Origin of the sequence: Pseudomonas mandelii (assembly GCF_900106065.1) — a bacterium.
GTDB lineage: Bacteria > Pseudomonadota > Gammaproteobacteria > Pseudomonadales > Pseudomonadaceae > Aquipseudomonas > Aquipseudomonas mandelii.
Genome location: NZ_LT629796.1, coordinates 5719284 through 6180656, shown reverse-complemented (window position 1 = coordinate 6180656; position 461373 = coordinate 5719284). Strand labels below are relative to the sequence as shown.

General features: G+C 59.2%; 377 protein-coding genes, 1 tRNA gene and 24 pseudogenes (2 of these 402 running past the window's edge). 186 read left to right on the top strand and 216 right to left on the bottom strand.

Annotated elements, in window-relative coordinates; translation table 11 throughout:
* Positions 1-525, bottom strand: the 5' end (the start) of a protein-coding gene (locus BLU63_RS28600; RefSeq protein ID WP_083376849.1) for an autotransporter domain-containing protein. It extends 549 nt beyond the left edge of the window; only the first 525 of its 1074 coding nucleotides appear in the window; the start codon lies at positions 523-525; its stop codon lies beyond the left edge, outside the window.
* A gap of 527 nt (positions 526-1052) precedes the next feature.
* Here BLU63_RS28600 and BLU63_RS28595 point away from each other — a divergent pair.
* Positions 1053-1823, top strand: a complete 771-nt coding sequence (locus BLU63_RS28595) for a DUF2092 domain-containing protein (protein ID WP_083376848.1) — start codon at positions 1053-1055, stop codon at positions 1821-1823.
* Between the two features lies 1 nt (position 1824).
* A complete protein-coding gene (locus BLU63_RS28590) occupies positions 1825-2388 on the top strand; it encodes a hypothetical protein (protein ID WP_010459935.1) in 564 nt (187 codons plus the stop codon).
* Positions 2389-2400: 12 nt separating this feature from the next.
* Here the strand turns inward: BLU63_RS28590 and BLU63_RS28585 are convergent, their stop codons facing one another.
* The 14 genes from BLU63_RS28585 to BLU63_RS28520 form a co-directional block, all read right to left on the bottom strand.
* On the bottom strand, positions 2401-3201 hold the full coding sequence (locus BLU63_RS28585; protein ID WP_010459937.1) for an endonuclease/exonuclease/phosphatase family protein: 801 nt from the start codon (positions 3199-3201) through the stop codon (positions 2401-2403).
* Positions 3202-3397: 196 nt separating this feature from the next.
* Entirely contained in the window at positions 3398-4156 is a 759-nt protein-coding gene (locus BLU63_RS28580; protein ID WP_077749963.1) for a PIG-L deacetylase family protein, read from the bottom strand.
* Positions 4157-4280: 124 nt separating this feature from the next.
* Positions 4281-4940, bottom strand: coding sequence for a glycosyltransferase (locus BLU63_RS28575; RefSeq protein ID WP_010459942.1), 660 nt, complete (start codon positions 4938-4940; stop codon positions 4281-4283).
* Positions 4937-5536 (bottom strand): SAM-dependent methyltransferase, encoded by a 600-nt coding sequence (locus BLU63_RS28570; RefSeq protein ID WP_083376847.1) that lies wholly within the window; start codon positions 5534-5536, stop codon positions 4937-4939. The genes BLU63_RS28575 and BLU63_RS28570 overlap by 4 nt, the downstream gene beginning before the upstream one ends.
* Entirely contained in the window at positions 5533-6291 is a 759-nt protein-coding gene (locus tag BLU63_RS28565; RefSeq protein WP_010459946.1) for a PIG-L deacetylase family protein, read from the bottom strand. Before BLU63_RS28565 ends, BLU63_RS28570 begins: the two co-directional genes overlap by 4 nt.
* Positions 6288-7277 carry an acyl-CoA dehydrogenase family protein gene (locus tag BLU63_RS28560; RefSeq protein ID WP_083376846.1) on the bottom strand — a complete coding sequence of 330 codons (990 nt, stop codon included), beginning with the start codon at positions 7275-7277 and terminating at the stop codon, positions 6288-6290. Before BLU63_RS28560 ends, BLU63_RS28565 begins: the two co-directional genes overlap by 4 nt.
* A 1-nt stretch (position 7278) precedes the next feature.
* Positions 7279-9438 (bottom strand): glycogen debranching protein GlgX, encoded by a 2160-nt coding sequence (gene glgX, locus BLU63_RS28555; RefSeq protein WP_077749961.1) that lies wholly within the window; start codon positions 9436-9438, stop codon positions 7279-7281.
* A gap of 194 nt (positions 9439-9632) precedes the next feature.
* Complete coding sequence (locus BLU63_RS28550; protein WP_083376845.1) at positions 9633-9947, bottom strand: DUF2934 domain-containing protein; 315 nt, start codon at positions 9945-9947, stop codon at positions 9633-9635.
* A 21-nt stretch (positions 9948-9968) separates the two neighbouring features.
* The gene (locus tag BLU63_RS28545) at positions 9969-12749 is read right to left on the bottom strand and encodes a malto-oligosyltrehalose synthase (protein WP_083376844.1); all 2781 of its coding nucleotides are present in this window, start codon (positions 12747-12749) and stop codon (positions 9969-9971) included.
* Entirely contained in the window at positions 12746-14824 is a 2079-nt protein-coding gene (malQ, locus tag BLU63_RS28540) for a 4-alpha-glucanotransferase (RefSeq protein ID WP_010459957.1), read from the bottom strand. Before malQ ends, BLU63_RS28545 begins: the two co-directional genes overlap by 4 nt.
* Positions 14821-16617: a malto-oligosyltrehalose trehalohydrolase gene (gene treZ, locus BLU63_RS28535; protein WP_083376843.1), complete on the bottom strand. Its 1797-nt coding sequence runs from the start codon at positions 16615-16617 to the stop codon at positions 14821-14823. Before treZ ends, malQ begins: the two co-directional genes overlap by 4 nt.
* Before the next feature lie 16 nt (positions 16618-16633).
* The gene (gene glgA, locus BLU63_RS28530; RefSeq protein WP_083376842.1) at positions 16634-18220 is read right to left on the bottom strand and encodes a glycogen synthase GlgA; all 1587 of its coding nucleotides are present in this window, start codon (positions 18218-18220) and stop codon (positions 16634-16636) included.
* A 597-nt stretch (positions 18221-18817) separates the two neighbouring features.
* Complete coding sequence (locus BLU63_RS28525; protein ID WP_010459960.1) at positions 18818-19831, bottom strand: aldo/keto reductase; 1014 nt, start codon at positions 19829-19831, stop codon at positions 18818-18820.
* A gap of 68 nt (positions 19832-19899) precedes the next feature.
* Positions 19900-20799, bottom strand: coding sequence for a LysR family transcriptional regulator (locus tag BLU63_RS28520; RefSeq protein WP_077749957.1), 900 nt, complete (start codon positions 20797-20799; stop codon positions 19900-19902).
* A 213-nt stretch (positions 20800-21012) separates the two neighbouring features.
* Here BLU63_RS28520 and BLU63_RS28515 point away from each other — a divergent pair, with 213 nt between their 5' ends.
* The 3 genes from BLU63_RS28515 to BLU63_RS28505 all read left to right on the top strand — a co-directional run bounded on the left by BLU63_RS28515 (position 21013) and on the right by BLU63_RS28505 (position 28723).
* Complete coding sequence (locus BLU63_RS28515) at positions 21013-26055, top strand: Ig-like domain-containing protein (RefSeq protein WP_083376841.1); 5043 nt, start codon at positions 21013-21015, stop codon at positions 26053-26055.
* Positions 26056-26566: 511 nt separating this feature from the next.
* The gene (locus BLU63_RS28510) at positions 26567-27976 is read left to right on the top strand and encodes an RCC1 domain-containing protein (protein ID WP_083376840.1); all 1410 of its coding nucleotides are present in this window, start codon (positions 26567-26569) and stop codon (positions 27974-27976) included.
* A gap of 384 nt (positions 27977-28360) precedes the next feature.
* Positions 28361-28723, top strand: coding sequence for a DUF6124 family protein (locus BLU63_RS28505; RefSeq protein ID WP_010459965.1), 363 nt, complete (start codon positions 28361-28363; stop codon positions 28721-28723).
* Between the two features lie 322 nt (positions 28724-29045).
* Here BLU63_RS28505 and BLU63_RS28500 read toward each other — a convergent pair whose 3' ends face one another.
* Positions 29046-30356: an MFS transporter gene (locus BLU63_RS28500; RefSeq protein ID WP_083376839.1), complete on the bottom strand. Its 1311-nt coding sequence runs from the start codon at positions 30354-30356 to the stop codon at positions 29046-29048.
* Positions 30357-30525: 169 nt separating this feature from the next.
* On the opposite strand from BLU63_RS28500, the gene BLU63_RS28495 reads away from it, so the two are divergent.
* From BLU63_RS28495 to BLU63_RS28475, 4 genes are all read left to right on the top strand, one after another.
* Positions 30526-31644, top strand: a complete 1119-nt coding sequence (locus BLU63_RS28495; RefSeq protein ID WP_083376838.1) for a sugar diacid recognition domain-containing protein — start codon at positions 30526-30528, stop codon at positions 31642-31644.
* Between the two features lie 225 nt (positions 31645-31869).
* Positions 31870-33012, top strand: coding sequence for a glycerate kinase (locus tag BLU63_RS28490; RefSeq protein WP_083376837.1), 1143 nt, complete (start codon positions 31870-31872; stop codon positions 33010-33012).
* Positions 33013-33358: 346 nt separating this feature from the next.
* Positions 33359-34984, top strand: a complete 1626-nt coding sequence (locus BLU63_RS28480; protein ID WP_010459969.1) for a methyl-accepting chemotaxis protein — start codon at positions 33359-33361, stop codon at positions 34982-34984.
* A 43-nt stretch (positions 34985-35027) separates the two neighbouring features.
* Positions 35028-36215, top strand: coding sequence for a pyridoxal phosphate-dependent aminotransferase (locus BLU63_RS28475; protein ID WP_083376835.1), 1188 nt, complete (start codon positions 35028-35030; stop codon positions 36213-36215).
* A gap of 94 nt (positions 36216-36309) precedes the next feature.
* Here BLU63_RS28475 and BLU63_RS28470 read toward each other — a convergent pair whose 3' ends face one another.
* On the bottom strand, positions 36310-37308 hold the full coding sequence (locus BLU63_RS28470) for a bifunctional glyoxylate/hydroxypyruvate reductase B (RefSeq protein WP_010459971.1): 999 nt from the start codon (positions 37306-37308) through the stop codon (positions 36310-36312).
* Positions 37309-37329: 21 nt separating this feature from the next.
* Positions 37330-37704: pseudogene (locus BLU63_RS28465) on the bottom strand (MFS transporter); the annotation flags it as partial.
* A 99-nt stretch (positions 37705-37803) separates the two neighbouring features.
* Here BLU63_RS28465 and BLU63_RS28460 point away from each other — a divergent pair.
* The 12 genes and pseudogenes from BLU63_RS28460 to BLU63_RS28410 form a co-directional block, all read left to right on the top strand.
* The gene (locus BLU63_RS28460) at positions 37804-38949 is read left to right on the top strand and encodes a tyrosine-type recombinase/integrase (protein ID WP_077750301.1); all 1146 of its coding nucleotides are present in this window, start codon (positions 37804-37806) and stop codon (positions 38947-38949) included.
* Positions 38949-40625 carry a hypothetical protein gene (locus tag BLU63_RS28455; protein WP_077750300.1) on the top strand — a complete coding sequence of 559 codons (1677 nt, stop codon included), beginning with the start codon at positions 38949-38951 and terminating at the stop codon, positions 40623-40625. The genes BLU63_RS28460 and BLU63_RS28455 overlap by 1 nt, the downstream gene beginning before the upstream one ends.
* Positions 40622-42511 (top strand): site-specific integrase, encoded by a 1890-nt coding sequence (locus tag BLU63_RS28450; RefSeq protein ID WP_077750299.1) that lies wholly within the window; start codon positions 40622-40624, stop codon positions 42509-42511. Before BLU63_RS28455 ends, BLU63_RS28450 begins: the two co-directional genes overlap by 4 nt.
* The gene (locus BLU63_RS28445; protein WP_077750298.1) at positions 42508-42912 is read left to right on the top strand and encodes a TetR family transcriptional regulator; all 405 of its coding nucleotides are present in this window, start codon (positions 42508-42510) and stop codon (positions 42910-42912) included. The genes BLU63_RS28450 and BLU63_RS28445 overlap by 4 nt, the downstream gene beginning before the upstream one ends.
* A gap of 58 nt (positions 42913-42970) precedes the next feature.
* Positions 42971-44924, top strand: a pseudogene (locus BLU63_RS33655) (type VI secretion system Vgr family protein); the annotation flags it as partial.
* A gap of 650 nt (positions 44925-45574) precedes the next feature.
* Positions 45575-46450, top strand: coding sequence for a phospholipase effector Tle1 domain-containing protein (locus tag BLU63_RS33650; RefSeq protein WP_306108738.1), 876 nt, complete (start codon positions 45575-45577; stop codon positions 46448-46450).
* Positions 46443-47096, top strand: coding sequence for a DUF2931 family protein (locus BLU63_RS28435; RefSeq protein ID WP_077750297.1), 654 nt, complete (start codon positions 46443-46445; stop codon positions 47094-47096). Before BLU63_RS33650 ends, BLU63_RS28435 begins: the two co-directional genes overlap by 8 nt.
* A 327-nt stretch (positions 47097-47423) precedes the next feature.
* Positions 47424-48749: an OprD family porin gene (locus BLU63_RS28430; protein WP_077750296.1), complete on the top strand. Its 1326-nt coding sequence runs from the start codon at positions 47424-47426 to the stop codon at positions 48747-48749.
* 709 nt (positions 48750-49458) lie between these two features.
* Positions 49459-50271, top strand: a pseudogene (locus BLU63_RS28425) (reverse transcriptase domain-containing protein); the annotation flags it as partial.
* 85 nt (positions 50272-50356) lie between these two features.
* Positions 50357-50716, top strand: coding sequence for an IS66 family insertion sequence element accessory protein TnpB (gene tnpB, locus BLU63_RS28420; RefSeq protein ID WP_231990920.1), 360 nt, complete (start codon positions 50357-50359; stop codon positions 50714-50716).
* 16 nt (positions 50717-50732) lie between these two features.
* Positions 50733-52277, top strand: a complete 1545-nt coding sequence (tnpC, locus tag BLU63_RS28415; RefSeq protein WP_077750535.1) for an IS66 family transposase — start codon at positions 50733-50735, stop codon at positions 52275-52277.
* Between the two features lie 500 nt (positions 52278-52777).
* Positions 52778-53395, top strand: a pseudogene (locus BLU63_RS28410) (group II intron maturase-specific domain-containing protein); the annotation flags it as partial.
* A 163-nt stretch (positions 53396-53558) separates the two neighbouring features.
* On the opposite strand, the gene BLU63_RS28405 reads toward BLU63_RS28410, so the two are convergent.
* The 5 genes from BLU63_RS28405 to BLU63_RS28385 all read right to left on the bottom strand — a co-directional run bounded on the left by BLU63_RS28405 (position 53559) and on the right by BLU63_RS28385 (position 60172).
* The gene (locus BLU63_RS28405) at positions 53559-53891 is read right to left on the bottom strand and encodes a DUF2790 domain-containing protein (protein WP_077750413.1); all 333 of its coding nucleotides are present in this window, start codon (positions 53889-53891) and stop codon (positions 53559-53561) included.
* A 141-nt stretch (positions 53892-54032) separates the two neighbouring features.
* Complete coding sequence (locus BLU63_RS28400) at positions 54033-54230, bottom strand: co-regulatory protein PtrA N-terminal domain-containing protein (RefSeq protein ID WP_077750414.1); 198 nt, start codon at positions 54228-54230, stop codon at positions 54033-54035.
* Between the two features lie 143 nt (positions 54231-54373).
* Positions 54374-57541 (bottom strand): CusA/CzcA family heavy metal efflux RND transporter, encoded by a 3168-nt coding sequence (locus BLU63_RS28395; protein ID WP_077750415.1) that lies wholly within the window; start codon positions 57539-57541, stop codon positions 54374-54376.
* 26 nt (positions 57542-57567) lie between these two features.
* A complete protein-coding gene (locus BLU63_RS28390) occupies positions 57568-58797 on the bottom strand; it encodes an efflux RND transporter periplasmic adaptor subunit (RefSeq protein ID WP_077750416.1) in 1230 nt (409 codons plus the stop codon).
* 88 nt (positions 58798-58885) lie between these two features.
* The gene (locus tag BLU63_RS28385; RefSeq protein ID WP_138739109.1) at positions 58886-60172 is read right to left on the bottom strand and encodes a TolC family protein; all 1287 of its coding nucleotides are present in this window, start codon (positions 60170-60172) and stop codon (positions 58886-58888) included.
* A 369-nt stretch (positions 60173-60541) separates the two neighbouring features.
* On the opposite strand from BLU63_RS28385, the gene BLU63_RS28380 reads away from it, so the two are divergent.
* The 4 genes from BLU63_RS28380 (at position 60542) to BLU63_RS28365 (ending at position 65208) form a co-directional block, all read left to right on the top strand.
* The gene (locus tag BLU63_RS28380; RefSeq protein ID WP_077750417.1) at positions 60542-61216 is read left to right on the top strand and encodes a heavy metal response regulator transcription factor; all 675 of its coding nucleotides are present in this window, start codon (positions 60542-60544) and stop codon (positions 61214-61216) included.
* On the top strand, positions 61213-62643 hold the full coding sequence (locus BLU63_RS28375; protein WP_077750418.1) for a heavy metal sensor histidine kinase: 1431 nt from the start codon (positions 61213-61215) through the stop codon (positions 62641-62643). The genes BLU63_RS28380 and BLU63_RS28375 overlap by 4 nt, the downstream gene beginning before the upstream one ends.
* A 481-nt stretch (positions 62644-63124) precedes the next feature.
* Entirely contained in the window at positions 63125-63799 is a 675-nt protein-coding gene (locus BLU63_RS28370) for a heavy metal response regulator transcription factor (RefSeq protein WP_077750419.1), read from the top strand.
* Positions 63796-65208: a heavy metal sensor histidine kinase gene (locus tag BLU63_RS28365; RefSeq protein ID WP_077750420.1), complete on the top strand. Its 1413-nt coding sequence runs from the start codon at positions 63796-63798 to the stop codon at positions 65206-65208. The genes BLU63_RS28370 and BLU63_RS28365 overlap by 4 nt, the downstream gene beginning before the upstream one ends.
* A gap of 74 nt (positions 65209-65282) precedes the next feature.
* On the opposite strand, the pseudogene BLU63_RS28360 reads toward BLU63_RS28365, so the two are convergent.
* A pseudogene (locus tag BLU63_RS28360) lies at positions 65283-65561 on the bottom strand (DUF2790 domain-containing protein).
* 185 nt (positions 65562-65746) lie between these two features.
* Entirely contained in the window at positions 65747-66424 is a 678-nt protein-coding gene (locus BLU63_RS28355; RefSeq protein WP_077750421.1) for a heavy metal response regulator transcription factor, read from the bottom strand.
* Between the two features lie 471 nt (positions 66425-66895).
* Here BLU63_RS28355 and BLU63_RS28350 point away from each other — a divergent pair.
* Together BLU63_RS28350 and BLU63_RS28345 are read left to right on the top strand one after the other, a co-directional pair.
* A pseudogene (locus BLU63_RS28350) lies at positions 66896-67377 on the top strand (transposase); the annotation flags it as partial.
* Between the two features lie 204 nt (positions 67378-67581).
* The gene (locus tag BLU63_RS28345; RefSeq protein ID WP_077750422.1) at positions 67582-69282 is read left to right on the top strand and encodes a phosphoethanolamine transferase; all 1701 of its coding nucleotides are present in this window, start codon (positions 67582-67584) and stop codon (positions 69280-69282) included.
* A gap of 62 nt (positions 69283-69344) precedes the next feature.
* Here BLU63_RS28345 and BLU63_RS28340 read toward each other — a convergent pair whose 3' ends face one another.
* The 4 genes from BLU63_RS28340 to BLU63_RS28320 all read right to left on the bottom strand — a co-directional run bounded on the left by BLU63_RS28340 (position 69345) and on the right by BLU63_RS28320 (position 72404).
* On the bottom strand, positions 69345-69572 hold the full coding sequence (locus BLU63_RS28340; RefSeq protein WP_077750423.1) for a hypothetical protein: 228 nt from the start codon (positions 69570-69572) through the stop codon (positions 69345-69347).
* A gap of 934 nt (positions 69573-70506) precedes the next feature.
* Positions 70507-71022, bottom strand: coding sequence for a hypothetical protein (locus BLU63_RS33200; protein ID WP_197678977.1), 516 nt, complete (start codon positions 71020-71022; stop codon positions 70507-70509).
* A 76-nt stretch (positions 71023-71098) separates the two neighbouring features.
* Positions 71099-72016, bottom strand: coding sequence for a cation diffusion facilitator family transporter (locus tag BLU63_RS28325; protein ID WP_077750424.1), 918 nt, complete (start codon positions 72014-72016; stop codon positions 71099-71101).
* 55 nt (positions 72017-72071) lie between these two features.
* Positions 72072-72404, bottom strand: a complete 333-nt coding sequence (locus BLU63_RS28320) for a TFIIB-type zinc ribbon-containing protein (RefSeq protein WP_077750425.1) — start codon at positions 72402-72404, stop codon at positions 72072-72074.
* A gap of 366 nt (positions 72405-72770) precedes the next feature.
* On the opposite strand from BLU63_RS28320, the gene BLU63_RS28310 reads away from it, so the two are divergent.
* Together BLU63_RS28310 and BLU63_RS33640 are read left to right on the top strand one after the other, a co-directional pair.
* The gene (locus BLU63_RS28310) at positions 72771-73211 is read left to right on the top strand and encodes a helix-turn-helix transcriptional regulator (protein ID WP_231990919.1); all 441 of its coding nucleotides are present in this window, start codon (positions 72771-72773) and stop codon (positions 73209-73211) included.
* 68 nt (positions 73212-73279) lie between these two features.
* Positions 73280-74147 (top strand): annotated as a pseudogene (locus tag BLU63_RS33640) (sterol desaturase family protein).
* Positions 74148-74794: 647 nt separating this feature from the next.
* Here BLU63_RS33640 and BLU63_RS28300 read toward each other — a convergent pair.
* The 9 genes and pseudogenes from BLU63_RS28300 to BLU63_RS28260 all read right to left on the bottom strand — a co-directional run.
* A pseudogene (locus BLU63_RS28300) lies at positions 74795-75721 on the bottom strand (MFS transporter); the annotation flags it as partial.
* A 45-nt stretch (positions 75722-75766) separates the two neighbouring features.
* The gene (locus BLU63_RS28295; protein ID WP_083376834.1) at positions 75767-76804 is read right to left on the bottom strand and encodes a sugar kinase; all 1038 of its coding nucleotides are present in this window, start codon (positions 76802-76804) and stop codon (positions 75767-75769) included.
* Positions 76797-77579 carry a sugar phosphate isomerase/epimerase family protein gene (locus BLU63_RS28290; protein WP_083376833.1) on the bottom strand — a complete coding sequence of 261 codons (783 nt, stop codon included), beginning with the start codon at positions 77577-77579 and terminating at the stop codon, positions 76797-76799. The genes BLU63_RS28295 and BLU63_RS28290 overlap by 8 nt, the downstream gene beginning before the upstream one ends.
* Positions 77580-77718: 139 nt before the next feature.
* Complete coding sequence (locus BLU63_RS28285; protein WP_083376832.1) at positions 77719-78744, bottom strand: LacI family DNA-binding transcriptional regulator; 1026 nt, start codon at positions 78742-78744, stop codon at positions 77719-77721.
* A 132-nt stretch (positions 78745-78876) separates the two neighbouring features.
* Positions 78877-79485: a LysE family translocator gene (locus tag BLU63_RS28280; RefSeq protein WP_083376831.1), complete on the bottom strand. Its 609-nt coding sequence runs from the start codon at positions 79483-79485 to the stop codon at positions 78877-78879.
* 52 nt (positions 79486-79537) lie between these two features.
* The gene (locus BLU63_RS28275) at positions 79538-80377 is read right to left on the bottom strand and encodes an AraC family transcriptional regulator (protein WP_083376830.1); all 840 of its coding nucleotides are present in this window, start codon (positions 80375-80377) and stop codon (positions 79538-79540) included.
* A gap of 76 nt (positions 80378-80453) precedes the next feature.
* The gene (locus BLU63_RS28270; protein ID WP_010459983.1) at positions 80454-81095 is read right to left on the bottom strand and encodes a DUF1345 domain-containing protein; all 642 of its coding nucleotides are present in this window, start codon (positions 81093-81095) and stop codon (positions 80454-80456) included.
* A 102-nt stretch (positions 81096-81197) separates the two neighbouring features.
* Positions 81198-84296, bottom strand: coding sequence for an efflux RND transporter permease subunit (locus BLU63_RS28265; protein WP_083376829.1), 3099 nt, complete (start codon positions 84294-84296; stop codon positions 81198-81200).
* Positions 84297-84310: 14 nt separating this feature from the next.
* Complete coding sequence (locus BLU63_RS28260) at positions 84311-85468, bottom strand: efflux RND transporter periplasmic adaptor subunit (RefSeq protein WP_083376828.1); 1158 nt, start codon at positions 85466-85468, stop codon at positions 84311-84313.
* A 294-nt stretch (positions 85469-85762) separates the two neighbouring features.
* Here BLU63_RS28260 and BLU63_RS28255 point away from each other — a divergent pair, with 294 nt between their 5' ends.
* The 3 genes from BLU63_RS28255 to BLU63_RS28245 all read left to right on the top strand — a co-directional run bounded on the left by BLU63_RS28255 (position 85763) and on the right by BLU63_RS28245 (position 90217).
* Positions 85763-86464: a response regulator transcription factor gene (locus BLU63_RS28255; RefSeq protein WP_010459989.1), complete on the top strand. Its 702-nt coding sequence runs from the start codon at positions 85763-85765 to the stop codon at positions 86462-86464.
* A 4-nt stretch (positions 86465-86468) separates the two neighbouring features.
* Complete coding sequence (locus BLU63_RS28250; protein WP_010459991.1) at positions 86469-87782, top strand: ATP-binding protein; 1314 nt, start codon at positions 86469-86471, stop codon at positions 87780-87782.
* Positions 87783-87940: 158 nt separating this feature from the next.
* A complete protein-coding gene (locus BLU63_RS28245; protein ID WP_144443405.1) occupies positions 87941-90217 on the top strand; it encodes a hypothetical protein in 2277 nt (758 codons plus the stop codon).
* A 136-nt stretch (positions 90218-90353) separates the two neighbouring features.
* On the opposite strand, the gene pncA is transcribed toward BLU63_RS28245, so the two are convergent.
* The 4 genes from pncA to BLU63_RS28225 all read right to left on the bottom strand — a co-directional run bounded on the left by pncA (position 90354) and on the right by BLU63_RS28225 (position 92879).
* On the bottom strand, positions 90354-90983 hold the full coding sequence (pncA, locus tag BLU63_RS28240; protein ID WP_083376826.1) for a bifunctional nicotinamidase/pyrazinamidase: 630 nt from the start codon (positions 90981-90983) through the stop codon (positions 90354-90356).
* Positions 90984-91032: 49 nt separating this feature from the next.
* Entirely contained in the window at positions 91033-91800 is a 768-nt protein-coding gene (locus BLU63_RS28235; protein ID WP_083376825.1) for an anti-sigma factor family protein, read from the bottom strand.
* Positions 91797-92282, bottom strand: a complete 486-nt coding sequence (locus BLU63_RS28230; protein ID WP_077748369.1) for an RNA polymerase sigma factor — start codon at positions 92280-92282, stop codon at positions 91797-91799. Before BLU63_RS28230 ends, BLU63_RS28235 begins: the two co-directional genes overlap by 4 nt.
* Positions 92283-92348: 66 nt before the next feature.
* The gene (locus tag BLU63_RS28225) at positions 92349-92879 is read right to left on the bottom strand and encodes a tetratricopeptide repeat protein (protein ID WP_083376824.1); all 531 of its coding nucleotides are present in this window, start codon (positions 92877-92879) and stop codon (positions 92349-92351) included.
* Positions 92880-93073: 194 nt separating this feature from the next.
* Here BLU63_RS28225 and BLU63_RS28220 point away from each other — a divergent pair, with 194 nt between their 5' ends.
* The 3 genes from BLU63_RS28220 (at position 93074) to nudC (ending at position 95683) form a co-directional block, all read left to right on the top strand.
* Positions 93074-93847 (top strand): class I SAM-dependent methyltransferase, encoded by a 774-nt coding sequence (locus BLU63_RS28220; protein WP_083376823.1) that lies wholly within the window; start codon positions 93074-93076, stop codon positions 93845-93847.
* A gap of 187 nt (positions 93848-94034) precedes the next feature.
* Complete coding sequence (locus tag BLU63_RS28215) at positions 94035-94847, top strand: crotonase/enoyl-CoA hydratase family protein (protein ID WP_010460005.1); 813 nt, start codon at positions 94035-94037, stop codon at positions 94845-94847.
* A gap of 5 nt (positions 94848-94852) precedes the next feature.
* A complete protein-coding gene (nudC, locus tag BLU63_RS28210) occupies positions 94853-95683 on the top strand; it encodes an NAD(+) diphosphatase (RefSeq protein ID WP_083376822.1) in 831 nt (276 codons plus the stop codon).
* On the opposite strand, the gene BLU63_RS28205 is transcribed toward nudC, so the two are convergent.
* From BLU63_RS28205 to BLU63_RS28195, 3 genes are all read right to left on the bottom strand, one after another.
* Positions 95651-96430, bottom strand: coding sequence for a TSUP family transporter (locus BLU63_RS28205; protein WP_010460008.1), 780 nt, complete (start codon positions 96428-96430; stop codon positions 95651-95653). The genes nudC and BLU63_RS28205 overlap by 33 nt on opposite strands.
* Before the next feature lie 264 nt (positions 96431-96694).
* Entirely contained in the window at positions 96695-97171 is a 477-nt protein-coding gene (locus BLU63_RS28200) for a nuclear transport factor 2 family protein (RefSeq protein ID WP_010460010.1), read from the bottom strand.
* Between the two features lie 56 nt (positions 97172-97227).
* Positions 97228-97791, bottom strand: a complete 564-nt coding sequence (locus BLU63_RS28195; protein ID WP_010460011.1) for a TetR/AcrR family transcriptional regulator — start codon at positions 97789-97791, stop codon at positions 97228-97230.
* A 236-nt stretch (positions 97792-98027) separates the two neighbouring features.
* Here BLU63_RS28195 and pssA point away from each other — a divergent pair, with 236 nt between their 5' ends.
* A complete protein-coding gene (gene pssA / locus BLU63_RS28190) occupies positions 98028-99371 on the top strand; it encodes a CDP-diacylglycerol--serine O-phosphatidyltransferase (RefSeq protein WP_010460013.1) in 1344 nt (447 codons plus the stop codon).
* Positions 99372-99374: 3 nt separating this feature from the next.
* On the opposite strand, the gene BLU63_RS28185 is transcribed toward pssA, so the two are convergent.
* The 5 genes from BLU63_RS28185 to efeU form a co-directional block, all read right to left on the bottom strand.
* Positions 99375-100544, bottom strand: coding sequence for an MFS transporter (locus tag BLU63_RS28185; RefSeq protein WP_083376821.1), 1170 nt, complete (start codon positions 100542-100544; stop codon positions 99375-99377).
* Between the two features lie 161 nt (positions 100545-100705).
* The gene (gene efeO / locus BLU63_RS28180) at positions 100706-101530 is read right to left on the bottom strand and encodes an iron uptake system protein EfeO (protein ID WP_083376820.1); all 825 of its coding nucleotides are present in this window, start codon (positions 101528-101530) and stop codon (positions 100706-100708) included.
* Between the two features lie 23 nt (positions 101531-101553).
* The gene (gene efeB, locus BLU63_RS28175) at positions 101554-102852 is read right to left on the bottom strand and encodes an iron uptake transporter deferrochelatase/peroxidase subunit (protein WP_083376819.1); all 1299 of its coding nucleotides are present in this window, start codon (positions 102850-102852) and stop codon (positions 101554-101556) included.
* Positions 102853-102870: 18 nt separating this feature from the next.
* The gene (gene efeO, locus BLU63_RS28170) at positions 102871-104070 is read right to left on the bottom strand and encodes an iron uptake system protein EfeO (protein WP_083376818.1); all 1200 of its coding nucleotides are present in this window, start codon (positions 104068-104070) and stop codon (positions 102871-102873) included.
* Positions 104071-104078: 8 nt separating this feature from the next.
* Positions 104079-104918, bottom strand: coding sequence for an iron uptake transporter permease EfeU (efeU, locus tag BLU63_RS28165; protein WP_010460022.1), 840 nt, complete (start codon positions 104916-104918; stop codon positions 104079-104081).
* A 291-nt stretch (positions 104919-105209) separates the two neighbouring features.
* On the opposite strand from efeU, the gene BLU63_RS28160 reads away from it, so the two are divergent.
* From BLU63_RS28160 to BLU63_RS28135, 6 genes are all read left to right on the top strand, one after another.
* The gene (locus BLU63_RS28160; RefSeq protein WP_042932818.1) at positions 105210-106226 is read left to right on the top strand and encodes an AraC family transcriptional regulator; all 1017 of its coding nucleotides are present in this window, start codon (positions 105210-105212) and stop codon (positions 106224-106226) included.
* A gap of 151 nt (positions 106227-106377) precedes the next feature.
* Positions 106378-108036 carry an AMP-binding protein gene (locus BLU63_RS28155; RefSeq protein ID WP_083376817.1) on the top strand — a complete coding sequence of 553 codons (1659 nt, stop codon included), beginning with the start codon at positions 106378-106380 and terminating at the stop codon, positions 108034-108036.
* Between the two features lie 20 nt (positions 108037-108056).
* Positions 108057-108818: an SDR family NAD(P)-dependent oxidoreductase gene (locus BLU63_RS28150; RefSeq protein ID WP_083376816.1), complete on the top strand. Its 762-nt coding sequence runs from the start codon at positions 108057-108059 to the stop codon at positions 108816-108818.
* Between the two features lie 12 nt (positions 108819-108830).
* Positions 108831-110024 (top strand): acetyl-CoA C-acyltransferase, encoded by a 1194-nt coding sequence (locus BLU63_RS28145; protein WP_083376815.1) that lies wholly within the window; start codon positions 108831-108833, stop codon positions 110022-110024.
* Between the two features lie 142 nt (positions 110025-110166).
* Positions 110167-111294, top strand: a complete 1128-nt coding sequence (locus BLU63_RS28140; RefSeq protein ID WP_083376814.1) for an acyl-CoA dehydrogenase — start codon at positions 110167-110169, stop codon at positions 111292-111294.
* A 13-nt stretch (positions 111295-111307) separates the two neighbouring features.
* Entirely contained in the window at positions 111308-112081 is a 774-nt protein-coding gene (locus BLU63_RS28135; protein ID WP_083376813.1) for an enoyl-CoA hydratase, read from the top strand.
* Positions 112082-112197: 116 nt separating this feature from the next.
* Here BLU63_RS28135 and BLU63_RS28130 read toward each other — a convergent pair whose 3' ends face one another.
* The 11 genes from BLU63_RS28130 to argH form a co-directional block, all read right to left on the bottom strand.
* Positions 112198-113349: an acyl-CoA dehydrogenase family protein gene (locus BLU63_RS28130; protein WP_077748384.1), complete on the bottom strand. Its 1152-nt coding sequence runs from the start codon at positions 113347-113349 to the stop codon at positions 112198-112200.
* Between the two features lie 3 nt (positions 113350-113352).
* Entirely contained in the window at positions 113353-114459 is a 1107-nt protein-coding gene (locus tag BLU63_RS28125; protein ID WP_083376812.1) for an enoyl-CoA hydratase/isomerase family protein, read from the bottom strand.
* 218 nt (positions 114460-114677) lie between these two features.
* Positions 114678-115385, bottom strand: a complete 708-nt coding sequence (locus tag BLU63_RS28120; RefSeq protein WP_010460040.1) for an HPP family protein — start codon at positions 115383-115385, stop codon at positions 114678-114680.
* 160 nt (positions 115386-115545) lie between these two features.
* Entirely contained in the window at positions 115546-116724 is a 1179-nt protein-coding gene (locus BLU63_RS28115; RefSeq protein ID WP_077748386.1) for an MFS transporter, read from the bottom strand.
* Between the two features lie 179 nt (positions 116725-116903).
* Positions 116904-118253: an MmgE/PrpD family protein gene (locus BLU63_RS28110; RefSeq protein WP_083376811.1), complete on the bottom strand. Its 1350-nt coding sequence runs from the start codon at positions 118251-118253 to the stop codon at positions 116904-116906.
* Complete coding sequence (locus BLU63_RS28105) at positions 118250-119137, bottom strand: polysaccharide deacetylase family protein (RefSeq protein WP_077748388.1); 888 nt, start codon at positions 119135-119137, stop codon at positions 118250-118252. The genes BLU63_RS28110 and BLU63_RS28105 overlap by 4 nt, the downstream gene beginning before the upstream one ends.
* Complete coding sequence (locus BLU63_RS28100) at positions 119130-119978, bottom strand: polysaccharide deacetylase family protein (protein ID WP_083376810.1); 849 nt, start codon at positions 119976-119978, stop codon at positions 119130-119132. The genes BLU63_RS28105 and BLU63_RS28100 overlap by 8 nt, the downstream gene beginning before the upstream one ends.
* Positions 119979-120118: 140 nt before the next feature.
* Complete coding sequence (locus tag BLU63_RS28095) at positions 120119-120943, bottom strand: ABC transporter substrate-binding protein (protein WP_042932091.1); 825 nt, start codon at positions 120941-120943, stop codon at positions 120119-120121.
* A gap of 39 nt (positions 120944-120982) precedes the next feature.
* Positions 120983-121747: an amino acid ABC transporter ATP-binding protein gene (locus tag BLU63_RS28090; RefSeq protein WP_010460050.1), complete on the bottom strand. Its 765-nt coding sequence runs from the start codon at positions 121745-121747 to the stop codon at positions 120983-120985.
* Positions 121748-121757: 10 nt separating this feature from the next.
* Positions 121758-122636: an amino acid ABC transporter permease gene (locus tag BLU63_RS28085; RefSeq protein ID WP_010460052.1), complete on the bottom strand. Its 879-nt coding sequence runs from the start codon at positions 122634-122636 to the stop codon at positions 121758-121760.
* 153 nt (positions 122637-122789) lie between these two features.
* Positions 122790-124217 carry an argininosuccinate lyase gene (gene argH, locus BLU63_RS28080; RefSeq protein ID WP_083376809.1) on the bottom strand — a complete coding sequence of 476 codons (1428 nt, stop codon included), beginning with the start codon at positions 124215-124217 and terminating at the stop codon, positions 122790-122792.
* A 359-nt stretch (positions 124218-124576) separates the two neighbouring features.
* Between argH and BLU63_RS28075 the strand changes: the two genes are divergently transcribed.
* Positions 124577-125542, top strand: a complete 966-nt coding sequence (locus BLU63_RS28075; protein ID WP_083376808.1) for a LysR family transcriptional regulator — start codon at positions 124577-124579, stop codon at positions 125540-125542.
* A gap of 82 nt (positions 125543-125624) precedes the next feature.
* On the opposite strand, the gene BLU63_RS32890 is transcribed toward BLU63_RS28075, so the two are convergent.
* The 10 genes and pseudogenes from BLU63_RS32890 to arnB all read right to left on the bottom strand — a co-directional run bounded on the left by BLU63_RS32890 (position 125625) and on the right by arnB (position 136357).
* A complete protein-coding gene (locus tag BLU63_RS32890) occupies positions 125625-125906 on the bottom strand; it encodes a hypothetical protein (RefSeq protein WP_144443404.1) in 282 nt (93 codons plus the stop codon).
* Between the two features lie 25 nt (positions 125907-125931).
* Positions 125932-127497, bottom strand: a complete 1566-nt coding sequence (locus BLU63_RS28070) for an ArnT family glycosyltransferase (protein WP_231990973.1) — start codon at positions 127495-127497, stop codon at positions 125932-125934.
* Positions 127498-127542: 45 nt separating this feature from the next.
* Positions 127543-128924 (bottom strand): annotated as a pseudogene (locus tag BLU63_RS28065) (UDP-glucose dehydrogenase family protein); the annotation flags it as partial.
* Complete coding sequence (gene arnF / locus BLU63_RS28060) at positions 128921-129322, bottom strand: 4-amino-4-deoxy-L-arabinose-phosphoundecaprenol flippase subunit ArnF (RefSeq protein ID WP_083376807.1); 402 nt, start codon at positions 129320-129322, stop codon at positions 128921-128923. The pseudogene BLU63_RS28065 and the gene arnF, both read right to left, overlap by 4 nt.
* The gene (arnE, locus tag BLU63_RS28055; protein WP_083376806.1) at positions 129319-129663 is read right to left on the bottom strand and encodes a 4-amino-4-deoxy-L-arabinose-phosphoundecaprenol flippase subunit ArnE; all 345 of its coding nucleotides are present in this window, start codon (positions 129661-129663) and stop codon (positions 129319-129321) included. The genes arnF and arnE overlap by 4 nt, the downstream gene beginning before the upstream one ends.
* Positions 129660-131309 (bottom strand): lipid IV(A) 4-amino-4-deoxy-L-arabinosyltransferase, encoded by a 1650-nt coding sequence (gene arnT, locus BLU63_RS28050; protein WP_083376805.1) that lies wholly within the window; start codon positions 131307-131309, stop codon positions 129660-129662. The genes arnE and arnT overlap by 4 nt, the downstream gene beginning before the upstream one ends.
* Positions 131306-132190 (bottom strand): 4-deoxy-4-formamido-L-arabinose-phosphoundecaprenol deformylase, encoded by an 885-nt coding sequence (arnD, locus tag BLU63_RS28045; RefSeq protein ID WP_083377309.1) that lies wholly within the window; start codon positions 132188-132190, stop codon positions 131306-131308. Before arnD ends, arnT begins: the two co-directional genes overlap by 4 nt.
* Positions 132190-134196: a bifunctional UDP-4-amino-4-deoxy-L-arabinose formyltransferase/UDP-glucuronic acid oxidase ArnA gene (gene arnA, locus BLU63_RS28040; protein ID WP_083376804.1), complete on the bottom strand. Its 2007-nt coding sequence runs from the start codon at positions 134194-134196 to the stop codon at positions 132190-132192. Before arnA ends, arnD begins: the two co-directional genes overlap by 1 nt.
* Entirely contained in the window at positions 134193-135212 is a 1020-nt protein-coding gene (gene arnC, locus BLU63_RS28035; RefSeq protein WP_083376803.1) for an undecaprenyl-phosphate 4-deoxy-4-formamido-L-arabinose transferase, read from the bottom strand. The genes arnA and arnC overlap by 4 nt, the downstream gene beginning before the upstream one ends.
* On the bottom strand, positions 135209-136357 hold the full coding sequence (arnB, locus tag BLU63_RS28030; RefSeq protein WP_083376802.1) for a UDP-4-amino-4-deoxy-L-arabinose aminotransferase: 1149 nt from the start codon (positions 136355-136357) through the stop codon (positions 135209-135211). Before arnB ends, arnC begins: the two co-directional genes overlap by 4 nt.
* Positions 136358-136759: 402 nt before the next feature.
* Between arnB and BLU63_RS28025 the strand changes: the two genes are divergently transcribed.
* Positions 136760-137650 (top strand): site-specific integrase, encoded by an 891-nt coding sequence (locus tag BLU63_RS28025; RefSeq protein WP_083376801.1) that lies wholly within the window; start codon positions 136760-136762, stop codon positions 137648-137650.
* A gap of 10 nt (positions 137651-137660) precedes the next feature.
* Here BLU63_RS28025 and BLU63_RS28020 read toward each other — a convergent pair whose 3' ends face one another.
* The 10 genes from BLU63_RS28020 to BLU63_RS27975 all read right to left on the bottom strand — a co-directional run bounded on the left by BLU63_RS28020 (position 137661) and on the right by BLU63_RS27975 (position 149103).
* Complete coding sequence (locus tag BLU63_RS28020; protein WP_083376800.1) at positions 137661-138731, bottom strand: ABC transporter ATP-binding protein; 1071 nt, start codon at positions 138729-138731, stop codon at positions 137661-137663.
* On the bottom strand, positions 138728-140326 hold the full coding sequence (locus BLU63_RS28015; protein ID WP_083377308.1) for an ABC transporter permease: 1599 nt from the start codon (positions 140324-140326) through the stop codon (positions 138728-138730). The genes BLU63_RS28020 and BLU63_RS28015 overlap by 4 nt, the downstream gene beginning before the upstream one ends.
* 3 nt (positions 140327-140329) lie before the next feature.
* A complete protein-coding gene (locus tag BLU63_RS28010) occupies positions 140330-141340 on the bottom strand; it encodes an iron ABC transporter substrate-binding protein (protein ID WP_083376799.1) in 1011 nt (336 codons plus the stop codon).
* Between the two features lie 205 nt (positions 141341-141545).
* Entirely contained in the window at positions 141546-142106 is a 561-nt protein-coding gene (locus BLU63_RS28005) for a PqiC family protein (protein WP_083376798.1), read from the bottom strand.
* Positions 142107-142122: 16 nt separating this feature from the next.
* Positions 142123-143778, bottom strand: coding sequence for a PqiB family protein (locus tag BLU63_RS28000; protein ID WP_010460081.1), 1656 nt, complete (start codon positions 143776-143778; stop codon positions 142123-142125).
* On the bottom strand, positions 143759-144418 hold the full coding sequence (locus tag BLU63_RS27995) for a paraquat-inducible protein A (protein ID WP_077748399.1): 660 nt from the start codon (positions 144416-144418) through the stop codon (positions 143759-143761). Before BLU63_RS27995 ends, BLU63_RS28000 begins: the two co-directional genes overlap by 20 nt.
* Positions 144415-145011 carry a paraquat-inducible protein A gene (locus BLU63_RS27990; RefSeq protein ID WP_010460085.1) on the bottom strand — a complete coding sequence of 199 codons (597 nt, stop codon included), beginning with the start codon at positions 145009-145011 and terminating at the stop codon, positions 144415-144417. Before BLU63_RS27990 ends, BLU63_RS27995 begins: the two co-directional genes overlap by 4 nt.
* Positions 145012-145222: 211 nt before the next feature.
* Positions 145223-146515 (bottom strand): NAD(P)/FAD-dependent oxidoreductase, encoded by a 1293-nt coding sequence (locus tag BLU63_RS27985; RefSeq protein WP_083376797.1) that lies wholly within the window; start codon positions 146513-146515, stop codon positions 145223-145225.
* Positions 146512-147600, bottom strand: coding sequence for a polyamine ABC transporter substrate-binding protein (locus tag BLU63_RS27980; RefSeq protein WP_077748401.1), 1089 nt, complete (start codon positions 147598-147600; stop codon positions 146512-146514). Before BLU63_RS27980 ends, BLU63_RS27985 begins: the two co-directional genes overlap by 4 nt.
* A gap of 144 nt (positions 147601-147744) precedes the next feature.
* A complete protein-coding gene (locus BLU63_RS27975; protein ID WP_077748402.1) occupies positions 147745-149103 on the bottom strand; it encodes a glutamine synthetase family protein in 1359 nt (452 codons plus the stop codon).
* Positions 149104-149265: 162 nt separating this feature from the next.
* Here BLU63_RS27975 and BLU63_RS27970 point away from each other — a divergent pair, with 162 nt between their 5' ends.
* Positions 149266-150180, top strand: a complete 915-nt coding sequence (locus BLU63_RS27970; RefSeq protein ID WP_010460092.1) for a helix-turn-helix domain-containing protein — start codon at positions 149266-149268, stop codon at positions 150178-150180.
* Between the two features lie 59 nt (positions 150181-150239).
* Here the strand turns inward: BLU63_RS27970 and BLU63_RS27965 are convergent, their stop codons facing one another.
* Positions 150240-152627: a DUF3772 domain-containing protein gene (locus tag BLU63_RS27965; protein WP_042932089.1), complete on the bottom strand. Its 2388-nt coding sequence runs from the start codon at positions 152625-152627 to the stop codon at positions 150240-150242.
* A 209-nt stretch (positions 152628-152836) separates the two neighbouring features.
* Here BLU63_RS27965 and BLU63_RS27960 point away from each other — a divergent pair, with 209 nt between their 5' ends.
* On the top strand, positions 152837-153292 hold the full coding sequence (locus BLU63_RS27960) for a YMGG-like glycine zipper-containing protein (protein WP_010460096.1): 456 nt from the start codon (positions 152837-152839) through the stop codon (positions 153290-153292).
* On the opposite strand, the gene BLU63_RS27955 is transcribed toward BLU63_RS27960, so the two are convergent.
* From BLU63_RS27955 to BLU63_RS27945, 3 genes are read right to left on the bottom strand one after another with little or no spacing between them, the layout of a single operon-like run.
* Complete coding sequence (locus tag BLU63_RS27955) at positions 153277-154302, bottom strand: DUF2955 domain-containing protein (protein WP_083376796.1); 1026 nt, start codon at positions 154300-154302, stop codon at positions 153277-153279. The genes BLU63_RS27960 and BLU63_RS27955 overlap by 16 nt on opposite strands.
* Positions 154292-155431, bottom strand: coding sequence for an HlyD family secretion protein (locus BLU63_RS27950; protein WP_083376795.1), 1140 nt, complete (start codon positions 155429-155431; stop codon positions 154292-154294). Before BLU63_RS27950 ends, BLU63_RS27955 begins: the two co-directional genes overlap by 11 nt.
* On the bottom strand, positions 155428-156966 hold the full coding sequence (locus tag BLU63_RS27945; RefSeq protein WP_083376794.1) for an efflux transporter outer membrane subunit: 1539 nt from the start codon (positions 156964-156966) through the stop codon (positions 155428-155430). Before BLU63_RS27945 ends, BLU63_RS27950 begins: the two co-directional genes overlap by 4 nt.
* A gap of 119 nt (positions 156967-157085) precedes the next feature.
* Here BLU63_RS27945 and BLU63_RS34000 point away from each other — a divergent pair.
* Positions 157086-157175: pseudogene (locus BLU63_RS34000) on the top strand (transporter suffix domain-containing protein); the annotation flags it as partial.
* 10 nt (positions 157176-157185) lie between these two features.
* Here the strand turns inward: BLU63_RS34000 and BLU63_RS27940 are convergent.
* Both BLU63_RS27940 and BLU63_RS27935 read right to left on the bottom strand, forming a co-directional pair.
* Positions 157186-157818: a response regulator gene (locus BLU63_RS27940; protein ID WP_010460104.1), complete on the bottom strand. Its 633-nt coding sequence runs from the start codon at positions 157816-157818 to the stop codon at positions 157186-157188.
* A 33-nt stretch (positions 157819-157851) separates the two neighbouring features.
* Entirely contained in the window at positions 157852-159219 is a 1368-nt protein-coding gene (locus tag BLU63_RS27935) for a cache domain-containing protein (RefSeq protein WP_083376793.1), read from the bottom strand.
* Between the two features lie 289 nt (positions 159220-159508).
* Here BLU63_RS27935 and BLU63_RS27930 point away from each other — a divergent pair, with 289 nt between their 5' ends.
* The 4 genes from BLU63_RS27930 to BLU63_RS27915 all read left to right on the top strand — a co-directional run bounded on the left by BLU63_RS27930 (position 159509) and on the right by BLU63_RS27915 (position 165849).
* Positions 159509-161566 carry a carbon starvation CstA family protein gene (locus tag BLU63_RS27930; RefSeq protein WP_010460108.1) on the top strand — a complete coding sequence of 686 codons (2058 nt, stop codon included), beginning with the start codon at positions 159509-159511 and terminating at the stop codon, positions 161564-161566.
* 16 nt (positions 161567-161582) lie between these two features.
* A complete protein-coding gene (locus BLU63_RS27925; protein WP_010460111.1) occupies positions 161583-161780 on the top strand; it encodes a YbdD/YjiX family protein in 198 nt (65 codons plus the stop codon).
* Positions 161781-162000: 220 nt separating this feature from the next.
* Entirely contained in the window at positions 162001-162822 is an 822-nt protein-coding gene (ppk2, locus tag BLU63_RS27920) for a polyphosphate kinase 2 (protein ID WP_010460112.1), read from the top strand.
* A gap of 141 nt (positions 162823-162963) precedes the next feature.
* Complete coding sequence (locus BLU63_RS27915; protein WP_083376792.1) at positions 162964-165849, top strand: sensor domain-containing phosphodiesterase; 2886 nt, start codon at positions 162964-162966, stop codon at positions 165847-165849.
* Positions 165850-165860: 11 nt separating this feature from the next.
* On the opposite strand, the gene BLU63_RS27910 is transcribed toward BLU63_RS27915, so the two are convergent.
* The 6 genes from BLU63_RS27910 to BLU63_RS27885 form a co-directional block, all read right to left on the bottom strand.
* Positions 165861-166769, bottom strand: a complete 909-nt coding sequence (locus BLU63_RS27910) for an amino acid ABC transporter substrate-binding protein (protein ID WP_083376791.1) — start codon at positions 166767-166769, stop codon at positions 165861-165863.
* Between the two features lie 47 nt (positions 166770-166816).
* Positions 166817-168157, bottom strand: coding sequence for a putrescine-ornithine antiporter (potE, locus tag BLU63_RS27905; protein WP_083376790.1), 1341 nt, complete (start codon positions 168155-168157; stop codon positions 166817-166819).
* A 113-nt stretch (positions 168158-168270) separates the two neighbouring features.
* Entirely contained in the window at positions 168271-169704 is a 1434-nt protein-coding gene (locus tag BLU63_RS27900) for an efflux transporter outer membrane subunit (protein ID WP_083376789.1), read from the bottom strand.
* Between the two features lies 1 nt (position 169705).
* Entirely contained in the window at positions 169706-172915 is a 3210-nt protein-coding gene (locus BLU63_RS27895; RefSeq protein ID WP_010460123.1) for an efflux RND transporter permease subunit, read from the bottom strand.
* Positions 172912-173994, bottom strand: a complete 1083-nt coding sequence (locus BLU63_RS27890; RefSeq protein WP_371857840.1) for an efflux RND transporter periplasmic adaptor subunit — start codon at positions 173992-173994, stop codon at positions 172912-172914. The genes BLU63_RS27895 and BLU63_RS27890 overlap by 4 nt, the downstream gene beginning before the upstream one ends.
* A gap of 208 nt (positions 173995-174202) precedes the next feature.
* Entirely contained in the window at positions 174203-175393 is a 1191-nt protein-coding gene (locus tag BLU63_RS27885) for a cation:proton antiporter (protein ID WP_010460127.1), read from the bottom strand.
* A 468-nt stretch (positions 175394-175861) separates the two neighbouring features.
* Between BLU63_RS27885 and BLU63_RS27880 the strand changes: the two genes are divergently transcribed.
* The 10 genes from BLU63_RS27880 to BLU63_RS27835 all read left to right on the top strand — a co-directional run bounded on the left by BLU63_RS27880 (position 175862) and on the right by BLU63_RS27835 (position 187899).
* On the top strand, positions 175862-176305 hold the full coding sequence (locus BLU63_RS27880) for a CopD family copper resistance protein (RefSeq protein ID WP_083376787.1): 444 nt from the start codon (positions 175862-175864) through the stop codon (positions 176303-176305).
* A 116-nt stretch (positions 176306-176421) separates the two neighbouring features.
* Complete coding sequence (locus BLU63_RS27875; RefSeq protein ID WP_083376786.1) at positions 176422-177768, top strand: oxygen-independent coproporphyrinogen III oxidase; 1347 nt, start codon at positions 176422-176424, stop codon at positions 177766-177768.
* 22 nt (positions 177769-177790) lie between these two features.
* Positions 177791-179179: an oxygen-independent coproporphyrinogen III oxidase gene (gene hemN / locus BLU63_RS27870; RefSeq protein ID WP_083376785.1), complete on the top strand. Its 1389-nt coding sequence runs from the start codon at positions 177791-177793 to the stop codon at positions 179177-179179.
* A gap of 110 nt (positions 179180-179289) precedes the next feature.
* Complete coding sequence (gene nosR, locus BLU63_RS27865; protein ID WP_174604232.1) at positions 179290-181470, top strand: transcriptional regulator NosR; 2181 nt, start codon at positions 179290-179292, stop codon at positions 181468-181470.
* A gap of 53 nt (positions 181471-181523) precedes the next feature.
* Positions 181524-183446 carry a TAT-dependent nitrous-oxide reductase gene (gene nosZ / locus BLU63_RS27860; RefSeq protein ID WP_370654475.1) on the top strand — a complete coding sequence of 641 codons (1923 nt, stop codon included), beginning with the start codon at positions 181524-181526 and terminating at the stop codon, positions 183444-183446.
* 27 nt (positions 183447-183473) lie between these two features.
* The gene (locus tag BLU63_RS27855; RefSeq protein WP_083376783.1) at positions 183474-184763 is read left to right on the top strand and encodes a nitrous oxide reductase family maturation protein NosD; all 1290 of its coding nucleotides are present in this window, start codon (positions 183474-183476) and stop codon (positions 184761-184763) included.
* Complete coding sequence (locus BLU63_RS27850) at positions 184760-185683, top strand: ABC transporter ATP-binding protein (protein ID WP_010460143.1); 924 nt, start codon at positions 184760-184762, stop codon at positions 185681-185683. Before BLU63_RS27855 ends, BLU63_RS27850 begins: the two co-directional genes overlap by 4 nt.
* On the top strand, positions 185680-186510 hold the full coding sequence (locus BLU63_RS27845) for an ABC transporter permease (protein WP_010460145.1): 831 nt from the start codon (positions 185680-185682) through the stop codon (positions 186508-186510). The genes BLU63_RS27850 and BLU63_RS27845 overlap by 4 nt, the downstream gene beginning before the upstream one ends.
* A gap of 33 nt (positions 186511-186543) precedes the next feature.
* Complete coding sequence (locus BLU63_RS27840; RefSeq protein WP_010460147.1) at positions 186544-187047, top strand: nitrous oxide reductase accessory protein NosL; 504 nt, start codon at positions 186544-186546, stop codon at positions 187045-187047.
* A gap of 108 nt (positions 187048-187155) precedes the next feature.
* Entirely contained in the window at positions 187156-187899 is a 744-nt protein-coding gene (locus tag BLU63_RS27835) for an SDR family NAD(P)-dependent oxidoreductase (protein WP_010460150.1), read from the top strand.
* Between the two features lie 706 nt (positions 187900-188605).
* On the opposite strand, the gene BLU63_RS27830 is transcribed toward BLU63_RS27835, so the two are convergent.
* The 11 genes from BLU63_RS27830 to nirS form a co-directional block, all read right to left on the bottom strand.
* Positions 188606-190099, bottom strand: coding sequence for a nitrite reductase (locus BLU63_RS27830; protein WP_083376782.1), 1494 nt, complete (start codon positions 190097-190099; stop codon positions 188606-188608).
* Positions 190096-190935, bottom strand: a complete 840-nt coding sequence (gene cobA / locus BLU63_RS27825; RefSeq protein ID WP_083376781.1) for a uroporphyrinogen-III C-methyltransferase — start codon at positions 190933-190935, stop codon at positions 190096-190098. The genes BLU63_RS27830 and cobA overlap by 4 nt, the downstream gene beginning before the upstream one ends.
* A gap of 70 nt (positions 190936-191005) precedes the next feature.
* Positions 191006-192184, bottom strand: a complete 1179-nt coding sequence (gene nirJ, locus BLU63_RS27820) for a heme d1 biosynthesis radical SAM protein NirJ (RefSeq protein WP_083376780.1) — start codon at positions 192182-192184, stop codon at positions 191006-191008.
* A 26-nt stretch (positions 192185-192210) separates the two neighbouring features.
* Positions 192211-192714, bottom strand: coding sequence for a siroheme decarboxylase subunit beta (gene ahbB / locus BLU63_RS27815; RefSeq protein WP_077748422.1), 504 nt, complete (start codon positions 192712-192714; stop codon positions 192211-192213).
* Positions 192689-193132 carry an Lrp/AsnC family transcriptional regulator gene (locus BLU63_RS27810; RefSeq protein ID WP_010460162.1) on the bottom strand — a complete coding sequence of 148 codons (444 nt, stop codon included), beginning with the start codon at positions 193130-193132 and terminating at the stop codon, positions 192689-192691. The genes ahbB (BLU63_RS27815) and BLU63_RS27810 overlap by 26 nt, the downstream gene beginning before the upstream one ends.
* Positions 193125-193640, bottom strand: a complete 516-nt coding sequence (gene ahbB / locus BLU63_RS27805) for a siroheme decarboxylase subunit beta (protein WP_083376779.1) — start codon at positions 193638-193640, stop codon at positions 193125-193127. Before ahbB (BLU63_RS27805) ends, BLU63_RS27810 begins: the two co-directional genes overlap by 8 nt.
* Positions 193637-194095: an Lrp/AsnC family transcriptional regulator gene (locus tag BLU63_RS27800; protein WP_077748424.1), complete on the bottom strand. Its 459-nt coding sequence runs from the start codon at positions 194093-194095 to the stop codon at positions 193637-193639. The genes ahbB (BLU63_RS27805) and BLU63_RS27800 overlap by 4 nt, the downstream gene beginning before the upstream one ends.
* A 1-nt stretch (position 194096) precedes the next feature.
* Positions 194097-195275 carry a cytochrome D1 domain-containing protein gene (locus BLU63_RS27795; RefSeq protein WP_083376778.1) on the bottom strand — a complete coding sequence of 393 codons (1179 nt, stop codon included), beginning with the start codon at positions 195273-195275 and terminating at the stop codon, positions 194097-194099.
* Complete coding sequence (locus BLU63_RS27790) at positions 195272-195595, bottom strand: c-type cytochrome (protein WP_017338897.1); 324 nt, start codon at positions 195593-195595, stop codon at positions 195272-195274. The genes BLU63_RS27795 and BLU63_RS27790 overlap by 4 nt, the downstream gene beginning before the upstream one ends.
* 19 nt (positions 195596-195614) lie before the next feature.
* Positions 195615-195929, bottom strand: coding sequence for a c-type cytochrome (locus BLU63_RS27785; protein WP_042932083.1), 315 nt, complete (start codon positions 195927-195929; stop codon positions 195615-195617).
* Positions 195930-195953: 24 nt separating this feature from the next.
* Positions 195954-197645: a nitrite reductase gene (gene nirS / locus BLU63_RS27780; protein WP_077748426.1), complete on the bottom strand. Its 1692-nt coding sequence runs from the start codon at positions 197643-197645 to the stop codon at positions 195954-195956.
* 199 nt (positions 197646-197844) lie between these two features.
* Here nirS and BLU63_RS27775 point away from each other — a divergent pair, with 199 nt between their 5' ends.
* The 6 genes from BLU63_RS27775 (at position 197845) to BLU63_RS27750 (ending at position 203509) form a co-directional block, all read left to right on the top strand.
* Positions 197845-198636, top strand: coding sequence for a CbbQ/NirQ/NorQ/GpvN family protein (locus BLU63_RS27775; RefSeq protein WP_083376777.1), 792 nt, complete (start codon positions 197845-197847; stop codon positions 198634-198636).
* Entirely contained in the window at positions 198620-199207 is a 588-nt protein-coding gene (locus BLU63_RS27770; RefSeq protein WP_083376776.1) for a cytochrome c oxidase subunit 3, read from the top strand. The genes BLU63_RS27775 and BLU63_RS27770 overlap by 17 nt, the downstream gene beginning before the upstream one ends.
* 10 nt (positions 199208-199217) lie before the next feature.
* Complete coding sequence (locus BLU63_RS27765; RefSeq protein ID WP_083376775.1) at positions 199218-199475, top strand: cytochrome C oxidase subunit IV family protein; 258 nt, start codon at positions 199218-199220, stop codon at positions 199473-199475.
* Between the two features lie 242 nt (positions 199476-199717).
* A complete protein-coding gene (locus tag BLU63_RS27760; RefSeq protein WP_083376774.1) occupies positions 199718-200158 on the top strand; it encodes a c-type cytochrome in 441 nt (146 codons plus the stop codon).
* A gap of 3 nt (positions 200159-200161) precedes the next feature.
* Complete coding sequence (locus BLU63_RS27755) at positions 200162-201589, top strand: cbb3-type cytochrome c oxidase subunit I (RefSeq protein ID WP_083376773.1); 1428 nt, start codon at positions 200162-200164, stop codon at positions 201587-201589.
* A gap of 78 nt (positions 201590-201667) precedes the next feature.
* Positions 201668-203509: a nitric oxide reductase activation protein NorD gene (locus tag BLU63_RS27750; protein ID WP_083377307.1), complete on the top strand. Its 1842-nt coding sequence runs from the start codon at positions 201668-201670 to the stop codon at positions 203507-203509.
* Between the two features lie 15 nt (positions 203510-203524).
* On the opposite strand, the gene BLU63_RS27745 is transcribed toward BLU63_RS27750, so the two are convergent.
* Positions 203525-203725, bottom strand: a complete 201-nt coding sequence (locus BLU63_RS27745; protein ID WP_010460191.1) for a hypothetical protein — start codon at positions 203723-203725, stop codon at positions 203525-203527.
* The gene (locus tag BLU63_RS27740) at positions 203722-204405 is read right to left on the bottom strand and encodes a Crp/Fnr family transcriptional regulator (RefSeq protein WP_010460193.1); all 684 of its coding nucleotides are present in this window, start codon (positions 204403-204405) and stop codon (positions 203722-203724) included. The genes BLU63_RS27745 and BLU63_RS27740 overlap by 4 nt, the downstream gene beginning before the upstream one ends.
* A gap of 484 nt (positions 204406-204889) precedes the next feature.
* Here BLU63_RS27740 and BLU63_RS27735 point away from each other — a divergent pair, with 484 nt between their 5' ends.
* Both BLU63_RS27735 and BLU63_RS27730 read left to right on the top strand, forming a co-directional pair.
* Complete coding sequence (locus tag BLU63_RS27735) at positions 204890-206080, top strand: NnrS family protein (RefSeq protein WP_083376772.1); 1191 nt, start codon at positions 204890-204892, stop codon at positions 206078-206080.
* A gap of 28 nt (positions 206081-206108) precedes the next feature.
* Entirely contained in the window at positions 206109-206546 is a 438-nt protein-coding gene (locus BLU63_RS27730; RefSeq protein WP_010460197.1) for a CopD family copper resistance protein, read from the top strand.
* 136 nt (positions 206547-206682) lie between these two features.
* Here the strand turns inward: BLU63_RS27730 and ytfE are convergent, their stop codons facing one another.
* Positions 206683-207357, bottom strand: a complete 675-nt coding sequence (gene ytfE, locus BLU63_RS27725) for an iron-sulfur cluster repair protein YtfE (protein ID WP_017338886.1) — start codon at positions 207355-207357, stop codon at positions 206683-206685.
* A 155-nt stretch (positions 207358-207512) separates the two neighbouring features.
* Here ytfE and norR point away from each other — a divergent pair, with 155 nt between their 5' ends.
* The 7 genes from norR (at position 207513) to ubiT (ending at position 214292) form a co-directional block, all read left to right on the top strand.
* Positions 207513-209042, top strand: a complete 1530-nt coding sequence (norR, locus tag BLU63_RS27720) for a nitric oxide reductase transcriptional regulator NorR (RefSeq protein ID WP_010460201.1) — start codon at positions 207513-207515, stop codon at positions 209040-209042.
* A gap of 88 nt (positions 209043-209130) precedes the next feature.
* Positions 209131-209778, top strand: a complete 648-nt coding sequence (gene pdxH, locus BLU63_RS27715) for a pyridoxamine 5'-phosphate oxidase (RefSeq protein ID WP_083376771.1) — start codon at positions 209131-209133, stop codon at positions 209776-209778.
* A 244-nt stretch (positions 209779-210022) separates the two neighbouring features.
* Entirely contained in the window at positions 210023-210577 is a 555-nt protein-coding gene (moaB, locus tag BLU63_RS27710; RefSeq protein ID WP_010460206.1) for a molybdenum cofactor biosynthesis protein B, read from the top strand.
* Positions 210574-211809, top strand: a complete 1236-nt coding sequence (locus tag BLU63_RS27705) for a molybdopterin molybdotransferase MoeA (RefSeq protein WP_010460208.1) — start codon at positions 210574-210576, stop codon at positions 211807-211809. Before moaB ends, BLU63_RS27705 begins: the two co-directional genes overlap by 4 nt.
* A gap of 122 nt (positions 211810-211931) precedes the next feature.
* A complete protein-coding gene (gene ubiU / locus BLU63_RS27700; protein WP_010460211.1) occupies positions 211932-212927 on the top strand; it encodes a ubiquinone anaerobic biosynthesis protein UbiU in 996 nt (331 codons plus the stop codon).
* A gap of 10 nt (positions 212928-212937) precedes the next feature.
* The gene (locus BLU63_RS27695) at positions 212938-213828 is read left to right on the top strand and encodes a U32 family peptidase (RefSeq protein WP_083376770.1); all 891 of its coding nucleotides are present in this window, start codon (positions 212938-212940) and stop codon (positions 213826-213828) included.
* Positions 213822-214292 carry a ubiquinone anaerobic biosynthesis accessory factor UbiT gene (gene ubiT / locus BLU63_RS27690; RefSeq protein ID WP_010460215.1) on the top strand — a complete coding sequence of 157 codons (471 nt, stop codon included), beginning with the start codon at positions 213822-213824 and terminating at the stop codon, positions 214290-214292. The genes BLU63_RS27695 and ubiT overlap by 7 nt, the downstream gene beginning before the upstream one ends.
* A gap of 135 nt (positions 214293-214427) precedes the next feature.
* Here the strand turns inward: ubiT and BLU63_RS27685 are convergent, their stop codons facing one another.
* From BLU63_RS27685 to BLU63_RS27670, 4 genes are all read right to left on the bottom strand, one after another.
* Positions 214428-214814, bottom strand: a complete 387-nt coding sequence (locus BLU63_RS27685; protein ID WP_083376769.1) for a putative zinc-binding protein — start codon at positions 214812-214814, stop codon at positions 214428-214430.
* Between the two features lie 74 nt (positions 214815-214888).
* Complete coding sequence (locus BLU63_RS27680) at positions 214889-215563, bottom strand: Crp/Fnr family transcriptional regulator (RefSeq protein ID WP_010460219.1); 675 nt, start codon at positions 215561-215563, stop codon at positions 214889-214891.
* Between the two features lie 86 nt (positions 215564-215649).
* Entirely contained in the window at positions 215650-216297 is a 648-nt protein-coding gene (narL, locus tag BLU63_RS27675; protein WP_010460222.1) for a two-component system response regulator NarL, read from the bottom strand.
* Entirely contained in the window at positions 216294-218096 is a 1803-nt protein-coding gene (locus tag BLU63_RS27670) for a HAMP domain-containing protein (protein ID WP_077748433.1), read from the bottom strand. Before BLU63_RS27670 ends, narL begins: the two co-directional genes overlap by 4 nt.
* Positions 218097-218400: 304 nt before the next feature.
* On the opposite strand from BLU63_RS27670, the gene BLU63_RS27665 reads away from it, so the two are divergent.
* The 12 genes and pseudogenes from BLU63_RS27665 (at position 218401) to BLU63_RS27610 (ending at position 234764) form a co-directional block, all read left to right on the top strand.
* Positions 218401-219705 carry an MFS transporter gene (locus BLU63_RS27665; RefSeq protein ID WP_077748434.1) on the top strand — a complete coding sequence of 435 codons (1305 nt, stop codon included), beginning with the start codon at positions 218401-218403 and terminating at the stop codon, positions 219703-219705.
* Positions 219683-221080, top strand: a complete 1398-nt coding sequence (locus BLU63_RS27660; RefSeq protein ID WP_077748435.1) for a NarK family nitrate/nitrite MFS transporter — start codon at positions 219683-219685, stop codon at positions 221078-221080. Before BLU63_RS27665 ends, BLU63_RS27660 begins: the two co-directional genes overlap by 23 nt.
* A gap of 69 nt (positions 221081-221149) precedes the next feature.
* On the top strand, positions 221150-224923 hold the full coding sequence (locus BLU63_RS27655) for a nitrate reductase subunit alpha (RefSeq protein WP_083376768.1): 3774 nt from the start codon (positions 221150-221152) through the stop codon (positions 224921-224923).
* A gap of 1 nt (position 224924) precedes the next feature.
* Positions 224925-226463 (top strand): nitrate reductase subunit beta, encoded by a 1539-nt coding sequence (narH, locus tag BLU63_RS27650; RefSeq protein ID WP_010460230.1) that lies wholly within the window; start codon positions 224925-224927, stop codon positions 226461-226463.
* A 2-nt stretch (positions 226464-226465) separates the two neighbouring features.
* A complete protein-coding gene (gene narJ, locus BLU63_RS27645) occupies positions 226466-227221 on the top strand; it encodes a nitrate reductase molybdenum cofactor assembly chaperone (protein WP_083376767.1) in 756 nt (251 codons plus the stop codon).
* Positions 227214-227894 carry a respiratory nitrate reductase subunit gamma gene (gene narI, locus BLU63_RS27640; RefSeq protein ID WP_010460234.1) on the top strand — a complete coding sequence of 227 codons (681 nt, stop codon included), beginning with the start codon at positions 227214-227216 and terminating at the stop codon, positions 227892-227894. The genes narJ and narI overlap by 8 nt, the downstream gene beginning before the upstream one ends.
* Positions 227895-227904: 10 nt before the next feature.
* Entirely contained in the window at positions 227905-228864 is a 960-nt protein-coding gene (locus BLU63_RS27635) for a peptidylprolyl isomerase (protein ID WP_083376766.1), read from the top strand.
* A 25-nt stretch (positions 228865-228889) separates the two neighbouring features.
* Complete coding sequence (gene moaA / locus BLU63_RS27630) at positions 228890-229882, top strand: GTP 3',8-cyclase MoaA (RefSeq protein ID WP_083376765.1); 993 nt, start codon at positions 228890-228892, stop codon at positions 229880-229882.
* A gap of 263 nt (positions 229883-230145) precedes the next feature.
* Positions 230146-232359: pseudogene (locus BLU63_RS27625) on the top strand (ribonucleoside triphosphate reductase).
* On the top strand, positions 232356-233051 hold the full coding sequence (locus tag BLU63_RS27615; protein ID WP_083376762.1) for an anaerobic ribonucleoside-triphosphate reductase activating protein: 696 nt from the start codon (positions 232356-232358) through the stop codon (positions 233049-233051). The pseudogene BLU63_RS27625 and the gene BLU63_RS27615 overlap by 4 nt, the downstream one beginning before the upstream one ends.
* 51 nt (positions 233052-233102) lie before the next feature.
* Positions 233103-233672 (top strand): annotated as a pseudogene (locus BLU63_RS33915) (MCP four helix bundle domain-containing protein); the annotation flags it as partial.
* Positions 233673-233702: 30 nt separating this feature from the next.
* Positions 233703-234764, top strand: coding sequence for a methyl-accepting chemotaxis protein (locus BLU63_RS27610; RefSeq protein WP_371857838.1), 1062 nt, complete (start codon positions 233703-233705; stop codon positions 234762-234764).
* Between the two features lie 33 nt (positions 234765-234797).
* On the opposite strand, the gene BLU63_RS27605 is transcribed toward BLU63_RS27610, so the two are convergent.
* From BLU63_RS27605 to BLU63_RS27585, 5 genes are all read right to left on the bottom strand, one after another.
* Complete coding sequence (locus BLU63_RS27605; RefSeq protein WP_083376761.1) at positions 234798-236177, bottom strand: 4Fe-4S binding protein; 1380 nt, start codon at positions 236175-236177, stop codon at positions 234798-234800.
* Positions 236165-237019 (bottom strand): FTR1 family iron permease, encoded by an 855-nt coding sequence (locus BLU63_RS27600; protein ID WP_010460249.1) that lies wholly within the window; start codon positions 237017-237019, stop codon positions 236165-236167. The genes BLU63_RS27605 and BLU63_RS27600 overlap by 13 nt, the downstream gene beginning before the upstream one ends.
* A gap of 22 nt (positions 237020-237041) precedes the next feature.
* Complete coding sequence (locus tag BLU63_RS27595) at positions 237042-237374, bottom strand: cupredoxin domain-containing protein (protein WP_077748444.1); 333 nt, start codon at positions 237372-237374, stop codon at positions 237042-237044.
* Positions 237375-237905, bottom strand: a complete 531-nt coding sequence (locus tag BLU63_RS27590) for an iron transporter (RefSeq protein ID WP_077748445.1) — start codon at positions 237903-237905, stop codon at positions 237375-237377. It abuts the gene before it with no gap.
* An 87-nt stretch (positions 237906-237992) separates the two neighbouring features.
* Entirely contained in the window at positions 237993-238331 is a 339-nt protein-coding gene (locus BLU63_RS27585; RefSeq protein ID WP_077748446.1) for a hypothetical protein, read from the bottom strand.
* A 157-nt stretch (positions 238332-238488) separates the two neighbouring features.
* Between BLU63_RS27585 and BLU63_RS27580 the strand changes: the two genes are divergently transcribed.
* Positions 238489-238728: a DUF3079 domain-containing protein gene (locus BLU63_RS27580; RefSeq protein WP_077748447.1), complete on the top strand. Its 240-nt coding sequence runs from the start codon at positions 238489-238491 to the stop codon at positions 238726-238728.
* A gap of 382 nt (positions 238729-239110) precedes the next feature.
* Positions 239111-239689, top strand: coding sequence for a hypothetical protein (locus tag BLU63_RS27575; RefSeq protein ID WP_231990917.1), 579 nt, complete (start codon positions 239111-239113; stop codon positions 239687-239689).
* Here BLU63_RS27575 and istB read toward each other — a convergent pair.
* From istB to BLU63_RS27545, 4 genes are all read right to left on the bottom strand, one after another.
* Positions 239681-240436, bottom strand: a complete 756-nt coding sequence (gene istB / locus BLU63_RS27565) for an IS21-like element ISPre4 family helper ATPase IstB (RefSeq protein ID WP_011077977.1) — start codon at positions 240434-240436, stop codon at positions 239681-239683. The two genes, BLU63_RS27575 and istB, sit on opposite strands and share 9 nt — an antisense overlap.
* A gap of 20 nt (positions 240437-240456) precedes the next feature.
* On the bottom strand, positions 240457-241971 hold the full coding sequence (gene istA / locus BLU63_RS27560; RefSeq protein WP_041771204.1) for an IS21-like element ISPre4 family transposase: 1515 nt from the start codon (positions 241969-241971) through the stop codon (positions 240457-240459).
* 497 nt (positions 241972-242468) lie between these two features.
* Positions 242469-243089, bottom strand: a complete 621-nt coding sequence (locus tag BLU63_RS27550; protein WP_083376759.1) for a dTMP kinase — start codon at positions 243087-243089, stop codon at positions 242469-242471.
* Between the two features lie 155 nt (positions 243090-243244).
* Positions 243245-244012 carry an AraC family transcriptional regulator gene (locus tag BLU63_RS27545; protein ID WP_083376758.1) on the bottom strand — a complete coding sequence of 256 codons (768 nt, stop codon included), beginning with the start codon at positions 244010-244012 and terminating at the stop codon, positions 243245-243247.
* A gap of 278 nt (positions 244013-244290) precedes the next feature.
* Here BLU63_RS27545 and BLU63_RS27540 point away from each other — a divergent pair, with 278 nt between their 5' ends.
* The 4 genes from BLU63_RS27540 to BLU63_RS27525 all read left to right on the top strand — a co-directional run bounded on the left by BLU63_RS27540 (position 244291) and on the right by BLU63_RS27525 (position 248361).
* On the top strand, positions 244291-245217 hold the full coding sequence (locus BLU63_RS27540) for a 4-hydroxyproline epimerase (RefSeq protein WP_083376757.1): 927 nt from the start codon (positions 244291-244293) through the stop codon (positions 245215-245217).
* A gap of 61 nt (positions 245218-245278) precedes the next feature.
* Complete coding sequence (locus BLU63_RS27535) at positions 245279-246226, top strand: dihydrodipicolinate synthase family protein (protein WP_010460283.1); 948 nt, start codon at positions 245279-245281, stop codon at positions 246224-246226.
* 71 nt (positions 246227-246297) lie between these two features.
* Positions 246298-247575 (top strand): NAD(P)/FAD-dependent oxidoreductase, encoded by a 1278-nt coding sequence (locus tag BLU63_RS27530; RefSeq protein ID WP_083376756.1) that lies wholly within the window; start codon positions 246298-246300, stop codon positions 247573-247575.
* A gap of 141 nt (positions 247576-247716) precedes the next feature.
* On the top strand, positions 247717-248361 hold the full coding sequence (locus tag BLU63_RS27525; protein WP_077748464.1) for an MliC family protein: 645 nt from the start codon (positions 247717-247719) through the stop codon (positions 248359-248361).
* Positions 248362-248389: 28 nt separating this feature from the next.
* Here the strand turns inward: BLU63_RS27525 and BLU63_RS27520 are convergent, their stop codons facing one another.
* From BLU63_RS27520 to BLU63_RS27465, 12 genes are all read right to left on the bottom strand, one after another.
* Complete coding sequence (locus tag BLU63_RS27520) at positions 248390-248830, bottom strand: CBS domain-containing protein (protein ID WP_010460288.1); 441 nt, start codon at positions 248828-248830, stop codon at positions 248390-248392.
* A gap of 40 nt (positions 248831-248870) precedes the next feature.
* Positions 248871-249248 (bottom strand): nitrite reductase small subunit NirD, encoded by a 378-nt coding sequence (gene nirD, locus BLU63_RS27515; protein ID WP_083376755.1) that lies wholly within the window; start codon positions 249246-249248, stop codon positions 248871-248873.
* Positions 249248-251809, bottom strand: a complete 2562-nt coding sequence (nirB, locus tag BLU63_RS27510; protein WP_083376754.1) for a nitrite reductase large subunit NirB — start codon at positions 251807-251809, stop codon at positions 249248-249250. Before nirB ends, nirD begins: the two co-directional genes overlap by 1 nt.
* Before the next feature lie 348 nt (positions 251810-252157).
* Positions 252158-253498 carry a glutamine synthetase family protein gene (locus tag BLU63_RS27505; RefSeq protein WP_371859430.1) on the bottom strand — a complete coding sequence of 447 codons (1341 nt, stop codon included), beginning with the start codon at positions 253496-253498 and terminating at the stop codon, positions 252158-252160.
* 20 nt (positions 253499-253518) lie between these two features.
* Positions 253519-254073 (bottom strand): helix-turn-helix domain-containing protein, encoded by a 555-nt coding sequence (locus BLU63_RS27500; RefSeq protein ID WP_010460296.1) that lies wholly within the window; start codon positions 254071-254073, stop codon positions 253519-253521.
* Positions 254074-254098: 25 nt separating this feature from the next.
* On the bottom strand, positions 254099-255388 hold the full coding sequence (locus BLU63_RS27495) for an NAD(P)/FAD-dependent oxidoreductase (protein ID WP_083376752.1): 1290 nt from the start codon (positions 255386-255388) through the stop codon (positions 254099-254101).
* Between the two features lie 68 nt (positions 255389-255456).
* Positions 255457-256599 (bottom strand): patatin-like phospholipase family protein, encoded by a 1143-nt coding sequence (locus tag BLU63_RS27490; protein ID WP_010460300.1) that lies wholly within the window; start codon positions 256597-256599, stop codon positions 255457-255459.
* A 144-nt stretch (positions 256600-256743) separates the two neighbouring features.
* Positions 256744-257208 (bottom strand): MaoC family dehydratase, encoded by a 465-nt coding sequence (locus tag BLU63_RS27485; RefSeq protein WP_010460302.1) that lies wholly within the window; start codon positions 257206-257208, stop codon positions 256744-256746.
* A gap of 21 nt (positions 257209-257229) precedes the next feature.
* Complete coding sequence (locus tag BLU63_RS27480) at positions 257230-257961, bottom strand: hypothetical protein (protein ID WP_083376751.1); 732 nt, start codon at positions 257959-257961, stop codon at positions 257230-257232.
* Complete coding sequence (locus BLU63_RS27475; RefSeq protein ID WP_083376750.1) at positions 257958-259046, bottom strand: AI-2E family transporter; 1089 nt, start codon at positions 259044-259046, stop codon at positions 257958-257960. Before BLU63_RS27475 ends, BLU63_RS27480 begins: the two co-directional genes overlap by 4 nt.
* A gap of 78 nt (positions 259047-259124) precedes the next feature.
* Positions 259125-259760, bottom strand: coding sequence for a response regulator transcription factor (locus tag BLU63_RS27470; RefSeq protein WP_083376749.1), 636 nt, complete (start codon positions 259758-259760; stop codon positions 259125-259127).
* A 4-nt stretch (positions 259761-259764) separates the two neighbouring features.
* Entirely contained in the window at positions 259765-262041 is a 2277-nt protein-coding gene (locus BLU63_RS27465; protein WP_083376748.1) for a PAS domain-containing sensor histidine kinase, read from the bottom strand.
* A 231-nt stretch (positions 262042-262272) separates the two neighbouring features.
* Between BLU63_RS27465 and BLU63_RS27460 the strand changes: the two genes are divergently transcribed.
* The 7 genes and pseudogenes from BLU63_RS27460 to phaR all read left to right on the top strand — a co-directional run bounded on the left by BLU63_RS27460 (position 262273) and on the right by phaR (position 271294).
* Complete coding sequence (locus tag BLU63_RS27460; RefSeq protein WP_010460312.1) at positions 262273-263895, top strand: acyl-CoA synthetase; 1623 nt, start codon at positions 262273-262275, stop codon at positions 263893-263895.
* 121 nt (positions 263896-264016) lie between these two features.
* Complete coding sequence (locus BLU63_RS27455; protein ID WP_010460314.1) at positions 264017-264343, top strand: DUF485 domain-containing protein; 327 nt, start codon at positions 264017-264019, stop codon at positions 264341-264343.
* Complete coding sequence (locus BLU63_RS27450) at positions 264343-266013, top strand: cation acetate symporter (protein ID WP_010460315.1); 1671 nt, start codon at positions 264343-264345, stop codon at positions 266011-266013. The genes BLU63_RS27455 and BLU63_RS27450 overlap by 1 nt, the downstream gene beginning before the upstream one ends.
* 63 nt (positions 266014-266076) lie before the next feature.
* Positions 266077-267849: an acyl-CoA dehydrogenase C-terminal domain-containing protein gene (locus tag BLU63_RS27445; RefSeq protein WP_083376747.1), complete on the top strand. Its 1773-nt coding sequence runs from the start codon at positions 266077-266079 to the stop codon at positions 267847-267849.
* A 128-nt stretch (positions 267850-267977) separates the two neighbouring features.
* Positions 267978-269246, top strand: coding sequence for an OprD family porin (locus tag BLU63_RS27440; RefSeq protein WP_010460319.1), 1269 nt, complete (start codon positions 267978-267980; stop codon positions 269244-269246).
* Positions 269247-269360: 114 nt separating this feature from the next.
* Positions 269361-270614 (top strand): annotated as a pseudogene (locus tag BLU63_RS27435) (IS3 family transposase).
* A 131-nt stretch (positions 270615-270745) separates the two neighbouring features.
* Positions 270746-271294 carry a polyhydroxyalkanoate synthesis repressor PhaR gene (gene phaR, locus BLU63_RS27430; RefSeq protein WP_144443475.1) on the top strand — a complete coding sequence of 183 codons (549 nt, stop codon included), beginning with the start codon at positions 270746-270748 and terminating at the stop codon, positions 271292-271294.
* 38 nt (positions 271295-271332) lie between these two features.
* Here phaR and phaP read toward each other — a convergent pair whose 3' ends face one another.
* Positions 271333-271902: a TIGR01841 family phasin gene (phaP, locus tag BLU63_RS27425; RefSeq protein ID WP_083376746.1), complete on the bottom strand. Its 570-nt coding sequence runs from the start codon at positions 271900-271902 to the stop codon at positions 271333-271335.
* Between the two features lie 242 nt (positions 271903-272144).
* On the opposite strand from phaP, the gene BLU63_RS27415 reads away from it, so the two are divergent.
* Positions 272145-274613, top strand: coding sequence for a DUF3141 domain-containing protein (locus BLU63_RS27415; protein ID WP_083376745.1), 2469 nt, complete (start codon positions 272145-272147; stop codon positions 274611-274613).
* 180 nt (positions 274614-274793) lie between these two features.
* Here BLU63_RS27415 and BLU63_RS27410 read toward each other — a convergent pair whose 3' ends face one another.
* Positions 274794-275831 carry an AraC family transcriptional regulator gene (locus BLU63_RS27410; RefSeq protein ID WP_083376744.1) on the bottom strand — a complete coding sequence of 346 codons (1038 nt, stop codon included), beginning with the start codon at positions 275829-275831 and terminating at the stop codon, positions 274794-274796.
* Positions 275832-276112: 281 nt separating this feature from the next.
* Between BLU63_RS27410 and phbB the strand changes: the two genes are divergently transcribed.
* The 5 genes from phbB (at position 276113) to BLU63_RS27385 (ending at position 282085) form a co-directional block, all read left to right on the top strand.
* Complete coding sequence (gene phbB, locus BLU63_RS27405; protein ID WP_010460332.1) at positions 276113-276859, top strand: acetoacetyl-CoA reductase; 747 nt, start codon at positions 276113-276115, stop codon at positions 276857-276859.
* Between the two features lie 57 nt (positions 276860-276916).
* Entirely contained in the window at positions 276917-278095 is a 1179-nt protein-coding gene (locus tag BLU63_RS27400) for an acetyl-CoA C-acetyltransferase (protein WP_083376743.1), read from the top strand.
* A 99-nt stretch (positions 278096-278194) separates the two neighbouring features.
* Positions 278195-279898, top strand: coding sequence for a class I poly(R)-hydroxyalkanoic acid synthase (gene phaC, locus BLU63_RS27395; protein ID WP_083376742.1), 1704 nt, complete (start codon positions 278195-278197; stop codon positions 279896-279898).
* Between the two features lie 144 nt (positions 279899-280042).
* Positions 280043-280696, top strand: coding sequence for a hydrolase (locus BLU63_RS27390; protein ID WP_010460339.1), 654 nt, complete (start codon positions 280043-280045; stop codon positions 280694-280696).
* 66 nt (positions 280697-280762) lie between these two features.
* Entirely contained in the window at positions 280763-282085 is a 1323-nt protein-coding gene (locus tag BLU63_RS27385; protein ID WP_083376741.1) for an OprD family porin, read from the top strand.
* Between the two features lie 7 nt (positions 282086-282092).
* Here BLU63_RS27385 and BLU63_RS27380 read toward each other — a convergent pair.
* From BLU63_RS27380 to fdnG, 7 genes and pseudogenes are all read right to left on the bottom strand, one after another.
* Positions 282093-282188, bottom strand: a tRNA-Sec gene (locus tag BLU63_RS27380).
* A gap of 6 nt (positions 282189-282194) precedes the next feature.
* On the bottom strand, positions 282195-284102 hold the full coding sequence (selB, locus tag BLU63_RS27375; RefSeq protein ID WP_083376740.1) for a selenocysteine-specific translation elongation factor: 1908 nt from the start codon (positions 284100-284102) through the stop codon (positions 282195-282197).
* Positions 284099-285520, bottom strand: coding sequence for an L-seryl-tRNA(Sec) selenium transferase (selA, locus tag BLU63_RS27370; RefSeq protein ID WP_083376739.1), 1422 nt, complete (start codon positions 285518-285520; stop codon positions 284099-284101). Before selA ends, selB begins: the two co-directional genes overlap by 4 nt.
* 50 nt (positions 285521-285570) lie before the next feature.
* Positions 285571-286497 carry a formate dehydrogenase accessory protein FdhE gene (gene fdhE / locus BLU63_RS27365; RefSeq protein ID WP_083376738.1) on the bottom strand — a complete coding sequence of 309 codons (927 nt, stop codon included), beginning with the start codon at positions 286495-286497 and terminating at the stop codon, positions 285571-285573.
* 5 nt (positions 286498-286502) lie between these two features.
* Positions 286503-287155, bottom strand: a pseudogene (locus BLU63_RS27360) (formate dehydrogenase subunit gamma).
* The gene (gene fdxH, locus BLU63_RS27355) at positions 287152-288087 is read right to left on the bottom strand and encodes a formate dehydrogenase subunit beta (protein ID WP_010460350.1); all 936 of its coding nucleotides are present in this window, start codon (positions 288085-288087) and stop codon (positions 287152-287154) included. The pseudogene BLU63_RS27360 and the gene fdxH overlap by 4 nt, the downstream one beginning before the upstream one ends.
* Positions 288088-291153, bottom strand: coding sequence for a formate dehydrogenase-N subunit alpha (gene fdnG / locus BLU63_RS27350; RefSeq protein WP_144443476.1), 3066 nt, complete (start codon positions 291151-291153; stop codon positions 288088-288090).
* Between the two features lie 356 nt (positions 291154-291509).
* On the opposite strand from fdnG, the gene BLU63_RS27340 reads away from it, so the two are divergent.
* The 6 genes from BLU63_RS27340 to BLU63_RS27315 all read left to right on the top strand — a co-directional run bounded on the left by BLU63_RS27340 (position 291510) and on the right by BLU63_RS27315 (position 297261).
* The gene (locus tag BLU63_RS27340; RefSeq protein ID WP_083376736.1) at positions 291510-292664 is read left to right on the top strand and encodes a MalY/PatB family protein; all 1155 of its coding nucleotides are present in this window, start codon (positions 291510-291512) and stop codon (positions 292662-292664) included.
* A 221-nt stretch (positions 292665-292885) separates the two neighbouring features.
* Complete coding sequence (locus tag BLU63_RS27335; RefSeq protein ID WP_010460357.1) at positions 292886-293743, top strand: SDR family oxidoreductase; 858 nt, start codon at positions 292886-292888, stop codon at positions 293741-293743.
* A 169-nt stretch (positions 293744-293912) separates the two neighbouring features.
* Positions 293913-294524: a Yip1 family protein gene (locus tag BLU63_RS27330; RefSeq protein WP_083376735.1), complete on the top strand. Its 612-nt coding sequence runs from the start codon at positions 293913-293915 to the stop codon at positions 294522-294524.
* Between the two features lie 46 nt (positions 294525-294570).
* A complete protein-coding gene (locus tag BLU63_RS27325; RefSeq protein WP_083376734.1) occupies positions 294571-295914 on the top strand; it encodes a cation:proton antiporter in 1344 nt (447 codons plus the stop codon).
* Between the two features lie 191 nt (positions 295915-296105).
* Positions 296106-296402, top strand: a complete 297-nt coding sequence (locus BLU63_RS27320) for a hypothetical protein (RefSeq protein WP_010460363.1) — start codon at positions 296106-296108, stop codon at positions 296400-296402.
* A 382-nt stretch (positions 296403-296784) separates the two neighbouring features.
* Entirely contained in the window at positions 296785-297261 is a 477-nt protein-coding gene (locus BLU63_RS27315) for a hemerythrin domain-containing protein (protein ID WP_010460365.1), read from the top strand.
* 54 nt (positions 297262-297315) lie between these two features.
* Here BLU63_RS27315 and BLU63_RS27310 read toward each other — a convergent pair whose 3' ends face one another.
* Positions 297316-297852 (bottom strand): hypothetical protein, encoded by a 537-nt coding sequence (locus tag BLU63_RS27310; protein WP_010460367.1) that lies wholly within the window; start codon positions 297850-297852, stop codon positions 297316-297318.
* Positions 297853-297991: 139 nt separating this feature from the next.
* Between BLU63_RS27310 and BLU63_RS27305 the strand changes: the two genes are divergently transcribed.
* The gene (locus tag BLU63_RS27305; RefSeq protein WP_083376733.1) at positions 297992-298225 is read left to right on the top strand and encodes a hypothetical protein; all 234 of its coding nucleotides are present in this window, start codon (positions 297992-297994) and stop codon (positions 298223-298225) included.
* Positions 298226-298237: 12 nt separating this feature from the next.
* Here the strand turns inward: BLU63_RS27305 and BLU63_RS27300 are convergent, their stop codons facing one another.
* Positions 298238-300160 carry a hybrid sensor histidine kinase/response regulator gene (locus BLU63_RS27300; protein ID WP_010460371.1) on the bottom strand — a complete coding sequence of 641 codons (1923 nt, stop codon included), beginning with the start codon at positions 300158-300160 and terminating at the stop codon, positions 298238-298240.
* Positions 300161-300306: 146 nt separating this feature from the next.
* Here BLU63_RS27300 and BLU63_RS27295 point away from each other — a divergent pair, with 146 nt between their 5' ends.
* On the top strand, positions 300307-301062 hold the full coding sequence (locus tag BLU63_RS27295) for a DJ-1/PfpI family protein (RefSeq protein WP_042932060.1): 756 nt from the start codon (positions 300307-300309) through the stop codon (positions 301060-301062).
* Here BLU63_RS27295 and BLU63_RS27290 read toward each other — a convergent pair.
* The 3 genes from BLU63_RS27290 to BLU63_RS27280 form a co-directional block, all read right to left on the bottom strand.
* Positions 301043-301939, bottom strand: coding sequence for a zeta toxin family protein (locus BLU63_RS27290; RefSeq protein WP_083376732.1), 897 nt, complete (start codon positions 301937-301939; stop codon positions 301043-301045). The two genes, BLU63_RS27295 and BLU63_RS27290, sit on opposite strands and share 20 nt — an antisense overlap.
* A gap of 128 nt (positions 301940-302067) precedes the next feature.
* Entirely contained in the window at positions 302068-304359 is a 2292-nt protein-coding gene (locus BLU63_RS27285; RefSeq protein WP_083377305.1) for an ATP-dependent DNA helicase, read from the bottom strand.
* Positions 304356-306008, bottom strand: coding sequence for a VRR-NUC domain-containing protein (locus BLU63_RS27280; protein WP_083376731.1), 1653 nt, complete (start codon positions 306006-306008; stop codon positions 304356-304358). Before BLU63_RS27280 ends, BLU63_RS27285 begins: the two co-directional genes overlap by 4 nt.
* Before the next feature lie 187 nt (positions 306009-306195).
* Between BLU63_RS27280 and BLU63_RS27275 the strand changes: the two genes are divergently transcribed.
* The gene (locus BLU63_RS27275; protein WP_010460381.1) at positions 306196-306420 is read left to right on the top strand and encodes a YgdI/YgdR family lipoprotein; all 225 of its coding nucleotides are present in this window, start codon (positions 306196-306198) and stop codon (positions 306418-306420) included.
* Between the two features lie 83 nt (positions 306421-306503).
* Here BLU63_RS27275 and BLU63_RS27270 read toward each other — a convergent pair whose 3' ends face one another.
* From BLU63_RS27270 to BLU63_RS27200, 15 genes are all read right to left on the bottom strand, one after another.
* Positions 306504-306866: a hypothetical protein gene (locus tag BLU63_RS27270; protein WP_010460382.1), complete on the bottom strand. Its 363-nt coding sequence runs from the start codon at positions 306864-306866 to the stop codon at positions 306504-306506.
* Between the two features lie 200 nt (positions 306867-307066).
* The gene (locus BLU63_RS27265) at positions 307067-308920 is read right to left on the bottom strand and encodes a polyurethane esterase (protein WP_083376730.1); all 1854 of its coding nucleotides are present in this window, start codon (positions 308918-308920) and stop codon (positions 307067-307069) included.
* Between the two features lie 96 nt (positions 308921-309016).
* Positions 309017-310705 carry a polyurethane esterase gene (locus BLU63_RS27260; RefSeq protein ID WP_010460388.1) on the bottom strand — a complete coding sequence of 563 codons (1689 nt, stop codon included), beginning with the start codon at positions 310703-310705 and terminating at the stop codon, positions 309017-309019.
* A gap of 24 nt (positions 310706-310729) precedes the next feature.
* A complete protein-coding gene (locus tag BLU63_RS27255) occupies positions 310730-313801 on the bottom strand; it encodes an autotransporter serine protease (protein WP_083376729.1) in 3072 nt (1023 codons plus the stop codon).
* A 215-nt stretch (positions 313802-314016) separates the two neighbouring features.
* Positions 314017-316974: an autotransporter serine peptidase EprS gene (gene eprS / locus BLU63_RS27250; RefSeq protein ID WP_083376728.1), complete on the bottom strand. Its 2958-nt coding sequence runs from the start codon at positions 316972-316974 to the stop codon at positions 314017-314019.
* Between the two features lie 72 nt (positions 316975-317046).
* A complete protein-coding gene (locus tag BLU63_RS27245) occupies positions 317047-318414 on the bottom strand; it encodes a TolC family outer membrane protein (protein ID WP_042932057.1) in 1368 nt (455 codons plus the stop codon).
* Between the two features lie 2 nt (positions 318415-318416).
* Complete coding sequence (locus tag BLU63_RS27240) at positions 318417-319766, bottom strand: HlyD family type I secretion periplasmic adaptor subunit (RefSeq protein WP_010460397.1); 1350 nt, start codon at positions 319764-319766, stop codon at positions 318417-318419.
* Positions 319763-321538, bottom strand: coding sequence for a type I secretion system permease/ATPase (locus BLU63_RS27235; RefSeq protein ID WP_083376727.1), 1776 nt, complete (start codon positions 321536-321538; stop codon positions 319763-319765). Before BLU63_RS27235 ends, BLU63_RS27240 begins: the two co-directional genes overlap by 4 nt.
* Positions 321539-321711: 173 nt before the next feature.
* Positions 321712-322137 carry an AprI/Inh family metalloprotease inhibitor gene (locus BLU63_RS27230; protein ID WP_083376726.1) on the bottom strand — a complete coding sequence of 142 codons (426 nt, stop codon included), beginning with the start codon at positions 322135-322137 and terminating at the stop codon, positions 321712-321714.
* A 74-nt stretch (positions 322138-322211) separates the two neighbouring features.
* Positions 322212-323669 carry a serralysin family metalloprotease gene (locus BLU63_RS27225; RefSeq protein ID WP_083376725.1) on the bottom strand — a complete coding sequence of 486 codons (1458 nt, stop codon included), beginning with the start codon at positions 323667-323669 and terminating at the stop codon, positions 322212-322214.
* Positions 323670-324117: 448 nt separating this feature from the next.
* Positions 324118-324372 (bottom strand): hypothetical protein, encoded by a 255-nt coding sequence (locus BLU63_RS27220; RefSeq protein ID WP_083376724.1) that lies wholly within the window; start codon positions 324370-324372, stop codon positions 324118-324120.
* A 118-nt stretch (positions 324373-324490) separates the two neighbouring features.
* The gene (locus BLU63_RS27215; protein ID WP_083376723.1) at positions 324491-325576 is read right to left on the bottom strand and encodes a polyamine ABC transporter substrate-binding protein; all 1086 of its coding nucleotides are present in this window, start codon (positions 325574-325576) and stop codon (positions 324491-324493) included.
* A 51-nt stretch (positions 325577-325627) separates the two neighbouring features.
* Entirely contained in the window at positions 325628-325969 is a 342-nt protein-coding gene (locus BLU63_RS27210) for a cupin domain-containing protein (protein WP_010460408.1), read from the bottom strand.
* Positions 325970-326011: 42 nt separating this feature from the next.
* Positions 326012-327418 carry an NAD(P)/FAD-dependent oxidoreductase gene (locus tag BLU63_RS27205; RefSeq protein ID WP_083376722.1) on the bottom strand — a complete coding sequence of 469 codons (1407 nt, stop codon included), beginning with the start codon at positions 327416-327418 and terminating at the stop codon, positions 326012-326014.
* A gap of 50 nt (positions 327419-327468) precedes the next feature.
* The gene (locus tag BLU63_RS27200; protein ID WP_083376721.1) at positions 327469-328284 is read right to left on the bottom strand and encodes a helix-turn-helix domain-containing protein; all 816 of its coding nucleotides are present in this window, start codon (positions 328282-328284) and stop codon (positions 327469-327471) included.
* Between the two features lie 262 nt (positions 328285-328546).
* Between BLU63_RS27200 and BLU63_RS27195 the strand changes: the two genes are divergently transcribed.
* Positions 328547-328822 (top strand): DUF1652 domain-containing protein, encoded by a 276-nt coding sequence (locus tag BLU63_RS27195; RefSeq protein WP_010460414.1) that lies wholly within the window; start codon positions 328547-328549, stop codon positions 328820-328822.
* 57 nt (positions 328823-328879) lie between these two features.
* Here BLU63_RS27195 and BLU63_RS27190 read toward each other — a convergent pair whose 3' ends face one another.
* Positions 328880-331354 carry a UvrD-helicase domain-containing protein gene (locus tag BLU63_RS27190; protein WP_083376720.1) on the bottom strand — a complete coding sequence of 825 codons (2475 nt, stop codon included), beginning with the start codon at positions 331352-331354 and terminating at the stop codon, positions 328880-328882.
* Between the two features lie 281 nt (positions 331355-331635).
* On the opposite strand from BLU63_RS27190, the gene BLU63_RS27185 reads away from it, so the two are divergent.
* Positions 331636-332331, top strand: coding sequence for a pirin family protein (locus BLU63_RS27185; protein WP_077747847.1), 696 nt, complete (start codon positions 331636-331638; stop codon positions 332329-332331).
* Positions 332332-332347: 16 nt separating this feature from the next.
* On the opposite strand, the pseudogene BLU63_RS27180 reads toward BLU63_RS27185, so the two are convergent.
* The 5 genes and pseudogenes from BLU63_RS27180 to BLU63_RS27160 form a co-directional block, all read right to left on the bottom strand.
* Positions 332348-333601 (bottom strand): annotated as a pseudogene (locus BLU63_RS27180) (IS3 family transposase).
* A gap of 231 nt (positions 333602-333832) precedes the next feature.
* Entirely contained in the window at positions 333833-335479 is a 1647-nt protein-coding gene (gene pgm, locus BLU63_RS27175) for a phosphoglucomutase (alpha-D-glucose-1,6-bisphosphate-dependent) (RefSeq protein ID WP_083376719.1), read from the bottom strand.
* Positions 335480-335599: 120 nt separating this feature from the next.
* Positions 335600-337000, bottom strand: a complete 1401-nt coding sequence (locus tag BLU63_RS27170) for an aminotransferase-like domain-containing protein (protein ID WP_010460422.1) — start codon at positions 336998-337000, stop codon at positions 335600-335602.
* Between the two features lie 67 nt (positions 337001-337067).
* On the bottom strand, positions 337068-338546 hold the full coding sequence (locus tag BLU63_RS27165; RefSeq protein WP_083376718.1) for a hypothetical protein: 1479 nt from the start codon (positions 338544-338546) through the stop codon (positions 337068-337070).
* 560 nt (positions 338547-339106) lie between these two features.
* The gene (locus BLU63_RS27160; RefSeq protein ID WP_010460426.1) at positions 339107-340129 is read right to left on the bottom strand and encodes a zinc-dependent alcohol dehydrogenase family protein; all 1023 of its coding nucleotides are present in this window, start codon (positions 340127-340129) and stop codon (positions 339107-339109) included.
* A gap of 269 nt (positions 340130-340398) precedes the next feature.
* Between BLU63_RS27160 and BLU63_RS27155 the strand changes: the two genes are divergently transcribed.
* The 4 genes from BLU63_RS27155 to BLU63_RS27140 all read left to right on the top strand — a co-directional run bounded on the left by BLU63_RS27155 (position 340399) and on the right by BLU63_RS27140 (position 347497).
* Positions 340399-341316, top strand: a complete 918-nt coding sequence (locus BLU63_RS27155; RefSeq protein WP_008156370.1) for a LysR family transcriptional regulator — start codon at positions 340399-340401, stop codon at positions 341314-341316.
* Positions 341317-341627: 311 nt separating this feature from the next.
* A complete protein-coding gene (gene mexE, locus BLU63_RS27150; protein ID WP_010460432.1) occupies positions 341628-342881 on the top strand; it encodes a multidrug efflux RND transporter periplasmic adaptor subunit MexE in 1254 nt (417 codons plus the stop codon).
* A gap of 15 nt (positions 342882-342896) precedes the next feature.
* Positions 342897-346079: an efflux RND transporter permease subunit gene (locus BLU63_RS27145; protein ID WP_083376717.1), complete on the top strand. Its 3183-nt coding sequence runs from the start codon at positions 342897-342899 to the stop codon at positions 346077-346079.
* Complete coding sequence (locus BLU63_RS27140) at positions 346076-347497, top strand: efflux transporter outer membrane subunit (RefSeq protein WP_010460436.1); 1422 nt, start codon at positions 346076-346078, stop codon at positions 347495-347497. Before BLU63_RS27145 ends, BLU63_RS27140 begins: the two co-directional genes overlap by 4 nt.
* 140 nt (positions 347498-347637) lie before the next feature.
* On the opposite strand, the gene BLU63_RS27135 is transcribed toward BLU63_RS27140, so the two are convergent.
* The 3 genes from BLU63_RS27135 to BLU63_RS27125 are packed head-to-tail and all read right to left on the bottom strand — an operon-like array spanning position 347638 to position 350933.
* Positions 347638-348603 carry an HlyD family efflux transporter periplasmic adaptor subunit gene (locus BLU63_RS27135; protein WP_083376716.1) on the bottom strand — a complete coding sequence of 322 codons (966 nt, stop codon included), beginning with the start codon at positions 348601-348603 and terminating at the stop codon, positions 347638-347640.
* Positions 348604-348607: 4 nt separating this feature from the next.
* The gene (locus BLU63_RS27130) at positions 348608-348808 is read right to left on the bottom strand and encodes a DUF1656 domain-containing protein (protein ID WP_083376715.1); all 201 of its coding nucleotides are present in this window, start codon (positions 348806-348808) and stop codon (positions 348608-348610) included.
* Complete coding sequence (locus BLU63_RS27125; RefSeq protein WP_083376714.1) at positions 348798-350933, bottom strand: FUSC family protein; 2136 nt, start codon at positions 350931-350933, stop codon at positions 348798-348800. Before BLU63_RS27125 ends, BLU63_RS27130 begins: the two co-directional genes overlap by 11 nt.
* Before the next feature lie 182 nt (positions 350934-351115).
* Here BLU63_RS27125 and BLU63_RS27120 point away from each other — a divergent pair, with 182 nt between their 5' ends.
* The 3 genes from BLU63_RS27120 (at position 351116) to BLU63_RS27110 (ending at position 355467) form a co-directional block, all read left to right on the top strand.
* On the top strand, positions 351116-352171 hold the full coding sequence (locus tag BLU63_RS27120) for a tetratricopeptide repeat protein (RefSeq protein WP_083376713.1): 1056 nt from the start codon (positions 351116-351118) through the stop codon (positions 352169-352171).
* A 126-nt stretch (positions 352172-352297) separates the two neighbouring features.
* Positions 352298-353800 carry an ATPase domain-containing protein gene (locus BLU63_RS27115; RefSeq protein ID WP_010460440.1) on the top strand — a complete coding sequence of 501 codons (1503 nt, stop codon included), beginning with the start codon at positions 352298-352300 and terminating at the stop codon, positions 353798-353800.
* A 14-nt stretch (positions 353801-353814) separates the two neighbouring features.
* The gene (locus BLU63_RS27110) at positions 353815-355467 is read left to right on the top strand and encodes an ATP-binding protein (RefSeq protein WP_186353662.1); all 1653 of its coding nucleotides are present in this window, start codon (positions 353815-353817) and stop codon (positions 355465-355467) included.
* 30 nt (positions 355468-355497) lie between these two features.
* Here the strand turns inward: BLU63_RS27110 and BLU63_RS27105 are convergent, their stop codons facing one another.
* The 5 genes from BLU63_RS27105 to BLU63_RS27085 form a co-directional block, all read right to left on the bottom strand.
* Entirely contained in the window at positions 355498-355875 is a 378-nt protein-coding gene (locus BLU63_RS27105) for a response regulator (protein ID WP_059405185.1), read from the bottom strand.
* Positions 355876-355952: 77 nt separating this feature from the next.
* On the bottom strand, positions 355953-357134 hold the full coding sequence (locus BLU63_RS27100; RefSeq protein WP_010460446.1) for a hybrid sensor histidine kinase/response regulator: 1182 nt from the start codon (positions 357132-357134) through the stop codon (positions 355953-355955).
* Positions 357128-357721 carry a chemotaxis protein CheB gene (locus tag BLU63_RS27095; protein ID WP_083376711.1) on the bottom strand — a complete coding sequence of 198 codons (594 nt, stop codon included), beginning with the start codon at positions 357719-357721 and terminating at the stop codon, positions 357128-357130. The genes BLU63_RS27100 and BLU63_RS27095 overlap by 7 nt, the downstream gene beginning before the upstream one ends.
* Positions 357718-358551 (bottom strand): CheR family methyltransferase, encoded by an 834-nt coding sequence (locus BLU63_RS27090; RefSeq protein ID WP_010460449.1) that lies wholly within the window; start codon positions 358549-358551, stop codon positions 357718-357720. Before BLU63_RS27090 ends, BLU63_RS27095 begins: the two co-directional genes overlap by 4 nt.
* Positions 358551-362042 carry a response regulator gene (locus BLU63_RS27085; RefSeq protein ID WP_010460451.1) on the bottom strand — a complete coding sequence of 1164 codons (3492 nt, stop codon included), beginning with the start codon at positions 362040-362042 and terminating at the stop codon, positions 358551-358553. The genes BLU63_RS27090 and BLU63_RS27085 overlap by 1 nt, the downstream gene beginning before the upstream one ends.
* A gap of 258 nt (positions 362043-362300) precedes the next feature.
* On the opposite strand from BLU63_RS27085, the gene BLU63_RS27080 reads away from it, so the two are divergent.
* The 18 genes from BLU63_RS27080 to BLU63_RS26995 all read left to right on the top strand — a co-directional run bounded on the left by BLU63_RS27080 (position 362301) and on the right by BLU63_RS26995 (position 385353).
* Positions 362301-362660: a response regulator gene (locus tag BLU63_RS27080; RefSeq protein ID WP_083376710.1), complete on the top strand. Its 360-nt coding sequence runs from the start codon at positions 362301-362303 to the stop codon at positions 362658-362660.
* 341 nt (positions 362661-363001) lie between these two features.
* Entirely contained in the window at positions 363002-364294 is a 1293-nt protein-coding gene (locus BLU63_RS27075) for a glycosyltransferase (RefSeq protein WP_083376709.1), read from the top strand.
* 148 nt (positions 364295-364442) lie between these two features.
* Positions 364443-365309: a PI-PLC domain-containing protein gene (locus BLU63_RS27070; protein WP_083376708.1), complete on the top strand. Its 867-nt coding sequence runs from the start codon at positions 364443-364445 to the stop codon at positions 365307-365309.
* A gap of 189 nt (positions 365310-365498) precedes the next feature.
* Positions 365499-366386 (top strand): PI-PLC domain-containing protein, encoded by an 888-nt coding sequence (locus BLU63_RS27065; RefSeq protein ID WP_083376707.1) that lies wholly within the window; start codon positions 365499-365501, stop codon positions 366384-366386.
* 81 nt (positions 366387-366467) lie between these two features.
* Positions 366468-367373, top strand: coding sequence for an AraC family transcriptional regulator (locus BLU63_RS27060; protein WP_077747836.1), 906 nt, complete (start codon positions 366468-366470; stop codon positions 367371-367373).
* A 294-nt stretch (positions 367374-367667) separates the two neighbouring features.
* Entirely contained in the window at positions 367668-368978 is a 1311-nt protein-coding gene (locus tag BLU63_RS27055) for an ABC transporter substrate-binding protein (RefSeq protein WP_077747834.1), read from the top strand.
* A 182-nt stretch (positions 368979-369160) separates the two neighbouring features.
* Positions 369161-370087 (top strand): carbohydrate ABC transporter permease, encoded by a 927-nt coding sequence (locus BLU63_RS27050; RefSeq protein ID WP_077747832.1) that lies wholly within the window; start codon positions 369161-369163, stop codon positions 370085-370087.
* Positions 370088-370097: 10 nt separating this feature from the next.
* On the top strand, positions 370098-370928 hold the full coding sequence (locus BLU63_RS27045) for a carbohydrate ABC transporter permease (RefSeq protein ID WP_007936731.1): 831 nt from the start codon (positions 370098-370100) through the stop codon (positions 370926-370928).
* A gap of 159 nt (positions 370929-371087) precedes the next feature.
* On the top strand, positions 371088-372191 hold the full coding sequence (locus tag BLU63_RS27040; protein ID WP_077747830.1) for an ABC transporter ATP-binding protein: 1104 nt from the start codon (positions 371088-371090) through the stop codon (positions 372189-372191).
* A gap of 15 nt (positions 372192-372206) precedes the next feature.
* Positions 372207-373679, top strand: a complete 1473-nt coding sequence (locus BLU63_RS27035) for a mannitol dehydrogenase family protein (RefSeq protein ID WP_083376706.1) — start codon at positions 372207-372209, stop codon at positions 373677-373679.
* Positions 373680-373837: 158 nt separating this feature from the next.
* Positions 373838-375334: a xylulokinase gene (gene xylB / locus BLU63_RS27030; RefSeq protein ID WP_083376705.1), complete on the top strand. Its 1497-nt coding sequence runs from the start codon at positions 373838-373840 to the stop codon at positions 375332-375334.
* Positions 375335-375347: 13 nt separating this feature from the next.
* Entirely contained in the window at positions 375348-376286 is a 939-nt protein-coding gene (locus BLU63_RS27025) for a carbohydrate kinase family protein (RefSeq protein ID WP_083376704.1), read from the top strand.
* Positions 376287-376668: 382 nt separating this feature from the next.
* Positions 376669-378717 (top strand): type VI secretion system Vgr family protein, encoded by a 2049-nt coding sequence (locus BLU63_RS27020; protein WP_083376703.1) that lies wholly within the window; start codon positions 376669-376671, stop codon positions 378715-378717.
* Positions 378708-379574: a DUF4123 domain-containing protein gene (locus BLU63_RS27015; RefSeq protein WP_010460479.1), complete on the top strand. Its 867-nt coding sequence runs from the start codon at positions 378708-378710 to the stop codon at positions 379572-379574. The genes BLU63_RS27020 and BLU63_RS27015 overlap by 10 nt, the downstream gene beginning before the upstream one ends.
* A gap of 29 nt (positions 379575-379603) precedes the next feature.
* The gene (locus BLU63_RS27010; RefSeq protein WP_083376702.1) at positions 379604-383161 is read left to right on the top strand and encodes a LysM peptidoglycan-binding domain-containing protein; all 3558 of its coding nucleotides are present in this window, start codon (positions 379604-379606) and stop codon (positions 383159-383161) included.
* 15 nt (positions 383162-383176) lie between these two features.
* Positions 383177-384154 (top strand): tetratricopeptide repeat protein, encoded by a 978-nt coding sequence (locus BLU63_RS27005; RefSeq protein ID WP_010460484.1) that lies wholly within the window; start codon positions 383177-383179, stop codon positions 384152-384154.
* A 12-nt stretch (positions 384155-384166) separates the two neighbouring features.
* A complete protein-coding gene (locus BLU63_RS27000; RefSeq protein ID WP_083376701.1) occupies positions 384167-384388 on the top strand; it encodes a hypothetical protein in 222 nt (73 codons plus the stop codon).
* 458 nt (positions 384389-384846) lie between these two features.
* Positions 384847-385353 (top strand): GrpB family protein, encoded by a 507-nt coding sequence (locus tag BLU63_RS26995; RefSeq protein ID WP_083376700.1) that lies wholly within the window; start codon positions 384847-384849, stop codon positions 385351-385353.
* Between the two features lie 27 nt (positions 385354-385380).
* Here the strand turns inward: BLU63_RS26995 and tnpC (BLU63_RS26990) are convergent.
* Positions 385381-386538, bottom strand: a pseudogene (tnpC, locus tag BLU63_RS26990) (IS66 family transposase); the annotation flags it as partial.
* 369 nt (positions 386539-386907) lie between these two features.
* On the opposite strand from tnpC (BLU63_RS26990), the gene BLU63_RS26985 reads away from it, so the two are divergent.
* On the top strand, positions 386908-387174 hold the full coding sequence (locus BLU63_RS26985) for a DUF2790 domain-containing protein (protein ID WP_083376699.1): 267 nt from the start codon (positions 386908-386910) through the stop codon (positions 387172-387174).
* Between the two features lie 90 nt (positions 387175-387264).
* Positions 387265-387660, top strand: a complete 396-nt coding sequence (locus tag BLU63_RS26980; protein ID WP_077747817.1) for a hypothetical protein — start codon at positions 387265-387267, stop codon at positions 387658-387660.
* Here the strand turns inward: BLU63_RS26980 and BLU63_RS26975 are convergent.
* Complete coding sequence (locus BLU63_RS26975; RefSeq protein ID WP_083376698.1) at positions 387657-387926, bottom strand: DUF1652 domain-containing protein; 270 nt, start codon at positions 387924-387926, stop codon at positions 387657-387659. The genes BLU63_RS26980 and BLU63_RS26975 overlap by 4 nt on opposite strands.
* A 384-nt stretch (positions 387927-388310) precedes the next feature.
* On the opposite strand from BLU63_RS26975, the gene eco reads away from it, so the two are divergent.
* Positions 388311-388793 (top strand): serine protease inhibitor ecotin, encoded by a 483-nt coding sequence (gene eco, locus BLU63_RS26970; RefSeq protein ID WP_083376697.1) that lies wholly within the window; start codon positions 388311-388313, stop codon positions 388791-388793.
* 27 nt (positions 388794-388820) lie between these two features.
* On the opposite strand, the pseudogene ilvA reads toward eco, so the two are convergent.
* Positions 388821-389822, bottom strand: a pseudogene (ilvA, locus tag BLU63_RS26965) (threonine ammonia-lyase, biosynthetic); the annotation flags it as partial.
* Positions 389823-390071: 249 nt separating this feature from the next.
* Between ilvA and BLU63_RS26960 the strand changes: the two are divergent.
* The gene (locus BLU63_RS26960) at positions 390072-390407 is read left to right on the top strand and encodes a DUF2834 domain-containing protein (RefSeq protein ID WP_010460504.1); all 336 of its coding nucleotides are present in this window, start codon (positions 390072-390074) and stop codon (positions 390405-390407) included.
* Between the two features lie 119 nt (positions 390408-390526).
* On the opposite strand, the gene BLU63_RS26955 is transcribed toward BLU63_RS26960, so the two are convergent.
* Positions 390527-391450 (bottom strand): magnesium transporter CorA family protein, encoded by a 924-nt coding sequence (locus tag BLU63_RS26955; protein ID WP_010460506.1) that lies wholly within the window; start codon positions 391448-391450, stop codon positions 390527-390529.
* A 7-nt stretch (positions 391451-391457) separates the two neighbouring features.
* Complete coding sequence (locus BLU63_RS26950) at positions 391458-393032, bottom strand: RimK family protein (protein ID WP_083376695.1); 1575 nt, start codon at positions 393030-393032, stop codon at positions 391458-391460.
* Positions 393033-393124: 92 nt separating this feature from the next.
* Here BLU63_RS26950 and rimI point away from each other — a divergent pair, with 92 nt between their 5' ends.
* Positions 393125-394222 carry a ribosomal protein S18-alanine N-acetyltransferase gene (gene rimI, locus BLU63_RS26945; protein ID WP_083376694.1) on the top strand — a complete coding sequence of 366 codons (1098 nt, stop codon included), beginning with the start codon at positions 393125-393127 and terminating at the stop codon, positions 394220-394222.
* A gap of 118 nt (positions 394223-394340) precedes the next feature.
* Here rimI and BLU63_RS26940 read toward each other — a convergent pair whose 3' ends face one another.
* Positions 394341-395492, bottom strand: a complete 1152-nt coding sequence (locus BLU63_RS26940) for a PQQ-dependent sugar dehydrogenase (RefSeq protein ID WP_083376693.1) — start codon at positions 395490-395492, stop codon at positions 394341-394343.
* A 51-nt stretch (positions 395493-395543) separates the two neighbouring features.
* On the bottom strand, positions 395544-395891 hold the full coding sequence (locus BLU63_RS26935) for a hypothetical protein (RefSeq protein WP_083376692.1): 348 nt from the start codon (positions 395889-395891) through the stop codon (positions 395544-395546).
* Between the two features lie 193 nt (positions 395892-396084).
* Between BLU63_RS26935 and ku the strand changes: the two genes are divergently transcribed.
* Positions 396085-396945, top strand: a complete 861-nt coding sequence (ku, locus tag BLU63_RS26930) for a non-homologous end joining protein Ku (RefSeq protein WP_010460516.1) — start codon at positions 396085-396087, stop codon at positions 396943-396945.
* A 120-nt stretch (positions 396946-397065) separates the two neighbouring features.
* On the opposite strand, the gene lpxO is transcribed toward ku, so the two are convergent.
* The gene (gene lpxO, locus BLU63_RS26925; protein WP_077747809.1) at positions 397066-397965 is read right to left on the bottom strand and encodes a lipid A hydroxylase LpxO; all 900 of its coding nucleotides are present in this window, start codon (positions 397963-397965) and stop codon (positions 397066-397068) included.
* 495 nt (positions 397966-398460) lie between these two features.
* On the opposite strand from lpxO, the gene BLU63_RS26920 reads away from it, so the two are divergent.
* On the top strand, positions 398461-400050 hold the full coding sequence (locus tag BLU63_RS26920; RefSeq protein WP_010460520.1) for an ABC-F family ATPase: 1590 nt from the start codon (positions 398461-398463) through the stop codon (positions 400048-400050).
* A 158-nt stretch (positions 400051-400208) separates the two neighbouring features.
* On the opposite strand, the gene BLU63_RS26915 is transcribed toward BLU63_RS26920, so the two are convergent.
* Entirely contained in the window at positions 400209-401219 is a 1011-nt protein-coding gene (locus tag BLU63_RS26915; RefSeq protein ID WP_077747747.1) for a tyrosine-type recombinase/integrase, read from the bottom strand.
* Between the two features lie 186 nt (positions 401220-401405).
* On the opposite strand from BLU63_RS26915, the gene BLU63_RS26910 reads away from it, so the two are divergent.
* Together BLU63_RS26910 and BLU63_RS26905 are read left to right on the top strand one after the other, a co-directional pair.
* Positions 401406-402455 carry a DNA-binding protein gene (locus BLU63_RS26910; RefSeq protein ID WP_011154388.1) on the top strand — a complete coding sequence of 350 codons (1050 nt, stop codon included), beginning with the start codon at positions 401406-401408 and terminating at the stop codon, positions 402453-402455.
* 135 nt (positions 402456-402590) lie between these two features.
* The gene (locus BLU63_RS26905) at positions 402591-402860 is read left to right on the top strand and encodes a hypothetical protein (protein ID WP_033979952.1); all 270 of its coding nucleotides are present in this window, start codon (positions 402591-402593) and stop codon (positions 402858-402860) included.
* Positions 402861-402896: 36 nt separating this feature from the next.
* Here BLU63_RS26905 and BLU63_RS26900 read toward each other — a convergent pair.
* The 3 genes and pseudogenes from BLU63_RS26900 to BLU63_RS26890 all read right to left on the bottom strand — a co-directional run.
* Positions 402897-403591 (bottom strand): annotated as a pseudogene (locus BLU63_RS26900) (OprD family outer membrane porin); the annotation flags it as partial.
* A 93-nt stretch (positions 403592-403684) separates the two neighbouring features.
* Positions 403685-406651 (bottom strand): Tn3-like element TnAs3 family transposase, encoded by a 2967-nt coding sequence (locus BLU63_RS26895; RefSeq protein ID WP_083376691.1) that lies wholly within the window; start codon positions 406649-406651, stop codon positions 403685-403687.
* A gap of 2 nt (positions 406652-406653) precedes the next feature.
* Positions 406654-406956: pseudogene (locus BLU63_RS26890) on the bottom strand (helix-turn-helix domain-containing protein); the annotation flags it as partial.
* Here BLU63_RS26890 and BLU63_RS26885 point away from each other — a divergent pair.
* Positions 406952-407134 (top strand): annotated as a pseudogene (locus tag BLU63_RS26885) (MerR family transcriptional regulator); the annotation flags it as partial. The pseudogenes BLU63_RS26890 and BLU63_RS26885 sit on opposite strands and share 5 nt — an antisense overlap.
* An 84-nt stretch (positions 407135-407218) precedes the next feature.
* Positions 407219-407677, top strand: coding sequence for a hypothetical protein (locus BLU63_RS33455; protein ID WP_011405611.1), 459 nt, complete (start codon positions 407219-407221; stop codon positions 407675-407677).
* Positions 407678-407767: 90 nt separating this feature from the next.
* Here the strand turns inward: BLU63_RS33455 and merD (BLU63_RS26875) are convergent, their stop codons facing one another.
* The 6 genes from merD (BLU63_RS26875) to BLU63_RS26850 all read right to left on the bottom strand — a co-directional run bounded on the left by merD (BLU63_RS26875) (position 407768) and on the right by BLU63_RS26850 (position 412056).
* Positions 407768-408115, bottom strand: coding sequence for a mercuric resistance transcriptional repressor MerD (gene merD / locus BLU63_RS26875; protein ID WP_021443905.1), 348 nt, complete (start codon positions 408113-408115; stop codon positions 407768-407770).
* Positions 408112-408750, bottom strand: coding sequence for an organomercurial lyase MerB (merB, locus tag BLU63_RS26870; protein ID WP_011405610.1), 639 nt, complete (start codon positions 408748-408750; stop codon positions 408112-408114). The genes merD (BLU63_RS26875) and merB overlap by 4 nt, the downstream gene beginning before the upstream one ends.
* Before the next feature lie 80 nt (positions 408751-408830).
* Positions 408831-409484: a phenylmercury resistance protein MerG gene (merG, locus tag BLU63_RS26865; protein ID WP_011405609.1), complete on the bottom strand. Its 654-nt coding sequence runs from the start codon at positions 409482-409484 to the stop codon at positions 408831-408833.
* 35 nt (positions 409485-409519) lie between these two features.
* The gene (gene merA, locus BLU63_RS26860; protein ID WP_011405608.1) at positions 409520-411229 is read right to left on the bottom strand and encodes a mercury(II) reductase; all 1710 of its coding nucleotides are present in this window, start codon (positions 411227-411229) and stop codon (positions 409520-409522) included.
* 187 nt (positions 411230-411416) lie between these two features.
* Entirely contained in the window at positions 411417-411692 is a 276-nt protein-coding gene (merP, locus tag BLU63_RS26855) for a mercury resistance system periplasmic binding protein MerP (RefSeq protein WP_011405607.1), read from the bottom strand.
* A 13-nt stretch (positions 411693-411705) separates the two neighbouring features.
* Positions 411706-412056 (bottom strand): mercuric transport protein MerT, encoded by a 351-nt coding sequence (locus BLU63_RS26850; RefSeq protein WP_001294663.1) that lies wholly within the window; start codon positions 412054-412056, stop codon positions 411706-411708.
* Positions 412057-412127: 71 nt separating this feature from the next.
* On the opposite strand from BLU63_RS26850, the gene merR (BLU63_RS26845) reads away from it, so the two are divergent.
* The gene (gene merR, locus BLU63_RS26845; protein WP_005303925.1) at positions 412128-412562 is read left to right on the top strand and encodes an Hg(II)-responsive transcriptional regulator; all 435 of its coding nucleotides are present in this window, start codon (positions 412128-412130) and stop codon (positions 412560-412562) included.
* A 203-nt stretch (positions 412563-412765) separates the two neighbouring features.
* Here the strand turns inward: merR (BLU63_RS26845) and BLU63_RS26840 are convergent, their stop codons facing one another.
* The 4 genes and pseudogenes from BLU63_RS26840 to BLU63_RS26830 all read right to left on the bottom strand — a co-directional run.
* Entirely contained in the window at positions 412766-413098 is a 333-nt protein-coding gene (locus BLU63_RS26840; RefSeq protein WP_033979951.1) for a DUF2790 domain-containing protein, read from the bottom strand.
* Positions 413099-413412: 314 nt separating this feature from the next.
* Positions 413413-413867, bottom strand: a pseudogene (locus BLU63_RS33450) (DDE-type integrase/transposase/recombinase); the annotation flags it as partial.
* A gap of 13 nt (positions 413868-413880) precedes the next feature.
* Positions 413881-414126, bottom strand: a pseudogene (locus BLU63_RS26835) (IS66 family transposase); the annotation flags it as partial.
* Positions 414127-414169: 43 nt separating this feature from the next.
* Positions 414170-414427 (bottom strand): annotated as a pseudogene (locus BLU63_RS26830) (MerR family DNA-binding protein); the annotation flags it as partial.
* 262 nt (positions 414428-414689) lie between these two features.
* Between BLU63_RS26830 and BLU63_RS33445 the strand changes: the two are divergent.
* Together BLU63_RS33445 and BLU63_RS33195 are read left to right on the top strand one after the other, a co-directional pair.
* Positions 414690-414806 (top strand): annotated as a pseudogene (locus BLU63_RS33445) (type II toxin-antitoxin system RelE/ParE family toxin); the annotation flags it as partial.
* A 195-nt stretch (positions 414807-415001) separates the two neighbouring features.
* Positions 415002-415217, top strand: a complete 216-nt coding sequence (locus BLU63_RS33195; protein WP_017849619.1) for a co-regulatory protein PtrA N-terminal domain-containing protein — start codon at positions 415002-415004, stop codon at positions 415215-415217.
* A 162-nt stretch (positions 415218-415379) separates the two neighbouring features.
* Here the strand turns inward: BLU63_RS33195 and merR (BLU63_RS26815) are convergent, their stop codons facing one another.
* On the bottom strand, positions 415380-415820 hold the full coding sequence (gene merR, locus BLU63_RS26815) for an Hg(II)-responsive transcriptional regulator (protein WP_003131870.1): 441 nt from the start codon (positions 415818-415820) through the stop codon (positions 415380-415382).
* A 71-nt stretch (positions 415821-415891) separates the two neighbouring features.
* Here merR (BLU63_RS26815) and merT point away from each other — a divergent pair, with 71 nt between their 5' ends.
* The 8 genes from merT to BLU63_RS33995 all read left to right on the top strand — a co-directional run bounded on the left by merT (position 415892) and on the right by BLU63_RS33995 (position 420302).
* A complete protein-coding gene (gene merT / locus BLU63_RS26810; protein WP_017849617.1) occupies positions 415892-416242 on the top strand; it encodes a mercuric ion transporter MerT in 351 nt (116 codons plus the stop codon).
* A 13-nt stretch (positions 416243-416255) separates the two neighbouring features.
* Complete coding sequence (gene merP / locus BLU63_RS26805; protein ID WP_003131880.1) at positions 416256-416534, top strand: mercury resistance system periplasmic binding protein MerP; 279 nt, start codon at positions 416256-416258, stop codon at positions 416532-416534.
* Between the two features lie 12 nt (positions 416535-416546).
* A complete protein-coding gene (gene merC / locus BLU63_RS26800; protein WP_003131881.1) occupies positions 416547-416981 on the top strand; it encodes an organomercurial transporter MerC in 435 nt (144 codons plus the stop codon).
* A gap of 32 nt (positions 416982-417013) precedes the next feature.
* Entirely contained in the window at positions 417014-418693 is a 1680-nt protein-coding gene (gene merA / locus BLU63_RS26795; protein ID WP_031633059.1) for a mercury(II) reductase, read from the top strand.
* A 20-nt stretch (positions 418694-418713) separates the two neighbouring features.
* The gene (locus BLU63_RS26790; RefSeq protein ID WP_017849615.1) at positions 418714-419133 is read left to right on the top strand and encodes a hypothetical protein; all 420 of its coding nucleotides are present in this window, start codon (positions 418714-418716) and stop codon (positions 419131-419133) included.
* A complete protein-coding gene (gene merD, locus BLU63_RS26785; protein ID WP_017849614.1) occupies positions 419130-419492 on the top strand; it encodes a mercuric resistance transcriptional repressor MerD in 363 nt (120 codons plus the stop codon). The genes BLU63_RS26790 and merD (BLU63_RS26785) overlap by 4 nt, the downstream gene beginning before the upstream one ends.
* Positions 419485-419721: a broad-spectrum mercury transporter MerE gene (gene merE, locus BLU63_RS26780; protein WP_017849613.1), complete on the top strand. Its 237-nt coding sequence runs from the start codon at positions 419485-419487 to the stop codon at positions 419719-419721. The genes merD (BLU63_RS26785) and merE overlap by 8 nt, the downstream gene beginning before the upstream one ends.
* 161 nt (positions 419722-419882) lie before the next feature.
* Positions 419883-420302: a DUF3330 domain-containing protein gene (locus BLU63_RS33995; protein ID WP_255311715.1), complete on the top strand. Its 420-nt coding sequence runs from the start codon at positions 419883-419885 to the stop codon at positions 420300-420302.
* 84 nt (positions 420303-420386) lie between these two features.
* Here BLU63_RS33995 and tnpC (BLU63_RS26770) read toward each other — a convergent pair whose 3' ends face one another.
* Together tnpC (BLU63_RS26770) and BLU63_RS26765 are read right to left on the bottom strand one after the other, a co-directional pair.
* A complete protein-coding gene (gene tnpC, locus BLU63_RS26770; protein ID WP_017849612.1) occupies positions 420387-420749 on the bottom strand; it encodes a Tn3 family transposase post-transcriptional regulator TnpC in 363 nt (120 codons plus the stop codon).
* A complete protein-coding gene (locus BLU63_RS26765; RefSeq protein ID WP_026140367.1) occupies positions 420749-423766 on the bottom strand; it encodes a Tn3 family transposase in 3018 nt (1005 codons plus the stop codon). The genes tnpC (BLU63_RS26770) and BLU63_RS26765 overlap by 1 nt, the downstream gene beginning before the upstream one ends.
* A gap of 330 nt (positions 423767-424096) precedes the next feature.
* On the opposite strand from BLU63_RS26765, the gene BLU63_RS26760 reads away from it, so the two are divergent.
* Positions 424097-425284, top strand: coding sequence for an MFS transporter (locus tag BLU63_RS26760; RefSeq protein ID WP_083376690.1), 1188 nt, complete (start codon positions 424097-424099; stop codon positions 425282-425284).
* 22 nt (positions 425285-425306) lie between these two features.
* On the opposite strand, the gene BLU63_RS26755 is transcribed toward BLU63_RS26760, so the two are convergent.
* Both BLU63_RS26755 and BLU63_RS26750 read right to left on the bottom strand, forming a co-directional pair.
* Positions 425307-426344, bottom strand: coding sequence for an alpha/beta hydrolase family protein (locus tag BLU63_RS26755; RefSeq protein WP_083376689.1), 1038 nt, complete (start codon positions 426342-426344; stop codon positions 425307-425309).
* Between the two features lie 168 nt (positions 426345-426512).
* Positions 426513-427124, bottom strand: coding sequence for an FMN-dependent NADH-azoreductase (locus BLU63_RS26750; RefSeq protein ID WP_077747806.1), 612 nt, complete (start codon positions 427122-427124; stop codon positions 426513-426515).
* A gap of 130 nt (positions 427125-427254) precedes the next feature.
* Here BLU63_RS26750 and BLU63_RS26745 point away from each other — a divergent pair, with 130 nt between their 5' ends.
* Both BLU63_RS26745 and BLU63_RS26740 read left to right on the top strand, forming a co-directional pair.
* Positions 427255-428163, top strand: coding sequence for a LysR substrate-binding domain-containing protein (locus tag BLU63_RS26745; protein WP_010460527.1), 909 nt, complete (start codon positions 427255-427257; stop codon positions 428161-428163).
* Positions 428160-428519 carry an MmcQ/YjbR family DNA-binding protein gene (locus BLU63_RS26740; protein WP_083376688.1) on the top strand — a complete coding sequence of 120 codons (360 nt, stop codon included), beginning with the start codon at positions 428160-428162 and terminating at the stop codon, positions 428517-428519. The genes BLU63_RS26745 and BLU63_RS26740 overlap by 4 nt, the downstream gene beginning before the upstream one ends.
* Here the strand turns inward: BLU63_RS26740 and BLU63_RS26735 are convergent.
* Together BLU63_RS26735 and BLU63_RS26730 are read right to left on the bottom strand one after the other, a co-directional pair.
* The gene (locus BLU63_RS26735) at positions 428516-428947 is read right to left on the bottom strand and encodes a DUF1294 domain-containing protein (RefSeq protein WP_010460531.1); all 432 of its coding nucleotides are present in this window, start codon (positions 428945-428947) and stop codon (positions 428516-428518) included. The genes BLU63_RS26740 and BLU63_RS26735 overlap by 4 nt on opposite strands.
* On the bottom strand, positions 428944-429774 hold the full coding sequence (locus tag BLU63_RS26730; RefSeq protein WP_042932039.1) for an undecaprenyl-diphosphate phosphatase: 831 nt from the start codon (positions 429772-429774) through the stop codon (positions 428944-428946). The genes BLU63_RS26735 and BLU63_RS26730 overlap by 4 nt, the downstream gene beginning before the upstream one ends.
* A 289-nt stretch (positions 429775-430063) precedes the next feature.
* Here BLU63_RS26730 and BLU63_RS26725 point away from each other — a divergent pair, with 289 nt between their 5' ends.
* The 9 genes from BLU63_RS26725 (at position 430064) to BLU63_RS26685 (ending at position 438707) form a co-directional block, all read left to right on the top strand.
* Positions 430064-431698 (top strand): methyl-accepting chemotaxis protein, encoded by a 1635-nt coding sequence (locus BLU63_RS26725; RefSeq protein ID WP_083376687.1) that lies wholly within the window; start codon positions 430064-430066, stop codon positions 431696-431698.
* 243 nt (positions 431699-431941) lie between these two features.
* Positions 431942-432505, top strand: a complete 564-nt coding sequence (gene pnuC, locus BLU63_RS26720; RefSeq protein WP_083376686.1) for a nicotinamide riboside transporter PnuC — start codon at positions 431942-431944, stop codon at positions 432503-432505.
* On the top strand, positions 432502-433026 hold the full coding sequence (locus BLU63_RS26715) for an AAA family ATPase (RefSeq protein ID WP_083376685.1): 525 nt from the start codon (positions 432502-432504) through the stop codon (positions 433024-433026). The genes pnuC and BLU63_RS26715 overlap by 4 nt, the downstream gene beginning before the upstream one ends.
* A gap of 332 nt (positions 433027-433358) precedes the next feature.
* Positions 433359-433793, top strand: coding sequence for a hypothetical protein (locus tag BLU63_RS26710; RefSeq protein ID WP_010460541.1), 435 nt, complete (start codon positions 433359-433361; stop codon positions 433791-433793).
* A 1-nt stretch (position 433794) separates the two neighbouring features.
* Positions 433795-434367, top strand: a complete 573-nt coding sequence (locus tag BLU63_RS26705; RefSeq protein WP_083376684.1) for an adhesin — start codon at positions 433795-433797, stop codon at positions 434365-434367.
* Between the two features lie 53 nt (positions 434368-434420).
* Positions 434421-435851 (top strand): hypothetical protein, encoded by a 1431-nt coding sequence (locus tag BLU63_RS26700; protein WP_042932036.1) that lies wholly within the window; start codon positions 434421-434423, stop codon positions 435849-435851.
* A 62-nt stretch (positions 435852-435913) separates the two neighbouring features.
* Complete coding sequence (locus BLU63_RS26695) at positions 435914-436594, top strand: C39 family peptidase (RefSeq protein WP_077747799.1); 681 nt, start codon at positions 435914-435916, stop codon at positions 436592-436594.
* Between the two features lie 33 nt (positions 436595-436627).
* The gene (locus BLU63_RS26690) at positions 436628-437380 is read left to right on the top strand and encodes a hypothetical protein (RefSeq protein WP_083376683.1); all 753 of its coding nucleotides are present in this window, start codon (positions 436628-436630) and stop codon (positions 437378-437380) included.
* Positions 437381-437426: 46 nt separating this feature from the next.
* Positions 437427-438707, top strand: a complete 1281-nt coding sequence (locus tag BLU63_RS26685; protein ID WP_010460551.1) for a hypothetical protein — start codon at positions 437427-437429, stop codon at positions 438705-438707.
* 72 nt (positions 438708-438779) lie between these two features.
* Here BLU63_RS26685 and BLU63_RS26680 read toward each other — a convergent pair whose 3' ends face one another.
* On the bottom strand, positions 438780-440105 hold the full coding sequence (locus BLU63_RS26680) for a sigma-54 dependent transcriptional regulator (protein WP_010460554.1): 1326 nt from the start codon (positions 440103-440105) through the stop codon (positions 438780-438782).
* A gap of 342 nt (positions 440106-440447) precedes the next feature.
* Here BLU63_RS26680 and BLU63_RS26675 point away from each other — a divergent pair, with 342 nt between their 5' ends.
* The 3 genes from BLU63_RS26675 (at position 440448) to nhaB (ending at position 443855) form a co-directional block, all read left to right on the top strand.
* A complete protein-coding gene (locus tag BLU63_RS26675; protein WP_010460556.1) occupies positions 440448-440714 on the top strand; it encodes a hypothetical protein in 267 nt (88 codons plus the stop codon).
* A 271-nt stretch (positions 440715-440985) separates the two neighbouring features.
* The gene (locus BLU63_RS26670; protein ID WP_010460559.1) at positions 440986-442275 is read left to right on the top strand and encodes an NHL repeat-containing protein; all 1290 of its coding nucleotides are present in this window, start codon (positions 440986-440988) and stop codon (positions 442273-442275) included.
* A 77-nt stretch (positions 442276-442352) separates the two neighbouring features.
* Positions 442353-443855, top strand: coding sequence for a sodium/proton antiporter NhaB (nhaB, locus tag BLU63_RS26665; protein ID WP_010460560.1), 1503 nt, complete (start codon positions 442353-442355; stop codon positions 443853-443855).
* Positions 443856-443944: 89 nt separating this feature from the next.
* Here the strand turns inward: nhaB and BLU63_RS26660 are convergent, their stop codons facing one another.
* From BLU63_RS26660 to gnd, 3 genes are read right to left on the bottom strand one after another with little or no spacing between them, the layout of a single operon-like run.
* Positions 443945-444769, bottom strand: a complete 825-nt coding sequence (locus BLU63_RS26660; protein WP_083376682.1) for a Cof-type HAD-IIB family hydrolase — start codon at positions 444767-444769, stop codon at positions 443945-443947.
* Positions 444766-446289 (bottom strand): glucose-6-phosphate dehydrogenase, encoded by a 1524-nt coding sequence (zwf, locus tag BLU63_RS26655; RefSeq protein ID WP_083376681.1) that lies wholly within the window; start codon positions 446287-446289, stop codon positions 444766-444768. Before zwf ends, BLU63_RS26660 begins: the two co-directional genes overlap by 4 nt.
* Entirely contained in the window at positions 446286-447266 is a 981-nt protein-coding gene (gnd, locus tag BLU63_RS26650; protein ID WP_083376680.1) for a phosphogluconate dehydrogenase (NAD(+)-dependent, decarboxylating), read from the bottom strand. The genes zwf and gnd overlap by 4 nt, the downstream gene beginning before the upstream one ends.
* 272 nt (positions 447267-447538) lie before the next feature.
* On the opposite strand from gnd, the gene BLU63_RS26645 reads away from it, so the two are divergent.
* From BLU63_RS26645 to BLU63_RS26630, 4 genes are all read left to right on the top strand, one after another.
* Positions 447539-447721, top strand: coding sequence for a DUF6026 family protein (locus BLU63_RS26645; protein ID WP_077747795.1), 183 nt, complete (start codon positions 447539-447541; stop codon positions 447719-447721).
* Positions 447722-447930: 209 nt separating this feature from the next.
* Positions 447931-449676 carry a phosphoethanolamine transferase CptA gene (locus tag BLU63_RS26640; RefSeq protein ID WP_083376679.1) on the top strand — a complete coding sequence of 582 codons (1746 nt, stop codon included), beginning with the start codon at positions 447931-447933 and terminating at the stop codon, positions 449674-449676.
* 202 nt (positions 449677-449878) lie between these two features.
* Positions 449879-452116: a TonB-dependent siderophore receptor gene (locus BLU63_RS26635; RefSeq protein ID WP_083376678.1), complete on the top strand. Its 2238-nt coding sequence runs from the start codon at positions 449879-449881 to the stop codon at positions 452114-452116.
* Positions 452117-452212: 96 nt separating this feature from the next.
* Positions 452213-452422: a hypothetical protein gene (locus BLU63_RS26630; protein ID WP_010460570.1), complete on the top strand. Its 210-nt coding sequence runs from the start codon at positions 452213-452215 to the stop codon at positions 452420-452422.
* A 56-nt stretch (positions 452423-452478) separates the two neighbouring features.
* On the opposite strand, the gene chrA is transcribed toward BLU63_RS26630, so the two are convergent.
* The 6 genes from chrA to BLU63_RS26600 all read right to left on the bottom strand — a co-directional run bounded on the left by chrA (position 452479) and on the right by BLU63_RS26600 (position 457144).
* A complete protein-coding gene (gene chrA / locus BLU63_RS26625; protein WP_083376677.1) occupies positions 452479-453687 on the bottom strand; it encodes a chromate efflux transporter in 1209 nt (402 codons plus the stop codon).
* Positions 453688-453693: 6 nt separating this feature from the next.
* Positions 453694-454185 (bottom strand): GNAT family N-acetyltransferase, encoded by a 492-nt coding sequence (locus BLU63_RS26620; RefSeq protein ID WP_077747791.1) that lies wholly within the window; start codon positions 454183-454185, stop codon positions 453694-453696.
* Positions 454186-454287: 102 nt separating this feature from the next.
* Positions 454288-454869 carry a DinB family protein gene (locus BLU63_RS26615; protein WP_077747790.1) on the bottom strand — a complete coding sequence of 194 codons (582 nt, stop codon included), beginning with the start codon at positions 454867-454869 and terminating at the stop codon, positions 454288-454290.
* Between the two features lie 18 nt (positions 454870-454887).
* Positions 454888-456006: a cell division protein ZapE gene (zapE, locus tag BLU63_RS26610; protein ID WP_010460579.1), complete on the bottom strand. Its 1119-nt coding sequence runs from the start codon at positions 456004-456006 to the stop codon at positions 454888-454890.
* 27 nt (positions 456007-456033) lie between these two features.
* Entirely contained in the window at positions 456034-456375 is a 342-nt protein-coding gene (locus BLU63_RS26605; RefSeq protein WP_077747789.1) for a nuclear transport factor 2 family protein, read from the bottom strand.
* A 52-nt stretch (positions 456376-456427) separates the two neighbouring features.
* Positions 456428-457144 carry a helix-turn-helix transcriptional regulator gene (locus BLU63_RS26600; RefSeq protein WP_010460583.1) on the bottom strand — a complete coding sequence of 239 codons (717 nt, stop codon included), beginning with the start codon at positions 457142-457144 and terminating at the stop codon, positions 456428-456430.
* A 200-nt stretch (positions 457145-457344) separates the two neighbouring features.
* Between BLU63_RS26600 and BLU63_RS26595 the strand changes: the two genes are divergently transcribed.
* Positions 457345-458397, top strand: a complete 1053-nt coding sequence (locus BLU63_RS26595; RefSeq protein ID WP_083376676.1) for an aldo/keto reductase — start codon at positions 457345-457347, stop codon at positions 458395-458397.
* 76 nt (positions 458398-458473) lie between these two features.
* Here the strand turns inward: BLU63_RS26595 and speB are convergent, their stop codons facing one another.
* Positions 458474-459433, bottom strand: a complete 960-nt coding sequence (gene speB / locus BLU63_RS26590) for an agmatinase (RefSeq protein ID WP_083376675.1) — start codon at positions 459431-459433, stop codon at positions 458474-458476.
* Positions 459434-459449: 16 nt separating this feature from the next.
* Complete coding sequence (locus tag BLU63_RS26585) at positions 459450-460541, bottom strand: polyamine ABC transporter substrate-binding protein (RefSeq protein WP_083376674.1); 1092 nt, start codon at positions 460539-460541, stop codon at positions 459450-459452.
* Positions 460542-460642: 101 nt separating this feature from the next.
* Here BLU63_RS26585 and BLU63_RS26580 point away from each other — a divergent pair, with 101 nt between their 5' ends.
* Positions 460643-461373: the 5' portion of a LysR family transcriptional regulator gene (locus BLU63_RS26580; RefSeq protein WP_010460591.1), read on the top strand. The gene runs 163 nt beyond the window's last position; 731 of the gene's 894 nt are visible here — the first part of the coding sequence; it begins with the start codon at positions 460643-460645; its stop codon lies off the right edge, out of view.

Genomic DNA, 461373 nt, shown 5'->3' with positions numbered 1-461373 from the left:
GGTCAGACTCCAGTAGGCGCCGAGGCTCTGGCCTTGAAGGTTGAGGGTGTCGGTCTCGGGGGCGGCGAGGGCGCGACTGGTCAACAGGCCGCTGCTGTTGCCTTGTAACTGCGTCATCCCGCCGATCAGTCCGACCCGTTGGGTATGGCCGCTACCGCTTTGCAGGGTCAGGATCGCCGGGCCTTTGAATTCGGTGCTGCCAGGGCTGGAAAACCCTTGGGTCATTACATCGGTCTGTGCTTGTCGCGATGCCTGTCCGTACAACTGGTCCCAGGTCGAAGGCGCGGCATCTTCGATGGTCAGGCGAGAACTTCGTGTATCGGAGGCGGCGCTGAAATGGCCGGGGTAGGGGGCGGTGATGTGTATCGTGGGCAAGGTCATTGCCGGAACATCCTGGCGATACCAGGGGGCGGTTTCATCCTCTGCGTGGCCGGCTTGCACCTCCATGGACGAACACAGCAGCAGAGAACTCGAGACAGTGCAAAAAGTGATTTTGATCTCTTGTTGGGTGAATGAAGTTTTCATGGGGGTCTACCTTGCAATCGCATGCCGTATCTCGCTTTGGCGTCTCTCCTACCCCGAATGAGGGGCGACCGAATGGATTGAGGCAAGCCGCTGGCCGCCCGATTTCGCGGGTGTCTGGAGGTTTGCCCCTGGTGGATTTCCGGGGGTAGTAACGTGAAGCTAAGAAGACCCTTGACAATGCGTCAAGAAAATGGCCGATAGGCGGTAATGGAATTTTAGTGCTCGCAAGTGACTGATTTTTGCCGCGCATCTAAGTACTTGTTTGTTCGAAAAATCGTCAAAAAACCCTCGGGCCAGAGCCTTTGGATAGTGGGCTACCGGTCTGTCCGGACGGTGTTCAGGGCCTGCTGGCCCGACGATGTCCATGTCTCGATTCTGTCAGTAATGCTGCGCTGAAATGAACGCAAGGGAATCGCTGTCCTCACATCGGTTTGTCTGTCTGGCGAACAGGACTGGCCGCAACTAGGCTGAACATTCAGCCACAAGGTTTCGGGCGGCAGCCCGGCGCAGGGACAGGAGCAAAATCGATGAAAACCCAACCCAGTGTTTTCTGCCTGATGTTTCCCCTGCTCCTTGCCCCAGGGGCTCGCGCCGAAGAGGCACCGGCGGCGGACGCCACCCCGATCATCAATCCGCAGGTGGTCGATAAGCTGATCGATATGGGCAACTACCTGCGCAGCCTGTCGAAGTTTCAGGTAGATGCCGAAGTGACCCTGGATACCGTCCTGGAGACCGGGCAGAAGATCAAGTCCGAGGCTTCCACTACCCTGAAAGTGCTGGGGCATGACCGAATGTACGCCCGGACAGAAGGCGATGTCCGAACGCGAGAGTTCTTCTATAACGGCAAGAAACTGACCCAGTACTCACCGTACCTCAAGTACTACACCACGGTGGATGCCCCACCCAGGGTGTCCGAAACCCTGCACATGATCGAAAACCATTACGGGATCCAGATCCCCATGGAAGACTTGTTTCTGTTTGGCAGCGATCAGGCCCAGATCGATGCACTCAAGGAAGCCCTGTACGTGGGACCGTCGACGATCAAGGGCCAACTCTGTGATCACTTGGCCTTTCGGCAGGAGGGCGTCGACTGGCAATTGTGGATCACACGGTCCGAGAAGCCACTGCCGTGCAAACTGGTGATTACCACCACCGATGAGCAAAGCTTTCCGGAATACAGCGCGGTGTATCACTGGAACCTGAAGCCTGGCCTCCAGGAGTCGATGTTCACCTTCAAACCGGCCAAGGGTGATGTGGCGATTGCGCTGAAGAAAGCCGCTGATCAGGGAGGGGAATGACATGAACCGGTCGATGTCGTGGAGCCTGTTTGTATCGCTAGCCACTGCCGCAGTGCTGACTGTCGGCCTGATCGCCGAAGCGGATGCCCGGCCACGGGGTCAGGGGCAGGCAAGGGCGTCAGTCAACCGTGCGCCAGCCCCCAATGCCCAGCGGGCGCAGCGGATCAATACCCCGCCGCGCGCGAGCAACGTCAATGCGGGCAATCGGGTGAACTCAGGCAACCGGGTCAATGCCGGGAACACTGTCGGCAACCGTACCAACATCAACAACAGCACTCGTAACGTCAACATCAACAACAATCGCGACGTCGACATTGATGTCGACGGGCATGGCCGCTATGGCTACGACGATCACTATCATCCGATCGCCACGGCGGCGGCCGTGACCGCGACGGTCGCGGTGACAGCAGCGGTGGTTGGCTCGATCCTGACGCCGGCACAAATGCCCACCAGTTGCGTGCAGGTCATGCAATACAACACGGTGTACATGCAGTGCGGTTCGACCTGGTACCAGCCGCAGTATCAGGGCAGCAATGTGACCTATGTTGTGGTCAACGCACCTTGATGCATTGATCGCTCAGAGGTGCACTTCCACCGCCAACGGCAAGTGATCCGACAGGTGCGTCCAGGGTTTATTGCCGAGAATTCGCGGGTTGTGGCTGCTGGCGTTGCGCAGGTAGACCCGGTCCAGGCGCAGCAGCGGAAAGCGCGCCGGGTAGGTTTTCGCCGGGCGGCCATTGTGGCGTTCGAAGGCTTCGTGCAGGTAATTGCGACGGGAGAGGGCGGCGTTGCCTTGCAACTGCCAGTCGTTGAAGTCGCCGGCGATGATGACCGGCGCATCGTCGGGCAGGGATTCGAGCAGTAGGCAGAGCAGTTGCAGCTGCAACTGGCGATGACTTTCCAGCAAGCTCAAGTGCACGCAGATCGCATGGACTTCCGCGTGCCCCGGCACGTCCAGTACACAGTGCAGCAAGCCGCGGCGTTCGGGGCCGGTGATCGAGACATCGAGATTGCGGTGTTCGCGAATCGGGTATTTCGATAGCAGCGCGTTGCCATGATGGCCGTTGGGGTAAACGGCGTTGCGACCGTAGGCGAAATCGCTCCACATGCTGTCGGCCAGGAACTCGTATTGCGAGGTCTGCGGCCAGTCGTTGTAACGGGAGGAATGCCGATCGTGCTCGCCGACCACTTCCTGCAGGAATACAAGATCGGCCGACGTACTGCGCACCGCTTCTCGCAGCTCCGGAAGGATGAATCGCCGATTGAGGGCGGTAAACCCTTTGTGGGTGTTGACCGTCAGCACCCTCAATCGATGAATCGCCGGGGGCGAGTCCAAGGGCACTGATTCAACGGCTCGCTGCTCGGAATCGCTAGTCACGTTCACTCCTCTGAATCTGGGCTGCTTATGCATGCGACTGATGCAGCGGCGGGCAGTTCAGTTTGAGCGACACCCATTCCATGTGGGAGCGAGCCTGCTCGCGATAGCGGAGTGACATCCAGCATTGATGTCGACTGCCCCAACGATATCGCGAGCAGGCTCTCTCCCGCAGGGATGGGTTGGATGGGGAATTGGGTCAGACAAAGACAACTTCATAGGGCAAACGCATGCGCTCCAGTATCACCCGGGGCAGCAGTGGCGCGATGCCGATGGCCGGTTCGCCGTCGAGCTGGCTGGCGTAGGCGTGGGTGGCGTGGCTTTTGCGCGCGACGGTCCAGGTGTCGAGGCGTACTTTGCGCGCACGATGCCAGGGAAAGAGTCCTTGATCTCGGGTCGGCCAGTGCCAGGCCCAGACCGGCAGTTCGTTGATCGTCGCGCCGACCATGCTCGCCGCATTGGCGCTGGCGCGGCCGACGGCGTCATGATCGCAGGTGCCGTCTTCGCGCCAGGTAGTGAACACCACATCGCCGGGGCGCAAATAACGGGCGATGAATTGGGTCAATTGGGTTTCATGCTTGGCCAGGGCGTTGTCGGTAAAGCCGCCGCGAATCCACTTCAGGCTGTGCATCGGTAAACCGAGCCGGCGCAAGGCTTCGACGCTTTCCTGGCCGCGAAACACACTCAGGCGTTTCTCTGACCACTGTTGCGAGCCCGGATGGCTGGCGCTGCCATCGGTAATCGAGATCAATTGCAGGGGATGACCCAACGAGGATAGGAGCTGAAGCAAGCCTCCACACATGACCACTTCATCGCCAGGATGCGGCGCAATGACCACGGCACGCGCGCCAGTGGGGACCAGGGTCTCGGTGTTGATGACGGGGATGTTGTCCAGTTGCCGGGCGCTGTTCCAGACCTGTCCCGGCAAGCTGCTTTCGATGAGGGAAACGGGTTTCATCGGGCTACGTCCTTGTTCTGTTTGAGAGCAATGTGCAGCGCTCCATACCCTGGATTGCCGCGAGGAGAGTATTGCTCAAGTCTCGCTATTCGTCGCGTGGTGCTGGCATCTGAGACGGTATTTTTTAACCAGGCTGTACCAGGTCTCGCAAATAATCGCCGAAACCACCGCGTGCGCGACTGTCCAGCCGAGCACTGGTCAGCACTTGCGGGCGATGGCTCCAGGCTATGTTTGCGCCACAGCGTTCGAGTTGTCGCACCAGTTGCACATCTTCGTCACAGGCCAGCGGTTCGAAACCGCCGGCGCGCTGATAGGCGTCAGCACTGATGCCCAGATTGGCTCCATGAATGTGCCGATGACCTTCGCGGGCCTGATAGTGCTGGTGATAGCGAATCTGAGCCGACTCATCGAACGCCTCGTGCCACGCCTCCACCGTAACCGTGCCGCACACCGCATCGACGTCGAGGGCCAGTTGCGCCACCAGCCAATCGTGCGCCACACGGCTGTCGGCATCGGAACAGGAAATCCAGCGAGCCCCGCGCTCCAGCAGAAACCGTGCGCCGGCGGCGCGGGCCTGACCGACGTTGCGTGCCTCGATCGCCAGACTGTGCACCGGATAGGCGCTGACGATCTCCGAGGACCGGTCGGTGCAACTGTCGAGCACCACCAGCACCTCGACGGTTTCACCGCCCAGCCGCTCGTGTTGCGCGGCGAGCAGGGCCGCCTCAAGGCAGTCTTCGAGCAAGTCTTCTTCGTTATGCGCGGGGATCAGAATGCCGATCATCGCAAGCCCTCCAGAGCCGCCACGGAGCGTGGTTCACGACTCCAGAGTTCCAGTAGAAAATCCGCTTCCTGATGCAGGGCCAGTCGCGGCAAATGCAAATGTTCGTGGAGCAAGTCATGGACTTGCCGGGCGTTCAACGGACAGCCGTCGATGGGCGGGCGCCAGTGGCAGGCCAGCAGTTGGCCGTCGGCGGTCAGCGATTGTGCGGCCTGTTCGATTAGGCGTTTCAGATCATCGGCGTCGAGGTAGTAGCCGATCTCGCTGAGCACGATCAGGTCGAATTTCTCGTCCGGCCAATCGGCAGGCAAGCGGCTGTGGCGGACTTCGGCGTGGTCGAACGGGCCGAGTCGGGTGCGAGCCAGCGTCACGGCTGCGGGGGCGGTGTCGCAACACAGCAGACGATCGCAGCGGCTGGCCAGCTCAAAGCTCAACTCGCCGTTGGCGCAGCCGGGCTCAAAGATCGCCCGGTAGTGAGGGCGGGGCAGTGCGGCGAGGGTGATTGCGCGTTTGCGCTGTTCATACCAGCGCTGACGGAACGACCAGGGATCATCGTTGCCGGCAAACAGACCGTCGAAATAGCGGTCGTCGACGCTCATACAAACACCACTTCGAACGGTTGCAGCAGCCGTTCCAGCACATAGGGCGCCAGCACGGGCGGCAAGCCGATGTGCGGGTCACCCTCCAACTGGCTGGCAAAGGCGTGGATCGCGTGGCGTTTGCGCGCGACCAGGTGCGGGGCCAGGAGAATTTTTCGCGCCCGGTGCCACGGCACGAAACTGTCTTCAGGTGTCGCCCAGTGCCAGGTCCATACGGGCAATTCATAGACGGTCGCACCCGCTCGTCTTGCCGCTGTGGCGCTGGCCCGGCCCACGGCTTCGTGGTCGCAATGGCCGTCCTCGCGCCACGTGGTGAATACCACGTCGTTGGGGTGCAAGTGACGTTCGATGAACTCGCTCAGCTCGCTTTCTCGATCAGCGACCTGGCTGTCCTTGAATCCACCGCGCAGCCATTTCAGGCTGTGCAGGGGCACACCGAGACGTCGCAAGGCTTCGACCGATTCCTGTGGCCGCACCGCGCTCAGGCGCTCCACCGGCCAGCGCTCGGAGCCGGGATGGCTGGCGCTGCCATCGGTGACCGAGATCAGTTGCAAAGGCCGACCGGCGGCGGCGAGCAATTGCAGGAAACCGCCGCAGCCCAGCACTTCGTCATCCGGGTGCGGGGCGATGATCACTGCGCGGGCACCTTCCGGCACCAGGCTCAGGATATCGATCACCGGTAACTGCGCCAGGTGGCTGGAGGTCTGCCACCGATGAAGCGGCGTGCCCTGGCCGACGATAGGATTGGTTTTCATAACGTCCATGTTCCGGTAATGACGGTTTGGCCGAGGGCGGCGAGGTCCCGTTCGGCGTGGCTTTGGCGCAGGAACACCGGCAGGTCGGCGATCAATCGGGCGAACTGCCGATCCCTACAGTAGGGACCCGCGCCGAGGGCGTGGCCGACATGCAACATGACCTGTTCGGCGGTGTGTTCCACCACCGCACGGGCGCGCCGGGCCAGCAATTCGGCGTCGTCCAGCGGGGCGGCGTCGATCATCAGTGCACTGACCCGCAAGACCTCGGCGGCGGCATGCAGCGCACTGTCGACGGCACCGAGGTGAGCGAGGGCGTGGGGTTCTTCATGGTGCGCGCAATGGCTGCGCAGGCGTTCGGCAATGCTTTGCGCCGCGCCGTACCAGCAGGCGGCAATGCCGATGCCGCCCTGCCAAAAACCGGGCCGATTCAGGTAATCGCCGGGTGAACCGATGGCTTGGCCCTCGGCGCCTTCGAACAGCACTTCGACGCTGCCGGAGGCGCCCATGCCGACCGCTTGCCAGCCTTGATCGGTCACGGTCACGCCGGGTTGATCCAGCGCCACCGCGACCAATTGCTGGCAGTCCTGTTGATCCCAGGCAGTGAGCAGCGCATGACTCAACACCTCCGCGCCCGAACACCAGGCCTTGCGCCCGTTCAACTCGACCATGTGTCCCTGCGGACGGACGCGCACCCGGGCGTTTGGCGGTTCAGCGGCCCACATCCCCCACGTGCTGCCCGGTGTCGGCGAGCCGCCGAGTTGCTGGATGATTGCCAGCGCATCGGTATGGCCTTCGTACAACTTGCACAACCCCAGGTCATGCCCGCCGACCTCGGCCAACCGCTGGAATCGCTCCAGTGTCTGGCCACTGCCGGGCAGCGGAAGCTGATCAAGCCCGGCCTCCACCAACGCCCGCAGGCACCGGCCTAGCGCCTGAGTATCGGCGTAGTCCGGTGGCTGGCGAGTGAGAAACGCTTGAAGGTCCATTTCACTCTTCTTCCTCATGCTGCAATTCGAACAGCAGCAGCGAACGACCGGTGACGGAGTACTCGTGACCGAACTCGAAGCGTTCCTGCCCGCGAATCGACGGTTGATTGGTGTCGACCATGCACGTCCAGTGATAGCCGTCCGGCACTTCCGGCAAGGTGAAGTTGACGATGTCGTGGTGCGCGTTGACCACCAGCAACAGGGTTGCGTTACCGCCCTTGCGGCGGATACCGGTTTCCTGGGCGCGGCCGTCCATCAACATGCCGAGGCAGCGGCCGTGCGGTTCTTCCCACTGCTCGGTGGACATTTCACTGCCATCCGGGGCGAGCCAGGTCACGTCCTTGACGCCGATGTCCTCGTTGTAATTGCCCACCAGGAAGCGTCCGCGACGCAGGATCGGATAGGCCAGGCGCAACTTGATCAGGCGCTTGACGAACTTGAGCAGGGCCTTGCCGTCTTCGCTCAGGTCCCAATTGACCCAGCCGATGTCGCTGTCCTGGCAATAGGCGTTGTTGTTGCCTTCCTGGGTCCGGGCGAACTCGTCGCCGGCCACCAGCATCGGGGTGCCTTGGGACAGCAGCAGCGTGGCGAAGAAATTGCGCATTTGCCGCTGACGCAGTTCATTGATTTCCGGATCGTCAGTCGGGCCTTCGACGCCGTGGTTCCAGGACAGGTTGTTATTGCTGCCGTCCTGATTGTTCTCGTCGTTGGCTTCGTTGTGCTTGTCGTTGTACGACACCAGGTCATTGAGGGTAAAACCGTCATGGGCGGTGATGAAGTTCAACGAGGCATAGGGCCGTCGGCCGCGCTGATTGAACATCTCGCCGGACGCCGTCATGCGGCTGGCGAAGTCGGCCAGTTGGCCGTCATCGCCTTTCCAGAACGCGCGCACGGTGTCGCGGAACTTGTCGTTCCACTCGACCCAGCCCGGCGGAAAACCGCCGACCTGATAACCGCCGGGGCCGCAATCCCATGGCTCGGCGATCATCTTCACCTGGCGCAGCACCGGGTCCTGGCGGCAGGCCACAAGGAAGCTGTGACGTTCGTCGAAGCCTTCATGGTAGCGGCCGAGAATGGTCGCCAGGTCGAAGCGGAAACCGTCCACGTGCATTTCCGTGGCCCAATAGCGCAGGGAGTCGGTGACCATTTGCAGCACGCAAGGGTGACTCAAATCGAGGGTGTTGCCGGTGCCGGAATCGTTGATGTAGTAACGCTTGTCATCAGGCATCAAGCGGTAATACGAGGCGTTGTCGATGCCGCGCATGGACAGGGTAGGGCCTTGTTCGTTGCCCTCGGCGGTGTGGTTGTAGACCACATCGAGGATCACTTCCAGATTGGCTTCGTGCAGGTGCGCGACCATCTCCTTGAACTCGGCGATCTTGCCGCTGGCCAGGTAACGCGGGTCCGGGGCAAAGAAGGCGATGCTGTTGTAGCCCCAGTAATTGGTCATGCCTTTGTGCAGCAGGTGCTGGTCGTTCACGAAAGCGTGGATCGGCAGCAACTCCACCGACGACACCCCGAGCTTGCGAATGTGTTCCAGCACGTCATCGACCATCAACCCGGCGAAGGTGCCACGCACGTTCTCGGGGACCGAAGGGTGGCGCATGCTGATGCCGCGCACATGGGTTTCATAAATGATCGTCTTGTCCCACGGCACGCTGACGCGATGGTCGTTGCCCCAGGTGTGAGCCGGGTCGATCACCTTGCACTTGGGGACAAACGGTGCGCTGTCGCGTTCATCGAAACTCAAATCGGCGTCAGGATGCCCGATGGTGTAGCCGAACAACGCTTCGGACCATTTCAGCTGGCCGACCAGTTGTTTTGCATAGGGGTCGATCAGCAGTTTGTTGTGGTTGAAACGATGACCGTTGGCCGGGTCGTATGGGCCATAGACACGGTAGCCGTAAATCAGCCCTGGGTGGGCGTCGGGCAAATAGCCGTGGTAGATCTCGTCGGTGTATTCCGGCAGTTCGATACGTTCGAGTTCGACCTCGCCGGCATCGTCGAAGATGCACAGTTCGACTTTGGTGGCGTTGGCGGAAAACAAGGCAAAGTTGACCCCCAGACCATCCCAGGTCGCACCCAGCGGGAAGGGCAAGCCTTCACGGATTCGCGAGGCCTCGGCGTGAGGTTCTGGCGCGGCTTTCTTTGGATTGGACATAGATGCTCCTGCAAAAAGGGGATTCTTTGTAGGAGCGAGGCTTGCCCGCGAAGGCGGTGTTTCAGTCACAGTTGAATCGACTGACATGCCGCCTTCGCGGGCAAGCCTCGCTCCTACAGGTTTTTCGTGGGCGAGCAAGCCCACGGTGGCCAGGGGGCTGGCCACGAGGTCAATCAGGACGCGATAGTGAAGCGTCAGACAGCAGGCGGTTTGCGCGCTGCTTTAGGCTTCTTCTCGGCAGCTTTTTCGCCGGGCGGAATTACCTTTGAAGCCGCTGCAGGCTTGGCCTTGGCTTTCGGCTCGGGCACCTTGCCATTGGCTTTGGCCACAGCAGGCTTGGCAACCGTTTTACTGCCGGCAGCCTTGGGCAATTTTTTGGGGGCCAGGGCTTCGGCTTCAGCCAGCTTGCGCGCCATCTCCCAATGCCGGGCGTCCTGGCCCTCAGGCTTACCTTCCGATTCCCAGATTTGATAGGCAAATTCGCGAACGCGTTTATCGTCGGTACTCATCGCAATACTCCTGAACTGAACTCAAGCTTGGGTAAACGTTTGAATAAAGAGATTGACCGGGAAATCCCCCAGCGCGGCGCTGATGTTCAGCTCCCTGTGGTGTGTGACTGCGGTGCTCGAGAAAAGTCCCTTCAGATTTTCCTCGGAGGCGGTGAACGGTAATTTCACCCGTGTATCGCCCCAGCGCAGCGCGTCAACCCAGGGTTCGGCACTGTTTTCCAGCAGCGGGGCGCATCGAATCGGTACGATCACGATGGCCCGTTTTCCCTGATGTTCGCGAGCAAAGGCCAGCACTCGGTGAGCCTGGCTGCCCACGACCTCAAGGGCTTGATACGTCCCTCGTCGAAACAGCTCCGCATGCTCGGCCCGCAGGTTCAATACCTGCTTGATCAGGGTTTGCTTGATGTGCCCGTCACGCCAGTTGGTCAACAGGTCAGGCAGATTCAACGGAACCTGCATCGCCTGTTGGCGGCTCACGTAATCCACCGGCCGGCGGTTGTCCGGGTCCACCAGCGAGAAGTCCCAGTACTCGTTGCCCTGGTAGAGGTCCGGGATCCCCGGCACGGTCATGCGCAGCAAGGTTTGCGCCAACCCGTTGAGGGCGCCGGGGACGGCGATGCTCTTGGCGGCTTTGCTGAGTGCGGTGCACAAGAGCTCGCCTTCAGGGCTGAGCAGCAAGCGTTGCAGGAATTGCTGAACGGCGTTTTCGTAAGCCTCGTTCGGCGCGCTCCAGCTGCTTTGCAATTTGGCTTCGCGCAAGGCTTTTTGTTGCCACTGCCACACCCGTTGAGTGTAGTTCTCCAGCGCCGGTTGATCGTAACCGTGCAAGTCGAGTGGCCAGCTGCCGAGGAGCGCTTGATACAGGATCAATTCATCGCCCGCCGAGGGCATCTGGTCGTCTTCACGCAAGGGCCGGGCAAGAGTCCGCCACAGCGGGACCTGCTCGGCGTACCAGGCGCTGCGTTCACTCAACACCGCCAACCGCGCGCGGGTGTCTTCGCCGCGTTTGTGGTCGTGGGTGGCGGTGGCCAGCAGGTTGTCCGGAAACTGCTCCAGGCGATTGATGCAGACGGCATGGAAATCGGCGACCGGCGCACTGAATTGCTCGGTGCTGAAGCCCACATCATTGCGCGACAGCAGCACCGCTGAGCGATAGAACGCGGTGTCTTCCACAGCCTTGGCTGCGGCGGGTGAAGTCAGTTGCTGGAACCGCACACAGGCATGCTTGAGGATCTTGCGCTGACGACCCACCGGGCGTTTGCGCCACGGCTCACCGCCGAGCCAACCGGCCAGGCAATCGAGCACCGGCCAATCGGCCTCGCCGAGGGTCTGCCGGGCACCGTCCATGGCCTGCTGGAAAAACACATCGTCTTCGGCAGAACGGCCACGCGGGCTGATGTAGGTGCGGTACACCGGGAAATGCACGATCAGTTCCTGCAACGCCCGACGGATCGCGCCCAAGGTCAGGTCGCGGGTCATCAGATCGTCCCGAGCCACTTGCAGCAACGCCTGGGCCACACTCTCGAAATCGCCGGCCAAGGAGCCGTTGAGAATCTGCTGGCGCGCCAATTGCGCTTCCTGGCGGAAGTCGGCGGGCCGTTCGCTGAAGCGATTCCACAGTTCACCCAGAACCTTTTCACCCTCGGGATCGTGCTGCAGCAACGACAACTGGTTCATGAATTCGTAACCGGTGGTGCCGTCCACCGACCAGTCGCGGTGCAGGGTTTCACCTTCACCGAGAATCTTCTCCACGTAAATCGGCAGGTGCCGGTCGGGCGACAGGGTATCGACCCGACGCCGTAGTTTGCGGCAGTAGCCGCGCGGGTCGGCGAGGCCGTCGATGTGGTCGATGCGCAGACCGTCGACCAGCCCTTCAGCCACCAACTCGAAGATTTTCGCGTGGGTCGCTTCGAACACGGCGGGGCGTTCGACCCGTAGGCCGCCCAATTCGTTGACATCGAAAAAACGCCGCCAATTGATGTCATCCGCCGCCGTGCGCCAACTGGCCAGCCGATAGCTTTGGCGTTCGAGCAGGTTGTGCAGGCGCTTAAAACCATCGGGCGTCAGCGAATCGTAGGCACTGAGATTCTGCTGAATGCACTGCAGGATCGCAGGGTCACTGGCCAGTTCGCGCAGCTCTGCCTTCAGCGGTTGCGCCAGGCTGTGCGAGTCGGTCTGGTAGCTCAAAGCACTGAAACGGTCGGCGAGAAACTTGAGTTGCTCGTCGTCGGTTCGCAGCAGTTCACCGTAGCTCGACGGGCAGATCGGGAAATGATGCTCGTAGTGCTCGACATAAAACGCACCGCGTTGTGCATCAAAGCGCAAGGGCAGGGTGCCGTCCTGCAAGGCGACGCCGTAATCGCTGCCGAGGAAAGGCAGCAGCAACTGGCCCTCCATCAGCGGGTCGGGTGAGTGCCATTGAATGTCGAAAAACTCGCCGTAAGGGCTCAGGCGTCCCCATTCCAGCAAGTCCAGCCACCAGGGGTTATCACTACCGCCGACGGCCATGTGGTTGGAGACGATGTCGAGGATCAGCCCCATCTTGTGTTCGCGCAGGGCCGCAACCAGGCGACGCAGGGCCGATTCGCCGCCCAGCTCAGGGTTGACCGTGGTCGGGTCCACCACGTCGTACCCGTGCATTGAACCGGCGCGGGCAGCAAGCAGTGGCGAGGCATAGACGTGGCTGATGCCCAGGCTGGCAAAGTACGGCACCAACGGCACGGCTTGATCCAGCGTGAAGCCTTTATGGAATTGCAGGCGCAACGACGCGCGAAGCGGCAGCGGTTGTATTGACTGATTCATTGGTCACGCTCGCCAGCCTGAAGTCGCGCGCAGGCGAGCAATTCCAGGCGCCGCGAGGCGTCCGGGTCATCGAGCAGCGCTTCACTGCTGCCCGGCAAGCGCCGCGACCAGTTGGGGTGCGTGTCGATGGTGCCGGGCAGGTTGGCCTGTTGTTCGATGCCCAGGGCATCTTCCAGTGGCAGCAACACCAGCGGTGCCCGGGTATGCCCGAGAAAGCGTACTGCCGCGTCCAGTATCTGGTCCGTCTCATGGGATTCTTCGCGGAAGTTCTGCGGGTCCTCGCTCAGCACGCGACGCAGGCCTTCACGCTCGCGCTCACGGTGATGGCGCCATTCGATTTCACCCGTGGCATCGACCAGGCCCAATCGGGCGTTCCAGTCGATGTCACGGCCATGCCACCAGCCATTGAGCGTCGGCAGGTCATGGGTGCTGGTGGTCGCGAGGGCGTTGTCCGGCCAGTCGAGAATCGATTTGAAGTGCGCGTTGTCCTGTTCAAACAGCAGCACGCGCATGCCGAGGATCGAGCGGGCGATGAGTTTTTCCCGCAGACCATCGGCCACCGTCCCCAGGTCTTCGCCCAGTACGATCGCCTGATGGCGATGGGATTCAAGGCTGAGCAGGCGCAGCAGGTCGTCCACCGGGTAATACAGGTAGGCGCCGTCGGCGGGCGGCGAGCCATTGGGGATCACCCACAGCCGTTGCAGGCCCATGACGTGATCAATGCGCAAGCCCCCGGCGTGGGCGAAATTGGCCCGGAGCATTTCGATGAAGGCGCGAAAGCCGTTGCGCACCAGGCCTTCAGGAGAGAATGCGGAAATGCCCCAGCCCTGGCCGGTGCGGTTGAGAATGTCCGGTGGCGCTCCCACCGTCAGTGAGGCGAGCAGTTCGTCCTGGCGACTCCACGCCTGACTGCCACCGCCGTCGGCACCCACCGCCAGATCAGCGATCAGCCCAATGCTCATCCCCGCGCTGCGGGCGGCGGTTTGTGCGCGCTCCAGGCAACGGGTGATCAGCCATTGGCTGAACGCGAAGAAGCCAATGCGACCGGCGTTCTCTTCGGCAAATTCGGCGAGGGCGGCGCTGCGCGGGTCGCGCCATTGTTCCGGCCACTCGCGCCAGTCGAGGGTTTCACCCTTGGCGGCGCGCGCTTCTTGTATGGCTTCGAAGCGGCAGTGGTTTTCCAGTGCCTCACCGGCCGCGTGGCGGAAACTGCTGAAATCGGCATGCAACGGGTGTTCGCCCTGGACGAAGCCTTCATACAAGGCTTGCAGCAAACGATGCTTGGCTTCGGCGGCCACGGGCCAGTCAATCAGCGGCTGTTCTTCCAGGTGTTGCAGTTCGGCAGCGAGGCCGGTGGCGTCTATCGCGGCACGCCACGCGCGCTCGCCGAGAATAGCGCCCGGCGCAGCGTAGAGGCTGTTGAGAAACAACCGGCTGGACGGTGAGTACGGGCTGTAGCGTTGGGTGTCGCTGCCAAACATCGCGTGCAGCGGACTGATCGCCAGCGCCTCGGCACCGCGTTCGCCGGCCACTCGAGCGAGGTCTTCCAGCGCCTGGGTATCGCCGAACCCGCCATCGCCGGCGCGACGCAGCGAGTACAACTGCACGCTGAGGCCCCAGGTGCGCGGGATCGGACTGTCGACGGCATCGCCGACGCTGTAGCAACGCGCTGGTGCCACGGCCAGGGTAAATGATTGTCCGTCGATGCTGACGTGCTGATACCCGACCGGAACCAGGCCGGGCAGTTGGGCCTCGGCGTCCAGTTTCAGGTTGAGTCGTGAGCCATCTTCAAGGTGGATCTCGCACGGCGATTCCGGTTCAAAGAAATGCGCCAGGTCGAGGCTGACGCCGAAATCGGCGGTAATGAGCGGCGGCAGATGCCGGGTCTGTTGCACCTCCTGCAATTGCAGGAGGCTGGCGTCGATTTCCTGTGCGGTGCTGGCCGGGTGGCCGAGTCCGATCAGGACATTGCGCAATACCGAGGGGGCGACTTTCTGCGGGCGGCCGTTGGCGTCGATCCAGTCGACTGCCAAACCGGCACGGCCGGCCAGTATTTCCAATTGCGCATCACTCATTGGCGCTCTCCATCCGGGGGTAGCAAGGGGGCTGCGGCCGTGAGGCTGACTAGCGCGCAATACGGGGCAAGGGTGCCCTGTTCCAACAGGCCGGCTGACTGAGGCGGCGTTTCGAACAACAACCTGGCGTCGGCCTGTGGGGAGTGGACCACTGGCTTGTCGCTGAGGTTCAGGTCAATGCGCAGCTGACGGCCATTGCCCAGTCGCCAGCGCGCTGTCACTGCACCTTCGCCCAACACCTCGGCACCCAGGGCTTGAGCGCCCGGCAGGTGGGGGATGATGTGGTCGTGGCGAATCCGCAGCAGTTGGTGATACAGCCCCTGCATGGCCGATTGCCGGGTGGCGGTCAGTTTTGGCCGCGACGCTTCAAAGGTCTGAGGCGCGTTCGGATCGGGGATCTGTTCGCGTCTATGAGGATCGGCAAAGGCGCTGAAGGCCGCGAATTCATTCCGTCGCCCTTCACGGACCAGCTCCGCCAGTTCACCGTGGTGACTGGTGAAAAACAGGAACGGCTCTTCGGCCGCGAATTCGTCGCCCATGAACATCAGCGGGATCATCGGCGACAGTAGCAACAGCGCGGTCGCCGCTTTCAGGGCTTCGAGGGGAGCCAGTTGATGCAAGCGTTCGCCGAAGGCACGGTTGCCGATCTGGTCATGGTTCTGCAAAAACAGCACGAACGCGCTGGGCGGCAGGTGACCGCTGGGCTCGCCCCGGGTTGTCCCGTGGCGGGTCACGTGGCCCTGAAACACGAAGCCCTGGCTCAGGCAGCGCGCCAGTTTTTCCGTGGGGTTGTCGGCATAGTCGGCGTAGTAGGCGTCGGTTTCACCGGTCAGCAAAACGTGCAAGGCGTTGTGGCCGTCATCGTTCCACTGCGCGTCGAATCCTTCCTCCAGCAGGCTGGCCTGGTTGTGTTCGTTCTCGACCGTCAGCCAGACGTGCCGCGCCGGGTTGGTTTGCTCGCGAACCGTCTGCGCCAGTTCCTGAAGAAAGTCCGGGCTCTCAATGGCGTGCACGGCATCCAGGCGCAGACCATCGAAGCGGTATTCCAGCAACCACATCTGCGCATTGTCGATAAAAAAGTCCCGCACTTCTCGGCGCCGGAAATCGATGGCCGCGCCCCAAGGCGTGTGCTTGTCTTCGCGAAAAAAGCCCTTCGCGTAGTGATGCAGGTAATTGCCGTCCGGGCCGAAGTGGTTGTAGACCACGTCGAGAATCACCGCCAGGCCATGGCCGTGGGCGGTGTCGATCAGGTGTTTAAGTTGTTCGGGAGTGCCATAGGACGATTGGGGCGCGTAGGGCAGAACCCCGTCGTAACCCCAGTTGCGATCGCCGGGGAACTGCGCCAGCGGCATCAGCTCGATCGCGGTGATGCCCAGATCAACGAGGCGCGCCAGGTGCTTCTCGACTTCACTGAAGCCGCCGAGCGCACCGACATGCAATTCGTAGATGACCGCCTCGTTCCAGGGGCGGCCGGTCCAGGCGCTGTTCTGCCACTGGTAGGCGAGTGGATCGACCACCACGCTGTGGTCGCCGATATCGCCGGCCTGCGCGCGGGAGGCCGGGTCCGGCACTTCCAGCTCGCCATCGATGTTGTAGCGGTAACGCGTACCCGCCGTGCAACGGGTCTTGATCACGAACCAGCCATCAGCCTGAGGCAGTAGCGGCAAGGATTGTCCATCTTCCAGTTCGACACTGACGTAAAACGCATCTGGCGCCCACAAGGCAAAACGCGTGTGTTCTGCGTCCAGCATGATTGCGCCGTGGGGCCAGGTCTCAAGGGTCCGTAACGGCATCGTTGAAAACCTCTTTTTACTGTTTGCCCGATTTACCCAGGGCTTTGGCGACCAGTCGTTCGTAGAGTTCGGCGTAGGGTTCAACCGCCTTGCACCAGTTGAACGGCGCGGCCATGGCGCGGCACCGCATGGCGCTGAGCAGGCCGGGGAAGGCGAAGACCTTGAACGCGCGGCTCAGGGCTTCTTGATAGCTCTCCACCGTGGATTCGTCGAACAGGAAACCGGTCACGCCGTTTTCGATGGTGTCGGCCAGACCGCCGGTATTGCGGGCCACCGGCAGCGAGCCGAAGCGCTGGGCGTACATCTGGCTCAAGCCGCATGGCTCGTAACGCGACGGCATCAACAGGAAATCACTGCCGGCGAACATGCGACGGGCGTCGGTTTCATTGAAGCCGATGCGCACGCCGATTTGCCCGGGGAAGCGCAGGGCGAGTTCCCGCATGGCTTGTTCTTCTTCGGGCTCGCCACGACCGATGATCGCGATCTGGCCCCCGTTGTTGACGATGTATTCGGAGACCGCTTCGGTCAGGTCCAGACCTTTCTGATAGACCAGGCGCGAGACCACGGCGAACAGCGGGCCTTCGGAGTCTTCCAGGCCGAACAGGTCGCGGACATGGGCGGCGTTGACTGCTTTGCCGTCCCAGTCGCCGATGCCGAACGGGCAGAACAGGTGCGGGTCGGTGGCGGCGTCCCAGCTTTCATCGATGCCATTGGGAATACCGCTGAGCATGCCTTGCTGGGTCTTGGCGGCGAGAAAGCCGTCGAGACCGCAGCCGAAGGCCGGCGTGGTGATTTCCTGGGCGTAAGTGGCGCTGACGGTGGTGATGTGGCTCGAATAGGCCATGCCGGCCTTGAGGAACGACATCTTGCCGTAGAACTCCATGCCTTCCTGTTGCAAGGCATGGTTGGGAATACCGAGTTCAGGGCACGAGCCCAGGCTGGTGACGCCTTGATAGGCCAGGTTGTGAATGGTGAAGAGCGTCGGGGTGCGCTGTCCACGCCAGTGCATGTACGCTGGCGCCAGGCCGGCTGGCCAGTCATGGGCATGCACCAGATCCGGGCACCAGTGGATTTGTGCCAGATTGGCGGCGATATCGGCGGCGGCCAGGCCCAGGCGGGCGAAACGAATGTGGTTGTCCGGCCAATCGCGGCCGTTGTTGGCGCCGTAAGGCGAACCTTCGCGCTCGTAGAGTTCGGGGCAGATCAACACGTAAATGACCAGACCGTCCGGCATGTCCATGCGTCCGATCTTGCAGGGTGGCAGTGCGGCGTGCCCACCCAGTTCACCGATGATATGGATCGGGTTTTCACTGTGCAGCACTTGCGGGTAACCGGGGATCAGCACCCGCACATCGTGCAGATGAGACATGGCCCGAGGCAGCGCTGCGGAAACGTCACCCAGGCCGCCGGTCTTGACCAGATCGGCGATCTCGGAGGTGACGAACAATACCTTCTTTCTGTTCGGATTCTGACTGGCAGCCGGTGACAGCGTTTTGGTGCCTGGTACGCTGATCGATTTGGCGCTCGGAGCATTCACGGCGCTTGATTCGCCGACCTGCTGATGAGCACGCTCTCCCTGAATATCTAAAGCCGCACTAATCATATGAATCTCCCGTGTTGTTGATCTAATTCTAGGTCTGGCACCAACGGTGTTCGTGGCCAAATCCTGTGGCCGGGCGCAAACGCGCTTCGCATCGGTGAGCAAATGCTGCCCCATGCGCTAATGCAGAAAGGGTGAAGGGGCCGTTGCAAGGAATGCACCAGTCGCTGAGGCCCTACCTTTAACCTGACCCTTGGGCAGGACCGAAAGTTTCGAGTTTTTTACCACCAGATGACTGACCGGTTTTACCTCGCGAAAATGAGTCTAGGCCAGATCCTAGAGCGGGGCAGGTCAAGTGGCGAAATTGTTCGACAATCGGTGGGGAGAGGGTAAAGGCACAACGCTTGTAGGGGGAAACGCACCGACGAAGGGCAGGTTTATTTTTCGGTATGGGTCAAAACGGGACTGGCAAGTCACGGTAACGGGCGTGGTTTACGGGGTTTTGCACCATTGCAGTGCGAGGTGTGTCAGGTGTGAGGGCCTCATCGCGAGCAGGCTCGCTCCCACAGGATCGCGGTCATCCGTGGACTATTTTCACTGCAAGCCGCTCCCACCTTGAAATGCGGTCCACTGTGGGAGCGAGCCTGCTCGCGAAAAATCTCAAGCCGTGCGCGGTTTGCGCCCTGAAACAAAATGACTCACATCATTGAACCCTGGCGTCGATGAATGCCCCGGCGTGACCAGCGAATCAATAAACGCCTCGTCTTCAGCCGTGATCTTCACTGCCTGCGCCTTGGTGTACGCATCCCATTGCTCCTCGGTGCGCGGTCCGACAATCGCCGATGTCACGGCGCTGTTGTTCAACACCCAGGCAATGGCGAACTCGACAATGCCCACGCCACGTTCCTGCGTGTACCGTTGAATCTGCTGGGCAATACGCAACGACTCCACTCGCCATTCGGTTTCCAGAATGCGTTTGTCAGCGCGACCGGCGCGGCTGTTGGCGTCCGGTTTCACGTCCGGCGCATATTTGCCGCTGAGCACTCCGCGCGCAAGCGGACTGTAAGGCACCACGCCCAAACCATAGTTTTGCGCGGCAGTGATCTGCTCGGTCTCGGCCTGACGGTTGACGATGTTGTACAGCGGCTGACTGATCACCGGCCGATCAACACCCAACTGATCCGCCACCCGGATCACCTCGGCAATCCGCCAGCCACGGTAGTTCGACAGACCCCAGTACCGGATCTTGCCCTGGCGAATCAGATCGCCAATCGCCGACACGGTCACTTCCAGCGGCGTGTTGTGGTCTTCGCGGTGCAGGTAATAGATGTCGAGGTAGTCAGTGCCCAAACGCGTCAGGCTGGCATCAAGGCCATTGAAAATATGCTTGCGGCTCAAACCGCTGCGGTTCGGCACACCGTCCACCGGGCCAAAACCGACCTTGGTCGCCAGCACCCATTCGTGACGGTTGCCGGCAATCGCTTCTCCGACAATCTCTTCGGAACGGCCGCCGGTGTAGACGTCCGCAGTGTCGATGAAATTGATGCCCTGGTCCCAAGCCTTGTCGATGATCCGCAGGGAATCTTCGGTACTGGTCTGTTCGCCGAACATCATGGTGCCCAAGGTCAGGGTCGACACCTGTAAACCCGAATGACCCAGCGTGCGATAACTCATCAGGAAATCCTTTTACCGTGGGAAAGCTTCAATCAAATACCAGAACGCCTGCGCGTCGAAAAGTGAATTTATACGCAAAGTGCATGACAACGTTCTTGCAGAAACGCTTGCAACACCTTGACCCGCTCCGAGACCTGCACCCGATGCGGGCACAGCAAATTGAACGGCACGCTTTCGCCTTGCCAGTCATCAAACAGCGTCACCAGCCGCCCGGCCTGCACATCGGCGGCGACATCCAGCCAGGCTTTATAAGCAATGCCATGCCCGGCCAACGCCCAGCGACGGGCGACTTCGCCGTCGTCGGTGAGGTAGTCTCCGCGCACCTCAACCTCCAACACTTCATGCTGCCGACTGAAACGCCAACAGTTATAAGGCCGGCCGTTACGCAGGTAGAGCAGGGCGCTGTGCTCGCCGAGGTCCGCCGGCGTTTTCGGCGTGCCGTGGCGGGCGAGGTAATCGGGACTGGCGCAGGCCACACGACGATGCCCCGGCAGAATCGGCAACGCCACCAGCGTCGAATCGCTGGGCACGCCGAAACGCAACGCGACGTCGACGGTTTCGCGAAAGAGGTCTGAGTGGCGGTCATTGAGCAGCAGTTGCAGCTGGATATTCGGGTGCTGGCGCTTGAAGTCATCCAGCCACGGCAACAACACATTACGCCCGAAGTCCGACGGCGCGGCCAGTTGCAACACGCCGCTCAAGCCTTGGGTTTGAGGCTTGAGGGCCTGTTCACCTTCCGCCAGGGCGGCCAAGGCCAGACGCACGCTTTCCAGATAACGCCGGCCTTCCTCGGTCAGGCGCATGCTGCGCGTGGAGCGCGCGAACAGGCGGATGCCGAGGCGGGTTTCCAGGCGTTTGAGGGCGATGCTGGCAGCGGCAGGGGTGAGTTCCAAAGTACGGGCGGCGGCGGAGATGCTGCCGGAGTCGGCGGTGCGAACGAAGATCTCCAGGTCGAGAATCGAGCTCATGGGTAAAAATCCTTTAAAGATCCGGCGCTTTTACCGTCATATTTTGTTGATTCGCAAGCACATGCTTGAGATCGAAGCGACGCGTCGCTCCCATACGGGATGTACCACTTGTCGGGAAAGCACCTCCACCTGTCATTTATGACAGTAGCCAATCGCCGTGACTCACACCTTAAATAACTCCGTCGCCCAGCCCCCCTCGACAGGAGTCTCCCCATGCTCGTGCAACCCGTCCGTCACCCCGTTTCCAGGCTGCTGCGTGAACCAGAAATCCCCGGTGCCCGTCTACTGGACTCTTCCACTGACGTCTGGGCAATCAACCGTGCCGCCGCCCTGGACAACTTCCCCATCAGCGGGCTCAAGGTCTACGTCCCGGCCTGGTCAAGCATGGGCAAAGGCGACAAGGTCGAGCTGCAGTTCAACGGCCAGGTGGTCAATCAGCACATCATCACCGACGACGCCGAAGTCGGTCAGCGAGTGACCTTGTGGGTCGAGCCCAGGCATTGGCTGACCGGGGCGCACACGCTGGCGTACCGGGTGACCCGTTTCAATCAGGGCGCCGAGACGTTTACGCCGGCGCTCAAGCTCTACGCCAAGCTGGAGATTCCTGCGGGCCAGGACCTTAACCCGGAAGAAGGCAGCCACTCGAACCTGTACCTGTTCATCGATCCGGCCATCGTCGAGAACATCGTCGACAAGGAGATCGCCGCGGCCGGGGTGGACATCATCATTCGGGCCGAGTCCGGGACCGGCGTGCCTTATCCGGATGCGGCGGTGGGCGATGTCATGGTGCTGAGCTGGGGCGGTGTGCTCGTGGAATCCGCGCCGCTGACTGCCGAGCAGATCAGCGACCCGGCCACTCACCCGATCGTGATCCACGTCGACGAAGCCACCATCCTGGCCGCGGGCGACACCGACATCTCCGGGCTGGCGGTCACCTTCCGCGTGCGCGATGTGGTGCACAATTTTTCGGAAGACTGGTGCAAGGCCACGCGGCTGGTGGTCATGACCGGCGTCGATTTTCTGGACGCACCGGTCGTCCAGGAGGCCGTGAACAACGTTCTCGACCTCGATGCGCTGGGCGAAGATGACATCACGGGCGAGGTCTGGGCCAAAGCGCCGGCGTTCGAGCAGGACGACCGCATCATCCTGAAGATGCGCGGCACCACCGTGGACAACGAGGCCGTGGAAGTCATCGCGCCGGCCCAGACGGTCGACAACCTGCCGCATACTTACAAAGTCATCCTGTCCAACGCCGACGTGCGCCAACTGGCCAAAACCCAGGTGACCTTTTCCTACCACGTAGAGCGCCCCGGCGTGACCGACCCCCTCCTGTCCAAGGGGCAATTCGTCACCTTCATCGGCGAACCGAAACACCTGGCCGCGCCCAAGGCCGAAGATGAGCACAGCGGCGCGATTGATCCGGACCTGCCTTACCCCCGCGTGCGGATTCCGTTCGATCCGATCATGCAGCAGGGCATGGCCATCGACCTCATCTGGGCCGGCACCCGCCCGGATACCGGCAGCTACACCCCTGAGCTGGATTGGTATTTTCCAACCTGGGAAGAGATCGAAGCCCAGCAAGATTTCTTCATCGCGGTGGACGGCAGGCACCTGAAAACCCTGGAAGGCGGCACGCTGGAGCTGTCGTACTACCTGCTCCGCGAAGGCCCGAACGGTGAAGTCATCCGCCGCGAATCGCTGCATGCGGCGCTGCTGCAGGTGGGCGAGCCGCAACTCGAACTGGTCAAACCCATCGTCCTCGGTGAACAGGACGGAGCGCTGGAGCCCGGGGACCTGCCCGGCGGCATCGGCAAACTGACCGCGCCAAGACCCACCGTCAAACCGACCCAATCCGGTGACATCGTGACCTACACCTGGACGGGTGAAGTCACGGGTACCACGGAAGACTCCGTCACCCTCAATGGGCTGTCCAAGGACAAGGACGTGCACTTCACCCTCAACGCCACGTTCGTCGCCGAACACATCGAGCCGAACCGCGGCAAAAAGGTGACGGTGAGTTACCGGATCTGGCGGGCGGCGACGAACGAGACGAGTTATTCGAATGTGCTGGAATTTGGGGTCGGCCAGGCGATTGGCCAACTGTTACCCCCGGCCGTGAAAGAAGCGGACGGCGGCACCCGCCTCGATCCGTTGAATGCCCAGACTCAGCTCACGGTCTCCGTCAACTACGACGGTATGCTGGTCGGCGACCAGATCACTGCAATCTGGACCGGTGCCGACGGCACGCTGCCCGAGGGTTCGCATACCACCGCACCGTGGCCTGTGACCACGCTCGGGCCGCAGGAGATACCGTTGGAGCCTAAGGTGGTCGCCTTCAGCCTCGGCAAAGCGGTAACGGTGAACTACAAGGTAACTCGCGGCAGCAGCAGCCCCATGCCCTCGGACACCCTGACGTTATCGGTGCTGCCACTGCCGGAAAACGTGCTCGACAAACCATTGATCCTCCAGGCCGCGGACAACGGTGAAGGGGCCGAATTCGACGTCAGCCAGCTGACCGCCAACGCGGTGATCCAGGTTAACGCCTGGCCGTTCATTGCGCTGAAACAGTTTGTCTGGTTGCGGGTGCAAGGCACCAACAATGACGACAGTCCCTACGCCCAGACATTTTGGCAGCCGCCTTTCTCGCAAACCAACGAAACCTGGATTATCCAGGGCTTTTATACGCATCCGATTCCATTCAATGAGTTGAAAAACCTGAAGGACGGGAGCGAGCTGAAAGTTGAGTTCAAGGCGGGGTTGAGTGGCAGTCAGGATGAAAACAATGCGCTGCCGTTTCAGGTGCGTACCTACACGGTCAAGGCTGTGGAGGATGTGAAGCCTGCTATCACCCGTTTGACCGATTCCAATGGGGATGAGATCGCAGAAGGCGGGAGCACGGTTGATACCAGCATCACGCTGACCGGTACGTCCAGCAAAGGCCAGAAAGTCGATGTGCTCGACGGTACGGTCTCCAAAGGTCAGCCGACGGCGGATCCGGGCACGGGGGTCTGGACCTTGCTGGTGTCCGGGTTGAGTGCGGGGGCCCATAGCTTTACCGCGAAGGCGTTGTACGGTTCGGGTCAGAGCTCCGCGCCACGAACCTTGACCGTGGCGGTGGCGGTCACACCGGCCATTGACTCGGTCACCGATTCCAAAGGCCCGGTCGCCCAGGGTGGCATCACCTTTGACCGATCAGTAACAGTCACTGGCAAGGCCAGCCCCAACCAGAAAGTCCGCTTGCTCGATGGCACTACATCACTGGGGGAACCTACCGCCAATGGCAGCGGCACCTGGACTCAGGTGGTAAGTGCATTGACCGTCAAGGCTTACAGCCTCAAGGCGCTGGCGCTGTATGGCGAGGGCGAAGCATCCACCCCGTTGCGCACGTTTACCGTGGCGGTGGCGGTCAAGCCAACCATTGACTCGGTCACCGATTCCAAAGGCCCGGTCGCCCAGGGCGGCATCACCTTTGACCGATCAGTAACCGTCACTGGCAAGGCCAGCCCCAACCAGAAAGTCCGCTTGCTCGATGGCACCGCTTCTCTGGGGGAACCTACCGCCAATGGCAGCGGCATCTGGACTCAGGTGGTAAGTGCATTGACCGTCAAGGCTTACAGCCTCAAGGCGCTGGCGCTGTATGGCGAGGGCGAAGAGTCCGCTCCACCGTTCACGTTTACCGTGGCGGCGGCGCTCAAACCGGCCATTGACTCGGTCACCGATTCCAAAGGCCCGGTCGCCCAGGGTGGCATCACCTTCGACCGGTCGGTGACCGTCACTGGCAAGGCCAGCCCCAACCAGAAAGTCCGCTTGCTCGATGGCACCACCGCGCTGGGTGAACCCACCGCCAATGGTTCGGGCACCTGGACTCAGGTGGTAAGTGCATTGACCGTCAAGGCTTACAGCCTCAAGGCGCTGGCGCTGTATGGCGAGGGCGAAGAGTCCGCTCCACCGTTCACGTTTACCGTGGCGGCGGCGCTCAAACCGGCCATTGACTCGGTCACCGATTCCAAAGGCCCGGTCGCCCAGGGTGGCATCACCTTCGACCGGTCGGTGACCGTCACTGGCAAGGCCAGTCCCAACCAGAAAGTCCGCTTGCTCGATGGCACCACTTCACTGGGGGAACCTACCGCCAATGGTTCGGGTGTCTGGACTCAGGTGGTAAGTGCATTGACCGTCAAGGCTTACAGCCTCAAGGCGCTGGCGCTGTATGGCGAGGGCGAAGAGTCCGCTCCACCGTTCACGTTTACCGTGGCGGCGGCGCTCAAACCGGCCATTGACTCGGTCACCGATTCCAAAGGCCCGGTCGCCCAGGGTGGCATCACCTTCGACCGGTCGGTGACCGTCACTGGCAAGGCCAGTCCCAACCAGAAAGTCCGCTTGCTCGATGGCACTACTTCACTGGGGGAACCTACCGCCAATGGCAGCGGCATCTGGACTCAGGTGGTAAGTGCATTGACCGTCAAGGCTTACAGCCTCAAGGCTTTGGCGCTGTATGGCGAAGGCGAAGAGTCCGCTCCACCGTTCACGTTTACCGTGGCGGTGGAGGATAAACCGACCATTGATTCGGTCAAAGGCTCGCCAAGCGGGGTCGAAATTCCCAATAGCGGTACATCGTTCGAGACCAGCGTGACGCTGACCGGCACGGCCAGCAAAGGTCAGAAAGTCCAGGTACTCGACGGTACAACACCGAAGGGCCAACCCACCGCCGATGCGACGACGGGAATCTGGACCTTGACCGACACCGGCCTGGCCTTGGGGCCGCACAGTTTTACGGCGAAGGCGTTGTACGGAAGTGAACAAACGTCAGCTGCACGAACATTTGAAATTAAACCATTTGTCAGCTTTGAGGACTTTCAAAGCCTGCCCGAAAAAGAGCTTTTTTTAAATGAAGCTCCTTTAGAAACGCCAGCTCTTTTTCTAAGCCTTGTGCAATTTCAAGCTAATGGCTATGCAGTTGTTGCACGATTTTCCTTAGGTTCAGCCCCAGGGAAGTTGGAAGGGAACTGTATACAAGGTTCAGGGGCAAGAGTCAGACTTGAACTCAAAGCTCCATGTTCTCAAGTCAGCTTTTGGCAATGGACGGGGGATTGTACTGCCGTTATCTATGGGGTAGGAGGTGAGATTTTGGGCGAGGAATTATTAGTCTCCGGGGAATCGCCTGTAAAGAGCACTTTTACGTTTTTCGGGATTAAGCGAATTGAACTAATTTTTCGTGGTCAATATTGTATTGTGGATACGTTTTCTTTTTCGTTGTAGCGCAAAAAATTGAACATATTAAACATACGTCAGTGTGTTTAAGGGGGCGGATCTATTTACTAGGAGGAAATGTGGGGACGTATTTATTTATCCGGCGGCCATTTATTGATTAGCCCTGAGTGAGGATTAAGCAGGAATGTTTAACAGACATCTCCAGACACTCTCTCAGGCTACACAACCTTGCGCCGTTGCCTACGACTGCGCCAGAATCCGCCGGCTTATGCGCCTTGGGCCTGGGTTTTATCGTTTGTCCCGTCGCTGAATATCAGCGATCGGGTTTGGTAGCCCGGGTCATCTTTAGACGTACAACGTTCGCTCTTCATTTTATGGCGGCTTTGCATGGGGCACTTCGGTGCGCCGGGTTCTAGAGTCCTGGTCTGCTAACCCCGTATAAGCACGCCTACCGCTTGTCAGCCACCTCCGGTTACCTGTTATTTCTGACAGTAGCCAATACCATCGTCTTACGCCTTAATTGACTCCGTCACTCATACCCTCGACAGGAGTCATCATCATGTCTGTTCAATCCGACCGCACCACTTCAACGTCAGAAGCATCCGAAAAAGCCGTGATAGGCTCAGGTCGCCTGAAAGTCATGGGCGCGCGCTCAAATCCCCACCTGTTTGGGCTGTCCGGTACGTCACGTCTACTGCGCGCCTTTGATACCCTTACCGGGGAGCCAGTCGTTGCGCAGTGGAAGTACGCGACTGACAACGACTGGACAACGGCCCACACCTGGCGCGATACCCAGCAACAGGCACTGCATGTTCGCGTCGGCGACGATCAGGTCATCCTGAATTCGGCAAACATTATTGGCAGTTGGGGCGCCTTCGTCGCGCGTACTGATGACGGGGGCCTCGTCGGCTGGGGGCATCCGGATTTGGGTGCAGCGATCCCTGCGGACACTGCGCCCCCGAATGACATCGCTGCTGTCAGCGCCACTTCCAGCGCTTTTGCCGCCCTTCGAGCCGATGGAACGGTGGCGGTTTGGGGCGACGCGGGCGCTGGCGGGAATATGGGCGGTGTCAGTTCTTCGGGTTTTGTTGAGGTCAGCGGTGGCAAAAGCGCGTTCGCCGGTATAAAAAACACCGGGCAAGTGGTGGCCTGGGGGCAGGGTAGCGAAGTGCCCGAGTCCATCGGCGCGCTGAGGGACATTGTGCAGTGCGTGGGCAGCGACGGTGTATTTGTCGCACGACGGGAAACCGGGCATTTGGTGGCTTGGGGCAAACCTGACACCGGTGGAACGCTGCCGCCCGAGATCGCGATGCTTTCCGACTTCAAAACCTTCCTCGGCACCCAATATGCTTTTGCCGCATTGCGCGCAAAGGGCAGTCTCGTCGCCTGGGGCCGGAGTACCGGGGGAACCCTGCCGGCACCCATCGCCTCACTGACCGATGTCAACGAACTGTGCTGCGCCAATCAGTTCGCCTTTGCTGCAACGCGTTCCACCGGCCAGGTTGTGGCCTGGGGGCACCAAATGGGGGGTGGCACCATCGGCAACCCAGAAATAGAGGCCCGGACTGATATTGAAGTAGTTTGCTGCACCTTTTCCGCATTTGCTGCTCTTTGCACTAACGGTCAGGTTGTCGCCTGGGGAGATGGCTCAGCTGGTGGCGAAATACCTGCCGATATTGCACAACGGCGCGACATTGTTCAGGTGGTTGGCTCGTCGGCAGCCTTTGCAGCCCTGTGCAAGGATGGCAGCGTTGTGGCCTGGGGGAATAAAAGCTTGGGGGGCGATACATCTGCGGTGGAAAGCCGGTTGACCGATGTACGAGCCATTTACGCCAATAGTAACGCGTTCACGGCGCTGACCTCGGACGGCCGCGTGGTGACTTGGGGGAGCGCTCAAACGGGCGGCGACAGCAGTCCGGTGCAAGAACTGTTGGATGGCAAGGTTTCCTATCAGGTGCAAGCGGGTTAGTCAGGGCTGTTGCAACAGCCGTGATGAGTAAGTAATAAACGGAGATGTTTAACAGACATCTCCAGACACTCTCTCGGACTACACAACCTTGCGCCGTTGCCTACGGCTGCGCCAGAATCCGCCGGCTTGTGCGTCTTGGGCCTGGGTTTTATCGTTTGTCCCGTCGCTGAATATCAGTGATCGGGTTTGGTAGCCCGGGTTTTTAGACGCAAAGCACCTTCCTTTGCTGAGATTTTTCGTCTCGGTTTTATGGTGGTCATGCGCAGGGCGCCTTCGGGCGCGCCGCTTCCTAAAGCCCGGTCTACCAACCTGCGTATGGCCACCACCCGTTCGTTTGGTAGCGAGGGGTGATGGCTCCTTTTAAGCGCTTTAGGAGTTTCATCCATGTTCAAACCAACACCAAACCCACCCGAAGCGGACGACGTTTCCCCCTACGAATCCACCGATTCCAAAAAACTCAACGACGCCGCCGAACGAGCGCTCGACTTCCACTTCCCATCCAATGCCGACATCAAGGCCACCCCGCGAACCCGCAGCACCCTGTTTTCCGTAGACCCCGAAGCCACGACCGAAACCCTGGCGGTGTATCTGGTCGAGACGCTGGCGTCGGTCGATGTGATGGTTCATCAGTTGGTGGATCATCTGGCGGGTGAATCGCGTTATGCGCTGTTGGGAATTTCCAACAGCATTATGACGGCGGAGATCACGGCGAATCGGCTGCTGGATAACGTTGGCCCGCAGGGCTAAAGCCAATTTCGAAGAGGGCACATACTCGTGGCGAGGGAGCTTGCTCCCGCTCGGCTGCGCAGCAGTCGTACATCCGGTATCTGCGGTGTACCTGAAAGGTCGCGGTTGCAGCTTTTGGAGCTGCTTCGCAGCCCAGCGGGAGCAAGCTCCCTCGCCACAAAAGCTTGAGTGTTCACAAAAGTGTGTCTGGCCACATAAGAGCTGTGTGCACACGCGAAATAAGAAACGGCCCGAAAGGGCCTTTTTTTGTTGATCGGAAGGGACGCGGAGCGTCCCGGGCTGCATTCCCACGCGGAGCGTGGGAACGATCATCTGTAACGCCTTACACCCGCAACGTGCGCGTCATGCGCAGCGCCAAAAAGCTCCCGCACACAATCACGCCCGCCAGCAGATAAAGCGCGGCATCGGTCGAGCCGGTGCTGTCCTTGACCCAACCCACCAGGTACGGGCTCAGGAAACCCGCCATCTGTCCCATGGAGTTGATCAGCGCCAAACCGCCCGCCGCCGCGCCCGCGCTCAACATCGCTGTCGGCACTGGCCAGAACATTGGCAAACCGGTGAGGGCGCCCATGGTGGCGATGGTCAAACCGAGAATCGCGATGGCCGGTGTTGTGGCGAAGTTCACGGCAATCAGCAAGCCCACCGCGCCCATCAACATAGGCACCACCAAGTGCCAGCGACGTTCTTTGCGCAAGTCCGCCGAGCGGCCAACCATCAACATGAACAGCGCCGCCAGCAGGTACGGAATCGCGCTCAACCAACCAATCACCAGGTTATCGCTGAAGCCCAGGTTCTTGATGATCGACGGCAGCCAGAAGTTGATCGCGTAGACGCCGCTCTGGATGCAGAAGTAAATCAAACCGAAGGCCCAGATCGCCGGGTTCTTGAACACGGCCAGCAGCGAGTCAGTAGCGGTTTTCGGTTTGTTGGCCAGATCGATGGCGTGGTCGGCTTCCAGCACCGAGCGCTCGAACGGCGTGAGCCACTTGGCATTGGCGTAACTGTCGCTCAGCAGGAAATAGGCGAGGGCACCGAGGATTACGGTCGGGATGCCTTGCAACAGGAACATCCACTGCCAGCCCGCCAAACCGCCTTGGCCCGCCGCGAAATGGTTAAGAATCCAACCTGAGAACGGGCTGCCGAGCAGGCCGGACACCGGGATCGCCGACATGAACAGCGCCATGATGCGGCCACGGCGGAAGGTCGGGAACCACTGCGAAAGATACAGCACCACGCCCGGGAAGAACCCGGCTTCGGCCGCGCCGGTGAACAGGCGCAAGGTGTAGAACTCGGTCGGGGTGGTGACGAACAGCAGGCAGGTCGACAGCGTGCCCCAGACGATCATCATCAGCGCGATCCAGCGCCGTGGGCCGAATTTGGTCAGGGCCAGGTTGCTCGGTACGCCGCACAGCACGTAGCCGATGAAGAAGATCCCGGCCCCGAGGCCGTACACGGTTTCGCTGAATTTCAGCGCGTCGAGCATCTGCAGTTTGGCGAATCCAACGTTGACCCGGTCGAGGTAGTTGAACAGGTAGCAGATGAAGATGAAGGGGATCAAACGCAGGGTAATGCGTTTGTAGACGGCGTTTTTGTCGTCAACGATGGCCTGGGTAGCGGCGGCGCTCTGTGACATGGCGGGCTCTCTCTTTATTATGATTTTTTGCGATGCGCAGGGTAACGTTGATCGCCCAGAGAGTCTCGGCCACCCTCGGGGTGGCTGTCTTTGTGCCTGAGCACAGGGTTTGCGACCCAACCCTGTGCGCGTGAACAACCTGTCCCATCACGCTTTCAAGGATCCCGATATGTTCGAACTCGATCACGACCTGGCCCAGGACATCGTCGACCGGGCGATGGCCATCCTGCCGTACAACGTCAACGTGATGGACAGCCAGGGATTGATTCTCGGCAGCGGCGAGCCGGAGCGCATCAATACCCGCCATGAAGGCGCGCAGTTGGTCTTGGCCAATGGGCGCGTGGTGGAGATCGATGCGCAGACGGCGATTCACCTCAAAGGCGTACAGCCGGGGATCAACTTGCCGTTGCTGCTCGATCAGCGCCTGATCGGTGTGCTGGGCATTACCGGCGAGCCGGAGCAACTGCGCACCTATGCCGAGCTGGTGCGGATGACCGCCGAAATGTTGGTAGGCCAGCGCAATCAGCAGGCCGAGCAGCAATGGCGGCGTCAGCGTTGCGATGATCTGCTGGCATTGCTGTTGAGCGAGGCCGGGGATTCGCCGCGCTTGCTGGATGAAGCGCAGCAATTGGGCCTGAAACCGCAAATGACGCGGGTGCCTTATCTGTTCGAGTTGGGCATGGAGCACGGTCCCGGGCAGACGGTGGAGGCGCTCAGTGCCTGGCTGACTTCGCGTTACCCGGACAGCTGGTGCGTGAGTTCGGCCAAGTCTTCGTTGCTGTGGTGTCGGCCGGCGAGTCAGGCGATCGAGAATGAACGGCTGCTGGAAAAACTCGATGGCCTGGGCTGGAACATTTTGCGCATTGCCGTGGGGGGGCAGGCGGATGGGTTGTCCGGGCTGCGTCGTTGTTATCGACGGGTTGGCGACTTACTGGCCTATGGGCGCGATGTGCTGCCGCGTTCGCGCTTGCTCACGCTCACCCGTTATCGGTTGCCGGTGATGCTGTGGCGGCATCGCAACGATGACGCGCTGGATGAATTGCTCAAGCCACTGCGCAAAGTCATCGCCAAGGACGGCAACGGCCAACTGCTGACGACCTTGCGCAGTTGGTGCGAGCACGACGGGCAGAGTCAGGCCTGCGCGGATGCGCTGGGGATTCATCGCAACAGCTTGCGCTATCGGATGGAGCGGATTGCCGAGTTGAGCGGGGTTGATCCGCTGAAACTGGACGGCATGCTCGCGCTCTACCTCGGCGTGCAGCTTTTGCCACAAACGGATGTCCCGTAGCGATCTCAAGGACGCCATCGCGAGCAGGGGTTTTGTGAACACCGCAGGACCAATGTGGGAGCGAGCCTGCTCGCGATGGCGGACCAGCAGCCGCACAAATGCTGGATCTGAAAACAGGCGTTTTGTAGAAATGAACAACAAACGCCACCCCCGCTTGTGCAGCGGACCGGCGTTATTGTGCGGGGCTGCTGGCAGCATGGAACGCATTGGAACTGGAGAATTCGCATGAAAATCGTGATCGCCCCCGATTCGTTCAAGGACAGCCTGAGTGCCCAGGGTGTGGCCGACGCCATTGCCCTCGGTCTGGCGCAGGTCTGGCCGGATGCGCAACTGGTCAAATGCCCGATGGCCGACGGCGGCGAAGGCACGGTCGAGTCGATTCTGGCGGCGTGCGAAGGCGAATTGCGCAGGACCCAAGTTCGCGGTCCGCTCGGCATCACCGTCGATGCCGCGTGGGGCTGGTTGCCGCAAACCCACACCGCAATCATCGAAATGGCCGAAGCCAGCGGTCTGCAACTGGTGCCGCCGGGGCAGCGCGATGCGTGCATCAGCAGCACCTTCGGCACCGGAGAACTGATTCGTGCTGCGCTGGATGCCGGGGCGCAACGGGTGATCCTGGCCATTGGCGGCAGCGCCACCAATGATGGCGGCGCCGGAGCGATGCAGGCGCTGGGCGTGAAGTTACTGGACGTGCAAGGGCAAGCGCTGGCCCCGGGTGGATTGGCGCTGGCGCAACTGGCTTGCATCGACCTGAGTGCAATTGATCCGCGCCTGGCCGACGTGCGTTTCGACATCGCCGCCGACGTCAACAACCCCCTGTGCGGTCCGCACGGTGCTTCCGCGATTTTTGGTCCGCAGAAAGGTGCGTCGCCCGAGCAAGTCCTGCAATTGGACGCTGCCCTGGGGCACTTCGCCGAGCTGTGTGCCCAGGCGTTGGGCAAGGACGTCCAGCACGAGCCGGGCAGCGGCGCGGCGGGAGGGTTGGGATTTGCGGCCAAGGCGTTTCTGGAGGCGCAATTCAAGGCCGGGGTTGAAGTGGTGGCCGAACTGGTCGGGCTGGCCGAGGCGGTGAAGGGCGCTGATCTGGTCATCACCGGCGAAGGCCGTTTTGACGCCCAGACCTTGCGCGGCAAAACCCCATTCGGCGTCGCACGCATTGCCCGGGAGCAGGGCGTGCCAGTGATTGTGATTGCGGGGACGTTGGGTGAGGGTTATCAAGCGTTGTATGAACATGGCATTGATGCCGCGTTTGCCTTGGCCAGTGGGCCGATGACGCTGGAACAGGCCTGTGCCGAGGCTCCACGGTTGTTGCGCGAGCGAGCGAGTGATATTGCCCGTGTTTGGCGGATCGCCAGCCGCAAACCCTGACCAAAATTGTCTGCACACAGGAATCTTGTGGCGAGGGAGCTTGCTCCCGCTGGGCTGCGAAGCGGCCCCAAAATCTACGGCCGCTACGCAGCCGGACGGGAGCAAGCTCCCTCGCCACAAATGTTCATCAGGGCCGCCACTGTGTTTCAGCGTTGAAACAGATGTCGCCCAGCAAAAATATTTTTCTCCAATCCCCGCAAAAAACCTCATCCCCAGCCGATACAGCCAATAAGCGCACACAAACCTATTACAACAGTGGCGCCCCGCTGATCCTGTGCGCCTCACGCCCGCCACTCAGCCATCACCGCAAGGACGCTCGCCGCCTCAATCACCCGAGTATCGTCCTATGTCCCTGCGTAATCTGAATATCGCACCTCGAGCCTTCCTGGGGTTTGCTTTCATTGCCTTGCTCGTCATCGTGCTCGGTGTGTTTGCGGTGAATCGCATGTCGATCATCCGCCAGGCCTCGATCGACATGGGCAGTACCCAACTGCCCAGCATCGGCTTCCTGGGCAATGTCACCGAAAACATCCTGCGCATGCGTATCTTGTCGTTCCGGATTCTGGTCAACCGCGAGCCGGCCAGTTTGCAGGAAGCTGAAGCGCGGATCGCGGTGCTTATCGACAAGGCGCGCAAGGCCCAGGCCAGTTATGCCGAGTTGCCGATGGAGTCGGACGAAGAGGCGCTGTACAAGGTATTCAGCGCGACGCTGGAAAAATACATGCAAGCGCAACGCGAGATGCTGGACCTGTCGCGCCAGAACAAGGTGGATGAGATGCGCGCCTTGATCAACACGCGGATCAAGGAAGGCACCGACCAGATGGGCGAGCAGCTCAATAAACTGGTGGCTTACAACCAACAGGGCGCAAAAGCGGCCGGGATGATTGCGCAAGAAAACTACAACACCGCCGTGAACGGCATCATCGTGGTATCGGTGGTCGCGTCGCTCCTGACCGTGCTGCTGGCCTGGCTACTGACCCGCAGCATCGTCACGCCGCTCAATCGCGCAGTGCAGGCCGCAGAAACCATTGCCGGCGGCAACCTGAGCAAAGCCATCGAAATCGACGGTAAGGACGAACCGGCACGCTTGCTCGGGGCCTTGTCCGTCATGCAGGCCAATCTGCGCGAAACCATCGAGCAGATCGCCGGTTCCGCGACGCAACTGGGTGCTGCCGCAGAAGAACTCAGCACCGTGACCGAGGAAGCGTCCCGCGGCCTGCAACAACAGAACAACGAAATCGAACAGGCCGCCACGGCGGTCAACGAAATGACCGCTGCCGTGGAAGAAGTCGCGCGCAACGCGGTGTCGACCTCCGAAGCGTCGAGCCAGTCGACCCAGGCCGCCCGTGAAGGCCGCGACCGCGTGGTGGAAACCGTGGACGCGATCCAGACCATGACCCACGACGTGCAAAACACTTCGTTGATGATCGAAGGCCTGGCCGCACAGGGCCGCGACATCGGCAAAGTACTGGACGTGATCCGCGCCATCGCCGAACAGACCAACCTGCTGGCGCTCAACGCAGCCATTGAAGCGGCCCGGGCCGGTGAAGCCGGACGTGGTTTTGCCGTGGTGGCAGACGAAGTCCGGGCCCTGGCCCATCGCACGGCACAATCGACCCAGGAAATCGAAAAAATGGTCGCCGGCATCCAGAACGGCACGGGCGAAGCCGTCTCGTCGATGCAGCAGAGCAATCAGCGCACCCAGAGCACCTTGGAGATGGCCCGCGCCGCTGGTGTGGCGCTGGAGCAGATCACCCAGTCAATCCACTTGATCAACGAACGCAACCTGGTGATCGCCAGCGCGTCGGAAGAGCAAGCCCAGGTGTCCCGTGAAGTCGACCGCAACCTGGTGAACATCCGCGACCTCGCCACCCAGTCCGCCGCCGGTGCCAATCAGACCAGCGCCGCTACGCATGAGCTGTCGCGCCTGGCGGTCGATTTGAATGCGATGGTGGCGCGTTTCGTGATTTGAGATAGGGTTGAGACTGGGAGTCCGCGCGCGACAGGAGAAACACATGCGCTATTCAGCCTTGACCCAACGAATCGCCGGCGACGGAGCGGCAGCCTGGCAGATTCATGACCGAGCGCTGGAAATGCGCGAGCAAGGAGTCGATGTACTGCTGTTGTCGATCGGCGATCCTGATTTCGATACGCCGGCGCCCATCGTGCAGGCGGCCGTCGACAGTTTGCGGGCCGGCGACACGCATTACCCGGAGGTGCGCGGCAGTCGCGGATTGCGCAGCAGCATTGCGCGGCGCCATCGACAGCGCAGTGGTCAGGCGGTGGACGCCGATCATGTGATCGTGTTTCCGGGCGCGCAGTGTGCGGTGTATTCGGTCGCGCAATGCCTGCTCGATCCCGGCGATGAGGTGATCGTCGCCGAACCGATGTACGTGACCTATGAAGGGGTGTTCGGCGCTTGCGCGGCCAAGGTGGTGCCGGTGGCAGTGCGGCCGGAGAACGGCTTTCGCGTTGACCCGGCGGATGTCGCGGCGCTGATTACGCCGAAGACCCGCGTCCTGTTACTCAACAGTCCAAACAATCCGTCCGGCGCAAGCCTGTCATTGAAGACCTGGCAAGCGCTGGCGGTGTTGTGCGTGCGTCATGATCTGTGGCTGATCAGCGACGAGGTCTACAGCGATCTGTTGTTCGAGGGCGAACACATCAGCCCGGCAAGCCTGCCGGGCATGGCCGAACGCACCGCGACCATCAACAGCCTGTCCAAATCCCACGCCATGAGCGGCTGGCGCGTGGGTTGGTCAATCGGCCCGAAACTGTTGGCCGAGCACCTGGTGCATTTGTCGTTGTGCATGCTGTTCGGCATTCCCGATTTTGTGCAGAAAGCCGCGCAAGTGGCGCTGGATGAAGACCTGCCGGAAGTGGCGCTGATGCGAGAGGAATATCGCCTGCGTCGCGATCTGGTGTGCGCGAGGTTGAGTGGTTGCCCGGGGATCCGCCCGATCCGGCCGGATGGCGGGATGTTCGTGATGGTCGATGTGCGCCCGACCGGGTTGTGCGCCCAAGGGTTTGCCGAGCGTCTGCTGGAGGGTTACGGCGTGTCGGTGCTTGCCGGCGAGGCATTCGGGCCAAGTGCGGCGGGGCATATCCGCATCGGGTTGGTGGTGGATCAAGTGAAACTGGCGGATGCGTGCCGGCGGATTGCATTGTGTGCTGCGGACCTGCTCGAAGCGCGGCGGGCCTGACAGTGTTGTGTGAGTGCCGGCCTCTTCGCGGGCAAACCTTGCTCCTACAGGATCGGCGAAACCCGTAGGAGCGAGGCTTGCTCGCGAAGGCTGACTAACAGACGCCGAAATCCTTACGCCCGGACCACGCCCCGACATTCACCAGGTTCTTCGGCCGTTCTCCAGCCAACGCCATCAGCAGATTATCCACCGCGCACCCAGCCATCGCTTCCCGCGTCTCATGCGTCGCCGACCCCATATGCGGCGTCGCCACCACGTTGTTCAACGTCAACAACGGCGAATCAACATTCAGCGGCTCACGCTCAAACACATCCAGTCCCGCCGCGCGAATCTGTCCGGTGCGCAATGCCTCAATCAGCGCGGCCTCATCGACGACTTTTCCTCGGGAAATGTTGATGAAAATACTCTCCGGGCGCATCAAGGCGAACTCTTCAGCGCCAATCAACCCTTCGGTTTCAGCCGTCAACGGCAAGGTCAGGCAAATGAAATCGGCCTGTTGCAACAGCGCCGTCAGGCTGCGGTACTGAGCATCAAAGCGTTGCTCAACCGCCGGTTTTGGCGAATGGCTGTGATAGATAACCGGCATGCCAAAACCAAAATGCCCGCGCTGCGCCAACGCCTCACCAATGCGCCCCATGCCGATGATGCCCAGGGTCTTGCCGTGCACGTCGGTGCCGAAATGCACCGGGCCGATGTTGCGGTTCCACTGACCGGCACGGACCATGTTGGCCAGTTCCACCACCCGCCGGGCCGTCGCCAGAATCAGCGCGAACCCCGTATCCGCAGTGGTTTCCGTCAGCACGTCCGGGGTGTTGCTGAGCAGAATGCGCCGCTCGGTCAGGTAGTCGATGTCATAGTTGTCGACGCCCACCGAGACACTGGCGATCGCTTCAAGATTGGGCGCCAGATCAAGCAATTCCCCGTCCAGCTTCAGACTCGCGCCAAGCAAGCCATGGGCGCGGGGCAGGGCGGCGCGCAGTTGTTCGATGCCCTCCGGATTGAGGTTGTCGATCAGTGTCACGTCGGTGTGCTCATGCAGGCGAGCCATCAACAGCGGCGAGAGTTTCTTGTACAGCACGACCTGCTTTTTCATCGTCATCATCTCAACTTCAAATCAAGGGTGAGCCGGGACTGACCGTTGCGTATCGGCCTTGGCCACGACCCGGTCACTGGCGCCGGGCTTGAGGAAAATCGTCAAAATCACGGAGAGCATCAACGCGCCGCTCATCAGCAAGTAAGACGCGCCAGGCGAGCCGGTGGAGCTGTTCAGGTAGCCGACCAGATACGAACCGCCAAACGACCCCAGCGCGCCCATGCTGTTGATCAGCGCCATGGCCCCGCCAGCAACGTTGGCCGGGAGGATTTCCGGAACGATGGCGAAAAACGGCCCATACGGCGCATACATGCAGGCGCCGGCGATCACCAGCAGGGTGTAGGACCACCAGAAATGTTCGGCGCCCAAGGCGTAGGAACCGTAGAACGCAATGTTCTGGGGCTTGATAAACGTTAGGACATAAGTATTTTATAAACAATAAATTAGAAAATAATTATCGAATCGTTAGTTCAGGTCATAGGTTAGGGGGAGTAGATGGAGCTTCTGTGGGCTACTGAGTCCTTGGTGATTGGCGGTCGTCCATATCCAGGCTTTCCGCTCTTGCTTTGGGACACCATGGACAGTTGTGTTCCTGCCAATGAGTTCATGCGCTACTTTTTATTGCGGGGAGCCATTGGGTCGCGGAAATCTTGGCCAAGCACGGGGCGTGCTCTGTACGACTTTTTCAGTTTCCTTCAGGCACATGACCTCGCCTGGCGCGATGTGGAGCGTGGCGAGGACAAGAGCGTTGTCGCGGGCTACCGGGACTACTGCTTGGTGGAGTGTCAGTTGGCTCGATCAACGACCCGTCAACGACTTCACTATGTCTGCAAATTCTACGAGTACGCTCAGCAGCAGGGATGGGTGAGTAGACTGCCGTTTGGCTATGAGGAGCGGAAGGTCCGACGGTCCACCGGTTTTCTTGCACACGTCAATGCCAGCGGCGGAAAGGCGATGGTGAACGACGTCATGCCGCGTCAGCATCGGGTGCTGCCGAAGTTCCTCAGCATGGACGAGATTAAGGTGTTGCTGGAGAAGGCGGAAAACCCGCATCACCGAATGATAATTCGACTCGGACTTCGGACGGGGCTGCGGCGGGCGGAAATCGCCTCTTTTCCGTTGGCGTATGTCTTCGATCCGGATAAAGCGGGCAGGCACGAGCGCAACATCCGGGTTCGCCTTGATCCGCACGATGGTCACGGGATGCGTACGAAGGGAAGCAAACCGCGTGACATCTTTATCAGTCGACGCTTTCTCGCGGATCTGCACCGATATGTCGTGCAGGTTCGTGGCGAGCGGGCATCACTGAGTCGTACTCAGCACAAATCGCTGTTCTTGAATCAGTCTGGTGAGCCCTACGCCGATGATGGTAAACGCATCGAGCGCATTGTCCGAGAAATTGGCAAGCGTGCGGATATCAAGGTTCATACGCACATGCTTCGCCACACCTACGCGACCCATACGCTGGTCGCCCTTCAGCGCAATGGCAGCAGCCTGGAACCGCTCGTGTTTGTGCAGCGGCAGCTCGGGCATAGTTCGATCCAGACGACGATGGTGTACCTGCACTTGGTCAACGAACTGGCCGACAACGCCGTGCTGGCTTACGACGATGAACTGTCTGACGACTTGGGAGCGGTTTAATGGGGAAGCGCAAGGTCTTCTTAAAGACCGACCTCAGTATCCCGCAAGTCGAGCATAGTCATGACGCGAACGGGTCTGTCATTGTTTTCCCCGAAGTGATTCCACCTGTCCACACAAGGGTCGACTTCGGAAGGAATGCCACTCGCTCGCGCGGCATCGACTTCGCTTTCTGGTATGGCGTGGGTATCGATTCGATTACCTATGCCTGCCAGCGACAGACGGAACGCTTTCTAGCCCAGCAGGACACTGGGGTCGAAGCGAGCTCCGTAGCAAGCTTCTGTAAAGGCGGTTTACGCCACTTCCTCAATTACATGATTTTGCGTGCAACCGCGCTCAGCCGTGAGTTGACCCTGAACGACATCGATCGTGCATTGATTGACGATTTTCTTGGCTACCTTGCTGGATTGGGCATTACCACGCTTAGCCAGAGTACTCACTACACCGGTATGAAGTGCGTCCTTCACGCGTTGGGCCGCAGAGGGATAATTTCGTTGGTCACCACAGGAGACGATGCGACATTTCCGCGAAACCCGTTCCCAAACAGTGGCAAGAGTAAGGGTGAAACGCCCCTACCGAAACGCCAGCGACAAGCGTTCACCTCAGCATTGAAACAGGCGATCCTGCCAATCTGGAATGAAGACGCCTTTGTGACTGGTGAGCTACTGGCTTATGCCTTGTTGACCGTTGCGCTGCACACCGGGCGTAACGCCACGCCGCTGCTGGAGATGGGGCACGATTGCCTGCGCGCTCACCCCAAAGACAACAGTGTCTTTTTGGTTCTCTGGAAGCGCCGCGGACACAGCAGCAGTAAAGTGGCTCTGCGCGCAGAGAGCGCCACTGAGCGTCGGCTGGAGTCGACCCCAACCATCAAAACCAACATTGAACGTCTGATCCGCCGTGTCCTTGCTCACAGTGAAACGCTGCGTGCGGAGGCTCCGAACGACATTAAGGATTGCGTTTGGCTGTATCGCGTGCACCGTGGTCCAGGCGTCGGCACGGTCATTGTCCTGACGGATTCAGCGCTGAAACTAGCGGCCAAAAAATTGGTGACTGATTATGGACTCGTCGATACGGATGGTCAGCCGCTGCGCATCAACATCTCTCGACTACGTAAAACGTTTGCCAACCGAATATTCGAATTGCTCGCGGGTGACCTGATGACCACGGCCATCGCGCTTGGTAACACACCACAGGTGGCCGGACGAAATTACTTGGCATCTAGCGCAGACGCCAGGCGCAACTGGCAGTTTATGGGCGAGATAATGGTTCAGGAATTACTCAGCCGGACTATTGGCGCTACTTACAAAACTACCCCAATGGGGCGCTGTGGTGATCCGGTGAACGGCCAATATGCGCCAAAACGTGAGGGGGAAGCATGTTTCTCATTCCTCAACTGTCTGCGATGCAAACATTACGCGGTCACGGGAGACGATTTGCACCGGCTATTTAGTTTTTACTTCCGTGTGTTTGCGGAGCGTACCCGCATGAACAAGCGGCGTTGGGCGCAGGAATACGCGCATATCCCTCGATTGATTGACGACTATATCGTGGCTGAAGGGCTGCGGCGTGGAACCTTCAAATCGGCCTCCGTTGAAGCTGCTCGCGAGCAGGCTCGCCGCGATCCGCACCTGTTTTGGTCATCCGATGTAGTGGAAAGTCTGGAGATGTTTGCATGAGCAAAAACAATGTGACCATGTTGCCTTGGGCAAGCATTGAACAACAACCAGGGGATATACGTGAGTTGCCCGAGAGCGACCGCGAAGCACTCATTGTCAGTGCCATTCATGTTGATGGCCACTGGGTCATCCTCAGTCGCTATCGCGATAACATTTGGCAGCTCGAAGGGTTGACGAGCAATGTACCGGACAACATGAGGAACTTGGACTTCAATCGAGTACCCGCTGCGTTTTTAGCGGTGATGAAGTCCCTATTGTATCGCTACCTACGACGCGGTCGCGCAGGGCAGAAGCGTCCCGTGGCAAGTACTTTGCGCAATGTTTTTGAAAATGTATTGCCCTTTCTGCGGTATTTAAGCGCGCTTAAGCTCGGTCACTTCGGCGCTGTAACGCCCATGATCTGTGCAAATTACGTCGCCGAGTGCAGGGAGATCCGACAGACGCGTCGCAATCGGGGGCAGGCGCTGTCTCCGGCGGCCCTTGAACGTCGTTTTATGTCAGTCGAGGCGCTTCATGAACTCAGTCAGTACACCAACGACCCAATCCCAAGACATCCCTGGCCTGATACATCGGCGAGAGCCTTGGCCGGTAGAGCCTCCCTCAACAGTGAGGCCGGCAAAACGCCGTTGATACCAGATGAGGTGTTTTGTACGTTGTTCGAGAAGGCCTATGAACAGGTTCAGCACGGTGAGCGTCTGCTCGATCTGCGCGACACCCTCGATAGCGTCGCTGTAGCACGCAAGGGACAGGTGACCAGATCAATTCAGGAGCATAAGGTTCGCCAGCTGACCGCTCTTGGGTGGGAAGGCGGGCTTGAGACATTCAACCAAGCGATTAAAGATTTGAGAACCGCCTCCTATATCGTTCTGGCCAGCACCTCCGGTTGCCGGAATCATGAGTTGGCCAACGTAAAAGCTGGCGCGTGCCACCGTACGGAAGACGATGAAGGCACGGTCTTTCACTGGCTGCGCTCCACGTCGGAAAAAACCGATACCGGCGTGCACGACTGGATGATTCCAAAAATTGCTGTGCACGTGTTGCGCCTAATGGAGCGCTGGGCCGAGCCGTACCAGGCCATGATCGACGCTGAGATCTCCGAGCGAAGAACGCTTAATTCGAGTGATCCGCAAATCGCCACGGCGCAGAAGCATCGGCATGCTCTCTTTCTCGGGGTGGCTGCCACGAAGCGTAATCAAGTTCGTACCCTCTCGGGTTCGGCATGGAACATGTGCCTCAAAGCGTACGCGAAGAGCTGTGGTCTGAACTGGATCTTAGCCAGCCATCAATTTCGCCGTAAATTCGCCAACTATGCCGCACACAGTCAATTCGGCGACCTGCGTTACCTGCGTGAGCATTTCGCACACTGGTCCATGGACATGACCTTGGGCTACGCCATGGATCAAGATTGGGGGCAGCATCTCGATATTGAACTGTACGAAGACATCCAGTCAGAACTCGAAGACATCAAGTCCGAGGTCGTCGGCACTTGGCTGGGGGACACACCGCTGACTGGCGGCTACGGTCGATCAATCAAGCATTGGCAGCGCGATTCGGCGAACCTCGCGATCTTCAAGAGCCACGCCTCAATGGTAACCTCGATCGCTGAGAGCACCGCGATTCGAAGTAATGGTCACGCCTGGTGTACCGCCGACGATGATCGTTGCGTCGGCAACACCATGGAGCGAACGCGCTGCGGCGATTGCAACAACGCCGTGATTGGAGGTGCACACGTTGGTATCTACCAGCGCCTTTACGACAACCTGAAGAGGTTGTTGGATTGCAACGACATTGGTGACGGTGGTCGTCAGCGCGTATTGCGTGATTTGGATCGCTGTCGTGACGTGCTTATGCAGCTTGGATACGATCCGGAGGAGAACGTAGCATGACCATTAAACGCAAGCCCTCAGACGCCCGCGAGCGGGATTTGCAACTCGCACTTGCACGCATCCTGCGCGGTCGGGCGCATAGCGGCGAATCCAAGGTCACTATCGCCGCGGTGGCGCGTGAAGCGGGTGTTTCAACCGCTCTGATTCACAATCACTACCCAACTGTCGCTGAGGCGATCCGCGAAGCTCAGGGGCGTTCAAGTCGTGCTCAGCGGGATGTGAAACACCAGGATCTTTTGGCTGAGCGCGAGAAAAATCGAATGCTCCGCCAAGAGAATGAGGAACTGCGCGAAAAGATTGCCAACCTCGCCTCGATTAACGAAGTACTGATGGCAGAAACGCGTACTCTAAAAGCCAAGCAGGCCGACTTTTTTGCTACGGCAATTTTTGCATTGAGGTAATGGATATATTCCAGCACCATCCAGATTCTAAATCGCATCAATGGATGGAACTCAAGGCATGCTGGACGCAAACGCAACTCATATTGCCCTGACGCTGGAGGGCATATCCGTTGACCTTCAGGTACTTAGTTTTGTTGGCCGTGAAGCCCTCAACCAGCCGTTCTGTTTTGACATTGAACTGGTCAGTCCCCGCCCTGACCTGAAACTCGAAGAGATCCAGTACAAACCTGGCTGCCTGACCTTCGGCGCCACCGGCAAAGGCATCATCCACGGCTTGGTGTATCGCATCGAGCAAGGCGACTCCGGAAAAGCCTGGCCCGTTACAGCATCAGCCTGGTGCCGCAACTCGCCTACCTGCGCCACAACCATGACCAGCAGGTTTTCCAGCATTTAAGTGTGCCGAAGATCATCGCGCAGGTCCTCGAAGCGCGCGGCATCCTGGCCGATGCCTACAGCTTCCAGCTCGGCGCGATCTACCCGGAACGCGATTACTGCGTGCAGTACGACGAATCCGACCTGCATTTCATCCAGCACCTGTGCGAAGAAGAAGGCATTCACTTCCACTTCCAGCACAGTGCCGGCGGCCACAAACTGGTGTTCGGCGATGACCAGACGGTGTTCCGCAAACTCGCGCCCGTGGCCTACCAGCAAGACTCCGGCATGGCTGCCGAGAAACCGGTGATCAAGCGCTTCAACCTGCGCCTGGAAACCCGCACCACCCGCGTCAGCCGCCGGGATTACGACTTCGAAAAACCGCGCATCCTGCCCGAAGGCGCCGCCAAAAGCACGTTCGCCCCGGACCTGGAAGACTACGACTACCCCGGCCGATTCACCGACCGCGAACGCGGCAAGCAACTGGCAACCCGCGCCTTGGAACGCCACCGCAGCGACTACCAACTCGCCGAAGGCAAAGGCGACGAGCCAACCCTGGTCAGCGGCCACTTCCTGGCCCTCAGCGAACACCCGCTCGCCGAGTGGAACGACCTCTGGCTGTTGCTGGAAGTGATTCACGAAGGCAAACAGCCGCAAGTGCTCGGCGAGAGCATCACCAGCGATGTCACCCACAGCAAAGACGATTTTCAACAGGGCTACCGTAACCGCTTCCTCGCTACTCCGTGGGATGCGCATTATCGGCCTGCCCTGGAACACCCAAAACCTAAGGCTCTGGGTAGCCAGACCGCCATCGTCACCGGGCCTCTGGGCGAAGAAATCCATTGCGACGAATACGGTCGTGTCAAAGTCCAGTTCCACTGGGATCGTGACGGTCAGACTAACGATAACTCCAGCTGTTGGTTGCGCGTCGCCACCGGCTGGGCCGGTAATGCCTACGGCGGCATCGCCATCCCGCGCGTCGGCATGGAAGTGCTCGTCACCTTCCTCGAAGGTAATCCCGACCAACCGCTAATCACCGGTTGCCTGTTTCATAAGGAAAATGTTGTCCCCTACGAACTGCCGGCGAACAAGACCCGCAGCACGTTCAAGACGCTCAGCTCGTCGGGCGGCAAGGGTTACAACGAGTTTCGTATTGAAGACAAAAAAGGTGCGGAACAGATCTATTTGCATGCCCAGCGTGACTGGGATGAAAGCATCGAGCATGACCAGAAGATTCGCGTCGGCAACGAACGACATGACACGGTTGAGGTCAATGTGTTCAGCGAGTTCAAGGCTGAAGAGCATCGGATCACCCACTTGGATCGCAAGACTGAAGTGCGGGCGGATGATCACCTGACCGTTGGCGTGACTCAGCATGTAAAGGTTGGGACGGCGCAGTTGTCGAGGCGGGCCAGGAGATTCACTACTACGCAGGCGACAAGGTGGTGATTGAGGGCGGTATGGAACTGACCGCCAAGGCTGGCGAGAGCTTCGTCAAGTTGGACGCCGGTGGCGTGACGATCAGTGGCGCTGAGGTGAAGGTCAATTCTGGGGGCGCTCCTGGCGTCGGCACGGGTATCCAGATTCTCACTCCATTAGTCCCTGGTGCCGCCGTCGCTGCCACTGCGGGGCAACAGTTGAGTGCGCCACCGGTTGGGAAACTCAGTGTTGCCCCTGACTCGAAACCACCTGCGGTGGAAGAAGAGCTTGAGGAAGAGGAAGAAGAGGTCGAGCTGGAAGACATCACCTTACGTGTTGGGATGTTCTTCGATGGGACGGGCAACAACCGCAACAACAGCGAGCGTGTCTTTGGCTGCTTTGCGCCGGACGTGAACCTGGAGGAAGCCGCTGAAGATATTCGTCAGTTCTGTGCGGCTCACGGTTATGACGGCAAGGGGAGTTCCCCGGACAACAGCTATGGCAATGATGTTAGCAACGTCGCCAGGCTGTATGACCTTTACATAGACCAGGCGGATGAAACCCTGCCCATCGATGCCAAGACGGCCAGCCTGCCCGTTTATGTGGACGGGATCGGAACCAGCAGCACTGGAGAAGATTCCACTTTTTCGCAAGGTACCGGTATAGGTGTGCAGGGTGTCAGGGCGCGAGTTGAAGAAACACCGCCACTTATTCTCAAGGCTATGCAAACATTTCAAGACAACAACCCCGATAAGCGCGTGGCGAAAATCGAGTTCGATATCTTCGGGTTCAGCCGTGGCTCCGCAGCGGCAGGGGATTTTGCCAATGAGGTATTAAAGGGAACCAAAGTATCCTCGCCAAAGCGTTGCCGATGGGTGCCCCGATATTGTCGGATAGCTTTTCATGGACGCCGCATACTGATGTCTCTATAAATTTCATTGGCGTTTACGACGCCGTCGCGGCCATTGCCAATCCGCTGGTGGGGGACTGGACTGGTAATAACGCTTATAACCCAGGGATCAATATCCATCTTGCGCCAGACGCGGCTAAGAAAGTCGTCCAATTGGTCGCTCGAAATGAACGCCGTTATAACTTTGCCCTCAACAGTCTTGGATCGGCCGATATTGTCCTACCTGGCGTACATTCAGACCTGGGCGGCGGCTATTTACCCAAGGCGATGGAGCGCATCCTGCTCAGCAAACCGCGTAAAAGCCAGGTCGAAGAAAGGACCTCTTTCGCTGAAGCCAACAGTTACAAGGTTGCCCAGCAGGACTTGAGACGGCTTCAAGATCAACTGGCCCAATATAACCTTTCGTTGGAGATCCGGACTTGGGAGGTACCGTTTCGTAGCACTGACAAAGACGATCAAAAAAACATGAAACACGTGTATGCGGCTGTCAGCAGCCAGCGCGAAGTCCGCAGTGACTTGTCCTTGATCCACTTTCGGATCATGCGCGAACTGGCTGTTGAAAACGGAGTACCGTTTGGCGAGATTGACGAAGGCGAACCGCGACTAGCGCTGCCTGCGGAACTCGTTCCCATCTCCAAAAAACTGATGGCATTCGCTCAGGGGAAAAGCAAAACAACAGGGCTGACTCCGCAAGAGGAGGAACTGCTGTTCCAACGTTACGTTCATGTCTCCGATAACTGGAACGCCGCTAAAAATCGCAACAATAGCGACCTGAATATCGTCTTCATTAATCGACCAGACGAAAACTCTGTGCGCACGGTGCACCCGAATGAGTAATTTTATCCGTGTCGCTCTTGCCGCCTTTCTACTCAGTGGCTGCACCTTTGCCAAAAGCCAGTCAATGCCCTATAAAGCCTGGCGCTTGGGATTTTCGGCTCCCGCTTACATGGAAGTTTGGATCGAGTCGGCGGATGTGGTCGATATTCAGGAACAGTTATATTCACGTGCGATGAGTGGCACCGCGTCAATACTAACGCCCCCCAACAACTCCGGCGATCCCCGAGGCTGGCCGAAAAGAGCAGGTTGGGGTAAGGGTAAGTACGTGACAGGGGCTGACTTGCCCAAACAGATCTATGTCCGTTGGCAATCGCTGGTCGAGCCGCAAACCTACCAAATGGTGATTAACATACCTGAGGCGACCCGGGAGATCATGCGCAAGGGGGAAAAGGTGTTCTGCTCTGCCGATGGGCAATGGATCACCGGATATCGTGAGGCAATCGGTATAAGGCTGGTTCCCGGAGGCATTGCCAAAGTCTGGGTAACCGGTCCCTGCATGACACCGATCGAGGTGACTACGGTACAAGCGGTGATTGATCCACGTGGCCCGTATGAAGGTAAGTCTGGCGGTCACCACCGGCCCCTTTCAGCAGTTTCCAAAGCCTATGTCGAGAAGTTTGGTGTGCCCTACGACTCTTGGAAGTAGGTCAGTGCTGGCCCTTTAAGTATCCTGGATGCGAAGGGTTAGCTGTAACGACCTGCATTTGAAAACGCCCACATTGCAGGTCGGGGCGTTTTCAAATGCAGGTCGTTACAGATATGGTTTGAAGGCCATGGCCTGCGGCCTCACTGCTTGCAGTCATGTGCTGACACAATCATAAATATTACAAAATTGTAATTTTACAATCATCTCCCCGTTATCTTCAAACTGCAACGATACAAGTCGGCGACGATACGGGAGCAGAAACTGCTCCCGTAAACAATAATTCCAGCCGAAGAACTTTCTAGTTCTGCCGAACCTAAGGAGTGATTAATGGATAACAATACAAAATTTTCGATGGCCGCTTTGGCGTTGGTTGTCAGTTCTGGGCCGTCTATGGTATTTGCGGAGGAAAAGACTGGGGGATTTATCGAAGACAGCAGCCTTACCGTGCTCAATCGAAATTTCTACTTCAATCGTGATCATCGCAACGGTCAATCAAGCCCCACGGGCAATGGCTACTCCGAAGCTTGGTCGCATGCGATTATCAGTAAGTTCGAATCCGGGTTTACCCAAGGCACTGTAGGCGTGGGCGTCGACGCTTTCGCGATGATCGGTTTGAAGCTTGATACGGGTGACGGTCGTAACGGCGGTCGTAGTTCATTCGATGTACTACCTGTCAATGGCGACGGCGAAGCTCGAGATGAATACACGAAAGTCGGTGGCGCGGCAAAAGTTCGCGCTTTTGACACTGTGGTGAAAGTAGGTGATGTATTTCCCGCCAACCCTGTCGTGGCGTCTGGCGACTCAAGGCTTTTACCGGAAAGTTTCCGGGGTGTGACCGCTACCAATACCAGCATCGAAGGGCTGACAGTTCAGGGTGGTCGCCTGCATGCTATGAGTCAACCAGTCTCCAGCAATATGCGCGACAACTTCGCAACCTTCTATGCAGGCCCTGTTAACTCACCTTGGGTCGGCTATTTTGGTGGCGACTACAATGTGAATAAGAATATTATCGTTAGTCTTTACTCCAGTCGTCTCAAAGACGCCTGGAATCAATACTATGCTGGTACCGGGTTGAACTACTCCTTGTCTGATGAGCTTTCTGTATTCGGCGGTGTGAATTACTACAAGGCCGTGGATGAAGGGAAAAAACTGCTGGGCGAGTTCGACAACAATATTTGGAGCGCTAAGGTTGGCGTGAAGTATGGCGCACACTCACTTGCACTTTCTCACCAGCGAAATAATGGTAACGACGACTTCGACTATCTGCGTCAGTCGGATTCCATCTTTCTCGACAACTCAATCCAGTACAGCGACTTCAACTCGCCAAAAGAACGTTCATGGATGGTGCGTTACGACCTCGACATGAGCTCGTATGGTGTACCTGGCTTGTCGTTTATGACACGTTATGGTCGTGGCACCGACGCCGACTACTCCAACGCCAACGCCACATACATGCGGCGCGATGCGGATGGAAACCCGTTGACCGATCAGAAACGTTGGGAGCGCGACATCGAAGTAAAATACGTCGTTCAGGCAGGCTCCTTGAAAGATATGTCCTTCCGCTTGCGACAAATGAACTTTCGCTCAACTGAATTTGAATCGGATCTGGATGAAGTTCGTGTGATCATTGAGTATCCACTAGCGATTCTGTAATACCTGAATGGGATGATTCACTGGACGAACATCCCGTTTTCAGTCGAAAGATTTCAAAAATGTAATTTTTCAGTCATTCCCATGTTAACTTGAATCACCTATAGTAAGTGGGAGTTAATAGGAACCTAGCTAGCGCATCTGGTTGGAGTCCTACAGACAAGTAGCTAGTCTGTGAAAATCTGAAACTCATTGCTATTCAGTTAAAGCTCCAAGCTCACCTTTAGAAGCTCCTTTGGAAAAAGGTGAATTTTTAAGACGTCCCTCGGGACGTCTTTTTTATGCGTGCGCCAGGCATGGCGCGTTGCGCGCAAGCGCAACCAGCTTGGCTGTGGTGGCCTCGCTGGTGACTTGGAGGTGAAAGTCCTCTACACACCCGGCAAGGGGAAGTGTTAGCCAGAGGCAAGGGTGTCGCGGGTGACCGCGAATCTGAAGGAAGCCCGAGGCAAAATGCTGGCCTGACGAACAGCAAGCGGATAGAGGCGGCGCAGCGGGGTAAAGGGGCGTGTTTCCCTAAAGCCCAATACTTGCACGGGACGCTGCGACGTAGATCCGACAGGCATAAGCAGGAAGGTCGCGCGAATTACCCTGGGAGATCTGCACGTTTGCCACAGTGCTACCGAGCGTCGAGAGGCGACGGGATGAACGTGCAGAAGTCAGCCGAGGCCGTAGTAAGTGGCGGATAACCGCGTCACCAAGGGCCGAACAAGTTATGCCGCCAGTAGGCGTCAAAGTCTCGTTGAATACCGAAATGCAGAAATTTCTCCAAGAGAAGACTGTTACTCCGAGTCCCGGACAGTATCCGAGGATGACGGCTGACAGCGCACAGGTATCGGCGGCGTCTGTGACGTGGACGAACGCGGAGCCGGACACGCTGATGGAGCGGGTGCTTGCACCCGCCAACCTCAGACGTGCGTACCAACGCGTAGTCAGCAACAAAGGCGCGCCGGGTGCCGATGGCATGACGGTCGAGCATTTGTCAGGCTACGTGAAACAGTATTGGCCGACCCTCAAGGCTCGGTTGTTGGCAGGCGAGTACCACCCGCAAGGTGTACGTGCCGTCGAAATCCCCAAGCCCAAAGGCGGGACAAGGCAGCTGGGTATCCCCAGCGTCGTGGATCGCCTGATCCAACAGGCTCTGCTGCAACAGCTCACGCCGATCTTCGACCCTCTGTTCTCGGATTACAGCTACGGCTTCCGTCCGGGTAGAAGTGCTCACCAAGCCATCGAAACTGCCCGTGCCCACGTGGCGGCGGGTCATCGCTGCTGCGTGGAACTCGATCTTGAGAAGTTCTTTGATCGGGTCAACCACGACGTGCTGATGGCCTACATCGAGCGTCAAATCGAAGATAAACGTGTGCTCACGCTGATCCGTCGCTATCTCGAAGCGGGAACGATGTCAGGTGGACTCGTCAGCCGACGGCAGGAAGGGACGCCGCAAGGCGGCCCGCTCTCGCCGTTGCTGTCGAACATTCTGCTCAACGAACTCGACCACGAGCTAGAACGACGGGGCCATCGTTTCGTAGTAAGCGCTCCATGAACCCCACATTCAAAGCGCTTAGCTGATGCCGGATGCTGTGCTCCCGATTCTCTCAGGAGGCCAGCTCGTCATGATGCGACCCGACGCCAAAGTTCAAAAAGTTTATCTCTACCCCAAGCCCGTGGACTTCAGAAAGTCCATTGATGGCCTCGCTGCGCTGGTCGAGCTGGACATAAAAGTGGCGGTGTTCGACCCCGTGCTTTTTGTATTCCTGAATCGCCACCGTAACCGGGTGAAAATCCTCTACTGGGAGCGCAATGGCTTCTGCCTTTGGCTTAAGCGCTTGGAGTCTGAGCGTTTTAAAACATCACCCGATGCCGCCGACGAGGCCATCGTGTTGACGGTTCAGGAGCTGAACTGGCTGCTCGACGGTTTTGACCTGTGGCGCAACCGCCCTCATCAAGTTTTGACTCCAAGATTCGTCGCCTGACCGGTATAATCCGGGCATGAATTTAATGCCCGAAGACCTCCCAGATGACCCTGTTCTGCTCAAGCAAATGTTGCTTGAGGCGCTCAGCCGTCAGCAGGTTACGGCTGAGGCATACCAGACTCATATCGTCGATCTGAAAGAACAGATCAAGCTGCTGCGCGACCGCCTGTTCAATCGTAAATCTGAGCAGACCGTTGAACCCAATACCCCGCAATTGGCGCTGTTCAACGAGCCCGAAAGCGAGCCGATGCCTTCCGTCGGCGACGCTGACGAAGAAGTTGTGGCTCCGGCGCCACGTCGCGGCAAGCGCAAGCCTCTGTCGGCCGATCTGCCGCGTATCGAAGTCATCCACGAACTGCCCGAGCACGAACTGACCTGTGCCTGCGGTTGCCGCAAGCATGTGATCAGCGAAGAAGTCAGCGAACAGCTGGATATCGTGCCGATGCAGATCCGTGTCATCAAACATATCCGCAAGGTTTACGGTTGCCGTGGCTGCGAAACGGCACCGGTCACCGCCGACAAACCGGCTCAACTGATCGAAAAGAGCATGGCCAGCCCGAGCGTTCTGGCCATGTTGCTGACCACCAAGTACGTCGACGGCTTGCCGCTGCATCGTTTCGAGACGGTGTTAAGTCGACACGGTATCGATATACCAAGGCAAACACTGGCGCGCTGGGTGATGCAGTGCAGCGAACACTTTCAGCCACTGCTGAACCTAATGCGCGACCGATTACTGGAAAGCCCGGTGATCCATTGCGATGAAACCCGTGTTCAAGTATTGAAAGAGCCAGGTCGAGACCCGACCAGCCAATCCTGGATGTGGGTACAAACCAGCGGTCCGCCAGATCGTAAAGTCGTGTTGTTCGACTACACGTCCAGCCGTGCGCAGGAGGTTCCGTTGCGTCTGCTGGAAAGTTATCGCGGCTATGTGATGACCGATGATTACGCGGGCTATAACGCCTTGGCGTTGCAGCCGGGGGTTGAACGGCTGGCCTGCATGGCCCATGCGCGCCGCAAGTTGGTCGAGGCTCAGAAAGTGCAGCCGAAGGGCAAGACGGGACGTGCCGATATCGCCCTAACAATGATCAACAAGCTGTATGGCATCGAGCGCGAGCTCAAGGACAGCGATGATGAACAGCGTTTAATCGGCCGTCAGCAAAAGAGCGTACCGATCCTGGCTCAGTTGAAAAGCTGGTTGGAGAAAACGCAGCCCCAAGTCACGCCACAAAGTGTGCTGGGCAAGGCTGTTAACTATCTTGCCAACAACTGGAACCGGCTGGAGCGGTACGTGGAAGCCGGCTTTTTACCGATCGACAACAATGCGGCCGAACGGGCGATAAAACCGTTCGTTATCGGTCGTAAGGCGTGGCTGTTCAGCGACACGCCCAAAGGCGCTACCGCCAGTGCTCAGATCTACAGCCTGGTGGAGACCGCCAAGGTCAACGGCCAAGAGCCTTATACGTGGCTACGCCACGTACTGGAGCAGTTACCACATGCGCAGTCGGTCGCGGATTATGAAGCGCTGCTGCCGTGGAACTGTTCGCCAGAGATACGACGTTAAGCCTGACCCTATCGTGGGGGGGGGGTGGATCGTACGCTATCGAGACCTTTCGATATCCTTTGCTGTACCGCCAAATCCACTCAACACGTAATAGACTCGGTACGTTTTTTGGGCCTCCAAAGCCCTGTAAAAACGGAAAATCCTACCCCCGGTACAAAAATAGTCCTACCCCTGGTACAGGTCAAAAATGGCTCACATGAGCACAGATGGGGCGTACTTCTCCATTTTCGTGGCATTTATGTGGCATTTGAATGGCACTTAAATACCACAGAAATAGGGCCCATCTTTTGTGCCACCTGAAATACCTGGCCTTGGCATTTTTATGCCACTGAAATAACCAAACTTTGGCATTTTTGTGCCACTAAAATAGCCAAACATTGGCATTCTTATGCCAGCAAAATGGTAGGTGAGCTATTTATGTGCCACAGGTAGAGAAATATACGGGGCACCGCGTCTGGGATCAGGTGGTAACTTTGAATGCGGGGTTCATGGAGCGCTTACGTTTCGTACGCTATGCCGACGATGCGAACATTTATGTGCGCAGTCGTCGCGCAGGTGAGCGGGTGATGGCCAGCGTTGAGCGATTCCTGAGGCAGCGCCTGAAACTGACGCTGAACCGGGAAAAGAGCCGAGTAGCCGGGTCGTGGATGTGTGATTACTTGGGCTATGGGATGAGCTGGCATCGACAGCCACGCTTACGAGTGGCAACGATGAGCTTGCGTCGCTTGCGCGACCGGCTCAGAGAGCTGCTGCGCGGAGCGCGGGGCCACAAGATGGCGAGTGTCATCGAGCGGATAAACCCAGTGCTGCGTGGCTGGGCAGGCTACTTCAAGCTAAGTCAAAGCAAACGGCCACTTGAGGAAATTGACGGCTGGGTGCGTCGCAAGCTTCGCTGCGTCGTCTGGCGTCAATGGAAGCAGCCCTCAACGAGGGCGCGTAACTTGATGCGCCTGGGGCTTAGCGAAGCGCGCGCCTGCATATCAGCGTTCAATGGTCGTGGCCCATGGTGGAGCTCAGGGGCATCTCATATGAATCAGGCATTGCCGAAGAAACTATGGGATCAACTTGGACTAGTCTCGGTACTGGATACGATAAACCGGCTTAACCGCATAGCTTGAACCGCCGTATACGGATCCGTACGTACGGTGGTGTGAGAGGACGGCGGATGTAAATCCGCCTCCTACTCGATCGGTTAAAACACGAGCATATAAAAAACGCCCGACCCCTCTAACTGTTGAGGTTAATTGAGCGTTATGAATCCCTCTGACAGCAGCATAGCTGCTAGCCACCTCGTTGGCGACACTCTCCAGCCACAGTGTACCTAATTGTATTTAGCTGCCCTTTTGAATCTTCATAGGTCATTGCGGCGGGCACCACTGCGCAGACTTTTGCAGGCCGCACCACACTGATCACCTTTACAACATCCACCTTCATCCCGTACTCGTATTCTTTCGCCACAGGGGCGCTTTTCCCCTGGCTAATTGCATACTGCTCCATGGCTTTAGCATTAGCCGCCATCATTTTTTCAAAGGCTTTGTCTCCTCCCCCTTCCGCCAATACGAGAGAGGATAACGTCAGAGCTCCAGCGAAAGTAACAATGTTCATGCACTTCATATCTAGTACCTCATATATTAACTGTTACAAGGATATCAATTCGAACATTGCGATGGCATAGCGCCTAGGTTACGAATGTGTAATAAAGCCGTAAAAAACCGCCACCGGAAACCGGAAGCGGTTTTTTTATACGCAGTACCACTACATTTCACCTGTCTCATCTTTAGCATCACTTGACACCACGGGCTCACTCTTTCCTTCTTTAGCTGCGTACTTCTCCATTGCCACGTCCTTGGCGGCCATCATTTTTTCGAAGGTTCTGTCCCCGCCGCCTTCGGCCAAAGCAACTGAAGAAAGGATTAAAGCACCCGCAAGAGCGCAGATTTGAGCAATTTTCATACTGACACCTCATATAGTTAACGCTAGTAGGGTATCAATTCGAACCTATCAACACGGTGGCGCCAAGATTACAGATTCGTTATGTAGCTCACATAAAAAAGCCCACTATCGAATCTCGATAGTGGGCTTTTAAAACTAAAGAATTATACGGCTTCTATTTTATCGTCTTCGGCTTCTTCCTCGTCTCGGCGGTGCGCCCATTGATAAAGCGCAGGCAATATCAGCAGGGTCAACGCAGTTGAGGATAGGATGCCCCCGATCACTACGGTAGCCAGGGGTCTCTGGACCTCTGCCCCCGTTCCGGTGGCCAGCGCCATCGGAATAAAGCCAAGAGAGGCCACCAGAGCTGTCATCAACACTGGGCGCAACCGGGTAAGAGCCCCTTCATTGATTGCGGAACTCAACGAATGTCCCTCTTCTCGAAGGTTGCGGATGAAAGCAATCATCACTAGACCGTTCAGCACCGCTACGCCCGACAATGCGATAAAACCCACACCCGCCGAGATCGACAGTGGAATGTCACGTAACCACAACGCCATGACTCCGCCCGTCAACGCGAATGGAATACCGGTGAACACCAATAGGCCATCCTTGAGGTTGTTGAACATCATGAACAAGAGTGCGAACACCATGAGCAGGGCCACCGGGACGACAATCTGTAGTCGCTTGGCAGCGGATTGGAGCTGCTCGAACTGCCCACCCCAGTTGGTCCAATAACCGGCCGGGATCTGCACCTCTTTATCAATGGCGCTGCTGGCCTCCTGTACAAATGAGCCGATATCCCGCCCACGCACGTTGGCGCTGACGATCACCAGACGCTTACCATTTTCCCGACTGACCTGGTTAGGTCCCAGCACCAGATCGAGGCTCGCCACTTCTGAAAGGGCAATAAACCCGATCTGATCGGCATTGCTGTTAAGCAGCGCCGGTACCGGGATTAGCAGTGTGGACAATCCCTCGAGATCCTTACGCATGGCGTCGGATAAACGCACTACCATATCGAATCGGCGGTCTCCCTCATACATCGTACCGGCTTGACGACCACCAACCGCCACCGCAATGGTGTCTTGTACGTCGCCAACGTTCAGTCCGTAACGCGCGGCTTTGTCGCGGTCGATGTTGATGGTCAGCACCGGCAGCCCCGATGTTTGCTCGACTTTGACCTCGGAGGCACCATTGATCTTCTGCATGGACGCAGCAATTTTTGCAGCGGTGCTGTTAAGGACCGCCATGTCATCACCGAAGACCTTCACTGCCACATCACTGCGCACACCTGAAATCAGCTCGTTAAAACGCAATTGAATAGGCTGAGAAAGCTCATAGTTGCTTCCGGGCATTCCAGCTGTAGCTTTTTGGATATCGGCTATCAACGCCTCCCTGGATTTATTCGGATCAGGCCATTGATTCTTCGGCTTGAGCATCACATAGCTGTCAGAGATGTTGGGTGGCATTGGATCGGAGGCAATTTCTGCTGTACCAGTACGAGCAAACATACGCTTGACCTCAGGTACCTTTGCCAACACAAGGTTTTCAAGACGTTGCTGCATTTCTACCGATTGCGTCAGGCTGGTACCTGGTACACGCAATGCTTGCAACGCGAAATCCCCTTCACTGAGACTCGGCACAAACTCGCTGCCCATTCGACTGGCGACCACACCGCACACTGCAATCACGCCTAGTGCTATGGCGAATGCCAATGATCGATGGCCCATGACCCATTCCAGCGCCGGGGCATACACCCGACGAGCGCCACGCATGATGATGTTCTCTTCTTCCTTCACCTTACCGGTGACGAACATCGCAATCGCCGCCGGGACAAAGGTCACCGACAACAGCATCGCGCCGAGCAAGGCGATCACCACAGTAAACGCCATGGGGTGAAACATTTTTCCTTCGACGCCGGTGAGGGCAAAAATCGGCAGGTACACGACCATGATGATCAACTGGCCGAAAATCAGCGGTCGGCGTGCTTCCTTGGCCGCCGCGAACACTTCGTGAAAGCGTTCGGAGCGGGTGAGGATGCGTCCGTGGTGTTGCTGTGCATGGGCCAGACGACGGATGGCGTTTTCGACAATGACCACCGCGCCATCAACGATGATGCCGAAGTCCAACGCTCCGAGGCTCATCAGGTTGGCGCTGACCTTGTTGGTAAACATGCCAGTGAATGTGAATAGCATCGCGAGCGGGATCACCATGGCAGTGATCAGAGCCGCGCGAATGTTGCCAAGGAACAGGAACAGAATCGCGATTACCAGGATCGCACCTTCAATCAAGTTCTTCTTAACGGTGGCAATTGCCTTGTCCACCAAATTGGTACGGTCATAGACGGTGACTGCCACCACCCCTTTTGGCAGTGAGCGGTTGATTTGCTCAAGCTTGCTGGCAACGGCTTGGGCCACGGTGCGGCTGTTCTCACCGATCAGCATGAACACTGTGCCGAGCACCACTTCACGACCGTTTTCGGTCGCGGCCCCCGTACGCAATTCACGGCCGATGTCCACGGTTGCGACGTTCTTGACGCGGATAGGCGTGCCATCGACGTTGGCCATGACGATATTGGCGATATCGTCGGTGGTCGCTACTTGGCCAGGTGCGCGAATCAGTAACTGTTCGCCACTGTGCTCGATGTAACCGGCACCGACGTTGGCGTTGTTGCGCTCCAGCGCTGTTACAAGGTCAGTCAGAGTCAGCTTGTAAGCCGCCAAGCGTTTTGGATCGGGCGCAATCTGGTACTCCTTGGCGAACCCGCCAATGGTATTAATTTCGGCGACCCCGGGAACATTGCGCAGCTGAGGCTTGATGATCCAGTCTTGGATCACCCTCAGGTCGGTCGGTGTATAGGGACTGCCGTCCTCCTTGACGGCACCTTCTTCAGCCTCGACCGTCCACAGGAAAATTTCACCCAGACCGGTTGAGATCGGCCCCATGACGGCTTCCACACCCTCGGGCAGTTGCTCCTTGGCCACCTGCAACCGTTCGTTGACCAATTGCCGGGCGAAGAACAGGTCAGTGCCTTCCTTGAAGATCACTGTGACTTGCGACAAACCCGAGCGTGACAGCGAGCGAGTTTGTTCTAAAGCCGGCAAACCAGCCATTGCAGTTTCGATGGGAAACGTGATGCGCTGCTCGGTTTCCAGTGGTGAAAAACCTGCTGCGCCCGTGTTGATTTGCACCTGGACGTTGGTGATATCGGGAACGGCGTCGATCGGCAGCTTCTGGTAGCTGGCTATACCGAGGCCGGCCATGAGGAGAACCGCAAGCAGCACGATGATGCGCTGCTCGATGGCAAATTGGATCAGGCGTTCGAACATGAGAACCTTCTCGTGGAAGTGGCGGATCAGTGGGCGTGTGTAGCCGAGGCTTTACCCAGTTCTGATTTCAGAATGAAACTGCCGGCAGCGGCGACTTGAACACCGGGCTCCAGGCCCTCCGTGATCTCGACCAAACCTGCTGAACGGCCGCCTGTCTCCACTGGCTGAGCCTTAAACCCGTCGTCCGTTCGAACGAAAACAGTTGGCTTGTCCTCGACCGTCTGGATAGCCGCTTCTGGTACTGCGACCTTTGTTTGCCGAGTATCAGTGTCAACCTGCACGGTCACGAATAGCCCGGGACGCCATGCACCTTGTGGATTGGCCAAGGTCACGCGGACCGTGGCTGTACGAGTTTGCTCGCCCAACAAACTGCCTACATAGGCCACGGTTCCAGTGACTTCGGCATTCAGTTCCGGCGCACTGACCGTGACCGACTTGCCCACCAGTACCTTGTTTAAATCCTTTGGCGAGACACCAAAGGTCACCCACACACGCGACAAGTCGGAGAGGGTGAAGGCATTAGTGGTTTCGCTGACAACCTCACCGAGGCCCAAGTGTTTCTCAACGACAACCCCGTCAAACGGCGCACGCAATTCATATCGGTTACCCCCGCTGGTGACCGAGCTGCCACTGAGTACGCTGATTTTTTGTCGAGCATTGCTGAGGGCGATTTCGGCTTCTTGCAAAGCCTGGCGGGCTTGCAGGAAATCCTGTTCGGCAGAGATTTTGTCCTGCCATAACTGTCGCTCTCGCTCGTAGGTAGTACGGGCCAACTCAAGACGACGTTGCGCCGCGGCTTGTTCACTACGCTGATCAGAAATTTGTTGGCTGGCGATCACGGCCAGCAACTGGCCTTTTTTCACCGGTTGACCAAGATTGACATGGACCGACTCGACGACACCGGGTACGCGGGGCACCACATGCGCAGTGCGGTCTTCATCAAAACGGATTTCTCCAGGAAAGGGCAATGAAAGGCTAATACTCTGCGCCTTGGCTTCGACCAACTGGATGCCGGCTGAGCTGATCTGCTCTTCGCTCAGAGTCAAGTGACCTTCTTCCGCTTCGCCTTCGACGTGTTCGCCCTCGGCCGATTTCTTGCCAGTAGTTTCATCGCCGTGATCGTCATGGCCTTTGCCCTCCTGAGCCTGAGCCTGAGCCTCGGCTGAGAGCACCGATGGGCTGCCCATCCACAACGAGCCGATGCCTATACCCACCGTCAAGGTCAGTGCAGTGACGAGAATTAGTTTTTTATCCATGGAAACTCCCTGCGCAGCCCAGTCGGCAGTCACGGATTACCGTGGTATTGCGATGCTGAGCAGCGGTAAAAAAAGCGTTATATGAAATTCACGGAGTGCGAGTGAGAAGGGCGACATCTCCGAAAATTCGCTCGATGCGCACCCAGGCGTCTGTCGCCTCGGCGATAGCCTGGATGTATTGCGTGCGGGCGCTAATCAAGGTGCGCTGAGCATCGAGTACGTCGAGGAAGTTAAACTTGCCCATTTCGAAACCTCGGGTAGCGGTGTCGACGGCACTTTGCGCGGCAGGCAGGATGGTTTGATTGAACGACGCGACTTCAGTGTTAGCCGTCACCCACTGATCCAGGGTGGTCTGGATTTCTGTGCGCAGGCGTAACTCACTGGCATTGCGAAGGTCGCGGGCCTGATCAGTTCGGCGGGCAGCTGCCAGTACATTGCCCTGGTTACGATTGAATAACGGGATGGGCATAGACAGCCCCACGACATTCACCCGCTCGCGCTCGCGCTCGTCGTATTGGCTCCCGATACTCACGGTGAGGTCGGGAATTCGCTGAGCCTTCTCCAGGCCAAGGGAGGCTTCCCGCTGATCTATTTGCAGTTTTGCCAATCGTAGTTCCGCGGTTTCACCTATGCGATTAAGCAGCAGTGACGAATCCGGTACGGTTGGTATCGACCGGCCTGGATCACCCACAGACACGAATGCAGGCAAAGGCGCGCCCATGACCTGAGCGAGTCGCTGGTAGGCACTGGCCTCATCCCGCTCAGCCCGCCTCAGCTCCAGACGCACTTCTGATAGCTGAACCTCTGCGCGAGTACCTTCAACGGGTGAGGATTTACCACTCTTGATGCGACCTTGCGCTACACGCAAACCGCGCTCGGCGAGCTCAATTGATTGACGTGATAACAGCAGCCTTTGCTGAGCCGTCGAGGAGCTGTAAAACGCCTGAATGACATCGGCACGCAGAACATTGCGTTTGCGTTCCAATTCAATCCCGGCCGCGTCTTGAGCTCGACTGGCCACTTCGATCCTAGCCCCGCGCTTACCGCCAAGCTCGATCGGCTGGTTGATCATTACCGTCGTAGTGCGCGAGTTTCGCCGAGTATCTTCAGCCTCCCAGGAAACCTCAGGGTTAGGGATCAACCCTGCCTGCTGTCGCTCTCCCTGAGCAATACCAGTCTCCCACTGCGCTGCAGCCAGATCAGGATTGTTGGCAAAAGCAGTTTCAAGCGCCTGATCCATTGTGAGCATTTGAGCGGTCGCCGCAAACAAAGGACTAGTCAAAAGCGCAAGGATCGAAATGAGACCTGCTCTTAGCATGGTCTTGTGCGTGATTGGGTGAGCAATAAGCTTTCTACACCGAAGTAATTCCATCATTCCTTAAAACCTTTAAAACTAAAACAAAAAGAATTTCCCATGAGGCAAATATAAATCTGCGCACCTATCAACAAGGTGACTGAAAAATTACAAATACGTTATCTAGCGGATAAGCCTCACTTAATGCATTAGGATTAAGTCCAATAAGTGCTCGCGCCACGCAACAACCCTAAACAAAAAAAGGCAGACGGCCCTAGTACTTTAGGAGGCGAAATCCGCATGAAAAACCTTGAAAAATTTTAAGACTCCTATGTTTCCCAGCAATTAAAGATGTAGCCAGAACCGAGCTTATAACAGATGAATAAAATTTTTAAATCAGGTTCTGCGAACATAAAACATTTCGAAACACTTAATAGAGGGTGAATTCCTATGCGTATCCTTGTGATAGAGGACGAGCCAAAGACTGCTGAGTACTTACATCAAGGTCTGACTGAAAGTGGCTATATTGTAGACTGCGCATCGACAGGGGCTGATGGTCTCCATCTGGCACGTCAGCAAAATTATGATCTGGTATTACTTGACGTAAATCTCCCTCAGATGCACGGATGGGACGTTCTTGAAAATATTCGGCAGACTAGTAGTACCAGGGTAATGATGCTGACTGCACGAGGACGCCTGGAAGATAAAATCAAAGGATTGGATCTGGGGGCCGATGACTATCTGGTCAAGCCATTTGAATTCCCAGAGTTGCTTGCAAGAGTACGCACGTTAATGCGCCGCAGCGAACATATTCCAGTTCCAGAGGTATTAAAAGTTGCTGATCTTGAACTCGATCAAGGCAGGCATCGCGCATTCCGCGGAAAACAACGCATAGATCTGACGACAAAAGAATTCGCGCTGCTCCATCTGTTGATGCGTCAATCTGGAGAGGTGTTATCTCGCACTCAAATCATCTCTTTAGTTTGGGACATGAATTTTGATTGCGACACCAACGTAGTCGAAGTTTCGATACGAAGATTAAGAGCTAAAATAGATGATCCATTTGAAACTAAATTAATCCATACCCTCCGCGGCGTAGGCTATGTACTGGAGGCGAGAAAATGAAGCAGGTCAGCCTGTCGATGCGGCTGGGGTTGGCAGTTAGCATTATGGGAGCAGTACTAGTAGTGTTTTTAGCGATACTGGCTTTTTTAGCGCTTACCCACGAACTTGATTCACGCGCAAAAAATAGCTTAGAAAAGAAGATGAGTCAGATTGAGCACAGTTTACTGATGGATATCAGTGCCCGTGACATGAGTTTAAAACCTCATGTGCTATTAGATCAAGTGCTGGGGCACGACAATCTTAACCTGACCATCTTTGATGATGACAATATGAGTAAACCTCTCCTGAGTTTTGGAGCAGATATACCTGAAGTATCTACGAATGAAACCGGAATAGCCGTCAGCAATAAGTTGTCGTACTATTCCCCAGCCGAGGAGACCGGAGGCCACATCCTCACAGCCTCTAAACTCATGAAATTAAAAGATGGTGAGTTCGTATCGGTCTTGCTTTCTATTGATCGCTCGAATGATGAAACGCTATTGAGCTCCTATTTGAGTTCAACCATTGTAGCGGTTCCACTGTTGTTGATTCTGATTGGTATCAGCGCTTGGGCTATTGTGCAACGTGGCTTATCCCCTCTCCGGGAATTCCGTAAAGTTGCAGCAATGGTATCGGCCCAGGATTTAAGTCATCGGCTCTCCGTTGTCAATATGCCCCAAGAGCTCAGTGAGCTTGCTCATGGCATAAACTTCATGCTGAACCGTCTTGATAGCGGAGTTCAACAACTATCGCAATTTTCTGATGACTTGGCGCACGAGTTGCGGTCACCGATTACGAACCTTATGGGGAAAGCACAGGTAACTCTTTCTCGAGAACGCCCGGCAACAGAGTACAAGGCTGTTTTAGAGTCATGCACCGAGGAACTAGGGCGAGTCACTAGAATTGTTTCAGACATGCTTTTCTTGGCCCAAGTAAGTCATCCGGCCGCACTCGTGCCGTTTGAAAGCATTTTACTAGAGGATGAAGCGCTAAAAGTCATTGACCTTTTCTCTCTATCGGCTGAGGAAAAGAGTGTTGGTATAACTGTCAGCGGTTGGGGAAAAGTTCTAGGTGACCGACTCATGATTCAGCGGGCTATTTCCAATCTTTTATCAAATGCCATTCGTCACTGCCCAGCAGGGCAGTCCATTGCTATAGCGATTGAAGCGCAATCTGAAAAAGTCTCCCTATCAATAAGTAATCCTGGGGTAGGAATTGAGCACCAGCATTTGTTCCATATTTTCGATCGTTTCTATCGTGTGGATAACAGTCGCTCACGAGCTGAAGGTGGTACTGGATTAGGGTTGGCCATTGTCCGATCCATCATGAGCCTCCATCAGGGAACGGCAGATGTCCATAGTATGCCGGGCCATCTGACAGTTTTTCGACTTGCATTTCCAAAATATAATGCACAAAGCAACTTAAAAGCCCAAAAACCAAGGGAGTGATTTTAGTAAAGCCGTAACTAAAATCACGACAAACAATAGTCTAAGAACGCGACTCCGAAAATCCATAGAGCATAGATAGCGCGGGGTACTTACAAATCGCAAAGCGAGATCAACTCCCTTTGGTACATCCTGCCAGTCTCCCCCAAAAAATGCGTGCAGCATTAAATTGACTATCTGCGCTGTAACACTTCGAAACGATTCCTCATAGATATCAGCCGAGCGGAGCTTGGCTTCTGGCTGAAATAAATGTACGGGAGTCGCGCATTAACATGCCTGCGACATATAGTCGCAAATACTTTTATCGTAAAATGTCCTCCTCCTGTTGACCCTGTAGCAGCTTCAGGCTTGATACTGACCACTTGAGCAATGCGCGGTTTTGAGATTTTTATGATCGAATAGTTCTACATCATTTCTTAGTCGGGCACTTAAATAAACTTCGAAATTTTATTATTCAATTCATATTACATAGGGCGGCACTACCATGCGAATGCTTGTAGTTGAGGATGAGCTTAAAACTGCCGAATACCTGCATCAGGGTTTGACTGAAAGCGGCTATATAGTAGACCGGGCGGCGAATGGTACGGATGGACTTCACCTTGCGCGTCAACAAACCTACGACTTGGTAATACTTGACGTCGATCTACCACAACTTGATGGCTGGGGTGTGCTCGAGCGACTGCGCCAAAGCAGTAACACCCGGGTCATGATGCTAACCGCTCGCGGGCGCCTGGCGGACAAGATCCGCGGCCTGGACCTGGGTGCCGATGACTATCTGGTCAAGCCATTCGAATTTCCGGAACTGTTGGCCCGGGTACGAACTTTAATGCGTCGCAGCGAACAAGTTTCCATCCCTGAGGTCTTGAAAGTCGCCGATCTGGAACTCGACCAGGGCCGCCATAGGGCCTTCCGGGGCGAGCAGCGCATCGACCTGACGACCAAGGAGTTTGCTTTGCTGCACCTTTTGATGCGCCAGTCGGGTGAGGTGCTTTCCCGTACCCAGATCATTTCATTGGTCTGGGACATGAACTTCGACTGCGACACCAATGTGGTCGAGGTTTCAATCCGCCGCCTGAGGGCCAAGATTGATGATCCTTTTGACAAGAAGCTAATCCATACCCTGCGCGGCGTTGGCTATGTACTGGAGGCCCGGGAATGAAGTCGGCAAGCCTGTCGATGCGGCTGGGTTTGGCGGTGAGCATTATGGGCGCATTGTTGGTGTTATTTCTGGCGGTTCTTGCGTTCCTCGCGCTAACGCATGAGTTAGATAAACTGTCAAAAGACAACTTGAGCGAGAAAATGCGGCAAATCGAGCACAGTCTTTCGCTGTATGAAAAACCTGTCGACATCAACATTAAACCGCACGTTTTGCTGGATCAGGTGATGGGGCATGACCACCTCAACCTTACAATTTATGACCTGATAAATATGAGGACGCCGCTCTTGAAGTCAGGCTTTGGCTTGACGGACCCCAGGGTGGAGTTGAAGGCGGCAGGGGCTGCCGCCGACAAGGTGTCGTACTCCCGAAGCACCGATGATCAGGGCCGGCACTTCCTGACTGCATCCAGACTGATCCGCTTGCCGAACGGTACGAATGTCGCCGTATTGCTGTCGCTTGATTGCGCCAACGATGAAGCGCTGCTCAGCACATATCTAAGCTCGACGATCATGGCCTTGCCGTTGCTGCTGCTACTTATCGGCCTCAGTGCCTGGGCAGTGGTAAAACGGGGGCTCGCGCCGCTGCGGGAGTTTCGCAAGGTGGCCGCCATGATCTCTGCTCAGGACCTCAGCCATCGACTCTCGGTGGTCAAGATGCCGCAGGAGCTCAGCGAACTGGCCCATGGCATCAACTTCATGCTGCACCGACTAGACAGCGATGTTCAGCAGTTGTCGCAGTTCTCCGATGACTTGGCCCACGAACTACGAGCACCCATTTCCAACCTGATGGGCAAAGCCCAGGTGACGTTGTCCCGGGAGAGGTCGGCCGAGGAGTACAAAGCGGTTTTGGAGTCCTCCACCCAAGAGCTTGGGCGCGTAGCCCGGATTGTCTCGGACATGCTTTTCCTAGCGCAGGTCAGTAATCCCGCTGCGCTGGTCCCGTTTGAGACCATTGCGCTGGAGGATGAAGCCTCGAAGGTCATCGATCTGTTTTCCCTGTCGGCGGAAGAGAAACATGTCAGCTTGAGCGTTACGGGCAGTGGGTCGACCATTGGTGATCGGCTGATGATTCAGCGGGCCATTTCCAACCTGATGTCCAACGCAATACGCCATTGTCCAGCAGGCCAAGCCATCTCAATCACCATCGAAGTCCATGCCACAGAAGTCTCGCTACATGTAGCCAACCCAGGCGCAGGTATTGAACCTCAACACCTACCGCACTTATTCGATCGCTTTTATCGAGTTGACACTCATCATTCGCGCGCTAAAGGAAGTACCGGGCTTGGTTTAGCCATTGTGAAATCAATCATGAGTTTGCATCAGGGAGTCGCAGAAGTTAATAGCTGCCCGGGCAAGATCACGACCTTCAAGCTGGGTTTTCCAAACATCCATGGACACACCAACTGGTGACACCAACCATAGAAAAAAAAGCCCTTATTCACGTCATCCGTTCATTCGTGCGTGTTACGACACACACCCATAATTTAGTATTCAATAGTGTGAAACTTTCCAGCTGAGTCCTCATAGGTCATTCGAAAAGGTACAATGTTGCAAAAGCGAATTGGTGGGGTCGTACTCACCACTTTACCACTTTTGCGATATCAAGCTTCATTCTATAGCAGTATTTCTGAACTTCCGGAGCGGTCCAGCCTTTTTTGCGCGGCGTAGGCGGCCATTGCTTTCTGATTTGTTTCCATGGCGTTGCCAACGTTGCGATCACCACGACTTTCAGCAAAAATTATTGAAGGCAATGACAGCGTCAGCGCACAGTATGTTTAACAGGCTCATAGCAGAGTCTTAGAAGTATCAGAATCAGCCATGAGCAGTACCGCCGCACCCCGGAGACGATTAGGAATCTAATAGAACTGAATTTTAGAGTAAATATTTGTGCATTCTGAATTTAAATTCAATGCCGATTATAGCGCACAACTTAAAAAATTAATAGAACTCAATGATCGCGCGTTTCGAGAACATATCCAACACCGCGCAAGGTATGGATCAGCTTGTTGTTGAAAGGATCATCAATCTTGGCCCGAAGCCTTCTCATTGCTACCTCAACAACATTGGTGTCGCAATCAGCATTCAGCCCCCAGACAGAGGACATGATTTGCGTGCGCGACAGCGTCGTACCAGTCTGGCGCATCAAGAGATCTAGCAAGGCGAACTCCTTATTGGTCAGTTCAATCCGCTGTCTGGCGCGAAAGACCCGGTGTCTACCCAGATCGAGTTCCAGGTCGCCGACACATAGTACGTCGGGCAATGCCGACAATTCAGTGCGACGCATCAGAGTACGTACTCGGGCCAACAGTTCTGGAAACTCAATTGGTTTGACCATGTAATCGTCGGCGCCTAGATCGAATCCTTTGATTTTGTCCTCCAGACTACCGTTAACGGTAAGTATCATGATGGGCGCAATAATGACCTTGCGAATACTTACAAGCAGACCCCAGCCGCCCCGTTGCGGTAAGTTTGCATCGAGCACTACAAGATCATACGCCTGTTGGGAGACTAAGCGTAAGCCATCGATTCCGCTGGCGACGCAATCAACGACAAATCCACTTTCGGTCAGCCCCTGGTGTAAATAATGGGCGGTTTTCAGCTCGTCTTCTATTATCAAAATACGCATTTTTTATAAAATCTCGACACTAAATATAAAATATCCTTATACTCGCATAGATAACTTCACTCGTACATTTTAGGCTTTAGTCAGTAAGAAGTTATCACGTATTTTTCGAGCCTCCTCTACGCAATCGAGGTAAAACATACAAGCTTCCACACTAAATAGATCTTAGACGAATTGTCCGCGGCTGAGGGGCTTATAACAAATTTGTAATTCTTCAGTCACCATTCTGATAACTTCTCAGCAGTACATTGAGCGTGCAAAAAATCTACGCGTCATAGGATCCTGCGGACGTGTCGACTTCTGATCGAATCCAGCCGCCTGAAATCGATGCTCGCAGTTTTTTAGACCATCAAATATTTATTAGTGAACAAACAAGCTGCGCGTTTTGGGGGCGTAAATCCCCCGGTGTCAGGATAGTTGTCGCCTCTCCGAATTTTCCTAAAAAAGCACATCGGGGGCGGAAAGAGACTGGTCGTGCCGTATTATTCACCTGAACGCAGAGCCGCATTACTCAAGATGCTGCTTCCCCCGCTGAACCTGTCGATGGCCGAGGTCTCCCGGCGCGAAGGGGTCAGCGAAATGTCTTTGTCCAACTGGCGCAAGCAGCTCAGTTCTGAAGGAAATGCAGTGTCCGAAAACAAGCAATCGACTCAGAGCTGGTCAGCCGAAACCAAGTTTGCTGTCGTCCTTGAAGCGTCCGGTTTGTCCGAGATCGAGCTGGGCGAGTATTGCCGCCGCAAAGGCCTTTACCCCGAGCAAATCACGGCCTGGCGACAAGCCTTCATCACCGGCCAGAAATCGGAAAAGGCCCAGCAAAAAGACGACCGCGAGCAAGCCCGCAAGGACAAGAAACGCATCCAGGAACTTGAGCGCGAACTGCGCCGCAAAGACAAGGCGCTCGCTGAAACAGCCGCGTTGTTGGTGCTGCGAAAAAAGCTCAACGACTACTGGGGGATTGCCTCATGAAAAAGATTTTCATTAGTTTGGGGTGTCTGGCGGTTTGGCTAGTCGCGGATCGCCAACTAGCTGACCAGAACGTTCAGGGTCACTGGTGCATCCACGAGTTGCACCGCGCCCTTGGCGATTTTTTCTTACCTAAAACATAGTGACACTCCGGTGGCAGTTCGCGCCTGGATACGTCGAGATATTCCGGAGTACCCATGAATAACAAAGTACCCATTCGCAGTTGGGAAATCACACTCGGTAGTAACCAGTTAATCCTTGCAGTTTCAACTTGGCTTCTATTGTTGAGTAACTGGCCATTTTGGCGAGCTGTATGGCAAGGCGTGGGAGGCCTACAGGACGGAAACACCATATTCGTGCTTAGCCTGCCTTGGTTTGTGTTGATTTGGCTATACATATTGCTCAGCGTGATGGCTTGGGGGCACTTGATAAAACCTGTGCTAGCTATCGTGCTGCTGGTTGCGGCAGCAACGAGTTACTTTATGAATAGCTATGGCATAGTAATTGATTACAGCATGCTAACGAATGTGATGCAAACGGACAGTTCCGAGGCCATGGACCTACTGAACTGGGAACTACTGCTGTGGATGCTGGGCTTTGGTGTTATTCCGTTGCTGATTATCACTCGAGTCCGTTTGATCCAACGATCGTGGTCCCGCGCACTTGCTCATCGATTGATGGGTATGGCGGTCGCGCTAACCTGCTTGGCGATCATCGTATTTACGCTTTATCAATCCTATGCATCGCTGATGCGTAACCATCGCGAACTCCGATTGATGTTGGTTCCGTCGAATGTGGTTTCGGCAATCCATGGGTATACGCGTCGCCAGCTAGCAGTTCCCACCGAATTAAAAATCATTGGTGCTGATGCCCGCCGTGAAGAAGCTACTGTTGATGTACGCAAACCACGGCTAACGGTACTGATGGTGGGTGAAACCGCTAGGTCCGCGAATTTCTCCCTCAATGGCTATACCCGGGATACCAATCCGGAATTAGCCAGTCGTGGTGTCTTAAGTTTTACCAATGTCAGCTCATGTGGAACAGCTACGGCCGTTTCTTTACCCTGCATGTTCCTGGACGTGGGTAAAGAAGGATACAAAGACGGTATGGCGCTGCGTAGAGAAGGACTATTAGACGTATTGCAGCGGGCCGGTGTATCGGTAATTTGGAGAGACAATAACTCAGGTTGCAAAGGTATTTGCGACCGAGTACCAAATGAAAAATTGAACAATCAGAAAACGCTGGGATTATGCAGAGCCGACGAGTGTTACGATGAAATTTTATTGCAAGATTTACAAGCATACTTGGATCAACAGCAGCGGGATTCAATCGTGGTGCTACACATGAAAGGCAGTCACGGCCCATCCTATTTCAAGCGCTATCCACCAGCGTTCGAACGATTCGGGCCCGTTTGCGACAATAACCAACTTGAACGTTGTACGCGCGAAAGCATTGTCAGTGCCTATGATAACAGTCTTGGTTATACGGACTACGTACTTGGGCAAACGATCGACCTGCTAAAGCGTAACGCTGAACGTTTTGATACAGCGATGCTTTATGTCTCTGATCACGGTGAGTCCCTCGGAGAGAATGGGCTTTACTTGCACGGACTTCCTTATGCCATGGCTCCCAGCGAGCAGACTAGTATCCCCATGATACTCTGGATCTCCAAAGACATGCAGTCGCGTCAAAACCTCAATCCTCAATGTTTGAAGGAACAACGTGGTGTATCGCTGTCCCATGACAACTTATTCCATTCTGTATTAGGGTTGATGGGTATTCAAACTTCAGCATATCGCCAAGAGCTAGATCTGTTCAGTACCTGCCAAGCCAAAGCGTTGACACCATTAAAGCTCGCACAAACATCTGAGCATCACCCAGTAAAAATACCAAAATAAGGGGGGGCTGCGACAAAAATCTAAAATCACCCTGTCGGACTGCTGCGACGGGGATGCGGTCGCTAGCTCTGAATGTCCTCACTGTCGTCCATAACCTCAACGCTCACGATCAGGCCAAATTTTTGGCCTTCAGCACGCAGGGCGCGGAAGAGATTTAATTCAAGCTCGGTCAGCGTCGCGAAATCGGGGCCGTGCAAATCCGTGCTTGCCCGGTCCGGAACCGATTGGGCTAACTTGTGCATTGCTTCGTGGCCGTTTTCAGTGGCATTAGGCTTGGTTTGATCGTTCATCGGGCTAGCTCTCGTTCATTTAGCGACTAAAAAAAGACCAGGAATAATCCCGGCCTTTTTCTATGGTCGCACCGGCCTCTCTAGCGGCCGGCGTTCATCAGATTTTGTTGACCTTCCTGTTCTGAAGCTTGGCGCCTTCCTCCTGCGATAGCTCCCCCTTCACTTTGCCAACACCGCGCGCATAGGACACTTCGTAGCATTGCCCTACTACGTTTAACGACCTGCATTTGAAAACGCGCCGACCTGCAATCAAGGCGTTTTCCGACCAGGATTAACTGCGACTGTCCGGCCCGGCCAGCATTAGCTGCAAATGACGGGGTTTATAGGTAGATGATCAAAGGCTGCATCAGCTCCTATATGGGCACGCGTAGAATCCAGAAAAGTCGCACGTTGAGGCCCAAGCAACCACTGCCTACCCTGCTTCGAGCAAACGCGTGGGGCCTACAGCTTTGAGGCCCACTACGCTATGTGCGGGCTCGGTCTCGCCCAAAGGGTTCGGTCAACTGACCAAGGTAACCTTTGGGATAGTCCCTCTCACGCAAGCCGACATTGGCGTCGACCTGCTTTCCTGTACTGTCGTAGAACGTCCCAAATAGCCGATCCCACACCATCAGAAATTCGCCGATCTGCTGGTACGCCCCTGTGCGCAGGGCCTGGCCAACTTGCCGGATTTGTTGACCAAGACGTCTGCAGCGCTAAAAACATGAACCGGCTGGTGCCAAATTACCCCTGAAAGTGGGTATTTTTGGATGCAATTCAACACATGATGGGCTATCGCCGTGATCCTAAGCGCGGTCACCTATGTGACCTTGCGCTATCTCGCCCCACTCAAGAATGCCGCCCCTGAAGCAGATCCTAAAGACCGACGGGGTGCTCAATGAGTCGGTGATGCGGTTCGAGCCGCTGTCATGGTTGCAGAAGTTGGCAGACGCGATCAGTGCCGGCGCCCACCAAGCAGCCGGCCGACCCTCGGCAGAATCACGGGCGCGGCAATGAGGACAAGGGTACCGATCACCCAGAGAACAATAATCGCCGGCTTCACGATGACTCGGAGCAAGGCGATGGCTTGTCCCAAAAAGCCGCTAACGTTGAGATTATCGACGACACTGCCAACCTCCTTGCCGGCTCCGGTCGCGAGGCCCTTCCCGCCGTCCACCAGGAGGCCGGCATTGGCCGCCACCCAGCCGAGGACGGGATCAACCAGGGCATAACCGACCCAGGCGAGAAGCGACCACAGAACGAGGCCGACAAGAACGACAGCCATCGGCAGTTTTCTCGGCAGGCTCGGACGCGCATCATAATCGACCGGCTCCCCCGTCATCTTCGGATCGCGATCGTTTCTCCGATAGTAACTATCGCGATACCCGCGGTCATGGTGGCCATGTTTTCCCATCTCGGTCTCCGTTTTTCGCCGGGGCAAGATTTCCAGGGAAACCGGCCCGTTCTTCAAGCACGTCCACCCGCAGCGCCAACCATCGCCGTCGCGTTCGTCCGGCCGGTTGTCCAGTCGCCTTCCCCTGCTAGCACTATAGCCTTAATTCGCACTCAGCCTCACGCAGGTTCTGATCCTCGATCTGGATCGTCGCATGTGTCAGGCCGAAACCGGTCTTCATCGCCTCATTTGCGCTGATAAGCGTCATCCGCGCCTGGGCCATGTCGGCCACGACCAGGTGGCAGCTCATGGCGTCGATGCCGGAGGTTATCGTCCAGACATGAAGATCGTGGACGGCTGTCACGCCGGAAATGTCCAGCAACTTTCGCTCCAGCAGCGCTATATTGACTTGGGGCGGCGTGCCTTCCATCAGGATGTGGATTGCCTGCTTCAACAATATCCACGTGCGCGGAATGATAAAAAGCCCGATGCCAGCGCCGATGATCGGATCGGCCAGCGTCCAGCCGGTGAGCATGATGACGCCTGCGGCGACGATGACGCCGAGCGAGCCCAGCATGTCGCTGAGCACCTCGAAATAGGCTCCCTTTACATTGAGGCTTTCCGACGACCCGGCGGACAGGAGCCTCATGCTGATCAAGTTGACCACAAGCCCGACCACCGCCACGGCAAGCATCGGTCCAGCTAGAATTTCCGGCGGGTTCAGGAAACGCTGATAGGCCTCGTAGAAGATATAAACGGTCAGTAGAAGGAGCACGACGGCATTCGTAAGCGCCGACAGTACCTCCATGCGAGCAAAACCGTAGGTTTTCTGCGGCGTCGCCGGGCGTTCCGCAAAACGGACGGCGATCAGCGCCAGGGCAAGGCCGCCAGCGTCGGTCAGCATGTGCGCCGCATCCGCGAGGAGCGCAAGGCTGCCCGTCCACAGGCCGCCGATCACCTCAACCACCATGAACGTCGTGGTGAGGGCGAGCGCCCCTACGAGTCTGCTCTTATGCCGTCCCGCTGCGGTTCCGGGCGGAACTGCCACCGCGTGTGAATGCCCTGCGCCCATGTTTGATCCTCAGTAATCAGTGGAAGGGCGCCGCAGCGGTCCCGAAGCAAAGATCTCAGTCGAAGAGATCTGACAGGAATGATCGCTTGCGACGGTGTCCTCCGTGCCCCGAACCATGACCGTCATCGTAGTAGCCTTGGGACGGACTAGGCTGCCCCTGTTGCGGTGCGGGCTTCGGTGCGTAGGTTTGGGTTTGAGCGGGGCCAGCGTCGGCGCTGCGCTCGATGATCTTGTCGAGCTCGCCTCGATCCAGCCAAACGCCACGGCATTTCGGACAATAGTCGATCTCGATGCCCTGGCGCTCGCTCATGACCAGATCGACCCTGCAGGCAGGACAAAGCAGCCCATGTCCCTGGCCCTCCGGACGTGTATTTGCGACATCTACCATCTTCATCTCCTCGTGTTTGCTCGGCGAAGCTAGGTTTTCGCGAGCCTGATCATCATTATAGGCTCTCTAGCTGTAACGACCTGTATTTGAGAACGCCCCGACCTGCATTCCATCGTCGCCAGCCAGCATTAGCTGCAAATGACAGGGCTCAGACCGGCAAGCCCGCTGCCAGCATCTTGTCGCGTAATTCGACGGCCCGAGTCGGGTCGAGTGTGTTACTGAACAACGCCTTGATTCGGTGGGCCTGGCATCCTCACTCCGGCAGGCTTGAAGCACCGGCTGTGTGCAGGGCATGTCCTCTCGATCTACCTGGATGTGCTGTCCGATGAGGTACGTGCCTTGCGGATGAGCGGAGCCGCGAGGCTGATGGAGATACTCCCTGCCGACGTTGTTGCGATAGTCGAGGCGTTGAGTACGTCGGGGCATGCAGCTGTCCAGTTGCAGGCACAGGTACGTCAGCTGTTGCGGCTTCCCGATCCGCCAATCCGCGATCCGCGCCTGACCAAAGTCACCGCAACGCTGCGCGAAGGCCAAATGGGGCGTGAGGTAATGGCTGCGTTGGTGCATCTATCCCCGACACGCTTTTCCCATTGGTTCGTGGAGCAAACAGGTGTGCCATTGCGCAGTTACGTCAAATGGCTGCGCCTCACCCAAGCCCTTCAACATATGGCTCAAGGGGGCCGGTTGACCGAAGCCGCGCATGCGGCGGGCTTTTCCGATTCGGCGCATTTCTCCCGGACATTCAGAATGCTGCTGGGCATCGATCCGTCCTCTGCCCTAGCTGAGGTAGGGCTCCAGGCGTCATAGCTCTTTCGTTCAAGTCGAACGACGTCCTCTCCACATACCATGAAGGCTCTCTACACAGGAGCTGAGCGATGTCCACTTCCCTTCAATTTGCCCTGCGCTGGTTGAGTTACCCGCTCGTGTTTGGTGGCAGCGCTGCCTTCATGGTCAGGGCCTTGTACGCCGGTGTGCCGTATTGGCCCAGCACACCCTTGGTTGCCGCAGTCGGTCTTTTGGCTGTGGCGGCGCTGGAACGCATCCAACCTTTCCGCCAGGGCTGGCTGGAGGATCACCAGGACACCCTGACCGACCTGGTGCATATGCTAGTGAATCTTTCCGTCATCCAGTTCACCGCCGAAAACTTGGCTAGGCTGGGCGATGCGGTACCAGCTTCCGTTCGTGTCTTTCCAGTTGAAAGCCCGCTGTGGCTGCAGCTGCTGCTGGTTGCCGCCGTGCTCGATCTGAGCCTGTACGCCATGCACCGGATCAGCCACCACGTACCCTGGCTATGGCGTTTTCATATGATTCACCACAGTGCCGAGCGCTTGTACTGGATGAACGGTGAGCGCCGGCATCCCCTACATGCCGCACTCATGGCGGGACCGGGATTGGTGGTGCTGTTTGCATTCGGCGCGCCTTCGGCAGTGGTTGCCACCTGGTTCGGTATCCTGACCGCGCATCTGGCCTTTCAGCACTCGAACCTGGACTACCGGGTGGGATGGGTTGCGGTATGTGCTCGGGGTCGCCAAGATTCATCGCTGGCACCACAAGCGCGACTTCGAAGATGCCCTGGTGAACTTCGGCGAATTTCTGATGGTGTGGGATCGGCTATTTGGGACGTTCTACGACAGTACAGGAAAGCAGGTCGACGCCAATGTCGGCTTGCGTGAGAGGGACTATCCCAAAGGTTACCTTGGTCAGTTGACCGAACCCTTTGGGCGAGACCGAGCCCGCACATAGCGTAGTGGGCCTCAAAGCTGTAGGCCCCACGCGTTTGCTCGAAGCAGGGTAGGCAGTGGTTGCTTGGGCCTCAACGTGCGACTTTTCTGGATTCTACGCGTGCCCATATAGGAGCTGATGCAGCCTTTGATCATCTACCTATAAACCCCGTCATTTGCAGCTAATGCTGGCCGGGCCGGACAGTCGCAGTTAATCCTGGTCGGAAAACGCCTTGATTGCAGGTCGGCGCGTTTTCAAATGCAGGTCGTTACAGTTAGCGCGTCACACAACTTCCCGTTGAGCGCGGGCCTTCGTAGGTGTCATGAACAGTTCGGAGGAGGGGCGCATACCCCATAATCAGGTGCGATTGTGGGGCCTTTGGTGTTCTAGAGCAGCTATTCAGCAAGTTGCTGCGCAGCGGCAAATGCGCGGCAGCCACGATTTGAATCCATCCAGCACTTACGACCTGAACTGTGTATCTATTGAAAGACATCCTCGCCATTGGCAGACGCACTGGGGAGGAAAAATGCCCGAGTTTGCCGCATGAGTGGACGACCGCTTAATCACGTGAACTTGCGCAAAATGAATGCAAAATAGTTAGAAGAATTAAGCTATTGAATTGTATGGATAAAATCACGACTAACTGTTAGCTTGGGTCCAGAATTGTTTGAAGCAATCAGCAGCGGCGGCCAGACGAAGCGTTTGCGCTTCTGCAGTTTGTCCGAGCCCCAGGACACCAGCAGCATGCCGATCACTGCGGCCAGGTACGGCAGCGCCGAGAGCCAGCCGGCTTCGATCATGTCCATCTGCGCGCCGGCCTTGAGAATCGACGGCAGCCACAACACGAAACCGTAGACACCAATGCTCCAGCAGAAAAACTGCAGCGCAAGGATGATCACTTTCGGCGAACGGAAGGCTTCGGCGTAGTTCTTCACTGCTTTGATGCCGACCTGTTCGGCGGCGAGAGCGCTTTCCAGGTCGTGCTTCTCCTGGTCGGTCAGCCACTTGGCCTGGGCCGGACGGTCATCGGCCAGACGCCACCAGATAAACGCCCAGAATACCGCCGGCAAACCTTCAATGATGAACATCCAGCGCCAGCTGTAATGCTGCACCAGATAACCTGACACCACTGACATCCACAGCATGGTCACCGGGTTGCCGAGGATCAGGAAAGTATTGGCCCGGGAGCGTTCGGCGCGGGTGAACCAGTGGCACAAGTACACCAGCATCGCTGGCATCACCGCGGCTTCGACCACACCGAGCATGAAACGGATCACAATCAGCCAATAGGCGTTGGAGACGACCCCGGTCAACGTCGCGAGCCCGCCCCAGAGGATCAGGCTGACGAAAATCAGCTTCTTCACGCTGTGCTTCTGCGCATAGATCGCGCCCGGTATCTGGAAGAAAAAGTAACCGAGGAAAAACAGCGCGCCGAGCATTGAAGACAGGCCGGGCGTGATCATCAGGTCGGCGGCCATCCCGGAGGCGGCAGCGAAGCCGTAATTGGCGCGGTCCAGATACGCCAGGCTGTAGGTGATGAAGACGATGGGCATGATGTACCACCAACGGCGGGTGGCGAGTGAGGCGGTTTTCATAGTGGTGCTCCTGAGCTTGTTGTTTTTGTCGCAGCAGGTAACGGGTCAGAAATCTTCAGTGGCTGTGCGGGGCTCTTCGCGGGCAAGCCTCGCTCCTACAAGAGCGCCGCTGTCCTGTAGGCGCGAAGCTTGCCCGCGAACAGCGGTCTCAAATTCGACGGACATCTCAAGTCGGGTCGGCAACCCCTCCATATCCCCGCGACTCTGCACCGCACGGCTGCCAATCCAGTTGGCCCGCTGCACGGCATCGGCGAAGCTGTGGTTTTCGAGCAAGGCGCTGATCATGCCGACGGCAAAGCCATCACCGGCGCCGACGGTATCGACCACCGTTGCCACCGGCACACCCGCGACAAACCCCTGATCTTGCTGCGTGCGGTAATACGCGCCATGAGCCCCGAGTTTGATTGCCACCGCTTCTGCACCCTGATCGAGATAAAACGCCGCAATGTCCTCCGGATCTTCATACCCGGTCAGCAAACGTCCTTCACTCAACCCCGGCAATACCCAGTGGGCGAGGGCGGCGAGGCGGTTGATCTCGCTGATCATCAGTTGCTCGCTGGCCCACAGACTTGGGCGCAGGTTCGGGTCGAAGGACACGCTGCGCCCGGCAGTGCGCATGCGGGTCATCAGTTCAAAAGACATTTCCCGGGCCGACGCAGACAGCGCCGGAGGAATGCCGGTAGCGTGCAGATGTCGCGCGTTGAGCAGCGACGGGGAAATCGATTGCACCGACAAATGACTCGCCGCCGAGCCGCGACGGAAATACTCGACCGCCGGATCGCTGCCATTGTCGGTACGAGACTTGAGCTGAAACCCGGTCGGGTGTGCCGGGTCGATGGCGACATGGCTGCAATCCAGGCCTTCCTTTTCCAGCGTATCGACGACAAACCGTCCTAACGAATCGGCACCGACCCGGCTCAGCCACGCCACGTTGAACCCCAGCCGCGACAGGCCGATCGCGACGTTGCTGTCCGCCCCGGCAATGCGCTTGTGGAATTGGCTGACGGCCGCCAGATCACCGTTCTGATCGGCGACGAACATCGCCATGGTTTCGCCGAACGAGAGGATATCGAACTCAGACATGGGCACTCTCCAGACGGGATTGGCCGAGGCGGGCGAGGGTGGCGACGTGGTCGGTGGTCAACTGCACCAGGTCATCGCCTTGCAGCGGATATTCCGCCGCGCGCATCACGCCTTGGGCCATGTGTCGCAGCAGTTGTTCCCACAGGTGCACATCGCTGGCAGCTGGCGGGGTGGCGACCAGTTTGCCGTCAGCCCGGCGCGCAACGGCTTTGCAATGCACGTAGCCGACATGCCGACCGAGCAGCCGAGCGGCATTGACGGCGGACTGGTCCTGCCATTGCCAGTTGCCGATGTCGAAGGTCATTTTGATCGGCAGTCGGTGTTGCTCGACTTCGCCGAAGAAGCGTTGGAACGGCTCGATACGCCCGCCGTGCAAGGTCTGGTCGTTTTCCACCAGCAGCTGCACCGGGCTTCGCGCGAGGATCCGGCTCAAGGTATGCAGATCGTTGTTGTCGGTGAAGTAGCCCAAGGAAACTTTCAGCCATTTGGCGCCGAACGTTTCAGCGCGCTGGAGGGTGGAAAGCAGTTCAGGGTTGGGTTTCGACTGGCCGGCCAGCCACAGTTCCATCGGTGAGGAATAGATGCTTTCCAGGCCGTGTGAGCGAGTGGCGTCGGCCAGTTGCACCGGGTTTTCATGGGTCAGCAATTCTTCGCGCCATTCAATGCGCGTGGCGCCGGCAGCCGCCAATACCTCGATAAAACTGCCTTGGCCGCGTTGGCGGACCAGATCGGCGCCGTAGCTCGACAGGCTGATGGAAACGGGTGGTTTATTCATTGTTTTGCACCTCTGAAACCGGTTTCATTTTTGTTCAAAAAAATGGCTTAAGTAATGTGGGGTTCTTTCGGGCCTCATCGCGAGCAGGTGTACGCATTCCAATGTGGGAGCGAGCCTGCTCGCGATAGGGCCATCACATTCACTGAAGATTCCCAAGGGTCGACCCACGCACAATCAACCGCGCCGAAAAATCCATCGTCCGCACCGGTCCGTCATCCCCACGCAACCGCTTGAGCAAACACTCAAACGCGCTCGCGCCAATCTCCGCCGTCGGCTGGGCCAGCGCCGTAATCCCGCTGCCCACCAGCGGATACCAATCCAGATCATCCAAAGCAATCAACCCGACATCCTCGAACAGATTGCACTGCAACTCGCGCAAGGCATGGGTTGCGGCCAACGCCGCAATGCCATTGGCACAGAACAACGCTTTGTGACCAGGGCCGGGGGTTTCCAGGAAGGTTTTCAGTTGCGCAGTCAGCTCGCTACCGGTTTCGACCACCGCGCCGGTCAGCGTCGGACGCTGCCCGATCTGCGCCTTGAAACTGCTGACCCGCTCAATCCGCGAGCTGGTGCCGTCAAACGGTTCGGTCACCATCAGCACGTCGCGATAGCCGCGTTCCTGCAAGTGGGCGATGGCCATTTCCACTGCGGCCGGGTTGTCCAGACCGACCAGATCACTTTCAAGCTGCTCAACCTTGCGATCCACCAGCACCATCGGCATCTCCCGATGCAGCTCGCGCAACTCATCGCGGTGGTGGCCCAGGGTATTCACGATCAAGCCTTCGATGTTGTACGAGCGCAGCAACGCGAGGTGCTGGCGCTCCTGCTCGTCATCGCGATCGGTGTTGCACACCACCAGGCTGTAGCCGTGCTGACGGCAGGCGGTTTCCACCCCGTGCATCACGGCAATCGAATAAGGGTTACGGATGTCGGCCACCAGCATGCCGATCAGGCGAGTGCGGCCGCGTTTCAGGCCGCGGGCCATCTGGTTGGGGCGATAGCCGAGTTGGGCAATTGCCTGCTCGATGCGCAAGGCAATGGCATCGGAGAGCAGAGCGCGATCATCGCCGATGAAGCGCGAGACGCTGGCCTTGGAGACGCCGGCGTGTTCGGCGACGTCAAGCATGGTGACGCGGCTGCGCTGGGCGGCGGAGAAATCGTTCACGGTCTGAAACCTTCTTATTGGATTTATCAGGTTAAGTGCCAAGCACTGAAACCGGTTTCAGAAGACACCAGAAACGAATCCCCCGTCAAGTAGCGAATGAACGATGAGCCTATAAACGCCGACGGATGGAGGTCACAACCAGACACTCAGCCAGGCCGATACCAGCAGCAACACCGCCATGCCACGGTTGAAACGTTGCATCGCCTGCGGCGAGCGTAACCAACGCATGGAGCCTGCGCCGAGCAGTGCCCATACGCCGAGGCAAGGCAGGGAAATCAGGAAAAATGCCAGCGACAGATACACCACCTGTACCAGCCGATATTCACCCGTTCCGGCAAAGACGCTGACGACGGCGAGGGCCATCATCCATGTTTTCGGGTTAATCAATTGCAAGCTGGCGGCGCCCACCGCTCCAAGTCGCGCCTTGGTTTCCTGCGCGGCAACGGATTGCGCCGGGGCGCTGAAAATCTGCCACGCGAGGTAACTCAGCCACATCACTCCGATCCATTGCATGGCGGTTTGCACGGCGGGCAACGCGCTCAGCGACGAACCAGCTCCGGTACCCACCACCAAAACAAGGGTGGCGGCGCTGGCACAGGCACCGAGAATGATCGGCAGTGCGGCAGAAAGTCCATATCGGGCGCTGTTACTCAGCACCAGAATGTTGGTGGGTCCGGGCGTGATCGACGCCACGAAAGCAAACAGCAGGAAAGGCAGGAACGTCGGGAAAGAGGGCAGCATCGCGGGCAAACTCCGGTGAAGATCGATGATGACGATCTTCACAATCGGCGTATCACCTGTCTGGAAGATTTGAGCAGCGCTTGCGGTACAGCGCGGGTGTCAGGCCATAGGCTCTTACAAACCAGCGGCCCAGATGACTTTGATCGGAAAACCCCAATTCCATGGCGATTGTGGCCGGTAGTTCTCCGCGGGCCAGCAGGCGACGCGCGGTGGCCAAGCGTAATTGCACGAGGTAAGCATGGGGTGCGATGCCATAAGCGGCCTTGAACGCGCGGGTCAAACGGAATCGATCTACGCCAGTTGCCGCAGCTAATTGATCGAGACCGATGTCGTAACGGGCGTTGGCATGCAGGTACTCCCGGGCCTTCTGCGCCACCCGGGGCATGCGCGGGTCTTCCGCATAACGGGTGCGCCAGTGCAAGTGAGTGGTGAGGCGCTCCAGTAACCCGTCAAGAGCGCTCTGGCGCACGATTCTCAATTCCGCCCCGTGCAAGGCTTCAAAGGCGAGGCTGATGGCGTGAGCCAGCCTTGTATCACTGGCCAGGGTGGTGGCGAAACTCAATTGACTATTAAGCGGCGCGTCTTCGAACAGCGCGCTCAACTCACGTTCCAGCCACTGTGGGTCGAGATACAACATGCGGTAGGTGAACCCATCCTCCGTCGGCGCCTCTCCGTCGTGGATGTCTCCCGGTTCGAGCAAGAACACTTTGCCCGGCGTGCTCTGATGCTTGGCGCGCCGGCAATTGAATTGCTGAACGCCTTGCTCGGTCACGCCCACCAGGTAGCTGTCATGCCAGTGCGGATCGTAAGCGTGGCCCTTGAAATGCGCGCGCAGGGTTTCGATGCCGGTGTCGGCGTCTTGGGTCAGGTCGATCCAGTTGTGGGTGGTCATGTTGCACCTGCGAAACCGTTTACCAACGTATTTAACGCCGACGCCGGGAACAATGACTAGAACGTTTGTGCAGCGCTCAGCCAAATAACCCGGCTGCGATGTTGATCGAAAAACCGAGAATCGCCGTATTGAACAAAAAACCGATCAGTGATTGCGCCAGCACAATCTTGCGCATGCTCCGAGTCGCCACGCCCACATCCGAAGTCTGCACCGCCACGCCAATGGTGAAAGAGAAGTACAGAAAGTCCCAGTAATTGGGGGTTTCCAGTCCTTCGGCGAAGCGTAGTGCCAGGTCCTTGCCGTCCCAGGTGTAGAACAGGCGAGCGTAATGCACGCTGAAAATCACCCCGATCAGCAGCCATGAGCCGATGACCGTCAGCGCGGTGAAGCCGTAATGCAGAAGCTTGCGGGTGGTTTCCAGGTCTTTGCTGCCGGCCAGCTCGAAGGTGATGGTCGCGAGGCTGGCAATCGCCGCGATGCACACCACAAACAACACCAACCCGGCGTTTTCGTCTTCGATCTCGGCAATACGCCTTACATCAGGCGCCTTGGCGCGGGCGGCGAGCCAGAGCATCAGGATCAAGTACGTCCAGACCCCGACATTCCAGCCAATGAGGATTTTGCTGATGATCGAATCGACTGGAGCCAGAATGCCTGCCGCGAGGCCAAGGGTGGCTGCGGCAGACAGGCGAGGGTGGGTGCGGGCGAGATAGGGCATGGGTGCTCGATGGGCCAGGGTATGCGACCACCTTAGTCCAGTGTGGTCTGTTGTGACCACACCAGAGAAAACAACCCGCTCCCGCAGGGGATATGTTGTGGGTTAGATGTCTTTATGGCGTTTGCGGACCAGCTTCATCACCACCACAAAAAACACCGGCACAAACACCACCGCCAGCGTCGCTGTGATCATCCCGCCGATCACCCCGGTGCCGATTGCTTGCTGACTCGCCGAACTGGCCCCGGTAGCAATTGCCAACGGCACCACACCCAGAATGAACGCCAGCGACGTCATCACAATCGGCCGCAACCGCAAGCGCGCGGCTTGCAGCGTGGCGTCGACCAAGTCATGCCCTTCGTCGTACAGGCTCTTGGCGAACTCGATGATCAGGATCGCGTTCTTCGCCGACAGGCCAATGATGGTGATCAGTCCGACCTTGAAGAACACGTCGTTGGGCATCCCGCGAAAGGTCACGGCCAGCACGGCGCCGAGCACACCCAGCGGCACTACCAGCAGCACCGATGTCGGAATCGACCAGCTTTCATACAGCGCCGCCAGGCAGAGGAACACGATCAACAGCGACAGCCCGAGCAGAATCGGTGCCTGACTGCCGGACAAACGTTCCTGCAAAGACAACCCGGTCCACTCCTGACCCAACCCGGCCGGGCCGAGTGCAACCAGCCGCTCGATTTCCGCCATGGCTTCGCCGGTGCTGTGGCCGGGCGCCGGCTCGCCGGAAATGCTGATCGCCGGGTAGCCGTTGTAACGGGTCAACTGCGCCGGGCCTTGGGTCCATTTCGCCTGGACGAAGGCCGACAACGGCACCATTTTTCCGCCGTCGTTACGCACGTGGATCTTCAGCAGATCGGCCACCTGGCTGCGTTGATCGCCTTCAGCCTGAACCACCACCCGTTGCATCCGCCCCTGATTGGGGAAGTCGTTGATGTAGGCCGAACCGACCGCCGTGGAGAGCACGTTGCCAATGTCGGCAAAGGACACGCCCAAAGCGTTGGCCTGTTTGCGGTCGACTTCCAGCTGCACTTGCGGTGCTTCGGCCAGCGCGCTTTCACGCACGTTCATCAGGATCGGGCTTTTCTCTGCGGCGGCGAGCAATTCGCTACGCGCTTTCATCAGCGTGGCATGACCGAGGCCGCCACGGTCCTGCAAGCGGAATTCGAAACCGCTGGAAGTGCCGAGACCGTCAACCGGCGGCGGCAGCACCGAGTAGGCCACCGCATCCTTTATCTGACTCAGGGCAATGTTGGCGCGGTCGGCAATCGAACTCGCCGAGTCGTCGCTGCCCCGGTCCGACCAATCCTTCAGCGTGGTAAATGCCAGCGCGGCGTTTTGTCCGCTGCCGGAAAAACTGAAACCGAGAATCACTGTGCTGTCGCCGACACCCGGCTCAGTGGCGTTGTGCGCTTCAACTTGTTCCACGACCTTGACCGTGCGGTTTTTGCTCGCGCCCGGTGGTAGCTGAATGTCGGTGATGGTGTAGCCCTGATCCTCAACCGGCAGAAACGAGGAGGGCAGGCGACTGAAACACAGGCCCAGACTAATCAGCAGTACGCCGTAGATCAGCAGATAACGGCCCGTGCGTTTCAGTGCATACGCCACCCAACCTTGATAACGCTCGGTCAGACGCTCGAAACCACGGTTAAACCAACCAAAGAACCCGCTCTTTTCGTGATGCTCACCCTTGGCAATCGGCTTGAGCAGCGTCGCGCACAGCGCCGGGGTCAGGGTCAGCGCAAGGAAGGCGGAGAACAGGATCGAGGTGGCCATCGACAGCGAGAACTGTCGGTAAATCACCCCGACCGAGCCCTGCATGAACGCCATCGGAATAAACACCGCCACCAGCACCAGGGTGATGCCGATGATTGCCCCGGTAATCTGCTTCATCGCCTTGCGCGTCGCCTCTTTGGGCGACAGGCCCTCGGTGGCCATGATCCGCTCGACGTTTTCCACCACCACGATGGCGTCATCCACCAGAATGCCGATGGCCAGTACCATGCCGAACATGGTCAGCACGTTGATCGAGAAGCCCAGCGCGAGCATGGTCGCAAACGTGCCCATCAGCGCCACCGGCACCACCAGCGTCGGGATCAGCGTGTAGCGGATGTTCTGCAGGAACAGGAACATCACCGCAAACACCAGCAGCATCGCCTCGCCGAGGGTGTAAACCACTTTGGTGATCGAGACTTTGACGAACGGCGAGGTGTCGTAAGGAATCTTGTATTCCACGTTCGCCGGGAAGTAGCGCGCCAGTTCATCCATCTTCGCTCGCACCAGGGTCGCGGTGCTCAGCGCATTGGCGCCTGGCGCCAACTGTACGCTGACGGCGGTGGAAGGCTTGCCGTTCAGGCGCGTGCCGAACTGATATTCCTGGCTGCCGATCTCGACCCGCGCCACGTCCTTGATGCGCACGGTGGAACCGTCAGGATTGGCCTTGAGGACGATGTCGGCGAATTCTTCCGGCGTCGACAATTGGCCTTTTACCAGAATGGTCGCGGTGATTTCCTGGGTGGTGCGCGTCGGCAAATCGCCGATGCTGCCGGCCGAGACCTGGGCGTTCTGCGCGACGATGGCGGCGTTGACGTCGCCCGGGGTCAGGTTGAAACCGATCAGCTTCTGCGGGTCGATCCAGATGCGCATCGCCCGTTCGGCGCCATACAACTGGGCTTTGCCGACGCCGTCCAGGCGCTTGATCTCGTTCATCACGTTGCGCGCCAGGTAATCACTGAGCGCCACATCGTCGAGCTTGCCGTCGCTGGAAGTCAGGGTGATCAACAACAGGAAACCGGCGGAGACTTTCTCCACCTGCAAGCCTTGCTGATTGACCGCTTGGGGCAGCCGCGACTCCACGACTTTCAGCCGGTTTTGCACGTCGACCTGGGCCATTTCCGGGTGGGTGCCCGGCTGGAAAGTGGCCTTGATGGTGGCGCTGCCGAGGCTGCTCTGGGATTCGAAATACAGCAGATGATCAGCGCCGTTGAGCTCTTCCTCGATCAGGCTGACTACGCTCTCGTCGATAGTCTGCGCCGAAGCGCCGGGGTACACGGCGTAGATTTCGATCTGCGGCGGCGCGACGTCGGGGTATTGCGCCACCGGCAACTGAGGAATGGCCAAGGCGCCGGCCAGCAGGATGAACAGGGCAACCACCCAGGCGAACACCGGGCGATCGATAAAGAACTGCGGCATAAAAAGCGTCCTGCTTACTGACCAGAAACCTGGGCAAGTGGAAGAGGGGTGTTGTCGATCTGGACTTTTTCACCGGGCTTGGCGTGTTGCAGGCCTTCGGTGACGATGCGGTCGCCGGGGTTAAGGCCGGCGGTGACGATCCAGCGATCGTTCTGTACCGCGCCCAGTTCTACCGTTTGCTGGCCGATACGCTGCTCGGCGTCGATCACCAACACCTGGGCAATGCCGGCGCTGTCACGCTGAATGGACCGCTGCGGTACGCTGATGCCTTGCTGATTGACGGCTTGTTCGAGGCGCACCCGCACGAAGCTGCCCGGCAGCAAGTCGAGGTCCGGGTTGGGGAACTCGCTGCGCACGATAATCTGGCCAGTGCCCGGGTCGACAGTGATGTCGGTGAACAGCAGCTTGCCCGGCAGCGGGTAAAGGCTGCCGTCATCTTGAATCAGCGTGGCTTTGGCCTGGCCCTGGCCCACTTCCTTCAACTGGCCGGAACGGAAGGCGCGGCGCAGGTCGTTGAGTTCGCGGGTCGATTGGGTCAGGTCGGCGTGAATCGGGTTCAGCTGCTGGATCAGTGCCAGCGGCGTGGTTTCGTTCTGCCCGACCAGCGCACCTTCGGTCACCAGCGCGCGGCCGATACGCCCGGAAATCGGTGCGGTGACGGTGGCGTAGCCGAGGTTGAGTTTCGCCCGGTCCACGGCGGCCTTGTTGGCGGCGACATCAGCAGCGGTTTGCCGGGCACTGGCCCGGGCGTTGTCGTAATCCTGGCCGCTGATGGCGTTGCCTTCGATCAACTGGGCATAACGCTGTTCCTGCAATTTGGCCTGGAACGCATTGGCTTCAGCCTTGCGCAAGGACGCTTCGGCGCTGTCGAGGTCAGCCTTGAAGGGTGCCGGGTCGATACGGAACAGCACATCGCCTTTTTTGACGTCGCTGCCTTCGCGAAAGGTGCGTTGCAACACGACGCCGGCGACCCGGGCGCGGACTTCGGCAATCCGTGGCGCGGCAATCCGCCCGCTCAGTTCACTGGTGATCGACAGGGGCCGGGCTTCGATTGTTTCGACGCGCACCGTGGCCAGAGGCGCCTGTTCTTCGGCGTTCGAGGACTTGTCACAAGCGCTCAGCGTCAATGCCAGCGCCATCAGGCTGAGCTTGGCAAGCAGGTTCTTTGACATGTAATTACCCCAATAATGACTGCCCGCATCCTACGGGGAGGCGAGGAGAGTAGCGGTGAAGCTTTGTTGGTGCTGTGTGAAATTGTGTAAGGGTTTTGCTCGCGGGCGTGCGGGGGCGTATATCCTTGGCCGCTTGAAACTTTTTGCGCCTGTCAGGCCGCCTTCGCGGGCAAGCCTCGCTCCTACCGTTAATCGCATTCCCTCGTTGGAGCGAGTATGCGCATTTCCCTGTAGGAGCGAGGCTTGCCCGCGAAGAGGCCCCAAAGGTCGCCACTGCACTTTCTGGAAACACCCATGCCCAACATCCTCCTGGTCGAAGACGACACCGCGCTCTCCGAACTGATTGCCAGCTACCTGGAACGCAATGGCTATAGCGTCAGTGTGATCAGCCGTGGCGACCATGTGCGCGAGCGGGCGCGGGTCAATCCGCCGGACCTGGTCATCCTCGACCTGATGCTGCCCGGGCTCGATGGCCTGCAAGTCTGCCGCTTGCTGCGGGCGGATTCGGCCACGCTGCCGATCCTGATGCTCACCGCTCGCGACGACAGCCACGACCAGGTGCTGGGGCTGGAAATGGGCGCCGACGACTACGTCACCAAGCCCTGCGAACCCCGCGTCTTGCTGGCCCGCGTGCGCACGCTGTTGCGCCGCAGCAGCCTCAGCGAACCGCAGACCGCCAACGACCGCATCCTCATGGGCAACTTGTGCATCGACTTGTCCGAGCGCACCGTGACTTGGCGCGATCAGTTGGTGGAGCTGTCCAGCGGTGAATACAACCTGCTGGTGGTGCTGGCCCGGCATGCTGGCGAAGTGCTGAGCCGCGACCAGATCCTGCAACGCCTGCGCGGCATCGAATTCAACGGTACCGACCGCTCGGTGGACGTGGCGATTTCCAAGTTGCGGCGCAAGTTCGACGACCACGCGGGCGAGGCGCGCAAGATCAAGACCGTGTGGGGCAAGGGCTACCTGTTCAGCCGTTCCGAGTGGGAATGCTGAGACGATGTTCAGGATCCTGTTTCGCCTCTATCTGGTGATGATCGTCTCGTACAGCGCGGCGATCTACCTGATGCCGGACTTGGTGATCAAGCTCTTCCATGAACGGTTCGTCACCTACAACCTCGATTATTCGCGCGGGCTGCAAACCCTCATCGTCAAACAGTTCCATGCCGTGCCGGAAGCTCAATGGCCAGCGTTGGCGACTGAAATGGACAAGGAGTTTGCCCCGCTGCGCATCGTTCTGACCCGCCATGACGATCCCGACTTCACCCTCCAGGAGCGCCAGCGTTTGCAGCGTGGCGAGAACGTCGTGCGCATCGGCGACTGGGGCTGGCGCACGCTCGCCGTGGCACCGCTGAATGAGCAGTCCGTTGTCGAAATGGTCGTACCGCCGGACCCGATGGACGTCAGCCTGTTGTACTGGAGCATCAACGTCCTGATCGGCGCGACCATGCTCGCCTGCCTGTTGCTGTGGCTGCGTCCGCACTGGCGCGATCTGGAACGGCTCAAAGGCACCGCCGAACGTTTCGGCAAGGGCCACCTCGGCGAACGCACGCAGATCTCCTCGCACTCCAACATTGGCAGCCTGGCCACTGTCTTCGACACCATGGCCGGCGACATCGAAAACCTGCTCAACCAGCAACGCGACTTGCTCAACGCCGTGTCCCACGAACTGCGCACACCGCTGACGCGCCTGGACTTCGGCCTGGCCCTGGCGCTGTCCGACGACTTGCCGGCTGCCAGTCGCGAGCGCCTGCTGGGGCTGGTCGCGCACATACGGGAACTGGATGAATTGGTCCTGGAACTGTTGTCCTACAGCCGACTGCAAAACCCGGCGCGGCTGCCGGAGCAGGTTGAAGTGTCGCTGGACGAGTTCATCGACAGCATTCTGGGCAGCGTCGATGAAGAATTGGAGTCGCCGGACATCGTGATCGACGTGCTGCTGCATGGGCAACTTGAACGCTTCGTGCTGGACCCGCGACTGACGGCTCGCGCGATACAGAACCTGCTGCGCAATGCCATGCGCTATTGCGAAAAGCGTATTCAGATTGGCGTAAAGGTCTGTCCGAAAGGTTGTGAAATCTGGGTCGACGACGACGGCATCGGCATTCCCGACGATGAGCGCGAGCGGATTTTTGAACCGTTCTATCGACTGGATCGCAGCCGGGATCGGGCAACGGGCGGATTTGGCCTGGGGCTGGCGATCAGTCGTCGGGCGCTGGAAGCGCAGGGTGGCACGCTGACCGTTGAGGCATCGCCGCTCGGCGGAGCGCGGTTCAAATTGTGGTTGCCGACGCTGGCCAGCACTTCGGTTTAAGGTCAGGCGCGTTTTCAGACTAAAGGTAGTCATTCAGGTTTTTAAGATGCTGTACCTGTCAGATCTGACAGTAGCGGTCATCGGCCGGGCGGTGTTGAATAAAAAGGACGTGCTCTTTTCTATCCAGCCATCGCAGCCCGGCCTACAGGGACTTTCCCATGAATACGATGACCACATTCACCCTCGACAAACCCCTCATTCCGGGAATGAAAGAACCGATTCCGGGGCCGGACGGCGTCGACGCCGGGCTGCCACTGGCGTTGACTTACCTGTATCCGGAAGGGGTCAAAGTGTTCATCGAGCCTTCGTCCCTCGCACAAGCCGGTGACACCTTCAAGCTGCAGCTCAACGGCGCAACGGTGGCCTCATTCCCCGTGATGGCGGGTGAAGAAGACAAGCGTGCGACTGTTTACGTGCAGACCCGGCACTGGACGGACGGGCTCAATACGCTCGATTGCTTGCTTGATCGCGCAGGCACCGAGATCGACGCTTCGGCGCCGTTGCAAGTGTTATTCCATGCGCAGCGCCCCGGCCTCGTGGATCAGTTTCCTGGCGAGGAAGGTCATTCGGAGCTATCGATTGAAGTCGAGTCAGAAGTGCTGGATCAAGGCGTGGACCCTGAGCGGGCGAGCGAAGGCGTTATCGTCACGCTGTCCTATCCGTTGATGAGGACGTTTGACCAGATTCGGCTCGATTGCAATTCCATTGTGCTCAACCACACGGTGACCCAGCCTGAAGTCGATCAGGGTTGGCTCGAGATGACGGTCGACGAAGCGACATTTGTTGCGGCTGGCGATAATCCGCGTTTTCGCATCAATTACACAGTGATCGATCGCGTAGGTAACGGGCCGGATGTCAACAGCCCGTACTCGGCCAGTCTGTATCTGTACGTCAACCTGAAGGGCACGTGGTATGACCCACCGATCGTCAGTGAAGACCCCGCCGATGCCGAAGACGATCCCGATACCATCGAGCTTGAAAAACTCGCGGGCAAACCGGCCACGGCGCAGGTTTACGTGCCGCGCGGTTGGTTGAAAGACGACGAAATCCACCTCACTTGCCGCTTCCGCAGCGCCGACGGATCGGAACCGGAAGACGTGTTGACGCTCATTGAAACAATCAAGAATGTCCCTTTCATGTATTCGCTGTCCGTTCCATACGATCGATTCGCCCGAGTTGCGGGCGGGACTGCCGTGTTCAGTTACACCCGCATGAGTCAGGGCAATAGGCTTGATCGTTCCATTGCGTTGAAGGTCGACGTCAAAGGCAAGGCTGTCTCCTTGCTGCAACCGCCAACGCTGGTGGGGGCGGGCACTCCACTGGACCCACTGGACTTTGTTGATGGCGTGACCGCTCGTGTGGAGTTTCTTGACGATGTTCCCGGTGATCAGGCCCGACTGTTGGCCGAAGGTACACCCGGTCTCGGCTCGCCGACGTTCGCCGCCATGGCCTTCAACAAAAACCATCGGGCGAACTTTCTGCTCAAGCCACAGATGTTGATGGCCAATCATGGTGCGGTCATGAGCCTGTCCTGGGCGTTGCTCCGCGATACTGCGGCGCAAGCCAGCGATTCACTGGATGTGACGATCAATCGAATAAATGACAAGGATCCGCGCCTGCCAAAGCCGTCGATCCCTCAATCCCTCGGCAATAAGGTGCTGGATCTCGGCTCGTTTGCGGGCCCAGTGCAGGCGCAATGCGCGCCATGGCCCGGGATAGGACTTGGGCAATTGCGTTGGTTTCGCCTGCACGGTGTTGATGTAAATGGCAACGAGTACGTCATCCCTATCGCTCAGGGCGCACCTGTCACGAATGTGGAGATAGGCGGGCTGGACAACACGGTGCCACGGGATCTGCTGCTGAAGTTCAAGCCCGGAAGCCAGCTGCAAATGGTGTTGAAAGTGGGGTTCGACGGCAAGGACGATGAAAGCGCTGCCGTGGTGTTTGCCACGCAGGAACTGACAGTATTGAACCTGCCCGCTCAGCCTCTGGAGGACTTTGACGGTGCGCCCACCCAAACGGTGCGGCACGGCGGTGTCATTGATCTGTCCAGCATGCGAATCACGTTCAAGTCGGGAGAAGGCGAGGTTGCCGTCACCCCCCGCACTGAAATTGGCGAATCGTTTCCCGGACAGGTAGAAAACCAGGTGCTGAGCATCGGTCGCGAAGCGTTTGGCGCAGCGGCGGTGAACGTGGAATTGAAACTCAAGAACAGTTATTCACGGATCAGTTTCTGGCACGTCAGCTCCAATTACGACAACAGCACCGTGTCGTATTACACCGCCGCTGGAGCCTTGCTGGGCACACAGAAACTGGGGACATCATACGGTGGTCCGGTGAATGTTTCATTTGATGCACCGGGTATCGCTCGGCTGGATTTTCACTGCCCTACGCCGGACTGGTTCTCACTCGATAATTTCAGAGTGGCTGATTAGTGTGGGGCCGAAACGGAACAGACTTGGTTATCGGTGAGTGAGCGATTGCAATTTCCAGGTAGCGTCTGCCAAGCCTGCGAAACTGCGTTCGAGTCGGGGCGCACTCGATCGCAGTCCTTGTGGGCAGGTGCCGGGGTTAACCCGGCACTTGATCCGCTGAAACCAGATCAACGCCAGCCACCTGCATCCGCTCGATCGCAGCCGCCAACGATCCGTCCAGGTCAATCGCCCGGCACGCATCCAACACCACGAACACATTGAAACCCGCTGCCCGCGCATCCAGCGCCGAGAACATCACGCAGAAATCCAGCGCCAGTCCGACCAGATAGAGCGTGTCGATGCCGCGTTCTTTCAAATAGCCGGCCAGGCCGGTGGTGGTCTTGCGATCCGCTTCCAGAAATGCCGAGTAACTGTCGATGTCCGGGTTGCAGCCCTTGCGGATGATCAGTTGCGCGTGGGGCAGGTTGAGATCCTTGTGTAACTCGGCCCCTGCCGTCGCCCGTACACAATGATCCGGCCACAGTGTTTGCGGGCCGTAAGGCAGCTCGATGACCTCGTAAGGTTCGCGATCCGGATGGCTGGACGCGAACGAGGCGTGGCCGGGTGGATGCCAGTCCTGGGCAATGATGACCTGTTTGAACCGGTCGCCCAGGCGGTTGATCAAGGGCACGATCAAGTCTCCCTCGGGCACCGGCAGTTGCCCCCCGGGGATGAAGTCGTTCTGTACGTCGATGACCAGCAAGGCTGTGCGAGAAGCGTTTGGCATGGGGAGGTTCCTCCTTGGAAAACAGACGCCAAGCATAGGGCAACTTCGCTCACGCGCTAAGTCGGCTACGCAACGATTTCGCCATGCCTTCCAGTTCCGCCGCCGGGTTATGCCCGATCAGCATCCACGCATGTTCCATGTCTGCCCAATACACCACATTCATCCTGTGCCGAATCTCATGGGAAAAATGCCGGCTACCACTGTTGGAGCGCTTGGCGCACAAGGCAATCGGACCATGTGCCGGGTCCAGATAAGTAATCTGCGCGATCGGCATGCCGTCGTATTCGAGGATCTGCGCGCGCTTCAAATCGGACCGTGGCAGGGCCAGTTTTGCAGGCGTCAGGCTCAGGCCCAGGCGCGCGTCGATGGTTCGCAGTTGCGCCCGTTGTGAGGCTTCGTCGACGGGCAAGTGTTCCAGGGTTTGTGGCACATACAGCGACATATAGTCGGCGACCAGGCCCCGCCAGTTGCTTTTCTCCTGACTCAGTTGCCAGGCAAGGAACAATCGATCCGCCACCACGCCACTCACCACCAGGCCGGCCGCCGCCGCGAGGAATCGGCGTCGATTCAGGGCCGGACGTTCAGGCGAGGGCAAAGTGTCGAGCATCGACTGCAAGCGGTGGACAGGCGCCTGTTGGGCCAGTTCGTCATAAGCCTCTTTGAACGGCAGGCTGCTGCGGGCCAGCCATTGCAGGCGCAAGTTGAGTGTCGAGTCTTCGGCGACGGCCGCGTCGATGCGGGTGCGCTGGTCGGCATCGAGCTGATCGTCGAGGTACGCCACCAGTTCCTCGTCCGAAGGTGTCGCGCGCTCGTTCATCGACGTTCTCCCGTGAAAGGGTTCGGCACTGTGTGCAGTGGCGGATATTCAGCCAGTTTCACCCGTGCGGCGGCGAGGCGGCTCATGACGGTGCCGATGGGCACTTGCAGCACCTCGGCGACTTCGCGATACGACAGGCCTTCGACATACGCCAGGTACACCGTTTCACGTTGGGCCTCGGGCAGGGCGTCGACCCGGCGGATGACCTGGGCGGCGAGCACATGGGTCTGCGCTACCGATTCTCCGTCAACCGACAACTGGCTGTCGGCATCGACCAGGCCCTGACCTTGGCGCACCCGTCGGGAGCGCACTTCGTTGAGCCAGATCGAATGCAAAATGCTCAACAGCCAGCGGTCCATGCGGGTGCCAGGTACAAACTGCCCGGCACGCTCAAGTGCCCGAACGCAGGTGGCTTGCACCAGGTCTTCGGCCACATGCCGTTGCCGGGACAGCAGCAGGCCGTAACGCCATAAACGCGTCAAATGCTGGCCCAGTTCTGTTCGTATTGCCTGATCGCTGGCGATGGCGACCTCCGTCTGTTCGGTGTGTCAGGTTTTCGATGAATCATTGATCGCTTCGGCCAGGTCCTGATATTCCTCACACGTACTGCCACAGATCGATTTGATCTGCTGCAACTGCTCTTGCGCCAGGTCCAGCCGACCTTTGATCACGTAAGCCTCGCCGAGGTATTCACGCACTTGCGCATAGTGCGGGTCGAGTTTGACCGATTGCAGGTAATAACCGATCCCTTCGTCGGTACGCCCCAGTTTACGCGTGGCATAGCCGCGGTAGTTCAGAGCCTTGGCCGTATTTGGATTCTTGAGCGTATCGAGCAGGGCCAGGGCTTCTTCGTAGCGACCGTCCTTGGCCAGGCGGTAGGCGTAATCGGTGCGGTCAGCGTCCGGGACCAGGCTGCTGGTTTGCATGACGCACTTCTGCGATTTGGTGTCGAACACCTGGCCTTTGGGGCAGTTGGGTTTGGCCGGAGCGTCATCGTCGCCATCGGCCAGGGCCAGTGAACCGGACAACGCAACGGCGAGCAACAGCGGGGCGGTGAAAACAGCAAAACGGATAGTCATGGAAAATGCTCGGCGAGTTGATTCGATTGAGTGTAAACCACGCCCCGGCCGGAGGCGGCGGCCGCAAGGGCAATTCTCATGGGGCGTTGATTGGAGAACACCGCAGGGTGAACAATTATTCATTTCTTTGGCGGGGAAAGCTCAAATCGAGGCGCTATGCTCGACAGCATTCGTTGTTGTTCAGGAGCACTGCCATGAAAGATCAGGTCCATCATTCTGCGGCTGCGGGTTACAAAACCGGGGCCGATACTTATGTTCGCGGCCGCCCGGACTACCCGCCGCAAGTGGCCGAGTGGCTGAGCGAAACCCTGGGCTTGAATGCGGGCAAAACCGTGATCGATCTGGGCGCGGGCACCGGTAAATTCACTGGGCGTCTGGTCGCGACCGGCGCGCAGGTGATTGCCGTGGAACCGGTGCCGCAGATGCTTGAGAAGTTGTCCGACGCGTTCCCCGATGTGTTGGCGGTGAGCGGCACCGCGATGGATTTGCCGCTGCCGGATGCATCGGTGGACGTGGTGGTCTGCGCGCAGGCCTTTCACTGGTTTGCCAGCACTGAAGCGCTGACCGAAATCGCCCGGGTCCTCAAACCCGGTGGCAGGCTGGGCCTGGTGTGGAACCTGCGCGATACCAAGGTGAGTTGGGTGCCGAAACTGGATGCGATCGTCAACGCGCTGGAAGGCGATACGCCGCGCTACTACACGGGAGCCTGGCGTCAGGCCTTTCCTCATCCGGCGTTCGGGCCGTTGCAAGCCCAGTATTTCAGCCATGGGCACACGGGGGCGCCGGAAGATGTGATCTTCAATCGCGTGCGCTCGACCAGTTTTATTGCGGCGTTGCCCGAGGAGCAGCGGGAGAGGGTGGATGAACAGATGCGGGCGTTGATTGCCGGGGAGCCTGACTTGCGCGGCAAGGATGTGGTGACCGTACCTTATGAAACCGTGGCGTTTGTGGCGGTGAAGGGCAGTTAGATCGGCGGTGCTGCCTTCGCGGGCAAGCCTCGCTCCTACAAAGGCACCGTATGCCCGCGAAGAGGTCAGATCAGACACTGGAGAACCCGAGGCAGTCCCGCTTTTGGCCGAACCACTGCCTTACTCCCCCACGCAATGCCTTGTTATAGTCCGGTCCTCATTTTTGCCCGGTAAAAGGATCACTGCCATGTCTCAGTACACCGCGTTCACCGTCGAACTGGCCGATAAAATCGCCCATGTGCAGATCAACCGCCCGGAAAAGATCAATTCGATGAACGCCGCGTTCTGGAGCGAGATCATCGACATTTTCCAGTGGATCGATGACACCGATGAAGCCCGGGTTGTTGTACTCAGTGGCGCCGGCAAGCACTTTTCCTCCGGCATCGACCTGATGATGCTGGCCGGGGTGGCCAATGAACTGGGCAAGGACGTCGGCCGCAATGCACGGTTGCTGCGCCGCAAGATCCTCGCTCTGCAAGCGTCGTTCAACGCCGTCGATAACTGCCGCAAGCCGGTGCTGGCGGCGATTCAGGGTTATTGCCTGGGCGGCGCCATCGACCTGATTGCCGCGTGCGACATGCGTTACGCCGCCGAGGACGCGCAATTTTCGATCAAGGAAATCGACATCGGCATGGCCGCCGACGTTGGCACTTTGCAACGTTTGCCGCGGATCATCGGTGACGGCATGCTGCGTGAACTGGCTTACACTGGTCGCACCTTTGGCGCCGAGGAAGCGCGCAACATCGGCCTGGTCAATCGCGTTTACAGCGACCAGGCCAGCCTGTTGGACGGTGTGATGGGCATTGCCCGGGAAATCGCCAGCAAGTCGCCGATCGCGGTCACCGGCACCAAAGAGATGATCAGCTACATGCGCGACCACCGCATCGACGACGGCCTCGAATACGTTGCCACCTGGAACGCCGCCATGCTGCAATCCACCGATTTGCGCGTGGCCATGGCTGCCCATATGAGCAAACAGAAACCCGAATTTCTGGACTGATTAAAATGACTTCACGCTGGACCACCGCAGTACTGGACACCGATCAACCTGGCGGCTGGGCCGTGGCTCGCAGCCCCGAAGGCTTTCTGTTCGACGACAATGGCGCGCTGTTCCCCCGCGAATGGCTCAAACGCCAGGACCTGTCGATCCTGGCCGAACATGGCATCGGTCACCTGGATGGCGAACCGGTCTACCTGCTGGAATTGCGCAGTCACAGCGACGTACCGGGCTGCAACTGGAAAGGCTTGCGGGCGTTCATGCTCGATGGCGATCACACGGTGTACAAGGTGCTTGGTTATGCCGCGCAGATCGGCACCTGGTACCGCGAGCATCGCTTTTGTGGCAATTGCGGTCAGGCGGCGACGCAAGTTCCTCGTGAGCGTGCGATGTACTGCGAACCGTGTGATTTGCGTTATTACCCGCGCATCTCGCCGAGCATGATTGTGCTGGTGACCCGGGGCGACGAGGTGCTGTTGGCCCGTTCGCCACGTTTCGTGACCGGGGTCTACAGCACGTTGGCGGGGTTTGCCGAGCCGGGCGAGTCAGCCGAGGACTGCCTGATTCGCGAAGTGCGCGAGGAGGTGCAGATCGAGGTCAAGAACATCCAGTACCTGGGCAGCCAGTGCTGGCCGTTCCCGCATTCAATGATGCTCGGCTTTCACGCCGAGTACGCCGGTGGCGAGATTGTCTGTCAGGAAGACGAGATTGAAGACGCCCAGTGGTTCAACGTTCATGAGTTGCCACCCTTGCCGGCGTCGCGCTCGATTGCCCGTTACCTCATCGACGTCTACGTGGCGCGGCGCTTAGGTCACGCTGAACCAGTGCTGCCAGGCTAGCCGCACGGTCAAGCCTAGCACCACGGTGATGAACACCGGGCGAATGAACTTCGCGCCGCCGCTGATGGCGGTGCGAGCCCCGAAGAACGCGCCGACCATCACCGACAGGCCCATGCTCAGGCCGATGATCCAGTCCACCTGCCCGGAAAACACGAACACCGACAGCGCCGCGATGTTGCTGACGAAGTTCATGCTGCGCGCCACGCCGCTGGCCTTCACCAGGTCGATGGGATACATCAGCAGACTGCTGACAGTCCAGAACGCGCCGGTTCCCGGACCGGCCACACCGTCGTAGAAACCGAGGCTGAAGCCTTGGGTCGATTGCCACTTTTTCTTGATCGGTGCGTCGCTGTCCAGCGGAGCTTTCGGTGTGCCGCCGAACAACAGGTACAGGCCACAGGCAAACACAATCACCGGCAGCATCTTGTTCAGCCATTCGGCGGGCAGGTAATGCGCGACCACGGCGCCGGTCAGTGCACCGACCAGCGTACCGACGATGGCGTGCACCCACTGCCGGGGATGGAACAGCTTGCGGCGATAGAAGGTAAAACTGGCGGTGGCGGAGCCGAAGGTCGAACTCAGCTTGTTGGTGCCCAGCACCAGGTGTGGCGGCAGGCCGGCGGTCAACAGCGCCGGGGTAGTCAGCAGACCGCCACCGCCGGCGATGGCGTCGATGAAACCGGCAATGAAGGCGACAATGGCCAGAATGGCCAGGGTGGTGAGGTCAACGCTGAGTTCAAAAGGCATGGAAATCGGCTTATTCGGCGGGGTGCAGCAAGGGGCTGCGGGGAAGGGCCGATATCTTACCTAGATCCAGACTTTGCGGCGACTGGTCTGGCCCTTTCGCGGGCAAGCCTCGCTCCTACGGGATTGTGGTCATCACAAAATGGGCGGACGACATAAATCCCGTAGGAGCGAGGCTTGCCCGCGAAGGCTGATTCACAGTCAACAAATAAGTGGCCTGTTACATCGCCTTCGCGGGCAAACCTCGTTCCTACAGGGGATCAGCGGTTACAGACCAAGGTCGGACAGGCTCGGATGATCATCCGGGCGACGTCCCAGTGGCCAATGGAACTTGCGGTCGCTTTCCTTGATCGGCATGTCGTTGATGCAGGCAAACCGGTTGGCCATCAAACCGTTTTCATCGAACTCCCAGTTTTCGTTGCCGTAGGAACGGAACCAGTTACCCGAGTCGTCGTGCCATTCATAGGCGTAACGTACGGCGATGCGGTTGCCGGTGAAGGCCCAGAGTTCCTTGATCAGGCGATAATCCAGTTCCTTGGCCCACTTGCGGGTCAGGAAACCTTTGGCTTCTTCGCGGTTGTAGGCGAACTCGGCGCGGTTACGCCACTTGGTGTCCAGGGTGTAGGCCAGCGACACGCGTTCCGGGTCGCGGGAGTTCCAGCCGTCTTCGGCCAGGCGAACTTTTTCGATGGCTGATTCACGGGTAAACGGCGGCAATGGCGGACGAACTTCGGCGTTAGACATATATAGTCTCCCTTTCAAGTTAGAGTTCGAGCAAGTTGTCAGGCTTGGTTCAAGTGTTACAGGTCCAATAACTTTCGCGCCATGCATTGCGCATTATCGGCGGCACTGTGATCACCCATCACAAGCGCTACGGTAATGGCGCCGTCGATCAGGATCAGCAGCTGTTTGGCCAGCGTCTCCGGGTCGGTAGCGCCATGTTCGGTGCAGAGCTCGCACACGTAGTCGAGCAGCTTTTGTTTGTGGTCTTTGGCGACCAGGCGAACCGGGTCTGACGGGTCGCCGGTTTCACCGCTGGTATTGATGAACGCACAGCCACGGAAGCCTTCAGAGGCGAACCAGGCCTTGAGCACGGTAAACAGGTTGAGCAGGCGGTCGGCCGGGGTTTCAGCCTGGTCGACTTCACTTCTGTACCAGTGCATCCAGCGCACGTCGCGGCGTTGCAGGGCGGCGACGGTCAGCTCCTCCTTGTTGGCGAAGTAGCGGTAGATACTTTTTCTGGAGACGCCGGCGGTTTTCACCAGAAGATCCATGCCGGTGGCGGCGATGCCACTTTTATAGATCAACTTTTCGGTGACATCCAGAATGATGTCGCGTGTGTCGTTGCTTGTGATTTCGTTCATGTGGCGAACAGTAGAACGATCGTTCTCCTTGGTCAACAGGTTTTTAGAAAGATCATTCCCGCGCTCTGCGTGGGAATGCATCCCGTGACGTTCCGCGTCACATTTCGAAGCGGACGCAGAGCGTCCATGGCGGCATTCCCACGCAGAGCGTGGGAACGATCGGTGCCGTGGGAAGACCCAAGCGGATCCATGGTGTAAGCTCTCGGACTCTTCGGAATTGACCCTTTGCGAGCCCTATGCCGTCGCTTTTCAAACGCTCTCTGCTGCCTAAGCTGCGCAGTTTTCCGCTGACCGCCGATGCCGTCACCATTCTTTCCGGCGCTGCCGAGTTCCGGCGTTGCCTGCTGGAAAAAATCGCCAGTGCCACCCAACGCATCTATATCGTTGCGCTGTACTTGCAACAGGACGAGGCCGGTCAGGAAATCCTTGATGCCTTGCACGCCGCCAAACTGAAGCGTCCGGAACTGGACGTGGTCGTGGTGGTTGACTGGCTGCGCGCTCAGCGCGGCTTGATCGGTGCCGGCAAACAGCCGGGCAACTCGGCCTGGTACCAGGAAGCGACGCGCACCCACGAAAGTGTTGTGCCGGTGTACGGCGTGCCGGTGCAGACTCGCGAGTTGTTCGGCGTGCTGCATTTGAAAGGCTTTGTGATCGATGACTGCGTGATCTACAGCGGCGCGAGCCTGAACAACGTTTACCTGCACAAGTTCGACAAGTACCGCTACGATCGTTATCACCTGCTGCAGAACCACGCACTGGCTGATTCCATGCAGCACTTGATCCAGCACGGTCTGATCGCTTCCAAAGCGGTGCATCGCCTCGACCTGCCGAACCTGCCGACCACCCGCAGCCTGCGCAACGACATTGGCGATTTGCGCAGCCGCCTCAAGCACGCGGCGTACGACACCACGGCCGGCAGTACGGCGAAGGGCGGTTTGTCGGTGAGTCCGCTGCTCGGTGTGGGCAAGAACAACCCGTTGAGCCGAGTGATTTGCGAGTTGATCGCCAGCGCTCAGCATCAGTTGACCATCTGCACGCCGTATTTCAACCTGCCATTGGCGGTGACCCGGGAAATCAACCGGGCCCTGGGGCGCGGCGTGAAAATCGACATCGTGGTCGGCGACAAGACCGCCAACGACTTCTTCATCCCGCCGAGCGAGCCGTTCAAGGTGATCGCCGCGTTGCCGTATCTTTACGAGATCAGCCTGCGGCGCTTTGCCAAACGCCATCAACACAGCATCGACAGCGGCAAGTTGAACCTGCATTTGTGGAAGGACGGCGACAACACCTATCACCTCAAAGGCATGTGGATCGACAAGCGCTACACCTTGCTGACCGGTAATAACCTCAACCCACGGGCGTTCCGCCTCGACCTTGAGAACGCGTTGCTGATCGATGACCCGAAAGGCGAATTGCTGGAGCCGCGCAGTAAAGAACTGGGCGAGATTTTCCACAACACCACGCGCATCCAGCGATATCAGGATCTGGAAACGCTGCTGGAATACCCGGCGGCGGTGGCCAAGTTCCTCAAGCGTGTCAGTCGGGTGCGGATCGAGCGGTTGCTCTATCGGATTTTGTAACCCTCAGTGCTGCCGCGTCTGTGGCCACAACGCCACCAGCAGCAACAGCGCAGCGGCAACCAGGTAGGGAAGGCGCGGATCGACGTCGTAGATCAACGTCGCCGCCAGCGGTCCGATGACCACGCCAAAGCCTTGCGCGGCACCAATGGAGCCGGCGGTGGCGCCTTGTTCCGAGGCGTCGACCGCGTTGGCCGCCAGTGCGGCGAATGACGGAAAGATCAGTCCCATCCCGCCCGCCGACACGAAAAAGCACAGCCATAAACCCCACGCAGCATCCGCCAGGATGCTGCCGGCAAAGCCCACGGCCGCCACCAGTGCGCCCGCGCGGATGAGCCGCAGCGGCGGCCATTCAAGCCGGCGCACCAGCAGTTGCGAACAGATCAGCGCGAAACCGACCATGGTCAAGGCGATACCCGCGGTTTGCGCGGCATCGGCCGGGTTCATGCCGAGTCGGTCGAGGGCGAAGAAGCCGACGGTGATCTGCGCAATCGACACACAGAGCATCGCCACAAACGCGACGGCCATTGGGCGACGCAGTCGTGGATCGTTCAGATGAACCTTGCGCGGCGCTTGCCGCAGGTGCAGTTCCTGACCCTTGAGTTTGTAGTGCAGCACCACAAACGCCAGTAACGGCAGGATCGCCATGGCATAGAACGGCAGGCTCAGACTGAAACGCGACAACAACGCCGCAATCGCCGGGCCGATCACCAGCCCGCAGGCGTTGGCCGCGCCCAGGGCCGCCATGGCTTTGGCGCGGTGTTGCGGCTCGATGTTGTCGGCGATCAGCGCGTTGCCGCCCACCGGAATCGCGGCATAGAACACGCCGATCAGGCCGCGTCCGATCATCAACCCGATAAACCCCAACAGCGCCGACGGCAGAAAACGCAACGAGGCATCGATGAACAGGCACAAGGCCCAGTAGGCGAGGGTGAAGCCGGCTGTGGCGATCAACAGAATCCGTCGCCGGCCATAGCGATCACTGGCCTGGCCCCAGGGGCGGGCGAGCAACATCCAGATCACCCCGGACACCGTCACCGCCGCGCCGGCCTGCCAGGTGGCCAGGCCCAACACCCGGGCGATAGGTCCGATCAGGGAGACGAACGCCATCATCGACATGGAACAGGCCATGTTGGCGACCATGAGTGGGCGCAGGTCGAAGGCAGGGGTGGTCATGGTGAGTCTTCCGTGAGCTTTTATTATTGGCGGGGGATGTTAGCGCGGGTTATGTGCAAGGCAGGAGGAATATCGGTGAGCGTGATAATGCCTTCGCGGGCAAGCCTCGCAGCAGGAGCGAGGCTTGCCCGCGAAGAAGCCCGCCAAAACGCTACGAAAAATCAGTTCAAACCCAATTTCCCACGCAATGTGGAAAGGTCTTCAGCCAACGTATTCACCGGCCCAACCAACGCCTTGCGGTCGTTCTCTTTCACCTTGTCATACGTCTCGAACCCACCATCCCCGGTTTTGTACTTCGCCAGAATCTTGTTCACGCTGGCAAAGTTCTTGTCGACCTTGGCAATAAACGCCGCGTCCTGCTTTTCGATCTGCGGACGGAACAGGTCGACGATTTTCTTCGCGCCGTCGATGTTGCCCTGGAAGTCATACAGGTCAGTGTGGCTGTAGCGGTCTTCTTCACCGGAGATCTTGGTGGCCGCCACTTCTTCAAGCAAGGCAGCGGCGCCGCCCACCACTTTCTCGGGCGGGAAGGTCAGGCCGGCGACGCGGGTTTGCAGGTCTTTGACGTCTTTGTTCAAGCCATCGGCCAGTTGATCGAGACCCTGGGTGCTGTTTTGCGAGAACAGCGAATATTCAATGCGGTGGAAACCGGTGAAATCTTCGGCCGTCACGCCTTTTTCGTGGTCATCAACGCGTGAGTCGATGGAGGCATCGAGGTCGCTGAACAGCTCGGCAATCGGCTCGATCGATTCGTAGAAAACCCGGGTCGGTGCGTACAGTTTCCTGGCGGTGGCCAAGTCGCCTTTTTTCACTGCATCGGTGAACTGCTGTGTGTGGCTGGCCAGCTCATCCAGTTGCTCGGTGACATAGATTTTGTAATCCGAAATCGGCTGCACCAACTCCAGCGGCGCCGTCGCCGCGAAAGCCGACAGCGGGGTATTGAGCAAGCCTAGGGTCAGCAATAACGCGAGGGGCGACTTTTTCATGGGACGGTTCCGTGTGGGGTTGTTCAGGTGTTTGTTTTGGGTGAGGCAGCGTCAAGCAGCGAGCGACCGATGAAGTCCTGGTCGCCCGTCACACCCGGCAGGGTGAAGAAGTAACCGCCGCCGACCGGCTTGAGGTATTCCTCCAGCGGCTCGCCGTTGAGTCGGGTCTGCACGGTGATAAAACCTTTGTCCAGATCGGCCTGGTAGCAGATGAACAACAAACCCATGTCCAACTGGCCGTTCTTGTTCACGCCGTTGGAGTAGTTGAACGGCCGGCGCAGGATCAGGTTGGCCTGGGTCGCAGCAGTGCGCGGGTTGGCCAGGCGGATATGCGCGTCGAGTTTGGTCAGTTTGCCTTGCGGGTCCTTGGCGTAGTCCGGAACTTCAGTTTCATGGGCGCCGCCCATGGGCGCGCCGGTGGCTTTTATGCGTCCGAGAATGCTTTCCTGTTCCTGCAAGGGCGTGCGGTCCCAGCGCTCGACGAAGTTGCGGATGATCCGCACCGCCTGATAGCTGCCATTGGCGGCCCACGCCGGTTCGTCGCTGCCCGGTTGCACCCAGACGATGCTGTCCATGGACTTGGCATCGTTGGAGTCCGGGTTCGCCGAGCCGTCGCGAAACCCCAGGAAATTGCGTGCGCTCTGCGCCGGCACACCGGGTTTCGCCGGGGCCTGGGGCGGCACGCTGCCTTCCTGTTTCCAGCGCACCAGCAGCAGGTCCGGCAGGTTTTTCACAATGTCGCGCAGGGCGTGGATGTTGGTGTCGGTGGTGTTGGCGCAAAACTGCAGACTCAGGTCGCCGTGGCAGCAATCGGCGTCCAGAGCATCGTTAGGAAAACCGACCATGCGGCTCAACCGTTTGGGCTTGGCCGCGGCCAGGCCGAAGCGCTCGTCGAACAGCGACTCGCCCACCGATACGGTGATGGTCAGGTTGTCCGGCGTGACCACCGGGCCGAGGATGCCCGAATCCACCGGGGGCAGTTTCGGATCGACTTGCGCCACCGGTCCGCCCTGCATCAGGAACGCGATGCGCTCGTTGAGGGTGCGGAATAGCCGTTCCAGGTCCTCGCGATCACTGGCCAGCACATCAAACGACACCAACATGCCGGACGCCGGGCGCGGAGTGACGATGCCGGTCTGGTGCTTGCCGTGGAACGCGTGGCGGTCTTCGGTCTTGTCGCTGCTTGGTGCTTCGGTGACTTGCGCGGGGCTTGCGGCCATCGCCGGGCAGCTCAGTGCGGAGCCTGCCAGCGCAACACCCGCAGCGCCCATGCCCATCAATACCCGGCGACGCTGGAGGTTGAAGTGTTCTGAATCGTTCATCGGTTTTGAGTCTTCTGCTTAAAGGCCGGAAAGGCCGAGGGCGGGATCGATTCCATCGAGTGCGTCGGCCAGCGCCTTGGCCTTGTCGGCGATCTGTTTACGCTGCGCGGCACTCACTGTGTCGTAGCTCGCGTAGCCGTCCTGGACCTTCAACCCATTGAGTTCGGCATCGAGGGCAGTGATCGCGCTGTCGATCTTCGGCAACAACTCGGTGGCGGACTTGGTCAGCAACGGGCGCAACAGGTCGACGACTTTGCGCGCAGCAAAGAGGTTGGCGGCGAAACCGTTCAGGTCGGTGTGGCTGTAGCGTTCTTCTTCACCGCTGCTGGCACGCACATCGGCGAGGCTGTGCAGATTGCGCACGACAATGCTCACCAACTGCTCCGGTGGCAGCGATTGCGCGAGCAGTTGCTGTTTGAGCGTGGCGACGTCGCTGCTCAAGCGCTGGGCAACCGGTGCCAGACCGTCGAGGTTGCGTTGCTGGAACAGCGCGTACTCGATGCGGTGGAAACCGCTGAAGGCTGGATCCTGTTCGCGTTTCTCGAAGTAATCGGCGCGGGCATTGATGGCGTTGTCCAGTTCAGCCAGACGCTGGGCGGCGGGGGCGATCCGTTGATAAGCGGCGCGGGCGGGCACATACAGCGCTTGTGCCTGGCTCAGGTCGCCAGCGGCGATTGCTTGCTCAAGGGCGGCGACGGCTTTGATCAGCGCGCTGCTTTGACTGCTCAGGTACACACGGAATTCTGACAACGGCCCTACGAAGGCGACCATCGACGGCTTGGCCTTGGCGGCCGCGTCGGAGGCGGCAGTCGGAGTCACGTGCAAGGTGCCTCGCGGGTTGCTCAGCAATCCGCAGGTGATCGCATAGTCGCCGGGTAGCAGGTTGGCATTGATCACCTGGCTCAGGCCCGGCGCGATGTTTTCCCGTTCTTCGACTACCAGCACGCCGTCAAGGATCTCCCATTCCACCGCCCGGTCCGAGCGATTGACGATGCGGAAGCTGGCGCGACCCGCCGGAACGGACAGCGCATTCGGCTCGCAGCTGTGCGGGTGAATAGTCACCAGCACTTCGTCATGGTTAACCTGGCGCTTGGCCGCCGCCATTTTCGAGGCGTAGTAGAACAGGCCGCCGGCGGCGATCATCACGATCACCGAACCGGCCACCGCCCAGCGCAAGGCGCGGGGAGGCGAGGCCTGGGGAGGGGCTTGATTTGGCATGGGTGCCCTTATTGGCTGGAAACGGAAGAAGGTTGTTCAGCGGGTGCCGGGGCTGGGATGAAGAACATCACCAGCGCCACTGCCAGGTAAATCAGATAGGCCCCGAGGGTGCTGACCGTCGGCGCGTCCTGGTAACCGAACATGCCGGCCAGCACCGAACCCACCGGGCCGTCCATCGGCAGCGTCGCACTGAAGTCCAAGAGCACGGTTTGCAGGTGATTCCAGACTCCGGCTTCATGCAGCGCCTGCACCGAGTTGGCGAGAATGCCCGCCGCCACCACCAGGATGAACAAGCCGGTCCAGCGGAAGAACGCGCCGAGGTTCAGGCGCATGCTGCCGGTGTAGATCAGGAAGCCGACGATGATCGCCAGGATCAGGCCGAGGAGGGCGCCGATCGGTGCCGCCGGGCCTTCGCTCTGCTGGAACACCGCGAGCAGGAAGAACACCGTCTCCAGGCCTTCCCGGGCCACGGCGAAAAACACCATGGCGATCAGTGCCGTGACCTGGTGTTTGGAGCCGGTCAGCGCGTGGTCGAGGGAGACGTGCAGCGAGTGCTTGATCGAACGCGCCACTTTGCGCATCCAGAAGACCATGGAGCTGAGAATGCCGACAGCCACCAGGCCGACCACACCTTCAAACAACTCCTGTTGTTTCTGCGGGAATTCGGCGCTCACCAGCTCCAGACCACCGCCCACCAACAAGGCCAGCGCAACGGCAAGGAAAACGCCGATCCAAACGGCGGGCATCCACTGGCCACGGCCGGTCTGCTTGAGGTAGCTGGCGATGATGCCAACGATCAACGCGGCTTCAATGCCTTCGCGCAGCATGATCAGAAAAGGAACAAGCATTCAGCACCGTCGTGGAATTAGATAGGGTGCTAAGTTGTAACATAATGACACTCATTCCCAAATGGCATTCATTGGCATTTACCTGAACCTAACCTGAACAACTCTAAAGATCACACCACCCCCTTGTAGGAGCGAGGCTTGCCCGCGAAGAACGATTACTCGGTATCAGGGCAAGACCGAGTCGCCTGCTTCGCGGGCAAGTCGGATCGCCGCACCGCTCGCTCCTACAGGATTGGGTCGCTGTGCGCTAAGATGCCGGCACTCAAACAAGATCAAGGCCCACCTCGCTCAATGTCGGAAAAAGACACCATCGCCATCCAACTGGTGCGTGAAGCCCTGTTGCAAAGCTGCGCCCCCGGAGCCGCCACCGACGAGGTATTGAACAAGGTCGGCATCGATCCGCAGCTGCTGCAAACCAGCGATGCCCGCGTTCCGGCGACGGCGTATGCACGGCTTTGGCGCTTGCTGGCCAGGCGCGGGGACGATGAATTTTTTGGCATGGACCCGCGCAAACTCAAATCCGGCAGCCTTGAGTTTCTCTGCCGCAGCTCGATGATCCAGCCGAGCCTGGCAGCCGGCCTGACCTCAGGCCTGAGTTTCCTGTCGTTGATGCTCGAACGCATGCCGGCGCAGCTGGTTCGTCAGCAAAGCCTGGCGGAGATCGTGTTGCTGGAAGATGAGCTGGACCCGCGCCGGGCCTTTACCTATTTCACCTACTGGATGATCGTGCACGGCGTTGCCTGTTGGCTGGCGGGGCGGCGGATACCGATTCTGGCCATTGAATTACGTTGCCCGGCGCCGGATTTCTGCGATGACTATCAGGTGATGTTTTCCGAGAACCTGCGATTCGACCGGCCCCGCACCCGGATGATTTTCTCGGCGGATTGCCTGGACTTGCCGATCAAGCGCAGCCCGGAAGAACTCAAGCGCTTCCTGGCCCATGCGCCAGCGAATATTCTGGTCAAGTACCGCGACCCGGAGAGCCTGGCGAGCCGGATCAAGCATGATTTACGCCAGTTGCCCGCCGATCAGTGGCCGGAGACCGAGCCTCTGGCGCAGCAACTGTGCATGTCGGCCTCGACCTTGCGCCGGCGCCTGGCGGAGGAAGGGCAGACCTATCAAGGGCTCAAGGACAGCGTGCGCAAGGAATTGGCCATTGTCTGGCTGGCTGAGCCGAGTATCAGCTTTGCCGAGATCGCCACGCGGCTGGGGTTTGCGGATGCGAGTTCGTTCTACAAGGCGTTTCGCAAGTGGTCGGGGTCCAATCCTGGGCATTATCGGAGTTTGATCCTCAACGAAGCGAGCTAGATACCGATCATTCCCACGCATTGGCTACCTTGGCCAAACCAGTCAGACAACTTGATAGCTTTGACCATTGCCCCGAGCCCCGCGTGGGGTGAGTATTTCTGTGGTTTTTACGGTTCCCCCAACCTAATAAAAATACACAGGGATTCTGGCAATGCGCGATTACTTGTCTGCCACGTCACAGTTCAATTATCAGCACACCGTCGACGCCGCCCTGGCCGGCGATCTGACTGCCCTAAACGCCTGCGTCGAGTGTTGCGACCGGCATGCCTTGCCGGGGCGTATTGCGCTGTTCTGGGAAGGCCGCGACGGCGCCAGCGCCACGTACACCTTCAAGGACTTGCAGGACAAAGCCGCGCGCTTTGCCAACTTCCTTCTGGCCCAGGGCGTGAAAAAAGGCGACAAGGTCGCCGGCCTGCTGCCACGTAATATCGAATTGCTGATCACCGTCTTCGCCACCTGGCGCATCGGCGCGGTCTATCAGCCGCTGTTTACCGCCTTCGGCCCGAAAGCCATCGAACACCGACTCAGCTGCTCCGGCGCCAAAGTGGTGGTGACCGATGCGGTCAATCGCCCCAAACTCATTGAAGTCGCCGACTGCCCGACCATCGTTACCGTCGGCGGTGCGAAAGGCCAAGGCATCGTCCGTGGCGATTACAGCTTCTGGGCCGAACTGGCCAATTATTCCCCCGAGTGCGAACCGGTATTGCTGACCGGCGAAGACCCGTTCCTGCTGATGTTCACCTCGGGCACCACCGGCCCGTCGAAAGCCCTGTCGGTGCCGCTCAAAGCCATTGTCGCTTTCCAGAGCTACACCCGCGACGCCGTGGACCTGCGCCCCGAAGACGCGTTCTGGAACGTCGCCGATCCGGGCTGGGCCTACGGCATCTATTTCGGCGTCACCGGTCCCATGGCGATGGGGCATCCGATCACCTTTTACGATGGCCCGTTCACCCTCGAAAGCACCTGCCGGGTGATCAATAAATACGGGATCACCAACCTCACCGGGTCACCGACGGCCTATCGCTTGCTGATTGCCGGTGGCGACGAGTTCGCCAAGTCGATCAAGGGCAAACTGCGTATCGTCAGCAGCGCCGGTGAGCCGCTGAACCCGGAAGTGATCCGTTGGTTCGCCGACAACCTCGGGGTGGTCATTCATGACCATTACGGCCAGACCGAACTGGGCATGGTCCTGTGCAATCACCATGGCCTGGAGCACCCGATCCACTTGGGCGCCGCCGGGTTTGCCTCGCCGGGCCACCGCATCGTGGTGCTCGACGACGAATACAAGGAGCTCGGCGTCGGCCAGCCCGGCATCCTCGCCATCGACCGTACCCAGTCGCCGATGTGCTGGTTCGCCGGTTACGAAGGCGCGCCAACCAAGGCCTTCGTTGGCAACTACTACCTGAGTGGCGACACCGTCGAGTGGAACCCGGACGGCAGCATCAGCTTCGTCGGGCGCAGCGATGACGTGATCACCACTTCCGGCTACCGCGTCGGCCCGTTCGATGTGGAAAGTGCATTGATCGAACACCCGTCAGTGATCGAAGCGGCCGTCGTCGGAAAACCCGATCCGGAGCGCACCGAACTGGTCAAAGCCTTCGTCGTGATTTGCGAGCAATACCGCCCGACGCCGGAGCTGGCCGAAGAACTGCGTCAACACGTGCGCAAGCGTCTGGCCGCGCATTCGTACCCGCGTGAAATCGAATTTGTCAGCGAGTTGCCGAAAACCCCAAGCGGCAAATTGCAGCGCTTTATCTTGCGCAACCAGGAAATCGCCAAGGCTCAAGAGGCTGCGGCGAAGAACGTTTAGCTTGAATCAAGGACACAATGATGCAGATCGAAAACAAGGTTTTTCTCGTCACCGGCGGTGCCTCGGGCCTCGGTGCGGCCACCGCTGAAATGCTGGTCGCGGCTGGCGCCAAAGTGATGCTGGTGGACATGAACGCCGAGGCGGTCGCGGCCCAGGCGCAACGTCTCGGCGCGCAAAGCGTAGTGGCCGACATCAGCGACGAAGCCGCTGCCGAAGCCGCTGTGCAGGCGACGGTGAAAGCCTTCGGCGGTCTCAACGGTCTGGTCAATTGCGCCGGCATCGTGCGTGGCGAGAAGATCCTCGGCAAGACTGGCCCGCACGCGCTGGCCAGTTTCAGCCAGGTGATCAACGTCAACCTGATCGGCAGCTTCAATATGCTGCGCCTGGCTTCGGCGGCCATCGCCGAAACCGAAGCGGATGCCGACGGCGAACGCGGCGTGATCATCAACACCGCCTCAGCCGCGGCTTACGATGGCCAGATTGGCCAGGCCGCTTATGCAGCGTCCAAAGGCGCGATCGTCAGCCTGACCTTGCCCGCCGCCCGTGAACTGGCGCGCTTCGGCATCCGCGTGATGACCATCGCCCCCGGCATTTTTGAAACCCCGATGATGGCCGGCATGACCCCGGAAGTCCGCGCGTCCCTGGCGGCTGGTGTGCCATTTCCGCCGCGTCTGGGCAAACCGGGCGAGTATGCTGCGCTGGTCAGGCATATCATTGAAAACAGCATGCTCAATGGCGAGGTGATCCGTCTCGACGGTGCCTTGCGCATGGCCGCTAAATAAGGAGGATTTGTCATGACTATTGCCAACGATCCCATCGTTATCGTCAGCGCCGTCCGCACCCCGATGGGCGGTTTCCAGGGCGACCTGAAAAGCCTGACCGCGCCGCAACTGGGGGCTGCCGCGATCCGCGCTGCCGTCGAACGCGCGGGTATCAAACCTGAATCCGTAGAAGAAGTGCTGTTTGGCTGCGTACTGCCCGCCGGGCTCGGTCAGGCACCGGCGCGGCAAGCTGCATTGGGCGCGGGGCTGGATAAATCGACCCGCTGCACCACCCTGAACAAGATGTGCGGCTCGGGCATGGAAGCAGCGATTCTGGCCCACGACATGCTCGTTGCCGGCAGCGCCGAGGTGGTCGTCGCGGGCGGCATGGAAAGCATGTCCAACGCGCCGTACCTGCTGGACCGCGCCCGCAGCGGTTACCGCATGGGCCATGGCCGCGTGCTCGATTCCATGTTCCTCGACGGTCTGGAAGACGCCTACGACAAGGGCCGCCTGATGGGCACCTTCGCCGAGGATTGCGCCGAAACCAACGGTTTCAGCCGCGAAGCCCAGGACGCGTTCGCCATTGCCTCGACCACCCGCGCGCAGCAGGCGATTAAGGACGGCAGCTTCAAGGACGAGATCGTGCCGATTACCGTGACTGTCGGAAAAGAGCAGGTGCTGATCAGCAACGACGAACAGCCACCGAAAGCCAAGCTGGACAAGATCACTTCGCTGAAACCGGCATTCCGCGAAGGCGGCACGGTGACCGCGGCCAACTCCAGTTCGATTTCCGACGGTGCGGCGGCGCTGGTCCTGATGCGCCGTTCCGAAGCACAGAAACAAGGTCTGAAACCGCTGGCAGTGATTCACGGCCATGCTGCATTTGCCGATACCCCGGGCCTGTTCCCGGTGGCACCGGTGGGCGCGATCAAGAAGCTGCTGAAGAAAACCGGCTGGTCCGTGGACGACGTCGAGCTGTTCGAAGTCAACGAAGCATTCGCGGTGGTCAGTCTGGTGACCATGACCAAACTGGAAATCCCCCACGAGAAGATCAACGTGCACGGCGGCGCCTGCGCCCTGGGCCACCCGATTGGTGCGTCTGGCGCGCGGATTCTCGTGACCTTGCTCTCGGCCCTGCGCCAGAAAGGCCTGAAACGCGGCGTTGCAGCGATCTGCATCGGCGGCGGTGAAGCCACGGCCATGGCTGTGGAATGCCTTTACTAAGGTTGACGCAATTCCCACTGTCGGAGCGAGCCTGCTCGCGAATGCGGTGTGTCATTCAACATTAATGTCGACTGACACGGCTCTTCGCGAGCAGGCTCGCTCCTACAGGTTCTGCGTCAGGCTCAATTTTTAAGGATTCACCATGATTCCCGATGACGACCAACAACAGATCCGCGACATGGCCCGACAATTCGCCCAGGAACGGCTGAAACCGTTTGCCGCCGAGTGGGACCGCGAACACCGCTTCCCCAAGGAAGCCATCGGTGAGATGGCCGAACTGGGCTTCTTCGGCATGCTGGTGCCGGAGGAGTGGGGCGGTTGCGACACCGGTTACCTGGCCTACGCCATGGCATTGGAAGAAATCGCCGCCGGTGACGGCGCCTGCTCGACGATCATGAGCGTGCACAACTCCGTGGGTTGCGTACCTATCCTCAAGTACGGCAACGACGATCAGAAAGAACGCTTCCTCAAGCCACTGGCCAGCGGCGCGATGCTCGGCGCCTTTGCCCTGACCGAACCGCAGGCCGGTTCCGACGCCAGCGGCCTGAAAACCCGTGCGCGCCTGGAAGGCGATCACTACGTGCTCAACGGCTGCAAGCAGTTCATCACGTCCGGGCAGAATGCCGGGGTGGTGATCGTGTTTGCCGTGACCGACCCGAGTGCCGGCAAGCGCGGCATCACGGCGCTGATCGTGCCGACCGATTCGCCGGGCTACAAAGTCGCCCGGGTCGAAGACAAACTCGGTCAGCACGCCTCCGACACCTGCCAGATTCTCTTCGAAGACGTCAAAGTGCCGGTGGCCAACCGGTTAGGTGAGGAGGGCGAAGGTTACCGGATCGCCCTGGCCAACCTTGAAGGTGGCCGTGTCGGTATCGCCTCGCAATCGGTGGGCATGGCCCGCGCCGCGTTTGAAGCGGCCCGCGACTACGCCCGTGAGCGTGAGAGTTTCGGCAAGCCGATCATCGAACATCAAGCCGTAGCCTTCCGCTTGGCAGACATGGCGACGCAAATCGCCGTCGCCCGGCAAATGGTGCATTACGCCGCTGCATTGAGGGACAGCGGTCAACCGGCCCTGGTCGAAGCGTCCATGGCCAAGCTGTTCGCCTCGGAAATGGCCGAGAAGGTCTGCTCCTCGGCGTTGCAAACCCTCGGCGGTTACGGTTACCTGAACGACTTCCCGCTGGAGCGGATCTACCGCGACGTGCGGGTTTGCCAGATCTACGAAGGCACCAGCGATATTCAGCGCATGGTTATTTCGCGCAATCTTTAAGAAGGAGTCCATTGTGAGTTACGAAACGATTTTGCTGGAAACCCACGGTCGTGTAGGCCTGATCACCCTCAACCGTCCGCAGGCGCTGAACGCGTTGAATGCGCAGATCGTCAGCGAACTGAACCACGCCCTCGATGGCCTGGAAGCTGATTCGAACATCGGCTGCATCGTGCTGACCGGCTCGAAAAAAGCCTTCGCCGCCGGCGCCGACATCAAGGAAATGGCCGAGCTGACCTACCCGCAGATCTATCTGGATGACCTGTTTAGCGACAGCGATCGCGTGGCCAACCGCCGCAAGCCGATCATTGCAGCGGTCAACGGTTTCGCCCTGGGCGGTGGCTGTGAACTGGCGCTGATGTGCGATTTCATCCTTGCCGGCGACAATGCGAAATTCGGCCAGCCGGAAATCAACCTCGGCGTGCTGCCGGGTATGGGCGGCACCCAGCGCCTGACCCACGCCGTGGGCAAGGCCAAGGCCATGGAAATGTGCCTGAGCGGACGTTTGATTGATGCGGTAGAAGCCGAGCGCTGCGGGATCGTCGCGCGGATCGTGCCGGCGGATGAACTGCTGGAAGAAGCGCTGAAAGTCGCCGCGTTGATCGCCAAGAAGTCGTTGCCGATCGCGATGATGATCAAGGAAAGCGTCAACCGCGCGTTTGAAGTGAGCCTGTCGGAAGGCGTGCGCTTTGAGCGCCGGGTGTTCCATGCGGCGTTTGCGACGCAGGATCAGAAGGAAGGGATGGCGGCGTTCATTGCCAAGCGTGAGGCGCAGTTCCAGGGTAAGTGATGTAGCGACCTCACCGACGCCTTCGCGGGCAAGCCTCGCTCCTACTGGGTTACGGGTCGTTCATGCGAACACCGATAACCTGTAGGAGCGAGGCTTGCCCGCGAAGCTTTCAAGCTTCACACCAGATAGTTTTTCAACTCCCGGGCAATCACCATCCGCTGTATCTCGCTCGACCCTTCATAAATCTGCGTAATCCGCGCATCCCGGTAATAGCGCTCCACCGGGTAATCTTCCAGATACCCGTACCCGCCATGAATCTGAATCGCCGACGAGCAGACTTTCTCGGCCATTTCCGACGCAAACAGCTTGGCCTGCGAAGCCTCGGACAGGCACGGTTTGCCGGCACTGCGCAGCCGAGCCGCATGCAGGATCAGCAAGCGCGCCGCGTTTAGCCGTGTGTGCATGTCAGCGAGCATATTCGCGATGCTCTGGTGCTCGATGATCGGTTTGTCGAACTGCACCCGATCCCGCGAATACGCCAGTGCGGCTTCGAACGCTGCCCGGGCAATGCCCAGCGCCTGGGCAGCGATGCCGATGCGGCCGCCTTCGAGGTTGGACAGGGCGATGGCCAGCCCTTTACCGCGATCACCCAGCAGATTGGCTTCGGGAATCGTGCAGTTGCTCAAAGTCACCGCGCAGGTGTCGGAGGCCCGAATGCCCATTTTGTGTTCGGTGCGGTCGACGATGAAACCGGCGGTATCGGTCGGCACCAGGAACGCCGAGATGCCGCGCTTGCCCAGGTCCGGATCGGTCACGGCAAACACAATCGCCAGTTTTGCCCGCTTGCCATTGCTGACGAATTGCTTGGCGCCGTTGATCACCCATTGGCCGTCGCGCAGTTCAGCGCGGGTGCGCAGGTTGTGCGCTTCGGAGCCTGCTTGCGGCTCGGTCAGGCAGAAGCAGCCGATCGCCTGGCCGCTGGCCAGATCCGGCAACCAGGTTTGTTTCTGTTCTTCGGTGCCGTAGTTGAGCACCGGGCCGCAGCCCACGGAATTGTGGATGCTCATCAATGCGCCCGTGGCGCCGTCGCCGGCCGAAATCTCTTCTACCGCCAGGGCGTAGGCGACGTAGTCGACATAGGTGCCGCCCCATTCTTCCGGCACCACCATGCCCAGCAGGCCCAGTTCACCCATCTTCGCCACCAGACCGTCATCGATCCAGCCGGCCTTTTCCCAGGCTTGCGCATGGGGCGCGATTTCGCCGCGGGCAAAGTCCCGGGCCATGTCGCGGATCATGACTTGCTCTTCGCTCAATTCGATATCGTGCATGGCTCAGTTCCCGCTCTGGTCAAAACCGCTGAAGAAACTCGCGACGTGCTCGGCGTCCAGCGCCTGCAAGGTTGGCGGATTCCAGCGTGGTTGCTTGTCTTTATCGATCAGCAAGGCGCGCACGCCTTCGATCAGGTCGCCGCGCGCGAACCACTGACGGTCCAGGTGCAGCTCAAGGGCGAAACAGTCTTCGAGGCTCAAGTGCCGACCACGGCGCAGCATCTCCAAGGTCACGCCCATCGCCAGCGGCGAACGGCTCTCCAGCAGGTCGGCGGTGGTCATGGCCCATTCATGGCTGTCGGCGACCGTCACTTCACGCAGTTGCTCAACAATACTCGGCACATCGGGCAGGGCGAAGAAGTGATCGATGGCCGGGCGCAGCGCTTCCAATGGCGCATCGGGCAGTTGTTGCACCGCGAGTTTCGCCAGCAGCCCTTGCAGGTCCTTGAGCGGCGTGTCGCGCCATTCGAGCTGGTCGAGTTGCTCGTCGAGGACGCCGAGTTTTTCGCTTTCCAGAAACCAGTCTGCCAAGCCGCAATAGAGCGCATCGGCTGCGCGGATTTGCACGCCGCTGACGCCCAGATAAATCCCCAGCTCACCGGGAATCCGTGGCAAGAAATGACTGCCACCGACGTCCGGGAAGTAACCGATGGCCACTTCCGGCATCGCCAGACGGCTTTTCTCGGTAACCACCCGCAAGTCAGCGCCTTGCACCAGGCCCATACCGCCGCCGAGGACAAAACCGTCCATCAGGGCCAGCACCGGTTTGCAGTAGTGATGAATGGCGAGGTCGAGGGCGTATTCCTCGACGAAGAAGTCTTCGTGCAACGTGTCGCCGCTTTTGAAACTGTCATACAGCGAGCGAATATCGCCGCCGGCACAGAAGGCTTTCTCGCCGGCACCGCGCAAGACCACCGCGTGAACCTGCGGATCCTGCGCCCAGGCGTCGAGCTGGCGCTGCAGGTGGCGGACCATGTTCAGGGTAATGGCGTTGAGACCGGCGGGGCGATTGAGGGTCAGGTGACCGATGTGGTTGCGGACCTCGGCCAGCACTTCGTTTGGCGTGGCATCCATGAACGAAGTCTCTTTCGATGAAACCTGAGCAGTCATCACTAACTCCCTGCTTTTATTGTTCTTTATAGAGAAGCTCGCGCGCGAGCGATGCTGGATCGTAACAGTGCAAATTTATGATGTACAACCGGGATATGTGCAGGTGCTTTCTGCATATTTGCATGGGCCTGTGAGAGCGAGCCTGCTCGCGAAGGCGTTGTGTGATTCAACATTGAGGTTGACGGGCAGGGCGTCTTCGCGAGCAGGGAGGTGTGCCGTCAGGAACTATGACGCAGCACTTCACTAATACTGCGACGTTTGGCGTGTAACTCACTGATATGAATCAGTTGTTCCAGGTCTTCCGGGGTGACATCGAAGAACGCCTCCATGTCCGCCAATGCCAGTTTCAAGTCCTGGGCGGTGATGGCCTGGCTGTCGATCGGCGGATGATCCGCCGGCACCATGGGCACCGGTTCGGCGGCGCGCTTGGGGTAGCGAATGCGCGTCAGGTTGTTATAGGCCAGCGCGCAGAGCAGCATGGTCGATGCGGCGAGCATGACCGCGCCGAGGGCTTTCCAGTCCAGTGCGATGGTTGCCGGATCGGCCAGCACCAACAGCAACGCCAGCGCTCCGGCCGGTGGGTGCAGGCAACGCAACCAGCACATCAGGATCAGCGCCATGCCCGCCGCCAGGCAGGCGCTTCCAAGGGTTCGGCCGAGAACATGTGCGACCAGCAGCGCAACGACGCCGGCACTCAAGTATCCGCCCAGAATCGACCATGGCTGGGCAAGGGCGCCGGAGGACACCGCGAACAGCAACACCGCCGATGCGCCCAACGGCCCGATCAAATGTTGCGCCACTTCCATGCCGAACACTTGGGCGCACAGCCAGACGCTGAACAGCGTGCCCAGGGACATGCCAATGGCAGCGCGGCTCCATTCGGAAGGACGGGTGTTGATGGCGGCAGGTAACCAGCGAGCGAGCATGAGGCAAACGATCCGTTGGTAAAAATCCTGGAAAAAAAAAGGCTTAACTGGGAAACCCAGAAAGCCCTTGAAGGTGTTCCAACTATTGGGGGAGGAACGGGGCACAGTGTGCCGTTCATTCCCGATGCTGACAAATTCATATTAATGAAGTTTGAGTGCATTATTTTTGCTGTAATGCGACTCGGCGACCGCTCATGAAACACAGGAACCCGCCCATGGCCGTCAGCGCGCTCAGGGCATAAAACATGGTGGGTGCCGGTGTGTGCATCAGCAGGAAACCACAAATCACCGGGCTCAGGGCTCCGCCGAGGGCCGCGAGGTTTTGTGCGCCGTAGTAACTGCCGCGCAGTTCTTCCGGGGCCAGTGTGTCGACGAAGAGAAATTCGGCGGGGTAAATGATCATTTCGCCGAGGGTGAAGATGAACATCGCCACGCACCAGCTCACCAGGCTGTCGGCCAGACTGAAGCCGATCAACCCGACGATAAACAGGCTGGTGCCGCCGGCGATCCAGTAACGCAGCTGTTCGCGCTTGAGGAATCGGCCGATCTGGTATTGCAGCAGGATCACGCTGATGGCGTTGCAGGCGAGCAGGGCGGCCATGGTTTCCAGCGCCCGTTTGGAGTCTTGGGTCACCAGCAGGTATTGCGACAGGTACAGGGTGAATCGACCGTGGACCACGGTGCTGAGCAGGCAACCGCAGGTGAACATGATCAGTGTGCGGTCGTTCTTCAGAGTAATCAGCGTCTTGAGAAAACTTTGGGGTTGGCCGATCGGGGGTGTCTGCGACGAGTCCCTGGGGATGCCGATCATCAGGAAAATGCTGAAGAACGCGATGCCGCCGGCTATCAGGAACGGCGCAATCGGGTACACCCCGGCAATCACCACGCCGAGCATCGGGCCGGTGGCGTAGCCGATGTTGGTCAGGGTGTAGCGCAGGGAAAACGCCTTGGCGCGTTGGCCAATCGGCAGGTTTTCGCTGAGGATCGCCTTCGAGCCGATCAGGAACAGCGCCGAGGCGGTTTCGGTGATGACCAGGGTGGCGGTGGTCAGGTAGAGGTTTTCGGCGAAGGTCAGCAGGACGAAGCCGATGGCGCTGGAGAGCATCGCCAGAATCAGCAGCCGACGTTTTTCGAGGCGGTCGATGATGTAGCCGCCATAGAGCGCGAGCAGGGTGGCGATGAACACCGCGATGCCCAGCAGCAAACCGACGTCCTGCTGGTTGAGGCCGAGCTTGTTGCTCAGGAACAAGGTGAGCAGCGGGCTGGTGATGGCGCGGCTGACGACGATGGTCAGCGAAACGATCATCAACCGGCGGATTACGAGCGAGTAAGTGGCCACGGTGGGGCAAATGTCCTTATTTAGGTTTTGTAGTGTTCGACGTGGTACCGAGGCGCGGCCATTCGCGAGCAGGCTCGCTCCCACACTGGATCTTCAGTGAACATAAAATTTGAGATCACTACAGATCAACTGTGGGAGCGAGCCTGCTCGCGAAGAGGCCGGTTCTGGCAATAAAACGTTCAAGCCAGCCACCGATCCAGCCAACGGACCGATTCCAACGTGTCCAACCGCCACAATTGCTCAAGCAATTCCCCAGCCTGCTCCTGGGCCATCACCCGCCCGGCCAGACTGAAAAACTTCTCCTCCAGCGCCGCATCACTCAACGGATTCCCCGGCGCGCCCAATGGCGGGTCGACACAAAGACTTGCCTGCCGACCGTCCACCGTCCGCACGCAGATGACGGGCTCGCCATCCTCTGACAGTTGCGAATCCACTTCAAGGCGAATGCGCGCCATCCAGTGAGCAATCCGAGGGTCGCCCCGTTGCGCCTCGTCATAGGCTTCCAGCCGGCAATGACCATGAACCAGCCGGGCGGCGAGGGCATAGGGCAAACTCATCTGTGCCGCCGCGAGCGTGCTGACATCCTGCCCACCGCACATGTCCTGAAGAAAACCGCACAACGAGACTTTGATGTCTTCAATCTGATCGGCGCCGACCTGCAGTTGATCCATTAACAACCCCAACGCATCGATTGCCGAATGAGTCCCCCGGCACGCGGCGTAGGGCTTGATCGAGCAGCGGGCGAGCTTCCACACGACGCCCAGATCCGCATCGAGCGCGGTCGGGTCTGAGGCCACGCCGGCCAGGGTTCTGAGAAAACCGCCCCAGACATCCTCGAACAACTTTTTCGGTCCGCTGATGCCTTGTTGAGCAAACCGCGCCGCCAGCAATCCACCTTCGGCCGCTCGACCGCTGTGCAGCTTTTTACTCTGCGAGCCGTCGTGAATGAAGGCCCACAGCCCACCGCTGAAACTGCCAGCGATGCCCAGTGCCGACACGGTTTGCGCGGCGTCCAGTCCAAGGATCCGCGCGCTCGCCGCTGCGGCGCCGAACACCCCGCAGGTGGCGGTCGAATGCCAGCCCGCGCCGTTGTGCGCCGAATAGCCGCCGCAGGCTTCGAGCACGCGACGGCTGACGTCGTAGCCAATCACCACGGCGGTAATCAACTCGCGGCCGTTGACCGGTTCGGTCTGCATCGACACCGCAGCCATCACCGCCGGCAGCACCACCGCGCCGGAGTGGTCGCAGCCCCCGGTGTCGTCCAGTTCCAGGGCGTGGGCGGCGATGCCATTGAGGATCGCGGCCTGAGCGGCGCCCATGCGCAGATCAGTGCCCCAGACCAGGGTGTCACCGGCTTCACTTGCGAATACCTGACGCGCCTGTTTCGCCACTTCGCTGTCAGCCCCGGCCAATGTCACGCCGAAGGTGTCGAGGATGTGCCGTTTGGCTTGCGCCACCAGGGCCGGTGGCAAATCTTCAAAGCGCGTGTCGACGCAAAACTGCGCGAGTCGCTGCATGCGTTCAGTCATACGAGGTAATCCCGGTAATGCCGCTCATACACCGATGCCGGATGATCCTCGGTCACGGGGACTGCCGAATCGGCCCACCATTGCGCGACCTCGCCGGCCGTGGCGATCCACACGTCATCGTGCTGCTGCATGCCCTCAAGCAATTCACGCAACACGCCAATTCGCCCCGGCGTGGCAATGATTTCCGGGTGCAGGCGCAGCACGTAACACAGGCCAAATCGGCGAAACCCGGCGAAGTCCATTTGCAGGTTGCCCAGGGTGTGGCTGTAAGAGGCGATTCGCGATTGTGCCGGCGGCACCGCCGGGCTGAGATTGAAGGCGAAATAGGGCTCGTCTTCCAGTTCGTAGTGCAACGGCAGCTCGATCACTTCGGGGGCGGTGGGGTGAGCGAACGGCAAATCATCGCCGCGCCACGACGAAGACCAGCGAATGCCTTGGTTCCTCAGCGCCTCGATGAAGCCCGGCGCACCGTTACCGGCCGGGATGCGAAACCCGCTCGGACGCTGGCCGGTCAGTGCCGCGAGCGCTTCGCAACCCTTGGCAATCTCGGCGCTTTGTCCGGCCAGATCGAGCAGGTCGTAGTTCTGGTGGCGATAGCCGGCGCAGGCGATCTCATGCCCGCCGGCCTGAATTGCCCGAAGGTGTTGCGGGTTTTCCTCGGCAACGATGCCCGGGATGCACCAGCTGCTTTTTACCCCGAGTTCGGCGAACAAACCGAGCAACCGCTCGACGCCGCGCTGGGTGCCGTAACGCCAGACCGACAGCGTCTTGTCGCGGCCGGCGACTTCAGGCGCCTGGGTCAGGATGCCGTGGATGTCGTTGTAGTCGACGGTCAGGACCACGGCGCAGCGGTAGCCTTTGGGCCAGACGGTGGAATCAGCCATGGTGATGCTCCTTGAGCCACCACTGGGCGACATCGCGGCAGGTGGCAAACCACACGTCGTCGCGCTGACGCATGTGTTCGAAGAGTTTTTCCAGCAGCAGGATGCGCCCCGGCTTGCCGGTGATCTTGGGGTGGAACAGGGTGGTCAGGCACAGCCCTTCATTCATCGCGCCGTCGTACTCGCGGCACCAGTTGTCGAGGGTCAGTGCGTAGCTGGCGGTGCGGTCCAGCCCCGAGGGGAAGTCCGGCGCACGGGTATAGGCGAGGGAGGCGTAGTCGTCCATTTCCCAGCGGCCGGGGATTTCCACCAGCGGGGTTTCATGGCCCGGCACTTTCACCAGGTACGGGCGGTCATCGCCGCGCATGCTGCTGGAGTAAGTCACGCCGGCTTCCACCAGCATCGCCGGGGTCTCGGCTCGCCAGTCTCCGGAGGGGGTGCGGAAACCTTCGGCGCGGATGTTCAGGTGTTTCCAGAACACCTCGCGGGATTTGTTCATCACGTCCTTTTGCTGTTCCAGCGCCAGGGCGTAAAAGGATTCGTGTTTGTAGCCGTGGTACGCCACCTCATGCCCGCGCTCGACAATCGCCTGGCACTGTTTCGGCCAGTTTTCCACGACCCAGGCGGGGACGAAAAAGGTCGTCGGGATCCGGTATTCGTCGAGCAAATCCAGAATCCGCGGCAAGGCCCGGTAAGGACCATAACCGCCAAAACCGAAGTACTCGGGCTTGCGCCAGATCGAACCGTTGAGCATCGCATCGCCCGTCGGGCCATCGAGGTCGAAGGCCAGGGCGAGGCAGGCTTTGTTCGGGTCGGGCCAGGTGGGTTGGGGGGAGGAGGACATCGTGGCGCTCCATTTTATCTATAAGTAAAACGCAGTTCCTGTAGGAGCGAAGCTTGCTCGCGAAGAGGCCGGTACATTCAACATCTCTGCTGACTGAAACACCGCCTTCGCGGGCAAGCCTCGCGCCTACAGGGCAAGCATTACTTGCCGGCGTTGATGGTCACGGTCTTGATCGCGCCCAGTTCCAGGTCCCATTTCTTGAGGATCGCCTGATAGCTGCCGTCATCGACCATGCTCTGCAACGCGACCTTCACCGCTTCACTCAACTCAGGCTTTTTCTTGCTCACGCCAAGGCCGGTGAACTGCTGGGAGATTGGCAGGCCCACGGTCTTGTACATGTCCTTTTCCTGGGTTTTGAGATACGGCAGGGTTTCGCTACCCTGCATGGCCGCATCGATACGGCTCTGACGCAATTGCGCGCGGGCATCGGCCGAGCCTTCGGTGCCGACCACCACGATGGCCGGTTTGCCGGCGCCTTCGCAGTGGGCCTTGCTGTATTCAGCAATTTCCGCCGGGAAGGTGGTACGACGGCTGGTGCCGACTTTCTTGCCGCACAGGTCGGTGATCTCGTTGAAGTCCTTGTTCTTCTGCAAGGTGTAGAACTGCGGGCCACTGGTGAAGTAGTCGACAAAGGTCACGCTGGCCTGGCGTTCAGCGGTGTCGGTCATGCCCGACATCACCATGTCCACGCGGTCGGTGGTCAGGGCATTGATCATTTGCTCGAAGCCGGTTTCCTGCCACTTGATCTTCACGCCCAGACGTTCGGCCAGGGCATTGCCCAGGTCAACGTCGAGACCGGTGAGGGTGTTGGTGGCCGGGTCCTTGAAATCCATCGGCGGGTAGTTCGGCATGATCGCCACAACGACCTCGCCTTTTTCCTTGATGCCGGCCGGAAGCTCAGCGGCGAAGGTGAAGCCGCAAGCCATAACGCCTGCGAGTACTGTTGGGATAACTATTTTCTTCATGGTCGTTCTCTTATGAGTGTTGTGAGCGCCAAACGGCGCTTAGGTTCGAACGGCAGAAATGAAGCTTTGGGTGCGCGGGTTTTGCGGACTTATTAGTATTTCTTCGGGGCTTCCAGCCTCCACGATCTGCCCGCCGTCCATGAACACCATGCGGTTGGCAACCTCACGGGCAAAGCCCAGTTCATGGGTGACGACGATCATGGTCATGCCGGTTTGCGCCAGGTCACGCATCACCGACAGCACCTCACCGACCAGTTCCGGGTCGAGTGCCGAAGTGGGTTCATCGAACAGCATCAGCTTGGGACGCATGGCCAGGGCACGGGCAATGGCGACGCGTTGCTGCTGACCACCCGAGAGTTCGATCGGGTAGCTGTTACGCTTGTCGGCCAGGCCGACGCGAGCGAGCAATTCCACGGCTTCTTCGTGCGCCTCTTTGGGCGAACGCTTGAGCACCTGGCACGGCCCTTCGATGATGTTTTGCAGCACAGTCATGTGCGGGAACAGGTTGAAACGCTGGAACACCATGCCGGTGGACAGGCGTTGACGGGCGATCTGCGACTCATTGAGCTCGTGCAGTTTGTTGCCGACGACCCGGTAACCCACCAGTTCGCCGTCGACCCACAGGCCGCCCTTGTCGATCTTTTCCAGCTGGTTGACGCAACGCAGCAAGGTACTTTTGCCGGAGCCGGACGGGCCAATGATGCACAGCACTTCGCCTTGCTCGACTTCGATGTTGACGTCCTTGAGCGCGTGGAACTGGTCGTAATATTTGTTCAGGCTCACGGCCTTGACGATGCTTCTCATGTGGGGCTCCTCAAGAACGCTTGCCGGCGCCGCGAGCGAAACGACGCTCCAGACGGCTTTGACCGAAGGACAGCACGGTGACGGTGGCCAGGTACCAGATACCGGCGACGATCAGCAGCTCCATCACGCGGGCGTTGGCGTAGTAGATGTTCTGGGCGTTGTAGAGCAGCTCCGAGTACTGGATGACGCTCGCCAGGGAGGTCATTTTCACCATACCGATGAACTCGTTGCCCACCGGCGGAATGATCACCCGCATGGCTTGCGGCAGGATGATCCGGCGCAGGGCTTGCAGGCGTGGCATGCCGATCGACTTGGCGGCTTCGTACTGCCCGGTGTCCACCGACAGCAGGCCGGCGCGCACCACTTCGGCGGTGTAGGCGCCCTGGTTGATGCTCAAGCCGAGCAGGGCGGCCACGAACGGGGTCATCAGAGTCACGGTGTCCATCTCGAACACGCCGGGAATGCCGATGGTGGGAAAGATCAGCGCCAGGTTGAACCACAACAGCAGTTGCAGGATCAGCGGCGTACCGCGAAACAGCCAGGTGTAGGTCACCGCGACATAACGCAGGATCGGATTGGCCGACATGCGCATGATCGCCGTGATCACCCCGAAGACGATGCCCAGGGCCATCGCCAGCACCGCCATGACGATGGTGTTGAGCAAACCCCACATGATCGCTTGCGAGGTAAGGAACTGGCCGATGTACGACCATTCGATCTTGCCTTCGGCGAAGGCGCGTACCAGCCCGAGAATCGCAATGACGATGACGGTGGCGAAAAAAATCCGCCCGTAATAACGCCGGGGCACGTGGTGGTATTGGGTAATGTCGAACTGGTTTTCCGCCAGTTTTCGCTCCCGCTGGAGTCGTTCTGCCTGAGTCTGGCTCATGTTGTTTCTCCGTACACTGTTCTTTCAGATCAACCAAAATCCCCTGTAGGAGCGAAGCTTGCTCGCGAAAGCGGTGTGACATTCAACATTGAGGTCGACTGACATGACCTCTTCGCGAGCAAGCTTCGCTCCTACGGATTTTTGCGTGCTGCTTCAGAGGCGGAAACCCTGATAGTTCTCGGTCCACCGCTGCTGCGCCGCGAGGGCGGTTTTCAGACGGCCGATCTGCTCGCGCACCTGTTGCGGCGCCGTGCCACCCCAGCCACTGCGGGCGGCGATGGCAGCTTCGAGGGTCAGACTCTCGCGCACTTCCGCGGTCAGGCGTGGATCAATCTCGGCCAGCAGCGCCGGCGATGCTTCCCACAATTCAATGTCGTGTTTCTCACAGGCCTGGACCAGCGCGCCGGTGATTTCATGCGCTTCCTTGAACGGTACGCCGCGCATGGCCAGCCAGTCGGCGACTTCGGTGGCCAGGGTGAAACCGAGCGGTGCCTGGCGACGCAGTTCTTCGACGTTGACCTTCATGGTTGCGACCATCCCGGCCATGGCCGGCAACACCAGCAGCAGCGTGTCGACGCTGTCGAGCACGCCGTTCTTGTCTTCGCTCAAGTCGCGGTTGTACGACAGCGGCAGGGATTTCAACGTCGATAACAACCCGGTGAGGTTGCCGATCAAGCGGCCAGCCTTGCCCCGGGCCAGTTCGGCAATGTCCGGGTTCTTCTTCTGCGGCATGATCGAACTGCCGGTGGCGTAGGCATCGTCCAGCGCGACCCAGCGAAATTGCCGCGACGACCACAGGCAAAACTCTTCGGCGAGGCGGGAAATGTTGATCCCGAGCATGCTGGCGATAAACAGAAACTCGGCGACGTGATCGCGGCTGGCCACGGCGTCAATGGAGTTTTCGCAGACGCCGCTGTAGCCCATTTCCTTGGCCGACTGCTGCGGCAGGCGCGCGATGGCGGAACCGGCCATGGCTGCCGCGCCGAGTGGCGACAGCGAGGTGCGATTGTCCCAGTCCACCATGCGTTGCACGTCACGCAGCATCGATTGAGCGTGAGCCAGCAAGTGGTGAGCGAAGACGATCGGTTGCGCTTGCTGCAAGTGAGTGAAGCCTGGACAGATGCTCTCGATGTGTTGCTCGGCCTGATCCACAAGCGCTTGCTGCAAGGCCAGTACTTCGACGGCCAGGGTGCGCACGTGATCCCGCAGGAACAGACGCAGGTCGTTGGCGGTCTGGTCGTTACGGGACCGCCCGGCGCGCAGTTTGCCACCGAGGGCGCCGAGGCGTTCGGTCAGCAGGCGTTCGATAAAGGTGTGGACGTCTTCGTCGTCCAGGGTCGGCGCGATGCTGCCGGCACGGAAGTCATCACCGATGCGCGTCAGAGCGTCGAGCATGGTCAGGGTTTCCTGCTCGCTCAACAGCCCGGCGCGTTGCAGTTCACGGGCATGCGCCTTGGAACCGGCGAGGTCATACGGGGTAAGGCGAAAGTAGCGCTCGGGGCAACGGGACAACGCCGCCAGGGCTTCGGATGGGCCGCTTTTGAAGCGCGCACCCCAGAGACGGTCGGTGGTTTGAGACATTGTTGTTTTCCTCGTCGTAGCCGGAAGTTAGTCATTAGTTTGGTGTGATGCCGAAGAGCTTCGCGGGCAAGCCTCGCTCCTACAGATCGGTATGCCGGACCTGGAACCCGTGCCGGGATCGTTAAAAAATCAACCGGGCGTGGTCAGGCCAAAGCAGTTTCAATAGGGGCAGTTATATCGTTGCGAGAGCTGATCGAAGTGTCAGCTTTTAATAGTTCGAAATCAGTGAGTTGGCACTGAAGTACGGGGATTATTAGCGGTTGCCAAGCCTGGTTTTCTGTGTTCATTATTATTTACCAGCACTATTTTTGTTGTTGGACACAGAGTGTTGAATAGGGCGCCAGAGGTAAATAAGCATTATGGAAACCCCACTTTCCAATTCCGGAAACCCGCCACCGAAAACGTCGCATCGGGCGCCGCTGGCCCTCAGTGGCCTGGATTTCAAACTGCTCAAAGTGTTCAAGGCCGTGGTCGAGGCCGGAGGCTTCAGTGCCGCCCAGAACGAGCTGAATGTGGGGCTGGCAGCCATCAGCAAACAGATTTCCGACCTTGAAATCCGCATTGGCATGCGCCTGTGCACCCGAGGCCGGGAAGGCTTTCATCTGACCGAAGAAGGCAGTCTGGTGTACCAGGCATCCATCGACTTGTTTGCCTCGGTTGACAACTTTCGTGATCGGCTTAGTTCGGCACAGAATGAACTTGTCGGTGACCTTGGGGTGGGTGTTATTGATAATACAATCTCCGACGATAATTCACCGTTAGTGGCCGCGCTTAGAAGAATCAATGAAGAGTCACCTAAAGTAAGGTTCCAACTTCAGTCATCGCAACTGGATGAAGTCGAAAGAGGCGTCGTAGAGGGGCGGTTAGTGGCGGGCATCGTTCCTGTTTATCAGAAGCGTGAAGAGTTTGATTACTACGCGCTGTATGAAGAGCGCTCGGAGGTTTACTGCGCGCTCGGTCATCCGCTGTTCTCGATGCCGGACGCCGAAATCGGCAGCCACGTGCTCAAGGATTACGAGTTCATCAACCACCGCTACGCGATTCATCGCGACAAACTCAATTTCGTCCACTACGACAGTTTTTCCGCGTCGGCGACTCAGGTGGAAGCCGTGGCATTGCTGATCAAGACCGGGCGTTTCCTGGGCTTTTTGCCGCAGCATTACGCCGCATCGATGGCGGCTCAGGGGCAATTTCGCGCGGTGCGCCCGGACCTGATCAGCATCGTCACGCCGTTCAATCTGATCCTGCGCCACAACACCGTGCGCAGCCCGCTGGTCAAGGCGTTTGCGCAGGCATTGGGTGTGGATCTGAAGGCACCGGTTTGAAAGTCAGACACATCTGATACGCAAGACAGGGATTATTTCAGGCTGCGCATCGTCATCTGTTTTGATCAATCTGATTTGTTTTTTACAGTACCTTCTCAAGTTTTTTTGGGAAGGCGATCAAAAGATAAATTGATAAACCGATATAACAAGTCCCGCCCCTTATTCTGCGAATAATAGAATCAATATCTGTAAAGTCAGTAATCACGGAAAAAACAATCATGGTGTGGAAGCCAGCGCAAGAAATGATCAACAAGTAAATTCTTGCGAAAAATATTCTTCTTTTAAACTTGGCGGTGGCCAGCCGCCGAACGCTCGATGGCGGGGAGAGCGGCGTCGGTGGAGTGGGCACGGCGGGCAATGACATTGATCCGTGCACTTTAGCAGCAGCCTCACGGGCTCGGCATCTGCGAAGGCGGGTTGAGGTGCAGCAAGACGTAATCATCTTTGTCGAATCGGCCGCTTAACACCGGCGGCACGGCTGCGAACGGCGTGCCTTGCAAGGCCCGATAGTCACGCGCGTCCATCATCAACCACGCCGGCAGTTGAAGCTGTTCCAGCTCCTGAATCGATTCGGTGAACAGCGGCTGTAAGTCCTCGTCGATATTGACCATGAACTTGATCGCCTTCGCGTCTTTACCCATGCCATGCAATACCAGCGGCGCCGGATCGTTTTGCACGAGCGCAAAGGCCGCGCGGCTGAACGTCTGGGTGTCGTAGAGCCGGCGTTCGACCGGTTCGAACACCAGAATGTACACCGACCACAACGCCAGAACCGCGCAAAACGCCAAGGTCTGTGCCCGCCATCGGGGCCTGAAAAGCGTGGCCAGTGCGATCACTTGCAGCGCGGCGAGGATGATCAGCATCGAAGTGATCGAGGTCAGTTGCTCGGGAAACCGTCGATGGGCGTACAGCAACACGCCGATCAATACGCAGGGCGTCAACAACCACACTCCTTGCATCAAACCGCGCAACCAAACGAAAACCCGCCCCCCCGCCACCTGGAACGGGTACGCGGCAATGATCGCGGCCATGGGCAACATCGGCAGCAGGTAGCGGGCCTTTTTTGCTTGGGGAATCGACAGTCCGACCATCACGATCAACGCCGCCGCCGTGCAGTACTGCAACAGGCGCAGCGCCGGACCTGCCTGGCGCTGATGGGGCAGCCAGACTGCCGCCAACACCAGCAGCGCCAACGGATACGCCAGCGCATAGTTGCCCAGCGATCCGGTGAAGTAATACAGCGAACCGCTCACGCCTTCACTGCCGTCCATTCGCCCCAGAAACTGCATGCGCACGACATCCTGCATGAACAGGGGACCGCCACGGCTTTCGGCCAGCCATAACAACGTGCCGACGCTTGCGGCCAGCAGCACCGCCGCCGTCAGGCCGAAGCCGAACAGCCGCTGCCATTGGCGATTAAGCAGCCAATAACTGCACAGCATGCCAGTCGGGACCACCAGCCCGATCGGGCCACGAACCGCAAAGCCCAGAAGCAACAGGGCGAAAATCAGCAGCCAGCGCCGGGGTGCCGAAAAGTGGTCCGCTGCATAACCCAGATAGAACACTGCAAAGGCGATCGCCGCGAGCATCAGGTCCTGGGACACCGCTCGGACTTCGGTGACGAAGGTGTTGGTCATCAACATCAACGCGATGCTCAGCAGCGCCCAACGTGGGGAGTAGGGCGCCAGCAAGCGGTACATCAGCGTAACGATTACCGCCCCGGCAATTGCGCTTGGTAACCAGGCACTGAGGCTGTTGACCTGTCCGAAGGGCAACGACAGGACCCAGATGAACAGGGTCGAAAGCGCCGAGTAATCGGCGTAGGGCTGGCCATAGGTGGTCGGAAAAACCGTCGGCCCATGGCGCAGCATTTCCTGGGCAAACAGCACAAAACGCGAATCGAAACCGATGGCGGCCTGCTGATAAACCCCGGCGCTGAACAGCCCCAGCGCCATCAGCCCCAGCCACAAGGACTGCCGGCGTATGGGCGCCGATACGGCGATCAAGCGACGACCTGATTCGCGGGCCACTGCTGGAACGGAATCGGCAATTTGCGTGATTCCCCACGGCCTATCGGGAAGTACAGAAAACCGCTACGTGCCAGGCGTTCGGCGTCGTACAAATTGCGTCCGTCGAAGATCACCGGCGCCTTCAACCGTTGCTGGATCAGGTTGAAATCCGGGGCCTTGAACTGCTGCCATTCGGTGCAAATGATCAGCGCGTCGGCACCGGCCAATACCGATTCCGGTGTGCCCATCAGCATCAACTTCGACTCCTCGGGATACAGGTGCTGGGTTTCCTGCATGGCTTCCGGGTCGAATGCGCGCACGCTGGCGCCGGCGGCCCACAGCGATTCCAGCAGCACCCGGCTCGGCGCATCACGCATGTCATCGGTGTTGGGTTTGAAGGCGAGGCCCCACACGGCGAAGGTCTTGCCGCGCAAGTCACCCTTGTAGAACGCGTTGATGCGCTCGAACAGCTTGTGCTTCTGCCGCTGATTGATCGCTTCCACTGCCTGCAACAGGTCGCTGGAGCAGTGCGCCTCTTCGGCGCTGTGAATCAGCGCGCGCATGTCTTTGGGGAAACACGAGCCGCCATACCCGCAGCCGGGGTAGATGAAGTGGTAACCGATGCGCGAGTCGGCGCCGATGCCCAGGCGCACCGATTCGATGTCCGCACCCAGATGCTCGGCCAGTTCGGCGATCTGGTTGATGAAGCTGATCTTGGTGGCCAGCATGCAGTTGGCGGCGTACTTGGTCAGCTCTGCGCTGCGCAGGTCCATGAACATGATGCGGTCGTGGTTGCGATTGAACGGCGCGTAAAGGTCGCGCATCACGTCGCGCACGTCATCGCTGTCGCAGCCGATGACGATCCGGTCCGGGCGCCGGCAGTCCGCCACGGCCGAACCTTCCTTCAGAAATTCGGGGTTGGAGACGATATCGAACTGCAGCAAGCGGCCGACCTTGATCAGGCACTTGTCGATATGCGCTCGCAAGGTGTCGCCCGTGCCCACCGGTACCGTGGATTTCTCCACCAGAATCACCGGCTGCTCACGATGCCGTGCAACCGCTTCGCCCACCGACAACACGTAACGCAGGTCCGCCGAGCCATCGTCCCGGGACGGTGTACCGACCGCGATAAACAGCACCTGACCATGCTGCACCGCGAGTTTTTCATCGGTGGTGAATTGCAGGCGTTTGGCTTCCAGGCTTTCGCGCACCAGGCTGGCCAGCCCCGGTTCGAAAATGCTCACGTGGCCTTGTTGCAGCAATTCGACTTTCTTCTCGTCAATGTCCATGCAGACCACGTCGTGGCCGACTTCCGCGAGGACGGCGGCTTGCACCAGGCCAACGTAACCGCTACCAAATACACTGATTTTCATGAGGCACTCCTGCGTTCGGGCGCGCGAGCCGGACGTGAGTTGATGGTGATGACTCCGAGCATGACCAGGGCCACGCCGAGGGTTTTTGTAACGCTGAACGCTTCGTTGAACACCGGCAGGCTGGCGGCCAGCAGATACACCAGCGCGTAGCTGATGCTCAGCAGCGAATAGGCCCGGCCCAGCGGCACATCCCGCAGGGCGGCGAGCCAGGACAGCATTGAAACTCCGTAGGCCAGAATCGCCCCCAGCACCACGGCGACCGCCGCTGGATCGATGCTGGAAGTCAGTAGATGTTCGGGGGACGGCAGGCGCGTCATGCTCCAGCGCATGCCCAACTGCGCCGCGCTGCCGAGCAGCACGCTGCCCATTGCAAAGGTGATTCCGCGACGCAGGTTCATGCTTGTTGCCCCAGCAGAATCACACCGCCGATCACCAGCGCCACGCCCAGCCAGTGCCGGCGGTCGATGGGCTCGTGGAAGACAAACCGGGCGATCAGGGTAATCAGCACGAAATTCAGGCTGAGCATCGGGTAGGCAATGCCGACTTCAAGGCGCTGCAACACCAGCAGCCAGACCAGCAAACCCAACCCCAGCGCAGCGAGTGCCAGCCACAACCAAGGGGAGCGCAGTTTCTCGCCCCAGGCTGACGGCTTCGCCCGCCAACTGTCGACGGCGTACTTCTGGGCGATCTGGCCCAGGCAGGTCAGCAGGCACGCGGCCAACAGCAGGAGCAGGCTCATGACGCACCCTGAGGAAAGATCAGAATCACCAGATTGCCTTGTTCATAGCGTTTGCCATCCTTGGGCAGCCGTTCAATTTCTTGCAGCTCGTCCTCACCCTTGACCCGCATCACCACGCCGACCGAGCCGCTCTGACGGGCGTTGCGCATCCACTGCTGAACCTGATCGGGATCGACGCGCTGCTGCACCGAGTCAGGATAAGCAAGGCCATATTTCAGTTCGCCTATCGTGTTGTACAACGCCACGTCCGGGCGCTTCAGACGCCAGGCCAGGGCAGCCGCGGCGCCGAGATCGTTGCTCAACAGTTTCCCGGTCTGCGCCAGTTCATCGGCGTGATGGCGGATGAACTGGTCGGGCATCTTGTTGGCCACCACCGAGTCGGGCAGCCCGGCGGGCAGCAGACCGATCAGCAGCAGGCTGCCGAAGGCCGGTGCGGCCCAGCATTGCAGGGGTCTGAAAGCTTGCAGCAGGTTGGCCATGATCCAGCCGATCAGGCCGATGAACACCAGCACCAGGTTGTGCAGTTCATGGTTATACAGCGGCTTTTTCAGTTGCAGGTAAACCAGTGCGAGCAGGGCGGTCAGCCCCAGCAGCAAGTTCAGCAAACCGTTGAGGCCCAGGACCCGGCCTTGCTCCAGCTTGAGTCGGTCGGCCAGGGTATGCCCCAACAGCAAGGCCAATGGCAGCAGGCAGGGCAAGATGTAGCTCGGCAATTTGCCGTTGCTCAGGCTGAAAAACAGCAGCGGCATTACCAGCCACAGCAGCAGAAAACCGATGCGGACCTGGCCACGGGTTGTCCATGCTTGCCGCAACGCCGACGGCAGCAACGCCACCCACGGCAAACTGAACGCCACCAGCAACGGCAAATAGAACCACCACGGCGCGTCATGCTGGGCGTCGTCACCGGCAAAGCGACGGATGTGTTCGTGCCAGAAGAAAAATCGCCAGTAATCGGGTTCCTGCGAGTGAATCGCCAGCGCCCACGGCAGACTGACCGCAACAGCCACGATGATCGCCACGGGGCCGTAGACCAGCAGCTCACGCCAGCGTTTTTGCCAGATCATGAAGGGCAGGGCGATCAGCACCGGCAGTAACCAGGCGAGAAAGCCCTTGGTCATGAATCCCATGCCGCAGGCCAGCCCCAGCACCGCCCAACCGGTCAGGCGCGGACCCCGGCGGTCGCTGTCGAGCGCGAACCATAACGCGACCAGGCTCAGATTGACCCAGAAGGTGAATTGCGGGTCGAGATTGGCGTAGCCGGCCTGGCCCGCGACCACGGTGAAACTCATGTACAGCAACGCACAGGCAAAGCTTTTGCGCGGTTCGTTCCACAAACGACGGGCAATCAGAAAACACAACAACACACTCAGGCCCATGCTCAGCGCCGAGGCAAAGCGCACTCCAAACAGGTTCTGGCCAAACAAGGCCTGGCTGGCCGCAATCACCCAGTACCCGGCTGCCGGCTTTTCGAAATAGCGCAGGCCCATGAAATGCGGCGATACCCAGTCGCCGCTCAGGAGCATGCCTTGGCTGATCTGCGCATAGCGGGTTTCATCGGGAATCCATAAGCCGTGGCTGCCCAACGGCAACAGATACGCCAACAGAAAAAAACCCAATAGCAGCGGCAGTCCCCAGCGTTTGCTCATGCGCCTTGCACTCCCAGCCAGCCTTCCCGGCCTTCGAGATGGCCGCGCACGACCCGGCCCGTTGGCAAGGCGCCCGGGGCTGCGGGAAGCAGGTCGCCCAAGGGTTTAAAGCCGATACCACGCTGGCGCGCATCGGCCAGCAGTTGACGGAAATCGTTGGCCATCAGAATCCCTTCTACTTCGGCGTGGATCGTGTAGACGTTGAGTTTTTCAGCGGAGAATTGGTCGAGGATGAACCCGTTGAAGTCTTTGGCTGCGACGGCAGGGCCCACCACTTCATCGAAGGTCGGCAGGTCCACCGGAATCTGCGGCGCCCCCAAGCCACCGCCGGCCAACCTTGGTTGGAACAGGCTCTGGCCGCGGCAATCGCTGTTGTAACGAAAGCCGAAGGCCTGCTTGGCCTCGATCACGCGTTCGTCCGCACGCCAACCGGCCGACGCCGAGCACTCAACGGCTTGCCCGAGGATGTCGCTGAGGGTGTCGACGCCCAGGCGGATCTGTTCGATCAGCTGCGCCTCGCTCCACCGCCCGGCATTGGCCTGCCAGCCATGGTGATCCCAGGCGTGCAGACCGACTTCATGGCCCGCATCCCGGGCCTGACGCATCAAGTGCCCGAGGTCGCGGCCGATCGGTTTGCCCGGCCAGGCCGTGCCGGCCAGCAGAATGTCCCAGCCGTACAGGCCGGCCGCGTTGGAACGGAGCATTTTCCAGAGGAATTGCGGGCGGATCAGGCGCCACAGATGGCGCCCCATATTGTCCGGCCCGACGCTGAAGAAAAACGTCGCCTTGACCTGCGCTTCATCGAGGATTTCCAGCAGTCGCGGCACCCCCTCACGGGTGCCCCGGTAAGTGTCGACATCGATCCGAAGGCCTGCCCGCATCAGCATGATTCTTCTTTGGAGTGCTCGGCTATTTCGAGCATGGCCTCGCGCAGGAAGAAATCCAGGGTGTTGCCGATGGTCTCGCTCATCTCCACCGTCGGCGTCCAGTCCAGCAGGCGCTTGGCGTTGGCGATGCTCGGTTTGCGGTGGGACACGTCCTGGTAGCCGGTGCCGTAGAACGCCTTGCTTTCCACGTCGCGGAAACCGGCGAACGGCGGGAAGTTGTCGCGCAACGGGTGCGCTTCGAATTGACGCAACAGTTCTTCGCCCAACTGACGAATACTGGCCTCGTTGTCCGGGTTGCCGATGTTGATGATCTGGCCATTGCAGGCATCGTTCTCGTTGTCGATGATCCGGGCCAGCGCTTCGACGCCGTCGGCAATGTCAGTAAAGCAGCGTTTCTGCTCGCCGCCGTCGAACAGGCGAATCGGCGTGCCTTCCACCAGGTTCAGGATCAGCTGGGTGATGGCCCGGGAGCTGCCGATCCGCGCCGAGTCCAGCCGGTCGAGGCGCGGGCCCATCCAGTTGAAAGGACGGAACAGGGTGAAGTTCAGGCCTTTCTGGCCGTAGGCCCAGATCACCCGGTCGAGCAACTGCTTGGAGATCGAGTAGATCCAGCGTTGCTTGTTGATCGGGCCGACGACGAGGTTGGAGCTGTCTTCGTCGAAGTTCTGGTCCTGGCACATGCCATACACTTCGGAGGTCGACGGGAAGATCACGCGCTTGTTGTATTTGACGCAGTAGCGCACCAGTTTCAGGTTTTCTTCAAAGTCCAGTTCGAACACCCGCAGCGGGTTGCGGGTGTATTCGATTGGCGTGGCTATCGCCACCAGCGGCAGGATCACGTCGCACTTCTTGATGTGGTATTCGATCCACTCGGAGTGAATGCTGATGTCGCCTTCGACGAAGTGAAAACGCGGATGGCTGCGCAAGCGGTCAATGGCATCGGAGCCGATATCGAGGCCGTATACCTCGTATCGGTCGTCGCGCAAAAGCCGCTCGGACAGGTGATTGCCGATGAAGCCGTTGACGCCCAGGATCAGCACCCGAGTGCGGCGTGGCGCGCGGCCGGACTCGGCGCCACGCAACACGGAACCGTCGACCAGCCCCAGTTCGCTGGCCAGTTGCGGACCGCTCAGGTACAAGCCGTTGTCGTTACGCTGGCCGGAGGTGATGACCAAAGAGTCTTCGCCACAGGCAATGCGCAGCGGATCGACGCTGATGACCCGGCCCGGTGCCAGGCCTGCGTTGCCCTTGGCAACTTCTGCGCTCCAGACGATCAGTTTGTGTTCGCCAACGGCACAGAACGCACCTGGATACGGCTGGGTGACGGCGCGAACCAGGTTGAACAGTTCTTCGGCGGGGCGCTTCCACACAAGCTTGCCGTCGGCCGGGGTGCGACGTCCGAATACCGTGGCTTTGGATTCGTCCTGCGGGGTTTCGCTGACGGTGCCTTGACGCAACGCCGGCAAGGCATCGCGCAGCAGGTCGATGGCGGCCACACGCAATTTGCCATGCAGGCTCAGCGCCGTGTCGCTGCGCTCAATGGCCACCCGTTGCTGGGCGATGATTGCGCCGGCGTCGGCGCGCTTGACCATACGGTGCAGGGTCACGCCGGTTTCACTTTCACCGTTGACCAGCACCCAGTTGGCCGGTGCCCGACCCCGATAGCGCGGCAGCAATGAACCGTGCAAGTTGAACGCGCCTTTGCGTGCCGTGGCCAACAGCGGTTCGCTCAGCAGCTGGCGGTAGTAGAACGAGAACAGGTAATCGGGTTCCAGCTTGCTGATGCGCTCGATCCACAACGGATGGTTGGCATCTTCCGGGGCATGAACCGGGATGCCCTTGCGCGCGCACAGTTGCGCCACGGAGGCGTAAAAGGCGTTTTCCTTCGGATCATCGGCGTGGGTAAACACAGCGGCGATCTCGAAGCCTGAGTCGAGCAGGGTTTCGATGCCGGCACAGCCGATATCGTGATAGGCGAAGACAACAGCTTTTGCGCTCATGAGAGAACCTGATCGGAAGAAGTGTTAGTGAGGCCGTCGACGGTGACAACGGGTGCTGGCGTGGCGGGTTGGCTACGCAGGACTTTCTCGACGAAGAATCGGGGGCGGGCGCGGACGTCGCTGTACATGCGGCCCAGGTATTCGCCCAACAGGCCCATGCCGATGAACTGCCCGCCGGTGAACACAAACAGCACGGCGAACAACACGAATGTGCCGTCGCCGGCCCATTCGGCGCCGAACACCAGGCGCAGGACGATCAAAGCCGTGGCGAACAGCAAGCCGAGTCCGGCCATGGCGAAGCCGACGATGCTCAGCAACCGCAGCGGCGTGGTGGTCATGCAGGTGATCAGGTCGAACATCAGGTTGACCAGGCGCATGGGGCTGTATTTGGATTCGCCGTGTTCACGTTCGGCGTGGGTCACCAGGATCTCCGTGGTGTGCCGGGCAAAGCTGTTGGCCAGGATCGGAATGAAGGTGCTGCGTTCGCGGCAGGCGAGCATCGCGTCGACAATGCTGCGGCGGTAGGCGCGCAGCATGCAGCCGTAATCGCTCATGGCCACACCGGTCGAGCGCTGCACGGCCAGGTTGATCAGCTTCGACGGCCAGCGGCGCAGCGCGGAGTCCTGGCGGTTGTTGCGTACCGTGGCAACCACGTCATAGCCCAGCTCGGCCTGCGCCACCAGGCGAGGGATTTCTTCCGGCGGGTTTTGCAGGTCGGCGTCGAGGGTGATCACCACATCGCCTTTGCACTGCTCGAAACCGGCCATGATTGCCGCGTGCTGGCCGTAGTTGCGGTTGAGAATGACCGCCACCACCGGGCTGCACTCTCGATTGGCGGCCTCCTCGAGGATTTGCGCGGAGTTGTCGCGGCTGCCGTCATCGACCAGCACGATTTCATAGTCATGGCGCAACAAACGGCAGGCCGCTTCGGTCCGCCTGAGCAGCTCGGGCAGGCTGTCCTGTTCGTTGTAGACCGGGATGACGATCGACACGCAACGGATCGGATACGGTTTCACAGGCTTTTTTCCAGTGTGTTTTCGATGGCGTCGACGACACGATTGACGTCATCGGTGGTCATGTCGGGGAACAACGGAATCGAGCACAGGCGCTCCGAGTTCCATTCGGTGTTGGGCAGGTGAAGGTCAGGGAAACGCTGGCGGTACCAGGTGTGCAGGTGCGTGGCGATGAAGTGAATGCCGGTGCCGATGTTCTGTTCCTGCAAGGCCCTCATGAAGGCATCGCGATCCAGTCCGCAGCGCTCGGCGTCGATGCGCAGGACGAACAGGTGCCACGCGTGCCGCTGCGGATACGTCGGGATGGCCAGCGGTTGCACTGGTAAACCTTCGAGGCGTTGCAGGTAGGTGCGCGCCAGCTCGGTGCGCTTGGCGTTGATCGCACCCAGACGCTCCAGCTGCACCAGGGCGATGGCGGCATTGATGTCGGCCAGGTTGTATTTGAAACCCGGCTCCATCACTTGTGCCTGAGGTCTGCGACCGTGGGTCAGCCGGTCGTAGGCATCAACGCCCAGCCCATGAAACTTGAGCATGCGTACCCGGTTGGCCAGCGCGGTGTCGTCGCTGACGAACATCGCGCCCTCGGCGCAGGTCATGTTCTTGATCGCGTGGAACGAGAAGATCGCCGTGCCTTTCGCGCCGACATGTCGACCTTTATAGAAGGTGCCTGCCGCATGGGCGGCGTCTTCGATGACGGGGATGCCGTGTTTGTCGGCCAATGCGTAAAGTGGATCAAGGTCGAAGGCGGCACCGGCGTAATGCACCGGAATGATTGCCCGGGTGCGCGGCGTGATCGCCGCCTCGATGCTGGCCAGGTCACACATGAGCGTGTCGCGGTCAACGTCGACGAAGACCGGTTTGGCACCCAACAGGCAAATCATGTTGGCCGTGGACACCCAAGTCTGGGATGGCGTGATGACTTCATCGCCCGGACCAATGCCCAAGGCCAGTAACGTGATATGCATACCACCAGTGGCCGAAGAAAGTGCAACGGCATGACGGCAGCCGACATAGTGGGCGAATTGCTCTTCCAGTTGCTGGGTTTTCGGCCCGGTAGTGATCCAGCCGGAGCGCAATACTTGCTCTACGGCTGCGATTTCCTCATCGCCGATAGTCGGGCGGGAGAAGGGGAGAAACGCCTCATTCATAAGAATCTCCGGGCGAACGGCTTCCTTCAGCAAAATCGCCGAAAGAAGCGTGTTTTCAAGGGGTTGACTACCGGAGCAGGAAGCCATCAATTGACTTTCCGGGCCGCGACCGGCAGCGTGACGACCCACAAGGGCTCGTCGGGTTGATTGAAGGTTATGCCCGATTTTGTGAAAGGAACATGAAAAACCGGTCTTCGAATCGTTTATCTGAAAGTCATACAGCCACTGTTCAGACTTCTGCCGTTTATCGCGGTTTTTAGAAGAGAAGTCCTGCGGAAGTGTTCCCCTTTATATGAACAATGTTTCAATCCTTAGTTGTTTTTACTGAATTGTTTCCACTCAAGGCCGTTTCGTTTGATTGACTTAGTTAATACCCACTCTGTTGCTTCGAAGACCAACCCGATGACTGTCTACCTGGCCCGACTGGCGCCCTCCAGTCAGTTGACCATGCGCTACGTTTTGCAGGATGCGGCCGACCGTTTGGGTTTCGAAGACATGAACGTCGAGGAGATTCCCTGGCATCAGCTCCAACCCGACAATGTGATTGCGCTGGTCGCAGCGCTGCGTGAAGACGGCTACGCACCGAATACCTCGTCGCTGTACGTCAATGCGGTACGCGGGGTGATGAACGAAGCGTGGCGCATGAGCCTGATCAGTCAGGAACACTTGCTGAAAATGCGCTCGGTGAAAGGGATTGCCGGCACGCGTCTGTCCCAGGGGCGCAACCTCAGGCGCTCGCTGATTCAGGAGATGATGGCGGTGTGTGCCTCCGACCCGCGTCCTCAAGGCTTGAGAGACGCCGCCATCATCGGGATTTTGTACGGTTCGGGAATGCGCAAATCCGAGTCGGTGAACCTGGACCTGTCACAGGTTGATTTCAGCGAGCGCAGCTTGCGGGTCACCGCCAAGGGCAACAAGCAGTTGATCAAATACGCCCCGGCCTGGGCCTTTGAAAAACTGCAGGCCTGGCTGGAACTGCGCCGTTCGCACCTCAAGGAAGGCGAGGTTGACGACCCGTTCCTGTTCAACCGCATCCGTCGCGGCAGCCACATCACCCGAGAGCGCATCACCAAGCACGCGATCTATTACATCGCCCGGCAGCGCGGTGCGCAGGTCGGGGTGAAGATCATGCCGCATGATTTCCGGCGCTCGTTCATCACCCGGGTGATCGAAGAGCATGACCTGTCGATCGCGCAAAAACTCGCTCATCACAGCAATATCCAGACGACGGCCAACTACGATGTGCGCGACGACAACGAGCGGCGTCGGGCGGTGGATCGCTTTGATCTGTGATGGAGTGGATTCAGGGTTCACTCAGCACATGGGCATGGCCGATGGTTGATACGTGAACCTCACTGCCAGCGGGCGGAGCGTACAGGCCAGAGCTGCGCACCATCAGTGATCGACCGTGCGGGTCGCCGGCGACGGCAGGCTGCAACTCCACGGTCAAGGTGCAGGTGTTGCCGCTGAAATCCCGCTCGGTCACCACGGCGCGGCAACCGACGGCATCTGTCAGGCTGGGCTGGATGCTGACCAGTTGCAGCTGCTCGGGGCGCAGCATGATCTGCGCGGCATTGTTGTTACGGTGGTTGTTGACCGGAATACGGCCCAAATCGCAATGGGCCCAACCGGCCTCGATCCTGGCGGGCATGACCACGGCATCTCCAAGAAACAGCGCGGTCTGTTCGTCGTCGGGATAGCGGTAAAGGTCCAGCGGATGGCCCGACTGCACCAGCCGGCCGTCACGCATTACCGCCAACTGATCGGCGAACGACAAGGCTTCGCTCTGGTCATGGGTGACCAGGATGGTGGTGACGCCGGCGTCGGACAGCAATCGCGCGACCATTTTGCGCATGGCGCCCCGCAGACCGGTATCGAGGGCCGAAAACGGCTCATCCAGCAACATCAGCCGTGGTTGCTGCGCCAGCGCACGCGCCAGCGCCACTCGCTGTTGCTGACCGCCGGAAAGCTCATGGGGCCAACGTTGGGCCATGCTCGCGTCGAGGGCCACGCTGTCCATCAACTCAGCGATTCGCTGGTGCTTCGCGTCGCCTGTGGTCGACAGCCCGAAACCGATATTGGCGGCCACCGTCATGTGCGGGAACAGCGCGCCGTCCTGGGGAACATAGCCGATCAAGCGCTGATGCGCCGGGACTTCATGGGTGTCGTCGACGAGTGTCTGGCCGTCGAGCGAAATACTGCCCGTGTCCGGGAATTCGAAACCGGCGATCATCCGCAGCAACGTGGTTTTGCCGGAACCCGAGGGGCCAACGATGACTGTCCGGCTGCCTTTTGGCACCGACAGGCTGACGTTCTCCAGCGCTCGCTGAGAACCGTAATATTTGCAGATCGCGTGCAGTTCCAGAGCGTTCATCGTCCAGCCGTTCGTTTGGATTGGTAATAAAGAATTGCGGTCAACGGAAGCGACAGCACAATCATCAGCAGGGCGTAGGGCGCGGCGGCGGCGTAGTCGATTTCGCTGGTCATGGCCCAGAAACCGGTGGCCAGGGTGCGCGTGCCGTTGGGGGCGAGCAGCAGGGTCGCGGTCAGCTCATTGGTGATCGCCAGAAACACCAGCGCGGCACCGGCGGCGGCCCCGGGCGCGGCCAGGCGCAGGGTGATCAGCCACAGTGCCCGCGCAGGCGAGCGGCCGAGGCTGCGCGCCATGTTTTCCAGTTCGACCGGTGCCTGCGCGATGCCCGCACGCAAACTCACCAGGGCGCGGGGCAAAAACATCAGCAGATACGCCAACAGGACGGTGATCGTGGTCTGGTAGATCGGTCGGGCGAAATGAATGGTAATGGTGACCAAGGCCAGGGCCACGACGATGCCGGGCAACGAGCTGGTGATGTAGTTGCAGCTTTCGAGCAACCGCTGCAGCCGACCCGGCGAGCGAATCGACAGCCAGGCAATCGGGATCGCGGCGCAGGTGGTCAGGACTGCGCCGCAAATCCCCAGCAGCAGGGTTTGTTCCAGCGCCGGCACAAGCTCTGCCAAGTCCCAGACTTGCGGGCCGCCCGCGATCAGCCATTTGCCCAAGGTGATCAGCGGCACACCCAAGGCCAGGGCGCAGGTGGTGATTTGCAGCATCAACCCCAGCACGGTGGCTTGAGCGTCCAGGCGCACCACCCGTTGTTCACGCGCGCTGCCGGAACCGACCCGGGCGTAACGCGCCGTACCGCGAGCGGCCGATTCGGCGGTCAGCATCAGCAGGCAACACAGGGCGAGCACGCTGGCCAGCATGTGGGCAGCGGGGCCGTTGAAGGTGGATTTGAACTGATCGAAGATCGCCGTGGTGAAGGTGTCGAAGCGGATCATCGCGTACAGGCCATATTCGGCCAGCAGGTGCAGGCCCACGAGCAACGCACCGCCACAGATGGCCAGGCGCAGTTGCGGCAACACCACACGAAAGAAGATCGCCCAGGGCTTGAGCCCCAGGGATTCGGCCACGTCTTCGATCGCCGGGTCGAGCCGGCGCAACGTCGCTGCGATCGGCAAATACAGGAACGGGAAGTAGGCGATCACCGAGACCAGAACCCCGGCAAACAGGCCGTGAATCGGTGGTACCAGGCTGACCCAGGCATAGCTGTGCACGAAGGCCGGCACCGCCAGCGGCGCGATCGCCAGCAACGACCAGCCACGTCGCCCGGGCAGGTTGGTGCGCTCCGTCAACCAGGCCAGGGCAAGGCCCAGGCTGATGCACAACGGAATCGTGATCACCACCAGCAACACGGTGTTGATCAGTAACTCGCCGACCCGAGGCCGGAACACCAGCGGCACCAGCGTTGCCCAGCCGGTTTGTATCGACACGCCGATGACGAAGGCAATCGGCATCAGTGCCAGCAACGACACCAGCACCGACAAACCGATTACCCAGGCGCCACCGCGACCGGCGAAGACGCCACGGGCGCGTCGTCGCAGGTTGACGGGTATCGCCGCGGGGATACCGGTTGGCAGGGATTCAGGGATCAATTAGAGCAGCCCCGCCTGAGTCATCAGGTCCACGGCTTTTTTGCTGTCGAGTTTCGACGCATCGACCACCGGGGCGTCGAGTTGCGACAAAGGCACCAGTTTCGGATTGGATGGGGCGTTTTTGCCCACGGCGTATTCAAACGACTTGCCAGTCTTGAGGATGTCCTGGCCGTCCTTGCCGGTGATCCATTTGAGCAACGCCTGGGCTTGTTCCTTGTGCTTGCTGGACGCCAATACGCCGCCCCCCGAGACGCTGACAAAGGCCCCCGGGTCCTTGTGCTTGAAGTAGTGCAGGGCCGTGTTGTTGCTGTTTTCGCCAGTCTTGGCTTGATCGCCGAAGCTGTAATAGTGATAGATCACGCCGCTGTCGATCTGCCCGGCATTCACCGCCTTGAGCACGGCGCTGTTGCCGCGATAGGCCGTAACGTTGTTTTTCATCCCTTTGAGCCATTCCAGCGTTGCGGCTTCACCCTTGAGTTCCAGCACTGCAGCGACGATTGCCTGGAAGTCGGCACCGGCCGGAGAAGCGCCCCAACGACCTTTCCACGCCGGACCCGCGAGGTCCATCAGTGATTTCGGCAAGTCGGCCTCGGGCAGTTTCGCAGGGTTATAGACAAACACGGTTGAGCGCGCGGCAATCCCGACCCATTTGCCATGGGCAGGACGATAAGCCGCCTCGACTTGCTCCAGCGTCGTCGGGGCAACCGGCGCAAACAGGCCGGCGTTGTCCACCAGCACCATCGCCGGGGAGTTCTCGGTCAGGAACACATCGGCCGGGGACGCGGCGCCTTCCTGCACGATCTGATTGCCCATCTCGGTATCGTCACCATTGCGCACGGTGACCTTGATGCCGGTTTCCTTGGTGAAGCCCTCGACCCAGGCTTTGGTCAGGCTTTCGTGCTGCGCGTTGTAGACCACAATGCCGTCATCCGTTGCAAACACCTGTGTGGCGCCGAGCAGGGCAGTGGCCAGCAAGGCCGCTTTGAGGAAGGAAGGGGTAGAGGTGAACATTCTGTCGGCAGCTCCTGTTCTTTTGGAAGGCATGCACGTCCATTCGCGGATCAATCAATGCGAACCATTTGCATGTTTGAATCGCAGGGAATGTAGAGCTCAAAATGAGAAAAAAACGTCAAAGAAACCGTTAATACATGTCATTTACATTCAGATTAGCAGCACCTCGGCCCCTTGCCCGATGGGTCTGAATCAAACGGTGTGGTCACTGGCTCGATGGGCAGCCTTTCGAAGTTCCGCCGGCCGCCTGATTGATCGCAGCGGCCAGACGCTTGACGTTGTTCTGATGCGCCACCACCAACTCATCAATGCTGGGGCCGGAAGGTGACTGCAACGTGCTGCGGCAAGTAATCAGCGTGTTATCACTGTCGCCGAGGCTGCGCAGTCGCCATTTGACATCGATCAGCGCGTATTGCCCTGGAATCGAGTCGAAGCGCTGCACATCCAGGCGCAGTGACATTTTGCGTTGTGAATGGCTGTTGAGCAGTTGGTCAACCATGGCGCTGCGCAATTCATCCACCAGGCTCGCGGCCCACCATTCGGTTTCGAGTATCGCCAGGCCGCTGTTGCCCTGGCGGATCACGATCTGCGGACGATCAACCTGAGGCGGTACGCTGATGCTTTCAATCTCGATCTCCGAGGTACCGCCTCTGGATTGATTACCCAATTGCGCCGGAATCAGGGTGTGAAACTGAATCGGGTCACTGCGGCAAGCGGTGAGCAGTAACAGCGCGGTGACCAAGGTGATCTTCAGCGAAAAAGCCATGGTGTTGCTCCTGTGGTCAGTTGCGCGGTGGCGCCTGCAGATCCATCGGTGCGGCGTTGTTGGGGCGGCCGCGAATCAGCGATTCCGGATGGCGTCCCAGGTAATCCGAGAGCTCACGCAAGGAGCGCGACATGCGTCCGAGTTCGTCCAGGGTCTGGGTCAGCTGTTCCCGCTGCGGCGAATCTTCGGCGAGCGTCGAACTGGCCGATTGCAGGGTCTTGCTGACGTCGGCCAGGGTGGTTTGCACGCCCGGCAGCGTCTTGGCGTTGAATTGGGCGAGGCCTTTGCGCAGTTCGACGAGGTTACTGTCCAGATTGCCGGCAATTCGCTCGATCGGCAGTTGGTTGATCTTGTTGACCATGCCTTCGAGTTTTTCCTGCAACTGTTCGAGGCTGCCGGGAATGGTCGGAATACTGACCGGACGGGCGCTTGGATCGAACGCGACTTTCTCGGCCTTGGGGTAGAAATCCAGTGAGATGTACAGCTGGCCGGTCAGCAGATTGCCGCTGCGTGCCTGGGCGCGCAGACCGTTCTCGATAAAGGAACCCATCAAGCGCACGGCTGCGGCTTCATCATTGGGATCATGATTGAGCGCCTTGAGCATTTTGGTATGGGCCGAACCCAGGCGCTGCGGGTAGATCACGATGCCAACGTTGACCGGGAAGCTGCGCTTTTTCGCATCGAAATCCAGATTGATCGACACCACTTTGCCGAACTCCACGCCGAGGAATTCCACCGGTGCATCGACTTTGAGGCCACGCAGGGCCTGGTCGAAACGCAGGCTCAAGTATTGGCCCTTGCCACTGGGCGGGGCGAGGGCGGTTTGCTGGTCGGGGAACAGTTCATAGGCATACTCTTCTGCCGCCGGTTTATCGTTGGGGCTGTACTCCGGCGCGCGGAAGGCGATGCCGCCCACCAGCAGCGATGACAACGACTCGGTCTTCACCGCGAAGCCATTGGCGCCGACGCTGACATCAATACCGCTGGCGTTCCAGAACCGGGTGTTTTCGGTGACATAGGCATCGTTGGGCGCGTGAATGAACAAGTCGATGTTCACACCGTTGCCGTCAGGGTCCAGCGCATAGGCCACCACCTGGCCGACCGGAATTTTCCGGTAATAGACCGGCGAGCCGATGTCCAGCGATCCGAGGTCCTGGGTGTGCAAGGTAAAGCGTTTGCCCGGTTCGCCATAGGTAATCGCTGGCGGGTTTTCCTGGCCTTTGAAGTGTTTCGAACGGGTGTTGGACTGGCCGATATCCGCGCCGATGTAGTCACCGGAGAACAGGGTATCGATGCCCGACACGCCGCCGGCACCGATACGCGGACGCACCACCCAGAACTGTGAGTCTTCACGGGTGAAGCTTTCCGCCTGTTTGGCCAGTTTGATCGTGGCGTTGACACTCTTCTGGTCGCTGCTCAGTTCCACGTCCGAGACCTGCCCGATCACCACATTGCGGTATTTGACCTCGGTCTTGTTGGCAGTCAGGCCGCTGCCGGTCTTGAACGTGACCGTGATGGTCGGGCCTTCCTGCATCATGCTGTGGACCACCAGGGAAATGCCCACCAGTACCGCGACGATTGGCACGATCCAGACCAGCGAAACGCTGAAACGACGAGTCTTGATTGGGGCCTGGCCAGGGGCTTGCGGCCCGTCAGTGGCTTGCGACTTCATCCATGTCCTCCTCGGTGTGTGAGTTTTTATCCTGCTCGTTATCCCAGATCAGACGCGGGTCGAAACTCATCGCTGACAGCATGGTGAACACCACCACCAGTCCGAAAAACAGAATGCCCGGACGCGGTTCGATATCGGCCAGGGCTTGAAACTTCACCAGTGAGGCCACCAGGGCCACCACGATCACGTCGAGCATGGACCAATAACCGATGAGCTCGACGAAGCGGTATAACGTCGATCGTTCCTTGCGCGCCCATAGGCTGTTGCGATGCACCGTAATCAGCAGCAGCATTAACGCGACGAACTTGACGCCCGGCACCGCGATGCTGGCGATAAAAATGATCAGGGCGATGTCCCAGGCACCGTGCTGCCAGAAATCCAGCACGCCGCCCATGATTGTGCTGTCAGCACCGTTGCCGACCATCTTCGTATTCATCACCGGCAGCAGATTGGCCGGGACGTAAAACACCAATGAGGTCAGCAGGTAGGCCCAGGTGCGGGTCAGCGAGTTGGTTTTGCGCCGATGCAACGGCGCGCCGCAGCGCTCGCATTGGTGCGGTTCACCTGTCATGTCGCAGGCCAGTCCGCAGCTGTGGCACAGGCAGAGGTTGAGTTCGCTGGCGACCGGAGGCGTTGTCATAGAATGTCCCACAGCTCACGGATATCGCGCCCGGCGATGCGGATCATCATCAGACTGAGCACGGCCAGGGCAAACAGACCGATGCCGGGCAGCACATCCAGCAACCCGGCGAGCTTGATCACCGCGACCATGGCTCCCAGCAGACAGACTTCGAGCATGCTCCAGGGCCGCAGGGTTTCCAGCCAGCGCATGCAGAAGCTGAAACCGGGCGAGCGCCGGGAGGCGAGGGCATAGCTCAGCACCCAGATCAGCAGCAACAGCTGGAAAATCGGCGCGATGATCATCGCGATCGCCGCCACCATGGCAATGAAGGTGATCGGCCCCAGGCTCAGGGCCAGCACCGAGTCCCAGAGGGTTGCGCTGTTTTTCAGGCCTTTGAGGCTGATGCTCATGACCGGGTAGAAATTGGCGAAAATCCACAGCATCAACGCCGTCCAGGTCAACGCCAGGCGTTGTTCCACCGTCAGGCCGTTATAGCGCTGGAGCACACCGCCGCAGCGTGTACACAGGGTTTTTTGATGTTTGGCGAGCGTGACTTTTTCATACACGCAGTCGCAGTGCTCGCAGATGATCAGTTGGTCAGTCGTAGCCATTGGCCGCACTCGCCAGGACGCAGGAAAGTCAGAGCACCTCCTCAATATAGAAGTGCCTTGCGATTGAGCAAATCGAAAGGCCTAAACAACTGATTGACCGCGTTATCGTTTATCGCGAGCAGGCTCACTCCCACAGGGATCGTCGTCGTCACAAATGCTGTGTCCGCCGAAAATCCCCTGTGGGAGTGAGCCTGCTCGCGATAGCGGCCTGTCAGCCAACCAGTTCGCGCAGTCGATACCAGAACATCCCGAGCGCCAGCAACGGCGAGCGCAGCATCGGCCCGCCGGGAAAAGTCATGTGCGGCACGGCGCTGAACACGTCGAACCCTCGACTGTGCCCGGCATGGATCGCTTCACCCAATAGCTTCGCGCACCAATGCGTGACGTTCAGCCCATGCCCCGAGTAACCCTGGGCATAAAACACATTCGGGTGCTGACTCAAGCGGCCAACTTGCGGGAAGCGATTGGCGGAGATGCCGATCCGGCCGCCCCATTGATAGTCGATGCGCACATCGCGCAATTGCGGGAAGACTTTGAGCATCTGCGGGCGCATGTACGCCGTGATGTCAGCCGGATCGCGCCCGGAATAATGGCAGGCGCCGCCAAACAGCAAGCGCCGGTCCGCCGAGAGCCGGTAGTAATCCAGGCCGACTTTCTGGTCGCATAACGCGAGGTTCTGCGGGATCAACTGCGCGGCAACCTCAGGTGCCAACGGCTCGGTGGCAATGATGTAGCTGCCGGCCGGGAGCACCTTGCCGCTGAGCTTCGGTTCGAGTTCTTCAAGGTGCGCGTTGCAGGCCAGCACCAGACTTCCCGCGCGTACCGTGCCACCGGCACAGCGAACCTGCACCGTGCTGCCATGGATCAACTCCAGAACCGGGCTCTGCTCGAAGATCTGCACCCCAAGGGATTGCGCCAGCCTTGCTTCGCCCAGCACCAGATTGAGCGGATGCAAATGGCCCGAACCCATGTCGACCAGACCACCGGCATAGACGCTTGAGTCCACCACTTGCTCACGGATCTGCTCCGGCCCGACCAGACGGGTTTCGTGGGCGTAACCTGATTCGGCCAGACTGTCGCGCTCCGTCTTGAACGCCGAGAATTGCGCCTTGGTGTTGGCCAGCTCGCAGAACCCCCAGCGCAGGTCGCACTCAATCCCGTGTTCACGGATGCGATTGCCCACCAGTTCCACCGAGTCGATCCCCGCACGCTCCAGATAGCGCACCCCGTCCTCACCGACGTACCGGGTGAAACCGCTGACGTCATGGCCGATGCCGCGGATCAACTGCCCGCCATTGCGCCCGCTGGCGCCCCAGCCAATCCGCCGGCCCTCCAGCACAATCACCGAGAGCCCGCGCTGAGCCAGCTCGATCGCGGTGTTGACCCCGGTAAAACCGCCGCCGATCACGCAGACATCGGCCACAAGGTCCGAGGCCAGCGTGGGGTAGGGCGTCAGGCCTTTGGCGGTGGCCGCGTAGTAGGAATGTGCGTGTTCGTTATTCATTTGTTGGACTTCACTTTGCTCCAGGAACGGGTCATCAGTCGCATGATCGCCTGGGGCGGGGTGGTCGAAATGTAGAGTTTGTCGAGGACTGCCTGAGGTGGGTAAACCTCAGGGTTGTTCACCAGCTCTGCGTCCATGTATTCCTTGGCGGCGGGGTTGGGGTTGGCGTAGCCGACCGAGGCGCTGACCTTGGCAATCACTTGCGGGTCCAGAAGGTAGTTGATGAAGGCATGGGCTTCTTTCGGGTTGCTGGCATCGGCAGGAATCGCCAACAGGTCAAACCACAAGTTACTGCCTTCCTTCGGAATGGCGTAGGCGATGTTCACGCCGTTTTTGGCTTCCTTGGCCCGGTTGGCGGCCTGGAACACGTCACCGGAATAGCCGAAGGCCACGCAGATGTCGCCGTTGGCAAGGTCCGACACGTATTTGGAGGAGTGGAAATAGGTGATGTAAGGCCGGATGCTCAACAGTTTGGCTTCGGCTTTTTTGTAGTCCTCAGGGTTCTCGCTGCGCGGGTCCATGCCCATGTAATTGAGAATCGCCGGGAACACTTCATCGGCCGAGTCCATCATCGATACGCCGCACTGGCTGAGTTTCTTGATGTTTTCCGGTTCGAACAGCACTTCCCAGGAATCGATGCGGTCGATGCCGAGCACTTGCTTGACCTTGTCGACGTTGTAGCCGATGCCGTTGGTGCCCCACAGGTACGGCACGGAATGCTCGTTACCCGGATCGTTTTTCTCCAGCAGCGCCAACAATTTCGGGTCGAGGTTCTTGAAGTTGGGCAACTGCGCACGGTCCAGCTTGAGGAACGCGCCGGCCTTCACCTGACGGGCGAGGAAGTGGTTGGACGGCACGACCACGTCATACCCGGTACGCCCGGCGAGCAACTTGCCCTCCAGGGTTTCGTTGGAATCGAAGACGTCGTAGATCACCTTGATCCCGGATTTGGCCTGGAAGTCGGCGAGGGTGGTTTCGCCGATGTAATCGGTCCAGTTGTAGACGCTGACGGTGGGTTGAGCCTGGGCAACGGCACTGAACAGCACGGCAAGCGCGGCCGGCACCATGGATTTCAATAGACGCATTCGACACCTCTTTAGTTATTAGACTGTGTAGGAGCGAGGCTTGCCCGCGAAGAGGCCGGTCCGTTCAACATCGTCGTTGACAGTCAGGCCGCCTTCGCGGGCAAGCCTCGCTCCTACAGGGGGGCGCGTGATCTCGCGTGGTTTTCAGACGCTAAGCATCAAGAACTCACGCTCCCAGGAACTGATCACCCGCTTGAAGTTCTCGTGTTCAGCACGCTTGACTGCCACGTAACCGCGCACGAATTTGTCGCCCAGATACCGTCCGATGGTTTCGCTCTCTTCCATCTGCGTCAGCGCATCCTCGATGGTGATCGGCAGGCGCAGGTTGCGGCGCTCGTAGGCTCGACCTTGCACCGCCGCACTCGGTTCGATGCGTTCAACCATGCCCAGATAACCGCACAACAAACTGGCCGCGATCGCCAGGTACGGGTTGGCGTCAGCCCCCGGCAAGCGGTTCTCCACGCGCATCGAATCTGGCGTCGAGGTCGGCACTCGCAGGCCGACGGTGCGGTTTTCTTCGCCCCATTCAACGTTGACCGGGGCCGAGGTGTCCGGCAGGAAGCGGCGGAACGAGTTGACGTTGGGCGCGAACATCGGCAGCACTTTGGGGATGTACTTTTGCAGACCGCCGATGTGGTGCAGGAACAGCTCGCTCATCGTGCCGTCGGCATTGGCGAAGATCGGCTGACCGGTGGCAATGTCGACTACGCTCTGGTGGATGTGCATGGCGCTGCCGGGCTCGTCGCCAATCGGCTTGGCCATGAAGGTTGCCGCGACGTTGTGCTTGAGCGCCGCCTCACGCATGGTGCGTTTGAACACAGTGATCTGGTCGGCCAGGTCCAGCGCATCGCCATGACGGAAGTTGATTTCCATCTGCGCCGGGCCGTCTTCGTGGATCAGTGTGTCGAGGTCCAGGCCTTGCAGTTCGCACCAGTCGTAGACGTCTTCGAACAGCGGATCGAATTCGTTCGCGGCGTCGATGGAAAACGACTGACGACCGCTTTCCGCACGGCCCGAACGGCCCAGCGGCGCCTTGAGCGGCAGGTCCGGGTCTTCACAGCGCTGGGTCAGGTAGAACTCCATTTCCGGCGCGACAATCGGCCGCCAGCCTTTGTCGGTGTACAGCTGCAGCACTTTCTTCAGCACATTGCGCGGCGACAGTTCGATCGGGTTGCCGAACTTGTCGAAGGTGTCGTGGATCACGATGGCGGTCGGCTCGATCGCCCATGGAATCACATACACCGCGTCGGCGACGGGCTTGCAGACCATGTCGATGTCGGCCGGGTCGAGCAGGTCGTAGTAGATGTCGTCGTCGACAAAGTCCCCGGTTACCGTTTGCAAAAGCACACTTTCCGGCAGGCGCATGCCTCGCTCATGCAGGAACTTGTTGGTGGGTGCGATTTTGCCGCGTGCAATGCCGGTCAAGTCACTGACCACACACTCGACTTCGGTAATCTTGTGATCTTTCAGCCACGTGAGGAGCTGATCGAAAGGGGCATTCATAAAGACCTCGTTATTGGTTTTTTTTAACGCCGGGGAGGACGGTTTCATCCACCGCACACTTCCCCTGAGACGCGTTGACGACTATCTTGGGCGAGCCTTGCGGTTCCATCTATCCACTTTCAGCAGCACCAAAACGCACCAAACGAGTGCGTAAGGTCATTCATGTCAGCGTCCAGTCCAATTCAGGTCCAAGCGTTCAACACCGACGATGTCGCTGCGCAAATCCGCGCCACGCCGGGTTGGGTTCAGCATTACCAGCAAATGTCGCCGGGGCATTTCGCCGGGCGTGTGCGCTACCTGGACCTGCAAGGCGTGGAGATTTACGAAGAGCAGATGAACACCCGGGTCGAACAGAATTTCAGCGCGCCCGAGGGTTCGCTGGCGTTCTGTTTCGATCGCAGCGACAACGCGCTGTATGTGTTGAATGGCGAAAGCCGCAACATCTGGATCACCCCGGAGAACTACCAGGAAGTCGCCGTGGTGTTTGGTCCGGAGTTCGTGCAGCGTCACGGTTTGAATGTTGCGCGGCTGGAAGGCTTGTTCATGTCGCCGCTGAACTCGGGGCAGAACGCCTTGTTCAGCCGCTGGTTGAGCGGCACCTTGACCCGCCTCGCCGAAACGCTCGACCCGCCGAGCAAAGAAGCGCTGACCCAGCAACTGCTCGAAGACTGCCTGTACATCCTCGACAACGCCTGTGTGTGCCTCGATCACGGCGGCCTGCAGCGCCGCACCGAAGAACGCGCAGTGATGAAACGCATCGGCGAATGGGCCGCCGACTCACCGGAAGAAACCCTCAACCTGCTGGAGCTCTCCCAGGTGGCCGGGGTTTCCCTGCGGCAGTTGCAGCATGCGTTCAAGGCCTTCACCGGGATGACGCCCACCCATTGGCTGCGCCTGCGCCGCCTCAACAGCGCCCACCGCGAATTGCTCGCGCGAACACCGAATGACACCACCGTTGCCGAAGTGGCGATGAATTGGTCGTTCTGGCATCTGGGGCGGTTTTCCAGCAGTTACCGGGCGCTGTTCAAGGAACTGCCGAGTGAAACGCTCAAGCGCATTCGCCCGAGCAGGACCTGATTCGCAAGTTCAGCCTCGCCGAGAGGGCGCAGTGACTGGCTGAACGACCGGTTTTTTGTTCAAACCGTCGATGCAGGTTTCGCCAGTTCAATCCCGGCCGCACCCAATCGCTTGAGAATTTCAAACAACAAATCGCTTTTAGTCGTGCCGACGATTCTCGGGCTGCTGACGTAGCCCGTGACCGTCAGCGTGATGCCTTCGGGGGTCAGTTTGCTGAACCGGACGAAGGTAGCCGGTTTGTCGAGGATGGTTTCGTTCTCGCGGTACGTGTCGTACAGCAGGTTTTGAACTTGCTCCGGATCGATGTCCAGCGGGAACATCAGCTCCAGAGTCGCCACCCCTTGTGCGCTGCCGCCGAGGGTGACGTTGCGCAGGTTCTGCGAGATCAGTTGTGAGTTGGGCACGATGACGATCGAGCGGTCACTGAGTTGTATTTCGGTGGCCCTGACGTTGATGCGGCGGATGTCGCCTTCGACGCCACTGATGCTGATCAGGTCGCCGACCTTGACCGGGCGCTCGGTCAGCAGAATCAGCCCGGAGACGAAGTTCTTGACGATTTCCTGCAAGCCGAAGCCGATCCCCACCGACAGGGCGCTGACAATCCACGCCAGGTTGGTCCACTCGATGCCCAGGGATGACAAGGTCAGCAGTATCACCAGGGCGTAACCGATATTGGAGAACAGTGTGCTGAGCGAGGCACACATGCCGGGGTCCATGTCGGTCTTGGGCAGGAACTCGTTATCCAGCCATCGGCGCAGTGCGCGAATCAGGTAGATGCCGATGAACAGGGCCAGTAGCGCATTCAGCAAATGGCCCGGGATGATATTGAGTTTGCGCAGGCCATCGCCGCCGAGGATGGCGAACGTCTGGGTAAACAGTTGCCCCAGCGTCGTGCCGACGCCACCGACAAACAGTGAAATGACCGCCAGCAGCATTAAACCGGCGCGACCGACACCGGACAGAATGATCGACGCTTGCTCAAGGCGTACATCGCCGATTCCGAGCAATTGTTTGAGCGCCTTGCCGCTTGGACTCTTGGGTGAAAACAGGTACTCACAGCTGTCTCTGAACAATTGCGTCAGCAAGTAGAAGCCCGACAGGATGATAAAACCCCAGACCAGTTGGTACGTAATGAACCGTGCCAGGGAGATGTAGCCGATCAGCAGCGCAATCAGCGATACCACCGTCGCAAAACCGGCCAACGAATAAATCAGGCCGGCAAGGGTGGTACTCGATTCGGGCGCTTCCCCGGTAGCCGCAACGGCTCTGCGGACTCTGCTGGCTCGCCGGAACAACGTGCCGATAATCAGCGTGACCACCAGCGCGATCAAACCGCGGCCAAACAGAATGGCCGGCGGGCTCATGCCGGTGACGTTGGTGATTTGTGCCAGGCTGACCAGAATCAGCAGTGTGACGGCCAGTATTCTGGGGAAGGGCTGGATTGCCAGTGCCACGGGATCGGAGATGGCCGGCAGTCGCCAGGAAGGATGTCGGGTCGACAGCAGCGCCCGGCTCAGACCGGTAATCAGGATGCACACATAGATGATTTTTTCGAATTCATCGGCAAAGTTCTGAATCAAAGGCGACAACGGCAATTGCCGGGTGAGCGCATAAAACAGCAGTTGCATCGCAAAAGCAGTGGTCAGCAGCGTCGCCACGACAGAGGCCAGTGCGAGCGAGCTTCGACGCAAACGTCCTTCCGGCATTCGATGAATACACACCCAGGTCAGCCCGCGCTCCGCGATTCTTCGGCCCCAGGACCAAACACCCAGGGCCAGCACGATCAATGCGATGGTGAACAGGCGTTCGCCGGGTTGCCAGGCGGCCTTGATGGCGCTGGAAGCCTGCTGGATGAATTCGCTCAGCCGCTGGCGGTCCTCCTTCAGCGGACTGAACAATGGCGCCCAGAACCCCGGCCCCAGGATACTGCCGCTGCGCAGCGTGACTTCGGATTCCAGCAGGTTGCGGCGAATACCGGCGATTTGAATAAGGAGACCGGCAGCATTGTTTCTGAGTGCTGTCAGGGTTTTCAGGCTGGAATCGACTTTGGTCTTTTGCTCGGAGAGATAGGCTCTTTGCGTCGCGATATCCGATTTCTCTGACTCTACATCGTCGAGTGATACCGGGCCCAACACATCAAGTTGGGCTTGCAGTTGCTTCTGTTCGGGCAGCAGGGATGACTGCAGGCTATCCACGTCGTTGATAAACGACTGAACAGCATCTTGCAGGCCGACCATCTGGGTGAGGTTATTGGCCAGCGAAATCTGTTGCTTGATTCGGTCAAGGCGGATTTGCAGGTTTTGCAGATCACTCTGAGAAATGACTAACGACGAAGTACCCGATGTAATACCGGCAGCCGGCAGTATGTCGGCGGCCGACAGCGCTCCGTCACTGGTTGCAAGCAGCGTGAGCACGACGAACATCATTGACTTCAATGCATTACGCATGGGGGTGCTCGACTCTGTGGTGGGTCGCTCAACCTATGAGGTTAGGCCATCACGCCAAAACGATCGAAAAGAATCCTGTTCGCCGTCAGGATCAGGCAATACCGTGCAGAGAGTGGGTGCCGCGTGATCTACACTCTTTGTTGCTGAATCAAGCCCGGGATCAGCTACCCGGGGTTAGTGCAGAGTGACGGGCTGCGTTGGAGGTCATTATGAGCAAGGTGTCATCCATCGGCCTGAGCATCGCATTGACGGTTGCGTGCACCCAGGGTTGGGCTGCAACGGTCGTTCCGATGAAAGGGCAGAGTTCGCAACAGACCCAGCTGGACATCAATGAATGCAACAGCATCGCGTCCAGTCAGGCCGCGTCGACCGCACAGCCTGCTTCCGGAGGGCGATTGCGTGGTGCTGCCGCGGGGGCCGCCGCGGGATCGGCCGGGGCAGAAGTGCGCGGGCGTCAGCATGACGAGTTTTATGAGCGCATCGATGACGACACGAAACAGGACTATCGGCAGGACCGCGCGAAAGAGACCGCCGTGGCCGGTGCCGTGGTGGGCGGCTCGCGTCAGCGTCAGGAACGCCGGGCACAAGAGAAAACCAGTGCCGCAACGACCTCGACGGCGTACACCAGTTGCCTGCAGGGCAAGGGGTATCAGGTTAACCCCTGAGCCTTTCGCGGCCGCTGCTCGAGCAGATAAACCATCAGGCAGGCGTACAACGTGACGGCAAGGAACAAGCCCATGCGCACCGCAAACGCGGTGTACACGTCCTTGCCTGCGATGCTGTCCTGAACCGACTGGCCCAGCAGGATAATCAGCGTGATCAGGGCGTTGAGCCAGAACCCCGGGCTGAACCCGGTCGGGCTCAGCGCGTAGAGCTTGCGCGCCAGCACCAGGCCGAACAGCAGCATCCACAGAAAGAACATCCACAGGTGCACAAACAGGCTGAGGGCGCTCCAGAACAGGATCGCCAGCAGGCCTGCGAGCAAGGTTGAGCCAACGAGTTCGCGACCGGCTGTGTGGGCGTTGGTCGTGGAGCTTTGTTGGCCCAGGCTGACGGCTTTGAGGATGATCGGCAGGTAACCGGCCGGGTCGATCAACGCGAGCAGGAACGTCGGTAACACGATCAGGGTTGCACGTAGCGCCACTCGGCTGACCTCTTCGGCGGGCAACGTCGGGGCGGGTGGCGGGGAAGGGGCGTTGGGCGGATCCGGGAATAACCCGTGACTGATCGCCACGACCGCTACGGCGAGCAGCAAGCCCTTGACCAGCGCACCGATGACCATCGCCGCCAGATCGAATTCGGCAACGCCGGCCGAGGAAATCATCGTCAGGCCAATCACCAGAAAGGTCACGATCAGGGCATTTCCACCGCGCAGGCCAAAACGGAAGACCAGGAACAGGCTCAGACCGATCAGCAGCACGCCGCTGAAGGGGTAATAACGCAGGATCGGGATCAACAACAGGCCGAGGCCCGTGGTCAACATCGCAGCCAATGCGAGCACCACGGCTGCCTTGAACGGCAACGGGCGATTGATCGAGGCCAGCAGGATCAGGCACAGCACCGGCGCGAGAAAGGGGATCGGCAACCCGAGGCCGAAGCTGGCGGCAAGGCACAGCGCCGTGCCAGTGGCCAGGCGTAATGCGCGCTGTTCCCGGGGCGTGCGTTTAGTAGGCATAGCTCAGCCAGCTCATGAAACCCACAAACAGCCGACCCAACGGGTTCAGCGGGTTGCCTTGAGTCGGGAAGGCCATGACTTCGGCCTGCCCGCCAGCACGGATGGCGCCGCTGTCACGCAAGGTTTTTCGGGCGTCTTCGGAGAGCTCGATAATCACCGGAAAACGCTGGGCCGGTCGCAGCCAGTCGCGGCTGTTCTGGACACTGGGCAAGGTGCCAGGCGCCGGTGTCTGTCCGACACTGACGCCATAACCGACACTGCGCACGCGTCCGTCGAACACTTCGCCCGGGAATGCATCCAGGACGATCGCCACAGGCGTATCGACTTTCACCAGACCGAGGTTGTTTTCAGTCATGTCCGCGCTGATCCAGACATCGTGGATGGCAATCAGGGTCATGACCGGGCCACCGGCCGCGGCGAACTGCCCGGCGTCGGTGCGCAGGTCGGTGACCAACCCCGCCGAACGGGCGCGAATCTGCGTGTTGGACAGATCCAGCTCGGCTTTCGACAGCGCCGTGGCGGCGCTTCGCAGCAGGGCGTTGTCTTCCTCGCTGCCACCTTCTTGCTCGCGGGCGCGTTGCACTTCGGCGCGGGCGGCCGCGACCTGGCTGACCGCCTGTTCACGATTGGCGCGAGACACTTCGAGCAGACGCACGGAAATGGTTCCGGGGTCTTCGCGGTACAAACCTTCCAAACGTTGATTGTCTTGTTTCGCCTTCAGTTCGTTGGCCTGGGCCGCGCGCAAGTTGGCTTGCGCCGAAGCGATACCGGCGGTGCTGGCGCCGATCTGCCGACGGGTCGATTCAAGGTCTGCGCGGGCGCGGTCGACGGCGATCTGATACGGCTGCGGGTCCACTTCGAATAGCACGTCGCCCGCCTGGATGTCCTGATTGTTGCGCACGTTGACGCGGATCACCCGGCCGGCGACTTCCGAGGCGACCGGAATGACAAAGGCGCCCACGCGGGCTTGTTGCGTATAGGGCGTGAAACGGTCGGCCGCCAAGTACCACGCCAGGCTCAGGAGGATCAGGAGCAGCACCCATTTGATGCCTTTTTTCGCCGGGTCAGCGGCAGGCTCAGGAGGCTTTGGGGCGGGCACCTCGGGGACAGGCTGCACGGTTTCACTCATGGCTGTTTACCTTGTGGGGCAGGGAGGGCGGCGGGCTCGCTCAGCAGGTCGCCCCAGTCGGTGCGTTTTTCCATCTGCTGGCGGGTGGCTTCATCGACTTTGGGCTGGGCGCTGTACCAACCGCCACCGAGGGATTTGTACAGGGCAATCAGGTTGCTCACCGCGTTGCTGCGGGCGACCAGGTAGCTGTCCTGCTGTTCGAGCAGTGCGCGCTGAGCATCGAGCACCCGCTGAAAGTCCGAGTAACCTTCGCGGTACTGCGTGCTGGCCAGCACCAGCGAGCGTTTGGCGGCCACTCCGGCTTCGCTCAGGATGCGTTCGCGCTCCAGCGATTTGATCAAACCAGTGGCGGCATCGTCAGCCTCCCGCGCAGCCTGTCGGACTTTGTCGCGGTACGCCTCGATCAGTTGCTGCAACCGCGCATCCTGGACGCGCACGTTATTGCTGATCTGACCATGGTCGAACAGGTTCCAGCGCAGGCTGGGACCGCCGATCAGGTCCAGGCTTCGGGACGTACCGTTGAGCGTGTCGGCCGACCAGACGATGCTGCCAAGCAAGGTCAGCGACGGATAGAAGTCACTTTCGGCCACGCCAATCAATGCCGACTGGGCGGCGACATTCAGCTCGGCGGCGCGCACATCGGGCCGACGCAGCAGCAGATTGGCCGGCACATCCTGGAGCACGGCGCGATCGACCAGCGGGATCAAGCCTTCGTTGCTCACGAGCAGCGGTAACGCGCCGGGCGGTTGCCCGATCAGCACGGCCAAGGCATTGCGCGTTCGTTGCAACTGGTCTTCGAGGGAGGGGATGGTGCTCAGGGTGCCGAGGTATTGGGTTTTGGCCTGTTGCAGGTCGAGTTCCGCTTGCTGGCCGCTGTTGAACAGTTTTTCGGTGATCTCGAAATTACGCTTTTGTTGTTTGGCGTTCTCCCGGGCAACGCGTAACCGGGCCTCGGTGGTGCGCAATGAAAAGTAGGTGTCCGCGACCTGGGCGCGCAGCAATACCAGCACGTCTTCGTAGTTGGCCTGAGCGGCAAAATAACTGGCGTCGGACGATTCGATGGCCCGGCTGAAACGCCCCCAGAAGTCCAGCTCCCAACCCATGTCGAACCCTGCGCTGTATTGCCAGAAATGGCTGTCCTGGGGATTGGTGCCACCCGATTGCCGGCGATTGAAGTACAAACTGTCGGCGCTGGCTTGTTGCAGTTGCGGGTACAGAGCGCTTTGCGCAATGCCCAGCTGGGCACGGGCTTCCATCACGCGCAAGCCGGCGATTTTCAGGCTGGAATTATTTGCATCCGACTCGGCGATCAGCTGATTCAGTAGCGGATCGTTGAAGACCTGCCACCACTGGCGGATATCCGGATTCGGTCCGCGTTGACTGGCGTGTTCAAGGGCTGCGGTATTCCAGTGTTCGACCCACGTTTCGCCCGGCGGCTGAAAGTCCGGCCCCAGCCGCACGCAGCCACTCAGGCCAAGTGCGCCGAGCAGGAGGAGGTGGCCTGGCAGTCTTTGCAAGGAACGGCCTCGAGGCATCGCGTATCGTCCAACCAGAGAAGGTCACTGGAGCATAGCCGTCCAAATGAGCAACCGGCTGTTAAGCTTCTCAGGCAACCTCAAACCTTCTGCGATCATTGATAGGCAGGACACTCATGAGTCTTTTTGTGCTGGGGGGCAATTTCTGGGAGAAGGCGCGGGCGTTGTTTATCCGCTCTGCCAAGGTGGTCAATCCCGAGGCGGTGTAAGGCGTGCCTGCTAGCGCGAAATGATCCCGTGATCGATCGCGTACTTGACCAGGGCTGCGGGTTTGTCGATGTTCAGTTTGCGGCGGATGCTCAAACGATGGGTTTCCACAGTACGCACGCTGATGTCGAGCTCGCGGGCCATTTCCTTGTTGTTCAATCCTTGCGCCATTTTGTACAACACCTGGCTTTCGCGAGGGGTCAGCTCATTGTCGGTGCTTTTGTCGGCTATCAGCCGCTGGGCGATTTCGGCGCTGTAGAACGTGCCGCCACTGACGATGGCTTCGATGGCCGCAATGATTTCCCGCGACGGTGAGTTCTTCAACACATAGCCGCTGGCGCCGGCGCGAACGGATTCACTTACGTATTCATAATTGTCGTACATGCTCAGCATCAGCACCTTGAGCGACGGGTACTGGCTGCGCAGCACGCGGGTCAGCTCAAGCCCGTTCATGTCGCGCAGGCTGATGTCGACCAGCAACAAGTCTGGCTGGCAGCGCCCGACCATCTCGATGGCCTGCGCGCCACTTTCGGCTTCGCCCACCACTTCCAGGGGCGCCATGACCGCGAGCAGCGCTTTGATCCCGTCGCGGACCAGGGAGTGATCGTCGACCAGGGCGACGCGGATCGGATAGGGCAGGTTCATCGCAGATATTCACTCTTGTTGTAAGGGGGTGGGTCAGCGTTTCGCACCGGGCATTTTCATCGGCAGCAGCACGTCCAGCTCACTTCTTCCAGGCATCGATATCAGGTCGAACCGCCCGCCAAAATGTTCGACACGCTCACGGATATTACGCAGGCCGATGCCCGCGTGGCGACGTTCGACCTGGGCGACATTAAAACCGACACCGTCGTCGACCACCGTCAACCGCACGGATTCCTGTGACCCATGCAGGGTAATCGAAACGTTTTTAGCCTGTGCGTGGCGTTCGATGTTGGTCAGGCCTTCCTGCACAATCCGGAACAGCGAAACCGCCGCGCCGTCGACCAGGTCACAATCAAATTCATTATCGTCGTAAGTCACGGTGAGACCGCTGCGCTGCTCGAATTCGGCGGCGAGCTGGCCGATCGCCGCCGGCAGGCCCAGCGTGTCGAGCAATGACGAGCGCAGATCGTGAGAGAGGCTGCGAACCTCGCCAATCGCGTCGCCAAGGCGCTCCGTGGCATCTTTCAGCGTATTCAAACCCTTGTCGTTGGCCTGGCCATTCTCCAGCAGCAGGCTGGCCAGTTCGAACTGGAATTTTATGGAGACGAGCACCTGGCTGATGCCGTCGTGCAGCTCTCGGGAAACCCGTGAGCGCTCTTCCTCCTGGAGGCTGACGATCCGCTGGGTCAGGCGCTGGAGCTTTTTGTCCGCCAGGCGATGCTCGCTGACGTTGAGCGTCATGCCGCTGGCGAAGACAAACAGCACGGCCACGAGGGCCACCGCGGCAATCGCCAGCATGGTTTTTCGGATGCCTTGGGCCACTTCGTCACGCGCCTGCTGGGTGGCGCGCTCAACGTCTTCAAGGTAGATGCCGGTACCGAGCATCCAGCCCCAACGGTCCAGCATCACTACATACGCGAGTTTGTCGGTGACCTGACCGGAGGAAGGCTTGTTCCAGGCGTAGCGCTGAAAACCTTCGCCGGATTGCGCACTTTTGAGCAGTGCCTGAATCACCGGCAAACCTTGGGGATCTTTCATGTCCCACAGGTATTTGCCCACCAGTTCCGACTGGCGCGCGTGCATCAGGCTGCGACCCTCACGGTCGTAGACGAAGAAGTAGCCGTTGATGCCAAAACTGAGTTTGCGCAGTTCTTCCAGCACCTGTTGCTGGGCGTGCTCGTCACCGTGCCCGTCGTCGTAGAGCGGCGCGATCAGGCTCTGGGCCATTTCCACGTAGTTTTTAAGCTCGGCGCGTTTGCTCGCCAGAATGCTGTCTTCAATCAGCTGCGCCTGTTGATCGCCGAGTTGGCGATTGAGGGAAATCACCAGCGCGCAGATCACCGCGATCGCCAACACCAGCGGCAGAATCCCGAGCGCGACGATTTTGTGTTTGAGCTGCATCTTGGCTCCTGACCGGACCGAGGGAAGGCGATGGCCCGGCATCATATGCCAAAGATACGCGCGTCCAGTAGCGGTGCTGGACGGAATGACCTGCGGCGGGGATGTCTGTCAGGTGAAATGCAAAACCCTTGTAGGAGCGCATCTACGTAGAACTACGTAGGCGCCATGTACGTAGTAACGCGGATTTATTTGTGGACGGCATGCGGGGATATTGGGCCAGCTCCGCACCGCGGACACAATTATAAAAAATTACCGCCGCAGTCCACTGGCTGTCGGCAGGAGACACGCTATGCCCCGTATGGCTAAACACCTCGCCTGGTTTGCCGTGGCTGTTCTGGGAGCGTTTGCGCTAAGTGTCGTGGCCTTGCGCCGCGGCGAAGCGATCAACGCCCTGTGGATCGTAGTCGCAGCAGTCGCTATCTACCTCGTTGCCTACCGCTACTACAGCCTGTTCATCGCCACCAAGGTGATGCAACTCGACCCCAATCGTGCCACGCCCGCCGTCATCAACAATGATGGCCTGGACTACGTGCCGACCAACAAACACGTACTTTTTGGTCATCACTTCGCGGCCATCGCCGGCGCAGGTCCGCTGGTCGGTCCCGTTTTGGCGGCGCAGATGGGCTATCTGCCCGGTACGCTTTGGCTGATTGCCGGCGTGGTGCTGGCCGGTGCGGTTCAGGACTTCATGGTCCTGTTCATGTCCACCCGCCGCAACGGCCGTTCCCTGGGCGATATGGTCCGGGAAGAAATGGGCCGCATCCCCGGGACCATTGCGCTGTTCGGCTGCTTCCTGATCATGATCATCATCCTTGCGGTGCTGGCATTGATCGTCGTGAAAGCCTTGGCCGAGAGCCCGTGGGGGATTTTCACGGTGATGGCGACCATCCCGATCGCGATGTTCATGGGCATCTACATGCGCTACATCCGCCCGGGTCGCATTGGTGAAATCTCCATCATTGGTGTGCTGTTGCTGCTCGGTTCGATCTGGCTCGGTGGGCAGATTGCTGCTGATCCGGTCTGGGCCAAAGCGTTTACGTTTACTGGCATTCAGATCACCTGGATGTTGATCGGCTACGGTTTTGTCGCCGCGGTATTGCCGGTGTGGCTGATTCTGGCCCCGCGTGATTACCTGTCGACTTTCCTGAAGATCGGCACCATCGTCGCCTTGGCGATCGGCATTCTGATCACCATGCCCGACCTGAAAATGCCGGCACTGACCCAGTTCATCGACGGCACTGGCCCGGTGTGGAAAGGCGGGTTGTTCCCGTTCCTGTTCATCACTATCGCCTGCGGCGCGGTCTCGGGTTTCCATGCACTGATTGCCTCCGGCACCACGCCGAAACTGTTGGCCAGCGAAGGTCATGCCCGTTACATCGGTTACGGCGGCATGCTGATGGAATCCTTCGTCGCCATCATGGCGATGGTCGCGGCTTCGGTGATCGAACCGGGCGTGTACTTCGCCATGAACAGCCCGGCGGCGCTGGTTGGCTCTGATGCTGTTTCGGTTGCTCAGACCGTCAGCAGCTGGGGTTTTGCAATTACTCCGGAAGCGCTGCAAGCGGTGGCCAAGGACATCGGTGAAACCACGATCCTGGCCCGTGCCGGCGGTGCGCCGACCCTGGCGGTCGGTATCGCGCAGATCCTGCATCACGTTCTGCCAGGTGAAAACACCATGGCGTTCTGGTACCACTTCGCGATCCTGTTTGAAGCGTTGTTCATCCTGACAGCCGTCGATGCGGGCACCCGTGCCGGGCGTTTCATGTTGCAGGATTTGCTCGGTTCGTTCGTACCGTCGCTGAAGCGCACTGAATCCTGGACCGCCAACCTGATCGCGACCGCTGGTTGCGTAGCGATGTGGGGTTATCTGCTGTACCAAGGCGTGATCGACCCTCTGGGCGGCATCAACACCTTGTGGCCGCTGTTTGGTATCTCCAACCAGATGCTGGCCGGTATCGCGCTGATGTTGGCGACCGTTGTGCTGATCAAAATGAAACGTCAGCGTTACGTCTGGGTGACCATGTTGCCAGCCGTGTGGCTGCTGATCTGCACCACCACCGCAGGCTTCATCAAGCTGTTCGATGCCAACCCGGCGATCGGTTTCCTGGCCCTGGCCAAGAAGTACAGCGATGCGCTGGCCAACGGCCAGATCCTCGCCCCGGCGAAGAGCATCGACCAGATGCACCACGTGATCTACAACGCCTACACCAACGCAACGCTGACCGCGCTGTTCCTGCTGGTGGTCTTCAGCATCCTGTTCTTTGCGCTCAAGGTCGGCATTGCGGCCTGGGGCAGCAAGGAACGTACGGATAAAGAAGCCCCATACCAGGCGCTGCCGCAAGCGTGAGGGAGGAGGGCCCCAAATGTTCAATGACCTGAGTCGCCTCGGTAAATACCTCGGTCAGGCCGCGCGCTTGATGGTGGGCATGCCGGACTACGACACCTACGTCGAACACATGCAGGGCAAACACCCGGACAAGCCGGTGATGAGCTACGAAGTGTTCTTCCGGGAACGCCAGGAAGCGCGTTACGGGAGCAAGGCCGGGCCTAAATGTTGTTGAGGTAACTGGCGGCTTGATGCAATCCCCGTGGGAGCGGGCTTGTTCGCGAAAGCGGTGTGTCATTCAACACTGATGTTGACTGACACGACCTCTTCGCGAGCAAGCCCGCTCCCACTTTTGTTTTGTGTTGTCTTTTAAATCCTCGACGGCGTCCTCGGCGCCGGTAAATCTTCAACCATGGACTAAACTCAGCGAGCCAATCGACTGCGAGGTGTTGTTCATGGCAAAGGACAAGAAATCCACCAAGAAACGTCATTCCGTCGACATCGCGAAGATGTCCAACAAGGACTACCTGAGTGAACTGCGCCGACTGCATGTCGAAATAGTGAAGTTGCAGGAATGGGTGCGGCATGAGGGCATCAAGATCTGCATTGTCTTCGAGGGCCGCGACGGGGCGGGCAAGGGCGGCACCATCAAGGCGCTGACCGAGCGCGTGAGCCCACGGATCTTTCGCGTTGTGGCGTTACCTGCCCCGACCGATCGCGAAAAAAGCCAGATGTATGTGCAGCGTTACCTGCCACATTTGCCTGCGGCTGGCGAAGTGGTGATCTTTGATCGCAGCTGGTACAACCGTGCGGGCGTCGAGCGCGTGATGGGGTTTTGCACCAAAGAGCAGGCGGTCAGTTTCCTGAGGGCTGTCCCCTTGGTCGAGCGGGCAATCGTCGACTCGGGCATCATGCTGTTCAAGTATTGGCTGGAAGTCAGCCCGCAGGAACAGACCCGACGGCTTGAAGCGCGGATTGAGGACGGCCGCAAAATCTGGAAGCTCACCCCAATGGACCTGAAGTCGTACAGCCGCTGGTATGACTACTCGCGTGCACGTGATGACATGTTCAAGGCGACGGATACCGGACATGCTCCCTGGCTGGTAGCCAACTCGAACGACAAACGACGGGCTCGCCTGAACATCATCACCGATTTGCTCAGCCGCATTCCTTATGAAGAGGTGCCGCGCGAGAAAGTGAAGTTGCCCAAGCGTCAGCGGCCAGGCGGTTATCACGAACCGGATTACCCACTAAAACGCATTCCCGAAAAGTTCTGAGTGCGTCGTCAAATCTTTCATGGGTACTAAAGCGAATAAAACTATTGATAAAAAGGTACATAAGCTTTAAACGGGAAGAACACTGGCGTATTGCTAGCAACTAAAAAGTGGATATCGCCAGTTTTGGCACAGGGAGCGCTGATGAGTTTTTGTCCATTGTCCGACTCCCCGCAGCAATCCGTTGTCGCCACGCTACCGAAGAGTCGGCCGGATGCTGTCGGCATAGCCTGCAAGGGCCATGAAGAAACGGTTGAACAATTGCTGACTTCGGCTCGCCACTGGGCACACACCACCGCATGGGTGGTGTACCGTGCCGGCGAACACATGCACCTGGTCGGGCAGGGCGACCCGCAGGCGAAGTGGCCGTCCAGTGTGGCGAGTGAAGAATTTGAGACCTTTTGCCAGGCCCGGCACTTGCACCGATGGCCGACCGGTCGAGGCGAAAGTGTATTGGGATGGCTGCTCGCGCCCATCAAGGATGCTGCGGAACCGGCGCTCGCTGAATTTGCCCAGCGCCTGGGCATGCAGGTACAGACCGATACCCTTGCCCGAGCGCAAATTACTCAGCGGGTGCTGTATGAAATTACCTACCTCGCGAGTTCGACCCGCGACCGGTTTGTATTTCTGGTGGGGGTTCACCGGCTACTCGCCAGCCTGATCGACGCCGAGAACTTCTATCTCGCACTGTATGACCCGCACACCGGCAAGATTGACTATCCGTATTACGTCGACATCATCGACGTTGATGCCGTGGAGGCCGAACACTACGAGTACCTTGATGTTTCACACCTGTCGTTGACCGGCCAGGTGTTGACCACCGGCCAGCCGTTGCTGATCGACGCCGCCGGCATTCGCGCGGCTCAGGCCGAGGGCCGCTTCTACTGCGTGGGGGATCGTCCCGAGTTCTGGATGGGCGCGCCGTTGAAAAATGCTTCGGATGACGTGTTTGGCATGCTGGCCATGCAGGTCTACGACGTTTCCCGTACCTACAGCGCTGAAGACCGCGCATTGTTTCTGGTGGTGGTCCGCCACGTGGCCATGGCGCTGGACCGAATCCTGCACCGCGAGAATCTCGAAGGGATCGTCATGCGTCGCACCCTGGAGCTTTCGGCACTCAACGACGCCTTGAGGCAGGAAGTGGCAGAACGTGAGCGCGCCGAACATCTGCAGAGCGCGCTGTTCCAGATTGCTGAACTGTCAAGCCAGCCTGGCGATATGGCTGAACTGTTTCAAACATTGCATGGCATCGTCGGTGATCTGCTGTTCGCGCAGAACTTCTACATTGCACTGTTCGACGACACGACCACTGAAGTGACTTTTCCGTATTACGTTGATGATCGGCAGACAACTTGTCCGTCGGCACGGCGTGGACGCCGGGGCCTGACTGAGTACGTTATTCGTCAGCGTCGACCTTGCTTGATTGACGCCGACGAGGCTGAACGATTGCATGTGCACGGTGAAATCGAAATTGCCGAAGAGTGTTACCGGTCCTACTCCTGGCTGGGCATTCCCTTGTTCGATGGCGATGTGGTGCGTGGTGTACTGGCGGTACAAAGCTATACCTCGCAAGTGCGGTATACCCTGCGTGATCAGGAACTGCTGACGTTTGTGTCGCGGCACATCGACACCGCGTTGTCGCGACGCACGGCCGCCGAAGCCATCCATTCCGCCAACCTCAAGCTCGAAGCCCGGGTGCAGAGCCGCACCCGAGAACTCGATCACGCCAATGCCAAGCTGCAACACGAAAACTCCCACGATGCGCTGACCGGGCTGCCGAACCGAACCTACCTGCAACAGCACCTCAATCAGGCCTGGTTGCGATTCGGCAGCGAAGGCGGGCACCTGGCGGTGATGTTCATCGACCTTGATCGTTTCAAAATGGTCAACGACAGCCTCGGCCACCATTTTGGCGATCTGCTGTTGAGGCAGGCCGCCCACCGTTTGCGCAGTTGCCTGCGTGACACCGACATGCTCGCACGACTGGGGGGCGATGAATTTTCGGTGCTCGCTCCCGACGCGCCGATGGACGTGGTGATCGAAATCGCCGAACGGATCCTGGTGGCGTTTGACCTGCCGTTTTTTATCAATGGCCATGAGGTTTTTTCATCCTGCAGTATCGGTATTGTCAGCGCCGACAATCAGTTCCATCACGAACCGGCCGACTTGCTGCGCGATGCCGATGCGGCGATGTACCGGGTCAAGAGTGCCGGTCGCGACAGCTACGCGGTGTTCAATCAGGAAGTGCGCCGAGAAGTCTCGGACCAGATGGAGCGCGAAGGGGCCTTGCGCAATGCGCTGAAACGCACCGACGAACTGCTGCCGTATTTCCAGCCGATTGTCAGCGTTGAAACGGGTGAACTCCTGGCCCTTGAAGCGCTGATCCGCTGGCATCAGCCGGGCGGCCGAGTGATCGCACCAGGGGAGTTTTTGCCGAACGTCGAAGGGTTGCGCCTGATCGGTCGACTGGACCTGTACATGCTCACCAGCGTTGCAGTAATCCTCGCACTCCCTCAACACGCCAATTGGCCGCCGGTGCACGTGAATTGCTCCAGCTACAGCATGACGCGCCCGGACTTTGCCAGTGATGTGCTTGCCCTGTTGGCGCAGCACCGGGTCGCGCCGTCGCGGATCTGCCTGGAATTGACCGAAGGTGCCCTGGTGGCCGAGCCGGCTATTGCCCGGCAGAACATGCAGCAATTGGCCGACAATGGCATGTCGGTGGTGCTCGATGACTTCGGTGCAGGATTTTCATCCCTGAGCTACGTGCATCAATACCGTTTCAGCGGCTTGAAGATCGACAAGTCTTTCATCCTTGAACTGACCACCAGCGCCCGCAGTCGGGCGATCGTGCGGGCAATTGTGCGGATGGCCGAATCGCTGGACCTGAGCGTGGTGGCCGAAGGTGTCGAGGATGAAGCGACGCTGATCTTGCTGCGCGAAATGGGGGCAGGGCAGGCTCAGGGTTACTATTTTGCCAAGCCCATGGGGTTGCAGGCGTTGCTGGATACGTTACTTGTCTCTCGCTAAAACGGGGTGTGTTATTGCGGCAATGCATAGACCTTGAACAGCTTTTTAGCCGTGTCGTCGGCGCCCCCCAGGTATTTGTCGAATGCCTGCTCAATCTCGCCCGAGCGGTACATGTCACTTAGCGCGGTATCGACCAGCAAACGGAAGTCTTCATCGTTTCGATCCACTGCCATTGCAGTCGGTGCGTACTCGAAAATTCGGTCGAGCAAAACCAGATTGCTTGCAGACTTATCCGTGGCGAGAAGATTTTTCAGCACCATGCGTTCGGCGAAGAAGGCATCGGCCTTTCCTTCGGCGACCTGCTTGAGGCCTGCCGCGGTATTTTCGACAGTGACAAGCGTGGCCACGACCCCGAGTAATCGCATCCGCTCACGGATCCATGTCTCGGTGACTCCGCCTGCAATGGCGGCATAGGTCTGGTTGGACAACCCATGGTTGATCGTCGCTCGCCACGTTGGTCCGGTGTTAGCCACCTTGCCAGCAAGCGCATTGAGCAACGGCTGCGGTGCATCCTGACGCACCACTACCGAAAGGCCAGCCGTGTAGACCGGTACTGAGTAGCTCACCCTCTTGCGCCGCTCCAGAGTGGGGGCGGTCGGTGTACAGAGAATGTCGATTTTCCCCGAGCTGACGGCATTTATCTCGTCGGTGGGTGAGACCGACAGGTAGCGTATTTGCAAACCAGGCAGAGCCAATTCGGTCTTGACCTTGTCGGCGATCTTCAGGCACAGATCGATCGCATAACCGCTCGGTATATCGCTTGCCTGGGCGCTAAAAGGGGGGAAGTTCGGCAAGTAGCCGAGGGTGAAGGATTGAGTCGTCCGCACGCGCTCAAGCGTATCGGCACCCGCCAATACCGGCATCAGCGTGAGCAGGCAGACGAGCAGCAGGTTGTTGGCTTTGGACAATTTAACGTTCATATCCTGGTTCCCCGAATTCAGATGGCTGGCAGTCCTGAAGACGACGGTCAAGGGATGTTGGCCTGAGTCTGAGGCGGTGCAGATGGCTCGACAAAACGTTTGGAGAGGAAGCCGTAAAGCAGGTAGCCGAACGCCAGGACAAGGGCGCCGCCGAACACGGCTTCTTTGCCGCAGGCATACAAAGCGTACAAGGAGTAAGCCACGGCAATCAGTAACAGCGCCGTATTGCGGGTGTATACGCCTGCGCTGACTTTGGCTTTGTACATCATGACCAGCAGGCCGGTGGCCGCCGTCACATAGGGAATCAGGTTGGTCACTGCCGCCAGGCTGACGAGTTTTGCAAACTGAGCGCTGGCGTTGGGCGATATGGTCGACAGCGCCATCAAGGTCTGCAACACACCGCAGACAAGCATGCCGACAATGGGCGCGTTCAGCGCGCTGACCTTGCTGAACAGTTTGGGAAACATGCCTTGGTCAGCCGTCATCTTGGCCGTTTGCGCCAGGGTGAACTGCCAACCCAGCAGCGAACCGACACAAGCCAATACTGCCAGGGCCATGATGATATTGCCGACTGTCGGGTTGAACATGTGTGCATAGACGAGCGCGAAAGGGGCCGATGAGTTGGCCAGTTCGGCATTGGGTATGATGCCCTGAATAACGGACGTCGACAGCACGTAAACCACTGCTGCACCGAGCGTGCCGAACAGGCAAGCCAGCGGCACCGTGCGCTTGGGATCTTCCACGGCATCGGAAGCCTGAGCCGCCGACTCCATGCCGAGGAAGGCCCACAGCGTCAGGGGGATCGCTTTGCTGATGGCTTCGGAGATGGGCAGTTCGTTCGGGTTCCATGCGGCAGCCAGCACGTCAGGCTTGAACCAGAACCAACCGATGATGCACAAGCCGGCCACCGGGATGATGACACCCCACACGGTGATCGCACCGATCTTGCCGGTGATGCCGGGGCCGCCAAAGTTGGCCACGGTGGTCAACCAGAGCAAGCCGACCGTTCCGATGAACAATGGAATGGCGCCACTTCCCAGCCACGGCAGGAACGATGTCATGTACCCCACCGCGGAGATGGCGACGGCCACGTTGGCGATGGCCAGCGAAAGGAAGTACAGGTACGAACAGAGGAAAAACCCAGATTTGGCGTGTGCCTCTTCGGTGTAGGCAGACAACCCTCCTGGACGCGGGCAGAAAATACCGCACTGGGAAAAGCAGTAGGCGATGGACATTGAGCCAATGGCCGTGACGATCCATGACAACAATGAAACAGCCCCGAGTTGCGCCATGCTTGTCGGCAACATGATGATGCCTGAGCCCATCATGTTCACCGTGACCAGTGTGGTGAGCCCCATGAGGCTCATTTTCTTGCTTGAGTCGGCCATCGGAAACTCCTGGATCTGCTCGACGCATTGACCCTGTGCCCGACGCTTGGATACTTGTCGTCGGGCAAGGGCTTAATCTTGGTGTTTGTTTGACCCCATCTGTCTAGCGCTAATCAGGGTGGCTTTTCGCTGGCAGTGACGGTCAGCTTGTCCGCTTCGGTAACCCAGCCTCCGCCAGTGGCCTTGTAAACATCGACCATGGCGCTGAACACCGAACCCCGGGTCCGGGTGTAATTCAACTCGGCGTCGAACAAGCTGCGTTCGGCATCCAGTACTTCTATGTAGCTGGTGTATCCGTTGTCGTAGCGCAGGCGCGCAAACCGGGTGTAAGTACGCAACGCCTCGACCTGATTGGCCTGGGACACCATCTGCTCGCGGGATTTGCTCGCTGCCACCAGTGCGTTTTCAACATCCCTGAAAGCCGACTGAATGGTCTTTTGGTAGGCCAGCAAGGTTTGTTGCTGGAACGCCTCGGCTTGCTGGACTTCACCGGCAATGCCACCCGCGGTGAAAATCGGCATGCTCGCGGCGACACCATAGGACCAGGTGGCGGCCGGCCCGGTGAACAAATTCGAGAGTTGATCACTGACTGAGCCCAGTAGCCCGGTCAGGGAGATCGTCGGGAAATACAGCGCCTTGGCGGCACCGATGCGGGCATTGGCGGAAATCAGATCCAGCTCGGCCTGACGCAGATCGGGGCGTCGTTCCAATAAGTCCGAAGGCAAGCCGGCAGGCACCAACGGTAGCGTCAGTTGGGCCAGGTCACGTCCGCGCAGGATTGGGCCCGGGTTGCGTCCCAACAGCACGGCCAGGTTGTTTTCCTGCTGTGCAACCTGGGACTCGAATTGCGATACAGAGGCCTGGGTGCGCTGGAACTCGGAGAGGTTTTGCGCCAGTTCCATTTCGGAAATGGTGCCGGCACCAAAGCGCAGTTTGAAAATCTCGTAGGAGTCGCCGCGGGCCTTGGCAGTGGTGCGGGCGATTTCCAGTTCGCGGTCGAGATCGCGAAGCAGGATGTAGCTGGATGCCACCGACGACACCAGGCTCAGAATGACTGTGCGCCGACCTTCTTCAGAGGCCAGCAGGTCAGCGCGTGCGGATTCATTGAGGCGCCGCAAACGACCCCAGATATCCAGCTCCCAGCTGACACTGAGGGTGGCCTGGTAGTTGTTGTAAATCGGATCGACGTTGGCATCCAAAGGCACCGGACCGTTGTCGCGTGGCGCCCTGGACCGACTGCCTTGCGCGCCGGCGCCGATTTGCGGAAACATCTGCGAGCGCACCACTCCGTAACGGCCCTGGAATTCCTCGACCCGGGCGGCGGCAATCTTGATGTCTTTGTTTTCCGCCAGCGCCGTGCGAATCAGGTCATTGAGCGCCGGATCCTTGAACTGTTCCCACCACAGCGTATTGGACAGGTCATGGGCTTCCTGGTCTGCATAACGGTAGGTTGCCAGAGTGTCCGTGGTCGGACGCTGGTAATCCGGGCCTAGCATGCAGCCCGTCAGGCCCAGGCACACCACGAGGGGAAGATGAAAGGTGCGCATCTCAATCCCCCTCATGTCGGTGTTGCGCAGCGCCGCCGGGAATCTCCCCGGTCGACGTAGACGGCGGTGGTTGAGTGGTCTGCTTGACCGTGCCTTTTTTCTCGGTCAACCGTTCGACCAGGTAGTAAAACAGCGGGATAAAGAAGATTGCGATGACTGTCGCCGCCAGCATCCCGCCAATGACCCCGGTGCCGATGGAGTGGCGACTGTTTTCGGATGCACCGACGGCAATGGCCAGCGGGACGCAGCCAAGAATAAATGCCAGGGATGTCATCACAATCGGGCGCAAGCGCTCCTTCGCGGCGGTCATGGCGGCATCGTAGGCAGACATGCCGCTTTCGCGGTTCAGTACCGCAAACTCGAAAATCAGGATGGCGTTCTTGGCGGCCAGGGCCACCAGCATGGTCAAGCCGATCTGGAAGTAAACGTCATTACTCAACCCTCGGATCAGCACAGCCAGCAGCGCACCGAACAATGCAAAGGGCACCGCCAGCAGCACCCCGACAGGCAGTGACCATTTCTCGTATTGAGCCGCCAGGATCAGGAACACCATGATCAGGCCGAAGATGAACACCCGGGACGAGGCACCGCCGCTTTTTTTCTCCTCGAAGGCTTCACCACTCAAGGCCAGGGCGTAGTCGTTGGTCATGATTTCAGCGCTTATTTCTTCCAGCGCCTTGAGTGCCTGGCCGGAGCTGTAACCGGGGGCTGCGTTGGCGGTGAGTTTGACTGCGGGGAAGTTATTGAAACGGGTCAGCAGGTCGGGACCGGTGACGTAGCGGGTGGTCAGCACGGCTTTGAGCGGCACCATCTCCTGGTTTTTGTTGCGCACGTAGATCTGTTGCAGGTCCTCGGCCTTGAGGCGATAGCTTGGTTCTGCCTGCAGGATCACCTGCCACAGCCGGCTGAATTTGTTGAATTGCGACACATAGAGCGAGCCGAACATGGTCTGCATGGTGCTATAGACTTCTTCCACCGGCACACCCAGCGACTCTGCCTTTTCCCGGTCTACGTCGACCAGCAATTGCCGGGAAAACACGTTGAAGGTGGAGGTGATGGCGCCGAGTTCGGGGCGCTGCCTGGCTTTGGCGACAAACGTGCCGACCATTTCTGCCAGTTGATTGACGCCGGCATCCCCCTTGCTCTGAATCCATACCTCCATGCCGCCGGTGGTGCCAAGGCCAGGAATGGACGGCGGATTCACCGGCAGAATGATCCCGCCTTGAACGTTGGCAAAAGCATGGACTGCTTTCTGGATGACGGCGGGGGCGCTTTGTTCCTTGATTGTGTCCGAGTCCTTGTAGCGCTCCTCGAAATCCTTGAACCCGACAAAAAAGGCGCCGGCATTGTTCTTGTTCTGGCCGTCGAGCAGGCTGTAACCATTAACGATGGCAACGCCCTCGACGGCCTCGTCGTTCATGAAGAAGTCACTGGCTACTTTGCCCACCTCGCCGGTGCGATCGAGACTGGCGGCATCGGGCATGATCACGGCCCCCAGCAGATACCCCTGATCTTCCGGCGGCAAAAAGGCGCTGGGAATGCGCTGCGCCATGAGCAGAATCAACGCGATCATGCCGGCGAACAGTAACAACGCCATCACGAAGCGCTTGATCATGAAGGCCACCGAGCGCGAGTAGCCCTCGGTCATGCGTTCGAAGCTGTGCTCGAACCAGCGGAAAAAAGCATTTTTTTCGCCGTGTTGGGGTTTGAGCAGCAGGGCCGCCAAGGCAGGCGAAAGTGTCAATGCCACCAGACCGGATATCACCACAGAGATGGCGATGGTGATCGCGAACTGTTTGTAGAGCTGGCCTGTGATCCCGCCCATGAAGGCCACCGGGATGAACACCGCGCACAGCACCAGCACGATGGCCACCACCGGGCCTGCCACTTCATCCATGGCTTTTTTCGCGGCGTCCTTGGGCGTCATCTTGTGGACGTGCATGTTGCGTTCGACGTTCTCGATCACCACGATGGCGTCGTCGACCACAATACCGATGGCCAACACCATCCCGAACAGCGTCAGCATGTTCACTGAAAAGCCCAATGCCGACATCCCGATGAAGGTGCCGACGATCGACACCGGCACCGCAAGCACCGGGATCAGGGTGGCACGCAGACTCTGCAGAAAGATGAACACCACGATGACCACCAACACCAGCGCTTCGAAAAAGGTGTATATCACCTCGGAAATCGAGGCGCGGGTAAACGCGGTGGTGTCCATTACGATCTTGTATTCGATGCCCTCGGGGAAGGTCGTCTTCATGTCTGCCAGGGTCTTGGTAACCGCTGCAGACACGTCGAGGGCGTTGGCGCCCGGTTGTTGATACACCGCAATCAGCGTTGCCGGACGGCCCTGATAGGTGCTACGCAGCGAGTAGTCTTTTTGTCCGAGTTCGGCACGGCCGATGTCCTTGAGACGAACGATTGCCGCCCCTTCGTTGCTGGCGCGCAGAATGATGTTCTCGAACTCTACCGGCTCGGTCAGACGTCCCTTGGTGGTCACAGCAAACGACTGCTCTACCGCCTGGCCGGTGGGCGACTGGCCAACGCGACCGACAGCAAATTGCTGGTTCTGATTGGACACGGCTTTTTGCACGTCTGCCGCAGTGATGCCCAACTGGGCCATCCGGTCGGGCTTGAGCCAGATCCGCATGGCGTAGTCGGGTGTGCCGAAAATACTGGCCTGGTTGGCGCCCGGAATACGCTTGATCGCATCCAGAATGTAGAGGTTGGCGTAGTTGGCCACATAGGTGCTGTCAAAACGATCACCTGCGGAGTACACGGCGAGGACCATCATGAAGGCCGAAGATTTCTTCTGCACCTGAATACCCTGGCTCTGAACCGCGGAGGGCAGTTGCGGCAGGGCGAGGTTGACCCGGTTCTGCACGTCTACCTGGGCAAGGGAAGGGTCGGTGCCAATCTCGAAGAACACATTGAGGGTCATGTTGCCGGTCGCTGAGCTCGACGAGTTCATGTAGATCATGTTGTCGGCGCCGTTGACCTGCTGCTCGATAGGCGCTGCCACATTATTGGCCACGACCTGGGCATCCGCGCCCGGGTAGGTGGCTGACACCGTAATCTGTGGCGGTGTGATATCCGGGTACTGGGCGACCGGCAAACTGACCATCGCCACTGCACCCGCCAAGGTGATGATGATCGAGATAACGGAAGCAAAAATGGGACGATCAATGCAATAGTGAGAGATGCTCATGGGCGACGCCCACTGTCTTGCACCGACGCGGTGGCTGTCGGTTTTGCCGTCGTCTCGGTTGCCGGGGGAGGGGGGGCGATGATATTCAGCGGCCCTCCGGGGGTCACTCTGATCGCACCATCGACCACGATGCGTTCACCGGCTTGCAGTCCTTGGGTGATAAACCAGTCATTGCCATGCCAGTCACCCACTTCGACCACCCGTTGCTCGGGCTTGCCCTGTGCATTGATCACCCAGACGAAACGGCTTTTGGCTCCCTCCAGAACGGCCTTCTGCGGCACCGTAATGGCGTTCGGCCTGGAAGCCCCGATGGCCCGCACCCGCACGAACTGTCCGGGTCTGAGTAGGCCTGTCGGGTTGGCAACCACCGCCCGGACCAGAAAGGTCCCGGTATCCTGGCTATAAGAAGGCGCTGCAAAATTCAAGCGGCCACGCTCAGGGACAACGGTGCCGTCGGCCAGCACGACCTCTACGACGAACTCACTGCGCAGGGGAAAAATGAGGTGACCGGAAGCAATCTCGTCGCGGAACTTGAGCGTCTCGTTTTCCGAAAGACTGAAGTTGACGTAGATAGGGTCCATCTGTGAAACGGTGGTCAGCAGCCCGGATTCACCCGGCGTGACGTAACTGCCTTCCTGCTTTTTGGCAAAACTTGAAAGGCCGGTGAGGGGCGAGGCTATGGTGGTGTAACTGAGGTTCAACTGTTCGGTTCGAACCGTGCCCTCGGCGGCAAGCACGGCAGCCCGTGTCTGACGCTCATCACCGACAGCATTGTCCAGATCCATCTTGCTGACCGCATTCTGCGCCGCCAAGGGACGGACACGGGCCAGCGTAGCCTTGGCGACTTCCCAGCGTGCCTGTTGTTGAGCCAATTGGCCCTGCGCCGACAGCAATGACGCTTCAAAAGGTTTACGGTCCATCTGGAACAGCGTTTGCCCGGTTTTTACCAAATCGCCTTCGGTGTACAGCCGCTTCTCCAGGAAGCCGGCAACCCGGGCGCGGATCTCAACCTCGCGGGAACTTTGTGTCTGGGCAACGAATTCGAATGTTACCGGGGTGTCGCGGGCGGTGACCGTCATGACCGTCACATCGGGGGCTTGGCGAGCCAGGGTCACGGGCTCTTTGCCGCAACCGACCAGGCTCAAGACCCCGACCATAATGGCAACAGGCAAACCGACGAGCTGCCTGACAACAATCATGTTTGCGCCCATTCTCACGCTCCCTAAACGCTTAGCCACGCTTTCGTAAAACGCTAACACCCGCAGACCGTGGCATTTCTGACAATAATCAATGAATACGACCGGCCAGCCGCGAGACCCATGGATTGGCGCTCAAGCCGTGCAGCAGCACGCTGAGTAAAACGGTACAGGCAGCGACAGATACCAAGGTGCGACTGGTTTCTAGAGGGTAGTCCAATATCATGACGGCGAAGACGATGCTGGCCAGGCCGCGTGGGCCGAACCAGCCGATGAACAGGCGGGTTTCGAAATCAAAGCCGGTTCCTGTCAGGCTGATCAGCACGGGCACTATGCGAATCACGGTCAGACTAAGCACTGCATACAGGCAGATGTTCAGGGTGAGATTGTTCCAGGCCCAAGGGATCACAATTGCGCCGAATACGACCCACGTGATGACCGACAGCAGGCTGGCGAATTCTTCACTGGCTTCGAGCAGATGATGCTTTTGTTCGGTAAACAAAAAGCTGGCGAGCAACCCACCGACGAACGCGCCGATAAAACCGCTACCGCCCAATGTTTGCGCGGTGGCAAAGCACAAAATGGCGAGCCCCGGCAGCGTCAGTTGCGACCACATGGGGGCTTGCCAATGGTGTTTTGCGGCGTAACGCTGCAACAGCCAGGCAATGAGCGTAAGCGCCACACCACTGATTGCACCGATGCCCAGCTCCTCGATAACCAACTCTACCGCGAGTGAAAGCGGCGACTGCGTCTGCTCTTCGACCAGCAGTGCAAGGAACATCAGCAGCACTGGAACACAGATCCCGTCATTCAGCCCGCTTTCTACGTTCAGTCCTTCACGCACGGGGGCGGGCACCTTGGGATTACTCACCACCGCCTTCCCCAGCGCAGCGTCGGTGGGCGCCAGAAGGGTCGCCAGTATGGCCAGTTCCAATGGCGGTACTTGCGGGAACAGCCAGATACCGACCAGCCAGCCACTGAGCATGGTCAGTGGCAGACCTATCATCAATAAACGCAACGGCAACCCTTCGTGCGCCCTTAAAACCTTGAGGTCAGCATTGGCCGCATCGCTAAAGAGAACAATGGCCAATGTCAGCTCTGCCAGAATCCTGAGGCCATCCTTGTCAATCCGGGGTTGCAGAATTCCCAGGAACGCAGGGCCAAGAATCAGGCCGGCAAGCATGAACATGAGTGGACCGTTGAGCAGGCGAGATTCGAAGCGCCCCGCAAATATGCTGTAGGTCAGGAGGAAGGCGGCAAGCAGAGCTAAGTTCTGATACATCGCAGACCTGCTTATCCAGGTTGATGTAAAGGCAATGGTGTCATTGCCAGGACGAGGCGCAGCTGAAATCAAAACATCAGGTTAGTCCACATGCTCGGGTTTGACCGGCTCGCCCGACTTCAAACCCAGCTGCGCCCTGACATCGTCGAGACTGGAGAAGCGATAACGCAGGATGAGTTCGTTCGTTGTCGATTCGTCTGATTTAAATCAAGGCAGGGCCACTCGGTACGTCCATTGAAACAAGTATTGCCTTGCCAACTGACTCAGTGGTGACCCAGGTTTCAGTTTTTTCTCTCGACCAACGATAAGAACGGTCGCTCCTGCACGTTCGATACTGATGGAGTGCGGTGAGTGTGGGTTTTGTGCTTTCTTGATCGATGTCAACCACATGGAGCGGACGGCTCTGTAGTCTCCAGAGATCGACATACCCGTGCGTAACGGGTTGCCTTGACTCAAGGCGACACCTCCATGATCTATCCGCTGATTCTGACGTTGCATCTGTTTGCCGCCCTGATCTTTATCGGCACGGTGTTCTTCGAAGTGCTGTTCCTTGAAAGCATCCGCAAACAGCTACCCACCAGGGTCATGTTGCTGGTGGAGGAAGGCATCGGCCGGCGAGCGCGCTCGCTGATGCCGTGGGTGCTGCTGGTATTGTTCGGTGCGGGGCTCGGCATGGTCTGGCTGCGCTACCTGCCAGTCCTTGCCTCACCATTGGCTTCATCGTTAGGCACATTGCTTGCCTTGAAAGTCGCGGTGGCCGTGAGCGTACTGCTGCACTTCCTGGTGGCCATGTTTTTATTCAAACGTGGCCGAATGAGTCCGCGGTACCTGCAGTTCATCCACGGCAGCCTGTTTTGTCACATGGTCGTTATCGTGCTGCTGGCCAAGGGAATGTTTTATCTGACCTGGTGATCGGCTTTGACGGGTAGTCTGTTCTTCCAAGACTTTGCTTGTGCTTGATGCAAATCAAGGCGTATTGATCGTTGAACCCCGACACTGATGATCCGCAGCCAGTGTCGGAGACCTTCATGCTCGATTTCTTTCACAACCCCGGCGAGCTGGTCGCCCGGTGCGATCAGGGCGTGCTCGACCCCAACTGTCATGCCGACACGCAAAAATTCCATGAGGGTATCGGATCACTGGATCTGCTTCGCGCGTTGCGCGTCAGCCGCCAGAAGCGACGTCCGCTGTCCCTGAACGTGCAGCTACCCTCCAGCCTCAAGCTTTCCTTTTGTTCCCCTCGTGACAGCGCCGACGAGCACCAGGTTATTGAGCAGTACCTCCAGCATCTGGAGCAGGAGATCGACCTCGTCGGTTGCCACCTGGATGCGCAGCAACGGGTGGAACAGTTTCATCTGGGCGGCGGAACACTCATCACTGCTCACATAGGGCGGCTGATGAGTCACCTGCGTAGCCGTTTCAACTTTCTCTTACATGATTGCGGCGACTACAGCGTCGAGGTGGACCTCTATCAAACCGATTGGGCGACCATGGGCGTGCTGCGCGACCACGGTTTCAACCATGTCAGTATCGGCGTTCCGGATTTCGACAGCGACTGTGAAAGGTCGGTGGCCTGTTACCAGAACCCGGCGCCGATCCAGTCGCTCATGGACGCGGCGCGGACCTTTGGTTTTCGATCCATCAACGTCGATCTGGGTTTTGGCCATGCCTGGCAGACGCCAGACAGTTTTGCGTTGAAGCTGGCGAGCATTATCAAGCTGGAGCCAGACCGGCTGATGGTGTTCGATTATGCCCGGCCACCACGGCGCTATCGTCCGGTGCCCGGTGACAAAGTCAGAGCGCCGTGCAGCCAGGTCGATAAAGGCGCGATGCGCCAAATCTGCTTTGATCAACTGCTTTGCGCGGGTTATCACTACATCGGTATGGGGCAGTTTGTCCGGCCCGATGATGATTTGGCCGTCGCCCAGGAGCGAGGCCGGTTGCGCCGTACCTGTGAGGGTTTCTCCCGTCACGGCTATTGCGATCATGTTGGATTCGGTTTGGGTGCCATTAGCCAGATCGACGATTTGTACACGCAAAACACCGACGAGATTGAACGCTATCAGCAGCAACTGGACATGCGGCAATTGCCGACGTGTCGAGGCTGGCGCTTCGAGGCGGGGGAGCAAATCAGGCAAATGGTCATGGAGCGACTGGCGTGTGATCTGGAACTGGATATACGCGCCATCGAAAGACGTTATGGGCTGGTTTTTTCCAGGTATTTCTCGTCGGTCTGGCCGTTGCTGGAGCAATTGAGTCGTGAGGGGTTGATTGAGTTGTCGGACCGCTTCATCAGCATTCTCCCTGCCGGTCGGCCGGAAGTGGATGCCATCTGCAACCTGTTTGAAAAGGATGTGGGCGGTGCGAGGTGTTAACCCATTTGCGAGTTGATTGATCATGAAGCCTTCCTTTGATTTCAATCGCGCCCTGGTCGAAAAGTATGACCGCCCGGGGCCGCGCTACACTTCTTACCCAACCGCGCCACAGTTCCATCAGGCCTTTGCCGTTGACGACTATCAGCGTGCCGCCCGCGAGAGCAACCAGGCAAGCGCGTCGAAACCGCTGTCGGTGTATATCCACATTCCGTTTTGCAAAAGTCTTTGTTACTACTGCGCCTGCAACAAAATCATTACCCAGAAAACCCATCGCGCCGTCGAGTACCTTCGGTACCTCAAGCTTGAGATTGCGATGCAGGCGGCCTTGTTCGATAGCACCCGTAAACTCACGCAATTGCACCTGGGCGGCGGCACGCCTACTTATTTAACCAGTGAACAGCTCGCGGACCTGATGGATTGCCTGCACCAGGCGTTCAACATGGATGACAGCGATGACCATGAGTTTTCCATCGAAGTCGACCCGCGCACCATCAGTACCGAGCAGATCCGGTCGCTGCGCCAGTTGGGCTTCAATCGCCTGAGCTTCGGTGTTCAGGATTTCGACCCCGACGTGCAGGCCGCGGTCAATCGCCAGCAAAGTGAAGAGCAGATTTATGCGCTGGTTGCTGCGGCACGCGAGGCGCAATTCAAGTCGATCAGCGTCGATCTGATCTATGGCCTGCCGTTGCAAACCGTGCAGAGTTTCGACGTCACCCTCGGCAAGATCATCGCGCTGCGTCCGGACCGGATTGCCGCCTACAGCTACGCGCATCTGCCGGAAATGGTTCGCGCACAACGGTTGATTCGTCCCGCCGACATGCCGCCGCCGGAGCGCAAGCTGGAATTGCTTGAACTGACCATCCGCCGTCTGACCGCGGCCGGTTACGTCTATATCGGCATGGATCATTTCGCCTTGCCGGACGACGAGCTGTCGCTGGCCCGGGCCAATGGCACCCTGCAGCGTAACTTTCAGGGCTACTCCACCCACGCCGACTGCGACTTGATCGGCCTCGGCGTGTCCTCGATCGGCAAGGTCGGCGACAGCTACAGCCAGAGCGTCAAGGAGCTGTCTCAGTACTACGCGCGTCTGGACCAAGGCCTGCTACCGGTGCATCGCGGTTACCGCTTGAGCGCAGACGACTTGCTGCGCCGCGAAGTGATCAGCGACCTGATGTGCCATGGCCGTATTACGTTTAACCGCTATGAAATGCGTCATGACATTCTCTTCACCGAGTACTTTGCCGACGCCTTGTCCCAACTGGAGGAGCATGTTCGCGACGGACTGCTGCAGATCCACTGCGACGAACTGGTGCTGTTACCACAGGGGCACTTGATGATGCGCAGTGCCGCGATGGCGTTTGACGCCTATCTGGGTAGTGAGCAAAAAGGCCTGTTTTCACGCACGGTTTGAGTCATTGGCGCCTGTCCTCATGGGCTAATTTCTCAAGTTGATTTCAATCAAGGGCAGGGGGCGCAACGCTCCCTAACATGACCGAAAGCCCTTTTGAAATCAGCGAGCCCATGACAATCCATCCGCCTTCGATACACGGCAACCTGCGCGTCTGGGGCGTCGGGCTGGTGGTCATGCTAATGCTGATGCTCGCCACCTTTGAGGCGGTGCAAGCCAAGCAATACGGCGACATCGAGCAGCAGCGCATCGAGAAAACCTTCCCTCAGACCGATTCCGTTTCCGCCCCCGAAGGCCGGTTCAAGGTGCGCACGCTGTCCGCCGCCGGCAAGGTGCTCGGCTATGTGTTCCAGAGTCTGGACGTGGTGGACATTCCTGCCTACTCGGGCAAGCCGATCAATACCCAGGTGATCCTCGACACTGCTGGTGCGATTCAGGATGCCTATGTGCTGGAGCACCATGAGCCCATTCTGCTGATCGGCATTCCTGAGGCAAAACTTCACGGCTTCAGCGCCAGGTACAAGGGCATCAAGGTCAGCCAGCGGGTGGTCGTCGGCCATTCCAGCGACCCGAAGGCCGTCACCGTCGATGCGATTGCCGGGGCTACCGTCACGGCGATGGTGGTCAACGAGGTCATCATGCGCGCCGCCCACGACGTGGCCGTATCGCTCAAGCTGATCGAGGACACGGGCGGTGTGGCACGCATGCCTGCCACCGTGCGCCAGGACTTTTTCGAACCCGCCACCTGGGAACAACTCACCGGCAACGGCGCCATCCGCCGCTTGAACCTGACCCGTGGCCAGGTCGACGCCGCCTTCAAGGGCACCGACGCCGAAGGCGTGGAAAACGCCGCCGCCGATCAGGTGGATGAGACCTTTATCGAGCTCTACACCGCCGACCTGAATCCGCCGACCATCGGCCGTGCGCTGCTGGGCGACAATCAATATCGCTTCCTTATGCAGGACCTCAAGCCCGGCGAGCAGGCCATTGTGGTGCTGGGTCGTGGGCTTTTTTCCTATAAAGGCTCGGGGTATGTGCGCGGCGGGATTTTCGATCGGGTGCAATTGCGCCAGTTCGGCAACGTCATCAGTTTTCGCGACATGGACCATCAGCGGCTCTCCGACGTCTTTGCCAAGGGCATGCCGGAATTCACTGAAATGTCGATTTTCATTGTGCGCGAGCCGGCCCGGTTCGACCCGGGATCGCCCTGGTCCCTGGAATTGCTGGTGCGTCGTCAAACCGGGCCGCTCAGTGGCACGTTCAGCAGCTTCGAACTGCCTTATCAACTGCCCGAGCCATACCTTGAGCGGCCACTGCCCAGCGCCGAAGAATTGGCCGCCCTCGAGGAAGCCGGTCGGCCGATGTGGTTGACCATCTGGTACCAGAAATCCTTTCAGATCACCGTGCTCGGCAGCGCATTACTGCTGCTGATGGCGATCCTGTTCCTGCAGGACTCCTTCACGCGTCGGCCACGTTTTCTGCACTGGCTGCGCCGAGGTTACCTGGTCTTTACCGTGGTGTTTCTCGGCTGGTATGCGCTGGGGCAACTGTCGGTGGTCAATGTGCTGACCTTCGCCCATGCGCTGTTCGATCACTTTCGCTGGGAGCTGTTTCTCACCGACCCGCTGATCTTCATGCTCTGGGTCTTCACCGCTGCGAGCATTCTGCTGTGGGGGCGGGGCGTATTCTGCGGCTGGTTGTGCCCGTTCGGTGCCTTGCAGGAACTGATTAACGAAGCCGCGCGCAAGCTGAGAATCCCCCAATACGAATTGCCTTTCGCGGTGCATGAACGGCTGTGGGCCATCAAATACATCATTTTGCTGCTGCTGTTCGGCCTCTCCCTTGAGTCGATGTCCACCGCCGAATTGTTCGCCGAGGTGGAACCGTTCAAGACCGCTGTCACCCTCAAGTTCGACCGCCAATGGTGGTTCGTCCTCTACGCGGTGGCACTGCTGGTCATCAACCTCTTCACCCGCAAAGTCTATTGCCGCTACATCTGCCCGTTGGGAGCCGCGCTGGCGATTCCGAGCAAATTTCGCCTGTTCGACTGGCTCAAACGCCGCAAGGACTGTGGCACTCCCTGCCAGCTGTGCGCCAAGGAGTGCGAGATCCAGGCGATTCATCCCGATGGCCGAATCAATGCCAACGAGTGCCACTACTGCCTCGATTGCCAGATGACTTACCAGAACGACAACAAGTGTCCGCCGCTGATCAACAAGCGCAAGAAGCGCGGCAAACCGGCACCCATCGCTGTGCAACTGATACCTGTCGTGGAAGTGAGCGCTCTGGAATGAACCCCGCGAGCGCCTGTGCGCTGCGACCGTTTTTATCCCTTCAAGGAACACACCTGATGAACGACACAGAATCCAAGAAAACCACTGAAGTGCCGGAATCGACCGGCCTCAGTCGTCGCGGTTTCCTGGGCACCAGCGCGGTGACCGGCGCGGTACTGGCCGGTGCCACGGCCATCGGTGGCGCGGTGTTTACCCGTGAGACCTGGGCGGCAGCGGCCAAGGACGCGCAACTCAAAACCCACGTCGGGCCGGGCGAACTGGACCAGTACTACGGTTTCTGGAGTGGCGGTCATCAGGGGGAAGTGCGGATCATGGGCATTCCGTCGATGCGCGAGCTGTTGCGTGTACCGGTGTTCAACGTCGACTCCGCCACTGGCTGGGGCCTGACCAACGAAAGCAAACGGATCATGGGCGACAGCGCGCATTTCCAGAATGGCGACTGCCACCACCCGCATTTGTCCATGACTGACGGCAAGTACGACGGTAAATACCTGTTCATCAATGACAAGGCCAACAGCCGTGTTGCGCGAATCCGTCTGGACATCATGAAGTGCGACAAGATGCTCACCGTGCCCAATGTGCAGGCCGTTCACGGGCTGCGCCTGCAAAAAGTGCCGCACACTAAATACGTGTTCGCCAATGCCGAATTCGTGATTCCACACCCCAATGACGGCAGCACCTTCGACCTGCAGGACAAGAACAGCTACACGATGTTTAACGCCATCGATGCCGAGAAAATGGAGATGGCCTTCCAGGTCATTGTCGATGGCAACCTGGACAACACCGACGCCGACTACACCGGCAAATACGCGGCGTCCACCTGCTACAACTCGGAGAAGGCCTACGACCTGGGCGGCATGATGCGCAACGAGCGCGACTGGGTGGTGGTGTTCAACATCCCGCGCATCGAAGCGGCGATCAAGGCTGGCAAGTTCATCACCCTGGATGGCTCGAAAGTGCCGGTGGTCGACGGTCGTAAAACCGATGGCAAGGACAGCGCATTCACCCGTTACATCCCGACGCCGAAGAACCCCCACGGCCTCAATACCTCGCCTGATGGCAAATACTTCATTGCCAACGGCAAGCTTTCGCCGACCTGCACCATCATTGCCATCGCCAAGCTTGACGATCTGTTCGACGACAAATTCAAGGACCCGCGCGACGTGGTGGTCGGTGAACCCGAGCTCGGTCTGGGCCCGCTGCACACCACTTTCGACGGCCGCGGCAATGCGTATACCACGCTGTTTATCGACAGCCAGGTGGTGAAGTGGAACGTCGAGGAGGCCATTCGCGCGTACACCGGCGAGAAGGTCAACTACATCAAGCAGAAACTCGACGTGCAATACCAGCCAGGCCACAACCATGCGTCGCTGACCGAAACCAGTGAGGCCGACGGCCAATGGCTGATGGTGCTCAGCAAGTTTTCCAAGGATCGCTTCCTGCCGACCGGCCCGCTGCACCCGGAAAACGATCAACTGATCGATATCTCCGGCGAGGAAATGAAACTGGTGCATGACGGCCCGGCCTTCGCCGAACCCCACGACTGCGTCATGGCCCGCCGCGACCAGATCAAGACCAAGAAGATCTGGGACCGCAATGACCCGTTTTTTGCCGAGACGGTGGCGATCGCCGCCAAAGACGGGATCAAGCTGGAGACTGACAACAAGGTCATCCGCGACGGCAACAAAGTCCGCGTCTACATGACCTCGATGGCCCCGGCCTACGGTTTGCCGGAGTTCACCGTCAAGCAAGGCAACGAGGTCACGGTGACCATCACCAACATCGACCAGATTGAAGACGTGACCCACGGCTTCGTGATGACCAACCATGGCGTGAGCATGGAAATCAGCCCGCAGCAGACCTCGTCGATCACCTTCATCGCCGACAAGGCCGGCCTGCACTGGTACTACTGCAGCTGGTTCTGCCATGCGCTGCACATGGAAATGGTCGGCCGCATGAAGGTAGAGAAGGCCTGACCGTTGCCCATCGACAGGAGCGAAGCAATGACTGATAGCAAGGGAAACCCGGTGACGGTCATTGCATTTGCGCTCCTGCTGATGTCCGGCAGCGCGCTGGCGGTGCAACCCATCACCTCGTTGCCGCTGCGGGTGGACGCCAATCAACGCTGGCACCTGCCGGCGGGGGAATACCGGGGCTCGTTCAGTGTCGATCAACCGATGCAGATTCTCTGCGAGCCCGGCGCGGTATTTCAGGGGGAGGGGCAGGGCAACGGTGTGATCATCAGCGCGCCGGATGTCGCCATCGAAGGCTGCACCTTTCTAAACTGGGGACACGACCTCACCGCCATGAATGCGGCGGTGTTTATCCAGCCCAAGGCCCATGGTGCGGTGATTAAAGGCAATCGCCTGCAGGGTAAGGGCTTCGGTATCTGGGTCGACGGCACTCAGGATGTGAGCCTGATCGACAACCGCATTCAGGGTGATCCGGCGATGCGTTCGCAAGATCGCGGCAACGGCATTCACCTGTATGCCGTGCATGGCGCCAAGGTCATTGGCAACCAGGTGCGCGACACCCGCGATGGCATCTACATCGACACCTCCAACGGCAACCTGCTGCAGGGCAATACCCTGGAAGACCTGCGCTACGGGGTGCATTACATGTTCGCCAACGATAACCAACTGATCGGCAACACCACCCGCCGCACCCGCACCGGCTACGCCTTGATGCAAAGCCGCAAGCTCACGGTGATCGGCAATCGCTCCGAACAGGACCAGAACTACGGGATCCTGATGAACTACATCACCTATTCAACCTTGCGTGACAACTTCGTCACTGACGTGCGCGACGGCTCGACCGGCGACAGCATGATCAGCGGCGCCGAGGGCAAGGCGCTGTTCATCTACAACTCGCTGTTCAACAGCATCGAACACAACCACTTCGAGCACAGCGCCGTGGGCATCCATCTCACCGCCGGCTCGGAAGACAACCGCATCGCCGACAACGCGTTTGTCGGCAACCAGCGGCAGGTCAAGTACGTCGCCACCCGCTTGCAGGAATGGTCGGTGGATGGCCGTGGTAACTACTGGAGCGATTACCTGGGCTGGGACCGCAACAACGACGGCCTCGGCGATATCGCCTACGAACCCAATGACAACGTCGACCGCCTGCTCTGGCTGTACCCGCAGGTGCGGCTGTTGATGAACAGCCCCGGCATCGAGTTGCTGCGCTGGGTGCAACGGGCCTTTCCGGTGATGAAATCGCCGGGGGTGCTGGACAGCCATCCGCTGATGAAATCATCCACTCAACCCCTGACCCAGGAGCCCAACTCATGAACGTCATCGACATCGAAGGCGTCAGCCAGCGCTATGGGCATGCCACCGTGTTGCATCAGCTCAACCTCAGCCTGGCGGAAGGTGAAGTGCTGGGTTTGTTCGGTCATAACGGCGCGGGCAAGACCACCAGCATGAAACTGGTGCTGGGCCTGCTCCAGCCCAGCGAAGGGCAGGTCCGGGTGTTCGGTCGCTTGCCCTGCGATCCCCACGTACGACGCCTGCTCGGTTATCTGCCGGAGAACGTGACGTTTTACCCGCAGCTGAGCGGTGTTGAAACCTTGCGCCATTTCGCGCGACTCAAAGGCGCCGCGTCCGCCCAAGTGGACGCACTGCTGGAGGAAGTCGGCCTGGCCGGTGCGGCGCATCGGCGGGTCAAGACCTACTCCAAGGGCATGCGTCAACGGTTGGGGCTGGCGCAGGCGCTACTCGGCGAGCCGCGTTTGTTGCTGCTCGACGAACCAACAGTCGGCCTCGACCCCATCGCCACTCAGGACTTGTATCGGTTGCTCGATCGCCTGCGTAGCCAAGGCACCAGCATCATTCTGTGTTCCCACGTCTTGCCCGGTGTCGAGGCGCACATCAACCGCGCCGCGATTCTGACCCAGGGACGTCTGCTGGCACTGGGGAGTCTACGCAGTTTGCGCGAGGAAGCCGGGTTGCCGACGCTGATTCGCGCCAACGGCCTCAAGCACGCCGGGCCCTTGCAGCAACGCTGGAACAACGCCGGGCACCTCACCGAGCGCTGGGGCGTCGAAGGTCTTGAAGTGGCCGCACTCAATGGCAGCAAGCTCGGGCTGTTGCGCCAGCTGCTCAATGAAGACGAGCCGGCCGACGTGGAAATCCATCAACCGTCGCTGGAAGATATTTACCGCTACTACATGAGCCGGGCCGGTGCGGCGCCAATCGGGGAGGCCGTATGAACGCTGTCTGGAACATGGCCCGCAAGGAATTCAGTGACGGTTTGCGCAATCGCTGGTTGTTGGCAATCAGTGTGTTGTTCGCGGTGCTGGCCATCGGCATCGCCTGGCTGGGCGCCGCGGCCTCCGGGCAGTTGGGTTTCACCTCGGTGCCGGCCACCATCGCCAGCCTCGCCAGTCTGGCGACGTTTTTGATGCCGTTGATTGCGTTGCTGTTGGCCTATGACGCCATCGTCGGCGAGGACGAGAGCGGCACGTTGCTGCTGTTGCTGACGTACCCCTTGGGTCGCGGGCAGATTCTGCTCGGCAAGTTTGTCGGCCACGGGTTGATCCTGGCGCTGGCGACGCTGATCGGTTTCGGCTGCGCCATGCTGGCCATCGCGGTGCTGGTGGACAACGTCGAACTGAGCCTGCTGCTCTGGGCCTTCGGTCGGTTCATGGCGTCGTCGACGTTATTGGGCTGGGGGTTTCTGGGGTTGGCCTATGTGCTGAGCAGTGCGTCGGCCGAAAAATCCACGGCGGCCGGGCTGGCACTGGGCGTGTGGTTCTTCTTCGTGCTGGTGTTCGACCTGGCCCTGCTGGCGCTGTTGGTGCTCAGCGAAGGGCAGTTCAACCCGAAAGTGCTGCCCTGGTTGCTGCTGCTCAATCCCGCTGACATCTATCGCCTGATCAACCTTTCCGGTTTTGAACCCGGTGCCGGCAACACGGGTGTGCTGACGCTTGGCAGCGATTTGCCGATGCCGGGCTCGATGCTCTGGCTATGCCTGTCGCTGTGGGTGGCGGTGCCATTGGGTTCGGCCTGGTTGTTGTTTCGTCGCCGAGCGACATGAATTTTCACTTTGATGGTTTTGGAGTAGTTGACGATGAATGCGTTTTATCTGACGACGATGCGCGCGGTGGCGGGCCTGATGATGTGCCTCCTGCTGACGGCCTGTGACAACCCAGTGCAAGCCACTTACAGCGACACCGCCGCGGCCTTTCATCCCAGTGATGAATGCCATGTCTGCGGGATGATTATCGACGGATTCCCCGGGCCCAAGGGCGAAGTGGTCGAGCGGGCGGGGATCAAGAAGTTCTGTTCCACGGCGGAAATGATCGGCTGGTGGTTGCAGCCGGAAAACCATCATGGCGATGCAAAACTGTATGTCCATGACATGGGCCGCAGCCCGTGGAACGCGCCGAATGACGCCCATCTGATCGATGCAAAAGACGCCTTCTACGTGGTCGGTACCCAACTCAAAGGCGCCATGGGCGTGGTGCTGGCGTCGTTCTCAAGTCGCGAGGCCGCTGAAAAGCTTGCCGCTGAACAGGGCGGTCGCTTGCTGCGCTTCAGCGAGATCACTCCGGCGCTGCTGCAACAACACTAACGTCGTTTTAAAAGCCTGATCGCCGTCAAGTCGTTTTTTCGTCTCCTGCTCAAAGATAGGGCTCGCTACGTCCCCAGTGCTGGCATCCGTGATGCCCAGGAGAAAATGATGAAAACCGAGTTTCAAGATCGTTTGGCGGTGGTCACAGGTGCCAGCTCCGGGATCGGCCTTGCGCTGTGCGCCGCGCTGTTACCGCGCGGGGTCAAGGTGCTGGCGATGTCACGGACCCTCGGTGAATTGCCGGCCTTGCAGCAGATCTACGGCGAGCGGTTGCAGTGGTTTGCCGGGGACGTCACAAGTCAGCAAGACCTGAGCGAACTGGCCGAGCGCGCTGCGGCGATGGGCCCCGTGGACTATTTGGTGCCTAACGCGGGTGTCGCCGAAATGGCCGACAGCCTGGATATGCAGGCCTTCCAGCGTCAGTGGGCGGTCAACGGCGCTGGGGCGTTGAACACCCTGGCGGCGTTACGCGGGGAATTGGCGAGCCCGGCTTCGGTAGTATTTGTCGGGAGCTTCCTGACCGGCTCGAGCTTTCCCGGGTTGGCCGCTTGCATTGCCAGCAAGGCCGCACTCGCGGCTCAGGCGCGCACGCTTGCGGTGGAGTTCGCGAATTTTGATGTGCGCATCAATCTGGTCTCGCCGGGACCGACCGCCACCGCGATGTGGGACAACCTGGGGTTGAGCGAGGGGGAACTCGGCGACGTCGCCGACACCCTGGGTAAACGTCTGTTGCCGGGGCATTTTCTTGATGCGGCGGCGGTGGCCAATGTGATTGTTTTTCAGTTGTCGCAGGGGGCTCGGGGTGTTTACGGCCAGGACTGGAAGGTTGATAACGGTTACACCTTGGGCTGAAGTCCGTTCGGGGTACATATCCGTTTCTGCGGTAACGGCTACTATTGATTCCGCTTTTACAGCGGGTCACTTGGAAAAGCGCCAAGTAACCAAACGCTTTCGCCCCTGACGTACGGTGCCTCGCCTAGGCTCGGCATGCCCTCGCTCCGGTCCTGCTCCGTGGGCCCGCCGCCATCGGCCATCCATGGCCGGGGGCGGCTACCGCGGCATCCTTGCCGCGGTGCCCACTGCGCAGAACCTGCGCTCGGCCTTCCGACGGGGCAGATCAAGATCAAGTTCAAAAGCCAGATCAAAAGCAAAAGCGAGGCGGCCTGATAGCCGACCTGATGTCTGTCAAGGGCATCGGCGGTGGACCTCTATGTCATGCCCGCCAAAAATCCAACTGTGGGAGCGAGTCTGCTCGCGAAGGCGGACTTACATTCAACATTGATGTCGACTGACAGGGCCTCATCGCGAGCAGGCTCGCTCCCACAGGGGAATGCGTACGCTTGAAGATACAGGCCGGCCGGTAGGCCGCCTCGCAGTGTTTTTGCGGTGGTCGCCCCCTCGAGAGGCCCACGGAGCAGGACCGGAGCGAGGGTATGGCGAGCCTCCGAACGAAAGGGGTAGAAGCGCTTTGGTTACTTTGGCGCTTTTCCAAAGTGACTCGCTGTAAAAGCGAAACCAATAGCCGCCGTTACCAAAGAAACGGATATACCCCCAAGGCCTAATGCGAAGTCCCCTCGGCAAACTCAATCTTGTTCCCCACGTTGTACTTGCCCGAAGGCTTGTTCATCGGAATGCGTTTGATCTCCTGCAAGGTGTTGCTGTCGTAGACGATCAGCGCGCCATCGGTGGCCCAGATGCTCAGCAGCAAGTAGCGGCCGTCGCGAGTGAACTCAACATGAGCGGCGGTTTTACCGGGCATCGGGCGCAAGGTGTGGGCAATCTCCAGCGTCTGTTTGTCGATCAGGTGGATCGCATCGTTGTCGGGCCCGAAGAACACATCAGTCCAGGCATACCGCGAGTTGACATGACTGCGCATGAAAAACCCGGGCCCCAGGGTCGGAATTTCCTTGATCAGTTTCCAGGTCTTGAAGTCGATGACCGAGATCAGCCCCTTGCTGATATTCGGCGTGGCGAACACCCATTCACCGTTGCGTTTCCAATAGGTCCCCGAGCCCAAATGCGGCATGCCCGGCAGCGGTATGTCGGTGACCACCTTGCCGCTGTCGAGGTCGATGACCTGGCCGCCCTGGGCCTTGCGCGACGTGGCCAGCAGCTGTTTGTAGTCCGGCGAAAAGGAAAAATCATCGAGAAAATCCCCGGCAGGAATCCGCCGGGGTTCGAAATCCGGTGTGCCCGCCCAGGACAGCTCCCAGACTTCCTTCACGTCCTTGAGTGCGACGATGAAACTGTCGCGCGGCGGGGCGGAGTAAACCGCGCTGACCCGTGACGCGGTACCGTTCTGACCGATGGTCGGGATGGTTTTGACCAGCGACAGATCGCGAGCATCGAGCACCACCAGGTTGCCGGGCAAGTAGTTGCCCACCAGCACCCAGCGTCCATCCTTGCTCACCGCCAGGTTGCGGGTGTTAAGGCCGGCGCGGACCTCGGCGATCAGCTTCAGGTTGTGCAAGTCATACAGACTGATCCAGCCGTCACGGGAAGCGAAGTAGACGAAGCGCCCGTCGGGCGAGAACTTCGGTCCGCCGTGCACGGCGAAGTGCGAAGCGAACCGCGCGAGCACCTCAAATCGGTCACCGTCGAGGATGTCGATGTGATGGTCGCCAGCTTCTACCACCACAAACAGGTTCATCGGGTCGGCGCCGTGCTGGGGCGTGGAGGGCAGTTTGCTCAGGTCCGCGAGCATCGAGTAACTGCCGAGTATGTCGTCATTGCTCCAGGTGGGCGGGGTGGCGGGCGGTTGCTGAAGGTAATCCACCAGCGCGTCGATCTGCGCGGGGCTGAACACGTTGGCATAGCTGGCCATCTGGCTCGCGGGGCGACCGTTTTGAATCACGCTGCGGATTTCATCAGGTTTGATCCGGCTGAGGCTCTCAGGCAACAACGCCGGCCCTGCGCCGCCGAGACGGTTGATACCGTGACAGCTCTGGCAATGCTGCTGATAGAGTTGCGCCGCGTGTTCAAGTGCCGGCACTGCTGCGCCGGCCTGGGCCGCACTGACCCCTAACAGGTGGGCAAGTACGATGCGCCTCATATCGCCACCTTGGCGCGACGTAGCAGGGCTTGGGTCGGGTAGAGTCGCGCCGGGTATTCCAGCTGTTCTGCGTCAAACATATCGACCACTGAGCCGATTACCGTCAGTGTCGGAATACCCGGTGGACAATCCAGCGCGAGGGTCGGCAATTGGTGCAGCTTGCCGCGGGCGACGTGCTGGTCGGGTCGCGTGCCGTTGCTGATCAGCGCCGCCGGTGTGTCGGCCGACAGCCCGGCTTCGATCAAGCGTTGAGCGATGATCCCCAGGTTCGACAAGCCCATGTAAAACACCAGCGTCTGGCTACTGTCGGCGAGGCTGCTCCAGGGCAACGACAATTCGCCATCGCGTTGCAAATGGCCGGTGATGAACCGGCAGGAATTGACCAGGTCGCGGTGGGTCAACGGTATGCCTGCATAGGCGCTGCAGCCGGAAGCGGCGGTGATTCCCGGCACCACCTGGCAATCAATGCCGCGTTGCAGCAGGTACTCCAGCTCCTCGGCACCGCGACCGAAAATGAACGGGTCGCCGCCCTTGAGCCGGACCACGCGCTGCCCTTGATCGGCGAGGTCGGCCAGCAGTTCGTTGATCTGTTCCTGGGGCAGGCTGTGGCAACCGCTGGCCTTGCCGACGTATTGCCGAGCGCAGGTCAGGGGAATCAAGTTCAGCAGTTCGGGGCTGATCAGCCGGTCGTACACCACTGCGTCGGCCTGCATCAACAGGCTCCAGGCGCGCAGGGTCAGCAGGCGTGGATCGCCGGGGCCGGCGCCGACCAGGGCAACTTCGCCCGGCCGGAACGGCGACTCAAGTGTGGCCGGTATAGCAATTGATGGAGGCATGGGACGTCCTTGGTGCTTCATCAGGTTGGCCGGCCCCAGCCTTTGTCAGGTGGTTGGCCGGACGGGCTATTCAGTGGGTGATGCAAGGGATGTTCGTTGACGGCGTAACACCGATTTCGTCATCGCTGAGGTGGCAGCCGGGGTCCTGGCCCCACAGATCTCCCTCGGCCCAGGCACGCGTGCGGGTGTTGCCGTTGCAGATGGGCAACCAGCGGCATTGCGCGCAACGACCACCGACAGCGCGGGGATGCTCACGCAGGCGCAACAGCAGGGCATCCGGCTGATCCAGCCACAACGTGCGGAACGGCGTGCGGCGGACATTGCCCACCGAGTGCTGCCACCAGTAGGTGTCCGGGTGCACTTCGCCGGTGTTGTCGATATTGGCAATGCCGCAGCCGGAGGCGTTGCCACCCCAGGCGCGGAGCATGTTTTCCAGGCGTGGGTAATGCTCGGGAATACGCAGGGCTGCCCATTGCAGCAGCAGAATGGCATCGGCATCGTTGTTACCGCTGACAAAATCGCTGTCGCGCCCCTGTTGGATGTCTTCCCAGGCTCGCTCAAAGATCAACGTCATGGCCTCGCGGCTCATCTGCTGGTGCGCGTCGAGTTTGCGACTGCGTTTACCGCGACCGCTGTAGTTGAGGTGCGACAGATAAAACTTCTGCACGTCGAACTCGCGCATCAGCGCCAGTAATTGGGGTAACTGCGGATGGTTTTCCTGGGTCAGGGTAGTGCGCAGCCCGACGCGAATGCCTTGTTCGCGACAGAGCCGGATCGCCTGCATGGAGCGGGCGAAGCTGCCCTTGAGTTGGCGGAAAGCGTCATGGGTGGCTTCCAGTCCATCGATGCTGATGCCGACGTAATCGAAATTCGCTGCGCTGATCTGCGCAATGTTCTGCTCATCGATCAGCGTGCCGTTGGTGGACAAGGCCACAAAGAAACCCTTGGTGCGGGCGTAGGCGCTGAGCACAAACAGATCCTCGCGCAACAGCGGTTCGCCACCGGAAAGAATCAATACCTTCACCCCGGCATCGTGCAAATCGTCGATCACGGTCAGCGCGGCGGCCGTATCCAGTTCGTCGCGAAAGACACTGTCGGCCGAGGTGGCGTAGCAATGTTTGCAGGTCAGGTTGCAGCGCCTGAGCAGGTTCCAGATCACCACCGGCGCCCGGTTACTGCCCGGTGGACTGGTTCTCGGTGCAGGCGCCTGGCCTGCCAGCGCACGCAAGTATTGGCTGATCCTCAACATGCAACTCTCCTTGAGTCAGGGCGTGTTCAGTGCGAAGCGACAGGTAATCGCAAGCCGGTTTTCTTCAGGATGCGGCTGCTCACCAGCATCTCGTCGGCAACACAGGCCTCGCCCAACAAATAGCGCAGGTGCTCGCGGTAGCTGTTGATCTCATCGCGGCTGCGGCCATGCACCATGGCGAACAGGTTGTAGCGCCATCCGGTTCGGCGCGGGCGGCGATAGCAGTGGCTGACGAAAGGCTGCGCGCCGATCAGCGCGCCGAGGCGCGTTATGTCGGTGTCGCGCACATCCCAGACCGTCATGCCGTTGTGGCGATAGCCCAGTCGGTAGTGATTGGGTACGGCGGCAATGCGCCGAATCGCGCCCTCGGCCTGCAAGCGCTTAAGTAGGTCCAGGGTGGATTCGATGCTTAATTCCAGTTGTTCGGCGAGCCACGCCCACGGGTCATCCAGCAACGGCAGACCGGCCTGGGTCAACGCAATCAGACGCTGGGCGAGGGTGTCTTCAGACCGGGAAATACAGACCGACATGGTAAGTCTCCTCCTTAGGCAGGTTGAGCAGGGGCAGGCCGGTCAGGGTTTCGATGCGCTGCAGCGTCTCGGCGATGCCTTCTTCGGTCGCGCAGCCAAGCACGAACCACATGTTCCAGGCGTGTTCGCGTCGGTAGTTGTGCGCCACTTCCGGCAGGCCATTGAGTTGTTCGGCGACGTCATCGAAACGTTCTTCCGGCACCGCCAACGCGGCGAGGGTGAAGGCGCCGCCCAGTCGTTCAATGTCGAACATCGGGCCGAAGCGTGTGAGCACGCCATCAGCGAGCAGGGTGTGCAATCGGTCGAGCAGTTCAGTGCTGCTGCTCTGCAGTTCGGCCGCCAATACCCGCCAGGGGTGGCGCACCAGCGGCAAGCCCAATTGCAAACGGTTGATCAGTCGGCGGTCGAGGTCATCCATGGGTCGGTACTCCGGTGCGCGAGGGCGCAAAACGGCCGCCGCACTGTTTGAAGACCTGGGTGCTGAACAGTAATTGATGGGGCAGGTCGCTCAGTAGATGCTCCTCCAACAACGCCTGGATCTGCGCCTCAACCTGCTCACGTTGACGCCCGTGCACCATGCAAAACAGGTTGTACCGCCACTGCGGCAGGCGCCGGGGCCGCTGATAGCAGAGGTTGATGCCGGGCGCTCGCCCCAGGCGCTGGCCGACTTCGTCAATCAGCGCATCGGGAACATCCAGCACCAGCATGGCGTTGGCGGTAAAGCCCAGCGCTCGATGGTGCAGCACCAGGCCGATACGGCGAAACAGCCCTTGCTCGCTCCATTGGCGCATCTGTTCGAGTACCTGGTTTTCGTCAGCGTTGAGCCGTTCGGCGAGAGCCTGATACGGGCGCGACACCAGCGGCAACCCGCCTTCGAGGTGCCGGCGCAGCGCCAATGCTTGTTTGGGGTTCAATCCTGGTGTCATGAGTTTTCTCCCAGGGCAAAGCCCAGGTCGATGCGGTAGGCGGTCAACATCGGCAGGTCCAGCGGCATGAGGCCGGTGTCGTCCTCCAGTTCCTTGAGCACGCGGTCGATGTGTTGGCGATCAGGGCCGGTCAGCACAAACCACAGGTTGTAGAAATGCTCCCGTGCGTAGTTGTGATTGACCTCCGGGTACTGACTGACGCGCTCGGCCACCTGTTGCAGGCGGTCGGCGGGCACGGCGAGGGCGGCGAGGGTGCTGGCCCCGGCGCGGCTGTGTTCGAACACCGGGCCGATGCGTGAAAGGGTGCCGGCCTGATCCATTTCTTCCAGGCAGGCCATCACCTGGGATTCGCGGCAACCGAGAATCCTGGCCATCTCCTTGTACGGTGACGGACACAGCGGCATGCCGTGCTGAAAGCGGTCGATGAGTTGGCGGCTGAGTCGTTCAAGGTCCATTTCAATACCCCATTTTCTGCGCGCGACTGCTGAAGAAGATGCCGCTCGGTGCTCTGGCGGGCAGGGTGCTCAGCAGCTTCAGGCGGTACGGATCCCAGACCTGGACCTGATCACCGTCGCGTAATGACAGCCACAATTGGTCGCCGCGTGCGGTGAATTCCATGTGCAGCACCGCTGGCCCGGGGCGCAGATCGGCGACCACGGCGTGGGTTTCGGTGTCGATGACCTGAACCTGATCGTTGTCCGGGTAGGCGAAATTGACCCACAGCTGCCGACCGTCCGGGCGCGATGTGACGAACACCGGTTGGCCGGCCACCGGAATCACGGCGGTCTGCTGCCAGGTGCGTGAATCCATCACCAACACTTGATGCCGGCCGACGGCGGGCACGAAGGCCTGGTTATCGGCGACGGCCCAGCCTTCCAGGTGCGGCATCTTGTAGACCGGGAGTTTCGCCTGACCGCGTCCGTAATCGCCGAGTACTCGCTGCACGCCGCGTTCTGGATGCCAGAGGTCGAGTTGCGCCATGCCGTCTTCACCGAACAGGCCGGCCATGTAATAGCGTCCGTCCGGGGTGATCAAGGCATCGTAGGGTTGCTCACCAATGCCGGTGAAACGGCTGATTTGTGGTGTGCTGCCCTGACTGAAATCGGCGGTCCAGATCTCGCCGGTATCGAACAGGCTGAAGACAAAACGTTGCCCCGGCGCGTCGACCAGGCCGACCACCCGGGAGCGCTTGCTGCCATCGGCCAGGGGCGTGGCCGGAATATCGGCCACCAGTTGCAGGGTGTCGGCATCAAAGACCTTGACCCCGCCGGGCACGTAGTTGGACACGGCGATCAGCTTGCCGTCCTGACTGATGGCGCCACCAATGCTGTTGCCGCCCTGGATGACGCGATGGTCGATACGCCAGGTCAGCAAGTCGATTTTGCTCAACCCGCCGTCGCGCCCGAACACATAGGCGTAGCGCTGGTCACGGGAGAACACTACCGAGGCATGGGACAGGTCGCCAAAACCCTCGAGTCGGGCCAGCGCGGTGTGGGTGTCGCTTTCGATGATTTGTACGCTGGCGGTGGCGCGCTCCACGACCAGGCCCAAGTCGCCGGTGCCACGCACTGGTGGCTGAACGCAAGCGGACAACAACAGCCCGGTCGCCGCTGACAGCAGAATTGAACGGATCATGGTGCGGGATATCCCTGGAGAAGTAGATCGACCAGCCAACGGATGTCGCCGGGGCTGAGCAACGGGGCCCAACCGGGCATCGCGGTGCCGGGCCGGCCTTGGGTGACGGTGGCAATCAGGCTGTCCCTGGATTTGCCGGCCAGCGCTGCGCGCGTCAGTTCGGGGCCTAGCCCGCCAGTCAGGTGCAGCCCATGGCAGGCACCGCAGTCCTGGGTCAGCAGGTGTTCGAGTTGCGCCTGACGCTGGGCGTCCGGCGCCGCAACCGCGGTTGCGCAAATGAGGAGGAGGGCCGCCAGAATCACAGCGTGTCGATACACCATCAAGACGCCCTCCTGGCGGTTATTTGAGTGTCAGTACCCAAGTCGCGAGCGTTTTCGCTTCTTCTTCAGTCACCGGGTTGGCCGGCATGGGCATCGGCCCCCAGTTGCCTTGTGTACCGTTCTTGATGTGGCTCGCGAGGGTGTCCACGGCTCCGGGTACGCCAGCGTTCTTGGCCGCTACATCCTTGAGCGCAGGGCCGACAATCTTGGTGTCGATGGAATGACAGGCTGCGCAGGGTTTGCTCTTGAACAGCTCCAGCGCGTCTTGGGCCATGGCCGGTTGCACACTCAGCGCAGCGGTCAGGGCGAACAGTGAAAACAGAGTATTTTTCATGGTGTTTCCTTGCATTGATGGAGCTCAATAGATGTCGTGTTGGGTGTTGTAGACGTTGAACTTTCCGGTGGGTGTGATCAGTCGCTTGTCCTTGATGACTGACTTGAGCTTCAGTGTTTTGTCGTCGATCACCACCAGCGCCGACTCGTCTGCCTGGCCACTCCACACGGAGAACCAGACTTCATCGCCGGCCTTGTTGTATTCCGGTTGCACGACGCGCATGGCGCCTTGCTTGATGCCCGCGTATTCAGCGATGGGCAGCACGGTGTAGCCGGCGTCGAGTTTGTCGAGGTTGAACACCGCCACTGACTGGCTGAGTTTTGTATCCGGGTTGAGGGTGGTATCGACGTACAGATGACGGGAGTTGGGATGGGTTTTGATGAACAGCGATCCACCGCCCTGACCCTTGAGCGAGGCGACCTGCTTCCAGGCGTATTGCGGGTGTTTGGTCGGGTCGGTGCCGATCAGCGAGATGCCGTCATCACCCAGATGGCTGGTGGCCCAGACCGGGCCATAGGTCGGGTGGTTGAAGTTGGCGCCGCGACCCGGGTGAGGGGTTTTGCCGACGTCCACCAGTGCGGTCAACTTGCGCTCCTTGGAGTCGATCACGGCGACCTTGTTGGAGTTGTTGGCGGCGGTCATGAAGTAGCGGTGCGTGCTGTCCCAACCGCCGTCATGCAGGAACGGCGCGGCATCGATGTAGGTGACAGTGAGGTTTTTGATGTCCTGGTAATTGACCAGCATGACCTTGCCGGTTTCCTTGACGTTGACGATGAACTCCGGCCATTCATGGGAGGCGATGATCGCTGCGACCCGAGGCTCGGGGTGATATTCCTGTTTGTCGACGGTCATGCCGCGGGTCGAAACGATCTGCTTCGGCTCCAGGGTTTCGCCATCCATGATGGTGAACTGCGGCGGCCAATAAGAACCGGCGATGGTGTATTTGTCTTCGTAGCCTTTGAACTTGGAGGTCTCGACCGAGCGCGCCTCGATGCCCACTTTGACTTCGGCGACCTTGGTCGGCTCCACCGGCCACAGGTCGATCATGTCGATCCGGGCGTCTCGACCGATCACCAGCAGGTAGCGGCCTGAGGCAGAGATCCGCGAGATGTGCACCGCGTAACCGGTCTCGATGAGTTTGACGATCTTCTTGCTGTCACCGTCGACCAGGGCGATCTTGCCGTCATCGCGCAACGTCACCGAAAACAGGTTCGGCAGGTTGAGTTTGCTCAGCTGCTTCTTCGGACGATCTTCGGGTTTGACCAACACTTTCCAGGTTTTCAGCGTCTCGGCCATGCCCCATTCCGGTGGCGTCGGCGGCGTGTGCTGAATGAACTTGGCCATGACCGTGATCTGATCCTTGGTCAGCGCATTGGACGTCCCCCAGTTCGGCATGCCCGCCGGTGACCCGTAGGTAATCAAGGCTTCCAGATATGGTTGCCCGCGGCTTTGGGTAATGTCCGGCGTCAGCGGTTTGCCCGTGGCTCCTTTGCGCAAAACGCCGTGGCAGCCTGCGCAGCGCTGGAAATAGATTTCCTTGGATGAGTCGAACTCGGCCTGGCTCATGTCGGGAGCGCCAGCAGTTTTAACCATGGGCAGGTTGGCCACCACTGCGGCGGGCTCTTCAGCGCTGGCGGCATGACCCACCACCAGGGCCAGTGACGAACACAATGCAGCGCGGGTCAGGGCAAACGTTTTTCTATTGCTGATCAGCATTCCATTTCTCCTCAGGCAAGACCTTTGCGATGTGCTGAAACGGCAGCACAGAACGCAGGTTCTTAGTGCCGTGCAAGGCTATGCCCGAGCAGGCCAATGTTCGCTTGACGACGATCAAGTTTGCCGGCCATCTCACTTGCCAGGTTGTCGCAGGGGCCCGTAGCGTGTTCCTTGAATCCGCTTTTGGAACAGGCAGCCCATGGACCGTAACCCGTCTTGCGAACCCTTCTATCAACCGCTCAACAATGAGGAGGCGCTGTTCGAGCAAGCCTGGCGACACGGCATGCCGGTGCTGATCAAAGGCCCGACGGGATGCGGCAAGACCCGCTTTGTCCAGCACATGGCCCATCGGCTGAAACTGCCGCTGTACACCGTGGCTTGCCATGACGATCTGAGCGCGGCCGACCTGATCGGACGCCACCTGATCGGTGCCCAGGGCACCTGGTGGCAGGACGGACCGCTGACCCGCGCGGTGCGTGAAGGCGGCATCTGTTACCTCGACGAAGTGGTCGAGGCGCGTCAGGACACCGTGGTGGTGTTGCATCCATTGGCCGATGATCGTCGTGAACTGTTCCTGGAACGCACCGGCGAAGTGCTGAAGGCGCCGCCGTCCTTCATGCTGGTGGTCTCCTACAACCCCGGTTACCAGAACCTGCTCAAAGGCATGAAACCCAGCACCCGCCAACGTTTCGTGGCGATGCGTTTCGGCTATCCACCGGTGGCCGACGAAGAACGTATCGTGGCCCGGGAAGCCCAGGTGGACACCGCGCTGGCGACGCAAGTGGTGCGGTTGGGCCAGGCGCTGCGCCGGCTCGATCAACATGATCTGGAAGAGGTCGCCTCAACGCGGCTGCTGATCTTTACCGCGCGCATGATCCGCTCCGGCATGAGCCCGCGTGAGGCCTGCATGGCCTGCCTGGCCGAGCCGCTGAGCGACGATCCGTTGACCGTTGCCGCGCTGATGGACGTGGTTGATGTCCACTTCGGCTGAGTCCGCGGGCGTCTTGCGCCGTCACTTGCCGGGCGATCTGGCGATGTGGTTTTTCATTCTGGCCGAGCTGTCGGTGTTCGCCATCCTGATCCTGGCGTTCGCCGTGACCCAAGCGCTCAAACCGCAGATGTTCAGTGAAAGCCGCCTGTTGCTGAACACCTCAACCGGGTTGGCGATGACCCTGAGCCTGCTCACTGCGGGGCTGTTCGCCGCGCTGGCGCAAGAGCAAGTCAGGCACTCGCGGCCGCGTCACGGTGCGGTCTTCCTGCTGATGGCGTTACTCGCCGCCAGTGTCTACGTGGTGCTGAAACTCACGGAATACCGGCACTTGCTCGCCTCGGGGCTGGGCATGGAGCACAACACCTTTTTCACCCTCTACTGGATCCTCACCGGTTTTCATTTTCTCCACGTACTGCTCGGCATGGTCATTCTCGGGTGGCTCGCGGAGCGCTGTCGCCGTGGCTTGTACGACGCCAGCAAGCGCAGCTGGTTTGAATCCGGCGTGCTCTATTGGCACATGGTCGATCTGATCTGGGTCATGCTGTTTCCGCTGGTCTACGTGCTGAGTTGACGAGGTTCTCATGTCTGTTTCCAGGGTATTGCTCGCCTGTTGGGCGGCGCTTGCCACGTTAAGTGTGTGCACGGTGGTGTTGGCCCACGTTGGCGCGACATCGCTGCTGTCGATGGCCATCTTGCTGGTGGCGGTGGGCAAGGCGTGGCTGATCACCGATGGCTTCATGGAGATGCGCCACGCGCCGCGACTGTGGCGCCGGTTGATGTTGAGCTGGGCGCTGGTGTTGGCGGCGGTTGTAGGCCTGACGCTGGAGGTGGTCCGCTGAAGGAATACAGCCCGTAAAACAGCCCAACTTTCAACGTGGGAGCGAGCCTGCTCGCGAAGGAGCCGTCACATTCAACATCCAAGTTGACTGACACTCTGCCTTCGCGAGCAGGCTCGCTCCCACATTCGATCTGCGTTGTCAGTAATACCCGACCAAAACCATCTGTCTTTCTTGATCGCCATCAAGCAGGTTTCAACCCTTCGCTTCCTATCATGGACGGGCCAAGCAAAGAGGAAGCGACCATGTCAGAGACCTTCACCAAAGGCATGGCCAGGAATATCTATTTCGGGGGAAGCATCTTCTTCTTCCTGATATTCCTGGCCTTGACCTATCACACGGAACAGACCTTTCCGGCCCGCAGCAATGAGGCGCAGCTCACTGAATCCGTGGTGCGCGGAAAGTTGGTCTGGGAGCAAAACAATTGCATCGGCTGCCACACGCTGCTGGGCGAGGGCGCCTACTTTGCGCCTGAGCTGGGCAACGTGTTCCAGCGGCGCGGTGGGGAAGAGGGCTTCAAACCCTTTCTGCATGCCTGGATGAAAATGCAGCCACTGGGTGTACCCGGCCGGCGCGCGATGCCGCAGTTCAAGTTGAGTGACCAGGAGGTGGATGACATCGCCGAGTTCCTCAAATGGAGCTCGAACATCAACACCAATGGCTGGCCGCCAAACAAGGAGGGCTAAGCGATGAGCATTGCTAATCCGCATCTGAAATTTGCCTCGCAAGCCGTGGCCAAACCTTACTTCGTGTTCGCCCTGATGCTGTTTCTCGGGCAGGTGCTGTTCGGGTTGATCATGGGCCTGCAATACGTGATAGGGGACTTTCTGTTCCCGATCATTCCCTTCAACGTGGCGCGGATGGTGCACACCAACCTGCTGATCGTCTGGCTGCTGTTCGGGTTCATGGGCGCTGCCTATTACCTGATTCCGGAAGAGGCCGACCGCGAACTGCACAGTCCGAAGCTGGCGATCATCCTGTTCTGGGTCTTCGCCGCCGCGGGTGTGCTGACGATTCTGGGCTATCTGCTGGTGCCGTATGCCGGCCTGGCCAGGCTGACCCACAACGAACTGCTGCCGACCATGGGCCGGGAGTTCCTGGAGCAACCGACCATCACCAAGATGGGCATTGTGGTGGTGTGCCTGGGCTTCCTCTACAACATCGGCATGACCCTGCTCAAAGGTCGCAAGACCACCGTCAGCATGGTGATGATGACCGGGTTGATCGGGCTCGCGGTGTTCTTCCTGTTCTCCTTCTATAACCCCGGCAACCTGGCCCGTGACAAGTTCTACTGGTGGTGGGTGGTGCATCTTTGGGTGGAAGGTGTGTGGGAACTGATCATGGGTTCGATGCTCGCGTTTGTCCTGATCAAGATCACCGGGGTAGACCGGGAAGTCGTGGAGAAATGGCTGTATGTGATCATCGCCATGGCGCTGATTACCGGGATCATCGGCACCGGTCACCACTTCTTCTGGATTGGTGCGCCTGAGGTCTGGTTGTGGGTCGGTTCAATCTTCTCGGCACTCGAACCTCTGCCGTTCCTGGCCATGGTGATCTTCGCCTTCAGCATGGTGAAGAACCGCCGCCGGCAACACCCGAACCGCGCCGCCACCCTGTGGGCCAAGGGAACCGTCGTCACAGCGTTCTTCGGTGCTGGCGTCTGGGGCTTTTTACACACCCTGGCACCGGTCAACTTCTACACCCACGGTTCGCAACTGACGGCGGCGCACGGCCACCTGGCTTTCTACGGTGCTTACGCGATGATCGTGATGACCTTGATCAGCTACGCCATGCCACGACTGCGCGGGTTGGGTGAAGCAGGCGATGAGCGCTCGCAGACCTTCGAAATCTGGGGCTTCTGGTTGATGACCCTGTCGATGGTGATGATCACGCTGTTCCTCACCGCAGCCGGTGTCGTTCAGGTCTACCTGCAACGCTGGCAGGTCGATGGTGTTGCGTTGCCCTTCATGGCCACGGTCGAACAACTGCAGGTGCTGTTCTGGGCCCGTTTTGGTGCCGGTCTTGGTTTCCTTGCGGGACTGCTCTGTTACCTGTTCAGCTTCAAGCAACGTGCCCGCGCAGCCTTGCGCGCCCCGGCGGCCGTGGTGCCTTCATGAGCTGCTGTCAAGGTTAGAAAAGGTCGGCCCGGCTGAGACAGCGGGCCGTTTTTTTGCTTTACAAAAAGGGCAATGATCATGGCCTTTACCGTCGAACTGGAAGAGTGGGTCGGCAGCGTCTGGCATCGCTTCATCACCCGGCGCGCCAGCCCGGACTTCCCCGAAGCACGCGTTGAACTGGCCAGCCAGCAACGTCCGCTGGCGCTGCTGTTTCGCGCCATGGGCGGTGCCAGTGGTATCGGTGTCGAAGCCGCCAGCGACCGCGATCTGCTGTTGCGGCGCAACGTGTTGCAGCAGATCGCCGGCACCTGCAAGCAAGTGCCCCTGGCGTGGTGCGATGCGAGCAACCTTCGTCTACCGTCGAGCCTCGCGGTGTTTCCCGAAGTCGCACTGAACGAAGAACTCTATCGTTGGCTCGCCTTGCTGGCGGCACAGGCCGGCCAGATGCGGCACTGGGGACGGGACAATCAACGCTGGACGCAACTGCTGTTAGGGCGTTATCCCGCGTTGCGTGCCCGGTACAAACGTCTGGTCGATGCTCACCTGCAATTGCGCCCGGATCCGGCCACATTGAGTCGTGGCGAAGCGGCCCTGGAACGGGCGTTATGCCAGGCGCTGCGCGAGCCCGGCAGTGTCGAACATTTTCCCCGCAGCGAACGGGCCGCGTGGCCGCTGCCGCTGTGGTTGTACCCGCCGCAAAACCTCGCGAGCCCTCAGGCTGCCGACCTGGGGGAGGAGTCCGAAGAATCGTTGACGACCCCACCCGGTGAGCAAAAGGGCGCAAGCAAACGCGCCAAGCGGATAGATGAAAGCACCCGCGACGGCGGGTTGTTAATCGTGCGTCTGGAGAACCTGTTCAGCTGGACCGAACACGTGGACCTGGATCGCTGGTCGGACGACAGCGAGGACCCGGACGCGGCCAAAGTCGCCGAGGACCTCGACGAGTTGAGCCTGTCGCGCACCCGTCTGCGCAAGGGCGGCGGCCTCAAGCTGCACCTGGATTTACCGCCGGCCGATGTCGACGATATTCCCCTGGGCGAGGGCATCAAGTTGCCGGAGTGGGACTATCGCAAACAGCAGATGCAAGTCGCCTTCGTCAATCTGCAAATGATGGTGCCCCGGGACTGCGAGGCGCAGCCACTGCCGCCACGGCTGAAAGCTTCGGCGCACCGTCTGCGGCACCAGTTCGAGCACCTGCGCAATGACCGCCAATGGTTACGCAAGCAACCCCAAGGGTTTGAACTGGATATGCAGGCCTGGCTGGATTTTCACGTTGAACGCGAGCATGGCCAGTGTGCGGAACGCGGTTTGTTCATGGAACAACGGCAGACACGCCGTGACCTGGCGTGCCTGTTGCTGGCCGATGTGTCGATGTCCACCGACGCGCACCTGAACGATGAGCATCGGGTGATTGATGTCATCCGCGACAGCTTGCTGCTGTTCGGTGAGACCCTGTCGGTGCTCGGTGACGATTTCGCCCTGTACGGGTTTTCCTCGTTGCGCCGTCATCAAGTGCGGATGCAGGAACTCAAGTCTTTCACCCAGCGTTATGACGACAACACCCGCGGTCGTATTCAAGGGCTCAAACCGGGTTATTACACGCGCATGGGCGCCGCCATCCGCCAGGCCACCCAACTGCTGGGCAAGAGCAAGCGCCGCAGCAAATTGTTGCTGCTGCTCACGGATGGCAAACCGAATGATCTGGACTTGTATGAGGGACGTTACGGTGTTGAAGACACCCGCGAAGCGGTGCTGGAGGCGCGGCGCAAGGGGTTGACGCCGTTTTGCATCACGATTGATCGCGAGGCCGGGGATTACCTGCCTTACATGTTCGGCGCCAATGGCTACACCTTGATCCGTCAGCCCGAGCAATTACCCCTGCGATTGCCGCAGCTGTACCGCCAGTTGACCCAACCTTGAGGGGGGTACGCAGCATCAACTGATGCCGCGTGGCAGCCAGAAAAACATCGTCACGCAGAAGATCGTCAGGCCAATGCAGAACCACGTGAATCGGCGCAACCGACGTTGCGCCGCGTGTGCGGCCAATACTGGCAAGGGCATGCCGCACTGGCGGCACTCGGTTTCTTGTGCGGGGTTGGCACGTTGGCAATACAAACAGACGGGCATGGCACTCACTCGAACTGTTCCAGGCGCAGACGATCGAGAATGGCGATCTGGCGGCCGTCCTGGGTGATGATGTTTTCATCGATCAGGCGACGGATAATCCGCGAAAAGGTTTCCGGCTGGATCGACAGGTGCCCGGCAATCAGTTGCTTGGCCATTGGCAATTCGAATTGGCTGCCAACGGTTTGCTGGCGCACCAGTTGCGTCAGCAGATAACGCACGACCCGGTGGGTGGCGTTTTTCAGTGACAGGGTTTCGATTTCGTTGACCCGTTGATGCAAGCGAACGCACAGCTTGCCGAGCAGCGCAAAGGTCAGTCGGCTGTTACTTTGCAGCAGGCGCATATAGGTGCTGTTGGATAACCGATAGAGCTGAGTGGGGCAGATCGCTTCGGCCGAGGCCACATAGTTCGGGGTGTCCATCAGCATCATCGCTTCGGCGAAGGTTTGCCGGTCACCAATGACCTCAAACACTTTCTCCTGCCCGTCGGGCGTCAGGCGATAGATTTTCACCGCGCCGGCAATCACGAAATAGAACGAGTCTGCCGGCTCGCCCTGACGGAACAACGGTTCGCCTTTGTCGATGCTCAGCAAATGGCTGGTACTCATCAACTCATCCAGCTGTTCTTCGTTCAACGGCTCGAACAAGTGATGACTGCGCAGAATCTGGTGATGGACGCGATGAAGCACCATAAGAATTCATCCTGAAGTTTGAAGAGGGGATGGCGATCAAGTCAAACGAGGCCCAGCGAGACACCGCTGGCCAACGCCAGCACCGAGGTCAGCACCACAAACCAGGCCAATGGCTGGATGACTTTTTTCATGACGACTCCTGGGGATCGAGAAGGATCAGGTTTTCCTTAATTTCTGAACCATTGAGCAAGACGCGGGCCATGCCTGGAGTCCTTTGTTTACTGGGGTTGCCAGATAGGAGGGTAAAAACGACCACGGGGTTTAGGGTTCAAGTAACCCTTTGATGGTCATTTCTACCCTGGCCCGGTCCCGCAGGGGCGCGGGTCCTCTCACCACAGCGGGCGAATGAATATCAGGGCACGGCCCTTGCACACTTGATCTGCGACAAAGGCAATTAATCGTCAATACCCGATGATTGCCCCCGGACTTGCCTCGACGCGTGTGGGTTGGCGTCAGGTCAGCAGCAAGGTAAAGGAGTAGCTTTATGCAAGTGCTTGACCGCCGTAAAGCGATGGCTATCGCGCCGCTGTTGCGTTTGGCCTTTCGGCCGTTTTTCCTCGCCGGCTGCCTGCTGGCGGTGCTGGTCATTCCGCTCTGGCTGTTCGCCTTCAGTGGTGAGCTTTCCGGCTGGCAGCCGGCGGGTGGCTGGCTGAGCTGGCATCGACACGAATTGCTGTTCGGATTCGGCTTGGCGATCATCGCCGGCTTTCTGCTGACGGCGGTGCAGACCTGGACCGGTCGCCCCGGCATCAGCGGGCAACCACTGGCCATGCTGGCGCTGCTGTGGTTGTTGGCGCGCGTGGCCTGGCTGGTCAATGCACCGTTGCCGGTGCTTGCGGTGCTGGAACTGGCGTTCCCGCTGGCGGTGGCTGCGCTCATGGGATTCACCTTGTGGAAGGTGCGGCAGAAACGTAACTACCCCATTGCGGTGGTGTTGCTGCTGTTAGCGGCGGCCGATGGGTTGTCCCTGTATGGTCTGGTCGAAGGTCATGAAGGCTGGCAGCGTCAAGGCGTGTTGACGGGTATGTGGCTGGTGGCGGCAATGATGGGTTTGATCGGTGGGCGCGTCATTCCGTTCTTCATCCAGCGCGGCCTCGGCAAGGTCGAGGGCGTAACCCCTTGGCCGTGGCTGGATTGGCTGCTGCTGATTGGCTCACCGCTGGTAGCGTTGCTCTATGCCGCGGGACCTGCGCTTGCCCCCGATTTCTGGGTGGGCCTGTTGTTCGCGGTGTTGGCCGCTGGGCATCTGGTGCGCCTGGTGCGCTGGCATGATCGCGCCCTCTGGCATGTGCCGTTGTTGTGGTCGTTGTACCTGGCTTATGCCTGGCTGGCGGTGGCCTGTCTCGGGATGGCGCTGTGGCATTTCGGTGTGCCGATCAATCCGAGTCTGGCGGTGCATTGCCTGACCATTGGCGCCATGGGCGGCCTGGTGCTGGCGATGATTGCACGGGTCAGCCTGGGGCATACCGGCCGCGCGCTGGAGCCGCCGTCGGGCATGACCCTGGCGTTCATTCTGCTCAACCTGGCCTGTCTGAGCCGGGTCGTGTTGATCCTGTTTTTCCCCTTGCCGGCGTTGTGGCTGGCCGGTCTGTGTTGGGTGCTGGCGTTTGCGCTATACGCCTGGCGCTATGGGCCGATGCTGTTGCAGTCCCGGGTGGACGGCCATCCGGGCTAAGCACGCTAACTGATGGAGGCTGCCGGTGATGTATCCCTTTTTACTGGTCACCCACTTGCTGGCGGCGATTGCCTTCATCGGCACGCTGTTTTTCGAGGTGGTGATCTGGCACAACGCCCGCCAGCAGGTGGCCGTTAGCGCGCAAACGAGCGCCGATCAAGCGATTGCAGTGCGTTCGCGCAAGGTGCTGCATGGCGTGGTGTTGCTGTTGTATGCCGCCGGTATCAGCCTGGCGTGGCAACACCGGGGTGTATTGAGTCAGCCGCTGGCGAGCAGTTTTGGTACGTTGCTGAGCCTGAAGATCATCCTGGCCCTGAGCATCATCGGCCATTACTTTCTGCTGGCGTACTGGCTGAAAAGTGCATGCCTGACCACGACCCGCGCCACTTGGATTCGCCGCAGCATCCTCGGGCACATGGTGTTGATCGTGATCCTGGCCAAGGCCATGTTCTATTGGCACGGTTGATCGCGCTGGAGAACCCGCAACCCTGTAACGGCGCCATTCGCGAGCAGGCTCGCTCCCACATTGGGATACCGTTCCCCTGTGAGAGCGAGCCTGCTCGCGAAAGCTGTGTCACTGGTTTTGTATGACCCGCAATCGATCAATGGCGAGGTTTAAGTGCGTTGACGAACAACACGTTGTTTTCCAGATGGATGTGTTGCATCAAGTCATCACGGAACTCCAGCAGCCCGCGATACAGGGCACGCCAGGTATTACAGGCATCGGCCGGCGGGGTGATGTTGTTGGTCAGCGCAAGCAGCCTTTCCAATGCTTCGCCATGTTGATCATGTTCAAAGCGCAGCACCTGGATCGGCGGTGCGGCCTGAGGGCCGATGCCTTGTTGCAGCATCGGGAAGAGCACTTGTTCTTCCTTGAGCATGTGGCCTTCAAGTTCTTGTTGCATGTCGGTCAAGAGATCGGCCAGGCCGTTGGGGCAACTGCTGCGGGCACCATGGACCTGCTCGACGCGGCGGGCCAGACGAATCAGTTCCGGCAGTTGTTCGCGATGGCGGGCGTGGTAGCGCGCCAGAAGATGGGCGATCAACAGCTCCGAGGGTTCGTTGCGCCAGTCGTGCTGGGTTTCGCCGGTGTCTTGCAGCCGGTGCAGCGCATCGGCAATCAGGGCCGGATCGAGGCCTTTGCCAGCGGCCGCTTCAAGCAGGCTTTTATGCCCGCCACAACAGAAGTCCAGTTTAAAGGTGTGGAAGATCCGCGTGGCGCCGGGAATGTCGCACGCCAGTTGGCCGAGGCTTTGTTCCAATAGAGTCAGGCTCATCAGGGGTTCCTTGTTTGGATTTCAACGGTTCCCCAGGCTCATTGCATCCGACATGCCATATTTAACGTATTGAAAAATATGGCTTAATTTTTAGTTGTGGTGATAGACACCCGGACACTTTAGGGTGAATCCAACCATAGAGGGTAATAACTACCATGCTGCGTGAAAGCCTGGCGGCCGACCTGATCGTCGAGTTGCCGAATGCTGTGCGGTTGCAACGTTTGGTCCAGACCCTGCGCGAGTACTTCAACAGTGGCGCCGTGGGATTGCTGCGTCTGGATGACGACAGCCTCAGGCCGGTCGCGACGGTGGGGCTGGTGCATGAAGCGTTGGGCCGCCGGTTTGTCATCGCTCAGCATCCGCGGCTGGCGGCGATCATGGCGTCGCGCGAACCCACCTGGTTCGAGCCCGACAGTCGGCTGCCGGATCCCTATGATGGCTTGCTCGACAATCACGCCGGCGAACCGATGCCAGTGCATGACTGCATGGGCGTGAGCCTGTATGTGGAAGGTCGGATCTGGGGGGCGATCACCCTCGATGCGCTGCATGCCGGGACCTTCGACAGCCGTGCGCGGGAAGAGCTCAAGCGCTGCACCTTGCAGATCGAAGCCGCCGTGCGAGTCACCCGACTGGAACAGGAAAACCGCAGCCTGCGCTTGTCCCGCAGCGATATTCAAGACGTACGCAGACCGGCGGACGAAGGCGAAATCCTCGGGCAAAGTGAAGTGCTGCACCAGTTGCTCAATGAACTGGATGTACTGGCCGATTCCGAGCTGCCGGTGTTGCTGCTGGGCGAGACCGGCGTCGGCAAAGAGCTGTTCGCCCGGCGCTTGCATCGTCTGTCGCGTCGCAGTCATAAGCCGCTGGTGCAGGTCAACTGCGCTGCTTTGCCGGAGTCTCTGGCGGAAAGTGAATTGTTCGGCCATGTCAAAGGCGCGTTTTCCGGCGCCACCAGTGACCGTGCCGGGCGTTTCGATGCGGCCAACGGCGGCACGCTGTTTCTCGATGAAGTCGGTGAATTGCCGTTGGCTGTGCAGGCGAAACTGCTGCGCACCCTGCAGAACGGCGAGATCCAGCGCCTCGGCGCCGACAAGCCGTTGCACGTCGATGTGCGCATCATCGCCGCGACTAACCGGCACCTGCCGGACAGCATCCGCGATGGTTTGTTTCGGGCGGATCTGTATCACCGGCTCTCGGTCTATCCGGTGCCGATTCCGCCGTTGCGCGAGCGGGGTAACGATGTGTTGATGCTGGCCGGGCACTTCCTTGAGCTGAATCGGGCGCGGCTTGGCTTGCGCGGTTTGCGTCTGTCGCCGGCCGCCGAGCGCGCGCTGCTGACTTACAACTGGCCGGGCAACGTGCGCGAGCTGGAACATGTGATCAGCCGAGCCGCGTTGAAGACGCTCAGCCGCGGCACGAGTCGTACCCTGATCATGACGCTGGAACCCGAGATTCTGGACCTCGACAGTGCCATGGGCGGGCAGGGCGTGGTCGTCGAAAGTCCTCTGGACGAAACGGCTGACGCGCCGTTCCAGCCCCTGGGGGAAGCGGTCGACGATTACCAGCGCAAGAAAATTCTCCAGGCCTTGAGCCTGTCCGGGGATAACTGGGCCAGCGCCGCGCGGATCCTGGAAATCGATCCCAGCAACCTGCACAAACTGGCGCGGCGGTTACGCCTCAAATAAGGCGGGGCATGCTCAGTGTTGATGGTGGTCAAGGTGCTGTTGCGCGAAGTCTCGCACGCTGGGCAGAACCTTTTCGGAGATCACCGTCATGCCCCTTTCTCTGGCACAGATGCGCCGCAACTACACCCTTTTTGGCCTGCAAGACGAAGCGGCGCTGGACGACCCGCTGGCCATGTTCCGACAGTGGATGCAACTGGCCCGCGACACCGAGCGCGCGCCTGTCGAAGCCAACAGCATGGTGTTGGCGACCGTCGACAGTGAAGGTCGCCCGCACTGTCGGGTCCTGCTGCTCAAGGGCTTTAGTGATGAAGGCTTCACGTTTTTCGGTCATTACCAGAGCGACAAGGGGCAGCAGTTGGCTGCTAATCAGTATGCTGCGATGACCTTTTTTTGGCCGGGGCTGGAGCGTCAGGTGCGGATCGAGGGTCAGGTGTCCAGGCTCGCCCCGACGCTGTCGGATGCGTACTTCGATTCCCGCTCACAGGACAGTCGCCTGGGCGCCTGGGCCTCACCGCAAAGCCGACCATTGGCCAATCGGGCCGAGCTTGAATCGCTGTTGACACAAACCACCCAACGGTTTGCCGGCCAGACCGTGCCGCGGCCCGAGCATTGGGGCGGCTACTGCTTGCAGCCGGATCGCCTGGAATTCTGGCAAGGCCGTGCCGACCGCTTGCATGACCGCCTCGATTACCGGTTGCGCGATGGCGTATGGCAACGGAACCGCCTGGCACCTTGAACCCGCAGAACACGCAGCGATGGAGAACAATGTGGGAGCGAGCCCTGCTCGCGATAGCAGTGGGTCAGTCGACATCAATGTTGCCTGACAAGCCGCTATCGCGAGCAGGCTCGCTCCCACAGGTATCGTGTGGCCTACACGTTCTTCATATGTCCCTGTAGAGGTACCTCCTTGGAGGAATAGGCTCATCGGGCATTCCAGTTCAGGCTTTGCCCCATACCCTCATTTACGGGAAGGCTTGGATATGGCCCATCTGGCGCAACGCACGTTTGAACCCCTGAACATTGCCGTACTGACCATCAGCGATACGCGCACCTTTGACACCGACACCTCGGGGCAGACCCTCACGGATTTGCTGCAAACGGCCGGGCATGTATTGATCGATCGTGGTCTGGTCAAGGACGACATTTATCAGATCCGCGCCAAGGTTTCCCACTGGATCGCCGACCCCAAGGTGCAGGTGGTATTGATGACCGGCGGCACCGGTTTCACCGCGCGCGACAATACACCACAAGCGGTCTTGCCGTTGCTGGACAAACACGTGGAAGGCTTCGGTGAACTGTTTCGTCAGGTGTCCCTTGCGGAAATCGGCATGTCCAGCCTGCAATCCCGGGCATTGGCGGGGATGAGCAATGGCGTGCTGGTGTGCTGCGTTCCGGGTTCGCCGGGCGCGTGTCGAACGGCCTGGAACCAGATCCTGCTCGAACAGCTGGACAGCCGCACCGGCCCATGCAATTTCGCCCCCCATTTGAAACCGCAAGGGCAACGGGTCGTCGACGCCTGCGAGACCCGCTCATGACCGGCCGGGTGTGTGACCTTGGTCACTTGATGCCGGTGGACGAGGCCATCAATCGTTTGCTGGACCAGGCACCGCCGCCGCCCCTGGCGCAAAAGATCGACCTGGATCAAGCCTTGGGTCGGGTGCTGGCGGCGGACATTCATTCCCCCGTCAACCTGCCGGCCTGGGACAACAGCGCCATGGACGGTTATGCCCTCAGGGCCGCTGACCTGCCACCGGAGGGTGGCTGGTTGTTGATTGGCGGACGAATCGCAGCGGGGGATTCGGCGTGCTCACCGTTGCTCGCGCAGCAAGCAGTGCAGATTTTTACCGGCGCTCCATTACCTGCAGGCGCCGACACCGTGGTGCCGCAAGAGCGTTGTCGGATCGAGGGCGAGCGCGTGTGGTTCCCGCCCGTCAGTACTGGCGATCACGTGCGCAAAGAAGGTGAGGAGGTTCGCCGCGGCGACCTGTTAATCCAGGCCGGCAAACGTCTGCGTGCGCAAGAAGTGGGGTTGCTGGCTGGCGCTGGCATCGGGCGGGTCGAGGTCTATCGACCGTTGCAGGTGTGCTTGCTCAGCAGTGGCAATGAGCTGCGTGAACCGGGTGATTCATTGGCGCCCGGGCAGATTTACAACAGCAATCGCTACTGCCTCGCCGCGTTGTTGAGCGGTTGGGGGGTCGAGGTGCATGACTATGGCGTCATGGCCGATGAGTTGGCCGCCAGCCGGCATGCCTTGAGCCTGGCGTCTTCGGAATGCGACCTGTTGTTGAGTTCGGGGGGCGTCTCGGTGGGTGAGGAAGATCACCTCAAACAAGCGATCGAGGAACTCGGCAGCCTGGATTTCTGGCGGCTGGCCATTCAGCCGGGCAAGCCGCTGGCCTTCGGCGAAGTCGCCGGCAAACCCTGGATCGGCATGCCGGGCAATCCTTCGGCGGCGCTGATTACCGCGTTGGTGGTGGTGCGCCCGTTCCTGCTCAGGGCTCAGGGCGTCAGCGATGTGTTGCCGGCGCCACTGGCCGTGCCCGCCGGGTTCGATTGGTTGCAGCGCAACAAACGTCGGCAGTACCTGCGGGCTCGGCTGACACCCGGTGCTGATGGTCAGTTGAGCGTGGAGCTGCACCCTCAGCAAAGCTCGGCGATGTTGACCGCCGCGTGCTGGGCCGATGGCCTGGCGGTGATCGAGTGCGAGCAGCAAGTGCTCAAGCACGACAACGTGATGTTCCTGTCCTTCGCCGACCTGATGCATTGATCGCAATTGATTGCCGTCAAGGCCGTGCCTGCCGGTCTCGCTAGACTGGCAGCGCCTTTTTCGATCGCTGTGCCACAGGCATCGAGGGAGGGTCCAGACGCGTTTTTCCATGAGGATTACCCATGCAACTGGTCTGCCCGGCAGGCAACCTGCCTGCGCTGAAAGCGGCGGTGCGCCAAGGCGCCGATGCCGTTTATGTCGGTTTTCGCGATGACACCAATGCCCGGCATTTTGCAGGGCTGAACATGGACGACAAACAATTCGACGCGGCGGTCGCCCACATCCGTCAGCACCAACGCAAACTCTACGTCGCGGTCAACACCTACCCGCAACCCAAGGGCTGGGAACGCTGGCAGCGCGCGGTTGATCGCGCCGCCGATTTTGGTGTGGATGCGCTGATCGCCGCCGACCCCGGCGTACTCAACTACGCCAGCCAGCGGCATCCGCAACTGGCGCTGCACCTGTCGGTGCAGGGTTCGGCGACCCATGCCGCGGCCCTGGAGTTTTATGCGCAGCGCTACGGAATTCGTCGCGCGGTACTGCCTCGGGTGTTGTCGTTGGCGCAGGTGCGCCAGGTCGCTGCAAGCAGCCCGGTGCCCATCGAAGTCTTTGGCTTCGGCAGCTTGTGCATCATGGCTGAAGGGCGTTGCCATCTGTCTTCGTACATTACCGGTGAGTCGCCGAACCTCTGTGGCGTCTGTTCGCCGGCCAAAGCGGTGCGCTGGAGCGAAGACGCCGACGGCTTGAGCGCACGGCTCAGTGAAGTGCTGATCGACCGTTACACCCCTGAGGAACCCGCCGGTTATCCGACCTTGTGCAAAGGCCGTTTCCTGGTCGGCGGTAAACGCTTTCATGCGCTGGAAGAACCCACCAGCCTCGACACCCTGGACTTGCTGCCGGAATTGACGGCCATCGGCGTCGAGGCGGTCAAAATCGAGGGCCGGCAACGCAGCCCGGCGTATGTCGAACAAGTCACCCGTGTCTGGCGTGCGGCGCTGGATGCCCATCGTGGCTCGCCGGGCAGTTTTCGGGTCAAGGAGGAATGGCGCCGGGTGTTGGCCGGTTTGTCCGAAGGCAGCCAGACCACTTTGGGTGCTTACCATCGATCATGGCAATGAGGGAGGCGACATGAAGCTCAGCCTTGGACCGGTCCTGTTTTATTGGGACAAAGCGCAACTCAGCAACTTTTACGCCGAGATGTCGGCCTTGCCCCTGGATGTGATTTATCTGGGGGAAACCGTGTGCTCGAAACGCCGGTCATTTTCATTGGATCAATGGTTGGGGCTGGGGCGCGAGTTACAAGACTGCAGCCAGGCACAACTGGTTCTCTCCAGCCTGACGCTTATCGAAGCGGCCTCCGAACTCTCTAGCCTGCGGCGGCTCTGCGACAACGGCCAACTGTTGGTGGAAGCCAACGACATGGGCGCGGTGCAGTTTCTGGCCGAGCGCAAGTTGCCGTTCGTGGGCGGTCCTGCGCTGAATGTGTACAACGGGCATACGCTCACGCAACTGCTGGACGGCGGGATGACCCGTTGGGTGCCGCCCGTGGAGTGTTCGGCGACGCTGATTAGCGATGTGCTCGATCAGGTGCGGGAACTGGGTCGAGAGGTCCCGGAAGTCGAAGTCTTTGCTTACGGGCATTTGCCGTTGGCCTATTCCGCACGCTGCTTCACCGCGCGGGCGGAAAACCGGCCCAAGGACGACTGCCAGTTTTGCTGCATCAACTACCCCGACGGCCTGCCGCTGACCAGTCAGGAAGGGCAAGCACTGTTCACCATTAACGGCATTCAAACAATGTCGGCCGAGGTGACCAATCTCCTGGCAGATTACGCGGGGCTGGTGGCCTGCGGCGCTGATTTGTTGCGACTGAGCCCTCGTTATCAAGGCATGGCGCAGGTCATTGCCGCCTATCAACGGGTTCGTCTGGGCGAGACACCGCCGGTGTTCGTCGACGGTTGTAACGGTTACTGGCATGGCCAGGCCGGCATGTTGCGCATCGAGGAGGTCGGCTTGTGTTGAATCGGAAGAAGTGGCTGCTCAAAGGCGCCGACCGGTTGTTGCCGTTGGTGCGCCGGGTGCCTTTTGCAGTGCAGCGTCTGGCGTTGCAGCAGGCGTTGAATCGTTGCCTTGCCGAGCCTTTGCGCGACGGCGAGTTTGAAGTGTTGCGTGGGCGCTGGTTGTGCCTGCGGATTCCGGATTTGGGCTTGTCCTGGTATTTGACGCTGACCCGTCAAGGGTTGCGAATTGCCGAGCATGCCACGGCGCATGTGACCATCAGCGGTAACTGGCGCGAGTTTTTATTGCTGGCCAGCCGTCAGGAGGATCCGGATACGTTGTTCTTTCGCAGGCGTTTGGTGATTGAGGGGGATACGGAGTTGGGGCTGGCGCTGAAGAACCTGATCGACAGCCTCGATCCCGACGTGTTGCCTGTGTGGCTGTGGCGCAATTTGGAGCGGGCAGGGAAGGGGTTGGCGACGGTTTGACCCACACAGATTAACTGTGCGAGCGAGCTTGCTCGCGAAGGGGCCAGTCCATCCATATGGAGGCTGACTGACACGCCGCCTTCGCGAGCAGGCTCGCTCCCCCTGTTGGATTTTCGGTGGCTGTCAGACCATCGTTTACTGGCGTTTTTCATGCTGGCGAGCATCACTCGCAATCAACTGCCTGATCTCTTCGAACAACTCATCCCCCTGCGCTGGCGTGCAATCCTCGCCATTGCGTTTACGCAACCCGTAATGGCTAAGAATCAAGTGCACGTCCGCGTGCAGGCCATGTTGCTTCAGGCAGTTTTCGACGCATTGCAGCGGGCAGCCGTCCAGCGCAAAAATCCGCCGTCCCGAGCGGGCCTTGTTGACCAGCGCCGCCACATGCCCGCCAACACCGACGATGCAAGACATTTCCGCCAGTCCGCAGCGATCAAGCCGCACGGCCAGGGTATTGGCCAGTTGGGCGACGTTTGAGCAGCCTGAGCAGGCATAAATCAGCGGCAAGGTTGAACGGGGCATCAGCACTCTCCATGGAGGGACTTCTTCAGTCTGCAAGAGCGGTGGCATTGCGCATTGACGGCGGTCAATTACGACTATTGGAAGGCCGCGAGATCCTCTTCGGCGAGGATGCTGATATTGCGGCGTTCCATCGCGATCAGGCCGCTGTCCACCAGGCGGTGCAAGATCCGCGAAAAGGTTTCCGGCTGAATGCCCAGCTTCGAGGCCACCAGGCGTTTGGACACCTGCAACACAATCAAACCGCTGACCGGGTTGCGTTCCTGCAACAGGAAATTGATCACCCGGCGGCTCGCACTGGCCATGGTCAAGGTGTCGATGTCGCGCAGACGCAGGTGCAGGTGCACGCTCATGCTCGCCAGGATCGCCAGGCAGACTTTCGGCTGATCTTCCAGGGCATTGCGGTAGTGGTTGCCCTCGATACTCACCAGTACGCTGTCTTTCAGCGCCGTGGCGCTGACCGGGTAGAGACGGGCCTGGCTGAACAGTAAGGCTTCGGCAAAGGTCTGGCCCGGCTGGATGATCTCCACCAGATTCTCCTGGCCTTCGCCGGTCAGCCGATACAATTTGATCTGGCCGCTGACCAACAGGAAGAAACGCTTGGCCGGATCCCCTTGGTGCATGAGTGTGCTGTGACAACTCAGGCGCTTGAGCATCGCCAGGCCGCAGACTTCCTCGAAGATTTTCTCCGGTAGTTGGCTGAACAGATGGTGACGGCGCAACGTTAAAACGATGGAAGGGTGGGTCAGCATGGCGTACCTCCGCTGACGCTCATAGTAGAGAGCGTCGGCCAGATGACCTATGCCTCTGCCGGCCTACCTCCAAAGAGGCATGCCCGTCATCCGGCATTGCGCAGATGTTCCATGGCCCATACGGCGGCCTCGACCCGCGAGCGCAAGCCGAGTTTGTGCAGCAGGTTTTTCACATGAACCTTGACCGTCCCTTCAGTGATGCCGAGCTTGTGCCCGATGACTTTGTTGCTGAAGCCGCTGGCGATGGTTTTCAGCACCTGACGTTCACGCTCGGTCAGTTCCACCACGGTCTGGCGCTGGGGTGAGCGCAGTGCCTGGGCCATGACCTGGGTCAGCCCCGGGCTGATCACCAATTCGCCGTTCAAGGCATTGCGGATGTACTGAATCAACAGTTCGGGCTCCATGTCCTTGAGGAGGTAGCCGTCGGCATCCAGACGCAGTGCGTCGCGAATATCGTCTTCGGCATCCGAGACCGTGAACAGCAGCACCTTGCCGGTGTAGTGCATCGCCCGTAACTGGCGCAGGGTTTCAATGCCATTCATCACCGGCATGTTGTTATCGAGCAATACCAGATCCGGTTGCAGCGGCTCGATCAGTCCGAGCGCTTCTTCACCGTTGCTGGCTTCACCGACGATCAGGAAATCATCTTCGAGCTCGAGCATCTGGCGGATGCCGTGACGCATCATCGGATGGTCATCGACCAGCAGGATGGTGTGTTGCAGGGACGGGTTCATGTGACGCTACCTTCTGTTTTTTGTCCCAGAAACTCCGGTTGGAATTCCAGTTGGACACGGGTGCCTTGCGGCTCCCTGGAGACTATTTCGAGTTGACCGCGCAAGCTGCGGGCCCGCTCATCCATGATTTTCAGGCCGTGATGCTCGCGTTGGTCGACGTTGCCGCTGAAGCCACGTCCGTCGTCTTCGACGATGAGCCTCACGGTTTCACCGTCCTGACGCAGTTGCAGCCAGGCGTTTTGCGCATGGGCGTGACGCAGGCAATTGGAGAGCGCCTCGCGGGTGATCTGCAGAATGTGGATTTGTTCGCTGGCCGATAATTGAAAGGCCAGCGCGTCGACGTGCAGGTGCACCTGGCACTCCCCGCGACGGGAGAATTCTTCGGCGGTGTCCTTGAGCTCCTGCACCAGCCCCGCATCGTGAATCTGCAAGCGAAAGGTGGTCAGCAATTCGCGTAACTGGCGGTAGGCATTGTTCAACCCTTCGCGCAGTTCGGCGGTGACGTTTTCCAGGGTCTCGATCGGTTCGCCACGACGCATCAGGGTTTGCAGGCGGCTGACTTGCAGCTTCATGTAGGACAGGGCCTGGGCCAGTGAGTCGTGCAGCTCGCGGGCAATGATCGTGCGTTCGTCGAGCAACAGCAGGCGATGATCCTGTTCCCGTTGGCGCTTGAGCGAGAGCGAGGTGCCGATCAGGTTGGCCAGGGCCTGGATCAGTTGGGTTTCCCAGGCTTGCGTCGGGTGTCCATCGACAAAATGCGCCTTGAGCTCACCCAGTTCGCTGCCCTGGTTGCTGATGCTGAAGGTTTGCGGGCTGGCTTTATGGTGTTTCTGGCACGTGGCGCAATCGCTGCTGGCGCAAACTTCGCGGATGTTGGCGCCATGCAGGGCGAGCAACTGTTGGGCCGGGGCCTGCAATTGACCTTGCAGGCACAGCGACAGGCGCAAGCCGGGCAGGCGTTGCTGGAAGCGCCGGATCAACTCATCCAAACCTTCGGCATTGGCCAGGCGTGTGGCCAGGCTCCGACTGCTTTGGTACAGCAATTCAAGGGCCGCATTGGCTTGTTGCAGGTTCAGGGTTTTTTGCTGCACCTGACTCTCAAGGGTGCGATGCGAGTCTTCGATCGTCTCGGCCATGGCGTTGAAACTCATGGCCAATTGGCCCAATTCGTCCTGGGACTGATGGTTGACCCGCACCTTGAAATCGCCACGACGAAAGCGCTGGGTCGCGTCCACCAACTCTTTCAAGGGCGTGACCACGCCATATTGCAGTTCGTAAAGCCCAAGCAGCAGGACGATCATCGTGGTGAACAGCGCCAAGCCCTGGATAACTTGTTGCCAGCCTTGCTTCTGTTCGCTTTGGCGCTGCAACAGGTCGACGAAATGGTTCAGTTGCTCAACGAAGGACAAGGCCTGGACCTGAAAATAGGCGGCATCACCGCGCTCCAGTGCCGGACGCAAATCCTCGTTCCATTGTTGCTGGATTTGCCCGTAGCTGATCTGCAGCGCGGTGGTCGGGCCATCTTCCAGCACGGCTTTGAGTGACTGGCTGTTTAGACGGGTTTGCAGGCTGTCGGTGATGGCCAGGATTTCTTCGCCGGTTGCCCCTGCGGCCAGTTTCCAGCTCAGGTGGTAAGTCTCCATGCGCACAGAGCCTGCGGTGTTGATGGCAGCCGCATCACCCTGGCTGAACCAGGCGATCAGTCCGGCGCTCAACGAACTGGCGAGGGCGAGCACGGCGATCAGGATCACGGCCAGCCCGGCGCGAGCGGGCAGGGAGCTGCGCAACCAGCGCATCATCAGCGCAGGTCCCGGAAAATTTCAGGAAAACAGAGCATGCGGAACCCCAGGTCAGGGCTTTGCCGCCGATCCCGGGCGCGCTACCTCTAAAGAGTTGTCGACTGATCCTTGTCAGCAAAAACCTTGGCGAAAAACCTTAAGACACTGATAAACAAACGGTTTCAGGGTTCTTCTGTACTACCTCCTTAGAGGTAGACCCCGCAAGCATAGGCCTATGCCCCCATGGGCTTCGTTGACGTAGGTCAAGTTTTTGCGGGGTTGGCCTCTCTAGTCTGCCGCCATGGCTAACTGACTGGAGAGCATTGTGACCGAACCCCGTGTACGACAAGGCCTGGTGCTGGGCATGAGCACATTGGCCTTCACTGTCTGCTTCATGGTCTGGATGATGTTTGCCGTGCTCGGGGTGCCGATCAAGGACCTTCTCCAGCTCAACGAAACCCAGTTCGGCCTGCTGGCCGCGACGCCGGTGCTGACCGGTTCGCTGGTGCGTCTGCCACTGGGGCTGCTGACCGACCGCTTTGGTGGGCGCAGCGTGTTCTTCCTGCTGATGCTGGCCTGCGTCGCGCCGCTGTACCTGATCAGTCACGCCACCGCCTATTGGCAGTTCCTGGTGCTGGGCTTGTTCGTCGGCCTGGCCGGCGGCTCGTTCTCGGTAGGGATTGCCTACGTCGCCAAATGGTTCGACAAGGAGAATCAGGGCTTCGCCATGGGCATCTTCGGCGCCGGTAACGCCGGAGCCGCGGTGACCAAGTTTCTGGCCCCGGCATTGATCGCTGCCGGCAGTTGGCAGTTGGTGCCGAAAGTTTTCAGCGCCATTCTATTTATCACCGCGCTGTTGTTCTGGTTCCTCAGCGCCGAGAACAAAAACCACCGCAGCGCTTCGGGCGCCACGTTGCGTGAGCAATTGAGTTCGCTGAAGGACCCGGCCGTGTGGCGCTACTGCCAGTATTACTCGATCGTCTTCGGTGGCTACGTCGCCCTCGCGCTGTGGATGACCAAATACTACGTACAGGAATACGGTTTCAGCCTGCAAAGCGCGGCGCTGCTGGCGGCCTGTTTTTCCCTGCCCGGTGGCGTGCTGCGTGCGGTCGGTGGCTGGATGTCGGATCGCTGGGGTGCGCAAAGCGTGACCTGGTGGGTGTTGTGGGTCAGCTGGATCTGCCTGTTCCTGCTCTCGTATCCCCAGACCCAACTGCAAGTGCAAACGATCAACGGCCCGGTGGATTTTCACATCGGCCTCAACCCTGCGCTGTTCACCGTACTGCTGTTCGTCATGGGCATCGCCTTCGCGTTCGGCAAGGCCTCGGTCTTCAAATACATCGCCAATGACTACCCGAAAAACATGGGTGCGGTGTCCGGCATCGTCGGCCTCGCCGGTGGCCTGGGCGGCTTCGTGTTGCCAATCCTGTTCGGCGCCCTGGTGGACCTCACCGGCGTGCGCTCTTCCTGCTTCATGTTGATGTACGGCGTGGTCTGGGTCTCCCTCACCTGGATGTACTTCAGCGAAATACGCAAAAGCCCGGTGCTGGGTAAAGCGCCGCTGCTGACACCGTCCCCGATTTCCAGCATTGCCCTAGGAGAAGAACATGTCCGTTCTGCAAAAGCCTGACAAAGGCCCGGTCATTCATGACTGGCGCCCCGAGGACCCCGCGTTCTGGGGAAGTAGCGGTAAACAGACCGCCACGCGCAACTTGTGGATTTCCATTCCTGCGCTGCTGCTCGCCTTTGCGGTGTGGATGGTCTGGAGCACGGTGATCGTGCGTTTGAACGCCATCGGTTTCTCCTTCACCACCGACCAGCTGTTCTGGCTGGCGGCGTTGCCGGGGCTGTCCGGGGCGACCTTGCGGATCTTCTATTCCTTTATGGTGCCGATCTTCGGTGGCCGTCGCTGGACCGCCCTGAGCACCGCGTCGCTGTTGCTGCCATCGATCTGGATGGGCTTCGCCGTGCAGGACCCGAGCACCTCCTACAGCGTGTTCGTGTTGATTGCGTTGCTCTGCGGTTTTGGTGGCGGCAACTTCGCGTCGAGCATGTCCAACATCAGTTTCTTCTATCCCAAGTCGCAGCAGGGCACGGCCCTTGGCCTCAACGCGGGGCTGGGTAACCTGGGCGTCTCGGTGATGCAGTTCTGTGTGCCGCTGGTGATTACCTTCGGTGTGTTCGGTTTCATGGGCGGCTCGCCGCAAGCACTGCCGGACGGCGGCCAGTTGTGGTTGCAGAACGCCGGCTTCATCTGGGTACCGTTTATTGTCCTGGTGACCGTGCTGGCCTGGTTTGGCATGAATGATCTGTCCAGTGCCCGGGCCTCGTTCAGCGAACAGGCGGTGATCTTCAAACGCAAACACAACTGGCTGATGTGCTGGTTGTACCTGGCGACCTTCGGTTCGTTCATCGGTTTCTCCGCCGCGTTTCCGCTGCTGATCAAAACCTCGTTTCCTGACGTCATTGCCTTGAAGTTTGCCTTTCTCGGTCCACTGGTTGGCGCTCTGGTACGGCCATTGGGTGGCTGGCTGGCCGACAAGCTCGGTGGCGCGAAAGTGACCTTGTGGAACTTCGTGCTGATGATCGTGATGGTCTTCGGTGTTCTGCACTTTCTTCCCGAAAGTGGCCAGGGCGGCAACTTCTACGGCTTCCTCGGCCTGTTCATGCTGCTGTTTATCACCACCGGCGTCGGCAATGGCTCCACCTTCCGCATGATCCCGGTGATCTTCCGCACCCAGCATGAGAAAGCCTCGGCTGGAAAATCAGCCGCCGTGCGCGAACAAGCGCTGAAAAATGCCGGCAAAGAGTCCGCCGCCGTCCTGGGCTTCAGTTCGGCCATGGGCGCCTTCGGTGCGTTCTTCATTCCCAAATCCTTCGGTTCTTCGATGGCCCTGACCGGCGGCCCGGAGATGGCCTTCTACATGTTCGTCGGCTTTTACCTGAGCTGCATCGTGGTGACGTGGTGGTGGTACGCGCGCAAAGGCGCCGCGACACCCTGCTGAGTCGAGCCGAATCCAACCATTGCGTGGGCGGGGCACAGACCCCGCGACAAAGCCTGAGAGGACTACACCGTGAGTCATTTACTGGATCAATTGCGGTTTTTCAACCGCAAGCAAAACGAGTTTTCCGACGGTCATGGCGAGACCCGCAAAGAGTCCCGTGACTGGGAGAACGTCTACCGTTCGCGCTGGCAGTACGACAAGATCGTGCGTTCCACCCACGGGGTGAACTGCACCGGTTCCTGCTCGTGGAAAATCTACGTCAAGAACGGCCTGATCACCTGGGAAACCCAGCAGACCGACTACCCGCGTACCCGTAACGATCTGCCGAACCATGAGCCCCGTGGCTGTCCACGTGGTGCCAGTTACAGCTGGTACATCTACAGCGCCAACCGGCTCAAGTACCCGAAAATCCGCAAGCCATTGCTCAAGCTCTGGCGCGATGCGCGGCAGACCATGGCGCCAGTGGAAGCCTGGGCCAGCATCGTCGAGGACAAGGCCAAGGCCGACTCCTATAAAAGCAAGCGTGGCATGGGTGGCTTCATCCGCTCCAACTGGGAGGAGGTCAACGAGATCATTGCCGCGGCCAACGTCTATACGATCAAGCAATACGGCCCGGACCGGATCGTCGGCTTCTCGCCGATCCCGGCCATGTCGATGGTCAGCTATGCCGCAGGCTCGCGTTACCTGTCGCTGATCGGTGGCGCCTGCCTGAGTTTCTACGACTGGTACTGCGACTTGCCACCGGCCTCGCCGATGGTATGGGGCGAGCAGACCGACGTGCCGGAATCGGCCGACTGGTACAACTCCAACTACATCATTGCCTGGGGTTCCAACGTCCCGCAGACCCGTACCCCCGACGCGCACTTCTTCACCGAAGTCCGTTACAAGGGCACCAAGACGGTCGCGATCACCCCGGATTACTCGGAAGTCGCCAAACTCACCGACCTGTGGCTGAACCCTAAACAAGGCACCGATGCGGCGCTGGCCCAGGCGTTCAACCATGTGATCTTCAAAGAATTCCACCTGGACAAACCGAGCGCCTATTTCACCGACTATGCCAAGCGCTTCACCGATTTGCCGGTGCTGGTGCTGCTCAAGCAAATGGTCGACAAGGCACCGGGCGCCGGTTACCAGCCAGACCGTTTCCTGCGCGCCAGCGACCTGACCGACAACCTCGGCCAGGAAAACAACCCGGAATGGAAAACCATCGCGCTGGATGTCAGTGGCGAACTGGTGTCCCCTCAGGGCTCCATCGGCTATCGCTGGGGAGAGAAGGGCAAGTGGAACATCCTTCCCCGCGAAGGCGGCGAAGGCCGTGAGATCGATCTGAAGCTGAGCCTGATCGGCGATGACGTGGCCGAAGTGGCGTTCCCGTATTTTGCCGGCGAGTCCCACGAACACTTCCAGCACGTGGCCGGCGATGCCGTGCAATACCGCCGCGTGCCGGTACACTGCGTGGTGCTGGCGGACGGCAGTGTGGCCAAAGTGGCCACTGTGTTCGACCTGTCGGCGGCCAATCTGGCGATCGACCGTGGCTTGGGGGGTGAAAACGTCGCCAAGGATTACAACGACGCCTCGGTGCCCGGCACCCCGGCCTGGCAGGAGCAGATCACTGGCGTCAGCCGCGAGAAGGCCATCCAGATCGCCCGTGAGTTCGCCGACAACGCCGACAAGACCAAGGGCCGCTCGATGATCATCGTCGGCGCGGCGATGAACCACTGGTACCACATGGACATGAACTACCGCGGGCTGATCAACATGCTCATGCTCTGCGGGTGTGTCGGTCAGACCGGTGGCGGTTGGGCGCACTACGTGGGCCAGGAAAAACTCCGTCCGCAATGCGGCTGGCTGCCATTGGCGTTCGGCCTGGACTGGAACCGTCCGCCTCGCCAAATGAACGGCACCAGCTTCTTCTACGCCCACAGTTCGCAGTGGCGCCACGAGAAGATGAGCATGCACGACGTGCTCTCACCACTGGCCGATAAATCACAGTTCCCTGAGCATGCCCTGGACTACAACATCCGCGCCGAACGCGCCGGCTGGTTGCCCAGCGCACCGCAACTCAACACTAACCCTTTGCACATTTGCCGTGACGCGGCGGCGGCCGGCATGGACCCGAAAGACTACGTGGTCAAGTCGCTGCAGGACGGTTCGCTGCGCTTCTCCTGCGAACAGCCGGACAGCCCGGTCAACTTCCCGCGCAACATGTTCATCTGGCGTTCCAACCTGCTGGGCTCCTCGGGCAAGGGCCACGAGTACATGCTCAAGTACCTGCTGGGCACCAAAAACGGGGTGATGAACGAAGACATCGGCCAGGTCGGCGATTGCAAACCTGAAGAAGCCGAATGGGTGGATGAGGGCGCCATCGGCAAGCTTGATCTGGTCACTACGCTGGACTTCCGCATGTCCTCGACCTGCGTCTATTCCGACATCGTGTTGCCGACCGCAACCTGGTACGAAAAAGACGACATGAACACCTCGGACATGCACCCGTTCATTCACCCGTTGTCGGCAGCGATCGACCCGGCGTGGGAATCGCGTTCCGACTGGGAAATCTACAAAGGCATCGCCAAGGCGTTTTCCAGCATGTCCGAAGGGCACCTGGGCGTTGAGAAGGATCTGGTGACCATCCCGCTGATGCACGACAGCGTCGGCGAACTGGCCCAGCCGTTTGGCGGCACCGACTGGAAAAGTGCCGGTGTAGCGCCGGTGCCGGGCAAAAACGCACCGAATCTGCACGTGGTGGAGCGTGACTACCCGAACATCTACAAACAGTTCTCGTCCCTCGGGCCATTGCTCGAAAAACACGGCAACGGCGGCAAGGGCATCAACTGGAACACCGAAGACGAAGTGAAATTCCTCGGTGAACTCAATCACAAAGAAGGCGATGCCGGTATCAGCCAGGGTCGGCCAAAAATCGACACGGCCATCGATGCCGCTGAAGTGATTCTGTCCCTGGCGCCGGAAACCAACGGCCAGGTGGCGGTCAAGGCCTGGGCCGCGCTGTCGGAATTTACCGGCATCGACCACAGCCACCTGGCGCTGTCCAAGGCCCACGAGGCGATTCGTTTTCGCGACATTCAGGCACAGCCGCGCAAGATCATTTCCAGCCCGACCTGGTCGGGCCTCGAAGACGATCACGTCAGCTACAACGCCGGCTATACCAACGTTCACGAAGGGATCCCGTGGCGCACCATCACCGGTCGCCAGCAGTTCTATCAGGATCACCCGTGGATGCAGGCATTCGGTGAACAACTGATGAGTTATCGGCCGCCGGTCAACACCCGCACCATCGAAGGGGTGAAAGGCAAGCGCAGCAACGGCGAGATCGAAATCGTCCTGAACTGGATTACCCCGCACCAGAAATGGGGCATCCACAGCACCTACAGCGACAACCTGCTGATGCTCACCCTCAGCCGCGGCGGGCCGATTGTCTGGCTCTCGGAGAATGACGCGAAAAGCGCCGGCATCGAGGACAACGACTGGATCGAGTGCTTCAACGTCAACGGTGCACTGACCGCCCGGGCGGTGGTCAGCCAGCGCGTCAAGGACGGCATGGTGATGATGTATCACGCACAGGAACGGATCGTGAACGTGCCAGGTTCGGAAACCACCAAGACCCGTGGCGGCCATCACAACTCGGTTACCCGTGTCGTGCTCAAGCCGACCCACATGATCGGCGGCTATGCGCAGCAAGCCTACGGTTTCAACTATTACGGCACGGTCGGTTGCAACCGCGATGAATTCGTCGTGGTGCGCAAAATGTCCAAAGTCGACTGGCTCGATGGTTCAAGTGGCGATGACCTGCCACGTCCGCTGCCGACCGATATTGAGGAGAACTGAGATGAAGATTCGCTCACAAATCGGCATGGTTCTGAACCTGGACAAATGCATCGGTTGCCACACCTGTTCGATCACCTGTAAAAACGTCTGGACCAGCCGCGAAGGCATGGAATACGCCTGGTTCAACAACGTCGAATCAAAACCCGGGATCGGCTACCCGAAAGAATGGGAAAACCAGGACAAGTGGAAGGGCGGCTGGATCCGCAACGCCAACGGCACGATCAACCCGCGCATCGGCGGTAAATTCCGCGTGCTGGCAAACATTTTCGCCAACCCGGACCTGCCGAGCCTCGACGACTACTACGAACCGTTCGACTTTGATTACCAGCACCTGCACACCGCGCCGCTGGGCGAGCATCAGCCCACCGCGCGTCCGCGTTCGCTGATCTCCGGCAAGCGCATGGAAAAAATCGAGTGGGGTCCGAACTGGGAAGAAATCCTCGGCACCGAATTCGCCAAACGTCGCAAGGACAAGAACTTCGACAAGATTCAGGCGGACATTTACGGCGAGTACGAAAACACGTTCATGATGTATTTGCCGCGCCTTTGCGAGCACTGCCTCAACCCGACGTGCGCGGCATCGTGCCCGAGCGGTGCGATCTACAAGCGTGAAGAAGACGGCATCGTCCTGATCGACCAGGAAAAATGCCGTGGCTGGCGGATGTGCATCAGCGGCTGCCCGTACAAGAAGATCTATTTCAACTGGAAAAGCGGTAAGTCCGAGAAATGCATCTTCTGCTACCCGCGTATCGAAGCCGGGATGCCGACCGTTTGCGCGGAAACCTGCGTCGGGCGCATCCGCTACCTCGGCGTGCTGCTGTATGACGCCGACCGCATCAGCGAAGTGGCGAGCACCGCCAATGAGCAGGACCTGTACGAGAAACAACTGGAGATCTTCCTCGATCCGAACGATCCGGCAGTGATTCGTCAGGCCCTGGCCGATGGCGTACCGCAATCGGTGATCGATTCCGCTCAGCGTTCGCCGGTCTACAAAATGGCCGTGGACTGGAAACTCGCCCTGCCGCTGCACCCGGAATACCGCACCTTGCCGATGGTCTGGTACGTGCCGCCACTGTCGCCGATCCAGAACGCCGCGACCGCCGGCACTGTCGGCATGAACGGGGTGATTCCGGATGTCGACAGCCTGCGTATTCCCCTGAAGTACCTGGCGAACCTTTTGACGGCGGGTGATGAAAAACCGGTCAAGCGTGCGCTTAAACGCTTGCTGGCGATGCGCGCCTACAAACGTTCCGAGCAAGTCGACGGCGTGCAGGACCTGCAGGTGCTGGCGGATGTCGGCCTGAGTGTGGCCCAGGTCGAGGAGATGTATCGCTACCTGGCAATCGCCAACTACGAAGACCGCTTTGTGGTACCGAGCGCGCATCGTGAAGACGCCATGAGCGACGCCTTTGCCGAGCGCTCCGGTTGCGGTTTCAGCTTTGGTAGCGGCTGCAGCGGCAGTTCCGACACCAACATGTTCGGTGCGAAGAAAGCCAACCGCCGCGACATCCTGAAAACCGTCCAGTTGTGGGAGGAATGAGCATGCAAATTCTCAAAGTGATTTCGCTGCTGCTCGATTACCCGACCGAGACACTGATTGGCGGTCGCGACGAACTCGAGCAAGCGATCATCCAGTCTCGGGAAATCAGCCCCAAGCAACGCGGCGCGTTGTTCGAATTGTTGGAGTTGATCTGCGCCAATGACCTGATGGATGGGCAGGAGCACTACGGTGCGCTGTTCGGTCGAGGTCGCTCGCTGTCGCTGCTCTTGTTCGAGCACGTGCATGGCGAATCCCGTGATCGTGGCCAGGCGATGGTCGACATGATGGCGCAATACGAAGAAGCCGGTTTTGCCATCGGTGTCAAAGAGCTGCCCGATTACATCCCGCTGTACCTGGAGTTCCTGTCCACCCGCGAAGACATCGAGGCCCGGGAGGGCCTGGCGGATGTGTCGCACTTGCTGGCCTTGCTCGCGGCGCGTCTGGAAGCGCGTGAAAGTGCCTATGCCAGCTGCTTCCGGGCGCTGCTGCAAATTGCCGGGGCCGAGCCGCATCAAGCGGTGGCCGACCTGCGGGCGCAGGTGGCGGCGGAGCCGCGCGACGACTCCCTGGAAGCCCTCGACAAGATTTGGGAAGAGGAGGCCGTGGACTTTCTCCAGGCCGAACAGCAGGACCGTTGCAGTGGACTGCCAAGCGCACCGGGCAAGGCCCGGGAAGAAAGCGCGGTGCCGTTGCACTGGGTGGATTTTCAGCATGAAGGGTTGGCCGTCGTGCCGGCCAAGGAGGTAGGCAATGTCTAAATGGAACCTGTTGTTGTTCGGGGTCTATCCCTACGTCGCCCTGGCGATTTGCCTGATTGGCAGCTGGGCGCGTTTCGATCTGTCGCAGTACACCTGGAAGGCCGGCTCGAGCCAGATGCTCAATCAGCGCGGCATGCGCGTGGCGAGCAACTTCTTCCACATCGGAGTGTTGTTCGTACTGGCCGGGCACTTTGTCGGCCTGCTGACCCCGGCGTCGGTGTATCACCACGTGATCAGCACTGAGAACAAGCAGTTGCTGGCGATGGTGTCCGGTGGCTTCTTTGGTCTGTTGTGCCTGATTGGCTTGCTGATGCTGGTCAATCGGCGGCTGACCGATCCACGGGTCCGCGCCACGTCCAGCCCCTCGGACATTCTGGTTCTGCTGGTGTTGCTGGCGCAGTTGCTGCTGGGGCTGCTGACGATCGTTGCGTCCACCGCGCACATGGACGGCTCGGTGATGGTGATGCTCGCCGATTGGGCACAGAACACCGTGTTGTTGCGTCCGGTGGAAGCAGCGGCGGCCATCGCGCCGGTCGGGCTGATCTACAAGCTGCATGTGTTTCTCGGTTTGACTCTGTTTGTGCTGTTCCCCTTCACCCGTCTCGTACACATGATCAGCGCACCGATCTGGTACCTGGGGCGTCGTTATCAAATCGTTCGTCAGAAGTACTGAGGAGACAATCATGTCAGGTGGATGCGGATGTGGTGGCGGTAATGGGGGCAGCGGTGGCTGTGGTTCTTCAAAAAAAGCGGAGGCCATTCTCGACATGGCGCCGGTCGCAGAGGCGCAGTTCGAAGCGCTGCCGGTTGAGCCCGCAGGGGCCGATGACGCCCCGGCGCAGTTGATCGCCAGCAGTGAACAGGAGTGGCCGATCATCAGCGTCAACGAGGTGTCGATCACGCCGGAAGCGATGGCGCTGGAGCTGCAATATCACCCGGCCGAAAGCCGTGAAGAAGCGGTGTACCTGGCCGCCAGGGCACTGGTGATCCGCGAGTTGTTGCAGCAACGCATTGCCGAACTCGGCGTATCGATGGAGATCGGTGCTGGCGAGAACGAAGAAGAAGCGGCCACGCGTTTGTTGCTTGAACGCGAGGTGCATGTGCCGCAGTGCGACGAGGAAACCAGTCTTCGTTACTACGAAAACAATCGCGGGCGCTTTCACAGCGCACCATTGCTGGCGGTACGGCACATCCTGCTCGAATGTGCGCCGGACGATGTCGAGGCGCGCAGCCTTGCGCATGTTCAGGCGGAAGTCCTGCTGCAACGTCTGGATGAATTCCCCGGCACTTTCGCCGAACTGGCGTTGAAATATTCGGCCTGCCCGTCGAAGGCTCAGGGTGGTTCTTTGGGGCAGATCAGCAAGGGCCAGACCGTGCCTGAACTGGAACGTCAGTTGTTCACTCTGGCACCGGGCCTGGCCAGCAAACCGCTGGAAAGTCGCTACGGCTGGCATGTGGTCAGTGTCGATCAGCGAATCGAAGGCATGCCGTTGCCCTATGAAGTGGTGTCGACGGCGATCCGCACGCAGTTGCAGCAAGGCGTCTGGCAAAAAGCCCTGGTGCAATACCTGCAAACCCTGATCGGTGCGGCGGATATTCGCGGTATCCATTTGCAGGGCGCCGACTCACCGCTGGTGCAGTGAGCATCGAGGCAAACCGGGAGATGTGATGAACGCTGTAATGCAGGATGGCTTTGGACGGCAGATTGATTATCTGCGGATGTCGGTGACGGACCGCTGTGATTTTCGCTGTGTGTATTGCATGGCGAAAAACATGACCTTCCTGCCGCGTCAGCAGGTGCTCACCCTTGAAGAGTTGCAGCGTTTGGCAACGCTGTTCGTTGGCCTGGGTGTACGCAAGATTCGCCTGACCGGCGGCGAGCCGCTGATTCGTCCGAGCATTGTCGGACTTTGTCGCAACATCGCCGCGTTGCCCGGTTTGCGCGAATTGGTGATGACCAGCAACGGCTCGCAGCTGGGCCGTCTGGCCCGGCCGTTGGTCGATGCTGGGGTGAAGCGGATGAACATCAGCCTCGATAGCCTGGACGGGCAGAAGTTTCGCGCGATCACCCGCATTGGCGATCTCGACCAAGTGCTCAACGGCATCGAGGCAGCACGGGACGCGGGGTTCGAGCGAATCAAACTCAACTGCGTGGTGATGAAGGGCCGCAACTTTGATGAGGTCCCGGCGTTGGTGCAGTACGCCATCGACCAGCGCATCGATATCAGTTTCATCGAGGAAATGCCCTTGGGCGATGTCGGGCGTTCCCGGGGTGAATCGTTTTGTTCCAGCGACGAGGTTCGGGCGCTGATCGCCAGCCAGCATCGGTTACTCGACAGCACCGAGAACAGCGGCGGACCGGCACGCTATGTGCGTCTGGAACGCCATCCCGAGACCCGGATCGGCTTCATTTCACCCAACAGCCACAACTTCTGCGGCAGCTGCAACCGGGTACGGATGACCGTTGAAGGGAAGCTGTTGCTGTGTTTGGGGCAGGACGATGCCCTGGATTTAAGAGGATTGCTGCGGCGTTATCCGCTGGATGATCAGCCCGTGATCAATGCCGTGCAGAAGGCCTTGCGCGGCAAACCGTTGCGCCACGATTTCAGCCCCGAAGGGGAGGTGCAGATTGTACGGTTCATGAACATGAGTGGCGGTTGAGCTGATCTGTAAAACACAGCAAATCACTGTGGGAGCGAGCCTGCTCGCGATAGCGGTAGAACAATCGACATCAATGTTGAGCGTGCTGCAGTCATCGCGAGCAGGCTCGCTCCCACATTAGATTTTCTTCTGCCGTTATCGGACGTTCTTTCGCCGGGGAATCTTGATGTCGATCAATTGCAGATCAGCACTTTTTCCGTAGCCTTCACTGCATATTGTGGTTTTATATTTTTTTAAATCTATATGTAGTGTTTGGAGGCCAAATGCAAAGCACGCTGATCGCAGTAGGATGTAACCGCTTGCACAAACGCGATGGCAGTCAGGTCGCCTTCGATGCCGACAAAATCCGTCAGGCATTGATCGCCGCCGGCAAGGCGACGGGGGAGTACGCCGAGGTTGAGGTTGAAGGCTTGCTTAACGCGGTATTGGCCAGGCTCGAAGGTTTGCCAAGACTCCATGTCGAGCAAATCCAGGACCGTGTTGAACGGGTGTTGATGGACGCCGGATATTTCCTCGCCATGCGTGCCTACATCGTCTACCGCGAACAGCACGGGCGCTTGCGCCGCGACCGCCGGACCATGGTCGAGGTGGCGACTTCGATGAACGAATACCTGGACCGTGAAGACTGGCGGGTCCAGGCCAACGCCAATCAGGGGTATTCACTGGGCGGACTGGTGTTGAACGTGTCGGGCAAGGTCACTGCCAACTACTGGCTGGACGAGGTGTACAGCGAGGCCATAGGCCAGGCCCACCGCGAGGCGGATTTGCATGTGCACGACCTCGACATGCTCGCCGGTTACTGCGCCGGCTGGTCGCTGCGCACCCTGTTGCACGAAGGGCTCAACGGTGTGCCGGGGCGTGTTGAAGCCGGTCCGCCAAAGCACTTGAGCAGTGCCTTGGGGCAGATGGTGAATTTTCTCGGCACCCTGCAAAACGAATGGGCCGGTGCCCAGGCGTTCAGCTCGTTCGACACCTATCTGGCGCCCTACGTGCGCAAGGATCAACTGAGTTTTCAGGAAGTACGCCAGGCGATCCAGGAGTTCATCTACAACCTCAACGTACCGTCACGCTGGGGCACGCAGACGCCATTTACCAACCTGACCTTCGACTGGGTGTGCCCCCAGGATTTGCGTGAGCAAATACCCGTCATCGGCGGTGAAGAAATGCCGTTTGCCTATGGTGACCTGCAAGCCGAAATGGAGCTGCTCAACCGCGCTTACATCGAAGTGATGCAGGCCGGCGACGCGAAAGGGCGGGTATTCACCTTTCCGATCCCGACCTACAACATCACCCATGACTTTCCGTGGGACAGTGAAAACGCCGATCGTCTGTTCGAGATGACCGCGCGGTACGGCCTGCCGTATTTCCAGAACTTCCTCAATTCTGATCTGCAACCCAATCAGGTGCGTTCAATGTGCTGCCGTTTGCAGCTCGATGTGCGCGAGTTGCTCAAGCGTGGCGGCGGCTTGTTCGGCTCAGCGGAACAGACCGGATCGCTTGGCGTTGTCACCATCAACTGCGCACGGCTGGGGTATGTGTTCAAGGGTGATACCAGTGGATTATTGCAGCGCCTGGACACACTGATGGAACTGGCGATGGAAAGCCTGGAGGTCAAGCGCAAGGTGATTCAGCACCACATGGATGCCGGTTTGTACCCGTACACCAAGCGCTACCTCGGAACCCTGCGCAACCATTTCTCGACCATCGGCCTCAACGGCATGCATGAAATGCTGCGCAATTTCACCGGCGACGAGGAGGGCATGCACACCGAGCATGGCCGGCAGTTTGCCCTGAACATGCTCGATCATGTGCGCGCCACGTTGCTGCGTTTCCAAGAGGAAACCGGCCACATGTACAACCTGGAAGCGACGCCGGCCGAGGGCACGACTTACCGCTTCGCCAAGGAAGACCTCAAGCGTTACCCCGGCATTCTCCAGGCTGGCAGCGTGCAAGCGCCGTATTACACCAACTCTTCCCAACTGCCCGTGGGCTACACCGAAGACCCCTTCGAGGCCCTGGAGCTTCAAGACGAACTGCAATGCAAATACACCGGCGGCACCGTCTTGCATCTGTACATGGCCGAGCGGATTTCCTCGACCGAGGCGTGCAAGCAACTGGTGCGCAAAGCGCTTGGCCGCTTCCGCCTGCCGTACCTGACCGTGACCCCGACGTTCTCCATCTGCCCGGTGCACGGCTACCTCGATGGCGAGCATGAGTTCTGCCCCAAATGCGACGAGGTCTTGCTGCTGCAAGAACAGAAGCTCGGCACCGTTCATTGATCGATCCACTCAACCGCAAGGAGCTTCACCATGACTGCATCGCAAGCACTGCCCCAGGCTCAACGTCAACGCTGCGAAGTCTGGACCCGGGTGATGGGCTATCACCGCCCTGTGTCGGCGTTCAATCCGGGTAAACAGTCGGAGCACCGTGAGCGGGTGCACTTTACTGAAAGCGCGCCGCTGGCCGGGCGCCAATGAGTCGAACGCTTCGGGTCGGGGGCATGGTGCCCCTGACCACTATCGACTATCCGGGACAGCTCGCCTGCGTGCTGTTTTGCCAGGGTTGCGCCTGGCGTTGTCGTTACTGCCATAACCCGCAGTTGATCCCGCCTCGTGGCACAGACGAAGTGGATTGGCGGCGGGTGCTGGCGTTTCTGCAACGGCGTCAGGACCTGCTCGATGCGGTGGTGTTCAGTGGCGGTGAGCCGACCCTGCAGGACGGTTTGCTCGGCGCCATGGAGGAGGTGCGGGCGATGGGGTTTCGCATTGGTTTGCACAGTGCCGGTATCAAGCCGGTTGCGTTCGCCAAGGCATTGCCTGGCGCTGATTGGGTTGGCTTCGATGTGAAGGCGCTGCCGGAGGATTGCCAGGCGATCACCCGGGTCGAAGGCAGCGGTACCGCCAATTGGCGCAGTCTTGAGCATCTGCTGGCCAGTGGTGTCGATTATGAATGTCGTACCACCGTGCACTGGCATCTGTTTGAACCGGCGCGTCTGCTGATCCTTGCCAAGCGCTTGAGCGAACTCGGCGTCAAGCGTTTCGCCGTGCAACTGGTTCGCACCGAGCGGATGTTCGACCCGTTGCTGCCGAGTGTTTCGGCACAAGCCTTGCTACCTGACTTATGGGAAGCCATGCGCGAGCTGTTTCCCGCTTTCGTGTTACGGGGGTAACCGTGGCTGCGAATCAACGTTTAACGGTGACATCCATCATTAGGTTTTCAAATGCGCTGCCAATCGGCAGGTATCAAACAGGGAGCATTTGATATGGCCAAATTAACGACAGCACAACGTATCGTCATCGGCTTTGCCATCGCGCCGTTGGCGCTGATGGGCATGGCGTTTTACGCGTTGCACGATCTGGCAACGCTCAAGGAACAGGCGGTAGTAATCGTCAAGCAGGACTGGCCGAAGATCGATCCGATCATGGTCATCGCCACCGGCGTACGTGATAACGCCAGGAACACCCGGGATCTACTGATCGATAAAGATAATCAGCAGGTGCAGCAGTCAATCGACGCTACCAAGAAACGGATTACCCAGGCACTCGATACGCTTGAACCATTGTTCTATTTGCCAGAGGGCAAAACCGCTTATGCCGCGTTGAAGAAGAATCGTGAAGCCTACGTGGCGGCGTTCACTCAAGTGCAGGTGTTGATCCGGCAAGGGGCTTTCGATGACGCCATGGCACAGCTGAAACAAAAGGTCGTGCCGGCCGAACGCGAGGTTTATGGCAGCCTGGATCAATTGATGGCGCTGCAAGGCAAAATATTCGCCGACAGAGAACAATCAGCGCAGGCGCTGTACAGCGATGCCCGGCGCAATATGCTCGGGTTGTTTTTGTTCTGTGTGGCGCTGGTCATCGCCGCGGCGGTGATCGTCACGCGCAGTGTGACCCGTCCATTGGGCGGCGAGCCGGATGATGCCGCACGGTTTTTAAGTCAGATCGCTCAAGGCGACCTGACGATTCAGGTACCCGTGAACTCAAGTGCCGGCGGCAGCGTGATGATGAACATGCATCAGATGCAGCAAAGTCTGAATGCCATGGTCAGGCACATCGCGATGTCGGTGGACCAGGTGGCCAGTTCCTCCGAAGAGCTGAGTGCGGTCAGCAGCCAGACCAGCAGCAACCTGCAATTGCAAGGGCTGGAGATCGAGCAGGCGGCCACCGCCGTGAACCAGATGACCGCGGCGGTCGATGAAGTGGCGCGCAATGCGGTCAGCACCTCCGAGGCCTCGCGGCAGTCCGAGCAAACCGCGCAACGCGGGCGTGAACAGGTTCAGGAAACCGTGGTTTCAATCGGCGCACTGGCCGATGGGGTCACCGACACCTCACAGCGCATCGAGCAACTGGCTGGCAGGGTGCAGGACATCAGCAAGGTGCTGGACGTGATTCGCAGCATCGCCGAGCAGACCAATTTGCTGGCCCTGAACGCGGCCATTGAAGCGGCTCGTGCTGGTGATGCCGGACGCGGTTTTGCCGTGGTCGCCGATGAAGTGCGCGCCCTGGCGCATCGCACTCAAGAGTCCACCCAGGAAATCGAGCAGATGATCGGCAACATTCGTCTCGATACCGGGCATGCGGTGACGGCCATGCAAAGCAGCAGCAACCTGGTGCGGGCCACCCTGGAAGTGGCGCAACGGTCGGGCGATGCATTGGATGAAATCACCCGGTCGATCTCGCAGATCAACGAGCGCAACATGATGATTGCCAGCGCTACGGAGGAGCAGGCATTGGTGGCGCGTGAGGTGGACCGCAATCTGATGGGGATTCGCAACTTGTCAGAGCAGGTCTTGCTGGGTGCCCAACATACTCACACCGCAGGTCACGATTTGGCGCAGATGGCCGGGGCGCTGCACCAGACGGTGGCGCGTTTTAAAGTCTAGGTAATTCGGGTTGGTGGTTGTGGATGAGGGCGCTCAGGACCAGCCCCAGAACTGCAACCACCAGTCGAACCCTACCAAGCCGATGGCGAGTAACAGGCAAGTGCTGCCAGCGCAGCAACGAACCTGGGAAAGGCCTTCGCGGTCCAGCCGTTTCCAACCCAGCAACAGGCTCCAGCCCATCGCAGCCATTAACAGACAAGCCCTGGCCGGTTGTACCCAATCCAGCAGCAGACCTTCATAGCGCAGCAATTTTACCGTTGTGGCCGACAGCCCTAGAAACAATCCCGCACCACCCAAGGGCGTGAGTGTCAGCGCCAGGGGCCAATACAGTGCAGGATCTTGCGCCAGTCGAGCCGTCAGGCGCAGAAGGATCATCAACGCCGTGCCCAACACCATCGAACTCAAACTCAAGTAAGCGACGATGCTGAAACCGTCGAGCCAGCTGAAGCTGTCGTTGAGCTGCGGGTAATGGGTCAGCAGCCACCAGGGCGCGTTGTCCTCAAGGGCCCAGAGTTGGTCGTGCTCGACCAGCCATTGGGCGAGGGTTTGTTTGAGGGCGACGAACCATGGGCTGACCGTCCACTGAAAGGCGCCCATGGCCAGACCGATCACACCGAACAGCAATAGACGCGCGTCCCATGGTGAAAGCGTCTGCGCCGTCGCATGAAGAATCTCTTGGTTGCTGGAGCGCGCGATCAGCTGAACCGCGCCGCGTTGTCCGCTGCAACGTCCGCAGGCATGGCAGTCACTGGCGCCTTGCATACGACGGATATCGAGCAAGGGCGCGCAGTTGGGCGGCGGCAGCCGTGGCGCGGGGTTTTCCATCCAGCGTTGTTCGTCGACCTGAAAATGCACGGGCGCCAGTCGGGCGAGCAGGGCGAAGACGCCACTGACCGGGCACAGGTAACGGCACCAGACCCGCTTGCCTCGGGCGAACAGCAACCCGACGACGACCGCGACGACGGTCGAACCGCCCAGAATCAACAGCGCCGCCTGGGCGTAGTCATAGACGCTGATCAACTGGCCGTAGAGGGTTGTCAGGCAGAACGCCAGGGTTGGCCAGCCGCCCCAGCGCAACCAGCGCGGTACACCCAAACCTTTGCCGTAATGGCTGGCCCATTCGCTGAGTGAGCCTTCCGGACAGAGAACGCCACACCAGATTCGTCCAAACAGTACGATCGACAGCAACACGAACGGCCACCAAATGCCCCAGAACAAAAACTGCGCGAACAGAGTCAGGTTATCGAGCAGCCGTGCCTGGCTGTCCGGCAGCGACAACACCGCCGGGATCACCAACAGCAACGCGTAAAACAGTACAACGACCCACTGCACGGCACGGATGACGGGCGCGTGACGACGCATGCCGTCGCCCAGGCGCTGCAGCCATTGATTGCGGCGACTCAGCTCAGGCATGGGACTTTTTCCACAGCACGCTGGCGCAGCCAACCCCCGACGGTCAGCCAATAACCGGCCAGCACCAGTAACGTCATGCCGCTGGGCGTCGCACGATAACCGGCAAAACCGGCAAGAAAACCACCCAGTCCATGGCTGTCGCTGAGCAAGGCACTGCTGTCCCAAAGCGCATCACCAACGAGGCTGTACATCACCTCCGGTAAATCCATGGCGAGTAATTGGCCGCCAATTCGCTCGGTACCGCTGACCAGCAACGCCGCGCCGAGTATCAGCAAAACAGCTTCGCTGATGGAAAAGAATCGCTGCCACGAGATGAACCGGCGACTGCTGTGCAGCAAGGCAATGGTCAGCGCCGACAGCACCAATCCCATTGCGCCGCCGACGACAAACAAACTGAGCTGCGGACCTCGCAACTGAGCACCGGAGCCATAGAGAAAGACTACCGTTTCACTGCCTTCGCGGCTGACGGCGAGCAGGGCCAGCAGTAACAGACTCGCGCCACCATGCCGAGCCAGGTAGCTATCAGCGTGTCGTTGCAAATCGTGCTTGAGCGTGCGCCCGTGGCGGTGCATCCAGCCGACCATTTGCACTATCAGCAGGCTGGCCACCAGCGCAAGTGCAGCCTGAAACCATTCACTGGCTGAACCGCTCATGGCCTCACCGGCAAACAGAATCAACACCGCCAGCAGGCCCGAAAGCATCAACCCCAGCACGACGCCTGCCCACAAGTACTTCGCCAGTCGATCACCCTGATGCTGCTGACTGACCCAGGCCTGGAGAATGCCGATCACCAGCAGCGCCTCGACGCTTTCGCGCCAGACAATGAACATTGATTGATACATGAAAACTCCGTGTTTGAACGGGTTATTTCGCGAGGATGCCACCCTCGGGCAGTTGTGGATTGAACTCGTCGAAGAAGGGGTAGTGGCCGGGCCTGAGCGGGTGAATGACCACGAAGGTTGTCACGCCCGGCGACAGTACTTTTTCAACCCGCAATGGTGTGCTCTCAAATTCGGCTGGGCCTTGGCCGATATTTCTCAGGATGATCTTGAAGCGCTGACCGGCCGGAACCTCCAACAGGGCAGGAGTGAAGTGGCCATCGCGCAGGCTGAGTTCATAGCTGGGTAATTCGGCATAGGCCGTGAACGGCGCCACTGCTCCGGCAAGCATCAGCCAGGCAATCTGCAGGCGCTTCATTCAATAGCCGCCTTTTTTACCAATGCCGGCGTAGATGAACTCGTAGTGCAATTCGCAGCGTTCAAACCAGGGGGCTACGCCGGTTTCCTTATCGGTATGACGGCCAAGGGACCCATGACCGCCGGGTGGCAGGACGTTGAAGGTCAGCTGATATTTGCCTGGGCCGAGCAGCTTTACATTGTCGCCATAGTGCGGGCCGTCATTGGCGACCATGGCGTGGAAATCGCCTTTGAGTTCGTTCTCGCTGCCCTGTTTTTTCAGATTGAACGAGACATTGAGGTAAGGCACGAAACTGCCTTCCTGAAAGCCCTGTCGATTGTCCGCCGTGGCGCGAATGTCGGCTTCCAGATGCACATCGGAATCCGCGGTGGCCCGCATCATTCCGGCAGGTGCCATCTCGATCGGCTGCAAATACACCGCCCCGACTTCCAGCCCAGGACACAACTGTGGCTCACCGATCGGGTATTCCTTAGCGTGAGCCAGCGGTGTGAGCAAGAGCAGGGCAAGCGAAAGCGACAAGGGGGTACGCATAATTTCTTCCTGGGCATTGACGAGTAGGAGCCCGAGTCTAGGAAGCTTTGCTGCGAACAATAATGATTGGCATCAAGTTTCGAGAAATTAAACCGATGGCACATCACTCTGGCGAAATCGCTGGGCGCGCTCGACGGTGTGGGTCATCTGTTCGGCTGCGTGAATGGTCAGCGGATGCTGGGTAAAGCCGGGTCTGGGGGATATGTAGGTGGCCATCTCGCGCGCAACGGCGAGCTGGTGTTCCGAACCATCGGCCAGCAGGGCGATGACCAGGTTTTCCAAGGCAATCACTCGGACACGCAGATGAACCAGTTCAGCGTTGGTCAAGGCGGGCGGGGCGGTAAACGCTTTGTCATCAAGAGATGTTGCAGCATCTTGATCGTCCCAAGTTGATAGGCCGCTTGGGAAAGGATTTTTATTGAGCATGAGAGGCGTCTCCAAGTCTGTTAAAGCGTTAGCTTAGCCCCGGGATTGCGAAGGAGGTGAGCGCAGTCATCTGATGTCGATTCTTGATGTGTATCAAGGCTGGCTTTGCGTAAGGGCTATAGGTTGGAAGAACGCCTCCCAATGACCGGAGATCGGCATGGCTAAGAACTTCCCCATCAACCCCAAGCACCCCGAACGGATTTGTTGGGGGTGCGACCGTTATTGTCCGGCGAAGTCCCTGGCCTGCGGCAATGGTTCCGACCGTACGATGCACCCGGCCGAACTTTTCGGCGAGGATTGGAATGTGCCTGGTGACTGGGGCATCGAGAAGCTCATCACTACTGACAAGCCGACAGATGATGTTGCGGACACCTGGACTGGCAGTCGGAGCGAGTAGCGGGTGACAGAAGCAAACAACCAGACAGTTTCATGCTTTTAGTTACCATTTTTTAGGTTATTTAGTTCGGATAGCTGGCAGGCTGCTCAAAAAACATCACATCGATCATCTATGCGATTTCGCCACATTAATATAACTAAACTAAATAGACATTTAGCTTAGTTATAATTATCCGTTATTAATGGGGAAGGGTAGTGCATTAAATGAACTAGGGGTCGTTCTTCCTTGGTCGCTATCTTTCAATCATGTACGGTATCTTTCAAAGCTTCAAGCAGACACGTGTAATCGGTAACAAGCCAAGTAAATCAGGGGCTCCAGCGTAGTGAAGCTTCTGGCTTTGGCTTCTAAGAGCTGAACGAAAACGAGTGAAAAGATTGTTGTAATGACATATTTATCGCCCTGGATGGTTGAAAGCGCTTATCGCTATTTGAAGGCTGCGAAGCACCTTAGACGTGGCCATGACATGCTGGACATTGCGCAGATCAATGCTGCAATTGGCATGGAAATCCTGCTCAAAAGCTTCGTGTCAAAACCCAATGGCAACCTTGGCCAGGTTAATGAAACTTACGAACTAGACCTGGTAGCAATAAAAGCTGCGCATGAGCATTTGAAAGCGACAGACAGAATTCCGGTTTATCGGAAAGACAGAGGGCCAAATAAGCACGATCTGCTTACGTTGTTTCACGCGATACCTGAACCGATCAGGCAGCATATTCGGCTTGATCGTCACGAGCATTGGATCGAGAAGGATCGTGAAGTTTTCACCAATGCGCGTTATCGATATGAAGCCGGTGCTCCTGGAGGTTACGACGATATTTTGATCGGTGTCTTGGACGAACTGATTGAGGTGCGCATTCCACGCCATCCGGCCACCCAGTCCACCAACATCCGGCCACCCGTTCCACGCTCATCCGGCCAGGCAGTCGGAGCGCAGCGACGCAGGTTTGCATTGTTAGTCTGAAGTCCCTGTCGTCGTCAATTTCGTTGCGCGTCTGCGCATCGATTCGCCCTTCAGTTCGATCCGATAAGCGTTGTGCACCAGCCGGTCGAGGATCGCGTCGCCCAAGGTCGGATCGCCGATCAGTGCATGCCATTTGTCCACGGGCATCTGGCTGGTGACCAGCGTCGAGCGGTTGCCGTAGCGGTCGTCCAATAGCTCAAGCATGTCGCGCCGTTGCGGTGCGGTAAACGGCGCCAGGCCCCAGTCGTCCAGGATCAGCAAGTCGGTCTTGGCATAGCCCGCCATCAGTTTCGCGAATCGACCGTCTCCGTGGGCCAGGCCCAGTTCCTCCATCAGGCGCGGCAGACGCAAGTAGCGCACGCTGTAGCCGTCACGGCAGGCCTTGTGGGCCAGCGCGCAGGCGAGCCAGGTTTTGCCTACACCGGTCGGGCCGCCGATGATCAGGTTCAAGCCATCGCGCAGCCATTGGCCGCTGCCCAGTTGCAGGATCAGGGACTTGTCCAGGCCGCGTGGGCTGCGGTAATCGATGTCTTCCAGGCAAGCGTTGTGGCGCAGTCGTGCCAGTTTCAGCCGGCTGCTCAGACGCGTGTTTTCACGTTCGGTCAGCTCGCGGTCGATCATCAGGCCGAGGCGTTCGTCGAAGCTCAGATCATTGATATCGGGCGTGGCGTGTTGCTCGCTCAGCGCCTTGATCATGCCGTGCAGGCGCAGGGTTTGCAGCTTGTCGAGTGTCGGATTGGGCAGCATTTTGGTGCTCCTTTTTCAGGTCAGTGGTAGTAGCCAGGGCCGCGCAGGTTGATGTGTTCGTCGGGCAGTAGCGGCAGGTTTTGCTGGGACAGCGGTAGCTTTTCCAGCCCTTGGCGCAGGATCGATTCAAGGCTTTTGTAGCTGCACGCGCCCAGTGCCAGCGCTCGCTGGCAAGCGGCTTCCAGCCGCTCTTCGCCGTGCTGCTTGCTCAGGCGCAGGATGCCCAGGCAGGCGCGGAAGCCGTGCTGAGGATGGATTCGGCGCTCAAGGATGTAGGCGATAACGCCAGCGGTGTTAGGCCCGGTCTGCTCGGCCCAGCGGATCAGCCGTTGCGGTGTCCATTCGGCGTGCTCCCGGTGGCTCTTGGGCATGTGCTCGGTTTGGGTGGTGTGGCGGCCTTTGTGCAGCGAGCGCAGGTGACTGGCCACCCGCTGGTTGGCGTGGAAGCACTCGACGGTCTTAGCGGTTAGCCGCACTTCGAGTTGGTGCTTCACCAACTGGTACGGCACCGAGTAGTAATGGCCCTCGACCTCGACGTGGTAGTCGATGTGCACCCGCACCTTTTTCCATTCGGCGTAGATGTACGGATGTTCTGGTAGCGGTTGCAGTGCGGGTTGGTCGATGGTCTCAAAGGCCGAGCGGCGTGAGCCGGGCAGCTTCTTGAAGGGCTTTTGATTGAGGCGTTCGAGCAGCAGGCTGATTGCCGTGTTGAGTTCGCCCAGCGAGAAGAACTGGCGGTTGCGCAGCGCGGCGAGGATCCAGCGCTCGACGACTTGCACGCCGACTTCGACCTTGGCTTTGTCCTTGGGTTTGCGCGAGCGAGCAGGTAATACGGCGATGCCGTAATGCTCGGCGAGATCGCGGTAACTGGGGTTGATGTCGGGCTCGTAGCGATGCGCCTTGGTGACGCCGCTGCGCAGATTATCGGGCACCAGGATCTGCGATGTGCCACCGAAAAAAGCAAAACAGCGGGCGTGCGAGCCCAGCCAGTCAGGCAGCTTCTGCGACCAGGTGGCCTCGGCAAAGGTGTAGCTGGACGCGCCGAGAACGGCGACGAAGATCTGCGTTTGGCGGATCTCGCCGGTTCGCCGATCAATGACCGGTACGGTCTGGCCGGCGTAATCGACGAACAGCTTTTCGCCGGCACGGTGCTCCTGGCGCATGACCACGTCGACCTTGGCGGCCCAGAGGCGGTAGTGCTCGCAGAACCAGCTGTATTGGAAGCCTTGCGGGTGGGCGAGTCGGTATTCCTGCCAAAGCAGGGCCAGAGTTACGCCGGGGCGGCGTAACTCCCCGTGTACATGAGCCCAGTCTGGCACCGGCCTTTGATCGCTGGGAACGGTGGGCGGCGGCGGAAAAAGATGCCGTTGTAACTCGGCGTCAGTCAGCGCAGAGGGCCAGGTCAGGCCGCTGGCAGCAAAGCGATTGAGGTACTCACCGACGCTGGCTCGGCCTACTTGCAAGCTGCCAGCGACCTGGCGGGCAGATAGGCCGACCTCGAATTTGAGACGTAGCACTTCTCGAATTTTACGCATGGATAAACGCTCCACGACGACCTCTCTGCTTCGATAAAAGAGGTCGATGGTAGTGAATAATCCTGCGTTGCTGCCTGCCTTAAGGGTGGCCGGATGAGCGTGGAATGGGTGGCCGGATCATCGTGGAATCAGTGGCCGGATGTTTATGGAATAGGTGGCCGGATGGCCGTGGAATCCGCAGATTGAGGACGTTGTGCACTGGTATCGTGAGCTGGGCAGCAAAGATATGTTCATCGTGTTTTATGGAATGCCGCCGCTGGAGCAGTTGCCGGATTCCGATCAGGAGCCGGACAACCTTTGAGCCTGCCTTCAAATCTGATCACCACAGCCCCCCAGCCCCATATAAGATATTACGCATAATGTATATTATGTTAAACGATGTGTCAGAGCGGAACTTCTATCAAGGTTCGTTCAAGCTACCACCGCGGCGACAAATCACCCCTTCGATAGATCGACCGCTATCTCAACCGCACCAAGACCGGCGCAGCGAACTTCGTCTACAGGGCACATCGAAGGACTCCATTGATCTGCGAAACCACCTGCATCGTTGCGGCTTCGATCGTTCCTTCATTACGGCATAAAATCCAGCCGTGATCTGCAATCGCTCGTTCGAACGCCTGGGTACAAGCGACATGTTCTTCCAACCGATGGATCACAGTACTGCTCAGCCCACGCTGTCGTGCCGCTGCCCTCGCCCATGAAATATCAGGGGCGGTGACAACTCCGACATGCAGGTCTGGCACTCGCACGTTTCGATCAATGTTCAACTGCAGAATCTCTGCAAACGGGATTATCCGGCGAAACGCGGCATCAGATGGATACCAGCGATCAATCAAGATGATGCTGCCTGGTGGTTGTTTAGTCAGCACGTGCCGGGAGATCCAGGCACGGCTATCGGCGAAGCGCTCACAAACTTCCAACTCCAGATCCCGGCTGGGATTTCTGACGAGTTTGTTCACGAGGGCCATTGTTTCACCCCTGTAGGGATCGCTTTTTTTCTCGCAAAGCCGGATCACTTTTTTGTTGTCTGCCCTCAGTACTTTCGTGACGGCCTCCAACAGTGTGGTTTTGCCGGCTCCCTTGGGCCCATCTAGAGAAACAAACAGCGGACGATTCATTCTTCACATAACGATTGATACACGGTTTTCTTTGCCCTGTTCGTTCGCTGGAACCGCTTGGCGCGATTACGCGAATCGAGTGCAGGGCCCTTATGAGCAGACACTGATGGGCACTCTAACTTAGTTTCTGGCGAATGAATGTCCCCCCGATGCATTCATGACACCTGTCGATACTGGCGCGGCGTAAACCCGGTCAATGCCTTGAACTGTCGTGTGAACGCACTGTGGTCGGTGTAGCCGCACTGCAATGCCACGTCGGTAATGGGAATTTCGGTGTGCAGCAGTCGGTGCGCATGTTCCAGTCGAGTCTTTTGAATCATCTGCCGTGGCGTCAGGTGGAACACGCGCTTGCAATACCGTTCCAGTTGCGCCACCGAAATACCGGCGATCCGCGTCAGTTCGCCCAAGGTGATACGGCGATTGAAATGCGCGCGAATGTATTCATCCACCGCCGCCAGGCGCTGATAGGCCGGGTGAGCATCACTGGCCGATTGCAGGTCAACCGAAATTCCCACCAGGCCCATGATTTCACCGCTGCGGTTATACAACGGGCGTTTATGCGTCAGGCACCAACCGGGTTCTCGACTCCCATATAAGTGCAATTCCAATTGGTCTTCCAGAACAAAGCCTTGCTCCAGTACACGACGATCCTGTTCGGTGTAGCCAGGCCCCAATTGTGCTGGAAAGACTTCAGCGCTGGTTTTGCCAAGCAGCGGTTGCAACTGTTTCAACCCGCAGCGCTGAACCAGCGTGCTATTGGCCATGACATAACGCGCCTTCATGTCCTTGATAAAGATCGCGGCATTGGGGATCACGTCCAGCATCGGCAACAGCAGTGCCACGCCCGCCAGTAATTCTTCGAGGGTATCGGGCCGATTCAGGTCGTTTCCTTGGCACAGGATCGCCAATGCGTTCTGCGTCATGACGCTTGTTCTCCCACTCTGCGGACAAGCAAAAATCCTCCCTTGCGCCCTCTCCGCTCAGCAACTGCCCTTCACTTCGGAGCCGTTGTCGAGGCGCGCGCAAGCAGATTGCCCCAAGGTTTACCCCGTGTCGAGGCCACAAGGATTGTGCTGATTTCGTCATTTGCATTCATGGAAAACATCAATCGCTATCGCCCCTGACGCGTTCACTCTATCCGCAGGTTCGGTGGCCTGGTGGTGGCAACCGGTGTACCGGCACACTTCTAAAGGATGGGTTCATGAAACGAGTACATGTCATCGACTCCCACACCGGCGGCGAACCGACTCGCCTGGTGATGAATGGATTTCCCCAATTGCCCGGCCTGACCATGATCGAGAAGCGTGATGCCCTGCGCGATCAGCATGACCACTGGCGCAGGGCCTGCCTGCTGGAGCCCCGGGGCAACGATGTTCTGGTCGGTGCCCTGTATTGCGAGCCGGTCTCGCCGGATGCCACCTGCGGCGTCATCTTCTTCAACAATGCCGGCTACCTCGGCATGTGCGGTCACGGCACCATCGGCCTGGTCAACTCGTTACATTACTTGGGGCACATCGCTCCCGGTGTGCACAAGATCGACACGCCGGTCGGCCCGGTCAGCGCGACGCTGCATGAAGACGGCACGGTGACCCTGCGCAATGTGCCCGCCTACCGCTATCGCCAACAGGTGCCGGTAGACGTCCCCGGGCACGGCTGCGTCTACGGCGACATCGCTTGGGGCGGCAACTGGTTTTTCCTGGTGTCCGACCACGGGCAAGTGTTGCAACTCGATAACGTCGAAGCGCTCACCGATTACACCTGGGCGATGCTCAAGGCCCTCGAAGCCCAAGGCATCCATGGCGAAGACGGCGCCGTCATCGACCATGTCGAGTTGTTTGCCGACGACGACCAGGCCGACAGCCGCAACTTCGTCATGTGCCCGGGCAAAGCCTACGACCGCTCGCCCTGCGGCACTGGCACCAGCGCCAAACTGGCATGCCTGGCTGCCGATGGAAAACTGGCCGCGGGTGCGCCCTGGGTACAAGCCAGCATCACCGCCAGTCAATTCGTCGGCAGTTACGAATGGGAAGGCGAACACGTCCGCCCGTTCATTACCGGCCAGGCCTTCATGACCGCCGACAGCACGCTGCTGATCGACGAACAGGACCCCTTCGCGTGGGGCATTTGAGCGAACACGCTGCATTCCCCACCTCAATCAAGCTGAATAAACGCTTCTAGGAGTGCCAACAATGAGCGCAAACATCTTCACTGGCTGCATGCCTGCACTGATGACCCCTTGCACCGCCGAGCGCAAACCCGACTTCGACGCGCTGGTGGCCAAAGGTCGCGAACTGATCGATATCGGCATGAGTGCTGTCGTGTATTGCGGTTCCATGGGTGACTGGCCTCTGCTCACCGAAGCCGAGCGCCAGGAAGGTGTGGCGCGTCTGGTCGCTGCCGGCGTTCCGACCATCGTCGGCACTGGCGCCGTCAACAGTCGTGAAGCGATTTCCCACGCGGCGCATGCGGCCAAGGTCGGTGCCCAGGGCCTGATGGTCATCCCTCGCGTCCTCTCCCGGGGTGCCTCGCCGGCCGCGCAAAAAGCTCACTTCGCGGCGATTCTGGAGGCTGCTCCAAATCTGCCGTCGGTGATCTATAACAGTCCTTACTACGGCTTCGCCACCCGTGCCGAGCTGTTCTTCGAACTGCGCCGCGAACACCCGAACCTGATCGGCTTCAAGGAGTTCGGCGGTGCTGCCGACCTGCGTTACGCCGCCGAAAACATCACGTCAAAGGACGATGACGTCACCCTGATGGTCGGTGTCGATACCCAAGTGGTGCATGGCTTCGTCAATTGCAACGCCACCGGCGCTATCACCGGCATCGGCAACGCGCTGCCCCGCGAAGTGCTGCAATTGGTGGCCCTGAGCAAGCAGGCGGCCAAGGGTGACGCCACGGCTCGCCGCCTGGCCAAAGAGCTGGAATCTGCGCTGCAGGTGCTGTCGTCCTTCGATGAGGGCTGCGACCTGGTGCTCTATTACAAGCACCTGATGGTGCTCAATGGCGACAAGGAATACACCCTGCACTTCAACGAAACCGATGCGCTCAGCGATGCCCAACGGCGCTATGCCGAGACTCAGTACACGTTGTTCCGTCAGTGGTACAAAAACTGGTCGGCCGAACAGAACGTTGCCTGATCCCACCCTGACTGCGCCCGCTGTAAACCCGCCCGGTTTTGCAGCCGGGCCACTTATTCCAGGAAAGCGCCATGACTCTGCCTGCTGCACACAACCCGCACGACATCGCCGACATTGTCGTGGTCGGCGCCGGCATCATCGGCGTCGCTTGCGCTGTGCGGCTGGCACGTCAGGGTCTGCGGGTGGTGGTCCTCGACCAGCAAGACCCTGGCCGGGGCGCCTCGTTTGGCAATGCCGGGCACCTGGCGACCGAACAGGTGTTTCCTATCGCCGACCTGTCCATCCTCAAACGTCTGCCCGCCATACTCACAGACCCAATGGGGCCGTTGCGCCTGGACTGGAAATACCTGCCACGCGCCCTGCCCTGGTTCACGCGCCTGTTGCTGAACCTGCGACATGCCCCCTTCCAACGAACCATCGCCGGCCTGCGCGCACTCAACGAAAGCAGCCTGGGCGCCTGGCACCGACTGCTGGAGGACATTGCCCGCCCCCATCTGCTGCGCGAAGACGGCTCGTTGCTGGTGTTCGAACGGGCAGACTCGCATAAAGCAATCGAAGCGCTACAGGCTCGGATGCGCCATCAACACGTACCGGTCGACTACTGGCAGGCCAACGCGGTGCGCGAGGCGGCGCCACAACTCAGCGAGCGAATTCAGGGCGGTCTGTTCTTCCCGCGCACCGGTCATTTTCTCGACCCTTACCGAGTGGTCTGCGAACTGGTCCATGCCGCCAAAGCCTGCGGCGTGCACTTCCTCAAGCACCAGGTCCTGGGCGCACACCTGCATGAGCACGGCGTCTCGCTTATCACCGACCAGGGCCGTTTCACCGCCCGCCAGACCCTGATCGCCTGCGGTGCTCACTCCGCGAAGTTGACGGCAGCGCTGACCGGCAAAAAAGTACCGCTGGATACCGAGCGCGGCTATCACTTGATGTTGCCCCATGAACACGGACGGCTGCCGTTCGCCGTTACCTCGCTGGAGCGCAAGTTCATCATGACCCCGATGGCTGATGGACTGCGCTTGGCCGGCACCGTCGAGTTCGCCGGCCTCGACCGAGCGCCGGTGATGGAGCGTGCCTGGCAGTTGCACCGGTTAAGCGAAGGCCTGTTCAAACGAGACTTGAACGCTGAGGCGGCGACGCCGTGGATGGGGTTTCGCCCGTCCTTGCCGGATTCCCTGCCGATCATCGACCGGGTGTGCGACGGCAAAGTGCTGCTCGCTTTCGGTCACCAGCACCTGGGCCTGACACAGGCCGCAGTCACAGCCGAACTCATCGCGCAACTGGCTTCGCCTGCGCCTCATACCCATGAATTACCGGACATTGCGCCCTACAGGTTGGATCGATTCTGAAGGTCACCCGCCGCCGGGCGGGTGTGGCAAGTTTCAAACACTGGCATACACTGCGTACACCCATGCAAACGAATGACTGTTCAACGGATCGCCAGGTCCTCGGCAATCCGGGCATCCCAAAATGATCTGGGTGAAGCCAACATGAAAACGGTCACGGCCCTGTTCAGATGCCTGTTCGCTGCCAGCCTGTGCGCGGCGGCGAGCACCTGCGCCCACGCTGCGTCCCCTCCCGGCATCGACTGCGCCAAGACCAGGGCCTCCGTCGAAAAGCTTATCTGTCGCGATCCACAACTGACGCAGATGGACATCGAACTGACGCGTCTTTATCGCCTGGCGCTCACCGATGAACGTTCAGTTCCGCCCCCGGACAAAGTCATCATCGACCAGCAGTTCTGGATCGATGCCCGCAACGGGTGTGCCTCGGGACCGGAGCAAAAGATGTGCATCATCCGCAGTTATGCCGAGCGTGCGCACCAGCTTCGCCAAGGCTCGGCCATCGTGAGAACCAAGGATCCAGACCGACTCACCGAAGGCCCCCTGGCGTTTCGTTGTGCAGGCTTTAACACGCTGATTACTGCCACTTTCTTCAGTACGCAGCCGGGTGTCGTGTACCTGAAATGGGCCAACACCGCGATCACCCTGAGCCAGGTGCCGAGCGATTCGGGCACTCGATACACCGGCAAGGATTACCAGGGCAATTACAGCTTTTGGCAAGACGGCAACGCGGTGCTTTTCCAGAAGCCAGGCTCACGGGAAATGAGCTGTACGGTCGAACCGGTCAGTTGATGGCTTTGGCGCAAAACCACCCACCGTCTCAGTGCCCGCGAATGTAATGCTCCAATTGCCGAATCAGATCGGCCTGTTCGACGATGGCTTCCTTGACCAGATCGCCAATCGACAGCAGGCCAATCAGTTCACCGTCTTCCACCACCGGCAAATGACGCAGATGGCTGTCGGTCATGACGGCCATGCAGCGCTCGATGCTTTGCTGACTCGGCGCAGTCACCACCGGCGAGCTCATGATGTCGCGCACTGGCGTCCCTACTGAAGAGCGCCCCTGCAGCACGACTTTGCGGGCATAGTCACGCTCGCTGATCACCCCGACCACCTGGCCTTTGTCGATGACGGGAAGTGCCCCGACGTTCTTTTCGGCCATGAGCTTCAGGGCCTCCAGCACCATTTCATCAGGTGCGATGCTATGCACCTGACGGTTCTGTACGACCTTGAGTTTGAGCAACTGTGCGGCTGTTTTCATACGTGGCTCCGATTCGATTGCGTGATGCAGTTAATGGCCTTCAAACCGCCCCGACCTCCACCCTCCCCCCGTTCAACCGCACCGGCCAGACCCGCAAACGCTGTTGCGGGTACTCCAGGCAACTGCCGTCCTCGAGCCGGAAATGCTGTTTGTAGATGGGCGACGCCACCACCAGGTCGCCCTTGATGCTGCCGATCAATCCGCGACCGATGACATTCGCCCCGGATTGCGGGTCATGGTTGTCAATGGCGTAGAGGGTCTGCCCCTCGGCTCCGGGCAGGTAGAACAGCGCCACTTGTGCGCCGTCGAGCCAGACGACCACGCCGGAGTTACTGACCAGGTCCTGTTGGTCGCAGACGGTTTGCCAGGCGCCGGTGTTTTCCAGGGGCGCAATGCGTTGGGTAGTGGGCTGGCTCATCAGGCAATCTCCTCGGTGACAGGAATAAGGTTGAGTTCGGCGGCCATGATCGGGCGCCGCTGACCGCGCTCCTGGACAAAGTGAATGTCCGGGTCCGGGCGTTTGTCGTTGACGAAGGTACGGAAACGCTTGAGTTTCTGCGGGTCTTTGAGGGCGTTGGCCCACTCGCATTCATAGCGGTCGACCACCAATTGCATCTGCGATTCGAGCTCTTCACCCAGGCCGAGGCTGTCGTTAATGATCACCTCCTTGAGGAAGTCGAGGCCGCCTTCCAGGCTTTCACGCCATACCGAGGTGCGCTGCAATTTGTCGGCGGTGCGGATGTAGAACATCAGGAAACGGTCGATGTAGCGGATCAGGGTTTCATCGTCGAGGTCGGTGGCAAACAGTTCGGCGTGACGCGGTCGCATGCCGCCGTTGCCGGCGATGTACAGGTTCCAGCCTTTCTCGGTGGCGATCACGCCCACGTCTTTGCTCTGGGCTTCGGCGCACTCACGGGTGCAACCGGACACCGCGAACTTAAGCTTGTGCGGCGAACGCAGGCCCTTGTAGCGGTCCTCGATGAGCAGGGCCATTTTCACGCTGTCCTGTACGCCATACCGGCACCAGGTGCTGCCGACGCAGGACTTCACCGTGCGGGTCGATTTGCCGTAGGCGTGCCCCGTTTCGAAACCGGCTTCGATCAGCTCGGCCCAAATGTCCGGCAACTCGTGCAACTGCGCGCCGAACAAATCAATACGCTGGCCGCCGGTGATTTTGGTGTAGAGGTCGTATTTCTTCGCCACCACGCCGATGGCGATCAGTTTGTCGGCGGTGATCTCGCCACCTGGGATGCGCGGCACCACCGAATAGGTGCCGTTTTTCTGCATGTTGGCCATGAACGTGTCGTTGGTGTCCTGCAGCGGCACCAGTGAGGCGTCCATGATCGGCTGGTTCCAGCACGATGCGAGGATCGAGCCCACCGCCGGTTTGCACACGTCGCAACCGGTGTGGCCACGGCCATGTTTGGCCAGCAGTTCTTCGAAGGTGATAACCCCTTCTACCCGTACCAATGCGTAAAGCTCCTGACGGGTATAGGCAAAGTGTTCGCACAGGCTTTTGTCGACGCTGACGCCGCGGGCAATCAGCTCATGTTCGAAAACCTGCTTGAGCAACCCGGCACAACCGCCGCAGCCTGTGCAGGCCTTGGTTTGCGACTTGAGCAGGCCGAGGTCGGTGCAGCCACCGTCGATGGCCGAGCAAATGGAGCCCTTGGTGACGTTGTGGCACGAGCACACCGTGGCCGATTCGGGCAACGCGCCCGGGCCCAGGGTCGGCGCGCCTTCGGACGAGGGCAGAATCAGGCTGGCGGGTTCCGCGGGCAAGGCAATCGCATTCTGCATGTATTGCAGCAGCGTGTCGTAATAGCTGTTGTCGCCGACCAGCACCGCACCGAGTACGTGCTTGCCTGTCGCATCCACCACCAATCGGCGGTAGCTGGCGGTGGTTTCGTCGATGAATTGATAACTGCGCGAGCCCGGCGTGCTGCCATGCGCATCGCCGATGGAGCCGACGTCAACGCCCAACAACTTGAGCTTGGTCGACATGTCCGCGCCCTTGAACGGCTCGGCGACTTCGTTGCACAGCCGTGCAGCCACGCCGCGCGCCATCTGGTAGCCCGGGGCGACCAGGCCAAAAATGCTGCCATTCCACGCGGCACACTCGCCGATGGCATAAATGTTCGGATCGCTGCTCAGGCATTGGTCGTCAACCACCACGCCGCCGCGCGGGCCGACTTCCAGCGAGCACTGGCGGGCCAAGGAGTCTTGGGCGCGGATCCCGGCGGAAAACACGATCAGGTCGGCCTCCAGAAATTCGTCATTGGCGAAATTCATCCGATAGCGATATTCCTCGCCTGGGCTGATCGATTGAGTGCCTCGCGACAGGTGCACGCCGACGCCGAGGCGTTCGATCTGGGCCTTGAGTGCACGACCGCCCTGCTCGTCCAGCTGCACCGGCATCAGGCGCGGCGCGAATTCCACCACGTGAGCTTCCAGGCCCAGGCTTTTCAGGGCATTGGCGGCTTCCAGTCCGAGCAAGCCACCGCCGACCACCACGCCACGTCGGGCATTGGACGCAGCGGCACGGATCGCATCAAGGTCTTCAAGGGTGCGGTACACCAGGCGCGAATCGCCCTCGGCGCCTTCGATCGGCGGCACAAACGGGTAGGACCCGGTGGCCAGTACCAATTTGTCGTAGGCGACGCAGCCTTGCGCGGTGATCACCTGGCAGCGGGCGCGGTCGATTTCCAGGACCGGCACACCCAAGTGCAAGGTGACGCCCGGGGTCTGGTACAACGAGGCTTCACCCAAGGCGAGCGACTCGGCATCACGTCCGGTGAAGTATTCGGAAAGGTGCACGCGGTCGTAGGCGCGCATCGGCTCCTCGCTGAAAACGTGCAGCCGATAGTGATCAAGGGCACCGCGCTCGATCAGCTGTTCGACACAATGATGTCCGACCATGCCGTTACCGATCACGATCAGCGTTTGCAGCTTGTTCAACGCGGCGACATTGGAATTCATAAGAAGTACCCGACTAAGCCCATCACGGTTCAAAAAGCAAAAAAAAACGCCTGAAACCTTGCGGTTCCAGGCGTCTTTGCCTGTTCTTTTGCGGTGTTGAAACCAGACGTCTATGCCTGACCCACCGATGTTGCCCACGAATCGATCGTCGTTGACCGAGGGGGCTGCCCACTCGACTGCGTTCACGGTGGGCCTGATCGATGTAATGCAGCGATTGTGCCAAGCGCTGAATGTCAATGTTTTACGGCACCTCCCGGGGCTTTAAGAAGATCAACGTGGCGGTTTCTGCCTTGGCTTAGTGCATGCCACCGCACGAAAGCTTTATTAAAGTGCATTCGCACGCTTGGCTTATAGATACCAGCGATACTCCCGCGCACTGATCTCCTGCATGAACGCCAGATGATCCTGGCGCTTGTTCTCGCAATACACGTCTACGAACTCGGCTCCCAGCCCTTCGCGCAGCTGTGGTTGATGCTGCATGGCGCGCACCGCTTCGAGCATCTCCAGCGGGAAGTCGACCCCACTGTTGCGGTCTTCATTGAGCGGCGGGATCGGTTCGTTGCCTGCTTCCAGGCCCTGTTCGAGTCCCACTAGAATCGCCGCCAGCACCAGGTACGGGTTGGCATCGGCACCGGCCAGGCGATATTCGATGCGCAGGTTTTTCGCATCCGATTCCGGAATGCGCAGGCACGCATCACGATCCTCAAAGCCCCAGCTCGCCCGGGTGGCGATGTTGGTGGTGCCGCCCAAACGGCGAAAGGCGTTCTGGTTCGGCGCGAAGATCGGCATGCAATGCGGCAGTAGTTCCAGGCAACCGGCCACGGCATGACGCAACGATTGCTGCTGATTCGCGGCGAGGAGGTTATTGCCGGCGGCGTCATACAGGCTGACGTGCACATGCATGCCGCTGCCCGGGTGCTGCAAGTAAGGTTTGGCCATGAAGCTGGCGCGATAACCGTGTTTCAGGGCCACGCCACGGGTGCTGCGACAGAACAGGGCCGCCCAGTCCGCCGCTCGCAAGCCATCATCAAGATGCCCGAAATTGATCTCGAACTGGCCCGGGCCAAGCTCGGCGGTGATCACTGTGGTATCGATGCCTTGGGCCCGCGAGGCTTCGACCATCTCATCCAGCACCGGCGCAAAACGTGACAGGCGCTCGATGTGCATGTTCGGCTGATCGTCGGCATCGTCGGTCAGATCATCCCGGGGGAATTGCGGCAGTCCGTCGCGCAGCTTTTTATCGAACAGATAGAACTCCAGCTCGAACGCCACCACCGGATGGATGCCTTTGCCAGCGAGCCTGTCCAACACCTGCGCCAGGACCTGGCGCGGCTCGAACACAATCGGCTTCTCGGTGCCGTCCGAGGTGATCAGCATTTGCCCCAGCGGTTGTGCTTCCCAGCTGACCGGCTTGAGTGTGCCGGGCACCAGGCGGCGCAGCGCATCCGGGTCACCGTCGTTAAAGCAGTAGTCGCCAATCTTGAACAAACCGCCTTGCACACCGAGCAGCACACAGTTTTGCGGCAGTTTCAGCGCGCTGCCGGACGCGACCTTTTCCAGCATCTCCACGGGATAGCGCTTGCCGTAGAAGTGCCCCGGAATGTCCAGGGAAATCAGGTCGACATAACGTACATCAGGGTAGCGTTGGCGAAAGGCGTGCACCTCGGCCAGCAGATCAGCGTCCATCATGGTTGGTCCTATTGTGGTGATCAGGTGTAGACCCAGAGCACTCGCGTGAGGTGCTCGGTGAGGTTGCCGTAGCGGCAACGGGTATGGCTGTCGAACTGAAAGCTGTCGCCGGCCTGCAAGGTGACGGCGTCGTCATCACCCAACCACAGCGTCAACTCGCCTTCGAGCACGTAGCCGCCCTGCTCCGAGCTGTCGCTCAAGTGCCGTTCGCCACTGCTGGCGCCGGCTTCGAGGTGACTTTCGAGCATGGAAAACGAAGCCCGCATCTTCGGCGACACCAGAATGTCGGTGATGCCGTTGGCGTAGTACAACGTGCGGCGTTCATCCGGCCGGGTGACCCACGGCAGTTCCTTGGGTTTGGGCAGGCTATAGAAATAGGTGGTCGGCACGCCCAGGGTTTCGCTGATCGCCGTCAGGTCGGCCACGGTGGGTCGTGACAGGCCGCGTTCGACCTGCGAGAGAAAGCCGACGGAACGACCGATCTGATCAGCCAGATCCTTCAAGGTGTACTTCTTATGCTTGCGCAGATCGTGAATCAGGATCGCCAGCGCGGCGATTTCTTCTTGTTTGTTCATGCCTGGAATTCCGCCAAGTGATTCATCAAATACTGTCGCGCAGTCGATACCATGCCTTGCCGATGGCTTCCAGCGGCGCCGCCAGGTATTTACCGCCGGGGAAGCTGGGGTTACTCAAGCCCTGATACAACGCCAGTTCATCACTCTGGCCGAGAATCGCGTCGGACACGGCGCGGGCAGCGGCCAGCGTGGGCAGCACGCCATGCCCGGAATACCCCTGAAGCCAGTAGCGATCACCCTTGCGACCGATGTCTGGGGTGCGTTTGAGCGTCAGGTCAATGTGCCCGCCCCAGGCGAACTCCAGCTTCACGCCTTTGAGCTGCGGGAAAACCCGTTCCAGAAACGGCCGGGTTGCGCCGGCAATGTCCCTGGGCATCCCACCCAGATACGTGCATCCACCGCCGAACAGCAAGCGGTTGTCCGGCGTGCGACGGAAATAGTCGAGGACGAACTGGTTGTCGGTGACGCAGACATTGCTCGGCAACAGCGCCGTGGCCTGCTCGGCCGTCAGGGGCGCGGTGGCGACTTGATAAGTGCCCACCGGCAACACGCAACTGGCCAGCTGCGGGTCGAGCTCGTCGAGATAGGCATTGCAGGCCAGCACCAGCACATCCGCGCGAATCGATCCGCGTTCGGTGTTTAGCAGGAATTGACCGCCCTCCTCTCGATAACTCAGCGCCTTGCTTTGTTCATGGATACGGCCGCCCGCACGCTCGATGGCGGCGGCCAGGCCGAGGGCCAGTTTCAGTGGATTCAGGTGCGCGCCTTCAGGGTCATAAAGCCCGGCCTGATAGCGCTCGCTGGCCACCCATTCCGGCAACTGTTCACGGCGGATGAACTGCAAGCCATCGTGGCCCCATTTGTGGCTGGCTTCGTGCTGCCACTCGGTCAGCAGACCAACCCGACGGGGCATCACCGATGTCCACAAATGGCCAGCACGGTAATCACAGTCGAAACCATGGCGAGCCGGCAACTCACGCAGCTCTTGCGCAGCCCAGCGCATGCCGTCCCACAACCGCCGCGCACACTCGTAGCCCAACGCTGCTTCCAGCGGCGGCATGTCACACGACCAGCCGAGAATGGCCTGCCCGCCATTGCGCCCCGACGCGGCCCATGCCACGCAGCTGGCTTCCAGCAGCGTCACCCGCTTACCAGCCAAAGCCAGGCGCAACGCAGTATGCAGGCCGCTGAAACCGGCACCGATGATGACGATTTCGGTGGTTTGCTCACCGGCAAGCGCCGGTCGGGTGGTCAGGCGATCAGCGCAACTGTGGGCGTAATAGCTGGCGACATGCTGCGTGGACTGCTGAAACATACAAGCCTCATGAAATTATATTTTTATAATTTCATGAAAAACTACAGCATAAATTTCATGCGGGCAACTCAGGTGTGCGGCGATTTATGCCACGGGTAGCCTTGCGCGCTGAGTTGAAAGGCGTAATCGAACAGACGCTTCATGTACTCGCCATCGAATTTCTGATTGCGCGGGCAGATAAAATCCGCGCCGATGTACGCCAGATTGAAATCTGCGCCGTCCTGCTGGGCGATCCGGTAAATGTGATTGAGGTCGCTGATCCCCTGGGTCTGGATCAAGGTGCTGATGGCTCGCCCGCCGATGCTCAAGGTCCGGCGCTTGGTACCGGACCACTGCGGTTCCAGTTTGCCATTGCGAATGACATAGAAATGCCGGGCACGGCGGATACGCGCGCCGGCCACGCTGTTCAACGCCATCACGGTGCCCGGCGGGTAAAGGAACACCTGAGTGAGGACGCCTCCGTCCACGTGCATTTCCTGAAACTGTTGGCCGTCGACCTCCACATCGATCATGACCGGTGAAACGGCACCGGGAATGCTCATCGACGCGATCATGATGTTGCGAAACAGGTGCAGCGCGCCCGGTGCTCCGCTGGAAGCAATCGCGCCCATGTTCCAGGTGACGGGCCGCCCGGCATCGAGGTCGGTGGTGCCGATCATCAGCAGTCGTCCCTTGGCGTATTGCGCAGCGATGGCCGCTAACACGTCGGCGGTGATGTACTTGGCAATGAGGCGCGCCAGGGGCTTGCTGTCCGCAATGCCGTCGCTGGCCAGGCGGGTCAGCACACTTCGCGCATGGAACACATCTTTCGGACCGATTGCGCTGCAGATCCCCAGGATGACCGGGTCATACTCAGGCCCCAGGTATGCGAACGGTGCGACCAGGGCGCCTGCGCTGATGCCGGTGACGACTTTGAAAGGCGGTCGGCTCCCATGCAAGCTCCAGCCGGCGATGATGCCCGCCGCGAAGGTGCCGGCGTCGCCGCCCCCCGAAATGGCCAGGTAGTAAGCCAGTGGCAGCGCATCGGTCGGCAACTCTGTGTCGGCGAGCGCCTCGACCTCGCGATCGTTGGCCAGGCTCGCATCCACAATGAACGCCGTCAGGTCCCGGTCCAGCCAGTAGCGCGCATTCGGGATGCCCGGAATGACTGCTTGTTCCGTCAGGTCTTGCGGCACTGCATCACGGCGTTGCAGGCACCCTTCACGCAACATATTCATTGTTGAGGCGCTGGGCCTGGGCAGAAATGGTTTCACGACGCCTCCTCCGGTCCCTGCCATCGACAGAGCGCACTCGACTGACTCGGTGAAAACTGGCCTCCGCCATCATGCGCGCACCCTAAAACCCATGACTACTTTTCAGTCAGGCGGCGGTCTCCTGAAGACCAACAATTTGCCGGTGGCTCGCTGCACCACCTTGTCATTTTGATTGAGGGTCTCCATGAACATCGTCACTACGCCCCGGTCGGGTTTGGAGCTGGACGGGTCGATGGCCTGCACGGTGCATTGCAGGCGCAACAGGTCATCGGGGTAAGTCGGTGTCGGCCAGCTCAGCTCGATGCCCAACCCGATGATGCCGTCCGCCAACGGCACGCTGTCCACCAGCAGCTTCATGGTCAGGGCGGCGGTGTTCCAGCCGCTGGCGGCCAGGCCGCGGAACAGGCTCAACTCGGCAGCTTCAGGGTCGAGATGAAACGGTTGCGGGTCGTACTCCTGGGCGAAGGCCAGCATCGACGCTCGATGGACCCGCACGCTGTCGCTTTCGAACTGCTGACCCAGGCTCAGGTCATCGAGGTAGAGTTTTTCCCAGGCATGTACGGTCATGATTGTTCCCTGCGCAGCGCATCAGGAATAGCCGATTTCGCTGAGATCGATGGCTACCAGCAAGGCATCCATGTCAGCCAGGCCGTCCTTCCCGCGTCGGTAGGCACGACGCTTGCCGGGCATGCGCAGCCCGTCAGCCTCGATGTAGTCAGACACATATTGGGTGGCAGGCATACCACCACTGACATCCACGTTGTAGTCGTGTCGCCGCAGCAGGAAGTCTTCACCGAAGTAGAAATCCTGTGCGGCGCAGTGCGTGGCGATGCTTTCGGGAAAGTGCACCCGCAAACGGCGCCAGCGCTCGGTTGCTTCTTGCCAGGGTTCGATTTCCTCGGTCACCACACCCGGCCACTTGAACAGAAAAGGCATGGTCAGGTAGGACCAGAGCGCATACCCGTTGAAGTACGCGCGATGCAGCGGATCCCACGGGGTGTTTTCGGTGTGGTCGCCAAAGGATTGCCGGGGCGCCTGGCGCTCGGCGATCACCTGCCCGTCGGTGGTTTCGATGGCGATTCGATCGGGTGAATAGGCTGTCCGTTTATCCGGGCCACCGAAGGGGGTTACCGAGGCTTTCTGTTCATGCAGCCAAACGGTCATCTGGCGAGGGGCGCTGTCTTGGGTCAGCCCTTTCGCGGCCCAGAGCGAGCCGCCGGTCACCAGGGTGGCGCGCACAGTGTTGAAGCTGTTCCAGCGGTCCAGACCACCATGGGCGATCAGCACCTGATCCAGCAGTGGATGATCCTGCGCATTCACAGTGGCGGCCCTCCTGTTTCCGATGGTCGATCCTGCACCCACTGCCAGAATAATTGATAGCCGACGGCAAGGACCACCGGCCCGATGAACAGCCCGATGATGCCACTGGTGACCATGCCGCCCAACGCACCAATCAACACCACCGGCATCGGCACGTCGACACCGCGCCCCAGCAGCAAGGGTTTGAGGACGTTGTCCACCAGGCCGGCAATGAACACATAGATGGCGAAAATAATGGTCGCGGTGCTGGCGCCTTCGGTGGCAAAGACGAAGGCAATCACCGGTAGCGTAATCAGCGTCACCGGCAATTGCATGATGCCGAGCAGCAGCACCGCCAAGGCCAGCAGACCGGCACCGGGGATGCCCTTGAAGACAAAGCCGAGGCCCACCAGCAGCATCTGGATGAACGCGATGCCGACCACGCCCAACGCCACCGCACGGATGGTGGCGGTGCACAGTTCAGCGATTTTCGGGCCCCGTGCCGGACCGCTGACTCTGGAGGCAATCTGGACCGCGGCGCGACTGCCGCCTTCGCCATGGGCCATGAAAATCCCGGCAATGATCAAGGCGAAGATGAACGTCAGGAAACCCATGCCGACACCCGCGAGTTTACCCAACAGGCCCAGGCTGACGTGTTTGATTTGCGGTACGTATTTGGCGGTCAGCTCGGGAAGATTGGTGGAGGCTTGAAGCCACAGATCAGAGAGTGGCCGGCCCACCAACGGCCAACTGGCAACTGATTCGGCCGGCGGTGGAATGTGAAAACCGCCGCCCTTGACGACGTCCATCGCCCGTTCGACCGAATCGGCAATCGAGGTACCCAGCAGGTAGATCGGCACCATCAGGATGACGATGGCGATCAGAATGATCAGCGTCGCGACGTGCCCGGGTTTGTGGCTCCCCCTGAGTCGCTCTTGCAGCGGATAGAGGGTGATCGCCAGGATCAGCGACCACAACATCAAGTCGCGGAACGGGCTGAATATCTGGAAACAGAAAAGTACCAGCACCGCGATCAACCCGGCACGAATCATTACATCGAGCAGGGTGCGACTCAGCGTTTTCTCGGTAAAGGGTGTGGGCTCCACGGGTGGCTCCTTGCAGATCACTGCAACGGTAGCGGATCGGTTAGCCCAGCATAGACGCTCAATACACGGCGTGAGGCCTCAACGCAATTTCAGTGGATCGACCAGTCCGGCGGCAATGGCCATGCCCACCAGGTCCGGTAGGGTGCTGGCCTGCATGCGCTTCATCACGCGTGAGCGATACAGGTCGACGGTTTTTGCGCTGACGCCCAGTTGCTCGGCGATTTCCCGAGTGGTGTAACCCTGCACCAGCGGCAGCAAGACATCGCGCTCGCGGGGGGTCAGTGTCAGCAAACGGGCTTGCAAGGCGTCATGGCCCTGATTACCCGATCGGTTGGCCGCGCAGTTGCTTAGCGCCTGTTGCACGCTGTCCAGCAACAACTGCTCGTTGTAGGGTTTTTCGATGAAGTCATGGGCGCCCGCCTTGAACGCGCGCACCACAATGGGCACATCGGCGTGGCCGCTGACGAAGATGATCGGCAGGTTCAACTCCCGAGCGCGCATTTCTTCCTGCACGTTCAACCCGCCCATGCCGGGCATGCGCACATCCAGCAGCACGCAGGCGTCGAGCGTGGCATCACAGGCGCTGAGAAACTCCACGCCACTGGTAAAGGGCAAGGCCTTGAGCCCGACCGATTCCAACAGCCAGACCGTTGAATCGAGCATGCCCTGGTCATCGTCGACCACATACACCACGTGCTCAGTCACACCTGCCATTGCTTTATTCCTGTTGTTGTTTTGTTGGGCCGGCAAGCGGCAAGCGGCAACCCATCAGCAGCCCGACCGGTTGGCGCCGGGCCTGCAATTCACCGCCGAAACCTTCGATGATGCTGCGGCTCATGGACAAGCCAAGGCCCAGGCCATCGGCCTTGCTGGTATAGAACGGGGTAAATATCTGCTCCAGTTCGGGCTCACTGACGCCCGGCCCCTGGTCTTGCACACGGATTTCCACGGTGGCACCACCGCCCTGCTCCGCCGTCATCACGATCAGCGAGGGCTGCCCCGGATGTTGTTCGCGGTTGGCGTCGATGGCATTGCGCAACAGATTGAGCAGCACTTGCTCCAGCAACACCCGGTCGGCATAAACGGGCGGCAGATTATCCGGCAGTCGATCCTCGATTGTCACTTGGCAATTGCTCGCTTCCCAGGCACACAAACGCACGGCCTCGCGGGCGACGTCGGTAAAATTCAGGGCCTGCATGCGCCGCTGCCCCTTGCGCAGAAATGCCCGTAACCGCTTGATCACTTCCGAGGCATGGGTGGCGTGATGGGTGATGCGTTGCAGCCCTTTCGCCACGCGTTCGGCGGCCTCGGGGTTGGTGTCGAGCGTCTGTAAATAGCGTTGACTGGCATTGGCGTAATTGACCACGGCGGCCAACGGCTGGTTGATTTCGTGGGCAATGCCCGAGGCCAGCTCGCCGAGCGTGACCAGTCGCGCCGTGTGTGCCAATTCGTCTTGATGGCGGCGCTGTTGCACCTCGCGCAATTCACGCTCGGTCATGTCCCGCGCCACCAAAGAGTAGTAGCGCTCGCCGCCGGCCGAACGGTGCGCCAGCAGCACCAGCGACACCGGCACCGACGTGCCGCCACCGGGCGGTTGCAACCGTGCATCGGTGCTCCACACGCCGTCGCGTTCGGCGCTGCTCCAGCCGTCACGTTGCAGGCGCGTCAGGTCAGCGCTGGCAAACAGCTGCGCCAGGGCCGGCATCGGTTGTTGCTCGTCGATATCGAGGATGCGCCGTGCGGCCGGGTTGAGGTAAGTGACTTGCCCGTCAGGGTCGATGAACAACACCGGATCGGTGTTGGCCTCGACCACTTCCGCCAGGCGCCGCTTGTTCTCTTCGGCCTGTACCCGGGCGGTGATGTCCCGGGACACGCTGACCACCTCGACCACCGCGCCGGTGTAGGTTTCACGGATCGCCCGGCTGGCGGTTTCGAACCAGAGGTAATGCCCGGCGCGATGGCGAATGCGGTACGTCATGGTGTGATAACCGTCCTGCTCCAGCGCGTCCCGCGCACGCTGCACCAGGTTGGCGAGGTCCTGGCCGTGAAACAGGCCCTGGGCCATTTGCCCGCGCAACTCTTCGGGCCAGTAGCCAAGCAATGTCCAGGATGCCGGCGAGGCATCGAGAAAACGCCCGTCCGGGGTGTGCCGGGAAATCAGGTCGGTGGTGTTCTCGATGATCAGCCGGTACAACCGGCGGGCCGTGGCGGCTTCGCGTTCGGCCAATACTTGTACCGTGGCGTCGCGGCAACGGGCGAGCACGCGGTTGTCCTGGGGATCGGGGATAAACGTCCAGATCAGAATCTGCGCCTCGAACTGGGCTTCGACCCCTTCAATGGCACGTTGCTGGTCGAGGCAGGCACGCACCAACACCCGATGATTGACCGGCAAAAAGCCCAGTACCTCGGTCAGCGGCTTTTCCGCGAGCAGGGCCAGCAGCGCGGCATTGAACTCCAGCGGTCGGCCCTGCGCATCGAGCAACAGACTCGGTTGTGGGTCGTGCCCCAACAGCGGCGACCCCCGCAGCATGCCGTTGACGCTGCTGAGCAAGGTGGTCAACAAATCCTGCACCCAGCCCAGCCAGTCCAGACTCACGCCGTCGCAGACTTCCACCAGCAACAGGCCTGACTGCCCCGCCTGCAAGGCCAGATCAAACACTTGGCCATGGCTGATGGCTGCGCGGCGTAATCGACCGGACAGCCAGCAATCGAGTTGCCGCACCTGGGCCAGGTCCAGGCGCCCGGTCTCGCCCAGCCGATCAAACAGCAGCTGATCGCTGGCCAGCGATGGATCCCCAAGGCCCGGCGGGAAATGCTGGGCGGCGCCTTCGTGGCTGTAAATTCGCGCGCTGGGTTGCCAGCTCAGGTAAACCGCCCGCCGCACCTCGGGACATTCCTGCAGCGCACGGCACAACGCATCCGCCCGAGCGGCCAGGGACACGCCCTCGCGCTGCAGGCGCAACCAGCTGTGCAATCGAACGGGAGTCAGGGTCATCACAGGTCCGCATTGTCGGGGGAGCCAAGAATATACCGGCGCTAGAGGTATCGCCGCATTCATTTGGAGGCAGAAGAATCAAATATAGTACATCTACTATACTGCGTAGGTTGTACTTCCATATCCGTGGCAGATTGTTATATAAAGCACACCGGACATAAAGGATGACCTCAGCGGCTACGCTGAACAGGCCCATCCATAGAGCTAACAATCAGCCACCGAGTACCCGTCATGTCGATCTATGAACAAGGGCTAGGCCCTTCGGCTGTCAATCACATTGCTTTGTCGCCGCTCAGCTTCATCGAACGCACTGCCAGCGTTTACCCCCACTACCCCGCCGTGATCCACGGTTCGATCCGTCGTACCTGGGCGCAGACCTACACCCGTTGCCGGCGTCTGGCCTCGGCGCTGGCCGGTCGCGGCATCGGCAAGAACGACACGGTGGCGGTGATGCTGCCCAACATTCCCGAGATGCTTGAAGTGCATTTTGGCGTGCCGATGATCGGCGCCGTGCTCAACCCGCTCAACGTGCGCCTGGATGCCGAAGCCATTGCCTTCATGCTGCAGCATGGTGAAGCCAAGGTACTGATCACCGACCGTGAATTCCATGACGTGATTCACGCGGCCATCGGCATGCTCGATCACCCGCCGCTGGTCATCGACGTCAATGACCCGGAATACGGCGAAGGCAAGGCCGTCAGCGACCTGGACTATGAAGCGCTGCTCGCCGAAGGCGATCCGGATTACGCCTGGCAATGGCCGGACAACGAGTGGCAAGCCATCTCGCTGAACTACACCTCAGGCACCACCGGCAACCCGAAAGGTGTGGTCTACCACCATCGCGGCGCGTACCTGAACTCGCTGGGCAACCAGATGACCTGGGCCATGGGCAACCATCCGGTCTACCTCTGGACCCTGCCGATGTTCCACTGCAATGGTTGGTGCTACCCGTGGATCATCACCGCCATGGCCGGTGTGCATGTGTTCCTGCGCCGGGTCGATCCGCAGAAAATCCTCACGCTGATTCGCGAGCATCAAATCACGCACCTGTGTGCTGCGCCTATCGTGCTCAATGCATTGGTCAACATGCCGGAATCGGCGAAAGCGGCCATCGACCACCCGGTCAACGCCATGGTTGCCGGTGCTGCACCGCCCGCCAAAGTGATCGGCGCCGTGGAAGAAATGGGCATCAAGGTCACGCACGTCTATGGCCTGACCGAAACCTACGGTCCGGTGACGCTCTGCGCCTGGCATGCCGAATGGGATGAGTTACCGCTGGACGAACGGGCACAGATCAAATCCCGTCAGGGCGTGCGCTACCCGACGCTTGAAGGCGTGATGGTCGGCGACTCAAAGACGCTGGAACCTACCCCACGGGACGGTCAGACCATCGGTGAGATCTTCATGCGCGGCAACACCGTGATGAAGGGCTACCTGAAAAACCCGACCGCCACCGCCGAAGCATTCGAAGGCGGCTGGTTCCACACCGGTGACCTGGCGGTGTGTCATCCCAATGGTTATGTCGAGATCAAGGACCGACTCAAGGACATCATCATTTCCGGCGGCGAGAACATTTCCACCATCGAACTGGAAGGCGTGCTGTATCGCCATCCGGGCGTGATGGAAGCAGCCGTGGTTGCCCGTCCCGATGAAAAATGGGGAGAAACGCCGTGTGCGTTCATCACCTTGAAGGCCGACCACCAGGACGTTCGCGAGGCCGACATCATCAGTTTCTGCCGCGAGCATCTGGCGGGCTTCAAAGTCCCGCGCACGGTGATCTTCACCCTGTTGCCGAAAACGTCCACCGGCAAAATCCAGAAGTACGTCCTGCGCGACAGGGCTAAAGCGCTCTAACCCGAACCGACGTTTTACCCACCCGGCGGCAGGTGTTCCATCTGCCGCTTCGGGCTCGTGCAGGCCGAATTCGGCCCTGCCCTGCCCCCAGACACATAACAAAAACAATGTGGAGCCACCCATGATCGACATCCATTCAACCGATACCCAACGTTGTGAACGCATTCGGACCAATCCGAAATTCCTTCAATTGGTGAGCAGCCGTTCGCGCCTGGCCTGGTCGCTGAGTGCCGCCGTGCTGGGCACTTACTACGGATTCATGCTGGTGGTGGCGTTTGCCCCGCAATGGCTGCATGCGCCAGTCGCCGAGCATCGGATGTTGACCCTGGGCATGCCGGTGGGTGCGGCGATCATCATTTTTTCCTGGCTGCTGACCGGTTGGTACGTCTATCGCGCCAACACGCGTTTCGATGCACTGGGCGCCGCCATTCTCGAGGAGAGCAAGTGATGAACCTGCTGCGTAAGCTCATCCTCGCCGCTGCCGGCCTGTTGCCGGCCTCCATCGTCCTCGCCGCCCCGACAATGGGCGCAGTGGAAAAACAACCGCTGAACCTGCATGCGATCGGCATGTTCTTTGTCTTCGTGCTGGGCACCCTGGCGATTACCTGGTGGGCCGCACGGCAAACCAAATCCACGTCGGACTTCTACACCGCCGGCGGTGGCATTACCGGGTTCCAGAACGGCCTGGCAATTGCCGGTGACTACATGTCCGCCGCCACGCTGCTGGGACTGTCCAGCCTGGTGTTTGCCAAGGGCTACGATGGCTTCATCTACACCATCGGCTTCTTTGTCGGCTGGCCGATCATCACCTTCCTGATGGCCGAGCGCCTGCGCAACCTGGGCCGCTACACCTTCGCCGACATCGTTTCCTATCGACTCGACCAGAACAAGGTGCGGATCTTCGCCGCGTTCGGTTCACTGACGGTGGTGTGCTGCTACCTGATCGTGCAGATGGTCGGGGCCGGTCAGTTGATCAAGTTGCTGTTCGGTCTCGACTACCCGGTTGCGGTGGTGATCGTCGGTGCGTTGATGCTGGTCTACGTGATCTTCGGCGGCATGATTGCCACCACCTGGGTGCAAATCATCAAAGCTGTGCTGCTGCTCGCCGGCGGAACCACCCTGGCGGTGATGGCCATGTCGCAGTTTGGTTTCAGCTATGAAACCCTGGCCGACAAAGCCGTCCAGGCCCATGCCAGCGGCTGGAACATCATGGGGCCAGGCTCGATGCTCGCCGACCCGATCAACACCGCGTCGATGTCGTTGGGCCTGGTGTTCGGTATTGCCGGTCTGCCGCACATTTTGATGCGTTTCTTCACCGTGCCGAACGCCAAGGAAGCGCGCAAGTCGGTGTTCTACGCCACAGGCTTTATCGGTTTCTTCTTCCTGGTGGTCTGCACCCTGGGCTTTGCCGCGATGGTCATCATCGGCACCGACCCGCAGTACTACGTCAACGGTGAAGTCGGCGGCGCCCTGATCGGCGGCGGCAACATGGTTGCCATGCACCTGGCCAAAGCAGTGGGCGGCAACCTGTTCTTCGGTTTCCTCTCGGCCGTGGCCTTCGCCACCATTCTGGCGGTCGTCTCCGGACTGGCCCTGGCCGGTGCCTCGGCGATTTCCCATGACCTCTACGCCACGGTGTTCAAGAAAGGCAAGGCCAGCCAGAAACAGGAAATGCGCGTGACGCGCATGGCGACGGTAGGCCTGGGCATCATCGCGATTCTGCTGGGCATTCTGTTCGAGAAGATGAACGTCGCGTTTCTGGTAGGCCTGACCTTCGGCATTGCCGCGTCGACCAACTTCCCGGTGCTGATCATGGCCATGTACTGGAAAGGCCTGACCACCAAAGGCGCGATCCTCGGCGGTTTTGCCGGCCTGATCTGCGCACTGGTGCTGGTGATCCTGTCGCCAGCGGTCTGGGTCACCGTGCTCGGTCACGCTCACGCGATCTTCCCCTACGACCACCCGGCGCTGTTCTCCATGCCGCTGGCGTTCTTCGTGATCGTCGTGGTGTCGAAACTCGACCGCAGCGTGCGCGCCGACAAGGAGCGTGACGCCTACGCCGACCAGTTCGTTCGCGCCCAGACCGGCCTCGGCGCCGCCAGCGCTTCCGCTCATTGATTGAAAGGGCACGGTCTGCCGTAACGGCGCCGTGCCCACCGCACACCTTTTGAGGTTCACGTTATGCCCGAATTCAACGCCCCGCTGCGCGACATGCGCTTTGTGCTGCACGAAGTGTTCGATGCCCCGGCCCTGTGGGCGCGCTTGCCGGCCCTGGCCGACACGGTCGACGCCGCCACCGCTGACGCCATTCTGGAGGAAGCGGCGAAAGTCACTTCGCACCTGATTGCGCCGTTGAATCGCAGCGGCGACGAAGAAGGCGCCCAGTGGCTCGATGGCCAGGTCAGCACGCCGATCGGCTTCAAACAGGCTTATGCCACCTTCATCGAAGGAGGCTGGGTGGGCCTTTCCGGTAATGCCGATTTTGGCGGCATGGGCATGCCGAAGATGCTTGCCGTGCAGTTTGAAGAAATGCTCTACGGCGCCAACTCAAGCTTCGCCCTGTATTCGGCGTTGAGTTCCGGGGCCTGCCTGGCGCTGGATGCCCACGCCAGCGAGACCCTGAAAAATCTGTATTTGCCACCGATGTACGAAGGCCGCTGGGCCGGTTCCATGTGCTTGACCGAAGCGCATGCCGGCACTGATCTGGGGATCATCCGCACCCGCGCCGAACCCCGGGCCGACGGCAGTTTCAGCATCACCGGCAGCAAGATCTTCATCACCGGTGGCGATCAGGACCTGACGGAAAACATCATCCATCTGGTGCTGGCCAAACTGCCGGACGCGCCAGCCGGACCGAAAGGGATCTCGCTGTTCGTCGTGCCCAAGGTGCTGGTCAATGCCGACGGTTCTCTCGGCGACGCCAATGCCGTGAGCTGCGGTTCGATCGAACACAAGATGGGCATCAAGGCTTCGGCCACCTGCGTGATGAACTTCGACGGTGCCAGCGGTTGGCTGGTCGGCGAAGCCAACAAAGGCCTGGCGGCGATGTTCACCATGATGAACTACGAGCGCCTGTCCATCGGCATTCAGGGCATCGGCTGTGCGCAAGCGTCCTATCAGAGCGCCGTGGCTTACGCCCGTGAACGTGTACAGAGCCGCGCACCGACCGGCGCGATGGCCCCGGACAAAGTGGCTGATCCGATCATCGTCCACCCCGATGTGCGCCGCATGTTGCTGAGCATGAAAGCCATGACCGAAGGTGGCCGCGCGTTTGCCAGTTACGTCGGTCAACAACTGGACCTGGCGAAGTTCTCCGATGACGCCCAGGAGCGCGACAGCGCACAAACCCTGGTCGCGCTGCTGACACCCGTGGCCAAGGCGTTCTTCACCGACACGGGTCTGGAAAGCTGCATCAACGGCCAGCAAGTGTTCGGCGGCCATGGTTACATTCGCGAATGGGGCCAGGAACAGTTGGTCCGTGACGTGCGCATCGCGCAGATCTACGAAGGCACCAACGGCATTCAGGCGCTGGACCTGCTCGGCCGCAAAGTGTTGGCCGACAGCGGCTTCGCGCTGCGTCAGTTCACCGGGGAGATCCGTCGTTTCGCCCATCAGCCTGACGCGCCCTACTCCGTGCAGCTGTTCGATGCCGTGCAGCGTCTGGAAAACCTGAGCGACTGGCTGCAAGACCAGGCCGCCACCAACCGCAACGAAATCGGCGCGGCTTCGGTCGAGTATTTGCACCTGTTCGGTTACGTCGCCTACGCCTGGCTTTGGGCGCGCATGGCCCAGGTCGCGAAGAAAAAACTCAGCGAGGACCCCAAGTTCTATGGCGCGAAGATCGCCACCGCCGATTTCTACATCCGTCGCCTGCTTCCGCGCACATTGAGCCTGGAGCATTCCATTCTCGCCGGCAGCGCCTCGTTGTACGGCCTGAGCGCCGAACAGTTCTAACGATTGAACCGACGCGGCGCCACGCTCCTCTCGATTCGGCGTCCGCGTTTTTTTATTGATAAGCCCTCGTCCACCCGGCGAGGGCCGCGGGACCTGTCTTTCCATAATAAAAACAAAGGGGCTTCACCATGGACCGCAACACCCGCATCCTCGCTACCCGACTATTGCTGGCCGGCGGCGTCATCAGCCTCTCGGCCCCCGCCGCGGCTGACTTTGTCAAAGACAGCAAGGCCAGCCTTGAGCTGCGCAACTTCTATTTCAATCGGGATTATCGCCAGGACAACGCCGCCCAATCCAAACAAGAGGAATGGGCCCAGGGTTTCCTGCTGCGGTATGAGTCGGGCTTCACCGACGGTTTGGTCGGTGTCGGTTTCGATGCCATCGGCCTGGTCGGCGTCAAGCTTGATTCGAGTCCTGATCGCGCCGGTTCCGGCCTGCTCAAACGCCATCGCGACACGAGCAAAGGCGCTCAGGACGAGTACGGCGAACTGGGATTGACCGCTAAACTGCGCGCCTCCAAAAGCACCCTGAAACTCGGCACGCTGCTGCCGAAATTGCCGACGGTGCTGGCCAACGATTCACGGCTGTTGCCACAAACCTTCAAGGGCGGTCAATTGAACTCGCTGGAGATTGAAGGCTTGACCGTGGATGCCGGGCGGCTAACCCAGGTCAATCAGCGTGACTCCTCGGACTACGAGGACATGGGCATCACCCGGACCGGCGCCAAAGGCATCACCACGCGGCACCTCGACAGCGACAGCTTTGATTTCGCCAGCCTGAACTACAAATGGACCAGTAACCTCGCCACCGGCTACAGCTACGGCCACCTCGACAACTTCTACAGCCAGCACCTGGTGAACCTGACCTACGTGATGCCGGTAACGACGGGGCAATCGTTCAAGACTGACCTGCGCTTTGCCCGCTCCACGGATGATGGCGGCAGCAATGTCGACAACAATGCGATTGGCGCCATGTTCACCTACAGCCTCGGCGGTCACGCGTTTGGCCTGGGTTATCAAGGCATGAGCGGCGACACCGGTTTTGCCTACATCAACGGCACCGATGCGTTTCTGGTGAACTTCGTGCAGATCGGTGACTTCGCCAGTAAGGACGAAAAATCCTGGCAGGCGCGTTACGACTACAACTTTGCAGCCATGGGTGTGCCGGGGCTGACCTTCATGACCCGCTATATCACTGGCGACAATATCGATCTGGGCGGCAACCGCCCCGAAGGCAAGGAATGGGAGCGTGATACCGACATTGGTTATGTCGTGCAGAGCGGTCCGCTGAAGAATGTCGGGGTGAAATGGCGTAATGCGACGGTGCGTTCGACCAACTTCGGCAGCGATCTGGATGAGAATCGCTTGATTGTCAGCTACACCCTGCCGATCTGGTAACGATTCAGGCTTCACAAGGGGGGACTCGCTTGGCGGCGCAGTTCCCCTTTTTGTTGTGGATGTCCCGTCCTGAATAAGGTTTACACCTTCTGATCTGTTTTTCAGGAGGACGTAATGGAATCAGCAAAAAGGCGTAGTCAGCGAGACTACACGCTGACCTTTAAATTGTCGGTAGTCGATCAGGTCGAAAAAGGCGAGCTGAGCTATAAAGAGGCTCAGGAGCGCTACGGGATTCAAGGCAAAACGACCGTTCTGACGTGGTTACGCAAGCACGGTCGGCAGGATTGGAGCCCAGGCACATACATTGGCTCGCCGAGGATGGGGTCTATGCCCGACAAAAACCGACCATTAACGCCAGAACAACGCATCAAAGAGCTTGAAGAACAGTTGGCGCTGTCCAATCAGAAAGCGCAGTTTTTCGAGGCGGTCTTGGATGTCTTGAAAAATGACTACGGTCTCTCTGTCGTAAAAAAGCGTCCCGGCAAGTCCTCGCGCAAAAACGAATCCAAAACCTGAGCATCAGCAGGGCTTGCCAGTTCATGGGGATAAGCCGCCAGGCTTACTACAAACGCAATCGCGCCGATGCAGCTCGTCTGGTTCTGGATCAGAAAGTTGCCGATTTCGTTCAACAAAAGCGCCTGCGGCAGCCGCGGCTGGGCACCCGAAAGCTGTATTACTTGCTGCAATGCCAGCCTCAACTTGAGCTGCAAGTGGGGCGAGATCGGCTGTTTTCGATTCTGCGTGAACGGCGTTTATTGGTGGCTCGCAAGCGGGCGTATCACAAGACGACCAATAGTCATCATCGCTTTCACCGCCACCCGAACCTGCTCAAACCAGGTCCTGATCAGGTTGTTCCCTGCGGCCCGGAACAAGTCTGGGTGGCTGACATAACCTATTTGCCAACTCAGGAAGGTGTGGCTTATCTGAGCCTTGTGACGGATGCTTTTTCGCGAAAGATCGTGGGCTATCACGTCCATGAAAGCCTTTATGCCGAGTCGGTAGCACACGCGCTGAGCTGGGCGGTAGAGCACCGTCGGACAGAGCAGCCGTTGGTGCACCACTCAGATAGAGGTATCCAATATTGCTCGGGGATGTACCAAGCGTTGCACGCGAAATACGGCATTCGATGTTCAATGACGGATGGCTATGACTGCTACCAAAATGCCTTGGCAGAGAGGGTCAACGGGATACTGAAGACAGAGCTTATGCTTCAGCGGCCGCAGGATTTGACGCAAGCGAAGAAGATGGTGAGTGAGTCGGTATCGATCTACAACGGCGAGCGACCGCACCTGTCTTTGAAATACAAAACGCCCGATGCGGTGCATCGGGCGTTAGGGTGAAACAGGTGTAAACCTATTTCAGGACTAGACAGGATTTTCGCTGAGATGGCGAGCCTCTTCGCGAGCAGGCTCGCTTCCACAGGGGAACGCGGTCAACGGTAGGAGCGAGCCTGCTCGCGAAGGCGGCCTCAAAGGCGCCAAACATGAGAGTAGGTTAAGATGCCTGCAAACCAGGCCCGCCGCGAGACGCCCCGCATGACTGATACCACCCCCCGCCTGATCAAGAAATACCCCAATCGCCGACTCTACGACACCCACACCAGCAGTCATTTGACGCTGGCGGATGTGCGCCAACTGGTCGTCGATAAAGTTGCGTTTAAGGTGGTCGATGCCAAGAGCGGCGAAGACCTGACGCGCAGTATCCTGCTGCAAGTGATTCTGGAAGCCGAAAGCGGCGGCGAGCCGATCTTCACCAGCGAGATGCTGATGGGGATTATCCAGTTCTACGGTCCGTACCAGGGTGTGCTCGGCAGCTACCTGGATAAAAGCATCCAGACCGTCATCGACATCCAGTCCCAGACCGGCGCGCAGTCATCCGAAGCCTGGAGCGACTTCATGCATCAACAGGCCCCGGTCATGCAGGACCTGATGCGCCAGTATGTCGACCAGTCCAAGGCCTTGTACCTCAATACCCAGAACCTGTTCGGCATGTTTGGCGCCAAGCCCGGCACCGATAACGGGCCGAAAAAAAATGGCGATGGGGAATAAACCCATCGCCATCGTTTGTGCCGCTGGCCTGAAATGACTTACTTGTTACCGCTGGTGGCCTTGGCGCTCGCTTCTGGTGCTGCTTTGGTGGCAGCGGCAGTGGCGGCGTCAAAATTGCTCTGAGCCACATCGGAAGCCTGTTTCACGGCTTTCTGTGCGCTTTCAAACACGGTACTGGCATTGGCAAGGCCCGACTTGAATGCAGCCACGACAGGCTCGGAGCCGGCCGGTGCATTCTTGCTGATCGATTCAACAAACTCATTGACCTGCTGGGTGCCCGCCTCGATCTGACTCGACGTCAGTTTGGCGATGTCCGACTGCGTGCCCACGATCAGCGCTTGAACCTGACGATTGAACTCGGCCAGACGCTCGGCCTGCGCGCTCGGCTGGGTAAACGATGCCTGCAAATCGGCAAAACCTTGTGGATCACGCACGGCCAGCAGCTTGCGCACGCCTTCGAAGTGCTCCTCGGTGGAGTCGCGCAGTGCCTTGAACTGCAACTGGCTCAGCTGTTCAACGCTGGCGAAGACTTTGCCGCTGATCTGCTGCAAAAGATCGAGGTTGGCTTTCTGAGCGGTTTGCAGTTTTTCCGAATTGAAAAAAGACATGCTTTATCTCCTGGTTCTGGAAGGCCCGGATGGGCCTGAGGACGCGATAGCGATCCTGCCAGACATCGCGTTAGCCTTGATATTGCAGTGCACAAAACTATTTGGCAACGGCTATTTTGTGCGGCGCACAATAAAGTTCGCTTCCTTGACCGTTATTCCCTATACACTCGTGAAAATCGAACGACCGGCTTGATTGCTATTAGTCAGGGCAACGTTCCCACGCATGGCGTCAGGAGTTCACGATGGGTCAGGAAGAAAATATTGCGCTGCAAGATAAAGGGCTTTCGACTGCGTCCGGTGTGTTCGAGCACCTGAACCATCTGCAGCGCCTCAATACCCGCAACGTTATTGACGCCGTGCAACAGCGCCAGGCCAAAACCTACGCACCTTCAAGTCTTGAACAACTCAAGCAGCCGACCGCCGCTGACTGGCAGGAATACTTCACCGACCTTGGCCAACGCAGCGTGCTGTTCTGGGACACCTTGCGTCAGCGCGGCGACAACACCCTGGCCCACGAACGCGCCGGGTATCCGCTGCTGCTCAAGTTCAACCATGAAACCCTGATTGCCGGTGAAGACCTGCCGCGCCCGGTCAACTACTCGCTGCTGCAGATCATCGCGGGCCCCGGGCAACAGCTCGACAGCAAAAAGCAGCCGGTGATCATCATTGACCCGCGCGGCGGCCACGGTTCAGGGATTGGCGGTTTCAAACAGGATTCGGTCATCGGCGAAAGCCTGCGCGCCGGTCACCCGACCTATTTCATCTCGTTCAGCCATTCGCCACGCCCGGGGCAAACCCTGGCGGACATTGTTGCAGCCCAGGCGCGGTTTATCGAAGAGGTCAGCGCGCGACACCCCGCCAGCACCAAACCCGTGGTGATCGGCAACTGCCAGGCCGGCTGGGCGTTGATGGGCCTGGCGGCGACCCGCCCGGAACTGCCGGGACTGATCATCGTCAATGGCGCGCCGTTGTCGTACTGGGCGGGCGTTAATGGGCGCAATCCGATGCGCTACACCGGCGGTTTGCTGGGTGGTGGCTGGATGGCACGCCTGGGCAGCGACCTGGGCAATGACCGTTTCGACGGCACTTGGCTGGTGAGCAATTTCGAAAGCCTCGACCCGGCCAACACCTGGTGGGGCAAGTACTACCACCTGTTCAGCGAGGTCGACAGCGAGGCCCCGCGCTTCCTCGATTTCGAACGCTGGTGGGGCAGCCCGACCCTGCTCAATGGCGAAGAGATCGAGATGATTGTCGATGACCTGTTCATCGGCAATCAACTGTCCGGCGGCCTCGGGCGCAAGAGCAGCGGGCTCGACCTCAAACGCATCGAAGTGCCGGTGGTGGTGTTCTGTTCCTATGGCGATAACATCACCTCGCCCCAGCAAGCACTGGACTGGATCACCGACGTCTACCCCAGCGATCTCGCCCTGCAAAATGCCGGTCGCACCATCGTTTACCTGCGGCACGCGAGCATTGGCCATCTGGGCATCTTTGTTTCCGGCGAAGTCGCGCGGCGTGAGCACCGGGAGTTGTTGGGCGCCGTCGACGCGATCAACGAACTGCCGGGCGGGCTCTATGAAATGCTCATCGAGGACCTGCCGGAACATTCGCCAACGCCCTACGCCGTGCGTTTCGAGCGACGACGTATCGCCGACATCCACGGTGACGCGCAGCCGCCCCGTGACGATGATCGCGAATTTGCGCTGGTCGAGCGTGCCTCTGATTTCAACAACACCCTTTACGACGGGTTTGTAAGACCGTGGTTGCGCCAGTTGATCAACGAGCCGACCGCCGAGCTGATGCGCAAGGCCCACCCGTTTCACCAGCAACAGGTGATGTGGAACAGTTTGAACCCGGCGCTCTGGTGGTTGGCAGGCAGTGCCGCCCAAGTGAGCAAGAACCGTCAGCCGGCAAACCCGTCCAATCCGTTGCTGGCCTGGCAGGCATTGTTTTCCAACCAGATACAGGATGCCTTGAACGGCTATCGGGACCTGCGTGATGCCGCTCAGGAAATGAGCTTTTACGGCGTGTATGGCGTGCTCAACAGCCTTACCGGCAACGTACCGGCTCGCAATCTCCAGGCGCATGCCGAGCAGCACGATAAAGTCCTGATCGACCGCCTTCAGGACGCCCTGCCCCTCGGCGGCTTGATGGAAGCCTTGATCCGGATCCTGTTCCTGCTGGGCCGCGACAGCGACGAACCGGGCAAGCAAAGCGTCGAGAAACTCATCCTGCAATTGCAGGTGCTGCTGCAGGACTACAGCGCCGAGCCGCTGGACTTGCGCGAAACCCTGCGCCTGCAAAAACTGCTGGTCGCCACCCATCCGCAGGAAAGCCTGCAAAGTCTGCCCCTGATGCTGGCCGAGGTCGAAGAACGCCAGCAAGTGCTGGCCGCCGTCGCCAACATGCTGCCGGAACTGCTGACCAGCGGCGCAGACAATCCGTTCTGGTGTGAGCTGCACACGCTGCTCGACGTGCCACTGCCGGGGTTCAACCTGACTCAACCTCCGGGCGCAGCCGATGTTGTCGAGGAGGACACCCCGACGACAACCCCGGAGCCGATCAAGCCGAAAACCGCGGTCGTCGCACCAGAGCCCGCCAAACAAAGCGCCCCCGTGGTCGTCGCTGAGCCAATTGCCCCGGGAACGCTGACAAAAACGCGCAAACCCGCGAAGGGCAAAAAAGCCGCGAAGAAACCTCCTGCTCTCTGATGAGTAACTTGTGGGAGCGAGCCTATGTGTGTGGCGAGGGAGCTTGCTCCCGCTCGGCTGCGAAGCAGTCGCATAGCTTTTGGGGCCGCTTCGCGACCCAGCGGGAGCAAGCTCCCTCGCCACGAAAGCGCGCTCCCACAGGGGGTCGTTGTCGACAAAATGTTAGAGCAGTTCACCGCGTCACACCGGCGTGGCTTCCTGGATCTCGAACGATTCATCGGACCGATACTGCCCCGGCGTCATGCCAAACCAGCGGCTACAGGCTTTGTTGAAGCTGCTGTGGTCATGAAAGCCAAGGAGATAGGCGACATGCTTCATGTTGAAGTGAGAATGGCGCAGGTAGAAATCAGCGAGTTGCCGGCGCACCGCGCTCAGCACGTCCTTGAACTGTGTCCCTTCCTTTTCAAGCGCCCGTTGCAGCGTTCGTTTGCTGATGTTCAAGGCCGCCGCAATCGATTCCATGTCGCATTGCCCCTGGCCCTGACTCAGGCGCTCGGTAATCAGCGCGCGAATTCGCCCGACAATGCAAAAACCAAACAGCAGGTCCAGTTGCGCCTCGGCAAAACTGTCATGCAGCACCGCCAGCGTTTCGTTGGCCATGCTCAACGGTCGCATCAATTCCTGCCCGTCAAACAAAATGCTGTCGTAAGGCGCGTTGAACTGCAGATTGCAGCCAAACAGCCGTCGATGCTCGGTGGTGTCTTCGGGTTCTGGATAGGTGAATTCGACGCTCAAGGGTTGCGGTGCGTTGCCGCCCGCCAGCTTGCGGCAGAACCCCAACAACGACGCCAGCCCGGCATCGGTGTATTGGCGCGGTTTGACCGAACCCTGCTGCTGATGATCGAGCCCGGACAACCGGTAATGTTGCTGTTCGGCGGTAAAGAAAAGGCTGAACCCGGTGCCAATCAGCGGACTGAAACGGACCAGGCGTTCGAGGGCGTTTTTCAGATTCAGGCTGGACATCATGGTGTAGCCGATGATCTGAAAGCTGCCGGGGTGGAAACTGCCATAGGCCCTCAAGCCAATGTCCTGATCGCCCGAGGCTTCGGCGGCCAGCTCCCAGAGTCGATAGATGGCCTTTCGCTCGCAAAACGCACCTGGTTGGTCCGCGAGGTCAATGTCTAGTCCAGCCTCCCGACACAGACTGGCAACATCCAGTCCTTGGGCCGAGAGCGTATTGACCAGCACGCTGGCATAGCCTGAACTCATTTTATACATGGCGTCCTCAATGACCTGTGGAACCGGACATCCTGTCCGGAGCCGTGACTGATCTGAAATAAATCAAATATTAACGAGTGGTTCCGTTGCCAATATTGATCCCAGTATAGGTAATCCTCATTTTTCGACACTGTTCCCGGCCATTCGTCGCCCGGATGCAACTAAACCGGCCATGGCGCCTTTGGACACCAGCCCGTCACCTCCAAACACTTCCGCATCCCCCGCCAATACCGAACAATCGCCCATCTTGCAGCGCAAAACAAAAAAGAGGAACGGAGCTTATGAAGTCGCTTGGTCGTATTGCGTTGGTCACAGGTGGTATGGGTGGGATTGGTACGGCGATCAGCCAGCGCCTGTACAAGGAAGGGTTCAAAGTCATCGTCGGTTGCAGCTCGGATTCCGCCCGCAAAAACGACTGGATTGCCGGCCAATTGGCAGCCGGTTATCAGTTCGAATGCATCTACGGCGACATCACCGATTGGGAGTCGACGCGCAAGGCCTTCGAGATGGCGCGGGAACAATTCGGCCCGATCGATGTGCTGGTCAATAACGCCGGCATCACCCGGGATGCCTCCTTCCGCAAGTTGACGCCCGAGGACTGGAATGCCGTGATCGGCACCAACTTGAGCGGCATGTTCAACACCACCAAGCAGGTGATTGAAGGAATGTTGGCCAAGGGCTGGGGACGGGTCATCAATATCTCCTCGATCAACGGCCAACGAGGCCAGTTCGGCCAGACCAACTACAGCGCTGCCAAGGCCGGCATCCATGGCTTCACCATGGCCCTGGCGCGGGAAGTGTCCGGCAAGGGCGTGACCGTCAACACCGTCTCCCCGGGCTACATCCAGACCAGCATGACCGCGGCCATCCGCCCGGACATCCTCGACACCATGATCGCCGCCACCCCCGTCGGGCGCCTCGGCCAACCCGAAGAAATCGCCTCGATCGTCGCCTGGCTGGCCTCCGATGAATCGGGCTACAGCACCGGCGCTGATTTCTCGGTGAACGGCGGCATGAACATGCAGTAGACCGATCAGGGCAAGGACGCCCTGCTCCCGCTCGACAACATCTTAATGAGGTCACGCATGAACGAAGTCGTAATCGTTGCCGCTACACGTACCGCCATCGGCAGTTTTCAAGGGGCTTTGTCCGCGATTCCAGCCACTGAACTGGGCGCAGCGGTGATCCGCCGTCTGCTGGAAGAAACCGGCCTGGACGGCTCGCAGATTGATGAAGTGATTCTTGGCCAGGTGCTCACCGCAGGCTCGGGGCAAAACCCGGCACGTCAGACGGCAATCAAGGCCGGCCTGCCCTTCACCACCCCTGCCCTGACGCTGAACAAGGTCTGCGGCTCGGGCCTCAAGGCTGTGCAACTGGCGGTCCAGGCGATCCGCTGCGGCGACGCCGAGCTGGTGATTGCCGGCGGTCAGGAAAACATGAGCCTGGCGCCTTATGTGCTGCCCAAGGTACGCACCGGTTTGCGTCTGGGTCATGCGCAGTTGCAAGACAGCGTGATTCAGGACGGTTTGTGGGATGCCTTCAACGACTACCACATGGGCATCACCGCTGAAAATCTGGCCACGCAGTACAGCGTCAGCCGCGAAGATCAGGACGCCTTCGCCGCCGCCTCGCAACAGAAAGCAGCCGCCGCCATCGAAGCGGGCTACTTCAAGGGGCAAATCACCCCGATCCTGATCCCTCAGCGCAAGGGCGATCCGCTGGTGTTCGACACGGATGAACAACCGCGACCGGGCGGCACGCTGCAAGCGTTGAGCAACCTTAAACCGGCGTTCAAGAAAGACGGCAGCGTGACCGCCGGCAATTCGTCGACTCTCAACGATGGCGCCGCCGTGTTGCTGCTGGCCAGCGCCGCCAAGGCCCAGGCCCTTGGCTTGCCGGTGCTGGCGCGCATCAAGGCTTACGCCAGTGCGGGCGTCGACCCGTCGATCATGGGCATCGGCCCGGTCCCGGCCACCCGTCTGGTGCTGGAAAAAGCCGGCTGGAGCCTGGACGACCTCGACCTGATCGAAGCCAACGAAGCGTTTGCCGCGCAATCACTGGCGGTTGGCAAGGAACTGGGTTGGGACACCGCCAAGGTCAACGTCAACGGTGGCGCGATTGCGTTGGGTCATCCGATCGGCGCGTCGGGCGCGCGGATTCTGGTGTCACTGGTGCACGAGCTCATTCGCCGTGACGGCAAAAAAGGCCTGGCCACGTTGTGCATCGGTGGCGGCCAAGGTGTCAGCCTGGTCATCGAACGATAACAAGAATCACAGGACTGCTTGCTTGACTGCTGACGCGGTGCCGAATGGCGGCACCGCGGTTTTTTTCTGCCCGGTTTACCGATGTGGGCAAGGAGTTCCATGGACAATAACGCGCACACCTTCAACACCTTCTGGTCAGGCCAGGTCCCGTTCATTGCCTCCTTTGCAGTGCAACAATTACGCTTGTGGGTGAGCACCAATCCTTGGTTCACCGGCCAGGAATACGAGAAGTGGTTCGACCTGCCACGCACCACACTGGAAAGCCTGCAAGCCGAGTATCAAACCCAATGGGGTGATCTGGGCCAGCGGCTGCTGACCGGCCAGCCGTTTTCCTTTGAAGATCGACGTTTTTCCAGTGGCAACTGGAGCACGCCGCTGTTCGGCTCCCTCGCAGCGTTCTACCTGCTCAATGCCGGTTTTCTGTTGAAGCTGCTCGATAAACTGCCGATCAAAGACAAGAAACCCCGCCAGCGTCTGCTGTATCTGGTGGAGCAAGCGATTGCCGCCGGGGCGCCCAGCAACTTTCTGGCGAGCAACCCCGATGCCTTGCAACGCGTCGTCGACACTCAGGGCGGCAGCCTGTTCACCGGCCTGTTGCACCTGGCCAGCGACCTGCAAGAAGGCAAGATGCGTCAGTGCGACAGCGGCGCTTTCAAGGTCGGCGTGGATCTGGCCAACACCCCCGGCGAAGTGGTGTTCGAGAACGAACTGTTCCAGTTGATTCAGTACTACCCGCAAAGCGAAACCCAGTACCGGCGCCCGGTGTTCATCGTCCCGCCGTCGATCAACAAGTACTACATCCTCGACCTGCGCCCGGACAACTCGATGGTTCGCCATCTGCTGCAACAAGGCCACCCGGTGTTCCTGATGTCGTGGCGCAACTTCGATCAGGCGCACGCCGGCACCACCTGGGATGACCTGATCGACACCGGCATCATCAAAGGCCTGCAAGTGACCCGCGAGATCAGCGGCGAACAACGCCCCAATTGCGTGGGTTTCTGCATCGGCGGCACGCTGTTGAGTTCGGCGCTGGCGGTACTGGCGGCGCGCGGCGACAAGGACATTGGCAGCGTGAGCCTGTTGACCACCTTCCTCGATTACCTCGACACCGGCCCCATCGACATCTTCGTCGACGAACAACTGGTGGCCTACCGCGAGCGCACCATCGGTGGTCAGGAGGGCCCCATCGGCCTGTTCAAGGGCGAGGACATGGGCAACACCTTCTCGCTGCTGCGCCCGAATGATTTGTGGTGGAACTACAACGTCGACAAATACCTCAAGGGCCAGAAACCCATCCCCCTCGACTTGCTGTTCTGGAACAACGACAGCACCAACCTTCCGGGGCCGATGTACTGCTGGTATCTGCGTCACACCTACCTGCAGAACGACCTGAAATCAGGTGAGCTGGACTGCTGCGGGGTCAAACTCAACCTGCGCGCCATCGATGCACCGGCGTACATCCTCGCCACCCACGACGATCACATCGTGCCGTGGCGCAGCGCTTATGCCAGCACCCAATTGCTCTCCGGGACCAAGCGCTTTGTGCTGGGTGCCTCAGGGCACATCGCCGGGGTGATCAACCCGCCGGCCAGGGAAAAACGCCATTACTGGACCAACAATCGAGTGTCGAAGGATCCCGACACCTGGTTCATGAATGCCCAGGAACAGGCCGGCAGCTGGTGGAATGACTGGTTTGTCTGGCTGGCAGACCAGGCCGGCGAGCGTCAGCCTTCGGTGTCGCACATCGGCAACGCGCACTACCCGGCGCTGGAATCGGCACCCGGGCGTTATGTGATGCAATGACCGAAGGCCCCGCGCACTGACCGATATTGCGCGGGGCCGTTCTTCAGGCGTCCTCGCAAATAACCAAACACAGCACATCGCTTCAATATTCCCGCCTGAATCTGCGCAACCATGGCCTCCTCACTCACCCGTAAGGACCTCGCCATGGCCATCGCCAAAGCTGCTCCCGGCAAAACCCTGCTGACCCCGACCGACCACACCCTGATCATGATTGATCACCAATCGCAGATGTCCTTCGCGACCAAGTCGATCGACGCCGTCACCCTGCGCAACAACGCCGCCCTCGTGGCCAAGGCCGCGCGCGGCTTCAAAGTCTCGACCATCCTGACCACTGTCGCCGAGAAGAGCTTTTCCGGGCCGATCTTCGACGAAATCAAGTCGGTGTTTCCGGAACACAACGTCATCGACCGCACCAGCATGAACACCTGGGAAGACGAGCGCATCGCCGTCGAAGTCAACAAATTCGGCAAACAGAAAATCGTCCTCGCCGGCCTGTGGACCTCGGTGTGCATCGTCGGCCCGGCGCTGTCGGCCATCGACCAGGGTTTTGAGGTCTACGTGATTGCCGACGCCTGTGGCGACGTCAGCACCGAAGCCCATGAAATGGCCATGCAGCGCATGATCCAGATCGGCGCCCGTCCAATGACCTCGCTGCAATACCTGCTCGAACTGCAACGCGACTGGGCACGTACCGAAACCTATGAAGAAACCGTGAAAACCTCGATTGCCAACGGTGGTTCCTACGGTCTTGGCCTGATCTACGCCAAAACAATGTTCGGTGCCTCGGAAGGCCATTAAGCGGTCCTCCTCTGAAAAGCGAGCGACTGCGGACCCTCCGCAGTCGCTGCTGCGTGGTGATTGATGATGAAGTTTGGCAAGCAAGACCTGCGTACCCGGTTGCCCTTTTGGTTGTCGGTGCTGTTCGCCGGAACAGCCTGGGCGGATGAACCCGCACAAGGGTTTCTGGATGGCGCGGCGCTTGACGTGCTCAGCCGCAACTTCTACCTCAACAGCGACTACCGGTCCCCTTCGCCGACAGGTAAAAGCTATAAAGCCGAGTGGGCTCAAGGCTTTATCAGCACTTTTGAATCTGGATTCACACCCGGCACGCTCGGCTTAGGCCTCGACGCCCACGCCTTTCTGGGATTGAAGCTGGATGGCGGCAAAGGTCATTCCGGGACCGGATTGCTGCCCGTGAATGATGACGGCCGTAGCGAAGACAACTATTCCAGTGGCGGCGGCGCACTGAAAATCAGAGCCTCGCGAACCACCTTGGCGTTCGGTGAAATGATGGTGGAAACCCCGGTGTTCGACACCGCGGACAAACGCTTGCAACCGGAATACGCCACAGGCTTTCTATTGAACAGCCGCGAAATCGATGACGTGAATCTGCTGGCCGGGCATTTCACCGCGTTCAAAAACCAGGACAGTTCTTCGAGCAAAGGCAATTTCTACGGCTACGGCGCCAACACCGAAGCCGGAGGCATTACGTTTCTGGGCGCTGACTTATTCACCCAACGCCCCGTCGGCGGCGCGCTCTATGCCTCAGAACTCAGCGACACCTGGCATCAGTACTACGCCAACCTGCACCTGAAGCAGCCCGGGGTGTTCCTCGACGCCAATCTCTACCACACGCAAGACACCGGCAAAGCGCTGGCCGGCGCCATCGACAACACCGCGTTCAGCCTGTCGGGCAAGTACACCGTCGATGCCCACGCCTTCACCCTGGCCTATCAAAAAATCAATGGCGATACGCCGTTCGATTTTGTCGGCGGCGACTCGATCTACCTCGCCAACTCGATCAAGTACGCCGATTTCAACGGCGCCCACGAACGCTCATGGCAGGCACGCTACGACCTCGATTTGAGCACCTTCGGCATACCTGGCCTGAATTTCATGACCCGTTACGTCATGGGCAGCCGGATCGACGGCACCCGTGCGCCCAAGGGCGGCGCCTACAACCCTTTCGATGAGTCCATCGGCGAATACGTGCCACAACAAGGCGATGGCGGCCGGCATTGGGAGCGCGACATCGACCTGCGCTACATCGTGCAGTCCGGCGCGGCCAAGGGGTTATCGCTGCAACTGTCCCATGTCTCGCATCGGGCCAATGCGGCGCAGGCCGGCGATGATATTGACCGGGTGTACGTGGTCGTTCAGTACCCGCTGAATTTCGGGCATCTATGAAGGGAAATGGCGGAAGGCAGCCGGAGTCGAACCTGCCCGGGAACGGATGCCGTCCCCAACCGGGTTTGAAGCCCGGCCGCGCCACCGGGCGCGATTGCCTTCCTTGAAGTCAGTTTCCTGATGGCTGGGCCAGGGCATTGTCGAGCCGCAGATGGCGCTTGTCGCCAAAGCGTCGGGTCAGGCCCAGCCGGTCGAAGTATTCGAGGATCTGGATGCTGCGCTTGCGCCCCAGGCCCACGGCATCGCGAAACGCCGTGACCTGAATCACCGGGTTCTGCGCGGCCAGTTGCACAAGCATAGCCGCCAATCGGCGAATGACTGCTTCGGTGTAGAACAGGTCACGGACGACCTGATGCACCAGCCCCAGCCTCGCCATTTTTCGCAGCAGCAGGCGCACCGTCACTTCGTCATGGCCAAGGTCGCGCACCCATGGGGCATTGAACCCTGCCTGTTCGAACAACGGTTGCAGCTGTTGCCACAACGCTTCGTCCTCTTCGCTCAAGCGCACCTGATGCTCGGGCAAATGCAGCCACGGCCCGCTGGCCAGCATGGCGCCACTGGTGAGTAATTCGTCGACCAGGCTGATGAAAGTCGGCCGATCCAAAGATGTCCCGGCGAAGCGCCGCAAGCGATCCCGGTCGGGGCCCATCTGGTCCGGTTCGAGCTGGTGGAAACGAGCCAGATGCCCCAGCAATGGCGCTTTCAGCGCTTCCCAACGGTCAGCGCTGAACAGCAAGGGGCCTTGGCGGGTATCGATCAAACGGATATTGGCGGGCAGGACCCAGGTGTCACGCGGCCGGTTGAACTGACGCTCCAGGCGTCGCGGGTCGAGCCCGGTTTCACTGTTCAGCAATAACGCAGGCAGCACGTCTTCCAGCTCGTTGCGGGTGGCGAGTGCCTGCAGCTGCGCCAATCGCTCGGGACTGCGACGGTGTCGGGTCGGGGCGAACGGGTCGAGCACCCGGCCACCGCCGAGGGTTCGTTGAGCGCTCTGGTCACGCAGAATCAACGGATCGCCCTTAACCGCCTGCGCCGGCGCATTCAGCAGGATTTGCGCGAACATCCGTTCACCCGGCGCAACGCTGGCACCTTCCAACAGCGCCACTCGCCCCGTGACATCCTGCGTCCCCAAGTGAACATGCACCGTTTGAAAATGCTCGAACGCCTTGGCTTCGCTGGCCAGCAACCGCATGTCAATGTCCAGGCGCTGGGTCGGTGCGTAGAGCCACTCGGACGCCAGCCAGTGGCCACGGTGAATCTGCTCCAGTGCCAAGCGCTCGGCACTCAGGTTCAGCGCCACTCGCTGACCCGCAACCCCAATCTCTGCGGCCTGGTTTTGCGCATGCAAGCCACGCACGCGCACGGGTTTGCCCAACGGACCGAGCATCAGCGTATCGCCCACGGCAACCTGCCCGGACAGCGCCGTGCCGGTCACCACGATACCGGCCCCGGCCACGCTGAACGCACGATCAGTCGCCAGACGAAAACCGCCACGGGTGCTGCGTTGCAGCACATCACGCTGCGCATCCAGCAAGGCCAGACGCAACGTCTCGACGCCCTCCCCGGTCACGCTCGACAGGGCAATCTGCGGCGCGCCGGCATACGGCCCGGGCGCCAGCAAACTTTCGATTTGTTCGCGCACGGCCTGCACGCGGGCCAGATCGACCCGGTCGCATTTGCTGATCGCCACCAGCGCCCGAGGGATGCCCAGCAGTTCGACGATTGCCAGATGTTCGCGGGTCTGGGGCATGACGCCGTCATCCGCCGCCACTACCAGCAATACCAGATCGATGCCCTGGGCTCCGGCCAGCATGTTGTGAGTGAAGCGCTCATGACCCGGTACGTCGATAAAACCGGTCAATGCAGCGCCCGGTTCCAATGCGGCGTAGAGATAACCGAGGTCGATGGTCATGCCGCGCTCGCGCTCTTCCCGGCGACGGTCGCCGGCTTGGCCAGTCAACGCCTGGAGCAACGCCGTCTTGCCGTGGTCGATGTGCCCGGCGGTGCCGACAATCACCCTGGCACCTGCAATTGATCGAGTTGCGCCCGCCACGCGGCTTCGTCGTCCAGTTGGCGCAGGTCCAGCCACAGCGCGTCGTCGTCAATCCGGCCTAGCACCGGAATGGCCAGCTGACGGAACGCGGCCTCCAGCCCCAGTAAATGCCGGCCGCGCAGGCGTTTGCTGACCAACGGGCGCAGGCACAACGCCGCGCTCGGCAGGCGAGCCACCGGTTGGCTGCCGCTGCCGATCATGCCCAGCGCTGCCACAGCGCTGACGCTCCAGCCATCGCCCAGAGCCAGCGCCAATGACGGTTGCAGGCGTTCGGCTTGCGCAAGAATGTCGGCCTGCGGTCGGGTCAGCAGGCGCAGGCTCGGCAGTCGTTCGGCCAGTTGATCGGGATTGCGGTACAGACTCAACACCGCTTCGAGGGCTGCCAGGGTCAGTTTGTCGACCCGCAACGCACGTTTGAGCGGGTTCTTCTTGATCTTCGCGATCAAGTCTTTGCGGCCGACGATCAACCCGGCCTGTGGACCGCCGAGTAACTTGTCGCCGCTGAAGGTGACGATGTCCGCGCCATCGATCAACGCCTGGCGCACCGTGGGTTCGGCGGGCAAGCCCCAGCGGGTCAGGTCCAGCAGACTGCCGCTGCCAAGGTCTTCGAGCAGTGGCAGCCCGTGCTTGTGCGCCAATTCAGCCAACTCGGCCGTCGGCACCCGGGCGGTGAAGCCTTCAATGGCGTAATTGCTCGCATGCACCCGCATCAGCAGACCACTGCGCGGGCCAATCGCCGCCTCGTAATCCCGGGCGTGGGTGCGATTGGTGGTGCCGACTTCGTGCAGTTTGACGCCGGCCCGGGCCATGATGTCGGGAATGCGGAAGGCGCCGCCGATTTCGATCAGCTCGCCTCGTGAAATGATCCCTTCCTTGCGCGCGCCCAGGCTGTTGAGCGTCAGCAGCACGGCAGCGGCGTTATTGTTGACCACGGTCACGGCTTCGGCGCCGGTCAGTTCACGGATCAGGCCTTCGATCAGGTCGTCACGGTCGCCGCGCTTGCCGCTTTGCAGGTCGAATTCGAGATTGAGCGGATAGCGAGCGGCCCTTTGCACCGCATCGATGGCTTCGTCTGGCAATAACGCGCGGCCAAGGTTGGTGTGCAGCACCGTGCCGGTCAGGTTGAACACCCGGCGTACCTGGCTGCGATGCTGGAGATCCAGGCGCTCGCCCGCTCTGCCAGCCAAGACTTCTGGGGTGATTTCAACGGCGTCGAGTTGGCTTGACAGTACTGGTTCGCGCAGGTCATCCAGCAACTGCCGCAGGCTGGCCAGCAGCGCGTCACGCCCATAGCGCTCGGTCAATGGCAGGCACGCCGGATGGCGCAGCAAACTGTCGATGGAAGGCAGCCGCAAGGCTGGGCTGGCGGATCTGGCAGGCATCAGGCGCTCCCGCAAACGTTAACTGTCGCGCCTGAGTGTAGCCGTTGTGCTTAATCGCCTCCCGGTGCGAGCAGAAGATTCGGTGCCGGGCGCACGTAACCCTCCTGTTCCAGACGCATGTCCAGCATCAGGCTGGTCAGGTCGGTCGAGAGCGCTTCGGCCTCGGCGTCGTTTTCCAGGTACAGCAGTTTCAGGTAGCTGTGGCAGCCGGGGCAGGTTTCGGCGCGCAACGGCGCCTGATTGGCGGCATGGCGGTCGTCATCGAGGCTGACGTATTCCAGGCCTTTGCTTTGTTCGCAGTACACGCATTTGACCCGCACCACGTGCCATTCGCAGGCACACAACGAGCACACCAGATAACGCAAACCGTTGTGTTTGCCGCGATGGCGAATGACCCCGGCCATGGCCGGCGAACCACAGGCCGGGCATTGGTTGAGGCTGTCGCCGGGTTTGAGCGCAAGCTTCGGCGTGTGCAGCAGCCAATGACTGAACGCGGCCTGCAACGCCGCGCCAAGAAAGGGCACCAGCGCCGCCGGCAGCAGCGAATACTGGCCGCTGACCAGTGTGATCGCCCAGGCTTTGCGTTGCCCGCTGTTGGCATTGCGCAAGGACGCGATGGCTTTCTCGACGGCGGAGTCTGGTGGTGGCGAGTACCGCTGCAACAAGGCGTCGAGATACGCCAGCCAGGTGTCTTCGCGCACCAGGCTGTCGGCAGCGAACGGTGGCAGACCGTGTTGCTGGCACATTCGCAGACGCTCGGGATCGAGTGGCGCCGAGTCAGGTGGATTGTCCAACAGGTCCTGCTGAACGCGGCACAGGTCCGCCACCAGCCGCAGGTAATCGGCCAGTGGGTGCCCGTCTGCCAGTTTTTCCAGGCGCAGCGCCCGCAACGCGAACAGGTTGTTCGGTGGCAGGTGCAGGAACGGCGGAGAACCCGCCGCCGCTTCGATCTCTCCAGGCTCAAGAATGGTTGCCAAAGGGCTTATCCTTTTTTGCTGATCGGCCGCTCAGGGTGCTCGTCCCGGGTCACTTCCCGATACCAGAGCTCATGGTGCTTCTTCGCCCAGGCGCGGCTAACCCCGCCATGCACCATGGCGCTGACCGAGCCTTTGATCCAGAGGCCGGCATAGATGTGGACAATGATGCTCAACACCAGCACAAAACCCGCCAAGGCATGTAGCAGCATCGCCCAGCGAATCGAGGTGATGCCGAAGTATTCGCTGAAATACGCACGCCAGATCACCAGCCCGCTGAACAGCAACACCAGCATGCACAGCAGCAAGATCCAGAACAGCAGCTTCTGCCCCGGGTTGTACTTGCCGATCGGCGGCACACCCTCCTCTTCATTGCGGATCACTCGCCCGACGCGCCGGAGCCACAACCGGTCATTGCTGATAAAGAAATTCGCCCGAAAGAACTGGATCACCAGACCAAGGAACAGCACAAACATCGCCACCCCAGGAACGGGTGCAGGATGCGTGTCCACGGCCCGCCGCCGAACAGGTGGCTGAGCCAGAACAACGCCGGGTGAAACAGCGCCAGGCCTGACAGCGCGGCCATGAAAAACAGGATCGCCACCAGCCAGTGATTGGTGCGCTGGTTTGGGGTGTAGCGCAGGATCTGTCTGCGGATCATGGTCTGTCCTCCCCACGCGGATCAAAGGTATGCACCGACGGATCGACTTCATGCACGGCCGGGTCGTTGAGTGGCGGCAATTCATCTTCTTCAACCACTTGCGGCCCGACGCGCACGTAATGGAAGAACCCGGCCAGCACCGCCAGGCCCATGGCCAGCAAGCCCAAGGGTTTGCTCACGCCTTTCCACAATTCCACCAGCGGGCTGATCGTCGGGCTGCCCGGCAAACCGGCGTACAGCGTCGGCGTGTCGGCGTGATGCAGCACGTACATGACGTGCGTACCGCCCACGCCTTCGGGGTCGTACAGGCCGGCGTGATCGAAGCCGCGGCTTTTCAGGTCGACGATGCGTTCGGCGGCGTGTTCTTTCATGTCTTCCTTGCTGCCGAACACGATGGCGCCGGTCGGGCAGGTTTTCACGCAGGCCGGTTCCAGCCCCACTTCCACCCGGTCTGAACACAAGGTGCATTTATAGGCCTTGTGATCCTTTTGCGAGATCCGCGGAATGTTGAACGGGCACCCGGTGATGCAATAGCCGCAACCGATGCAATGGTCCTGATCGAAATCGACGATGCCGTTGGCGTGCTTGATGATCGCCCCCGGGCTCGGGCACGCCGCCAGGCAACCCGGCTCGGCGCAGTGCATGCAGCCATCCTTGCGAATCAGCCACTCCAGGTTGCCGGCGTCGGTTTCATGCTCGGTGAAGCGCATCAGGGTCCAGGTTTCTGCGCTGAGGTCGTGCGGGTTGTCGTAGGTGCCGAGGTTGTGGCCGACCTCGTCGCGCAACTCGTTCCATTCCGAGCAGGCGACCTGGCAGGCCTTGCAACCGATGCACTTGGTGGTGTCGATCAGCTTGGCCACTTCCTCCTGGTTGCGCACCGAGGACGGCACGGTGGTGGTGGCCGAACGGGCAATGATGTCTTGGCTGGCCATTTAGACTTTCTCCACGTTGACCAGGAATGACTTGGATTCCGGGGTCTGTGTGTTGCCATCGCCGAGGAACGGCACCAGGGTGTTGGTCAGGTAACCGTGGCGCGTGAGGCCGGTAAAGCCCCAGTGCAGCGGGATGCCGATCTGGTGCACCACCTGATTGTTGACCTGCAGCGGACGAATCCGCTTGGTCACCACTGCCACCGCTTCGATGTGCCCGCGCTTGGAACTGACCCGGACCCGGTCGCCAGCGACAATGCCTTTCTCCTTGGCCAGCACTTCACCAATCTCGACGAATTGCTCGGGTTGGGAAATCGCGTTGAGCTTGCAATGCTTGCTCCAAAAGTGGAAATGCTCGGTCAGCCGGTAGCTGGTCGCCGCATACGGATAGTCTTTGGCCACGCCGAGGGAATCCCACACCGAATCGAAGATCCGCGCCGCCGGGTTGCTGGTGGCTTTCTTGTTTTGCGGGTGCAGCGGGTTGATGCCGATCGGCGTCTCGAACGGCTCGTAGTGCTCGGGAAATGGGCCTTCGTTCATCTTGTCGACGGCGAAGAACCGCGCGATGCCTTCGGGGTTCATGATGAACGGATTCATCCCGGCTTCCGGCGGCGAGTCGGCCTTGAAGTCCGGCACATCGGTGCCGCCCCAGGCTTTACCGTTCCACCACACCAGGCGCTTTTTCTCGTCCCATGGCTTGCCTTGCGGGTCGGCCGAAGCGCGGTTGTAGAGAATCCGTCGGTTGGCCGGCCAGGACCAGGCCCAGCCCTGATGTTGGTGCATGCCGTAGGGGTCGCTGTTGTCGCGCCGGGCCATCTGATTGCCCGCCTCGGTCCAGCTGCCGCAGAAAATCCAGCAGCCGCACGCCGTGCTGCCGTCGTCCTTGAGCTGGCCAAACCCGGCCAGTTGCGCATTCGCCTTGATCGTCGCGCCCGTGGCGTCGGTGTAGTCGGTGACGGCCGTGCCGTTGATTTCTCGCGCCAGTTCTTCCGGCGAGGGTTCGTCGGCGATCTTGTACGGCCACGACAGTTTGAGGATCGGGTCGGGATAAGCCCCGCCCTTGGCTTGATAGCGCTGGCGCAGCCGCAGGAACAGTTCGCTCATGATCTGCACGTCGGTGCGCGCCTCGCCCGGGCCATCGGCGCCTTTCCAGTGCCATTGCAGCCAGCGGCTGCTGTTGACCAGCGAGCCGTCCTCCTCGGCAAAACAGGTGGTGGGCAGGCGAATGACTTCGGTCTGGATGCCGGCGGTTTCTACATCGTTGTACGGCCCGACATTGCGCCAGAACTCCGAGGTTTCGGTGGACAGCGGGTCCATGACCACCAGCCATTTGAGCTTGGCCAGGGCCGCCATGACGCGATTCTTGTCAGGCAGCGCCGCGATGGGGTTGAACCCCTGGCACATATAGCCGTTGACCTTGCCCTGGCCCATCAGGTCGAACACTTTGAGGATGTCGTAGTTGGGAATGTCCAGTTTCGGCAAATAGTCGTAAGCCCAGTTGTTCTCCAGCGTGGCGTTGTCGCGGTACCAGGCCTTCATCAGGCTGACGTGGAATTTGCTGTAGTTCTGCCAGTAGGACAGCTGCCCCGGACGCAACGGCATTTGCGTGCGCTTGGTGATGTAGGCGGTGTAATCCTGCTCGGCGTCGTTCGGCAGGGTCAGGTAGCCCGGCAGTGCGTTGGACAGTAAGCCGAGGTCGGTCAGGCCCTGGATGTTGGAGTGCCCGCGCAAGGCATTGACGCCCCCGCCCGGCATGCCGACGTTGCCTAACAGCAGTTGCACCATCGCCGCGCTGCGGATGATTTGCGAGCCGATCGAGTGCTGGGTCCAGCCCAGCGCGTAGAGAATCGTCATGGTCTTGCCCGGTTGCGAGCAGGTGGCGATTTCTTCCCAGATCTTCTGCATGGCATCAACCGGCATACCGCAAATCTGGCTCGCCAGTTCGATGTTGTAGCGGCTGTAATGCTGCTTCATCAGCTGATACACGCAGTGCGGGTCTTGCAGGCTCGGATCGGTTTTGACGAAACCGTCCTGGCCCAATTCGTACCCCCAGCCGGATTTGTCGGTATACACACGTTTGGCCGCGTCGTAACCGCTGAAGATGCCGTCCTCGAAGCCGTACCCCGCTTTGACGATAAACGACACGTCGGTGTAGTTGCGCACGTATTCGTGCTGGATTTTGTCCTCGTTCAGCAGGTAATTGATCAACCCGCCCATGAAGGCGATGTCGGTGCCGGTGCGAATCGGCGCGTAATAGTCGGCCACCGAAGCGGTCCGGGTAAAACGCGGATCGACCACGATCAAGCGCGCCTTGTTGTGCGCCTTGGCTTCGGTCACCCATTTGAAACCGCACGGGTGCGCTTCTGCTGCGTTGCCGCCCATCACCAGGATCAGATTCGCGTTGGCGATATCGGTCCAGTGATTGGTCATGGCACCACGGCCGTACGTCGGGGCAAGACTTGCCACCGTCGGGCCGTGTCAGACACGCGCCTGGTTATCAAACCCCAGCATGCCGAGACTGCGAATGACCTTGTGGGTGATATAACCCGCTTCGTTGGACGCCGCCGAGGCTGCGAGAAAACCGGTAGTCAGCCAGCGGTTCACCGTTTGGCCCTTGTCGTTCTTCTCGATAAAGTTGGCGTCGCGGTCGGCCTTCATCAGGTCGGCAACGCGATCCAGTGCCTCATCCCAGGAGATGCGCGTCCACTCGGTGCTGCCGGGTTTGCGCACCTGCGGATATTGCAGGCGCCCGGGGCTGTGAATGAAGTCCAGCAGGCCGGCGCCTTTGGGGCACAGGGTGCCGCGGTTGACCGGGTGGTCTGCGTCGCCTTCGATGTGGATGATGCTTTGCGCGACGTTTTTGGCGTTATCGCCCTGGCTGTACATGATCAACCCGCAGCCGACCGAGCAATACGGGCAGGTGTTGCGGGTTTCATGGGTGTGGGCGAGTTTGAAATGGCGTACCTGCTCGGCAAAGGCAGGCGTGGGCAGCATGCCCAGCGCGCCGAGGCTCGAGCCCGCAAGGCCGATACCGGCGACCTTGAAGAACTGACGACGGTTGAGGTCCATCGTGCACTCCTGATCAGGTGGAGACCCGGTACTTTTGCCGGGTTTTTCTGGACGATCACGGTGCCGGCAGCGTGGCTACCGACACTTTGAACTCTAGACAATGGGAGAACTGACTGCCTGAAAACCGACCATCGGGCAGTGCCCAAATGCCAGCCATCACGCATAACCCTGTGGGAGCGAGCCTGCTCGCGATAGCGGTGGGTCAGTTTGCATAGATGTTGAATGAGCTGACGCCATCGCGAGCAGGCTCGCTCCCACAGGGGTTTGTGTTGTTTGGGCGATTACCGTCTCGCTCCCGCAGGGGCTTGGCGTTTATCATGGCGCCACGTTCAACCCCGCTTTTTATGAGACTGAGCATGACCTTCGATTTTGATCAGGTGTTCGACCGCCACAACACCGGCAGTACCAAGTGGAGCCGCTACCCGGCCGACGTGTTGCCGATGTGGGTCGCCGACATGGACTTCGCCGCGCCGCCGGTCATCCTTGAAGCCCTGCGTAAACGCCTCGAACACCCGATGGTCGGCTACAGCGTGCCTCAGGACGATTTGCGCGCCGCCATCGTCGCCGATCTCTGGAACAAATACGCCTGGCGCGTCTTGCCGGAGGAACTGATTTTCCTGCCGGGTGTGGAGTCGGGTTTCAACATGGCCCTGAAGGCGCTGATCGAGCCGCAACAAAACGTCGTGGTCCAGGTGCCGAACTACCCGCCGCTGCGTCATGCGCCAGGTCATTGGGGCTTGAACAAGGTTGAACTGGAATTCGACGCGCTGGCCGATGGCACGTACAACACGCCGCTTGCGGCCTTGAGCCAGGCACTGACCGGCGGCGGCGCGCTGCTGCTGAGCAACCCGCACAATCCGCTGGGCAAGGTTTTCCCGCGGGAAGAACTGCAAGCGCTGGCGGACATTTGCCTGGAACACAACGCGTGGATCATCTCCGACGAAATCCACGCCGAGTTGTGCTTCGACGGGCGCGTGCACATTCCCACGGCATCGCTCAGCCCGCAGATCGCCCAGCGCACCATCACCCTGATGTCGGCGAGCAAGGCTTACAACATTGCCGGTCTTAAAACCTCCTTCATGATTATTCAAGACTCGGCGGTGCGTGCGCGGGTCAATCATGCCCGTTGCGGCATGGTCGACAGCGTCAACCCGCTGGGAATGGAAGCCACTCGCGTTGCCTACAGCGAAGGCGGCCCGTGGCTGGCCGGGTTGACGGCGTACCTGCAAGGCAATCGGGATTACCTGGTGGAAGCGGTTCGCACGCGCTTGCCGGGCGTGACGATGAATATCCCGCAGGGGACGTATCTGGCATGGCTCGATTGCTCCGCCCTGGGGCTGGACAATCCGCAGCAGTTCTTCCTCGACCAGGCCAAGGTCGGCCTCAGCCCCGGCCTGGATTTCGGCGACAACAACCGCCAGTTCGTGCGCCTGAACTTCGGCTGCCCACGGGCATTGCTCGAAGAAGGCTTGGCACGCATGGCGCGTAGTTTGCTCAACCTCAAGGCCTGACAACACGACAAATCCCCCTGTAGGAGCGAAGCTTGCTCGCGAAGGCGGTGTGCCAGTTGACACATGTATGACTGACACACCGCCTTCGCGAGCAAGCTTCGCTCCTACAAGGGATTTGCCAGGATTCGGGGTTTTGTGCACCCACCTGAATCCAACCGAACTCAAGGCAAAACATCAGGGTCAACCCTTTGAATCCTGTGCCCCGAGATCGGAGATTTGCCATGACTGACTACCCAAGACCACCCTTCCCCAAACAAGGCCAACCTGTCCCAGGCTCCCAAAAGAAAATGGACCCGTATCCAGACTGCGGCGAAAAAAGCTACAAAGGCTCGGGCCGGCTGGATGGCAAGATCGCCCTGATCACCGGGGCCGACAGCGGCATCGGCCGTGCGGTCGCCATCGCCTTCGCCCGTGAAGGCGCCGATGTCGCGATTGCCTACCTCAATGAACATGAAGACGCGCAGGAAACCGCACGTTGGGTCGAACAGGCCGGACGCCAATGCGTGCTGCTGCCCGGCGACATCGCGCAGAAAGCGCAATGCCAGGCCCTGGTGGACAAGACAGTCGAGCGCTTCGGGCGGATCGACATTCTGGTCAACAACGCGGCCTTCCAGATGACGCACGAACACTTCGAAGACATCCCGGACGAAGAATGGGTGATGACCTTCGACGTCAACATCACCGCCATGTTCAGGATCTGCCAGGCCGCGCTCAAGCACATGAAGGCCGGCAGTTCGATCATCAACACCAGTTCGGTCAACTCGGACATGCCCAAGCCCACCCTCCTGGCCTACGCCACGACCAAGGGTGCCATCGCCAACTTCACCGGTGGCCTGGCGCAGATGCTCGGGCCGAAAAACATTCGGGTGAACAGCGTGGCGCCGGGGCCGATCTGGACGCCGTTGATCGTCTCGACCATGCCCGATGAAGAGGTGCAGAACTTCGGCGCGCACACCCCGCTGGGCCGGCCGGGCCAACCGGTGGAAGTGGCGCCGATTTACGTGCTGCTGGCGTCGGACGAGGCCAGCTACATCACCGGCCAGCGCTACGGCGTGACCGGCGGTAAACCGATGTTGTGACCGCCCGCTGTAATAGCAGCAGCCTTGTGGCGAGGGGCTTGCCCCCCTCGCCACAAGCTGCGCCAACGGCTACACGTCATTCCGCGAAGTCGCGAAAAAATGAACCCCTGACAAATCTCCCCCCTCAATACGTTTAGGCCCCCATCACGGGCCGTTGGAGGAGGTCGTCATGTCCGCACCTATCGTCAAACTGTTCACCCAGCCCAATTTCGCCTGGACGGATATTCGCCGGGAGGAGGAAGCACATCCGCGCCATTACCTCGCGCATTTGCTGCTGCTCGCCTTGATCCCCGCCGTCTGCCTGTTCATCGGCACCACCTATGTCGGCTGGAGCCTGGCCGAGAACGAAACCGTCAAACTCAGTACTCAAAGTGCGTTGCAGCTCTGCGTGCTGCTGTACGTCACCATCATCGTCGGCGTGGCGTTGATGGGGGGATTCATCCGCTGGATGTCGCGCACCTTCGACGCGCGTCCGACCATCAATCAATGCATCGGTTTTGCGGCGTATACCGCGACGCCGTTTTTCCTGGCGGGGATTGCCGGGCTGTACCCGAGTCGCTGGCTGGCAATCATTGTGTTGATGGCTGCTTCGGCTTATTCGACGTTTTTGCTGTTCGTCGGCCTGCCGACGTTCATGCACGAGCGCAAGGAACAAGGCCTGCTGAATGCGGCGTGCGTCTGGGGCGTCGGGCTCCTGGTATTGGTGACTATTCTGGTAGAGATGATTCTGCTGTGGTTCAACGTGCTGACGCCTGAATACCTGCGCGCCACGGTCGGTTGATCCGCAGAGGCCAACAAACGCGGTCCACCCCCAACGAGAACCGAGCATGAGTTTCATTTTATGGGTGGCCGTGTTGGGTGCTGTACTCCTGACGCTGGCGCTGACCTCGTCCTACCTGCGATGGATGCCAGTGACCACGTCGGCGGTGTGCCTGGTGCTGGGCGCCGCCATCGGCCCGGCCGGGTTCGGGCTGTTGAAACTGGACACCGCTGACGCTTCGATCTGGATGGAGCACCTGACGGAAGTCGCGGTGCTCTTTTCGCTGTTTGTCTGCGGCCTGAAATTGCGCTCGCCCCTCAAGCATAAAAATTGGCGGATTGCGGTCGGCCTGGCCGGCCCGGTGATGCTGCTGACCATTGTCGGCGTCTGCATGTTGCTGCATTACGCATTGCAATTGTCATGGGGCGCGTCTGTGCTGATCGGCTCGATCCTGGCCCCCACCGATCCGGTGCTCGCCGCGCTGGTCCAGGTCAACGACGCGCGGGATGACGACAGCGTGCGCTTCGGCCTCTCCGGTGAGGCCGGGCTCAATGACGGGATCGCGTTTCCGTTCGTGATCCTTGGCCTGCTCCTGCTGCAACACGAGGGTAACCCCGGCTGGTTGGGCGACTGGGTGCTGCGCAGTCTGATCTGGGCGGTTCCGGCCGGTTTTCTGACGGGGTACTGGATGGGACGCGGCATCGGGCGCCTGACCTTGGCGCTGCGGATCAAGAACGATGACAGCACGCTGTCTCCGAACGATTACCTGGCCCTTGCTTTGATTGCCCTGGCGTATGTCGGGGCCGAGTCTATCCACGCCTATGGGTTTCTGTCGGTGTTCGCCGCCGGCCTGGGGTTACGCCAGGAAGAAGTCAGCTCCACGGGCAACGACGAACTCCCTGCCGAGCATCTGGTCCAGCCGGTGGTCGGTCACCAGAACGTCGAACCACAACACGCGGTGCATGGCGATACCGACAACCTTGAAGACACCCAGGTCGCCGCGGGCATCATGATGGGTGACATGCTCGCCTTTGGCAGCCTCGTGGAGCGGGCCATGGAAGTGTTTCTGGTGACACTGCTCGGCGTCGTGCTGATCGCTCACTGGGACTGGCGCGCCCTGCTGGTCGGCGGGGTGTTGTTTTTTCTGGTTCGCCCTTTGAGTGTCGCCGTGATGCCGTGGGGCCGATTGCTCGATTGGCGCCAGCGAATGTTGATCGGCTGGTTTGGCATCCGTGGCATCGGCAGCCTGTATTACTTGTTCTACGCCTTGAATCACGGGCTGGGTCAGTCGGTGTCGACGCTGTGCATGGACCTGACGTTGTCCGTGGTCGCGTTGAGCATTTTGATCCACGGCATCAGCACGCAACCCACCCTCGCCCGCTATGAACGGCGCAAGAAACAAATTATTTGATTTTTACCTGCGTGTTTACAGGTTGAATCAAACGAATTTTCGCCTCAAAGAATTTGAAATCCCTGTGCAACTCGACAGTCACAACCTTAATTCCGCCTGTTTTCTTTTATACGGCGGAACCCGACAGGTTCGGTTCCACTGTGGCAACGATGCCTATTAAAAGGGACCTCGAAAAAAGTAAGGTGCCGGTCATGGTTCACTATTCAACTCCCGATCAAATCAAAGCCTGCCGGGCGTTTGCCCTGGAATGCAATCGCCAGATGTTCGAAGACGCCCAGGCGTTGAGCCGAAGCGCTTTCGAGATGCTTGAGGACGGCGACATGGACCTGGAACGGTTCGAGCATTACAGGGCGATGCGCAGGAAGGCTGATTTGAAGTTTCAGGAAGCGATTGAGCACCTGCGTTTGCTCAACGCGGACTTCCCACCGATCCCGATGTCCGTGAATAACGCCCACCGGTTGCGCCAGCAGCTTGAAGACCGGGTTTGATCCTGAAAACCCCCGGGGCATCAGCCCTGACGCACTCCATATAGCCGCTGGCGAATTCGCCTTCGGCTATCGCATCAGTTTCCACGCTCCGTCAGCGGAACATCCCTTGAACCCGGTGTCAGGATGCGGCGAATCTGATCGACGGTAACACCGACAATTCACATTTCTCGACGGAAAACTTCGCGCCGCGAACTGCATGAGTCAATTTCCAGACTCATGCAGCCTGCACGACCTCAATTCGCCATCAGATCTTTTAACCAATTGTTTTATATAGCTTTACTCATGGCGGTGAAATCGGCACGACAAATGCTCCCAGTGTAAAAGCGACCTACGGCCATGAGACCGTTTGCGCCTATTCCGTGACTAATTGAGAGATTCGACCATGAACGCCATCGACCTGTTGAAAGCCGACCATGAACGCGTAAAAGGCATCCTGACTCAGTTAAGCGAGTCCACCGAACGGGGTGTCAAAAAACGCACCGAGTTGCTGGCCAAGCTCGAAATGGAGATCACCATCCATACCCGGCTCGAAGAAGAAGTCTTGTACCCGGCGTACAAAAAAGCCGGTGGCAAGGAACAGGACGTTATGTACTACGAAGCCAAGGAAGAACACCGCACCGTGGATTCCCTGGTGTTGCCGGACCTGAAAGTCACCGACCCTTCCACCCCAGAATTCGCGGGTCGGGTGAAAGTGGTCAAGGAGCTGCTGGAACACCACATCGAAGAAGAGGAAACCGAAATGTTCCCTCAGGCGAAAAAACTGCTGGGCAAGGCCACCCTGGAAGAATTGGGCGCGCAAATGGAAACGCTCAAGGCTCAGTACAAGAAAGAAATGAGCGCGTCCAATCTGGCGGCTTGATTTGGTAGTCGATGTCAGAGAGCCCGGCAAATGCCGGGCTTTTTAGTCTGCGATTCAGCCACCGGGATTGGTGACCTGGATGTAAACCGCATAAGTGCCCAGCAACACCCAGAACGTCGCGAAAATCCACGGCGTCCGCACGGAAAACAGCAGCGATTTGCGGTAGCCCTTGTGGGACGATTCCATCTCACTGAACAGCGGGGATTCATCGTACGCCAGCCCCATCAATGGCTCGCTGCGCAACAGCTCACTTTGCTTGAAGTGCCAGTGGTCGATGATGTCGTAGGCCGCACGAATGCCCGGCCAGGCGTTCAGCGAGCTCAGTAAACCCAGCAGCGCGAGGAACGGCGGCACCACCAGGGTGAAGAGTTTTCCCCATTCGGGATTGAGGTTGGCCATGCAGGAAGCAAAGGCAATCACCAGGAACGACTGCGCGGCCAGGTAAGCGTCGGTTCGATTGGCGAGGATGCTGGTTTCGTACTGGATTTCCCGACGGTAGAAATCCAGCCGCTCCTTGGGCGAGCCGAACATTTTGGCGTTGTGTTCGGACAAGGCTTCTTCGGCGGTAGGTTCGGTCAGTATTCTGGGCACGGAAATTACACAAGGACTGGGAAAGCGTTATGACGAAAACTATCCCGGCAAAGTTCAGCCGAATTTAATGCGCCTCGCTCGAACGCTATTTCGCTGCCGTGGTCCTTCAAAATACACAGGCTGACTTCAAGGATTGCGGATGGACACTCTCGATTGGGTGCAATGGCCAGCGATGCTGGTCACGGTACTGGCGGCGTGGTTGATCGGCTCGCAAAACCCATCGCGCAGGGTGTGGGGTTTCAGTTGCTTCATCGTCAGCAATCTCTTGTGGGTGATTTGGGGCTACCACACCCACGCCTACGCATTGATCGTGTTGCAGTTTTGCCTGTGTGCCATGAACTTGCGCGGTTTCAAGAAGAACGTGAAAGCCTGAGCACGACGCCCGTTACTTCATGGCCAGCGCAATCACCTCGACCAGATTGAGTTGGGTATACGGTTTGGACAAGCGAGGGAGTGTGGTCGCGAAGCCTTCAAGGCGTTCGGCATAACCCGTGGCAAGAATGATCGGTACGTCCGGCTTCAACGCCCGGATGGCATTGGCCAACTGCTCACCGTTCATTTGTGGCATAGCCATGTCGGTAATGACCAGGTCAACATGCTGCTCGCGTTCGAACAGCTCAAGCGCTTGGGCACCGGACACCGCACTGATCACCCGATGGCCGAGGTCCTCAAGCAACAGGCCGGTGCTGGTCAGCACCAGGCTGTCATCGTCCACGACCATGACGCACAACTGAGCCACTGGCGGAGCGGCCACTTCCGATACGGCGGGATGATTGAGCGCAGCTGTGGTCGCGGCGGGTATCCACAGTTCGGCGACAGTGCCGATGTCCTTCTGACTCTTGAGAATGAATCGCCCGCCCAGTTGTTCTATGAAGCCATGAATCATCGACAACCCCAGCCCCGTGCCTTTGCCCACCCCTTTGGTGGTGAAAAACGGGTCCATGGCCGACGCCAGGGTGACCTCATCCATGCCCTCCCCGTTATCGGCAACACTCAGGCAAACATAGCGTCCGGGCTCCGGCAATAGTGTCGATTGGTCGCAGACGTCTTCCGTCCGGGTACTGATGACGATTTTTCCGCCGTTGGGCATCGCGTCCCGAGCATTGGTGGCGAGGTTCAGCACGGCCAGTTCGAGCTGATTGACATCGGCCATGACCGGAACGAGGTCGGGGGAAAAACGGGTTTCGAGCTGTACGGATGGCCCGAGGGAGCTGCGCAACAATCCGCTGATTCCTTCCACCAGCGCGGGTATTTCGACGGATTCGGACTTGAGTTCCTGACGTCTGGCGAACGCCAGCATGCGTTGAGTCAGGGACACCCCACGCAGGGCACCTTGGGTGGCGTTGTCGACCAATCGAGTGACTTTCGGATTGTCTCCCACGCGTTTACGGACGATTTCCAGGTTGCCAAGGATAACGGTCAGCAGATTATTGAAATCGTGGGCGATCCCGCCACTGAGTTGGCCGATGGCCTGCATCTTCTGCGCCTGGAACAGCGCTTCACGGGTTTGTTCCAGAACCTTCTGTGCTTGTGTGGCCTCGGTGATGTCCCGGGTAATTTTGGCAAAGCCCAGCAACGTGCCCGTATCGCCCCAGATCGGATCGACCACCACATGGGCAAAGAACCGCGTGCCGTCCTTGCGCACGCGCCAGGCCCTGTTTTCAAAGCGCCCTTCCCGCATAGCCGTCTCCAACGCACGTTGGGGTTCCCCGGCTTCACGGTCTTCGGGCGTATAGAAGAGTGAAAAATGCTGACCGATGACTTCTTCGGGTCGGTAGCCCTTGATGCGCTGGGCCCCTTGATTCCAGTTGGTCAATCGTCCATCCGGGGCGAGCATATAGATGGCGTAGTCAGTCACGCTTTGAACCAGCAAACGAAACTGCTGCTCGCTTTGCTTGAGCGTCTCTTCGGCCATTTTGCGGTCGGTGAGGTCCCGGGTGATCTTGGCAAACCCCAATAGATTGCCTGCCGGGTCGCGAATCGGATCGATCACCACATGGCACCAGAAGTGTGTTCCGTCCTTGCGAACCCGCCAGCCTTCACCCTCGAACCGCCCTTCGCGAATCGCCGTATCCAGCGCGCGCTGGGGCAGACCGGCACTGCGGTCTTCTTCGGTATAAAAGCGCGAAAAATGCTGTCCGAGGATCTCCTTCTCCTCATACCCCTTGAAACGTTTGGCGCCAGCGTTCCAGCTGGTGATGATGCCATCGGGGTCAATCATGTAGATCGCATAGTCCACCACGGCATCAATCAACAGGCGAAAGCGCATTTCCTCGATGGCGTTGGTTTTGGACTGGTTATCACTCATCGATCACACCCGTGACTGTTGTTTTGCGAAGTATGCGTCAAACCGTGGGTTTGGTAAGCCAGAAAACGGTTGTGCACTGGAGCATAGCGTTCACTCCGCCTATTCTCGATGCCAAACGCCATTCCTGGCGGTTCCAAGGCGCCCCGATGATCCTGATTCTGTTACCCACGTCTGACTACGATCCCACAGAGAGCAGCGTTCCATGGCAGGCCATGCGTCAGGCCGGCATCGAGGTGCGCTTTGCATCCCCCCAGGGATTGCCCGCCTACGCCGATTCACGCCTGGTGGACATCGGCTTCGGCCTGTTGAACCCGCTGCTGATGACGCGCAAGGCCGACCTGGCCAGCTACGCCAGGATGATCGAAGACCCCTCCTTCCGCCGACCGCTGAACTATGACGATGTGGACCCCGGCGAGTTCCAAGGACTGCTGATTCCCGGCGGGCATGCCAAGGGCATGCGCAGCCTGCTGGAGTCCGAGCAGGCGCGACGGATCGCCCTGCACTTTTTCAAGACAGACAAACCCGTGGCAGCGGTCTGCCACGGCGTACTGTTGCTTGCCCGAACCCTCGACCCCGATACCGGACGTTCGGTGTTGCAGGGGCGCAAGGTTACCGCCCTGGTCGCCAACACCATGGAGCTGCCTGCCTGGGCAATCACCGCCGCCTGGCTCGGACGCTACTACCGGACCTATACCCAAACCGTCGAAGCGGAAGTCACGGCCGCCCTGTCCAGCCCGACGGATTTCCTGCGCGGGCCCGTCCTCGCGGTGCGTGATTCGGCGGACCAGCCACAACGCGGGTTCGTTGTCCGTGATGGCCTGTTGTTGACCGCGCGCTGGCCGGGAGACTGTCATCGCTTTGCCGCCGAGTGGGTTCGCCTGCTTACCGGTTCACGTATTTGACGATGTAGGCGTACAGGTCGTTGTAAACGAAGTCAGGAACAACCTGGGCGTAAGTCTGGGTGTTGAGTAACGCCAGGTGGCATTCTTTAACTATCTCGTCACGCTCACTCAGGGTGTGGACATGATTATTGATGATGCTTTCATAGGCGCTGTATGCCGTTGGCGTCGCAGAGGGCGTCACGCAAGCGGTTGTGGTGTAGGTGATATGAGCACGCGAGACGCGTTCCTTCAGCGCCCCGAACCCGCGTTCATACACCGTGATTTGTGAACGATCGACCGCCTTCGAGGCGGTTTCGAAGGCCAGGATCACCGCTTGCTCATTCCTCATGGAGCTCTCCAGTGTCGATCGCGTGACAAACCTTTCCAGTTCGCGGTTTTCCAGGCTTTTAAAGGCTCTTTTGATGCACGAAACGTGAGCGAACTCCAGCGTGCAGCCAACGATATGCGTTTCGAACTGATAGCCGGCCGCCGTCGCGAGTGGTGGAAATGCCGCGAAATCGATGCTGTCGAACGCACACTCCATGATGATGTTGTATTTGAGTGTGAAGGCTTCGGTGAAGATTTTGGCGCAAAGCTCTCGTACGAAAGCTTCGGTATGTTCATAGGCATGCAGCACGCCGAGCTTGATCATCTCTGCGTATTGAGGATGTTTCTGCCGGTATTCGGGCAGGTAGAGACGGACATACTTGTCGTAGCGCCTGGTCGGCAGGAGTGTGTTTTCCAGCAGGAAGGTTTTACCCGAGCCTTGAAGCCCGGCAACCACCAGGATTTTCGGCGTTTCCTCGGCCGTGATACCGCGGAACAGCGTGGTTTTGATGGCATTGAACGCGGCGCTGACTTGTTCAGTGGTGTAGGTGTAGTTAGGTGCGGAGGACATGCCTTGATTTCCTTATCAAAGAGCCGGCTGAAATTGATTGGCTGCCCTTTGAATAAAGCGCTGTTTCACCGCTTGTTCAAATACGTGTGTCTTTCAAGATATGTACCTGTTTTAAAAGGTAAATAATCCTACGCACCAGAAGCCAAATGCGCCTGTTCGACCGACCACCAACGCGGCAGCAAGTGCTTGACCTTGCTGTCGCCGAACCGGTCATCGATCAACATCACCACCCCTTGATCCTGCTGAGTGCGGATCACCCTTCCTGCCGCCTGCACGACTTTCTGTACGCCGGGATACAAGTAGGTGTAGTCATAACCGGCGCCGAAAATCGCCGCCATTCGATGCTTCATCTGTTCGTTGACCGGATGGAGTTGCGCCAGCCCCAGGGTGGCAATGAATGCACCGATCAGGCGCGCGCCCGGCAGGTCGATGCCTTCACCGAACGCTCCGCCGAGCACTGCAAATCCGACGCCCTGGCTGTGCACGGTGAACTGGTCGAGAAAGGCCTGACGCTGCCCTTCCGCCATGCCCCTGGACTGCGACCACAAACTGATTTGCGGATGTCGTTCGGCCAGTAACTGCGCCACTTGCTGCAAATAATCGAAGCTGCTGAAAAATGCCAGGTAGTTGCCGGGGCGTTGGCTGAATTGGCGGGCGATGAGTTCGACAATCGGTTCGAGGGACGCCTGGCGATGGACGAATCGGGTCGATATCTGACTGACGATGTGCACTTTCAACTGGTCTGCATGGAACGGCGATTCGACATCAATCCACACTGTATCCGGCGGCGTACCCAGCAGGTCCGCGTAATAATGCCGAGGGCTCAGCGTCGCCGAAAACAGCACGGTGCTGCGCGCAGCCGTCAGGCGTGGGCGGATGAAACCGGCTGGCACCACGTTGCGCAGGCACAGTTGCGACAGGTTTTGTTTGCGTTCGAGGTCGCGCTTGCTGATGTCGAACAGGAACTGTTCATCGAAGAGTTCGGCCACCCGGCAAAACTGCAGCATGTCGAAGTAAAAACTCTGTAGGGCGCTGTCCAGGCCTTGGGGATGATCGTTGAGATAATCGCCGATGCTCGCGCTGCATGACGACAGCGCCTGGAGAAGTTTTTCCGGTGCCTTGTCGTAGGCCTGATACGGCGCCAATTGCAGATTATGCAGGGCATTCCACTCACGATTGACCCGCTGCAACGGTTTTTTCAGGGCGTCCGGTGCGGTTTTTCGTACCCCGCTGAGGGTCGACTGATCGAGCGTGGCGCTGTACATCTGCCGGCCGCGTTCCACCAGGTTGTGCGCCTCATCCACCAACACCGCGACTTTCCAGTTATTGGCCTGAGACAAGCCGAACAGCAACGCACTGAAATCGAAATAGTAGTTGTAGTCGGCGACCACCACATCGGCCCAGCGGGCCATTTCCTGGCTCAGGTAATACGGACAGACCTCATGCGCCAATGCCACTCGGCGCAAGGCGTCCTGATTCAGCAGGCTGAGTTCGCTGGCGGCCTGGCGGGCGGCCTGGCGGGCGGCCGGCAAACGGTCGTAAAAGCCCTGGGCCAACGGGCAGGATTCACCGTGACAGGCTTTGTCCGGGTGCTCGCAGGCCTTGTCCCGGGCGATCATCTCCAGCACCCGCAGCGGCGGCGCATCGGCACTCTCCAGGATGACTTGCGCGGCATCCAGCGCCAGTTTGCGCCCCGGCGTTTTCGCCGTCAGAAAGAACACTTTGTCCAACTGCTGCGGCGCCAGGGCCTTGAGCATCGGAAACAGCGTGCCCACGGTCTTGCCGATGCCGGTTGGCGCCTGAGCCATCAGGCAACGACCGGTGCTGACCGCCTTGAACACCGATTCCGCCAGGTGCCGTTGCCCCGGACGAAAGTCGGCATGGGGAAACGCCAATTTCTGCGCCGCGTGATTGCGTGCTTCGCGATGGGCCATCTCCTGCTCGGCCCACAGCAGGAACAGCCCGCAATGATGCTCGAAGAACGACTGCAGCTCTCCGGCGCTGAAGGCTTCGACCAGGCAGGTTTCCTTTTCGCTGACAATGTCGAAGTACACCAGCGCCAGATTGATCTGCGCCAGTTCCAGCTTCTGGCACATCAGCCATCCGTAGACCTTCGCTTGCGCCCAGTGCAACTGCCGGTGGTTGGCCGGTTGCTTGCTCAGGTCGCCGCGATAGGTTTTGACTTCTTCCAGGCAGTTTTGCGCCGGGTCGTAGCCGTCCGCCCTGCCCTTGACCTTCAGGGTTCTATACAGGCCTTCGAGGGCGACTTCGCTTTGATAGCCCTCGCTTCGGCGCGAGGCGACAGTGCGGTGCCCGACGATGCCTTCCAGCGCGGTTGGCGACGGCGTGAAACGCAGGTCGAGGTCGCCGACCTTGGCGGTGAATTCACACAGCGCCCGCACCGCAATGCTGTAACTCAAGCGCTCTGCTCCGCCCATTGCACGTAGCAGACGGCGATTGGCATCTGGTGTTCGTGACAGAACTCCAGCCAGCGCAATTGGTTGTCTTGCAGGCGATCGCCGGGGCCTTTGACTTCGATCATGCGGTAGGTCTTGTGCTGCGGCCAGAACTGGATCAGGTCGGGCATCCCGGCCCGGTTGGCCTTGATGTCCAGCAACAGGCGATTGAACCAGTGCTTGAGGTGTTCGGCGGGCAGGCAGTCAAGCGCCTGATCCAGCAGTTCTTCGCTCAGCGCGCCCCAGAATACAAAGGGTGACTGCACGCCCCACTTGGCGACGTAACGCTCACGGATGGTCTGGCTATAACGCCCGTCATCGAGTTCGGCGAGACAGGCCTGAAACACATCCGCCCGACGTGCATGGAAGTCTTCGTTGAGCAGGTCCACCGGCCCGCGCTGGAACGGGTGGAAAAACGCCCCCGGCAACGGCGCAAAGATCGCCGGCCAGCACAACAGGCCGAACAGCGAGTTGATCAGACTGTTCTCGACGTAATGCACCGGCGCCGAATCCTCCGCCAGGTGCGCCTGAACATGAAATTCGACCGACAGCGCCGGATCGGTCCTGGGCAAGTGCAGGTCCAGGCGCAGCATCTCCCGGGGAGATGGCCGCTTCATTGCCGGGCCGCCCAGTTTGCGCCGCAACCTGGGCACCACACGCAGCACATGCTGATGCTCGGTGGCGCTTTCCGGCGATTGCTCCGCGTGCGTGGCCAGATGCAGGGCCAACTGATATTCACCACAGCGTTCGAGCACACGGATAAGACGCACCCGAGCGCCGGGGTAGGCGCAATCGCGATAAATCGACAGCGCCGTGGAGAAATCCGTCATGCGTTCACAATGCTGACCAATCTGGAACAGCAACTTGCCCCGGCGTCTTTGCAGCCAAGGGTTGTCGAGTTGCACCTCGTTGATTTGCTCGACAATGTCCGCCACCTCTTCACCGGCCTCGAAACGTTGCTGGCAGTGGTGCAGAAACAGGCAGGCGTCCACGTCTTCACGGCTGCGCAAGCCCCGGGACTCGGCGCAGAATTCGACTTTCTCATAGGTAAAGATGCCGAGATCGGCCAGCACGAACTCTGACCAGTCCTGATAAAGGTTGCCGAAGAACATCAGCCGCAAGCGGTCGCACAGGTCCATGATGGTCAGCGTGAACAGCTGGTCGTTCAGTTGCGGGCACCATTGCGCGAAGCTCTGCGACTCGCAGAACTGCTCGCTCAGGGTCGCCAGCCATTCGGTCTTCTTGCCTTTGGGTTGATCGATGGCGGCACCGAAGCAGTGAAGAATCTCGGCCTTGAGCAGAACGTCGAACAGTTCCTCGATCTGTAGCGGCGATTGCGCAGAGATCCAGCCTGCCGCCAGCAATGGCTCGGCAGCACTGGCAATGTCGCCAATCTCGACGTAACTCAATTTGCCGGCCCTGAAATGCAGGCCCTTGCGCATCACCATCCTGACCAGCAGCGCCCGGGACTCGCGGGGTTGCCGACGAAAATCGCGGATGAAGGCTTGCTCCTCGACGCTCAGCACGTCGGCATAACGATGCTCAAGCCAATCAAGCACTTGCATGAAGTTGTTCAAGTAATAGAACGGGTCGTCGAGAGGATTTTCAGTCACAGGAAAAAAGGGCCATGGCGAGCGAGTACTGGTTATGCGTACAGATACCAGTTACAGCGCGTTGGGTGCAAACGGAAAAGGATAAGCGGCGGCGCTATTTGGCTATTTTCAGGGGGCCATCGAACTTTCTGCCGTTCCACGGCACCAACCGGCATAGCGGCTTTTTTCACGCATTTGAGAGGTGGGTATGAATATCAAGACTCTGGGTTTGCCTTTGGCAGCGGCAGCCTTCCTGGCACTGGCCGGTTGCTCCACGCCAACGGTGGTGACGCTGCAGAACGGCACCCAGTATTTGACCGAGGATATGCCGAAAACCAAAACCAAGGACGGGTTTTACGAGTTTGAGGATATTTCCGGCGCGAAGGTGAAGGTCAATGCCAAAGATGTGGCCACGGTCCGCGAGGAAGACTGAGAACCGCGTTATCGTTCTTCGCGGGCAGCCTCGCTCCTACAGGGTTGTGCGATGTGAGGCTGGCCCGCGAAGAGACCGAGAATCTACGGCATCCACGGCGTACTGTTATCGCAGGAGATGAACTTCCCTCCCCGCCTCCTCAGTTCTTCATGAATCTTCTGGCAGCGCTCGTAATCCTGCTGCATCGCGTGGTCGATGCTGATGTTGCCTGTCATCTCCGGCTGCTTTTCCCCCGAGCGAAACGTCACAAAAGGCTCTTCCGGCTGGAGCTGGAAACGGCTTTTTTCTACCAGCGGGTCGGCGGGTTCCGACGGTGCCGGTGTCGGCAGTTGATCTGGCGTCATGCCATAGCGGCTCAAAATCGAGCTATGAGGCAACTCCGCGGCGGCACTTCCTGATAACAGGGCCAGCGCCAGACCGATGAGGTGCTTCTTGCTGTTACTCACGTTGCGTAATCTCCTGATCCAGTACTCAATCCTGTTGTTGCAAGGTATTGGAGTCCGCAGGTGACTGTCGGGTCACGTGCTCAGGCAGGTTTACCGCGTTATTGTTCTTCGCGGGCAAGCCTCGCTCCTACAAGGAATCGCACAACCCTGCAGGAGCGAGGCTTGACCGCGAAGAGGCCCTTACCGGCGCCACATCACCCTCAGGCGATTACGATCCCGGCGCCAGACAAACTGTCCAGCCCAACTCCCACCAACGTCACCGAATCCCCGCCAAACGTCAGCACCGTATCCTGCCCCACCGTCGTGGCATGAGCCCGATAGTCATCATTCGGCGCGACCCCCTGAACCCCGAGGAATACCAGCTTGTCGTTTGCCTGATACCCCACCACCCGGTCCTGACCAAACGCACCGCTGAACAGGAACGTATCAAGCCCGCCCCCCGATTCCATCAGGTCATTCCCCGCCCCGCCCACAAACACATCGTTGCCCTGGCCGCCGATCAAATGATCGTTGCCGTCCAGACCGAACAACCAATCGCCCGTCGTATGCGCCTTGAGCGTATCGGCCCCCGTGCCGCCCTTCACCGATGACGCGTATGACGTCAGGTTGTTGCCGACGGCAAGTCCATTGGCCGTCACGCTGTGTGTCACATCATCCTTGAACAGCCCCCACAAGAACCCCGGTTCCTTGGTGACAATACTGCCGATGTCTCGGGTGATGCTGATACCGCCATTGGCGTCACGAACATAGAGGGTGCCGGCGCCATCGTTGGCAAAGTTGAAATTTTTCACCGACTGCTGCAAGTCCAGCACGTTGCTGCCCTTGCCACCCAATACGATGTTGTAGCCGCCACCGTCACGGAAGGTGTCGTTACCGTCACGACCCTCCAGGTAGTCGTTGCCCTTGCCACCCTGAATCAGGTCGTTGCCGTCGCTGCCGATGATGAAGGTACTGCCCTTGTGGGTTTCGGCGTTGCGATTGAGGTCCTGAACCCAGGTATTGGCGCGTGCCGGGTCCGAGAGATTGGCGACGACGATCGTCGAGTCCTTGCTGGTGAGGTCGTAGAACTTCGATTCGATCACCCGGTTCATGCCGTCGCCATAGGCGGTCGGCAAGTGCGAGATCCAGGTCGGGATGTTGAGGATGGAGAACGGCAGCACATTCCATGCGGTCGAGGCGTAGTGATCGTTGAAGCTGACGATGTTATCGGTCGCCGAGGCCTTGGCGGCATCGTGCACACCCACCGACGACAGGTTGAAGGATGAACCGTCCAGGGCCCGAAACACCGGGTCGTTCTCATAGCCGACATTGAGCACTTTGTCGGTGCTGCTCTGGGTCGGGGACGCGTAGGCGATGTAGTTGGAATCCTGGTAGAACCCGGACCACTTCTCCGCGCTCAAGTCCGCCAGGCTGTTGACCGCCAGCCCGCCGAGGCTGTGGCCGCTGACCAGCACGTTTTTGCCCGACAGGCCATTGGCCTGGGCAAATGCCATGACGTCGCCGAGCAGATTGCCGAAGGCTTCGCCCACATAGTTTTTCGCATAATCCTTGGGACCTAGCGCCGCCAGCAGATCGTTGATCACGTCGCCGATGGAATCGCCGATCAAGATTTCCCGCGGGCCGCTGGTGCCGCGAAAGGCGATGCCGATTTCGCTGAGATGGCCTTGAGCATCGTACTTGCCGAGGATTTCGACCTGCGCGCTGGTGTACCCGGCCTTCTCGCCGAAGAACGTTCCGCGAGCGTCGACCTTGCCGTCATAACCCAGTTGCGAGGCCGTGATGGGCGTCCAGCCGGCTTTTTGCACGGCCTCCAGGGCGGCTTTTTCCGAATCGGGGTTCCAGGGAATGCCGGGGATCACGCCTTGAGAATCGGTGCCGCCCAGCAGCGCGGTAACCAAAGTCGCCGGCAAGCCCAGGCCGAAGCCATTGTGCTGGTAGCCGGTGGCAAAGCCATTGTCGAGGTTGTGATAGGAATACAGCGTGATCGCCATCGCGTCGGTGAATAACGCTTTGGAATCGGCTGTGCCGAAGTTTTTGTAGTCATACACACCCATTGGTATTGCCTCTCTTTTGTTGGAATTGTCAGAGATAGCTCACAACCAGGACGCCTCATTCACGAGGCGCCCCAGAGCATTTAGTGCATGCAGCCTTTACGCAAACGTGATGCCTGACGCCGACAGGCTGTCCAGTCCTACTCCCACCAGGGTGACGGCAAAATCGCCCACTTTCAGCACCGTGTCATGGCCCGACTGCGAAGCGTGTTGCTTGTAGTCATAACCCTGCCCCGCGCCCTGAACGCCGAGGAACACCAGCTTGTCGTTGCCCTGGTAGCCATTGATCGCGTCGAAACCGAAGGCGCCGCTGAACAGGAAAGTGTTGTGGCCTCCCGAGGCCTGCATCAGGTCGTTGCCCGCGCCACCGACGAAGGTCACCTGGCTTTTGTCGCTGCGCAGCAGGTCGTCGCCGGCATGACCGAACAACCAATCGCCGTCGACGCTGGCCGCCAGTGTGTTGCCGTAGGCGTCACCGTTGAGCGAGTGGTTGTAGTGGGTCAATTCACTGCCGTTGAGCAAGCCATTGGCGGTGACGCTGTAAGTCACCTCCTTGCTGCCCCACCATGAACCCGACTCCTTGCTCACCAGCGAGCCGATGTCGCGGGTCATGCTGATGCCACCATAGGCATCGCGCACGTACAGGGTGCCGTCGCCGTCGTTGGCAAAACTGAAGTTCTGCAACGGCTTCTGCAATTCGAAGGTGTTGCTGCCCTTGCCGCCCAGCAGAAGGTTGTAGCCGCCGTCGTCGCGCAAGCGGTCGTTACCGTCGCGACCTTCGATGAAGTCATTGCCGGCACCGCCCTTGAGCAAATCGTCGCTGTCGGTGCCAATGATGAAGGTGCTGCCGGTGTGGGGTTCGCCGCTGCGTCCGAGGTCCTCGACCCAGGTGGTGCCCCGGGACGACTCCGCCAGGTTCGAGACGATCAGCGTTGAGTCCTTGTCGGTGAGGTCGTAGAACCGCGAGTCGATCACCCGGTTCAAACCGTCGGCATAGCCCAACGAGCCATGGGCTGACCAGTTCAGCGGATTGAGGATGCTGAACGGCACCAGGTTCTGCGCGGTGGACGCGTACTGGTCGTTGAAGTTGACGATGTTGTTGGTCGCCGAATCCTGATGACCGTCGTGCTTGCCCAAGGACCCACTGCTGAACGTGGTGCCGTCGAGCACCCGGAACACCGGGTCGTTCTCGTAGCCGATGTTCAACACGTTGTTGCCTGTAGCGCTCTGGGTCGGTGAGGCGAACGCGATGTAATTGGCGTCCTTGTAGAAGCCGCCCCAGTTGTTGCCGCTCAATTCGGCGAGGCTGTTGACCCCCAACCCGCCGAGGCTATGGCCGCTGACCATGACATCCCTGGCGCTCAGGCCATGGGCGATGGAAAACGCGGCAACGTCCTTGAGCAAGTTGTCAAAGGCGTTTTTCGCGTAATTCGTCGCGTAATCCACCGGGCCGACGGCGGCCAGCAGGTTGTTCTTCATGTCGCCGAAGGTGTCGCTGTACCCCAGGCCTCCGGTGCCCCGGAAGGCAATGCCGATACCGATCAGCTTGCCCGCCGTGTCGTACTTGCCGAGCACTTCGGCTTCGGCGCTGGTGAAGCCGTCCTTCTCACCATAGAAAGTGCCCTGAGCACCGACCTTGCCTTGATAACCCAGCTGCTTGGCGCCAATCGGCGCCCACGCGGTGGCCGGCAGTGGCTGACCGGTTGGCGTGTACGCATACAGCGTCAGGGCGATGGCGTCGCTGTACAGCGCCTTGCCGTCAGCATTTTTGTAATCAAACAGTCCCATGTTGTTTGCTTCCTTTGCGTTAAATCAGAACTGCCAGTCGAGTGTCAGACCTACACCGTGGTCTTTCTCGTTGGAGCCCAGCAGTCCGTTGTAATCCAGGCTTACACGCACATCCTTGGCCACCGCCAGACCGGCGCGCGCACCAATGACGGCGGCGTTACGATCCAGGGACACGCTCTGCACGCTGAACCCGGTATTGCCGTTGGCGAAGGCCAGGTGGTCTTCGGAACGGGTGTTGCTCAGGTTGTGCTGCCAGCCCAGGGTGCCGGACAGTTCCAGTTGCTGTTTGTCCGACAGGGCAATGGCTTTGCTCGCCCGCACACCGAGGGTCGAGAGCACGGCGTCGCGGTTGTCTTCGCCCCCCTTGAGCGCGGCGGCATCGCCTTTCTCGGTGAAGCTGTCGCGGTTGAGGTGCACGTAAGCCAGGTTGGCAAACGGTTCCAGGGACAGCGGTTGCAGGTCCAGGCGATACGCGGCTTCGGTAAACAGCTGGGCGGTGGTCGCATCGCGTTTGGATTTCTGTTTGCCGCTGACATCACCGAATTGCAGGTCACGTTTCACATCGATGCGATGCCAGCTATAAGCGCCGCCGACACTCAAGCGCAGTGCATCGATTTCATGGCCCAGGTAGGCGCCCAAGTGGTAGCTGTCGACCGAGGCCGACGAATGCGTGCCATCGCCCATGCTCAACGAGCTGTCGCTATACCCGGTGACGAAACCGAGCCGCGTATCTTCAGTGATCAGACCGTCGACACCGGCCAGCAAGCCGCCGATGGAGCTGGTGGAACTGGCGTTGTCATGCCCGCCGTCGCTCTTGCCCCAGGCGCCGAGGACTTTGACCCAGGCATTGCTGCGGTCATCGGTGGGTGCCGCGGCATCGAACAGATCACGCTCACGCAGGCGTTCGCCGACGGCATCGCGCAGGTAACGGCTGTCGTTGATCAGCAACGTGCCGATCGCCGGATGAATCTCACCGGACAGTTGCTGGAAGGCTTGTTGCGCGACGGCAGCGGTTGGCGACAGCAACAGGGTTTCATAGAGCGGATTGCCCGCGCCCAGTTGCTCGGCAGCGGCAGCGACGGCACGTTGGTTCGGGGTCTGGCCGACGCTGGCGAAGGACGCGGCGTTGCGCTCTACCGCCAGTTGGATGCCAGTTGCCGAGTAGTCGAGCGCGCCGCCGATGAACAGGTAGTTCGGCAGGACTGCGCCAAACCGCCCTTCGATGCCGCCAGCTGCTTGCAGGATGTTGTATTGATTGCCAAGCAGCGATTGCACGTCGCTGGTGGTCAGCAAGGTCGGGCTGTTTTCCAGGGACAGGCTGACAGTCGCGCCTTCGATCACTGCTTTACCGCCCGCGATGATCTGGTCGCTGCTGGTCGGCGACAATTCCACGGCGTAGGTCGAGCCCGGCTCGAACGTCACGTCACCCGAGACCTGCAAGGTGCCGATGGAATTGCCGGGGGCCACGGTGCCGCCGCTTTTCGCGGTCAATGCGCCGATGCGGCCGTTACCGCCGAGGATCCCGCTGTCGTTGACGGTGACCGCCGAGAGCAGCGAGCCGTTGATCGCCAATCGCCCCTGATTGACCAGCGTCGGGCCGGCGTAAGTGTTAGCGCCGGTCAGCACCAGCGTGCCGATGCCCTGCTTGGTCAGGCCGCCGTGGCCGGAAATGTCGTTGCGCCAGACGTCCCGGCCACACTGCACGTCATTACAGACGCGCTCGGTCGGTTTGCCCGCATCGATAATCGCGCCGATGCCGGGCAAGTCCGCGACAAACTGGCTGGAGCCGTAGGCGCCCTGGATGCGGAACTCCTCGGGTATGTCTTGCTCGGTGACCAACATCGCCGGGCCATCGATGCCTTTGCGCAGGTTGATCATGCCCCAGCCATACAGCGCGTCGACACCCGGTGCGCCCATGTCGGTGGCCGTGGTGCGCAGCACGCTGGCAACCTGGGCGCCAGTCATGTACGGGAAGCGTTCCATCAGCACCGCCACCGCGCCCGCGACGTGCGGCGCCGCCATGGAGGTGCCGTTTTTGTTGGCGTAGCCGATGGTCATGTTATCGGCATTGGTGCCGCCGATGACTGCGCTGAAGATCTTGCTGCCCGGTGCCGACACGCAGAAACTCGCGGTGTAGCCGCAACGCGACGAGAAGGTGCTGATGTTGTAGAGGTCCGGGCTGTTGAGGTCCGGGTTCTTCTGCAAGGCCGCGACGGTCATCCAGTTCGGTGCGATTTCGGGGACGAAATAACCGAGGCCTGCAATGGCATCCGGGTTGTTGAGGTTGTAGTCGTTGCCGGCGGCGAAGATCGTCACGATGCCGCTGCGAGCGGCCGCGATGGCACCGTCATAGGCACCGCCCTGGCGCGTGCCGAGGATGGGTTGGATCTGATTGAATTGCAGTTGCGCGTCCTGCACGGTGAAGTGCGGATACGCCGGGTCGCGGCCGCCCAGGTCGAAGCGATCGGTGATGCCGATGCCCCAGCTGTTGTTGATGATCCGCGCCCCGCTGGCGATCAATGCATCCCAACCGGCCTTGTACACCGCGCCGTCGTTGCCGAGGATGATCCCGTCTTCGGGGCCCGGGTCGCCGTTGTCGGCACTGATGATTTGCGCGTTGTACGCCACGCCGTGCATTGGATTGCCGTCACGGCTGCCCGCCGCGATCCCGCCGACGTGAGTGCCGTGGGAGCCGAGCTTGCCGTCGTAGCCGACCGAGGGCGAACCGTCATACACAAACGCATCGCCGGCTTTGACCGGGATGTACGGGTCGGTGTATTCGCGGATGCCGCGGGTGACCAGAGTGACGACCTTGTTGGCACCGGAAAACTCCGGATGCTGGGCGTAAACCGGTTGATCGAAGATCCCCAGTTTCACGCCTTTGCCGCTGTAACCGGCGGCGTAGGCATCCTGGGCATTGATGCCGCCCAGGCCCCAGTCAGCGTTGAACTCAGCGCTACGCCAACTGTTGGGATCGCCTGCTTTGCCGCTTTCCACGTAGGGCACCGCTTGTGCGGTGCCTACTGAAGCCAGTGCACAAAGCAGGGCTCGGTTGAGTGCTTTCAAGGCGAATAAGTTGTTGTTCTTAACTTTCATACAGTGACCATCCTTAGTTGTCTTGCCAAAATCCCTGTGGCGAGGGGGCTTGTCGGAACGCCGCATCGTCCCGTTCGGCTGCGCAGCAGTCGCGAGCCCGGCTGATGCGTTTTGTCTGCCAAATCACCGCTGCCAGTTTCGGGGCGGCTTCGCCACCCAGCGGGAGCAAGCTCCCTCGCCACATTTAATGTTTGCCACGTTTTTTGTTCGTGTTTTTAAAACTGCCAATTGAGGCTCAGCCCTACGCCATGGCTCTTCTCGCGGCTGGCCAGTTGGCCGGTGTAATCGAGGTTCACGCGAATGTCCCGGCTCAGGGCCAGGCTGGCATGCGCGCCTACCAGTGCCGCGTCACGCACCATTGGCGCCCCTTCCACCGAGAACGCCGTGCTGCCGCTGGCAAATGCCAGATGTTCTTCAGCATCGGTATTACTCAGGTTGTGCTGCCAGCCGAGACTGCCGCTCAGGTCTAGTTGCTGCTGGCCGGACAGGTTCACCGTTTTCAATGCGCGCACGCCCAAGGTGCTGAGCACCGCATCCCGCGTGTCGCCGGTGCTTTTCAGTGCGGCGCCATCACCTTTCTCGGTGAAACCCTCGGTGTCGAGGTGCACGTAGGCCAGGTTGGCGAAGGGTTCGAGCGCGAGCGGTTGCAGATTCAGGCGATACGCCGCTTCACCGAACACTTGAGTGGTGCCGGCGTCGAACTTGGCTTTCTGCTTCGCGCTGACGTCGCCGTATTGCAGGTCACGTTTCACGTCGGCACGATGCCAGCTGTAGGCACCGCCGGCACTCAGGCGCCAGGCACCGACTTCGCGGCCGGCGTATGCACCCAAGTGATAGCTGTCGACCTTGGCCGATGAATGCGTGCCCGAGCCCATGCTCACCGAACTGTCGCTGTAACCCGTGACCAGGCCTATCCGGGTTTGCTCGTCGATCGCGCCATCGACACCGGCAAGCAAGCCGCCGATCGAGGTGGTGTAACCGGCGGTGTCATGGCGGTCATCGGTCTTGCCCCAGGCCTCAAGCGCCTTGATCCAGCCATTGCTTTGCGCGCCTTTGGCGTCAACCAGTCGCTCACCGATCGCATCGCGCAGGTATCGACTGTCGTTGATCAGCATCGAACCCAACGCCGGGTAGATTTCCCCCGACAACTGCTGGAACGCCTGCTGTGCGGACGTCGCGGTGGGCGACAGCAACAGGCTTTCGTACACCGCATTCCCCGCCCCAAGCCCTTCCACCGCGGAAGCGACGGCGCGCTGGTTCGGCGTCTGGCCGACGCTGGCGAACGTCGTGTCGTTACGCTCCACGCTCAGTTGAATACCGGTGGTGGCGTAATCGAGGCTGCCGCCGATGAACAGATAGTTGGGCAACACCGCACCGAACTGACCTTGAATGCCGCCGGCCGCTTGCAGGATGTTGTATTGCTGACCGAGCAGGCTTTGCACTTGTTGAGTGCTGAGCAAGGTCGGGCTGTTTTCCAGTGACAGGCTGACCATCGCACCGCTGACCGTGGCCGTGCCGCTCGCAACGATCCGGTCGCTGTCGGTCGGCGACAGCTCCACCGCGTAAGTCGAGCCGGGTGCAAACGTGACGTCGCCGGCGACCTGCAAGGTGCCAATGGAATTGCCCGGCGCGACGGTAGCGCCGCGATTGGCCGTCAGATCCCCGACTCGTCCTGAACCGCCCAGCGTGCCCCCGTCATTGACGGTCACACTGGATGCCAACGAACCGTTGACCGACAGCAGGCCGCCATTGACCGTGGTTGGCCCGCGATAGCTATTGTCACCGGTCAGCATCAAGCGTCCGGCTCCTGACTTGATCAGGCTTCCTTCGTAGACCCGAGTGGTGGCGGCAAGATCGCGGGCCATGCCGACGGTGTAATCCGTCTGATCCTGCTGACTGGCACCGGCCGGTACGCCATTCTCCCAGCCCTTGGTCCTCAACGTCTGTTGCCAGGCACTGCGTTCGGCCGCGTCTTCACTCTGCCGCTGGATCAGCGCGTTGTCCGAGATGTCGTTGCTCCAGACATCGCTCTGCCCTGCCCCCAGATTGGCGTCGAAGCGCCCGAGCAATTGCCCCGGCCCGCGCATCGCCCGTTCGAGGTTGGCCACGCCCCAGCCGACGCGGGTATTGGGCGCCTGGGTGACGGAACCGTCTAGTTGGGTGGCGGTGGTCAACAGGGTTTCCAGCGCCTGCTGGTTGGTCATGTACGGATAGCGTTCCATCACCAGCGCCAGCGCGCCGGTAGCATGCGGCGCGGACATGGACGTGCCGGACTTGATCGCATAACCGGCGTCGGGAATGGTGCTGTCGATCTTCGCACCGGGGGTGGTGATGCACCAATACTTGGCGATTCCGCACTGGTTGTACTTTTGCTGGTTACTTTGATCCAACCCCGACACCGCCAGCCAGTGGCCTTCCAGGTCCGGCTGGAAGTAAGGCAAGGCCGAACGCACGCTGGCATTGGGGTAACCGCTGTTGCCGGCGCTGAACACATTGATCACACCGCGACGGGAAACGTCAGCCGCCGCATCGAGCCAGGTGCCTTTGTTCCAGTGCTGGGCGTAGGCGGCGTGCAGATCGTCGAGGGTGCGATAGCTGACGTCCGGTGGCTGGCTGCCCCAACTGTTATTGATCGCCCGCACACCGGCGTCGGCCAAGGCGTTATAGACTGCTTTGAAGTAGCGCGGATCCGGATTGGGGCCGAACAGAAAACTGTCGTTCTTGTTGGTATTGCCGACGTAGACCTGCGCGTTGTACGCCACACCGTGCATGCCGGTGCCATCGCGGGAGGCGCCAATGGTGCCGGCGACATGGGTGCCGTGGGAGTCGTTGTTGGCGTTGAGGGTGCCGTCGACATTGAACAGTGAGCCGTCGACGTAGCTGCCGCTGGCCAGTACCGCGTGGTAACGGTCGGTGGCGAATTCGGGATGGGCTGCATCGAAGCCTGAATCGAGTTCGCCGATTTTCACACCCTTGCCGGTGATGCCGGCGGCGTAGGCCTGGGCGGCCTGCATGCGGGCCAGTCCCCAGTCCCGCTGAAATTCCACCGAGCGCCAACTGGCCGCATCGCCCAGGGTGCCGTTTTCCTGATAAAGCGCCTGGGCCGAGCCTGGCGCTACTGAAATCCAGAGCAATAACGTGCCGACCGACATCGGCTTGATCTGTACGTCCATGTCAACTTCTCGCTTTTTTGGCGTTTTTAGAATTCTGGTTGCCCACTAGGGGCTGCAACGCAACAGCTCAAATCATTGAGATCTCGGGCCTTGACCGAATGCCTCGTCCACCTTGGCCAGATCCTGCTCATTCAAGGTCCCGGCGTAGTAATGCAACTTGGTCCAGGCCATCAGGTAGTCGTACCTTGCCTGAGCCAAATCCCGGCGGGTGGTAAATAGTTGTTGTTCGGCATTCAACGCATCCAGGTTCACCCGCTCACCGCCCAGGATGCTTTGCTTGGTCGAAACCACCAGCGCTTCCGCCGATTTCAGGGCTTTCTGATAAGCGCGCAACTTGTTCACCCCCGACAGGCAGGCACTAAATTGCCGACGCAGCTCGATCAGGGTTTCCCGGGTCTTGCCATCGAGTTCGTACTCGGCCTGTTCCATGGTGCGGCTGGCCTGACGGGTCGACGCCGACACCCCGCCGCCGGCGTACAACGGCACGCTGACTTCAATGCCGATGGTGTTGGTGTCGTAACGCTGGTTGTAGGTATTGCCGCTTTCCGATTCGTTCTGGCGCACCGAAGCGTAGGCACTGACTTTCGGCAGGTGTCCGGCGCGGTTGCGTTCGACTTCATACCGCGCGACTTCCACCGCCTGACGCTGGGAGGCCAGGTTCGGGTTGTTGGCCACGGCCATCTCGTGCCAGGTGTCGTAGTTGGCCGGCAGCAGGCTGAAGGTCTGGAAGTTCTGGTCCAGCGGCGCCAGATCGGTGATGTCGACGGCCGGCACGCCAATCAGCGCGCCCAGTTCGCGCAAGGACGCGTCCTGCTCGTTGCGTGCCTCGATTTCCTCGGCGGTCGCCAGTTCGTAGCGAGACTCGGCCTCAAGAATATCGGTGCGCGTGCCCTCGCCCTGGCGGAACATCTGCTCGTTCTGCTGGAATTGTTGTTCGAAGGCCTTCTTCTTCGCCAGCGCGATGTCGATCTGATCCTGGGCGAACAGTGCATTGGTGTAGTTTTCCAGCACACGAACCAGCAATTCCTGGCTCTTGCCGCGGAACGCTTCGTCGGCAAACAGCGACTGCGCCACGCCTTTGCGATACCCCGCGTAGGCTTCGTAATCGAGCAACGGCTGTTGCAGGGTCAGGTTCGAGCCGTAGCTGCCGTAGTTGCGGTCCTCGGTGAAGTCCGGCCGACCTTCATTGATTTGGGTGACCTTGGAGGTGTTGCGCCCCTTGTTGTAGGTGTAACCGAGCCTGGGCAACAACCCGGCCCGGCCTATGATGCGGTTTTCAAGGCCGGCATCGCGTTCCTTCATGGCGCCAAGGAATACCGGGTCATTGCGCAACGCTTGCTCGTAGATATCGAAAGGCCCCATGGCGGCCATCGCACCGTTGCACGTCAGCAACGCCAGGGTGGCTGTGAGCATTGAAAGCTTATTCATACAGCCGAACATCCTTATTCCTCGGTCAACGCGGAGCCTGCCCGGTCGAGCAGCGGTTTGAACAAATAGTTGAGGAGTGAACGTTCACCGGTGCGCACGAACATTTCCGCCGGCATGCCGGGCTTGATCACCAGCCCGTTGAGTTTTTCCATGGCCTGATCGCTGACGCTGCTGCGCAGCACGTAGTACGGCGCGCCGGTTTTCTCGTCGACCATCTGGTCGGCGGAAATCAGGCTGACTTCGCCGGGTACGCGCGGTGTACGGCTCTGGTTGAACGCGGTGAACAGAATGTCCACCGGCAAGTGGGTGCCGACCTTGTCGATCAGGTTGATCGGCAAGTGCCCTTCCACTTCCAGGCGGGTGCCTTGCGGCACGATCTCCAGCAAGGTGTCGCCCTGGCGGACCACCGCACCTTCGGTGTGAACTCCAAGGTTGACCGCGATGCCGTCGGCGGTGGCGATGATCTCGCTGTGTTGCAGATCAAACCCGGCGGAAGTCAGCTGCTCTTCCAGGGTCACGCTTTTGAGTTGCGCGTCGGCCAGTTGCGTGCGGACTTCTTTCTGGTATTCCTCGATGTGCTGTTGCAGCTTCAGGCGCGACTCGAGGATGCCCTGCTCGACCCGGCCGCTTTCGCCGCTGTTTTCCGCCAATTGCTGCTGCACCTGCGACAGCTGCCGCTGGAACTCCATCAAGCGATTGCGCGGAATGTAGCCGTTGTCTGCCAGGGGCTGAAGGTTACTCAGTTGTTGCTGCAAGGAGCTGGCCTGAGCCGAAAGGTCGGTACGCGCTCGGCGCATGCCGGCCAATTGCGCGCTGGCGCCTTCGATGCTGGCGCGCAGACCCGCCTGCTCGCGGGAAAACGCTTCGCGGCGGCTGCTGAACAATTGCCGCTGGCCTTCGAGGACCAGCGCCAGGCGTGGGTCGGGATCGTTGCTCAGTTCCGCTGGGAAATTCACCTGCTTGAGGTTGTCCCGCTCGCTCTGCCAACGCGCCAGGCTGGCCCAGGCCATGCGGTATTGCGCTTGCAGCGATTGCACATCGGCCGCGACCTGGGTCTGGTCGAGCTGGAACAGCGGTTGGCCCTGCTTTACCACCTGGCCTTCGCTCACCAGGATCCGGCTGACCACGCCGTTGCTCATCGATTGCACGGCTTTGCGCTTGCCCGAGACCACGACCGTGCCTTGCACCGGGATTCCTTGGTCAAGCGGCGCGAGGCTGGCCCAGGTGAAGAAACTGCCAGCACCGACGATCGCCAGAATCCAGCCCATGCGGGAGAAGAAACGAGCATCACGCTCAGGGCGTTCGGCGATGTAATCGTGTTCCATCGTCGCTTCGTTTTCAGTGTTCATGCGAGCGCTGGTCATACACCCGAATTCCTTGTCGTAGGCTGATACTGGCGACTCATGCTGAGCCCGCCCGGTGCTTGCGCCGGTTTTTCACGTTGCTGTTCCTGGGCGCCGGAGAGTGCCTTGAGCACTTCCTGGCTGGGGCCAAAGGCCTGTAAACGACCGTCGTTGAGCACCAGCAACTTGTCAGCCTGAGCCAGCGCCGAGGAACGATGGGTCACCAGAATCACGCTCGTGCGCTGAGCTTTCATTTGCGCGATGGCGCCGGCCAGCGCCGCTTCGCCCACGGTGTCGAGGTTGGAATTGGGTTCATCGAGCACCACCAGGCTTGGCTTGCCGTACAGCGCGCGGGCCAACGCCACCCGTTGCTTCTGGCCGCCAGACAAGCCACTGCCGTCCTCGCCCAGCACCGTGTCGTAGCCCTGCGGCATGCGTAGGATCAGTTCATGGACGCCCGCCTGTTGCGCCGCTTCGACGACTTTTTGCGGATCCGCTTCGCGAAACCGGGCGATGTTTTCCGCGATGCTGCCGCTGAACAATTCGATGTCCTGGGGCAAGTAACCGATGTAGGGACCCAGATCGTCGCGGTTCCAGCGATGGATGTCCGCGCCATCAAGCCGCACCGTGCCGCCGAGGGTTGGCCAGACGCCAACCAGCACCCGGGCCAGGGTCGACTTGCCGGAGCCGGAGGCGCCGAGTACGCCCAACACTTCGCCGGCACTCAGGCTGAAATTGACCATGTGCAGGGTCGCCGCGCGTTGCCCCGGAGGGCCGGCGCTGACTTGTTCGAAGGTGATTTGCCCCTTCGGCGCCGGCAGTGCCATGGCTTCGTCACTCGGTGGAAAGGCTTGCAGCAGCGAATCAAGACGACGATAAGCGAGCTTGGCGCCGCTCCACTGTTTCCACACCGCGATCAGCTGATCGATGGGGCTCAGGACGCGGCCCATCAGAATGGAGCCGGCGATCATCATTCCGGCGGTCATATCGCCCTTGATCACCAGTAACGCGCCGAGGCCCAGGACCAGGGATTGCAGGCACAGCCGCAAGGTTTTGCTCAGGGAGCTGATGATGGCGCCGGTGTCGCTGGCCTGATTTTGCAGGCCGAGAAAACGCGAATGCACCTGGAACCAGCGCTTGCGCAACACGCCGAGCATGCCCATCGCCTGGATGGTTTCGGCATTGTGCAGATGACTGGTGGCCAGTTGGCTGGACTTCTGGGAAAACCCGGCGGCTTCGCCCAAGGGCTTTTTGGTCATTGCTTCGTTCAGACACGCGAGGCCGATGAGCACCAGCGCGCCCACGGTCGCGAACACACCGAGCCAGACGTTGAACAGGTAAATCACGAAGAGGTAGACCGGAAACCACGGCGCGTCGAAGAAGGCAAACAGCGCAGGACCGGTGACGAATTGGCGAATGTGGGTCAGATCGCCAAGGGACTGACCGGCGTTGCCCTCGCCCTTGAGCAGGTTGCGCTCGAACGCGGCCTGATACACCCGCAGGTTGAAACGGCGCTCCAGTTGGCTGCCGATGCGGATGACGATGAAGCTGCGCACGATCTCGAGCAACCCGATGAAGGCGAAAAATCCGACCACCATCAGCGACAACATGGCCAGGGTGGTTTCGTTTTGCGAAGACAACACGCGGTCGTAGACCTGGAGCATGTAAATCGACGGGACCAGCATCAGCACATTAATTAACGCGGTAAAACAACCGACGCTGATCAGGATGCTCTTATAGTCGCCCAGTGCCTTGAATAACGGTGCGGTGGCCGGGCTCATTGCCATCTTCATGGTTTCTTCCTGAGGTGTTAATCCTCGTCATGCCTGACGAAGTTTCCATTAACTGTCCGCGCAGAGGCAGATATAGGTTTGGCGCATCAGCGCTTACAAACCAATAACAACTTTTATTCTGGTTTGGTGCTTATAACGATAATGACCGTCGCTCTTTCGCCGTTGCCTTTTAATTACTGCGTCTGGCGCACAAGTGTTATGACCAGCGCGGATTTCAATGTGGCTTTATAAGCGCCATCACGTTGACGGCTGAGAAATAGAATCTTCGAACCTTCGTTGCCGGTGATCGCAATGCCGTCCGGTTCCGGGAACCAACCGTTAGCGGTTTTGCCATCCAGCCAGGCGCTAAGGCAGCTGGCGCCCTCACCCAATGTCTGGGTTTGCTGAAAGTCGATGACGCACACGTTGGACGGTTTGTCTTGCAACGCCCGGGACTCTGGCGAGTCATCTTTGGCGCTGAGAGTCGCCTGCCATTTGCCGGCCAGTTCCGACGGATCCGCTAATTTCAGGCTGCTTGACATGGCTGTCTCTCCAAAAAAAATCATCAACGTCGCCAGGAGCCACGCGGTTGTAAGGTTGGTAAAGGCTTTATGAGCCATAGGTTGTTGTACTCCGGCTGCGGTCTTTGGCACAGAGGGCGGCGCATCGGCGCCACCCTCCTTATCGCGCTACATCACGCGGCGATGTCCGAGAACGCCGCCTGGCCAACGGTGCTGACCAGGAAGTCAGCCACGCCATGCCCGGAGAAGTCCACCGCCAACTGGCTGTTACCGCCCGAAGAGGTCAACACGGCATCGCCTGCCGCACCGGTGAACGAGTTCACGAAGTGCAGGCCCGCGCCTTTGGTGATGGCGGTCAGGTCGATCTTGTCCAGGCCACTGACAAAGTCGAGGATCTGATCAGTCGCACCCGGCTTGGAATCGCTGCTCGCTGCGAACACAAAAGTGTCCGAGCCGGTACCGCCCCACAGCTTGTCCGCACCGCCCGCGCCGAAGAGGATGTCGTTGCCGGCACCGCCCTTCAGCTCGTTGGACACGCCATTACCAATCAGCAGGTCGTTACCCGAACCGCCAATCGCGTTCTCGATGGTTGCACCCTTGGCAATGGAAACGTTGCCAACCATGCCGCCAACATCGGAGAACGAGGCCTCATTGAGGTTGATCTTCTGGTTCTGGGTAAAACCGGAGAAGTCCAGCGTGTCTTTGCCGCCCGCATCCCACACCGAGAACACGACCTTGTCCGACGACGAAGACGCGCTCAGGAAATCGCGACCGGCATTGGAGTTGAAACCGTAGGTGGTGTCACCGGTGCGGGTGGTTGTGTTGGCACCGTAGAGCTTCTGGATGGCGGCAATATCGTCCAGCAACGGACCGGACGCATAGGCTTCGACGCCGGCCTTGCTGAAGTTCTGGTCGGTGTTGCTTTCACTCCAATAGCTCATGAGGCTGTAGCCGCGGGTGTCTTCCGCGTAGGTCGCGTCGTTGTAAGTCGGCGCGCCTTCACCGGCGTTGTAGTCGCCGGGGTGGGCCAGGCCCAGGGAGTGACCGATTTCGTGGGTCAGGGTTTGACGACCGTAGTTGTTCAGGTCCGGTGTCTTGTTGGGCGTGTAGCTGCTGTTGGTCAGGTACCAGGAAGTACCGTCATAACCGACGCCGGTGCCAGGCAGGTAGGCGAATGCCGCTGCGCCGTCCTGGCCGCTGCTGTAATTGCCGAAGGTCATGTGACCGTCGCCGCCTGTGGCTTTCTCGGTGAAAGTGACTTTGGCCACATCGGCCCAGGATTGCATGGCGAGCACGGCCTGGGCTTTCTGCTGGGCGCTGAACTGACTGAAACCGGAAATCCCGTGCTTGTTCATGGTGCTCGACGACGCCGAGGTCAGGAACGTGTAGGTCAGTTCGATTTTGCCGCTGCCGTCCTTGTCCTGATAGGCAGCGCCGTCACGCAGCAATTGCGTCGCTGCCTCGTCGACGGAGTAGGACGGTTTGCCATTGACCGTGAGATTGCCACCCCGGTCATACTGATGGCTGAAGCTGTCGATCTGGTTGTACGCAGAACTGGGCGCAGCCAATGCTTGCAATGGCGAAAAGGCCTGTTCGGCAAGATCAATAGCGTTGTTTTTAACTTTCGACATAAACACACTTCCTTGTTTAGCAATGGAACAGTTTTTGTCAGATAGCGACAATCTCTGGCGAGATCGTCCTATCACTCGCCCAATGAAGGCGAAAGAAAACTGACACAATTCGAAATCGAACGTCTACATTTTTTTTGACGTCAAATTGTTCTGCCCCGGCAAGTACCCGGAAACAATGCCTGCGCTGTCGAAATATAGTTTTTAGTTGAGGGTTTCGGACTAATTGTCTGACAATTGCGTATTTAAATATTAAATAGAGGTAAGTTGGTTTTTGTCGAGAGCGTCTCACTTTTCCGTGACTTATTAATATGAGTGCCAGTGCAATGCCATCAGCCAAATCAAACGCCCGATGAGGGCAGTCATCCGCGATGACTTCCAGACGAACAGGAGCCAATGGTGAACACGTTGCGTGTTCACCATCGCATTTACCCACCGCCATCACTGCTTTCTAAACCTCATCAACAACGGACAAGACCGTTTCTCGACTGTCCAGAATCCCCAGTTGCTGGAGGATGTCATTGATGCCCCCCCATAGGCCGAGATCCTCAGGTGTCGGGGCTTCGACCAAGATACGACGCAAGCTCAGGTTGACCGTCAACCTGCCATAGGCGATTTCATCGGACTGGGCGCCTTTATCGATGATTCGCTTGGCAGCGAGGTTAATCTCTCCTTCAACGTAAGCTTGCAAAGCTGATTTGTTCATCGCGATTCTCCTTTGCAGACGTTATGTCTGTGCCGGAAACGCTACAAAGGATTTTGCCAGCCATCTACTGTCAGAATTTACAGGTCCAGACGGTCAATGCCGCGATTGGGGTATGGCCTCAACTCCCCGTCCGAATCTTGTTCCACACCCTCGTCCGAATCCGGTCGATACTCAGCGGCATCGCCTCCAGGGCGAACAGCTTGCCCATCATTTCCGGGCTCGGATAAACCTTGGTGTCATTCTTGATGGCCGGGTCGATCAGGCTGTCGGCCTGCTGGTTGCCGTTGGCGTAGTGAACATAGTTACTGATGCTGGCCATGACGTCCGGGCGCAGCAGGTAGTTCATGAACGCGTAGCCGGCCTTTTCGTCCGGGGCGTCGGCGGGCATGGCGACCATGTCGAACCAGATGGCGGCACCTTCCTTGGGAATGGCGTAGCCGATGTCGATACCGTTCTTGGCTTCTTTGGCACGGTTTTCGGCTTGCAGGATGTCGCCGGAGAAACCGACGGCCACGCAGATGTCTCCGTTGGCCAGGTCGCTGGTGTATTTGGATGAGTGGAAATAGCTGACGTAGGGCCGGACTTTCATCAGCAGCGCTTCAGCCTTTTTGTAGTCTTCCGGGTTCTTGCTGTGGTGCGGCAGCCCGAGGTAATTCAGCGCGGCCGGCAGCAGTTCGGGGCCGTTGTCGAGGATGGCGACGCCGCACTTTTGCAGCTTGGCCATGTTCTCGGGCTTGAAGATCAGGTCCCAGGAGTCCACTGGCGCGTTGTCGCCCAGCACGGCCTTGACCTTGGCGATGTTGTAGCCGATACCGGTGCTGCCCCACAGGTATGGGAAACCGTGTTCGTTACCCGGGTCGTTGGTCTGCAATGCCGTGAGTAATACCGGGTTGAGGTTCTTCCAGTTCGGCAGCTGGTTCTTGTCGAGCTTCTTCAGCGCCCCGCCCTGAATCTGCCGTGCCATGAAGTGGTTGGACGGGAATACCACGTCGTACCCGGATTTTCCGGTCATCAATTTGCCGTCCAGGGTTTCGTTGCTGTCGTAGACGTCGTAGCTGAAGGCGATGCCGGTTTCTTTCTGGAAGTTTTTAGTGGTATCCGGCGCGATGTAGTCCGACCAGTTATAGATCTTGACGGTCTCGGCGGCATGGCTGAGGGACGCGACAAGCGCAAGGGGTGCCAGGGTCAGTGTCTTTCGGATCATGAGTCGATTCCTGTATGGGTTGTTTTTGGCAGGCAATCAAAGGATCAAAAATCAAAAAATCAAAACGTAGGTCTTGCGCACGGTTTCCTGGATATCCCAGATGCCGAGGCTGTTGGCCGGCAACATCAGTGCGTCGCCGGCTTCGATGTAGAGGGTTTCACCGTCGTCCGGGGTGAACGTGCAGCGCCCCTGGATGAAGTGACAGAATTCCTGGGCAACGATCTGCCGGCGCCAGCGGCCGGGCGTGCATTCCCAGACGCCGGTTTCGACGCCGTCGTCGCGTTCGACGCTGGTGGTCGAAGCCACCGCCACCGGCGCTCCCAACGGCACGGCGACGGGGTTCGACTCCTCCAGTTCCAGTGTTGCGGTGTTCTTGAATTGCGTGATGCCCATGGGAGTACCTGTCGATTGAGCCTGTAGATGAAAGCGTGCTGTTCAGTGCATGAAACCTTCCATGAACCCCGCCACCTTGCTCGCCAGTTTGCGGCGCCAAGGGGCTGTCGCCGGGTTGGCCAGGGTCTGGTCTTCGTGGACGAAGCTGCGGATGATTGCGTTGTAACCCAGCCAGCGGCAGGGTTCGGGTTCCCAGGCCCGGAGCGTGTCCAGACCGCCTTGAGGCATGACCCAAGGCTGGTGAACCAGTTCGGTATCGCGCTCAAGAATCAGATCCGCCAGGGTTCGGCCGCCCAGGTTGCTGGCGCCGACGCCCTCCCCGCCATAACCGCCGGACAAGGCAATGCCGCTGGCCTGATCGCAGAGCATGTGCGGCTTGAAGTGCCGGGACATGCCCAGGTTGCCGCCCCATGCGTGGGTAATCTGCACGTTCTTGAGTTGCGGGAAGAGTTCGCTGAACAGGTAGCGCCGCAACTCCACTTCGCTGGTGGTCAGGTCAAAGTCATGGCGCAACTTTCCGGCAAACTGGTAGCCGCCCCGGGCGCCGAACACCAGGCGGTTGTCGGCCGTACGCTGGCCGTAGGTGACCTGTCGACTGCTTTCGCTGAACGCCTGGCCGCGGCTCAGGCCGATTTCGTCCCAGGTCGCGGCAGACAATGGTTCGGTGGCGACAATCAGGCTTTGTACCGGTAACTGATAACGGCCGAGGGGTGGCAACGTGACCGAATAACCTTCTACCGCCGGCACGATCCAGCGGCTGCGGACCTGAGCCTTTGCCGTGCGCAAACTCCCCGACTGCCACTGCGTGACCGCGCTGTTTTCGTAGATTTTGACACCCATGCGCTCGACCGTTTCTGCCAGGCCGCGCACCAACTTTGCCGGGTGAATGGTCGCAACGTGCGGTGCATAGATACCGCCATAAGGCGTCGCCACTCTGATCTGTTGCGTCAGTTGCTCCGGGCTGAGCCAGCGGTAATCGCGTTCGGTCAGGCCTTGGCGGTAAAGCTTGTCCAGATAGTCGCGCAGGCTGGTTTCCTGCTCGGGATAACGCGCGGCACAGTACAACACCCCGCCTTTGCGATAATCGCAGTCGATGCCCTCCCGTTCGATGACAATCTCGACTTCATCAGGAATGCTGTGCAGCAGATCGAAAGAGGCGCGGCGTTGGTCTGGCGGCAAACCCGCCAACAGACGGTCCTCGCCCAGCAAGTTGCCCATCAGCCAGCCGCCGTTGCGGCCCGACGCGCCAAAACCGGCGGTTTGCGCTTCGACGATGGCAATGTCCAGGCCTGGCGCCAGGCGCTTGAGGTAATAAGCGGTCCAGAGCCCGGTGTAGCCTGCGCCGATGATAGCCACGTCGACGTCCAGGTCATGTTCCAGCGCAGGACGCGCCAGCAACGGCTCGTCGAGTTGATCCATCCACAAACTGATAGTGCGCCACGCCGACATGCCAGACTCCGCCACTCAAACTTCGATGGCGTCGATCCTAGTGCGTGACCTCAGGGGCTGTCGTGCGCGCGTGCACGCAAAGAAATTTGTTTGACGTAAGCCTTGGGCGACAGCCCTGTGTGCTGGCGAAAACAACTGTAGAACGCCGACAAGGAGTTGAAGCCGGCGGCAAACGCCAGCTCATCAATGCGCAGCGGTGGCATGGCGGCGTCCAGCGCCGCGAGTAAATGCTGCAGCCGCGCCTGATTGACATAGCGATAGAAGCTCTGGCCCAACACTTGATTCAGCAGATAGGAAATCTGATTGCGGCTGTACCCGCACTCCTGCGCCACCCGTTGCAGATCGAGCTCGGGATCCAGATAAGGCTGCTGGCGCTGGAAATACTGTTGCAGGTCCTCAGCCATGAAACTCAGCTGGCGCGGTGAAAGCCCAAGTCGGCTGGCGGCCGGGCGCGAATTCGTAGCGGTGTTGCGTTGCGGTTGTTCGCGCACCAGTGATGCGTATTCGTTGACTCGCCAGATCAACCCGTCGCGCACCGTGATCGCTTCACTGGAACGGAACGACACCAGCCCTTCGCCGCCGCGCAAGGTCATCTGGTACTGGATGAACGCAGTGTTGCCGTCCAGCCGTATGCGATCGGAATGCTCCAGCGCTTCGTCCGGGTTACGCGGCATGCTGCCGCGCACGTACTCACGCAACTCATCCAGGCCCATGACCCGGTTCTGGAAAAAGTCGTTGTACTGAATGTCCGGGTGATAAAGCGCCATGACCCCGTCCAGATCCCGGTGTTTCCAGCACAGGTGGTAGCGCATGACCGTCTCGCCCGTGGCCTGGGTTTGCAGGGGGCCATCATCATCGGCGTGCATAAGGGACTCGACGAAAAAAGCCGAGCTTGCCGAAGTTCGGCCGCGGCTTCAATGACCACGCCTGGTCGTGGGTAACGCCGAGCAAGGCCCGGCACGTGATCCATATCAAAAAAACGGTAGCAATCGCCAAACGGACTGAAAAAAATCACATGGTTTTCACATCCGGGTGCTACTTTTAAGGCAGTCACCGGTTGAGCCATTGAAGGCTCTTCCCTCCTAACATGAGCTAAAGGAAGCGCTCGATGAAGAAGGCGGGCAACACATGAATAAAGGGTCTTTCAGCAAAGTTACGTTTCCAAACGCCTGTCAGCTGATGCGCTGGCATTTCCATCCCATGGGATTTGAGGCGAGCATGGACGCGCCGGGCAGCATGATCGCCCGCCTGTTTGACCGCGCCAGTGGCGAGACCATGATCGCCATTGCAGGCATTCCATGCGCAACCGTGATGAATGCCGCGGACGTAGAACGAATAATCGAAGCCGTGGAAGACGAGCTAGAGTCTTTCATACCTCCCCAGGCCTTCAAGAGTTATGCCTGAAGGCCAAACGCCCAACAAAAAGCCCACATCATGTGGGCTTTTTTGTGGGGCTCGGGTTCAGGCCAGTTTCTGACCCTGGCGATGATCAGCAAAGAATGGCTTGTCCTTGCCAATCCGGTCAGACGCCTTGGGCATGTTCGCCGCCTGAGTATCCTGCCCGTCGACATACCAGTAGCAATGACTCACCGCCCGAGTGATGCCGACGTAAGCCAGTCGCAGGATTTCGTCTTTCTGTGCGTTGTCGTATGGCTCGTTGTCGCCCGTCTTGCCAAGGCCCGCCATGCGATAGACCTGATTCTTGTAGGGAGAACTGGTCAGATGCTGACAATCACCCAGCAAAAACACCGCGTCAGCCTGCAAGCCCTTGGCGCTGTGATACGTCAGCTGTTTGATGCGCCGCGATTCATACGGCAAGTTAGAATCTACATTAACTACAGACTGAATATGTTGTTCAATCAATAACTTATCGCTGCTTTTTCGATAAAGCATCAAGATTGAATCACCTTGTCGGTAATGCTGGATCAGGCGTTGAGCCATGCCTTGATCATCCCGATCCATGACGTTCACCGGCAACAGCGCCTTGGGTTCACCGCTGGCCTTGGCCTTCTTTCCGGCGATCGACGGCGCTGCGCGGACGATATGCTCGGCCGCATCAATGATGTGCTGATGACTGCGGAAATTGTCGCTGAGCATCACTTTGGTCGTGCTCGGTGACGGGAATTCCTTGTTGAACTCCATGAAATACGCTGGAGAACTGCCGCGCCAGCCATAAATGGACTGCCAGTCATCGCCGACGCAGAGCAAGGACGAACGTTGCGCGCCTCGCCCCACATGCATCGCCGGGCCGCGACTGCGGATCTCGGCCAGACTGGCACGGATCCACGAGACAATTTGCGGCGATACGTCCTGAAATTCGTCGATCATCAGGTGTGACAAGGGCCTTAGCAGCTCATCGCTCAGCAGCTTCAGGTTTTCCGGGGAGTGCTCGCTAAACAAGGCAAACATCCGGTTGTAGGTCATCACCGGTGGTTTTTGATCAAGCAAATGATCTTCCAGGGCGCGCCAGAACAGGCTCAGAGCTTCGAAGAAATACCGGTCCGGGTCATCCTTGGCGAAACTCATCTGGCCTACGGCACTCGGAACATCCAGGCCGAGGTTTTCGATAAACCCGGCGGCGGCCACAAAACAATCCAGCAAGGGGGCTGATCCCAGCTCACCTTTGACCTTGTAATCGAAACCCGGACCGGCACTGGCATCCCCTGCCAGGGAAGCCAGTACGCGCTTTGATGATTCGTAACTATCCAGCCATATCAACGGTTTACGACAGAAAGCTTGAAACAGGGTGCGCTTCACCGCCCATTCCGCGCGGACAGTTAACTTGGCATTCGGGCGGCAGACCTGCGGATTTTCCCGTGGGTCAAAACCGAGTACCACCCAGGCGTCCAGCGTGGGGATGTAGCCGTGACAATGGAAAGTCGCACCATTGATATCGAAAGCCTGCCGATTGGGCTCGATGCCTTTGATTGGCCAGGCGCCGGCACGAAACCACAGGTCTTCAATCGTGTCGCAGAGCTCCTCGTCACGTTTGGCCGCCAACTCGGTCACCGCCACGCGCTTCTGCACATCGGGGTGATCGCGCTCAAGCTCCTTGAGTTGCAAGGCATGACGGGACAATGGCTTGATCAGTTCGCGAAAACGCTCATCGCGGGTGTGCAGGCTGTGAAAACACGCATTGAGTTGCTGACGCTGCGCGTCATTGATGCGCAAGTCGAAGGGATTGCTGTCGACCTCCTCATCGCCGTTTTGCGCGCGATTGCTGAGGTTTTCGAATGCTTGCAGGCGCTCGAAGCCCGGCAGGCTGCGCACCATCGGCAGGATTCGCGAGTGGAAGGTGCGCACCAGGTCGCGCGCCTCCTTGAGGCTCAGTGCCCGACCCCACACACCAAACAATTCGATCAGCTTATTAATGAAGTCCTTGCGCGACTCACGGGTGAAGGTCACCACGGTCATCGAGCTCAGCTCGAAGCCCAGGTAATGGGTCAGCAGCAGGATACGCAGGACCAGTGTCGTCGACTTGCCTGCACCCGCCCCGGCAATCACCGACGTCGAAGGCGTGTCGCTGAAAATCATTTTCCACTGGGCGGCGCTGGGCTGAGCGTGAGGTGGCAGCAGTCGGGCGACATCGGCCTTCATGCGCTTCTTCAGGTCAGCGCTGAGTGGCAGGCGCCAATCGTCGAACAAGTTGTGATCGACATTAGGTGGCCGGTGCTCGGTGGAGCGCGAATCGCGGATCAGCAGGACCTGCCGGCCTTCTTCCAACCCCTCGGCTTTGCCTTCCTTATAGCCGTAATCGACCCCGGCGCTGTGACCACTGCGAAATCCATCGGCTTGCCCGTGCAACCACGAGGCACGGTGTTGCGCGCGCAGACGGGTCAAGCCATGGCCAAAGAACCGGGCGGCGAGGCGCTTGAGCAGTGGCATCTCGGCCAGGGGACGAAGTTCGGGAGGAAGATCGGGGGTGTGTTGCGGCACGCGGGCTGACTCCAGGGTGTGAGGCTGACGAGGGCTATGGTGTCCGTATTTGCCGTTGAGTTCTAGTGAAATGCTTACAGGTCATTGGCTTATACGATGAAGTGAAGGCTGGATGAGAACGTTTCGAGGTTATTTGATATCAACTTATCCGATCATGATGAGGCATTTTTTACGCTTTTTATCGATTGGTGCCTGATAGATGATGCCCGCCATCAACCACCGGTTCTCGTTTCGTGGCTCAGGCGCTCTGCCCCATGACGAACCTTTTTCAGGAGACGATCATGCTTGAACTCAGACCTTTCAGCTCTCTGGGCGGCGCCCACCATGGCTGGTTGGATGCCCACCACCACTTTTCGTTCGCCGAGTACCACGACCCGAAACGCATGAACTGGGGCAACCTGCGGGTATGGAACGACGACGTGATTGCCTCCGGCACTGGGTTCCCTAAACACCCGCACCGGGACATGGAAATCATCACCTATGTTCGTGAAGGTGCAATTACCCACGAAGACAACCTCGGCAATAAGGGCCGCACCGAAGCGGGCGACGTTCAGGTCATGAGCGCCGGCACCGGGATCGCTCACAGTGAATACAACCTGGAAGCGAACGAAACCAGGATCTTTCAGATCTGGATCATCCCGAACGAATCCGGCCTGGCCCCCTCTTGGGGCGCCAAGCCATTCCCGAAAGGCCAGCGTGAAGGCTTCGTGACGTTGGCCAGCGGTAAGGCGGGTGACGATCAAAGCCTGCGAATCCGTGCCGATGCACGGCTGGTGGCCGCCAATCTGAAGGCCGGTGAATCCGCCGAGTATCGCCTGGACAGTGGCCGTCGCGCTTATCTGGTTCCGGCTACCGGGGTAATTGAAGTCAATGGCTTGCGTGCACAAGCTCGAGACGGTGTTGCCGTGGCGGATGAGCAGGTGTTGCGGGTGACTGCGATTGAGGACAGTGAGATCGTGTTGGTGGATCTGGCTTGATCGGGTAAATGCATGTCTAGTCCTGAAATAGGTTTACACCTGTTTCACCCTAACGCCCGATGCACCGCATCGGGCGTTTTGTATTTCAAAGACAGGTGCGGTCGCTCGCCGTTGTAGATCGATACCGACTCACTCACCATCTTCTTCGCTTGCGTCAAATCCTGCGGCCGCTGAAGCATAAGCTCTGTCTTCAGTATCCCGTTGACCCTCTCTGCCAAGGCATTTTGGTAGCAGTCATAGCCATCCGTCATTGAACATCGAATGCCGTATTTCGCGTGCAACGCTTGGTACATCCCCGAGCAATATTGGATACCTCTATCTGAGTGGTGCACCAACGGCTGCTCTGTCCGACGGTGCTCTACCGCCCAGCTCAGCGCGTGTGCTACCGACTCGGCATAAAGGCTTTCATGGACGTGATAGCCCACGATCTTTCGCGAAAAAGCATCCGTCACAAGGCTCAGATAAGCCACACCTTCCTGAGTTGGCAAATAGGTTATGTCAGCCACCCAGACTTGTTCCGGGCCGCAGGGAACAACCTGATCAGGACCTGGTTTGAGCAGGTTCGGGTGGCGGTGAAAGCGATGATGACTATTGGTCGTCTTGTGATACGCCCGCTTGCGAGCCACCAATAAACGCCGTTCACGCAGAATCGAAAACAGCCGATCTCGCCCCACTTGCAGCTCAAGTTGAGGCTGGCATTGCAGCAAGTAATACAGCTTTCGGGTGCCCAGCCGCGGCTGCCGCAGGCGCTTTTGTTGAACGAAATCGGCAACTTTCTGATCCAGAACCAGACGAGCTGCATCGGCGCGATTGCGTTTGTAGTAAGCCTGGCGGCTTATCCCCATGAACTGGCAAGCCCTGCTGATGCTCAGGTTTTGGATTCGTTTTTGCGCGAGGACTTGCCGGGACGCTTTTTTACGACAGAGAGACCGTAGTCATTTTTCAAGACATCCAAGACCGCCTCGAAAAACTGCGCTTTCTGATTGGACAGCGCCAACTGTTCTTCAAGCTCTTTGATGCGTTGTTCTGGCGTTAATGGTCGGTTTTTGTCGGGCATAGACCCCATCCTCGGCGAGCCAATGTATGTGCCTGGGCTCCAATCCTGCCGACCGTGCTTGCGTAACCACGTCAGAACGGTCGTTTTGCCTTGAATCCCGTAGCGCTCCTGAGCCTCTTTATAGCTCAGCTCGCCTTTTTCGACCTGATCGACTACCGACAATTTAAAGGTCAGCGTGTAGTCTCGCTGACTACGCCTTTTTGCTGATTCCATTACGTCCTCCTGAAAAACAGATCAGAAGGTGTAAACCTTATTCAGGACGGGACAGCAGGGCAAAAAAAGGGGCGACCGTTGATGGTCGCCCCTTTTTTACATCTGAATCCTGAGTGGCCGTGCTGGTGTCTTCGCGGGCAAGCCTCGCTCCTACAGGATAGATATCGCTCACAATCATGTGATCGACTCCGCCCATGCAGGAGCGAGGCTTGACCGCGAAGGGTCGCTCAATCACTTCGCAGAAATAGCGCCATCCACCAGGGTCTGAGCTTCTGCAACCAACTGCTTGAGGTGCTCGTCACTGACGAAGCTCTCAGCGTAGATCTTGTAAATATCTTCAGTCCCCGAAGGCCGTGCTGCGAACCAGCCGTTCTCGGTCATGACTTTCAAACCGCCAATGGCCTGGTCGTTACCCGGCGCGTGGCTGAGGATGCTCTGGATCGCTTCGCCCGCCAGTTGGGTCGAGGTGACCTGATCCGGTGACAGCTTGCTCAACAAGGCCTTCTGTTCAGGGTTGGCCTTGGCGTCGACGCGCACCGAGAACGGTTCGCCGAGCTCGTCAGTCAACGCACGGTAGGCCTGGCTCGGGTCGCGACCGGTACGAGCGGTCATTTCTGCCGCCAGCAATGCCGGAATCAAGCCGTCCTTGTCGGTGCTCCAGACGCCGCCGTCCTTGCGCAGGAACGAGGCCCCCGCGCTTTCTTCGCCGCCAAAGCCCAGCGAACCGTCGAACAGACCGTCAGCAAACCATTTGAATCCGACCGGCACTTCGTACAGGCGACGGCCCAGGCGCTTGGCCACACGATCGATCAAGCCGCTGCTGACCACGGTTTTGCCCACGGCAGCATCGGCGCGCCACTGTGGACGGTTCTGGAACAGGTAATCGATGGAAACGGCGAGGTAGCTGTTCGGTGCCAGCAGACCACCGGACGGGGTCACGATGCCATGGCGATCGTGATCCGGGTCGCAAGCAAACGCTACGTCAAAGCGCTCTTTCAGACCGATCAGGCCTTGCATGGCATGGCTCGACGAGGGGTCCATCCGGATTTGCCCGTCCCAGTCGACTGTCATGAAGCGGAACGTCGGGTCGACCTGTTTGTTCACCACTTCCAGGTCCAGACGGTAGTGCTCGGCAATCGCCGACCAGTAGCGCACCCCTGCTCCGCCCAGCGGATCAACACCCAGACGCAGCTTGGCATCACGGATGGCATCGAAGTCGATCACGTTGATCAGGTCGGCGACGTAGGTATTGAGGTAATCGTGACGATGGGTCGTGCCGGCCTTCAATGCCTGCTCGTAGCTGATGCGTTTGACGCCGGCCAGCTTGTTGCCCAGCAGCTCGTTGGCCTTCGCTTCGATCCACTTGGTGATGTGGGTATCGGCCGGTCCACCGTTGGTGGGGTTGTATTTGTAGCCACCGCTTTGCGGCGGATTGTGCGATGGCGTGATGACGATACCGTCCGCCAGGCCCGAGGTACGGCCGCGGTTGTAGCACAGAATCGCGTGGGAAATCGCCGGGGTCGGCGTGTATTCGTCACCCTCGGCGATCATCACGGTCACGCCGTTCGCGGCCAGCACTTCTAGGGCGCTGGCGCCGGCCGGGGTGGACAGCGCGTGGGTGTCGATGCCGACAAACAGCGGACCATCGATACCCTGGGCTTCGCGGTACAGGCAGATCGCCTGACTGATCGCCAGAACGTGCCATTCGTTGAAACTCAGATCGAACGAGCTGCCTCGGTGTCCGGACGTGCCGAAGGCTACGCGTTGGGTAGAGATGGCGGCATCAGGCTGGCCGGTGTAATAGGCCGTTACCAGTCGCGGGATGTCGACCAACAATTCTGCCGGTGCCGGTTTGCCCGCAAAAGGACTGAGTGTCATGCAAAACCTCTGGAATAGAGTGGTTCAGGAGTAGGAGCGCAGTTTACTGGCAGTTTGACCGCAGCGCGACGTTATCGATCCCGAGGGAAATGTTATCAATCGCCAAAGCCCCGCCCCTGCTCAATCGATCGATTCCAGGCGCAAGGCATCGCCCAGCAAACCCATGGCCGCCCCGAGGTCGTGGTCGCCGCCGAAGGTATGGCTCAGGCGCAAGTGTTGCGCGTGCAACCCTTGGAGGCTGAACAGCTCCCCTGGCGCAATCACCACCTGGTGCCTGAGCAGGCGCTGGAACACCCGACGCACATCGACCTGACGCAGCGATTGCACCCAAATCGTCGCACCGCCCAAGGGTTCGACAAAGTGCAAGGCATCCCCCAGACGCTCCTGCAACAGTTGGGTCATGTGCACCTTGCGGTCCTTGAGCAGCCGGCGCAATACCAACAAGTGCTGATCGATTCGTCCATTGCTGTAAAGCCGTGCGATGGCTTTCTGGCGAATCGGTGACAACCGGAATGAACGTAACAGGAAATGCCGCTGCAGTTCGACGCTCAATTGCCGCGAGAGCAGATAACCATAAGGCGCTTCCGGCCCGATGGATTTTTCGAAGGTGGAGAAAACGATCAGCCGGTCCGGGTTCAGCAGATCGCGAAACCGCAGGCCGTCGGGCTCGAATGCGAGCTCGCCATAGCAGTCGTTCTCCAACACCCAACTGCCATGACGCTCCAGCAGTTCAGCGGTTGACTGCCTGTTGCTGTGGGAAGCCACGCTGCCGCGCGGCATGTTGAGGCCGGAAGAAAGCATGACCAGCCGCACCGGCTTGGTCTCCAGCAGTTGCTTGAGCTGCTCAAGGTCCAGGCCGCCATGGGGTTGCAGGGGCAACTCTATGACCTGGACGTCAGCGTCCTGGAGCAAGCGCAGGATCATCCAGTCGCAGGGCGATTCGACGACTACCATGGCATCTTTGAGACACAGTACAGCGATCAGTATTTCCAGGACACCACGCAAATCGGCGCCAATGTAGACGTTATCGGCGTGCCAGCAACGTGCCGGAGACGAGGTATAGCGTGCGGCCAGTGCGGCGCGCAGTTCCAGTTCACCACAAGGTTGTGAAGTCGGTTGCGGCTGACGCGGATATTGACGCAGCAGTTCTCTTTCAAGCAGCAACAACGGGCTGTCCAAGGGCTGCAACAACGCCGGTTCATCCGCGCTCAACACCAGCATCCCCGGTCGCCTGGCGTTCACATAGACCGTCTCGAGCAGGTCATTGCCGCTGCTGAGCGGGTGAATGGACGACACCGGCAGCGCGTAATAGCCGGATTTGGCGACCGAATACACCCGCCCTTCCTTTTCCAGCAGCGAATAGGCGTACTGAATCGTCGAAATCGATACGCTCAAACGGTCCGCCAATTGCCTTAATGAAGGGAGGCGGACCCGCGTGTCGCTGACGGGCTCGTTGATGAGGTTAGTCAGGTAACGGTACACCGCCTGATAGGCAAAGTCGGTTTCGCGGGGTCCTTTCATGGGTGATGACCAAGCACGCCACGCGCCGCGTGGGGTGGGTGGATGAGCGCGGTAACCCCGAGCATTTTCAACGACCCGTTGACCGTTCGCCATTTGCGGCGTTGCCCGCGTCGAGGTCCAGCGCAGGCTCATCCGCATTACCGACTGCCGGGCCCGGCCTTTCGCCCCTCGCAACCGGTCCCATCCGGTAAAGCGTGCCGATCAACTTGACGGTCAACCCGCTGACGTCGACCATCCATTGCAGCACCTGCTCGGGAGCCGACTTGCCCTGCATCGCCCGGTGCAGATCAGGCAACGCCACGAGCATACCGGGATGGCATTGGCGTAGAAAACGCTCAAGCGAGGCGCCGTTATCGACGAAGGGCGCGAACAGCAAGCACACCAGTTGAGCCTCACTCAAGCCCAGGCTTTTCTGGGCCTGCGCCGCTGCCAATGCACGCTGGTCGGACATTGTCGTCGGGTTAACGAACGTTTCCATTACCTGCTCGCAATAGCGCTCGGGAAGCTGTTTGCGACGCATCATGACCAAGGCCCGCTGTACGTAATCGGCGACGCCTGCTTCATAGGTGCGGCCATGAACAAAACACGCCTCCAGCCCCCGAACGTGCGCAGAAATCGTCAGGCTGACAAACTCGTTATCACTAAGCTGGGCCGCCAGTTCGTCAGGCTGAAACCCGAGGAAATCGGTGAGCAGCGGCCAGCGATCTTCCAGATTGCTGACCAGCATGTCGTGAATATCGATGAAGGTTGTGCGCCGACACGCTTCAAATGATTCGGCCGGCCGCCACTCAGCTTGCCCATGCTCAGAATAAAACTCGCGGTAGCAATCGCTGCCCAGTTCATCCAGTCGCGCGAACAGCTCCTCATAACCGGATTCAGGGTCATTCGATGCATTGAGGCCAGCCTTTTGCGCCGCACGGGTCAACCCATGCATGAACTGCTTTTGCTGACGAGGTGTATCGCTGCTGACCAACGCATCGACGCCTCGGTCCCAACGGCAGATTTGCCCATAAAACTCGCCCGCCGCCAGGTACCCGTCATCCCACAGGTCAAGCGGCCCGTTCCAGGTTCGCCGATGACCCACCATCAACAGATTGAGACGATTTGACTCGCGACCTGCATCGGAGACCGGCGCCAGATGGCTGAATGGCAGGACTTCCCGGTTATCGACCATCACCACTTCGACCCGAGGATCGTCGTAGAGAAACAGCGCACTGCAACTGTGATGGATGTTTTCAAGGGCCATCGGGCTTGCGCCATTCGTGCGCAAGGTCGCGACTCGCAGCTGGAACGTCGCAGGCGCCCGGCCAGCGATGCTCAATTGTGCGGCGCGCAGCAATGCCAGCGTGTAGCAACAGTCGCGGGTTCCGGACTGGATCGACAACACCTTGTATTCGCCGATCCGCTCCATGCCACCCGCGGAGACCACCAGGCGCTGAATCATCAGCTGCAGTGCCGTGCGCTCGGCGCGTGAAAAAAAACTCAGCAATCGCTGCAATACTTGCTGATAAACATAGTTCATTGCCTGTTCATGGGTATGGGTCATCATTGTTTACCTGTTACGCATAGGTTCGATGTCACGCAAACAACTGTGTGCATTGCGCAAACGGCTGACTGACATGATTAAAGTGTTTCGATTGATATGAAATCCTAACACTTAGTTTTGAGTAATTATTTGAAATGAATCGAGCTTACTTGTGACCCTGTCCGCACACGCTGGCAGGAAAGCCCCGCAGGACAAGGGCCCTGCGACCACACGAGGGATCCTAGGAAATGTCCGACAGCGTCCCACAGACATGTAGCACGAGAAATAAAGAAAGAAGTCGCAATTAATTTTTCGGCAATTGATCGATAACACGCTATTTGTTGAGCTTGTATTACCGGAGTGCGAAGAAAAGTATCTGTCCAATACCCAGCCATAGCTCATTCCTTGAGATGAAAGTAATCATTCAATTATCGGGGCTTATAGGGTGATTAGAAGATACAGATTGAGAGCAAAAACCAGTTCAGTTGCTGAACTGACTCGTCGCAGGTTGAGGGGACGTCTCGGAATTTCGGAGGGGGAAATGCAAAAGTCCGTGCAAGCACGGACTTTTTTCAGTGGTGTTACGCCGGATCGACCTGGAGCGCAACCCGTTCGCGACACGGGCATTCATCCATGTAGCGGTGCGCCTCGACAAACTCGGAAAACGGAAAGACCCGAGTCTTGAGTGGCAGCAACACGCGGTCGGCGGTCAGCTGGTTGATGTCGCGCAAGGCACGTTGCAGTGCGACCTGATCCTGGATGATGCCCAGCTCCGGCTTGCCAGTGAAGTTGCCGATGCAGTGAACGAAGAACTGAATGTTCTTCTGGAACGCTGCGCAGGCCGGGAACGGCGTCTGGTTACCACCTTGCAGGCCGTACAGCACCAGGCTGCCACGAGGCGCGAGCACATCGCCCAGCAGTGACATCTGCGGACCGCCGAGGCCATCGAACACCACATCCACTCCGCGGTTGTCGGTGATTTTGTTGATCCGCATGAGCAGATCCTCTTCCTCGGTGACGATTACTTTCTCGGCACCCAGTGACAGCAGGTATTCACGTTCTTCAGCGGTCTTGGTGGCGGCAATTACCCGCACGCCCAATGCCTTTCCCAGTTGCACAAACGAAGGACCGGCACAGTGGCTCGCGTCAGTCACCAAGGCAAATTGCCCAGGTTTGACACGCGCCAGATCGACATAAGCGAAGTAGGCAATCAGCAGCGGCGTGTAATGCACGGCCGCTTCAATCGGGCTGAGCACGTCCGGATAACGGGTCAGTGCCGAGCGAGGCAGAACGATCTGCTCGCCGTAGACCGGATAGTCGTTGGGGCTTTCAGCCGGGAAGCTGGCGACCTTGTCACCGACTGCCAGGTCATCGACGCCCTCGCCGACTGCTGTCACGACGCCGGACATCTCATGGCCAAGGCCAGAAGGCAGACGAGCATGGGATGAGGCCAGGTTCTGGCGCCAGAGAATGTCGTACCAGCTGATGCCAATCGCCTCGACGCGCACCTGCACTTCGCCCGGCGCAGGGAGAGCGGCCGCATGCTCTTCGCATTTGAGCACCTCGGCTGGACCAAACTTGTGAAAACGGATCGTGCGGGACATCGCAAACCTCGTCAAAGAAACCTCTAATGCCCTGAACTCTATCTGGGCTTTCTACCCAAGACTATCAGTGGCTATTAATAGTCGACATGCCTGTCATTGATTCCGCAGCATCCATTGGATCAACGGTTATCGTAAAAATCCGGAGCATCCGTTCCAGGGAAACTGAATTATTCGGTGCAGAGTAGCAGCCTTTCCCCGTAATATTCATGCCGGCCATTGTTCTCATATGGCCGCTCTCGTCAAGCTTGATGACTCTGCCAGGACTCCAGATGAATCGTAATGACCTGCGTCGTGTCGACCTGAACCTGTTGATCGTTTTTGAAACATTGATGCACGAACGCAGTGTGACCCGTGCTGCGGAGAAATTGTTCCTCGGCCAGCCGGCCATCAGTGCGGCGCTCTCACGCCTGCGCGGGCTGTTCGATGATCCGTTATTCGTGCGCACCGGGCGCAGCATGGAGCCTTCCGCTCGCGCGGTGGAAATCTTCGCCCTGCTCTCTCCTGCCTTGGATTCGATTTCCACCGCGGTCAGCCGTGCGGCAGAATTCGACCCGGCGACCAGTACGGCGGTGTTCCGCATTGGCCTGTCGGACGATGTCGAGTTCGCGCTGCTGCCGATGCTGCTCAAGCGTTTGCGTGCGGAATCGCCGGGGATCGTATTGGTGGTGCGTCGGGCCAACTACATCCTGATGCCGAGCCTGTTGGCCTCGGGGGAGATTTCCATCGGCGTCAGCTACACCGCCGACCTGCCGGCCAACGCCAAGCGCAAAGTACTGCGCCGCAGCATGCCGAAGCTGTTGCGCGCCGATACGGTGCCGGGGCCATTGAGCCTCGATGACTTCTGCGCCCGCCCCCATGCGCTGGTGTCGTTTGCCGGTGACCTGAGCGGCTTTATAGATGAAGAACTGGAAAAGCTCGGGCGCAAACGTCATGTGGTGCTCGCGGTGCCGCAGTTCAACGGGCTCAGCACACTCATCAGCGGGACTGATATTGTCGCGACGGTGCCGGACTACACCGCTGAGGCGTTGACGGCGGCTGGCGGGGTGCGAGCTGAAGATCCGCCCTTGCCGGTGCGCAGCTTTGAATTGCACATGGCGTGGCGTGGGTCGCAGGATAATGACCCGGGTGAACGTTGGTTGCGCTCCAGGATCCAGATGTTCTTCGGGGATCCGGATAGCCTGGCGTGATCCTGATCTTTTGTTGGGGCTGATGGCCTCTTCGCGGGCAAGCCTCGCTCCTACAGGGATTTAATCAGCGCCACAATTCCCTGTGGGAGCGGGCTTGCCCGCGACTCGGTCTCAAGCCAATCCCTTGCATTCTGCGCAACATAGAATTGTCATCAATCCAATTGATCGCCGTCCAATGTAAGGCGCATGCTAGAGGGCTGGCTTCAGACTTATATCATTCCGAATGATAGTTACCTTTGCTTCATTCGATTCGTGCGATACCACCCCGCCGCTCATCATCCGCCCATCTCAATACATTGGCGGATGCATCCATGGAACAGTCACTCAAACATTTGCGCTTCCCATTGGCCATGTTGGCCGTACTGGTGATGAGCGCCTGCGGCAAGGCTCCGGAGTCTGCCGCTACCATGCCTGCGGCGAAAGTCAGCGTCGCCAAGGTCCTGGAACAACCGGTCAACGAGTGGGACGAATTCACCGGGCGCCTTGAAGCGCCAGAAACCGTAGAAATTCGTCCACGGGTCTCCGGCCAGATTGATGAAGTGGCCTTCACCGAAGGCGCACTGGTCAAGAAAGGTGACCTGCTGTTCCAGATTGACCCACGCCCGTTCCAGGCCGAGGTCCGCCGCCTCGAAGCACTGGTTGCCCAAGGCCGCGCCAACGCCACCCGCAGCGAAAACGAAGCCCAGCGTGGCGAACGCTTGCGCACCAGCAACGCGATCTCCGCCGAACTGGCCGATTCGCGCACCAGTGCAGCCCAAGAAGCCCGCGCCGCCGTCGGCGCTCTCCAGGCTCAACTGGACCTGGCCAAACTGAACCTGAGCTTCACCCGCGTCACCGCGCCCATCAGCGGTCGCGTCAGCCGTGCGGAAATCACCGCCGGCAACCTGGTGACCGCCGACACCACCGCGCTGACCAGCGTTGTTTCCACCGATAAGGTCTACGCCTACTTCGACGCCGACGAACGTGTGTTCCTCAAATACACCCAGCTCGCTCGCCAGGGCAAACGCGGTGCAACCACTCCGGTTTACCTCGGCCTGTCCAACGAAGACGGCAACCCGCATCAGGGCGTGATGAACTTCGTCGACAACCAGGTCAACCCGAAAACCGGCACCATCCGCGGTCGCGCGGTCTTTGACAATGCTGACGGACAGTACACCCCAGGCTTGTATGCCCGTTTGAAACTGGTCGGCAGCGGCACTTACTCCGCCGTGCTGATCAACGACGAAGCGGTCGGAACCGATCTGGGCAAGAAATTCGTGCTGGTGATGGATGCCGACAACAAGACGGCCTATCGCTCCGTCGAACTGGGGCCGAAGATCGAAGGCTTGCGCATCGTGCGCAGCGGCCTGAACAAGGATGACACCGTCATCGTCAAGGGTCTGCAACGGGTTCGCCCTGGCTCGCCGGTCACCCCTGAAGTGATCCCGATGGCCAGCGAACAAACCCTCGCGGCACTCGCACAACAACGACAAGCGCTGGAAGCCAGCAACCTGCCCCAAGTCGCACCTGCCAAGGTCGCGCCGGGTACGGTTGTGAAACTGGCTGCTGCGACTCCACGCGGTTAAGGGACGACAACTCCGATGAATTTTTCCCAATTCTTCATTTCACGGCCGATCTTCGCAGCGGTGCTTTCGCTGCTGATCCTGATCGCCGGTGCCATCTCGCTGTTCCAGTTGCCGATCAGCGAATACCCGGAAGTCGTGCCACCGACCGTTGTGGTCCGTGCGAACTTCCCCGGCGCCAACCCAAAAGTCATCGGTGAAACCGTGGCCGCTCCCTTGGAGCAAGCCATTACCGGCGTCGAGAACATGCTGTACATGTCCTCGCAGTCCACCGCTGACGGCAAGATCACCCTGACCATCACCTTCGCACTGGGCACTGACCTGGACAATGCACAGGTGCAGGTTCAAAACCGCGTGACCCGGACCGAGCCGAAACTTCCAGAAGAAGTGACGCGCATCGGTATCACCGTCGACAAGGCGTCGCCCGACCTGACCATGGTTGTGCACTTGACCTCGCCGGACAAACGCTACGACATGCTCTACCTGTCCAACTACGCCTTGCTCAACATCAAGGATGAGCTGGCGCGCCTGGGCGGTGTCGGTGACGTGCAACTGTTCGGTATGGGCGACTACTCGCTGCGGGTCTGGCTCGATCCGAACAAGACCGCTTCGCGCAACCTGACTGCCACCGATGTGGTAACCGCGATTCGTGAACAGAACCGTCAAGTCGCTGCCGGTGCACTGGGTGCGCCCCCTGCGCCGAATGCCACTGCGTTCCAGCTGTCGGTCAACACTCAGGGCCGTCTGGTTTCTGAAGAAGAGTTCGAGAACATCATCATTCGCTCCGGCGACAACGGTGAAATCACGCGCCTGAAAGACATCGCTCGCGTTGAGCTGGGCTCCAGCCAATACGCATTGCGCTCGCTGCTGAACAACCAGCCTGCGGTGGCGATCCCGATCTTCCAGCGCCCTGGCTCCAACGCGATCGAGATCTCCAACGAAGTTCGCGACAAGATGGCCGAACTGAAGAACAACTTCCCGGAAGGCATGGACTTCAGCATCGTCTATGACCCGACGATCTTCGTGCGCGGCTCCATCGAGGCGGTGGTCCACACCCTCTTCGAAGCGCTGATCCTCGTGGTTCTGGTGGTGATCCTGTTCCTGCAAACCTGGCGTGCCTCGATCATTCCGTTGGTGGCGGTGCCGGTTTCGCTAATCGGTACGTTTGCGGTGATGCACCTGTTCGGCTTCTCGCTGAACGCCCTGTCACTGTTTGGCCTGGTATTGGCCATCGGTATCGTGGTGGACGACGCCATCGTGGTGGTGGAGAACGTGGAAAGGCACATCGAGCTGGGAGAAACGCCCGTAGAAGCCACCAAGAAAGCCATGCGTGAGGTGACCGGGCCGATCATCGCGACGGCGCTGGTGCTGTGTGCGGTATTTATCCCGGCGGCGTTCATTTCGGGACTCACCGGCCAGTTCTATAAACAGTTTGCCCTGACCATTGCCATCTCGACCGTGATCTCGGCGTTCAACTCGCTGACACTGTCCCCTGCCCTGGCTGCCGTGCTGCTCAAGAGCCACCATGCGCCGAAAGATCGCTTTACCAAAGTGCTTGATAAACTGTTGGGCGGCTGGCTTTTCCGTCCGTTCAACCGGTTCTTCGAGCGCGCCAGCCATGGTTATGTCGGCACCGTAGCCCGGGTTATCCGCAGCAGCGGTATTGCCCTGCTGTTGTACGCAGGCCTGATGGTGCTGACCTTCTTCGGTTTCGCCCACACCCCGACCGGCTTCGTACCCGGCCAGGACAAGCAATACCTGGTGGCCTTCGCGCAACTGCCGGACGCTTCGAGCCTTGACCGCACCGAAGACGTGATCAAACGCATGTCCGACCTGGCCCTGAAACAGCCTGGCGTGGAAAGTGCGGTAGCGTTCCCGGGCCTGTCGATCAACGGTTTCACCAACAGCCCGAATGCCGGCATCGTGTTCGTGACCCTGAAACCGTTCGACGAGCGCAAAGACCCGAGCATGTCGGCCGGTGCGATTGCCGGTGCATTGAACGGCCAGTTCGCCGGGATCCAGGAAGCCTACATGGCGATCTTCCCGCCGCCGCCGGTACAAGGCCTGGGCACCATCGGCGGTTTCCGCCTGCAGATCGAAGACCGGGGCAACCTGGGCTACGACGAGCTGTACAAAGAAACCATGAACATCATCACCAAGAGCCACAACGTGCCGGAACTGGCCGCGCTGTTCACCAGCTACACCGTGAACGTGCCGCAGGTCGATGCCGCCATCGACCGTGAAAAGGCCAAGACCCACGGCGTGGCTGTCAGCGACATCTTCGACACCCTGCAGATCTACCTGGGTTCGCTGTATGCCAACGACTTCAACCGCTTCGGTCGCACCTATCAGGTCAACGTCCAGGCTGAACAACAGTTCCGTCTCGAACCGGACCAGATCGGTCAGCTGAAAGTGCGTAACAACAAAGGCGAGATGATCCCGCTGGCGACCTTCATCAAGGTCAGCGACACCTCGGGCCCGGACCGCGTGATGCACTACAACGGTTTCATCACCGCTGAAATCAACGGTGCGGCAGCCCCAGGCTACAGCTCCGGCCAGGCTCAGGCAGCGATCGAGAAACTGCTCAAGGAAGAACTTCCAAACGGCATGACCTACGAGTGGACCGACCTGACCTACCAGCAGATTCTGTCCGGCAACACCGCGCTGTTCGTGTTCCCGCTCTGCGTATTGCTGGCGTTCCTGGTGCTCGCGGCCCAATACGAAAGCTGGAGCCTGCCACTGGCGGTGATCCTGATCGTACCGATGACCCTGCTGTCGGCCATCATCGGTGTGATTGCTTCGGGAGGCGACAACAACATCTTCACCCAGATCGGCTTGATCGTACTGGTGGGACTTGCGTGTAAGAACGCGATTCTGATCGTCGAGTTTGCCAAGGATAAACAGCAGGACGAAGGTCTCAGCCCGCTGGCTGCGGTCCTGGAAGCATGCCGTCTGCGTCTGCGTCCGATCTTGATGACTTCCTTCGCGTTCATCATGGGTGTTGTGCCTCTGGTCTTCTCCAGCGGTGCCGGTGCCGAAATGCGTCACGCCATGGGTGTGGCGGTGTTCTCCGGGATGCTCGGGGTGACCTTCTTCGGTCTGTTGCTGACACCGGTGTTCTACGTATTGATTCGTAACTTTGTGGAGCGCGGTGAAAAGCGCAAAGCGGCCAAGGCCCTGAAACTGGAGGCGCAACAATGAGCCTTAAAGCCTTCCTGCCGAGCCTTCTGGTACTGGCCTTGAGTGCCTGTGCCGTCGGCCCGGACTACAAGACACCCGCCACTGAGCCGGCCAACATCACCACTGCCACCGACGGCGCTGCCGGCCAGAAAAACTTCGACCGCTCGCGTTTCGAAGGCATCTGGTGGCAGCAGTTCGAAGACCCGACCCTCAACCAGTTGGTGACTCAATCGCTGCAAGGCAACCGTGATCTGCGCGTGGCCTTCGCCCGCTGGAAAGCGGCCCGGGCGATTCGCGATGACGTCAGCAATGACGCCATGCCCACCATCACCAGCCGCGCCAGCAGTGACTTGGGCAAGGGTCAGATCCCGGGCCAGACCACCAAACGGGTCAACAGCGAACGTTACGACCTCGGCCTGGACATGGCGTGGGAGATCGACCTGTTTGGGCGTATCCAGCGCAACCTCGAGTCCGCCGATGCCGAACAGCAGGCGCTCGAAGCCGATCTATACCAACTGCAAGTCACCATGATTGCCGAACTGGTGGATTCTTATGGCCAATTGCGCGGCGCACAGTTGCGCGAAAAGATTGCCCTGGCCAACCTGAACAACCAGCAGGAGTCGCGCAAGATCACCGAAAGCCTGCGTGATGCCGGCGTCGGCGATCAACTGGACGTCGAGCGTGCCGATGCACGCCTGGCCTCGGTCGAAGCCAGCGTGCCGCAGTTACAGGCCGAACAGGTTCGGCAGAAAAACCGTATTGCCACCCTGCTGGGCGAGCGTCCGGACAAGCTGACTGTCGACTTGAGTCCAAAAGACTTGCCGGCGATTGCCAAAGCATTGCCGATCGGTGACCCGGGGCAGTTGCTGCAACGTCGTCCGGACATCCTCAGCGCCGAGCGCAAACTGGCCTCCTCCACCGCCCGTATAGGCGTGGCCAAGGCTGATCTGTTCCCTCGGGTCAGCCTCAGCGGCTTCCTTGGTTTTACCGCCGGCCGTGGTTCGCAGATCGGTTCTGCGGCGGCCAATGCCTGGGCGCTCGGCCCGAGCATTACGTGGGCTGCGTTTGACCTGGGTAGCGTGCGAGCCCGTCTGCGCGGCGCCGATGCCGATGCCGAAGGCGCGCTGGCGACTTACGAACAGCAAGTGCTGCTGGCGCTGGAAGAATCGGAAAACGCATTCAGCGACTACGGTAAACGTCAGCAACGGCTGATCTCGCTGATTCGTCAAAGCGAAGCGAGCCGCGCCGCCGCAGACCTGGCGCAAATCCGCTACCGCGAAGGCACCGTGGACTTCCTCGTCCTGCTGGATGCCCAACGTGAGCGTCTGGCGGCTGAAGATACCCAGGCCTCGGCGGAAACCGATCTTTATCGCGGCATTGTCGCGATCTACAAAGCCCTTGGCGGTGGCTGGCAACCAGAGACGGTCGCCAGCAAGTAATTTTTAAAGAGCTCCTTTGGTTGGCCGCAACCAACCAAATTTTTAGCCCTGCGCCTCATTCGGTCGCGGGGCTTTTTTTTGTTCGTTCGAGAGGGCAACGGATATTACTGTGGGAGCGGGCTTGCCCACTCCCACAGAAATTAGCGGTGATTTTCAGTCCTGAGCGTTTCCAGAATGGTTACGGTGGCTGTGGTCCCGGCACGCAAGCGGTTTTTGGCGGCATAGTCGGCGTCAATCTGAATCCGCACCGGCACCCGTTGCGCAAGTTTGACCCAGGTGTAACTGGGGTTGATATTGGCCAGCAGACGATTGCCGGGCAGGTTTTCCCTGTCGGCAATTGCAAAGGCAATGCTTTGCACGGTGCCGCCGAACGATTCTCCGCTCATCAATTCAATCCTGACCCGATCTCCCTCCCCGATTCGCGGCAGCTTGGTTTCTTCGAAATAGCCGCTGACGTAAAAAGAGTCGCTGTCGACCAATGCCAGCAGTGCGCCCCCCGCTGTGGCGTAGTCACCCTGTCGGGTCAGCAGGTTGGTCACATAACCACTGACCGGGGCGATGACGCGGGTGCGTTGAAGGTCCAGTTCAGACTGAGTCAACGCCGCGACAGCCAATTGAACGTTAGCCCGCGCCAGCCCCAGATTGGCCTGGTTGCGCAGCAGTTCGGCCTGGGCCACCGCCACTTCGGTGCTGGATTTTTCCCATTCTTCCCCGGAAATCGCCAAACGCTGCTTGAGGGTGCGTCGTCGGCGTTCTTCGCTCTCACGCTGTTTGAGCTGCGCTTCGCTGGCGACGATGGTTGCTTCGGATTGACCAAGGGTGGCCTTGGAAACCTCAACGGAACGCTTGGCATGTTCTACCGCCAGTGTGTAGCGAGCCGGGTCGATCTCGAGCAGTAACTGGCCTTTTTCAACATGCTGGTTGTCCTGGACGCCAAGGCTGACGATGCGTCCCGATACATCCGCAGATAAAGTCACCACGTCGGCACGCACCCGTGCATCCCGGGTCCAGGGCGCGCGGGTGTAGTGTTCCCAGGCGAACCAGCCCAGCACAAAGGCGAGCAATACCACTGCAACAGTTGAGAGTCGGGAAAGGATTTTTTTCAAGGCATCAGGCTCCCATCACCAGGATCAGCATTGCGCACACGCAGGCGTACAACGCGCCCTCGAACAAGGCTTCGTGCCAGACGAAACGCAGCACGCCCAAGCGTCTCAACAACCAGTCCAGCAGCAGAAAAATCGGCAAGGCCAGCAGCAGGGCCTGGGCGATCGGCGGCAGGTAGACGCCACCTATTTCCAGATCAATGGGCAAGGGCCGGCACTCCTTCCGGTTCTTTGGCATCAAAGTATTGGCGATGTCGCTCCAGAAACGACACCACGATCAGCAGGGCCACGCGCATCCGAAACACCGACCACAGGTGTTCATGAACGACCAACTGCAAGTCGTCCATTTCATCACCCAAGGCGTGCAAGCGTCCGAGCAGCCGGTCAACATCAATTCGCGGGCGCCCGGCGATAAACCTGCCGGTCTCTCTGACCGAATCCTGCAAACGGTTTTGCTGCTCGGTCGTCAGCAACGTATTGCCTGGCCCCTGTTGCCTGAGCTGGTTTAACGCGACGCCCACCGCCATGCAACCGAGGCTGACTTCGAACAGCTCGCTGGACTGCTTGTCCTGGGTGGCCGGCAACAGGCCCAACATCATCGTCAGGCGATCAACCATGCGGCTTTCAAACGCGAATTGCTGCTCATCGGTGGCCGGCGTCTTCAGCAAGGTGTAGACCTGCTCGCAGTTTTCGTTGAACAGTCGCCGAATCCGCAAGGCGGGCCTGAATGGAAAGATCAACGCATAGACACTCAGTGCCAGCGAGGCGGCGCAGATATACGCGCCGGCAAACTCGAACCACTGGATGGCCGTGTTTTGGCCGACGCCCGCATTTTGCGGCCCCAGCAACAGCATGGTCGTCAGCCCAAGACCAATGCCTGTGCCGGTGGTTGGCGGACTGGACAGCCCCACCGCGACGGCGTACAGCAAGGGCGCTAACAACAAGGCGAGCAGCTCGAAGTCACTGATCATCGGAACCAGCAAGAACAGATAGAGCGCCGACACCACCAGTGCCAGCCCCAGTCCCCGGGCAAAACTCTGGGCGGCCAGCAACGGCCGGGGAAACGTCGCCATCAGCGAACAGAGAATCCCCACCACGATCATTCCTCCACGAGCCCCGTCCCAAGCGGTCTCGATCCAGATCAGACCGGCCACCATCAGCGCCGTAAAGGCGCGGATTGCGTTCATCGCCGCCAAGGTGAAGTCCAGATGCAGCGGGTTTTCCTGACCGCGGAACACGCAACTGGCTTCACGTCCATCCTGGATCGCGTCGCTCAGCTCCAGGATCTGCCCCAGTTGCTCCAGCATCCGCGCCTGCTCCCAGCGCAGCGCCCAGGCCAGAGAACGCAACGTGGCAGGCATCGTCTCGGTGAGTTGCTCGGCCTTATAGGCCTGGTCATCGAAACGCTGTTGCAACGCCGTGAAATGATGTCGTGCCTCAGCCGACAACGTGCGCCCCTTCGCGGCCAACTCATCGAGAAAGGCCAATTCTTCGGCGCGCAAAAGCTGGATCTCTTCAGGCAAGTCGCCTTTCCAGCGCGCGGCCAGCAGTTCGCGCTGGTGTCGCAGCGCCGTCAGTCGTGAGGTCAGCAGCACCAATTGATTACCCAGCAATTGCACCAGGCCGTTGGCACTGCGTAAACGGGGAGCATCGAAGTACAAATGCCGCCGCAAACCCTCAAGGGCGCTTATTTCCCCCAGCAATTGCATCTGCCTGCGGTGAAAAGCAGCCTCGCTTTCCTCGGTTCGGATGACTGCCGCAGCGTGCGTCGCGAGCAGCTTGATGACTTGATCGATCTTGGCGAAATAGCTCCGGGCTACGGCCTCCGGGCGTGCGGTCAGAAGGCTGACGACGCATACGCACGCTACCGCCAACAGCGTCTCGGTGACACGGGTGACGGCCAGCAAGAACGTGCCGTCCTGATCCGGCACCGCCAGCAACGCAACCACAACCGCAGTGTAACCGCTCAGGACAAAAGCCTGGGAACTGGTGTAGCGCAACAGGGTGCCACCCGCAGTACACAGTGCCAGCCACAAGCCCAGCGTAATAATGAAAGGAATCGGCGCCTGGGGAAAAATGGCCATGATCAACACCGCGACTGCCGCGCCCACAGTGGTGCCGATGACTTGGCCGAAACTGCGGGCCAGAGCCATGCCTCCCAATGGTTGGCTGACGATTACCACCGCCATGATTGACCACTTGGGCTGGTCGAGGTCGAACAGAAAGGCCAGGTACAGCGTCAGCAGCCCGGCCGCGATGGTTCTCAAGGCGAACAACAGCACCCCTTGCCCGGGGTTGATCATCGCCTTGAAGTACTGGAGCAGCGGTTGCATGGGAACACTCTTCGAGCCATCTCCAGCAAGCGTAGTCACTGCTTCAGGGCTTCGACGGGTTTCAATGTCGACGTGACTTGTAGGCAAAATCGCCAGCATCGGACTGAGTCAGGGTTTGACTCACACGCCCACCTGACCGAAGCTGACAGCTTTGCAAAAGCTGCCAGCCCCCGGATTCCTGCATGCTCCAGTCCCGCCGCTACTTGCTCATCAGCCTCTGTGTCCTGTTCGCCATCGCTCTTGCCTGGTTTTTCCTGCGCAGCACGACGCCCGTGGTGCCGGAAGCCATCAAGCGCGGCTATAGCGAAGCGTTGACCCAGGCACGTGCCGGGCAACCGGGGGCCGCACGGGTGCTCTACCAGCAGCTGGGTCGCCCTGACCTGTCGCCCAAGCGCCGTGTCTGGCTGCATGCCGAACTGCCGAACTACCCGAGCCCGCAAGCCTTGAAACTGGCGGATGCAGACCTGCAAAACCCGTCGGCCGACGTGCGCATCGCAGCCATCAAAAGCATTGGCGGACTGGTGCCCAGTGGGCAGCGCAGTTTGCTGATCGGACCATTACTCGACGACAGCGAACAAAGCGTCCGGTCTGCCGCGATCAACGCGCTGCTGGGTTTATCGCCGGATGACCTGGGCTTGTATTTCGGGCCGTTGCAGCAAGCCATCGATGCCTGGGAACGGGACCTGAAAAGTCTCCCGGAAAGCGCCGAAACCCAATACCAGCTGGCCCGTCTGCACTTGCACAATGCCGAACTGAAAGAAGCGCAGCAGGCGCTGGAACGCACGCTGCAACTGGAGCCGGGCAATCTGCCTGCGTTGGTGATGCAGATTGAAGTGCTGGATAAACAAGGCCAAAGCGACGCAGCCCGGCAATTGCTGGCGAAACAGTTGAAGGCTCAACCCGACTCTGCCTACCTGCAACATGCCTTGGGGCTTTGGTTGCTGCATCACGGGCAAAGTGAATTTGCCCTGCTTGGGCTGTCCAAAGCGGTCGAGATCGAGCCGAACAACAAGGATTACCGCTACGACCTGGCGACTACGTTGCACGGCGAGCAAGAGCTGGAAGCGGCGCAAAAACAGTTGCAGGAAATCGTCCAGCGCCATCCGGCGGATCGCAAGGCGCGGGTGCTGCTGATCAATTACTGGAAAGAAAGCGGGCAATTGCAGAACGTGCAGATCCTTCTGGCGCAGCTGGAACAACTCAATCCAGACGATCCGGCGTTGCAGCAGGGTTTATAACGCCACTGATATCACACCGGCAAAAAGGTTGAACCGTCGCCACGGCAAAAGGTCAAGTGATCAGGCAGTCCATTCAGGCACTTCAAGCCTGCTGCCTCGCTTCCCCTAGTCATGAGAGGGTTTTTTTTGTCTACATCTAACGAGTTGTTCAGTGCAAAAGCCGCCACCGGCATCGACGGTCTGGATGACATCCTGGCCGGTGGATTGTCCCGCGGCCATGTGTTTTTGCTGGAGGGTGAACCCGGAACCGGCAAAACCACCGTCGCTTTGCATTTCCTGTTGGCCGGCGCCCGTGCCGGCGAGCGCTCGTTGTACATCACGCTTTCAGAAACCGAGCGCGAACTGCGCCAAGGGGCGTTGTCCCACGGTTGGGAGCTGGATGAAAACATCCACATCTTCGAACTGACACCGCCAGAAAGCCTGCTCAATGCCGAACATCAGCAGAGTCTGCTGTACTCCTCGGACCTTGAACTGGGCGAAGCAACCAAACAGATTTTCGAAGTGGTCGAACGGGTCAAGCCGACCCGTGTGGTCCTCGACAGCCTTTCCGAAATCCGTTTGCTCGCCCAGAGTTCCCTGCGATATCGCCGGCAGATCCTGGCGATCAAGCACTACTTCGTGCGCTACGACGCGACCGTGCTGCTGCTCGATGACCTGACCACCGAATCCCTCGATAAAACCGTGCACAGCGTGGCGCACGGCGTGGTTCGTCTGGAAGAACTGACGCCCAACTACGGCGCCGAACGCCGGCGCATACGTGTCGTGAAGTATCGCGGTCAAAAGTACCGTGGCGGCTTCCATGACTTCACGATCATGGGCGACGGTGTGCACGTCTTCCCTCGCCTGGTCGCAGCTGAACACCGCGGCGGTTATATCCGCCAGCAGTTGACCAGCGGCATCAAGGAAATGGACGCCCTGCTCGGCGGTGGCATCGAGACCGGTTCCAGCACGCTGATTCTCGGCCCGGCCGGTACCGGCAAGTCGCTGATCTCGATGATCTTCGCCGCCGCGGCCGTCGCCCGGGGTGAGAAAGCCGCGCTGTTTATCTTCGATGAAGAGCTGGGACTGCTGTTCGAGCGCATGAAAAACATGGGCATCGACCTGCAGGCGCTGCAAGACACCGGCAACCTGCTGATCGAGCAAGTCGACGCCGCCGAACTGTCCCCCGGCGAGTTCTCGCACCGGGTTCGTCGTTGCGTCGATGAGCGCAACATCAAAACGGTGGTGATCGACAGCATCAACGGCTATCAGGCCGCAATGCCCGAGGAAAACGCGCTGGTGCTGCACATGCACGAGTTGCTGCTGTACCTCAATCGCCGAGGCGCCGCGACGTTCATGACCGTGGCCCAACATGGGCTGGTCGGGGACATGCAGGCCCCGGTCGACATTACTTATCTGGCTGACACGGTGATTCTGTTGCGCTACTTCGAAGCGGTAGGCAAGGTTCGCCGGGCCATTTCAATTATCAAGAAACGCACCGGCAGCCACGAATCGACCATTCGCGAATACCGCATCGGCAGCGCAGGCATGACCATCGGCGAGCCTTTGGATGCATTCCAGGGTGTATTGCGCGGCGTTCCAACCTATCTGGGTGCCAGCCAGCCACTGCTCAAGGATGATGAACGGTGAGCGTTGTCGAGGCGATGTCCGAGCGCGCGCTTATTCTCGCGCCGCTGGGACGTGACAGCCAGATTGCACTGATGATGCTTAACGAGGCGGGATTCGAAGGTCTTGTGACACGGGATCTGGTCACGCTGTGCAGCGAGCTGGCACAAGGTGCCGGCCTGTTGTTGATTTCTTCGGAAGCCTTGCTGGGTTGCGACCTCGAACCGCTGCTGGGCTTGATCGAGGAACAACCGGCCTGGTCAGACCTGCCGATCGTACTGTTGACCCACCACGGCGGGCCGGAACAAAACCCCGCGTCACGTCTCGGACCGCAATTGGGCAACGTGACCTTCCTCGAGCGCCCGTTTCATCCGGTCACATTGATCAGCCTGGTCACTACCGCATTGCGTGGGCGACGACGGCAGTATGAAGCCAGGGACCGGTTGATTGACCTGAGCCAAAGCGAACTGCGTCTGCAAAATACGCTGGAAACCCTCGAACAACAGGTCGAGGAACGTACCGCCCAACTGCGTCATAACGAAGAAGCCCTCAGACAGTCGCAGAAAATGGAGGCTGTCGGCCAACTCACCGGTGGTATCGCCCACGACTTCAACAACATGTTGACCGGCATCATCGGCAGCCTCGAGTTGCTACGTCGACGCCTGGCCCGAGGTCGCACCGATGACCTGGACGGCCTGATCGATCTGGGGGTGACCTCGGCCAATCGCGCGGCCGGTCTGACCCATCGTCTGCTGGCGTTTTCCCGACGCCAGTCGCTGGATTCAAAACCCGTGAATATGAATACCCTGGTGGTGTCCATGGGCGAACTCCTGCAGCGCAGCATCAACGAAAGCATTCAGCTGGACATGCAGTTGAGCGAGGACTTGTGGGTGGCCGAGGCCGATCCCAACCAGCTCGAAAGCGCCCTCCTCAACCTGGTGCTGAACGCCCGCGACGCCATGCCCGAAGGCGGGAAACTGGTGGTCAACACCTCGAATCAGCATCTGGACAAAGGTTTCACGCAGGTTCACAGCAACCTGCAACCGGGTGATTACGTCGTGCTGCGCGTGACCGACACTGGCTGCGGCATGCCGGAAGGCACCATCACCAGAGCCTTTGATCCGTTCTTCACGACCAAACCGATCGGCCAGGGCACCGGTTTGGGCTTGTCGATGATTTACGGTTTCAGCAAGCAATCCCACGGCCACGTCACCATCGAGAGTGAAGTGGGCAACGGTACGACGGTGAGCCTGTATCTTCCGCGCTACAACGGTGCGCTAGTCGAGGACACGCTGATCGACATCGCACACGCGCCTCATGCTCAGGACGGAGAAACCGTGCTGATCGTTGAGGATGATCCGGCGGTACGGGTGTTGGTCAGCGCGGTACTGAGTGAGTTGGGCTACGCCTTCGTCGAAGCAGGCGATGCCGACAGCGCGGTGCCGATTCTCGATTCCGGCCAGCGTATCGATTTGTTGATCAGCGATGTGGGATTGCCAGGGATGAATGGCCGGCAACTGGCGGAAATCGGTCGGCAGTACCGGCCTGATCTGAAAGTATTGTTCATTACCGGTTATGCCGAACACGCGGCAGTGCGCGGTGGATTCCTTGACCCGGGCATGCAGATGATCACTAAGCCGTTCACCTTCGACCTGTTGACGGCCAAGGTGCGGGAGATGATCCGAATCTGAAAGCCCCCATGACGGGGGCTTCGGGGCTATTTACGACAGCATTTCCTGCATCAGCTCTTGCAACACGTCCAGATCGAACGGCTTGCCGAGGATCGGCGCCTTGCGCGTGATCGGGCTGTCGGTCTCGCGGATCTCCTGCGGATAACCGCTGATAAATATCACTTTGAGCTCTGGTCGCAGCTTTACGGCAGGCTCGGCGATCTGCACGCCGGAGATGCCGCCAGGCAGGCGAAAATCAGTGATCATCATGTCCAGGTGCGGCTTGCTCGCCAATATTTCGAAGGCCTGCTCGCCGTTTTCGGCCTGCAGCACCCGGTAACCCTCACCCGACAAGTAAGCGGACAATACCATCAGAATCGAGGGGTCATCCTCGACAATGAGTACTACATCTTGTGCATCTTCACTCATGGGAAGCCTTTGTTCGGTCAATAGCTGCTGATACGACCATGGGGTCGATCAGAGGTTGCGTTTATCCGGCTGTTTTCCTACAACGGCAGACAAACGCGAAATAAGGCGCCCTCGTTGATCTTGCTCTCGACGGCGATGGAGCCGCCATGGGCGGCGACGATCTGCTCGGAAATAAACAGCCCCAGTCCCAGCCCCGCGACCACGGTTTTGGCTGACACCCGTTCGAACTGTTGAAAAATGCGCTTCTGGTTTTCTTCACTGATACCGATCCCGCGGTCCTGCACTTCGACCCGTGCCTGACCCTCGTGACTGTAGACCCTGACATCAATCAGGCTCTTGCCACCATAACGCAAGGCGTTGGTCAGCAGATTTGAAATCACTTGTTCGATACGAAATTCGTCCCAGTTGCCGACCACTGGCTGCTCGGCGGTAAACGCAACGGAACACTCGGCGGCGTCAACTTGCGGCGCGAAGTTTTGCAGCAGGTTGCTGACCAACTGCACGAGGTCAAATCTGGTCGAGCGGATCGACAACTTGCCGGTGCGGATGCGTGACACATCCAACATGTCTTCAATGAGACGGATCAGGCTTTTGATCTGCCGCTCGTCACGGTCGACCATGGCGTGCATCTTGTCGAGGGTGAACGCCGACGCGTTGTCCCGGGCCAGGTGCATCTTGCGCAGCTGGGTTTCGAGGATCAGGCCATTGAGCGGCGTGCGGACTTCGTGGGCGACGATCGACATGAAGTCATCGCGCATGCGCACCGCTTGCTCCAGTTCATTCTGGGTGGTCTGCAACTGCTTGAGCAGCGCTTCCTGCTCGCGGCGAGCCTGCTCCAGCTCTTCAACCTGTTGCTTCATCGCCTTGCTTTGGCGGTAGAGGTCGACGAAGACGTTGACCTTGCTTTTGACGGCGTGAATATCCAGTGGCTTGTGCAGGAAGTCCACGGCCCCGCTTTCGTAACCCTTGAACGCGTAGTTCAGCTCGCGGCCCGCGGCACTGACAAACACAATCGGGATGTTCTTGGTCTTCTCTGTACCGCGCATCAACTCGGCCAGTTCAAAGCCGTTCATGCCCGGCATCTGTACGTCGAGAATGGCCATGGCGAATTCGTGTTGCAGCAGCAACGACAAGGCTTCGTCGGCGGACAAGGCTTTGTAGACCATGCGGTCTTCACGCTTGATCAGCGCCTCAAGTGCCAGCAGGTTCTCCGGCAGATCGTCGACAATCAGCAATTTGGCTTGGATGTTACTTAGCATGCTATTCGTTCCAGCTCGACAAGCAGACGGCCGATGCCGCGTATTGGGAGAATGTGGTCAGGGCAGTGCAAATCCAGCGCCGCCCTAGGCATGGTCGCGACCTGGGCTTCGTCCGGGTCCTGCACGATGGTCAGGCCGCCACGACGTTTGACCCGCGCCAATCCGTGTGCGCCATCACGGTTCGCGCCAGTCAGCAGCACGGCCGCCAGGCCTGGGCCATAGACATCGGCCGCCGACTCGAACAGAAAATCAATGGAAGGCCGCGAGTAATGCACGCGATCCTCAAGGCTCAGGGAAAAACTGCGGTCCTGCTCCACTGACAAGTGATAGCCCGGAGTGGCGAAATACAACGTTCCGGCTGCCACATCAATTTTGTCGCCAGCTTCCTGGACAGGCATGGAGACCCGGCGGGCAAAGACTTCGGCCAGTTGGCTGCGGCGCTCGTCGGGCAGGTGCAGGACTACGATGATCGGCAGCATGAAACCTTTACGCAACGGACTGAGAATGTTGAGCAATGCCTCCACCCCACCGGCCGAAGCGCCGATCACGATAGCTTCTATCGAAGGCAAATCCGCTGCATTGTTCATGATTTACGGTAAATCCGTTCTTGTTTGACCAAGGGCGAAAACTGGTTGCCGAAGGCGGAAAAATCCGGGGTTTCCTTACTGCCCAGCACCAGGAATCCCCGGTGACAAAGGGATTCATGGAACAAACCGAACGCGCGATCCTGAAGCTTTTTGTTGAAATAAATCAAAACATTACGGCACGAAATCAATTGCGTTTCTGAAAAGACACTGTCCGTCGCCAGGCTGTGATCGGCGAACGTCACGTTCTCACACAACGTCTTGTCGAAAATCGCGTAACCATACGCCGCCGTGTAGTAGTCGGCGAACGAACGCTGGCCACCGGCCTGCTGGTAGTTGTGAGTGTAGGCGCGGACATTCTCCATGGAGAAAATCCCCTGTTTGGCCTTCTCCAGCGAGCGCGGATTGATATCGGTGGCGTAGATGATCGTGCGATCGAGCAAGCCTTCTTCGCGCAGCAGAATCGCCATCGAATAGACTTCTTCACCCGTGCTGCAACCGGCGATCCAGATCTTGATCGACGGATAGGTCTTGAGCAGTGGCACGACTTCCTTGCGAATCGCGAGGAAATGCGAAGGATCGCGAAACATTTCACTGACCGGGATCGTCAGCAATTGCAGCAACTGCATGAACGCGGTCGGATCGTGCAGCACCTTTTCTTGCAGGGCCGAAATGGTATTGCACTCGAATTGCGCCAACGCATGATTGACCCGGCGCTTGATCGAAGCGCCGGAATAATCGCGAAAGTCGTAGCTGTACTTGAGGTAGATCGCCTCGATCAACAACCGCAATTCGATCTCGCTGTTTCGCGCCACTGTTTCAATGCGTTCCACTAAATGCGTTCCATCTTCGGTAACCACACGCGAATCAGCGAAAACAGGCGATCCAGGTCAATGGGCTTGGCCAGGTAATCGTTGGAGCCGGCTTGCAGGCAGCGCTCCTGATCGTCCTTCATGGCCTTGGCCGTCACCGCAATGATGGGCAGCTTGCGCCAGCGCGGGTCCTTGCGGATCTCGATGGTGGCTTCGAAACCATCCATCTCCGGCATCATCACGTCCATCAACACCAGATCGATGTCCTCGACTTCATTCAGTTTTTCAATCGCCTCACGACCGTTCCGGCCGATGACCACGACTGCACCCTTTTGCTCCAAAGCGCTGGTCAGGGCGAAGATGTTGCGTACATCGTCGTCCACCAGCAGCACTTTGCGGCCCTCGAAGACTTTGTCGCGGCTGCGCGCGGTCTTGAGCATCCGTTGGCGTTCATGGGACAACCTGGATTCGACTTTGTGCAAAAAGAGTGTGACCTCATCCAGCAAACGCTCGGGTGAGCGAGCGCCTTTGATGATGATCGAGCGCGAGTACTTGCGCAGGTCAGCCTCTTCGTCCCGGGTCAGGTTGCGTCCGGTGTAAACGATGACCGGCGGGAACGAGCAGATATCTTCGGTGGACATGCGCTTGAGCAGATCGTTGCCGAGCATGTCCGGCAGCTTCAGGTCGATGATCATGCAATCGAAAATGGTCGTGCGCAGCAGGTCGAGCGCTTCCTGGGCGAAGCCGACGGCGGTGATTTCAATGTCCTCGTCGCCGATCAGGCGAGCAATGCTGTCGCGTTGCAAATCATCGTCTTCGACCAGCAGCACCCGTTTGACCTTCTGGGTCAGCTTGGCCTCGAGGCGGGCAAACACGTCCTTGAGTTCTTCGCGAGTGGTCGGCTTGACCGCATAACCGATCGCGCCCATGTGCATGGCCGCCTCGACCCGATCTTCCACCGAAATCACATGCACCGGAATGTGGCGGGTTTCGGCATGTTCTTTCAGACGCTGCAATACGGTCAGCCCGGAATGGTCCGGCAGGCGCATGTCCAGCAAAATGGCGTCGGGAATGAACTCCTTGGCCAGGTCGTAGCCTTCATCGGCCCCGTGAGCGACCAGGCACTGGTAACCCAGTTCGTGGGCCAGATCGTAGAGAATGTTTGCAAAATTCGGCTCATCTTCCACCACCAGGATGCAACGGGTGGTGAATGGCGCCTTGCTGCGGTCATCATCGAAACGTGGAATGTCGACTTCGGCAATCAGCGGCACCAGCGCGGGCGTTGTCACCCTAGGTTTTGCGGCGACCGGGGTAGCCTGCATCGGCGCGAGGGGCGCATCACCCGGTTCTACGTATTGCTGCGGCAGCACGAGGGTGAACACACTGCCCTGCCCCGGCTCGCTGGTGACGCTGATCGAACCGCCCAGCAACGCCGCCAGATCGCGGGAAATCGACAGGCCTAGCCCCGTGCCGCCATAACGGCGATTGGTGGTGCCGTCGGCCTGGCGGAAGGCTTCGAAAATGCTGTCCTGCTGGTCGGCGGCGATGCCGATCCCGGAATCGCGGACGATAAAGGCGATGCCGTCGTTCGGCTGGGACGCCACCGTGAGGCTGACGATGCCTTTTTCGGTAAATTTCACCGCGTTCGACAGCAGATTCTTAACGACTTGCTCCAGACGCTGGCGGTCGGTGAACAGCATCATCGGCGAACCGGGCTGCACGTCGACCTCGAACTCCAGCTTCTTGTCAGCGGCCATCGGCTCGAACATTCCGCGCAGTCCGTCCACCAGACGCGCAACGCTGGTGTTCTCGGGGCGCATTTCCAGCTTGCCGGCCTCGACCTTGGAAATATCGAGAATGTCATTGATCAGATTGAGCAAGTCATTGCCGGCGGAGTAGATCGACTCGGCGAACTTCACCTGCTCGGCGCTGAGATTTTCCTGAGGGTTTTCCGCCAGCAACTTGGCCAGGATCAGCGAACTGTTCAACGGCGTGCGCAGTTCGTGGGACATGTTGGCGAGGAACTCGGACTTGTACTTGCTCGATCGCTGCAATTCTTCGGCGCGCTCTTCAAGCTGGGCCTGGGCCTGGTTGAGCTCGGTGTTCTTCAAGTCCATCGCATCACGCTGATCGGCCAGAATCTGTGCCTGATCGGCGAGTTGTTCGTTGGTCTGCTCCAACTCGACTTGCTGGGTTTCCAGGTGAGCCTGGGACTCCTTGAGAATCCGCGATTGCTCTTCGAGCTCTTCGTTGGCGGTCTTGAGTTCTTCTTGCTGAACTTGCAGCTCTTCGTTGAGCTGCTGGGTTTCTGCCAGCACTTCCTGCAAACGCTGACGGTAGCGAGCGGCCTCGATTGACGTGCCGATGTTGCCGGCGATCAGCTCGAGCAATTCGACGTCGCGGTCGTCCAAGGGGCGCAGGAAACCCAACTCGATCACGCCATTGACCCGATCATCGTCGCTGGTGGGCACCACGAGCACGCTACGCGGCAGGCCTTCGCCCAGACCGGAGCTGACTTTGAAATAGTCGCTTGGCACGTCATCGAGACGGATCAGGCGAGCCTGTTGCGCCACCTGGCCGGCAATCCCTTCATCGCTGTAGATCTGCTGGTCGCGCTCTTCCTGCTCGCGAGAAAAACCGTAGGACGCTATTCGTCTGAGGCCGCCATGTTCTTCGCGCACATAAATAGCAGCGACCGCAGTGCCCAGATATTGCGCGCAGAACTGCAGGATGTTGCGCCCCAACAGATTCAGGGACAGTTGCCCCAACACCTGCTCGGCCAGTTCGGTCTGGCCATTGCGCAGCCACGCTTGCTGTTCCAGGCGCCGGGCGCTGGCCTGTTGTGCGGCGAGGTTGGCGCTATAGCTTTGGGACAGGTTGAGCAAATCGCGACGACCGATATAGGCCAGCAAACCGCTGATGCCGAGGATGAACAGCAGGTAAAGGGAGATGCTCCAGATCGTGGTGCGGCGCACTTCCTCGTTGCGCGTGGTGCGCAACTGCTGCTCCATGTCGATCACGTCTTCGAATTGCTTGCGGATTTCGTCGGTCAGCCGTTTGCCCTGCCCAGCTTTGACAGCACCGCGATAATCACCGTTGGTGCGCTGTAACTCGATCATGGATTGCGCATAGTTGGCCCACTCAACCTGCAAGGCCTGGAGTCGGCGCAGACGATCGGTCTGAACCGGATTGTCGGCCGTGAGCTCGAGCAAAGTATTGAGCGCGACCGCGATTCTCGGCTTGGCCGTTTCGTAAGGGTCGAGAAAATGCTCATCGCCGCTGAGCAGAAAGCCGCGCATCCCCGTTTCCAGATCAACGGTCAGTTTCACCGCCTCATTGGCGTTATTGATCACCCGGTCGGTGTGCTCGACCCACTGGATTACCGACAGCAGGTAAGTGATCAGCGAGACAAAGAACACCGCGCTGAGCACACCAACGCCCAACGGCAGACTGATGTTGCGGCTCAGGAGTTTACGGAATCGTTGCTCATCAACCGAAGACGCAGGGGTCATGGGGAGGCCTTGTCGAACTGTTCAAAACCAGGGAGTTTGCCCCAAAACGGGCACATTGATCCAACTTTCTGCGGCCGATCCGGGCAAATACCCGCATTTAGCTGCGATCGATCTAAGGAGCGGTTATCCTGCCGTCTCTTGTACAGCTATTCTTTTTTGCACAACGCCGGGAACTTGTCGGGATCTGCCACTTACTCATGATAGAGCCCGGCGATTTCGATCGACCTGCGACCCTGAATTTACCTTGAGAGCCCTCTTATGTCCTCCACCCCGTCCACCATCCTGGTAGTAGAAGACGATGACATCGTGCGCATGCTGATCGTCGATGTACTGGAGGAACTGGACTACAAGGTCCTTGAGGCCGATGGCAGCAAAAAGGCGCTGGAGTTTCTAAACGATGAGGACCAGCACATCGATTTGATGATGACCGATGTGGGTTTGCCGGATATGGATGGCAGAGAACTGGCGAAACAGGCGCGGATGCTGCGTCATGAATTGCCGATCCTGTTCGCCAGCGGTTATGCCGAGAGCATCGAGCTCCCTGAGGGCATGCAGGTGATTGGAAAGCCGTTTTCGATTGATCAGTTGCGCGACAAGGTCAAAGGCATGCTTGCTTAATCATTCATTACATTTTCTTAGGCGCACTTTTTCCAAAAAATGGTTTGCCGTATCAACGGCAAACCTTAGCTGCCTATAAATGATCCTGCTGCACTTGAGCAAACAATGCGCCTTCCCTGTTTATTGAAACAATCCATCACACTAACAACCTTGCTACCGGACCTGTGCGGATAAACCTGAGCACGTTTTCCATAGCCTTAGCCTACCCAACACCGGGTGCACAGGCCGCCCTGGATGGCAGAACATTCCATCGACGTCGTGATCCCTTGCGGCCAGATATGGTTAAATCCCGCGCCTCTCGCGTCACTCAGCCCTCATCCCGAGTCAAGGAAATACCGTTCATGAATCAGCCCCGCGCAACCAAAGTCCTCGTCATTGGTTACGTCTGGCCCGAGCCCCGCTCTTCGGCCGCCAGTGGGCATGTGATGCAGATTCTGGATACGTTTCTGAAACAAGGCTGGGATATTACCTTCAGCAGTCCGGCCGGTACCGGTGAACATCGCGCGGATCTGACGGCGCTAGGCATTCGCGAAGTCCCGATCGAATTGAACAACAGCAGTTTCGACGACTTCGTCAGCCAACTGGCCCCGGATATCGTGCTGTTTGATCAGTTTATGATGGAAGAGCAATTCGGCTGGCGTGTCGAGAAACACTGCCCCGCCGCCTTGCGAGTGCTTGAAACTTCGGATCTGCAAAGCCTGCGGCACGCCCGACATCAGCGTCTCAAGGATCGCTTGAAGACCAGCGACGATAACAATGATTTCACTGACCTGTTCGCACCGGCATTGCGCGAAGAGTTTGACTTGATGGCCGATACCGATCTGGCCAAACGGGAAATGGCCGCGCTGTATCGTTGCGATTTGAACCTGATGATCTCTGAAGTGGAAATCGAGTTGCTGGTCGAGCAGTTCAAGATGCCGCGCAATTTGCTGCACTGGTGCCCGTTGATGGTCGAACCGCCGAGCGTGCCGGCGGCTGCCTTTGAAGATCGGGCGCACTTTCTCAGCATCGGTAACTTTCGACATGCGCCGAACTGGGATGCGGTGCTCTGGATGAAAACGGCGATCTGGCCGTTGATCCGCGAACAACTACCCGGCGCCCAACTGCACATCTATGGCGCTTACACGCCGCCCAAGGCCACTGCGCTGCATAACGCGGCCCAAGGGTTCCATGTCATGAACTGGGCGGAAGACGCCTTGCAAGTGATGTCGGCGGCGCGCGTGTGCCTGGCACCGCTGCGTTTCGGCGCGGGCATCAAGGGCAAGATCATCGACGCCATGCTGTGTGGCACGCCTACAGTCACAACGCCTATCGGCGCAGAAGCAATGCACGGCCAGCATCCCTGGCCTGGCGCCGTGGCCCGGACGGCACGGGAGTTCGCCGATGATGCGGTGCGGTTGTACAAGGATGAAGCACTCTGGACGGACGCCCAATCCAGAGGGCAGGTGTTGCTGGCCAATCGTTATAAACAAACCGAACATGGCCCGGCACTTATCGAAAAGTTAATAGACTGCCAACAACGTCTCGCCCAACTTAGAACGGATAACTTTACCGGCAGCATGTTGCGTCATCACCACCATAAAAGTACGCAGTATATGGCGCAATGGATTGAAGCAAAAAATCGCACTTACTAACTATCGACACTATCGTTACACACTTTGCATCGTCACGCTTATTGACCCCTTCCACACCCCATCTTATAAATAACTCGCCGGATTAGACTCAGACAAACTTATCCGGCGGCATTTATCTAACTTACCACTTGATGCAAGGATGCATTAAATGACTACCATTGTTCAAAACAACCTGACACTTAACAACTGGATGGCCAGCACGCCGGCCATTGACACGTTGTCACTCTGCGAATTGACCCTGCCGGGCACCCATAACGCTGGCAGCGACTGGAAAGCCTCTTGGCCGCTTATTCCAGGCGCCCACTGGCTGGCTTGTCAGCACCAATCGTTTTACTCGCAACTGTGCAAAGGCTCTCGAGCGTTGGATATCAGACTCGTATTTGACGCCAAGGAACCTGGGCTTGGAAAATTCCGAATGCATCACAACGGCTACCGCAACAATCGTACCTTGGGGAACTTGTTTACCGACCTGAGGCAGTTTCTTGACGAGAACCCCGATGAATTCATTGTCCTGGACTTCCACGAACTAAAAGGGGATGCGTTTGACTTCACTTTTTTCAACAACATGATGATCCATCTCATGGGGCACCAGATAATTCCCACTCGAAACCGTTCTCTGAGCCTGCATCAACTCAAGCAAATCAGTTCTGAGCAAAGGCTCTTGGTCGCGGCCCCTGGGCATTGGCAGCTTGATCGAAACGTGTTCCTTGAACAGATTGAACACCAATGGTCTGGCAGCGGCATCACAAGCGCCGCCGATCTGCAGAAGCACATTACGAGCGTCCTGACCTACCCGCCAGGCACATGGGCACCATGGTCGCTCTCGGCAGCGAGTTACAGCGCCCTCGGTGGCCCCGTGGATATTCATGATGAACTCAATGCCTGGTTCGACCCGGAAAAAAGTGATTGGGCGGCAAAGTGCAACATCATCAATGTTGACTTCATTGAGGAGTCGCAAATTGTTTCCTACTGCCGAACCGCAAACGTGTATAAAGCCGCCAAACGAGCCAACTAATCGGCGTGCCATTAAACGGCTTTCTATGTGTAACTGTTTCCATGGCTGGAAATCCTCTTACTCACTTCTATGCTGGGTCATGAAAGCCTTTCTGCGCAGGGCGATCAACACAGGTGTGGCGTGCAGCCAACTCTGATACATGAACTTCGTCGCCCCATGGAGGGGGCGCGTCAACGACAAGGAACTGTCATGACCCAAAACACAGCGGGCACGTTAGACAAACAAAAGTGGATGAGTAACGTCCTGGATATCCATCGATTAAAACTGACCGATATCGTCTGGCCGGGCGCCCATAACGCCGGCATGGATAAACAGGCACCCAATTATGATGTGGTTATCGGCAACTGGACGACGTGTCAAAACGGTTCATTTGCCTGGCAACTGTCCAACGGTGCCCGGGCCTTTGATATCCGCCTGGGTTACACCGAGGGCGCGGACCAGTCGATTTTCTATTTTCACCACAACGGATACCAGTCCCATCGGGTCCTCGATGAACTGATGACAGACGTGTCAGCGTTCCTTGACCGCAATCCCGATGAGTTCATCGTGCTGGATTTCCACCAACTCGCGGATGGGTCCAAACCCTTTGATTATCAGAAACTCAACGATCTTCTGGTGAGTCGACTCGGGCAGCGAGTGATCCCCCCCGGCGACGCTGAAAAAACCATCGGCGAACTGAAGCGGATCAGTTCTCGCCGCCGGGTGGTGTTGGCGGCGCATGGACGGCGGGAACTGGATGAGGATTACTTCTGGCCGCGCATCCCACACAAGTGGATAAACAAACGGTTTACCGATACCGAGGATCTGCAAAACCATGTTTCCAGCGCACTCGAAGACGCGCCGTACGAAACGTTTCTATGGTCGTTATCAGCCACCAGCTACGCGTTTCTGGGAGGGCCTCAAGACATCAAAATCCAGATCAATGACTGGTTCAATCCCACCCGCGACTGGGTCACACGCTGCAGCATCATCAATACCGACTTTTTCGACGAATCAGAGATCGTTCGTTATTGCTGGACGGCCAACAGCATGAAAGCGGTTTACGGCCATGCTTTGCATGAGCGGACTCCGGGCTGACACACGGAACGTTGCACACTGGCATTAGGGGCCTGGAAAGAGGCATGATCAGGGCGCAATGATAATAAAAAGCGCCCTGACATGACCCGAACCGCAAGAGTCACCGATCCTTCCTACGAACTGATGGACGACCACAACGGGTTGTCGATCATCTATCGCCAGCATGGATTTCCCTGCCCGTTGGTGCGGTGGCATTTCCACAAGGAATACGAGCTGCACCTGATCGTCGCCAGTTCCGGCAAGGTGTTCATCGGCGATTACATTGGCAACTTCTACCCGGAAACCCTGTTCTTGACCGGCCCGAATCTGCCTCACAACTGGATCAGCCAGGTGGCCGAAGACGAGGTAGTGCCCAAGCGCGACATGCTGGTCAACTTCACGGATGAATTGTTCGAGAGCGGTCATCAGGTATTCGCAGAACTGAAGACCCTTGCGCCACTGCTGGAGCGCGCGCAGTACGGCATCGAATTTCGTTGCAAGCGCACCATCCGCCAGGCCATGACGTTGATGCAACGCATCGCTGACACTAAAGGCGTCACCCGGCTCGGGCACTTTTTCATACTGCTGGAGCTGCTCGCGGCTTCTGACGATTTTCAGTTGCTGTCGGGTGCCACCACGCCGCAACTGGCGGATGAACACAATATCGATCGCACCAACCGGGCGGTGGATTACATTTTTGCGCATTACGCCCGGGACCTGCCGCTCGAGGAAGTCGCCGAGCATTTAGGCATGAAGCCAACGTATTTCAGCCGGGTGTTCAAGCAAGCCACCGGGCGCTGCTTCATCGAGTTCGTCAATCGCCTGCGCATCAGCAAATCCTGCGAGTTGCTGGCCGATGGCGACAAACCGGTGACCGATGTGTGTTTCGAATCGGGTTTCAACAATATTTCCAACTTCAATCGGCGGTTCCAACAGCTCAAGGGCATGACGCCCTCGCATTACCGGCGGCTGGCGGTACAGCGGCTGACCGAACAGAATCTGGCGTGAACGTCTTGGTCATAGGGCGTTCTGGGCCATACGCCATACCTGTAGGCGCGAGGCTTGCCCGCGAAAGGGCCGGAAAACCTGTACAAAATCGATGACTGTTCACCTCTGTGAAGCCTGTCCTTGTATCTCCCCCCATTAATCCCAGTGCAAAAAAGTATCGATTCAAGTGCGACGGATGATTTGTCACATCCTCAATTGAAGGCTGTAATCAGTGCACATTCTTCCTGCCCTCGGAAGACACAAAAACAATAACTGTCCTTCTGTCCCCCATCGGGTGCAGAAAAGGAGTGCACGATGCAACCTTCTGTAAAAGCTCTGCTTGCCCTCACCTGCATGACCCTCAGCAGCGTCAGTCTTGGCGCTCAGACGCTGACCATCGCCACCGTCAACAACAGCGACATGATCCGCATGCAAAAGCTCTCGAAAACCTTCGAGGCCGAGCATCCGGACATCAAGCTCAATTGGGTGGTGTTGGAAGAAAACGTCCTGCGCCAACGCCTGACCACTGACATCGCCACCCAGGGCGGGCAGTTCGACGTGCTGACCATTGGCATGTACGAAGCCGCACTCTGGGGCGCCAAGGGCTGGCTTGAGCCGATGAAGGATCTGCCGGCCACCTACGCCCTCGACGATGTGTTCCCTTCGGTGCGTGAAGGCCTTTCGGTCAAGGGCTCGCTCTACGCCCTGCCGTTTTACGCGGAAAGCTCCATCACCTATTACCGCACCGACCTGTTCAAGGACGCCGGGCTGACCATGCCCGAGCGCCCGACCTGGACCCAGATCGGCGAATTCGCCAGCAAGCTCACCAATAAAGACAAAGAACAGTACGGCATCTGCCTGCGTGGCAAGGCCGGTTGGGGCGAGAACATGGCGCTGATCACCACCGTCGCCAATGCCTATGGGGCACGCTGGTTTGATGAGCAGTGGAAGCCGGAATTCACTGGTCCTGAGTGGAAAAACGCCTTGAATTTCTACGTCGACACCATGAAGAAATCCGGCCCGCCGGGTGCCTCCAGTAACGGCTTCAACGAAAACCTTGCGTTGTTCAACAGCGGCAAGTGCGCGATCTGGGTAGACGCCAGCGTTGCCGGTTCCTTCGTCACCGACAAAACCCAAAGCAAGGTCAGCGAGCACGTTGGCTTTACTTATGCGCCGCATGAGACCACCGACAAAGGTTCAGCCTGGTTGTATTCCTGGGCGCTGGCGATCCCGACCAGTTCCAAGGCCAAGGACGCGGCGAAAACCTTCAGTGCCTGGGCTACCTCCAAGGAATACGGCGCATTGGTTGCCGAAAAAGACGGTATCGCCAACGTGCCGCCCGGCACTCGGGCCTCGACCTACAGCGAGGCTTACATGAGCGCCGCACCGTTTGCCAAGGTCACGCTGGAATCGCTGAAAGCGGCGGACCCGAGCAAACCGACCCTCAAAACGGTGCCTTACATCGGCATCCAGTTGGTGACTATCCCTGAATTCCAGGCGGTGGGCACCCAGGTCGGCAAGTTGTTCTCGGCGGCGCTGATTGGCCAGACCACTGTCGACCAGGCACTGACGGCGGCCCAGCAAACCACCGAACGTGAGATGAAACGCGCCGGTTATCCCAAATAACCCCTAGCCATCCAAATTGTGGCGAGGGCGCTTGCTCCCGCTGGGCTGCCTAGCGGCCCCAAATCCGGGAAACGCGATTCATCAGACAGACCGCATTTTCCGGATTTACGACTGCTTCGCAGCCGAGCGGGAGCAAGCTCCCTCGCCACAGGGTCTCGCCGCATTTCGAGCAAGTGATCGCCATGAATATTTCAACTGCCAAAGCTCACATGGACATCCCCCAACCGGTGCGTAAAAGCCGATTGGCCAATCCCGGCTGGTTTCTGGTCAGCCCCTCGGTGGCGTTGTTGCTGCTGTGGATGATCGTGCCGCTGGGCATGACCGTTTACTTTTCAATGATCCGCTACAACCTTCTCTATCCCGGCGAAAACGAATTCGTCGGGCTGGAGAACTTCACCTACTTCCTGACTGACTCCGGGTTCATGCCCGGCGCCACCAACACCCTGTTGCTGGTCGGCAGCGTGCTGCTAATCAGCGTGGTACTGGGTGTGCTGATCAGTGCCTTGCTGGAGGCCAGCGAATTCCTCGGTCGCGGCATCGTGCGGGTGATGCTGATCTCGCCGTTTTTCATCATGCCCACCGTCGGCGCACTGATCTGGAAGAACCTGATTTTCCATCCGGTGTCGGGGATTCTCGCCTACGTCTGGAAGCTGTTCGGCGCACAGCCGGTGGACTGGCTGGCGCACTACCCGCTGCTGTCCATCATCATTATCGTGTCCTGGCAATGGCTGCCCTTCGCGATTCTGATCCTGATGACCGCCATGCAATCCCTCGACCAGGAACAGAAAGAAGCCGCACGTCTCGACGGGGCCGGGCCGATCGCGATTTTCTGGCACCTGACCCTGCCGCACCTGGCCCGCCCGATTGCGGTGGTGGTGATGATCGAAACCATCTTCCTGCTCTCGGTGTTCGCCGAAATCTTCACCACCACCAACGGCGGTCCCGGCTATGCCTCGACCAACCTGGCGTACCTGATCTACAACCAGGCACTGGTGCAGTTCGACGTCGGCATGGCGTCCGCCGGCGGCTTGATCGCGGTGGTGATCGCCAACATCGCGGCCATCGTGCTGGTGCGGATGATCGGCAAAAACCTGACAGACAAAGCCTGAGGCCTGCGCCATGACTCTTCAACAATCCCGCCGCCTGCAAAGCCTGCTGCTCGGCACTCTGGCCTGGGCCATCGCGATCCTGATCTTCTTCCCGATTTTCTGGATGGTGTTGACCAGTTTCAAAACCGAAATCGACGCCTTCGCCACGCCGCCGCAGTTCATCTTCACGCCGACGCTGGAGAACTACCTGCACATCAACGAGCGCAGCGATTACTTCAGCTTCGCCTGGAACTCGGTGGTGATTTCGTTCAGCGCTACGGCTCTGTGCCTGCTGATCGCGGTGCCGGCGGCCTACTCCATGGCGTTCTACGAAACCCAGCGCACCAAGGGCACGCTGCTGTGGATGCTCTCCACCAAGATGCTGCCGCCGGTGGGCGTGCTGATGCCGATCTACCTGTTGGCCAAGAGCTTCGGCCTGCTCGATACGCGCATCGCGCTGATTGTGATCTACACGCTGATCAACCTGCCGATCGTGGTCTGGATGATTTACACCTACTTCAAGGACATCCCCAAAGACATCCTCGAAGCCGCGCGCCTCGACGGTGCCACGCTTTGGCAGGAAATGGTCCGGGTGCTGCTGCCGATCGCCAAGGGAGGCCTGGCCTCCACCGTGCTGCTGTCGCTGATCCTGTGCTGGAACGAAGCGTTCTGGTCGCTAAACCTGACCTCGTCGAAAGCCGCGCCACTGACCGCGCTGATCGCGTCGTACTCCAGCCCCGAAGGCCTGTTCTGGGCCAAGTTGTCGGCGGTGTCGACCCTGGCCTGCGCGCCGATCCTGATTTTCGGCTGGATCAGCCAGAAACAATTGGTCCGCGGCCTGTCGTTTGGCGCTGTGAAATGACCTGCCGACATGCAAATCCCTGTGGGAGCGAGGCTGCTCGCGATGAGGGAGTGTCATGCAGCATTAATGCATCTGACACACCGCAATCGCGAGCAGGCTCGCTCCCACAGAAAAGCCCGCCCGGCTCAACTGAATAACAACACGTGGAGGCCCATCATCATGGCCAACCTGAAAATCAAGAATCTGCAAAAAGGCTTCGAAGGCTTTTCCATCATCAAAGGCATCGACCTGGAAGTGAACGATAAGGAATTCGTGGTCTTCGTCGGCCCGTCGGGCTGCGGCAAATCCACCCTGCTGCGCCTGATCGCCGGCTTGGAAGAAGTCAGCGGCGGCACCATTGAACTCGATGGCCGCGACATCACCGAAGTCAGTCCGGCCAAACGCGACCTGGCGATGGTGTTCCAGACCTACGCCCTGTACCCGCACATGACCGTAAAAAAGAACATGTCGTTTGCCCTTGATCTGGCCGGCGTACCAAAGGCTGAAGTCGAGAAGAAAGTCGGTGAAGCGGCGCGCATCCTCGAACTGGGGCCAATGCTTGAGCGCAAGCCCAAGCAACTCTCCGGCGGCCAGCGTCAACGTGTCGCAATCGGCCGCGCCATCGTGCGCAACCCGAAAATCTTCCTGTTCGACGAACCGCTGTCCAACCTCGACGCCGCGCTTCGCGTGCAGATGCGCCTGGAACTGTTGCGCCTGCACAAAGACCTGCAAGCGACGATGATCTACGTGACCCACGATCAGGTCGAAGCGATGACCATGGCCGACAAAGTGGTCGTCCTCAACGGCGGCAAAATCGAGCAGGTCGGCTCGCCGCTGGACTTGTACCACCAGCCAGCCAACCTGTTTGTCGCCGGGTTCCTCGGCACGCCGAAAATGGGTTTCCTCAAAGGCAAAGTCACCCGAGTCGAGAGTCAAAGCTGTGAAGTCCTGCTGGACGCCGGCACCCGCATCACCCTGCCGCTGAGCGGTGCCCAACTGAACGTCGGCGGCGCGGTGACCCTGGGCATTCGTCCGGAGCACCTCAACCTCGCGCAAACCGGCGACTGCACCTTGCAGGTCACCGCCGACGTCAGCGAACGCCTGGGCAGCGACACCTTCTGCCACGTCGTGACCGCTTCCGGCGAAGCGTTGACCATGCGCGTTCGTGGCGACCTCGCCAGCCGTTACGGCGAAGCCTTGAGCCTGCACCTGGACGCCGAACACTGCCATTTATTCGATGCCGACGGCGTGGCGCTCACCCGCCCGCTGCGTGCAGCGGCCTGATTTAGAGAGCCTGTGATGAAACTCAACCAACAGAACCTCAACCGCCTCGCGCCCGAAGTGGCCCTGCCCGCCTACGCCCTGAGCGATACGCGCCAAGGCATCGCCCACATCGGCGTCGGAGGTTTTCACCGTGCCCATCAGGCGTATTACACCGACGCCTTGATGAATACCGGAGAAGGCCTGGACTGGGCGATTTGCGGGGTCGGCCTGCGCGCCGAAGACCGTCGCGCCCGGGACGATCTGAAAGAGCAGGATTACCTCTTCACCCTGTTCGAACTGGGCGACACCGACGACACTGAAGTCCGGGTCATCGGCGCGATTCGCGACATGCTGTTGGCCGAAGACGGCGCGCAGGTGTTGATCGACAAGCTCGCCAGCCCAGAGATCCGCATCGTCTCGCTGACCATCACCGAAGGCGGTTATTGCATCGACGACAGCAACGGCGAGTTCATGGCACACCTGCCGCAAATCCAGCACGACCTGGCCAACCCGAACGCACCGAAAACCGTGTTCGGCTTCCTCTGCGCCGCGCTGGCCAAACGTCGCGCCGCCGGCACGCCGGCCTTCACCTTGATGTCCTGCGATAACCTGCCGCACAACGGCGCCGTCACCCGCAAAGCCTTGTTGGCCTTCGCCGCGTTGCGCGATGCCGATCTGCGTGACTGGATCGCCAACAGCGTGAGCTTCCCCAACGCGATGGTCGACCGCATCACGCCAATGACCAGCACCGAACACAAGCTGCAACTGCACGACAAACATGGCGTCGACGATGCCTGGCCGGTGGTCTGCGAACCCTTTGTGCAGTGGGTGCTGGAAGACAAGTTCGTCAATGGCCGTCCGGCCTGGGAAAAGGTCGGCGTGCAATTCACCGACGACGTCACACCGTATGAAGAGATGAAGATCAAACTGCTCAACGGCAGCCATCTGGCCCTGACGTATCTGGGGTTTCTGAAGGGTTATCGCTTCGTGCACGAGACCATGAATGATCCGCTGTTTGTGCGCTACATGCGTGCCTACATGGACCTGGACGTCACCCCGCAACTGTCGCCCGTGCCGGGCATTGACCTGACGGATTACAAGAACACGCTGGTGGCGCGTTTCTCCAATCAGGCCATCGCCGATCAGCTGGAGCGTGTGTGTTCGGACGGCTCGTCGAAGTTTCCCAAGTTCACCATTCCAACCATTAATCGCCTGATTGCCGATGGCCAGGAGACCAAGCGTGCCGCGCTGGTGGTGGCAGCCTGGGCGTTGTATTTGAAGGGGGTGGATGAGAATGGAGATACCTACTCGATTCCCGATCCGCGGGCGGCGTTCTGCCAGGCCTTGGTGGCCGATGATGCGTTGATGACCCAGCGGTTGCTGGAAGTTGAGGAGATCTTTGGTACGGCGATTCCCCGTTCTCCGGCGTTTGTGGCGGCGTTTGAATGGTGTTGTAACAGCTTGCGGGAGGTGGGTGTGACGCGGACGCTGGAGCGGGTGCTGGCGTAAATGCGGCGGTGACAATGCTGCCGTCTTCGCGAGCAGGCTCGCTCCCACATCGGATCGTTGTCGAACATGACTAAACATCCCCTGTGGCAGCGGGCTTACCCGCGATGACGGACTGACCGACAACCTAAATGTCGAACCTGACGATCCAAGGACCTTCGATGGCAAACCAACAATTATTCCTCGGCATTGACTGCGGCACCCAAGGCACCAAAGCCGTGATCCTGGACGCCCACACTGGCCAGGTCCTGGGCCAGGGCGCCGCTGTGCACAGCTTGATCAGCGGCGCCAACGGTCGCCGCGAGCAAGACACCGGCCAGTGGCTCGAAGCGTTCACCCTGGCCACTCGCCGTGCGTTACTCGCGGCGAAAGTCGACGGTCAGGACATCCTTGGCCTCGGCGTCTCCGGACAGCAACACGGCCTGGTATTGCTCGATGACCAAGGTCAGGTGCTGCGTCCGGCGAAGCTTTGGTGCGACACCGAATCCACCCCGGAAAATGACCGTCTCCTGGCTCAACTCGGTGGCGAAAAGGGTTCACTTGAGCGCCTGGGTGTGGTCATCGCGCCCGGCTACACCGTTTCCAAACTGCTGTGGACCAAAGAACAGCACCCGGACATTTTCGCCCGGATCGCCCACATCCTCCTGCCCCACGACTACCTGAACCATTGGCTCACCGGCCGCAGTTGCAGCGAGTACGGCGACGCGTCAGGCACCGGGTATTTCAACGTGCGGACCCGCCAATGGGATTTGCAGTTGCTGCGCGACATCGACCCGACCGGACGCCTGCAAGCCGCGTTGCCGGAGTTGATCGACGCGCATCAAGCAGTCGGCACGATCCTGCCGAGCATCGCCGAACAGCTTGGCATCAACCCGCAGGCGCTGGTCTCCAGCGGGGGCGGCGACAACATGATGGGCGCGATCGGCACCGGCAATATCAAGCCCGGCGCGATCACCATGAGCCTCGGCTCTTCGGGGACGGTGTACGCCTATGCTGACCAGCCGAAAGTCAGCCCGGATGCGTCGGTCGCCACGTTCTGCTCGTCCAGCGGTGGCTGGCTGCCGCTGATCTGCACCATGAACCTGACCAACGCCACGGGGGTCATTCGCGAGCTGTTCGCCCTTGATATCGAACACTTCAACGATTTGGTCGAGCAGGCGCCCATCGGTGCCGAAGGCGTGTGCATGCTGCCGTTCCTCAATGGCGAGCGCGTCCCCGCCCTGCCCCATGCCACCGGCAGCCTGCTGGGCTTGACCATGACCAACCTGACCCAGGCCAACCTGTGCCGCGCAGTCGTCGAAGGCACGACCTTCGGTTTGCGTTATGGACTGGACCTGCTGCGCCAGAATGGCTTACAAAGCCGCAGCATTTGCCTGATCGGCGGCGGCTCGAAAAGCCCGGTGTGGCGCCAGATCGTCGCCGACATCATGAACACCCCGGTGATCTGTACCGAGCAGAGCGAAGCGGCAGCCCTGGGCGCAGCGATTCAGGCGGCGTGGTGCAAGTCCAGAGCAAACGGCCACGAGGACAGTCTGGCGGACCTTTGCGAGCGTTGTGTAAAGCTCGATCTGGCCAGTGAAACCTTGCCGATTGCCGACAATGTGGCGGCCTGTCAGCAGGCCTATGAACGTTATCAACAACATGTCGCAACCCTTTAAAGAGCGAACAACTATGTATCTGGTGTGTGGCGAAGCGCTGTTCGATTTCTTCAGTGAAGAAGACGCCAGCGGCCTGGCTTCAAAAGTGAATTTCAAGGCAATTGCCGGCGGTTCGCCGTTCAATGTGGCGGTTGGCTTGCGGCGATTGGGCGTGGAAGCGGCGCTCTTTGCAGGACTCTCCACCGACTACCTTGGCCGACGCTTGCAGCAAGTGCTGCAGGACGAAGGTGTGCGCCCGGATTACCTGGTGGACTTCGCCGCACCGACCACACTGGCAATGGTCGCGGTCGGGGCCAATGGCTCGCCGCACTACAGCTTTCGCGGTGAAGGTTGCGCGGACCGCCAGCTCAAACCTGAGCATTTGCCTGAGCTGGGCCCGCAAGTGCGTGGTTTGCACATTGGCTCGTTCTCCCTGGTGGTGCAGCCGATTGCCGACACGCTGCTGGCGTTGGTGCAGCGGGAAAGCGGAAAACGTCTGATCAGCCTTGATCCGAATGTCCGACTCAATCCTGAACCGAATATCGACCTGTGGCGTTCGAGGATTGCGACGCTGGTTGAGTTGGCGGATCTGATCAAAGTCAGCGATGAGGATTTGAGTCTGTTGTACCCCGAGCAGGATCCGCAGCGGGTGATTGAAGGTTGGTTGCAGCATCGCTGTCAGTTGGTGTTCCTGACCCGAGGTGGTGAGGGTGCCACGGTGTTCAGCCGCACTCAGGGTTCGTGGTCAGTACCGGCGAGCTCAGTGAAAATCGCTGATACCGTGGGCGCGGGCGATACGTTCCAGGCGGCGTTGATTACCTGGTTGACCGAGCAGCAGCTGGATTCGGTTGCGGGTGTGCAATCGCTTGAGCGCGGGCAAATCGACGGAATGTTGAAGTTTGCGGTACAGGCAGCGGCGCTGACGTGCAGCAAGACCGGCCCGGATTTGCCGTATCGGCAGCAACTCAACTGACAGATCGTTCCTACGTTCCGCGTGGGAATACAGCCCGGGACGCTCCGCGTCCAAAGCGGACGCGGAGCGTCAGTGAGGCATTCCCACGCAGAGCGTAGGAGCGATCAACAGGATCATCGGCAATGGCGGCAGCAGGCTTTTATCGGTCGAAGAGGACTTTAGTCTGGAAATGACTGTTGATTCTTGGCCGCCTGGAAGTTGTGGCGCAGTGATACCCAGGAAAAGATAACTAAAAATCCCCTGCATTCATTGGCCGAAACCTTGTATCTAAGGGTTTTCCCGATAGCCCAACGCATCCACTCCTACGCCATTTGCGCCTTGAACGTGGCGGTTTAATCCTGCACCATCCGCACCAGCTTATTCAAAGGACGGAATTAAAGGCATGCTGGACGCGAACGCAACCCATATTTCCCTGACGCTGGAAGGCGTTTCCGTTGACCTGCAAGTGCTCAGCTTCGTCGGTCGCGAAACCCTCAATCAACCGTTCTGTTTCGACATCGAACTGGTCAGCGCCCGTCCCGACCTGAAACTTGAAGAGTTGCTGCACAAGCCTGGCTGCCTGACCTTCGGCGCCACCGGCAAGGGCATCATTCACGGTCTGGTCTATCGCATCGAGCAAGGCGATTCCGGCAAAAGCCTGACGCGCTACAGCATCAGCCTGGTCCCGCAACTCGCTTACCTGCGCCACAACCATGACCAGCAGATTTTCCAGCATTTAAGTGTGCCGAAGATCATCGCCCAGGTACTGGAGGCGCGCGGCATCCTGTCTGACGCTTACAGTTTCCAGCTCGGCGCGATCTACCCCGAGCGCGATTACTGCGTCCAGTACGACGAATCCGACCTGCATTTCATCCAGCGTCTGTGTGAAGAGGAAGGCATTCACTTCCACTTCCAACACAGCGCCAGCGGCCACAAACTCGTCTTCGGCGATGACCAGACGGTGTTCCGCAAACTCGCACCCGTGGCCTACCAGCAAGACTCCGGCATGGCCGCCACGAAACCGGTGATCAAGCGTTTCAACCTGCGCCTGGAAACCCGCACCTCCCGCGTCAGCCGCCGCGACTACGACTTCGAAAAACCACGCATCCTGCCCGAAGGCGCCGCCAAGAGCACTTTCGCGCCGGATCTCGAAGACTACGACTACCCCGGCCGCTTCCTGACCCGCGAGCGCGGCAAACAACTGGCCACCCGCGCGCTGGAGCGCCATCGCAGCGATTACAAACTGGCCGAAGGCAAAGGCGACGAGCCGACCCTCGTCAGCGGCCACTTCATGGCCCTGAGCGAACACCCGCGCGCCGAGTGGAACGATCTCTGGCTGCTGCTCGAAGTCGTGCACGAAGGCAAGCAGCCGCAAGTGCTCGGCAAAAACGTCACCAGCGACGTCACCCATAACAAAGACGATTTCCATCAGGGCTACCGCAACACCTTCCTCGCCACCCCGTGGGACGCGCACTTCCGCCCTGCCCTCGAACACCCGAAACCGAAAGTCCTCGGCAGCCAGACCGCCATCGTCACCGGCCCGCCCGGCGAAGAAATCCACTGCGACGAATACGGCCGCGTCAAAGTGCAATTCCACTGGGACCGCGACGGCCAGGCCAACGACACCACCAGCTGCTGGCTACGCGTCGCCACCGGCTGGGCCGGCAGTGCATACGGCGGCATCGCCATCCCGCGGGTCGGCATGGAAGTCCTCGTCACCTTCCTCGAAGGCGACCCCGACCAACCGCTGATCACCGGCTGCCTGTTCCACAAGGAAAACGTCGTCCCCTACGACCTGCCGGCGAACAAGACCCGCAGCACCTTCAAAACCCTCAGCTCGCCGGGCGGCAAGGGCTACAACGAGTTCCGCATCGAAGACAAGAAAGGCGCGGAACAGATCTACCTGCACGCCCAGCGCGACTGGGATGAAAACATCGAACACGACCAGAAAATCCGCATCGGCAATGAACGCCATGACACGGTCGAGGCCAATGTTTTCAGCGAGTTCAAGGTTGAAGAACACCGGATTACCCATCTGGACCGCAAGACTGAAGCGCGGGCGGATGATCACCTGACCGTGGCGGTGACTCAGCATGTGAAGATCGGCACAGCGCAGTTTGTCGAGGCGGGGCAGGAGATTCATTACCACGCTGGCGAGAAGGTGGTGGTTGAAGGCGGAATGGAACTGACGGCGAAAGCTGGCGGGAGTTTCGTCAAGGTTGATGCGGGGGGCGTGACGATTAGTGGGGCTGAGGTGAAGGTGAATACCGGGGGCTCGCCTGGGGTGGGTACGCCTGCTGCGCCGTTGTTGCCGGGGCCGATGAAAGCGGCGGATGCGGATGTCGCGGGCAAAGCGCCTCTCCCCAGCCGCCTCAACGAATCGGGTATTACGCCGTTGTGCGGCAAACAAAGCAACGGCGCCTGCAGCCGTAAGGATTGCACATGCATGTAACCGCCATGAACACCCTGCTGGCCGCACCTCGTTACGGATTCGAGTCGCTGCCCAGGGAACAGTCCAGTCAGGTCCTGTGTTTCATCATCGATCGCGCACGCCAACCCGAGGCGATGTCGCGTCTGTATCGCATCGGCGAACCGATGAATGCTCAAGCCTTGTACAGCAGCACTGACTTTGCGGAAATCGCCAATGACGGTCCGCTCTGGCTCACAGCACCTTGGGGCAGCCGATTGGCAGTCGAAGCCACGCGCTTGTGCGAAGAAAATCACTCGGGCATTGCCCTGGTCGCAGAAGACGCCACTCAGGCACTCGCACACGCGCGCTGGTTGCTACGAGCCAACGACGGTTCCGGCGGCCAAAGCCTGTTGAGTTATCACAAACCTAGCCTGTGGGCTGCGCTGGCCTACACCGCAGGCGACACGTCCATTCAATTGTTCGGTCCTTGGCAAGCAGTGTATAGCCCTGCCCCGAGACACTTCGGCAAAGAGCGCGGCGCGTGGCTGTCCTGGACGGCGAAGTCGGAACTGAAGTGGCGTGGCGATGGCCCGGCGTTCAACCTTCCCGACAACGCAGCAAAGATTCAAGCGCGGCTGGGGTGGTTGTACTGGGTCGATGAGCAATATGCAGCGTTCGGTAAGCCCGGTGATGACCGGATCAATGAAATTACCGAGAACCTGGACCTTTTGCTCAAAAACAACATCTACGAAGGTGATCACTTGCTCAAGCTCGCCTCCGTCGTCGACGGACCGCGGCTTGAAACACGGCCAGAAGCAATGGCCATCCTGCAATCCAGGGAAGAGTCATTCATCAAGGTTGAACAGCTGATGCAAACAGCATCCGCCAATCCCCAATGAACCCGACGCAACAACAGAACGGAAGCACCATGGAAATTACCAATCATTCAGTCAATCCTGGTGAAACGCTCAGCCAGATTGCTACTCGCTACAACACCAATGTTGCGCAACTGCGCCAGATGAATCCATTCATTACCAACCCGAGTGCGATTAAACCGGGTTGGAATCTTAGTGTTCCCAAGAGTGCTCAGGCTGAAGCGGTTGCAAAACCAGCGGCCCCTTCAACGGCAGCTTCCCAACCTGCTCCAACGGCCGAAAGTGCAAGTGCGCCTGGCCCTAAGCCCATTGACTTGGGGCCGAAAAAAGACTTTACAGAAACGTGCGCCCCCAGCTTCAAGGATCAGCCCAAGCCTTGTTCCAACACGTACGGCACCGCAATTTATGCAACTGACGAAGAAGAGTTTTGGTTACTGCCCGAGCGCGCCGCCTCCTCGATGAAGGAGGCGATGCACGCTCTGGAGAATCAAATTGCCCCGAGTAAATCCCGCGATGAGCGCCTCAAGGGATTAGATGACAGCGGATTACTGAATTACTTCCTTGAGCCAAAACTGAGTAATTTTCTCGAGGGCGAACAGCGCCAGCGAATGGAGGAGATTGAAGCTCAGGAACCGAATATCGAAATGGACCCAGGAATGGTCCTTCGCAGCCGCCAAGAAGTAAAACTCGCAAAAGAAAAGGACGCACCAAAGGCCGAAACGCCGAAAACCGATACTCAGCGCTCACGTATAGATCAGCTTCAGTCGGATATCGATACTCAGAACCGTATCCGGGATGATTACAGCGAGCTACGCAAGTTACGCAGCGAGTGGTTGGCGCTAAAAAAAACAGCTATTGCCGCCGCCGAAAAGAAGGGTCATACGTACGAGAACGGTACGTTGTTCGCTGCCGGGGCAATCGAGGCTCGCGCTCGCGTCCAAAATTACCTGGAGAAACGCAAGGCGCTGATCAGTGAAGGTGGCATCAAGCCACAGGCTCAGGAGGATATCGCCAAGCTCCTTGAAACTGACAAGAAAAAGCGTGATGAACTGCAGAAGTGTTTATACACCTGCGAAGGCGATACATACGCCTACCTGGCGTGGAAGCATGGCGAAGCCAAGTCGTTTGCCTATCACGAATACACCGACGCGATTATCAAAGTAGCGGAATACGGGATCGCCTTACCTGAGTACGCATTGATCAGTGGCGATGACATCACTACAGGTATCGAGCAGTTCAAGTTGTATCTCGATACGGAAAAACAGCAATCGGAAATCAATAACCGCTTGCGTGAAAAATACAAAAACTGGATCGAAGCGACGGGTCAAAATGCCCAGGCACCTGCCGGTCTGGTCGAAGCCGAACGTGCCGAATGGGACCGTTTGCAAGTTGTAAAACAGGGCTTACACGAAAAGGCTCAACAAAAAGTCGCTGCTGACCCTATTCGACGTCACTTATTATGGGAGCCTGAACAGTTTGAGCCTCAGCCGGTTGATCGGCTTGTCAAAGATGGCTTTCCGCTAAGAGAGGTCAGCACACTGGCTACAAGCGGCACGCCGTTGAAGTGGTTCAGTTTGCTCAACCTCAAGGGTGCGCCAAACCTTCTTGAGGAAGACTTGAAAAAAGCCGGCAAGAGCGCAAAAAAAATTCTTGAAGGCATCCCAAAAAATGGTGACGGTGGTGCAAATAAAAACAGCGCGCAGAAGGTATTTGGCCAGTGGCTGGCAAGCCAGGGCGCGCTAAAAATTGGAGATCAAGCCGGCGATTGGTTTGATACCAATGGTTGGTTCAATATCGACAAGTTTTACAGCTTCTTGCAAACCAACGGCTATAAAGTGACTCAGCTTGAGGATGCCGGTGCGCGAAAAGAATGGGGCGAGCATCTAAAGCAGGTCGTATTCAAAAAGAGTGTTCGTGGTGAAGTGAGGCTTTTCGACAAGAGCCAGCAGGCGCAGTTTGTCCGCTGCCTTGCGCCGCCGCAAAAAAAACTGCATGGCGAAGTGAAACTGGAAGGTCCCTCCTTCTCTGCCGCTGAAGGCTTCAAGACGTCGGCCAGTGCGTCACTGAGCTTTGACTTGGCTCGAGGTGAAGTGGAACTGCTTAAAATCGACATGCCGACTCGCGAAAAAGCCAAGGATGTGACGGTCGATTACTATCTCGAAGGTAATCCTCAACTTCAGACCTTGAACCTCGGCCGTATGTCCTTTCATTTCGGTGCCCGTGCGTGGGGATACGCCGGTGCGTCGCTCATGCTCGCCGGTAGTATTGAGCTGGTCCCTATAGGCGGCAATACCAAATATGGCGCGACACTCAGCCCTGTCAAACCGGCACAGCGCGAAGATACCGAAGCAAAGGCCGAACGGAAGACCCACGAAGAAACGATCAAAACCAAAGCCGACAATGGTGATACCAGCCCTACCCCAGACCTTGAATACAAGTCCAAGGCGCTCACGGCTGTCGATACCAAATCAAGTGGCCAAGTCATGTCCGGCAAGGCCGCCAACGTACAAATTGAAAATGGCATAAAGGCCAATTTCAATCTGTTCGCCGGCGTGCAAGCAGGTATCCAACTGACAGGGGCTTTGAATTGGGCTCCGCCTAAAGCATTGGCTGTATTGCGGGCAGGACCCTCCACCGGAATCAATAACAGCAAGGAGGCTACGAGCGCTAGCCAATGGCTAACGCTTGCCAACCTCAGCGGATCTTTAGGTGCTGCCTATGGCGCGGGCTTGCAGGGCAATGCTGGAGTTTCTCTGGATAAGGGTAAATTCATTCTCAATCTTAAAGCAACGGTTGTTCTTGGGCCGGGTGCAAGTGGTAGTTTCAAATTTGAGGTAGGTTACGAGGCTGTTGTAGAGCTTATCAATATTTATCGACGTGAGCTGTATAAAGCTAAAGGCGCTTCTATTAGCTGGATTACTCCAGAGGCTGCTGAACAGGCTTCTGCACTGAACATGCTCGGTGCGGTCGGGTTGGATGTTGCAATGATCTATATGATGGGCATCGACGTTATTATGAATCTATATGACGCGATGACCAGTAGTGGAAAGGGAGGGCCCATTGCAGACACTATTATTGAATATGAAAATCAAGCCGAATTGCAAAAATGGTTTATGGAAGCAACTCCCGCGGCCTTGGGCCCCCTCCTTATGACGCTCAGTTCTGAGCCGGAAGAGTTTTCAGTAATTTCAACGAACCAAGACACAAGTGAAAGTAAAAGTACCGATCGTAAGTACGTAAAACAGGAAGCACGTTTGCTCCAACAACGAGCTCTCGACAGAGTGATTTATTGGGTAGGATCAACGGCGGATGGCGCAGAAGCGTTAACCAAAGCTCAACAGCTATTTGAGGACGCTTGTAAATGCATGAACAAACTAGGCGTCGCACCTAAAGAGTCCGGGCAAGCGTATTGTGAGAATAGATACAGACTAGATAATTTTATGGCAGTTCCTGTACTTAGCATGGAACGTGCGGAAGGCGTTAAAGCTCGGGCCCGCTATAAATCAAATGTGAAGAAAATGGGTCAGCGTATAGACGCGTTCTGCAAGCTGGACTTTCGGGAAAATAGCTATATCCCGATGACCACCATGAAATATTCCGGCCCTTTATAATCGAGTCAACTAAACATGTTAAAAATGAAAAATGCCGTTTGCATTGCCTTATCAACCCTATTCTTTAGCTTTGTGGCGCAGGCAGAAGTATCGACACAGCAAGTGAAAGCAAAGGAAAAGGGTATTGAGCTTTACAATCAATTCAAAGCCATATCTGCAGTCCCCTATCTGAAGGCAGCAGCGGAAGGTGGCGATCGTGAAGCACAGTACTACTTGGGCGAAGCGTTACGCAAAAATAACAAATATATAACTCCAGAAGCTCAGAGCGCGTATGAAGCCTCTGCTCGCCAAGGTGATATATATGCAATGATAAGATTGTCTCAGCGCAATAACGATCTCTGCGTTGAGATGAACAACTGCTCAGGTGAAAAAAAATCGCCAAACGAGTGGTCCAAAAGTGCCTTAGAGGCTGCTACGAAAGAAGCTGAAAAAGGTGACGCCGAGGCTATGTATTTGATGTACCGGATAACCGGAGACGACAAATGGTTTGAAAAATCCGCAGACGGAGGTTTTGCGCTAGCGCAGTACTATCTAGCGGCGGATTACCGTGAAGGTAAAGGTTTCTTCCTGACACCTTCAAAACGCGCGGAGATGGTCGAACGCTGGATGAAGGCATCTGCGGAGGGTGGCAACCCTCAAGGTATGTTGGCGTATGCCGCGATTCAGGGTCGAAAAAAGGACTGGGAGCAATTCAGGTCGTGGAATGAAAAAGCTGCAATGACTGGATATGTCAGCGCTGTATACGGTTATGGCTCTTACTTAGCAGGACAATCGCCGGAATACGGCTTTAAGGAGGATCTAGTAACTGCCTATGCATCCATTTCCTGGGTGCTTGAACTAGACGGTGGGGGCGGCATGCGAGAATTTGCACAAGATGAACTCCCGGAAATCGCGGCAAAAATGACTGGGGAACAGATCGAAAAATCAAAAAAAACCCTGACGGAATGGAAAGCAACCCGCCCACCACTATCCTTCTTCCCTGACAAGCTATGAACGATTAACACTATGAAAGCGTATTTTTTCGTAGCCCTCTTCGCGATCGATTTGTCCTCAGAGGTTAGCGCACAATCTACTTCGGACCTGAAGTCCGCTAAAACACAAGGCATCACACTTTATAATCAGTTCAAAACAAGTTCATCAGTGCCACTCCTTGAATTAGCGGCCCAAACAGGTGATCACGAAGCCCAATATTATCTCAGCGAAGCAATTCGTAAAAAAAATATATGACTCCTGAAGCTATGAGTGCCTATGAAGCATCGGCCCTCCAAGGCGATATATACTCGATGATAAGGCTCGCAGGAGAGAAAAATGATCTCTGCGTAACTATGGGTAACTGCCCAGAAAGCCGAAAGGAACCTGGCGTTTGGGGGAAGTTGGCGTTAGATACCGCTAGCGTAGAAGCTGCGAAAGGAAACGCAGAAGCGATGTACCTAATGTTTATAGTTACCGGCGATGATAAATGGCTGGAGAAATCCGCCGAAAATGGGTACGCGTTTGCGCAGTACTTTTTAGGGGTAAGCTATCGTGAAGGGCGGGTAAGCGTCCGGCCAAGACGCCCCCTTCGAAATCACAATCAGTCGGGGCTTTCGAAACCCGTCTACCAACACAGCTGTCGCAGAGAAATTTCAAAATTTTTGAACCGAGGTTAATCTTCTACCCCTTCGACTATGACGCAAGGACAGCTGATGGCCCTCACCAGCGAAATCTCTCCATACAACCCTCAGTGGCCGCTACTTTTTACCGCCGAAAACCGCCGAATAGCGGAGGGCTTCGGTGCTGAGCTTATCGGAACTCATCATATTGGTAGCACCGCCGTTCCGGGGCTTTCTGCCAAACCGGAAATCGACATCTTGGTTGTGGTGTCGGAGCATATAAATGAGGTGGCTCGTAGCGAGTTCATGCGTACATTGGGCTATGTGCGGGGAACAGATCTTTCCGTCGGACACCACTTTTATCGTCGCGATGTTGATGGGGTGAGAACTCATAAAATACACGTGTGCGTTGCTGGTCATGGACAGATTGCACGAATGTTACGTTTCCGCGACCTGTTGAGAGAAGACAGCACTATCCGCAAGCAATACCAGGATTTGAAGCTGCGGCTCGAAGCTAACAACCGGGGAGGCATTGCTGAATATCTCGCGCATAAGGCGCCCTACATTGACGCCTTGATGAATATGCACCTAGGGGATTAAGTCCGTGTTCATATCAGTTCTCCAGAGCTAAACGGGTATCCACCGATGCGGCAGCAGCTCAGCAACCTCACTCGCCCGCTGCGTCGGCAGACGTGTGAGAACATCCTTCAAGTAAGCATACGGATCATGCCCATTGAGCCGCGCAGACTGGATCAAGCTCATGATTGCAGCCGCGCGTTTGCCACTGCGTAACGAGCCTGCAAACAACCAGTTCGAGCGTCCAATTGCCCACGGCCGAATCTGGTTCTCACACCAATTATTATCGATGGGTACGGCACCGTCATTGATATAGCGCGTCAGCGCTATCCAGCGTTTGAGGCTGTAATCCAACGCTTTGGCGATGGCCGATCCCTCAGGCACAAGCTGCCTCTGAGCGATCATCCACGTATGAAGCGCGTCGATGATCGGCGCTGCTTTGTCCTGCCGTATGCGCTGCCGGATATCCGGTTCCAGCTCGCGAGCCTCTCGCTCAACTTCGTACAAGGCTGCGATGTAATGCAGCGCTTTGTCGGCGATCTGGCTCTTGTTGGTCGCGTGCAAATCGAAGAACTTGCGGCGCGCATGCGCCATGCAGCCGATTTCCGTAACTCCCAGCTCAAAGCTTGCCTTGTAGCCAGCGAAGTCATCGCAGACCAGCTTGCCGTTCCAGTGGCCGAGGAAGTTTCGAGCGTGTTCACCAGCACGGCTCGGGCTGAAGTCGTAAACAACCGCCGCCAGCTTGGAGAACTGACTCGTGGCGTAGGCCCAGACGTAAGCGCGATGAGTTTTCTTCGCGCCAGGCATCAGCATTTGTACCGGCGTTTCGTCGGCGTGCACGACGCCGTGCGTCAGCACCGCTTCGCGCAATGCATCCACCAGCGGCTGTAGCTGCACGCCACAAGCGCCAACCCATTGCGCCAGGGTCGAACGGGCGATGGGCAACCCGGCACGTCCGAAGATTTTCTCTTGGCGATACAGCGGCAGATGGTCGGCGAACGTGGCCACCATGACGTGGGCGAGTAGGCCCGCTGTCGGTATGCCTTTGTCGATGACATGCGCCGGTACCGGCGCCTGGATCAGCGTTTCGCATTGTTCGCAGGCCCATTTCCCACGAATGTGGCGCTCGACCGTGAACACGCCGGGCGTGTAGTCGAGCTTTTCGCTGGCATCTTCGCCAATGCGTTTTAAGGCACAGCCGCCATTGCAACGCACTACGAGGACTGAGAAGTCCGAAGCGCGAATGATGGCACACAAATGTGATGGAATCAGGTGACCAAACCTGTCCGCTGATTTTGCAGCGAGCCCAACAGTAATCCCTTCAACCCATCCGGCGAAAGTCGACAAAGCGCCTGGCCTTGTAGGACCAAGCCGAAGACTTCGTAGACGCTTTCCTAGCGAATCATCCGACAGCAAAAACCTCGCGACAGGCGGCGTTCAGCCGGGTTAACCATCCGTTAACCCCGCGGTCCAAGACTTTACTGGACCGCACGCCCTCAGGTTCCTCTGACGCCCAGTGCGGCAGGTTCGACGCTCAATCCGTCGAGCTGACTCAACCTCTGCACTGGAGATCGCCCCATGAACATCCGCACGCTGCTGATGACTTCTGCCCTCGCCTGCACCGCGTTTACTGGTCTTGTGCAGGCCAATGACACGTCGTCCTCGCAAGCCACCCCCTATCACTACGGCATGCCGCTGGACATCGGCAAAGTGGTCGCGCTGACTGAGCCGAACACGCTGGAATGCAAAGTGATCACGGCCGACATGAAGTACATCGATACGTCAGGCAAGCCTGAAGAAATCAGCTACCGGAAGCTTTCTGACGCTTGCAGTTATCAGAACTGACTGAAAGGTCTGATTTTGCACTTTGCGGTACTCCTGTGAGGGATCAGGCGCTATGCTTTGGCGCCTCCCTCACTGCCGCAAGGATCCGCCATGCAGTTATCGTTTCGTATCGTGTCGACCTTCACTTCCCTCCTCTGTTTTCTGCTGGCCCTGGTCTGGGGTTTGATGCCGGATGGGTTGCTGGCGATCTGGAGTATTGAGTATTCGTCTGCGGCAGGGTTTGTCGCGCGACGCAGTGCAGTGCTGTTCGCGGCGTTGGGCGTGATGTTTTATCTGGTTCGGAACGAGGCGCCGTCGGTCACCCGCAATGCGCTGAGCACCGGGTTTACCGTGGGTTGTTTCGGCTTGGCGATACTGGGTTTTGGCGAATGGCTCAATGGCCATGCCGGGCCGGGCATATTGCTGGCGGTGATGGTCGAATCGGCGCTGGGACTGGGGTTTGTCCAGGCCCGGCGCGTGTCGGCAGAATTCGAAACTGCAGGTTAAAGCGCTTTCCTGTCGGGATGCAGTGTCTGACTCGCTTCCTGATGCTGCATCTCTGAGCGCAGGCCTGCAATCAGGTCGTTGATTTCACGGCAACCATTCAGTTTTTTGGCATTGATTCCGGTCACCATCAGATCTAGGTGATCGGTTTCACGATCGGAATACACCTTGACGGTCATCGACAGGTCCGGCGACAGCGTGCACTGACAGCGTTTCGGCAGAAAACTGCTTTCAACGATATTGCGAAGTTCCAAGGCAGAAAGAAACATGGCGACCCTCTCCTAATTGTGAGATTGCCAATTAATATCCAACGTCGGCGGTGCTGAGATCTCCCGCTTTACTTCCTTTGCGGGGTTTCTACGCCTCAACAACGGGCCGGTTTCTCGTTCCAGAGCTGACTCAATACTGTCCTGGTCAACTTAAGATCTGCTTGAGCATAAAACATGCCGCAAATTTCGCCGTGCAGCTCATCGGTAAATCAATGATTTAACGGACATGCCTGAAAATGGCCTCATGCAATCTGCAAGAAAGGGCAGTTTGAACCCTGCAATTTGCATACATTCCCGACCGGGTTTGCATTGGTGGCGGTCGGCAGTAAGAATGCGCCTGCCAATCCAGTATCCGCTGACCCTACTCACACGCAAGGAGGCATCATGGGTTCTTTGACCTGTATCAATACCGTCGGGCTGATTGTTGCCAGCCTTTCGAGCGTGGCCTGTGCGGCAAAGCTCGAAACCGTCGCGCCGTTCCCTAAACCGGAAAGCGGTTTTACCCGCCAGGTCATTCATGTAGCGCCGCAGCCACAGGAAGAAAACTTCCAGGTTGAGGTGCTGGCGGGCAAGACGCTGACGGTGGACTGCAATCGCCAACGTCTGGGCGGTATCCTTGAGGAAAAAAACCTTGAAGGCTGGGGCTACCCCTTTTACCGTCTGGAAAAAGTCATCGGCCCGATGAGCACGATGATGGCCTGCCCCGACGGCAAGAGTAAAAAGGCGTTTGTGCCGGTGGTCGGTGACGGCTTCATGCTTCGTTACAACAGCAAGTTGCCGATCGTGCTCTACGTGCCCAAGGACGTCGAAGTCCGCTATCGGATTTGGTCGGCGTCGGACAAGGTCGAGAAAGCCGTTCAAGAGTAACCGCAGCGCCCCTCCTCACGCTGAGGCGTCGCTCAACGCGGCGCGCTCGGCGACATGCCGCAGGCTGTCAAAGTTGATATTGGCGCCCGAGTCGATCGCGATCAGGGTTTGACCGCGCGCACCGGTTTGAGCGACGTACTTCTTGATGCCGGCCACCGCCAAGGCACCGGAGGGCTCGGTGATCGAGCGGGTATCGTCGTAGATATTCTTGATGGCGGCGCACAGTTCGTCGTTGCTGACGGTCAGCACTTCATCGACGCAAAACCGGCAGACTTCAAATCCATAGGCGCCAATCTGCGCGACGGCCACGCCATCGGCGAACGTGCCCACGGTGGGCAGGACGATCCGCTCGCCAGCTTGTAACGCCGCGTACAGACACGCGGAATGTTCTGATTCGACGCCGATGATGCGAACTTCCGGGCGCAGGTATTTGACATACGCCGCGATGCCGGCGATCAGCCCTCCGCCACCCACCGGGACGAAGATCGCATCCAGGGGGCCTTGTTGCTGGCGCAGGATCTCCATGGCCACGGTGCCCTGCCCGGCGATTACGTCCGGGTCATCGAAAGGTGAGACGAAGGTGCAACCGGTTTGCTCGGCGAGGCTCAGGGCGTATTCGAGGGCGAACGGAAAGCTCTCGCCGTGCAGCACGGCCTCTGCCCCCCGACTGCGCACCCCGTGCACCTTCAATGCTGGTGTTGTGCAAGGCATGACAATCGTCGCAGCGATCCCCAATTCACGCGCCGCCAACGCTACGCCTTGGGCGTGATTGCCCGCTGAAGCGGTGATCACGCCCCGAGCCTTTTGCTCATCGCTCAGTTGCACCAATTTGTTGTAAGCGCCACGGATCTTGAAGGAAAAGGTCGGTTGCAAGTCCTCACGCTTGAGCAGGATCTGATTACCCAAGGCCTCGGACAGCGCTGGCGCGGGTTGCAACGGTGTGCGCACGGCCAATTCATACACCGGCGCGGCGAGGATCTTTTTCACATAGTGCTCAAGCAAGGCCTGCTGGGCGGGGGTGCTGCTCATGGTCGTCTCCTGACATTGATCGGGGCCCAGGAGACAGAAAGTAAAAACCCGCCTCTAGGGCGGGTTGGGTGCTGCAGTCGTGAGCTAGCCCGCCAAATAAGGAATGGCGGTAATAATGCTTGGCTGGCAGCGCAATACGGTGGAAGTCATGGCTGGAAATTAGCCGGGCGTTGCGGGCAAGTCAATGGTCAATTTTCCTCGGTCTCTGTAGGCTGGCGGACATCGCTCATTGTCCCAAGGACGGAAACCATGAAGTCTGTCGCCCTGCCCCTCATTGCCTTGATCGCCTTTGCCGGCTACACCGTTTCCGTGATGTTTCAGGCGGAGCAGTCGTTGATCGACTTCGGCATCGGTTTGATGTCACGCCCGGATACTGCGCAGGTGGTGATTGATCTTTATCTGTTGGCGACACTTGCAGGCGTCTGGATGTACCAGGATGCGCGCAAGCGTGGGCAGTCGGGGTTATCGGTGATTCCGTATCTGCTGATTACGGCGGTTTTCGTGTCCGTCGGGCCGCTGTTGTACCTCGTGGTTCGGGGGCTCAAGAATCGCAGGAATTGCGGTGATGCACGCCAGCGAGTTTGATCCACAGTAGTGTTGTGTTGCGGATAGAGCCTTCGCGGGCAAGCCTCGCTCCTACATTGGAGCGTATCCCCCTGTAGGAGCGAGGCTTGCCCGCGAAGACGGCCTGACAGTCGACATCGTCATTTCGCCAGCCGCCTGAGCCCAAGCACCATCGCCCCCGCCCCAATCATCATCGCCGTCAGAAACAACGGATACGACACCCACCACGGCGTGTCCCCGGTCATCATGCTGAACTCGGACATGCCGCCAATGCTCGCAATCAGGTTCAGCGGCAAAAACACCACGTTAATTAATGTCAGCTTGCGCAGCAGATTGTTCATGCTGTTGTTCATCAGGTTGCCACGGGCGTCGATCAGCCCGGAAAACACCGTGGAGTAAATTTCCGCCTGCTTATAGCACTGGTTATTTTCGATGATCAGGTCGTCGATCAGCCCGATGGCCTCGGCGCTGAAGTGTTCCTTGGCGGCATGATTGCGCAACCGCGTCAGCACTGCGCCGTTGCTGTGAATCGCGTTGATGTAATAGATCAGGCTTTCGCTGAGGTTGAACATCTGGATCAGGTGCTGGTTCTGCATCGAGGCGTTGAATTTCTGCTGCAACTCCCGGGCAACCAGCTTGATTACCTTCAGGTGGCCCAGATAGTGATGGATGTTGTTGAACAGCAGATCGAGCAGCACATCCAGCGGCGTGTTCAACCGCTGCCGGGTGCCGAGCCCGTGCAGCGGCGCATCGTCGGTGGCGATCACCAGCAGGCGCTGTGCAGAAAACAACAGGCCACAGGACGACACTTCGAACGCCAGGCTGCCGGCACCGGAGTAATTTTCCGGGCGCTTCCAGATCAGGAACAGGTTGTCGGGATGGAACTCAATGCGCGACACCTCGTCAGGGTCCAGGGCCGAGGCCAACGCGTGCTCATCAAGCTTGAAATGGCTGTGCAACAGATCCCGTTCGGCGGCATCGGGGTTGCTGAACAGCATTACCTCGGCATCCAGTCGTTCGACGGCATGCAAGGCGCCGCCGTCCAGTTGAAAGCTTTTGATCATCGGCCGTTCACCAGGCCTGGCCGCGACGTTTCAGTTCCAGGCGACGGACGAACTCTTCCAGTACCAGCGAATACAAATCGTCCTGCAAGTACGCGTCTTCGATGCCGGCGTCCATGTTCGGGTTATCGTTGACTTCGATCACCACCACTTTGTCGCCGGACTGCTTGAGGTCCACGCCGTAGAGGCCGTCGCCGATCAGATTGGCGGTTTTCACGGCCAGCTCCACCACGGCGCGCGGCGCTTCGTGGACCGCCAGGGTGCGGCATTCGCCGTTGATGTCCTGGCCCTTGGCCTTGTGGTTGTAGATTTGCCAATGGCCCTTGGACATGAAGTATTGGCAGGCGAAGATCGGTTTGCGGTTGAGCACGCCGATACGCCAATCGTATTCGGTGTAGAAAAATTCCTGGGCCAGCAACAGCACCGAGTGTTCGAACAGTTCGGCGGTCGCTTCGAGCAAGGCTTGCTGGCTTTCGACCTTGATCACGCCCCGGGAGAAACAGCCGTCGGGGATCTTCAGCACCAAGGGAAAGCCCAGGCGCTCGCCGACCCGTTCGAAATCTTCCGGTCGTTCCTTATAGAGGATTTCGGTGGCGGGCATGCCGAGTTGATGGCTCTTGAGCAAGTCGGTCAGGTAGACCTTATTGGTGCAGCGCAGGATCGACGCCGGATCGTCCATCACCACCAACCCTTCGCTCTCGGCTTTTTTGGCAAAGCGATAGGTGTGGTTGTCAACGCTGGTGGTCTCGCGAATCAGCAGGCCGTCGTATTCGGCAATGCGTGCGTAGTCCTTGCGCTCGATCAGCTCGACATCAATGCCCAAGGTCTTACCGACGCGCACGAAATTATCCAGCGCCTTCGCATTGGAAGGAGGCAAGGCTTCCTGCGGATCATGCAGGATGGCCAGGTCATAACGGGCCAGCCGCCGTGAACGCGGCACGCGCCAGATCTTGCGACTGAAACTGTCCAGAGAGTTGGCAAATTGATCTTCCTGGTCTTCACGTAACTTATGCAACGCCCCGGACTTTATACCTTCAATGTGCCAGCCATTTGTTCGGCGAAACTCAACTAACAATATCGGACAGGGAAACACTTCAAACAACTGACGCGCCAGATCCTGCAAGGGTTCTATATTGGTTTTGCCGAAGTACAACGTCAGGGTAAAGCCTTCGGTGTCGCTGTAAAGATGGTTGCTGAGGGCTTTTTCCAGGGGTTTATCCAGGTCATCAAGGGCCAGGCCGTACAACGACTTCTTGGTCAGCTCACTGATGGTGCGCACCGACGGAATGACCTTGTGCCCCCGCGCTTCGGCCAGCAACGAGCAGTAATAACCGTGGCCCAGGTACTTGTAGCTGCGGCACAGGTTGATCACCTGGACCCGCTTGCCCTGTTCGTTGTCCCGCGTCTGCTCGAGGTATTCCTGAGCGCTGACAATGTCCTCGCTGGGGAAATACGAGGCCCAGTCTTCCTTGCGTTCGACGATGATAATCAACTGACTTGAAGTTCTGCCTGCATCATTTAAATAAGTTGCTGTCGGCAAAGTTTGCTCGGATACTTCGCGCCAATGACCTTGTACCGCTGACATAGTGATTGATCCGTTGGAGAACAAGACCTTTCCTATTAAGCACGAACTTTTTCGAAAGTCCCGTTTCGTTACGTAACTTTTACGGCGGTCATATGAACACTGTCTTTCGCTTGGCGGTAGTTGAAGACTTACCCGCGCTGCTGGAACTCGAACAGCAATGTTTCACCACGGACCGGCTCAACAGTCGCAGCTTTCTGTGGATGATCACTCGAGCGCACGGGCAGTTGTTGGTGGCCCAGCATGGCGAGCAATTGGTCGGCTATGCGGTGGTGCTGTTTCACCGAGGCACCTCGCTGGCGCGGCTTTACTCGATTGCGATCGCGACCGAGGCCCGCGGCAGCGGACTGGGCAAGCAGTTGCTCAAACGCATCGAATCCTGCGCCCTTGAACATGATTGCGCCTACTTGCGCCTTGAAGTGCGGATCGACAACCCGGCGGCGATTGTCTTGTATGAGCGCAATGGTTACCGGCGTTTCGCGCTGATCCATGATTATTACCAGGACCATGCCGATGCGCTGCGCCTGGAAAAACGCATTCTTGAGCACTGCGATTCGCGCAACATCAAGGTCCCGTGGTACCGGCAGACCACCGATTTCACCTGCGGCCCGGCTTGCCTGCTGATGGCCATGGGCGCGCTGCAAGGTGAGCGTTGGCTGGAACGCCGCGAGGAACTGCAAATCTGGCGCGAGGCGACGACGGTGTTCATGACCTCAGGTCACGGCGGCTGCAGCCCTCAAGGCTTGGCGCTGGCGGCCTGGCGTCGGGGTTTTCGGGTGCGGCTGCAACTGAGCATGGCGGGACCGTTGTTCCTCGATGGCGTGCGCGATGAGCATAAAAAAGACGTAATGCGTTTGGTCCACGAGGAGTTCACCACGCAGTTGGAAGAAACCGATGTGGAGCGTGTGATTGGTGGATCGCTGGACCTTCCACGTTTACTCAACGATGGCGGACAACCGCTGGTGCTGATCAGCAGCTATCGGCTGACCCGCTCCAAGGCGCCGCATTGGGTGATCGTCACCGATTGCGATGACGAATTTGTCTACCTGCACGACCCGGATGTGGACCACAGCCAACATCGCCAACCGATGGACTGCCAGCATTTGCCGGTCAGCCACGGTGAGTTCGACAAGATGTGCAGTTTTGGCCGGGGCAAGCTTCGGGCGGCGGTGATTATCTACTGCCGAAAATAGACCTGTGGCGAGGGAGCTTGCTCCCGCTGGGTGCAAAGCGCCCCATTCAAGCGACTGCTCCGCAGTCGGACGGGAGCAAGCTCCCTCGCCACCAAACCTCCAGAGAGGTCGAATCGGGTTACTTCAGGCCTACCTTGTACAGCCCGCCGTCGTCCTCATCGGTCAGCACATACAAGTAGCCGTCCGGCCCCTGTCGCACATCGCGGATGCGCTTGTTGAGTTCGCCGAGCAAGCGCTCTTCGTGAACCACTTTGTCGCCATCGACCTGCAAGCGGATCAGCTCCTGGCTCACCAGCGCACCGATGAACACGTTGTGCTGCCAGGCCTTGAAGCGATCAGCGTCGTAGAACGCCATGCCACTGAGGCCGGGGGATTTTTCCCAGACATGGTGCGGCGCCACGGCGCCTTCTGCGGTCTTGCCCTCGGCTTCCGGGATTGGTTGTCCGGAATAGTTGATGCCGTGGGTCGCCAGCGGCCAGCCGTAATTCTTGCCGCGTTCGATGATGTTGATTTCATCACCGCCGCGGGGGCCATGCTCGTTTTCCCAGAGCACGCCAGTCCATGGATTGAGCGCTGCGCCTTGCGGATTGCGTTGGCCATAGGACCAGATTTCCGGGCGTACGCCCGACTGCCCGACAAAGGGGTTGTCGTCCGGCACCTTGCCGTCCGGGTAGATTCGCACGACCTTGCCTTGCAGCTTGTCGAGGTCCTGAGCGGTCGGCCGATCGTTGTTTTCGCCCAAGGTGATGAACAGGTAGCCGTCGCGATCAAACACCAATCGAGAGCCGAAGTGGTTGCCGACCGACAGCTTCGGCTCCTGGCGGAAAATCACTTTGAAGTCCTTGAGGGTTTTCAGGTCCTCGGACAACTGGCCTCGCCCGACCGCCGTACCGGCCTTGTCGCCCGCACCACCGCCCTCGGCGTAAGACAGATAAACCGTCCGGTCCTGCTTGAAGTCGGGCGACAGCACCACGTCCAGCAAGCCGCCCTGCCCCTTGGCCCAGACCTTTGGCACCCCATTGATCGGTGCCGAGAGCTTGCCATCGTAATCCACCACTCGCAGGTTGCCGGGCCGTTCGGTGACCAGCATGCCCCTGCGATCGGGCAGGAACGCCAGAGCCCACGGATGTTCCAGGCCCTTCGCAACTTGCCAGACCTCAAGGGTGCCTTGTTCGCTTTTCATCTCCTGGGGCGGTGCCGCAAGAACGGGTGCCGTGGCGGTGATCAGTACGCTGGCGCAGAAGGTGGCCAAGAGGGTTTTACGCAACATGCACGATTCCTTTTGTCGTTCGAATAGCTGGCAAGAACGCTGTCCTGCCGTTCAACGGTTGCTTGTGCCTGCATCTCGAGGGGGCGGATTGGGAATGAATTTGGGTGGGCTGGCGGGAGCGGTATGGTTCTGGGGATAGCGATTGCCGATGCCGCCGTTATCAAGGGTCGGTGAACGGGGCACCGGGACGGTATTTGGCCCGCGAATGACCGGGGCTGCGGGTTGTGTGCCTTGCATGCTATTGGGATTGGCCCGGCGGATCGGGCTATTGTAGGGGTTGCTGGAATTGCCCGTGGGGCTCTGGGCCAGCAGCATCGACGATGGTGGCGAGGCCTGGGCCAGCTGACTCATCAGGCCACTGAATGCCAGTACGGTGCAGGCGAGCACGAATCTGTTCATGGGAAGCCTCTGGGCGTCAGCGTGGATAGAATCTTCGATAGCACGCTACGCCCGGGGTTCGGATTTGTTAACTAAAACCTCTTTCTTAAGATGTAACACCAGTTGACGGTCCAGCAGGACCGGGCCGCAGCCCGCTGAAACTTTTGCGCCGCGCCGCGGGTCACCTGAACACATCACTCGCGAGTAGACGACCATGGCACGGGCAATCTGGAAAGGCGCAATCAGTTTCGGGCTGGTGCATATCCCTGTGGCGCTGGTGTCGGCGACGTCCTCGCAGGGGGTGGATTTCGACTGGCTCGACAGCCGTAGCATGGAGCCGGTCGGTTACAAACGCGTCAACAAGGTCACTGGCAAGGAGGTCACCAAGGAACACATCGTCAAAGGTGTGCAGTACGAAAAGGGCCGGTACGTGGTCCTCAGTGAGGAAGAAATCAAGTCGGCGCACCCGTTGTCCACGCAGACCATCGACATCTTCTCTTTTGTCGACGCCGAACAGATCCCCCTGCAAAACATCGACACGCCCTACTACCTCGCGCCGGATAAACGCGGCGGTAAGGTCTATGCGCTGTTGCGCGAAACCCTCAGCAAAACCAATAAAGTCGCCCTCGCCCATGTTGTCCTGCATACCCGTCAGCACCTGGCGGCGCTGATGCCCCTGGAATCGGCCATGGTGCTGGTCATGCTGCGTTGGCCCGCTGAAGTACGCAGCCTCGATACGCTAGAGCTGGGGCCTGAGGTGACCAAGCCCGAACTGGCCAAGGGCGAACTCGACATGGCCAAGCGTCTGGTGCAGGACATGAGCGCCGACTGGAAGCCCGAGGATTATCGCGACAGTTTTGAAGACAAGATCATGGCGCTGGTCGAGAAGAAGGCGAACGAAGGCAAGATCGAGGATGTGGAAACGGCGACGGGTGAAGAGGAACGCAAGACGGCTGATGTGATTGATTTGACTGAATTGCTTAAACGTAGTCTGGGTGGCAAGACTGCCGGCAAGGCCAAACCGGCGGCTAAACCTGCAGCGAACAAAAAAGCCACGAAGACGTCTCGTGGCTGATTGTTGTTTTCGCGTTGGATGTCAGGCCCCCTTCGCGAGCAGGCTCACTCCTACAAATGATCGCGGTCAACTGTAGGAGCGAGCCAACTCGCGAAGGGTTTGCAAGCCGGCATACAACATTCAGATCAGCACAAATACCGCCAGCAACCCACCAAAGATCGCCCACTTTTCAAGGTAGTAAAGTTTGCGATTACGCTTCTTCAGCGCCTTGCCCCGCAGCCGAATCGCGTAGATTTTGGCAAACAGCCGGTTGATGCCCCCGGTCTTGTCCCCGGCATCATTCGGCGCGCCCGCCGCCGACATCACGTTACGGCTGAACCAGCCATTGAACGCCGCCGCCCAGCGATACTTCATCGGCCGCTCGACGTCGCAGAACAGAATGATGCGGTTCTGCTGAGTGGTGTTTTCGGCGTAGTGAATGAAGGTCTCGTCGAACATCACCGCTTCACCATCGCGCCAGTGGTAGTTCTCACCATCGACGTTGATGTAGCAACCGGCATCGTTCGGCGTTTCCAGGCCCAGGTGATAACGGTACGAGCCGGCGTAGGGATCGCGGTGGCGGACCAGTTTGGAACCCGGTGGCAACTCGGCGAACATCGCGGCTTTGATCGACCCGATGCTTTGCACCAACTCAGTGGTGCGCGGGCAGAGTTTCGTCGCCGAAGGATGGCTGTCGCCGTACCACTTCAAGTAGAAACGCTTCCAGCCGGTCTTGAAGAACGAGTTGAAACCGACATCGTCGTATTGGTTCGAGCGCTTGATCTCCCCGGCCCTGAGCAGGTTCTGGCCTTCCGCGCGAATTTCTTCCCAGTGCGCCTGCAACGGACTCAGGTCCGGGAAATCGGCCGGGTCGAGATAAGGCTTGTTGGGGATTTTCGAGAACAGATAAAGGAAGCAATTGATCGGCGCGAGAAACGACGAGTGATCGCTCAGTTGGCGGCCCAGCTTGTGGCGCACCCGCCCACGCAGATGGACGTAGGCAATGGATACAACGTAAATAGCGGCAATGATCAGTTTCACAGAAATCGTCACATGTCAGAAGTGAACAAACTGCGTCCCCGGCCAACCTAGCGGCCCAAGGGTCTTGTGCAGCGTCTGAATACGAAACAGCGGTCCCGGTGGCGCGTCCTTGAGCCTCTGCCGACGGTCGGCGCCTGTTGAAAAGTGGCATTTTAGGCTCATTTTGTAACCAATAGTTAACCTTCAAATGTGAAAATCTGTCCGCTGGTGCCACCAAAGCGCCCGTGCGGCCTCAACGCCCTATCGTTTAAAGAGCCAGACCAGTACAATCGCCGCCAAACATTACGCGCCCCCCTTGGTTGATGACGGGAATGAACCCCGTCTCAGCGCACTTCGACTCGGGCCAAGCGCTCCAACTGCTGCTGTCCACTTATTGCCAGATGGACCTTCCGCTTCTGACCGGGATGCATTTCCCGTGGTTTGAAAAACGGAAACGGGTACTGAATCGGTACTGCCGCAACCCTAGCTACTCTGAATGCTTCGCAGGAAAAACCTTTGATCTCTACAGCTAACATCACGATGCAGTTCGGCGCCAAGCCGCTATTCGAAAACGTTTCGGTCAAGTTCGGCGCGGGCAACCGCTACGGCCTGATCGGCGCCAACGGTTGCGGCAAGTCGACCTTCATGAAAATCCTCGGCGGCGACCTCGAGCCGTCCGGCGGCCAGGTCATGCTTGAGCCGAACGTGCGTCTGGGTAAATTGCGCCAGGACCAGTTCGCCTACGAAGAATTCACCGTTATCGACACCGTGATCATGGGTCACGAAGAGCTGTGGAAGGTTAAAGCCGAGCGCGACCGCATCTACTCGCTGCCGGAAATGACCGAAGAAGACGGCATGGCCGTGGCCGAGCTGGAAACCGAGTTCGCCGAAATGGACGGCTACACCGCCGAATCCCGTGCCGGTGAATTGCTGTTGGGCCTGGGTATCGGCATCGAGCAGCACTTCGGCCCGATGAGCGAAGTGTCCCCGGGCTGGAAACTGCGCGTATTGCTGGCTCAGGCGCTGTTCTCCGATCCTGAAGTACTGTTGCTCGACGAACCGACCAACCACCTGGACATCAATACCATCCGCTGGCTGGAAAACATTCTGACCCAGCGCTCCAGCCTGATGATCATCATCTCTCACGACCGTCACTTCCTGAACAGCGTGTGCACCCACATGGCTGACCTGGATTACGGCGAGCTGCGCCTGTTCCCGGGCAACTACGACGAGTACATGACCGTGGCGACCCAGTCCCGCGAGCAACTGCTGTCGGACAACGCCAAGAAGAAGGCACAGATTTCCGAGCTGCAATCGTTCGTCAGCCGCTTCTCGGCCAACGCCTCGAAAGCCAAGCAGGCCACTTCCCGCGCCAAGGCGATCGACAAGATCCAGTTGGCCGAAGTCAAGCCTTCGAGCCGTGTGAGCCCGTTCATCCGTTTCGAACAAACCAAGAAACTGCACCGTCAGGCTGTCATTGTCGAGCGCATGGCCAAAGGCTTCGACGGCAAGCCGCTGTTCAAGGACTTCAGCTTCCAGGTTGAAGCGGGCGAACGCGTCGCGATCATCGGCCCGAACGGTATCGGTAAAACCACCCTGCTGCGCACCCTGGTCAACGAACTGACCCCGGATGCCGGCACCGTGAAGTGGACCGACGCCGCAGAACTGGGCTACTACGCCCAGGACCACGCGCACGACTTCGAAGACGACTGCAACCTGTTCGACTGGATGGGCCAGTGGACCCAGGGCGGCGAGCAAATCGTTCGCGGCACCCTCGGCCGCATGTTGTTCTCCAACGACGAGATCCTCAAGTCGGTCAAGGTTATCTCCGGTGGTGAGCAAGGTCGCATGCTGTTCGGCAAGCTGATCCTGCAAAAGCCGAACGTGCTGATCATGGACGAACCGACCAACCACTTGGACATGGAATCGATCGAAGCGCTGAACCTGGCGCTGGAAAACTACCCGGGCACGCTGATCTTCGTCAGCCACGACCGTGAGTTCGTATCGTCGCTGGCCACCCGCATCATCGAGCTAAGCCCAAGCGGCGTGATCGACTTCAGCGGTACTTATGATGACTACCTGCGTAGCCAGGGCGTTGTGTTTTAAGAGCAGCTATTAGGGGGCGTGCCGAGATAAGCCAAAAATTAGGACATTCGTTCTGTAAGTAACTGTTTTTAAGGGAACTGCTCATGTGCTGCGGAAGGACGGTCGAGAATAGAGGGTGGCCACTTGGGATTCTAACCAGCCCTGCTTACAAACCTTGGCTACGGTTTGCGTCGTAATAACGAGCCAGCCGCATTCTCCTCGAAAGCTCCAGCTTCCTCGATATAGCCGTGTACGGTGCCATCGTGCCGCCAGCCACCCTGTCGTTTGATCTCAAGGAAATCCGCCCCAGCCCGATGCGCACTGGTAGCCAGTCCCCGACGCAGACTGTGGCTGCTCAGTTCGGGCACATACAACAGCCCTGCGGCTTCGGCACGTGCCGTCAGGATGGTATTCACGCTGCCCTCGTGCAGTGCCACCTCGCCGAGTACGCCCCAGCGGCTGATGCGCCGGAACAGTGGCCCCTGAACGATCTGAGCCGCGTCCAACCACCGGCGTAGCGCTGTCGCGGGGCAGCAGATGCTGTCGCCGTATGGGATCGCCTTGTCGAGTCCCTCGCCCTCCTGATCGGTCTTGGAACGGGGCAGCGTGATCCGTAGACCTTCCTGCTCCCACTCGAGGTATTGCATCTCCAGCGTGACCAATTCGCTGCGCCGGAACGCACCAAAATACCCGACCTGGAGCAGTGCACTGTCCCGCAGTGTCGCCAGTCCGTCGAGCGTGTTCAGGTGCACCACGATGCGTTCGAGATCCTCTAGGACCAGGGCCTTGGCTTTTTGTCGAGGCCGCCCGTTCACCCGCTCAATACCGCGCAAGGTTTTGCCCACGGTGGCGCTGGCGGTAGGGTCAGGAAAACCCTGATAACGGTGCCATTGCGACAGCGCCGTGAGGCGCAGGGCCAGGGTGCGCGGGTTCAATACTTCCGCAAAAGACAATAGATAACGAATCAGCGCGGCTTCATCGCACGGCAGCACGCCGCCCCAGGCGAGAAAGTGGCGAATGGCCGAGCGGTAGGTGCGCCGGGTGTTGTCGGTTGTCGCGGCGGCGAGAAAACGCTGATGTTGCTCAGCCAATTGTTCGGGGGTGGTGAGCGTACCGGGGGTACGCGCAAGTACTGTCGGCTCTTCGTGCCGCCTGGTGGGGAGGTTTTCGTCATTATTGCCGGCTGTCATCACGAAGCGCCTGTTTAGGCCATGTGTACCGCAGATTATAGACACAACCCTCGATCGCGATGACTTAACTCACGATAACCGCGCTTATCGTGGGTCAACTGACGGTCTCAGTCGGCTGAACTATTCTGTACTTAAATCGAGGTATTACGTTTTCCATAATACGGTACGAAAAAATCCGAGGTGTTCATGGCCCGTTCCGGCGTCCTCTACCTGCATGTTGCCCAGGCGGCCACCCAACTGGTGGCTGCGGGCCACAACCCCACCATTGACAGCATCCGCGTCGCCCTGGGTGGGACGGGCAGCAAAAGCACGATTGCTCCGTTGTTAAAGCGTTGGAAAGCCGCGCATCCCGGCACGCTGGCCCAGGCCGAACTGGGATTGCCCGCGGAGCTGGTCCTGGCGCTGAAAGGACTGTACGAAAAAGTTCAGGCGGAGGCGGCCGTCCAACTCCAGCAGGCCGTAGCGGCTCACCAGGCAGAGGCCGACGCGTTGCAGGAACAGTTGCAGCAGGCATTCGTCGAGCGCGACGCGCAACTCAGCGTTCAGGAGCAGCAGGCCCAGGCACTTGCCGTAGCCACTACGCGCAGCCAGGGGCTGGCTGACACCCTGCAGCGTCAGGAGATCGCCCTGGCCAGCCTGGGCAGTGAAAAGACCGGGCTCGAACAACGTCTGGCTGACCGCGCCGCCGAGGCGGCCGCACTGACCCGGCAACTGCAACAAGCGCGGGAGCAGTTTGAGCACTACCAGGCATCGGTCGCGCAACAACGCAGCGACGAGCGCCAGGCCACTGAGCAACGCCAGCAGCGCCTGGAACACGAATTGGCAGCGCTCCGGCAGCGTCTGCTCGCGCAGCAAACCCGCCTGGGCGAACTGCAGGCGCAGGAACAACGCCTGGTGCAGGACCATGATCGTCTAGAGAGCACCCTGCTCACGACGCAAGCGACGCTCGCGCAGAGTCAGATTGCGCATGAACACGTCTTACTTCAATTCACCGACTTGCAACAGTCGCATCAGGCACTGGAGCAGCGCCATGGCCAAGGTGAGCAGCGTTTGGCTGAGACGCGGACTTACCTGGCCGTCAATGAACGGGAGCGAAGCCTGCTGGCGGAACGCTTAAGCCAAACTGAAAGCCAATTGAGCCAGTTGGCCACAGAAAAGCAGCTTCTCGTGCAAGACAACGCGGTGCTGTCAAGCCAGCTCGCAGAGTCCAGAGCGATGAAGCCGAAGACTTGTTGACCGAAAAAGGCGCCTACCTCAGGCGCCTGAAACCATCCTCCAAACCAAAGGAGCCAAACAGGAGGACAGTGGAGCAATCAACTCTTCAATACACAGCCTGGCTGGAAACCAAGGTCGTAGATGAGGAGAGTCGCCATGCGTAACGCCATTACCTACACCGTCCTTGCTACCTTCATAGCCCTTGGAACTGTTGCCACGGGATTTGCCGAACAGGCCAAAGCCCCCGCCCAAAGCAGTGCCGAGACAAATAAGGGTGAGGACATGCACATGATGGACGGCAACCATATGCCGATGATGGACATGCAGGAAATGTCCAAGATGATGAAAAACTGCAATACAATGATGGAGAACATGAACCAACACATTGGAATGGAGTCCCCGAAGGGCGATAGCAAGGCACAATAGCGATCTGGTTCACGTCGGCCGTCTCCGTCCCTCGCCGGTGTGCGCCCCGACACGGAGGCCGACCTTGCCGCTCCAGATATCGTTCTCAAAACTGCCGAGGAGCTGCTTCCCCTCATCGACGGCCTTGTAGTAATTCAAACCACCGACCAAGGCGACATCATCTGCAAGCGGGTAGCTCCAGGTAGTGCCGGTATAGTATTGGTTTCAGGCATCCTTGAGACAACTGGTGTAAAGGCTGAAGCCAAGGTTGTCGTTGGGTGTGTAATCACCGCCGACTATCCACGGAGAGCCGACTTCGCCTGCGTAGAAGGTTGCAAAATCATCCCGCATGCTGCTGGAGCTGGGTTGGCTCATCGCGTGCAGGCGTCCGCCCTGTAGCACCAAGCCCTCGACACTGGTGTTGTATGCGGTGACGCCGCGGAAGCTTTCCGGAAGCAGTCGCGAATCGCCGTACTGCACGACAGGCGTGACAGGGAAGACATCGCCTACTTTGATTTCAGTGTCCAGGAAACGGGTCTTTACGGCGCCGCCGAGCTTGGAGTAATTGTCCTCGGCCTGGCCGAGCCCGACTCGAATCGGCCTATGACTCCGTGGGCCCATTCTTCCGAGTAGCCATTTCCTGTACTGCTGGACTGGCCTTTGCGAAAATCACGGTTGAAGTAGAAATTTCGATTGAGGATGCTCAGGCTGCTGCCTTCGATGAATCCCTCGCCTTTTTCCTCGGCGGCCATTGCAGCCTGCGCAGCGCTGATGCTCAAGACGATCTGAGAAAGTCCCAACAGGGCCTTGTTGGGGTCGTCTCAGAAAACGGAAAATAAAGCACGCTAAGCCGGTTGCAGAGGCCGTAGCGGCCTGAACTTCCCCGCGCCGATCTTGGCGCTGCTGCGCCATAGGTAATCACCGGTCAGGTTGATGTGCTCCCAGCCGAGTGGCGACAGGTACTGCAATAGCGAGTCATCGACGGCATGACCATTGCCGCGCAACGCATGCGCCGCACGCTCCAGGTAGACCGTGTTCCACAGCACGATGGCCGCCGTCACCAGGTTGAGGCCGCTGGCCCGGTAGCGCTGCTGCTCGAAACTGCGGTCACGGATTTCACCAAGGCGGTTGAAGAACACGGCACGGGCCAGCGCATTGCGCGCCTCGCCCTTGTTCAGCCCGGCATGCACGCGGCGGCGTAGCTCGACGCTTTGCAGCCAGTCGAGGATGAACAGCGTGCGCTCGATGCGGCCCAACTCGCGCAGCGCGACGGCCAAGCCGTTCTGGCGCGGGTAGCTGCCGAGTTTCCTGAGCATCAGCGAGGCCGTCACCGTGCCCTGCTTGATCGAGGTGGCCAGCCGCAGGATTTCGTCCCAATGGGCGCGGACGTGCTTGATGTTGAGCGTGCCGCCGATCATCGGCTTGAGCGCGTCGTAGGCGGCATCGCCCTTCGGGATGTAGAGCTTGGTGTCGCCCAGGTCGCGGATGCGCGGCGCGAAGCGGAAGCCCAAGAGGTGCATCAGGGCGAAGACGTGATCGGTGAAGCCCGCCGTGTCGGTGTAGTGCTCCTCGATCCGCAGGTCGGATTCGTGGTACAGCAGGCCGTCGAGCACGTAGGTTGAGTCGCGCAGGCCGACATTGACCACCTTGGTGTGGAATGGCGCGTATTGGTCGGAGATGTGGGTGTAGAAAGTCCGTCCTGGGCTGCTGCCATATTTTGGGTTGATGTGCCCCGTGCTCTTTGCCTTGCTAGCGGTTCGGAAATTCTGTCCGTCCGATGATGATGTGGTGCCATCGCCCCAGTGCCCGGCAAAGGGATGCCGAAACTGAGCGTTGACCAGTTCAGCCAACGCTGTCGAGTACGTTTCGTCGCGGGTATGCCAGGCTTGCAGCCAAGCGAGCTTCGCGTAGGTCGTGCCGGGGCAGGACTCGGCCATCTTGGTCAGGCCCAGGTTGATCGCGTCGGCCAGGATCGTGGTCAACAACAGGTTCTTGTCCTTGGCCAGATCGCCCGATTTCAAGTGCGTGAAGTGCCGGGTGAAGCCCGTCCACTCATCGACTTCGAGCAGCAGTTCGGTGATCTTGACGTGCGGCAGGACCATGGCTGTCTGGTCTATCAGCGCCTGCGCGGTGTCGGGCACCGCCGCATCCAGCGGCGTGATCTTCAAGCCCGACTCGGTGATGATGGCATCCGGCAGGTCGTTGGCTGCCGCCATGCGGTTGACGGTGGCAAGTTGTGCTTCCAGCAGCGTCAGCCGCTCATGCAGATATTGTTCGCAGTCGGTGGCCACGGCCAGCGGCAATTCGCTGGACTGCTTGAGGCTGGTGAACTTCTCGGGCGGTACCAGGTAGTCCTCGAAGTCCTTGAACTGGCGTGAACCCTGCACCCAGATGTCGCCCGAGCGCAGGGAGTTCTTCAACTCGGACAGCGCGCACAGTTCGTAGTAGCGCCGGTCGATGCCGGCGTCGGTCATCACCAGTTTCTGCCAGCGCGGCTTGATGAAGCCGGTCGGTGCATCGGCTGGCAGCTTGCGGGCGTTGTCGGTGTTCATGCCGCGCAGCACCTCAATGGCATCAAGCACGTTTTTGGCGGCGGGCGCGGCCCGCAGCTTGAGCACGGCAAAGAATTCCGGTGCATAGCGGCGCAGGGTGGCGTAGCTCTCGCCGATGCGATGCAGGAAATCGAAGTCATCGGGTTGCGCGAGCTTCTGCGCCTCGGTGACGCTCTCGGCAAAGGAATCCCAGGACATGACGGCCTCGATGGCGGCAAACGCATCGCGGCCTGATTGCTTGGCGTCGATCAGCGCCTGACCGATGCGCCCGTACAGACGTACCTTGGCGTTGATGGCCTTGCCTGACGCCTGGAACTGCTGCTGATGCTTATTCTTGGCAGCGTTAAACAGCTTACCCAGGATGCGGTCGTGCAGGTCGATGATTTCGTCGGTGACGGTGGCCATGCCCTCGGTGGCCAGCGCCACGAGAGTGGCGTAGCGCCGTTGCGGCTCGAATTTGGCCAGGTCGGCGGGTGTCATCTGGCCGCCCTCGCGGGCAATCTTGAGCAGGCGGTTCTGGTGAACCAGCCGCTCGATGCCGGTAGGCAGATCGAGTGCCTGCCATGCCTTGAGGCGTTCGATGTGTTCCAGCATATGCCGCGAATTTGGCTTGGCCGGAGACTGGCGCAACCAAGCCAACCAGGTCGTCTTGCCGTTGTCCCGGCGCTTGAGCAGATCGTCGAGGCGGCGGCGATGCGCGTCCGCCAGTGGTTCGGCCAAGGCGTCGTAGATGCGCCGGTTAGCACGGGTGATCGCCTCGGCACTCGCCCGCTCGACGGCGTTGAGGGCGGGCAGAATGACCGACTGCCGCCGCAGGTGCCCGATCAAGGCGCTGGCCAGCACGATGCCTTTGTCGGTTTGCATCGCCAGCTCGGTCAGCATCTGGACGGCCTGCCGGTAATGGCTCATGGTGAAGGGCCGGAAACCGAACACGGTTTGCAGCTCGCTCAGGTGCTCGCGCCGGGTCTGCTCCCGCTGGCCGTACTCGTTCCAGCTTTCGACGCCGACCTTGAGCTGGTCGGCGACCAGCTTCAACAAGGGCGGGAACGGTAGTTCATCGACGCCCAGGATGACGCCGGGAAAGCGCAGGTAACAGAGCTGCACCGCGAAGCCCAGCCGATTGGCTGGCCCGCGCCGCTGTCGGATGATCGAGAGGTCGGTATCGTTGAATGTGTAATGTCGGATCAGGTCGTCCTTGGAGTCCGGCAACGCCAGCAGGCTTTCCCGCTCGGCGGCGGACAGGATGGAACGACGTGGCATATTTACTGATCCGTTCTCAAGTATTGATACAGGGTTTCGCGACTGATTCCGAATTCACGAGCAAGCTTGGTCTTTTGCTCGCCAGCCTCGACACGTTGGCGCAGTTCGGCAATACGCTCAGACGACAGGGATTTCTTCCTGCCACGGTAAGCCCCGCGTTGCTTGGCGAGCGCAATACCCTCGCGCTGACGCTCGCGGATCAGGGCGCGCTCGAACTCGGCGAACGCGCCCATCACCGAGAGCATCAGGTTCGCCATCGGAGAGTCTTCGCCAGTAAAACTGAGGTGTTCCTTGACGAATTCGAGCAGCCTGGCCGAACACAAGCTCAAGGACGTGCGCGAGAAGATGGCCGACTTGGCGCGCATGGAAACCGTGCTGTCTGAACTCGTGTGCGCCTGCCATGCACGAAAGGGGAATGTTTCCTGCCCGTTGATCGCGTCACTACAGGGCGAAGCAGGCCTGGCAAGGTCAGCTATGCCTTAGCGTGCTTTATTTTCCGTTTTCTGAGGTGCCCCCTACCAGCAACGCACCGCCGAAGACCGGCAGCAGGAGCGCGAGCAATTCCAGATGGTTAACCGGGGCCTGAAAGACCAGATTCAAGACCTGCAAAACCGGCTCATCCAAGCCGAGTCAAGAGCGTCCGAGCTGATAGACACTAATGCGCAATTACAACGACAAACGCATGAGCTCGAACAGGCCAATGCGATGCACAAAAGCACCTTGGATAGGCAAGTGGCCGATATCCAGAACTTGGAGCATCAACTTAACGACGCCTCGGCAAAAAACCGGGAGCGGAAGCATGAAAGCAAACAATTGGCGGATAATATTGCCGCACTCGCAAGCCAGAAAGCAGATGCCGATAAGCAGGTGGCCGTACTATCCCAAGCATTAGAGGTCACCAAAACGGATCTGAAAGCCTCTCAGAATAGAGCGGAAGTTCTGTCCGATGAGAACAAGTTGATTCTTCAGGAAAAAGCGGTGATTCAGGGGCAGTTTAAGCAGCTTCAGGAGTCACTGTCGCGATAAAGGCTTTAGTCAAACATTCATCGAAAAAGCTATATTAATCAATATATTATATACGAAGTGGCTAATTCCAACGCTTTTACCGGCCGGACCTCAAGTAGCTGCACCGGCCGCCATTTCATTCAAAGAGGCCTCGACGACAGTCAAAACTGTTCGACGCACGTCGATCTTCCATCGCACGCGCTCGACGCATCGGTCCAGGCTTTCGCTATCGTCTGCGTCCAATGCTTTGCAAAGTCGCGCCAGTTCGTCGAGCCCAATTCCGGACTCGAAGGCTGCGCGGAGAAACCGCAGCCTTCCGAGTGTTTTGTCATCGAAAATGTTATAGCCACTTTCGGTTCGCCGAGCAGGGTGCAACAAGCCGCGTATCATGTAGTCGCGCACGACATGCACGCTGACGCAAGCATCATCAGCCAGCTTCGATATCGAGTACGCATTCATACTGGGCTTTCCTCGCAGTCCTCTAGCAGCTTAAGCGCGACATCATGACCAAGGTCGAACGCACTCTCGACAGGCACGACCTCAATCCCTTGGTGGGTCGAAGCCCACGAATTTGCAATAGACGGAGACGCAAAGAAATGCACATGACAGCAAAACGAACAACGAATGTCGGGCGAAGTATCCGGAGTTCGCAGTGAAACCATTGCTTCTGCCGGTTCGACATGAAGCACTGCTTCTGGTGCAACGGTGAGAGTGATCGGCCTACCGGTGGCGGCGCAGCGGGAAGTGACACGGGCAATCTTGCCGGTCAAGGCGGGAAACATCAAGGTGTCCAGCGCACACCATGTGTACAAATGACGGCCATCCACCTCAAAAACGTGAGAGGTTTCACGTAGTGTCAGCCCCAGTCCAATGATATTGGCCTCGTCGTCATATTCCGTACCAGGTGCCTGCTCAAGTACCGTTGCAACTCTCGCTCCAGACCATCCGAGTGCGCCGGCGAGCTTTTCGCGTGATACAGGTCCCCCCATCGCTAGCTGTCGGAGCAGCGCGACAAAGAGCGTTGCGAACTCTTTAGGATGATTGCCAGATGAAAGGCTTTCGGCAATCTTTTTGGAATAAATAGTCTTGTCCATTTTCCACCTGTTATATCGGGCAGCGATCAACCGGGATAAACCTTACTCGGCGGTTACGTCCTGCGCTTAACAAAGACGAATTACTTTGTGCCTTGCCGGCGTTGCCATTCCTCGGCCAGCAGCTGGGCTTGCTGTAACTGTTCGGGCTTCATTTGAGCTGCATAGTCTGCAACGACTTTTGCTGCTGTCGGTTCTCCCGACGCTGCGGCCAGACTCATCCACTGGTATGCCTGCACCTGGTCGGGCGCGATGTCGGTAAGACCCTTTGCAAACAGCTGGGCCAGCCTGACTTGAGCCTGCGTGTGTCCCTGCTCGGCAGCGAGGCGGTACCACTTGAAAGCCTCTGCATCGTTGGCAGGAGCCGCACGCCCATTCTTATACATACCGTCGACTTCACTTCCGTAGAGGCGCCCGAGGTTGAACTGTGCATCGGCTTCACCCTGCTCGGCCGCCCTGCGGAACCACTGGATCGATGCCGCGTGGTTTTGCTTTACGCCCATACCGCATTTGTACGCAAGACCCATGATGTTCTGAGCCATGGCATCGCCAGCCCTGGCCTTCTTTTCCCAATCACTGACGGTCTCTGGCGACAATGTTTCAATCGCGGCGCCGAGCTTAGAAAAATCATAAGCCGCCAACGCTTGGTTTGGCATGCCTAACGTTGCGGTACTTGCCAGTACGATCGTCAAGCACGCGCGTACACGGCGTAATTTAAGTCTGATGTCACAAAACATAAAAACTCCTCTGTCCCTGTTTTGGTGCCCAAGGTTTAGCCGGCACAGCACGATAGCTGTGTCACATCCTTCGAAAAAGTCTGTGCCACCAGTTTGAGACCTTCAACCATGGTGAGGTAAGGGAAAAGCTGGTTAGCCAGATCCTGGACGGTCATGCGGGCCCGGATGGCAATCGCGGCAGTCTGGATGATTTCGCCTGCTTCCGGTGTCACAGCCTGGACTCCGAGAATGCGTCCGGACCCTGCCTCAGCAACAAGCTTGATAAAGCCGCGGGTATCGAAGTTGGCGAGTGCACGCGGCACATTGTCGAGCGTGAGCGTACGGCTTTCGGTTTGCAGACCAATGCGCTGGGCCTCTGCTTCACTGTAGCCTACCGTGGCAACTTGCGGATCGGTGAACACGACTGCCGGCATGGCGTCGAGATCGAGCTTTACGTCGCCGCCGGTCATATTAATGCCAGCCCGGGTACCAGCCGCGGCTGCAACGTAGACGTACTGAGGCTGGTCAGTGCAGTCGCCAGCTGCGTAAATGTTCGAAGCACTCGTGCGCATGCCTTGATCGATCAGGATGCGATGTTGCGAGTCAAACGTCACACCTGCGCGCTCGAGATTCAGGCTTGCGGTATTTGGCGTGCGGCCGGTGGCAACAAGCAATTGATCCACCTTTAACTCGCCCTGCGCGGTCGTCAGGATGAATTGGCGGTCGCAATAGGTCACGGCACTCGCCTGCGTCTGTGTCAGCACCGTGATGCCTTCCGCACGGAAAGCTGCAGTCACGGCCTCGCCAATGGCAGGGTCGTCACTGGCAAACAAGGTGCGCCGGGCCAGGACCGTCACCTCGCTGCCCAAGCGCGCAAACGCTTGTGCCAGTTCCAGTGCTACGACCGAGGCGCCAATTACTGCCAGCCGTTTAGGAATGGCTTCGCTAACCAGGGCTTCGGTGGACGTCCAATATGGCGTTCCTGCAAGACCAGGCAACGGCGGGATGGCAGCGCTTGCACCAGTGGCAATGAGACAGCGATCGAAGGCCACTTCGCGAGTGTCACCTTCTGCCGCTTCCACGATAAGCGTTTGGCCATCCTTGAATCGGGCGCTGCCTCGCACCAGATTGATCGACGGATTGCTTTCGAGGATGCTTTCATATTTAGCATGACGCAGCTCGTCCACACGGGCCTGCTGTTGCGCCAGCAGACGGTCACGCAGGACAACTGGGGGCGTTGCCGACAGTCCCACGTCAAAAGGACTTTCGCGTCGCAGATGAGCGATATGCGCTGCCCGAATCATGATCTTAGAAGGGACGCAGCCCACGTTGACGCAGGTGCCGCCGATAGTTCCCCGCTCGATCAGGGTGACACGGGCACCGTTTTCAGCTGCCTTCAGCGCTGCTGCCACAGCGGCGCCGCCAGTACCGATGATCGCCACATGCAGCTGACCTGCCGGTTTCTCCACCGCGCGCTCGCCGCTCAGCCACTGGGCGGCTTTGCCAAGGAGTCCTGGCTGTTCAACACTGCGCTCTTTGCTTTCAAATTCGTCTGTAGGCGTAGCACCGTAACCAAGGGCGCCCACTGCTGCTACGAGCGCGGACACGTCAAGCCTATTGCCTGTGACTTGCGCCTTGTTCGATGGATAATCGACAGCCGCTCGCGTTACGCCGGGGACCGCCAGCAGCGCGTCCTCAACGTGCCTTGTACAACTTGGGCAAGTCATTCCCGCCACGCTCAAACCAACTTCGTTTAACTCTTGCATTCCGCTCTCTCTTTTATCCGTTGTGCCCAAGCCAACTAGTACGACGCCTCGGTCACTGAATCGGTTGTGCGCTTCAGGGAACAGGCTCCGTGGGTCGTTTACAGGCTGCTCACGCGATGACGACCGGCAGAATCGCCTGAGCGGCATCTCTGCCGTGGTTCTAGCGATGCTGCCGTTATTTGTTGCCTTACTTCTTCAGCTCAGATGGGTAGCCTACATCCGTCGTCGCCTTGCTAAGCGCCTGGACGTTGGTCTTCGCATCGTCAAACGTTACGACGGCAAGCTTGGTTGAGAAGTCGACCTCGGTCTTGCTAACACCGTCGACCTTGCTCAAGGCCTTTTTAATGGTGATAGGACAAGTCGCGCAGGTCATGCCAGGAACGGCCAAGGTGACCGTCTGCGTGGCGGCCCACACCGGGGCAACAGCGGCGGCGAGGGCAAGGGAGGCAAACAGTTTCTTCATGATGAACTCCTGGTTAATAGAAAAATGGAACGACATAGGGAAATCCAAGCGCGACCAGGACCAGCACGGCCACGATCCAGAAAATCAGCTTGTAGGTGGCGCGCACCTGCGGAATCGCGCAGACCTCACCTGGCTTGCATGCCTGCACGGGCCGGTAAATCCGCTTCCAGGCGAAGAACAGCGCCACTAGCGCCGCGCCGATGAACAACGGTCGATAGGGTTCCAGCACCGTCAGGTTGCCGATCCAAGCACCGGAGAAGCCCAGGGCGACCAGTACTAGCGGCCCCAGGCAGCAGGTCGATGCAAGAATGGCGGCCAGCCCGCCGGCGAAGAGCGCACCGCGCCCGTTTTGTGGTTCAGACATACGTTGGCCCTTTTGAATTTGGATTGGATAGCGTAACCTTACTTCCGTACTCATGTACGGAGTCAAGCGATATGGAAAATAATTTGGAAAACCTGACCATTGGCGTTTTTGCCAAGGCGGCCGGGGTCAACGTGGAGACAATCCGCTTCTATCAGCGCAAGGGCCTGTTGCCGGAACCGGACAAGCCTTACGGCAGCATCCGCCGCTATGGGGAGGCGGACGTGGTTCGGGTGAAATTCGTGAAATCGGCACAGCGGCTGGGGTTCAGTCTGGACGAGATTGCCGAGCTGTTGCGGCTCGACGATGGCACCCACTGCGAGGAGGCCAGCAGCCTGGCCGAACACAAGCTCAAGGACGTGCGCGAGAAGATGGCCGACTTGGCGCGCATGGAAACCGTGCTGTCTGAACTCGTGTGCGCCTGCCATGCACGAAAGGGGAATGTTTCCTGCCCGTTGATCGCGTCACTACAGGGCGAAGCAGGCCTGGCAAGGTCAGCTATGCCTTAGCGTGCTTTATTTTCCGTTTTCTGAGGTGCCCCCTTGTTGTTCATAAACGCTCTTGATGTTTTGGCAGATTTTTCATTGTGCGGTTGTGTATATGCCGAAGCGCGCCGGGCATAGCCGGGTGCGCTTCTTACATACTTCCACATGCAAAATAACGTCAGGGTGACGTGAAAATTACTTTTCCGTCAGCAACACGTCAACAATGCTCAGTGCTGGCTCCTGCAGTCCGTTCCTGATACGCGGTACTCCAGAATATGCAGGTTTCCGCTCGAATCCTCGTAGGTCATTTGCGCAGGCATCACATCGCAGTTGCCATTGGTCGACGTGACGTGAATGACCTTGGCGATGTCGAGCTTCATGCCATAGCGGTAGTGAGTGACTTCTGGCGGGTTCTTGCCTTGGGCGCTAGCGTATTCGCGCATGGATTGCTCGTTGGCCTGGATCATCTTACCGTACAGGCGATCGGAACTGCCATCGGCCCATACGGTGGATGACAGCAGAGTCGCACTCACTATCAGCAGCAGTCTTAGGTGTTTCATAACGGCGATCTCCTCTCGGGTTTTCGATCCACGATTCAACTCTACCTCCGTAGTTAAGTACGGAATCAAGGAGGGAGGAAATGAAGGTCCTGGTTTATGGCGCCGAGATAAGATGGTAGGGCTTAAGTACACTTTCGTCGGGTAACAGCAGCGCATTACTGCGCCACCGCCCCCAAAGAACCGGGCATGAGAGTCGCGCCTCATCCGGCTCAAGTCTTTCGTCAGCACCATGGTCTAGTACCGGGCAATCAATCCACGTCTATCGCAGCTCGACGTTGGGCAAAGTAAGACGACCACGCAGGATCACAGGGATTGGCCAAGTTACGTAGTGCCGTTTCTCGATCCGGCTTAGGTATGTGCGCCACGTAATCACGCTTGATCGTCTTCACGAAGCTCTCGGCCATGCCGTTGCTCTGCGGGCTGCGAACTGGGGGGTCACCGGCTGCAAGCCGATCTGTCGAGCAAACAGGCACGTCTGGTCGGCGGTGTACGCCGAGCCGTTATCGCTTAGCCATTGCACCGGCGTGGCGGGCAGTTGATCACCGAAGCGCCTCTCCACGCTTTCCAGCATCAAGTCGCGGATATCATCGCCGCTGTACCCGGTCGGGCTCGCGACCTAGCCGATGGCCTCGCGATCACAGCAGTCCAGGGCGAAGGTTACGCTCAATTTGGCTCCGTCCTCGCAGCGGAACTCAAAGCCGTCCGAGCACCAACGCGTATCGCTGGTTTGCACCGCAATACGGCCTTCGTGCCGACGCGGCACGCCGGGCTGTTTTCGTAGACAGATTCAGCAGCGGTTGCAGGTGCTCGCCGCACTGGATCACCCAGCGCGCCAGGGTTTGGCGGGGGATATCGACGCCGTGACGACCGAGGATTTTTTTGAAGCGGTGCAGCGGCAGACCATCGACGTATTTGGTGATCAACAGCATCGCCAGGACGCTAGGACTGGCCATGCTCTTTTCGATCAGTTGAGCCGGTTTGTCGGCGGTGACCGGTGCGGCTTCACAGCCGCGGCAGCCGTAGACCTTGTCCGCTGGTTCCCTTCACAACCACTGGCCAACGCAGAGCGTTTTACCCATGCAGCGAAACGATTAGCGGACAGGAAACGGTCCCGTGGCTCGCACAACAGTCGTGAACCAGTTGCACCAAAACAGACTCGATCCGTCGCAGATCCGCGAGCTTGCCACGCACATCCCCAAGCTTCTGCTCGGCGAGCACGCGCGCTTCATCACAGTGAGCGCCGTCATCGAGCCTCAACAGCCCGGCCACTTCTTCGAGGCTAAAGCCCAGCCGTTGCGCGGACTTTACGAATTTCACCCGGGCGACATCGGGGGTTGGGGAGCAATGGAACTGAAAACCAACGTAAGCCGAATTAGAGTTCGTTTTACTCGTCAGCGACTGCGAATTAACGAACTTTGATTCGTGAGAAAGGTTTATTGCACTGATTTTCGGGTGTTGGTGACCTTTCCTCGCGATAGCGGAAACGGTTTCATAAAACGGTCGTTTTTCGAAACTATCCAGACGTTGCAAGGGTTTGCGGGGCAGCGACTGAGCTTAAGTGCACTTTCTGTTCCGTTGCTCCCCCAACCCCTATTTCCAGCAGCGAGGTGATGAATTCGTTTTGCTGTTGTGCGGCGGCGACAAAAGCAGCCAAAGCCGTGATATTGAAGCGGCTAAAAAACTCGCCAGCGAGTGGAGGTCAGAATGAGCGAAAAAATTTACGACTACGACCCAGCAGCAGCCCTAGACGGCCCTGAAGCAATCGCCGTCTTCATGGCGGAGCCCTGCCATTTCCTCTCAGCGCCATAATCCAGGACCTTCATCTCCTCTCTCCTTGATTCCGTACTTAACTACGGAGGTAGAGTTGAATCGTGGATCGAAAACCCGAGAGGAGATCGCCGTTATGAAACACCTAAGACTGCTGCTGGTAGTGGGTGCGACTCTGCTGTCATCCACCGTATGGGCCGAGGGCGGGAGCGACCGAGCGATTGAGCGAATTGCTGCACGCGAGAGGGCTGAAGCGACCCTGGTGGCGGAAACCGTCAAGGAGATTAAGCAACTGGGCCCCACGGCGGCAGGCCGTAGCGAAGCGCAGCCCGCCTGTCCGCCTGCAAAGTAGAGCCTGTGCTACTCGACCAGATGCAACGTGAGCCCACTCTGCTGAGGCGCGAGGGCAAATAGCAATACCAAACTGTGCCCTTTGCAAGTGCTCCTTTGGCCATTCAGCGGCGCTCATTGAGCGCCGCTTTTTTCTAAGCGCAAGCCGACCAACAGGGGCGCCTTACGCAACGGGAAATCCTCGGTTAACGCCCGAGTTGTCCCCATGCAGCGAAACGATCAGCGGACAGGAAACAGTCCCGTGGCTCGCACAACAGTCGTGAACCAGTTGCTCCAAAACTGACTCGATCCGTCGCAGATCCGCGAGCTTGCCACGCACATCCCCAAGCTTCTGCTCGGCGAGCACACGCGCTTCATCGCAGTGAGCACCGTCATCCAGCCTCAACAGCCCGGCCACTTCATCGAGGCTAAAGCCCAGCCGTTGCGCGGATTTAACGAATTTCACCCGGGCGACATCCGCCTCACCGTAACGGCGAATGCTGCCGTAGGGCTTGTCCGGTTCGGGTAACAGCGCCTTGCGTTGATAGAACCGGATGGTTTCCACGTTGACCCCGGCCGCCTTGGCGAAAGCGCCAATGGTCAGGCTTTCCAAATTGTTTTTCATACCGCTTGATTCCGTACATGACTACGGGACTAACCTTAAACCATCGATCAAATGCTCGAAAGGAGAAATGCATGTCTGAACCATCAAACGGGCGCGCCCCTCTTGTCGCCGGGGGGCTTGCGGCGATTCTCGCCTCGGCTTGCTGTCTCGGGCCGCTGATTCTGATCGCACTGGGATTCAGCGGGGCCTGGATCGGTAACCTGACCGTGCTGGAACCGTACCGCCCGCTCTTCATCGGCGCGGCACTGGTGGCGCTGTTCTTCGCCTACCGGCGCATTTTCCGCCCCGCTCAAGCCTGCGCACCGGGCGAGGTCTGCGCCATCCCTCAGGTACGTACCTCCTACAAGCTGCTGTACTGGCTGGTGGCGGCCTTGGTGCTGGTCGCGCTCGGCTTCCCCTACATCCTTCCCTTGTTCTACTGATCAGGAGTTCACCATGAGAAAACTGCTCGCATCCTTAGCCCTCGCCAGCCTGGTCGCCACACCCGTCTGGGCGGCCACGCAGACCGTCACCCTGGCGGTGCCGGGCATGACCTGCGCCGCCTGCCCGATTACGGTGAAGACGGCGTTGACCAAGGTCGATGGCGTGACCAAGGCTGAGGTGAGTTTCGAGAACCGCGAGGCCATCGTCACCTTCGACGATACCAAGACCAATGCCCTGGCGCTGACTAAGGCGACCGAGGACGCTGGCTATCCGTCCAGCGTCAAGCAATAGGAGGGACTTCCGATGGCAAATCCTCTCAATCTGTTCACGCGGATCGGTGACAAAGCCGGCTCCGTCGGCGTGCTGATTTCTGCCATAGGCTGCGCCATGTGCTTTCCCGCCCTTGCTAGTCTGGGGGCCGCGTTCGGTCTGGGCTTTTTGAGCCAGTGGGAAGGCCTGTTCATCACCACGCTGCTGCCTCTGTTTGCTGGACTGGCTCTGCTCGTCAATGCCCTCGGCTGGCTCAATCATCGGCAGTGGCGACGGACTGCGCTCGGCCTGATCGGTCCTACCCTGGTACTGGCAGCGGTATTTTTTATGCGGGCTTATGGCTGGCGGAGCGGTTGGCTGCTCTATATCGGCCTGGCCCTCATGTTTGGGGTGTCGATATGGGATCTCGTGTCGCCCGCTCATCGCCGTTGTGGGCCGGATGCCTGTCCGACGCCGCCAAACCAGTGAACCTGACAAGAGACGATCTAATGAGTAACGAAATGACCGAACTGAAAATCATTGGTATGACCTGCGCCTCCTGTGTCGTGCATGTGAAAGAGGCCTTGGAGAAGATTCCGGGCGTGCATCGGGCGGATGTTTCCTACGCCAGCGGGAAGGCCGAACTGAAGGTCGACGAGGGCGCAAGCCGTGAGCAGATGCAGGCCGCTGTCGAGGCCCTGGGGTATCGAGCGGCGTTCGAAGACGCCATGGTACAAGCCCGTCCTGGCCTGCTCGATAAGGCACGGGGTTGGTTGAGCAGCACTGACGCCGGGAAAGAGGGCGACAAGCTCCACGTCGCGGTCATCGGCAGTGGTGGCGCCGCCATGGCGGCCGCGCTCAAGGCGGTGGAAGGCGGTGCCCGCGTCACCCTGATCGAGCGCGGCATCATCGGCGGCACCTGCGTCAACGTGGGCTGCGTGCCCTCCAAGATCATGATTCGTGCCGCGCATGTGGCCCATCTGCGCCGCGAGAGCCCGTTCGACGCCGGGCTTTCCGCCATGACGCCGACCGTCCTACGCGAACGTCTGCTCGCGCAGCAACAAGACCGTGTCGCCGAACTGCGCCACGCCAAGTACGAAAGCATCCTGGAGAGCACGCCGGCGATCAGCGTGCTGCGCGGCACCGCCCGTTTCCAGGACGGCCACACGCTCAGCGTGAAACTGGCCGAGGGTGGCGAGCACATCGTAGCCTTCGACCGCTGCCTGGTCGCCACCGGCGCAAGCGCGGCCGTTCCACCGATTCCAGGACTGAAAGACACGCCGTACTGGACCTCAGACCAGGCACTGGCGAGCGATACAATCCCTAAGCGGCTCGCCGTGATCGGCGCCTCCGTAGTGGCAGTGGAACTGGCGCAGGCCTTCGCCCGGCTGGGTAGCGAGGTCACGATCCTGGCACGCAGTGCGATGTTCTTCCACGAAGACCCGGCCATCGGCGCGGCGGTGACGGAGGCCTTCCGTATGGAGGGCATCGAAGTGCTGGAGCAAACGCAAGCCAGCCAGGTGTCCCACGCCAACGGCGAGTTCGTACTGGCCACCAACCATGGTGAGTTACGTGCCGACCAACTGCTCGTCGCCACCGGCCGCACGCCCAATACCCAGGGCCTGAACCTGGAAGCGGCCGACGTGCAGCTGGACGAGCGCGGCGGCATCCAGATCGACGAGCGCATGCGCACCAGCGCAGCGGATATCTATGCGGCCGGCGACTGCACCGACCAACCGCAGTTCGTCTACGTCGCGGCAGCGGCTGGCACCCGCGCGGCAATCAACATGACCGGCGGCGAGGCCAAGCTCAATCTCGACGTCATGCCGGCCGTGGTGTTCACCGATCCGCAAGTGGCCACCGTCGGCTACAGCGAAGCCGAAGCGCAGCACGCCGGGATCGAAACCGACAGCCGCACCTTGACCCTGGACAACGTGCCGCGCGCGTTGGCCAACTTCGACACGCGGGGTTTCATCAAGTTGGTTGCCGAAGCGGGCTCCGGCCGACTGCTGGGAGTGCAGGCTGTGGCCCCGGAAGCAGGAGAACTGATCCAGACGGCGGTACTCGCCATCCGCAACCGTATGACCGTGCAGGAATTGGCTGACCAGTTGTTCCCCTACCTGACGATGGTCGAGGGACTGAAACTCGCCGCACAGACCTTTAACAAAGACGTCAAACAATTGTCCTGCTGCGCAGGGTAATGAGAGAGGGAGGTTGAAACATGAGCAACACGGCAGACGATCTCGGTAGGTGCGACAGCCTACGCAAGACATGGCAGTTGGTCAGCTTCTGGGGCCTGCCTGCCGTCGTGGCGACGATAGCGATTGTTCTGTCTAATCGACGCCCCGCGTTGTTCCTGGCAGCAGGCGCCGCGCTGGCCGTGATGGGCGGCGCCTGCCTGGTCAACGCCACGCGTTGTCGCCGCCTTCACTGCTACATAACGGGGCCTCACTTCCTGTTGCTCGCAGTTGGTGCGCTATTGGCTTATGTGTTTGACCAAAACGGCGAGCATCTCTCCAGGTTGTGGCTGCTACTGGCTCTGGGAGCTGCACCGTTGCTCATCTGGCTACCTGAGCGCCTAGCCGGAAGGAAATATCTGAGCGCCCCAGTTTGCGGTGAAGGTCGGGAGTGTCGGCGATGAATGCCTACTCCATATCCAGATTGGCCGAGGACGCGGGCGTCAGTGTCCATATAGTCCGAGATTATATGCTGCGCGGCTTGCTGCACCCCGCGCGGCGCACGGAAAGCGGTTACGGCATTTTCGATGAGCGGTCCCTGGCGCGGCTGTGCTTCGTACGTGCCGCCTTTGAGTCCGGTATCGGGCTCGACGAATTGGCGCGGCTCTGTCGAGCGCTCGATGCAGACGATAGTACCGATGTGATCGGGTGTATCGACCGCTTGCTTGGGCAAATCGCGACCCGGCTGGCAGCTTTAGACGCAGTGAAAACGGAGTTGGCCGGGCTGACTCATCGTGCCATCGAAGGTCACACCCATGCGTAATACCAACCAATCCGAATCAATCAAGATGCCCCGCTGGCACGCCTACACGTGGGGTGTGCTCGCCGCGCTCACTTGCCCCTGCCATCTGCCGGTGCTGGCATTACTGCTCTCGGGGACTGCGGCCGGGGCCTTCGTCAGCGAGCATTGGAGCCTCGCGACGCTCGTGCTGACGGTTCTCTTCGTCCTCTTCCTGAGAGCGGCTCTACGGGCCTTTCGGAAGCGGGCGTGACCCGCTCGGAGCACGGCGCGGTCTCCGCTGCCGAGTTGCGGCAGGCTTGGGAGCGTTGGGAATTGTTGCTGCACTGCCAGCCGCAGGTCGATCTGCGCGCAGGTTCGATCGCAGGTGTGGAAGAGTTACTAGGTTTTCTTGGACGATGGAGAAACCCCATCATGAACGCAAACGACACCCCCACTATCAGTTGCTGCGAATGTTGCAAGGAAATTTCCCTTGACGCCGCACTGACGCCGGAAGGTACCGAGTACGTCGTGCACTTCTGTGGCCTTGAATGCTATCAGCGCTTCATATCGCGCGCGGATAAGAGAGCGGCATCCGAGCCTGATCACCCCTACACCAGAGGTCAGTACCCGTCACGACGACTAATCTTTGCCTCTGGAAAGTGGCTCTGGTTTTTTTTAGAAAGCGTGAGTCCATTGAGATTTAATGCAAGTCCGCTCGTGGCTAATGTAAGCCCGAAGGCTTCGTCAGTAGTTTTATCTAGGCCGATGCCCGGGAGGATGGCAGCGTGCCTACAGGGCGTCAAAACCGGCTACCCAGAGTCAAATTCACCCCACAGTACAGCGATGCTATAGAGTTACTCGTCAGTCCTGCAGCATCAGTTTTACTCTGCACCTCCATTGTATTCAGTCTGCCGGCAGCCCATTTGCACGAATAGTCTAGTCCTGATAGTCAGGAGCAAGCGCTGCCAAAGGAGCAACGTGTTTAGAACCCGCCTGCAAGCATGAACATAAAGCAGAAATATCCTCTTGAAGGGCCATCGCCTGCGCCCAAATACTGTCGACATCACTGGTAGCCACAGTGAGGGGGAAACCTTCCAGTACCGTCATGGCCATGCCATGCAGGCGTAGGAAGTCTTCTCGAATGCTGCCGACCCCTCCGATTTCAGCAAGGCAGGCATCCAGCCGGTCGACCAAGTTGAGCAACTGAGCGGTGTCGTAGCTTGCACGCAGAGAGTCGAGTACCTTGGTATCGACGTCCCCATAAGGTGTCACGCGGAACGAAGCTGGCGGGATATGCATCAGTTCGTCACCTCAACGTTGCTGTCAGACATCTGTTTCGCACGCATTGATCCCGCAGCCTGCTGGAAAATGGAATCCTTGATCCAGGGTTCCGGTGGGCGTTTGAGTTTCAGGTTGAACTCCCCAAAACGTTTGACATTGCTGGTTAGGTAGGGGCTGAGAAACGATACGTCGTCGTCAGTGAACTGCCAGCCATCACGGGCGAGCTTCTGCAGGATGCGCATCATGTCCACGGTGTTCTGCAGGATCACCGACGAGGCCACCATGTCGTTGTAGCGCAGGCGTTTCTGTTGCTCGTCCGGATCGTTTTCGGCGATCACGTCACCGCCAAAGGACAGCCACTTAGAGAAGCCGTTGTAGGACTCGATCTTATTGGTGTTGGCGGTGACTTCCTGGCGCAACTCGCGGCTGCCGATCCAGTTGAGTAGGAAGATCGTCCGGATCACGCTGCCCAGCGCTTGCGCGGCATGATAGAGCTTGTTGCGCCGACTGTAGGAGCCAAGTTTGCGCAGCAGCATAGGTGAGGAAATCTTGCCGGCCTGGATTGACAACGCGACCTGCATCAGATCCTGCCAGTGGGTTTCGATCAGGTGCCAGTCGGCGGTGTCGGTGAACAGACGGTTGATGTGTTTATACGAAACGCCGCGATCTGGCCGGCACATCACCAGGTCGCGCCAGTTGCGGATACGCGGCATCAGATTGATGCCCAGCAGATGAGTGAAGGCGAACACCGTGGCCGACTGGCCCTGGGTGTCAGAGTACACCGTATCGGGTTCGACGCTGAGGTCGACCTTGAGCAACCCCTCAATCACATAGATTGCCTCCCAGATACCAGGCGGGATGAAGTGCTGGAACACCGCGATGTAGTTATTGGCCACGTGTCGGTACGCCACGGCCCCCATCTTGCGATAGCGGAAGTGGTAGCCGGCCAGCAGATTGTCGTCATAGAAGTCGAACTGCGTACCGTCCGCGGCCACCGCCTTGCCATCGCCCCAGAGCTTGGGCAGGTCAAGTTGCAGATAGAGTTCCACCAGCTCGCGGTTAGCCTTGTCTAACTTCTCAAGCGAGAGATGGCGGCGATTCGTATAGGACAGCATGTGCGGCGTGACATTACCGGCCAGATGCCGTGCGGCCTGGTTGGGGCCAAGGTTGCAGCCCATGGCGAAGATCGTCATCAGGTAGCGCTCGGCCGGTTCTTTGAGCTTTGGCTCGTTGCCGGACATCGGCCCGAAATGCCGAGTGAACTGAATCCAATGCTCAATGTTGGCCATGATGTCGAGCACGTGCCTGGCCGGCATGCGCTGCATAAGCGCCGTCTGTAGCGAGATGGCCGAAGGCGGGATGTCCCGCGCTATCACTCGGCGTAGCACCGGTTCGCCGGCTTCATTGATCGATACGTCACCTCGGCAAGAAGGGAATTTTTCATCCAGATGCTGCGCGGTTTCCTCCAGCTGAATCTTGAGGGAGGCGACAAACTCCTTCGCCGTGCCAGGCAGCCCCACCTTTTCGCAGTAGGCCGGTAGACGATGGAAACATTCTTCCCAGGGCAGCAACTGCTTACGGTAGTCGGCGAAAGATTCCGACCCCAGCACGCACATATCACCCGAGCGCAGCTCACTGGCCAGGTAAGAGAACACGCAGACTTCCAGATAGCGCCGGTTGGTAGGTGGCCCTTCACTGGCAGGACGACGCACGACCTTAACCCAGCGCTCCGACGCAAACGACAAGTCGACATGCTCGTCGATCCACTCGCGGTGTAGATTTTCGCTGTCCTGGATGAGCTGAAGCGCCTGGATAAGTGAGCGATCCTGAGTCGTGGGTTCCAGTTGAAGAAGGTGGCTCAGACGGAACAACAGCGAGCGATGGGACTTGAAGTGCTTCCAGATCAGCGGCAGGTAGTTGTTACCGCCCGTAGCCTGGACTTCGGCGCAAGTCTCGCGCAACCGATCCAGGTTGCCATCGGGAGAGAGGAATTCCCGGATCAGACTGCCAGCCTCCTGGTCATCCGGTTCCTGAACAAGAATCTGCACCACGCCATCCAGGGTGGCCGCCAGTTGCTCCAGCTTCTGGCGTTGCCGCGCCTGGATTTGCTCCAACTCCTCCTTGGCGCGTTTGTGGATCGTCGAAATCCGTCGGATGAACATCTCGGCCAGGTGATCCCGAGTTCGCACCCGCATCCGATAGATCAAGGCCAGCATCAGTGTGTAGCGTTTCGGCAGCGAGCAGTCCTTCAGCTCGGCGACGTCCGACGCGGCGGCTTGGGTGGCGAAGTGGCGGATCTTAGCATCGACGACCCCCTCAAGAATGGCATCCAGATCTCCGAAGCTCTCTAACCACGCCAGGTGGTCGATCAACACCTCCAGGTGCTTGCGGGAAGGCTTCTTGGGTGCCTGCTTGAGTGCGTTGAAGTCACTCTGCCGACGCCCGAAATCCGTGTCGAGCAGCTCCTTTAGCTTGTAGATCACCTCGATTGGCGCTCGGAGCACGATCAGGTTGAAGGTAACTTCCTGAGCACTCGCCAAAGCGGTTTCTGCGATGTTGTTGAGCGTCGAATAAGCCGGAAGCTCATAGCCACGCTGAATCAGCTCATCAAGCATGGCATTAATGAGATCGACTCGCTGCTCAAGCACTACAGCGCAGTCACGTGCGATTTCCTCAGTGATCGCTAGCCCGTCGCTGCTATAGAAGGGTGTAACCTGCAGGTACTGCCGAACCGCCGCTTGGTGTCGGTAAAGGGTGCGGGGGTTGCTGTAGCGCGGAGCTATTCGTGCGCCGTAGCGAAGGCATTGTCGGACATGACTGATGAGCTCCTGAGGAAGCTCCTCGAACGGAACAAAATAGTGTAGCTGCTGAAACACCTTTAGTTGGATTGCCAGCCCAATCGATAGCGCTGGACTCTTAGCGGTGTTATTGACCCATTCGATCTCTGAATCAGACAGGGAATAGCATCGATGCAGCTCCTTAGCTGGCAACTGACTGGGCAAGAGCGGGTAGGCTGTCCTTTCCACCGAAGCCATTGAGTTCATCCCCCAAGTAAGGCAAAACATCAGCATAGACGGCTAGTCAGGCGGGGGATGACCAGCAATCAAGAACTCAATAAATTTCCTTTTAGTTCAATATCTTGCAGAACGAATGTCCTAATTTTTGCCTTATCTCGGCATAACCCCTATTAGTTTCAAGCTGCAAGCGGCAAGTAAAAGCCCTGTCCTGGTGATGGGGCTTTTTGCATTCGAGGCTGAATGGATTTGGGTGCCCTCAACCACAACGAATATAGTTAGCCTGCTTCCTTTTATACCCCACCCAAGCCATGATGCAGTTCTCCCACCGCCGCCCGCGAACGAGCCGTCATGTCTGTGCAGCAACTGCCACCGCAAAGCTCCATGGCGATCACCCTGCAGATCGTCTCCATCGTTTTCTATACCTTTATTGCCTTCCTCTGCATCGGCCTGCCGATTGCGGTGTTACCCGGCTATGTCCATGAGCAGCTGGGTTTCAGCGCGATCGTCGCGGGACTGACCATTGGCTCCCAATACCTGGCCACCCTGCTCAGCCGCCCGATGGCCGGGCGCATGTCAGACACCATTGGCACCAAACGGGCAATTGTCTACGGCCTGTCCGGGATTGTGCTGAGCGGTGTGCTGACGTTGATTTCAACCTTGCTGCAAAGCTTTCCACTGCTGAGCCTGTTGATCCTGATCGCCGGACGTTTGTTGCTCGGCATCGCCCAGGGCTTGATTGGCGTGGGCACGATCAGCTGGTGCATGGGCCAGGTCGGCGCGGAGCACACCGCGCGCTCGATTTCATGGAACGGCATTGCGTCTTACGGCGCCATTGCGATCGGGGCGCCGCTGGGCGTGGTGATGGTCGCCGAGTACGGCTTCGCCAGCCTGGGGATCGCGTTGTCATTGCTGGCCCTGGCCGCCTTGTTGCTGATCCGCAATAAACCCTCGGTGCCGGTGATTCGTGGCGAACGCCTGCCCTTCTGGGCGGTGTTCGGGCGTATTGCGCCCTTCGGTGCCAGCCTGAGCCTGGCCTCCATCGGTTACGGCACCCTGACGACCTTTATCACCTTGTATTACGTCAGCCGTGGCTGGACCGGCGCGGCCTGGTGCCTGACGGTCTTCGGGATCTGCTTTATTTTGTCGCGCTTGCTGTTTATCTCCGCGATCAGCCGCTTCGGCGGTTTCACCTCGGCGATTGTGTGCATGAGCATTGAAACGGTGGGCCTGGTGCTGCTGTGGCTAGCGCCTTCGACCGCTTATGCGCTGATCGGCGCGGGCCTGGCCGGGTTCGGTCTTTCGCTGGTGTACCCGGCGCTGGGGGTGGAAGCAATCAAGCAAGTGCCCAACTCCAGTCGCGGCGCGGGTTTGAGTGCTTATGCGGTGTTTTTCGACCTGGCACTGGCGATTGCCGGGCCGTTGATGGGCGCGGTGGCGTTGAATCTTGGGTATTCGTGGATTTTCTTCAGTGCGGCGATGTTGTCTGTCACCGGGCTCGGCTTGACCTTATTGCTGAAGCGTCGCGCAATCAGCTGACACCGCAGGGCTGGCGTGGAAATTACTGATCCGCAGTCTGCATCCCGGCCCGGGTAGGCTTGCCCAGCGCGTGCGAGAAGAACCGCCCGGCTTCGGACACCATGTTGCGATGGATGTCTTCGCGGTCAACACCATCTGCATCGGTGCACAGCGCCGGCATGGCGGCGATCTGCTCTTCATTGCACGGCGCCATGAACACGAAGTGCCCTGCCCCAGCCAGCAATTTGAAGTCTGGTGCAATCGGCAGCTTGCGCGCCAAGGCGGCGGCATTTTTGTCGAACGCCACCAGTTTGTCGCCATCACCGCTGTAGAGCAGCACCGGCACATGCACGTCGGCCAGGGTGTGGCGGCCGAATTTCAGACTCAGCGGCGCCATCAGCAGCAAGGCATGGACACGTGGATCCGCCACAGGCTGCAAATCATCCCGGTCGACAATCAGCTCGCCCTGGGTGTTGCAGGCATCGTGGTCGTCCGGGCGTTCCTGGCAGTAGCGGCGCAGACGATCCAAGTCAGGCGTGGCGCCGGAGAGGATCAGCGCCGTTTCGCCGCCCGCCGAGTAACCGATCACGCCGACCTGATCGGCATTGACGAAAGGCGCGAGCATACGGTCGCCCAAGGTCGCGGTAATGGCTTCGGAAATCTGGATGGGCCGGCCGTAAAGGTTACTCAACGTACCGAGGCGGCTGTGGTCTTGGGAGTTGTCACCGGGATGGATCACCGCCACCACCACAAACCCTTTGCGTGCCAGCGAGGTGGCGAGGTCGTGCAGCGCCAGCGGGGTACCGGTGTTGCCGTGGGACAGCATCAGCATCGGGAAACGGCCCATGGCGACGCGGGTGTCTTCCCCTGCCTCGACCGTGTAACCCTCGATTTTGCTGGTGTGTTCCCGGTCGCTCGAGGGATAGAACGCGATGGCGCGCATCGGCTGCAAGTCCAGAGGATCGAGAAAACTCATCTCATGGAAGCCGACGCTCCAGTGAGGGTGCGGCGCAGGCGCGGCGTGCACTGAATTCAGGCTGCTGAGCAGGCAAATCAGAAACATTGCACAAAGACGCACCATGGGATGCCCCACCTTGTTACTGGACCGGAGTCGGTAACCCTCGACTGCATAACCCGGGCCACAACCTGTAATGACCAGAAACAAAAAACCCTGCATCTGGCACTTGCGTGATCAGAATACAGAGTTTTTTGGGTGGTGCCTGAGCTGTTTGAGCGCTTTACGCAAGCCTTACGCGGCGGCGAACAATTGCTCGCTGATTTGCGTGTGGGCATCGCTCATGGCTTTGGTGCGCACTTCGTCACCGTAGGCCAGGCCATGGGCACGAACAAACTCAATGTCGGTGATGCCGATGAAGCCGAACAGCACCTTCAAGTACTCTTCGTGCGCAACGCCAGTCGCCTGACCGGCATGCAGACCGCCGGACGTCGAGACGATCACGACTTTCTTGCCACCGCACAGGCCTTCAGGGCCCGCTTCGGTGTAGCGGAAGGTCTGGCCGGCAACGGCAATGCGGTCGATCCAGGCCTTGAGTTGGGTCGGGATGGTGAAGTTGTACATCGGCGCTGCGATGACAACGGCGTCGGCCGCGAGGAATTCGGCCAGGGTGGTGGCGCTGAGTTCGGCTTCGTGCTGTTGCGCGGCGTTGCGCAGTTCAGCGGTGGTGCCGGCGGCAACCAGGGTGGTGGCGGAGAAATGGCTGATGGCATCGGCGGCCAGGTCGCGGTAGGTCACCACCGCGGTTGGCTCGGCGGCTTGCCAGGCTTTGACGACTTCGCTGCTCAGCAGACGGGAAGCCGAGTTGTCACCAAGAATGCTCGAATCGATATGCAGCAGTTTCATAAGGGATCTCCAGGTGAGGATCGCCACCGGGCGATCTGATGGGGAGGATCCTACAGATGAAACCAATAGCTGATTAGTCCGCAACAATGCGATAGTTCGTCCCACTGATAGAACAATCGGATTTCCAATCATGCAAGACCTCAACGACCTTTACTATTTCGCCAAAGTGGTCGAAGCCGGTGGCTTCGCCGCAGCCGGGCGTTTGCTGGGGATTCCCAAGTCCCGATTGTCGCGGCGCATTGCCGAGCTGGAAGAACGCCTCGGCGCGCGCCTGCTGCAACGTACCACCCGGCAACTCAAGCTGACGGCGGTGGGCGAACGTTACCTGCGGCACTGTCAGGCGATGCTGCTGGAAGCCGAGATGGCCGATGAAGCCGTGGCGAGTATGTCCAGCGAACCTCGCGGACGCTTGCGGGTGTCCTGCCCCGTCGGGCTGGCCCACGAAATGCTGCCGACGGTGATCAGCCGCTTCCTCGAAAAACACCCTCAGGTGCAATTGGAAGTCATGCTGCTCAATCGCCGGGTCGACTTGGTCACCGAAGGCGTCGATGTCGCGCTGCGGGTCCGTGAGTTGGGCGATGAAGATCCGTTGCTGGTGACCCGTCGCTTGCGCCAGGCACAGATGGCGATGGTCGCCAGCCCGGCCTTCCTGCACGGGCGTGAGATCAACCACCCCGAAGACCTGAAATCCTTGCCGGTGCTTGGTGCGCTGGAAGCCGACCGCCTGGTGCACATTCGCATGCTCGATCAGCAGGGAAAAAGCTACGATTTGAGCCTGGAAGCGCGATTGGGCATTGACGATTTCATCGTGCGCAAGGCCTGCACGCTCGCCGGCCAGGGGTTCACCATGCTGCCGATGATGTATTGCGAACAGGAGCTGGAAAATGGTTCGCTGGTGCAGTTGCTACCCGACTGGTCATTGCCTGGCGGCTGGCTGCAAGCGGTCTACCCTCATCGGCGCGGGGTGATGCCGGCCGTGCGGGCCTGGATCGACCATTTGATCGAATCATTCAATGCCTGTGGGGACCGATTGATATGAAGGCTGGACGCATGAGCGAAGAGGACGTCGCGCAATTCTGTCTCGCGCTACCCGGTGCGCGGGAAGACTACAAGTGGGGAGGCGTTCGGGTGTTTTCGATTGCCGGGAACAAGATGTTCGCCTTGCAGAACCTGCGCGGCGATTCCCTGGCGTTCAAGGTCGACAAGGATCTGTTCCTCGGGCATTGCGACCGCCCGGGGATTCACCCGGCGCCGTACCTGGCGCGGGCCCAGTGGATCATCATGCAAACGCCCTACCCGCTGGGATCCGAGGAACTTCAGGCGTTGTTGCAACGTTCCCATCAACTGGTGGTGAGCAAGCTGCCCAAGCGCACCCAGGTCAGCCTGCTGCTTTAAAACAGCGCAAACAGATGCGCACCAAGAAACAGCTGGTCGATCCAGAACACTTGATGCATCAGCACAATGAGCCAGAACACCAGCTGGAACGAGACCTTGCGAGTCTTGTGCCGAAACACTTGCTGGGCCAGCAAGGCACCCGGCCAACCGCCCGCCAGCTCCACCGCGTGCAACACGTTCTCCGGTGTCCGCCAGCTGTCGGCGCGAGCCTTGCGCTTGTCGCTCCAGTACAGGAAGAACGCCAGCACGCTGACGATGCCGTAAGCCGCCAGCGGAATCAGCGACACCCCATGCAGCCACAACGACATCGAGCCTGTCAGCGGCAGCGCGCACAGGATCGCCAACACCAGCAATTTCAGCCGAGGGTGCTGGACCCGCTCGCCCCCGGACCTGCGTCCGGGATTGTTGCGCGCGCTGGAGTCATTCATGGGCGTGCGGCGGCCCAATCGACCCAGCCGAATTGCCAGGTGGCCAGGATGAACAGGCCGAACGCAATGCGATACCAGGCGAATGCCGCGTAGCTGTGGCTGCCGATGAACACCAGCAAGCCTCTGACGGCAATCATCGCGAAGATGAACGCCGTGACGAAGCCGATCGCAAACACCGGAAGATCAGCCGGTACGAACAGGTCGCGGTATTTGTAGCCCGAATACACCGCCGCACCGACCATGGTCGGCATCGCCAGAAAGAACGAGAACTCGGTGGCCGTCTTGCGCGACAACCCGAACAGCAAGCCGCCGATGATGGTCGAGCCGGAACGCGAGGTCCCGGGAATCATGGCCAGGCACTGGGCGAAACCGACTTTCAAGGCATCTTTCCAGGTGATTTCGTCGACAGTGTGGGCATGCACTTCATGCTGACGCTGCTCCGCCCACAACATCACGATCCCGCCCACAACCAACGCCGTGGCCACGGTGATCGGGTTGAACAGGTATTCGTGGATGAGATCGGCAAAAATCACCCCCAATACCACCGCAGGCAGGAAAGCGATCAACAGGTTGGCGGTAAAACGCCGGGCGTTTGGTTGTGTCGGCAAACCGACGACCACGTCGAAGATCTTTCGGCGAAATTCCCACACCACCGCCAGGATCGCCCCGAGCTGGATAATGATGTTGAAAGCCATCGCGCGTTCGCCACCGAAGTTGAGCAAGTCCGCGACTATGATTTGGTGACCGGTACTGGAAATGGGCAAAAATTCCGTCAGCCCTTCTACAACCCCTAAAATCAATGCCTGCAAGGCGGTCCAAAGTTCCATCAATCCCCCAAAGGCGATGCGCCAAGGCATGCCCCATTAGTTTTTTAAGCGTTCACCGCGCCAAGCGTAGCTGAAGTCCCGCGCGCAAAGGATCCAGACGGAGCCGTAAAAACTCCGTGAAAAATCAACTTGGATTCAGGTTTTTCCGCGCGGGGCCGAAATCCTATCAGACAAGCCCCGATAACGCTGCCGCGTAATGAGACTTGGGTCGTATAGGCCCGACCGGCAAAGCGTGGTTGGATGCTGGCAATCGTTTATTACAAGAAAAAGAAATCGGAGTGACAGCGTTATGAACAGCTTGCGCAGTGTGTCGATCAGCCGACGCTTGTGGCTCATCTTGATTGTGTCGGTATTGATGTTGTTGACGTTGGGCGTGTTGATGCTCAAGCAGATCCATACCGATCTATACCAGGCAAAAGCCCAGAAAACCCAGCACGTAGTGCAGACCGCCAGCGGCATTCTGACTTACTACCACGGCCTGGAAACCGCCGGCACACTCACCCGCGATGCCGCGCAGAAGCAGGCACTGACCGCCGTGCGCGGGCTGCGTTATGACCAGAACGACTATTTCTGGATCAACGACCTGACGCCGGTGATGGTGATGCACCCGGCCAACCCCAAACTCGATGGGCAAAACCTCTCGGCGATCCGCGACCCGGACGGTTTTGCGCTGTTCAACGAAATGGTGGCCGTCGCCAAGGCCAAAGGCGCCGGTACGGTCAACTACCGCTGGCCTAAGCCGGGCGCCAGCGACCCGGTCGGGAAAACCTCCTACGTCAAATTGTTCGAACCTTGGGGCTGGGTGATCGGTTCGGGCGTGTACATCGATGACATGCAGGCAGAGTTCTACGGCCAGGTCTGGAAGGCTTCGTTCGTCGGCCTGGTGATTGCGCTGATCATGGCGTTGCTGGTGATCATGATCGCTCGCAGTATCGTGCGACCGCTTCAGGACACGGTGAACGCCATGGCCAACATCGCCAGCGGCGAAAGCGATCTGACCCGCAGCCTCGACACCCATGGCCAGGATGAAGTCACGCAACTGGCCCGGCACTTCAATGCCTTCACTGCCAAACTGCGAGGGGTGATCAGCGAACTGCAAGTGTCCGCCAGCGCCCTGGGCCAGTCGTCCAGCGAACTGGGCAATGACGCCGCCCAGGCCCAGCAACGCAGTCAGCAACAGTCCCAGCAGATGGAGCTGGTGGCGACTGCGATCAACGAAGTGACTTACGGTGTGCAGGACGTGGCCAAGAATGCCGAGCATGCGGCCAGCGAAATGCGCGATGCCGAATCCCAGGCGCAGCAGGGGCAGATCAACATTGATGGCAGCTTGCAGCAGATCGACAAACTGTCCGGCACCATCGATCAAGCCGTGGAAGTGATTCGCACCCTGGCCGCTGAAAGCACCCAGATTGGCAGTGTCCTGGAGGTGATCCGCTCCATCGCCGAGCAAACCAACCTGCTGGCACTCAACGCCGCCATCGAGGCTGCCCGCGCCGGTGAACAAGGCCGTGGCTTTGCGGTGGTGGCCGATGAAGTGCGCCTGTTGGCCCAGCGTACCCAGAAGTCCACGGCGGAGATCCAGTCGATGATCGAGCGCCTGCAGACTCACTCCGAAGCAGCGGTGAAAGTGATCGGCGACAGCAGTCGAGCCTCGCAACTGACCATCGAACAGGCCGGTCTGGCCGGCGCCAGCCTCAATGCCATCGGCCAGGCGCTGCGCAACCTCAACGGGCTGAACGCCTCGATCGCCAGCGCGACCCTGCAGCAAGCCCATGTGGTGGAAGACATCAATCAGAACGTCACCCAGGCGGCAGGCTTGTCCCACAGCACCGCGCTGGCGGCCGAGCAATCGAGTGTGGCCAGCGTTCGGCTCAAGGACTTGAGCGAGCAGGTGAACAGCCTGCTCAAACAGTTCCGCGTGTAAAAGCAGACACAGAACCCTGTGGCGAGGGAGCTTGCTCCCGCTGGGCCGCGAAGCGGCCCTGAAATAGGCAATCCCGTTTTTTCAGGTAAACCGCTATAGCGCCTTTGCGACTGCTTCGCAGCCGAGCGGGAGCAAGCTCCCTCGCCACAAGTGTGCGTCAGACGCCAGTTTCGGGTTGCTAACGCATTGGCCTTCTCTCTGGGTACAATCCGCCCCCTCTTTCGTTTTCACCAAGGAACCCCCATGTCCGGCCTTGAACTGTTTGCCGCCACCCTCGGCGTGATCGCCGTCTGGTTGACGGTCAAACAGAACCCCTGGTGCTGGCCGATCGGCCTGGTCATGGTGCTGCTTTATAGCTGGATCTTTTTTGAAGTGAAGCTGTATTCGGACATGCTCCTGCAAGTGATCTACGCCGCGCTGCAGCTCTACGGCTGGTGGCAATGGACCCGCGCGGGCGAAGCCAATAGCGGCCGGCAGGTCAGTCGGCTTGAGAGCAAATCGATCGCTGCGGGCCTTGCGGCCGGTGCCATCGGCAGTCTGCTGCTGGGCGCCGCCATGGCGCACTGGACAGATGCCGCGCAGCCCTGGCTTGATGCTGCGCTGACCGGTTTCAGCCTTGTGGCGCAGTTATGGATGGCGCAAAAACGCGTGCAGTGCTGGCCGTTGTGGGTCGTCCTTGATGTGATTTTCGTCGGACTGTTCCTTTATAAAGGCATGTACCTGACTGCTGCCCTCTATGCGTTGTTCCTGTTGCTTGCCGTACAAGGCTGGCGTGAATGGCGCGCTGACCCGGCCTTGCACGCATGAAAGTGTTGGTACTCACTGGCCCGGAATCGAGCGGCAAGAGCTGGCTTTCGGGCGAGATACAAGCCAACTTTGGCGGCATATTGGTCGAAGAGTACGTTCGGCACTTTATCGAAAGCGAAGCCCGAGATACCCGCTACGATGACATTACATCGATAGCTCATGGCCAGCTTACGTGGGAGGACGAAGCGCGAGCCCGGCAACCGTCACTGCTGATTCTCGATACGCATCTACTCAGCAATATCCTTTGGAGTCGCACGTTGTTTAGCGATTGCCCGGCATGGATCGAGCAAGCATTGCTGGCCCGGCACTACGACCTGCATTTGCTGCTGAGCCCTGAAACGGTGGCCTGGCATGACGACGGGCAGCGGTGCCAGCCGCAACTGGCAGAACGCCAGGCGTTTTTTCAGGCCAGCCGTGCATGGCTTGATCTGCACCGCCAACCTTGTCAGGTGCTGCAAGGTGACTGGCAACAGCGCAAGGACGCCGCATTCGAGGCTGTGACACGTTTGCTCAAGGCCTGACCGGAGTGCCCCGCCCCGTAGCAACTGTCCATTCCTGAAACACCCAATCCCACGCAAACCCGCGAACTAAAGCGGCCCGAGCGTTCCTGCAAGAAAATGTTAAGCCACTGATACAACCTGCGTTCAACGCCCCCCAGCGTGCACCGCCGCCCGCATGGATGTCGTTTTTGCGTAGCTCTGTCTCAGTGGCGTTACACAATTTTTTTGACCACCCCGACAATTTAATTCAACCACTTGTTTTTAAACGAATAACCGAAAGCGGCACACCTTCTGCTCTCTACCTCGCAACGCTGATAAGGGCCAGCGTTCCATTTACAGAAGGAATTGCCGCCGTGGGGAAATTTGATAGAAGCATCTTTAGCCTGCTGATCGGATGCGCACTGGGCTCAACAGTCTGCCTGCCCGTGCAGGCTGACAACGGCATCATAACTATCAAACGTGATGTGCAGACCCGCAACGCAACCATCCCGCCGCTCATCCCCGACCCTAACCCCACGACCGTCAATGCCAACCCGTCCAGACAAATTCTCCAGCAAACGAACGAGTTGAGCGACGGCGATTTTGCCAACGTCGCCAGTGGTGCAGGCATCAACCGCCTGGTCACTCAAAACACTAACAACCTGGGCGGCAACATCAGCAACCAAACCCAACTGTCCAACCTCCCTGCCGGACGTTCGGGAAATTCAGGCAATGGCATTGCCAACATGGTCAATTCCAACATCCAGCAAGGCCTGGGTGCTCTGAAAATCATAACGGGAGACCGTTAAGATGAATCGTTCGCTGCTGATGATCGCCATGTTTTGCAGTGCATCGACCTTTGCCCAACCTCCCGTCATCAATAACGCCAACATCGACGGCTCGGGTATGCAGTACCAAGGCAACCTCACGGTCAACCAGGCGGCGGGCGATCTTCAGCAACAGGCCAACGCCCGGGCCATCGCTATTGGTACCAATGCCAGTGCGACCACGCAGATTCGCCAGCGTTTGCGCACCGTTGTCGACCCCAGAATTGATGCTCAGTCCAACATCCAGGGCGACTCCTTCAGTCACGGCAACGGCGTACTGGGTGTCAACCAGAGCGCGGGCGCCAGTAACCAGCAAGCCAACGCACTGCGGATAAGCATTAGTAAACAGCCGCAAAGCATCGACGACAGCGTCCTCATGCAACAGAACGTGGCGCTGCTCAACAACTCCGATCCAACTGACTCTGCACCAGGCCATCGCCAGGTCACTACCAGTGACCAGGCATTCACCGGTAGCCGTGGGGTGATCCAGTTGAATCAGAGCGCCGGGGTGGGAAACCGAATGGCCAATACCCTGAGCGTAAGGGTCGTGGATTGACCCGAAAAGGTAAGAAACAACACTTAACCTAAAATAAAGTACGGAGAATCACCATGAAACCTTCGATGGCACTAAAGCCTCTGGTTTTCGCAATTGCTGCGGTCATGGCTGTTGCTGTACAAGCTGGGCAAAATGATCGGCGTGGCAACCATCATGGTCATCACAACGGTGGCCAACAACAAACCCCTCCTGCAAGAATGGTCCCAATCAATGCGACTGCCAATGCGACGGACCGGCAGAACAGTACCGGCAATAGCATCTGGAATGAAGGGACAGAAAACTCGGCCGAGATGAGCAGTTCGGCCGCAGGCGCGAGCGGCAACGTCGGCGTCAACGTGGCGGCAGGTAACGGCAACCAGCAAGACAACGCCGCCGCCATCGCCAACGCAGCCTCCGACAACGCCGCGATCGATAACAGCTTTGTGTTCGGCACGGCCACTGCCACCGCTGACGTGAGGCAAGTCAGCAACAATAACCGCGTCGACAACTTTGGCTCCACCAACTCTGCCGTGATGAGCGGATCCGGCGGCGGTAGCAGCGGCAACATGGGTATCAACATTGCTGGCGGCGATCTGAACCAGCAGAAAAATACCATGGCAATTGCCAACGCCAATGCTCCACTGGGTAATGCAACCGCCACCGCGTCCGCCGTTCAAAACGGTCCCGGCCTGATCGTGAACAACAACGCTGATCGGACCTACCGCGTTGATACGATCACCGTTACCAATACGGCGAGCGGCAGTTTCTCCAAAGATAAGTCGTTTGAGGCAAGCGGCAGTCAAAGCGCTTCTTCCAGCTGGAACAAAGCCGGTTCCAAAAGCTATGACGCCAGCGGGTCAAAAAGCGTTGATATAAGCGGTTCTCACAGCAGTAATGCCAGCGGTTCCAACAGCAGCAATGCCAGCGGTTCCAACAGCAGTAGTGCAAGCGGTTCTTCGAGCGCTTCTTTGAGTGCATCCTTGAACGCTACGCTGGACGCTACTTCGGCGGCTTCCAACTCCACTACCGTCAATTTTGGCTTCGGCGACCGCACCCGCAGCTCGTCTTCCGACGCATCGCTTAACGCATCGCTCGACGCGACGCTTGATGCATCGATAGACAAATCGTATGACAGATCGCACGACTCTTCGTACGACAGATCGCGCGACTCCTCGTACGACAGATCGCGCGATTCGTCGTTCGAAAAATCGTATGACAAGTCGTACTCGAAGTCGTCTGACTCCTCGTACGAAAAATCGGGCAGTCAATCGTCCGAGTCTGAGTATGCAAAAGCGAAAAGCTACAGTGAAAGCAGCTCTTATGATTTGAGCAACACCTACTCTTATCAAGTGCTGACTCCAACTGGCTGGGCCAACCCTGTGACCAACACTGCAACCCTGAGCGGTTCGGTGAATGGCGGCAGTGGCAACCTGGGCGTCAACGTGGCGGCTGGTGTGGGCAACCAACAAAGCAACTCGTTGGCCATTTCCAACCAATCGTTCTAAATGCTGTCTCTGGAGGCCCCCTTACGGGGGCCTTTTTCAACATCACCAGAGGGCGTCCAATCATGCGTATTCTCGCCTTGGCATTTTTGCTTTGCGTGGCCACTGTGATCGAGGCCGCACAAATGCCGCTCTCCATCCTGCCGGGCGGCGCGTTGGTGTACAAGCCGATCCAGAGCGTTCGCGAGCGCAAATTTGCCGACCTGGTACAACAGAAAACCGACTTCAGTTGCGGCGCTGCGGCGCTGGCGACCATCTTGCGCCAAGCCTATTGGCTGGACGTGAATGAAGAACAGATCATCGAAGGCATGCTGGCACACTCTGATCAAGATCTTGTCCGTGTCCAGGGCTTCTCCATGCTCGACATGAAGCGTTACGTGGAAAGCATCGGCATGCGAGCCCGTGGCTATCGGGTAGCACCGGAAACGTTGAGTGATATCAGAATCCCGGTAGTGGTCCTCATGGATATCCGTGGCTACAAACACTTTGTGGTCATGCAAAGAGTCCATCAGGGCTGGGTCTACATCGGAGATCCGGTGCTCGGTCATAAACGCTACAAAGTCGACGACTTCATCAAAGGCTGGAACGGCATCATCTTTGCCGTCATCGGCCAGGGTTACGACAAAACCAATGCGTTGCTCGACCCGCCCATGCCGCTGACCGCCAGGAACCGCGTCAACGCCTTTAGCCCAGTGCAGGACGCAGAGTTGATGGATTTTGGATTTATCCAAAGCGACTTCTTCTAATAACAAGGGAGCACGACGCTCCGGGAGCATCCCATGAAGACTCCAATCTGGCTGGCCGTGGTCTGCCTGGCTGCCAGCCTGCCGACCCAGGCACAGACGTTCAAACCCATTGAACTGAAGGATCAGGAACTGGCGACTCTGCGAGGCCGCTACGTCATGCCAGGACGGATTATCAGTTTCGGCATTTCGATGACCAGCACTTGGCAAAATGCCAATGGTGAAGTGATCGGGGCAACGTCCACGATGCAAATTCAACAATCGACCATCAAGCCACAGTTTTATGTGTCGATGATCGACGAAAAAGGGAATGGATCAACCCGTTCGCAAGGCGCCAGCACGGGCACCGGCACCGTCACTGGCGGCAACGGCCTCAATACCACCGAAGGCGTCACTCAAGTCGTACGGGCTGCCGGCGACAACAATACGGCCTACAACAACGTTGATATCAACGTCACCAAGGCAAACCAAGCGCCAACAACGCAACAGCAGGGCCAGGCACTCGCCGCAGGCTCAACGTTGGTCGGCAACAATGGCGCGGGCTCAATGAGCGTTACCTCGACCGGTACGGGTGTGCAATTCAACATCGTGGCCAACAACAACCAGGGCAATACCGTGCAACGCCTGGCCCAGGGTGGCCTGATGCAGAACACGACATTGCTCGGCAGTAGCAACCAGGTCCGCAACCTCACATCCTTCAATGTCGTGCTGCGTGACAACGTGCCGTCAGCCGGATCGGTGAGCGGCAATCTGGACCAGCTCAAAGGTCTTCGCACTCTCGGATTCTGATCTACGCTCAGTCTCATCAGATGTAGTCAGAAGGGACGGCTAACCCATGCAACGATCTTCAACGTTCAGAGCTTTGGTATGTTTGAGTAGCCTGGCCCCGGCCACAATGCTATACGCAGCACCGGACCCCCAGGTCGAAATCCTAAAACAAGAACTCATGGAGTTGAAACAGCGTTACGAAGCACAACAGAACGCGTTGATGGTACTTGAGCAACGCGTTCGCCAAGTCGAAGAAACACCGCAGCCACCAGTTCCCAAGCGCCTGACCAAATCCCCCGCCGAACCCTCCCGGGGTAACCAGGCGGTCGCCGCTGGTGCGCCGGGCACCACCGGCAGCTCCTATGGCCAATCGCTCAAGGACGATTCGGAACCTGCGCAAAGCGTTTCCAACCTGTATGACGAAGCCAGCGGCTTCTTCGGTGGCGGCAAGTTCAGCGTCGAAACCGGCCTGACCTACACGCACTACGATACCCGCGCCTTGACGCTTAACGGCTTCCTGGCACTGGACTCGATTTTCCTCGGCAACATCAACCTCGACCGCATCAAGGCCGACAACTGGACCCTGGACCTGACTGCCCGCTACAACGTGGCACAACGTTGGCAGTTCGACATTAACGTCCCCGTGGTTTACCGCGAATCAACGTATTCCTCCGGCGGCGCTGGTGGCGCTGGTCCGGTGACGTCTGACGCCACCGTGACTCGCGACCCGACCATCGGCGATGTGAACGTTGGCGTTGCCTACAAGTTTCTGGATGAGTCGGTCAGCCTGCCCGATGCGGTTGCTACACTGCGCGTCAAGGCGCCGACCGGCAAGGACCCCTACGGCATCAAGCTGGTCAGCGACCCTACCAACGATAACCTGTCGGTCCCCGAGGATTTGCCGACCGGCAATGGTGTCTGGGCGATCACCCCGGGTATCTCGCTGGTCAAGACCTTCGACCCTGCCGTGCTGTTCGGCAGCCTGTCCTACACCTACAACGTTCAGGACTCTTTCAGCGACATCAGCCCTCAGGTCGGCTCCAAGGTGAAAGGGGACGTAAAGCTGGGCGATTCCTGGCAGATCGGCGCCGGCATTGCCTTCGCCTTGAACGAGAAGATGAGTATGTCGTTCTCGTTCACCGATCAGTTCGCCCGCAAGAGCAAGATCAGGCCGGACGGTGGTGATTGGCAGTCGATTTCCAACAGCGACTACAACTCGGCCAACTTCAACATCGGCATGACCCTGGCCGCCTCCGATAACCTGACGATCGTACCCAACCTGGCCATCGGCCTGACCGACGACTCGCCAGACTTCTCCTTCAGCCTGAAATTCCCGTACTACTTCTGATCCACCACAACAAAGCCCCGCTGCGACTTCAATCCCAGCGGGGCTTTTGTGTGTGGAACATTAAATCTGCGTCTAACGGATCTGATGTTTGTGCAACAAACGGTAAAAGGTCGGCCTGGATATCCCCAACACTTTGGCGGCAATGCTCAAGTTATCGCTGTGGCGGTTGAGTACATCGCACAAGGCCTGGCGTTCAGCGCGGGTCTTGTAGTCTTCCAGCGTGCCCATCGGCGCAGGAATGACGTGCTGGCTGATCAGCCCAAGGTCTCGCGCTTCGATCTGCCGGCCTTCGGCCAGTACCAACCCGCGACGTACCCGGTTGGCCAGCTCGCGAACATTGCCCGGCCAGTCGTGCTTGCCCATGGCAATCAAGGCGTCGTCGCTGAAGCTGCGGGGGCGGCGCCCGGTTTCATGGCTGTAGAAGTGGGAAAAGTGGTTGGCCAGCATGGATAAGTCGCCATGACGCTCACGCAGCGGCGCGGTGACGACCTGCAATACGTTAAGGCGGTAGTACAAATCCTCACGGAAGGTTTTTTTCTCGACGGCCGCCTCAAGGTCGACATGAGTCGCCGCCAACACCCGTACATCCACCGGAATCGGCTGGCTGCCGCCGACATGCTCGATATGTTTTTCCTGCAGAAAGCGCAGCAGATTGGCTTGCAACTCCAGTGGCAGGTCACCGATCTCGTCGAGAAACAATGTGCCGCCATTCGCCGCTTCGATCCGACCGACCTTGCGCTGATGGGCGCCGGTAAAGGCGCCCTTCTCATGACCAAACAGCTCCGACTGGATCAAGTGTTCGGGAATGGCCCCGCAATTGATCGCCACAAACGGCTTGTTGTGACGCTGGGATTGTCGATGGAGCGTGCGGGCGACCAATTCTTTACCGGTTCCGCTTTCACCACGAATCAATACCGGCGACTCGGTAGGCGCCAGCTTGCTCAGTAACTTGCGCAGCTCGCGAATCGGCTTGCTGTCGCCAAGCAGCTCGTGCTCAGGCTGATCAATATGAATCGTGCCCTGCCCGCGCAGGCGCGCCATGCCGAACGCGCGGCCCAACGTGACTTGCACCCGGGACACGTCAAACGGCAGGGTATGGAAGTCAAAAAACCATTCGCAAACGAAATCTCCGACATTTTGCAGGCGCAGGACTTCCTGGTTGAGCACGGCGATCCACTCGGTACCGCTGCGGCTGATCAGTTCTTTGACCGCTTCCGGGCGTTCCAGATGAAAAGGTTGTAATCGCAGGAGGCCGACGTCGCACGTTCGGTCGGCGGCGTTCTCCAGGGAACAGCTGTCAACATCCCAGCCCACAGAGCGCAGACCCGGCAGCAGACGATAGCAGTCGTCGCAGGGATCCACTACTAACAGACGTCGTAACGCAGGCGTTTCGATCATGACTGTTCCTTGACGCCAAACTTTAGGAAATATTATTAAAAACAGTCGTTTGGCGGATCTGGCTGTAACATTAGCAAGAATTTGACGCACCCTTGTACCGTTTGACTATAGGAACACCGCATTATTAGTTATAAGAATGAGTTTGTTAGTTACCTAACGAGTTCAACCTTTCATTCAGCTTTCAAAAACCGCTCTGCCATTGAGTATATGAAAGAAAGTTGAAATTTCTTTTGATTGAGTGTGACCTGACCCCCGGTTGAGGGCATCAGTACAAGTAACCAGCCGAACGGTAAGCCCAACCGACGGCCTGTCACTTGATTGGGCATATAGAGAGAAGACCCCATGACTGCCCCGCTCCGTATCAACGAAGCTCTTTTGATTGCCAACCGCGCATTCCAACCTTTTCAATGCGTGGCCTGGGCCCCACAAGACGGCAATGGCGAACTCAGCCTGACCATTATCGACCGCACCAATACCCACATTGGCCGCACACAAATTCCGAGCAGTACTTATTCCGACCCCGCGCAACTTGAACACATTCTTGAAGAAGCTCGCGCCGAACTGAGCGAGGAAGGTTACACCCTGCAATCGTGGTCGATGCCACACTAAGGACGTTGGCGGATGACTTAAGTTGTCCGCCTCTTCTCCTTTCTTTTAGCGAACTACGTCGGTCGTCACGCCCCCCCCATTCCAACTTGCCCGCCACGAATTACTTGGCAGGCTTGTCAGTGGTTCGAAAAGTCACTGTTCTGGCACAAAGCGACCCTCCACCTGTGAGTTGTGACAGTTGTGCAATCGAGCGTTCAGGGATTGAATGTTCTGCACACGCAGTTGCCCTCCCGGTTCCCGGGTTTCGGTCAGCTCGCAAGGAGATGCGCGCATGCCCACCCTGACTGCTTTTGCCCGACCTGCCGCGCAGCGCACGGCCGGCCTCCTCGATAAAAGCTTCGCCTCCAACGGCAAAACCCAGGTGTATTTCGCCGGCAGTACGTCGAGCATCGCCAACGGCGTGGCGATCGACTCGAGCGGTCGCGTACTGGTAGCGGCGAAAGTCGGCACTCGAAGCGGCCATTGCTTTGGCCTGGCTCGCTTGCTTGAAGACGGTTCGGCAGACCTGGCATTCGGCGCTCATGGCAGCGTCATCGGGCAATTTCAGCGCGGTCATGAGGCCATGGCGGGAAAAGTCCTCGTATTGGGCGACGGGAACATCCTGGTCGCCGGCCTGCACTATGAGGACGCTCATCGGACGCTGCCGGCCTTGGCGATGTTCGACGCGCAAGGTCACCCGGTCAGGGACTTTGGCGACAATGGATGCTGCGTCATACGCCTGCCGGGGAATCTGTCCCAGGGCGTGCGCGACGCCTGGCTCCCTCCCGGCGTACCGGGGGCCGAAGCCTGCGACGTCCAGGTACAGGCTGACGGCCGAATCCTGCTGCTGGCCAATCACCCTTTCGAACTGGCCGATCACGTCGGCCTGCTGATTCGCCTGACCGACGCTGGCGAGCTCGATACCTCCTTCAACGGCCGCGGCTTTGTCATGGTCAGGCATTTGCTGATGAACACCTGGCTCAGCAGCCTGCTGTTGCAGCGGGACGGCCGGATCATGGTCGGTGGATCGATCAACTTCCCTGAAGAAGGCTTGCTGGCGCGCTACCTGCCCGACGGCAGTCTGGATGATCACTTCGCCGTGGATGGTTTCATGACTTTCAGTGTTGAGGGGCACAGCGCTCAGGTCAGCCAGATCGTCCAGCAGGAAAATGGTGATTTGCATTGTTTTGGCAGCAGCCGCGACCCGATGCATTGCCTGGCGCTGACACTGCACAGCAACGGTCGCCCGGACGTTCATTGCAACGGTGGCCAGCCCCACCTGCTGAAAATCGGCCCCAGTGGCTGCCAGTGGAACGCCGCCCAACTCCAGCCGGACGGCCGTGTGCTGGCGGTTGGCGCCACGATTGGCGGAGTCGAAGCCGACTTTCTTCTGGCTCGGTACTTGCCGGGCGGGCAACTCGACCCTGGTTTTGCCGAGGGCACTTGTTGGGTTCGCACCCGTCTGGGGCGCAGCCTGGACACCGCCACATCAGTGGCCGTTCAGCCGAATGGAGGCATCGTCGTAGGCGGTTATTCGCTGGACGGCAACTACCGGGCGGTTGTGGTGCGCTATCTCGGCTAAGCCAACGACTTTCCCCCCACTTGATCTTCCCGTCGGCTTACGGCAAGTTGCGCGCTTCTTAATACAAGGAGTAGCCGATGTCCGGTTCAATGGCCCAGGCCTTCGCGCACAACTTTCTAGGGCACTCTCCTCGCTGGTACAAGGCGAGCATTGTCGGTTTCCTGATTCTCAACGCCCTGGTGTTGTGGACCGTCGGTCCGGTGGCGGCCGGTTGGCTGCTGGTGCTGGAGTTCATCTTCACCCTGGCCATGGCGCTCAAATGTTATCCGCTGATGCCCGGCGGGTTGCTGCTGATTGAAGCGCTGCTGCTGAAAATGACCACGCCACAGGCGCTCTATGACGAACTGATACACAACTTTCCGGTGATCCTGCTGCTGATGTTCATGGTGGCGGGCATCTACTTCATGAAAGACCTGCTGCTGTTTCTGTTCTCGCGCCTGCTGCTGGGGGTTCGTTCCAAGGCCCTGCTGGCCTTGATGTTCTGCTTTCTCTCGGCGTTTCTGTCGGCGTTCCTCGACGCCCTGACGGTGACGGCGGTGATCATCAGTGCCGCCGTGGGGTTTTACTCGGTGTATCACCGCGTCGCCTCGGGCAATGATCCGCGTCAGGACAGTGAGTTCAGCGATGACCAGCACCTGCCCAAATTGCACCATGACGACCTCGATCAGTTCCGTGCTTTCCTGCGTAGCCTGCTGATGCACGGCGCTGTGGGCACGGCATTGGGTGGCGTCTGTACGCTGGTCGGCGAGCCGCAGAACCTGTTGATCGGCCATGAAATGGGCTGGCACTTCGCCGAGTTTTTCCTGAAGGTCGCCCCGGTGTCGCTGCCCGTGCTGGCAGCGGGCCTGGTGACGTGCGTGCTGTTAGAGAAATTGCGCTGGTTCGGTTATGGCACGCTGCTGCCGGACAACGTGCGCGCGGTGTTGGCCAACTATGCCGCCGAAGACAATGCCGAACGCACTTCACGCCAGCGCGCAGCCTTGCTGGTGCAAGGCGCGGCGGCGCTGATCCTGATTGCCGGGCTGGCGTTTCATATCGCCGAGGTCGGCCTGATCGGCTTGATGGTGATCGTGTTGATCACCGCCTTCACCGGCATCACCGACGAGCACCGCATCGGCAACGCGTTCAAGGACGCGATGCCGTTCACGGCCCTGTTGGTGGTGTTCTTCGCGGTGGTTGCGGTTATCCACGATCAGCAGCTGTTCACGCCGCTGATCCAGTGGGTGCTGGCGCTGCCGGCCGATCAACAGCCGGGCATGTTGTTCATTGCCAACGGCTTGCTGTCGGCCATCAGCGACAACGTGTTTGTGGCGACCATTTACATCACCGAAGTGAAACAGGCGTTCATCTCCGGCCACATGAGCCGCGAGCATTTTGAAACGCTGGCCATTGCGATCAATACCGGCACCAACTTGCCGAGCGTGGCGACACCCAATGGCCAGGCGGCGTTTCTGTTTTTGCTGACGTCGGCGATTGCGCCGCTGATTCGCCTGTCGTATGGGCGGATGGTGTGGATGGCGGTGCCGTACACGGTGGTGATGGGTGTGCTGGGTTGGTACGCCGTGAGTTTCTGGCTTTGAGTTAGCAGGTTTGACGCCTTCGCGGGCAAGCCTCGTTCCCACAGGTCAGTGTAGGAGCGAGGCTTGCCCGCGAAGAACGATAACGCGGTTTAATCCACGTTGAGGATGTATTGCTCGATCGCCTGGGCCGCGCCGTCTTCGGTATTGGCACCTGTCACCACGTCGGCCTGGCGCTTCACCGCTTCTTCCGCCTGCCCCATGGCAATTGACAACCCGGCACGATGAAACATCGCCGGGTCATTGCCGCCATCGCCCATCGCGGCAGTCTGCTCCAGCGGCACACCGAGAAAATCCGCCAGTGTCGCCAGTGCGGCACCCTTGTTGGCGAGCATCGCTGTCACGTCCAGATACACCGGTTGCGACCGCGAGACTTGTGCCTGGCCTTCCACTTTCGGCAGCAGCTGCGCTTCCAGCTCAATCAACAACTGCGTGTTGTGGCTGGTGGCAACAATTTTGTCGATGCGCGTCAGATAGGGCTCGAAACTCTCGACCACCACCGGCGGATAGCCGAGGCCGTGCTGCTCGCGTGGGACCATCGGCCCGCTCGGGTCTTTCAGCAACCAGTCACCGCCACTGAACACCCAGATTTCCACGTCCGCCTGATCGGCAAACAGCGCCAACGCCGTCAGCGCAGCCGTGGCCGGTAAATAATGCGCGACCAGCACGCTGCCGTCCGGATGGACGATCGTGCCGCCATTGAATGCCGCCGTCGGCAGGTCGACACCGAGGGCTTCGATCTGCTGCAGCATGGCTTTCGGTGGACGCCCGGTGGCCAGGCTGAACAGCACGCCGGCCTCACGTAACGAACGGACGGCCTCGATGGTGCGCTGACTGAGGCTGTGATCGGGCAGCAGCAAAGTGCCGTCCATGTCGCTCAGCAGAAAACGGATGGATTGTGGCGTGACGTCACTCATCCGAGGCTGTGCCAGACGTGACCGTCGCGGGCCAGCAGTTCATCAGCCGCCTCCGGGCCGTTCTCGCCCGCCGGATAGCGCTGCACGCTCGCGTCCTGCTGCCAGGCATCGAGGAATGGCTGCACGGCGCGCCAGCCGTTCTCGATGTTGTCGGCGCGCTGGAACAGCGTCTGATCACCCGTCAGGCAATCGTAGATCAGCGTTTCGTAGCCGGTGGACGGCTGCATTTCAAAGAAATCCTTGTAGGCAAAACCCAACTCGATGTTGGCCATTTTCAAGGCCGGCCCGGGCCGCTTGGCCAACAGGTCGAACCACATGCCTTCGTTGGGTTGAATCTGAATCCGCAGGTAGGTCGGTTGCAGCTCATCGACCTCGGTATCGCGGAACTGCGCGTAGGGCGCAGGTTTGAAGCAGATGACGATCTCGGTGTCACGCACGCTCATGCGTTTGCCTGTGCGCAGGTAAAACGGCACGCCGACCCAACGCCAGTTGTCGATCATGACCTTGAGCGCGACGTAGGTTTCAGTGTTGCTGTCGGACGCTACGTTGGCTTCCTCACGATAACCCGCCAAGGATTTGCCATCGAGTTCGCCGGCCGTGTATTGGCCACGCACCGAGTTGGCCCGCGCCTCTTCCGTGGACCACGGACGTATCGCGCCGACCACTTTGGCTTTCTCGCCACGGACTGCATCGGCGCCAAAGGCTGCCGGCGGTTCCATCGCGACCATCGCCAGCAACTGGAACAGGTGATTGGGCACCATGTCCCGCAAGGCGCCCGTGTGTTCATAAAAACTGCCACGGGTTTCCACGCCGACGGTTTCGGCGGCGGTGATCTGCACGTGGTCAATGTAATGGTTGTTCCAGAACGCTTCGAACAGGCTGTTGGAGAACCGGCTGATCAAAATGTTCTGCACGGTTTCCTTGCCCAGGTAGTGATCGATCCGGTAAATCTGGTTTTCCGACATCACCTTGAGCAGACATGCATTCAACGCTTCGGCGGTGTGCAGATCGGAGCCGAACGGTTTTTCGATCACCACCCTTCTGAACGCTTCGGGTGTCTCTTGCAGCAAGCCGGCGGCGCCGAGGCGGCGCACCACTTCACTGAAGAAACGTGGCGCGGTGGCCAGGTAGAACACCGCATTGCCCGTGCCGCTGGCGGCGATTTTCGCCGCCAGCGCTTGATATGTGCTGTCGTCCAGGAAATCGCCCTGGACGTAGCTGATGCCTTTGGCCAGTTTGGCCCACAGCGCCGGGTCAAGGGCTTCATCGCCCTTGCCGACTTTGGTGGCCGCTTCGGTGCGGATGAAATCTTCAAGCTTCCGCGCAAAGGCTTCGTCACTGATGGCGTTGTGGTCAACGCCGATGATCCGCAGTCCATCGCCTAGCAGACCGTCGCGACTCAGGTTGTACAGCGCCGGCATCAGCAAGCGCTTGACCAGGTCACCATGGGCACCGAACAGAAACAGCGTGGTCGGTGGTGCGGGTTCTGCTTTCGACTTATTGCGGATCAAACGGGTCATTTTTTCGAAGTCTCCACGTGGCCGCCGAAGCCGAAGCGCTGGGCCGAGAGGATCTTGTCGCCAAAGGTGCCTTGGCCGCGCGAACGGTAGCGCGAGAACAACGAGTTCGACAGCACCGGTACAGGCACCGATTGCTCCATGGCGGCTTCGATGGTCCAGCGGCCTTCACCGCTGTCAGCCACGGAGCCGGAGTACCCGTCGAGTTTCGGATCGCTGGCCAGTGCGTCGGCGGTCAGGTCGAGCAACCACGACGACACCACGCTGCCACGGCGCCAGACTTCGGCGATGTCGGCCACGTTCAGGTCGAAACGTTGGTCTTCCGGCAGGTTTTCGCTGGCTTTGGTCTTGAGGATGTCGAAGCCTTCGGCAAAGGCCTGCATCATTCCGTACTCGATGCCGTTGTGGATCATCTTCACGAAATGGCCAGAACCTGCAGGGCCGGCGTGGATGTAACCGCGCTCGGCGCGATCGTCTTCCGACTTGCGGTCCTTGGTACGCGGGATGTCACCTATGCCGGGGGCCAGGCTGTCGAACAGCGGATCTAGGCGTTTCACCACCTCGGCTTCGCCGCCGATCATCATGCAGTAACCGCGCTCCAGGCCCCAGACGCCGCCGGATGTGCCGACATCGACGTAGTGCAGGCCTTTTTCCGACAGGGTTTTCGCCCGGCGGATGTCGTCCTTATAGAAGGTGTTGCCGCCGTCGATGATGGTGTCGCCGGCTTCGAGCAAGGTGCTCAGGGAGTCGATGGTGTCTTCGGTCGGCGCGCCGGCCGGCAGCATGACCCACACCGCACGTGGCTTGGCCAGGCCTGCGACCAGCGCCGGCAAGTCGATGACGCCCTTGGCGCCTTCTGCTGCCAGGGTGTCGACGAAGGCGGTATTGCGGTCGTAAACAACGGTGGTATGCCCGTTGAGCATCAGGCGACGCGCAATATTTCCGCCCATGCGGCCCAGTCCAATAATCCCGAGTTGCATGTGCTGATGCTCCCTACTACAAATAAAGTGTGTCAAAGGTTATAGCCCAACGCGACCAATGAGGGTTAGTCCAGAGCGTTGGCGTGAAGTTTCCGGGCATTGTGCCCGATCCTGACTGATAACGTCGGAAATCGAACTCAAGACACAACGACCATGAAAAATAAAAAAGTTCCCTTCAGGGGCAAAAGAAATCAAAATCGGTGCCGATAGTAATACAGCACCCGATGTCGGGGCGGTTTTACAGTTGATGCACGCCATTTGCGAGGTGAGCAATGGGCACAGTACAAGCAGCACGGCCAGCACAAACCCTTTACGTCACGATCCGTCGTGATGAATTGCGCCAGTTGAAAGAAGAGCGCGACCTGTTGAAGCAGGAGCTCGCGCAGCTGCGCTTACTCACACAAAGCTCTTCGGCTCAGCCCTTGCCCGTCACCGCGCGCGCACCACACGCCTGATCCCCCGCCTGACTCGGAAACAGCCTTCTGCTGTTTCCGACACCGCTTCCCAGCCTTGCCGTTTGCGGCAACTCACAAAGTTTTCACATCGACGTGTTGATACTCCGGCTCATTATGGCCGCTCGGTATCCGCGCGGTTTCCGTTCGTCGGCAACATGGAAGGCTCCCGACGGGTCGACGCGATTTGATATTTTTGGCTGGAGCGCTGAATGACTGTGTTTAAACGCAGCAATACGACTGCGAAAGGTTTTGATTGGGCAGGATTTCTCTGGTTGTTCCTGTTCTTCTGGTATTTTTCCGGCATCACCCAATTACTCATTCAATTGACGGGCACCTCGGGCTTCACCGGGTTCCGCCAAGCCTTTGTGATGAGCGCCATCTGGCTCGCGCCGATGCTGCTGTTCCCTAGACAGACACGCGTCATGGCCGCGGTGATCGGCGTGGTGCTGTGGGCCTGCTCGATGGCCAGCCTGGGTTACTTCTTCATCTATCAGCAGGAATTCTCCCAGAGCGTCATCTTCATCATGTTCGAATCGAACATCAGTGAAGCGGGCGAGTACATGACCCAGTATTTCGCCTGGTGGATGGTGGCGGCGTTCCTCGCCCACACGCTGTTTGCTTATTTCCTGTGGACCCGCTTGCGCCCGGTGTACATGCCCCGTGGACGTGCGCTGGTGGCTGCAACCGCCATTCTGGTGGCCGTGGTCGGTTACCCGCTGATCAAGCAAACCGCGCGTACCGGCAGCCTGGCTGGTGGCTTCGAAAAATTCGAAACCCGTATCGAGCCGGCGGTGCCTTGGCAGATGGCAGTGGCGTATCACCGTTACCTCGACACCCTGGCCGGCATGCAAGACATGCTCGACAGCGCGAGCAAGATCCCACCGCTCAAGAACCTCAAGGACACGATGGCCAACCAGCCAGCGACCCTGGTGCTGGTGATCGGCGAGTCCACCAACCGTCAGCGCATGAGCCTCTATGGCTACCCGCGTGAAACCACGCCGGAACTGGACAAGCTCAAGGATCAGATGGCGGTCTTCGACAACGTCATCACCCCGCGCCCGTACACCATCGAGGCGTTGCAGCAGGTGCTGACGTTCGCCGACGAAGAAAACCCGGACCTTTACCTGTCCACACCGTCACTGGTCAGCATGATGAAACAGGCCGGTTACAAGACCTTCTGGATCACCAACCAGCAAACCATGACCAAGCGCAACACCATGCTCACCACGTTCTCCGAACAGGCCGACGAGCAGGTGTACCTGAACAACAACCGCAACCAGAACGCCGCGCAGTACGATGGCGACGTCATCGCACCATTCAACAAGGCCCTGGCAGACGCCGCACCGCGCAAGCTGATCGTGGTGCATTTGCTCGGCACGCACATGAGCTATCAGTACCGGTACCCACCGACCTTCAACAAGTTCACCGATCGCAAAGGCGTGCCGGAAGGCGTGCGTGACGATCAGGTACCAACGTACAACAGCTATGACAACGCCGTGCTGTACAACGACTTCGTGGTGTCGAGCCTGATCAAGGACTACGCCAAGTCAGATCCGAACGGCTTCCTGATGTATCTCTCGGACCACGGCGAAGATGTCTTCGACTCCGTGGGCCACAGCACGCTGGGACGCAACGAGGCCAAGCCGACGGCGCCGATGTACACCATTCCGTTCATGGCCTGGGCTTCGCCGAAATGGCGTGAAACCCACGACTGGAGTTTTGCCGGTGACCTGGCACGGCCTTACAGCAGCTCGCAGCTGATCCACACCTGGGCGGACCTGGCGGGTCTGAGTTTTGATGAGCTGGACCGCAGCAAGAGCCTGGTCAGCGACAGCTTCACGCCGCGTCCATTGATGATCGGCAATCCGTATGAGCGTCAGTCGCGCCCGCTGATCGACTTCAGCCTGATGAAACCGAAAAGCACGCCGACCGATCCGGCAGTCGCGCAGAAATGATGCGCTGAGGGATCGGCGCCGATCTTTCACTCAGTCGAGAACCCTGCGGGAGCTTGCTCCCACAGGGTTACACCAGCCCCCGCCATAACCTCTCCGAAACATCTTAAAATAACAATAATTCTCGTTTAGACCTAAATCCCCTCTCCCCCCTTCGTCTTTGAACAAACGGAATTTTTCCCTCGAAGACAAGGAGTCGGCTGCGATGTTCGCGCCTATCACCCGTTCCATGACCTTTACCCTGGGCCTGTGCAGTGCTGCGCTGAGCCCCGACCTGCTGGCTGAAACCGCCCCGGATCAAGAGCCGAGCCACACCCTTGAACTGGGTGCAACCAATGTGACAGCCCAGGGATTGGGCAGCACCACCGAAAACACCGAGTCATACACCACCGGTGCCATGAGCACCGCTACGCGGCTCAACCTGTCGATCAAGGAAACGCCGCAATCGGTGTCCGTAGTCACGCGCCAGCAAATGGACGACTTCAAACTCGGCACGCTTTCCGAAGCCATGAGCCAGACCACCGGCGTGGTGGTTCAGCACAACGATTCGGACCGCGTCAGCTATTCGTCCCGTGGTTACTCGATCAACAACTTCCAGATCGATGGAATGCTCAACACCTTCAGCTACATGAAGTCCGATTCCGACACCATTATTTACGACCGCATCGAAGTGGTTCGCGGCGCGACCGGCCTGACCACGGGCGCCGGCGATCCTTCCGCGACGATCAACATGGTGCGCAAACGGCCGACCGCACAATGGGAGGCCCAGACCGGTGTCAGCGGCGGCAGCTATGACGATTACTACAGTTACGTCGATGTCGGCGGACCGCTGGCCTTCGACGGCCGCCTGCGCGGTCGCGGTGTGCTGGCTTATCGCGACAGCGGTTCCTACCGAGACAAGTACGCGTTGCAACGGGAAGTCGGCTACGGGATTCTCGAAGCCGACCTGACTGATGACACCGTGCTGGCCGTGGGATATGACTACCAAAACAAACAGGTGCAAGGCACCTCTTGGGGCACCGTGCCCTACTGGAATGCTGACGGCAGCAAAGCCAACCTCGGACGCTCGACCAACATGGCCACACCGTGGAGTTCCTGGCCACTGAAAGACAAGACCGCGTTTGCCACGCTGGACCAGCAACTGGGCGCCGGCTGGCACCTCAAGGCCGCTTACACCCACCGTGAGAGTGACACCGACGGCAAGATCTACTACGGCGGTGGCGGCTTCCCCGAGGCAGATCGCAGCGGCATGATCGCCAACGTCAGCCACATGGTCGGCACGCAAAAAATGAAAGCCTATGACTTCAACGTGTCCGGCCCTTATTCGCTGCTCGGGCGTGAGCACGAAATGATGATCGGCTATGGCGAAGCCGAACGCATCGAAGACAACCCTTACACGGTAGACGGCCCGCGGTCGCCGGATTACGAGAAAGTCCCCGACTGGAAGTACATGGGCGGCATTCCCAAATTCCCGGACACCGTCACCGGCCTGAAAGGCTCCGATGAAAGCACCCGGCAAAAGGCCGGTTACCTGGCCACGCGACTGACCCTGACCGACGACCTGCACGCGGTACTCGGCAGTCGCTATGGCACGTGGGAAATTTCAAGAAAGGCCAACCAATACGACGGCAATCTGCAACTGACCGGTGTCGAATCCACCAGCCAGAAGCACAACGACATGTGGACACCTTACGCCGGGCTGCTCTACGACATCACGCCTGAATACACCGCTTATGTCAGCTACACCGATATTTTCAAGCCGCAGGACGAGCGTGACAGCAATCACAACTACCTCGAGCCAGTGGTCGGCAGCAACTATGAACTGGGGCTCAAGGGCAGCCTGCTCGAAGAGCGACTGAACCTCGCCACCGCGGTGTTCTGGAGCAAGCAGGATAACGTGGCCGAACTCGACGACTCGGTGCCACCGGACCCGGTCACCGGAGAGGAGTTCTTTAAATCGGGCGGCAAAGGCAACAAAGTCCAGGGTTTCGAAGCCGAGGTCTCAGGTGAAGTGATGGCAGGCTGGAACATGACGGCCGGCTACACCTACACCCACTCGGCCAATGGCGAGAAGCAGCGCAACAACACCAACCAGCCGTTGAACATGTTCCGCTTCTCCACGGCTTACCGCTTGCCCGGCGACTGGCAGGCACTGACCGTGGGCGGCGCCGTGAACTGGCAAAGCGACGTCTACCGCGCCGCCAGACGCCCGGTCGGCCGTGGCGCCGATGGCGAGATCATTACCGCCAGCACCCACATCCGTCAGGAGGCCTACACGGTGGTCAAACTGATGTCGCGCTACGCATTTGATCAGCACCTGTCAGCTTCGCTGAACGTCGATAACCTGTTCGACAAGAAGTATTACGACAACGTCGGCTTCTACAACGGCGTCTACTGGGGTGACCCGCGCACGGTCACCCTGAGCCTGGACTGGAAGCTCTGACGCAGATCATATCCAGCTGACGGAATCGGCGGATAATGGCCAGGCAACATTGGTTCATGGACGAAAGAGCACCCTATCCGCAGTAGGAGGCACACCATGAAACGTACCGCGTTGATCCTTGCCAGTCTGATGATGTTCGGTTCGACCGCAGCCTTTGCCGAAGGCGGTGCCGAGCGCATGAGGTATTACTTCGAAACCCTGCACTTCAAACAACAGCAGGCCAACGGCATCGAGACCAGGACGATCGAGCTGAGGGTTCCGAACGATCAGACCGCGCAAGTGACCGAAACCTATCGGCCGACATAAACGATGGCAAACGGGCGTTCTGAGGGACGCCCTTTTTTATGCCCGCTCGACAGTTTTCACGCGCCCAGCAGCACCCCGCAAAACCCGCCCAGCAGCACCAGTAACCACGGCTGGCACCGCCAGAACAGAAGCGCCATCAATGCCAGGACCGCCATCAGAACATCCAGCGGCCCGAGGATCGAGGTGGTCCACAATGGCTGATACAACGCAGCCAGCAACAACCCCACCACCCCGGCGTTGACCCCGGCCAGCGCCGCTTGCACTCGGCCAATGCCACGCAAGCGCTGCCAGAACGGCAGGACGCCGATCACCAGCAGCAGCGACGGCAGGAAAATCGCCAGGACGCACACCAGCGCGCCGCTCCAGCCGCTGATGGACGCGCCAAGGAACGCCGCAAACGTGAACAATGGTCCTGGCATCGCTTGCGCGGCGGCGTAACCGGCGAGAAACACGTCATTGTCGAGCAATCCCGTGCTCACGACCTGGCTTTGTAACAGCGGCAACACCACATGGCCGCCGCCAAACACCAGCGCCCCCGTGCGGTAGAAACGGTCGAACAGGCTGGTCAGCGAGTCCGGCCAGTAATGCGCAATCAACGGCAACCCCAACAGCAACGTCACGAACACAGCCATCGCCAGCCAGCCGGCCACGCGACTGACCCGAATCGACAAACCCTCCCGTGGCGCTGCATTGGCGTTGTGCAGCAAGACCAGGCCGATCAGCGCCGCCACGGCCATCACCGTCAGTTGCCCGCCCATCGTTGGCCAGAGCAACACCCCGGCAGTCGCCAGCAGCGTGATGGCCACTTGCACCGGACCTCGGCATAACGTGCGGGCCATTCCCCACACGGCCTGGGCAACCACGGCGACGGCGACAATTTTCAGCCCGTGAATCAAACCCGCCGGCAACGCCCAGCCACCGTGGGTGATGCCCAATGCCAGCAGCGTCAGGATCAGCGCCGAGGGCAAGGTAAACCCTGCCCACGCCGCCAATGCCCCCCAATAGCCGGCGCGGGACAAACCCAGCGCCATGCCCACCTGGCTGCTCGCCGGGCCCGGCAGAAACTGGCACAGGGCAATCAGTTCGGCGTAGGCGGCTTCGCCGAGCCAGCGCCGACGCGCCACGAACTCGTCACGAAAATAGCCCAGATGGGCGACAGGACCGCCAAACGAGGTCAGCCCCAGGCGCAGAAAGATCAGGAAAATCGCCCACGGCTTGTCCGTTTTCACGGGTGCCCTGCCTTGCGCGTCATCGAGGCGGCTCATGTGGCGTTAAAGGTCCTTGGTCCAAAACAGCATTCGGCCATGGGCCGGGTCGAACATGCCGGGGGCAAATCCGAACTTGCCATAAGACGCCTGCGCGACGGCATTACCCTCGAGGACTTCCAGGGTGATCTTGCAGCAGCCGCGCTGGCGGGCGATGTCTTCAACTTTTTGCAGCATCTTCTGGCTCAACCCCAGGCCGCGAAACCTGGGCATCACCGCCACATCGTGCACGTTGACCAGCGGCCGGCAGGCAAACGTCGAGAAACCTTCGAAGCAATTGACCAGCCCGGCCGGTTCGCCACCGACAAACGCCAGCACGCTGAATGCATGAGGACGCTTGGCCAGTTCCCCCGGCAGTTGCCGCAGGATGTCTTCGGGCAGTGGGTGCCCGCCGCCCATCGGGTCTTCGGCGTAGGCATTGAGCACCACACCGATCGCCTCGGCATGCAGCCCATTGGTGTAGCTGGCCTGAAGCACCAGAATGTCTGCGGATTCCATTTCCATCGTCAACGTCCCGTCAAATTGGCCCAGCGCGTCGCTCGCGCCGGGAGGTCGACGGACATTATCGCGAGGTGCATTCGGCGGCAACCCGAACCTGTTTCAAACGCCCCAGATCAGCGTTTCGGTCCAGCCCAACTCGGCAAAATCCTCAGCCCTCAGGTGCGACTCCCCGGCACAGAAAAACTCGTCCAGCTGCGGCGGCGTGACCGAGGTGCCGCTGAGCATCGCGTGGACCTGGCCGCGATGATGCAGCTGGTGTTCGAACAAATGCGACAGCAGGCGCAGACGGCTGTCATGTTGCGGCGTGTCCCGGGCGATGGTCACGATGCGTCCCAGGTCGGCGTCGCGCAATTGTTCGCAATAGGCAATCAGGCGACGGTCCACATGCGCTTGTTCACGCTGCAAGTCGGCAGCCGCAGCGAACGGCTCGTCTTTGGCAAAGAACACATAGCAATCAGGATGCGGATCGTCCCCGCGCAGTTCCCGCTCCAGCGCATCCACGTAAAACCAGTCGCACGTCAGGATGTGGTTGAGGGTGGCGATCAGGCTGGGGAAGAAGCTCACTCGCGGTGCCGCCAGTTCGGCCGGGCTCAGCTGAGTCCAGGCCTTGGCGAGTCGGTAATTGGCCCAAGCATTCTGATAGGCCATGGTCAGCAAATGGTGAGACAGAGGCTGATTCATATTCGCGGCTCCCGGCCATCAGGCTTCGGCGAAACGTTGCAACTGCATTTCCTGTAAACGGCTTAACGTGCGGCGGAACGGGAATTCGAGATAACCCTCGGTGTACAACGCCGCCATCGGCACCTGCGCTTCGAGGTACAGCGGCACCTTGCGGTCGTAGCACTCGTCCACCAGGGCAATGAAACGCCGGACACCGTCGTCATGCACCGACAATTGCGGCAGCTCGCGATCACCGGCCACGACCCGTTCGGCACCGTCTTCCGTGCCTCGGGCGATGCGTCCTTCACGTTTCTGTGCGCTCAGATTTGGCACTTCACTCAACAGAATAGCGCTGAAGGTGTCGCACAGCGCCATGAAGTCCATGGCGGCGAACGGTTGTTCGCACAGGTCGGCGTAGCGGCACCAGAGTACTGTCGAACTGGCCTGCACCACAGTGACCGAGCGGTAACCAACCGTGATCGGATCGCTGGACGTGGGCTGGCCTGCGGTCAACCCGTTGAACACCTCACCGAGCGCGCTCGGCTGCCCGGGCGCCGCCACCCAATACCGTTGCAGACCCGCGCCGGGATGCAGGCGATGGTCTTCGCCGCCATCCACCGCGATCACCTGCATGTGTTTTTTGATCGCTTCGATGGCGGGCACGAAGCGGTCACGGTTGAAGCCATCGGCGTATAGCTGGTCCGGCGGTTGATTGGAGGTGCAGACCACCACCACGCCCTGCTCGAACATCACCTGAAACAAACGCCCGAGAATGATCGCGTCGCCGATGTCGTTGACGAACAGTTCATCGAAACACAGCACCCGCACTTCCTGGCTCAACTCACGGGCCAGCGCCTTCAACGGGTCGGCGGTGCCGGTCAGTTGGAACGAGCGCTGATGCACCCAGCCCATGAAATGGTGAAAGTGTTGGCGTCGGGCCGGGACCTTGAGGTTTTGGTAGAACTGATCCATCAACCAGGTCTTGCCCCGTCCGACCGGCCCCCAGAGGTAAACGCCGGTGATCGGCGTGCGGCCTTCATGCAGGGCTTCGTGGCATTTTTGCAGCGCCCACACGGCATGTTCCTGGGCTTCGTCCTGGACGAAGCCCTTCTGTTCAATGGCGTGTTGCCAGGCGCTTAGGGGAGAGTCGACATTCATGCGCGGCAGTATGCCATGCGCTCGGGTTTACAGAGAGATGTCCAGCCGGGCGATCTTGCCCTGCTCGTTGAGGCGGAACATGTAGCGCAGTTCCAGCGGACTGCCGGGAAAGGTCCCGGAAATCAGGTTGTGCACTAGGACTTTGCCGGTACGTTGCTGAACGTCGAGCACTTCGACCCGTGGTTCATAACGTTGCGCGGTGTCTTGCATCCATTGGGCGATGGCTTGCGTGCCGATCCGGTGTTGGCCCTCATCGAACACGTTGGCGTCCTCAGCAAAAAAACTGCCGACCCGCGAGGTGTCGCGGGCATTGGCGGCAGCAATGTAGGCGGCGATGGCGGGTGCCAGTGAAGAGGCTGGATTGGACATGGGTGCGGCTCCTTGTTGTTTGATTCTGGAGCCATGCTAGAACAGGTCTGTGTCAGTTCTTGTCAGGAGTGAAACGCCCGGCGTCATCCAGTTGCATCTGCTTGTGCCAGGTGCGCAACAGGTCGCTGCGTCGCCCCGGATAGCGCTCGCCCTGCTCGTGAGCGGCCGAGATCCGGTCGGTACGAAACGTGCGGTAGGCACTGCGCAATTCGCACCAGGCGACAATGATCCGCACCTCATTGAGAAAACCCAGCGCCAATGGCCAGATCAGCCGCTGACTGGGCACCTGTTGAGCGTCTGCATAATCGATGTTCAGCTTGGATTGATCGCGAATCGCCTGACGAAACACGTTCAACGGCACGGCGTTTTGCGGATACCCATAGCCGCGCGGGCCCGGCAACACCGTCGGGTTGCGCAAAGCATCCTGAGCTTCAGGCGCCAACACGGCGGCAATCTTCGCCAGGGCATCGGCCGCGGCTTTGCTCAACACCTCGTCGCCACGCTGATCGACGTAACGCAATCCGAGCACGATGGCTTCGGTTTCGTCGGCATTGAGCATCAGAGGCGGCAGGAACAACCCGCTGCGCAACACGTAGCCGACCCCTGCTTCGCCGAAGATGGGTGCGCCCAGCGCGGTCAACTCGGCGATGTCGCGGTACAACGTGCGTTCGGAAATCTGCAATTCCCCGGCGAGCGTCGCGGCCGTGGCCGGACGACTTTTACCCCGCAGTACTTGCAACAACGTGAGTAAACGAGTGGTACGCGACACGATCGGCAGGCTCTTTCCTGAAAAGTCGTCGGAGCTTAGCAGAGGCCGCTGTCAGAAGTTGGCAGGAGCGCCGCCCTGGTGGTCAGCTGTTTTGCCCTGCATGGAAAAGCGCCTTGACGAGCCATATTACTCGCATCATATTAAATACATGTTGCTAGTCATTTAAATTGCCCCCGGCGTCGTTCCTCAGGAGTTACCTCATGCATTACACAGTCTTCGGCCGCAAAACCGGCTTGCGGGTTTCGGAACTGGCGCTGGGCGCCGGTAACTTCGGCACCGGCTGGGGGCATGGCGCCGAGCGTGACGAAGCCAAGCGCATTTTCGACGGTTACCTGGAAGCCGGCGGCAACTTCATCGACACCGCCAACGGTTATCAGGCCGGCCAGTCGGAAGCCATGCTCAGCGAGTTCATCGCACCGGAACGCGATCACCTGGTTATCGCCACCAAATACACCATGGGTACCACGCCAGCCGCGGGCATTTCCCACACCGGCAACAGCCGCAAGAACATGGTTCGTGCCGTGGAAGAAAGCCTGAAACGGCTCAACACCGATCACATCGACCTGTTCTGGGCGCACATCAGTGACGGCGTGACGCCGATGGAAGAGATCCTGCGCGGCTTCGACGACCTGGTGCGCGCCGGCAAGATTCACTACGCCGGGCTGTCGAATTTCCCGGCCTGGCGCATTGCTCGCGCCGATGTCCTGGCCGAAGTACGCGGTTTCGCGCCGATTGCAGCGATTCAGGCCGAATACAGCCTGGCCGAACGCACCGCCGAACGTGAGTTGCTGCCGATGGCCGAAGCGCTCGGGCTGGCGGCTACGATCTGGTCGCCGCTGGGTGGCGGGTTTCTCACGGGCAAGTACCGCAGCAATGATGACAACAACCGCGCCGCCAAACTCGGCATGCTGGTCCACACCGAGAAAAGCGCCCACGAAACCGCCCTGCTCGACACCTTGCTCGCAGTGGCAGCGGAGCTTGAAGCCACGCCGACTCATGTGGCCATTGCCTGGCTGCGGGAAAAGGCCAAGCGTTCGACGACGGCGCTGATTCCGATTCTGGGTTCGCGCACTCGTGAGCAACTGGATGCAACATTGGGCGCGTTGACGGTGCAATTGAGCCCGGAGCAATTGTCGCGGCTTGATGGGGTCAGCAACGTGCCGAAGGGCGTGCCACATGAAACGATTACCGGTTCGGCGGCGCGGTATACAGGGGCTGAAACCCTTGACCTGCCAATCATTCCGGTGGCATGAAAAAGCTTCGCGGGCAAGCCTCGCTCCTACAGATTTGTGGCGTTCACAGACTTTGTGTTCGCCACAAGAAAGCGTCTTACCGGTCTATTTTGTGCCTGGCCGCATACAGGCACAGCATCTCCATCGCCAATGTCGCCGCCGCCAGTGACGTAATGTCCGCATGGTCGTAGGCCGGCGCGACTTCCACCACGTCCATCCCCACCAGATTGATCCCGCGCAACCCGCCGAGAATTTCCAGCGCCTGCACCGTGCTCAAGCCTCCACACACCGGCGTTCCGGTGCCCGGTGCGAACGCCGGGTCGAGGCAATCGATATCGAACGTCAGGTACACCGGGTTATCCCCCACCCGCGCACGAATCGCCTCGACAATCGCCTCACACCCTTGCCGATGCACCTGCCGCGCATCCAGCACCTGGAAGCCCTGGTGATCATCATTGGTGGTGCGCAAGCCGATCTGCACCGAGCGCGACGGATCCACCAAACCTTCCTTGGCCGCGTGCCAGAACATCGTCCCGTGATCGACGCGCTTGCCCTCTTCGTCCGGCCAGGTGTCGCTGTGCGCGTCGAAGTGAATCAGCGACAGCGAACCATGTTTGCGCGCATGGGCCTTGAGCAGCGGGTAGCTGATGAAGTGATCGCCGCCGAACGTCAACATCGCGCAACCGCCGTTCAGGATCTGCTCGGCGTGGGCCTCGATGCTTTCCGGCACCGAGTGCGGCGAGCCGTAATCGAAGGCGCAATCACCGTAGTCGATCACAGCCAGATGATCGAACGGGTCAAAGGTCCACGGCCAGTGGCGTTCCCAGGCAATCCCGGTCGATGCGGCGCGAATGCCGCGCGGGCCGAAGCGCGCACCGGGACGGTTGCTGGTGGCGGTGTCGAACGGCACACCGCTGACCACCACGTCGACGCCGCGCAAATCACGGCTATAGCGACGACGCATGAAACTGGTGATACCGGCGTAAGTACTTTCGGCGGCAGTACCAAAGAGGCTGTCGCGGGTCAGGGCCTGATCGTTTTGCATCGGGACGTCCATGGGATCTCCTTATTATTTATTGGCGGCTACGGAAAGTGGTCCACAGGCGAGTGCGCGAGCGCATGTCCTTGAGGCTCATGCTGCGGTCGGCGTACAGCCGTTCGCGGGTGTCGGCCAGGGGGTAGATGTCCGGGTCGGTCCGCACGGCTTCGTCCACCAGTGGCGTCGCTGCACGGTTGGCCGTGGCAAAGAACAGCGTGTTGGTCAGCGCCGCGACGGACTCGGGGCGCAACATGAATTCAATGAATGCCCGAGCCGCTTCGGGGTGCGGCGCGTCCTTGGGTATCGCCAGGTTGTCCTGCCAGACCAGCGTGCCTTCCTTCGGAATCCGGTAGGCCACCTCGAACGGTTTGTTGGCCTTGCGCGCCTGGTCGGCGGCCATGCTGGCGTCGCCGTTATAGGTCAAGGCCAGGCACACGCTGCCATTGGCCAGATCGCTGATCTGCCGCCCGGTGGCGACGTACAGCACATTGGGCTGCAACTGATGCAACAACGCCTCGGCGGCGGTCAGATCTGCCTTGTCGGTGCTGTAGGGATCTTTACCGAGATAGTGCAACGCCAGGCCAATCACTTCCTGGGGCGAATCGAGAATCGCAATGCCGCAATCCTTCAGCTTGCCGGCGTATTGCGGTTTGAACAGCAGATCGAGGCTGTTGAGCGGCACACCGGGCAAGCGTTTTTGCACCGCCTCGACGTTCATCCCCAGCCCCAGCGTGCCCCAGGTATACGGCACGCCATAACGATTGCCGGGGTCGACAGCCGCCAGTTTTTCCAGCAGGTCCGGGTCGAGGTTGGCGTAGCCCTTGAGCCCTTCGTGGGGAATCTCCTTCAGCGCACCGGCCGCCAGACCACGGGCCAGCACGCTGGAGGACGGCACCACCACGTCATAACCGCTGCCGCCGGTGAGCAGTTTGGTTTCCAGCACTTCCGAAGAATCGAACGTGTCGTAACGCACATGAATGCCGGTTTCCTTTTCGAAATGCTGCAGGGTTTCAGGCGGCACGTAATCGGCCCAACTGTAGAGGTTGAGGGTTTTTTCCTCTGCCTGGGCCGACGCGGCCATGGCGAGAAAGAGCGCGGGTAAACCCAGTTTGAATACGGGAGCCATGACGAACACCTGACCAGAGGAAGTGGTTGCAGCGTGCGCCCTCGGATACATTGGCGAAATACCAAGTTTGTTAACCTGACTTTATTGCGGAGTAATGTTTGATGCTCGGTCAACTCCACGACCTCGACCTGCAACTGCTGCGCCTGTTTGTCCGCGTGGTGGAATGCGGCGGGTTCAGCGCAGCGCAAGGTGAACTGGGGTTGAGCCAGTCGAGCATCAGCCAGCAAATGGCCAGACTCGAAACCCGGCTCGGCTATCGTTTGTGCAGTCGCGGCAAGGGTGGATTCCGGGTCACGCCCAAGGGCGAACAGTTGCTGAGCGCGACGCGCGGGCTGTTTGAGTCCATCGAAGCGTTCCGTCATCAATCCAACGGTGTGGCGGGTCGGTTGATCGGCGAAGTGCGCCTGGGTTTGTCCGAAGCGCTTGATCAATCGGTGCTGCAAAAAGTCGCCGATGCCATCCGTCGCTTTCGTGAACGGGACGAATCGGTGCGCATCGAGTTGATGAGCGCCATGCCCGGTGAAATGGAACGCCTGTTGCTGCAACAACGGCTGGACCTGGCGATCGGCTATTTCTCCCAAGTGCAAAGCGCGTTTGACTACCGCGAACTGTTCAGCGAAACCCAGCACCTGTACTGCGCCCCGGGTCATCCGTTGTTCACCGACGACGCGCCGGACGATCTGGCGTTGCAGGCGTGCGACCGGGTCGATCATCCCTATCGTTTTCTGCGCAGTGACGAGCCGTTTCAAGGCAAATTATGTTCGGCACGGTCCGAGCAGGTCGAAGGCACCCTCGCCTTCATCCTGTCCGGCAAGCATGTCGGCTATTTGCC

Bases quoted from the DNA above. Each gene is read 5' to 3' on its own strand.
- BLU63_RS28595 (WP_083376848.1), top strand. From the start codon at position 1,053: ATGAAAACCCAACCCAGTGTTTTCTGCCTGATGTTTCCCCTGCTCCTT.
- BLU63_RS28590 (WP_010459935.1), top strand. From the start codon at position 1,825: ATGAACCGGTCGATGTCGTGGAGCCTGTTTGTATCGCTAGCCACTGCC.
- BLU63_RS28580 (WP_077749963.1), bottom strand. From the start codon at position 4,156: ATGAAACCCGTTTCCCTCATCGAAAGCAGCTTGCCGGGACAGGTCTGG.
- BLU63_RS28575 (WP_010459942.1), bottom strand. From the start codon at position 4,940: ATGATCGGCATTCTGATCCCCGCGCATAACGAAGAAGACTTGCTCGAA.
- BLU63_RS28570 (WP_083376847.1), bottom strand. From the start codon at position 5,536: ATGAGCGTCGACGACCGCTATTTCGACGGTCTGTTTGCCGGCAACGAT.
- BLU63_RS28565 (WP_010459946.1), bottom strand. From the start codon at position 6,291: ATGAAAACCAATCCTATCGTCGGCCAGGGCACGCCGCTTCATCGGTGG.
- BLU63_RS28560 (WP_083376846.1), bottom strand. From the start codon at position 7,277: ATGGACCTTCAAGCGTTTCTCACTCGCCAGCCACCGGACTACGCCGAT.
- glgX (WP_077749961.1), bottom strand. From the start codon at position 9,438: ATGTCCAATCCAAAGAAAGCCGCGCCAGAACCTCACGCCGAGGCCTCG.
- BLU63_RS28550 (WP_083376845.1), bottom strand. From the start codon at position 9,947: ATGAGTACCGACGATAAACGCGTTCGCGAATTTGCCTATCAAATCTGG.
- BLU63_RS28545 (WP_083376844.1), bottom strand. From the start codon at position 12,749: ATGAATCAGTCAATACAACCGCTGCCGCTTCGCGCGTCGTTGCGCCTG.
- malQ (WP_010459957.1), bottom strand. From the start codon at position 14,824: ATGAGTGATGCGCAATTGGAAATACTGGCCGGCCGTGCCGGTTTGGCA.
- treZ (WP_083376843.1), bottom strand. From the start codon at position 16,617: ATGCCGTTACGGACCCTTGAGACCTGGCCCCACGGCGCAATCATGCTG.
- glgA (WP_083376842.1), bottom strand. From the start codon at position 18,220: ATGATTAGTGCGGCTTTAGATATTCAGGGAGAGCGTGCTCATCAGCAG.
- BLU63_RS28525 (WP_010459960.1), bottom strand. From the start codon at position 19,831: ATGAGTTATCGCACGCTGGGTCATTCGGGTTTACAGGTGTCGACCCTG.
- BLU63_RS28520 (WP_077749957.1), bottom strand. From the start codon at position 20,799: ATGAGCTCGATTCTCGACCTGGAGATCTTCGTTCGCACCGCCGACTCC.
- BLU63_RS28515 (WP_083376841.1), top strand. From the start codon at position 21,013: ATGCTCGTGCAACCCGTCCGTCACCCCGTTTCCAGGCTGCTGCGTGAA.
- BLU63_RS28510 (WP_083376840.1), top strand. From the start codon at position 26,567: ATGTCTGTTCAATCCGACCGCACCACTTCAACGTCAGAAGCATCCGAA.
- BLU63_RS28505 (WP_010459965.1), top strand. From the start codon at position 28,361: ATGTTCAAACCAACACCAAACCCACCCGAAGCGGACGACGTTTCCCCC.
- BLU63_RS28500 (WP_083376839.1), bottom strand. From the start codon at position 30,356: ATGTCACAGAGCGCCGCCGCTACCCAGGCCATCGTTGACGACAAAAAC.
- BLU63_RS28495 (WP_083376838.1), top strand. From the start codon at position 30,526: ATGTTCGAACTCGATCACGACCTGGCCCAGGACATCGTCGACCGGGCG.
- BLU63_RS28490 (WP_083376837.1), top strand. From the start codon at position 31,870: ATGAAAATCGTGATCGCCCCCGATTCGTTCAAGGACAGCCTGAGTGCC.
- BLU63_RS28480 (WP_010459969.1), top strand. From the start codon at position 33,359: ATGTCCCTGCGTAATCTGAATATCGCACCTCGAGCCTTCCTGGGGTTT.
- BLU63_RS28475 (WP_083376835.1), top strand. From the start codon at position 35,028: ATGCGCTATTCAGCCTTGACCCAACGAATCGCCGGCGACGGAGCGGCA.
- BLU63_RS28470 (WP_010459971.1), bottom strand. From the start codon at position 37,308: ATGAAAAAGCAGGTCGTGCTGTACAAGAAACTCTCGCCGCTGTTGATG.
- BLU63_RS28460 (WP_077750301.1), top strand. From the start codon at position 37,804: ATGGAGCTTCTGTGGGCTACTGAGTCCTTGGTGATTGGCGGTCGTCCA.
- BLU63_RS28455 (WP_077750300.1), top strand. From the start codon at position 38,949: ATGGGGAAGCGCAAGGTCTTCTTAAAGACCGACCTCAGTATCCCGCAA.
- BLU63_RS28450 (WP_077750299.1), top strand. From the start codon at position 40,622: ATGAGCAAAAACAATGTGACCATGTTGCCTTGGGCAAGCATTGAACAA.
- BLU63_RS28445 (WP_077750298.1), top strand. From the start codon at position 42,508: ATGACCATTAAACGCAAGCCCTCAGACGCCCGCGAGCGGGATTTGCAA.
- BLU63_RS33650 (WP_306108738.1), top strand. From the start codon at position 45,575: ATGGGTGCCCCGATATTGTCGGATAGCTTTTCATGGACGCCGCATACT.
- BLU63_RS28435 (WP_077750297.1), top strand. From the start codon at position 46,443: ATGAGTAATTTTATCCGTGTCGCTCTTGCCGCCTTTCTACTCAGTGGC.
- BLU63_RS28430 (WP_077750296.1), top strand. From the start codon at position 47,424: ATGGATAACAATACAAAATTTTCGATGGCCGCTTTGGCGTTGGTTGTC.
- tnpB (WP_231990920.1), top strand. From the start codon at position 50,357: ATGATGCGACCCGACGCCAAAGTTCAAAAAGTTTATCTCTACCCCAAG.
- tnpC (WP_077750535.1), top strand. From the start codon at position 50,733: ATGAATTTAATGCCCGAAGACCTCCCAGATGACCCTGTTCTGCTCAAG.
- BLU63_RS28405 (WP_077750413.1), bottom strand. From the start codon at position 53,891: ATGAAGTGCATGAACATTGTTACTTTCGCTGGAGCTCTGACGTTATCC.
- BLU63_RS28400 (WP_077750414.1), bottom strand. From the start codon at position 54,230: ATGAAAATTGCTCAAATCTGCGCTCTTGCGGGTGCTTTAATCCTTTCT.
- BLU63_RS28395 (WP_077750415.1), bottom strand. From the start codon at position 57,541: ATGTTCGAACGCCTGATCCAATTTGCCATCGAGCAGCGCATCATCGTG.
- BLU63_RS28390 (WP_077750416.1), bottom strand. From the start codon at position 58,797: ATGGATAAAAAACTAATTCTCGTCACTGCACTGACCTTGACGGTGGGT.
- BLU63_RS28385 (WP_138739109.1), bottom strand. From the start codon at position 60,172: ATGATGGAATTACTTCGGTGTAGAAAGCTTATTGCTCACCCAATCACG.
- BLU63_RS28380 (WP_077750417.1), top strand. From the start codon at position 60,542: ATGCGTATCCTTGTGATAGAGGACGAGCCAAAGACTGCTGAGTACTTA.
- BLU63_RS28375 (WP_077750418.1), top strand. From the start codon at position 61,213: ATGAAGCAGGTCAGCCTGTCGATGCGGCTGGGGTTGGCAGTTAGCATT.
- BLU63_RS28370 (WP_077750419.1), top strand. From the start codon at position 63,125: ATGCGAATGCTTGTAGTTGAGGATGAGCTTAAAACTGCCGAATACCTG.
- BLU63_RS28365 (WP_077750420.1), top strand. From the start codon at position 63,796: ATGAAGTCGGCAAGCCTGTCGATGCGGCTGGGTTTGGCGGTGAGCATT.
- BLU63_RS28355 (WP_077750421.1), bottom strand. From the start codon at position 66,424: ATGCGTATTTTGATAATAGAAGACGAGCTGAAAACCGCCCATTATTTA.
- BLU63_RS28345 (WP_077750422.1), top strand. From the start codon at position 67,582: ATGAATAACAAAGTACCCATTCGCAGTTGGGAAATCACACTCGGTAGT.
- BLU63_RS28340 (WP_077750423.1), bottom strand. From the start codon at position 69,572: ATGAACGATCAAACCAAGCCTAATGCCACTGAAAACGGCCACGAAGCA.
- BLU63_RS28325 (WP_077750424.1), bottom strand. From the start codon at position 72,016: ATGGGCGCAGGGCATTCACACGCGGTGGCAGTTCCGCCCGGAACCGCA.
- BLU63_RS28320 (WP_077750425.1), bottom strand. From the start codon at position 72,404: ATGGTAGATGTCGCAAATACACGTCCGGAGGGCCAGGGACATGGGCTG.
- BLU63_RS28310 (WP_231990919.1), top strand. From the start codon at position 72,771: ATGGAGATACTCCCTGCCGACGTTGTTGCGATAGTCGAGGCGTTGAGT.
- BLU63_RS28295 (WP_083376834.1), bottom strand. From the start codon at position 76,804: ATGTCTGAGTTCGATATCCTCTCGTTCGGCGAAACCATGGCGATGTTC.
- BLU63_RS28290 (WP_083376833.1), bottom strand. From the start codon at position 77,579: ATGAATAAACCACCCGTTTCCATCAGCCTGTCGAGCTACGGCGCCGAT.
- BLU63_RS28280 (WP_083376831.1), bottom strand. From the start codon at position 79,485: ATGCTGCCCTCTTTCCCGACGTTCCTGCCTTTCCTGCTGTTTGCTTTC.
- BLU63_RS28275 (WP_083376830.1), bottom strand. From the start codon at position 80,377: ATGACCACCCACAACTGGATCGACCTGACCCAAGACGCCGACACCGGC.
- BLU63_RS28270 (WP_010459983.1), bottom strand. From the start codon at position 81,095: ATGCCCTATCTCGCCCGCACCCACCCTCGCCTGTCTGCCGCAGCCACC.
- BLU63_RS28265 (WP_083376829.1), bottom strand. From the start codon at position 84,296: ATGCCGCAGTTCTTTATCGATCGCCCGGTGTTCGCCTGGGTGGTTGCC.
- BLU63_RS28260 (WP_083376828.1), bottom strand. From the start codon at position 85,468: ATGTCAAAGAACCTGCTTGCCAAGCTCAGCCTGATGGCGCTGGCATTG.
- BLU63_RS28255 (WP_010459989.1), top strand. From the start codon at position 85,763: ATGCCCAACATCCTCCTGGTCGAAGACGACACCGCGCTCTCCGAACTG.
- BLU63_RS28250 (WP_010459991.1), top strand. From the start codon at position 86,469: ATGTTCAGGATCCTGTTTCGCCTCTATCTGGTGATGATCGTCTCGTAC.
- BLU63_RS28245 (WP_144443405.1), top strand. From the start codon at position 87,941: ATGAATACGATGACCACATTCACCCTCGACAAACCCCTCATTCCGGGA.
- pncA (WP_083376826.1), bottom strand. From the start codon at position 90,983: ATGCCAAACGCTTCTCGCACAGCCTTGCTGGTCATCGACGTACAGAAC.
- BLU63_RS28235 (WP_083376825.1), bottom strand. From the start codon at position 91,800: ATGAACGAGCGCGCGACACCTTCGGACGAGGAACTGGTGGCGTACCTC.
- BLU63_RS28225 (WP_083376824.1), bottom strand. From the start codon at position 92,879: ATGACTATCCGTTTTGCTGTTTTCACCGCCCCGCTGTTGCTCGCCGTT.
- BLU63_RS28220 (WP_083376823.1), top strand. From the start codon at position 93,074: ATGAAAGATCAGGTCCATCATTCTGCGGCTGCGGGTTACAAAACCGGG.
- BLU63_RS28215 (WP_010460005.1), top strand. From the start codon at position 94,035: ATGTCTCAGTACACCGCGTTCACCGTCGAACTGGCCGATAAAATCGCC.
- nudC (WP_083376822.1), top strand. From the start codon at position 94,853: ATGACTTCACGCTGGACCACCGCAGTACTGGACACCGATCAACCTGGC.
- BLU63_RS28205 (WP_010460008.1), bottom strand. From the start codon at position 96,430: ATGCCTTTTGAACTCAGCGTTGACCTCACCACCCTGGCCATTCTGGCC.
- BLU63_RS28200 (WP_010460010.1), bottom strand. From the start codon at position 97,171: ATGTCTAACGCCGAAGTTCGTCCGCCATTGCCGCCGTTTACCCGTGAA.
- BLU63_RS28195 (WP_010460011.1), bottom strand. From the start codon at position 97,791: ATGAACGAAATCACAAGCAACGACACACGCGACATCATTCTGGATGTC.
- pssA (WP_010460013.1), top strand. From the start codon at position 98,028: ATGCCGTCGCTTTTCAAACGCTCTCTGCTGCCTAAGCTGCGCAGTTTT.
- BLU63_RS28185 (WP_083376821.1), bottom strand. From the start codon at position 100,544: ATGACCACCCCTGCCTTCGACCTGCGCCCACTCATGGTCGCCAACATG.
- efeO (WP_083376820.1), bottom strand. From the start codon at position 101,530: ATGAAAAAGTCGCCCCTCGCGTTATTGCTGACCCTAGGCTTGCTCAAT.
- efeB (WP_083376819.1), bottom strand. From the start codon at position 102,852: ATGAACGATTCAGAACACTTCAACCTCCAGCGTCGCCGGGTATTGATG.
- efeO (WP_083376818.1), bottom strand. From the start codon at position 104,070: ATGCCAAATCAAGCCCCTCCCCAGGCCTCGCCTCCCCGCGCCTTGCGC.
- efeU (WP_010460022.1), bottom strand. From the start codon at position 104,918: ATGCTTGTTCCTTTTCTGATCATGCTGCGCGAAGGCATTGAAGCCGCG.
- BLU63_RS28160 (WP_042932818.1), top strand. From the start codon at position 105,210: ATGTCGGAAAAAGACACCATCGCCATCCAACTGGTGCGTGAAGCCCTG.
- BLU63_RS28155 (WP_083376817.1), top strand. From the start codon at position 106,378: ATGCGCGATTACTTGTCTGCCACGTCACAGTTCAATTATCAGCACACC.
- BLU63_RS28150 (WP_083376816.1), top strand. From the start codon at position 108,057: ATGCAGATCGAAAACAAGGTTTTTCTCGTCACCGGCGGTGCCTCGGGC.
- BLU63_RS28145 (WP_083376815.1), top strand. From the start codon at position 108,831: ATGACTATTGCCAACGATCCCATCGTTATCGTCAGCGCCGTCCGCACC.
- BLU63_RS28140 (WP_083376814.1), top strand. From the start codon at position 110,167: ATGATTCCCGATGACGACCAACAACAGATCCGCGACATGGCCCGACAA.
- BLU63_RS28130 (WP_077748384.1), bottom strand. From the start codon at position 113,349: ATGCACGATATCGAATTGAGCGAAGAGCAAGTCATGATCCGCGACATG.
- BLU63_RS28125 (WP_083376812.1), bottom strand. From the start codon at position 114,459: ATGACTGCTCAGGTTTCATCGAAAGAGACTTCGTTCATGGATGCCACG.
- BLU63_RS28120 (WP_010460040.1), bottom strand. From the start codon at position 115,385: ATGCTCGCTCGCTGGTTACCTGCCGCCATCAACACCCGTCCTTCCGAA.
- BLU63_RS28110 (WP_083376811.1), bottom strand. From the start codon at position 118,253: ATGACTGAACGCATGCAGCGACTCGCGCAGTTTTGCGTCGACACGCGC.
- BLU63_RS28105 (WP_077748388.1), bottom strand. From the start codon at position 119,137: ATGGCTGATTCCACCGTCTGGCCCAAAGGCTACCGCTGCGCCGTGGTC.
- BLU63_RS28100 (WP_083376810.1), bottom strand. From the start codon at position 119,978: ATGTCCTCCTCCCCCCAACCCACCTGGCCCGACCCGAACAAAGCCTGC.
- BLU63_RS28095 (WP_042932091.1), bottom strand. From the start codon at position 120,943: ATGAAGAAAATAGTTATCCCAACAGTACTCGCAGGCGTTATGGCTTGC.
- BLU63_RS28090 (WP_010460050.1), bottom strand. From the start codon at position 121,747: ATGAGAAGCATCGTCAAGGCCGTGAGCCTGAACAAATATTACGACCAG.
- BLU63_RS28085 (WP_010460052.1), bottom strand. From the start codon at position 122,636: ATGAGCCAGACTCAGGCAGAACGACTCCAGCGGGAGCGAAAACTGGCG.
- argH (WP_083376809.1), bottom strand. From the start codon at position 124,217: ATGTCTCAAACCACCGACCGTCTCTGGGGTGCGCGCTTCAAAAGCGGC.
- BLU63_RS28075 (WP_083376808.1), top strand. From the start codon at position 124,577: ATGGAAACCCCACTTTCCAATTCCGGAAACCCGCCACCGAAAACGTCG.
- BLU63_RS32890 (WP_144443404.1), bottom strand. From the start codon at position 125,906: ATGTCATTGCCCGCCGTGCCCACTCCACCGACGCCGCTCTCCCCGCCA.
- BLU63_RS28070 (WP_231990973.1), bottom strand. From the start codon at position 127,497: ATGGCGCTGGGGCTGTTCAGCGCCGGGGTTTATCAGCAGGCCGCCATC.
- arnF (WP_083376807.1), bottom strand. From the start codon at position 129,322: ATGAACCTGCGTCGCGGAATCACCTTTGCAATGGGCAGCGTGCTGCTC.
- arnE (WP_083376806.1), bottom strand. From the start codon at position 129,663: ATGAGCCTGCTCCTGCTGTTGGCCGCGTGCCTGCTGACCTGCCTGGGC.
- arnT (WP_083376805.1), bottom strand. From the start codon at position 131,309: ATGAGCAAACGCTGGGGACTGCCGCTGCTATTGGGTTTTTTTCTGTTG.
- arnD (WP_083377309.1), bottom strand. From the start codon at position 132,190: ATGCGGGCAGGCCTTCGGATCGATGTCGACACTTACCGGGGCACCCGT.
- arnA (WP_083376804.1), bottom strand. From the start codon at position 134,196: ATGAGCGCAAAAGCTGTTGTCTTCGCCTATCACGATATCGGCTGTGCC.
- arnB (WP_083376802.1), bottom strand. From the start codon at position 136,357: ATGAATGAGGCGTTTCTCCCCTTCTCCCGCCCGACTATCGGCGATGAG.
- BLU63_RS28025 (WP_083376801.1), top strand. From the start codon at position 136,760: ATGACTGTCTACCTGGCCCGACTGGCGCCCTCCAGTCAGTTGACCATG.
- BLU63_RS28020 (WP_083376800.1), bottom strand. From the start codon at position 138,731: ATGAACGCTCTGGAACTGCACGCGATCTGCAAATATTACGGTTCTCAG.
- BLU63_RS28010 (WP_083376799.1), bottom strand. From the start codon at position 141,340: ATGTTCACCTCTACCCCTTCCTTCCTCAAAGCGGCCTTGCTGGCCACT.
- BLU63_RS28005 (WP_083376798.1), bottom strand. From the start codon at position 142,106: ATGGCTTTTTCGCTGAAGATCACCTTGGTCACCGCGCTGTTACTGCTC.
- BLU63_RS28000 (WP_010460081.1), bottom strand. From the start codon at position 143,778: ATGAAGTCGCAAGCCACTGACGGGCCGCAAGCCCCTGGCCAGGCCCCA.
- BLU63_RS27995 (WP_077748399.1), bottom strand. From the start codon at position 144,418: ATGACAACGCCTCCGGTCGCCAGCGAACTCAACCTCTGCCTGTGCCAC.
- BLU63_RS27990 (WP_010460085.1), bottom strand. From the start codon at position 145,011: ATGGCTACGACTGACCAACTGATCATCTGCGAGCACTGCGACTGCGTG.
- BLU63_RS27985 (WP_083376797.1), bottom strand. From the start codon at position 146,515: ATGAATAACGAACACGCACATTCCTACTACGCGGCCACCGCCAAAGGC.
- BLU63_RS27980 (WP_077748401.1), bottom strand. From the start codon at position 147,600: ATGCGTCTATTGAAATCCATGGTGCCGGCCGCGCTTGCCGTGCTGTTC.
- BLU63_RS27975 (WP_077748402.1), bottom strand. From the start codon at position 149,103: ATGAATGCCCCTTTCGATCAGCTCCTCACGTGGCTGAAAGATCACAAG.
- BLU63_RS27970 (WP_010460092.1), top strand. From the start codon at position 149,266: ATGTCAGCGTCCAGTCCAATTCAGGTCCAAGCGTTCAACACCGACGAT.
- BLU63_RS27965 (WP_042932089.1), bottom strand. From the start codon at position 152,627: ATGCGTAATGCATTGAAGTCAATGATGTTCGTCGTGCTCACGCTGCTT.
- BLU63_RS27960 (WP_010460096.1), top strand. From the start codon at position 152,837: ATGAGCAAGGTGTCATCCATCGGCCTGAGCATCGCATTGACGGTTGCG.
- BLU63_RS27955 (WP_083376796.1), bottom strand. From the start codon at position 154,302: ATGCCTACTAAACGCACGCCCCGGGAACAGCGCGCATTACGCCTGGCC.
- BLU63_RS27950 (WP_083376795.1), bottom strand. From the start codon at position 155,431: ATGAGTGAAACCGTGCAGCCTGTCCCCGAGGTGCCCGCCCCAAAGCCT.
- BLU63_RS27945 (WP_083376794.1), bottom strand. From the start codon at position 156,966: ATGCCTCGAGGCCGTTCCTTGCAAAGACTGCCAGGCCACCTCCTCCTG.
- BLU63_RS27940 (WP_010460104.1), bottom strand. From the start codon at position 157,818: ATGAACCTGCCCTATCCGATCCGCGTCGCCCTGGTCGACGATCACTCC.
- BLU63_RS27935 (WP_083376793.1), bottom strand. From the start codon at position 159,219: ATGCAGCTCAAACACAAAATCGTCGCGCTCGGGATTCTGCCGCTGGTG.
- BLU63_RS27930 (WP_010460108.1), top strand. From the start codon at position 159,509: ATGCCCCGTATGGCTAAACACCTCGCCTGGTTTGCCGTGGCTGTTCTG.
- BLU63_RS27925 (WP_010460111.1), top strand. From the start codon at position 161,583: ATGTTCAATGACCTGAGTCGCCTCGGTAAATACCTCGGTCAGGCCGCG.
- ppk2 (WP_010460112.1), top strand. From the start codon at position 162,001: ATGGCAAAGGACAAGAAATCCACCAAGAAACGTCATTCCGTCGACATC.
- BLU63_RS27915 (WP_083376792.1), top strand. From the start codon at position 162,964: ATGAGTTTTTGTCCATTGTCCGACTCCCCGCAGCAATCCGTTGTCGCC.
- BLU63_RS27910 (WP_083376791.1), bottom strand. From the start codon at position 166,769: ATGAACGTTAAATTGTCCAAAGCCAACAACCTGCTGCTCGTCTGCCTG.
- potE (WP_083376790.1), bottom strand. From the start codon at position 168,157: ATGGCCGACTCAAGCAAGAAAATGAGCCTCATGGGGCTCACCACACTG.
- BLU63_RS27900 (WP_083376789.1), bottom strand. From the start codon at position 169,704: ATGCGCACCTTTCATCTTCCCCTCGTGGTGTGCCTGGGCCTGACGGGC.
- BLU63_RS27895 (WP_010460123.1), bottom strand. From the start codon at position 172,915: ATGAGCATCTCTCACTATTGCATTGATCGTCCCATTTTTGCTTCCGTT.
- BLU63_RS27890 (WP_371857840.1), bottom strand. From the start codon at position 173,994: ATGACGGTCACCGCCCGCGACACCCCGGTAACATTCGAATTCGTTGCC.
- BLU63_RS27885 (WP_010460127.1), bottom strand. From the start codon at position 175,393: ATGTATCAGAACTTAGCTCTGCTTGCCGCCTTCCTCCTGACCTACAGC.
- BLU63_RS27880 (WP_083376787.1), top strand. From the start codon at position 175,862: ATGATCTATCCGCTGATTCTGACGTTGCATCTGTTTGCCGCCCTGATC.
- BLU63_RS27875 (WP_083376786.1), top strand. From the start codon at position 176,422: ATGCTCGATTTCTTTCACAACCCCGGCGAGCTGGTCGCCCGGTGCGAT.
- hemN (WP_083376785.1), top strand. From the start codon at position 177,791: ATGAAGCCTTCCTTTGATTTCAATCGCGCCCTGGTCGAAAAGTATGAC.
- nosR (WP_174604232.1), top strand. From the start codon at position 179,290: ATGACAATCCATCCGCCTTCGATACACGGCAACCTGCGCGTCTGGGGC.
- BLU63_RS27855 (WP_083376783.1), top strand. From the start codon at position 183,474: ATGACTGATAGCAAGGGAAACCCGGTGACGGTCATTGCATTTGCGCTC.
- BLU63_RS27850 (WP_010460143.1), top strand. From the start codon at position 184,760: ATGAACGTCATCGACATCGAAGGCGTCAGCCAGCGCTATGGGCATGCC.
- BLU63_RS27845 (WP_010460145.1), top strand. From the start codon at position 185,680: ATGAACGCTGTCTGGAACATGGCCCGCAAGGAATTCAGTGACGGTTTG.
- BLU63_RS27840 (WP_010460147.1), top strand. From the start codon at position 186,544: ATGAATGCGTTTTATCTGACGACGATGCGCGCGGTGGCGGGCCTGATG.
- BLU63_RS27835 (WP_010460150.1), top strand. From the start codon at position 187,156: ATGAAAACCGAGTTTCAAGATCGTTTGGCGGTGGTCACAGGTGCCAGC.
- BLU63_RS27830 (WP_083376782.1), bottom strand. From the start codon at position 190,099: ATGAGGCGCATCGTACTTGCCCACCTGTTAGGGGTCAGTGCGGCCCAG.
- cobA (WP_083376781.1), bottom strand. From the start codon at position 190,935: ATGCCTCCATCAATTGCTATACCGGCCACACTTGAGTCGCCGTTCCGG.
- nirJ (WP_083376780.1), bottom strand. From the start codon at position 192,184: ATGTTGAGGATCAGCCAATACTTGCGTGCGCTGGCAGGCCAGGCGCCT.
- ahbB (WP_077748422.1), bottom strand. From the start codon at position 192,714: ATGTCGGTCTGTATTTCCCGGTCTGAAGACACCCTCGCCCAGCGTCTG.
- BLU63_RS27810 (WP_010460162.1), bottom strand. From the start codon at position 193,132: ATGGATGACCTCGACCGCCGACTGATCAACCGTTTGCAATTGGGCTTG.
- ahbB (WP_083376779.1), bottom strand. From the start codon at position 193,640: ATGACACCAGGATTGAACCCCAAACAAGCATTGGCGCTGCGCCGGCAC.
- BLU63_RS27800 (WP_077748424.1), bottom strand. From the start codon at position 194,095: ATGGACCTTGAACGACTCAGCCGCCAACTCATCGACCGCTTTCAGCAC.
- BLU63_RS27795 (WP_083376778.1), bottom strand. From the start codon at position 195,275: ATGATCCGTTCAATTCTGCTGTCAGCGGCGACCGGGCTGTTGTTGTCC.
- BLU63_RS27790 (WP_017338897.1), bottom strand. From the start codon at position 195,595: ATGGTGTATCGACACGCTGTGATTCTGGCGGCCCTCCTCCTCATTTGC.
- BLU63_RS27785 (WP_042932083.1), bottom strand. From the start codon at position 195,929: ATGAAAAATACTCTGTTTTCACTGTTCGCCCTGACCGCTGCGCTGAGT.
- nirS (WP_077748426.1), bottom strand. From the start codon at position 197,645: ATGCTGATCAGCAATAGAAAAACGTTTGCCCTGACCCGCGCTGCATTG.
- BLU63_RS27775 (WP_083376777.1), top strand. From the start codon at position 197,845: ATGGACCGTAACCCGTCTTGCGAACCCTTCTATCAACCGCTCAACAAT.
- BLU63_RS27770 (WP_083376776.1), top strand. From the start codon at position 198,620: ATGTCCACTTCGGCTGAGTCCGCGGGCGTCTTGCGCCGTCACTTGCCG.
- BLU63_RS27765 (WP_083376775.1), top strand. From the start codon at position 199,218: ATGTCTGTTTCCAGGGTATTGCTCGCCTGTTGGGCGGCGCTTGCCACG.
- BLU63_RS27760 (WP_083376774.1), top strand. From the start codon at position 199,718: ATGTCAGAGACCTTCACCAAAGGCATGGCCAGGAATATCTATTTCGGG.
- BLU63_RS27755 (WP_083376773.1), top strand. From the start codon at position 200,162: ATGAGCATTGCTAATCCGCATCTGAAATTTGCCTCGCAAGCCGTGGCC.
- BLU63_RS27750 (WP_083377307.1), top strand. From the start codon at position 201,668: ATGGCCTTTACCGTCGAACTGGAAGAGTGGGTCGGCAGCGTCTGGCAT.
- BLU63_RS27740 (WP_010460193.1), bottom strand. From the start codon at position 204,405: ATGGTGCTTCATCGCGTCCATCACCAGATTCTGCGCAGTCATCACTTG.
- BLU63_RS27735 (WP_083376772.1), top strand. From the start codon at position 204,890: ATGCAAGTGCTTGACCGCCGTAAAGCGATGGCTATCGCGCCGCTGTTG.
- BLU63_RS27730 (WP_010460197.1), top strand. From the start codon at position 206,109: ATGTATCCCTTTTTACTGGTCACCCACTTGCTGGCGGCGATTGCCTTC.
- ytfE (WP_017338886.1), bottom strand. From the start codon at position 207,357: ATGAGCCTGACTCTATTGGAACAAAGCCTCGGCCAACTGGCGTGCGAC.
- norR (WP_010460201.1), top strand. From the start codon at position 207,513: ATGCTGCGTGAAAGCCTGGCGGCCGACCTGATCGTCGAGTTGCCGAAT.
- pdxH (WP_083376771.1), top strand. From the start codon at position 209,131: ATGCCCCTTTCTCTGGCACAGATGCGCCGCAACTACACCCTTTTTGGC.
- moaB (WP_010460206.1), top strand. From the start codon at position 210,023: ATGGCCCATCTGGCGCAACGCACGTTTGAACCCCTGAACATTGCCGTA.
- BLU63_RS27705 (WP_010460208.1), top strand. From the start codon at position 210,574: ATGACCGGCCGGGTGTGTGACCTTGGTCACTTGATGCCGGTGGACGAG.
- ubiU (WP_010460211.1), top strand. From the start codon at position 211,932: ATGCAACTGGTCTGCCCGGCAGGCAACCTGCCTGCGCTGAAAGCGGCG.
- BLU63_RS27695 (WP_083376770.1), top strand. From the start codon at position 212,938: ATGAAGCTCAGCCTTGGACCGGTCCTGTTTTATTGGGACAAAGCGCAA.
- BLU63_RS27685 (WP_083376769.1), bottom strand. From the start codon at position 214,814: ATGCCCCGTTCAACCTTGCCGCTGATTTATGCCTGCTCAGGCTGCTCA.
- BLU63_RS27680 (WP_010460219.1), bottom strand. From the start codon at position 215,563: ATGCTGACCCACCCTTCCATCGTTTTAACGTTGCGCCGTCACCATCTG.
- narL (WP_010460222.1), bottom strand. From the start codon at position 216,297: ATGAACCCGTCCCTGCAACACACCATCCTGCTGGTCGATGACCATCCG.
- BLU63_RS27670 (WP_077748433.1), bottom strand. From the start codon at position 218,096: ATGATGCGCTGGTTGCGCAGCTCCCTGCCCGCTCGCGCCGGGCTGGCC.
- BLU63_RS27660 (WP_077748435.1), top strand. From the start codon at position 219,683: ATGTCCGTTCTGCAAAAGCCTGACAAAGGCCCGGTCATTCATGACTGG.
- narH (WP_010460230.1), top strand. From the start codon at position 224,925: ATGAAGATTCGCTCACAAATCGGCATGGTTCTGAACCTGGACAAATGC.
- narJ (WP_083376767.1), top strand. From the start codon at position 226,466: ATGCAAATTCTCAAAGTGATTTCGCTGCTGCTCGATTACCCGACCGAG.
- narI (WP_010460234.1), top strand. From the start codon at position 227,214: ATGTCTAAATGGAACCTGTTGTTGTTCGGGGTCTATCCCTACGTCGCC.
- BLU63_RS27635 (WP_083376766.1), top strand. From the start codon at position 227,905: ATGTCAGGTGGATGCGGATGTGGTGGCGGTAATGGGGGCAGCGGTGGC.
- moaA (WP_083376765.1), top strand. From the start codon at position 228,890: ATGAACGCTGTAATGCAGGATGGCTTTGGACGGCAGATTGATTATCTG.
- BLU63_RS27615 (WP_083376762.1), top strand. From the start codon at position 232,356: ATGAGTCGAACGCTTCGGGTCGGGGGCATGGTGCCCCTGACCACTATC.
- BLU63_RS27610 (WP_371857838.1), top strand. From the start codon at position 233,703: ATGCTCGGGTTGTTTTTGTTCTGTGTGGCGCTGGTCATCGCCGCGGCG.
- BLU63_RS27605 (WP_083376761.1), bottom strand. From the start codon at position 236,177: ATGCCTGAGCTGAGTCGCCGCAATCAATGGCTGCAGCGCCTGGGCGAC.
- BLU63_RS27600 (WP_010460249.1), bottom strand. From the start codon at position 237,019: ATGTATCAATCAATGTTCATTGTCTGGCGCGAAAGCGTCGAGGCGCTG.
- BLU63_RS27595 (WP_077748444.1), bottom strand. From the start codon at position 237,374: ATGAAGCGCCTGCAGATTGCCTGGCTGATGCTTGCCGGAGCAGTGGCG.
- BLU63_RS27590 (WP_077748445.1), bottom strand. From the start codon at position 237,905: ATGCGTACCCCCTTGTCGCTTTCGCTTGCCCTGCTCTTGCTCACACCG.
- BLU63_RS27585 (WP_077748446.1), bottom strand. From the start codon at position 238,331: ATGCTCAATAAAAATCCTTTCCCAAGCGGCCTATCAACTTGGGACGAT.
- BLU63_RS27580 (WP_077748447.1), top strand. From the start codon at position 238,489: ATGGCTAAGAACTTCCCCATCAACCCCAAGCACCCCGAACGGATTTGT.
- BLU63_RS27575 (WP_231990917.1), top strand. From the start codon at position 239,111: ATGACATATTTATCGCCCTGGATGGTTGAAAGCGCTTATCGCTATTTG.
- istB (WP_011077977.1), bottom strand. From the start codon at position 240,436: ATGCTGCCCAATCCGACACTCGACAAGCTGCAAACCCTGCGCCTGCAC.
- istA (WP_041771204.1), bottom strand. From the start codon at position 241,971: ATGCGTAAAATTCGAGAAGTGCTACGTCTCAAATTCGAGGTCGGCCTA.
- BLU63_RS27550 (WP_083376759.1), bottom strand. From the start codon at position 243,089: ATGAATCGTCCGCTGTTTGTTTCTCTAGATGGGCCCAAGGGAGCCGGC.
- BLU63_RS27545 (WP_083376758.1), bottom strand. From the start codon at position 244,012: ATGACGCAGAACGCATTGGCGATCCTGTGCCAAGGAAACGACCTGAAT.
- BLU63_RS27540 (WP_083376757.1), top strand. From the start codon at position 244,291: ATGAAACGAGTACATGTCATCGACTCCCACACCGGCGGCGAACCGACT.
- BLU63_RS27535 (WP_010460283.1), top strand. From the start codon at position 245,279: ATGAGCGCAAACATCTTCACTGGCTGCATGCCTGCACTGATGACCCCT.
- BLU63_RS27530 (WP_083376756.1), top strand. From the start codon at position 246,298: ATGACTCTGCCTGCTGCACACAACCCGCACGACATCGCCGACATTGTC.
- BLU63_RS27525 (WP_077748464.1), top strand. From the start codon at position 247,717: ATGAAAACGGTCACGGCCCTGTTCAGATGCCTGTTCGCTGCCAGCCTG.
- BLU63_RS27520 (WP_010460288.1), bottom strand. From the start codon at position 248,830: ATGAAAACAGCCGCACAGTTGCTCAAACTCAAGGTCGTACAGAACCGT.
- nirD (WP_083376755.1), bottom strand. From the start codon at position 249,248: ATGAGCCAGCCCACTACCCAACGCATTGCGCCCCTGGAAAACACCGGC.
- nirB (WP_083376754.1), bottom strand. From the start codon at position 251,809: ATGAATTCCAATGTCGCCGCGTTGAACAAGCTGCAAACGCTGATCGTG.
- BLU63_RS27505 (WP_371859430.1), bottom strand. From the start codon at position 253,498: ATGATGGACGCTGATCTGCTGGCCGAGGTGCACGCCTTTCGCCAACGC.
- BLU63_RS27500 (WP_010460296.1), bottom strand. From the start codon at position 254,073: ATGAACAAACAAGAAGAAATCGCCGCGCTGGCGATCCTGATTCACGAT.
- BLU63_RS27495 (WP_083376752.1), bottom strand. From the start codon at position 255,388: ATGTTTCAGCAGTCCACGCAGCATGTCGCCAGCTATTACGCCCACAGT.
- BLU63_RS27490 (WP_010460300.1), bottom strand. From the start codon at position 256,599: ATGTTGCGTGAAGGGTGCCTGCAACGCCGTGATGCAGTGCCGCAAGAC.
- BLU63_RS27485 (WP_010460302.1), bottom strand. From the start codon at position 257,208: ATGACCGTACATGCCTGGGAAAAACTCTACCTCGATGACCTGAGCCTG.
- BLU63_RS27470 (WP_083376749.1), bottom strand. From the start codon at position 259,760: ATGGCAGGTGTGACTGAGCACGTGGTGTATGTGGTCGACGATGACCAG.
- BLU63_RS27465 (WP_083376748.1), bottom strand. From the start codon at position 262,041: ATGACCCTGACTCCCGTTCGATTGCACAGCTGGTTGCGCCTGCAGCGC.
- BLU63_RS27460 (WP_010460312.1), top strand. From the start codon at position 262,273: ATGTCGATCTATGAACAAGGGCTAGGCCCTTCGGCTGTCAATCACATT.
- BLU63_RS27455 (WP_010460314.1), top strand. From the start codon at position 264,017: ATGATCGACATCCATTCAACCGATACCCAACGTTGTGAACGCATTCGG.
- BLU63_RS27450 (WP_010460315.1), top strand. From the start codon at position 264,343: ATGAACCTGCTGCGTAAGCTCATCCTCGCCGCTGCCGGCCTGTTGCCG.
- BLU63_RS27445 (WP_083376747.1), top strand. From the start codon at position 266,077: ATGCCCGAATTCAACGCCCCGCTGCGCGACATGCGCTTTGTGCTGCAC.
- BLU63_RS27440 (WP_010460319.1), top strand. From the start codon at position 267,978: ATGGACCGCAACACCCGCATCCTCGCTACCCGACTATTGCTGGCCGGC.
- phaR (WP_144443475.1), top strand. From the start codon at position 270,746: ATGCCTGCAAACCAGGCCCGCCGCGAGACGCCCCGCATGACTGATACC.
- phaP (WP_083376746.1), bottom strand. From the start codon at position 271,902: ATGTCTTTTTTCAATTCGGAAAAACTGCAAACCGCTCAGAAAGCCAAC.
- BLU63_RS27415 (WP_083376745.1), top strand. From the start codon at position 272,145: ATGGGTCAGGAAGAAAATATTGCGCTGCAAGATAAAGGGCTTTCGACT.
- BLU63_RS27410 (WP_083376744.1), bottom strand. From the start codon at position 275,831: ATGTATAAAATGAGTTCAGGCTATGCCAGCGTGCTGGTCAATACGCTC.
- phbB (WP_010460332.1), top strand. From the start codon at position 276,113: ATGAAGTCGCTTGGTCGTATTGCGTTGGTCACAGGTGGTATGGGTGGG.
- BLU63_RS27400 (WP_083376743.1), top strand. From the start codon at position 276,917: ATGAACGAAGTCGTAATCGTTGCCGCTACACGTACCGCCATCGGCAGT.
- phaC (WP_083376742.1), top strand. From the start codon at position 278,195: ATGGACAATAACGCGCACACCTTCAACACCTTCTGGTCAGGCCAGGTC.
- BLU63_RS27390 (WP_010460339.1), top strand. From the start codon at position 280,043: ATGGCCATCGCCAAAGCTGCTCCCGGCAAAACCCTGCTGACCCCGACC.
- BLU63_RS27385 (WP_083376741.1), top strand. From the start codon at position 280,763: ATGAAGTTTGGCAAGCAAGACCTGCGTACCCGGTTGCCCTTTTGGTTG.
- selA (WP_083376739.1), bottom strand. From the start codon at position 285,520: ATGCCTGCCAGATCCGCCAGCCCAGCCTTGCGGCTGCCTTCCATCGAC.
- fdxH (WP_010460350.1), bottom strand. From the start codon at position 288,087: ATGGCCAGCCAAGACATCATTGCCCGTTCGGCCACCACCACCGTGCCG.
- BLU63_RS27340 (WP_083376736.1), top strand. From the start codon at position 291,510: ATGACCTTCGATTTTGATCAGGTGTTCGACCGCCACAACACCGGCAGT.
- BLU63_RS27335 (WP_010460357.1), top strand. From the start codon at position 292,886: ATGACTGACTACCCAAGACCACCCTTCCCCAAACAAGGCCAACCTGTC.
- BLU63_RS27330 (WP_083376735.1), top strand. From the start codon at position 293,913: ATGTCCGCACCTATCGTCAAACTGTTCACCCAGCCCAATTTCGCCTGG.
- BLU63_RS27325 (WP_083376734.1), top strand. From the start codon at position 294,571: ATGAGTTTCATTTTATGGGTGGCCGTGTTGGGTGCTGTACTCCTGACG.
- BLU63_RS27320 (WP_010460363.1), top strand. From the start codon at position 296,106: ATGGTTCACTATTCAACTCCCGATCAAATCAAAGCCTGCCGGGCGTTT.
- BLU63_RS27315 (WP_010460365.1), top strand. From the start codon at position 296,785: ATGAACGCCATCGACCTGTTGAAAGCCGACCATGAACGCGTAAAAGGC.
- BLU63_RS27305 (WP_083376733.1), top strand. From the start codon at position 297,992: ATGGACACTCTCGATTGGGTGCAATGGCCAGCGATGCTGGTCACGGTA.
- BLU63_RS27300 (WP_010460371.1), bottom strand. From the start codon at position 300,160: ATGAGTGATAACCAGTCCAAAACCAACGCCATCGAGGAAATGCGCTTT.
- BLU63_RS27295 (WP_042932060.1), top strand. From the start codon at position 300,307: ATGATCCTGATTCTGTTACCCACGTCTGACTACGATCCCACAGAGAGC.
- BLU63_RS27290 (WP_083376732.1), bottom strand. From the start codon at position 301,939: ATGTCCTCCGCACCTAACTACACCTACACCACTGAACAAGTCAGCGCC.
- BLU63_RS27275 (WP_010460381.1), top strand. From the start codon at position 306,196: ATGAATATCAAGACTCTGGGTTTGCCTTTGGCAGCGGCAGCCTTCCTG.
- BLU63_RS27265 (WP_083376730.1), bottom strand. From the start codon at position 308,920: ATGGGTGTGTATGACTACAAAAACTTCGGCACAGCCGATTCCAAAGCG.
- BLU63_RS27260 (WP_010460388.1), bottom strand. From the start codon at position 310,705: ATGGGACTGTTTGATTACAAAAATGCTGACGGCAAGGCGCTGTACAGC.
- BLU63_RS27255 (WP_083376729.1), bottom strand. From the start codon at position 313,801: ATGAAAGTTAAGAACAACAACTTATTCGCCTTGAAAGCACTCAACCGA.
- eprS (WP_083376728.1), bottom strand. From the start codon at position 316,974: ATGGACGTACAGATCAAGCCGATGTCGGTCGGCACGTTATTGCTCTGG.
- BLU63_RS27245 (WP_042932057.1), bottom strand. From the start codon at position 318,414: ATGTTCGGCTGTATGAATAAGCTTTCAATGCTCACAGCCACCCTGGCG.
- BLU63_RS27240 (WP_010460397.1), bottom strand. From the start codon at position 319,766: ATGACCAGCGCTCGCATGAACACTGAAAACGAAGCGACGATGGAACAC.
- BLU63_RS27235 (WP_083376727.1), bottom strand. From the start codon at position 321,538: ATGAAGATGGCAATGAGCCCGGCCACCGCACCGTTATTCAAGGCACTG.
- BLU63_RS27230 (WP_083376726.1), bottom strand. From the start codon at position 322,137: ATGGCTCATAAAGCCTTTACCAACCTTACAACCGCGTGGCTCCTGGCG.
- BLU63_RS27225 (WP_083376725.1), bottom strand. From the start codon at position 323,669: ATGTCGAAAGTTAAAAACAACGCTATTGATCTTGCCGAACAGGCCTTT.
- BLU63_RS27220 (WP_083376724.1), bottom strand. From the start codon at position 324,372: ATGAACAAATCAGCTTTGCAAGCTTACGTTGAAGGAGAGATTAACCTC.
- BLU63_RS27215 (WP_083376723.1), bottom strand. From the start codon at position 325,576: ATGATCCGAAAGACACTGACCCTGGCACCCCTTGCGCTTGTCGCGTCC.
- BLU63_RS27210 (WP_010460408.1), bottom strand. From the start codon at position 325,969: ATGGGCATCACGCAATTCAAGAACACCGCAACACTGGAACTGGAGGAG.
- BLU63_RS27205 (WP_083376722.1), bottom strand. From the start codon at position 327,418: ATGTCGGCGTGGCGCACTATCAGTTTGTGGATGGATCAACTCGACGAG.
- BLU63_RS27200 (WP_083376721.1), bottom strand. From the start codon at position 328,284: ATGCACGCCGATGATGATGGCCCCCTGCAAACCCAGGCCACGGGCGAG.
- BLU63_RS27195 (WP_010460414.1), top strand. From the start codon at position 328,547: ATGAATAAAGGGTCTTTCAGCAAAGTTACGTTTCCAAACGCCTGTCAG.
- BLU63_RS27185 (WP_077747847.1), top strand. From the start codon at position 331,636: ATGCTTGAACTCAGACCTTTCAGCTCTCTGGGCGGCGCCCACCATGGC.
- pgm (WP_083376719.1), bottom strand. From the start codon at position 335,479: ATGACACTCAGTCCTTTTGCGGGCAAACCGGCACCGGCAGAATTGTTG.
- BLU63_RS27170 (WP_010460422.1), bottom strand. From the start codon at position 337,000: ATGAAAGGACCCCGCGAAACCGACTTTGCCTATCAGGCGGTGTACCGT.
- BLU63_RS27165 (WP_083376718.1), bottom strand. From the start codon at position 338,546: ATGACCCATACCCATGAACAGGCAATGAACTATGTTTATCAGCAAGTA.
- BLU63_RS27160 (WP_010460426.1), bottom strand. From the start codon at position 340,129: ATGTCCCGCACGATCCGTTTTCACAAGTTTGGTCCAGCCGAGGTGCTC.
- BLU63_RS27155 (WP_008156370.1), top strand. From the start codon at position 340,399: ATGAATCGTAATGACCTGCGTCGTGTCGACCTGAACCTGTTGATCGTT.
- mexE (WP_010460432.1), top strand. From the start codon at position 341,628: ATGGAACAGTCACTCAAACATTTGCGCTTCCCATTGGCCATGTTGGCC.
- BLU63_RS27145 (WP_083376717.1), top strand. From the start codon at position 342,897: ATGAATTTTTCCCAATTCTTCATTTCACGGCCGATCTTCGCAGCGGTG.
- BLU63_RS27140 (WP_010460436.1), top strand. From the start codon at position 346,076: ATGAGCCTTAAAGCCTTCCTGCCGAGCCTTCTGGTACTGGCCTTGAGT.
- BLU63_RS27125 (WP_083376714.1), bottom strand. From the start codon at position 350,933: ATGCAACCGCTGCTCCAGTACTTCAAGGCGATGATCAACCCCGGGCAA.
- BLU63_RS27120 (WP_083376713.1), top strand. From the start codon at position 351,116: ATGCTCCAGTCCCGCCGCTACTTGCTCATCAGCCTCTGTGTCCTGTTC.
- BLU63_RS27110 (WP_186353662.1), top strand. From the start codon at position 353,815: ATGTCCGAGCGCGCGCTTATTCTCGCGCCGCTGGGACGTGACAGCCAG.
- BLU63_RS27105 (WP_059405185.1), bottom strand. From the start codon at position 355,875: ATGAGTGAAGATGCACAAGATGTAGTACTCATTGTCGAGGATGACCCC.
- BLU63_RS27100 (WP_010460446.1), bottom strand. From the start codon at position 357,134: ATGCTAAGTAACATCCAAGCCAAATTGCTGATTGTCGACGATCTGCCG.
- BLU63_RS27095 (WP_083376711.1), bottom strand. From the start codon at position 357,721: ATGAACAATGCAGCGGATTTGCCTTCGATAGAAGCTATCGTGATCGGC.
- BLU63_RS27085 (WP_010460451.1), bottom strand. From the start codon at position 362,042: ATGACCCCTGCGTCTTCGGTTGATGAGCAACGATTCCGTAAACTCCTG.
- BLU63_RS27080 (WP_083376710.1), top strand. From the start codon at position 362,301: ATGTCCTCCACCCCGTCCACCATCCTGGTAGTAGAAGACGATGACATC.
- BLU63_RS27075 (WP_083376709.1), top strand. From the start codon at position 363,002: ATGAATCAGCCCCGCGCAACCAAAGTCCTCGTCATTGGTTACGTCTGG.
- BLU63_RS27070 (WP_083376708.1), top strand. From the start codon at position 364,443: ATGACTACCATTGTTCAAAACAACCTGACACTTAACAACTGGATGGCC.
- BLU63_RS27065 (WP_083376707.1), top strand. From the start codon at position 365,499: ATGACCCAAAACACAGCGGGCACGTTAGACAAACAAAAGTGGATGAGT.
- BLU63_RS27060 (WP_077747836.1), top strand. From the start codon at position 366,468: ATGACCCGAACCGCAAGAGTCACCGATCCTTCCTACGAACTGATGGAC.
- BLU63_RS27055 (WP_077747834.1), top strand. From the start codon at position 367,668: ATGCAACCTTCTGTAAAAGCTCTGCTTGCCCTCACCTGCATGACCCTC.
- BLU63_RS27050 (WP_077747832.1), top strand. From the start codon at position 369,161: ATGAATATTTCAACTGCCAAAGCTCACATGGACATCCCCCAACCGGTG.
- BLU63_RS27045 (WP_007936731.1), top strand. From the start codon at position 370,098: ATGACTCTTCAACAATCCCGCCGCCTGCAAAGCCTGCTGCTCGGCACT.
- BLU63_RS27040 (WP_077747830.1), top strand. From the start codon at position 371,088: ATGGCCAACCTGAAAATCAAGAATCTGCAAAAAGGCTTCGAAGGCTTT.
- BLU63_RS27035 (WP_083376706.1), top strand. From the start codon at position 372,207: ATGAAACTCAACCAACAGAACCTCAACCGCCTCGCGCCCGAAGTGGCC.
- xylB (WP_083376705.1), top strand. From the start codon at position 373,838: ATGGCAAACCAACAATTATTCCTCGGCATTGACTGCGGCACCCAAGGC.
- BLU63_RS27025 (WP_083376704.1), top strand. From the start codon at position 375,348: ATGTATCTGGTGTGTGGCGAAGCGCTGTTCGATTTCTTCAGTGAAGAA.
- BLU63_RS27020 (WP_083376703.1), top strand. From the start codon at position 376,669: ATGCTGGACGCGAACGCAACCCATATTTCCCTGACGCTGGAAGGCGTT.
- BLU63_RS27015 (WP_010460479.1), top strand. From the start codon at position 378,708: ATGCATGTAACCGCCATGAACACCCTGCTGGCCGCACCTCGTTACGGA.
- BLU63_RS27010 (WP_083376702.1), top strand. From the start codon at position 379,604: ATGGAAATTACCAATCATTCAGTCAATCCTGGTGAAACGCTCAGCCAG.
- BLU63_RS27005 (WP_010460484.1), top strand. From the start codon at position 383,177: ATGTTAAAAATGAAAAATGCCGTTTGCATTGCCTTATCAACCCTATTC.
- BLU63_RS27000 (WP_083376701.1), top strand. From the start codon at position 384,167: ATGAAAGCGTATTTTTTCGTAGCCCTCTTCGCGATCGATTTGTCCTCA.
- BLU63_RS26995 (WP_083376700.1), top strand. From the start codon at position 384,847: ATGGCCCTCACCAGCGAAATCTCTCCATACAACCCTCAGTGGCCGCTA.
- BLU63_RS26985 (WP_083376699.1), top strand. From the start codon at position 386,908: ATGAACATCCGCACGCTGCTGATGACTTCTGCCCTCGCCTGCACCGCG.
- BLU63_RS26980 (WP_077747817.1), top strand. From the start codon at position 387,265: ATGCAGTTATCGTTTCGTATCGTGTCGACCTTCACTTCCCTCCTCTGT.
- BLU63_RS26975 (WP_083376698.1), bottom strand. From the start codon at position 387,926: ATGTTTCTTTCTGCCTTGGAACTTCGCAATATCGTTGAAAGCAGTTTT.
- eco (WP_083376697.1), top strand. From the start codon at position 388,311: ATGGGTTCTTTGACCTGTATCAATACCGTCGGGCTGATTGTTGCCAGC.
- BLU63_RS26960 (WP_010460504.1), top strand. From the start codon at position 390,072: ATGAAGTCTGTCGCCCTGCCCCTCATTGCCTTGATCGCCTTTGCCGGC.
- BLU63_RS26955 (WP_010460506.1), bottom strand. From the start codon at position 391,450: ATGATCAAAAGCTTTCAACTGGACGGCGGCGCCTTGCATGCCGTCGAA.
- BLU63_RS26950 (WP_083376695.1), bottom strand. From the start codon at position 393,032: ATGTCAGCGGTACAAGGTCATTGGCGCGAAGTATCCGAGCAAACTTTG.
- rimI (WP_083376694.1), top strand. From the start codon at position 393,125: ATGAACACTGTCTTTCGCTTGGCGGTAGTTGAAGACTTACCCGCGCTG.
- BLU63_RS26940 (WP_083376693.1), bottom strand. From the start codon at position 395,492: ATGTTGCGTAAAACCCTCTTGGCCACCTTCTGCGCCAGCGTACTGATC.
- BLU63_RS26935 (WP_083376692.1), bottom strand. From the start codon at position 395,891: ATGAACAGATTCGTGCTCGCCTGCACCGTACTGGCATTCAGTGGCCTG.
- ku (WP_010460516.1), top strand. From the start codon at position 396,085: ATGGCACGGGCAATCTGGAAAGGCGCAATCAGTTTCGGGCTGGTGCAT.
- BLU63_RS26915 (WP_077747747.1), bottom strand. From the start codon at position 401,219: ATGACAGCCGGCAATAATGACGAAAACCTCCCCACCAGGCGGCACGAA.
- BLU63_RS26910 (WP_011154388.1), top strand. From the start codon at position 401,406: ATGGCCCGTTCCGGCGTCCTCTACCTGCATGTTGCCCAGGCGGCCACC.
- BLU63_RS26905 (WP_033979952.1), top strand. From the start codon at position 402,591: ATGCGTAACGCCATTACCTACACCGTCCTTGCTACCTTCATAGCCCTT.
- BLU63_RS26895 (WP_083376691.1), bottom strand. From the start codon at position 406,651: ATGCCACGTCGTTCCATCCTGTCCGCCGCCGAGCGGGAAAGCCTGCTG.
- BLU63_RS33455 (WP_011405611.1), top strand. From the start codon at position 407,219: ATGGTTAACCGGGGCCTGAAAGACCAGATTCAAGACCTGCAAAACCGG.
- merD (WP_021443905.1), bottom strand. From the start codon at position 408,115: ATGAATGCGTACTCGATATCGAAGCTGGCTGATGATGCTTGCGTCAGC.
- merB (WP_011405610.1), bottom strand. From the start codon at position 408,750: ATGGACAAGACTATTTATTCCAAAAAGATTGCCGAAAGCCTTTCATCT.
- merG (WP_011405609.1), bottom strand. From the start codon at position 409,484: ATGTTTTGTGACATCAGACTTAAATTACGCCGTGTACGCGCGTGCTTG.
- merA (WP_011405608.1), bottom strand. From the start codon at position 411,229: ATGCAAGAGTTAAACGAAGTTGGTTTGAGCGTGGCGGGAATGACTTGC.
- merP (WP_011405607.1), bottom strand. From the start codon at position 411,692: ATGAAGAAACTGTTTGCCTCCCTTGCCCTCGCCGCCGCTGTTGCCCCG.
- BLU63_RS26850 (WP_001294663.1), bottom strand. From the start codon at position 412,056: ATGTCTGAACCACAAAACGGGCGCGGTGCGCTCTTCGCCGGCGGGCTG.
- merR (WP_005303925.1), top strand. From the start codon at position 412,128: ATGGAAAATAATTTGGAAAACCTGACCATTGGCGTTTTTGCCAAGGCG.
- BLU63_RS26840 (WP_033979951.1), bottom strand. From the start codon at position 413,098: ATGAAACACCTAAGACTGCTGCTGATAGTGAGTGCGACTCTGCTGTCA.
- BLU63_RS33195 (WP_017849619.1), top strand. From the start codon at position 415,002: ATGAAACACCTAAGACTGCTGCTGGTAGTGGGTGCGACTCTGCTGTCA.
- merR (WP_003131870.1), bottom strand. From the start codon at position 415,820: ATGAAAAACAATTTGGAAAGCCTGACCATTGGCGCTTTCGCCAAGGCG.
- merT (WP_017849617.1), top strand. From the start codon at position 415,892: ATGTCTGAACCATCAAACGGGCGCGCCCCTCTTGTCGCCGGGGGGCTT.
- merP (WP_003131880.1), top strand. From the start codon at position 416,256: ATGAGAAAACTGCTCGCATCCTTAGCCCTCGCCAGCCTGGTCGCCACA.
- merC (WP_003131881.1), top strand. From the start codon at position 416,547: ATGGCAAATCCTCTCAATCTGTTCACGCGGATCGGTGACAAAGCCGGC.
- merA (WP_031633059.1), top strand. From the start codon at position 417,014: ATGACCGAACTGAAAATCATTGGTATGACCTGCGCCTCCTGTGTCGTG.
- BLU63_RS26790 (WP_017849615.1), top strand. From the start codon at position 418,714: ATGAGCAACACGGCAGACGATCTCGGTAGGTGCGACAGCCTACGCAAG.
- merD (WP_017849614.1), top strand. From the start codon at position 419,130: ATGAATGCCTACTCCATATCCAGATTGGCCGAGGACGCGGGCGTCAGT.
- merE (WP_017849613.1), top strand. From the start codon at position 419,485: ATGCGTAATACCAACCAATCCGAATCAATCAAGATGCCCCGCTGGCAC.
- BLU63_RS33995 (WP_255311715.1), top strand. From the start codon at position 419,883: ATGAACGCAAACGACACCCCCACTATCAGTTGCTGCGAATGTTGCAAG.
- tnpC (WP_017849612.1), bottom strand. From the start codon at position 420,749: ATGCATATCCCGCCAGCTTCGTTCCGCGTGACACCTTATGGGGACGTC.
- BLU63_RS26765 (WP_026140367.1), bottom strand. From the start codon at position 423,766: ATGGCTTCGGTGGAAAGGACAGCCTACCCGCTCTTGCCCAGTCAGTTG.
- BLU63_RS26760 (WP_083376690.1), top strand. From the start codon at position 424,097: ATGTCTGTGCAGCAACTGCCACCGCAAAGCTCCATGGCGATCACCCTG.
- BLU63_RS26755 (WP_083376689.1), bottom strand. From the start codon at position 426,344: ATGGTGCGTCTTTGTGCAATGTTTCTGATTTGCCTGCTCAGCAGCCTG.
- BLU63_RS26750 (WP_077747806.1), bottom strand. From the start codon at position 427,124: ATGAAACTGCTGCATATCGATTCGAGCATTCTTGGTGACAACTCGGCT.
- BLU63_RS26745 (WP_010460527.1), top strand. From the start codon at position 427,255: ATGCAAGACCTCAACGACCTTTACTATTTCGCCAAAGTGGTCGAAGCC.
- BLU63_RS26740 (WP_083376688.1), top strand. From the start codon at position 428,160: ATGAAGGCTGGACGCATGAGCGAAGAGGACGTCGCGCAATTCTGTCTC.
- BLU63_RS26735 (WP_010460531.1), bottom strand. From the start codon at position 428,947: ATGAATGACTCCAGCGCGCGCAACAATCCCGGACGCAGGTCCGGGGGC.
- BLU63_RS26730 (WP_042932039.1), bottom strand. From the start codon at position 429,774: ATGGAACTTTGGACCGCCTTGCAGGCATTGATTTTAGGGGTTGTAGAA.
- BLU63_RS26725 (WP_083376687.1), top strand. From the start codon at position 430,064: ATGAACAGCTTGCGCAGTGTGTCGATCAGCCGACGCTTGTGGCTCATC.
- pnuC (WP_083376686.1), top strand. From the start codon at position 431,942: ATGTCCGGCCTTGAACTGTTTGCCGCCACCCTCGGCGTGATCGCCGTC.
- BLU63_RS26715 (WP_083376685.1), top strand. From the start codon at position 432,502: ATGAAAGTGTTGGTACTCACTGGCCCGGAATCGAGCGGCAAGAGCTGG.
- BLU63_RS26705 (WP_083376684.1), top strand. From the start codon at position 433,795: ATGAATCGTTCGCTGCTGATGATCGCCATGTTTTGCAGTGCATCGACC.
- BLU63_RS26700 (WP_042932036.1), top strand. From the start codon at position 434,421: ATGAAACCTTCGATGGCACTAAAGCCTCTGGTTTTCGCAATTGCTGCG.
- BLU63_RS26695 (WP_077747799.1), top strand. From the start codon at position 435,914: ATGCGTATTCTCGCCTTGGCATTTTTGCTTTGCGTGGCCACTGTGATC.
- BLU63_RS26690 (WP_083376683.1), top strand. From the start codon at position 436,628: ATGAAGACTCCAATCTGGCTGGCCGTGGTCTGCCTGGCTGCCAGCCTG.
- BLU63_RS26685 (WP_010460551.1), top strand. From the start codon at position 437,427: ATGCAACGATCTTCAACGTTCAGAGCTTTGGTATGTTTGAGTAGCCTG.
- BLU63_RS26680 (WP_010460554.1), bottom strand. From the start codon at position 440,105: ATGATCGAAACGCCTGCGTTACGACGTCTGTTAGTAGTGGATCCCTGC.
- BLU63_RS26675 (WP_010460556.1), top strand. From the start codon at position 440,448: ATGACTGCCCCGCTCCGTATCAACGAAGCTCTTTTGATTGCCAACCGC.
- BLU63_RS26670 (WP_010460559.1), top strand. From the start codon at position 440,986: ATGCCCACCCTGACTGCTTTTGCCCGACCTGCCGCGCAGCGCACGGCC.
- nhaB (WP_010460560.1), top strand. From the start codon at position 442,353: ATGTCCGGTTCAATGGCCCAGGCCTTCGCGCACAACTTTCTAGGGCAC.
- BLU63_RS26660 (WP_083376682.1), bottom strand. From the start codon at position 444,769: ATGAGTGACGTCACGCCACAATCCATCCGTTTTCTGCTGAGCGACATG.
- zwf (WP_083376681.1), bottom strand. From the start codon at position 446,289: ATGACCCGTTTGATCCGCAATAAGTCGAAAGCAGAACCCGCACCACCG.
- gnd (WP_083376680.1), bottom strand. From the start codon at position 447,266: ATGCAACTCGGGATTATTGGACTGGGCCGCATGGGCGGAAATATTGCG.
- BLU63_RS26645 (WP_077747795.1), top strand. From the start codon at position 447,539: ATGGGCACAGTACAAGCAGCACGGCCAGCACAAACCCTTTACGTCACG.
- BLU63_RS26640 (WP_083376679.1), top strand. From the start codon at position 447,931: ATGACTGTGTTTAAACGCAGCAATACGACTGCGAAAGGTTTTGATTGG.
- BLU63_RS26635 (WP_083376678.1), top strand. From the start codon at position 449,879: ATGTTCGCGCCTATCACCCGTTCCATGACCTTTACCCTGGGCCTGTGC.
- BLU63_RS26630 (WP_010460570.1), top strand. From the start codon at position 452,213: ATGAAACGTACCGCGTTGATCCTTGCCAGTCTGATGATGTTCGGTTCG.
- chrA (WP_083376677.1), bottom strand. From the start codon at position 453,687: ATGAGCCGCCTCGATGACGCGCAAGGCAGGGCACCCGTGAAAACGGAC.
- BLU63_RS26620 (WP_077747791.1), bottom strand. From the start codon at position 454,185: ATGGAATCCGCAGACATTCTGGTGCTTCAGGCCAGCTACACCAATGGG.
- BLU63_RS26615 (WP_077747790.1), bottom strand. From the start codon at position 454,869: ATGAATCAGCCTCTGTCTCACCATTTGCTGACCATGGCCTATCAGAAT.
- zapE (WP_010460579.1), bottom strand. From the start codon at position 456,006: ATGAATGTCGACTCTCCCCTAAGCGCCTGGCAACACGCCATTGAACAG.
- BLU63_RS26605 (WP_077747789.1), bottom strand. From the start codon at position 456,375: ATGTCCAATCCAGCCTCTTCACTGGCACCCGCCATCGCCGCCTACATT.
- BLU63_RS26595 (WP_083376676.1), top strand. From the start codon at position 457,345: ATGCATTACACAGTCTTCGGCCGCAAAACCGGCTTGCGGGTTTCGGAA.
- speB (WP_083376675.1), bottom strand. From the start codon at position 459,433: ATGGACGTCCCGATGCAAAACGATCAGGCCCTGACCCGCGACAGCCTC.
- BLU63_RS26585 (WP_083376674.1), bottom strand. From the start codon at position 460,541: ATGGCTCCCGTATTCAAACTGGGTTTACCCGCGCTCTTTCTCGCCATG.